This is a genomic window from Enterobacter sp. CPE_E890, from assembly GCF_046521475.1.
In the GTDB taxonomy this organism is placed as follows: domain Bacteria; phylum Pseudomonadota; class Gammaproteobacteria; order Enterobacterales; family Enterobacteriaceae; genus Enterobacter; species Enterobacter adelaidei.
Map to the genome: position 1 here is coordinate 979756 of NZ_JBKFZW010000001.1, position 457311 is coordinate 1437066.

The 457311-nt window shown below is 53.7% G+C and carries 451 protein-coding genes, 8 tRNA genes, 1 other RNA gene, 13 pseudogenes and 1 other annotated feature (2 of these 474 cut by a window edge); of the genes and pseudogenes, 246 read left to right on the forward strand and 227 right to left on the reverse strand.

Annotated elements, in window-relative coordinates; translation table 11 throughout:
• The 4 genes from clpK to ACLHV9_RS04750 form a co-directional block, all read right to left on the reverse strand.
• On the reverse strand, nucleotides 1-813 hold the 5' portion of the coding sequence (clpK, locus tag ACLHV9_RS04735; protein WP_003847763.1) for a heat shock survival AAA family ATPase ClpK. It extends 2037 nt beyond the left edge of the window; the window shows 813 of its 2850 coding nt (coding positions 1-813); it begins with the start codon at nucleotides 811-813; its stop codon lies off the left edge, out of view.
• Nucleotides 814-918: 105 nt separating this feature from the next.
• Complete coding sequence (gene hsp20 / locus ACLHV9_RS04740; RefSeq protein WP_003847761.1) at nucleotides 919-1488, reverse strand: small heat shock protein sHSP20; 570 nt, start codon at nucleotides 1486-1488, stop codon at nucleotides 919-921.
• Between the two features lie 34 nt (nucleotides 1489-1522).
• Complete coding sequence (locus ACLHV9_RS04745) at nucleotides 1523-1804, reverse strand: helix-turn-helix domain-containing protein (RefSeq protein WP_003847758.1); 282 nt, start codon at nucleotides 1802-1804, stop codon at nucleotides 1523-1525.
• A gap of 230 nt (nucleotides 1805-2034) precedes the next feature.
• A complete protein-coding gene (locus ACLHV9_RS04750; protein ID WP_003847756.1) occupies nucleotides 2035-2298 on the reverse strand; it encodes a hypothetical protein in 264 nt (87 codons plus the stop codon).
• A 222-nt stretch (nucleotides 2299-2520) separates the two neighbouring features.
• Between ACLHV9_RS04750 and ACLHV9_RS04755 the strand changes: the two are divergent.
• The 6 genes and pseudogenes from ACLHV9_RS04755 to ACLHV9_RS04780 form a co-directional block, all read left to right on the forward strand.
• Nucleotides 2521-2607 (forward strand): annotated as a pseudogene (locus ACLHV9_RS04755) (transposase domain-containing protein); the annotation flags it as partial.
• A 72-nt stretch (nucleotides 2608-2679) separates the two neighbouring features.
• Nucleotides 2680-2937: pseudogene (locus ACLHV9_RS04760) on the forward strand (transposase); the annotation flags it as partial.
• Nucleotides 2938-3004: 67 nt separating this feature from the next.
• A complete protein-coding gene (locus ACLHV9_RS04765; protein WP_001254932.1) occupies nucleotides 3005-4156 on the forward strand; it encodes an IS30-like element IS30 family transposase in 1152 nt (383 codons plus the stop codon).
• A 9-nt stretch (nucleotides 4157-4165) separates the two neighbouring features.
• A pseudogene (locus ACLHV9_RS04770) lies at nucleotides 4166-4591 on the forward strand (IS3 family transposase); the annotation flags it as partial.
• 672 nt (nucleotides 4592-5263) lie between these two features.
• Nucleotides 5264-6772, forward strand: coding sequence for a group II intron reverse transcriptase/maturase (gene ltrA, locus ACLHV9_RS04775; RefSeq protein WP_001189111.1), 1509 nt, complete (start codon nucleotides 5264-5266; stop codon nucleotides 6770-6772).
• Between the two features lie 80 nt (nucleotides 6773-6852).
• Nucleotides 6853-7040, forward strand: a pseudogene (locus tag ACLHV9_RS04780) (DDE-type integrase/transposase/recombinase); the annotation flags it as partial.
• A 165-nt stretch (nucleotides 7041-7205) separates the two neighbouring features.
• On the opposite strand, the gene ACLHV9_RS04785 reads toward ACLHV9_RS04780, so the two are convergent.
• From ACLHV9_RS04785 to ACLHV9_RS04810, 6 genes are all read right to left on the reverse strand, one after another.
• Nucleotides 7206-8210, reverse strand: coding sequence for a LacI family DNA-binding transcriptional regulator (locus tag ACLHV9_RS04785; RefSeq protein WP_003029591.1), 1005 nt, complete (start codon nucleotides 8208-8210; stop codon nucleotides 7206-7208).
• Between the two features lie 29 nt (nucleotides 8211-8239).
• On the reverse strand, nucleotides 8240-9640 hold the full coding sequence (locus ACLHV9_RS04790) for a sucrose-6-phosphate hydrolase (protein WP_003029589.1): 1401 nt from the start codon (nucleotides 9638-9640) through the stop codon (nucleotides 8240-8242).
• On the reverse strand, nucleotides 9640-11010 hold the full coding sequence (locus ACLHV9_RS04795; protein ID WP_000345204.1) for a sucrose-specific PTS transporter subunit IIBC: 1371 nt from the start codon (nucleotides 11008-11010) through the stop codon (nucleotides 9640-9642). Before ACLHV9_RS04795 ends, ACLHV9_RS04790 begins: the two co-directional genes overlap by 1 nt.
• Nucleotides 11011-11147: 137 nt before the next feature.
• Nucleotides 11148-12665 carry a carbohydrate porin gene (locus tag ACLHV9_RS04800; protein WP_003029587.1) on the reverse strand — a complete coding sequence of 506 codons (1518 nt, stop codon included), beginning with the start codon at nucleotides 12663-12665 and terminating at the stop codon, nucleotides 11148-11150.
• 165 nt (nucleotides 12666-12830) lie between these two features.
• Entirely contained in the window at nucleotides 12831-13754 is a 924-nt protein-coding gene (locus ACLHV9_RS04805) for an aminoimidazole riboside kinase (RefSeq protein WP_003029584.1), read from the reverse strand.
• Between the two features lie 228 nt (nucleotides 13755-13982).
• Entirely contained in the window at nucleotides 13983-14153 is a 171-nt protein-coding gene (locus ACLHV9_RS04810) for a helix-turn-helix domain-containing protein (RefSeq protein ID WP_077258089.1), read from the reverse strand.
• Nucleotides 14154-14662: 509 nt separating this feature from the next.
• Between ACLHV9_RS04810 and ACLHV9_RS04815 the strand changes: the two genes are divergently transcribed.
• Complete coding sequence (locus ACLHV9_RS04815; protein ID WP_003029582.1) at nucleotides 14663-14971, forward strand: maltose acetyltransferase domain-containing protein; 309 nt, start codon at nucleotides 14663-14665, stop codon at nucleotides 14969-14971.
• Nucleotides 14972-14999: 28 nt separating this feature from the next.
• Complete coding sequence (locus tag ACLHV9_RS04820; protein ID WP_003029581.1) at nucleotides 15000-15656, forward strand: ATP-binding protein; 657 nt, start codon at nucleotides 15000-15002, stop codon at nucleotides 15654-15656.
• A 55-nt stretch (nucleotides 15657-15711) separates the two neighbouring features.
• Here ACLHV9_RS04820 and ACLHV9_RS04825 read toward each other — a convergent pair whose 3' ends face one another.
• From ACLHV9_RS04825 to ACLHV9_RS04845, 5 genes and pseudogenes are all read right to left on the reverse strand, one after another.
• Nucleotides 15712-16332 carry an inovirus Gp2 family protein gene (locus ACLHV9_RS04825; protein WP_003029579.1) on the reverse strand — a complete coding sequence of 207 codons (621 nt, stop codon included), beginning with the start codon at nucleotides 16330-16332 and terminating at the stop codon, nucleotides 15712-15714.
• 461 nt (nucleotides 16333-16793) lie between these two features.
• Nucleotides 16794-17558 carry a hypothetical protein gene (locus ACLHV9_RS04830; protein ID WP_003029576.1) on the reverse strand — a complete coding sequence of 255 codons (765 nt, stop codon included), beginning with the start codon at nucleotides 17556-17558 and terminating at the stop codon, nucleotides 16794-16796.
• A gap of 134 nt (nucleotides 17559-17692) precedes the next feature.
• On the reverse strand, nucleotides 17693-17914 hold the full coding sequence (locus tag ACLHV9_RS04835; protein WP_003847740.1) for a helix-turn-helix domain-containing protein: 222 nt from the start codon (nucleotides 17912-17914) through the stop codon (nucleotides 17693-17695).
• 551 nt (nucleotides 17915-18465) lie between these two features.
• Nucleotides 18466-19805 (reverse strand): annotated as a pseudogene (locus tag ACLHV9_RS04840) (tyrosine-type recombinase/integrase).
• Nucleotides 19806-20336: 531 nt separating this feature from the next.
• Nucleotides 20337-21005, reverse strand: a complete 669-nt coding sequence (locus ACLHV9_RS04845; protein ID WP_049006200.1) for a hypothetical protein — start codon at nucleotides 21003-21005, stop codon at nucleotides 20337-20339.
• 450 nt (nucleotides 21006-21455) lie between these two features.
• Between ACLHV9_RS04845 and ACLHV9_RS04850 the strand changes: the two are divergent.
• A pseudogene (locus tag ACLHV9_RS04850) lies at nucleotides 21456-21602 on the forward strand (YggW family oxidoreductase); the annotation flags it as partial.
• Nucleotides 21603-21707: 105 nt separating this feature from the next.
• Here the strand turns inward: ACLHV9_RS04850 and ansB are convergent.
• From ansB to ACLHV9_RS04880, 6 genes and pseudogenes are all read right to left on the reverse strand, one after another.
• A complete protein-coding gene (gene ansB, locus ACLHV9_RS04855) occupies nucleotides 21708-22754 on the reverse strand; it encodes an L-asparaginase 2 (protein WP_407220201.1) in 1047 nt (348 codons plus the stop codon).
• A 247-nt stretch (nucleotides 22755-23001) separates the two neighbouring features.
• Complete coding sequence (locus ACLHV9_RS04860; RefSeq protein ID WP_129323788.1) at nucleotides 23002-23199, reverse strand: hypothetical protein; 198 nt, start codon at nucleotides 23197-23199, stop codon at nucleotides 23002-23004.
• Between the two features lie 106 nt (nucleotides 23200-23305).
• Nucleotides 23306-25237, reverse strand: a complete 1932-nt coding sequence (locus tag ACLHV9_RS04865) for an EAL domain-containing protein (RefSeq protein ID WP_407220202.1) — start codon at nucleotides 25235-25237, stop codon at nucleotides 23306-23308.
• Nucleotides 25238-25254: 17 nt separating this feature from the next.
• Entirely contained in the window at nucleotides 25255-25749 is a 495-nt protein-coding gene (locus tag ACLHV9_RS04870) for a molybdopterin-dependent oxidoreductase (protein WP_049007691.1), read from the reverse strand.
• A 397-nt stretch (nucleotides 25750-26146) separates the two neighbouring features.
• Complete coding sequence (locus ACLHV9_RS04875; protein WP_407220203.1) at nucleotides 26147-27931, reverse strand: diguanylate cyclase; 1785 nt, start codon at nucleotides 27929-27931, stop codon at nucleotides 26147-26149.
• A 121-nt stretch (nucleotides 27932-28052) separates the two neighbouring features.
• Nucleotides 28053-29158, reverse strand: a pseudogene (locus ACLHV9_RS04880) (AI-2E family transporter).
• 341 nt (nucleotides 29159-29499) lie between these two features.
• Between ACLHV9_RS04880 and mmuP the strand changes: the two are divergent.
• The 6 genes from mmuP to tauD all read left to right on the forward strand — a co-directional run bounded on the left by mmuP (nucleotide 29500) and on the right by tauD (nucleotide 35407).
• The gene (mmuP, locus tag ACLHV9_RS04885) at nucleotides 29500-30900 is read left to right on the forward strand and encodes an S-methylmethionine permease (RefSeq protein WP_128348695.1); all 1401 of its coding nucleotides are present in this window, start codon (nucleotides 29500-29502) and stop codon (nucleotides 30898-30900) included.
• Complete coding sequence (gene mmuM / locus ACLHV9_RS04890) at nucleotides 30887-31819, forward strand: homocysteine S-methyltransferase (RefSeq protein ID WP_407220204.1); 933 nt, start codon at nucleotides 30887-30889, stop codon at nucleotides 31817-31819. Before mmuP ends, mmuM begins: the two co-directional genes overlap by 14 nt.
• A gap of 178 nt (nucleotides 31820-31997) precedes the next feature.
• A complete protein-coding gene (tauA, locus tag ACLHV9_RS04895) occupies nucleotides 31998-32960 on the forward strand; it encodes a taurine ABC transporter substrate-binding protein (RefSeq protein WP_407220205.1) in 963 nt (320 codons plus the stop codon).
• 10 nt (nucleotides 32961-32970) lie between these two features.
• Nucleotides 32971-33738, forward strand: a complete 768-nt coding sequence (gene tauB, locus ACLHV9_RS04900; protein WP_407220206.1) for a taurine ABC transporter ATP-binding subunit — start codon at nucleotides 32971-32973, stop codon at nucleotides 33736-33738.
• Nucleotides 33735-34562: a taurine ABC transporter permease TauC gene (gene tauC, locus ACLHV9_RS04905; RefSeq protein ID WP_407220207.1), complete on the forward strand. Its 828-nt coding sequence runs from the start codon at nucleotides 33735-33737 to the stop codon at nucleotides 34560-34562. Before tauB ends, tauC begins: the two co-directional genes overlap by 4 nt.
• On the forward strand, nucleotides 34559-35407 hold the full coding sequence (gene tauD / locus ACLHV9_RS04910) for a taurine dioxygenase (RefSeq protein ID WP_108090725.1): 849 nt from the start codon (nucleotides 34559-34561) through the stop codon (nucleotides 35405-35407). Before tauC ends, tauD begins: the two co-directional genes overlap by 4 nt.
• Before the next feature lie 107 nt (nucleotides 35408-35514).
• On the opposite strand, the gene ACLHV9_RS04915 is transcribed toward tauD, so the two are convergent.
• Both ACLHV9_RS04915 and hemB read right to left on the reverse strand, forming a co-directional pair.
• Nucleotides 35515-37215 carry a lysophospholipid acyltransferase family protein gene (locus ACLHV9_RS04915; protein WP_108090724.1) on the reverse strand — a complete coding sequence of 567 codons (1701 nt, stop codon included), beginning with the start codon at nucleotides 37213-37215 and terminating at the stop codon, nucleotides 35515-35517.
• Between the two features lie 72 nt (nucleotides 37216-37287).
• Entirely contained in the window at nucleotides 37288-38262 is a 975-nt protein-coding gene (hemB, locus tag ACLHV9_RS04920; RefSeq protein WP_028017695.1) for a porphobilinogen synthase, read from the reverse strand.
• A 395-nt stretch (nucleotides 38263-38657) separates the two neighbouring features.
• On the opposite strand from hemB, the gene ACLHV9_RS04925 reads away from it, so the two are divergent.
• Nucleotides 38658-41432, forward strand: coding sequence for an autotransporter outer membrane beta-barrel domain-containing protein (locus tag ACLHV9_RS04925; RefSeq protein ID WP_108090723.1), 2775 nt, complete (start codon nucleotides 38658-38660; stop codon nucleotides 41430-41432).
• 88 nt (nucleotides 41433-41520) lie between these two features.
• The gene (locus tag ACLHV9_RS04930) at nucleotides 41521-42144 is read left to right on the forward strand and encodes a helix-turn-helix domain-containing protein (RefSeq protein ID WP_407220208.1); all 624 of its coding nucleotides are present in this window, start codon (nucleotides 41521-41523) and stop codon (nucleotides 42142-42144) included.
• A gap of 2 nt (nucleotides 42145-42146) precedes the next feature.
• Here the strand turns inward: ACLHV9_RS04930 and ampH are convergent, their stop codons facing one another.
• On the reverse strand, nucleotides 42147-43307 hold the full coding sequence (gene ampH, locus ACLHV9_RS04935; RefSeq protein WP_108090721.1) for a D-alanyl-D-alanine-carboxypeptidase/endopeptidase AmpH: 1161 nt from the start codon (nucleotides 43305-43307) through the stop codon (nucleotides 42147-42149).
• Nucleotides 43308-43511: 204 nt separating this feature from the next.
• Between ampH and ACLHV9_RS04940 the strand changes: the two genes are divergently transcribed.
• From ACLHV9_RS04940 to ACLHV9_RS04950, 3 genes are all read left to right on the forward strand, one after another.
• Nucleotides 43512-44045: an isochorismatase family protein gene (locus ACLHV9_RS04940; protein WP_028017693.1), complete on the forward strand. Its 534-nt coding sequence runs from the start codon at nucleotides 43512-43514 to the stop codon at nucleotides 44043-44045.
• A 115-nt stretch (nucleotides 44046-44160) separates the two neighbouring features.
• The gene (gene sbmA, locus ACLHV9_RS04945; RefSeq protein ID WP_108090720.1) at nucleotides 44161-45381 is read left to right on the forward strand and encodes a peptide antibiotic transporter SbmA; all 1221 of its coding nucleotides are present in this window, start codon (nucleotides 44161-44163) and stop codon (nucleotides 45379-45381) included.
• Between the two features lie 14 nt (nucleotides 45382-45395).
• Nucleotides 45396-46493 carry a DUF1615 domain-containing protein gene (locus ACLHV9_RS04950; RefSeq protein WP_108090719.1) on the forward strand — a complete coding sequence of 366 codons (1098 nt, stop codon included), beginning with the start codon at nucleotides 45396-45398 and terminating at the stop codon, nucleotides 46491-46493.
• Here ACLHV9_RS04950 and ACLHV9_RS04955 read toward each other — a convergent pair.
• Nucleotides 46490-46789, reverse strand: a complete 300-nt coding sequence (locus ACLHV9_RS04955; protein ID WP_028017690.1) for a DUF2755 family protein — start codon at nucleotides 46787-46789, stop codon at nucleotides 46490-46492. The genes ACLHV9_RS04950 and ACLHV9_RS04955 overlap by 4 nt on opposite strands.
• 248 nt (nucleotides 46790-47037) lie before the next feature.
• Here ACLHV9_RS04955 and ACLHV9_RS04960 point away from each other — a divergent pair, with 248 nt between their 5' ends.
• Nucleotides 47038-47274, forward strand: coding sequence for a DUF2754 family protein (locus tag ACLHV9_RS04960; RefSeq protein WP_028017689.1), 237 nt, complete (start codon nucleotides 47038-47040; stop codon nucleotides 47272-47274).
• Here ACLHV9_RS04960 and ddlA read toward each other — a convergent pair.
• Nucleotides 47271-48371 carry a D-alanine--D-alanine ligase gene (gene ddlA, locus ACLHV9_RS04965; RefSeq protein ID WP_108090718.1) on the reverse strand — a complete coding sequence of 367 codons (1101 nt, stop codon included), beginning with the start codon at nucleotides 48369-48371 and terminating at the stop codon, nucleotides 47271-47273. The two genes, ACLHV9_RS04960 and ddlA, sit on opposite strands and share 4 nt — an antisense overlap.
• Before the next feature lie 293 nt (nucleotides 48372-48664).
• Here ddlA and ACLHV9_RS04970 point away from each other — a divergent pair, with 293 nt between their 5' ends.
• The 5 genes from ACLHV9_RS04970 to adrA all read left to right on the forward strand — a co-directional run bounded on the left by ACLHV9_RS04970 (nucleotide 48665) and on the right by adrA (nucleotide 53481).
• Nucleotides 48665-49879: a multidrug efflux MFS transporter gene (locus ACLHV9_RS04970; RefSeq protein WP_028017687.1), complete on the forward strand. Its 1215-nt coding sequence runs from the start codon at nucleotides 48665-48667 to the stop codon at nucleotides 49877-49879.
• A 210-nt stretch (nucleotides 49880-50089) separates the two neighbouring features.
• Nucleotides 50090-50350: an anti-adapter protein IraP gene (iraP, locus tag ACLHV9_RS04975; protein WP_049007514.1), complete on the forward strand. Its 261-nt coding sequence runs from the start codon at nucleotides 50090-50092 to the stop codon at nucleotides 50348-50350.
• A gap of 99 nt (nucleotides 50351-50449) precedes the next feature.
• Nucleotides 50450-51865: an alkaline phosphatase gene (gene phoA, locus ACLHV9_RS04980; protein WP_028017685.1), complete on the forward strand. Its 1416-nt coding sequence runs from the start codon at nucleotides 50450-50452 to the stop codon at nucleotides 51863-51865.
• Nucleotides 51866-51954: 89 nt separating this feature from the next.
• Nucleotides 51955-52275, forward strand: a complete 321-nt coding sequence (psiF, locus tag ACLHV9_RS04985) for a phosphate starvation-inducible protein PsiF (RefSeq protein ID WP_028017684.1) — start codon at nucleotides 51955-51957, stop codon at nucleotides 52273-52275.
• 102 nt (nucleotides 52276-52377) lie between these two features.
• Nucleotides 52378-53481 carry a diguanylate cyclase AdrA gene (adrA, locus tag ACLHV9_RS04990; RefSeq protein WP_108090717.1) on the forward strand — a complete coding sequence of 368 codons (1104 nt, stop codon included), beginning with the start codon at nucleotides 52378-52380 and terminating at the stop codon, nucleotides 53479-53481.
• Between the two features lie 16 nt (nucleotides 53482-53497).
• On the opposite strand, the gene proC is transcribed toward adrA, so the two are convergent.
• Nucleotides 53498-54307, reverse strand: coding sequence for a pyrroline-5-carboxylate reductase (gene proC, locus ACLHV9_RS04995; protein ID WP_028017682.1), 810 nt, complete (start codon nucleotides 54305-54307; stop codon nucleotides 53498-53500).
• Between the two features lie 97 nt (nucleotides 54308-54404).
• Between proC and ACLHV9_RS05000 the strand changes: the two genes are divergently transcribed.
• From ACLHV9_RS05000 to ppnP, 5 genes are all read left to right on the forward strand, one after another.
• The gene (locus ACLHV9_RS05000; protein ID WP_014830847.1) at nucleotides 54405-54863 is read left to right on the forward strand and encodes a YaiI/YqxD family protein; all 459 of its coding nucleotides are present in this window, start codon (nucleotides 54405-54407) and stop codon (nucleotides 54861-54863) included.
• A gap of 144 nt (nucleotides 54864-55007) precedes the next feature.
• Nucleotides 55008-55532 (forward strand): shikimate kinase AroL, encoded by a 525-nt coding sequence (gene aroL / locus ACLHV9_RS05005; protein ID WP_028017681.1) that lies wholly within the window; start codon nucleotides 55008-55010, stop codon nucleotides 55530-55532.
• Between the two features lie 45 nt (nucleotides 55533-55577).
• Nucleotides 55578-55769, forward strand: a complete 192-nt coding sequence (gene yaiA, locus ACLHV9_RS05010) for a protein YaiA (protein ID WP_028017680.1) — start codon at nucleotides 55578-55580, stop codon at nucleotides 55767-55769.
• Between the two features lie 237 nt (nucleotides 55770-56006).
• Nucleotides 56007-56684 carry an AroM family protein gene (locus ACLHV9_RS05015; protein WP_028017679.1) on the forward strand — a complete coding sequence of 226 codons (678 nt, stop codon included), beginning with the start codon at nucleotides 56007-56009 and terminating at the stop codon, nucleotides 56682-56684.
• A 71-nt stretch (nucleotides 56685-56755) separates the two neighbouring features.
• Nucleotides 56756-57043 carry a pyrimidine/purine nucleoside phosphorylase gene (ppnP, locus tag ACLHV9_RS05020; protein ID WP_008503270.1) on the forward strand — a complete coding sequence of 96 codons (288 nt, stop codon included), beginning with the start codon at nucleotides 56756-56758 and terminating at the stop codon, nucleotides 57041-57043.
• A 48-nt stretch (nucleotides 57044-57091) separates the two neighbouring features.
• On the opposite strand, the gene rdgC is transcribed toward ppnP, so the two are convergent.
• A complete protein-coding gene (rdgC, locus tag ACLHV9_RS05025) occupies nucleotides 57092-58006 on the reverse strand; it encodes a recombination-associated protein RdgC (RefSeq protein WP_028017678.1) in 915 nt (304 codons plus the stop codon).
• Nucleotides 58007-58129: 123 nt separating this feature from the next.
• On the opposite strand from rdgC, the gene mak reads away from it, so the two are divergent.
• A complete protein-coding gene (gene mak, locus ACLHV9_RS05030) occupies nucleotides 58130-59035 on the forward strand; it encodes a fructokinase (RefSeq protein WP_108090716.1) in 906 nt (301 codons plus the stop codon).
• A 74-nt stretch (nucleotides 59036-59109) separates the two neighbouring features.
• Here mak and sbcC read toward each other — a convergent pair whose 3' ends face one another.
• Both sbcC and sbcD read right to left on the reverse strand, forming a co-directional pair.
• Entirely contained in the window at nucleotides 59110-62241 is a 3132-nt protein-coding gene (gene sbcC / locus ACLHV9_RS05035) for an exonuclease subunit SbcC (RefSeq protein ID WP_407220209.1), read from the reverse strand.
• Complete coding sequence (gene sbcD, locus ACLHV9_RS05040) at nucleotides 62238-63443, reverse strand: exonuclease subunit SbcD (protein WP_407220210.1); 1206 nt, start codon at nucleotides 63441-63443, stop codon at nucleotides 62238-62240. Before sbcD ends, sbcC begins: the two co-directional genes overlap by 4 nt.
• A gap of 186 nt (nucleotides 63444-63629) precedes the next feature.
• Here sbcD and phoB point away from each other — a divergent pair, with 186 nt between their 5' ends.
• The 8 genes from phoB (at nucleotide 63630) to ACLHV9_RS05080 (ending at nucleotide 74095) form a co-directional block, all read left to right on the forward strand.
• Nucleotides 63630-64319, forward strand: coding sequence for a phosphate response regulator transcription factor PhoB (gene phoB, locus ACLHV9_RS05045; RefSeq protein ID WP_003859122.1), 690 nt, complete (start codon nucleotides 63630-63632; stop codon nucleotides 64317-64319).
• Nucleotides 64320-64340: 21 nt separating this feature from the next.
• Nucleotides 64341-65636 (forward strand): phosphate regulon sensor histidine kinase PhoR, encoded by a 1296-nt coding sequence (gene phoR / locus ACLHV9_RS05050; RefSeq protein ID WP_134707189.1) that lies wholly within the window; start codon nucleotides 64341-64343, stop codon nucleotides 65634-65636.
• A gap of 409 nt (nucleotides 65637-66045) precedes the next feature.
• On the forward strand, nucleotides 66046-67365 hold the full coding sequence (gene brnQ / locus ACLHV9_RS05055) for a branched-chain amino acid transporter carrier protein BrnQ (protein ID WP_008503262.1): 1320 nt from the start codon (nucleotides 66046-66048) through the stop codon (nucleotides 67363-67365).
• Nucleotides 67366-67446: 81 nt separating this feature from the next.
• On the forward strand, nucleotides 67447-68820 hold the full coding sequence (gene proY / locus ACLHV9_RS05060) for a proline-specific permease ProY (RefSeq protein ID WP_028017673.1): 1374 nt from the start codon (nucleotides 67447-67449) through the stop codon (nucleotides 68818-68820).
• A 131-nt stretch (nucleotides 68821-68951) separates the two neighbouring features.
• Nucleotides 68952-70769 carry a maltodextrin glucosidase gene (gene malZ, locus ACLHV9_RS05065; protein ID WP_407220211.1) on the forward strand — a complete coding sequence of 606 codons (1818 nt, stop codon included), beginning with the start codon at nucleotides 68952-68954 and terminating at the stop codon, nucleotides 70767-70769.
• 200 nt (nucleotides 70770-70969) lie between these two features.
• Nucleotides 70970-71611 carry a hydrolase gene (locus ACLHV9_RS05070; RefSeq protein WP_014069092.1) on the forward strand — a complete coding sequence of 214 codons (642 nt, stop codon included), beginning with the start codon at nucleotides 70970-70972 and terminating at the stop codon, nucleotides 71609-71611.
• A gap of 48 nt (nucleotides 71612-71659) precedes the next feature.
• A complete protein-coding gene (locus ACLHV9_RS05075; RefSeq protein ID WP_028017671.1) occupies nucleotides 71660-72205 on the forward strand; it encodes an antibiotic biosynthesis monooxygenase in 546 nt (181 codons plus the stop codon).
• Nucleotides 72206-72226: 21 nt separating this feature from the next.
• Entirely contained in the window at nucleotides 72227-74095 is a 1869-nt protein-coding gene (locus tag ACLHV9_RS05080; RefSeq protein ID WP_407220212.1) for an amidohydrolase, read from the forward strand.
• Between the two features lie 45 nt (nucleotides 74096-74140).
• Here ACLHV9_RS05080 and ACLHV9_RS05085 read toward each other — a convergent pair whose 3' ends face one another.
• Both ACLHV9_RS05085 and acpH read right to left on the reverse strand, forming a co-directional pair.
• Nucleotides 74141-74743, reverse strand: a complete 603-nt coding sequence (locus ACLHV9_RS05085; RefSeq protein WP_008503347.1) for a peroxiredoxin — start codon at nucleotides 74741-74743, stop codon at nucleotides 74141-74143.
• A gap of 127 nt (nucleotides 74744-74870) precedes the next feature.
• Entirely contained in the window at nucleotides 74871-75452 is a 582-nt protein-coding gene (acpH, locus tag ACLHV9_RS05090) for an ACP phosphodiesterase (protein WP_128348506.1), read from the reverse strand.
• Between the two features lie 92 nt (nucleotides 75453-75544).
• On the opposite strand from acpH, the gene queA reads away from it, so the two are divergent.
• The 7 genes from queA to ACLHV9_RS05125 all read left to right on the forward strand — a co-directional run bounded on the left by queA (nucleotide 75545) and on the right by ACLHV9_RS05125 (nucleotide 82209).
• Complete coding sequence (queA, locus tag ACLHV9_RS05095; RefSeq protein WP_407220213.1) at nucleotides 75545-76615, forward strand: tRNA preQ1(34) S-adenosylmethionine ribosyltransferase-isomerase QueA; 1071 nt, start codon at nucleotides 75545-75547, stop codon at nucleotides 76613-76615.
• Nucleotides 76616-76668: 53 nt separating this feature from the next.
• The gene (tgt, locus tag ACLHV9_RS05100; RefSeq protein ID WP_028017667.1) at nucleotides 76669-77796 is read left to right on the forward strand and encodes a tRNA guanosine(34) transglycosylase Tgt; all 1128 of its coding nucleotides are present in this window, start codon (nucleotides 76669-76671) and stop codon (nucleotides 77794-77796) included.
• 22 nt (nucleotides 77797-77818) lie between these two features.
• Nucleotides 77819-78151 (forward strand): preprotein translocase subunit YajC, encoded by a 333-nt coding sequence (gene yajC, locus ACLHV9_RS05105; RefSeq protein ID WP_000007630.1) that lies wholly within the window; start codon nucleotides 77819-77821, stop codon nucleotides 78149-78151.
• A 27-nt stretch (nucleotides 78152-78178) separates the two neighbouring features.
• Nucleotides 78179-80026 carry a protein translocase subunit SecD gene (gene secD, locus ACLHV9_RS05110; RefSeq protein WP_407220214.1) on the forward strand — a complete coding sequence of 616 codons (1848 nt, stop codon included), beginning with the start codon at nucleotides 78179-78181 and terminating at the stop codon, nucleotides 80024-80026.
• A 10-nt stretch (nucleotides 80027-80036) separates the two neighbouring features.
• Nucleotides 80037-81008: a protein translocase subunit SecF gene (gene secF, locus ACLHV9_RS05115; protein WP_028017665.1), complete on the forward strand. Its 972-nt coding sequence runs from the start codon at nucleotides 80037-80039 to the stop codon at nucleotides 81006-81008.
• A 140-nt stretch (nucleotides 81009-81148) separates the two neighbouring features.
• Nucleotides 81149-81514 (forward strand): VOC family protein, encoded by a 366-nt coding sequence (locus ACLHV9_RS05120; RefSeq protein WP_108090709.1) that lies wholly within the window; start codon nucleotides 81149-81151, stop codon nucleotides 81512-81514.
• A gap of 14 nt (nucleotides 81515-81528) precedes the next feature.
• Nucleotides 81529-82209, forward strand: coding sequence for a helix-turn-helix transcriptional regulator (locus ACLHV9_RS05125; RefSeq protein WP_028017663.1), 681 nt, complete (start codon nucleotides 81529-81531; stop codon nucleotides 82207-82209).
• Nucleotides 82210-82255: 46 nt separating this feature from the next.
• On the opposite strand, the gene ACLHV9_RS05130 is transcribed toward ACLHV9_RS05125, so the two are convergent.
• Nucleotides 82256-83140 carry a nucleoside-specific channel-forming protein Tsx gene (locus tag ACLHV9_RS05130; RefSeq protein ID WP_407220215.1) on the reverse strand — a complete coding sequence of 295 codons (885 nt, stop codon included), beginning with the start codon at nucleotides 83138-83140 and terminating at the stop codon, nucleotides 82256-82258.
• Nucleotides 83141-83407: 267 nt separating this feature from the next.
• Nucleotides 83408-83947 (reverse strand): DUF3251 domain-containing protein, encoded by a 540-nt coding sequence (locus tag ACLHV9_RS05135; protein WP_028017661.1) that lies wholly within the window; start codon nucleotides 83945-83947, stop codon nucleotides 83408-83410.
• A gap of 151 nt (nucleotides 83948-84098) precedes the next feature.
• Here ACLHV9_RS05135 and nrdR point away from each other — a divergent pair, with 151 nt between their 5' ends.
• The 5 genes from nrdR to thiL all read left to right on the forward strand — a co-directional run bounded on the left by nrdR (nucleotide 84099) and on the right by thiL (nucleotide 87704).
• Nucleotides 84099-84548, forward strand: coding sequence for a transcriptional regulator NrdR (nrdR, locus tag ACLHV9_RS05140; protein WP_008503337.1), 450 nt, complete (start codon nucleotides 84099-84101; stop codon nucleotides 84546-84548).
• A gap of 4 nt (nucleotides 84549-84552) precedes the next feature.
• Nucleotides 84553-85656, forward strand: coding sequence for a bifunctional diaminohydroxyphosphoribosylaminopyrimidine deaminase/5-amino-6-(5-phosphoribosylamino)uracil reductase RibD (gene ribD / locus ACLHV9_RS05145; protein ID WP_407220216.1), 1104 nt, complete (start codon nucleotides 84553-84555; stop codon nucleotides 85654-85656).
• Between the two features lie 87 nt (nucleotides 85657-85743).
• Nucleotides 85744-86214 (forward strand): 6,7-dimethyl-8-ribityllumazine synthase, encoded by a 471-nt coding sequence (ribE, locus tag ACLHV9_RS05150; protein ID WP_006176874.1) that lies wholly within the window; start codon nucleotides 85744-85746, stop codon nucleotides 86212-86214.
• Nucleotides 86215-86235: 21 nt separating this feature from the next.
• Nucleotides 86236-86655, forward strand: a complete 420-nt coding sequence (nusB, locus tag ACLHV9_RS05155; RefSeq protein ID WP_006809908.1) for a transcription antitermination factor NusB — start codon at nucleotides 86236-86238, stop codon at nucleotides 86653-86655.
• 77 nt (nucleotides 86656-86732) lie between these two features.
• Complete coding sequence (gene thiL / locus ACLHV9_RS05160) at nucleotides 86733-87704, forward strand: thiamine-phosphate kinase (RefSeq protein ID WP_134707193.1); 972 nt, start codon at nucleotides 86733-86735, stop codon at nucleotides 87702-87704.
• Nucleotides 87705-87968: 264 nt separating this feature from the next.
• On the opposite strand, the gene ACLHV9_RS05165 is transcribed toward thiL, so the two are convergent.
• From ACLHV9_RS05165 to xseB, 5 genes are all read right to left on the reverse strand, one after another.
• Entirely contained in the window at nucleotides 87969-88100 is a 132-nt protein-coding gene (locus tag ACLHV9_RS05165) for a hypothetical protein (protein ID WP_255659901.1), read from the reverse strand.
• Nucleotides 88101-88189: 89 nt separating this feature from the next.
• On the reverse strand, nucleotides 88190-89164 hold the full coding sequence (locus tag ACLHV9_RS05170; protein ID WP_108090706.1) for an aldo/keto reductase: 975 nt from the start codon (nucleotides 89162-89164) through the stop codon (nucleotides 88190-88192).
• A gap of 64 nt (nucleotides 89165-89228) precedes the next feature.
• Nucleotides 89229-91091, reverse strand: coding sequence for a 1-deoxy-D-xylulose-5-phosphate synthase (dxs, locus tag ACLHV9_RS05175; protein ID WP_407220217.1), 1863 nt, complete (start codon nucleotides 91089-91091; stop codon nucleotides 89229-89231).
• Between the two features lie 24 nt (nucleotides 91092-91115).
• Nucleotides 91116-92015 carry a (2E,6E)-farnesyl diphosphate synthase gene (gene ispA / locus ACLHV9_RS05180; RefSeq protein WP_028017656.1) on the reverse strand — a complete coding sequence of 300 codons (900 nt, stop codon included), beginning with the start codon at nucleotides 92013-92015 and terminating at the stop codon, nucleotides 91116-91118.
• Complete coding sequence (xseB, locus tag ACLHV9_RS05185; RefSeq protein ID WP_008503331.1) at nucleotides 92016-92258, reverse strand: exodeoxyribonuclease VII small subunit; 243 nt, start codon at nucleotides 92256-92258, stop codon at nucleotides 92016-92018. It lies immediately after the preceding gene.
• Between the two features lie 191 nt (nucleotides 92259-92449).
• Between xseB and thiI the strand changes: the two genes are divergently transcribed.
• On the forward strand, nucleotides 92450-93898 hold the full coding sequence (gene thiI, locus ACLHV9_RS05190) for a tRNA uracil 4-sulfurtransferase ThiI (protein WP_028017654.1): 1449 nt from the start codon (nucleotides 92450-92452) through the stop codon (nucleotides 93896-93898).
• 93 nt (nucleotides 93899-93991) lie between these two features.
• On the opposite strand, the gene yajL is transcribed toward thiI, so the two are convergent.
• Entirely contained in the window at nucleotides 93992-94585 is a 594-nt protein-coding gene (yajL, locus tag ACLHV9_RS05195; RefSeq protein WP_407220218.1) for a protein deglycase YajL, read from the reverse strand.
• Nucleotides 94548-95459 carry a 2-dehydropantoate 2-reductase gene (gene panE, locus ACLHV9_RS05200; protein ID WP_129323818.1) on the reverse strand — a complete coding sequence of 304 codons (912 nt, stop codon included), beginning with the start codon at nucleotides 95457-95459 and terminating at the stop codon, nucleotides 94548-94550. The genes yajL and panE overlap by 38 nt, the downstream gene beginning before the upstream one ends.
• A gap of 121 nt (nucleotides 95460-95580) precedes the next feature.
• Between panE and ACLHV9_RS05205 the strand changes: the two genes are divergently transcribed.
• Nucleotides 95581-96072: a YajQ family cyclic di-GMP-binding protein gene (locus ACLHV9_RS05205; RefSeq protein WP_028017651.1), complete on the forward strand. Its 492-nt coding sequence runs from the start codon at nucleotides 95581-95583 to the stop codon at nucleotides 96070-96072.
• 32 nt (nucleotides 96073-96104) lie between these two features.
• Here ACLHV9_RS05205 and ACLHV9_RS05210 read toward each other — a convergent pair whose 3' ends face one another.
• The 8 genes from ACLHV9_RS05210 to ACLHV9_RS05245 form a co-directional block, all read right to left on the reverse strand.
• The gene (locus ACLHV9_RS05210; RefSeq protein ID WP_108090700.1) at nucleotides 96105-97466 is read right to left on the reverse strand and encodes an MFS transporter; all 1362 of its coding nucleotides are present in this window, start codon (nucleotides 97464-97466) and stop codon (nucleotides 96105-96107) included.
• 151 nt (nucleotides 97467-97617) lie between these two features.
• Complete coding sequence (gene cyoE, locus ACLHV9_RS05215) at nucleotides 97618-98505, reverse strand: heme o synthase (RefSeq protein WP_028017649.1); 888 nt, start codon at nucleotides 98503-98505, stop codon at nucleotides 97618-97620.
• 11 nt (nucleotides 98506-98516) lie between these two features.
• Nucleotides 98517-98843 (reverse strand): cytochrome o ubiquinol oxidase subunit IV, encoded by a 327-nt coding sequence (locus tag ACLHV9_RS05220; RefSeq protein ID WP_028017648.1) that lies wholly within the window; start codon nucleotides 98841-98843, stop codon nucleotides 98517-98519.
• Nucleotides 98843-99457 carry a cytochrome o ubiquinol oxidase subunit III gene (locus ACLHV9_RS05225; protein ID WP_028017647.1) on the reverse strand — a complete coding sequence of 205 codons (615 nt, stop codon included), beginning with the start codon at nucleotides 99455-99457 and terminating at the stop codon, nucleotides 98843-98845. The genes ACLHV9_RS05220 and ACLHV9_RS05225 overlap by 1 nt, the downstream gene beginning before the upstream one ends.
• On the reverse strand, nucleotides 99447-101438 hold the full coding sequence (gene cyoB / locus ACLHV9_RS05230; protein WP_028017646.1) for a cytochrome o ubiquinol oxidase subunit I: 1992 nt from the start codon (nucleotides 101436-101438) through the stop codon (nucleotides 99447-99449). The genes ACLHV9_RS05225 and cyoB overlap by 11 nt, the downstream gene beginning before the upstream one ends.
• Before the next feature lie 16 nt (nucleotides 101439-101454).
• A complete protein-coding gene (gene cyoA, locus ACLHV9_RS05235) occupies nucleotides 101455-102402 on the reverse strand; it encodes a cytochrome o ubiquinol oxidase subunit II (RefSeq protein ID WP_049007496.1) in 948 nt (315 codons plus the stop codon).
• Nucleotides 102403-102880: 478 nt separating this feature from the next.
• Nucleotides 102881-104356: a muropeptide MFS transporter AmpG gene (gene ampG, locus ACLHV9_RS05240; RefSeq protein WP_407220219.1), complete on the reverse strand. Its 1476-nt coding sequence runs from the start codon at nucleotides 104354-104356 to the stop codon at nucleotides 102881-102883.
• 45 nt (nucleotides 104357-104401) lie between these two features.
• A complete protein-coding gene (locus tag ACLHV9_RS05245) occupies nucleotides 104402-104980 on the reverse strand; it encodes a lipoprotein (RefSeq protein ID WP_028017643.1) in 579 nt (192 codons plus the stop codon).
• Nucleotides 104981-105285: 305 nt separating this feature from the next.
• Between ACLHV9_RS05245 and bolA the strand changes: the two genes are divergently transcribed.
• The 9 genes from bolA (at nucleotide 105286) to ACLHV9_RS05290 (ending at nucleotide 115638) form a co-directional block, all read left to right on the forward strand.
• Complete coding sequence (gene bolA, locus ACLHV9_RS05250; RefSeq protein WP_013095855.1) at nucleotides 105286-105603, forward strand: transcriptional regulator BolA; 318 nt, start codon at nucleotides 105286-105288, stop codon at nucleotides 105601-105603.
• A 330-nt stretch (nucleotides 105604-105933) separates the two neighbouring features.
• On the forward strand, nucleotides 105934-107232 hold the full coding sequence (gene tig / locus ACLHV9_RS05255; RefSeq protein WP_028017642.1) for a trigger factor: 1299 nt from the start codon (nucleotides 105934-105936) through the stop codon (nucleotides 107230-107232).
• A gap of 260 nt (nucleotides 107233-107492) precedes the next feature.
• Complete coding sequence (gene clpP, locus ACLHV9_RS05260; RefSeq protein WP_020885210.1) at nucleotides 107493-108116, forward strand: ATP-dependent Clp endopeptidase proteolytic subunit ClpP; 624 nt, start codon at nucleotides 107493-107495, stop codon at nucleotides 108114-108116.
• 127 nt (nucleotides 108117-108243) lie between these two features.
• Nucleotides 108244-109518, forward strand: coding sequence for an ATP-dependent protease ATP-binding subunit ClpX (clpX, locus tag ACLHV9_RS05265; protein WP_024906819.1), 1275 nt, complete (start codon nucleotides 108244-108246; stop codon nucleotides 109516-109518).
• A 183-nt stretch (nucleotides 109519-109701) separates the two neighbouring features.
• Nucleotides 109702-112056 (forward strand): endopeptidase La, encoded by a 2355-nt coding sequence (lon, locus tag ACLHV9_RS05270; protein ID WP_049007494.1) that lies wholly within the window; start codon nucleotides 109702-109704, stop codon nucleotides 112054-112056.
• Nucleotides 112057-112266: 210 nt separating this feature from the next.
• Nucleotides 112267-112539 carry a nucleoid-associated protein HU-beta gene (hupB, locus tag ACLHV9_RS05275; protein ID WP_002444653.1) on the forward strand — a complete coding sequence of 91 codons (273 nt, stop codon included), beginning with the start codon at nucleotides 112267-112269 and terminating at the stop codon, nucleotides 112537-112539.
• A gap of 212 nt (nucleotides 112540-112751) precedes the next feature.
• Nucleotides 112752-114623, forward strand: a complete 1872-nt coding sequence (gene ppiD / locus ACLHV9_RS05280) for a peptidylprolyl isomerase (RefSeq protein WP_407220220.1) — start codon at nucleotides 112752-112754, stop codon at nucleotides 114621-114623.
• 148 nt (nucleotides 114624-114771) lie between these two features.
• Nucleotides 114772-115140, forward strand: coding sequence for a helix-hairpin-helix domain-containing protein (locus ACLHV9_RS05285; RefSeq protein ID WP_129323824.1), 369 nt, complete (start codon nucleotides 114772-114774; stop codon nucleotides 115138-115140).
• Between the two features lie 99 nt (nucleotides 115141-115239).
• Nucleotides 115240-115638: a YbgC/FadM family acyl-CoA thioesterase gene (locus ACLHV9_RS05290; RefSeq protein ID WP_028017637.1), complete on the forward strand. Its 399-nt coding sequence runs from the start codon at nucleotides 115240-115242 to the stop codon at nucleotides 115636-115638.
• A gap of 62 nt (nucleotides 115639-115700) precedes the next feature.
• Here the strand turns inward: ACLHV9_RS05290 and queC are convergent, their stop codons facing one another.
• Both queC and ACLHV9_RS05300 read right to left on the reverse strand, forming a co-directional pair.
• Nucleotides 115701-116396 (reverse strand): 7-cyano-7-deazaguanine synthase QueC, encoded by a 696-nt coding sequence (queC, locus tag ACLHV9_RS05295; RefSeq protein ID WP_129323825.1) that lies wholly within the window; start codon nucleotides 116394-116396, stop codon nucleotides 115701-115703.
• Between the two features lie 65 nt (nucleotides 116397-116461).
• The gene (locus ACLHV9_RS05300) at nucleotides 116462-118162 is read right to left on the reverse strand and encodes an SgrR family transcriptional regulator (RefSeq protein ID WP_407220221.1); all 1701 of its coding nucleotides are present in this window, start codon (nucleotides 118160-118162) and stop codon (nucleotides 116462-116464) included.
• Between the two features lie 101 nt (nucleotides 118163-118263).
• Between ACLHV9_RS05300 and cof the strand changes: the two genes are divergently transcribed.
• Complete coding sequence (cof, locus tag ACLHV9_RS05305) at nucleotides 118264-119082, forward strand: HMP-PP phosphatase (RefSeq protein WP_108090693.1); 819 nt, start codon at nucleotides 118264-118266, stop codon at nucleotides 119080-119082.
• A gap of 40 nt (nucleotides 119083-119122) precedes the next feature.
• Here cof and ACLHV9_RS05310 read toward each other — a convergent pair whose 3' ends face one another.
• Nucleotides 119123-120169, reverse strand: a complete 1047-nt coding sequence (locus ACLHV9_RS05310) for a PLP-dependent cysteine synthase family protein (protein ID WP_108090692.1) — start codon at nucleotides 120167-120169, stop codon at nucleotides 119123-119125.
• Between the two features lie 115 nt (nucleotides 120170-120284).
• Here ACLHV9_RS05310 and ACLHV9_RS05315 point away from each other — a divergent pair, with 115 nt between their 5' ends.
• The 5 genes from ACLHV9_RS05315 to amtB all read left to right on the forward strand — a co-directional run bounded on the left by ACLHV9_RS05315 (nucleotide 120285) and on the right by amtB (nucleotide 126205).
• Entirely contained in the window at nucleotides 120285-120743 is a 459-nt protein-coding gene (locus ACLHV9_RS05315) for an Lrp/AsnC family transcriptional regulator (RefSeq protein WP_015571267.1), read from the forward strand.
• A gap of 30 nt (nucleotides 120744-120773) precedes the next feature.
• Nucleotides 120774-122546 carry a SmdA family multidrug ABC transporter permease/ATP-binding protein gene (locus tag ACLHV9_RS05320; protein WP_108090691.1) on the forward strand — a complete coding sequence of 591 codons (1773 nt, stop codon included), beginning with the start codon at nucleotides 120774-120776 and terminating at the stop codon, nucleotides 122544-122546.
• Entirely contained in the window at nucleotides 122539-124320 is a 1782-nt protein-coding gene (locus tag ACLHV9_RS05325) for a SmdB family multidrug efflux ABC transporter permease/ATP-binding protein (RefSeq protein WP_108090690.1), read from the forward strand. Before ACLHV9_RS05320 ends, ACLHV9_RS05325 begins: the two co-directional genes overlap by 8 nt.
• A gap of 221 nt (nucleotides 124321-124541) precedes the next feature.
• Nucleotides 124542-124880 (forward strand): P-II family nitrogen regulator, encoded by a 339-nt coding sequence (gene glnK / locus ACLHV9_RS05330; protein ID WP_008503304.1) that lies wholly within the window; start codon nucleotides 124542-124544, stop codon nucleotides 124878-124880.
• Nucleotides 124881-124915: 35 nt separating this feature from the next.
• On the forward strand, nucleotides 124916-126205 hold the full coding sequence (gene amtB / locus ACLHV9_RS05335; protein ID WP_028017630.1) for an ammonium transporter AmtB: 1290 nt from the start codon (nucleotides 124916-124918) through the stop codon (nucleotides 126203-126205).
• Between the two features lie 96 nt (nucleotides 126206-126301).
• On the opposite strand, the gene tesB is transcribed toward amtB, so the two are convergent.
• Nucleotides 126302-127162: an acyl-CoA thioesterase II gene (tesB, locus tag ACLHV9_RS05340; RefSeq protein WP_028017629.1), complete on the reverse strand. Its 861-nt coding sequence runs from the start codon at nucleotides 127160-127162 to the stop codon at nucleotides 126302-126304.
• Between the two features lie 203 nt (nucleotides 127163-127365).
• On the opposite strand from tesB, the gene ACLHV9_RS05345 reads away from it, so the two are divergent.
• Nucleotides 127366-127893: a YbaY family lipoprotein gene (locus ACLHV9_RS05345; protein ID WP_028017628.1), complete on the forward strand. Its 528-nt coding sequence runs from the start codon at nucleotides 127366-127368 to the stop codon at nucleotides 127891-127893.
• Between the two features lie 33 nt (nucleotides 127894-127926).
• Here ACLHV9_RS05345 and ACLHV9_RS05350 read toward each other — a convergent pair whose 3' ends face one another.
• Nucleotides 127927-128238: an MGMT family protein gene (locus ACLHV9_RS05350; protein WP_129323831.1), complete on the reverse strand. Its 312-nt coding sequence runs from the start codon at nucleotides 128236-128238 to the stop codon at nucleotides 127927-127929.
• 169 nt (nucleotides 128239-128407) lie between these two features.
• On the opposite strand from ACLHV9_RS05350, the gene ffs reads away from it, so the two are divergent.
• The 3 genes from ffs to ACLHV9_RS05365 all read left to right on the forward strand — a co-directional run bounded on the left by ffs (nucleotide 128408) and on the right by ACLHV9_RS05365 (nucleotide 129229).
• Nucleotides 128408-128504: signal recognition particle sRNA small type (ffs, locus tag ACLHV9_RS05355), an RNA gene on the forward strand.
• A gap of 261 nt (nucleotides 128505-128765) precedes the next feature.
• Nucleotides 128766-129017, forward strand: a complete 252-nt coding sequence (locus tag ACLHV9_RS05360) for a hypothetical protein (RefSeq protein WP_028017626.1) — start codon at nucleotides 128766-128768, stop codon at nucleotides 129015-129017.
• A complete protein-coding gene (locus ACLHV9_RS05365) occupies nucleotides 129014-129229 on the forward strand; it encodes a hypothetical protein (protein WP_028017625.1) in 216 nt (71 codons plus the stop codon). The genes ACLHV9_RS05360 and ACLHV9_RS05365 overlap by 4 nt, the downstream gene beginning before the upstream one ends.
• Nucleotides 129230-129309: 80 nt before the next feature.
• Here ACLHV9_RS05365 and ACLHV9_RS05370 read toward each other — a convergent pair whose 3' ends face one another.
• Complete coding sequence (locus tag ACLHV9_RS05370) at nucleotides 129310-130731, reverse strand: PLP-dependent aminotransferase family protein (protein WP_407220222.1); 1422 nt, start codon at nucleotides 130729-130731, stop codon at nucleotides 129310-129312.
• Nucleotides 130732-130818: 87 nt separating this feature from the next.
• On the opposite strand from ACLHV9_RS05370, the gene ACLHV9_RS05375 reads away from it, so the two are divergent.
• The 3 genes from ACLHV9_RS05375 to ACLHV9_RS05385 all read left to right on the forward strand — a co-directional run bounded on the left by ACLHV9_RS05375 (nucleotide 130819) and on the right by ACLHV9_RS05385 (nucleotide 135772).
• The gene (locus tag ACLHV9_RS05375; protein WP_028017623.1) at nucleotides 130819-131430 is read left to right on the forward strand and encodes a YczE/YyaS/YitT family protein; all 612 of its coding nucleotides are present in this window, start codon (nucleotides 130819-130821) and stop codon (nucleotides 131428-131430) included.
• A gap of 77 nt (nucleotides 131431-131507) precedes the next feature.
• A complete protein-coding gene (locus ACLHV9_RS05380) occupies nucleotides 131508-132578 on the forward strand; it encodes a LacI family DNA-binding transcriptional regulator (protein ID WP_407220223.1) in 1071 nt (356 codons plus the stop codon).
• A gap of 104 nt (nucleotides 132579-132682) precedes the next feature.
• Nucleotides 132683-135772: a beta-galactosidase gene (locus ACLHV9_RS05385; RefSeq protein WP_410397552.1), complete on the forward strand. Its 3090-nt coding sequence runs from the start codon at nucleotides 132683-132685 to the stop codon at nucleotides 135770-135772.
• Between the two features lie 39 nt (nucleotides 135773-135811).
• On the opposite strand, the gene ACLHV9_RS05390 is transcribed toward ACLHV9_RS05385, so the two are convergent.
• Nucleotides 135812-136621: a nickel/cobalt efflux protein RcnA gene (locus tag ACLHV9_RS05390; RefSeq protein WP_407220225.1), complete on the reverse strand. Its 810-nt coding sequence runs from the start codon at nucleotides 136619-136621 to the stop codon at nucleotides 135812-135814.
• Nucleotides 136622-136757: 136 nt separating this feature from the next.
• Between ACLHV9_RS05390 and ACLHV9_RS05395 the strand changes: the two genes are divergently transcribed.
• Nucleotides 136758-137030, forward strand: a complete 273-nt coding sequence (locus tag ACLHV9_RS05395; RefSeq protein ID WP_028017619.1) for a metal-sensing transcriptional repressor — start codon at nucleotides 136758-136760, stop codon at nucleotides 137028-137030.
• Here ACLHV9_RS05395 and ACLHV9_RS05400 read toward each other — a convergent pair.
• From ACLHV9_RS05400 to ACLHV9_RS05410, 3 genes and pseudogenes are all read right to left on the reverse strand, one after another.
• Nucleotides 137023-137820 (reverse strand): annotated as a pseudogene (locus ACLHV9_RS05400) (EAL domain-containing protein); the annotation flags it as partial. The gene ACLHV9_RS05395 and the pseudogene ACLHV9_RS05400 overlap by 8 nt on opposite strands.
• Before the next feature lie 7 nt (nucleotides 137821-137827).
• A complete protein-coding gene (locus ACLHV9_RS05405; RefSeq protein ID WP_001254932.1) occupies nucleotides 137828-138979 on the reverse strand; it encodes an IS30-like element IS30 family transposase in 1152 nt (383 codons plus the stop codon).
• A gap of 61 nt (nucleotides 138980-139040) precedes the next feature.
• Nucleotides 139041-139811: pseudogene (locus tag ACLHV9_RS05410) on the reverse strand (CSS-motif domain-containing protein); the annotation flags it as partial.
• Nucleotides 139812-140032: 221 nt separating this feature from the next.
• On the opposite strand from ACLHV9_RS05410, the gene ACLHV9_RS05415 reads away from it, so the two are divergent.
• Complete coding sequence (locus ACLHV9_RS05415; RefSeq protein ID WP_010428154.1) at nucleotides 140033-140293, forward strand: type B 50S ribosomal protein L31; 261 nt, start codon at nucleotides 140033-140035, stop codon at nucleotides 140291-140293.
• Nucleotides 140294-140295: 2 nt separating this feature from the next.
• The gene (gene ykgO, locus ACLHV9_RS05420; protein ID WP_003859006.1) at nucleotides 140296-140436 is read left to right on the forward strand and encodes a type B 50S ribosomal protein L36; all 141 of its coding nucleotides are present in this window, start codon (nucleotides 140296-140298) and stop codon (nucleotides 140434-140436) included.
• Here the strand turns inward: ykgO and ACLHV9_RS05425 are convergent.
• A complete protein-coding gene (locus ACLHV9_RS05425) occupies nucleotides 140433-141143 on the reverse strand; it encodes a GNAT family N-acetyltransferase (RefSeq protein WP_407220226.1) in 711 nt (236 codons plus the stop codon). The genes ykgO and ACLHV9_RS05425 overlap by 4 nt on opposite strands.
• A 101-nt stretch (nucleotides 141144-141244) precedes the next feature.
• Here ACLHV9_RS05425 and ACLHV9_RS05430 point away from each other — a divergent pair, with 101 nt between their 5' ends.
• On the forward strand, nucleotides 141245-142705 hold the full coding sequence (locus tag ACLHV9_RS05430; RefSeq protein WP_407220227.1) for a PLP-dependent aminotransferase family protein: 1461 nt from the start codon (nucleotides 141245-141247) through the stop codon (nucleotides 142703-142705).
• On the opposite strand, the gene ACLHV9_RS05435 is transcribed toward ACLHV9_RS05430, so the two are convergent.
• From ACLHV9_RS05435 to acrA, 6 genes are all read right to left on the reverse strand, one after another.
• Nucleotides 142677-143144, reverse strand: coding sequence for a YlaC family protein (locus ACLHV9_RS05435; RefSeq protein WP_028017615.1), 468 nt, complete (start codon nucleotides 143142-143144; stop codon nucleotides 142677-142679). The two genes, ACLHV9_RS05430 and ACLHV9_RS05435, sit on opposite strands and share 29 nt — an antisense overlap.
• A 117-nt stretch (nucleotides 143145-143261) precedes the next feature.
• A complete protein-coding gene (maa, locus tag ACLHV9_RS05440) occupies nucleotides 143262-143813 on the reverse strand; it encodes a maltose O-acetyltransferase (protein WP_108090683.1) in 552 nt (183 codons plus the stop codon).
• A 210-nt stretch (nucleotides 143814-144023) separates the two neighbouring features.
• Nucleotides 144024-144242, reverse strand: coding sequence for an HHA domain-containing protein (locus ACLHV9_RS05445; RefSeq protein WP_008499287.1), 219 nt, complete (start codon nucleotides 144240-144242; stop codon nucleotides 144024-144026).
• A gap of 27 nt (nucleotides 144243-144269) precedes the next feature.
• Nucleotides 144270-144644: an Hha toxicity modulator TomB gene (gene tomB / locus ACLHV9_RS05450; protein ID WP_008499288.1), complete on the reverse strand. Its 375-nt coding sequence runs from the start codon at nucleotides 144642-144644 to the stop codon at nucleotides 144270-144272.
• 513 nt (nucleotides 144645-145157) lie between these two features.
• Nucleotides 145158-148304, reverse strand: coding sequence for a multidrug efflux RND transporter permease subunit AcrB (acrB, locus tag ACLHV9_RS05455; protein WP_028017613.1), 3147 nt, complete (start codon nucleotides 148302-148304; stop codon nucleotides 145158-145160).
• 22 nt (nucleotides 148305-148326) lie between these two features.
• On the reverse strand, nucleotides 148327-149520 hold the full coding sequence (acrA, locus tag ACLHV9_RS05460; RefSeq protein WP_028017612.1) for a multidrug efflux RND transporter periplasmic adaptor subunit AcrA: 1194 nt from the start codon (nucleotides 149518-149520) through the stop codon (nucleotides 148327-148329).
• Between the two features lie 141 nt (nucleotides 149521-149661).
• Here acrA and acrR point away from each other — a divergent pair, with 141 nt between their 5' ends.
• Together acrR and mscK are read left to right on the forward strand one after the other, a co-directional pair.
• On the forward strand, nucleotides 149662-150315 hold the full coding sequence (acrR, locus tag ACLHV9_RS05465) for a multidrug efflux transporter transcriptional repressor AcrR (protein WP_028017611.1): 654 nt from the start codon (nucleotides 149662-149664) through the stop codon (nucleotides 150313-150315).
• A 113-nt stretch (nucleotides 150316-150428) separates the two neighbouring features.
• On the forward strand, nucleotides 150429-153776 hold the full coding sequence (gene mscK / locus ACLHV9_RS05470; RefSeq protein WP_407220228.1) for a mechanosensitive channel MscK: 3348 nt from the start codon (nucleotides 150429-150431) through the stop codon (nucleotides 153774-153776).
• Nucleotides 153777-153805: 29 nt separating this feature from the next.
• On the opposite strand, the gene rsmS is transcribed toward mscK, so the two are convergent.
• Entirely contained in the window at nucleotides 153806-153964 is a 159-nt protein-coding gene (rsmS, locus tag ACLHV9_RS05475; RefSeq protein ID WP_032666839.1) for a pleiotropic regulatory protein RsmS, read from the reverse strand.
• 14 nt (nucleotides 153965-153978) lie between these two features.
• Entirely contained in the window at nucleotides 153979-154506 is a 528-nt protein-coding gene (priC, locus tag ACLHV9_RS05480; protein WP_407220229.1) for a primosomal replication protein N'', read from the reverse strand.
• 50 nt (nucleotides 154507-154556) lie between these two features.
• Here priC and ACLHV9_RS05485 point away from each other — a divergent pair, with 50 nt between their 5' ends.
• The 9 genes from ACLHV9_RS05485 to ACLHV9_RS05525 all read left to right on the forward strand — a co-directional run bounded on the left by ACLHV9_RS05485 (nucleotide 154557) and on the right by ACLHV9_RS05525 (nucleotide 163925).
• Nucleotides 154557-154934: a DUF454 family protein gene (locus tag ACLHV9_RS05485; protein WP_028017608.1), complete on the forward strand. Its 378-nt coding sequence runs from the start codon at nucleotides 154557-154559 to the stop codon at nucleotides 154932-154934.
• Nucleotides 154935-155086: 152 nt separating this feature from the next.
• Nucleotides 155087-155638, forward strand: coding sequence for an adenine phosphoribosyltransferase (gene apt, locus ACLHV9_RS05490; RefSeq protein ID WP_108090679.1), 552 nt, complete (start codon nucleotides 155087-155089; stop codon nucleotides 155636-155638).
• An 88-nt stretch (nucleotides 155639-155726) separates the two neighbouring features.
• Nucleotides 155727-157655: a DNA polymerase III subunit gamma/tau gene (gene dnaX, locus ACLHV9_RS05495; protein ID WP_407220230.1), complete on the forward strand. Its 1929-nt coding sequence runs from the start codon at nucleotides 155727-155729 to the stop codon at nucleotides 157653-157655.
• Nucleotides 156985-157049 (forward strand) — a sequence feature (DnaX frameshifting element). It overlaps the preceding gene by 65 nt.
• A gap of 54 nt (nucleotides 157656-157709) precedes the next feature.
• The gene (locus ACLHV9_RS05500; RefSeq protein ID WP_003858972.1) at nucleotides 157710-158042 is read left to right on the forward strand and encodes a YbaB/EbfC family nucleoid-associated protein; all 333 of its coding nucleotides are present in this window, start codon (nucleotides 157710-157712) and stop codon (nucleotides 158040-158042) included.
• Nucleotides 158042-158647, forward strand: a complete 606-nt coding sequence (recR, locus tag ACLHV9_RS05505; RefSeq protein ID WP_028017605.1) for a recombination mediator RecR — start codon at nucleotides 158042-158044, stop codon at nucleotides 158645-158647. Before ACLHV9_RS05500 ends, recR begins: the two co-directional genes overlap by 1 nt.
• A 110-nt stretch (nucleotides 158648-158757) precedes the next feature.
• The gene (gene htpG, locus ACLHV9_RS05510; protein ID WP_407220231.1) at nucleotides 158758-160632 is read left to right on the forward strand and encodes a molecular chaperone HtpG; all 1875 of its coding nucleotides are present in this window, start codon (nucleotides 158758-158760) and stop codon (nucleotides 160630-160632) included.
• Between the two features lie 194 nt (nucleotides 160633-160826).
• Nucleotides 160827-161471 carry an adenylate kinase gene (adk, locus tag ACLHV9_RS05515; RefSeq protein ID WP_006809841.1) on the forward strand — a complete coding sequence of 215 codons (645 nt, stop codon included), beginning with the start codon at nucleotides 160827-160829 and terminating at the stop codon, nucleotides 161469-161471.
• 124 nt (nucleotides 161472-161595) lie between these two features.
• Nucleotides 161596-162558, forward strand: coding sequence for a ferrochelatase (gene hemH / locus ACLHV9_RS05520; protein WP_407220232.1), 963 nt, complete (start codon nucleotides 161596-161598; stop codon nucleotides 162556-162558).
• A gap of 62 nt (nucleotides 162559-162620) precedes the next feature.
• Nucleotides 162621-163925, forward strand: coding sequence for an inosine/guanosine kinase (locus ACLHV9_RS05525; protein WP_108090676.1), 1305 nt, complete (start codon nucleotides 162621-162623; stop codon nucleotides 163923-163925).
• 80 nt (nucleotides 163926-164005) lie between these two features.
• Here the strand turns inward: ACLHV9_RS05525 and ybaL are convergent, their stop codons facing one another.
• Together ybaL and ACLHV9_RS05535 are read right to left on the reverse strand one after the other, a co-directional pair.
• Nucleotides 164006-165682 (reverse strand): YbaL family putative K(+) efflux transporter, encoded by a 1677-nt coding sequence (gene ybaL / locus ACLHV9_RS05530; protein ID WP_108090675.1) that lies wholly within the window; start codon nucleotides 165680-165682, stop codon nucleotides 164006-164008.
• A gap of 229 nt (nucleotides 165683-165911) precedes the next feature.
• Nucleotides 165912-167132, reverse strand: coding sequence for an MFS transporter (locus tag ACLHV9_RS05535; protein ID WP_028017600.1), 1221 nt, complete (start codon nucleotides 167130-167132; stop codon nucleotides 165912-165914).
• A 169-nt stretch (nucleotides 167133-167301) separates the two neighbouring features.
• On the opposite strand from ACLHV9_RS05535, the gene ushA reads away from it, so the two are divergent.
• Nucleotides 167302-168954, forward strand: coding sequence for a bifunctional UDP-sugar hydrolase/5'-nucleotidase UshA (gene ushA / locus ACLHV9_RS05540; RefSeq protein ID WP_407220233.1), 1653 nt, complete (start codon nucleotides 167302-167304; stop codon nucleotides 168952-168954).
• A 47-nt stretch (nucleotides 168955-169001) separates the two neighbouring features.
• Here ushA and ybaK read toward each other — a convergent pair whose 3' ends face one another.
• The 3 genes from ybaK to copA all read right to left on the reverse strand — a co-directional run bounded on the left by ybaK (nucleotide 169002) and on the right by copA (nucleotide 173024).
• Entirely contained in the window at nucleotides 169002-169481 is a 480-nt protein-coding gene (ybaK, locus tag ACLHV9_RS05545) for a Cys-tRNA(Pro)/Cys-tRNA(Cys) deacylase YbaK (RefSeq protein WP_108090758.1), read from the reverse strand.
• A 199-nt stretch (nucleotides 169482-169680) separates the two neighbouring features.
• A complete protein-coding gene (locus ACLHV9_RS05550; RefSeq protein ID WP_028017597.1) occupies nucleotides 169681-170475 on the reverse strand; it encodes a TraB/GumN family protein in 795 nt (264 codons plus the stop codon).
• Between the two features lie 50 nt (nucleotides 170476-170525).
• A complete protein-coding gene (copA, locus tag ACLHV9_RS05555) occupies nucleotides 170526-173024 on the reverse strand; it encodes a copper-exporting P-type ATPase CopA (RefSeq protein ID WP_407220234.1) in 2499 nt (832 codons plus the stop codon).
• A 108-nt stretch (nucleotides 173025-173132) separates the two neighbouring features.
• Between copA and cueR the strand changes: the two genes are divergently transcribed.
• A complete protein-coding gene (gene cueR / locus ACLHV9_RS05560) occupies nucleotides 173133-173543 on the forward strand; it encodes a Cu(I)-responsive transcriptional regulator (protein WP_049007462.1) in 411 nt (136 codons plus the stop codon).
• Here the strand turns inward: cueR and ACLHV9_RS05565 are convergent.
• Together ACLHV9_RS05565 and ACLHV9_RS05570 are read right to left on the reverse strand one after the other, a co-directional pair.
• Nucleotides 173540-173992 carry an NfeD family protein gene (locus ACLHV9_RS05565; protein ID WP_028017594.1) on the reverse strand — a complete coding sequence of 151 codons (453 nt, stop codon included), beginning with the start codon at nucleotides 173990-173992 and terminating at the stop codon, nucleotides 173540-173542. The genes cueR and ACLHV9_RS05565 overlap by 4 nt on opposite strands.
• Nucleotides 173989-174903 carry an SPFH domain-containing protein gene (locus tag ACLHV9_RS05570; RefSeq protein WP_024906863.1) on the reverse strand — a complete coding sequence of 305 codons (915 nt, stop codon included), beginning with the start codon at nucleotides 174901-174903 and terminating at the stop codon, nucleotides 173989-173991. Before ACLHV9_RS05570 ends, ACLHV9_RS05565 begins: the two co-directional genes overlap by 4 nt.
• A gap of 136 nt (nucleotides 174904-175039) precedes the next feature.
• Between ACLHV9_RS05570 and fetA the strand changes: the two genes are divergently transcribed.
• Both fetA and fetB read left to right on the forward strand, forming a co-directional pair.
• Entirely contained in the window at nucleotides 175040-175711 is a 672-nt protein-coding gene (fetA, locus tag ACLHV9_RS05575) for an iron efflux ABC transporter ATP-binding subunit FetA (RefSeq protein WP_049007461.1), read from the forward strand.
• Nucleotides 175704-176486, forward strand: a complete 783-nt coding sequence (fetB, locus tag ACLHV9_RS05580; RefSeq protein WP_028017592.1) for an iron efflux ABC transporter permease subunit FetB — start codon at nucleotides 175704-175706, stop codon at nucleotides 176484-176486. The genes fetA and fetB overlap by 8 nt, the downstream gene beginning before the upstream one ends.
• Nucleotides 176487-176537: 51 nt before the next feature.
• On the opposite strand, the gene ACLHV9_RS05585 is transcribed toward fetB, so the two are convergent.
• Genes ACLHV9_RS05585 through tesA form a run of 3 tightly spaced genes read right to left on the reverse strand, consistent with a single transcriptional unit; the run spans nucleotide 176538 to nucleotide 178873 of the window.
• Nucleotides 176538-177392: a co-chaperone YbbN gene (locus ACLHV9_RS05585; protein ID WP_249488885.1), complete on the reverse strand. Its 855-nt coding sequence runs from the start codon at nucleotides 177390-177392 to the stop codon at nucleotides 176538-176540.
• Between the two features lie 58 nt (nucleotides 177393-177450).
• Nucleotides 177451-178221 carry an SDR family oxidoreductase gene (locus ACLHV9_RS05590; RefSeq protein ID WP_049007459.1) on the reverse strand — a complete coding sequence of 257 codons (771 nt, stop codon included), beginning with the start codon at nucleotides 178219-178221 and terminating at the stop codon, nucleotides 177451-177453.
• Between the two features lie 28 nt (nucleotides 178222-178249).
• Nucleotides 178250-178873, reverse strand: a complete 624-nt coding sequence (tesA, locus tag ACLHV9_RS05595) for a multifunctional acyl-CoA thioesterase I/protease I/lysophospholipase L1 (RefSeq protein ID WP_407220235.1) — start codon at nucleotides 178871-178873, stop codon at nucleotides 178250-178252.
• Here tesA and ybbA point away from each other — a divergent pair.
• From ybbA to ACLHV9_RS05610, 3 genes are all read left to right on the forward strand, one after another.
• Complete coding sequence (gene ybbA / locus ACLHV9_RS05600) at nucleotides 178844-179530, forward strand: putative ABC transporter ATP-binding protein YbbA (protein ID WP_028017748.1); 687 nt, start codon at nucleotides 178844-178846, stop codon at nucleotides 179528-179530. The two genes, tesA and ybbA, sit on opposite strands and share 30 nt — an antisense overlap.
• Nucleotides 179527-181941: a putative ABC transporter permease subunit YbbP gene (gene ybbP, locus ACLHV9_RS05605; protein ID WP_108090671.1), complete on the forward strand. Its 2415-nt coding sequence runs from the start codon at nucleotides 179527-179529 to the stop codon at nucleotides 181939-181941. Before ybbA ends, ybbP begins: the two co-directional genes overlap by 4 nt.
• Nucleotides 181942-182123: 182 nt before the next feature.
• Nucleotides 182124-183269 (forward strand): porin, encoded by a 1146-nt coding sequence (locus tag ACLHV9_RS05610; RefSeq protein ID WP_049007457.1) that lies wholly within the window; start codon nucleotides 182124-182126, stop codon nucleotides 183267-183269.
• Between the two features lie 125 nt (nucleotides 183270-183394).
• On the opposite strand, the gene mnmH is transcribed toward ACLHV9_RS05610, so the two are convergent.
• The 6 genes from mnmH to ppiB form a co-directional block, all read right to left on the reverse strand.
• On the reverse strand, nucleotides 183395-184465 hold the full coding sequence (gene mnmH, locus ACLHV9_RS05615; RefSeq protein WP_108090670.1) for a tRNA 2-selenouridine(34) synthase MnmH: 1071 nt from the start codon (nucleotides 184463-184465) through the stop codon (nucleotides 183395-183397).
• Nucleotides 184466-184549: 84 nt separating this feature from the next.
• Nucleotides 184550-185617: a 5-(carboxyamino)imidazole ribonucleotide synthase gene (gene purK, locus ACLHV9_RS05620; RefSeq protein WP_108090669.1), complete on the reverse strand. Its 1068-nt coding sequence runs from the start codon at nucleotides 185615-185617 to the stop codon at nucleotides 184550-184552.
• Nucleotides 185614-186123, reverse strand: coding sequence for a 5-(carboxyamino)imidazole ribonucleotide mutase (purE, locus tag ACLHV9_RS05625; protein WP_028017586.1), 510 nt, complete (start codon nucleotides 186121-186123; stop codon nucleotides 185614-185616). The genes purK and purE overlap by 4 nt, the downstream gene beginning before the upstream one ends.
• Before the next feature lie 171 nt (nucleotides 186124-186294).
• Nucleotides 186295-186504, reverse strand: a complete 210-nt coding sequence (locus ACLHV9_RS05630; RefSeq protein WP_028017585.1) for a YdgH/BhsA/McbA-like domain containing protein — start codon at nucleotides 186502-186504, stop codon at nucleotides 186295-186297.
• Between the two features lie 136 nt (nucleotides 186505-186640).
• Nucleotides 186641-187363 carry a UDP-2,3-diacylglucosamine diphosphatase gene (lpxH, locus tag ACLHV9_RS05635; protein WP_108090757.1) on the reverse strand — a complete coding sequence of 241 codons (723 nt, stop codon included), beginning with the start codon at nucleotides 187361-187363 and terminating at the stop codon, nucleotides 186641-186643.
• Nucleotides 187364-187366: 3 nt separating this feature from the next.
• Nucleotides 187367-187861 (reverse strand): peptidylprolyl isomerase B, encoded by a 495-nt coding sequence (gene ppiB, locus ACLHV9_RS05640; protein ID WP_028017583.1) that lies wholly within the window; start codon nucleotides 187859-187861, stop codon nucleotides 187367-187369.
• 175 nt (nucleotides 187862-188036) lie between these two features.
• Between ppiB and cysS the strand changes: the two genes are divergently transcribed.
• On the forward strand, nucleotides 188037-189422 hold the full coding sequence (cysS, locus tag ACLHV9_RS05645; protein ID WP_028017582.1) for a cysteine--tRNA ligase: 1386 nt from the start codon (nucleotides 188037-188039) through the stop codon (nucleotides 189420-189422).
• Nucleotides 189423-189511: 89 nt separating this feature from the next.
• On the opposite strand, the gene ACLHV9_RS05650 is transcribed toward cysS, so the two are convergent.
• The 5 genes from ACLHV9_RS05650 to folD all read right to left on the reverse strand — a co-directional run bounded on the left by ACLHV9_RS05650 (nucleotide 189512) and on the right by folD (nucleotide 194026).
• Nucleotides 189512-190039: a metal-dependent hydrolase gene (locus ACLHV9_RS05650; protein ID WP_108090668.1), complete on the reverse strand. Its 528-nt coding sequence runs from the start codon at nucleotides 190037-190039 to the stop codon at nucleotides 189512-189514.
• A gap of 73 nt (nucleotides 190040-190112) precedes the next feature.
• Complete coding sequence (gene malI, locus ACLHV9_RS05655; RefSeq protein WP_049007453.1) at nucleotides 190113-191129, reverse strand: Mal regulon transcriptional regulator MalI; 1017 nt, start codon at nucleotides 191127-191129, stop codon at nucleotides 190113-190115.
• 83 nt (nucleotides 191130-191212) lie between these two features.
• The gene (locus ACLHV9_RS05660) at nucleotides 191213-192712 is read right to left on the reverse strand and encodes a PTS transporter subunit EIIC (RefSeq protein ID WP_028018405.1); all 1500 of its coding nucleotides are present in this window, start codon (nucleotides 192710-192712) and stop codon (nucleotides 191213-191215) included.
• 233 nt (nucleotides 192713-192945) lie between these two features.
• Nucleotides 192946-193158: a ribosome-associated protein YbcJ gene (gene ybcJ / locus ACLHV9_RS05665; RefSeq protein WP_023310640.1), complete on the reverse strand. Its 213-nt coding sequence runs from the start codon at nucleotides 193156-193158 to the stop codon at nucleotides 192946-192948.
• A gap of 1 nt (nucleotide 193159) precedes the next feature.
• Entirely contained in the window at nucleotides 193160-194026 is an 867-nt protein-coding gene (gene folD, locus ACLHV9_RS05670; protein WP_008499332.1) for a bifunctional methylenetetrahydrofolate dehydrogenase/methenyltetrahydrofolate cyclohydrolase FolD, read from the reverse strand.
• A 310-nt stretch (nucleotides 194027-194336) separates the two neighbouring features.
• Here folD and fimA point away from each other — a divergent pair, with 310 nt between their 5' ends.
• From fimA to sfmF, 6 genes are all read left to right on the forward strand, one after another.
• A complete protein-coding gene (gene fimA, locus ACLHV9_RS05675; RefSeq protein WP_028018406.1) occupies nucleotides 194337-194888 on the forward strand; it encodes a type 1 fimbrial major subunit FimA in 552 nt (183 codons plus the stop codon).
• A gap of 63 nt (nucleotides 194889-194951) precedes the next feature.
• Nucleotides 194952-195497 carry a type 1 fimbrial protein subunit FimI gene (gene fimI / locus ACLHV9_RS05680; RefSeq protein WP_049007451.1) on the forward strand — a complete coding sequence of 182 codons (546 nt, stop codon included), beginning with the start codon at nucleotides 194952-194954 and terminating at the stop codon, nucleotides 195495-195497.
• 34 nt (nucleotides 195498-195531) lie between these two features.
• Complete coding sequence (fimC, locus tag ACLHV9_RS05685; protein ID WP_028018408.1) at nucleotides 195532-196224, forward strand: type 1 fimbria chaperone FimC; 693 nt, start codon at nucleotides 195532-195534, stop codon at nucleotides 196222-196224.
• Nucleotides 196225-196238: 14 nt separating this feature from the next.
• Nucleotides 196239-198800 carry a fimbrial biogenesis usher protein gene (locus ACLHV9_RS05690; RefSeq protein WP_028018409.1) on the forward strand — a complete coding sequence of 854 codons (2562 nt, stop codon included), beginning with the start codon at nucleotides 196239-196241 and terminating at the stop codon, nucleotides 198798-198800.
• The gene (fimH, locus tag ACLHV9_RS05695) at nucleotides 198793-199800 is read left to right on the forward strand and encodes a type 1 fimbria D-mannose specific adhesin FimH (protein WP_108090667.1); all 1008 of its coding nucleotides are present in this window, start codon (nucleotides 198793-198795) and stop codon (nucleotides 199798-199800) included. The genes ACLHV9_RS05690 and fimH overlap by 8 nt, the downstream gene beginning before the upstream one ends.
• A 9-nt stretch (nucleotides 199801-199809) precedes the next feature.
• The gene (gene sfmF, locus ACLHV9_RS05700) at nucleotides 199810-200331 is read left to right on the forward strand and encodes a fimbria assembly protein (RefSeq protein WP_108090666.1); all 522 of its coding nucleotides are present in this window, start codon (nucleotides 199810-199812) and stop codon (nucleotides 200329-200331) included.
• A 51-nt stretch (nucleotides 200332-200382) separates the two neighbouring features.
• Here sfmF and fimZ read toward each other — a convergent pair whose 3' ends face one another.
• From fimZ to ACLHV9_RS05715, 3 genes are all read right to left on the reverse strand, one after another.
• The gene (gene fimZ, locus ACLHV9_RS05705; protein ID WP_049007446.1) at nucleotides 200383-201015 is read right to left on the reverse strand and encodes a fimbria biosynthesis transcriptional regulator FimZ; all 633 of its coding nucleotides are present in this window, start codon (nucleotides 201013-201015) and stop codon (nucleotides 200383-200385) included.
• 800 nt (nucleotides 201016-201815) lie between these two features.
• A complete protein-coding gene (locus tag ACLHV9_RS05710) occupies nucleotides 201816-202544 on the reverse strand; it encodes a helix-turn-helix transcriptional regulator (RefSeq protein ID WP_108090665.1) in 729 nt (242 codons plus the stop codon).
• A gap of 24 nt (nucleotides 202545-202568) precedes the next feature.
• Nucleotides 202569-203267, reverse strand: a complete 699-nt coding sequence (locus ACLHV9_RS05715) for an EAL domain-containing protein (RefSeq protein ID WP_028018415.1) — start codon at nucleotides 203265-203267, stop codon at nucleotides 202569-202571.
• Between the two features lie 278 nt (nucleotides 203268-203545).
• Here ACLHV9_RS05715 and ACLHV9_RS05720 point away from each other — a divergent pair.
• A tRNA-Arg gene (locus ACLHV9_RS05720) sits at nucleotides 203546-203622 on the forward strand.
• A 15-nt stretch (nucleotides 203623-203637) separates the two neighbouring features.
• Here the strand turns inward: ACLHV9_RS05720 and ACLHV9_RS05725 are convergent.
• The 24 genes and pseudogenes from ACLHV9_RS05725 to ACLHV9_RS05840 all read right to left on the reverse strand — a co-directional run bounded on the left by ACLHV9_RS05725 (nucleotide 203638) and on the right by ACLHV9_RS05840 (nucleotide 213516).
• Complete coding sequence (locus tag ACLHV9_RS05725) at nucleotides 203638-204801, reverse strand: tyrosine-type recombinase/integrase (RefSeq protein ID WP_407220236.1); 1164 nt, start codon at nucleotides 204799-204801, stop codon at nucleotides 203638-203640.
• Nucleotides 204802-204932: 131 nt separating this feature from the next.
• Nucleotides 204933-205028 (reverse strand): annotated as a pseudogene (locus tag ACLHV9_RS05730) (helix-turn-helix domain-containing protein); the annotation flags it as partial.
• A gap of 2 nt (nucleotides 205029-205030) precedes the next feature.
• Nucleotides 205031-205240, reverse strand: a complete 210-nt coding sequence (locus tag ACLHV9_RS05735) for a hypothetical protein (protein ID WP_129324768.1) — start codon at nucleotides 205238-205240, stop codon at nucleotides 205031-205033.
• Nucleotides 205241-205274: 34 nt separating this feature from the next.
• Entirely contained in the window at nucleotides 205275-205598 is a 324-nt protein-coding gene (locus ACLHV9_RS05740) for a hypothetical protein (protein WP_129324767.1), read from the reverse strand.
• Between the two features lie 11 nt (nucleotides 205599-205609).
• The gene (locus ACLHV9_RS05745) at nucleotides 205610-205810 is read right to left on the reverse strand and encodes a hypothetical protein (RefSeq protein ID WP_407220237.1); all 201 of its coding nucleotides are present in this window, start codon (nucleotides 205808-205810) and stop codon (nucleotides 205610-205612) included.
• 146 nt (nucleotides 205811-205956) lie between these two features.
• Nucleotides 205957-206214 carry a hypothetical protein gene (locus ACLHV9_RS05750; protein WP_407220238.1) on the reverse strand — a complete coding sequence of 86 codons (258 nt, stop codon included), beginning with the start codon at nucleotides 206212-206214 and terminating at the stop codon, nucleotides 205957-205959.
• Entirely contained in the window at nucleotides 206211-207236 is a 1026-nt protein-coding gene (locus ACLHV9_RS05755; RefSeq protein WP_407220239.1) for a DUF551 domain-containing protein, read from the reverse strand. Before ACLHV9_RS05755 ends, ACLHV9_RS05750 begins: the two co-directional genes overlap by 4 nt.
• A gap of 10 nt (nucleotides 207237-207246) precedes the next feature.
• Nucleotides 207247-207423 carry a hypothetical protein gene (locus tag ACLHV9_RS05760; RefSeq protein WP_167347074.1) on the reverse strand — a complete coding sequence of 59 codons (177 nt, stop codon included), beginning with the start codon at nucleotides 207421-207423 and terminating at the stop codon, nucleotides 207247-207249.
• A 2-nt stretch (nucleotides 207424-207425) separates the two neighbouring features.
• Nucleotides 207426-207956, reverse strand: coding sequence for an ead/Ea22-like family protein (locus tag ACLHV9_RS05765; protein WP_407220240.1), 531 nt, complete (start codon nucleotides 207954-207956; stop codon nucleotides 207426-207428).
• Nucleotides 207953-208474, reverse strand: coding sequence for a hypothetical protein (locus ACLHV9_RS05770; protein ID WP_407220241.1), 522 nt, complete (start codon nucleotides 208472-208474; stop codon nucleotides 207953-207955). The genes ACLHV9_RS05765 and ACLHV9_RS05770 overlap by 4 nt, the downstream gene beginning before the upstream one ends.
• Nucleotides 208471-208674, reverse strand: coding sequence for a hypothetical protein (locus ACLHV9_RS05775; protein ID WP_407220242.1), 204 nt, complete (start codon nucleotides 208672-208674; stop codon nucleotides 208471-208473). The genes ACLHV9_RS05770 and ACLHV9_RS05775 overlap by 4 nt, the downstream gene beginning before the upstream one ends.
• Complete coding sequence (locus tag ACLHV9_RS05780; RefSeq protein WP_407220243.1) at nucleotides 208671-209219, reverse strand: hypothetical protein; 549 nt, start codon at nucleotides 209217-209219, stop codon at nucleotides 208671-208673. Before ACLHV9_RS05780 ends, ACLHV9_RS05775 begins: the two co-directional genes overlap by 4 nt.
• Nucleotides 209216-209389: a DUF2737 family protein gene (locus ACLHV9_RS05785; protein WP_407220244.1), complete on the reverse strand. Its 174-nt coding sequence runs from the start codon at nucleotides 209387-209389 to the stop codon at nucleotides 209216-209218. The genes ACLHV9_RS05780 and ACLHV9_RS05785 overlap by 4 nt, the downstream gene beginning before the upstream one ends.
• Nucleotides 209386-209625 (reverse strand): hypothetical protein, encoded by a 240-nt coding sequence (locus tag ACLHV9_RS05790; RefSeq protein ID WP_407220245.1) that lies wholly within the window; start codon nucleotides 209623-209625, stop codon nucleotides 209386-209388. The genes ACLHV9_RS05785 and ACLHV9_RS05790 overlap by 4 nt, the downstream gene beginning before the upstream one ends.
• A gap of 38 nt (nucleotides 209626-209663) precedes the next feature.
• Nucleotides 209664-210233 carry a hypothetical protein gene (locus ACLHV9_RS05795; protein ID WP_407220246.1) on the reverse strand — a complete coding sequence of 190 codons (570 nt, stop codon included), beginning with the start codon at nucleotides 210231-210233 and terminating at the stop codon, nucleotides 209664-209666.
• Nucleotides 210233-211054, reverse strand: a complete 822-nt coding sequence (locus tag ACLHV9_RS05800) for a PD-(D/E)XK nuclease-like domain-containing protein (protein ID WP_407220247.1) — start codon at nucleotides 211052-211054, stop codon at nucleotides 210233-210235. The genes ACLHV9_RS05795 and ACLHV9_RS05800 overlap by 1 nt, the downstream gene beginning before the upstream one ends.
• Nucleotides 211051-211347, reverse strand: a complete 297-nt coding sequence (locus ACLHV9_RS05805) for a hypothetical protein (protein ID WP_407220248.1) — start codon at nucleotides 211345-211347, stop codon at nucleotides 211051-211053. The genes ACLHV9_RS05800 and ACLHV9_RS05805 overlap by 4 nt, the downstream gene beginning before the upstream one ends.
• Nucleotides 211348-211440: 93 nt before the next feature.
• The gene (locus tag ACLHV9_RS05810; protein ID WP_063448780.1) at nucleotides 211441-211587 is read right to left on the reverse strand and encodes a host cell division inhibitory peptide Kil; all 147 of its coding nucleotides are present in this window, start codon (nucleotides 211585-211587) and stop codon (nucleotides 211441-211443) included.
• Nucleotides 211572-211706: a hypothetical protein gene (locus ACLHV9_RS05815; RefSeq protein ID WP_121782644.1), complete on the reverse strand. Its 135-nt coding sequence runs from the start codon at nucleotides 211704-211706 to the stop codon at nucleotides 211572-211574. Before ACLHV9_RS05815 ends, ACLHV9_RS05810 begins: the two co-directional genes overlap by 16 nt.
• A gap of 85 nt (nucleotides 211707-211791) precedes the next feature.
• A complete protein-coding gene (locus tag ACLHV9_RS05820; RefSeq protein ID WP_407220249.1) occupies nucleotides 211792-212046 on the reverse strand; it encodes a hypothetical protein in 255 nt (84 codons plus the stop codon).
• Nucleotides 212047-212188: 142 nt separating this feature from the next.
• Nucleotides 212189-212494, reverse strand: coding sequence for a hypothetical protein (locus ACLHV9_RS05825; RefSeq protein WP_407220250.1), 306 nt, complete (start codon nucleotides 212492-212494; stop codon nucleotides 212189-212191).
• Complete coding sequence (locus tag ACLHV9_RS05830; RefSeq protein ID WP_407220251.1) at nucleotides 212494-212775, reverse strand: hypothetical protein; 282 nt, start codon at nucleotides 212773-212775, stop codon at nucleotides 212494-212496. Before ACLHV9_RS05830 ends, ACLHV9_RS05825 begins: the two co-directional genes overlap by 1 nt.
• A gap of 46 nt (nucleotides 212776-212821) precedes the next feature.
• Nucleotides 212822-213124 carry a hypothetical protein gene (locus ACLHV9_RS05835; protein ID WP_248046929.1) on the reverse strand — a complete coding sequence of 101 codons (303 nt, stop codon included), beginning with the start codon at nucleotides 213122-213124 and terminating at the stop codon, nucleotides 212822-212824.
• Between the two features lie 8 nt (nucleotides 213125-213132).
• Nucleotides 213133-213516, reverse strand: coding sequence for an antitermination protein (locus ACLHV9_RS05840; RefSeq protein WP_407220252.1), 384 nt, complete (start codon nucleotides 213514-213516; stop codon nucleotides 213133-213135).
• Nucleotides 213517-213847: 331 nt separating this feature from the next.
• On the opposite strand from ACLHV9_RS05840, the gene ACLHV9_RS05845 reads away from it, so the two are divergent.
• Complete coding sequence (locus tag ACLHV9_RS05845) at nucleotides 213848-214054, forward strand: hypothetical protein (protein WP_407220253.1); 207 nt, start codon at nucleotides 213848-213850, stop codon at nucleotides 214052-214054.
• Between the two features lie 29 nt (nucleotides 214055-214083).
• On the opposite strand, the gene ACLHV9_RS05850 is transcribed toward ACLHV9_RS05845, so the two are convergent.
• The gene (locus tag ACLHV9_RS05850; protein ID WP_062677036.1) at nucleotides 214084-215031 is read right to left on the reverse strand and encodes a P63C domain-containing protein; all 948 of its coding nucleotides are present in this window, start codon (nucleotides 215029-215031) and stop codon (nucleotides 214084-214086) included.
• Between the two features lie 257 nt (nucleotides 215032-215288).
• Entirely contained in the window at nucleotides 215289-216002 is a 714-nt protein-coding gene (locus ACLHV9_RS05855) for a LexA family protein (RefSeq protein WP_302111505.1), read from the reverse strand.
• Between the two features lie 100 nt (nucleotides 216003-216102).
• Here ACLHV9_RS05855 and ACLHV9_RS05860 point away from each other — a divergent pair, with 100 nt between their 5' ends.
• The 50 genes and pseudogenes from ACLHV9_RS05860 (at nucleotide 216103) to ACLHV9_RS06105 (ending at nucleotide 250694) form a co-directional block, all read left to right on the forward strand.
• Entirely contained in the window at nucleotides 216103-216300 is a 198-nt protein-coding gene (locus ACLHV9_RS05860) for a Cro/CI family transcriptional regulator (protein WP_013098070.1), read from the forward strand.
• Between the two features lie 112 nt (nucleotides 216301-216412).
• Nucleotides 216413-216703 (forward strand): CII family transcriptional regulator, encoded by a 291-nt coding sequence (locus ACLHV9_RS05865; RefSeq protein WP_023972039.1) that lies wholly within the window; start codon nucleotides 216413-216415, stop codon nucleotides 216701-216703.
• 43 nt (nucleotides 216704-216746) lie between these two features.
• Nucleotides 216747-217007 carry a hypothetical protein gene (locus ACLHV9_RS05870; RefSeq protein ID WP_407220255.1) on the forward strand — a complete coding sequence of 87 codons (261 nt, stop codon included), beginning with the start codon at nucleotides 216747-216749 and terminating at the stop codon, nucleotides 217005-217007.
• Nucleotides 217008-217069: 62 nt separating this feature from the next.
• On the forward strand, nucleotides 217070-217915 hold the full coding sequence (locus ACLHV9_RS05875; protein ID WP_407220256.1) for a replication protein: 846 nt from the start codon (nucleotides 217070-217072) through the stop codon (nucleotides 217913-217915).
• Nucleotides 217912-219282: a replicative DNA helicase gene (locus ACLHV9_RS05880; RefSeq protein WP_407220257.1), complete on the forward strand. Its 1371-nt coding sequence runs from the start codon at nucleotides 217912-217914 to the stop codon at nucleotides 219280-219282. Before ACLHV9_RS05875 ends, ACLHV9_RS05880 begins: the two co-directional genes overlap by 4 nt.
• Nucleotides 219279-219545 (forward strand): hypothetical protein, encoded by a 267-nt coding sequence (locus tag ACLHV9_RS05885; RefSeq protein WP_213789308.1) that lies wholly within the window; start codon nucleotides 219279-219281, stop codon nucleotides 219543-219545. The genes ACLHV9_RS05880 and ACLHV9_RS05885 overlap by 4 nt, the downstream gene beginning before the upstream one ends.
• 18 nt (nucleotides 219546-219563) lie before the next feature.
• Nucleotides 219564-220025 (forward strand): transcriptional regulator, encoded by a 462-nt coding sequence (locus tag ACLHV9_RS05890; RefSeq protein ID WP_407220258.1) that lies wholly within the window; start codon nucleotides 219564-219566, stop codon nucleotides 220023-220025.
• Entirely contained in the window at nucleotides 220009-220176 is a 168-nt protein-coding gene (locus tag ACLHV9_RS05895) for a hypothetical protein (protein ID WP_407220259.1), read from the forward strand. The genes ACLHV9_RS05890 and ACLHV9_RS05895 overlap by 17 nt, the downstream gene beginning before the upstream one ends.
• A gap of 109 nt (nucleotides 220177-220285) precedes the next feature.
• Entirely contained in the window at nucleotides 220286-220453 is a 168-nt protein-coding gene (locus ACLHV9_RS05900) for a hypothetical protein (protein ID WP_407220260.1), read from the forward strand.
• Between the two features lie 11 nt (nucleotides 220454-220464).
• Entirely contained in the window at nucleotides 220465-220737 is a 273-nt protein-coding gene (locus ACLHV9_RS05905; RefSeq protein ID WP_407220261.1) for a hypothetical protein, read from the forward strand.
• 170 nt (nucleotides 220738-220907) lie between these two features.
• On the forward strand, nucleotides 220908-221357 hold the full coding sequence (locus tag ACLHV9_RS05910) for a DUF1367 family protein (protein WP_407220262.1): 450 nt from the start codon (nucleotides 220908-220910) through the stop codon (nucleotides 221355-221357).
• 13 nt (nucleotides 221358-221370) lie between these two features.
• Nucleotides 221371-221535 carry a protein NinD gene (gene ninD, locus ACLHV9_RS05915; protein WP_407220263.1) on the forward strand — a complete coding sequence of 55 codons (165 nt, stop codon included), beginning with the start codon at nucleotides 221371-221373 and terminating at the stop codon, nucleotides 221533-221535.
• Nucleotides 221536-221546: 11 nt separating this feature from the next.
• Nucleotides 221547-221687 (forward strand): NinE family protein, encoded by a 141-nt coding sequence (locus ACLHV9_RS05920; RefSeq protein ID WP_407220264.1) that lies wholly within the window; start codon nucleotides 221547-221549, stop codon nucleotides 221685-221687.
• Between the two features lie 2 nt (nucleotides 221688-221689).
• On the forward strand, nucleotides 221690-221917 hold the full coding sequence (locus ACLHV9_RS05925) for a hypothetical protein (protein ID WP_407220265.1): 228 nt from the start codon (nucleotides 221690-221692) through the stop codon (nucleotides 221915-221917).
• Between the two features lies 1 nt (nucleotide 221918).
• On the forward strand, nucleotides 221919-222272 hold the full coding sequence (locus tag ACLHV9_RS05930) for a phage protein NinX family protein (RefSeq protein WP_407220266.1): 354 nt from the start codon (nucleotides 221919-221921) through the stop codon (nucleotides 222270-222272).
• Nucleotides 222265-222441 carry a protein NinF gene (locus tag ACLHV9_RS05935; RefSeq protein ID WP_368526246.1) on the forward strand — a complete coding sequence of 59 codons (177 nt, stop codon included), beginning with the start codon at nucleotides 222265-222267 and terminating at the stop codon, nucleotides 222439-222441. The genes ACLHV9_RS05930 and ACLHV9_RS05935 overlap by 8 nt, the downstream gene beginning before the upstream one ends.
• Nucleotides 222431-222742, forward strand: a complete 312-nt coding sequence (locus ACLHV9_RS05940; protein WP_407220267.1) for a hypothetical protein — start codon at nucleotides 222431-222433, stop codon at nucleotides 222740-222742. The genes ACLHV9_RS05935 and ACLHV9_RS05940 overlap by 11 nt, the downstream gene beginning before the upstream one ends.
• Nucleotides 222735-223277: an HNH endonuclease gene (locus ACLHV9_RS05945; RefSeq protein ID WP_407220268.1), complete on the forward strand. Its 543-nt coding sequence runs from the start codon at nucleotides 222735-222737 to the stop codon at nucleotides 223275-223277. Before ACLHV9_RS05940 ends, ACLHV9_RS05945 begins: the two co-directional genes overlap by 8 nt.
• Complete coding sequence (locus ACLHV9_RS05950; RefSeq protein WP_407220269.1) at nucleotides 223246-223884, forward strand: recombination protein NinG; 639 nt, start codon at nucleotides 223246-223248, stop codon at nucleotides 223882-223884. The genes ACLHV9_RS05945 and ACLHV9_RS05950 overlap by 32 nt, the downstream gene beginning before the upstream one ends.
• Complete coding sequence (locus tag ACLHV9_RS05955) at nucleotides 223881-224087, forward strand: Lar family restriction alleviation protein (protein ID WP_129324740.1); 207 nt, start codon at nucleotides 223881-223883, stop codon at nucleotides 224085-224087. Before ACLHV9_RS05950 ends, ACLHV9_RS05955 begins: the two co-directional genes overlap by 4 nt.
• Entirely contained in the window at nucleotides 224075-224260 is a 186-nt protein-coding gene (locus tag ACLHV9_RS05960; RefSeq protein WP_129324739.1) for a hypothetical protein, read from the forward strand. The genes ACLHV9_RS05955 and ACLHV9_RS05960 overlap by 13 nt, the downstream gene beginning before the upstream one ends.
• Nucleotides 224257-224868, forward strand: a complete 612-nt coding sequence (locus tag ACLHV9_RS05965; RefSeq protein ID WP_407220270.1) for a hypothetical protein — start codon at nucleotides 224257-224259, stop codon at nucleotides 224866-224868. The genes ACLHV9_RS05960 and ACLHV9_RS05965 overlap by 4 nt, the downstream gene beginning before the upstream one ends.
• Nucleotides 224869-225565: 697 nt before the next feature.
• Entirely contained in the window at nucleotides 225566-225886 is a 321-nt protein-coding gene (locus ACLHV9_RS05970; RefSeq protein WP_332616962.1) for a hypothetical protein, read from the forward strand.
• Nucleotides 225887-225941: 55 nt separating this feature from the next.
• Nucleotides 225942-226394 carry a lysozyme gene (locus tag ACLHV9_RS05975; RefSeq protein ID WP_332617030.1) on the forward strand — a complete coding sequence of 151 codons (453 nt, stop codon included), beginning with the start codon at nucleotides 225942-225944 and terminating at the stop codon, nucleotides 226392-226394.
• Complete coding sequence (locus ACLHV9_RS05980) at nucleotides 226391-226852, forward strand: lysis protein (RefSeq protein ID WP_407220271.1); 462 nt, start codon at nucleotides 226391-226393, stop codon at nucleotides 226850-226852. Before ACLHV9_RS05975 ends, ACLHV9_RS05980 begins: the two co-directional genes overlap by 4 nt.
• Before the next feature lie 58 nt (nucleotides 226853-226910).
• Entirely contained in the window at nucleotides 226911-227294 is a 384-nt protein-coding gene (locus ACLHV9_RS05985) for a hypothetical protein (RefSeq protein WP_164954836.1), read from the forward strand.
• Between the two features lie 71 nt (nucleotides 227295-227365).
• Nucleotides 227366-227584 (forward strand): hypothetical protein, encoded by a 219-nt coding sequence (locus ACLHV9_RS05990; RefSeq protein WP_407220272.1) that lies wholly within the window; start codon nucleotides 227366-227368, stop codon nucleotides 227582-227584.
• A 165-nt stretch (nucleotides 227585-227749) separates the two neighbouring features.
• The gene (locus tag ACLHV9_RS05995) at nucleotides 227750-228265 is read left to right on the forward strand and encodes a hypothetical protein (protein WP_039025437.1); all 516 of its coding nucleotides are present in this window, start codon (nucleotides 227750-227752) and stop codon (nucleotides 228263-228265) included.
• Nucleotides 228265-229737 carry a terminase gene (locus ACLHV9_RS06000; protein ID WP_407220273.1) on the forward strand — a complete coding sequence of 491 codons (1473 nt, stop codon included), beginning with the start codon at nucleotides 228265-228267 and terminating at the stop codon, nucleotides 229735-229737. The genes ACLHV9_RS05995 and ACLHV9_RS06000 overlap by 1 nt, the downstream gene beginning before the upstream one ends.
• A gap of 12 nt (nucleotides 229738-229749) precedes the next feature.
• Nucleotides 229750-231213 carry a DUF1073 domain-containing protein gene (locus ACLHV9_RS06005; RefSeq protein WP_407220274.1) on the forward strand — a complete coding sequence of 488 codons (1464 nt, stop codon included), beginning with the start codon at nucleotides 229750-229752 and terminating at the stop codon, nucleotides 231211-231213.
• A complete protein-coding gene (locus ACLHV9_RS06010) occupies nucleotides 231146-232153 on the forward strand; it encodes a phage minor head protein (protein ID WP_407220275.1) in 1008 nt (335 codons plus the stop codon). The genes ACLHV9_RS06005 and ACLHV9_RS06010 overlap by 68 nt, the downstream gene beginning before the upstream one ends.
• 121 nt (nucleotides 232154-232274) lie before the next feature.
• Complete coding sequence (locus ACLHV9_RS06015; RefSeq protein WP_407220276.1) at nucleotides 232275-233645, forward strand: DUF2213 domain-containing protein; 1371 nt, start codon at nucleotides 232275-232277, stop codon at nucleotides 233643-233645.
• Complete coding sequence (locus ACLHV9_RS06020; RefSeq protein ID WP_023294167.1) at nucleotides 233645-234106, forward strand: hypothetical protein; 462 nt, start codon at nucleotides 233645-233647, stop codon at nucleotides 234104-234106. The genes ACLHV9_RS06015 and ACLHV9_RS06020 overlap by 1 nt, the downstream gene beginning before the upstream one ends.
• A complete protein-coding gene (locus ACLHV9_RS06025; RefSeq protein ID WP_103786921.1) occupies nucleotides 234103-235158 on the forward strand; it encodes a major capsid protein in 1056 nt (351 codons plus the stop codon). Before ACLHV9_RS06020 ends, ACLHV9_RS06025 begins: the two co-directional genes overlap by 4 nt.
• Before the next feature lie 32 nt (nucleotides 235159-235190).
• The gene (locus ACLHV9_RS06030) at nucleotides 235191-235469 is read left to right on the forward strand and encodes a hypothetical protein (protein ID WP_407220277.1); all 279 of its coding nucleotides are present in this window, start codon (nucleotides 235191-235193) and stop codon (nucleotides 235467-235469) included.
• 2 nt (nucleotides 235470-235471) lie between these two features.
• Nucleotides 235472-235852 (forward strand): hypothetical protein, encoded by a 381-nt coding sequence (locus ACLHV9_RS06035; protein ID WP_407220278.1) that lies wholly within the window; start codon nucleotides 235472-235474, stop codon nucleotides 235850-235852.
• 172 nt (nucleotides 235853-236024) lie between these two features.
• Nucleotides 236025-236384, forward strand: a complete 360-nt coding sequence (locus tag ACLHV9_RS06040) for a hypothetical protein (RefSeq protein ID WP_407220279.1) — start codon at nucleotides 236025-236027, stop codon at nucleotides 236382-236384.
• A 2-nt stretch (nucleotides 236385-236386) separates the two neighbouring features.
• Nucleotides 236387-236755 carry an HK97 gp10 family phage protein gene (locus ACLHV9_RS06045; protein ID WP_407220280.1) on the forward strand — a complete coding sequence of 123 codons (369 nt, stop codon included), beginning with the start codon at nucleotides 236387-236389 and terminating at the stop codon, nucleotides 236753-236755.
• On the forward strand, nucleotides 236752-237135 hold the full coding sequence (locus ACLHV9_RS06050) for a hypothetical protein (protein ID WP_407220281.1): 384 nt from the start codon (nucleotides 236752-236754) through the stop codon (nucleotides 237133-237135). Before ACLHV9_RS06045 ends, ACLHV9_RS06050 begins: the two co-directional genes overlap by 4 nt.
• A 62-nt stretch (nucleotides 237136-237197) precedes the next feature.
• Nucleotides 237198-237941, forward strand: coding sequence for a phage tail tube protein (locus ACLHV9_RS06055; RefSeq protein WP_407220282.1), 744 nt, complete (start codon nucleotides 237198-237200; stop codon nucleotides 237939-237941).
• A 57-nt stretch (nucleotides 237942-237998) separates the two neighbouring features.
• Nucleotides 237999-238673: a DUF6246 family protein gene (locus ACLHV9_RS06060; RefSeq protein ID WP_045354800.1), complete on the forward strand. Its 675-nt coding sequence runs from the start codon at nucleotides 237999-238001 to the stop codon at nucleotides 238671-238673.
• A 107-nt stretch (nucleotides 238674-238780) separates the two neighbouring features.
• Nucleotides 238781-239377, forward strand: a complete 597-nt coding sequence (locus tag ACLHV9_RS06065; RefSeq protein WP_052135636.1) for a hypothetical protein — start codon at nucleotides 238781-238783, stop codon at nucleotides 239375-239377.
• Nucleotides 239378-239440: 63 nt separating this feature from the next.
• Entirely contained in the window at nucleotides 239441-242869 is a 3429-nt protein-coding gene (locus ACLHV9_RS06070) for a tape measure protein (protein ID WP_407220283.1), read from the forward strand.
• A 39-nt stretch (nucleotides 242870-242908) separates the two neighbouring features.
• Nucleotides 242909-243121, forward strand: coding sequence for a hypothetical protein (locus ACLHV9_RS06075; protein ID WP_316363758.1), 213 nt, complete (start codon nucleotides 242909-242911; stop codon nucleotides 243119-243121).
• Nucleotides 243122-243177: 56 nt separating this feature from the next.
• The gene (locus tag ACLHV9_RS06080) at nucleotides 243178-243531 is read left to right on the forward strand and encodes a phage tail protein (protein ID WP_370975231.1); all 354 of its coding nucleotides are present in this window, start codon (nucleotides 243178-243180) and stop codon (nucleotides 243529-243531) included.
• A gap of 36 nt (nucleotides 243532-243567) precedes the next feature.
• Nucleotides 243568-244272, forward strand: a complete 705-nt coding sequence (locus tag ACLHV9_RS06085; RefSeq protein WP_023294155.1) for a phage minor tail protein L — start codon at nucleotides 243568-243570, stop codon at nucleotides 244270-244272.
• Nucleotides 244272-244991 (forward strand): C40 family peptidase, encoded by a 720-nt coding sequence (locus ACLHV9_RS06090; protein WP_407220284.1) that lies wholly within the window; start codon nucleotides 244272-244274, stop codon nucleotides 244989-244991. The genes ACLHV9_RS06085 and ACLHV9_RS06090 overlap by 1 nt, the downstream gene beginning before the upstream one ends.
• Complete coding sequence (locus ACLHV9_RS06095) at nucleotides 244934-245461, forward strand: tail assembly protein (RefSeq protein ID WP_045355143.1); 528 nt, start codon at nucleotides 244934-244936, stop codon at nucleotides 245459-245461. The genes ACLHV9_RS06090 and ACLHV9_RS06095 overlap by 58 nt, the downstream gene beginning before the upstream one ends.
• 9 nt (nucleotides 245462-245470) lie before the next feature.
• Entirely contained in the window at nucleotides 245471-248974 is a 3504-nt protein-coding gene (locus tag ACLHV9_RS06100) for a host specificity protein J (RefSeq protein ID WP_407220285.1), read from the forward strand.
• A gap of 281 nt (nucleotides 248975-249255) precedes the next feature.
• Nucleotides 249256-250694, forward strand: a pseudogene (locus ACLHV9_RS06105) (phage tail protein).
• Nucleotides 250695-250817: 123 nt separating this feature from the next.
• Here the strand turns inward: ACLHV9_RS06105 and ACLHV9_RS06110 are convergent.
• Nucleotides 250818-251054, reverse strand: a pseudogene (locus tag ACLHV9_RS06110) (DinI family protein); the annotation flags it as partial.
• Nucleotides 251055-251140: 86 nt separating this feature from the next.
• Here ACLHV9_RS06110 and ACLHV9_RS06115 point away from each other — a divergent pair.
• The 8 genes from ACLHV9_RS06115 to pheP all read left to right on the forward strand — a co-directional run bounded on the left by ACLHV9_RS06115 (nucleotide 251141) and on the right by pheP (nucleotide 259167).
• On the forward strand, nucleotides 251141-251380 hold the full coding sequence (locus ACLHV9_RS06115; protein ID WP_127851061.1) for a hypothetical protein: 240 nt from the start codon (nucleotides 251141-251143) through the stop codon (nucleotides 251378-251380).
• Nucleotides 251380-251769: a S24 family peptidase gene (locus ACLHV9_RS06120; protein ID WP_335234582.1), complete on the forward strand. Its 390-nt coding sequence runs from the start codon at nucleotides 251380-251382 to the stop codon at nucleotides 251767-251769. Before ACLHV9_RS06115 ends, ACLHV9_RS06120 begins: the two co-directional genes overlap by 1 nt.
• Nucleotides 251770-252036: 267 nt before the next feature.
• Nucleotides 252037-253257: a cytochrome P450 gene (locus ACLHV9_RS06125; protein WP_108090664.1), complete on the forward strand. Its 1221-nt coding sequence runs from the start codon at nucleotides 252037-252039 to the stop codon at nucleotides 253255-253257.
• 330 nt (nucleotides 253258-253587) lie between these two features.
• Nucleotides 253588-254604 carry an iron ABC transporter substrate-binding protein gene (locus tag ACLHV9_RS06130; RefSeq protein WP_028018455.1) on the forward strand — a complete coding sequence of 339 codons (1017 nt, stop codon included), beginning with the start codon at nucleotides 253588-253590 and terminating at the stop codon, nucleotides 254602-254604.
• A 24-nt stretch (nucleotides 254605-254628) separates the two neighbouring features.
• Nucleotides 254629-256203 carry an ABC transporter permease gene (locus tag ACLHV9_RS06135; protein ID WP_028018454.1) on the forward strand — a complete coding sequence of 525 codons (1575 nt, stop codon included), beginning with the start codon at nucleotides 254629-254631 and terminating at the stop codon, nucleotides 256201-256203.
• A 1-nt stretch (nucleotide 256204) separates the two neighbouring features.
• The gene (locus ACLHV9_RS06140) at nucleotides 256205-257236 is read left to right on the forward strand and encodes an ABC transporter ATP-binding protein (RefSeq protein ID WP_049007434.1); all 1032 of its coding nucleotides are present in this window, start codon (nucleotides 256205-256207) and stop codon (nucleotides 257234-257236) included.
• Between the two features lie 149 nt (nucleotides 257237-257385).
• Nucleotides 257386-257661, forward strand: a complete 276-nt coding sequence (yahO, locus tag ACLHV9_RS06145; RefSeq protein ID WP_108090662.1) for a DUF1471 family periplasmic protein YahO — start codon at nucleotides 257386-257388, stop codon at nucleotides 257659-257661.
• 117 nt (nucleotides 257662-257778) lie between these two features.
• A complete protein-coding gene (gene pheP, locus ACLHV9_RS06150) occupies nucleotides 257779-259167 on the forward strand; it encodes a phenylalanine transporter (protein ID WP_028018451.1) in 1389 nt (462 codons plus the stop codon).
• A gap of 44 nt (nucleotides 259168-259211) precedes the next feature.
• Here the strand turns inward: pheP and ACLHV9_RS06155 are convergent, their stop codons facing one another.
• Together ACLHV9_RS06155 and ACLHV9_RS06160 are read right to left on the reverse strand one after the other, a co-directional pair.
• A complete protein-coding gene (locus tag ACLHV9_RS06155) occupies nucleotides 259212-260456 on the reverse strand; it encodes a mechanosensitive ion channel family protein (RefSeq protein WP_108090661.1) in 1245 nt (414 codons plus the stop codon).
• A gap of 66 nt (nucleotides 260457-260522) precedes the next feature.
• Nucleotides 260523-261959, reverse strand: coding sequence for an MFS transporter (locus tag ACLHV9_RS06160; RefSeq protein WP_028018449.1), 1437 nt, complete (start codon nucleotides 261957-261959; stop codon nucleotides 260523-260525).
• Nucleotides 261960-262066: 107 nt separating this feature from the next.
• On the opposite strand from ACLHV9_RS06160, the gene ACLHV9_RS06165 reads away from it, so the two are divergent.
• Nucleotides 262067-262936 carry a helix-turn-helix transcriptional regulator gene (locus ACLHV9_RS06165; RefSeq protein WP_108090660.1) on the forward strand — a complete coding sequence of 290 codons (870 nt, stop codon included), beginning with the start codon at nucleotides 262067-262069 and terminating at the stop codon, nucleotides 262934-262936.
• Nucleotides 262933-263961 carry a DUF2157 domain-containing protein gene (locus tag ACLHV9_RS06170; RefSeq protein WP_108090659.1) on the forward strand — a complete coding sequence of 343 codons (1029 nt, stop codon included), beginning with the start codon at nucleotides 262933-262935 and terminating at the stop codon, nucleotides 263959-263961. Before ACLHV9_RS06165 ends, ACLHV9_RS06170 begins: the two co-directional genes overlap by 4 nt.
• A gap of 34 nt (nucleotides 263962-263995) precedes the next feature.
• On the opposite strand, the gene nfsB is transcribed toward ACLHV9_RS06170, so the two are convergent.
• The 3 genes from nfsB to ACLHV9_RS06185 all read right to left on the reverse strand — a co-directional run bounded on the left by nfsB (nucleotide 263996) and on the right by ACLHV9_RS06185 (nucleotide 265718).
• Nucleotides 263996-264649 (reverse strand): oxygen-insensitive NAD(P)H nitroreductase, encoded by a 654-nt coding sequence (nfsB, locus tag ACLHV9_RS06175; RefSeq protein WP_108090658.1) that lies wholly within the window; start codon nucleotides 264647-264649, stop codon nucleotides 263996-263998.
• 120 nt (nucleotides 264650-264769) lie between these two features.
• On the reverse strand, nucleotides 264770-265138 hold the full coding sequence (locus tag ACLHV9_RS06180; protein WP_108090657.1) for an MmcQ/YjbR family DNA-binding protein: 369 nt from the start codon (nucleotides 265136-265138) through the stop codon (nucleotides 264770-264772).
• Nucleotides 265128-265718 carry a TetR/AcrR family transcriptional regulator gene (locus ACLHV9_RS06185; protein WP_028018444.1) on the reverse strand — a complete coding sequence of 197 codons (591 nt, stop codon included), beginning with the start codon at nucleotides 265716-265718 and terminating at the stop codon, nucleotides 265128-265130. Before ACLHV9_RS06185 ends, ACLHV9_RS06180 begins: the two co-directional genes overlap by 11 nt.
• Before the next feature lie 190 nt (nucleotides 265719-265908).
• Between ACLHV9_RS06185 and ACLHV9_RS06190 the strand changes: the two genes are divergently transcribed.
• Nucleotides 265909-267012 (forward strand): MBL fold metallo-hydrolase, encoded by a 1104-nt coding sequence (locus tag ACLHV9_RS06190; protein WP_028018443.1) that lies wholly within the window; start codon nucleotides 265909-265911, stop codon nucleotides 267010-267012.
• A 32-nt stretch (nucleotides 267013-267044) separates the two neighbouring features.
• On the forward strand, nucleotides 267045-267386 hold the full coding sequence (locus tag ACLHV9_RS06195; protein WP_049007437.1) for a RamA family antibiotic efflux transcriptional regulator: 342 nt from the start codon (nucleotides 267045-267047) through the stop codon (nucleotides 267384-267386).
• A gap of 55 nt (nucleotides 267387-267441) precedes the next feature.
• Here the strand turns inward: ACLHV9_RS06195 and ACLHV9_RS06200 are convergent, their stop codons facing one another.
• On the reverse strand, nucleotides 267442-267690 hold the full coding sequence (locus ACLHV9_RS06200; RefSeq protein WP_028018441.1) for a DUF1158 domain-containing protein: 249 nt from the start codon (nucleotides 267688-267690) through the stop codon (nucleotides 267442-267444).
• Between the two features lie 488 nt (nucleotides 267691-268178).
• Between ACLHV9_RS06200 and ACLHV9_RS06205 the strand changes: the two genes are divergently transcribed.
• Nucleotides 268179-270887, forward strand: a complete 2709-nt coding sequence (locus tag ACLHV9_RS06205; RefSeq protein WP_108090656.1) for a cation-transporting P-type ATPase — start codon at nucleotides 268179-268181, stop codon at nucleotides 270885-270887.
• Between the two features lie 31 nt (nucleotides 270888-270918).
• Here ACLHV9_RS06205 and ACLHV9_RS06210 read toward each other — a convergent pair whose 3' ends face one another.
• On the reverse strand, nucleotides 270919-272040 hold the full coding sequence (locus ACLHV9_RS06210; RefSeq protein ID WP_108090655.1) for a YbdK family carboxylate-amine ligase: 1122 nt from the start codon (nucleotides 272038-272040) through the stop codon (nucleotides 270919-270921).
• Nucleotides 272041-272145: 105 nt separating this feature from the next.
• On the opposite strand from ACLHV9_RS06210, the gene ACLHV9_RS06215 reads away from it, so the two are divergent.
• Nucleotides 272146-273036, forward strand: coding sequence for an oxidoreductase (locus ACLHV9_RS06215; RefSeq protein ID WP_407220288.1), 891 nt, complete (start codon nucleotides 272146-272148; stop codon nucleotides 273034-273036).
• A gap of 98 nt (nucleotides 273037-273134) precedes the next feature.
• Here ACLHV9_RS06215 and catA read toward each other — a convergent pair whose 3' ends face one another.
• Both catA and ACLHV9_RS06225 read right to left on the reverse strand, forming a co-directional pair.
• Complete coding sequence (gene catA / locus ACLHV9_RS06220) at nucleotides 273135-273794, reverse strand: type A chloramphenicol O-acetyltransferase (protein WP_049007426.1); 660 nt, start codon at nucleotides 273792-273794, stop codon at nucleotides 273135-273137.
• Nucleotides 273795-274028: 234 nt separating this feature from the next.
• Complete coding sequence (locus ACLHV9_RS06225; protein WP_256125027.1) at nucleotides 274029-274211, reverse strand: hypothetical protein; 183 nt, start codon at nucleotides 274209-274211, stop codon at nucleotides 274029-274031.
• A gap of 202 nt (nucleotides 274212-274413) precedes the next feature.
• Between ACLHV9_RS06225 and ACLHV9_RS06230 the strand changes: the two genes are divergently transcribed.
• The 4 genes from ACLHV9_RS06230 (at nucleotide 274414) to ACLHV9_RS06245 (ending at nucleotide 280017) form a co-directional block, all read left to right on the forward strand.
• Nucleotides 274414-274851 (forward strand): DcrB-related protein, encoded by a 438-nt coding sequence (locus ACLHV9_RS06230; RefSeq protein WP_108090653.1) that lies wholly within the window; start codon nucleotides 274414-274416, stop codon nucleotides 274849-274851.
• 17 nt (nucleotides 274852-274868) lie between these two features.
• Nucleotides 274869-279080: an RHS repeat-associated core domain-containing protein gene (locus ACLHV9_RS06235; RefSeq protein ID WP_407220289.1), complete on the forward strand. Its 4212-nt coding sequence runs from the start codon at nucleotides 274869-274871 to the stop codon at nucleotides 279078-279080.
• Nucleotides 279073-279405, forward strand: coding sequence for a hypothetical protein (locus ACLHV9_RS06240; protein WP_108090651.1), 333 nt, complete (start codon nucleotides 279073-279075; stop codon nucleotides 279403-279405). Before ACLHV9_RS06235 ends, ACLHV9_RS06240 begins: the two co-directional genes overlap by 8 nt.
• 225 nt (nucleotides 279406-279630) lie before the next feature.
• Nucleotides 279631-280017, forward strand: a complete 387-nt coding sequence (locus ACLHV9_RS06245) for a hypothetical protein (protein ID WP_108090650.1) — start codon at nucleotides 279631-279633, stop codon at nucleotides 280015-280017.
• A 242-nt stretch (nucleotides 280018-280259) separates the two neighbouring features.
• Here ACLHV9_RS06245 and ACLHV9_RS06250 read toward each other — a convergent pair.
• Nucleotides 280260-280432: pseudogene (locus ACLHV9_RS06250) on the reverse strand (cytoplasmic protein); the annotation flags it as partial.
• Between the two features lie 348 nt (nucleotides 280433-280780).
• Here ACLHV9_RS06250 and ACLHV9_RS06255 point away from each other — a divergent pair.
• On the forward strand, nucleotides 280781-281224 hold the full coding sequence (locus tag ACLHV9_RS06255; RefSeq protein WP_028017579.1) for a hypothetical protein: 444 nt from the start codon (nucleotides 280781-280783) through the stop codon (nucleotides 281222-281224).
• Between the two features lie 229 nt (nucleotides 281225-281453).
• Here ACLHV9_RS06255 and ACLHV9_RS06260 read toward each other — a convergent pair whose 3' ends face one another.
• On the reverse strand, nucleotides 281454-281909 hold the full coding sequence (locus tag ACLHV9_RS06260; RefSeq protein ID WP_108090649.1) for a hypothetical protein: 456 nt from the start codon (nucleotides 281907-281909) through the stop codon (nucleotides 281454-281456).
• 423 nt (nucleotides 281910-282332) lie between these two features.
• Nucleotides 282333-283217, reverse strand: a complete 885-nt coding sequence (locus ACLHV9_RS06265) for a LysR family transcriptional regulator (protein WP_108090648.1) — start codon at nucleotides 283215-283217, stop codon at nucleotides 282333-282335.
• A 120-nt stretch (nucleotides 283218-283337) separates the two neighbouring features.
• On the opposite strand from ACLHV9_RS06265, the gene gstA reads away from it, so the two are divergent.
• Nucleotides 283338-283943 (forward strand): glutathione transferase GstA, encoded by a 606-nt coding sequence (gene gstA / locus ACLHV9_RS06270; RefSeq protein ID WP_407220290.1) that lies wholly within the window; start codon nucleotides 283338-283340, stop codon nucleotides 283941-283943.
• An 81-nt stretch (nucleotides 283944-284024) separates the two neighbouring features.
• Here gstA and ACLHV9_RS06275 read toward each other — a convergent pair whose 3' ends face one another.
• A complete protein-coding gene (locus tag ACLHV9_RS06275; RefSeq protein ID WP_407220291.1) occupies nucleotides 284025-284300 on the reverse strand; it encodes a hypothetical protein in 276 nt (91 codons plus the stop codon).
• A 38-nt stretch (nucleotides 284301-284338) separates the two neighbouring features.
• Nucleotides 284339-284929, reverse strand: a complete 591-nt coding sequence (locus tag ACLHV9_RS06280) for a hypothetical protein (RefSeq protein WP_028019538.1) — start codon at nucleotides 284927-284929, stop codon at nucleotides 284339-284341.
• A gap of 205 nt (nucleotides 284930-285134) precedes the next feature.
• On the opposite strand from ACLHV9_RS06280, the gene ACLHV9_RS06285 reads away from it, so the two are divergent.
• Entirely contained in the window at nucleotides 285135-285953 is an 819-nt protein-coding gene (locus ACLHV9_RS06285) for an AraC family transcriptional regulator (RefSeq protein WP_164989094.1), read from the forward strand.
• A gap of 75 nt (nucleotides 285954-286028) precedes the next feature.
• Nucleotides 286029-286391 carry a cupin domain-containing protein gene (locus ACLHV9_RS06290; RefSeq protein ID WP_028019536.1) on the forward strand — a complete coding sequence of 121 codons (363 nt, stop codon included), beginning with the start codon at nucleotides 286029-286031 and terminating at the stop codon, nucleotides 286389-286391.
• Nucleotides 286392-286463: 72 nt separating this feature from the next.
• Here ACLHV9_RS06290 and ACLHV9_RS06295 read toward each other — a convergent pair whose 3' ends face one another.
• Nucleotides 286464-287345 (reverse strand): LysR family transcriptional regulator, encoded by an 882-nt coding sequence (locus ACLHV9_RS06295; protein WP_108090644.1) that lies wholly within the window; start codon nucleotides 287343-287345, stop codon nucleotides 286464-286466.
• 105 nt (nucleotides 287346-287450) lie between these two features.
• On the opposite strand from ACLHV9_RS06295, the gene budA reads away from it, so the two are divergent.
• From budA to ACLHV9_RS06315, 4 genes are all read left to right on the forward strand, one after another.
• Nucleotides 287451-288230, forward strand: a complete 780-nt coding sequence (gene budA, locus ACLHV9_RS06300) for an acetolactate decarboxylase (protein WP_028019534.1) — start codon at nucleotides 287451-287453, stop codon at nucleotides 288228-288230.
• Nucleotides 288202-289923, forward strand: coding sequence for an acetolactate synthase AlsS (gene alsS, locus ACLHV9_RS06305; protein ID WP_407220292.1), 1722 nt, complete (start codon nucleotides 288202-288204; stop codon nucleotides 289921-289923). Before budA ends, alsS begins: the two co-directional genes overlap by 29 nt.
• Before the next feature lie 20 nt (nucleotides 289924-289943).
• Nucleotides 289944-290714: a (S)-acetoin forming diacetyl reductase gene (locus ACLHV9_RS06310; RefSeq protein ID WP_028019532.1), complete on the forward strand. Its 771-nt coding sequence runs from the start codon at nucleotides 289944-289946 to the stop codon at nucleotides 290712-290714.
• Nucleotides 290715-290845: 131 nt separating this feature from the next.
• Nucleotides 290846-291319 (forward strand): cold-shock protein, encoded by a 474-nt coding sequence (locus ACLHV9_RS06315; protein WP_028019531.1) that lies wholly within the window; start codon nucleotides 290846-290848, stop codon nucleotides 291317-291319.
• A gap of 108 nt (nucleotides 291320-291427) precedes the next feature.
• On the opposite strand, the gene ACLHV9_RS06320 is transcribed toward ACLHV9_RS06315, so the two are convergent.
• The 5 genes from ACLHV9_RS06320 to ACLHV9_RS06340 form a co-directional block, all read right to left on the reverse strand.
• Nucleotides 291428-292132, reverse strand: coding sequence for an ABC transporter ATP-binding protein (locus ACLHV9_RS06320; RefSeq protein ID WP_108090643.1), 705 nt, complete (start codon nucleotides 292130-292132; stop codon nucleotides 291428-291430).
• Nucleotides 292119-292955, reverse strand: a complete 837-nt coding sequence (locus tag ACLHV9_RS06325; protein WP_108090642.1) for an ABC transporter ATP-binding protein — start codon at nucleotides 292953-292955, stop codon at nucleotides 292119-292121. Before ACLHV9_RS06325 ends, ACLHV9_RS06320 begins: the two co-directional genes overlap by 14 nt.
• Complete coding sequence (locus tag ACLHV9_RS06330) at nucleotides 292948-293781, reverse strand: ABC transporter permease (RefSeq protein WP_108090641.1); 834 nt, start codon at nucleotides 293779-293781, stop codon at nucleotides 292948-292950. The genes ACLHV9_RS06325 and ACLHV9_RS06330 overlap by 8 nt, the downstream gene beginning before the upstream one ends.
• Nucleotides 293781-294794, reverse strand: coding sequence for an ABC transporter permease (locus ACLHV9_RS06335; protein WP_108090640.1), 1014 nt, complete (start codon nucleotides 294792-294794; stop codon nucleotides 293781-293783). The genes ACLHV9_RS06330 and ACLHV9_RS06335 overlap by 1 nt, the downstream gene beginning before the upstream one ends.
• Nucleotides 294795-294892: 98 nt before the next feature.
• Nucleotides 294893-296461, reverse strand: coding sequence for an ABC transporter substrate-binding protein (locus ACLHV9_RS06340; RefSeq protein ID WP_108090639.1), 1569 nt, complete (start codon nucleotides 296459-296461; stop codon nucleotides 294893-294895).
• A gap of 201 nt (nucleotides 296462-296662) precedes the next feature.
• Here ACLHV9_RS06340 and ACLHV9_RS06345 point away from each other — a divergent pair, with 201 nt between their 5' ends.
• A complete protein-coding gene (locus ACLHV9_RS06345) occupies nucleotides 296663-297361 on the forward strand; it encodes a GNAT family N-acetyltransferase (RefSeq protein ID WP_407220293.1) in 699 nt (232 codons plus the stop codon).
• Nucleotides 297362-297394: 33 nt separating this feature from the next.
• Here the strand turns inward: ACLHV9_RS06345 and ACLHV9_RS06350 are convergent, their stop codons facing one another.
• The 5 genes from ACLHV9_RS06350 to betI all read right to left on the reverse strand — a co-directional run bounded on the left by ACLHV9_RS06350 (nucleotide 297395) and on the right by betI (nucleotide 303903).
• Nucleotides 297395-299089, reverse strand: coding sequence for a thiamine pyrophosphate-binding protein (locus ACLHV9_RS06350; RefSeq protein WP_407220294.1), 1695 nt, complete (start codon nucleotides 299087-299089; stop codon nucleotides 297395-297397).
• A 33-nt stretch (nucleotides 299090-299122) separates the two neighbouring features.
• Nucleotides 299123-299863 carry an SDR family oxidoreductase gene (locus tag ACLHV9_RS06355; protein WP_028019528.1) on the reverse strand — a complete coding sequence of 247 codons (741 nt, stop codon included), beginning with the start codon at nucleotides 299861-299863 and terminating at the stop codon, nucleotides 299123-299125.
• A gap of 273 nt (nucleotides 299864-300136) precedes the next feature.
• Nucleotides 300137-301816 carry a choline dehydrogenase gene (gene betA / locus ACLHV9_RS06360; RefSeq protein ID WP_407220295.1) on the reverse strand — a complete coding sequence of 560 codons (1680 nt, stop codon included), beginning with the start codon at nucleotides 301814-301816 and terminating at the stop codon, nucleotides 300137-300139.
• A 13-nt stretch (nucleotides 301817-301829) separates the two neighbouring features.
• Complete coding sequence (betB, locus tag ACLHV9_RS06365) at nucleotides 301830-303302, reverse strand: betaine-aldehyde dehydrogenase (protein ID WP_108090636.1); 1473 nt, start codon at nucleotides 303300-303302, stop codon at nucleotides 301830-301832.
• Nucleotides 303303-303315: 13 nt separating this feature from the next.
• The gene (gene betI / locus ACLHV9_RS06370) at nucleotides 303316-303903 is read right to left on the reverse strand and encodes a transcriptional regulator BetI (RefSeq protein WP_108090635.1); all 588 of its coding nucleotides are present in this window, start codon (nucleotides 303901-303903) and stop codon (nucleotides 303316-303318) included.
• A 130-nt stretch (nucleotides 303904-304033) separates the two neighbouring features.
• Between betI and betT the strand changes: the two genes are divergently transcribed.
• Nucleotides 304034-306067, forward strand: a complete 2034-nt coding sequence (gene betT / locus ACLHV9_RS06375) for a choline BCCT transporter BetT (RefSeq protein WP_108090634.1) — start codon at nucleotides 304034-304036, stop codon at nucleotides 306065-306067.
• Nucleotides 306068-306181: 114 nt separating this feature from the next.
• Here the strand turns inward: betT and entD are convergent, their stop codons facing one another.
• On the reverse strand, nucleotides 306182-306838 hold the full coding sequence (gene entD, locus ACLHV9_RS06380; protein ID WP_407220296.1) for an enterobactin synthase subunit EntD: 657 nt from the start codon (nucleotides 306836-306838) through the stop codon (nucleotides 306182-306184).
• Between the two features lie 85 nt (nucleotides 306839-306923).
• Nucleotides 306924-309173 carry a TonB-dependent siderophore receptor gene (locus tag ACLHV9_RS06385; RefSeq protein ID WP_108090632.1) on the reverse strand — a complete coding sequence of 750 codons (2250 nt, stop codon included), beginning with the start codon at nucleotides 309171-309173 and terminating at the stop codon, nucleotides 306924-306926.
• A 144-nt stretch (nucleotides 309174-309317) separates the two neighbouring features.
• Between ACLHV9_RS06385 and fes the strand changes: the two genes are divergently transcribed.
• The 3 genes from fes to entF are packed head-to-tail and all read left to right on the forward strand — an operon-like array spanning nucleotide 309318 to nucleotide 314594.
• Nucleotides 309318-310517, forward strand: coding sequence for an enterochelin esterase (gene fes / locus ACLHV9_RS06390; protein ID WP_108090631.1), 1200 nt, complete (start codon nucleotides 309318-309320; stop codon nucleotides 310515-310517).
• A gap of 10 nt (nucleotides 310518-310527) precedes the next feature.
• A complete protein-coding gene (locus ACLHV9_RS06395; protein WP_108090630.1) occupies nucleotides 310528-310740 on the forward strand; it encodes an MbtH family protein in 213 nt (70 codons plus the stop codon).
• Nucleotides 310737-314594, forward strand: coding sequence for an enterobactin non-ribosomal peptide synthetase EntF (gene entF, locus ACLHV9_RS06400; protein ID WP_407220297.1), 3858 nt, complete (start codon nucleotides 310737-310739; stop codon nucleotides 314592-314594). Before ACLHV9_RS06395 ends, entF begins: the two co-directional genes overlap by 4 nt.
• Before the next feature lie 89 nt (nucleotides 314595-314683).
• On the opposite strand, the gene fepC is transcribed toward entF, so the two are convergent.
• From fepC to fepD, 3 genes are read right to left on the reverse strand one after another with little or no spacing between them, the layout of a single operon-like run.
• Nucleotides 314684-315484 carry an iron-enterobactin ABC transporter ATP-binding protein gene (gene fepC, locus ACLHV9_RS06405; protein WP_108090628.1) on the reverse strand — a complete coding sequence of 267 codons (801 nt, stop codon included), beginning with the start codon at nucleotides 315482-315484 and terminating at the stop codon, nucleotides 314684-314686.
• Nucleotides 315481-316473, reverse strand: coding sequence for an iron-enterobactin ABC transporter permease (fepG, locus tag ACLHV9_RS06410; protein WP_407220298.1), 993 nt, complete (start codon nucleotides 316471-316473; stop codon nucleotides 315481-315483). The genes fepC and fepG overlap by 4 nt, the downstream gene beginning before the upstream one ends.
• A complete protein-coding gene (gene fepD, locus ACLHV9_RS06415) occupies nucleotides 316470-317474 on the reverse strand; it encodes a Fe(3+)-siderophore ABC transporter permease (protein WP_032667028.1) in 1005 nt (334 codons plus the stop codon). The genes fepG and fepD overlap by 4 nt, the downstream gene beginning before the upstream one ends.
• Nucleotides 317475-317582: 108 nt before the next feature.
• Here fepD and entS point away from each other — a divergent pair, with 108 nt between their 5' ends.
• Nucleotides 317583-318830, forward strand: a complete 1248-nt coding sequence (entS, locus tag ACLHV9_RS06420) for an enterobactin transporter EntS (protein WP_108090626.1) — start codon at nucleotides 317583-317585, stop codon at nucleotides 318828-318830.
• Nucleotides 318831-318876: 46 nt separating this feature from the next.
• On the opposite strand, the gene fepB is transcribed toward entS, so the two are convergent.
• The gene (gene fepB / locus ACLHV9_RS06425) at nucleotides 318877-319836 is read right to left on the reverse strand and encodes a Fe2+-enterobactin ABC transporter substrate-binding protein (RefSeq protein WP_407220299.1); all 960 of its coding nucleotides are present in this window, start codon (nucleotides 319834-319836) and stop codon (nucleotides 318877-318879) included.
• A gap of 186 nt (nucleotides 319837-320022) precedes the next feature.
• Here fepB and entC point away from each other — a divergent pair, with 186 nt between their 5' ends.
• The 7 genes from entC to ACLHV9_RS06460 all read left to right on the forward strand — a co-directional run bounded on the left by entC (nucleotide 320023) and on the right by ACLHV9_RS06460 (nucleotide 327364).
• Nucleotides 320023-321198, forward strand: a complete 1176-nt coding sequence (gene entC, locus ACLHV9_RS06430; RefSeq protein WP_407220300.1) for an isochorismate synthase EntC — start codon at nucleotides 320023-320025, stop codon at nucleotides 321196-321198.
• Between the two features lie 12 nt (nucleotides 321199-321210).
• Nucleotides 321211-322818 carry a (2,3-dihydroxybenzoyl)adenylate synthase EntE gene (gene entE, locus ACLHV9_RS06435; protein ID WP_176691084.1) on the forward strand — a complete coding sequence of 536 codons (1608 nt, stop codon included), beginning with the start codon at nucleotides 321211-321213 and terminating at the stop codon, nucleotides 322816-322818.
• 10 nt (nucleotides 322819-322828) lie between these two features.
• Nucleotides 322829-323683, forward strand: coding sequence for an isochorismatase family protein (locus tag ACLHV9_RS06440; protein ID WP_407220301.1), 855 nt, complete (start codon nucleotides 322829-322831; stop codon nucleotides 323681-323683).
• A complete protein-coding gene (gene entA, locus ACLHV9_RS06445; RefSeq protein ID WP_108090621.1) occupies nucleotides 323683-324438 on the forward strand; it encodes a 2,3-dihydro-2,3-dihydroxybenzoate dehydrogenase EntA in 756 nt (251 codons plus the stop codon). The genes ACLHV9_RS06440 and entA overlap by 1 nt, the downstream gene beginning before the upstream one ends.
• Nucleotides 324438-324851, forward strand: a complete 414-nt coding sequence (gene entH, locus ACLHV9_RS06450) for a proofreading thioesterase EntH (protein ID WP_028019509.1) — start codon at nucleotides 324438-324440, stop codon at nucleotides 324849-324851. The genes entA and entH overlap by 1 nt, the downstream gene beginning before the upstream one ends.
• A gap of 149 nt (nucleotides 324852-325000) precedes the next feature.
• Nucleotides 325001-327106 carry a pyruvate/proton symporter CstA gene (gene cstA, locus ACLHV9_RS06455; RefSeq protein WP_108090620.1) on the forward strand — a complete coding sequence of 702 codons (2106 nt, stop codon included), beginning with the start codon at nucleotides 325001-325003 and terminating at the stop codon, nucleotides 327104-327106.
• A gap of 60 nt (nucleotides 327107-327166) precedes the next feature.
• Nucleotides 327167-327364, forward strand: a complete 198-nt coding sequence (locus tag ACLHV9_RS06460) for a YbdD/YjiX family protein (RefSeq protein ID WP_108090619.1) — start codon at nucleotides 327167-327169, stop codon at nucleotides 327362-327364.
• On the opposite strand, the gene ACLHV9_RS06465 is transcribed toward ACLHV9_RS06460, so the two are convergent.
• The 4 genes from ACLHV9_RS06465 to ACLHV9_RS06480 all read right to left on the reverse strand — a co-directional run bounded on the left by ACLHV9_RS06465 (nucleotide 327361) and on the right by ACLHV9_RS06480 (nucleotide 330115).
• Nucleotides 327361-327765, reverse strand: coding sequence for a helix-turn-helix domain-containing protein (locus tag ACLHV9_RS06465; protein ID WP_045909615.1), 405 nt, complete (start codon nucleotides 327763-327765; stop codon nucleotides 327361-327363). The genes ACLHV9_RS06460 and ACLHV9_RS06465 overlap by 4 nt on opposite strands.
• Entirely contained in the window at nucleotides 327737-328042 is a 306-nt protein-coding gene (locus ACLHV9_RS06470) for a type II toxin-antitoxin system RelE family toxin (RefSeq protein ID WP_108090618.1), read from the reverse strand. Before ACLHV9_RS06470 ends, ACLHV9_RS06465 begins: the two co-directional genes overlap by 29 nt.
• A gap of 183 nt (nucleotides 328043-328225) precedes the next feature.
• Entirely contained in the window at nucleotides 328226-328969 is a 744-nt protein-coding gene (locus tag ACLHV9_RS06475; RefSeq protein ID WP_049008033.1) for an SDR family NAD(P)-dependent oxidoreductase, read from the reverse strand.
• A gap of 57 nt (nucleotides 328970-329026) precedes the next feature.
• Nucleotides 329027-330115: an oxidoreductase gene (locus ACLHV9_RS06480; RefSeq protein WP_407220302.1), complete on the reverse strand. Its 1089-nt coding sequence runs from the start codon at nucleotides 330113-330115 to the stop codon at nucleotides 329027-329029.
• Nucleotides 330116-330277: 162 nt separating this feature from the next.
• Here ACLHV9_RS06480 and ACLHV9_RS06485 point away from each other — a divergent pair, with 162 nt between their 5' ends.
• From ACLHV9_RS06485 to ACLHV9_RS06500, 4 genes are read left to right on the forward strand one after another with little or no spacing between them, the layout of a single operon-like run.
• Nucleotides 330278-331780 carry a sugar ABC transporter ATP-binding protein gene (locus ACLHV9_RS06485; protein ID WP_108090616.1) on the forward strand — a complete coding sequence of 501 codons (1503 nt, stop codon included), beginning with the start codon at nucleotides 330278-330280 and terminating at the stop codon, nucleotides 331778-331780.
• Nucleotides 331777-332772: an ABC transporter permease gene (locus ACLHV9_RS06490; protein ID WP_108090615.1), complete on the forward strand. Its 996-nt coding sequence runs from the start codon at nucleotides 331777-331779 to the stop codon at nucleotides 332770-332772. Before ACLHV9_RS06485 ends, ACLHV9_RS06490 begins: the two co-directional genes overlap by 4 nt.
• A gap of 30 nt (nucleotides 332773-332802) precedes the next feature.
• Entirely contained in the window at nucleotides 332803-333867 is a 1065-nt protein-coding gene (locus ACLHV9_RS06495) for a sugar ABC transporter substrate-binding protein (RefSeq protein ID WP_108090614.1), read from the forward strand.
• Entirely contained in the window at nucleotides 333864-335105 is a 1242-nt protein-coding gene (locus ACLHV9_RS06500; protein ID WP_407220303.1) for an LVIVD repeat-containing protein, read from the forward strand. Before ACLHV9_RS06495 ends, ACLHV9_RS06500 begins: the two co-directional genes overlap by 4 nt.
• A gap of 85 nt (nucleotides 335106-335190) precedes the next feature.
• On the opposite strand, the gene mtnK is transcribed toward ACLHV9_RS06500, so the two are convergent.
• Entirely contained in the window at nucleotides 335191-336390 is a 1200-nt protein-coding gene (gene mtnK / locus ACLHV9_RS06505) for an S-methyl-5-thioribose kinase (protein ID WP_407221167.1), read from the reverse strand.
• 105 nt (nucleotides 336391-336495) lie between these two features.
• Between mtnK and mtnA the strand changes: the two genes are divergently transcribed.
• Nucleotides 336496-337512, forward strand: a complete 1017-nt coding sequence (gene mtnA, locus ACLHV9_RS06510) for an S-methyl-5-thioribose-1-phosphate isomerase (protein WP_108090612.1) — start codon at nucleotides 336496-336498, stop codon at nucleotides 337510-337512.
• Between the two features lie 42 nt (nucleotides 337513-337554).
• On the forward strand, nucleotides 337555-338025 hold the full coding sequence (locus ACLHV9_RS06515; protein WP_028019497.1) for an SRPBCC family protein: 471 nt from the start codon (nucleotides 337555-337557) through the stop codon (nucleotides 338023-338025).
• A 59-nt stretch (nucleotides 338026-338084) separates the two neighbouring features.
• On the opposite strand, the gene ACLHV9_RS06520 is transcribed toward ACLHV9_RS06515, so the two are convergent.
• Genes ACLHV9_RS06520 through ACLHV9_RS06530 form a run of 3 tightly spaced genes read right to left on the reverse strand, consistent with a single transcriptional unit; the run spans nucleotide 338085 to nucleotide 339924 of the window.
• Complete coding sequence (locus ACLHV9_RS06520; protein WP_108090611.1) at nucleotides 338085-338627, reverse strand: 1,2-dihydroxy-3-keto-5-methylthiopentene dioxygenase; 543 nt, start codon at nucleotides 338625-338627, stop codon at nucleotides 338085-338087.
• Entirely contained in the window at nucleotides 338624-339313 is a 690-nt protein-coding gene (gene mtnC / locus ACLHV9_RS06525) for an acireductone synthase (protein ID WP_108090610.1), read from the reverse strand. Before mtnC ends, ACLHV9_RS06520 begins: the two co-directional genes overlap by 4 nt.
• Nucleotides 339310-339924: a methylthioribulose 1-phosphate dehydratase gene (locus ACLHV9_RS06530; protein WP_108090609.1), complete on the reverse strand. Its 615-nt coding sequence runs from the start codon at nucleotides 339922-339924 to the stop codon at nucleotides 339310-339312. Before ACLHV9_RS06530 ends, mtnC begins: the two co-directional genes overlap by 4 nt.
• A gap of 123 nt (nucleotides 339925-340047) precedes the next feature.
• On the opposite strand from ACLHV9_RS06530, the gene ACLHV9_RS06535 reads away from it, so the two are divergent.
• Nucleotides 340048-341208, forward strand: coding sequence for a pyridoxal phosphate-dependent aminotransferase (locus ACLHV9_RS06535; protein ID WP_108090608.1), 1161 nt, complete (start codon nucleotides 340048-340050; stop codon nucleotides 341206-341208).
• Here the strand turns inward: ACLHV9_RS06535 and ACLHV9_RS06540 are convergent, their stop codons facing one another.
• From ACLHV9_RS06540 to citR, 3 genes are all read right to left on the reverse strand, one after another.
• Nucleotides 341209-341835: an IbrB-like domain-containing protein gene (locus ACLHV9_RS06540; RefSeq protein ID WP_407220304.1), complete on the reverse strand. Its 627-nt coding sequence runs from the start codon at nucleotides 341833-341835 to the stop codon at nucleotides 341209-341211. It abuts the gene before it with no gap.
• On the reverse strand, nucleotides 341820-343043 hold the full coding sequence (locus ACLHV9_RS06545) for a phosphoadenosine phosphosulfate reductase (RefSeq protein WP_407220305.1): 1224 nt from the start codon (nucleotides 343041-343043) through the stop codon (nucleotides 341820-341822). Before ACLHV9_RS06545 ends, ACLHV9_RS06540 begins: the two co-directional genes overlap by 16 nt.
• Before the next feature lie 173 nt (nucleotides 343044-343216).
• The gene (gene citR, locus ACLHV9_RS06550; RefSeq protein ID WP_108090606.1) at nucleotides 343217-344116 is read right to left on the reverse strand and encodes a DNA-binding transcriptional repressor CitR; all 900 of its coding nucleotides are present in this window, start codon (nucleotides 344114-344116) and stop codon (nucleotides 343217-343219) included.
• Between the two features lie 623 nt (nucleotides 344117-344739).
• Between citR and ahpC the strand changes: the two genes are divergently transcribed.
• On the forward strand, nucleotides 344740-345303 hold the full coding sequence (gene ahpC / locus ACLHV9_RS06555) for an alkyl hydroperoxide reductase subunit C (RefSeq protein WP_008501015.1): 564 nt from the start codon (nucleotides 344740-344742) through the stop codon (nucleotides 345301-345303).
• 120 nt (nucleotides 345304-345423) lie between these two features.
• Nucleotides 345424-346989, forward strand: coding sequence for an alkyl hydroperoxide reductase subunit F (gene ahpF / locus ACLHV9_RS06560; RefSeq protein WP_108090605.1), 1566 nt, complete (start codon nucleotides 345424-345426; stop codon nucleotides 346987-346989).
• Nucleotides 346990-347049: 60 nt separating this feature from the next.
• Here ahpF and uspG read toward each other — a convergent pair whose 3' ends face one another.
• The 3 genes from uspG to rnk all read right to left on the reverse strand — a co-directional run bounded on the left by uspG (nucleotide 347050) and on the right by rnk (nucleotide 348244).
• Nucleotides 347050-347478, reverse strand: coding sequence for a universal stress protein UspG (gene uspG / locus ACLHV9_RS06565; RefSeq protein WP_028019488.1), 429 nt, complete (start codon nucleotides 347476-347478; stop codon nucleotides 347050-347052).
• Between the two features lie 127 nt (nucleotides 347479-347605).
• The gene (yldA, locus tag ACLHV9_RS06570) at nucleotides 347606-347695 is read right to left on the reverse strand and encodes a small membrane protein YldA (RefSeq protein WP_272910382.1); all 90 of its coding nucleotides are present in this window, start codon (nucleotides 347693-347695) and stop codon (nucleotides 347606-347608) included.
• A gap of 138 nt (nucleotides 347696-347833) precedes the next feature.
• A complete protein-coding gene (rnk, locus tag ACLHV9_RS06575; RefSeq protein ID WP_108090604.1) occupies nucleotides 347834-348244 on the reverse strand; it encodes a nucleoside diphosphate kinase regulator in 411 nt (136 codons plus the stop codon).
• A gap of 246 nt (nucleotides 348245-348490) precedes the next feature.
• Between rnk and ACLHV9_RS06580 the strand changes: the two genes are divergently transcribed.
• A complete protein-coding gene (locus tag ACLHV9_RS06580) occupies nucleotides 348491-349111 on the forward strand; it encodes a flavin reductase family protein (RefSeq protein ID WP_049008058.1) in 621 nt (206 codons plus the stop codon).
• A 1-nt stretch (nucleotide 349112) separates the two neighbouring features.
• Nucleotides 349113-349958: a helix-turn-helix transcriptional regulator gene (locus tag ACLHV9_RS06585; protein WP_407220306.1), complete on the forward strand. Its 846-nt coding sequence runs from the start codon at nucleotides 349113-349115 to the stop codon at nucleotides 349956-349958.
• A gap of 3 nt (nucleotides 349959-349961) precedes the next feature.
• On the opposite strand, the gene ptsP is transcribed toward ACLHV9_RS06585, so the two are convergent.
• The 7 genes from ptsP to dcuC form a co-directional block, all read right to left on the reverse strand.
• A complete protein-coding gene (gene ptsP / locus ACLHV9_RS06590) occupies nucleotides 349962-352457 on the reverse strand; it encodes a phosphoenolpyruvate--protein phosphotransferase (protein WP_108090602.1) in 2496 nt (831 codons plus the stop codon).
• 22 nt (nucleotides 352458-352479) lie between these two features.
• Nucleotides 352480-353520, reverse strand: coding sequence for an aminopeptidase (gene ypdE, locus ACLHV9_RS06595; protein ID WP_108090601.1), 1041 nt, complete (start codon nucleotides 353518-353520; stop codon nucleotides 352480-352482).
• Nucleotides 353520-354605 (reverse strand): aminopeptidase, encoded by a 1086-nt coding sequence (gene ypdF / locus ACLHV9_RS06600; protein WP_407220307.1) that lies wholly within the window; start codon nucleotides 354603-354605, stop codon nucleotides 353520-353522. The genes ypdE and ypdF overlap by 1 nt, the downstream gene beginning before the upstream one ends.
• A gap of 13 nt (nucleotides 354606-354618) precedes the next feature.
• Nucleotides 354619-355869 (reverse strand): PTS fructose transporter subunit IIC, encoded by a 1251-nt coding sequence (locus ACLHV9_RS06605; protein ID WP_108090599.1) that lies wholly within the window; start codon nucleotides 355867-355869, stop codon nucleotides 354619-354621.
• A 23-nt stretch (nucleotides 355870-355892) separates the two neighbouring features.
• Entirely contained in the window at nucleotides 355893-356219 is a 327-nt protein-coding gene (locus tag ACLHV9_RS06610; protein WP_049008068.1) for a PTS fructose transporter subunit IIB, read from the reverse strand.
• Between the two features lie 172 nt (nucleotides 356220-356391).
• Nucleotides 356392-357201 (reverse strand): ribonuclease I, encoded by an 810-nt coding sequence (rna, locus tag ACLHV9_RS06615; protein ID WP_032667027.1) that lies wholly within the window; start codon nucleotides 357199-357201, stop codon nucleotides 356392-356394.
• A 94-nt stretch (nucleotides 357202-357295) separates the two neighbouring features.
• Entirely contained in the window at nucleotides 357296-358663 is a 1368-nt protein-coding gene (gene dcuC, locus ACLHV9_RS06620; protein WP_049008070.1) for an anaerobic C4-dicarboxylate transporter DcuC, read from the reverse strand.
• Between the two features lie 390 nt (nucleotides 358664-359053).
• Between dcuC and pagP the strand changes: the two genes are divergently transcribed.
• Together pagP and cspE are read left to right on the forward strand one after the other, a co-directional pair.
• Nucleotides 359054-359671 (forward strand): lipid IV(A) palmitoyltransferase PagP, encoded by a 618-nt coding sequence (pagP, locus tag ACLHV9_RS06625; protein ID WP_164881335.1) that lies wholly within the window; start codon nucleotides 359054-359056, stop codon nucleotides 359669-359671.
• Between the two features lie 190 nt (nucleotides 359672-359861).
• On the forward strand, nucleotides 359862-360071 hold the full coding sequence (gene cspE / locus ACLHV9_RS06630; protein WP_002439184.1) for a transcription antiterminator/RNA stability regulator CspE: 210 nt from the start codon (nucleotides 359862-359864) through the stop codon (nucleotides 360069-360071).
• Nucleotides 360072-360290: 219 nt separating this feature from the next.
• Here cspE and crcB read toward each other — a convergent pair whose 3' ends face one another.
• Nucleotides 360291-360674 carry a fluoride efflux transporter CrcB gene (gene crcB, locus ACLHV9_RS06635; protein WP_028019482.1) on the reverse strand — a complete coding sequence of 128 codons (384 nt, stop codon included), beginning with the start codon at nucleotides 360672-360674 and terminating at the stop codon, nucleotides 360291-360293.
• Between the two features lie 67 nt (nucleotides 360675-360741).
• Between crcB and ACLHV9_RS06640 the strand changes: the two genes are divergently transcribed.
• Both ACLHV9_RS06640 and tatE read left to right on the forward strand, forming a co-directional pair.
• A complete protein-coding gene (locus ACLHV9_RS06640) occupies nucleotides 360742-361530 on the forward strand; it encodes a deaminated glutathione amidase (RefSeq protein WP_407220308.1) in 789 nt (262 codons plus the stop codon).
• A gap of 125 nt (nucleotides 361531-361655) precedes the next feature.
• Nucleotides 361656-361859: a twin-arginine translocase subunit TatE gene (tatE, locus tag ACLHV9_RS06645; protein ID WP_023310742.1), complete on the forward strand. Its 204-nt coding sequence runs from the start codon at nucleotides 361656-361658 to the stop codon at nucleotides 361857-361859.
• A gap of 81 nt (nucleotides 361860-361940) precedes the next feature.
• On the opposite strand, the gene lipA is transcribed toward tatE, so the two are convergent.
• The 14 genes from lipA to leuS all read right to left on the reverse strand — a co-directional run bounded on the left by lipA (nucleotide 361941) and on the right by leuS (nucleotide 376903).
• Nucleotides 361941-362906 carry a lipoyl synthase gene (lipA, locus tag ACLHV9_RS06650; RefSeq protein WP_028019480.1) on the reverse strand — a complete coding sequence of 322 codons (966 nt, stop codon included), beginning with the start codon at nucleotides 362904-362906 and terminating at the stop codon, nucleotides 361941-361943.
• A 207-nt stretch (nucleotides 362907-363113) separates the two neighbouring features.
• The gene (locus ACLHV9_RS06655; RefSeq protein WP_032667026.1) at nucleotides 363114-364067 is read right to left on the reverse strand and encodes a YbeF family transcriptional regulator; all 954 of its coding nucleotides are present in this window, start codon (nucleotides 364065-364067) and stop codon (nucleotides 363114-363116) included.
• Nucleotides 364068-364358: 291 nt separating this feature from the next.
• Nucleotides 364359-365000 (reverse strand): lipoyl(octanoyl) transferase LipB, encoded by a 642-nt coding sequence (lipB, locus tag ACLHV9_RS06660; protein WP_028019478.1) that lies wholly within the window; start codon nucleotides 364998-365000, stop codon nucleotides 364359-364361.
• Nucleotides 365001-365094: 94 nt separating this feature from the next.
• Nucleotides 365095-365358 (reverse strand): DUF493 family protein YbeD, encoded by a 264-nt coding sequence (gene ybeD, locus ACLHV9_RS06665; protein ID WP_003858718.1) that lies wholly within the window; start codon nucleotides 365356-365358, stop codon nucleotides 365095-365097.
• Nucleotides 365359-365463: 105 nt separating this feature from the next.
• Nucleotides 365464-366675 (reverse strand): D-alanyl-D-alanine carboxypeptidase DacA, encoded by a 1212-nt coding sequence (gene dacA, locus ACLHV9_RS06670; RefSeq protein ID WP_028019477.1) that lies wholly within the window; start codon nucleotides 366673-366675, stop codon nucleotides 365464-365466.
• A gap of 139 nt (nucleotides 366676-366814) precedes the next feature.
• Nucleotides 366815-367927 carry an endolytic peptidoglycan transglycosylase RlpA gene (gene rlpA, locus ACLHV9_RS06675; RefSeq protein WP_049007946.1) on the reverse strand — a complete coding sequence of 371 codons (1113 nt, stop codon included), beginning with the start codon at nucleotides 367925-367927 and terminating at the stop codon, nucleotides 366815-366817.
• 16 nt (nucleotides 367928-367943) lie between these two features.
• The gene (gene mrdB / locus ACLHV9_RS06680) at nucleotides 367944-369056 is read right to left on the reverse strand and encodes a peptidoglycan glycosyltransferase MrdB (protein ID WP_028019475.1); all 1113 of its coding nucleotides are present in this window, start codon (nucleotides 369054-369056) and stop codon (nucleotides 367944-367946) included.
• Between the two features lie 2 nt (nucleotides 369057-369058).
• Nucleotides 369059-370960: a peptidoglycan DD-transpeptidase MrdA gene (mrdA, locus tag ACLHV9_RS06685; protein ID WP_028019474.1), complete on the reverse strand. Its 1902-nt coding sequence runs from the start codon at nucleotides 370958-370960 to the stop codon at nucleotides 369059-369061.
• 29 nt (nucleotides 370961-370989) lie between these two features.
• Nucleotides 370990-371457 (reverse strand): 23S rRNA (pseudouridine(1915)-N(3))-methyltransferase RlmH, encoded by a 468-nt coding sequence (gene rlmH / locus ACLHV9_RS06690; RefSeq protein WP_003858701.1) that lies wholly within the window; start codon nucleotides 371455-371457, stop codon nucleotides 370990-370992.
• A gap of 3 nt (nucleotides 371458-371460) precedes the next feature.
• A complete protein-coding gene (rsfS, locus tag ACLHV9_RS06695) occupies nucleotides 371461-371778 on the reverse strand; it encodes a ribosome silencing factor (protein WP_108090596.1) in 318 nt (105 codons plus the stop codon).
• Between the two features lie 269 nt (nucleotides 371779-372047).
• Nucleotides 372048-372713 carry a nicotinate-nucleotide adenylyltransferase gene (nadD, locus tag ACLHV9_RS06700; protein WP_133175284.1) on the reverse strand — a complete coding sequence of 222 codons (666 nt, stop codon included), beginning with the start codon at nucleotides 372711-372713 and terminating at the stop codon, nucleotides 372048-372050.
• Nucleotides 372706-373737: a DNA polymerase III subunit delta gene (gene holA / locus ACLHV9_RS06705; RefSeq protein ID WP_108090594.1), complete on the reverse strand. Its 1032-nt coding sequence runs from the start codon at nucleotides 373735-373737 to the stop codon at nucleotides 372706-372708. Before holA ends, nadD begins: the two co-directional genes overlap by 8 nt.
• Nucleotides 373737-374306, reverse strand: a complete 570-nt coding sequence (gene lptE, locus ACLHV9_RS06710; RefSeq protein WP_028019471.1) for an LPS assembly lipoprotein LptE — start codon at nucleotides 374304-374306, stop codon at nucleotides 373737-373739. Before lptE ends, holA begins: the two co-directional genes overlap by 1 nt.
• A 14-nt stretch (nucleotides 374307-374320) precedes the next feature.
• Nucleotides 374321-376903 carry a leucine--tRNA ligase gene (gene leuS, locus ACLHV9_RS06715; RefSeq protein ID WP_032667025.1) on the reverse strand — a complete coding sequence of 861 codons (2583 nt, stop codon included), beginning with the start codon at nucleotides 376901-376903 and terminating at the stop codon, nucleotides 374321-374323.
• 214 nt (nucleotides 376904-377117) lie between these two features.
• Between leuS and ACLHV9_RS06720 the strand changes: the two genes are divergently transcribed.
• Entirely contained in the window at nucleotides 377118-377600 is a 483-nt protein-coding gene (locus ACLHV9_RS06720; RefSeq protein WP_028019469.1) for a zinc ribbon-containing protein, read from the forward strand.
• 79 nt (nucleotides 377601-377679) lie between these two features.
• Here ACLHV9_RS06720 and rihA read toward each other — a convergent pair whose 3' ends face one another.
• The 10 genes from rihA to miaB form a co-directional block, all read right to left on the reverse strand.
• On the reverse strand, nucleotides 377680-378621 hold the full coding sequence (rihA, locus tag ACLHV9_RS06725) for a pyrimidine-specific ribonucleoside hydrolase RihA (RefSeq protein ID WP_108090593.1): 942 nt from the start codon (nucleotides 378619-378621) through the stop codon (nucleotides 377680-377682).
• A gap of 120 nt (nucleotides 378622-378741) precedes the next feature.
• On the reverse strand, nucleotides 378742-379467 hold the full coding sequence (locus ACLHV9_RS06730; RefSeq protein WP_014883001.1) for an amino acid ABC transporter ATP-binding protein: 726 nt from the start codon (nucleotides 379465-379467) through the stop codon (nucleotides 378742-378744).
• The gene (gene gltK, locus ACLHV9_RS06735; RefSeq protein WP_134707310.1) at nucleotides 379467-380141 is read right to left on the reverse strand and encodes a glutamate/aspartate ABC transporter permease GltK; all 675 of its coding nucleotides are present in this window, start codon (nucleotides 380139-380141) and stop codon (nucleotides 379467-379469) included. Before gltK ends, ACLHV9_RS06730 begins: the two co-directional genes overlap by 1 nt.
• Entirely contained in the window at nucleotides 380141-380881 is a 741-nt protein-coding gene (gltJ, locus tag ACLHV9_RS06740) for a glutamate/aspartate ABC transporter permease GltJ (RefSeq protein ID WP_028019467.1), read from the reverse strand. Before gltJ ends, gltK begins: the two co-directional genes overlap by 1 nt.
• Before the next feature lie 155 nt (nucleotides 380882-381036).
• Entirely contained in the window at nucleotides 381037-381942 is a 906-nt protein-coding gene (locus tag ACLHV9_RS06745; protein WP_014069338.1) for an amino acid ABC transporter substrate-binding protein, read from the reverse strand.
• Between the two features lie 385 nt (nucleotides 381943-382327).
• A complete protein-coding gene (gene lnt / locus ACLHV9_RS06750) occupies nucleotides 382328-383866 on the reverse strand; it encodes an apolipoprotein N-acyltransferase (RefSeq protein ID WP_407220309.1) in 1539 nt (512 codons plus the stop codon).
• A gap of 5 nt (nucleotides 383867-383871) precedes the next feature.
• Nucleotides 383872-384750, reverse strand: coding sequence for a CNNM family magnesium/cobalt transport protein CorC (corC, locus tag ACLHV9_RS06755; RefSeq protein ID WP_028019465.1), 879 nt, complete (start codon nucleotides 384748-384750; stop codon nucleotides 383872-383874).
• Nucleotides 384751-384839: 89 nt separating this feature from the next.
• Entirely contained in the window at nucleotides 384840-385307 is a 468-nt protein-coding gene (gene ybeY, locus ACLHV9_RS06760; RefSeq protein ID WP_003858677.1) for an rRNA maturation RNase YbeY, read from the reverse strand.
• Nucleotides 385304-386350, reverse strand: coding sequence for a PhoH family protein (locus ACLHV9_RS06765; protein WP_028019464.1), 1047 nt, complete (start codon nucleotides 386348-386350; stop codon nucleotides 385304-385306). The genes ybeY and ACLHV9_RS06765 overlap by 4 nt, the downstream gene beginning before the upstream one ends.
• 153 nt (nucleotides 386351-386503) lie before the next feature.
• Nucleotides 386504-387928, reverse strand: coding sequence for a tRNA (N6-isopentenyl adenosine(37)-C2)-methylthiotransferase MiaB (gene miaB, locus ACLHV9_RS06770; protein WP_032638865.1), 1425 nt, complete (start codon nucleotides 387926-387928; stop codon nucleotides 386504-386506).
• 135 nt (nucleotides 387929-388063) lie between these two features.
• Here miaB and ubiF point away from each other — a divergent pair, with 135 nt between their 5' ends.
• Nucleotides 388064-389239, forward strand: coding sequence for a 3-demethoxyubiquinol 3-hydroxylase (ubiF, locus tag ACLHV9_RS06775; protein ID WP_407220310.1), 1176 nt, complete (start codon nucleotides 388064-388066; stop codon nucleotides 389237-389239).
• Between the two features lie 108 nt (nucleotides 389240-389347).
• Here the strand turns inward: ubiF and ACLHV9_RS06780 are convergent.
• The 12 genes from ACLHV9_RS06780 to nagB all read right to left on the reverse strand — a co-directional run bounded on the left by ACLHV9_RS06780 (nucleotide 389348) and on the right by nagB (nucleotide 396214).
• A tRNA-Gln gene (locus tag ACLHV9_RS06780) sits at nucleotides 389348-389422 on the reverse strand.
• Nucleotides 389423-389457: 35 nt separating this feature from the next.
• A tRNA-Gln gene (locus ACLHV9_RS06785) sits at nucleotides 389458-389532 on the reverse strand.
• A gap of 40 nt (nucleotides 389533-389572) precedes the next feature.
• Nucleotides 389573-389649 (reverse strand) — tRNA-Met (locus ACLHV9_RS06790).
• 17 nt (nucleotides 389650-389666) lie between these two features.
• A tRNA-Gln gene (locus ACLHV9_RS06795) sits at nucleotides 389667-389741 on the reverse strand.
• Between the two features lie 33 nt (nucleotides 389742-389774).
• Nucleotides 389775-389849, reverse strand: a tRNA-Gln gene (locus ACLHV9_RS06800).
• 23 nt (nucleotides 389850-389872) lie between these two features.
• Nucleotides 389873-389957 (reverse strand) — tRNA-Leu (locus ACLHV9_RS06805).
• 8 nt (nucleotides 389958-389965) lie between these two features.
• Nucleotides 389966-390042, reverse strand: a tRNA-Met gene (locus ACLHV9_RS06810).
• A gap of 226 nt (nucleotides 390043-390268) precedes the next feature.
• Nucleotides 390269-391933, reverse strand: a complete 1665-nt coding sequence (gene asnB, locus ACLHV9_RS06815) for an asparagine synthase B (protein WP_407220311.1) — start codon at nucleotides 391931-391933, stop codon at nucleotides 390269-390271.
• 249 nt (nucleotides 391934-392182) lie between these two features.
• The gene (gene nagD / locus ACLHV9_RS06820) at nucleotides 392183-392935 is read right to left on the reverse strand and encodes a ribonucleotide monophosphatase NagD (protein ID WP_023310763.1); all 753 of its coding nucleotides are present in this window, start codon (nucleotides 392933-392935) and stop codon (nucleotides 392183-392185) included.
• Between the two features lie 45 nt (nucleotides 392936-392980).
• Nucleotides 392981-394201, reverse strand: a complete 1221-nt coding sequence (locus ACLHV9_RS06825) for an N-acetylglucosamine repressor (RefSeq protein ID WP_021242995.1) — start codon at nucleotides 394199-394201, stop codon at nucleotides 392981-392983.
• Between the two features lie 8 nt (nucleotides 394202-394209).
• Nucleotides 394210-395358, reverse strand: coding sequence for an N-acetylglucosamine-6-phosphate deacetylase (gene nagA / locus ACLHV9_RS06830; protein ID WP_049005349.1), 1149 nt, complete (start codon nucleotides 395356-395358; stop codon nucleotides 394210-394212).
• Between the two features lie 55 nt (nucleotides 395359-395413).
• Nucleotides 395414-396214, reverse strand: a complete 801-nt coding sequence (nagB, locus tag ACLHV9_RS06835) for a glucosamine-6-phosphate deaminase (protein WP_023310765.1) — start codon at nucleotides 396212-396214, stop codon at nucleotides 395414-395416.
• 326 nt (nucleotides 396215-396540) lie between these two features.
• Between nagB and nagE the strand changes: the two genes are divergently transcribed.
• The 4 genes from nagE (at nucleotide 396541) to chiQ (ending at nucleotide 402590) form a co-directional block, all read left to right on the forward strand.
• Nucleotides 396541-398562, forward strand: a complete 2022-nt coding sequence (gene nagE / locus ACLHV9_RS06840; RefSeq protein WP_028021393.1) for an N-acetylglucosamine-specific PTS transporter subunit IIBC — start codon at nucleotides 396541-396543, stop codon at nucleotides 398560-398562.
• Nucleotides 398563-398731: 169 nt separating this feature from the next.
• Entirely contained in the window at nucleotides 398732-400399 is a 1668-nt protein-coding gene (glnS, locus tag ACLHV9_RS06845) for a glutamine--tRNA ligase (RefSeq protein ID WP_407220312.1), read from the forward strand.
• A gap of 448 nt (nucleotides 400400-400847) precedes the next feature.
• Nucleotides 400848-402245, forward strand: coding sequence for a chitoporin ChiP (chiP, locus tag ACLHV9_RS06850; protein ID WP_028019457.1), 1398 nt, complete (start codon nucleotides 400848-400850; stop codon nucleotides 402243-402245).
• A gap of 15 nt (nucleotides 402246-402260) precedes the next feature.
• Nucleotides 402261-402590 (forward strand): ChiQ/YbfN family lipoprotein, encoded by a 330-nt coding sequence (gene chiQ, locus ACLHV9_RS06855; protein WP_049005351.1) that lies wholly within the window; start codon nucleotides 402261-402263, stop codon nucleotides 402588-402590.
• A 107-nt stretch (nucleotides 402591-402697) separates the two neighbouring features.
• On the opposite strand, the gene fur is transcribed toward chiQ, so the two are convergent.
• The 4 genes from fur to ybfF all read right to left on the reverse strand — a co-directional run bounded on the left by fur (nucleotide 402698) and on the right by ybfF (nucleotide 405308).
• Complete coding sequence (gene fur / locus ACLHV9_RS06860; protein ID WP_014169146.1) at nucleotides 402698-403144, reverse strand: ferric iron uptake transcriptional regulator; 447 nt, start codon at nucleotides 403142-403144, stop codon at nucleotides 402698-402700.
• Between the two features lie 288 nt (nucleotides 403145-403432).
• A complete protein-coding gene (fldA, locus tag ACLHV9_RS06865) occupies nucleotides 403433-403963 on the reverse strand; it encodes a flavodoxin FldA (protein WP_008501067.1) in 531 nt (176 codons plus the stop codon).
• Nucleotides 403964-404118: 155 nt separating this feature from the next.
• A complete protein-coding gene (gene ybfE / locus ACLHV9_RS06870; protein WP_028019455.1) occupies nucleotides 404119-404406 on the reverse strand; it encodes a LexA regulated protein in 288 nt (95 codons plus the stop codon).
• A 128-nt stretch (nucleotides 404407-404534) separates the two neighbouring features.
• Nucleotides 404535-405308, reverse strand: a complete 774-nt coding sequence (gene ybfF / locus ACLHV9_RS06875; RefSeq protein ID WP_049005347.1) for an esterase — start codon at nucleotides 405306-405308, stop codon at nucleotides 404535-404537.
• Nucleotides 405309-405491: 183 nt separating this feature from the next.
• Here ybfF and seqA point away from each other — a divergent pair, with 183 nt between their 5' ends.
• Together seqA and pgm are read left to right on the forward strand one after the other, a co-directional pair.
• Entirely contained in the window at nucleotides 405492-406040 is a 549-nt protein-coding gene (gene seqA, locus ACLHV9_RS06880; protein ID WP_108090591.1) for a replication initiation negative regulator SeqA, read from the forward strand.
• A gap of 24 nt (nucleotides 406041-406064) precedes the next feature.
• On the forward strand, nucleotides 406065-407705 hold the full coding sequence (pgm, locus tag ACLHV9_RS06885; protein ID WP_028019452.1) for a phosphoglucomutase (alpha-D-glucose-1,6-bisphosphate-dependent): 1641 nt from the start codon (nucleotides 406065-406067) through the stop codon (nucleotides 407703-407705).
• 34 nt (nucleotides 407706-407739) lie between these two features.
• Here the strand turns inward: pgm and potE are convergent, their stop codons facing one another.
• From potE to kdpF, 9 genes are all read right to left on the reverse strand, one after another.
• On the reverse strand, nucleotides 407740-409053 hold the full coding sequence (gene potE, locus ACLHV9_RS06890) for a putrescine-ornithine antiporter (RefSeq protein ID WP_014831099.1): 1314 nt from the start codon (nucleotides 409051-409053) through the stop codon (nucleotides 407740-407742).
• Complete coding sequence (gene speF, locus ACLHV9_RS06895; RefSeq protein ID WP_114980067.1) at nucleotides 409050-411248, reverse strand: ornithine decarboxylase SpeF; 2199 nt, start codon at nucleotides 411246-411248, stop codon at nucleotides 409050-409052. Before speF ends, potE begins: the two co-directional genes overlap by 4 nt.
• 254 nt (nucleotides 411249-411502) lie before the next feature.
• Nucleotides 411503-411607 (reverse strand): leader peptide SpeFL, encoded by a 105-nt coding sequence (gene speFL, locus ACLHV9_RS06900; RefSeq protein ID WP_003858645.1) that lies wholly within the window; start codon nucleotides 411605-411607, stop codon nucleotides 411503-411505.
• 279 nt (nucleotides 411608-411886) lie between these two features.
• On the reverse strand, nucleotides 411887-412564 hold the full coding sequence (gene kdpE, locus ACLHV9_RS06905) for a two-component system response regulator KdpE (RefSeq protein WP_049005345.1): 678 nt from the start codon (nucleotides 412562-412564) through the stop codon (nucleotides 411887-411889).
• Entirely contained in the window at nucleotides 412561-415248 is a 2688-nt protein-coding gene (gene kdpD / locus ACLHV9_RS06910) for a two-component system sensor histidine kinase KdpD (RefSeq protein ID WP_049005344.1), read from the reverse strand. Before kdpD ends, kdpE begins: the two co-directional genes overlap by 4 nt.
• Nucleotides 415249-415824 (reverse strand): potassium-transporting ATPase subunit KdpC, encoded by a 576-nt coding sequence (kdpC, locus tag ACLHV9_RS06915; RefSeq protein ID WP_108090589.1) that lies wholly within the window; start codon nucleotides 415822-415824, stop codon nucleotides 415249-415251.
• A 12-nt stretch (nucleotides 415825-415836) separates the two neighbouring features.
• Nucleotides 415837-417885, reverse strand: a complete 2049-nt coding sequence (gene kdpB / locus ACLHV9_RS06920) for a potassium-transporting ATPase subunit KdpB (protein WP_028019447.1) — start codon at nucleotides 417883-417885, stop codon at nucleotides 415837-415839.
• 18 nt (nucleotides 417886-417903) lie between these two features.
• Nucleotides 417904-419583: a potassium-transporting ATPase subunit KdpA gene (kdpA, locus tag ACLHV9_RS06925; protein ID WP_407220313.1), complete on the reverse strand. Its 1680-nt coding sequence runs from the start codon at nucleotides 419581-419583 to the stop codon at nucleotides 417904-417906.
• Entirely contained in the window at nucleotides 419583-419672 is a 90-nt protein-coding gene (kdpF, locus tag ACLHV9_RS06930; protein WP_014069365.1) for a K(+)-transporting ATPase subunit F, read from the reverse strand. Before kdpF ends, kdpA begins: the two co-directional genes overlap by 1 nt.
• Nucleotides 419673-419981: 309 nt before the next feature.
• On the opposite strand from kdpF, the gene ACLHV9_RS06935 reads away from it, so the two are divergent.
• From ACLHV9_RS06935 to nei, 7 genes are all read left to right on the forward strand, one after another.
• The gene (locus tag ACLHV9_RS06935; protein ID WP_028019445.1) at nucleotides 419982-420188 is read left to right on the forward strand and encodes a YbfA family protein; all 207 of its coding nucleotides are present in this window, start codon (nucleotides 419982-419984) and stop codon (nucleotides 420186-420188) included.
• Between the two features lie 604 nt (nucleotides 420189-420792).
• Nucleotides 420793-422205, forward strand: a complete 1413-nt coding sequence (gene phrB / locus ACLHV9_RS06940) for a deoxyribodipyrimidine photo-lyase (protein ID WP_134707317.1) — start codon at nucleotides 420793-420795, stop codon at nucleotides 422203-422205.
• A gap of 10 nt (nucleotides 422206-422215) precedes the next feature.
• On the forward strand, nucleotides 422216-422959 hold the full coding sequence (locus ACLHV9_RS06945) for a type 2 GTP cyclohydrolase I (protein ID WP_407221168.1): 744 nt from the start codon (nucleotides 422216-422218) through the stop codon (nucleotides 422957-422959).
• Nucleotides 422960-422973: 14 nt separating this feature from the next.
• Nucleotides 422974-423630, forward strand: coding sequence for a 5-oxoprolinase subunit PxpB (gene pxpB, locus ACLHV9_RS06950; RefSeq protein WP_407220314.1), 657 nt, complete (start codon nucleotides 422974-422976; stop codon nucleotides 423628-423630).
• Nucleotides 423624-424556 (forward strand): 5-oxoprolinase subunit PxpC, encoded by a 933-nt coding sequence (gene pxpC / locus ACLHV9_RS06955; protein WP_108090586.1) that lies wholly within the window; start codon nucleotides 423624-423626, stop codon nucleotides 424554-424556. The genes pxpB and pxpC overlap by 7 nt, the downstream gene beginning before the upstream one ends.
• Nucleotides 424543-425283, forward strand: coding sequence for a 5-oxoprolinase subunit PxpA (pxpA, locus tag ACLHV9_RS06960; protein ID WP_028019440.1), 741 nt, complete (start codon nucleotides 424543-424545; stop codon nucleotides 425281-425283). Before pxpC ends, pxpA begins: the two co-directional genes overlap by 14 nt.
• Nucleotides 425284-425301: 18 nt before the next feature.
• Nucleotides 425302-426093, forward strand: coding sequence for an endonuclease VIII (nei, locus tag ACLHV9_RS06965; RefSeq protein ID WP_028019439.1), 792 nt, complete (start codon nucleotides 425302-425304; stop codon nucleotides 426091-426093).
• A gap of 98 nt (nucleotides 426094-426191) precedes the next feature.
• Here the strand turns inward: nei and ACLHV9_RS06970 are convergent, their stop codons facing one another.
• A complete protein-coding gene (locus ACLHV9_RS06970; RefSeq protein ID WP_028019438.1) occupies nucleotides 426192-427475 on the reverse strand; it encodes a citrate synthase in 1284 nt (427 codons plus the stop codon).
• A 639-nt stretch (nucleotides 427476-428114) separates the two neighbouring features.
• Between ACLHV9_RS06970 and sdhC the strand changes: the two genes are divergently transcribed.
• The 8 genes from sdhC to sucD all read left to right on the forward strand — a co-directional run bounded on the left by sdhC (nucleotide 428115) and on the right by sucD (nucleotide 437752).
• A complete protein-coding gene (sdhC, locus tag ACLHV9_RS06975) occupies nucleotides 428115-428519 on the forward strand; it encodes a succinate dehydrogenase cytochrome b556 subunit (protein ID WP_407221169.1) in 405 nt (134 codons plus the stop codon).
• Entirely contained in the window at nucleotides 428513-428860 is a 348-nt protein-coding gene (sdhD, locus tag ACLHV9_RS06980) for a succinate dehydrogenase membrane anchor subunit (RefSeq protein WP_008501088.1), read from the forward strand. Before sdhC ends, sdhD begins: the two co-directional genes overlap by 7 nt.
• A complete protein-coding gene (sdhA, locus tag ACLHV9_RS06985) occupies nucleotides 428860-430626 on the forward strand; it encodes a succinate dehydrogenase flavoprotein subunit (protein ID WP_028019437.1) in 1767 nt (588 codons plus the stop codon). The genes sdhD and sdhA overlap by 1 nt, the downstream gene beginning before the upstream one ends.
• A gap of 15 nt (nucleotides 430627-430641) precedes the next feature.
• Nucleotides 430642-431358, forward strand: a complete 717-nt coding sequence (gene sdhB / locus ACLHV9_RS06990; RefSeq protein ID WP_407220315.1) for a succinate dehydrogenase iron-sulfur subunit SdhB — start codon at nucleotides 430642-430644, stop codon at nucleotides 431356-431358.
• 233 nt (nucleotides 431359-431591) lie between these two features.
• Nucleotides 431592-434399 carry a 2-oxoglutarate dehydrogenase E1 component gene (sucA, locus tag ACLHV9_RS06995; RefSeq protein WP_028019436.1) on the forward strand — a complete coding sequence of 936 codons (2808 nt, stop codon included), beginning with the start codon at nucleotides 431592-431594 and terminating at the stop codon, nucleotides 434397-434399.
• Nucleotides 434400-434413: 14 nt separating this feature from the next.
• Nucleotides 434414-435634: a 2-oxoglutarate dehydrogenase complex dihydrolipoyllysine-residue succinyltransferase gene (gene odhB, locus ACLHV9_RS07000; RefSeq protein WP_407220316.1), complete on the forward strand. Its 1221-nt coding sequence runs from the start codon at nucleotides 434414-434416 to the stop codon at nucleotides 435632-435634.
• An 82-nt stretch (nucleotides 435635-435716) separates the two neighbouring features.
• Nucleotides 435717-436883, forward strand: coding sequence for an ADP-forming succinate--CoA ligase subunit beta (gene sucC, locus ACLHV9_RS07005; RefSeq protein ID WP_006809579.1), 1167 nt, complete (start codon nucleotides 435717-435719; stop codon nucleotides 436881-436883).
• The gene (gene sucD, locus ACLHV9_RS07010; protein ID WP_008501094.1) at nucleotides 436883-437752 is read left to right on the forward strand and encodes a succinate--CoA ligase subunit alpha; all 870 of its coding nucleotides are present in this window, start codon (nucleotides 436883-436885) and stop codon (nucleotides 437750-437752) included. Before sucC ends, sucD begins: the two co-directional genes overlap by 1 nt.
• Nucleotides 437753-437835: 83 nt before the next feature.
• On the opposite strand, the gene ACLHV9_RS07015 is transcribed toward sucD, so the two are convergent.
• Genes ACLHV9_RS07015 through ACLHV9_RS07030 form a run of 4 tightly spaced genes read right to left on the reverse strand, consistent with a single transcriptional unit; the run spans nucleotide 437836 to nucleotide 442689 of the window.
• Nucleotides 437836-438159 (reverse strand): cupin domain-containing protein, encoded by a 324-nt coding sequence (locus ACLHV9_RS07015; RefSeq protein ID WP_028019434.1) that lies wholly within the window; start codon nucleotides 438157-438159, stop codon nucleotides 437836-437838.
• 47 nt (nucleotides 438160-438206) lie between these two features.
• Nucleotides 438207-440141 carry a heparinase II/III family protein gene (locus ACLHV9_RS07020; protein ID WP_407220317.1) on the reverse strand — a complete coding sequence of 645 codons (1935 nt, stop codon included), beginning with the start codon at nucleotides 440139-440141 and terminating at the stop codon, nucleotides 438207-438209.
• Nucleotides 440142-440169: 28 nt separating this feature from the next.
• Nucleotides 440170-441402, reverse strand: a complete 1233-nt coding sequence (locus ACLHV9_RS07025) for an alginate lyase family protein (protein ID WP_407220318.1) — start codon at nucleotides 441400-441402, stop codon at nucleotides 440170-440172.
• A gap of 30 nt (nucleotides 441403-441432) precedes the next feature.
• Nucleotides 441433-442689, reverse strand: a complete 1257-nt coding sequence (locus tag ACLHV9_RS07030; RefSeq protein WP_407220319.1) for an MFS transporter — start codon at nucleotides 442687-442689, stop codon at nucleotides 441433-441435.
• A 416-nt stretch (nucleotides 442690-443105) separates the two neighbouring features.
• On the opposite strand from ACLHV9_RS07030, the gene ACLHV9_RS07035 reads away from it, so the two are divergent.
• Entirely contained in the window at nucleotides 443106-443861 is a 756-nt protein-coding gene (locus ACLHV9_RS07035) for an oligogalacturonate-specific porin KdgM family protein (RefSeq protein WP_407220320.1), read from the forward strand.
• A gap of 58 nt (nucleotides 443862-443919) precedes the next feature.
• On the opposite strand, the gene ACLHV9_RS07040 is transcribed toward ACLHV9_RS07035, so the two are convergent.
• Nucleotides 443920-444636, reverse strand: a complete 717-nt coding sequence (locus ACLHV9_RS07040; RefSeq protein WP_407220321.1) for a GntR family transcriptional regulator — start codon at nucleotides 444634-444636, stop codon at nucleotides 443920-443922.
• Between the two features lie 171 nt (nucleotides 444637-444807).
• Here ACLHV9_RS07040 and mngA point away from each other — a divergent pair, with 171 nt between their 5' ends.
• The 11 genes from mngA to tolB all read left to right on the forward strand — a co-directional run.
• The gene (gene mngA / locus ACLHV9_RS07045) at nucleotides 444808-446724 is read left to right on the forward strand and encodes a PTS 2-O-a-mannosyl-D-glycerate transporter subunit IIABC (protein ID WP_407220322.1); all 1917 of its coding nucleotides are present in this window, start codon (nucleotides 444808-444810) and stop codon (nucleotides 446722-446724) included.
• Nucleotides 446725-446746: 22 nt separating this feature from the next.
• Nucleotides 446747-449380 (forward strand): mannosylglycerate hydrolase, encoded by a 2634-nt coding sequence (gene mngB, locus ACLHV9_RS07050; RefSeq protein ID WP_407220323.1) that lies wholly within the window; start codon nucleotides 446747-446749, stop codon nucleotides 449378-449380.
• Between the two features lie 675 nt (nucleotides 449381-450055).
• Nucleotides 450056-451624 carry a cytochrome ubiquinol oxidase subunit I gene (cydA, locus tag ACLHV9_RS07055; RefSeq protein ID WP_407221170.1) on the forward strand — a complete coding sequence of 523 codons (1569 nt, stop codon included), beginning with the start codon at nucleotides 450056-450058 and terminating at the stop codon, nucleotides 451622-451624.
• Nucleotides 451625-451639: 15 nt separating this feature from the next.
• Nucleotides 451640-452779: a cytochrome d ubiquinol oxidase subunit II gene (gene cydB, locus ACLHV9_RS07060; protein ID WP_028019426.1), complete on the forward strand. Its 1140-nt coding sequence runs from the start codon at nucleotides 451640-451642 to the stop codon at nucleotides 452777-452779.
• Nucleotides 452780-452793: 14 nt separating this feature from the next.
• The gene (gene cydX, locus ACLHV9_RS07065; RefSeq protein WP_003858598.1) at nucleotides 452794-452907 is read left to right on the forward strand and encodes a cytochrome bd-I oxidase subunit CydX; all 114 of its coding nucleotides are present in this window, start codon (nucleotides 452794-452796) and stop codon (nucleotides 452905-452907) included.
• The gene (gene ybgE / locus ACLHV9_RS07070) at nucleotides 452907-453197 is read left to right on the forward strand and encodes a cyd operon protein YbgE (protein ID WP_028019425.1); all 291 of its coding nucleotides are present in this window, start codon (nucleotides 452907-452909) and stop codon (nucleotides 453195-453197) included. Before cydX ends, ybgE begins: the two co-directional genes overlap by 1 nt.
• Nucleotides 453198-453345: 148 nt before the next feature.
• Nucleotides 453346-453750 (forward strand): tol-pal system-associated acyl-CoA thioesterase, encoded by a 405-nt coding sequence (gene ybgC / locus ACLHV9_RS07075; RefSeq protein ID WP_003858593.1) that lies wholly within the window; start codon nucleotides 453346-453348, stop codon nucleotides 453748-453750.
• Nucleotides 453747-454439, forward strand: coding sequence for a Tol-Pal system protein TolQ (tolQ, locus tag ACLHV9_RS07080; RefSeq protein ID WP_008501101.1), 693 nt, complete (start codon nucleotides 453747-453749; stop codon nucleotides 454437-454439). The genes ybgC and tolQ overlap by 4 nt, the downstream gene beginning before the upstream one ends.
• A gap of 3 nt (nucleotides 454440-454442) precedes the next feature.
• Nucleotides 454443-454871: a colicin uptake protein TolR gene (gene tolR / locus ACLHV9_RS07085; RefSeq protein WP_003858589.1), complete on the forward strand. Its 429-nt coding sequence runs from the start codon at nucleotides 454443-454445 to the stop codon at nucleotides 454869-454871.
• Between the two features lie 28 nt (nucleotides 454872-454899).
• Nucleotides 454900-456201 (forward strand): cell envelope integrity protein TolA, encoded by a 1302-nt coding sequence (tolA, locus tag ACLHV9_RS07090; protein WP_407220324.1) that lies wholly within the window; start codon nucleotides 454900-454902, stop codon nucleotides 456199-456201.
• Between the two features lie 134 nt (nucleotides 456202-456335).
• Nucleotides 456336-457311 carry the 5' portion of a Tol-Pal system beta propeller repeat protein TolB gene (gene tolB, locus ACLHV9_RS07095; protein WP_028019423.1) on the forward strand. The gene runs 317 nt beyond the window's last position, so only the first 976 of its 1293 coding nucleotides appear in the window; the start codon lies at nucleotides 456336-456338; its stop codon lies beyond the right edge, outside the window.

Below are 457311 nucleotides of genomic sequence, written 5' to 3' on the forward strand. Positions count from 1 at the left end.
GTCGCGCGAGTACTTGTCGAGTTCTGGCGTGTTGGTCGGCGTCTCAGCGCGTCCATCCTCGGCGCCCTTGCCGACCACCTTGCTGACCTGTTGGCGCAGCGCCTGCGGCGTCAGGCCGTAGCGGCGCAGCAGGTTGGCGGCCAGCCCTTCGCCTTCCTCGGCCAGACCGATCAGGAAATGCTCTGGACCGACATAAGAATGGCCGAGTTCATTGGAGGCCACGAAGGCGCGGCTGAGCGCATCCTTCACGCGCGGCGACACGCCGATCTCGCCCTCGAAGGGCTTGTCCCCGCGCTTGGCCTCAGACTCGATCTGCCGCTTGAGGTCATCGACCTTGATCTTGAACTGACCCAGGATGGTCTTGACCACGTCGCTGTCGGCCAGCGCCAGCAGCAGATGTTCGGTATCCACCTCGGAGCGGCCAAATTCGGCAGCGTGTTTGGCGGCCTCCTGCAACAAGGCTTCCGACTGTTCGCTGATGCGGCTGGCCAGCCCACTGCCGCGACGGCGCGGCGCACCCGAACCTGCGGCGGCGGGCTCGCCAAACGAGGCATCGACCACGTCATCGGTATCGGCGGCAACTGGCGTCGCGTCGTCGCCGATGCGGAAGAAGTCACTGCCGAGGAAGTCCTCGAACAGGCCACTGCGCGAACCGAACAAGGCTTCCAGCGGCGAAACGGTGCGCTTTTGCTGGCGCACTAATTGCCGGTAATGGTCGTCGCACAACAGCATGGTGCTGTGACGACCGTTGAGATTGGCTTCCACCCGCACGGTGGCGGGTTGGCCGCAGACCTGGCATTGTTTTCTGGCCATGCTGATGCTCCTGAGAAGGTTGACAAGGTTGAGGCGACGAGGCATCGCGAGCCGCGACACCTCGTCTCGGGCCGGGTTTTTCTTGTGACGAACGAGCCGGCGACGTCAGCCGTTGATCGGGATCGAGCGTCCCTGCTTCGGCGCACTGACCTCGCGCTTGTCGATCGTGACCGTGAGCACCCCGTTCTTGAACGATGCCTTGATCGAATCCTGGTTGGCGTCGTCAGGCAGGTTCAAGGCACGCTGAAAGCTGCCGTAGGAGCGCTCCACACGGTGGAAGCCACCTTCCTTCTTCTCCTGTTCCTGGCGCTTCTCGCCACGCACCATCAGCACGTCGTTGTCGAGGGTGATCTGGATGTCCTTCTCCTCGACACCGGGCACTTCCAGGGCAATCTTGTACTGCTTGTCGGTTTCCTGGATGTCCAGGGCCGGCTTCAGCATGCCCGACCAATCGGATGGCCACTGCGGCATGTTCAACGCCGAAAAACCGAAGCCCCGGAATGCGTCATCGAACAGCCGGTCGATTTCCCGATGCAGTTGCAGGATCGGGCTGACTGGCCCGCTAGCCGCTGGCAGGTCATTGCGCTGCACTGGCAGGGAAGAGGCGGTCTGCTGCTCTTGCTGCTCGTTCTTGAACCAGTTCCAGGGAGCCAACTTCTTGAAATCGATGTCCATGTCATACCTCCAGAAAAATTGGAAAACGAGTTACTCAAGCCCTTTGCCTGCTGCGACGGGCACTGCGCCCAGGCGACACGGGCTGCTCGGATGACTTCTGCTGTTCACGCTTGCGCATCACCTCCTTCTTTGCTCCGGCTCGGGTCTGATCATTGAGCCACTGATCGATTTCACTTTGACGAAACCGCCACGTCCCGTCCACCTTGAAAGCCGGAATTTCCCCGTGCGCGGCGAGCCGATAAAGCGTCCGCTTGCCGACTTTCAAGTACGCAGCCAATTCATCGAGCGTGAAAATCACCTGTAGGTGCGCTTTCATCTCACCCTCTCCAATCGCGTCGCTTTGCGGTTCCGGCCAAGGAAATCCTTGCAATACTTTGTAAAATATTACACCTACCATGACAAACTTCAAGAGTCAAGAGTCAATGTACAGCGTTCTCCCGCCCCATTGATGCAGGTCAACTGCTCAGGCAAGGCGCAGGGGGGCGGCCTGATCAGGCAATGGACAGCGCCTGGCTCGTCAGCCTGCGTGTGCCACAGGCGCCTCGATCAAACACCGATCCTCACGTTGTAGTCGAGTGCCCGCAGCCCCTTGCTTGTCTGCATGTTCCTTGGCGGAAACTCGTCTGGGCGCGCCCAGACGACGATTTCCCCGAGGCTGCTCAGGCCAACGTGCGGAATTGCCCAGTCGTCGCTGCGGATCGCGTTCCAGAGTCGGGCCGAAACACTTCCGTTGCCCCAGACAACGTAGTTCAACAGTATCCGTCCGGCCAACACACCTTCCCGATACCGCCGCCGAAGGCCATGGCCCATCAAGCGGATTTTCCATGCGCCCTCAGCGCCGTACCAACAGCAAATCTTTCAAGGCCCAGGTCATTCAGGAGTGTTCTGAACCCGATGCCTCCATCGCAAACATCGCCTTGGGCTACAGCCTCAATGCCAACCTCGTCCACAAATGGATTCGCCTGCTTACCCAGAAAACCACGGCTATCCAGCCAGCGTTCATCCCGTTGCCTTCTCAAATGCTCGGCGCGGGTTCGCATGCTCAAGCGCGCTGCTGCGATCATGAGTTTGATCCAGTCGGCCCGTAATAATGGGCACGATCCGTATGCCTATCTCAAGTGAAGTGGTTTACTGAATTTGGCCACCTGAACAGAGGTGATATGCTCACCTCAGAACATTACAGGTGCCTCAATGAAAAAAAGAAATTTCAGCGCAGAGTTTAAACGCGAATCCGCTCAACTGGTCCTTGATCAGAACTACACCGTTGCAGCTGCGGCCAGTGCTATGGATGTCGGCCTTTCTACCATGACGCGATGGGTAAAGCAGTTGCGGGATGAACGACAGGGCAAAATACCTAAAGCCTTTCCTATAACCCCGGAGCAGATTGAAATACGTGAGCTGAAGAAAAAAATACAACGCATTGAAATGGAAAACGACATATTAAAAAAGGCTACTGTAGATTCAATTGGTCAACGCAACAGTTATGTGAAAACATGGGGTTGCGGAGGTTTTTTGAATGAGACGAACATTTACAGCAGAGGAAAAAGCCTCTGTTTTTGAACTATGGAAGAACGGAACAGGCTTCAGTGAAATAGCGAATATCCTGGGTTCAAAACCCGGAACGATCTTCACTATGTTAAGGGATACTGGCGGCATAAAACCCCATGAGCGTAAGCGGGCTGTAGCTCACCTGACACTGTCTGAGCGCGAGGAGATACGAGCTGGTTTGTCAGCCAAAATGAGCATTCGTGCGATAGCTACTGCGCTGAATCGCAGTCCTTCGACGATCTCACGTGAAGTTCAGCGTAATCGGGGCAGACGCTATTACAAAGCTGTTGATGCTAATAACCGAGCCAACAGAATGGCGAAAAGGCCAAAACCGTGCTTACTGGATCAAAATTTACCATTGCGAAAGCTTGTTCTGGAAAAGCTGGAGATGAAATGGTCTCCAGAGCAAATATCAGGATGGTTAAGGCGAACAAAACCACGTCAAAAAACGCTGCGAATATCACCTGAGACAATTTATAAAACGCTGTACTTTCGTAGCCGTGAAGCGCTACACCACCTGAATATACAGCATCTGCGACGGTCGCATAGCCTTCGCCATGGCAGGCGTCATACCCGCAAAGGCGAAAGAGGTACGATTAACATAGTGAACGGAACACCAATTCACGAACGTTCCCGAAATATCGATAACAGACGCTCTCTGGGGCATTGGGAGGGCGATTTAGTCTCAGGTACAAAAAACTCTCATATAGCCACACTTGTAGACCGAAAATCACGTTATACGATCATCCTTAGACTCAGGGGCAAAGATTCTGTCTCAGTAAATCAGGCTCTTACCGACAAATTCCTGAGTTTACCGTCAGAACTCAGAAAATCACTGACATGGGACAGAGGAATGGAACTGGCCAGACATCTAGAATTTACTGTCAGCACCGGCGTTAAAGTTTACTTCTGCGATCCTCAGAGTCCTTGGCAGCGGGGAACAAATGAGAACACAAATGGGCTAATTCGGCAGTACTTTCCTAAAAAGACATGTCTTGCCCAATATACTCAACATGAACTAGATCTGGTTGCTGCTCAGCTAAACAACAGACCGAGAAAGACACTGAAGTTCAAAACACCGAAAGAGATAATTGAAAGGGGTGTTGCATTGACAGATTGAATCTACAACCGCGCTCTTGATGCCAGACTCCCTGAACAATTCTCGTTAATCGGGAAACTCAGAGCGCAGTATCCTGTGGTCACACTTTGCCACGTGTTCGGGGTTCATCGCAGCAGCTACAAATACTGGGGAAAAAGCCCCGAAAAGCCAGACGGCAGGCGAGCTGTGTTACGCAGTCAGGTTCTGGAACTGCATAACATCAGCCATGGCTCTGCTGGCGCAAGAAGTATCGCGATTATGGCAACCCTGAAAGGCTTCAGAATGGGACGCTGGCTTGCCGGAAGGCTCATGAAAGAACCGGGTCTGGTGAGTTGTCAGCAGCCAACTCACCGGTATAAACGTGGTGGTCATGAACACACCGCTATCCCGAATTGCCTTGAGCGACAGTTTGCAGTGACAGAACCGAATCAGGTGTGGTGCGGCGATGTGACGTATAGTGTGCCCGGAGTTCAGGGCGGGCATGGATGCTTAAATGAACCGCGAGTCTGTCTGGAATATTGAACCGGTAACTCACGATGAGAAACCCAACAATCCCACCGGGTGTGACGGTGGAGAACCTGAGCGGCAGTGACCTGCGGCATGCCCGCAGGGTGATGTAACCCGCTGACAACGGGGATTGAGGCGAGATCACTAAGCCGAGATGATCCTCAAGGTTAAGTACTGAAAGGCTGAAGAACATGAACCCGTTAATCCGCCTCTGTGGGTTGAAAACGTCACCACGGCCTACGTGATCTGACAGGCCGTGCAGGAGGAACTGGCAGTGATACGTAAGCACTGCCGGTCGAAGGTGTTTTGACATGTATGCGAAACACCGGGGCAGCAGCGTCTATCACGCTTGCGTTGCTGACTTCTGCCAACTTGCGGCAAGCAAGGATAAAGAGTGCGACGGGCAGCCTCCTCAGTATGCCTGAGTCCAGGCAGGTAAACCGGGGAAGGTCAGCGACGGATGTTAAGGGGGCATGGCTCCGATGACGCGCTGGCTGGCGGAGCTTCCGTAGTAGTCCGCGATGGGGAAAGCCCATTACATGGCGAAGGGAAGCAGTTTGAATGTGTTTGCGACGTGAATTAACTGACCTAACGAGGTGAAGACCTTTGATAATCAGCGAAATGCAACGCAAGCTTGCCACATGGGCAGCCACCGATCCGTCCCTACGGATTCAACGGCTGCTGCGTCTGATAACACAACCAGAATGGCTGGCTGAAGCGGCGCGGATCACGCTTTCATCAAAGGGGGCGCATACCCCCGGCGTTGATGGCGTGAACAAAACAATGCTACAGGCCAGACTGGCTGTTGAGCTGCAAATCCTCAGGGATGAATTACTCTCAGGCCACTACCAGCCCTTGCCCGCCAGACGGGTTTACATCCCTAAAAGCAACGGCAAACTGCGACCACTGGGTATCCCCGCGTTGCGGGATCGTATTGTTCAGCGGGCCATGCTGATGGCGATGGAGCCGATATGGGAGAGTGATTTTCATACGCTCTCATATGGCTTCCGGCCTGAGCGCAGTGTCCACCACGCGATCCGCACGGTGAAATTACAGCTCACAGACTGCGGTGAAACCCGGGGACGCTGGGTGATTGAAGGCGACCTGTCCAGTTACTTCGACACCGTACATCATCGACTGCTGATGAAGGCTGTACGCCGCAGGATCAGTGACGCACGTTTCATGACTCTGCTGTGGAAAACCATCAAGGCGGGACATATCGATGTCGGTCTCTTTCGGGCGGCCAGTGAAGGTGTGCCACAGGGCGGTGTTATATCGCCGCTATTATCGAACATCATGCTGAATGAGTTCGATCAATACCTGCATGAGCGCTACCTGAGCGGGAAAGCCAGAAAAGATCGGTGGTACTGGAATAACAGTATCCAACGGGGCCGAAGTACGGCGGTCAGAGAAAACTGGCAGTGGAAACCCGCGGTGGCGTACTGCCGCTATGCCGATGATTTTGTCCTCATCGTCAAAGGCACCAAAGCACAGGCGGAAGCCATCAGGGAGGAGTGTCGGGGTGTGCTCGAAGGCAGTCTGAAACTCAGGCTGAACATGGATAAGACTAAAATCACCCATGTTAATGACGGCTTTATCTTTCTGGGGCACAGGATCATTCGCAAACGCAGTCGTTATGGCGAGATGCGAGTGGTCTCAACGATCCCGCAGGAGAAAGCCAGAAACTTCGCCGCATCGCTGACAGCACTGTTATCAGGCAACTACAGTGAAAGCAAAGTCGATATGGCTGAACAACTCAACCGAAAACTGAAAGGCTGGGCCATGTTCTATCAGTTCGTTGATTTTAAGGCCAAAGTCTTCAGTTATATCGACCGTGTCGTGTTCTGGAAGCTGGCTCACTGGCTGGCCCGCAAATACCGTACAGGTATCGCTTCCCTGATGAGGTGGTGGTGTAAATCACCGAAACCGGGTCAGAGCAAAACGTGGGTTTTATTTGGTAAAACCAATCACGGCAAGCTCAGCGGCGAAATACTGTACCGGTTGGTGGGGCAAGGCAAGAAGCTGTTCCGCTGGCGGCTACCCGAAGGTAATCCCTATCTGAGGACGGAGACCAGAAACACGTATACATCGCGCTTTACAGAAGTGGCAATGGCGTTCGCCAGCATTTAAATGGAGAGCCGGATGCGCTGAAAGGTGCACGTCCGGTTCGGGGAGGAGAGGCAGGGAAATAGTCCGACTACGCCCTGCCTCTTACTCTACTCTGGACAGGCAAGCGTTGGGCTTACCTTGCTGTTGTTCTCGATCTGTTCGCAAGGAAACCTGAGGGTTGGGCAATGTCATTCTCACCGGACAGCAAGCTGACATCAAAGCGCTGGAAATTGCGTGGGAAGCTTGCGGTAAACCCGCCGGAGTGATGTTCCACAGTGACAGTAATAATGCCGGTGTCAGTCTTTACCACCACTCAGTTTGCCGTTTAACCCGATTGGTGTGATTACTGATGCAGTGAAGACCTTTCCGCATCACATCACTACAAATATTGATTTTTGATTGTTGGATTCGCACCAGATTTCACCTCTGTAGGGTATTCAAAAATGCTCAGTTATTACTGATGCCTAAACTGCAGCGTTGCGGGCAGGTAGCGTTGTAGCGTTTCGGGCGTATCGCCCTCGATCAATTGGCTTATCAGATCATAGCAGTGCCAGGCCAACTGGCGGTTATCCTGCTGTACGGTATCGATACGCAGCGACAGCGAATCATAAAGATAGTGATCGTCAAAGCTCGTCAGATGGATATCTGAGTCGAGTAAATGGTGCTGGCTCATATAGCGCAGTACCCCTTCGAGCAGTCCACAGGCGGCAGTGAACAGCGCCTTAGGCGGCCGCCCAAGTCGCGCGCAGAGTGCGGCGAACATCTCATAGCCTGAGCTCGGGTGGTAGTTACCGTTAATCACCCATTCCGGGCGCAGTGCAATACCCGCCTGAGCCAAACCCTGCGTGAAGCCGGTCAGACGATCGCGTGAAGGCGACAGACGCGACTGACCGCCTAAAAACCAGAACTCATCGCTATGCTTAGGTGCAATGCGGGAAATCAGTTCCGCCGTTGGGGTAATCGAATCAGTCATCACCAGCGGCAGCAGGCTTTCATTAGGACAACGGTCAAACAGCACTACTGGCAGTTGTTGGCTGAGCTTAAGATAGTCGGCATCGTTGTGCATACATGAAGCGACGATCAGACCGTCAACCTGGCGGGAAATCATGTTATTGACCACCACGCTCTCCTGACCGGGGTTTTCATCAGTACAAGAGATCAATAGCTGGACGCCTGCTTCGCGGCACAGCATTTCCAGCTCATGTGAAAAGACCGCAAAGCCGTGGTTGGTGATCTCCGGCACCACCAGTCCGATGGTGTGGCTGCGGTTGTCGCGCAGCGAGCGGGCGTGAATGCTTGGCTGATAGTGCTGCTCACGGGCAATCGCCAGTACTCGCTCACGCGTTTCCTGCGCCACACGCAGCTCCTTACCACGACCGTTCAGTACTAGGCTGGCGGTCGCTTTTGAGACGCCAGCCTGTTCGGCGATATCTTTAATGGTTACGCGTTTAGTTTTCATTACGACGCCATGAGCTTGAGGCAAAACGCTTATTCTACCATGCAAGTTCGCAGCGGCCAGTAGCAGAATGCGTCCGGTGTGATGCCAGAGAACATTAGCTGCCCTGAACAGGCCGGGAAGTAGCGGCAGCTCATCACTCCTTCGCCGCCGTTGATGAAAATCTCCACGCTAGACTGGTCGATGAAAATATGCAGCGAGCGGACGTCTCCGCGCCAGTAACGATAATGCTTCTCGTCGCTGGCCAGACTGGGTCGGGCCAGGCGGATCCCGCTGGCATCGCGTTCAAGGATTAATGCGCCGTCAAAATCGAGGCTCAAAATATCGTCCCCAGTGGTTTGTAGAACGATTTCCATCGGTGCCAGCGGCAGGGAGTTCCCTGCCCAGCCGTGCGCTTCGCCGCGCAGGGCGCTCAGCTCTCGTAGAGGACGTTGGTATAGCTGACCATCGATAAACTCCAGCTCACGCAGGCAGGTCATCTGATGGATCCAGCCGTTGGTGAGGGTCGGTTGAAGCATCTCTTCGCCCTCCGGCACGCCCATCCAGCCGACCAGCAGACGGCGGCCATCACTGGTAAGCATGGTTTGCGGGGCGTAGAACTCAAACCCTGCGTCCAATTCGTGCAGTTCGCCATGCTCGAAGGCCGCGCGGTGGTAGTCGAAATCGCCGCTCATCCACACTGCCGGGTAGGTGTTGAGATAGCGCTCTTTCTCACGAGGCACGCCCTGCGGGCAGCAAATCAGGACATGCTGGTCGCCGAGGGCAAACAGGTCCGGGCATTCCCACATATAGCCCGCGTCGTCCAGGCCATTGATGCCATAACCGGCGATTTCGCCCTGACTCGTCCACTCATGAAGGTCCGCTGAGCTGAATAACAACACCTTGCCACGCTTTTGCAAATCCTGTGCGCCCAGCACCATGTACCAGCGACCTTCGTGCTGCCAGACTTTCGGGTCACGCACGTGGCCGGTATAGCCCTCCGGCAGCGGTAATACCGGGCCGAGTTTGGTAAACGTGCCGTCGGCATTTTCCGTCGCCAGGCACTGCCACGCGGTTCGGCTGCCGTCGTCAAATTTTACGTTGCCGGTATAGCACAGGGTGAGCGTGCCCTGACTATCCACGGCGCTTCCGGAGTAGCAGCCGTTGCGGTCATACTCTTCATCCGGCATGAGCGCGATCGGCTCATGTTGCCAGTGCAGCAGGTCGGCAGAGCTCCAGTGCCCCCAGCACTTGAACTTATGATCGCAGGCGAGCGGGTTCCACTGATAAAACAGGTGATAACGTCCGGCAAATTCAATAAAGCCGTTGGGATCGTTCATCAGCCCGGTCACCGGCGCATGGTGCCAGCGGGGATAGTGGCTGTCGGCCAGCGCGCGCGGCTGGCCCTGCATAACAGCCTGCAAAATCGCAGGCAGGCGTGATGGATGTGACATTATTCAGCGTCCGTTTTGTATTTCAGTACCAGGGAGACGACAAAGGCGACGCCAAAGGCGATAACCATCCCGATAATGTAGTTCAGCAGCGAGCTGGCCTGCACGATAGCCATGCCAGGGATAGCCGTCAGGCCCACCGCGGTCATGTAAACATGCATGGATACCACCCACGCGCCGCCCACCGCGCCGCCAATCAGGGCTGCGATAAACGGTTTTACAAAGCGTAAGTTAATACCAAAAATCGCCGCTTCGGTGATGCCGAGCATGGCAGAAAACGCCGAGGGCAGGGTAATGGCTTTGATTTTGGCATCTTTCGTTTTGAACCACACCGCCAGACAAGCACCGCCCTGAGCGACGTTGGCCATCGCCCAAATCGGCAGCAGGAAGTTGACGCCGATGGATGGGTTGCCCAGCAGTCCCGCTTCGATGGCGTGGAAGCTGTGGTGAATACCGGTAATGACGATAACCGAATAGAGACCGCCAAACAGCAGTCCGGCCAGCCAACCGGCGTGGGTAATCAGGGTGCTAAGGACAAACGAAATACCGTCGCCAAGCGCGCGACCAGCCGGGCCGATAATCAGCAGGGCGATAAAACCGGAAATGATCACCGTCAGGAACGGCGTCAGGATCAGATCCAGTGCATCGGGGATCACGCGACGCAGCTGTTTCTCAACGATGCTCATAAACCACACCGCCAGCAGCACCGGGAACACCGTGCCCTGATAGCCGATCATGGCAATCTCAAGGCCGAAGAAGTTCATGGTGTGGAAACCGGCGGCCACACCCCAGGCGTTGGTGAGCGCCGGGTGAGTCAGGATGCCGCCAAGCGTCGCGCCAAGATAAGGATTACCACCGAACTCGCGGGCGGCGGTGAAGCCAATCAGGATCGGCAGAATAATAAACGCCGCTGAGCTGCACATATCCAGCATGATGTAGATGGCGTTACCCGGGTCGACCCAGCCGTACGTTTTAACCATCCCCAGAAGGCCCATCAACAGGCCGGAGGCGACGATAGCCGGGATGATCGGCACAAAGATGTTCGACAACAGGCGGGCAATGCGCTGGAAAGGATTCAGTTTTTTCGCCGCAATGTCGGCAGCTTCCGATTTGCTGGATTCGCCAATCCCTGCCGCCTGGATAAAGGCGGCGTAGACTTTGTTCACCACCCCGGTGCCGAAGATAATCTGCATCTGTCCGGCGTTACGGAAACAGCCCTTCACCCCATCAATTTTGCCGATGGCCTGCTGATCGGCCAGTGAGTCATCGACCAGCACCAGGCGCAGGCGTGTGGCACAGTGCGCGGCGCTGGCGATATTTTCCTTGCCTCCCAGAAGCGGAAGTAGCGAGCGGGAAATCTGTTCAAAATCCATAGTACCCTCTGAATGCGTATTGATTTTCGAGTTGTCGTCCCGTGGTAGCCGGAGCGCATTCTCTTCGTTGTTATTGTGTCCGGGGCGACGAAACGTATTTTGTCGCCCCGGCGGTTACTGTCGCCAGGTGTTAACCATCAAAACCAGGTTTCCATCTGCATCCCGAACGACCATTCGCCGCCCGATTTAAAACCACTGCTGCCCAGCGCGTCATCGCTGGCGTAATTATTGAGTTTTTTGCTCCAGTCCATCCACGAGGTGTAAAGACGGATTTCAGGACGGCTGAAGAAATCGCCGATGTCGCCAACCTTAAAGGTCGGGGCGAAGGTGAGCTTGTAGAAGCTGCCGTTTACCGCATGGCGATCGTTATAACCTTCAGGTTTGAGATCCATATACTGGTAACTGCCTTCATAAGCGAGGGCGAAGTTTTGATTGATCTCCTGGATCAGACGCATGTTGAGGGTTGCCCACTGGTAGCTGTCGCCATCGACATAACGGTCTTTACTGGTTTGTGCCAGTATCGCCGGGGCGATAAACCAGTTCTTGCTCAGTGGCGTGGTGCCGTAGCTGGCGAAGCGCCAGGTGTTAGCCCCCGAGCGTAACGCGCCGTCAGAGCCGACACCTTTAACTTCGGCACCCAGTCCGTGACCGTAGAGCAGGGCGGTTTTGCTGGCACCTTCACGCAGGCCGTAAAAACTGTCGTTGTGCAACCCGAGCAGCGCATGTACACCGGTATTTGCCGCATCGCCTTTGACCGGATTACCGTTGGTATCCTGGCGTTCGTCGTTGTCTTTTGCCCGCATCCCGCTGACCATCATCTGCACCGGCCCGATGAAATTGTTCATGCTGACGATGTAGTTCTGCACACTGTTGCTGGTATCAGCAATATCGCCGAAGTTACGCCCGTAAAGAGAGAAGTTGCTGCGAACGCTGTCGTTCCACCTGACATCGTAAATACCGCCGCCGGTACCGGCGAGGAACACGACATCCGAGTCGATCCAGTGAATGTCAAAGTTATCCCGGTCAAAGCGTTTCCCGGCCCACAGGGTGGAGCCTTTAAACGGCCCGTCGAAGGTGGGCAAGTTGCCCAGTTCAACAAAGGCCTGACGCACGTTCAAATCACTGGTGCTCGCCGTCCAGTCGTTATAAGTGGTTTGACCGTCGGCGACCATGACTTTGAAGCGGGTCGTTGCCCCGTTATCCAGGGTCTGCTTATGTTCAAGATTCATTTCAACATAGGTATCGGCCTGGTTTCCCAGGCGGCCAATAGCCCCACCGGTTTCCCCTGCTGGCGTCATGTAGGCTCCGGATTTGGTGCTGGCGCCGGAGTCATTCATTATCACGCCGGAGCGGGCGTAGCCGTGGAACTCAAACCCGCTTTTCTCATCGGCTTTTTTCTCCAGTTTGGCGGTACGCTGAGCCACTTCCTGAGTGCTGTCCTGGGTTTTTTGTTGCTGTGTCGTGAGCTGCTGTACTTTCTTCTCTGCCGACTCTGCGCGGGTTTCTGCCGTTTGCGCTCTGTTTTCGGCATCCTGTAAGCGTTTTTCCAGCGCAATTAAACGGGCTTCGATACTGCTGAGATCCGTTTGTGCATGGGCTGAGGCGGCGCCGGTTAGCAAAGCGATAAGAACCGCGAGTGTGCTTTTTCTGAACATATTGATTGCATCCCAAAAGGAAAATAAAAAATTGTGTGTTTTTGCTAAACCGGTTTAGTTGCAATGTTAAGCACGACATTTAACATTTTGAAATTGATTTTGCTAAACCGGTTTAATAAGTGTGATGGATGCAACAAAGTGGACCGCGTACGACGGTATTTAGGATCAAATCTGGCGGTGTAGATCGCGCTGGTATGGCAGGGCAGTCATCGCGCCTTTCGCCAGGGTTGCCAGGGCACCGCAGGTTTGCGCCAGAGCGAGCGTTGGCTCCAGGGCATTGATATCCGCCGGCATCCCGTTGGCAGCAAGGCTGGCAAGCAGTCCGGCGACAAACGCATCGCCCGCACCGGTGGTATCCACGCTGACAACCGGTTTAGCGCTGAAATGGATAAACTGCTGCTGGAATGCGGCGATGACGCCCGCTTTACCCTGAGTCACCAGCAGTAATTCAGGCTGATAACGCTCAGTGATGCTGGCGATCCCCTGCGCGATATCATTACTCCCGCTGATGAGTATCAGCTCTTCTTCGGACAGTTTCACCACGTTCGCCAGACGCAGGGCGCGGTCGAGACAAGCGTGCAACAGGTTCTGATCTTGCCAGAGATCCAGGCGGATATTAGGGTCAAAGCTCACCCGGCCACCGGCACGTTTGATGTTCTCCATAGCCGCGAAGGTAGCACTGCGGCTGGGCTCGGCGCTGAGCGCGATGGAGCAGATGTGCAACCACTGTCCGGCGGCAAACTGTGGCAGGTCTTCTTCAGCCAGGAACAGGTCAGCGCTGGGGCGTACCATAAAGGTAAAGGTGCGTTCACCTTGGTCATCAAGGTCGACCACCACAGTGGACGTGCGGTGATGATCGTCAAGATACATATGGCTGACGTCGACCTGCTCCTGTTGCAGGGTATGACGCATGTAGCGGCCAAACGGGTCACCGCCGACGCGGCCGATAAATCCGCTGTTGCCGCCAAGGCGGGCAACCCCTACCGCCACGTTAGCCGGCGCGCCTCCAGGGCACTGTAGCAAGCGCCCTTCACTCTCCGGTAGCAGGTCCACCACTGCGTCGCCCAGAACCCAAACTTTTGCTTTCATGCTAAAACCCTCCAAGGCTAAACTTAATTAAACCGGTTTAGCATATTAAATCACAGTGAATGAGTGGGGGAAAGTTCCAGCCGGAAAAGCACTGCTCAGGGCATAAAAACGTGAGCCGCCTTACGAAATAGAATTGATTCGACAGCTGTGAAGACTTACGTCCTGGACACAAATGGATCCTGGATAAATTACCATGCAACTTGATGAAATTATCATGTTTTATCTTATTTACAGATAAATCAAAGGGCTTTTAACACCACACTTCTTGGCATAATGGTTAAGTGTAGTAATGCTCGCTCTGGATGGGTTTGCTTCTATGCTGCGCAGGTATTTGTAAGAAATACCCATTCTACTGGCGAGTTGTTGTCGCATCAGGCCAGCGAAACTGCGCAATTTCATCAGCGTTTCTGGAGGGTTTCCTTTAAAACTTCATCGACAAAACCGCTTTTTACCGTAGATACAGTAAGTGCCTCTTCTCTGCCATTATCCCAGCATCCAAGGTTACCGGGTTCTGATGTAGTCTGCCGATATGCAAGAAATGCAACGGCATCATGCTGGTTATGATGCTGTTTAATCTTCATTGTCACATGGACTATTCAGGGAGCGACAAGCGCTCCCACATGAAAACAGAACCACTCGTTTCATTTACGTGCTTCCTCAAAAGTAATCTCATACCCAATACTTCTGATTTAGTAGGGTTCTGATCATATCATGCAGCTCGATTGCGCTCAATTTGACGGTTTTCATCTTTACACAATGCTCGGTTATGATACTTTGTGATAGGCATGACAAGATCTGGCCGTAATTTTTTAGAAGTGAGTTTGCCCGCCACTTCACGGGACAGCATACATCCGGATAAAACCGGTAACAGGAAAGGCTCCACGCTGCATACGGAGGAAACAGAATTAATGAATGATAAATTGCCGCCCTGCGCTGATACCAGGGTGGAACGTGTCCGTCTTAAAGATGGGGATTACTTTTTCCCTGCTGAACCCGCCATAAAAGCGGATTCTTTGCGGACAAAATCGCTCCTTCATCGTTTTAACCACACCGATCCTGCTCATATTGATTCCCGCCTGCTACTGATGAAAGAGTTGCTGCCTGAATGTGGGGAAGGGGTATCTGTCACCACGTCTTTCCACTGCAGCAGGGGGTATAACATTCGTAAGCGTCGTCTCAGCACCGTCTGGCAGATCCTGAAATTCCTGAGAGGATAGTGGACACCAAATATGGTGGACACTATCCATGAAATCATTAACCACAGTGCGTAAAAAAAGCCCTAATTATCCCGTTGAGTTCAAAATCAAAATGGTTGAACTCTCGCATCGACCAGATATCCGAGTCTTTGCGTTTGCCAGCGAGGATAAGGAGTACCAACCGTTACTCGATGATATTCTGGATGGTCCAATGGTTGGGCGTTTTGATACTGAGGAAGCCGGAAAGGCTTTGATCGATGGTGGATTGATTGAGCGTTTGATGTCAACTATCATGCCCTTTATCACTTCAGAGGCCCCTCTACCCGATACGCATCTACGTCGGGAAACAACCTGGTATTATCCACTGGAAGCTATTCGCGAAACTGTTGTAAATGCACTGGCTCATCGTGACTGGACACGCTTTGTTGAGATAGAGATTGGCTTGTATAGCAATCGATTTGAAGTTATTAGCCCAGGGGCGCTGAATAATTCGATGTCGATTGAAAAGATGGTTACAGGTCAGCGATCACCACGCAATACGATTATTATGGAAGTCTTACGTGATTATGGTTACGTTGATTTCAGGGGGATGGGAGTCAGGACAAAGATTATTCCACTAACACAGGCCATGAGTGGCCAACTCCCTGAGTTTACTGCAACAGATGATTACTTGAAAACAATACTTTATCGCTCACCATCTTCTTGATATATAAGGTCTGGCCTTTCCATCCATAAGAAAGGCCATTGCTGTAAAAAATAAATTACCCGCGACTGCAGCCGAAGCTACGGTCGCCATCTCCATATGCTTTTGTATCGAGTTTAGCTAGGTAGTCGAAGCGATTCAGTAATTTATTGTATTCTCCTTCAAAGTTAAAATCATTGACGTCTAAAATATAACGACAATTTTCAGGGTAGTGAACCAATCCCGGATAATCATCCAGTTCCAATCCCAGTGCGCTATACCATGCTCTTACAATCATCATCCTTAAATTTCTTTCAGCCTCATAATCACCTAAATGGTAATAAGCATCTTTATTAAAAAAAAGACCAAGGTGAAAGTGACATTTTCCTTCTTCGGAAAACTCCCGTGCCCAAACATGACGAACACGGTTTGGATATATTCTTTTGCCGTTAGCTGCTCTGGTTCTCTCATTGGCCTCCAACATGGCATTTAATGCATTACGGAAACGGGATATGGCACCAGGCTCTAGATTAGGAAAACAGCAAACAGTGTCACCTCTGTCTAAAATGGGTGGATAATGAACATCAACACGTAACGCCATTGTTCTGGGGAATTCACTGATAGCATCATTGACGACTCGTTCAATATGTTTTTTATAGGCGAGCACATGCTCACCATGGGAACCATGATATAATTCCATGTTTCGATCCTGTCGTTAGCCCTACGGCTTTGGATAGCCGTATATAGTAATATGATCAGACATAGCTGAATGTCTGTGGTTAGTTATATTAATTAACTGTTAATAGTAATGACTGTTATATAATACCTTTCCAACAATAAAACTTGTTATCAACCCATTACCCATGCAGTAAAATAATTAAAAAGCAACTCTGCAATTATAATCACCCAAAGATGCCGTTATCCCAGTGTCTTTTTACCGTGGAAATACTTATTCCTAAGATCTTTGCCACCTTGGATTGAGAGTAATGCTTAGCCTTCTCACTCTGAATTAAATGGGAATATTTACTTCCTTCAGGCCTTCCTAGAATTTTCTTTGATTTTGCTTTGTTAGTAGGCATCTTTTACCCTCATCAAGCTATTAGGTACTAACTCCATACTGTCGAGATGTATACAACTAAGTGGTTATGCTTAACATTGGTATCAGAAAGTATGGCTTACTTCACCGTTAAAGGGGTTAATAATGATGGCATCTCCTCCTTTCATCGCCTTTTGAGGTGTATCGCCTTCGGCAATCACAGGGACCATTACCGCTAGATCATTTGTGTAATAAATTGGTATCCAGCAATAGCATGATTGTTTAGGGGGAGTTTTATTTCTTTTCAATACTGCTTCAACTCCAAATGTAATAAGTTCAAAGATTGGCATAATCACAATGCTGCTCAAATCAAAAAAACAACCATCGTAGACTGTTTCCTTTATCAGTATGATATTAGATAACCCTCCTGCAATGAGATGTTTGTGGTTCACGCGCCGATCTGTGTAAATAAAAATTGCTTTTTTTACATTGAAACTTTTTATAATGTATGAGAGCTTTTCATGAATTAATTTTTTTTCGCTCTTACCCATCTTATCATGAGGTATTTTGTGCGCATAAAAATCTTGATCGACAACCTCGTTCCGGTGTCGAATGTGAGTGTTCCAGACGGAATAAAAAAACTCTTCGTAAGTTAATTTTGGCTCACCCCGTGCGATTGAGGGGGCCTTCTCTTCAAAAATACAGCCTAATGTTGACTCCAAAGTTTGAGCTATATGATATTGCGATGTTATTTTATTCAATGCTGGGGCTGTGGCGTTTAACAAAAATGATATCACCTCTGACCTAGAATATCCTTTTGCATTGCTATAGTCGTCAATTGCATCAATAGTTGATTTTTTGTTTGCGCTGAAAGTGATGCGTTTTTTCATATGTATCCTTGACTTTCGTTAATGTAAAATGTGATAAACGGTGTGATTTAGTATCTTTTATCGACGGATTGTTTCTGTTAATTAACCCAGCTATTCTTTAGAATAGCTGGGGAGTTATGATTTTGATGTTGCTGTTAATTACAATATACTGAGAAGGTTAATAGGAACCTATCAATGTCTTTGCGTAACCAATAATGTCGGCTGTTAATTTTCTTTGGGCGTGGTAAACCATTAGGCAGCTTGTCTTGGCAAAGCCATTTTCGAATTGTTTGGGCTTTAAGGTTTAATAGATGTGCTAACTCACTTGTGGAAACAAGTTCAGATAGAGATGTTCTGGATTGCTCATATATGCTCATGCTACCACCTCAATGATTGAGATGCAGGCATATACAAAAAGTAATGAAATTAGAAGGGAAAGAAAGGACCAAAAAGAAAACAAAAAAGCCAAGCTTGAATAAGCTTCAGGGTCAGGATCACTACCTTCGCTTGAGCCGGATGAGGTACTTTTAGTTGATTTAGACGCATTACCTTGCGAGTTTTCGGCCTGATTTTAGTGCGAGATGATACGTGCAAAAAAAACGCCCAAAGTTTTATGTCGATTGTTTTTATTGTATAAAGAGTTTTTTTCACTGAGGTGTCCAAGAGCAGCTCGAATCCTGATGTTCACCTGTCTTTCCTGAAATATGGACTCAGCACAGGTTTGTCGCTGCTTACTAGAACGAACAACTTTGATCTTACCCACGACCCGTACTATTCGAGCCTTTGAGCTGGTTTGCGCAGAACTCATCAAAGAATTAGACATAATGCTTTATCTCCTGATTTAAAAGTGGACGATGGAATTTAAACCTTAAAATACACTTATGTCAACGATGGATGTTGTTCTGTAATCTATTGATATTAAATGAAATCAACGCATATCAACGGTTATTTTTTTACAATATTTGCTTGCTGTAAGATCCACCTCTCAATTTTTTCATGCCATTTGCGCAACAGATCTAACGGACGACGGCGGTAGTGTTTTTCCGCCAGTGCACTTGGTTTGTGTCCCATAATTTGAGCAACAATACCTGTTGGCACTTCAACCCATTCAGCAAGAGTGCCAAAACTACGGCGTAAGCCGTGAAGGCTGATATGTGGTAACTCAGCTCGAGCTAACGCTCTGTTGTGTGCTGAACGCGGTTCAATAATTTTGCCACTTTTACTGTTACTTCTGAAAACCCAACCCTCCTTATTTACGTCAGAATTTGGGAATTGCGCTAGCGCACTTAACAGCTCAGAAACATAAGGAGTGAGAGGGATGATACGTTCGCCTTCGATCTTGTCTTTAATCCTCATGCTTGACCATTTGAAATCTACGTCAGACCACCGAAGTGACGCAATTTCTTCACGCCGTGCACCGGTGAGCAAAAGTACCTGGAGATAGGCCGATGCAATGGGATTATTGAGGCTACGTACGGCACTGAACCAGATTTTTAACTGTTCTTTTTGTAAGCAATCTCCCGCTTTACTCGCTGATACTGGAACCACTTTTCTCACGTTATGATCTTGTGCAATATCGCCATGGATTATTCCCTGATATTTTTTCTGGTAATTAGCCCATTTGATAAATGCACGCAACAGACGGTAGGCATGAGCAGTGACGGTAGGCCGATTTTGTCTCTCTGTACTTAGCCATGCGGCAATGTTCTCTGGTGTTAGTTCCGATAACGGTAGGTCGAGTAAGCTAGCCAATGGTCCAGCCGAGGTTGGGCCCCGGCCTCTTTTTTTACTTTCGCCTCCACGGCTGGACAAGTTAATGTGATCGGCAATGTATCGAGTAGAATATGGGCGTTTAGTTTTTGCGCTGATTCCGGCTCTCAATTCTTCAAGGTAATCTTCCCAAGCGCTTGTGAAGGTTACCTTCGTTTTACGAGATTCAGCCTGCTGTGATTCCGCTTCAGCAATTTTTTCTGCCTTAGCTATACGCGGATCTATCCCTGTATCGATTAATGTTTGCAGCCGCCTGGCTTCGGCCCTGGCATCATCAATTCTCCAATCGTTAATGTTGCCAATGGTCATGCGAAGGGTTTTTCCCGCATATACGCTTTGGAACACAAAAGCTTTTGTTCCGCGAGTTGCCCTACATGCCAGGGAAGTTACGTCCGCATCCCAAAGAAATGCCTGGGTTTTTCCTTCAGATAAAGCAAATTTTCGAATGCGCTCGAAGGTGAGTTTTTGTCTTGGAAGTGCCATTTTGGGGCTCCAGATGAGAAATGTTACATCACCATAATGTAACGGCTAGTGTAAGTAAAATGGGGGAATAAACATCAACGCGTGTCAATTTTTATCAACAGGTGTTTTTCATAACACAATGTTTTATAATGAATTGCTTGTTTTAATAGTAGGTTTTTAAAGGGGTGAAAATATAATAACATCGCATTCGTAATGCGAAGGTCGTAGGTTCGACTCCTATTATCGCACTCACACAACAAAATCCTTTAAAAATAATAAGTTAAGACGATTTTTGCTCTCAAGGTACAATCTTTTTTTAAGGGGTTCTATGTGACCTGCTCCCTGTTGATTAATACACACCGATGTTAGTAATGTCTTCATATTGATCCTTCTGGTGTGTTTTCTCTGGATGTTTTCTGTAAAATCATTCTTGCGGGACGTTAATCTGTTAATTTTTTCTTATCATGACGACTATGTAATAATGGATTCTTAATCGACTCGATGAAGGACTCATCGAGTCGAATTAAAAACAAAGTGAGAACACTGAGTCGGGCTCAGTAGCGGGTATTACTGTTTTAGCAAGCGTGGAAGCTGATTATTCAGTTCAAGCAGGCAACTATTCATATATTTTTCAGTTTCGCTGACAACTTTCTTATAATTGTTTGCATTCCAGTCGCTCAATGGGGCCTCGACAGGTGTTGGGGTACATTCTGCTACTGTAAATGCAGAGAACATATTCCCGCTTTCCGGGCGTTTATAAAACAGAACTTTATATTTTAGCTGATAAAGCGGCGTTGCAGCATTCGCATCTTTATAGATTAATGCCCAGGTCGCCTTACCAATATACAGCGGTTGTTTATAGAGGTGGCCGTTCCCTTTTTCATTCATCCACTGAGTAATATTTTGTTTGGCTTTTGGAATAAACCAGTTGTTTGTTGGGTTCTCCAGCGTTTCGACTGTTGTTCCTTTATAGTTCTCTTTATCAAAATCACTACTGTTGATACTTCCGAGTAATGCACCGACCACCGCGATCCCCATACCGGCCGCTGCATGAGTCGGAGTCACTTCGCGTAAGTGACTATCGGCCACTCGATTGTTATTCAGCTCTGGAATGGCGGACACGCTGTAAATTTCAATTGAGCTACCATTTGCTGCCTTTACGGTGTCTGGTTTTACCGAACCTGCGCAGCCAGCAAGAATTAAAGATGTGGATATTGCTAAAAGACGTACTTTCATTTTATCTCCATATAATAATTTAACTTAAGTTGCTGTGTCGATTATCTGTGCCAGATATATCAGCTGAATTAACAAAAGGCTCTTTTCAACCAGGTAAGGTGTGCTGACGTATTTTCATATTGAGTATCGACTTGCCCATTAACTTCTTGAGCCATGTAGTCATATTTCTTTGACGGGCATCAAATTTGCTGGTGATATTAGTAACCACCGCTGTGTCTCAGCAATCCGCCCTGGTACCACCAGTAGAAAGCCTTTGGCAAGAGAAGCCAACGGTTGCGGGCTAACGATTACCCCGTCTCCAGCATCGTGAAGCTCACAATCCTCGCTTTTCCCAGCTCTTTTGCCTGGTACAGGGCCACATCCGCCGCGCGCAGTATATTACAGGCTGTTAGCACGCTACTAAGCTGATCTTCACCTGTGCTCTTCTGCCCGTTATTATCCAGGCTAACTACGGGGTTGTCGGAGACGGTGATTCGTCAGCCGCTTGATGAGGCCATTGCTCAGGGGGCTCTGACCGAGAGTGAGACGCACTGGCAGATCACCCAGCACGGAAAACGGTTTTTAAACTTGCTGCCTGTACTATTTCTCACCGAATAAGATCCTAAGTGCATTTGCCGGATAAAGCCATCCGGCAAACTGCCTGATAGCGTTGCGCTTATCAGACCTGAAAGTAAAAGTGATAAGCGCAGCCGCCTTCAGCGATTAAAACTGATTAAACATTGTCTGGATCTGTTTCGGATCTTTAGTCTGCGTCAGCGCCAGTTGCAGCAGTACGCGTGCCTTCTGTGGGTTCAGGGAACCAGAGGCAACGAAACCGTATTTCGCATCATCGATTTCAGCATCCTGCGTGGTTGAACCCGTCGGTACGCGGGAAGAACGCACCACAACAGTCCCTTTATGCGCTGCGGTTGCCAGTGTATCGAAGACCGTTTTGTACAGGTTGCCGTTACCCACACCCGCGCTCACTATCCCATCATAACCCGCATCCACCAGCGCTTTTGCCGGCAGATCTGAAGCATTCGCGTAGTTATAGACGATACCGACCTTCGGCAGTTCATTCAGCTTAGAAACGTCGAACGGCGTGGAAGTGGTATGCTTACGCGCAGGCGTACGCTGGTAGTCGATTTTACCGTTATGAATGTAGCCCAGCGGTCCGTAGTTTACGGATTTGAAGGTCGCCACATCGGTGGTGTTGGTTTTGGTCACGTCACGTCCGTCAAGCACGGTGTCATTCATCACCACCAGCACGCCACGGCTGGCAGAGGCTTTATCTGCCGCGGTTACCACCGCGTTATAGAGGTTGAACGGACCGTCTGCGCTCATCCCGGTAGACGGACGCATTGCGCCAACCAGCACCACAGGCTTGTTGCACTTCACGGTTAGATCGAGGAAGTAAGCGGTCTCTTCCATGGTGTCGGTACCGTGGGTAATCACGAAGCCGTCGGTGCTGTCACACTCGTTATTGATTTTTTTCGCCAGGGTTAACCAGACGTCGTCGTTCATATCCTGCGAACCGATATTGACGACCTGCTCACCCTTAACGTTAGCGATATCCTTAAGTTGAGGAACGGCTTTGACCAGATTCTCTACGCCAACTTTGCCCGCCGTATAGTTAGATTTGGTTGCGGAGTCACCGCCACCGGCAATCGTCCCGCCGGTCGCTAAAATGGTGATGTTCGGTAAGGCGAGCGCTGCACCGCTGAAACTCATTACCAGTGCTGCCAGTGCCGTTTTCCTGAAAAACTCCATGTTATTTCTCCAGTTTCGTGAATTTATCGCATTATCCCAACCTCATAGTTGAATAATGTGATTTCATTCAGTTAACCAGACAAATGTATTTTTTAGATTGTTAAATTTAGAGGTGGATGTCGCTTCCACCCGAACCACCAGCAAAATCGCCGTTGCTACGTTTCTGAAAAACCTGCCACAACCACTCTGAAAGGGTTTCCATCTTCCCGGCAGCACTTTCAGCAATACCCTTTTATTCCTCAACCCATCAATCAATACGACGTTCATCAAACCAGGCCACACTGAATTTGGCCACCTGAGCAGAGGTGATGGACTGACTCCGCATCGGTATTACCCATTTTAGTAGCTGATGGCACTCTCCTGCTGTGAGATAATGCGTACGCAAACGGTTTCGTACCGTTTTCGACACATATATCTTGATGGAATTGATGCCTGGTTTTTTCATTCTGGACGCCACCGTTCCCTGACGAGGCGTCTTTTTTTCCGTTACTAAAGCGTTAACGGATAATGAAAAAGTGCTGTGTAAAGCAGGAGAAAATGCTAAATGTGATTTAGCCGTTTTTGATTTTTAGGTCGACTTGAGATTGAGGTTTTCCGAACAGGTATCCCTGCACGAGATCGCAGCCAAGTGCCTGAAGACGTTCAAGCTGCGCTTCGGTTTCAACACCTTCTGCGATGACACTCATATTGAGGCTCTTCGCCATACCGGTTATCAATTTGACGATATTAAGCGCATCATCCTGTGTGGAAATAGGATTCACAAAGGATTTGTCTATTTTAATTTTATCAAAATTCAATTCACTCAGTCTTGAGAGCGACGAATATCCCGTTCCGAAATCATCGATGGAAATTTTTACACCCAGAGATCTGAGCTTTTTGAGGATAGTGATTGGCATGTTGCTGTCACTGAAAAGAGAAGATTCCGTCACCTCCAACTCGAGTCGGTTAGCCGGTAGTCCTGTCTCTTTAAGGATGGATTGCACCATCGTCGTAAATGATTTATTACCCAATTGAATAGGTGAGACGTTTACGGAGATCCTTGCCGGAATCGCCCATAACACAGCTTCCCGACAGGCAAGCTCAAGCACAATTTTGCCGATCTGATTGATCATTCCGGTTTTTTCAGCGACTGAAATAAAGTAATCAGGTGACAGCATCCCCTTCACCGGGTGTATCCAGCGAATAAGCGCTTCATATCCGTAAATCTGATTGCTGAATGAATCGACAATAGGTTGGTAATAAACAACGAACTCATGGTTATCGAGTGCTAGTGCCATGTCATGTTCAAGGGTTCTACTTTCCTGTAATCTTTGCATCATCCACTGACGGAAGACTTTTATCTGCTGTGAACCTGCTTTTTTGGCTTCATAGAGCGCCAGATCCGCAAATTTATAGAGATAATCAGAGCGTCGTTCATTGTCTGATAAAACGATACCTACACAGGTAGCAATTTTTATAAGTTGATTATTAATCGTATAGGGCTGACTAATCTCATCGCTGATTTCTCTGGCTCGCGAAAGTGCCGCTGTTTCGGTCAAACCGCTGGACAGAAGTGCAAATTCATCACCGCCCAGGCGGTAAAATGTCTCTGAATCGCAACTCATTGAAGTCAGACGGCGGGATACCTGACGTAACAGTAAATCGCCGGTATCATGGCCATAGGTATCGTTGACCTCTTTAAACCGGTCTAAATCAAATAACATCACCGTGACAGGGATGTGGTTCTTATCTGCCTGAAGATTAATTTTGTTGAGATCGTCCCAGAAGTAAAGGCGGTTTTTCATCCCCGTCAGGGAATCATGGTAGACATCATATTCCAGCTTCGCATTCTGAATCTGCAGTGTTTCTTTTGACAACTGGAGCTCTTCAGCAAGGCTTTTAACCTGCATATGTGCTTTGAGAATATTTTTGTTCTGATAAATCATTAAAAAGCCCAGGATAAAGCTTAATATCACCAGGAGTAATGAAAGAGCAGAGTAAATATAATAAAGGATCTGTATTTTCTTGTTAGATTCATTAACCGTGTTAATGTCTTTCGTTAGTGCCGTTGCAGAAAGCTGGCTCAGCGGAGCATCAAGCATATGCATATTTTTCAGGTATGCCTGTAACTCCGGATGGCTCATTTTCTCAAGATGATCGTCCAGATAGTTCAGTATTTGCTCTAAGCGTGAAGCGAGCTCCTGGTGCGCTTTATCGCTGTCAATATAGCGACCTAAATCACCCCCTTTCATTAAATCGCCCTGGCTCAGCATAATTTCAAGGCGCATGCGGACCTGGTCTATCGTAACGTCATCGGTATCGGTTGCGTATAGACCAAGCCATGATTCAAAACGGTAATACTCAGATACCAGTTGGGCCACTGACCAGGACTCAGTGTATTGAGTCAGTTTTTGCAACTCTTGCTGTCGATCATAAACAAGGTATGCAATATATCCTGTCGTGATAAAAAGAGAAAAAATGATACCAACCAGTATCCTGTTCATTATGTTCTCCTGAACGACTACTCAATCTTCATTTTGCTAACCTGCCATGCTGATCGTGAGTAATAAATCTGATTATTCAACTCAGGAAGACTGTCATAGGGGTATACAATGAATGATGGGCCTTTATCGCGGATGCGCATATATTCGCCATTGACCTTTAAGGCAAGTATGGCGTTGTATTTTTTGAAGTCACTGAGAGGGATGACGGTAGAGTAATCATTGAGCGCGATAACATTAATGTTTGATCCCTTCGCACCCACATAATCCATGAGTTTGCTCATTGGAACGCCCTCAAACTTAGTGCGGCCATTATACCAGGGGGATGTTGTCTCAAAACTCACCATACCCAGTTTTTCAAGGCTGGCGAGATCAAACACTGCTTTCCCATTATCATTGGTATTTTCTATATTACCGTAAATCGTTAAAATGGGTTTACCGACTGGTTTTGGCAGGTCGCCAGCCCAGGTCAAACTCGGTGCCAGACAGCATAACAGCAGTAGGATTAATCGCATTTTGGCCTCCACTTTTTTACCAGAAGTATAAGAATTATAATTTAGTTATCATACTAGTTTATATATTTTGTTGAGACGCTACTGTTTTTATACATTTTTTGCGTGTAAATCAAGTGAAATCAATGAGTTGTGTTTGTGAGGTGACAGGGTGTTTTCTGCATAAAAAACGGTTAAGTTGTTGAGATAAACCAATGTTACTTGAATAAACTCCCCCGCGTTTAAAAAATGATCGCTTTAATTGATTGATATTTTCTCACACTACTGATTTTACCCGGCCCGGTAACGTAGAAAAACACAACATAATGGGTGGCGAAGCCGTACGTTTATCCAGCTGGGCGAGAACGTGTAAGCCACGTTGTTGCAGGCGGGAAAAATTCATACCGGAAAACCTGTTTAATCAGCCCGCCTCCAGCATCCCAAAACTCACAATCCGTGACCGACCCAACTCTTTCGCCCGGTATAGGGCCACATCCGCGGCGCGCAGCAGGTTGTCACTCTGGGCATGCTGGGGATAGCTGGCAATACCAATCGAGACATCCACCGGCCCAATTTCTGTAAGCCCGTAGCGAAGCGACAGCTCATGCACGCCGTTGTAAATCTTCTGTGCGCAGGTGTGAGCCTCTTCTTCACCAGCACCGGAGAGCAGAACCAGAAACTCTTCACCCCCATAGCGGAACGCCAGTCCGTTGTCATGTGCCGCCCGCTGAACAATCGACGCCACGCTTTTGATCACCTGATCGCCCGCTTCATGGCCGAAGCGGTCATTGATGCTCTTGAAGTGATCGATGTCGATCATCATGCAGCTTAACGGTTCACCGTTACGCATCGCCTGCGTCATTTGGGTTTGCAGGGTATCTTCCAGATGATGACGATTACGCAAACCGGTAAGCGGGTCAAACAGGGCTTTTTCCAGCAATGCGTCGCGTAGTCGCTGGTTGGCGAGCGCCAGACCGAGTGCTTCGGCCATCAGTTCCAGATACGCGCGGGAAGGGGCATTATCCGCAGTGATATTCTGGAAGGAGAGCAAACCAATCGCCTCGCCCTGGGCGATAAGCGGCACGCACAGTGAACTATTCGACTGTGACTCCGGCAGGTGGTAACAGGCGATATCTGGCTCACCATTCACCGGCGGGTGGCTCTGCCCGCGACGCACGGCCCAGCACTCATCCGGATGGAACGTCGTCTTTTCCCCGATCGGTGAAAGCCATTGTGCGACACAGCGCATCTGCCACGGATCGCGGTCAAGCACGTAGAGTTGGCCCGCTATCCCCGGCGCGATATTCGGTGCAAACAGCTCTGCCACGTTAATCACATCGTTAAAGTTCTCGCACCCTTGCAGTCGCTGGGTCATGCGCGCGAGCAGCTCGCGGATGGCCCAGTCGGCATCGCGCTCTTTTTCCAGACGTTGTCGCGCCAGGCCGTTTTCACGGAAGATGCGGATGGCTTGTGCCATATCACCGATCTCATCAATCTGGTTGAAGTTCGGCGTTTCAACCGCGTAATCCTGCGAGGCCAGGCGGTGTACCACATCACTCAGACGCACCACGGGGCGCAGCACGCGGCGTTTCAAGATAAAGCCGAGAACAAATAAGAACAGCAGGGCGGTCAGACCAACCATCATCTCAGAGGCCGTACGCAGCGCTTTCGATTTTTTGGTTGCATCCTGAACGGAGGTGATGACGCGTTTGTCGAGGATCTGACGAAAATGATCAATCTGGTTCTGCGCGCGCTCCAGCTCCTGCTCATACGGGGCGCCATAGAGCAGGGCCACGGCCTGAGCGTCTTCTCCTCGTTCCAGGCTGGAAAGCGCGGTTTGCTGCTCATCCTGCAGCTCATCAATAATTTTTATCCCTTCACGCAGCAGAGACAGCTCATCATCTGATGCACCATTGTCCCGCAATTTTTCCAGCCGGAATTCAATGTTCTTCAGATAGCCCTCTGACTGCTGGTATTCCCTGAAGGTTTGCGGATCTTTTTTAATGACGTACAAGCGTGCCAAATCGGACTGCGCCCAGGCGTCGGTCTCCACATCTTCGGTAAGCTCATCAAAACGCTGGCGTTGTTCTACAGCATGACGTTCTGCGGTGTCGGCATTGGACGCCATCAGCATGATGATGCCTGAGGCGATGGTCAGGCAGACCGTGGCACCATAGGCCCAGTTGGTTATTGTCGCGATTCGCACCTGGTGATCCTTTTACGACATGAATAGGAGGGCGTTTTTTCAAATTATAGAAAACGTCTGATTTAAGGCGAAAAAAAAAGGCGGCACAGCGCCGCCTGGTGTGGTCTTTATCGTCACATCATCACAAATCTGGAGGGTTTTTTCCTTCTTCGATGAAATCGGCGTCCAGTTCTTCGGCGTTACCTTCGTGATCGCGCCCGGAGAAGAGGTTCCAGCAGGCAATAAACAGCGCGGCGATCAGCGGACCAATCACAAAGCCATTAATGCCGTACAGCTCCATGCCGCCAAGAGTGGAGATCAAAATCAGATAGTCCGGCATTTTGGTGTCTTTTCCTACCAGCAGCGGGCGCAAGATATTGTCCACCAGCCCAACGATGATCACGAAGAAGCCTACAATAAACAGCCCCTGCCAGATCTGATGCGTGGCGAACAGGAAGATGGCGGCTGGCACCCAGACAATCGCCGAGCCGATGGCGGGCACCAGCGAGAGGAACGCCATCAGCGCGCCCCAGAGCACGCTGCCGTCAATACCCGCGATAGCAAACGCAATCCCGCCGAGGATGCCCTGAACCACCGCCACCGCCGCTGTTCCTTTTACCGTGGCACGCGACACGCCGACGAATTTGGCGAACAGGTGCTGCTTGGCGAAATCCGACAGAGGGAGTCGAGGATCTGGCGCACCAGATACGGGCCGTCTTTCAGCAGGAAGAACAGCAGATAAAGCATGATGCCGAAGCTAATCGCAAAACCAAATGTTCCTTTGCCAATCAGAAACGCGCTGCCGGCCAGATACTGTCCACCCTGCAGGGCGACATCCGAGAGTTTTTTCTGAATCTGTGCCGCGTTGTTCAGGTTGTGATCCGCCAGGAAACCGCTGGCCCAGTCTGGCAGGTGGTTGAAGATGCTTGCCACTACTTCCGGGAATTGCGTGTTGTTCTCCTGTAGCTTGGTGTAAACCACGTTCAACTCAATGGCGAGTGAGGAGAGGATCACCATCAACGGGATGAACACAATCAGGCAGATGATGCCGATGGTCAGCAGCGAGGCCAACCCGTTGCGATCCCCTAGCGCTGCGCGCAATCTGTTTTTTACCGGGTTAAAAATGACGGTCAGGATCGCGGCCCACAGTATCGCGGAGAAGTAGGGCGACAGCACATCGAAGAAGGCCCAGGTGACAAGGGCAAGAATAAAAATAAAGAAACCTTTGGTCAGTCCGTTAAAGCGCATCAGTCAGTCCTGGTTACTAAGAAACTGTGTCGACTATAGAACTGATTGTGAGAATTACCAACATTACGCCGGGTGGCGGGCAGTGTTACGGTATGAATCCGCTCTTCACGGATACCACTTTCGACTGACCGAAGATCGCCTCTTCCCGCACCATGCTGTAAGTATCTGCTTGCGGAGGTGCTTATGGCCTGGCGTCCGATTCTTTATGTGATCCTCACCACCCACCCCAGACTCAGCTCGCGGCGCGCCCGTTTGCGTCTGGTCATCTAGCTTTTTATTAACAATCGCGGTATAACACACCTTCTTTGGATGTTTAGATGTCCATACGTATAGAAGGTAATATGCAAACACAACAAGAAAATGGGCAGCTTAAGCGCACCATGAAAACACGCCACCTGATAATGCTCTCGCTGGGTGGCGTGATTGGGACAGGGTTATTCTTCAATACTGGCTACATCATTTCCACGACCGGTGCAGCAGGCACGCTGCTGGCGTACCTGATAGGCGCGCTGGTGGTCTGGCTGGTGATGCAGTGTCTGGGCGAGCTCTCCGTGGCGATGCCGGAAACCGGCGCGTTTCACGTCTACGCCGCACGCTATCTGGGTCCGGCGACGGGTTATACCGTGGCATGGCTCTACTGGCTGACCTGGACGGTAGCGCTCGGGTCGAGCTTTACTGCCGCTGGGTTCTGCATGCAGTACTGGTTCCCGCAGGTGCCCGTCTGGGCCTGGTGTGTCGTGTTCTGCGCGGTGATTTTTGGTCTGAACGTCATCTCCACGCGCTTCTTCGCCGAGGGCGAGTTCTGGTTCTCGCTGGTCAAAGTGATCACCATCATCGCCTTTATTATTCTTGGCGGTGCGGCAATCTTTGGTTTTATCCCGATGCAGGACGGTTCGCCTGCGCCAGGCTTAACCAATATTACGGCTGAAGGCTGGTTCCCGCACGGTGGTCTGCCGATCCTGATGACCATGGTGGCGGTGAACTTTGCTTTCTCCGGCACAGAGCTTATCGGTATTGCAGCCGGAGAGACGGAAAATCCGCACAAGGTGATTCCGGTCGCTATCCGTACCACTATCGCGCGCCTGATTATCTTCTTTATCGGTACCGTATTTGTACTGGCGGCGCTGATCCCGATGCAGCAGGCGGGAGTGGAAAAGAGCCCGTTCGTGCTGGTGTTTGAAAAGGTCGGCATTCCTTATGCGGCAGATATCTTTAACTTTGTGATTTTGACGGCGATCCTCTCGGCGGCCAACTCCGGGCTGTATGCTTCGGGCCGCATGCTGTGGTCGCTCTCGAACGAGAAAACGCTGCCGCGCTGTTTTGCTCGCGTTAATAAGAACGGCGTACCGCTGACGGCGCTATCCGTTTCTATGCTTGGCGGCGTGCTGGCGCTGTTCTCAAGCGTGGTGGCACCGGACACGGTGTTTGTGGCGTTGTCGGCGATTTCTGGCTTTGCGGTGGTGGCGGTGTGGATCAGCATCTGTGCGTCGCACTTTGTTTTCCGTCGTCGTCATTTACAGTCCGGCCAGCCTCTCTCGGCTTTGCAGTACCGCGCGCCATGGTATCCGCTGGTTCCCGTGCTCGGATTTATCCTCTGTGTGGTGGCCTGTGTTGGGCTGTGGTTTGACCCAAGCCAGCGCATTGCCCTTTATTGCGGGCTTCCGTTTGTTGCTCTGTGTTATGGTGCCTACTACCTGACCCGAAATATGACATCGCAGGAGCCTGAACATGTCGCAGAATAATCCGCTTACCGCCATCCTCGAAAAACAGCCATTTGTGGTGCTGGATGGCGCGATGGCAACGGAGCTGGAAGCTCGTGGTTGTAATCTTGCAGACAGCCTCTGGTCTGCCAAAGTGCTGGTCGAAAACCCGGATCTTATCCGTGAAGTTCACCTCGACTACTACCGGGCAGGCGCGCAGGTGGCGATCACCGCCAGCTATCAGGCCACGCCTGCGGGCTTTGCAGCGCGCGGTCTGGACGAGGCGCAATCCCGGGCGTTAATTGGCAAAAGCGCGGAACTGGCGCGTAAGGCGCGTGAAGCGTATCTGGCTGAAAACCCACATGCGGGTACGCTGCTGGTGGCCGGTTCCGTTGGGCCGTATGGTGCGTATCTGGCGGACGGCTCTGAGTATCGTGGCGACTATGTACGCAGCGAAGAAGAGTTCACCACCTTCCACCGTCCACGCGTAGAAGCGCTACTGGATGCGGGAGCGGATCTGTTGGCCTGCGAAACGCTGCCGTCTTTTGGGGAAATCAAAGCGCTGGCGGCACTCCTGGCCGAGTATCCCCGCGCCCGGGCGTGGTTCTCCTTTACCCTGCGGGACAGCAAACACCTGAGCGACGGTACGCCGCTGCGGGAAGTGATTGCGGAGCTGGGGCATTATCCGCAGATTGTCGCGCTGGGCATCAACTGCATCGCCCTGGAAAACACCACCGCGGCGCTGAAACACCTGCAAAGTCTGACCTCGCTGCCGCTGGTGGTTTACCCGAACTCGGGCGAGCATTATGACGCGGTAACCAAAACCTGGCACCACCACGGTGAAGCGTGCGAGACGCTGGCAGGGTATTTGCCGCAGTGGCTGGATGCAGGGGCCAAATTAATCGGTGGATGCTGTCGGACCACGCCGAAAGATATTGCTGAGCTGAACGCGCAGCGCTGATGCCCTCACCCTGACCCTCTCCCACAGGGAGAGGGAAAAAGCCACACCGCACAAAATCAACTATCCTTTCCCGCTTTTTATCTAAAAACGAATCGTTATGAGCGATTCATTTTTATTCCTTTATCAAAATTCCCGCGCCGGAAATACTGCCCTCATAACAACAAGGGGAGCAGGCACTATGGCACTTTCATCGCGAATCACACTTCTCGGCGCACTGGCGCTGTGGGCATTTCAGGCGCAGGCGGTGGACGTCACCGTCGCGTATCAAACCTCTGCGGAACCGGCGAAAGTCGCGCAGGCGGACAACACCTTTGCCAAAGAGAGCGGCGCGAAGGTTGACTGGCGCAAGTTCGACAGCGGGGCGTCCGTCGTGCGTGCGTTAGCCTCCGGCGATGTGCAGATCGGCAATATCGGATCCAGCCCACTGGCGGTTGCGGCCAGCCAGCAGGTGCCGATCGAGGTTTTCCTGCTCGCCTCGCAGCTCGGTAACTCTGAAGCGCTGGTGGTGAAGAAGAACATCACCAAACCGGAAGATCTGATTGGCAAGCGTATTGCCGTACCATTCATTTCAACCACCCACTACAGCCTGCTGGCGGCGCTCAAGCACTGGGGCATCAAACCGGGTCAGGTACAAATTATCAACCTGCAGCCGCCGGCAATTATCGCGGCCTGGCAGCGAGGCGATATTGACGGCGCGTATGTCTGGGCACCGGCTGTCAACGAACTGGAAAAAGACGGTACCGTGCTGACCGACTCGGAAAAAGTGGGCCAGTGGGGCGCGCCAACCCTCGACGTGTGGGTCGTGCGTAAAGACTTTGCCGAGAAACACCCTGAGGTGGTGAAAGCCTTCGCCAAAAGCGCGATTGACGCCCAGCAGCCCTATATCAGCAACCCGGATGAATGGCTGAAGCAGCCCGCCAACCTGGAGAAACTCTCCCGCCTGAGCGGCGTGCCGGAAGCGGACGTACCGGGGCTGGTGAAAGGCAATACCTATCTCACCCCCGCGCAGCAGGTGCAGCAGCTGACCGGGCCGGTGAACAAAGCGATTGTGGATACCGCCACCTTCCTGAAAGAGCAGGGCAAAGTGCCTGCGGTGGCCGCTGATTACAGCCAGTACGTGACCGATCGTTTTGTGAAATAAGGAGTCCGCCATGCTGAATATTACAAATCTGTATGCCGATTACGCTGGTAAGCCCGCGCTGGAGGACATCAACCTGACGCTGGACAGCGGAGAACTGCTGGTGGTGCTGGGCCCGTCCGGGTGCGGAAAAACCACGCTGCTGAATCTGATCGCCGGGTTTGTCCCTTATCAGCATGGCACCATTCAACTGGAAGGCAAAAAGGTGGAAGGCCCGGGCGCCGAGCGCGGCGTGGTCTTCCAGAACGAAGGATTACTTCCCTGGCGCAACGTGCAGGAAAACGTGGCGTTTGGGCTACAGCTTGCGGGCATCAATCGCGAAAAGCGGCTGGAAACGGCACGGGCGATGCTGAAAAAAGTGGGGCTGGAAGGGGCGGAAAAACGCTTTATCTGGCAGCTTTCCGGCGGTCAGCGCCAGCGCGTAGGTATTGCCCGCGCGCTGGCAGCGAATCCACAGCTGTTGCTGCTTGATGAGCCTTTTGGCGCGCTGGATGCTTTTACCCGGGAGCAGATGCAAACCCTGCTGCTGCGCCTGTGGCATGAAACTGGCAAACAGGTGCTGCTGATCACGCATGATATTGAAGAGGCGGTATTTATGGCCACCGAACTGGTGTTGTTATCGCCAGGGCCTGGGCGCGTACTGGAACGCCTGCCGCTTGAGTTTGCCCGTCGCTACGTCACAGGAGAACCCGTGCGCAGCATCAAATCCGACCCATTGTTTATTGAACAACGTGAATACGTCTTAAGCCGCGTGTTTGAACAACGGGAGGCGTTCTCATGAGCATCGTCTTCAGTGAAAAAACGCGCCGCACGCGTCTGGTCCTGCGCTGGCCTTTCTCGCACCAAATCACACTGAGCGTCGGCACGCTGCTGGCATTACTGGCGGTGTGGTGGCTGGTGGCTGCCCAGCAGTGGATTAGCCCACTGTTTCTGCCACCGCCGGGACAGGTGCTGGCCAAACTTATTTCCATCGCCGGGCCGCAGGGCTTTATGGATGCCACGCTGTGGCAGCACTTAGGCGCAAGCCTGGCCCGTATTCTGGTGGCGCTGCTGGCGGCGGTCATCATTGGTATTCCGGTGGGAATTGCGATGGGGTTGAGCCCGACTGTTCGCGGCATTCTCGACCCGCTGATTGAGCTTTACCGCCCGGTGCCGCCGCTGGCGTACCTGCCGCTGATGGTTATCTGGTTTGGTATTGGTGAAACGTCAAAAATTTTACTGATTTATCTGGCGATTTTCGCCCCGGTCGCCATGTCGGCGCTGGCGGGGGTGAAGAGCGCCCAGCAGGTGCGGATCCGCGCGGCGCAGTCGCTGGGAGCAAGCCGCACGCAGGTGCTGTTGTTCGTGATTTTACCCGGCGCACTGCCGGAGATTTTAACCGGACTGCGCATCGGCCTCGGCGTGGGCTGGTCCACGCTGGTGGCGGCGGAGCTGATTGCAGCCACGCGCGGCCTTGGGTTTATGGTGCAGTCTGCCGGAGAGTTTCTGGCGACTGACGTGGTACTGGCAGGAATTGCGGTGATCGCCGTGATTGCCTTTGGATTAGAACTGGGGCTGCGCGCGTTACAGCGCCGCCTGACGCCCTGGCATGGAGAAATACAATGAGTGAACGTCTGACCATTACCCCGCTGGGGCCGTACATTGGTGCGCAGGTGTCTGGGCTGGATGTGACCCGTCCGCTGAGCGATAACCAGTTCGAGCAGTTGTACCACGCAGTACTGCGCCATCAGGTGGTGTTCCTGCGCGAACAGGCGATAACCCCGCAGCAGCAGCGCGCCCTGGCGCTGCGTTTTGGTGACCTGCATATCCACCCCGTCTATCCGCATGCGGAAGGCGTGGAGGAGATTATCGTTCTGGATACCCACAACGATAATCCACCGGATAACGACAACTGGCACACCGATGTGACCTTTATCGAGACGCCGCCTGCCGGGGCGATCCTGGCGGCGAAGCTGTTACCGGAAACCGGCGGCGATACGCTGTGGGCTAGCGGCATAGCGGCCTTTGAAGCGTTGTCCGCGCCGTTCCGGACGCTGCTGAGCGGCTTGCGGGCGGAGCATGACTTCAAAAAATCGTTCCAGGAGTACAAGTACCGTAAGAGCGAAGAAGAACATCAGCGCTGGCAGGAAGCGGTTGCAAAGCATCCACCGTTGCTACATCCGGTCGTGCGTACTCACCCGGTGACGGGCAAGCAGGCGCTGTTCGTCAACGAAGGGTTCACCACGCGCATTGTGGACGTGACGGAAAAAGAGAGCGAGGCGTTGTTGAGTTTCCTGTTTGCGCATATCACTAAACCGGAGTTTCAGGTGCGCTGGCGCTGGCAGGAGAACGACCTGGCGATCTGGGATAACCGCGTGACTCAGCATTATGCCAATGCGGATTACCTGCCGCAGCGCCGGATTATGCAGCGGGCAACGATTTTGGGGGATAAGCCGTTTTACCGTCCTTAACCCGTCGCTCCCGTAGGCCGGGTAAGGCGTAGCCGCCACCCGGCGAAAACGGTGCACAATTGCCGGGTGGCGGCTACGCCTTACCCGGCCTACAAAATACCGCACATTTAAAGGTGCGCCTCAATATACCGCTGATAGCGGTTCGCCTTCAGGTAACACAAATCCACCAGCACCAGTCCGTCGACGCAGTCGTTAAATGCCGGGTCGCTGCCAAAATCAATAAACTGCACGCCGCCGGGTTCGCAAAGCTCGGAATACTGTTTGTAGAGCGGGGGAATGCCGCAACCGAGGTTTCCGAGCAGCGATTTAAGCTTCGTCAGGTCATCCACATAATCCACGCCGCTAAACTGTGCCAGAACATCCGGCAGCGATGCCGGATACGGCTGACGTGAGGCGGCTAATGGATGTGTCGCCGGAAACCAGAGACGGTAAAATGCCACCAGCAAATCCCGTGCGGCAGGCGGTAAGCCGCCGGAAATGGAGACCGGGCCAAACAGGTAGCGATAGTGCGGATAACGTGCAAGGTACGCCCCAATGCCGGACCACAAATAATCCAGACCACGACGTCCCCAGTAGCGTGGCTGAATGAAGCTGCGCCCCAGTTCAATACCGTGCTCCAGCACATCCTGCATTTTGTCGTCGTAGTGGAACAAGCTATAGCTGTACAACCCTTCCAGACCGCGACGCTCAACCTGTCTGGCGGTAGGCATAAAGCGATACGCGCCGACGATCTCCAGATCCTCATCATCCCACAGGATCAGATGCAGATAATCATCATCATAACGGTCGGTGTCCCGGCGTTTGCCGCTCCCTTCTTCCACCGCGCGAAAGGCAATTTCGCGCAGGCGGCCCAGCTCGCGCAACAGCGGGGCATCTTCCTGACCGTTACGTTGCCAAAGATAGATGGTTTTACCGTCGCTGGTATTGCCCAGACATTCGGCCTGCGCCAGCGCGCGTTTCAGGGTGGCCCGGTCTTCCGGGCGGGCGATAGCGCACTGGGTTTTAAAGACGCCAGGCAGTCCCTTGCCAAGACGCATCACGTGCTGACGACACTGCTCGGCCATCTCACGTGACGAAAGGGTGGCGCTATGCCAGTGATGCCAGGCGATCTGCTGGCCGATTTTAATCGGCAGCTGGCTATGGCGGCGGCGGAACATCTGCTGCATCAGCAACAGCATCGACAGCGTCGGGGAGACCAGCGTGCTGGCATAAAAGAGCAGGCTGTTATGTGCCTGAATATGCACCGGCAGCAGCGGGGCGCGCAGCTTGCTGGCGAGTTTGATGAAGCCAGAGTGCCATTTTTTATCGCGAATGCCTTTGCGCGTGGGCCGCGAAACTTCTCCCGCCGGGAAGAAAATCAGCACGCCAGCGTTTTGCAGATGCTGTTCCATCTGGACCAGGGACGTTTTCGCCGTCCTGCCACCCATATTGTCCACTGGAATAAACAGCGAACTGAGGGGCTCAAGGTGGGTCAGCATCCGGTTGGTCACGACTTTGACATCGCGTCGTACCCTGGAGACGGCGTACAACAGCGCCAGCCCGTCAAGCGTACCCGTCGGGTGGTTGGCAATAATGACCAGCGGGCCATGTTCGGGGATTTGTTCGAGATCGCGGGCGGAAACGGTGCAGAGAATATCAAGGTGCTCCAGAACTTGCTCCACCATATCCAGACCTTTCAGGTGGCGGTGTGCTGCGGCAAATTGCTGGAATTCGTCTTCGTAAAACAGTCTTTTTAACAGACTTTTTTGCCAGGGGGCTGGCCTCGCCTGAGGCCAAAGATCGTCGAGAACGCTATCGAGGCTAAACATGATTACTCCTCCTGCCGTCTTGCGAAGACAGTAGAAGGAGCAGATGTCGGTTGTATTGCAGTTTGGTGAAGATTAGCGGAGGATTTTTTTCTCGGCCAGATCCAGCGCGAAGTAGCTGAAGATCAGATCCGCGCCTGCGCGTTTGATCGCGCCGAGGCTTTCGAGAACCACTTTCTCTTCATCAATCGCACCTGCCAGGGCGGCGAATTTGATCATCGCGTACTCACCGCTTACCTGATAAGCGCCCAGTGGCAGCTCGGTACGCTCGCGAATGTCGCGCAGGATATCGAGATAAGCACCGGCCGGTTTCACCATCAGGCAATCTGCGCCCTGGGCTTCATCAAGCAGGGATTCACGAATCGCTTCCCGGCGGTTCAGCGGGTTCATCTGATAGGTTTTACGGTCGCCTTTCAGCGCCGTACCCGCTGCTTCACGGAACGGGCCGTAGAACGAGGAGGCAAATTTGGTGGAGTAGGACATGATGGCAGTGTCAGTAAAACCTGCAGCATCCAGGGCCTGACGAATCGCCTGAACCTGTCCGTCCATCGCGGCGGATGGCGCGATGAAATCCGCACCGGCAGCGGCAGCGACGACCGCTTGTTTGCCGAGATTAAGCAGGGTGGCATCGTTGTCCACGCCGTGATCGCACAGCACACCGCAGTGGCCATGAGAGGTGTATTCGCAGAAACACGTGTCAGACATCACCACCATTTCCGGCACTGTCTCTTTGCAGATGCGGGACATACGAGCGACCAGGCCATCTTCTTTCCACGCGTCGCTGCCGGTGGCATCGGTATGGTGGGAGATGCCAAAGGTCATTACCGAGCGGATCCCGGCGTTGGCGATGCGTTCGATCTCACGCGCCAGATATTTTTCCGGAATGCGCATCACGCCAGGCATGGCTTCGATGGCCTTATAGTCATCAATCTCTTCTTCGACAAAAATCGGCAACACCAGATCGTTTAAGGTCAGTGTTGTCTCTTCAAACATAGCGCGCAGTGCAGGTGACTTGCGCAGGCGGCGGGGGCGTGCAATTAAATCGGTCATGGTATGCCTGATGTTTGTGGAACAAAGAGGGCTAGTGTACATCAAAGTGAAGACGGGTGTTTTACTAAAGTGGGCATTTTGTTTTTTGCGATATTCTCTAATGAAATATTTGTGCTGCTTCTATATTAATGGTTATGCATGTTTGAAAGTGATTTATTATTTTTGATTATATATTTCGCATCTGCTGGTAAGTATTTTAACGTTATGTTTTTATAATATTTATCTATTGTGACCCTATTCTTTTCATGTATCTTAAGGTCAATTGTCTGGATACGGACTTAATGGAAACATTCATTGAACCTTTTCGAATTGAAAATGCATAATTCCCTCCGCAATAAATATTGCCAAATGATTTATGGACAAACTTGCTTACGTCCCTGAGGAGGGATGACCCAATGCAAACATGGAAAAAGAAACTGGTTGTATCTCAACTTGCATTAGCCTGCACCCTGGCTATCGCTTCTCAGGCCAATGCGAAAGATATTTCCGGTACGACATATAATACTTTTGGATATGATAATACAGCTTCCACTCCCTGGTATTATGGTTATACGGACTGGAATGACTCTGACGTTGCTCACGACGGTGATATTTATCCGGTGATGAATAAATCCACCGTGAATGGTGTTATTTCCACATATTATCTGGATGAGGGTGTTAATGGTCGGGCGAATGCATTGAGCATTTCCAATAGCACCATTAATGGCATGATCACCTCTCAATGTATGACCGCTTCGTGTTCTGATGGCCTGGATACCGACGGTACGATCCATTCGCAGTACGATCGTTTTAGCCTGACCGTCGACAATTCCACTATTAACGACACTTACGAGCACTATGCGTATGACGTTGTTAACGGGGAAAATACGGAAACACATTATCTTGATACTTATGGTCTGGGCAATGCGATTACCCTGGATGTGGAATCGGATATTGTTATCCAGAATAATTCTCACGTTGCCGGTATTACCCTGACGCAGGGTTATCAGGAGCGGGATAATACCCCGTACGACGGCGTTGAAGGCGTGGCTAACAGCAGCAAGGTGTTTACTGACACGCTTGTGGTGAAAGATTCTGTACTGACTTCTGGCGCGTATAGCGATCTGGGTACCAGCGGGTTCTATGGTCAAACCGCGAAGCCGAGCGACTATGGTGAAACCAATGCGACAGCAGCAGATGATGCGGCGCTGATTGTGTCAGCCAGCGAATCTGACAACGCGATGCAGACCTCTGCCACGTTCGATCATTCCACCATCACTGGCGATATTTTATTCTCCAGTACCTTCGACAACAACTTCTACCCGAATGGCGATCCGGCAACCGATACCACCGAGGATGGCATCTATAACCCCACGACTAACGGCTGGGACGGTACCGATAAGCTGGATGTGACTCTCACTAACGGCAGCAAATGGGTCGGCGCGGCACAGTCCAGCGTCGAGGCTATCGGCACGGCTCAAATGTACGGCCTGGGCTATAGCAACGTAGACTGGAGCACGCTGTCCCCCAACAGCATTTGGCCGGACTCCACCTATGACAGCAACGGACACGTTGCGGGAGAATCGGTTTATCAGAGCGGTCTTTTCAACGTTACGCTGGATAACGGTTCTGAGTGGGATACCCGCAAGCTTTCTAACATCGACATGCTGACGGTAAACAACCAGTCGCAGGTCAATGTTGAAAACTCAGGCCTGTTGGCTGATTCCATTACGCTGACCAATACATCCTCGCTGAATATCGGCGATAGCGGTGGTGTGGCCACTGACCATCTGTATCTGGACAGCAATAGCCGCGCGGCACTGACGGAAGAAACGGCCGATCTCTATGCCAACACCATCACCGTGGATAACGGCGCAGAGCTGGCGTTGGGGCTGGGTCAGGTTGATACGCACAATATGGTGCTGAGCGATGGTGGTGTGCTGAACGTTGCCAGCCGTGACTACGTGCTGAATAGCGATCTGAACAACGCGCGCTATATCACCAACGATAAGCACAATGCCGATTATGACTACGGCGTTGTGGCGATTAACTCTGACGGCCATCTGGCGGTGAACGGTGACGTTGCGGGCAACTACAAAGTACGCATCGACGAGGCCACCGGTGCCGGTTCCGTAGCCGATTACAAAAACAAAGAGATCGTTCGCGTCTATGACAATAACGCGGATACCGCAGCCAGCTTTACTGCCGCAAACAAAGCCGATTTAGGTGCTTACACCTATCAGGCGCAGCAGCAGGGTGACACCGTTGTCCTCCAGCAGAAAGCGCTGACCGACTACGCGAATATGGCGCTGAGCATCCCTTCTGCCAATACCAACATCTGGAACCTGCAGCAGGATACCGTCGGAACGCGTCTGACCAACAGCCGTCACGGGCTGGCGGATAACGGCGGGGCGTGGGTGAGCTACTTCGGTGGCAACTTCGACGGTGACAATGGTGTAATCCGCTACGATCAGGACGTGAGCGGTATTATGGTGGGTCTGGATACCCAGATAGACGGTAATAACGCGAAATGGATCGTCGGCGGAGCGGCAGGTTTTGCGAAGGGAGATATCAGCGATCGTAGCGGTCAGGTCGATCAGGACAGCCAGACGGCGATGATCTACGCGTCGGCGAAGTTCATGAACGATCTGTTCCTCGACAGTTCCCTGAGCTATACCCGCTTCAACAGCGATCTCTCTGCTAACATGAGCAACGGTCAGTATGTTGACGGTAACACCACCAATGACGCAGTGGGTTTTGGGCTGAAACTGGGCTATGACTGGAAGCCAAACCTCTCCGGCTACGTTACGCCATACGCAGCGGTGTCTGGCCTCTTCCAGTCCGGTGATGACTATCGTCTCAGCAATGACATGCGCATGGATGGGCAATCTTACGATAGCCTGCGTTATGAACTCGGTGTCGATGCCGGTTACACCTTCAACTACGGCGGCGATCAGGCTCTGACCCCTTACTTCAAACTGGCCTACGTGTATGATGATGCCGATAACAATGCTGATATTAACGGCGACAGCATTGATAACGGCGTGAAAGGCTCAGCTGTGCGGGTAGGGCTGGGCACCCAGTTCAGCTTCACGAAAAACTTCAGTGCTTACACTGATGCCACTTATCTGGGCGGCGGCGACGTTGACCAGAACTGGGGGGCAAATCTGGGTGTGAAATATACCTGGTAATGAATAAGGCGGGGGGATATCCCCCGCTTTTTATATACAGAAATAAAAATAATATTGAACCGACAAATACGGATGCCTTGAGGTCTGCATGAACGTTAATGCGAAACCACTTTCTGAATTACGCCGGCTCGAACAGTACTTGAAATCAGCCAGTACCTCTTTTAAATGTGCCCCACAGCAATTAATTACCACCGGCAAGTGTAGTGAGTCCCGGACGATCGTAGTACAGACCGGTATCATCGAAATCTATCGACATTCGGATGAACTGCTTGTGGGCATCGCGACAGCGCCCTTTATTTTTGGTTTGTCCGCCGTGATGATTAATTCCTGTCAGGAATATAAGGTGATAGCCAAAGCATCCTGCACGGGTTTTTATTTGCCCACTGAAACTACCCGCCAACTGCTGCAACAGAATTCCCTGTGGCAAGACGCTTTCGGTTGGTTATCCTGGATAAATTACATTCTTGGAAAACGCGATATGCAGCTGGTGGGAAATAACTCCTATCACCAGATCCGCGCCATGCTGCTGAATATGGCGGAATGGGATGAAGCGTTGCGTTCAAAAATTGGTGTGATGAATCATATTCAACAAAGTACGCGTATTTCACGCTCGGTTGTTGCAGAGGTTCTCGCAGCCCTACGGCAAGGAAACTATATCAGTATGAGCCGGGGCAAACTGGTTAGTATCAACCGTTTGCCCACGGAATATTAATATCAGTTGGACGCGGTAAGCACCTGAGCTTTATTGGCGCTCAGTTCAGCCACTAAATTATTAAGACCGTCACTCATATTGACGAAACGCGTATGCGGAGAGCGGGTAACCACCACAAATGCGCCTACGTTTGACTGCGGGATCATCGCCATATACGTAATAAATCCACCGCCGCCGCCGGTTTTCTGAATAATACCAGGACGGCCATTTTTCGGTGCCAGATAGACCCAGCCAAGGCCGAGCGCATCGGCTTTACCCGGCACGTCCATCCCAATAACGCGGTGCAGTTGGGTACGCTGATAAATCAGGGTCTGCATACGATCGGCCTGGCTGCTGCGCGAGTAGAAATCCGATGAAAGGAACTGCTGCATCCAGCGCATCATATCGCCAGGCGTGGAGTAAACCCCGCCGCTGCCCACGGCCGCCAGCGTGTTATTACAGGGGCTAGCGCCTTTCTCTGCCACCATCAGGCGATGGCACTGGTCCGGGGACGGGGTAAAGGTGGTGTCTTTCATGCCCAGCGGGCGGGTTATCTGTTCTTCAAACAGCTGCGTGTAGGGTTTACCAGACGCCGTAGAAAGGGCGTCTGCCAGCAGGTCAAACGCCAGGTTTGAATACGAGGCCTGCGAACCCGGAGCCGCCTTCAGCGTGGCAGTGCTCAGATAGTTCCAGCGCTGGTCGCGCGTTGGCCAGACAAATACGTCACGATGCGCTGCCCCGCCTGGCTGCTCACGCGGCAGGGCGCTGGTATGGGTGGCAAGGTTCACAAGCCGGATTGGTGTGCCCTGGTAGGTCGGAACGCGCGCGCCAGGCGGAGCGTATTTGCTGAGCGGGTCGTCGAGCTTAACCACGCCCTGGTCGAGCAGTTTCACCAGCATTTCACTCGTCATCAGCTTGGTTAAGGATGCGATGCGGATAACGGAATCCAGCTGCGGGTGAACGTTATTTCCTGGGCGCGTCTCGCCAAAGCTGCGGAACACGCGCTGGTTGCCGTCGATCACGACCATCGCCATCCCGGTCGCGCCGCTGCCGTAATAGATAAGGTTCGCGTAGCGATCGGCAATATCTGAAGCCAGAACGGGCGCCGTCAGCGGTTGGGCTGCCTGGGCGGTAGAAAAGCTCACCGCACACAGCGCGGCAAAAGAGAGCAGACAACGTTTCAACGAAAAGCATCCATGAAGTGAATGAGGAAAGTAATGGGTATTTATACTACTAATCGGAACCGTGCAATGCCCCGAATTGCATAACGATAGCGAGAAAAACGTAACCATGGGTAAATATGAACAATTTACTTGCAAGCCATCTCCCATTTTGTGACATCGGGCTTATGATAGGCACCTGTATCACTCAATCTTACGGAGAACGGTATGTCTGAAAAGCGTGTGGTTATGGTTGTCGATATGCAGAACGGCGTATTTGAAACGCCTCGTCATCAGCGTGAAAAGTGTGTCTCTCTGATCAACCAGCTTACGCAGGCAGCCGACAAGGTGATTTTTATCCAGCATACCGAGGCCGGAGGGCTGGAAGAGGGAAGTGATGGGTTTGCATTGCTGCCTGAACTGCACCAGCCTGCTGATGCGCTCTATGTTACCAAGACGGCCTGCGATGCGTTTTATAACACGCCGCTTGAGGCGCTATTACGCGAGCAGGGTATTCAAGAGTTTGTCATCTGTGGTTGTGCCACGGATTACTGTGTCGATGCCACGATCAAGAACGGCGTCAGCCGGGGTTATCACATCACCGTGGCGGAAGATGCCCATACTACCGCCAATCGCCCGGCGGCAGATGCGCAGATCCTGATTAACCACCACAACGACGTCTGGCGTAACTTCATCGCGCCGGCGAATCCTCTCGCAGTGAAACGCACCGAAACAATTCTCGAAAACTGGAAAGCGAACTAATAATTAACCCTCGGGTCTGACCTTTTTGCCTGAGCCTTGAGACGGGCTCAGGCATGATTTTCGTGTGGTGATGTGTTGAACACAGCAAAAGCCATAACAACAAGAAGGAAGCATTATGTTTAAGTCTTTTTTCCCAAAGCCGGGGCCATTTTTCCTGTCGGCATTTATTTGGGCACTGATCGCCGTTATTTTCTGGCAGGCGGGCGGCGGTACCTGGCTGACGCGCATCACGGGTGCGACGGGCGATGTACCGATTAGCGCGGCGCGCTTCTGGTCGCTGAGTTTTATAGTATTTTATGCCTACTACACGTTATGTGTGGGGCTGTTTGCACTCTTCTGGTTCAAGTATTCTCCGCATCGTTGGCAGTTTTGGTCGATTTTGGGATCTGCACTGATCATTTTCGTTACCTGGTTCATGGTGGAAGTGAGCGTTGCAATTAATGCATGGTATGCACCCTTCTACGATTTGATCCAAAAAGCACTAAGCGCCCCGAATAAGGTTCCGATTGGTGAACTCTATGCCAGTCTCGTTAGTTTTACCGGCATTGCCATGATTGCAGTAACAGTGGCAGTGCTGAACAATTTCTTCGTTAGCCATTACGTTTTCCGTTGGCGTACTGCTATGAACGAGTATTACATGGCAAATTGGCAACGACTGCGGCACATTGAAGGCGCTGCACAGCGTGTACAGGAAGACACCATGCGTTTTGCCTCAACGCTGGAGGACATGGGGGTCAGCTTGCTTAATGCTGTGATGAAACTTATCGCTTTTTTACCGATTCTGATTGCACTTTCACCCCATGTACCTGAACTTCCAGTTGTTGGTCATATACCCTATGGTTTGGTTATTGCGGCACTGGTCTGGTCTCTTATGGGAACTGGGCTTCTTGCTGTGGTGGGGATCAAATTGCCGGGGTTACAATTTAAAAATCAGCGCGTGGAAGCGGCTTATCGCAAAGAACTTGTTTACGGTGAGGATGACCCATCACGAGCTGCGCCACCAACGGTAAAAGAGTTATTTCAGAACGTCCGTTTTAACTACTTTAAGCTCTACTTCCACTACATGTATTTCAACATAGCTCGTATTTTATATCTTCAGGCCGATACTGTTTTTGGAATAGTCCTGTTGTTCCCGTCAATTGTTGCAGGGACAATTACCCTGGGACTGATGACCCAAATTACCAACGTGTTTGATCAGGTTAGAAGTTCATTCCAGTACCTGATCAACTCCTGGACCACGCTGGTGGAGCTGATGTCTATCTACAAACGTCTGCGCAGCTTTGAACGTGAGCTGGACGATCGTGACCTGCAGGAAGTGACCAATACTTTTAGCTAATACAGGGAGTTGCTATGTCTTTTGCCGTACCGCGTGCGTTACCGTTGTCCTTACTGACTGCTCTCGTCCTGGTCGGATGCGCCGAAAAAGGGGCTGCTCCGCTCAAGAAGGGCGAAAAGCCGGTTGATGTGGCAAGCGTTGTGCGGCAGAAAATGCCCGCCAGCGTGAAGGATCGCAATGCCTGGGCAGAGGCGCTGGCAAAAACCTTTGAAAGCCAAAAGATCGCGCCAACCGAGGAGAATATCTGCTCGGTGCTGGCGGTGGCGCAGCAGGAGTCGATGTACCAGTCAGACCCGGTGGTGCCGGGTCTGAACAAAATTGCCTGGAAAGAGATCGATCGCCGCGCGGAATCCATGCATATCCCGGTCTTTCTTGTTCATACCGCGCTTAAAATCACCTCGCCAAACGGCAAAAGCTACAGCGAACGGCTAGATACGGTGAAAACTGAAAAACAGCTCAGCGCCATCTTTGATGATTTCATCAGTATGGTCCCGATGGGGCAGAAGCTGTTTGGCTCACTAAACCCGGTACACACCGGTGGCCCGATGCAGGTGAGCATCGCGTTCGCGGAGAAGCATACCGACGGCTACCCGTGGAAAATCGACGGTACGGTGCGCCAGGAGGTTTTCTCCCTGCGCGGTGGGCTGTGGTTCGGCACGTATCATCTGCTGAACTATCCGGCGAACTACAATGAGCCGCTGTACCGTTTTGCCGACTTTAACGCGGGCTGGTATGCCAGCCGTAATGCGGCGTTCCAGAGTGCGGTCAGCCGCGCAAGCGGCGTCAAGCTGGCGCTGGACGGCGATCTCATCGCTTACGGCAGCAGCGAGGCGGGCAGCACCGAGCTGGCGGTACGGAAATTATCGACAGCGCTTGGCCTGAGCAACAGCGATATTCGCCGTCAGCTTGAGAAAGGTGATAGCCTGGCCTTTGAGAAAACGGATCTGTACAAGAAAGTCTTTGCTCTTGCCGAGCAGAAGAGCGGGAAAACGTTACCGAGAGCTATTCTGCCGGGTATTCAACTGGAAAGCCCGAAGATCACGCGTAACCTGACAACCGCATGGTTCGCAAAGCGGGTGGACGATCGTCGGGCGCGTTGTATGGGGCTTTAACGGCGGCGGCGAACACGCAAAACTAACGCCACGACGCCTAAAATCATACAACCGGCGAGGAAGGGAACAAGGCCAAACAGGGTACTGACACCAAACCCAATCTCAACTCGCGGGCGTCCGTTATCCTGTACCTGCATCAGATGTTCATATACCCCTGGCGCATGAACCAGCATATTGAGCAGCTGGGAACCGGCCCAGAAGCAGAACAGAACAAACAGGGCATAAGCAATATTACCTGCCGTGGAGGTTTTTGGTTTGCCGCCAAAAATCGGTTTCGACAATGTAAAATCAGCCATGATGACCTCCCGAAATATCACTCTGTTCAATATGCTTCTTACAGGGGGAGTTTGACAGGTCATCGCATTTGTCAATATCAGAATCGTGGTAATTTACCCTCAGGAATTCTCCTGGATTGTCGATTTCTGCAGCACATCACAATTTCATCCCTTAAGTGAAATTGCGTCGCGTTTCAGAATTTCCATATCCGCCACAGACCTGGCCGTAAAACTGTGAGAGGATGTCTTTTTTTCCTGCCGGAGTTGTTATGAAACTCACGTCCAAACTACGCCGTGACTGGCACTACTACGCCTTTGCTATCGGGCTGATCTTTATTCTTAACGGCGTCGTGGGGCTGCTGGGATTTGAAGCAAAAGGATGGCAAACCTATGCCGTCGGGCTGGTGACCTGGGTGATCAGCTTCTGGCTGGCTGGATTGATTATCCGCCGTCGTCCTGAAGAGACGACAGCGGATGAAACGGAGACGGCGAAGAGCGCCGATTAACCGTTTACGGAGCTTTTAAGGGCGCTGTCGGCGGCATGACGCTCCAGCGCCAGCTCGATCAGGCGAGTGATAAGTTCAGAGTAGCTCAGTCCGCTCGCCTGCCACAGTTTCGGATACATGCTGATATTCGTGAAACCCGGCAGCGTGTTGATTTCATTGATGACTACCTCGTTTTCCGGCGTCAGGAATACATCCACACGCGCCATACCGCTGCAGCCGAGTGTCTGATAGGCGTTAATGGCGATCGCCCGGATCTTATCGTTGATTGCGGGATCGATATTGGCAGGCACGACAACCTGAGCGCCTTTGTCATCAATGTATTTGGTGTCGTAGGAGTAGAAGTCGCTGTTTAAGACCACTTCGCCGCAGGTGCTCGCCTGTGGGAAATCGTTGCCCAGCACGGCGCACTCAATTTCACGGCCTTTAATGCCCTGCTCAACCACCACTTTATGGTCGAATTCAAACGCCAGACGGACAGCCTGTGTGAACTCTGCTTCGCTGGTGACTTTGCTGACGCCTACGGAGGAGCCCTGGTTTGCCGGTTTCACAAACAGCGGCAGACCCAGCTCTCCGCTAATTTGCGCGAAGCTGTGTTTGTCGCGGTTGGCGCGAGTGAGCGTCACGAAAGGCGCTATATTCAGCCCGGCATCACGCAGCAGGCGTTTGGTGACGTCTTTGTCCATGCACGCGGCAGAGCCGAGGACGTCCGAGCCGACGAACGGCAGGTTGGCCATGCGCAACATTCCCTGCAGGGAACCATCTTCACCCAGAGTACCGTGAACGATGGGGAACACGACATCAATCTGAGCGAGAGACTGTGCATTGCCAGCGTCGATGAGTTGCCCCTTCACGACGCCGGGCACAGTGGCGACGCTAATTTCCGAAGGATTAAGGGCGATATGTGCTGGATCGTTGGCATTAAGCAGATACTGGCTAGCATCGTTAACATGCCACTGGCCCTGTTTATCAATGCCCAGCAGCACCACGTCGAAACGGCTTTTATCAATTGCATCAACGATATTCTTGGCTGATTGCAATGAAACCTCGTGCTCTGCTGATTTTCCCCCAAAGACAATACCTACGCGCTGCTTTGCCATCTCACTCTCTTCCAGTATGACGAAAAGCCAATAACATACCACGATGCCCTGCGGGTTTCGCGACCTTCCGCCATAATGTTTTGGGGAATGTTGATGGGGAAGTGGGAGAGGGAAAACTCTTCTGAAGCATAAAATCCCGCCTGGAAATGGATGATTTGTGACTTATTTCACAAATATAATGACTGGGAAGATAAAACACCAAAGTCATCAAGGCCGCATCTCTGGTGCGACGTCACTATGCGTAACTTGCTAATCTGTAGGCGAATTCGCCTAAAAATGAAGACTGTTTCTTTATGGAATCATGGAAAGTTAATCTTATCTCGGTCTGGTTCGGTTGCTTCTTTACCGGGCTCGCCATCAGCCAGATCCTGCCGTTCCTGCCGCTGTATGTGTCACAGTTGGGTGTGACCTCGCACGAGGCGCTCTCCATGTGGTCTGGTCTGACGTTCAGCGTCACGTTTCTGGTCTCCGCGATTGTGTCACCAATGTGGGGCAGCCTGGCGGATCGGAAAGGCCGAAAGCTGATGCTGCTGCGCGCCTCGCTCGGGATGGCGATTGCCATTCTGCTGCAGGCCTTCGCCACCAACGTCTGGCAACTGTTTTTCCTGCGGGCGGTGATGGGGCTGACTTCCGGGTATATTCCGAATGCCATGGCGCTGGTCGCCTCGCAGGTGCCGCGAGAACGTAGCGGCTGGGCATTGAGTACGCTTTCCACCGCACAGATTAGCGGCGTAATTGGCGGCCCGCTGCTGGGGGGCTTTCTGGCGGACCACGTCGGGCTGCGCGCCGTATTTATCATTACCGCGATCCTGCTGGTGGTCAGTTTTCTGGTCACGCTTTTTCTTATCAAAGAGGGCGGTCGTCCCGTTATCAGCAAATCTGAACGTCTGAGTGGCAAGGCTGTCTTCGCCTCTCTGCCTTACCCTGGGCTCATGATCAGCCTGTTTGTTACTACTATGGTGATCCAGCTCTGTAACGGTTCGGTCGGGCCGATTCTGGCGTTGTTTATTAAGTCGATGGAGCCAGACAGCAATAATATCGCCTTTCTCAGCGGCATGATCGCCGCCGTGCCAGGCGTATCGGCACTGATTTCTGCACCACGGTTGGGAAAACTGGGGGATAGGATCGGTACGGCGCGAATTCTGATGGCTACGCTGATTTTTGCCGTGGTGCTCTTTTTCGCGATGTCGTTTGTGACCTCTCCGCTTCAGCTTGGCGTGCTGCGATTTTTGCTCGGCTTTGCCGATGGCGCAATGCTGCCTGCGGTACAGACCTTGCTGGTCAAATATTCCAGCGACCAGGTGACAGGGCGCATTTTTGGATATAACCAGTCGTTTATGTATTTGGGTAATGTTGCCGGTCCGCTTATTGGCGCCTCTGTTTCCGCGATGGCCGGTTTTCGTTGGGTTTTTGCCGCGACGGCGATTGTTGTTTTGATCAACATTATCCAGCTGGCTATTGCTCTGCGTCGCCGCAGGCATATGGCGGAGGTAAAATCGGCAAGATAATGCTTCTGTCGATGTATTGTATATTCTTATGATTGCCGCATTTTTCTATCACCCAATGCGGCATTTTTTATAGAAAAACGTTTCGCTGATAATTCCGAAACCCTATTTTTTTCGATGTCGTCACTTTTGCATAAGATAATACCTTTCTCCGCTTTGCATATTTCCCTCTTGATGTTAGTTTCAGGGGAAATCACATAAGGAAATAACACGATGAAAAATCTCATTGCTGAGTTGCTGGTCAAGCTTGCACAAAAGGAAGAGGAGTCAAAAGAACTGGTTGCCCAGGTCGAAGCTCTGGAAATTGTTGTCACCGCACTATTACGACAGATGGCTAAATCTGACCAACAGGCATTAATAGAGAGCGTCGAAGGTGCGCTGGATAAGGCAAAACCCGATACTCAGGTTCCGGTTGAGGATGCAGAGTTGCTCCAGCAATACGTAAAGAAGCTCTTGAGGCATCCTCGCAGCTAAACCGTCGCCGGACATAACGACGTGTCATAGAATTGTCATGCAGGATGCCTATAGTCGCTCTGTTTTTATTTTTATGTATTTGTACATGGAGAAAATAAATTGAAACAGAGCGCACTTTTCATCGCATTACTTCCCCTGTTTATTACCCCTGCTATTTATGCTGATACGTCCAATACTCACGTGCTGGATAATCGCGCAGCAAAAGGGGATATCACTCAGCCAGGCGGCGCACGCCGTTTATCTGAAGATCAAACAGCCGCTATTCGCGCTTCGCTGAATGAGAAACCGGCGAAAAATATCATTCTGCTTATTGGCGATGGAATGGGTGATTCCGAAATAACAGCGGCGCGAAATTATGCCGAGGGGGCAGGCGGATTTTTTAAAGGTATCGACGCATTGCCGCTGACCGGACAATATACCCATTACTCACTGGATAAAAAAACCGGTAAACCGGATTACGTAACGGATTCGGCTGCCTCTGCTACGGCATGGTCTACGGGGGTAAAAACCTATAATGGCGCGCTGGGTGTCGATATTCACGAAAAAGATCATCAAACCATTCTGGAAATGGCAAAAGCGGCGGGGCTGGCCACCGGCAACGTTTCTACCGCTGAACTTCAGGACGCGACGCCGGCGGCGCTGGTATCGCATGTGACTTCACGTAAGTGCTACGGCCCGTCGGTGACCAGTGAAAAATGTCCAACCAACGCCCTGGAAAAAGGGGGCAAAGGCTCGATTACTGAACAACTGCTGAATGCACGCGCTGACGTCACGCTGGGCGGTGGGGCGAAAACCTTTGCAGAAACCGCGACGGCTGGCGAATGGCAGGGTAAAACGCTGCGTGAGCAGGCACAGGCTCGTGGCTATCAACTGGTGAGCGATGCAAGCGCTCTGGCAGCAATCACTGAAGCGAATCAAGACAAACCGCTGCTGGGACTGTTCTCTGATGGCAATATGCCTGTGCGCTGGGAAGGTCCAAAAGCCTCTTATCACGGCAATATTGATAAGCCTGCCGTGACCTGTACTCCTAACCCGAAACGCACTGACAGCGTGCCGACGCTGGCGGCAATGACCGATAAAGCGATCTCTCTGCTGAGCAAGAGCGAAAAAGGGTTCTTCCTGCAGGTGGAAGGCGCGTCGATCGACAAGCAGGATCATGCGGCGAATCCGTGTGGCCAGATTGGCGAAACCGTCGACCTGGACGAAGCGGTGCAGAAGGCACTCGAATTCGCGAAGAAAGACGGAAACACCCTTGTGGTGGTCACCGCGGACCATGCGCACGCCAGCCAGATCATCCCGGCAGATACCAAAGCGCCAGGCCTGACGCAGGCGCTGAACACGAAAGATGGTGCCGTAATGGTGCTGAGCTATGGCAACTCTGAAGAAGAGTCCATGGAGCACACGGGCACTCAGCTGCGTATTGCCGCCTACGGACCGCATGCGGCAAATGTGGTAGGACTGACCGATCAAACCGATCTGTTCTACACCATGAAAGCGGCACTAGGCCTTAAATGATAAAAGCCCGGCGGAATTTGTCTCTGCCGGGTGACTTTTTTCCTGTCACGGACCAGACTTACAGGGAATGTTTACAAAAGGATGGTGCAATGAAAACAACATTACTGGTTACTCTGCTCTCTGGCCTGTTCCTGATTTCATCGGCGAACGCGGAAGAGAAAACATTAACGCCTCAACAACAACGCATGACCACCTGTAACCAACAGGCCACGTCCCAGAGTCTGAAGGGGGATGCCCGTAAGACCTATATGAGCGATTGCCTTAAAAATGGCGCGTCTAAACCTGCTGAAAAAAGCCTGACGCCACAGCAGCAGAAAATGCGCGACTGTAATGCGAAGGCCACTGAGCAGTCTCTGAAAGGTGACGATCGCAGTAAATTTATGAGCACCTGCCTGAAGAAAAAAGCGTAGTTCTAACGGGTGAGTGGCTCTGGCGACTCACCCGAAATTTCATACTTTCCTCGCACCCCTCCTCTCTATAATTTGGGAAAATGTTTCAGAATATTCCCAAAAATGATGAATGATGAATCTTATTACAACAAAAAATGCATTCGCGAAGAGTGGGATTTAACCCTTTCTCTGGATGCCCCTCACCGTGCTGGCATTCAGTTTGCCCGGCGAGTTCGGCTGGCGCGCGCTGTCGGGCTGGCGGCGATGTTTTTCCCTGTCGCGGGGATACTGGTTACCCATTTTTTACCCGGCGGCTGGTGGCTTTTACTGGTGGGATGGGCGTTCATCTGGCCTCATCTCGCCTGGCAGTTATCCTGTCGGGCTTCATCACCTCATCAGCAGGAAATTTTCAATCTCAAAATGGATGCCATTATCGCCGGGCTCTGGATTGGCGTGATGGGGATAAATGCGTTACCCACAACCGCGCTGGTGATGATGGTGGGCATGAATATGATGGGCTCCGGCGGCTGTCGACTCTTCATTCCGGGGATCATATTGACCCTGCTTTCCGCACTGTTGACGCTGCCCCCGGTCGGGAGAGTGGTGGTCTTTAATCCTGATCCGGTGGAGTGGGGCTTAACGCTTCCTGTGTTTGTGCTTTATCCCATGCTGTTTGCCTGGCTAAGCCATCGCACTGCCGTCAGGCTGGCTGAACATAAGCGGCGGCTGGAAATGATGAGTACACGCGATGGAATGACAGGAGTCTTTAATCGTCGACACTGGGAAATGCTGTTGCGAAACGAATTTGAGCAGTGCCGACGTCATAATGGTACGGCCACGATCCTGCTCATTGATATCGACCACTTTAAAAACATCAACGATACCTGGGGGCATGATGTGGGCGATGAGGCGATCATTGCGATTACGCGTCAGCTGCAGATTTCGGTACGTTCAGGCGATGCAATAGGCCGTTTTGGTGGAGATGAATTTGCGGTGATTATGTCGCGGACAGCCGCTGACAGCGCAATCGCCGTTATGTCCCGGGTTCATGAACGGCTGGAAAAACTGTCATTACCTTGCGCGCCTGAAGAAACCCTGCGCATAAGCGTAGGTATCGCCACCTGGGGGCCACAGTTTGGGCACTATCGGGAGTGGCTCAAGGCGGCTGATGTGGCGCTGTACAAGGCAAAAAATGCCGGGCGTGGCCGCACTGAAGTGGCTGCCTGACACCCGGCTGAGACGATCAGGATTTACTCAGTTTCTCTGATTTTTCCATGCATTTTGCCATCGCTTCGATGACGGCAGCACGGAATCCGCGTTCTTCCAGTACCCGCACCGCTTCGATGGTGGTACCACCAGGGGAGCAAACCATATCTTTCAGCTCACCAGGATGTTTACCGGTTTCCAGCACCATTTTGGCAGAACCCATAACTGCCTGTGCTGCGAATTTATACGCCTGCGCACGCGGCATACCGCCCAGTACTGCGGCGTCGGCCATCGCTTCTAAGAACATGAAGACATACGCAGGGGCTGAACCGCTCACGCCGACAACCGGATGGATCATGGATTCGGCAATCACTTCCGCTTCACCGAAGCAGCGGAAAATGTTCAGGACATCAGCCACGTCTTCTGTGGTCACCAGTGCGTTTGGCGTGACGGAAGTCATGCCAGCGTTGACCAGTGAAGGGGTATTAGGCATCGCCCGGACGATTTTACGGTCATGACCCAGCGCGCGCGCCAGTTGATCCAGCGTGACGCCCGCAGCAATGGATACGACCAGCGTCTCTTTATTCAGGCTGGAGGTGATGTCGCTCAGCACTTTGATCATGATGTTCGGCTTGACGGCGCCAAAGACGATATCGGCGACCTGGGCGACTTCCTGAGCGCTTTCGGCGGCGTTGATCCCGTATTGATCGCGCAACGCGGCGACTTTATCAGGTGACGGGGTATAAACCCAAATCTGACCCGGCAGAACCTGCCCGCTGGCGATCAGGCCGCCCAGGATGGCTTTGCCCATGTTACCGCAGCCGATAAACCCGATTTTCTTATCCATCACGACTCTCCGTCATTATGCGTTGTTTTCTCTGATTGATAGCTTAACAACGAAATGCAGGCGACAATAGTCGGCAGAGTCATTAAGGGGAGACAATATGGCGATTTGGGTTGATGCGGACGCGTGTCCGAATGTGATTAAAGAGATTTTGTTCCGCGCCGCCGAGCGTGTTCAGATGCCGCTAACGCTGGTGGCGAACCAGAATATTCGCGTCCCTCCTTCCAGATTCATTCGCGCGTTGCGGGTTCCGGCCGGGTTTGACGTGGCTGATAACGAAATTGTCCGTCTGTGTAGCGCGGAAGATCTGGTGATCACTGCGGATATCCCTCTGGCTGCCGAAGTGCTGGAGAAAGGGGCTGCAGCGCTTAACCCTCGGGGTGAGCGTTATTCACCTGCGACCATTCGGGAAAAACTCACTATGCGTGATTTTATGGATACGCTCCGCGCCAGCGGTGTGCAGACGGGTGGGCCAGACAGCTTATCCCAGCGCGATCGTCAGCAGTTTGCCGCAGAGCTGGATAAATGGTTGCTGGAAGTGAAGCGTCGCACCGCGTAATGATAACCATTGTCAATTTGTGGTACAGTATGGCCTCCTCAGGGTTGTCATCCCGTACCGCTTTGCAGTAAAGTAATCGAAACATCTTCTGCAATTATTTCTTTACACTCTTCGGCCATCCGGCATCAAGGGGAACACCTGGTTATGACCCAACCCATCTTTTTAGTTGGCCCCCGCGGCTGTGGGAAAACCACCGTTGGCCTGGAACTGGCACGCGCGTGCGATCGTCAGTTTGTGGATACTGACCACTGGTTGCAAACAGAGGCCGGAAGAACGATCGCGGACATTGTCGAACAGGAAGGATGGGACAGCTTCCGCGCACGTGAAACGGCAGCGCTGAAAGCGGTAACCACACCTTCTGCGGTTATCGCGACAGGAGGGGGCATTGTTCTGGCTGAATGTAATCGCCACTTTATGCGCGAAAAAGGGATTGTGATCTATCTCAGTGCACCTGTTTCGGCTCTGGTAGGGCGTCTGGAAGCCTTTCCGGAAGAGGGGCAACGTCCTGCACTGACCTCCAGACCGCTTAGCGAAGAGGTGAGAGAAGTGCTGGCTGAACGTGATGCGCTATACCGTGAAGCAGCACACCACGTGGTGGATGCTTCTGCGGCTCCTGAAGATGTGGTTACCCAGATTATTACTGCTCTACGTTTGGCTTGTGCCAGCTAACCGGCGTCTATACTTATAGCTCAGACATATAAAAAAGGATGAGCTATGCCGACCAGACCTCCCTATCCGCGTGAAGCGCGCATTATTACCGTTGAAAAAGGCCATACGGGTCATACTGTTACCTGGTATCAACTGCGTGCCGATCACCCTAAACCAGACTCGCTGATCAGTGAACACGAGACTGAACAGGAAGCGCTGGATGCGAAACGGCGCTACGAAGATCCTGATATAACCTGACCGTTTTCCTAAACGCTCCAGGATCGTGCCTGAATCACACTTTTTACTCATCGAGAAAGTTAAGCAGGAGTTAATATTTAGTTATTACAAGTAACTCCGATATTGACGGTCGATCTTTACATTTCGATGTGAAGATCACCTGCTACGCTTGGTGCTGTTTTGTTGAAAAAATGAACTGTGCAGCGTAGTGAGCCTGTACCTGTGTGCACGATGTTGTAGTAATGGAAGGCGATAAAGATGAAGGCGACGTTGGCGATCCTCACCATTGGTGTGGTCCCTGTAAGCGAAGTGTTACCGCTCTTAACCGAGCATGTCTCTGAACAACAGATAACGCATCTTAGCCTGCTGGGGAAGATGAGTCGGGAAGAGGTCATGGAGGACTACGCTGTCGAGGCGGGGGAGGATCCCCTGGCGACGTTATTAAGTGACGGTAAACTGGCGCATGTTTCGCGTCAGAAAATCGAGCGCTCGCTGCAAGGGGTGATAGAAGTGCTCGATAATCAAGGTTATGACGTTATTTTGCTGATGAGTACCGCACCCATTAAAGGTCTCACGGCGCGTAATGCGATTCTGCTGGAGCCGATGCGCATCATCCCGCCGCTGGTGGCCTCAATTGTTGATGGTCATCAGGTGGGGGTCATCGTCCCGATTGAAGAGTTGATGGACAACCAGGAGGCAAAGTGGCACGTGCTTGAAAAAGTGCCCTTATATGCGCTGGCAAATCCTTTCTGGGATAGCGATGCCGCACTGATTGAGGCCGGACGTGAGTTGCTGGAGAGAGGGGCGGATGTGTTGATCCTGGACTGTCTTGGCTTCCACCAGCATCATCGCGATTTACTGCAGAAGGCGCTGGATGTGCCGGTGCTGTTATCCAATGTTCTGATGGCTCGCCTGGCTTCAGAGCTTCTGACGTAATGATTTTGCGTGACAGGTGATGAGCATGGCCCCTATAGTGAATTTTTATCTAAAAATATAAGGGCCAGTTCATGCTTCAAAGTAACGAATACTTTTCCGGTAAAGTGAAATCCATTGGTTTTACCAGCAGCAGCACTGGCCGCGCCAGTGTCGGTGTCATGGCCGAAGGGGAATACACTTTTGGTACGGCCGAAGCGGAAGAGATGACGGTCGTTAGCGGTGCGCTCAACGTCCTACTGCCGGGTGAAACGGAATGGAAAGTTTACGCAGCCGGACAGGTTTTCAACGTTCCTGGCCACAGCGAGTTCCATCTGCAGGTTGCTGAACCGACCTCTTATCTGTGCCGCTATCTGAAATAAAAAATAAGCCGGGTGGCGCTAACGCTTACCCGGCCTACGCTTTGCCTGTTATCTTTGCGCTTCGCCGCCGAGACCTTCCACCAGATTCTGAATCAACGCGGCCAGTTCCCCGGTCATCAGGATGAAGTCCGCGTCAAAGCGCTGGGCGTAATCTTCCCGGTCGATGTCTTCATTCTGATCGCGCAGTTCATCGCAGAACTTCAGACGTTTCACGGAACCGTCATCGCACATCATAAACTGAATCCGCTGCTGCCAGTCGAGCGCCAGTTTGGTCACCACTTTGCCCGCTTCGATGTGTACGGCAATCTCGTCGCTCACCAGATCCTGTTTCTTCGCGCGGATCACGCCGCCATCTTCCAGCAGGGCTTTCAGCTCGGCCTCATCGAGGATCTGGAAACCTTGCGCGGCAGCACCGCTGCGTACCCACTCGGTCAGGGTCAGCTCGATTGGCGTTTCCAGCGCCAACGGTACGACCGGCAGAGAGCCGATGCTTTTGCGCAGCAGAGCCAGCGTATCTTCTGCTTTTTTGGCGCTGGCGCAGTCCACCATAATCAGCCCGTTAACGGTATCGATCCACATCATGGTCTGGCTGAAGCGGCTAAAGGCGCGCGGCAGCAGAGAGTGCAGAACTTCGTCTTTCAGCGAATCTTTTTCGGTTTTCTTCAGCTTGCGACCCTGCTCGGCTTCCAGCTTGAAGATCTTCGCTTCGAGCGCCTGTTTAACCACCGGTGTTGGCAGAATTTTCTCTTCTTTACGGGCGCAGACGATGATTTGACCCGTGCTGCTGGCGTGGGTCAGTGCATCGCTTTGTGAACCCATTGGCGGAACCCAACCGGTTTTTGCCATATCCTGGCTACCGCAAGGGGAAAAGGTGTAAGCGGCTAACTGTTTTTCCATCTCTTCTGCACGCAGCGAAACGTCGCGGCTGAGACGGTAAACCATCAAATTTTTGAACCACAGCATGATAATTTCCACGGCCTTGTCGTTAAATCAGCGGGCATGATAACGAATTGTCGCATCGCTTGCATTGCTAATCGGGAAGCGTGCTTCTACTCTGTTGATAATCAAAATAATGAGGAGAGTCTTGTGCGTATTGGGATTGATTTGGGCGGCACCAAAACAGAAGTCATCGCACTGAGCGAGCAGGGGGAACAGCTGTTCCGCCACCGTCTGCCTACGCCGCGCGATGATTATCACCAGACTATCGAGACGATCGCGAGACTGGTTGAAATGGCAGAGCAGGCGACAGGACAAACCGGCTCCGTCGGAATGGGGATCCCTGGGTCGATCTCGCCTTATACCGGGGTGGTTAAAAATGCCAACTCGACGTGGCTAAACGGTCAGCCTTTTGATAAAGATTTGAGCGCGCGTCTGAAGCGCGAAGTGCGTCTGGCCAACGACGCCAACTGTCTGGCGGTTTCAGAAGCGATTGACGGCGCGGCTGCCGGTGCCCATACCGTTTTTGCCGTCATCATCGGTACCGGCTGCGGAGCAGGCGTGGCCTTAGGCGGGCGTGCCCATATCGGGGGTAACGGTACGGCGGGCGAGTGGGGACACAACCCACTGCCGTGGATGGATGAAGATGAGCTTAAATACCGCGCTGAAGTACCGTGCTATTGCGGCAAGCAAGGGTGTATTGAGACGTTTATCTCCGGTACCGGTTTTGCGACCGATTACCACCGTCTGAGTGGTCAGCCGCTCAAAGGCAGCGAGATCATGCGTCTGGTCGAAGAACAGGATTCGGTGGCAGAACTGGCGCTCCGCCGCTACGAAATGCGCCTGGCGAAATCGCTGGCGCACGTGGTGAATATTCTCGACCCGGACGTGATTGTGCTCGGCGGCGGCATGAGCAACGTCGACCGCCTGTACAGCACGGTCCCGAATCTGGTGAAACAGTGGGTGTTTGGCGGCGAGTGTGAGACCCCGATCCGCAAAGCGCTGCACGGTGATTCCAGCGGCGTGCGCGGTGCGGCATGGTTGTGGCCGGAATAAAAGCAAAGAGTGTTTATTCCCTCTCCCACAGGGAGAGGGCCAGGGTGAGGGCACCAGACTGCACCGCCCCCCATTCACTCCACCGCATACTCTTTATCCAGCCTGCTGTATCCCAGCCCGTTGATCTTTTTTACTTTAATCTGTACCGGAATACGCTCTTTCATCGCCTCGACGTGGCTGATCACACCGATCGTTTTCCCGGTGGCGTTCAGCGCGTCGAGGGCATCCAGCGCGGTATCCAGCGTTTCGCTGTCGAGCGTGCCGAACCCTTCATCCAGGAACAGCGAGTCGATCCGCGTTTTGTGACTCACCAGATCGGAAAGTGCCAGCGCCAGCGCCAGGCTGACCAGGAAACTTTCGCCACCAGAGAGCGTACGGGTGTCGCGCACGGCATCCGCCTGCCAGGTATCGACCACTTCCAGCTCCAGAGCATCGCTGGCTTTGCGCTGGAGCAGATAACGCCCGTGCAGGCGGTTAAGTTGCTGGTTAGCAAGCCAGACAAGATTATCCAGCGTCAGCCCCTGGGCGAACTTGCGGAACTTGTCGCCGGTACTGGAGCCGATAAGCGCATTCAGGTACCCCCAGTCGTCTGCCAGACGGCTGGCCTCTTCAATTTGCTGCATTAAAGCCAGTTGGTGCAGGCGGTTATCGCTATCCTGCTTAAGCTGCTGGCGGATCTCTCCCTGCCGCGTGGTGTTCTCACGAAGCTGCTGCGTCAGGTGCTGGAGCTGGATCTGCAGGCCTGGTGCATCGGCGTCGAGCCCTTCTGGCCGCAGCACCAGGTGCGCCTGCAACTGTTGGTTTGCCTGTCCGGACAGGGCGGCTGCCTGCTGTATCTGGTTTTCCAGCGATTGCTTCAGATGATTGAGGTGTTGGAGCATGTTCTCATCCAGCAGAGCGGCAAGGAACGCATCTTGATCGGCAAAACAGCTGGCTGACAGGGCCTGGGTGAATTGCACCTGCGATTGCTGCAGGCGCTCACGCTCCAGCGTTTCCTGCTGCTGGTGTGCCGCCAGTTGGCTCTGCAGAGACACGCATTCGTCGTGGATCGCGCGCCAGTTGTCAGGAATGGCGGGTTCGGTCTCTTCACTGTTGGTGACCGGAAGTGTGTCAAGCAGTGGCTTCAGGGCGTTTATACGTTCCTGAATCGCACCCTGCTGTGTCTGTTTCTCCTGCCACTGTGCGAACTCCGTTTCACGGACGTTCAGCCAGGTGGCCTCAGTACCTTCGTCAGGTACGCTGAGTGAAAGTGCGGCCAGGGCGCTTTCCAGCCCCTGACGCGTTGTCGCCAGTTGCTGCTGATACTGGCGTTCCTGCTCTTCCATTTCGTTGAGCTGGTTTTGCAGCGTCAGACGCTGGCTGAGCTGATAAAGCTGGCGTTCATAGTGCTCTTGTTCTCTCATCCAGATGGCAATATCTTCCTGAATATTCAGCGAAATATTTAATGCCGCGCAAACCTCCTGCCACTCTTTAGTGAGCGCTTGCTCTTCCTGAGAGAGTGTCTGCGCTTCGCCTGTCTCGCGCTGGATCTGTTGAGTCAGGGCATTAACCTGGCCCAGAACCAGCAGCCCTTCCTCTTTTAGCGAGGCGACCTCTTTTTCCAGGGCATCACGGCGGCGCTGATTATCAGTGAGTTCAAGCGCTTGATATTTCTCCACGGCGGGATGTTCGCTGGAGCCGCACAGTGGACAGGGTTTACCTGCCTCAAGCTGAGAACGATAGCTTTCCAGATCTTTAATCGTCGCTTCACGTTCACACAGGGCTTTCAGGTCCAGATAGTGCTGGTTTTTCTCTTTGTATTGCTGGCGACGTAGCGTCAGTGTTTCATTGAGTTTTACCTGCTCAGCCTGAGCTTTCTTCACGCTTTCACCGTTCTGGTGCAGGCGTTTTTGTAGCGGCTGATAGCGCGCATGGAGCGAGGTCAGACGTTGACGCATCGTTCGTGACTGCGCCTGTTGTTCCATCGCTACTGCAACCTCATCCGCCGTCAGCGTCAGGGTTGTTTCCGGCAGGGCGGCCCGTTTATGGCGTAATTCAGTGAGGCGGACGGTCAGGGCAGTAAGCTGATTTTTATCACGGCCAAGCTGAGCGAAGTGCGCTCGCCAGCCTGCCATTTCCTGTCCCCATAAGCGGAATCGATCATGTTCTGCCTGCCACTGCGTCAGAACCGTTAATTCGGTCTGAAGCTGCTCATGAGTACGAATGGCGGTATTACGGATACGCGAGCGCAGCGCGGTTTTATCTTGTAAGCGAGTATTTACTTCGATAATTCGCTGCTGGGTTTGAGCCAGACGCGAGGCTTGCTCTTGCTGGTGCTCCCAAAGCGGTCGAAGCTGAGCGGCGGGTTGAGCAAGCTGGAGCTTTGCCAGGTCAGGCGCGGCGTCGGTCAGCGCCTGCTGTGCCTGCTGTTGTAACATGGTTACGCGCTGTTGCTCGCGAAGAAGCTCATCATGGCGCGTAAGCCACTGATAATCCTTCTGCTGGCGCTGTTGCTGTGCCAGCAGTGTTTTCTCTTCGTCAGTAAGTGCCTGCAAACTTTGCTGTAACTGCTGCTGTTGCTCTTCGCTCAACAGCACCACACCCGCTGCCTGTGCCTCGCGCATTTCAAGTACGTTTCGGGCGGCTTTGTGTTTCTCAAATATCCTGGCGGAAATCTGGCCATAGATCTCGGTTCCGGTCAGTTCTTCCAGAAGCTCTGCGCGATCGCTCGGTTTGGCATTGAGGAAAGCGGCAAACTGCCCCTGAGAGAGCAGCATTGAACGGGTAAATCGGCCATAGTCCAGCCCGGTGAGCGCGGCGGTTTGCTCCAGTTTATCTGTCACTTTGTCGGCGAGAATCTTGCCATCTTCGCAGCGAGCCAGTTCCACTCGCGGTGCTTGTAGGTTCCCGTCTGGCTGATTACGCGCCCGGTTCTGGCTCCAGAAGGCGCGGTAGGCGGTACCTTTTACTTCAAACTCAACCTCGGCCAGACACTCGGCGGTATCACGCGTCATCAGATCGTTTTGCGCCTGAGACACTTTTTGCAGACGCGGTGTTTCGTGATAGAGCGCCAGACAGATGGCGTCTAGCAGGGTGGTCTTGCCTGCACCGGTCGCACCGGTAATGGCAAACAGCCCGTTGCTGGCAAAGGGCTCAGCGGTAAAGTCAATTTTCCACTCGCCCTTGAGTGAGTTGAGGTTTTTCAGACGCAGGCTCAGGATTTTCATGCGTTCTCCTCCTCGTTATTCAGCGCGTGGAGCGTATGGGCGAACAGCTCGTTCAGCCGGGCGCGTTTTGCATCGTCCATCTCTTCCTGGGCCAGTCGGCGTTCAAAAACCTCTTCGACTTTAAGTTCACTCAGCGTTTCGCGCTGAGCACTCAGCAGGATTTTTTCGCGCTGCTCGCGACTGCGGCGTACCAGTAAAACCTCGACAGGAAGATCTTCCGTCAGCGCCTGAATTTTTCGCTGCATATCATGCAGATAGTCGTCTGTCGTGATTTCGATATCCAGCCAGACGGGGGGATTAAGCGCAATGCCACGCCACTGTTCAAGCTGGGAGGTGATAGCATCAAGGTCACCCTTCAGCACCGCCAGCGGCTGGGTAACAGGGACTTCCAGCGTTTCGACGGCGCTGAGTTTACCTCCGTTAAAACTCACCAGATGCACAGATTTGGCTTTACCTGTCTCATCAAAACTCAGCGAAATGGGCGAGCCACAATAGCGAATGTGTTCGCAGCCACCAATGATCTGTGCGCGGTGAATATGCCCAAGCGCAATGTAGTCGGCAGGCGGGAAATTTTGCGCCGGGAACGCATCCAGCGTACCAATATAGATGTCACGTACGGCGTCACTTTTACTGGCTCCGACGGTGGTGAGATGCCCGGTTGCAATCACCGGAATAAGCTGTTCGCCGCGCAAGGTACAGGCATCGGTATATTGTTGGTGATAATAATCAGTGATGCTCTGCAACAGATGCTGCTGTTTTTCTCCGCCGGACATCCCGGCCTGGCTCTGCACGATATCGCGTGGGCGCAGGAAGGGAACCGGGCACAGCACCGCCCCCGGTGTACCGTCACGTTTTTTCAGGATCTGCGGCGCATGCCCGGCACTGGCCACCACGGTAGTGTTCAGGAAGGCCAGGATGTCGCGGGATTCATTCAGCGTGGCGACGGAGTCGTGATTACCGGCGACAATCACCAGATGGCAGCCTGTTTGCTGCAGATTTACCACGAAGCGGTTGTACAGCTCACGCGCATAGCTTGGCGGCGAGCCGGTGTCGAAAATGTCACCCGCGACAATAATCGCATCCACTTCGCGCGATCGAGCCGTATCCAGCAGCCAGTTCAGGAACGCTTCATGCTCAGCTGCCCTGCTTTTGCTGTAAAAGTTTTGACCCAGATGCCAGTCCGAAGTGTGAAGTATGCGCATAGGAGATCCGTGGCGAAAAAAGATGTTGGCGATTATAAACATTCAGGGGCAGAAAATAACCGCTGTAATAAAACAACAGTTTGCCATTTATAGTGGTAAGGTTTTTCATAAATCTGTCATAAATCTGACGCATAATGACGCCGCATTACAAACTTGTAACTTAAATAAGATAAGACAGGGCAAAGTATGGCGAGACGTATTCTGGTCGTAGAAGATGAAGCTCCAATTCGTGAAATGGTGTGCTTCGTGCTCGAACAAAATGGCTTCCAGCCGGTTGAAGCGGAAGATTATGACAGCGCGGTGAACCAGTTGAATGAGCCCTGGCCCGATCTGATTCTGCTCGACTGGATGTTGCCCGGCGGCTCTGGACTGCAGTTTATCAAACACATTAAACGTGAAGCGATGACTCGCGATATCCCCGTTGTCATGCTGACGGCGCGTGGTGAAGAAGAAGATCGCGTACGTGGGCTTGAAACGGGTGCCGATGATTACATTACTAAGCCGTTTTCCCCGAAAGAGCTGGTTGCTCGCATCAAAGCCGTAATGCGCCGCATTTCACCGATGGCAGTGGAAGAGGTGATTGAGATGCAGGGGCTGAGCCTTGACCCGACCTCACACCGCGTCATGACGGGCGAAAACCCACTCGACATGGGGCCTACCGAATTTAAACTCCTGCACTTCTTTATGACTCACCCGGAACGCGTTTACAGCCGCGAACAGTTGCTGAATAACGTCTGGGGAACTAACGTGTATGTCGAAGACCGGACGGTTGACGTCCATATCCGCCGCCTGCGAAAAGCGCTGGAACTGAGCGGCCACGATCGCATGGTGCAGACGGTCCGCGGCACGGGTTATCGTTTTTCTACCCGTTTCTGAACAATGACAGGAGTGTGACGCGTGCTGGAACGTCTGTCATGGAAAAGGCTCGTCTTTGAACTGATCTTATGTTGTATTCCGGCCTTCATTCTGGGGGCCTTTCTTGGACATCTGCCGTGGTTTCTGCTGGCCTCGGTCACCGGGCTGCTGATCTGGCATTTCTGGAACCTGTTGCGCCTCTCCTGGTGGCTATGGGTTGACCGAAGTATGACGCCTCCACCGGGAAGCGGCAGTTGGGAACCGCTGCTTTACGGTTTGCATCAGATGCAGATGCGTAATAAAAAGCGCCGCCGCGAACTGGGAAGCCTGATCAAGCGTTTTCGCAGCGGGGCGGAGTCGCTGCCGGATGCGGTCATTCTGACGACCGAAGAAGGGACAATCTTCTGGTGTAATGGTCTTGCGCAACAGTTGCTGGGGTTGCGCTGGCCGGATGATAATGGCCAGAATATCCTCAACCTTCTGCGTTATCCTGAGTTTGCGCAGTATCTAAAAAAGCGTGATTTTACCGGTCCGCATAATCTGAAACTCAATAATGGTCGCCATCTGGAAATCCGCGTGATGCCCTACAGCGATCGGCAGTGGCTGATGGTGGCGCGCGATGTCACCCAGATGCACCAGCTGGAAGGCGCGCGACGCAACTTCTTCGCGAACGTGAGCCACGAATTACGCACCCCGTTGACCGTACTTCAGGGTTACCTGGAGATGATGCAGGAGCAAACGCTTGAAGGTGCGCCACGTGAAAAAGCGCTGCACACCATGCGCGAGCAAACGCACCGTATGGAAGGTCTGGTGAAACAGCTGTTGACGCTCTCAAAGATTGAAGCGGCGCCAACGCTTGCGCTGAATGACACTATTGATGTCCCCATGATGCTGCGGGTGGTGGAGCGTGAAGCACAGACGTTAAGCCATAAGAAGCACCACCTGATCTTTGAGGTCGACAATACGCTGAAGGTTTTGGGCAGTGAAGATGAGCTGCGTAGCGCCATTTCCAACCTGGTGTATAACGCGGTGAATCATACGCCGGAAGGGACGGAGATCGTGGTGCGCTGGCAGCATACCCCTACGGGCGCTGAATTTAGCGTCGAGGATAATGGTCCGGGGATTGCTCCGGAGCACATCCCGCGTCTGACCGAACGCTTCTATCGCGTGGATAAGGCGCGATCGCGACAGACAGGGGGAAGCGGTCTGGGGCTGGCAATTGTAAAACATGCCGTCAATCACCATGAAAGCCGTCTCGATATTCAGAGTACCCTGGGTAAGGGAACCCGCTTTAGTTTCGTGATCCCGGAACGATTAATTGCCAAAAAGATCGCCTGATAACGGGTGTGTCATTTTACCTTTCCACGGGTCAGCGTTTGCTGGCCCGTTTGCTTTGCAGTCAAACGAAACGCGAATGAATTTTATACGGCTGACTGTTTTTTGTTCGCATGATTAGCCATGGGTTTTTCTGATAATTAGCGTATTGTGCTGGTATGTTTTTTCATGGTGGCATATTGTTCTGGTTTTGCGATCCCACCTTGCCTTTAAACGTTATAAGCGTTTAAATTGCGCCCCAGATACTGTCAGACCGACTGTATTTGCGTGGTAAATCGAAAAACTATTCTTCTCCACGCCAGGACGGGAGCATTTCCCGCTGAAATTGAGCAATTTTTCGGCTGTATCTTCCCACCAGGGAAATCGAAAAGCTCAATGTTTTCAACACCACATCCACAGGCAGTAAGGTTTTATGACCCATCACTTAAAATCGCGTGACATCATCGCGCTGGGCTTTATGACATTTGCGCTGTTCGTTGGCGCAGGCAACATCATTTTCCCTCCAATGGTTGGTTTACAGGCGGGTGAACACGTCTGGACTGCCGCATTTGGTTTCCTGATTACTGCTGTGGGTTTACCGGTACTGACCGTTATCGCCCTGGCGAAAGTGGGTGGCGGTGTTGATAGCCTCAGCACCCCGATCGGCAAAGTGGCGGGTGTCCTGCTGGCAACCGTCTGCTATCTGGCAGTGGGCCCACTGTTTGCGACCCCGCGCACGGCGACCGTTTCCTTCGAAGTGGGCATTGCTCCTCTGACCGGTGACGGCGCGATGCCGCTGTTTATCTACAGCCTGATCTACTTCGCGATTGTGATTCTGGTTTCTCTCTATCCGGGCAAGCTGCTGGATACCGTCGGTAACTTCCTGGCTCCGCTGAAAATTGTGGCGTTGATTGTGCTGGCGGTTGCGGCGATTGTCTGGCCGGCAGGTCCGATTAGCGACGCCATGGATGCCTACAAAAATGCCGCATTCTCCAACGGCTTTGTGAACGGCTACCTGACGATGGATACGCTGGGCGCAATGGTGTTTGGTATCGTCATCGTTAACGCCGCGCGTTCCCGTGGTGTGACCGAAGCACGTCTGCTGACCCGCTACACCATCTGGGCTGGCCTGATGGCCGGCGTGGGCCTGACGCTGCTCTATCTGGCGCTGTTCCGTCTGGGTTCCGATAGCGCCATGCTGGTTGATCAAAACGCGAATGGCGCGGCTATTCTGCATGCTTATGTTCAGCACACCTTCGGCGGTGCGGGCAGTATGCTGCTGGCAGCGCTCATCTTCCTGGCATGTCTGGTGACCGCCGTTGGCCTGACCTGCGCCTGTGCTGAGTTTTTTGCGCAGTATCTGCCGCTCTCTTACCGCACTCTGGTGTTTATTCTCGGCATTTTCTCCATGGCGGTGTCCAACCTCGGTCTGAGCCACCTGATTCAGGTCTCTATTCCGGTGCTGACGGCTATCTACCCGCCGTGTATCGTGCTGGTGGTACTGAGCTTTACTCGCCCGTGGTGGAATAACTCCTCACGAATTATTGCGCCAGCCATGTTTATCAGCCTGATTTTTGGTATCCTTGACGGGATTAAAGCATCAGCTTTCGCAGAAATTTTGCCAGCCTGGACACAGCGTCTGCCGCTGTCCGAACAAGGCCTGGCCTGGCTGATGCCTACCGTTGTTGCACTGGTTCTGGCGGTTATCTGGGATCGTGCTGCAGGGCGTCAGGTCGCATCGAACGCCCATTAATCAACGGCAACAAACTGTTTAACCACGGGGCTTAAGGCCCCGTGGTTTTTTGTTTTTTTCGTGTTGAATGGCAAGATTTAAATGGAAAGCACTAACAAACTTAAACGTGGACTCAGCACGCGCCACATCCGCTTTATGGCGCTGGGCTCCGCTATCGGTACCGGTCTTTTTTATGGCTCGGCAGATGCCATTAAAATGGCCGGTCCAAGCGTTCTGTTGGCCTACATCATCGGCGGTGTAGCGGCCTATATCATCATGCGTGCCCTCGGGGAGATGTCGGTTCACAATCCGTCAGCCAGTTCGTTCTCCCGTTACGCGCAGGAAAACTTAGGTCCGCTGGCCGGGTTTATTACCGGCTGGACCTATTGCTTTGAAATCCTGATTGTGGCGATTGCCGATGTGACCGCGTTTGGTATCTATATGGGGGTCTGGTTCCCGGCGGTACCGCACTGGATTTGGGTGCTGAGCGTGGTGCTGATCATCTGCGCAGTTAACCTGATGAGCGTGAAAGTCTTCGGTGAACTGGAGTTCTGGTTCTCTTTCTTTAAGGTCGCCACCATCATCATCATGATTGTCGCCGGTTTCGGGATCATCATCTGGGGGATTGGTAACGGCGGTCAGCCCACCGGTATCCATAACCTCTGGAGCAACGGCGGCTTCTTCAGTAATGGCTGGCTCGGCATGGTGATGTCGCTCCAGATGGTGATGTTTGCCTACGGCGGTATTGAGATTATCGGTATCACCGCCGGGGAAGCGAAAGACCCGGAGAAGTCGATTCCGCGCGCCATCAACTCGGTGCCGATGCGTATTCTGGTGTTCTATGTGGGTACGCTGTTCGTGATCATGTCCATCTACCCGTGGAACCAGGTGGGCACTAACGGTAGCCCGTTTGTACTGACTTTCCAGCATATGGGCATTGCGTTTGCTGCCAGTATTCTGAACTTTGTCGTGCTGACAGCGTCGCTTTCCGCGATCAACAGTGACGTCTTTGGCGTGGGGCGTATGCTACACGGCATGGCGGAGCAGGGCAGTGCGCCAAAGGTATTTGCCAAAACCTCACGCCGCGGTACGCCGTGGGTCACCGTGGTGGTGATGACCGTGGCGCTGCTGTTCTCGGTTTACCTGAATTACATCATGCCGGAGAACGTCTTCCTGGTGATTGCATCGCTGGCGACCTTCGCGACGGTGTGGGTGTGGATTATGATCCTGCTGTCACAGATTGCATTCCGCCGTCGTCTGTCTCCGGATGAGGTGAAAGCGCTGAAGTTCAAAGTGCCGGGCGGTGTGGCAACGACCGTGGTTGGCCTGCTCTTCCTGGTCTTTATCATCGCCCTGATTGGCTACCACCCGGATACCCGTATTTCCTTATACGTCGGCTTCGCGTGGATCGTCCTGCTACTGGTTGGCTGGATGTTTAAATGCCGCCGTGACCGTCAGCTGGCGGAAGCACAGTAATGTTAATGCCCGACGATGTCGGGCATTTTTTCTCCTCCCCCATCCTCCTCCCCCAATAAACCGCATCATGATGAGCTAACCTTAACCACCCTGTGGCAAGGTGACGTCAATTTCATCAAAGGGGATTCGTGATGTTAAACGCCTGGCACCTTCCGGTTGCCCCATTTGTTAAGCAAAACAAAGACAACCTTGTGATTACGCTCTGGCTGACGGGGGAAAATCAGCCTGAACGCGTGACGCTACGCGCCGAAATTGATAACGAAGAGACCGCGCTGAAAATGCACAAACAGCGTAGCCAGCCGCAACCGGGGATCACGGCCTGGCGGGCAAATATCGACTTGCGCAGCGGGCAGCCACGCCGGCGCTACAGTTTCAAACTGCTGTGGAACAACCGTCAGCTGTGGTTTACCCCGCAGGGGTTTAGCCGTTTCCCTCCGGCCCGTCTTGAGCAGTTTGCCGTTGATTACCCGGATAACGGACCGCAATGGGTTAACGATCAGGTCTTTTACCAGATTTTCCCGGACCGCTTTGCCCGCAGTGAAAAACGCACTGCTGACCAGGATAAGATCTATCCCCACCATGCCGCAGGCCATGACATTATCCTGAAAGCGTGGGATGAACCACTAACCGCGCAGGCGGGCGGTTCGACGTTCTACGGCGGCGATCTCGACGGTATCAGCGAAAAGTTGCCGTACCTGAAAAAGCTCGGCGTGACGGCGCTGTATCTCAACCCGGTGTTTAAAGCTCCGAGCGTACACAAATACGATACCGAAGATTATCGCCACGTTGACGCGCAGTTTGGCGGCGACGAAGCGTTATTGCGCCTGCGGCAGAACACCAGAAATGAAGGTATGCGCCTGATTCTGGACGGTGTGTTTAACCACAGCGGAGATTCACACGCGTGGTTTGACCGTCATAATCAGTCGATGAGCGGAGCATGCCATAACCCGGATTCACCGCAGAGAAGCTGGTATAGCTTTAATGAGGAGGGACGAGCGCTGGACTGGCTGGGTTATCCGAGCCTGCCAAAGCTGGATTTCCAGTCACCTTCTCTGATCAATGAAATCTACGGCGGTGAAGACAGCATTGTGCGCCACTGGCTGAAAGCACCGTGGAATATGGATGGCTGGCGCCTGGATGTGGTGCACATGCTGGGCGAAGCGGGCGGGGCGCGGAACAATATTCAACACGTCACGGGTATTACCCGCTCGGCAAAAGTGGCTCAGCCAGAGGCATTTGTATTTGGCGAACATTTTGGCGATGCGCGCCAGTGGCTGCAGGCCGATGCGGAAGATGCGGCGATGAACTATCGTGGTTTTACCTTCCCGCTGTGGGGATTCCTCGCGAATACCGATATTTCCTACGATCCGAATCACATTGATGCCGAAACCTGTATGGCGTGGATGGATAACTACCGCGCCGGTCTGTCGCATCAGCAGCAACTGAGAATGTTTAATCAGCTGGATAGCCACGATACGGCGCGCTTTAAATCCCTGCTTGGCAAGGATGTGGCGCGTCTGCCGCTGGCCGTCACCTGGCTCTTCACATGGCCTGGCGTACCCTGTATTTACTACGGTGATGAAGTGGGGCTGGACGGTAACAACGATCCCTTCTGCCGCAAAACCTTCCCGTGGCAGCCAGAGAAACAGGACAAGGTGCTGTTCAGCCTTTATCAGCGGTTGGCGAAGTTACGTAAACAGCACCAGGCATTACGCTATGGCGGATGCCAGGTGCTGTACGCCCACGATAACGTGGTGGTGTTTGTCCGTGTTTATAACCAGCAGCGCGTGCTGGTGGCGATTAACCGGGGTGAGGCTTGTGAAGTGGTGCTGGATGACTCCCCATTGCTGCACGTGAAGGCGTGGCAATGTAAGGAGGGTAGAGGGACTCTTCAGGAAGGCATACTCTCATTACCTGCAATTTCTGCTTCCATCTGGTTCGGTAATTAATCTCTGTCTGCAACCGGTACGGTGTACGGGTTGCAGAATATTTCCCTGTGTTGTTCGGTTTTATTCAACAGAGGGGACAAATATCTTTACTATTCGCTCAGTCAATTCTCGCTATACTCAATTTGCTTTATCAGTCAGGGCCCTTTCTCATATAGCACACCGAATGTTTACTTTTAACCCATTGTTTAAAAGGTACTTTTATGTCTATTCGTGAACTGATTGACCCATCCAATTCCGCACTGATTTTTATCGATCACCAACCGCAAATGTCCTTTGGTGTCGCTAATATTGACCGTCAATTGCTGAAGAATAATACGGTAGCACTGGCGAAAGCCGGCAAAATTTTTGATGTTCCTGTTATCTACACGTCGGTCGAAACGAAAAGCTTCAGCGGCTATATCTGGCCAGAATTGCTGGCGGTTCATCCGGATGTCAAACCCATTGAACGTACCTCGATGAACTCCTGGGAAGACGATGCGTTTGTTGCGGCAGTTAAAGCAACGGGCCGTAAGAAACTTATCATCTCAGCCCTGTGGACCGAGGTTTGCCTGACTTTTCCGGCGCTGATGGCGCTCGACGAAGGCTTCGAAGTGTACGTGGTAACCGATACGTCCGGCGGTACATCCGTTGATGCGCACGAACGAGCGATTGACCGTATGGTTCAGGCCGGGGCCGTACCGGTGACCTGGCAGCAGGTGCTGCTTGAGTACCAGCGCGACTGGTCACGCAAAGGCACTTACGACGCGGTAATGGACCTGGTTCGCGAGCACAGCGGGGCTTATGGCATGGGGGTTGATTATGCCTACACCCTCGTTCATGGCGCGCCAGAACGTAAAGCGTAAACCTTTCAGGGCGGGGTTCTCCCGCCCATCAATGACCAGGGAGCTTTTATGGCGCAAACATCACATGTGACGCTGGTGATTACTCACACGTTACTTCCGGGACAGGCTGAGCACTACGAACAGTGGCTTGGCAGGATCATGCCCATCGCGGCGGAATTTCCCGGCCATCTGGGCGCGAACGTGATCCGCCCGTCCGAAGGTCAAAACCTGTGGACGGTAATTATCCGCTTCGACACCCTCGAACACCTCTATGAGTGGACTCAGTCTGATACCCGCAATGCGCTGGTGAAAGAGATTGAACCGCTGCTGGCGGAAGGCGACAAAACCGAAGTGCGTACGGAACCTGCGTTCTGGTTTACGCCACCGGAGACACACGTACGTAAGCCAAAACAGTGGAAACAGTTTCTGATCACGCTCCTGGTGATCTTTCCCAGCACCAATCTGGTACCACAAGTGACTGGCGCGCTGCTTCCTGGCCTGAAAGGCTCATTGCTGCTGCATTTGATTAACGATGCCTGTGTGGTCGCGCTGGTGGTCTGGCTGTGGATGCCCATCGTGACCCGTCTGTTTGCCGGATGGCTAAAAAAAGCCTGATTCGGCCGAAAGGAGTACGTTATGTCTCAAACTGCCACACTGATCTTAACTAAGGGTAAGATCCATACACTCGATCGTGAAAATCCGCTTACCGAGGCGGTAGCGATCGCCAACGGCAAGATCCTTGCTACGGGTAATCACGATCGCATCATGAGTTATGCGACGCAGGGAACGCAGATCGTCGATTTACAGGGAAGCACGGTAATCCCCGGCCTGAACGATTCTCACCTGCACCTGATCCGCGGCGGGCTCAATTACAACCTGGAGCTGCGCTGGGAAGGTGTTCCTTCACTGGCGGATGCGTTGCGCATGCTTAAAGTTCAGGCCGACCGCACGCCGTCACCACAGTGGGTGCGTGTTGTCGGCGGCTGGAGCGAGTTTCAGTTTGCTGAACGTCGAATGCCGACCATCGAAGAACTCAATGAGGCGGCACCGGACACCCCGGTATTTGTGCTGCATCTCTACGATCGCGCGTTGCTCAACCGTGCAGCCTTGAAAGCTGTCGGGTATACCAAAGAGACCCCGAACCCGCCGGGCGGCGAGATTGTGCGCGACAACAACGGTAACCCGACCGGGATGCTGATCGCCAAACCTAATGCAATGATCCTCTACGCCACACTGGCGAAAGGGCCGAAACTGCCGATTGAGCAGCAGGTGAACTCTACGCGCCAGTTTATGCGCGAGCTGAACCGCCTGGGATTGACCAGCGCAATTGATGCAGGGGGTGGTTTCCAGAACTACCCGGAAGATTACGAGGTAATTGCTGAGCTGCACGCTAAAGCGCAGATGACTGTGCGCATTGCTTACAACCTCTTTACCCAGCGCCCAAAACAGGAACTGGAAGATTTTGAGCGCTGGACAGATATGCTCAAGCCGGGTCAGGGAACGGATTTCTATCGCGCGAACGGGGCCGGTGAGATGCTGGTCTTCTCAGCGGCAGATTTTGAGGATTTCCTTCAGCCGCGGCCGGATCTGCCAGAGGGAATGGAAGACGAACTGGAGCGTGTGGTGCGTCATCTGGTGGAAAACCGCTGGCCGTTCCGCCTGCACGCGACTTACGACGAATCCATCAGTCGGATGCTGGATGTGTTCGAGAAAGTGAACCGCGATATCCCGTTCAACGGGCTGCACTGGTTCTTCGACCATGCAGAAACCATTACCGAGCGCAATATCGAACGCGTTAAGGCGTTGGGCGGTGGGATTGCGGTCCAGCACCGCATGGCATTCCAGGGCGAGTACTTTGTCGACCGCTATGGCAAAGAGGCGGTGAAGCATACGCCGCCGGTAGCGAAAATGCTGGAACTGGAGGTGCCGGTTGGGTTAGGTACGGACGCGACCCGCGTGGCGAGCTATAACCCGTGGACGGCGCTCTACTGGCTGGTATCCGGGCGTACCGTGGGGGGGCTTGCGATGTATGACGACAATAACCGTCTGCCGCGTGACGTTGCCCTTGAGTTGTGGACGGCAGGCAGTGCGTGGTTTTCCAGCGAGCAGGGTAAAAAAGGTCGCCTGGTAGAAGGGCAACTGGCGGACCTGGTGGTGCTGTCGAAAGACTACTTCAGCGTGCCGGAAGAGGAGATCAAAGGTATTGAATCGGTACTGACCGTGGTGGATGGCAAGGTGGTGTATGCCGCCGGACATTTCAGCCCACTGTCGCCACCGCCAATTCCTGTTGTGCCAGAGTGGTCGCCGGTGGTGAAGGTACCCGGACATTATCGCTCCGCACCGCCAGCCGCCAGTAAAGTGGGCGCGGTGGTGCAGATGCACCAGTGCATCGGGAGTTGTGGCGTGCATGGGCACGCGCACGGTATCGCGCGCCATTCGGATATTCCTGTCTCCGATGAACAGGCATTCTGGGGCGTGTTAGGGTGTTCGTGCTTCGCGTTCTAAAACAAAAGGCCCGCATAAGCGGGCCTTTTTCGTAAACCGTGCCGATTACAGGCTGGATACGTTCTCAGACAGGTATTTCGCTACGCCGTCTGGAGAGGCAGCCATACCTTCTTTACCTTTTTCCCACTGAGCAGGGCACACTTCACCGTGCTCTTCGTGGAACTGCAGCGCGTCAACCATACGCAGCATTTCGTCGATGTTACGACCCAGTGGCAGATCGTTCACAACCTGGTGACGCACGATGCCGTTTGCGTCGATCAGGAAAGAACCACGCAGTGCAACGCCAGCGTCCGGATGTTCGATACCGTAAGCCTGCTGGATTTCGCGTTTGATGTCCGCAACCATTGCGTATTTCACCGCACCGATGCCGCCTTTGTCGACAGGGGTGTTACGCCATGCGTTGTGTACAAATTCAGAGTCGAAGGAGACGCCAACAACTTCTACGCCACGCTTCTGGAATTCTTCGTAACGTTTGTCGAACGCGATCAGCTCAGATGGGCAAACGAAAGTGAAGTCCATTGGCCAGAAGAACAGAACGGTCGCTTTACCGTTGGTGTGCTGTTTGAAGTTGAAGTTTTCAACGATTTCACCGTTGCCCAGAACTGCTGCAGCTGTAAAATCCGGAGCCGGACGAGTTACCAGAACCATATGATTCTCCTGTAGATACTAAGGTTATTTGGAACGCAACGCGAGCCAGTATAGAGAGTGTTCCAGGATAAGACAAAGAGGTGGTGACAATCGTTCCGCCAGCTTTTACCTATCAATGCGAATTCTGTCAGAGCTGTTTGCTTTTCGCCTGCGCCATCATGCGCGGATAGAATTGCCAGAATCGGGTCTCCAGCGCATCGTAATGTTCATCCAGGTCATACCAGGAGTCGCGCAGCGCATCCAGGCGCGGTCGGCGACTGGCCATCCCATTTAACACATTCTGAATGAAATCCATCTCGCGATAGCGCTCCAGCCAGCGTTCTGACCACAGGTAGTTATTCAGATTCACAAAGCGCGGCGGCGAGTCGGGCAAAATGATTGACACCTGCTGGTGGGCATAGCGCACAAAATCCGTTAATGGCAACTCCGGCGAGAGTTGTGCCCAGTGGCGCGACAGGAAATGATCCCACATCACATCAAGCGTGATCGGCGCTACCCGGCGCGTTTCGGGGCGAAACCACGCTTTGGCTTCCGTCACTTCCGGCAAGTTATCTGTCAGCACGTCGATACGGCGATGCATAAAAATACCGTCAACGATCTCAGGGGAATAGTTCTCAGCGGGGTTACCGCGTACGAAATCGGCCAGCAAATTACCGGAAAGGGAGCTGTCAGCGAGGTGGGCGAGATGCAGGTGAGCGAGAAAATTCATGCGTTTTATTTGTCCGGGGGTGGCTAGTTGTTGCAGCAAAAGGGTGTGAGCACTAGACTATGCCGCCTGTTTTTAAGTCACGAGTATACGTCATGCGCGTCGCCGATTTCTCCTTTGAACTACCTGAATCCCTGATTGCTCACTATCCAATGCCTGAGCGCAGTAGCTGTCGTTTGCTGTCACTGGATGGGCCAACGGGCGAGCTGACGCACGGTACTTTCACCGATTTGCTCGACAAGCTCAACCCTGGCGATCTGCTGGTCTTTAACAATACCCGCGTGATCCCGGCGCGCCTGTTCGGGCGTAAAGCCAGCGGCGGCAAGATTGAAGTGCTGGTCGAACGTATGCTCGATGATAAACGTATTCTGGCACATATTCGCGCCTCTAAAGCACCCAAGCCGGGTGCAGAACTGCTGCTCGGTGATGACGAGAGCATCAAAGCGACCATGACCGAGCGCCACGACGCGCTGTTCGAGGTGGAATTCGATGACGAGCGTACTGTGCTCGACATTCTGAATGCTATCGGCCACATGCCGTTGCCGCCGTACATTGAGCGTCCGGACGAAGAGGCCGACCGCGAGCTGTACCAGACTGTCTATAGCCAGAAACCTGGCGCAGTCGCCGCGCCGACCGCGGGTCTGCACTTTGATGAACCGCTGCTGGAAAAACTGCGTGCAAAAGGCGTTGAGATGGCGTTCGTGACGCTGCACGTTGGCGCGGGTACCTTCCAGCCGGTGCGCGTGGACAGCATCGAAGATCACATCATGCACTCCGAGTATGCCGAAGTACCGCAGGACGTGGTGGATGCTGTTCTGGCGGCGAAAGGCAGAGGGAGCCGCGTGATTGCCGTCGGCACTACCTCTGTGCGTTCGCTTGAGAGTGCCGCACAGGCCGCGAAGAACGATCTTATCGAACCGTTCTTTGGCGATACGCAGATCTTCATCTACCCAGGTTATCAGTACAAAGTCATTGATGCGCTGGTGACCAACTTCCATCTGCCTGAATCCACGCTGATTATGCTGGTGTCCGCGTTTGCGGGTTATCAGCATACGATGAATGCCTACAAGTCTGCGGTAGAACAAAAATATCGCTTTTTTAGCTACGGGGACGCGATGTTTATCACGTACAATCCGCAGGCTTTGAATGAGCGTGTCGGGGAATAAGTCCGCGGCACCGTTTTACAACGTTGGACTGTTTTTCTGACGTCGGAGAAAAAATGAAATTTGAACTCGATACCACCGATGGCCGCGCGCGTCGCGGTCGCCTGGTGTTTGATCGCGGTGTGGTGGAAACCCCCGCGTTTATGCCTGTGGGCACCTACGGCACCGTAAAAGGGATGACGCCGGAAGAAGTGGAAGCCACTGGCGCACAGATTATCCTCGGCAACACCTTCCACCTGTGGCTGCGTCCGGGTCAGGAGATCATGAAGCTCCACGGTGACCTGCACGACTTCATGCAGTGGAAAGGCCCTATCCTGACCGACTCCGGCGGTTTCCAGGTCTTCAGCCTGGGTGATATTCGCAAGATCACTGAGCAGGGCGTACACTTCCGTAACCCGATCAACGGCGATCCTATTTTCCTCGATCCAGAAAAATCGATGGAGATTCAGTACGATCTCGGTTCTGACATCGTCATGATCTTCGACGAATGTACACCGTATCCGGCTGACTGGGATTACGCTAAACGCTCTATGGAGATGTCTTTGCGTTGGGCGAAGCGTAGCCGCGACCGTTTTGACTCCCTGGAGAACAAAAATGCGCTGTTCGGCATTATTCAGGGCAGTGTTTACGAAGATTTACGTGATATCTCCGTTAAAGGTCTGGTAGAGATAGGTTTTGATGGCTACGCTGTCGGCGGTTTGGCTGTGGGTGAGCCGAAGGAAGACATGCATCGCATTCTGGAACATGTCTGCCCGCAAATCCCGGCAGATAAACCCCGTTACCTGATGGGTGTGGGTAAACCAGAAGATCTGGTTGAAGGTGTACGTCGCGGCATTGATATGTTCGACTGCGTGATGCCAACCCGTAACGCGCGTAATGGTCATCTGTTTGTTACCGATGGCGTGGTGAAAATCCGTAACGCGAAGCATAAGAGTGACACCAGTCCGCTCGATGCCGAGTGCGATTGCTATACCTGTCGCAATTATTCTCGCGCGTATCTGCATCATCTCGATCGTTGCAATGAGATTTTGGGTGCGCGTCTCAATACCATTCATAACCTTCGCTATTATCAGCGCTTAATGGCTGGTTTACGCAAGGCTATCGAAGAGGGTAAATTAGAGAGCTTCGTGACCGATTTCTACCAACGTCAGGGTCGAACCGTTCCACCTTTGAACGTTGATTAATTTTAATAATGAGGGAATTTGAATGAGCTTTTTTATTTCTGATGCGGTAGCGGCAACAGGTGCTCCGGCGCAGGGCAGCCCGATGTCTCTGATTCTGATGCTGGTTGTGTTCGGTCTGATCTTCTACTTCATGATCCTGCGCCCACAGCAAAAGCGTACCAAAGAGCACAAAAAGCTGATGGACTCCATCGCGAAAGGCGATGAAGTGCTGACCAACGGTGGTCTGGTTGGTCGCGTAACCAAAGTGGCTGAAAGCGGCTACATTGCTATCGCGCTGAACGACACCACTGAAGTGGTTATCAAACGTGACTTCGTAGCTGCCGTTCTGCCGAAAGGCACTATGAAGGCGCTGTAATCCCAACTTTTCCCAAAGGGAACTGCCGTGTTAAACCGTTATCCTTTGTGGAAGTACATCATGCTGGTCGTCGTGATTCTCGTCGGCCTGCTGTACGCGCTTCCCAACCTGTATGGTGAGGATCCGGCTGTTCAAATCACTGGCGCGCGCGGTGTCGCCGCCAGTGAGCAAACGCTGATCCAGGTCCAGAAAACGTTACAAGAAGAAAAAATTACCGCTAAGTCTGTGGCTCTGGAAGAGGGTGCAATTCTTGCTCGCTTCGACACCACCGACACGCAGCTCCGCGCCCGTGAAGCGCTGATGGGCGTGCTGGGTGATAAATATGTCGTGGCGCTTAACCTTGCTCCTGCAACCCCTCGTTGGCTGGCTGCACTGAACGCAGAGCCAATGAAACTCGGTCTTGACCTGCGTGGTGGCGTTCACTTCCTGATGGAAGTGGATATGGATACCGCGCTGGGTAAACTGCAGGAACAGAATATCGACAGCCTGCGTAGCGATCTGCGTGAAAAAGGCATCGCGTACACTACCGTACGTAAAGAAGATAACTACGGTATGAGCATCACGTTCCGCGACAGCGCGGCGCGCGATCAGGCTGTAACTTATCTGTCTCAGCGTCACCGCGATCTGGTGATCACCTCTTCAGGCAGCAACCAGCTGCGCGCGGTGATGACCGATGCGCGTCTGAGTGAAGCGCGTGAATACGCCGTTCAGCAGAACATCAACATTCTGCGTAACCGTGTAAACCAACTGGGTGTGGCTGAGCCTCTGGTACAGCGCCAGGGTGCTGACCGTATCGTGGTTGAACTGCCGGGTATCCAGGATACCGCACGTGCGAAAGAGATTCTGGGTGCGACCGCAACGCTGGAATTCCGTCTGGTTAACTCCAACGTTGATCAGTCCGCTGCCGCCGCAGGCCGTATTCCGGGTGACTCCGAAGTGAAACAGACCCGCGAAGGTCAGCCTGTTGTGCTGTACAAACGCGTGATCCTGACCGGTGACCACATCACTGACTCCACTTCCAGCCAGGACGAATACAACCAGCCGCAGGTTAACATCTCGCTGGATAGCGCGGGTGGTAACATCATGTCTAACTTCACCAAGGACAACATCGGTAAACCGATGGCGACCCTGTTCGTGGAGTACAAAGACAGCGGTAAGAAAGATGCCAATGGCCGTGCAGTGCTGGTGAAAGAGGAAGAGGTGATTAACATCGCCAATATCCAGTCTCGTCTGGGTAACAGCTTCCGCATCACAGGTATCAGCAACCCGAACGAAGCGCGTCAGCTCTCCCTGCTGCTGCGTGCCGGTGCGCTGATTGCACCAATTCAGATTGTTGAAGAACGTACCATTGGTCCTACTCTGGGTATGCAAAACATCCAGCAGGGTCTGGAAGCGTGTCTGGCCGGTCTGGTGGTCTCTATCCTGTTCATGATCTTCTTCTATAAGAAGTTTGGTCTTATTGCGACGTCCGCGCTGCTGGCTAACCTGGTGCTGATCATCGGCATCATGTCCCTGCTGCCGGGTGCGACGCTGACCATGCCGGGTATTGCGGGTATCGTTCTGACCCTTGCGGTGGCGGTCGACGCCAACGTACTGATCAACGAACGTATCAAAGAAGAGTTGAGAAACGGTCGCTCTGTGCAGCAGGCGATTGAAGAAGGCTATAAAGGCGCGTTCAGCTCCATCTTCGATGCGAACGTAACAACACTGATTAAGGTTCTTATCCTGTATGCAGTGGGTACTGGCGCGATCAAAGGCTTTGCGATTACTACCGGTATCGGTGTTGCAACGTCGATGTTTACCGCTATTGTCGGCACCCGTGCCATCGTGAACCTGCTGTACGGCGGCAAGCGCGTCAAAAAGCTGTCTATCTGAGGAGTGCGTTGTGGCACAGGAATATACTGTTGAACAATTAAACCACGGCCGTAAAGTCTGGGACTTTATGCGCTGGGACTACTGGGCCTTCGGCATTTCAGGTTTTCTGCTGATTCTGTCCATCGTCATTATGGGTGTGAAAGGGTTTAACTGGGGTCTCGATTTTACCGGCGGTACGGTAATTGAAATTTCCCTGGAAAAACCGATTGATATGGACCAGATGCGCGAATCGCTGCAGAAAGCGGGCTTTGAAGAGCCGCTGCTGCAAAACTTCGGCAGCAGCCGCGATATCATGGTGCGTATGCCTCCGGTACACGATGCCAACGGCAGCCAGGAGCTGGGTAGCAAGGTTGTTAGCGTGATTAACGAAACAACCAGCCAGAATGCGACGGTTAAGCGTATTGAGTTTGTCGGCCCAAGCGTGGGTGCAGACCTTGCCCAAACCGGTGCAATGGCGCTGATGGTGGCGCTGATCTCCATCCTGATTTACGTTGGTTTCCGCTTCGAGTGGCGACTGGCGGCAGGTGTGGTTATCGCGCTGGCGCACGACGTGGTGATCACCATGGGCGTACTGTCTTTGTTCCACATTGAGATTGACCTGACGATCGTGGCATCGCTGATGTCCGTTATCGGTTACTCACTGAACGACAGTATCGTGGTATCTGACCGTATTCGTGAAAACTTCCGTAAGATCCGTCGCGGTACGCCGTACGAAATCTTTAACGTGTCGTTGACCCAGACGCTGCACCGTACCTTGATCACATCCGGTACCACCTTGATGGTTATCCTGATGCTGTATCTCTTCGGTGGTCCGGTGCTGGAAGGCTTCTCGCTGACCATGCTTATCGGTGTGACTATCGGTACGGCGTCTTCTATTTACGTCGCATCCGCACTGGCACTGAAACTCGGCATGAAGCGCGAGCACTTGCTCCAGCAGAAAGTCGAGAAAGAAGGGGCGGATCAGCCGTCAATTCTGCCGTAAGACGTTTATCGCGTTATCGAAATCCCGGTCTGATGACCGGGATTTTTTTTATCTGCTCCTGACAAACACTCCTGACAGTATGCTGTCAGGAGCCCTGTCGTAGACTCTTTTCGAACCCAAACAAACAGTCAGGAGGATGTATGAAAAGTGTAATTAACTGGTTTGAAATCCCGGTCACGGATATGGATCGCGCGATTACTTTTTATGAGCCAGTGATGCAGGTTTCGTTAAAACGCGAGAAAATGGACTGCGCTGAGCTGGCCGTTTTCCCGCATGAGGATCCGGGTACCGGCGGAGCGCTGGCAAAATTTGAGGGCATTGTGCCGTCTCACGAAGGCGCTATTATCTACCTGCATACTGACAATCTGCCTGCCACGCTCGATCGTATCGTTACCGCAGGCGGTGAGTGTGTATTCGGCCCACTGGAATTACCTCGTGGCATTGGCACTATCGCATTGTTTACCGACAGTGAAGGTAATCGCGTCGGTCTCCATCAACCTGCCTGAGAGTTAACGAAGATATGACCCGACGCGCTGACCGTTTGTTTCAGATTGTGCAGATCCTTCGGGGCAGGCGTCTGACAACGGCAGCGCATCTGGCGGACAGGCTTGGCGTGTCTGAGCGGACGGTCTACCGCGATATTCGCGACTTGTCACTTTCCGGCGTGCCGGTGGAGGGCGAGGCGGGAAGCGGCTATCGGCTGATGTCGGGTTTTGATTTACCGCCGCTGATGCTGACAAACAAGGAGTCAGAGGCGCTGATGGTGGCGATTCGCCTGCTCAAAACCTGGGGAGGAGAATCGCTGTCGCGCGAACTGGAGTCGGCTCAGGAGAAGGTGTTAGCGATTCTGCCTGAGGAGAGTCGTCGAAAGGCGGAGCAGACGCGGATCTACGCCCCGGATTTTTGCATGCAAAGCCACTCCCGCAGCGATTTTGACATGATTCATCAGGCAATTTCCGCCCAGCGCGTGCTGGCGCTGCATTACCGTGATGAAGCCGGACAGCTCTCACAGCGTGAGGTTCAGCCGTTGGGATTGTTCTTCTGGGGGGAGCGCTGGCTGCTGGCGGCCTGGTGTGAACGGCGCGATGACTACCGCTGTTTCCGGCTCGACAGGTGTCTCAATATTGTGACTACGGAAAGGCGGTTTAGCGAGAGTGCAGACAGGTCTCTGGCGGATTTTTTGCGGAAGGTTAAGCAGTAAAAAGCCAGCTCGTGAGCTGGCTTTTTGTCCGGCAGCTACCACAAGATTAGAAGTTGTAACCCACGACCAGGTAACCACCCCAACCGGTAGAACGAACGCTGAAGTCACCTTTACCGAAGTTCAGGCTGGCATCGTCGTTCCACTGGCCACCGTTGTGCCAGTAACGAGCAACAACGGAGTAGTGCCAGTGATCGTAGTTCAGAGCCAGGATGTGGCTGGAAGCGATAGAGTTGCTGGTACGAGCGTGCTTCCCGTTGTTGTCATAGAAGTTATCGTCACCCAGATCTGAACCCCAGTCGAAGTTAGTGAAACCGATGTAGCTCAGGTTACCGCCCCACAGCTGCGTCAGCGGTACAAAGTATTTCACTTTGAAACGGTAGCCATCCCACTCGTTTTCGTTGGACGCACCGTAGTTCTGCCACTGGTATTTCGCGTAAATGTTCATGGACAGGCTCATCGGCAGGCCAGTGTCGATGTCGGTACCCAGACCCATATACCAGGTGCTTTGTTCCTGAGAATCGTTGCGACCCATGTCATAGATGTAGTTGTTCGCGATGTACCACTCTTTGAACGGACCGAAGCTCAGATCGGTGCCGGTCAGTTTGTCGATGGAGAAGCGCGGTTCGATTTCCATGAACAGCGGGGAACCGTTGTTCCAGATACCTTTCGCATCGGTATTACCACCGAAGAACACCGGCAGATCCACGTAACCGTAGAAATCAAACCAGTCTTTCTTGGCGAATGCTTCGTACTCCAGGTAGGTATCGTTGCGGATCTGTGGTCCGAAACGGGTGTGGTAGCTGCCGACGACGTTAATGCTCTGGTGCCACCAGTCGGAGAGATATTGTGGTTTATCGTTTTCCGCTGCGTTAACAGTGAAAGAGGAGGAAAGTGCCAGCACGGTGCCGGCTGCAAGTAATGTTTTTTTCATAATCATGCCACTGATTGAAATTCCCTTCCGGGAGTGAAAAATGCGCGAATTGCGTTTCTAAATATTTCGTGTTTCTGCGGTGCCTATTATAGGAATCCCTGCTCACAAAAATATGTGTTGTTTCACATATCTCTCACACGCGTAATCGATTGCGTTCACGTTTGCGTACTTTAAACGGCCGGGATTGTAGCGACAATCATTTATGTTGCCAATCCATACGAAATGTAAATGTTAGCGGAGTGACATTGCACTCCGCTGAAGGAGGGGTTACTGCGCGGCGGGCTGGATATCGTGGATGCGGATAAAACCTAACTGGTCTGGCGTGAGTCCACTCAGCTGAAGCGGGATATCAACATCGCTGGGCGCCAGTATACTCGCGGGGGCGGTGAATAGTTGGTTCTTCACATTCACTTCCTGGTAGCTTTCGGTAGTGCCCTGGATCTGGCCCCACTCGACGGTGCCAGTGAAGGCCGGAAGGGGATCGTTGGATTCACCCTGGATGCGTAATGTTGCGCGAGTACCATCTGCATTCGCCGCAACGTTCACCAGTGACATTTTCAGCGTGCCAATCTGGCTGTTGAGCCGCGCAGGCGTATTGGCACCAGGCAGCAGATACACCCCGCTGCTGGATTTTGCGTTCAGCGCGTTTTGTTGGGTGATCTTCACCGTTTCTTTATTCAGCTTATCCATTGCCGTATTGAGCGTATTGACGCTTTGTTTCATCTGGCGAACTTCGGTTTGCTGTGCACAGGCGCTAAGGGTGAAGAGGCTCCCCACCAGCAAAATCTTCAGGTAACGTCTTGTCATTGCGTTTATTTCCTTGAAATAACGGTTCCTCATTATGGTAGCCAGCATCCACCTGTCAGACATAGATCCTTTGTCTCAAAAAGCTCTTCCTTTGTTGTCAGGCCAGATCAGGGTAAAATGAAATAAGTTAACCAGATAACAGGGATACCGTATGCATTGCCCATTCTGCTCCGCTGTGGATACCAAAGTCATCGACTCTCGTCTTGTGGGCGAAGGGTCTTCCGTGCGCCGTCGTCGGCAGTGTCTGGTGTGCAACGAGCGTTTCACGACCTTTGAGGTTGCTGAGCTGGTAATGCCGCGCGTGGTAAAAAGCAACGACGTGCGCGAGCCGTTTAACGAAGAGAAGTTGCGCAGCGGAATGCTGAAGGCCCTGGAAAAACGTCCCGTCAGCGCGGACGACGTTGAAATGGCGTTAAACCACATTAAATCTTATCTTCGTGGTCTGGGTGAGCGTGAAGTGCCAAGCAAGATGATTGGCAACCTGGTGATGGAGCAGTTGAAAAAGCTCGATAAGGTCGCCTATATCCGCTTCGCTTCGGTCTACCGCAGTTTCGAAGATATCAAAGAGTTTGGCGAAGAGATCGCCCGCTTACAGGATTAAGCTCATGCAGGATGAGATTTACATGGCGCGAGCCATGAAGCTGGCGCAGCGCGGGCGTTTTACCACCCATCCTAACCCGAACGTCGGGTGCGTTATCGTCAAAGATGGCGAGATTGTGGGCGAAGGTTTTCACTATCGCGCGGGCGAGCCGCATGCTGAGGTGCACGCGTTGCGCATGGCCGGTGAGAAGGCGCGCGGTGCTACGGCCTACGTCACGCTGGAGCCCTGCAGCCATCATGGCCGTACGCCACCGTGCTGTGAAGCACTGATTGCGGCGGGTGTTTCACGCGTCGTCGCGTCAATGCAGGACCCGAACCCGCAGGTCGCCGGCCGCGGTTTGTATCGTCTGCAGCAGGAAGGGATTGACGTCAGCCATGGGCTGATGATGCAAGACGCGGAAGCGATCAATAAAGGCTTCCTCAAGCGCATGCGCACCGGGTTCCCGTATATCCAACTTAAGCTGGGCGCCTCTCTGGACGGTCGCACGGCAATGGCGAACGGTGAGAGCCAGTGGATCACCTCGCCGCAGGCAAGGCGCGATGTGCAACGTCTGCGTGCGCAAAGCCATGCTATCCTCACCAGCAGTGAAACCGTTCTGGCTGACGATCCCGCCATGACCGTGCGCTGGAACGAACTGAATGCCGATACCCAGGCGCTTTACCCGCAGGAGAACCTGCGTCAGCCGCTGCGTATTGTCATAGATAGCCAGAACCGCGTCACACCTGAACACCGCATTGTGCAGCAGCCCGGTGAAACCTGGATTGCGCGCACTAAAGAAGATTCACGTGACTGGCCGGAAGGCGTGCGCAGCATCATGGTGCCGGAGCATAACGGGCATCTGGATCTCGTGGTGCTAATGATGTTACTTGGCAAACAACAGGTAAACAGCATCTGGGTAGAAGCGGGGCCAACGCTCGCCGGTGCGCTCTTACAGGCTGGGCTGGTGGATGAGCTGATTGTTTACGTTGCGCCTAAACTGTTGGGTAGCGACGCGCGTGGCCTGTTTGTGCTGCCCGGCCTTGAAAAACTGGCCAATGCACCACAACTCAAATTTAGCGAGATTCGTCCGGTGGGTCCGGATGTCTGCCTCCATTTAACGACAGCGTAATTGCTCCTGAAATAGGGAAGCAGTACGCAAAGTATTATGATAAAATCCGCCCCCCTGCGGGGCCAAATGAACCCGTAAAGGAAGAGTATGAACATTATTGAAGCTGCTGTAGCTACCCCGGACGCTCGCGTCGCCATCACCATTGCGCGTTTCAACAACTTCATCAACGACAGCCTGCTGGAAGGTGCCATTGACGCCCTGAAACGTATCGGCCAGGTTAAAGATGACAACATTACCGTTGTTTGGGTTCCAGGTGCTTACGAACTGCCACTGGCAGCAGGCGCGCTGGCAAAAACCGGTAAATACGACGCGGTGATTGCTCTGGGTACCGTTATTCGTGGCGGCACTGCGCACTTCGAATACGTTGCGGGCGGTGCAAGCAATGGTCTGGCACACGTTGCGCAGGATGCTGAAATTCCTGTCGCGTTTGGCGTGTTGACTACCGAAAGTATTGAACAAGCCATCGAACGTGCTGGCACTAAGGCCGGTAACAAAGGTGCAGAAGCTGCACTGACCGCGCTTGAAATGATCAATGTATTGAAAGCCATCAAGGCCTGATTTTTTTGTAAGGGGAATTCCGTGAAACCTGCTGCTCGTCGCCGCGCCCGTGAATGTGCCGTCCAGGCACTTTACTCCTGGCAGTTGTCCCAGAACGACATCGCTGATGTTGAATACCAGTTCCTGTCAGAACAGGACGTAAAAGACGTCGATGTTCTGTACTTCCGTGAACTGCTGTCGGGAGTGGCGACTAATAGCGCGTATCTCGATGGCCTGATGAAGCCCTACCTGTCCCGTCTGCTCGAAGAGCTGGGTCAGGTTGAAAAAGCAGTGTTGCGCATTGCGCTGTTTGAGCTGTCTAAACGTGATGATGTGCCGTATAAAGTGGCCATCAACGAAGCGATCGAACTGGCGAAAACCTTCGGCGCTGAAGACAGCCACAAGTTTGTAAACGGCGTACTTGATAAAGCAGCACCTGCGATCCGTCCCCACAAAAAGTGATCCGCAAACCGGAGTTCTGCATTGCCTGATGGGCAGTGCGGCTCCGGTTTTTTCTTTTATTTGCTGAGGCATAACGTATGGCATGCGGCGAATTCTCCCTGATTGCCCGTTATTTCGACCGTGTCAGAACCTCTCGTCTTGATGTTGAAACCGGCATTGGCGATGACTGCGCACTTCTCAATATTCCCGAAAAACAGACGCTGGCAATCAGCACCGACACCTTAGTGTGCGGACGTCATTTTTTACCGGATATCGATCCTGCCGATCTGGCGTATAAAGCGCTGGCCGTCAACGTGAGCGATCTGGCGGCAATGGGCGCCGATCCCGCGTGGCTGACGCTGGCTCTGACGCTGCCAGAGGTAGATGAAGCCTGGCTTGAAGCCTTTAGCGATGCGTTGTTTGAGCAGCTCAACTATTACGATATGCAGTTGATTGGCGGTGATACCACTGCCGGGCCGCTGTCGATGACGCTGGCAATCCACGGCTATGTGCCGCTCGGTCGCGCGCTGAAACGATCGGGTGCAAAACCCGGTGACTGGATCTACGTGACCGGTACGCCGGGTGACAGTGCCGCAGGGCTGGCGATCCTCCAGGACCGCTTAACCGTGAAGGATGCTGACGACGCGGCATATCTGGTGAAACGCCATTTGCGGCCAACACCGCGTATTCTGCACGGTCAGGCGCTGCGCGAGCGGGCAAGTTCGGCTATCGATCTCTCTGACGGGCTGATCTCAGATCTCGGTCATATTCTGAAGGCCAGCGGCGTGGGTGCGCGTGTTGACCTGGATCTCTTCCCGCTGTCAGAGCCACTGCTTCGCCATGTGGATCCTGAGCAGGCGCTGCGCTGGGCGCTCTCCGGTGGAGAAGATTACGAGCTGTGCTTCACGGTGCCTGAGCTCAACCGTGGAACGCTGGACGTGGCGTTAGCGCATCTCGGCGCGAAATTTACCTGCATCGGGCAGATCATGCCGGAGAGCGAAGGGCTGAAGTTTGTGAGAGACGGTACGCCCATTACGCTGGACTGGAAAGGATACGATCACTTCGCGTAAGTTTGCTTTTTTCCCCCTCTCCCACCGGGCTGAGGGATCCCCACAAAATAATACCAGCACGGACGACCCCCCTCTCCCTTGAGGGAGAGGGCTGGGGTGAGGGGGAGCATACGGCTCTGGTGGTCATTCCGTTCACTTTATGTTCATTGCTACTCTGTAACAGCATGACCTGTGAACGTGCCAGGGCGGCTCAATCGCCGCCACCCTGGCGACCCGGGCTCCCGGCGGTAAATCGCCGCTTCGCGGTACCCTCAGCTTATTCCTTCAGGCTATCGGGTCGGGCATGAGCCTGCATCCCTGCAGGCCACGCCCTCTCGGCGCATCCCTGCGCCTCGCCCCGGCCTTACGGAAACGCTTCGGCGATTTACAGCCGGACCAGACATCGCTGTAAGCCATTAATTTTCCTGAAGCAATATTCATCGCTTCCGGTTAAAAAAAATTACTGGGGATTCCTCACCCCACCGGGAGAGGGTCAGGGTGAGGGCTTACTTAAACCCCACCACCGGATGCTGTTGATATGGCGTCTCCAGCTCGGCAATATGCTCCGGCGTCAGCGTGATGTCCACCGCATTCAGCAGTTCATCAAGCTGTTCTTCCCGCGATGTTCCAATAATCGGTGCCGCAACCCCGCGTTTACCCAGCAGCCACGCCAGCGCCACCTGGGCCCGGGTTGCACCGGTTTCGTCAGCAATCCCGGCTAAACGTTCAGCAATCAACGCATCGCTGGCCTCTGTGCCTTCATACAGATTTTTTCCCACTTCATCCGATACCATGCGGGCCGTGGTTTCCCCCCACGGACGGGTCAGGCGACCGCGCGCCAGCGGGCTCCACGGGATCACCGCCACGCCCTCCTGATGGCACAGCGGCAGCATTTCACGTTCTTCTTCGCGATAGATCAGATTGTAGTGATCCTGCATGGTGACGAAGCGCGCCCAGCCATGCTGTGCCTGGAGATCGAGCGCCTGTGCAAACTGCGACGCGTGCATTGATGAGGCGCCGATGTAGCGTGCTTTACCCGCTTTCACCACGTCGTTGAGCGCTTCAAGCGTCTCCTCGATCGGCGTGTTGTAATCCCAGCGGTGAATTTGCAGCAGATCGACATAATCCATGTTCAGGCGTCTGAGACTGTCATCAATAGAACGCAGGATCTGCGTGCGAGAAAGGCCCTGAGCCAGATCGCCCACCGGGTAATACACCTTGGTGGCGACCACAATTTCTTCCCGACGGGCAAAATCACGCAGGGCACGGCCGACAATCTCCTCACTGCTGCCGTCGGAGTAGCTGTTGGCGGTGTCAAAGAAGTTAATGCCCCCTTCGATGGCGTGTTTGATGATAGGTCGGCTACTCTCTTCCGGCAGCGTCCAGGCATGATTACCCCGGTCAGGCTCGCCAAAGGTCATGCACCCCAGGCAAAGTCGGGAAACCTTAAGGTCTGTTTTTCCTAATGTTGTGTATTGCATGGTTCCACTCCTGCTGTTTTAAACAATACGATTAAGCATAGCAGGAGCAGAACAGGGGGAGGGATCAGCCCAGCCAGGAGCGGATTTTTGCTTCGATACCTGCAGCATCCAGGCCAATCGCCGTGCGGGCTTCGTCCTGAGTACCTTGCGGAATGAAGTGATCCGGCAGACCGAGGTTCAGCACCGGAACGGCTTTACGATTCGCCATCAGCACTTCGTTCACGCCGCTGCCCGCGCCGCCCATGATGGCGTTTTCTTCCAGCGTCACCAGCACGTCATGGGTTTCCGCCATGTTCAGGATCAGGGATTCATCGAGCGGTTTCACAAAGCGCATATCCACCAGAGTGGCATTCAGCGTTTCAGCCACTTTCGCGGCCTCTGGCATCAATGTGCCGAAGTTCAGGATCGCCACTTTGTCACCGCGACGCTTCACCAGACCTTTACCTATCGCCAGCTTCTCCAGCGGTTGCAGCTCAACGCCTACCGCATTACCGCGTGGGTAGCGAACCGCGCTTGGGCCGTCCTGATAGTGGTAGCCGGTAAACAGCATCTGACGACATTCGTTCTCGTCGGATGGCGTCATGATGACCATATCCGGGATACAGCGCAGGAACGACAGGTCAAAAGCCCCCTGGTGTGTCTGTCCGTCCGCACCGACGATGCCCGCACGATCGATAGCAAACAGCACAGGCAGCTTCTGAATGGCAACGTCATGGATCACCTGATCGTAAGCGCGCTGCAGGAAGGTGGAGTAGATCGCGACAACCGGTTTGTAGCCGCCAATCGCCAGGCCCGCTGCAAACGTCACCGCGTGCTGCTCGGCAATGGCAACGTCAAAATACTGGTCAGGGTATTTTCTGGAGAACTCCACCATGCCGGAGCCTTCACGCATGGCCGGGGTGATCGCCATCAGCTTGTTGTCTTTTGCCGCGGTTTCGCACAGCCAGTCGCCGAAGATTTTTGAATAGCTCGGCATGCCGCCGCTGCTTTTTGGCAGACAGCCGCTGGACGGGTCGAATTTCGGTACCGCGTGGAAGGTGATCGGATCTTTTTCCGCTGGCTCGTAGCCACGCCCTTTTTTGGTCATGATGTGCAGGAACTGCGGGCCTTTAAGATCCCGCATGTTCTTGAGCGTCGACACCAGCCCCAGCACGTCGTGTCCGTCAACCGGGCCAATATAGTTAAAGCCCAGCTCTTCAAACAGGGTACCCGGTACAACCATGCCTTTGATGTGTTCTTCGGTACGCTTGAGCAGCTCTTTGATCGGCGGTACGCCGGAGAAGACTTTTTTCCCGCCTTCACGCAGCGAGGAGTAAAGCTTACCCGAGAGCAACTGGGCCAGATGGTTGTTCAACGCGCCGACGTTCTCAGAAATCGACATTTCGTTATCGTTAAGAATAACCAGCATGTCCGGCTTGATATCACCCGCGTGGTTCATGGCCTCAAAGGCCATACCGGCAGTGATGGCCCCGTCGCCAATCACGCAGACGGTGCGGCGCTGCTTGTTCTCTTTTTCGGCAGCGACGGCAATCCCGATACCCGCGGAAATTGAAGTGGAGGAGTGGCCGACGCTCAGCACGTCATACTCGCTTTCACCGCGCCACGGGAATGGATGCAGGCCGCCTTTCTGACGAATGGTGCCAATTTTATCGCGACGCCCGGTCAGAATTTTGTGCGGATAGGCCTGGTGACCCACGTCCCAGATGAGCTGATCGAACGGCGTGTTATAGACATAGTGTAGCGCCACGGTCAGCTCAACCGTGCCAAGCCCGGAGGCGAAATGGCCGCTGGAGCGGCTTACGCTGTCGAGCAGGTAACGACGCAGCTCGTCGCACAGCTTCGGCAGGCTCTCTTTCGGCAACAGACGTAGCTCCTGGGTGGAGTCAACTAACGCCAGTGTCGGGTATTTGGCAATATCAAAACTCATCAAAGGCTCATCGAGATAGTGTGTTTATTTATCACGCTGGATTATATAGTCCGCTAGCGCTTCCAGTGCCGAAGTATCCAGTGATTGCGCGGCCAGTTGATTCAGCGACTGGCGGGCATCCTCTATCAGATCCCGGGCTTTACGTTGGGCTTGCTCAAGACCCAGCAGGGCGGGGTAGGTACTTTTGCCAAGCTGCTGGTCCGCACCCTGACGTTTACCCAATGTTGCAGTATCGCCCACCACATCCAGAATGTCATCCTGAACCTGGAATGCCAGACCGATACTTTCTGCGTATCTGTCCAGAATCGGCAGGGCTTTGCGCCCTTGCTCACCCGCGCTCAGCGCGCCCAGGCGAACGGCGGAACGAATCAATGCCCCGGTTTTATGGCGATGAATACGCTCCAGCTGTTCCAGATTAACCTGACGTCCTTCGGCGTCCAGATCCAGTGCCTGCCCCCCGCACATACCGGCCACGCCGCTGGCCATGGCCAGTTCGGAGATCATTGCCAGGCGGTCGCGATCGGCCACTTCAGCCATCGGTGCATCGCTCAGAATCGAAAATGCCAGCGTTTGCAGGGCATCTCCCGCCAGAATGGCATTTGCTTCGCCAAACTTGATATGGCAGGTGGGCTGACCCCGACGTAAGTCGTCATCGTCCATTGCCGGTAAATCATCGTGGATCAGTGAGTAGGCATGGATACACTCAACGGCAGCTGCTGGGGCGTCCAGCGTGTTTTCGCTGATACCAAACATATTGCCTGTGGCATAGACCAGGAATGGGCGTAGGCGCTTTCCACCCAAGAGTGCGCCATAGTGCATGGCTTCAACCAGTGGAGTGTTCTGAAAAGGCTGTGGCTCGATAAAACGGCGCAGCGCATCGTTGGCACGCGCGACGCATGCCTGAAGCTCGTTGGCAAAATCCATTTACTCGGCGTCCGGTGTAAAAGGCGTGGTTTTAGCATCTTCGCTATCGGACAGCAGGATCTGCACACGCTGTTCGGCCTGCTGCAGTTTGACCTGCCCCTGACGTGCCAGTTGCACGCCACGCTCGAATTCGTTGAGTGCCTCTTCCAGCGGGAGATCGCCGCTCTCAAGACGGGTAACGATTTGCTCCAGTTCACTCAGCGCAGTCTCGAAACTGGCCGGTGCGTCGTTCTTCTTCGGCATAGTGAATTGACTCTTATATTCTCAGCCCCGACATGGTAACGGACTCAGGGCAATTATCAAATAACGCGCAATGTGCACAGGAGCGGCGCGATGGTGGTATACTTGCGCGCCTGGAAGCAGCCTTCGGTTATAGGGGCTGCTGTATTTTTCCATTACAAGCCTTATAAGCTTGCCTAAGAAACATTGCCGCCATGAAGTTTATCATTAAATTGTTCCCTGAAATCACCATCAAAAGCCAATCTGTGCGTTTGCGCTTTATTAAAATCCTCACCGGGAACATTCGTAACGTATTAAAGCACTACGACGAAACCCTTGCCGTGGTGCGCCACTGGGACCACGTTGAAGTCCGCGCGAAAGACGAAAACAAGCGTCAGGATATCCGCGACGCGCTGACCCGTATTCCGGGCATCCACCATATTCTGGAAGTGGAAGATGTTCCTTTCACCTCCCTGCATGACATCTTCGAAAAAGCGCTGGTGCAGTACCGCGACCAGATCGAAGGCAAAACCTTTTGCGTGCGCGTGAAGCGTCGCGGCAAGCACGAATTCAGCTCCATTGAAGTGGAACGTTACGTTGGCGGCGGTCTGAACCAGCACGTCGAGTCTGCGCGCGTGCGTCTGACCAACCCGGACGTAACCGTTAACCTGGAGATCGAAAACGATCGTCTGCTGCTGGTGAAAGGTCGTTACGAAGGTATCGGCGGTTTCCCAATCGGTACTCAGGAAGATGTATTGTCACTGATCTCCGGCGGCTTCGATTCCGGCGTCTCCAGCTATATGCTGATGCGTCGCGGCTGCCGCGTGCACTACTGCTTCTTCAACCTGGGCGGTGCGGCGCATGAAATCGGCGTTCGTCAGGTTGCGCATTATCTGTGGAACCGCTTTGGCAGCTCTCACCGGGTGCGTTTCGTCGCGATTAACTTCGAACCTGTGGTCGGCGAAATCCTTGAGAAAGTCGACGACGGTCAGATGGGCGTGGTGCTGAAGCGTATGATGGTGCGTGCAGCATCCAAAGTGGCTGAGCGCTACGGCGTGCAGGCGCTGGTTACCGGTGAAGCGCTTGGCCAGGTCTCCAGCCAGACGCTGACCAACCTGCGTCTTATCGACAACGTGTCTGATACGCTGATCCTGCGTCCGCTGATCTCCCACGATAAAGAGCACATCATCGATCTGGCACGCGAAATCGGTACTGAAGATTTTGCCCGTACCATGCCGGAATACTGCGGCGTGATCTCAAAAAGCCCAACGGTGAAAGCGGTTAAGGCGAAGATCGAAGCGGAAGAAGAGAACTTCGATTTTAGCATCCTGGAAAAAGTGGTGGCGGAAGCGTCCAACATTGATATCCGCGAGATTGCCCAGCAGACCGAGCAGGAAGTCGTAGAAGTTGAAACCGTGAGCGGTTTCGGCGCTAACGATGCAATTCTGGATATTCGCTCCATTGATGAGCAGGATGACAAGCCGCTGCAGGTTGAAGGCGTCGAAGTGGTTTCTCTGCCGTTCTACAAGCTGAGCACCAAATTTGGCGACCTCGACCAGAGCAAAACCTACCTGCTGTGGTGTGAGCGTGGGGTGATGAGCCGTCTGCAGGCGCTGTATCTGCGCGAGCAGGGCTTTGCGAATGTGAAGGTGTATCGCCCGTAGTTTCTCGCCCGGTGGCGCTTCGCTTACCGGGCCTACGGTACCGTGCATTTGTAGGCCGGGTAAGGCGTAGCCGCCACCCGGCTTTTTTATGCACTACTCTTCATAGTAGTTATAAATCCCCGCCGGTATCACCAGCGATGACGCTACTTCGTACGCCTTCTCACGCCCGACCAGCAGGTCAATAATCTTTAAGCCAAAATCAATTGCGGTACCGGGCCCCTGGCTGGTCAGCAGGTTGACGCGCGGGTCCCAGACGACGCGTTTATCCACCCAGTGGTCTTCCGGGATCGTATCCTTAAGCCCCGGGAAACCGGTCATATTGCCGATGGGGAAAATATCATGCGGAATCAGAACCGTTCCGGCGGCGGCACAGATTGCCGCGACGATACGGCCGGATAAATGAAACTGGCGCACGGTTTCGACCAGCAACGGGCTGTCGCGAAAGCACTCTGCGCCCTTCAGGCCACCAGGCAGGACGATGATGTCGTATTCCCCATCGGCCACCTGCACCAGCGGGGCGTCCGCGAGGATTTTTACCCCGCGTGAGCAGGTGATTGCCAGATTACCGTCGCTGGCGACGCTGGCGGTTGTCACCTTAATACCGCCGCGCACCATCAAATCAATGGTGGTGACCGCTTCTGTCTCTTCGCTACCAGGAGCGAGGCAGACCAGTGCCGACGCGCTCATATTCACTCTCCTTACGTTTAACCAGGTCATACAGACGGGCGTTTTCCGGCACCGCAATACCGTGTGCGCGGGCGCGTTTTAGCAGATAGCCGGTAATGTAGTCGATTTCAGTGTGGCGTAATGCCCGAACATCCTGCAACATCGAGGAGATATTTTCTGCAGTACTATCAATAACCTGTTCGACATAATAGCGTAAATCCTCTGCCGAGGTATGCAAGCCTTCCCGCTCAATGACCTCCGCGACTTCCGCACATAGGACGGCGACGTCTTGCGGATGGTTTTTTAGCTCGCCGTTAGGGCAATCCCACAGCGCCGTGAGCGGGTTAATCACGCAGTTTACGGCCAGCTTGCGCCACAGCTGAGGACGGATATTGTTATGCCAGGCCACGTCCGGCAATACCTTCTGCAGTACGTCTGCCAGATAACTGAAGTCGCCATCCTGTGCCCTGGCAGGGCCGATATGCGTCACCCCACTGGCGACATGTACGATGATATTGCCGTCGCGACGTGCAGCGTGCGTGGTCGTCGCCATCAGCAGCGGCTGCGGGATGCTTTTGAGCTCATCAAGTGTCCCCATGCCGTTATGCAGCAGCAGAACAGGGGATGTGGGGGGGAGTTGAGCGGCCAGTGCTTTTACGGCGTCTGAAACCTGCCATGCCTTGAGCGTCACCAGTAAAAGGTCACTTTGCGCCAGGAAGTCAGGATCGTTAGCAGTAAGAGATTCGTTAAAGATGCTTCCGTCTTCACTAATCAGGTTTACACTGCAATAGGGCTGGGGCACGCGCAGCCAGCCCTGAACCTCATGTCCGTGCTTGCACAGCGCGGTCAGCCACAGCTGACCAAGCGCTCCGCATCCGAGCACTGTAATTTTCATTGTTCCTCCTCACCTGCAACTGCGCCAGGTGTTACAGCTTAATTATACAGCTAAGCTTCTGTTGAGTTATGCCTCGTAGCGGGTATTATGCAACGCAACAAAAGTGAAGGGAGAAGAAAAGATGCCATCTTTCGATATTGTTTCCGAAGTTGATATCCAGGAAGTTCGCAACGGCGTAGAGAACGCAACCCGCGAAGTTGAGTCACGTTTCGATTTTCGTGGCGTTGAGGCAACGTTTGAGCTGAACGATGCAAATAAGACCATTAAGGTGCTGAGCGAGTCTGATTTCCAGGTAAATCAGCTGCTCGACATTCTGCGTGCCAAGCTGTTAAAGCGCGGCATTGAAGGGACATCTCTGGATGTGCCGGAAGAGTTTGTGCACAGCGGTAAAAACTGGTTTGTCGAAGCCAAACTGAAGCAGGGCATTGAGAGCGCGGTGCAGAAGAAGATCGTTAAGCTCATCAAAGACAGCAAGCTGAAAGTGCAGGCGCAGATCCAGGGCGAAGAAATTCGTGTAACCGGCAAATCCCGTGATGATTTGCAGTCCGTAATGGCGCTGGTGCGTGGCGGCGATCTGGGGCAACCGTTCCAGTTTAAAAACTTCCGCGATTAAGACGAAAATGCCCGGTCAGACCGGGCATTTTTTCAGGCTTTGAGTGCCTGCTCGACTTCAAAGCGGTTAGTTACCTTACTGTCTATTTTGACATAGGCACTACGCTCTTCCGGGGCGATCAGCACTTCACTTACCCCCTCCGTGGTTTCAAGACGCTGTTTTAGCGCGTCGTTGATCTCAACATCATCAGGGATTTCTACTCGCAGACTGCTGACGTAGCGCGGCTCTTTCATAGTGCTGGCGACCAGCAGCCAGACAGTGGCCAGCAGCGCGCCTGCAAGGAATACGGTTTGTGAGTCAAACAGACCATCCACCCAGCCGCCAAGCGAACCGCCAATTGCCACGCCGATAAACTGGCTGGTGGAGTAAATACCCATCGCCGTGCCTTTGTAACCCGCAGGCGATTCTTTACTGATAAGCGACGGCAGCAACGCTTCCATCAGGTTAAACGCCAGGAAGAAGAGTTGCACACCCGCTACCAGTTCCCAGAAGTGCGGGCCGGAGCCCCAGAGTACAATCTCGGCAATCAGCAGTACCGCCACGCAGCCCACGAAGACGCGCTTCATCTTGCGCTTCACTTCGGCGTAGATGATGAACGGTACGACGGAGACAAACGAAATCAGCATCGTGACCAGATAGATTTTCCAGTGCTCAGCGGCCGGGAAGCCCGCCGCGGCAAGCTGGCCTGGCAGGGCGACAAAGGTCGACATCAGCAGGATATGCAGGCACATAATGCCAAAATTGAGCTTGAGCAGGCGAGGCTCGACAATCACTTTGCTGAAGCAGCCTTTTACCATTCCAGATTCACGGTTGAGAACGTGGTTTTTGCTGTCTGGCACCACCCATAGTGTTAAGGCGATACCGATTGTCGCCAGCACGGCAATCATCCAGAACAGGGCGTGCAGGCCGAGTGCATGGGTAATAATGGGGCCGAGCACCATCGCAATCGCAAAGGTGACGCCAAAGCTTACGCCGATAAACGCCATGGCCTTGGTGCGGTTTTGCTCGCGGGTTAAATCTGACAGCAGTGCCATCACCGCAGCAGCTATCGCACCGGAACCCTGCAAGGCCCGGCCAAGAATAATGCCCCATATGGAGTGGGAGAGGGCGGCAATGACGCTCCCGAGAACAAAAATAAGCAGACCACCGACAATCAGCGGTTTTCGTCCAACCCGGTCAGAGAGCAGCCCAAACGGGATCTGGAATACCGCCTGCGCCAGACCGTAGATACCGATTGCAAGTCCAATCAGCGCCTCGCTGGCTCCCTGCAGCGCCATACCGTACGTGGTCAGAACAGGCAGGACCATAAACATGCCAAGCATCCGTAGCGAGAAGACAGTCCCTAAGCCCCAGGTCGCGCGTAGCTCGCCTGGCGTCATTTTATAATCGTTCATTACCACCTCAGTTCAAAAGCAGGCCATAGTGTAGTGCGGGGAAGGGGCGGGGTAAATAAAGGGTTATTTAACAAATATTACATGCGTTATTAATAGATTCAGTGAATAAAAAAAGGGGTGCCGAAGCACCCCTTTATTCACCTGTTGTGGCTTACCAGACGTAAGTCAGCAGGTTGTGTGATTCAGGCACCATGAAGTCTACGGACATCATCACGGACAGCGAGGTGATGGCCACAATCGAGAACACAAACAGTTTGCGCGCCCAGACTTTGTCATCTTCCACTTTGTAACCGCGCAGCGCCATACCGAGCCACCAGACGCTCACTGCGGCCGCTACTGCCAGATATTTGTATCCAGCGTAGCCGCCCAGAGAGAGCATCAGCGTTGCCACGGCAAAAGCGATGATGTACAGCGTGATGTGGTTCTTGGCAACGGAGATGCCTTTCACGACCGGCAGAACCGGGATGTTCGCTGCCTGATAATCCTTAAAGCGGAAAATCGCGATGGCATAGGAGTGCGGCATCTGCCACAGGCTAAAGATAGCCAGCAGGATAGCTGCACCGCTGTCGAACTCGTTCGTGACCGCGCAGTAGCCAATCACCGGCGGCGCAGCGCCGGAGAGAGAACCAATCAGCGTGCCGTAGACGGAGTGGCGTTTCATATACAGGCTGTAGACGCCCACATATACCACGAACCCCATCACCCCCAGCCAGCAGGCCAGTGGGTTAGCACCAAACCACAGCAGCATAAAGCCAGCAATACCCAGCAAGGTGGCGTACACCAGCGAGACGGAAGGGGCGATCAGGCCTTTCACCAGCACCCGATTTTTGGTCCTTTCCATCTTCTTGTCGATATCCATGTCGATGTAGTTGTTAAATACACAACCGGACGCAACAACCAGTGACACACCGACCAGCGTGTAGATAAAGAGGGTGTAATCAATGCTACCTTTAGAGGCTAGCAGGAACCCTCCGATCACGGAGATCAGGTTGCCAAAGATGATGCCTGGTTTCGTTACTTGCAGGTATTGCTTAAACATACTCGCCGCTCTTAGTGAACCATCATGTTGTAGTTGAGGTTCCACATAATCCAGATGGAACCGACTACCAGGATAGCGATGATAATCACGGTAAAGACGAAGGCCGTCATGTTCCAGCCTTCATCGGACTTGGTGTTCATGTGCAGGAAGCAAACCAGATGCACCAGAATCTGAACCACTGCGGTAACCAGGACGGTGCCCAGAATCGCCGCGTGAGAAGCAGAACCGCTCATCACCATCCAGAACGGGATCACCGTCAGGATGATCGACAGGATAAAACCTGTCATGTAGGTTTTTACGCTACCGTGGGAAGCGCCATGATCGGTTGAATGACTCATTACATCGCCCCCATCAGATAAACAACAGAGAACACACAGATCCATACCACGTCCAGGAAGTGCCAGAACAGGCTCAGGCACATGATACGGGTACGGTTAGTGCTGGTCAGGCCGCGACGGGATACCTGGAACATCAGTACCGCCATCCAGATCAGGCCTGAGGTTACGTGCAGACCGTGAGTACCGACCAGCGCGAAGAACGCGGACAGGAAGCCACTACGATCAGGCCCGAAACCTTCCATAATCAGGTGATGGAATTCATAGATTTCCATCCCGATGAATCCAGCACCAAACAACCAGGTCAACGCCAGCCAGGAGACAACCTGGCTCTTGTTGTTTTTATACATGGCGATAGCCGCCATGCCGTAGGTGATAGAGCTGAATAACAGCAGTGCGGTTTCAACCAGAACGAAAGGCAGTTCAAAGATGTCCTTGCCAGTCGGGCCGCCCGCTGTGCCGTTCACGAGAACGGCATAGGTCGCGAACAGACAGCAGAACAGAATGCAGTCGCTCATCAGGTAGATCCAGAAACCGAAGACTTTGGTCGGTCCTGTATCGTGGTGCGCATGTTCATGCGCGTGGGCAGTTGAGTGCGCCAGAGTATCAGTTGCCATTTTTCAGCCCCGCTTTAGAAATCTCGTCGAAATGCTGGTTTTCCAGTTTTTCGACTTCACGGACTGGTACGTAGTAGTCCACGTCCTCGTCAAAGCTCTTCACAATCCAGCTAATGATGACGCCAGCGAAGCTCGCAATCGCCAACCACCAGATGTGCCAGATCATTGCGAAACCAAACACCGTTGCGAAAGCGGCAATCACAATGCCCGCGCCGCTGTTTTTCGGCATATGGATCTCTTCGTAATGAGCAGGTTGCTTGTACGCTTCACCTTTTTCTTTCATTTCCCAGAATGCGTCACGTTCGTGAACGTGTGGCACGATGGCAAAGTTATAGAACGGAGGTGGAGAAGAGGTCGCCCACTCCAGCGTACGGCCACCCCATGGGTCACCGGTCAGGTCACGGTTCTGATCGCGGTCGCGAATAGAAACGTAGAACTGAATCAGCTGGCATGCGATACCCAGTGCAATCAGCGCCGCACCACAGGCTGCAACAACCAGCATTGGGTGGAACTGAGGGTCAATCTGCTGGCTCAGGCGACGGGTCATACCCATGAAGCCCAGCACATACAGCGGCATGAACGCTACGAAGAAGCCGATGATCCACAGCCAGAACGCACGTTTGCCCCAGGTCTCGTTCAGCGTGAAGCCGAACGCTTTTGGCCACCAGTAAGTGACGCCAGCGAAGCAACCGAAGACCACACCACCGATAATAACGTTATGGAAGTGCGCAATCAGGAACAGGCTGTTGTGCAGTACGAAGTCAGCACCCGGTACCGCCAGCAGTACGCCGGTCATCCCACCCACGGAGAAGGTCACGATGAAGCCGATGGTCCACAGCATTGCTGAGTGGAACACGATGCGGCCCTGATACATGGTGAACAGCCAGTTGAAGATCTTCACCCCGGTCGGGATGGCGATAATCATGGTGGTGATACCGAAGAAGGCGTTTACGTTCGCGCCTGCACCCATGGTGAAGAAGTGGTGCAGCCAAACGATGAACGACAGCACGGTAATACACACGGTTGCCCACACCAGAGAGGTGTAACCAAACAGGCGCTTACGTGAGAAGGTCGCTGCGATTTCGGAGAACACACCGAAGACAGGCAGAACCAGAATGTACACTTCCGGGTGACCCCAGGCCCAAATCAGGTTGATGTACATCATCATGTTGCCACCCATATCGTTGGTAAAGAAATGGGTGCCCAGGTAGCGGTCCAGGGTCAGCAGCGCGACGGTGACGGTCAGAATTGGGAAGGAGGCAATAATCAGGATGTTGGCGCACAGAGATGCCCAGGTAAATACTGGCATCTTGAACATCGTCATGCCAGGGGCACGCATCTTGATAATGGTCACGAAGAAGTTAATACCGGTCAGGGTTGTACCGATACCGGAGAGCTGAATCGCCCAAATCCAGTAGTCAACACCTACGCCAGGACTGTATTCAATTCCCGAAAGCGGTGGATAAGCCAGCCAGCCGGTCTGAGCGAACTCGCCCACGCCCAGTGACAGGTTAACCAGGATTACGCCAACAACCGTGAACCAGAAGCTCAGGTTGTTCAGGAACGGGAATGCAACGTCGCGCGCGCCGATTTGCAGCGGAACGACAACGTTCATCAGACCGATAACCAGCGGCATCGCCACGAAGAAGATCATGATAACGCCGTGGGCGGTAAAGATCTGATCGTAGTGGTGAGGCGGCAGGAAGCCCGCTTCACCCGCAGAGGCAAGCACCTGCTGGCTACGCATCATGATCGCATCCGCAAAGCCACGAATTAACATGACGATACCGACGATGCAGTACATGATACCGAGTTTTTTGTGGTCAACCGAAGTCAGCCACTCATTCCACAGGTAGCTCCACTTACCGAAGTAAGTGATTAAGGCCAGTAAAGCCGCACCACCAATGATAATTGCAGCCACCGTAACCACGATAATGGGTTCATGGTATGGCACTGCATCCAGTGTCAATTTTCCGAACATTTTCTTCCTCGGCCCCTTAGTGAGCGGTTTCCGCGTGGCTCATGTCCATGCCTTCCATACCTTCGTGCGCGCTGTGCTCGCCTTCTGGCTGGGACATGTTCATGCTCTTACCGTGATCCATAAATTTGCCAATAACGTCTTTGAACAAATCAGGTTTCACGTTAGAGAAGTACTCCACCTTGTTGTATTCGCTAGGTGCAGCCACTTTATCGAACGCCGCCATGTCAGACATGGTGTTTTGAGACTGTTTCGCTTTTTCAACCCACTGGTCGAAAGCGGCACGGTCTGGCGTCGCAATAGCTTTGAACTTCATACCTGAGAAGCCCGGACCGCTATAGCTGGCGGAGATACCATCATAGGTGCCTGCTTCATTGGCAATCAGGTGCAGGTTAGTCTGCATACCGGCCATCGCGTAAATCTGGCTACCCAGACGCGGGATGAAGAAGGAGTTCATTACGGAGTTGGAGGTCACTTTGAACTGAACCGGAGTGTTCGCCGGGAAGGCGATTTCATTCACGGTAGCAATGCCCTGTTCCGGATAGATGAAGAACCATTTCCAGTCCATGGAGACCACTTCGATGGTAATCGGTTTTTCATCATGAACCAGCGGTTTGCTAGGTTCGAGGGAGTGAGTGGTTTTCCAGGTCAGCACAGCAAGGAACAGGATGATCAGAATAGGCACTGTCCAGACCACAGCTTCCACTTTATTGGAGTGTGACCAGTTAGGACTATACTTCGCATCTTTATTGCTCGCACGATACTTCCAGGCGAAACCAACAGCCATCAAAACGGCAGGAATAACCACAATCAACATCAGGCCAAAAGCCGTCAATATCAGTGAACGTTGTTCCAGTCCAATCTGCCCTTTGGGGTCTAGTAGTGCAGAATCGCAGCCACTGAGTAATACAGTGCCCGCGAATAATGACAACCATCCCAAACTTTTATTGTATTTCCCGAGTCTCATTTAACGACCTCAATTCCACGGAGTCTGGTGGCGTTTAAAGTGTGCGGGCATTTTACGGGAAGGTTACATTACTGTAAACATCATTAGGACTGTGTCAGGAAGGTGTTACCGGGTTCTGCCGCACGTGTCACAAGTGTTGCAAATTATGTCGGTTTTTATGACCGAAGCCGCATGGCAAGGGCTTTATAACGAAAGGACCCCCAAGCATACCCTAAAAGGGGCAATTGGTATAACCATTGTTGAAAATAAACAAAAAATTAACAATTAATTATCAATAAAGAGACATATAAAAAACGAAAAATCAAACTATCTGATGCTGAATCGGTTAATGAAAAATAGTGTTTTGGAGCAGGCTCCAATAATTTCCAAATTTTATCCCGCACAAAACAACAATTATTTTTTTCAGCGGTTGGCGGCTATTTCACCGTTATAATTTCGTTTAGTGATTACAACGGGAAATAACCTTTCGCATTTCTCTTCAGGTCATCTGCGTTTTACGCAGAGCCATGAAATCGAGCAGACCCCCAATCAGGATCCCGGCGACAGCCAGTAGGGCTCCGGTATCCAGCAGAAGGGTTACAAGGGGAAGTGCCATAGAGGTGCTGGCATTAATAATGAGCACCACAAGCCAGAGCACCAGCGCGAAGCAACCCGCCATTAACAGACGTAACGCGAAACGGTAAGCGCGGTGATATTCAGTGCGCGGCATAAAGTGTTCCGTCCGTTGGGTGTATTCCAGCGTCTGGCGACAGACCAGCAACAATAAAATACCCGGCACGGCAGCCACCACGGAGAAGAGATAAAACGTTGGCCAACCGTGGGCTTCTACAAACCAGCCGGCAATTGGCCCAACGTACACGCGGCCAACGGCAGAGAGCGCCGAGAGCAGTGCGAACTGCGTGGCGGAAAATGACTTGTTGCACAGGGTCATCAGCAGGGCGACAAATGCCGCGGTCCCCATTCCGCCGCAGAGATTTTCAAAGAACACCGCTGCGGCCATGCTGATCATATGTTTGTCGGTAATTGACAACAGCCAGTAGCCTGCGTTGGATGCGCCTTGCAGGATGCCAAAGATCAGTAGCGCGCGGAACAGCGTCAGGCGCTGCATCAACACGCCGCCATAAAGTGCCCCGACAATGGTCGCAAACAGCCCCAGCGTTTTATTCACCACGCCCACTTCACCCGCATCAAAACCCACACCACGAATGAGGAAGGTGGTGGTCAGGCTCATCGCAAAGGCATCGCCCAGCTTATAAAGGACGATAAGCAACAGGATCAGCCAGGCGTTGTTGCGGCCAAAGAAATCGCGTAATGGTTCGGCGACGGCCTGTTCCAGAGAGCGGGGAACCGGGATGACATCACTCGGTTCGGGGGCGAACAGGGTGGCAATAATACACGGGATCAGCAGGGCGGCCATCAGCCAGTACATGCCTTGCCAACCAAGGTAGCGGTCGGCCAGCCACAATGCCAGCCCACCGGAAACCAGCATGCCAAGGCGATAGCCCAGCACGCTGATGGCCGCACCAGCTCCACGTTCTTCAGCAGGCAACACGTCCGTCTTCCAGGCATCAAACACAATATCCTGGGACGCGGAACAGAAGGCGATCACCACCGCAAGGGCGGCCATCCAGCGAAGTTGAGTTGACGGTTCCAGGAAGCCCATGGCGGCAATGGCCAGCAGCAGCAGCACCTGCGTCATAACCAGCCAGCCGCGACGGCGGCCGAGAAACGGTGGGGTGTAGCGATCCATCACCGGCGACCACAGGAACTTAAAGACATACGCCTGGCCGACGAGTGAGAAGAAGCCAATAGTTTTGAGATCGATATTCTCGACGGTCATCCATGCCTGCAAGGTGCCTGAAGTGAGCGCGAGAGGTAAACCGGAGGCAAAGCCAAGGATCAGCAGAATCGCTGATTTCGGTTGCTGGAAAATGCGTAAGTAATGACTGGACATGTTCTTAAAAACTGACCCGGCTAAAAACCGGGTCAGTCAGCAGGATTAACGCGCGTTCTGCTTGATGAAGTCGTGAATGCTGGTGTCCTGCGCCATGTCGGAAATGGTATCCGTCAGCACGCTGTTAACCGCATCAGCAATATTTTTATTCGATGCCTGGAACGCGCCTTCTACAGAGTAGCTCGCGCGATAGTTCTTGGTCATCTTGTTGCCATTCTTCGCGGTGGCAATGATGGCGATATCCGCTTTGGTGGCGATGTTGTAGCGAACGTTACCCTGAGAAACATCAGCATAAAGGTTGTTCACGATGATCTGCAGATCTACCGCACCGCTTGGGCCAACCATATAGCCACGAGAAGTCATCTGTTTTTCCAGCACTTCCTGCAGCAGGAAGCGCAGGTCGCGGGATGCGGTCAGCGTTACCTGCTGGTTATCGCGGGTCACTTTTGCCAGCGCTTGATCCTGACGCTGATCGGCACCGTTAATACTCACGGTAACACCCATCAGGCTTGGGTCCTGCTGAGGCAGGGTAATTTTTGGTGAGACATCAATGGTGGTAGGCGGAGTCGCACAGCCTGCCAGCATAAAAAGGGCTACCAACGGAAAGAAGAGTTTTTTTAACATTTTCAGGTTCTCAACGAATCGTAAGCATATAGAGAGAAAAATTGCCGCCATCATAACATCGCCAACGGTCAGGGGAAGTGGTCAACGCATGTAAATTCATCGCCTTGTCTGAAAACTGACCTTTGCACCCTTTTTCACCTCGTGTGAATGACAAAAGGTATGAGCCACACAGTTAACTTCATTCGTTTGAATGAGAAAATCAGACGAAAGCTAAATATTTGTTGTCAAGGTGTAATGGAAACGGTAAAAGCGGCTAACATTTAAAGGGATGGGTGACATCCTGGCGTTGTCGGAGGAGTAATTTCATGATGATACGTGAGCAGATAGAAGATAAATTAAGGGCAGCGTTCAACCCTGTGTTCCTCGAAGTCGTCGACGAAAGCTATCGTCATAACGTGCCGGCAGGTTCTGAAAGCCACTTTAAAGTGGTTCTGGTTAGCGATCGCTTCACGGGAGAACGTTTCCTGAACCGACACCGCTTGATCTACAGCACCTTGACGGAAGAACTCTCCACAACCGTACATGCGCTGGCATTGCATACCTACACCATTAAGGAATGGGAAGGCTTGCAGGATACGGTTTTCGCATCGCCGCCTTGCCGCGGTGCTGGCACCATCGCCTGATAAATCGGATTTGCAACGGCTGGAGTTTTTCCAGTATGTTGCTTAAAGATTTCCTCAAAACGGCCTCCGGGCCGTTTTGTTTTGTCTGAGTTTTGAGCGGATGGTGCGATTTTAAGGCTAAAAATAGCCTTAAAGTGTGAAAAAAGCCGCAGCAACATGCCCCAACCGTTCTCGACTCACCTAAGTGATGCCGCTATAATGCCGCGTCTTATTGAATGTCTTCGGGATGATTCTGGCGACAGGGAATGTGAATCTGCACTAAGAGAGCATCCCGGTATAACAGACAGATTCAGAGTTGACCGAGCACTGTGATTTTTTTGAGGTAACAAGATGCAAGTTTCAGTTGAAACCACTCAAGGCCTTGGCCGCCGTGTAACGATTACTATCGCTGCTGACAGCATCGAAACTGCTGTGAAAAGCGAGCTGGTCAACGTAGCAAAAAAAGTACGTATTGACGGCTTCCGTAAGGGCAAAGTACCAATGAATGTTGTTGCTCAGCGTTATGGCGCTTCCGTGCGTCAGGATGTGCTGGGTGAACTGATGAGCCGTAACTTTATTGATGCGATCATCAAAGAAAAAATCAATCCGGCCGGCGCGCCAAACTACGTTCCAGGCGAATACAAACTGGGCGAAGACTTCACCTACTCCGTAGAGTTCGAAGTGTATCCGGAAGTTGAGCTGAAGGGTCTGGAATCAATCGAAGTTGAAAAACCGATTGTGTCCGTGACTGACGAAGATGTTGACGGCATGTTGGACACCCTGCGTAAGCAGCAGGCGAACTGGAAAGAGAAAGAAGGCGCTGTAGACGCGGAAGACCGTGTGACCATCGACTTCACCGGTTCTGTAGACGGCGAAGAGTTCGAAGGCGGTAAAGCGTCTGATTTCGTACTGGCAATGGGTCAGGGTCGTATGATCCCAGGCTTCGAAGACGGTATCAAAGGCCACAAAGCTGGCGAAGAGTTCACTATTGATGTGACCTTCCCTGAAGAGTACCACGCTGAAAACCTGAAAGGTAAAGCGGCCAAGTTCGTTATCAATCTGAAGAAAGTTGAAGAGCGCGAACTGCCAGAACTGACTGAAGAATTCATCAAACGTTTCGGCGTGGAAGATGGTTCTGTAGCGGGTCTGCGTACAGAAGTGCGTAAAAACATGGAGCGCGAGCTGAACGGCGCTGTGCGTAACCGTGTGAAATCTCAGGCGATCGAAGGTCTGGTGAAAGCGAACGACATCGACGTTCCAGCTGCCCTGATCGACAGCGAAATCGACGTGCTGCGCCGTCAGGCTGCACAGCGTTTCGGTGGCAACCAGCAGCAAGCGATGGAACTGCCGCGTGAGCTGTTCGAAGAGCAAGCTAAACGCCGCGTTGTTGTTGGCCTGCTGTTGGGCGAAGTCATTCGTACCCACGAGCTGAAAGCTGACGAAGAGCGTGTGAAAGGCCTGATCGAAGAGATGGCGTCTGCATACGAAGATCCATCAGAAGTTATCGAGTTCTACGGTAAAAACAAAGAGCTGATGGACAACATGCGCAATGTCGCACTGGAAGAGCAGGCAGTTGAAGCGGTACTGGCGAAAGCTAAAGTGTCCGAAAAAGCGACCTCTTTCAACGAACTGATGAACCAGCAGGCGTAATTTCGCCCCAAAGGTTTAAAGTTTGAACAGAAAACCCGTTGCCTTGTGGCAGCGGGTTTTTTTTATCACACCAATAGCCCAGGAAGAGTGCTAAAACGCCCTTTCAGTGTTAGCGTAACAACAAAAGGTTGTTATGCTTGAAATAGGGCACAGTGAACCCCATAAGTGTGTAATCACGATGAATGAGACTGGCTGATAATCCGTCCGTAAGGTTACAATCAGTACAGCAGGTGTTTTCAATTTTGATCCAGGAGACGGAAATGTCATACAGTGGCGAACGAGATAACTTTGCACCCCATATGGCGCTGGTGCCAATGGTTATTGAACAGACCTCACGTGGTGAGCGTTCTTTTGATATCTATTCCCGTCTGCTCAAGGAACGCGTTATCTTTCTAACCGGTCAGGTGGAAGACCACATGGCTAACCTGATCGTGGCGCAGATGCTGTTTCTGGAAGCGGAAAACCCGGAAAAAGACATTTACCTGTACATTAACTCCCCGGGTGGCGTGATTACGGCAGGTATGTCTATTTATGACACCATGCAATTCATCAAGCCTGATGTAAGCACTATCTGTATGGGTCAGGCTGCATCTATGGGCGCGTTCCTGTTAACAGCAGGGGCTAAAGGCAAGCGTTTCTGCTTACCTAATTCCCGCGTGATGATTCACCAGCCGCTGGGTGGTTACCAGGGGCAGGCGACGGATATTGAAATCCACGCCCGTGAAATTCTGAAAGTAAAAGCGCGCATGAATGAACTCATGGCGCAGCATACAGGTCAATCGCTTGAGCAGATCGAGCGCGATACCGAGCGCGATCGCTTCCTCTCTGCTTCAGAGGCAGTTGAGTACGGCTTAGTCGACTCCGTATTGACCCATCGTAATTGATGCCCGCGACGCAAGTGTGCCGCTATACTAAAGTAGGGCGGCACTCTGCCTGAGAGCAGCTTGCGTCTTAGAATGGCATTTGCGTCGTCATGTGCGGCACAAAGAACTTAAAAAGAGGTTTGGACTCATGACAGATAAACGCAAAGATGGTTCGGGCAAACTGCTGTACTGCTCTTTTTGCGGCAAAAGCCAGCATGAAGTGCGTAAACTGATTGCCGGGCCGTCCGTGTATATCTGCGACGAATGTGTCGATTTATGTAACGACATCATTCGCGAAGAGATTAAAGAAGTTGCGCCACACCGTGAGCGTAGCGCGCTGCCAACTCCGCATGAAATTCGTCATCACCTTGACGATTATGTCATCGGTCAGGAGCAGGCTAAGAAAGTGCTGGCGGTAGCGGTATATAACCACTACAAACGTCTGCGTAATGGTGATACCAGCAATGGCGTAGAACTGGGTAAAAGTAACATTTTGCTGATCGGCCCAACCGGTTCCGGTAAAACGCTGCTGGCTGAAACTCTGGCGCGTCTGCTGGATGTTCCGTTCACCATGGCGGACGCTACCACTCTGACCGAAGCGGGTTATGTGGGTGAAGATGTAGAAAACATCATCCAGAAACTGCTGCAGAAGTGCGATTACGACGTACAGAAAGCCCAGCGCGGGATTGTTTACATCGATGAGATCGACAAGATCTCTCGTAAATCTGATAACCCGTCCATTACCCGTGATGTGTCAGGCGAGGGCGTACAGCAGGCACTGCTGAAGCTGATCGAAGGAACTGTTGCGGCCGTTCCTCCACAGGGTGGTCGTAAACATCCGCAGCAGGAGTTCCTGCAGGTTGATACCTCCAAGATCCTGTTCATCTGTGGTGGTGCGTTTGCGGGTCTGGATAAAGTTATCTCCCACCGTGTTGAAACCGGCTCCGGCATTGGTTTTGGCGCTACGGTGAAATCGACGTCAGAAAAACCGAACGAAGGCGAACTGCTATCTCAGGTTGAACCAGAAGATCTGATCAAATTCGGTCTGATCCCTGAATTCATCGGCCGTCTGCCGGTTGTGGCCACGCTGAATGAGCTGAGCGAAGACGCGCTGATCCAGATCCTGAAAGAACCGAAAAATGCGCTGACTAAACAGTATCAGGCGCTGTTCAATCTTGAAGGCGTTGATCTGGAGTTCCGTGACGAAGCGCTGGATGCGATTGCCAAGAAAGCGATGATCCGTAAAACCGGTGCCCGTGGCCTGCGTTCAATTGTTGAAGCGGCACTGCTGGATACCATGTACGATCTGCCGTCGATGGAAGACGTTGAGAAAGTGGTGATTGACGAGTCCGTCATTAGCGGTCAAACCAAACCGCTGCTGATTTATGGTAAACCGGAAGCGCAGCAAGCATCTGGCGAATAATTCACCAAATCATACAAGCAGTTAATCAAAAAGGGGGGATTTTATCTCCCCTTTACTTTTTCCGTATTCATGGCGTTGAATGTGTGGGAAACATCCCCATATACTGGATACATGTTAATGGTTGTGTGAAGTACTGTTACATGACCAGCTTACCTGGCGGACACTAAACTAAGAGAGAGCTCTATGAATCCTGAGCGTTCTGAACGCATTGAAATCCCCGTATTGCCGTTGCGCGATGTGGTGGTTTATCCGCACATGGTCATACCCTTATTTGTAGGGCGGGAAAAATCTATCCGTTGCCTCGAATCCGCCATGGATCATGATAAAAAAATCATGCTGGTGGCGCAGAAGGAAGCATCAACGGATGAGCCGGGTGTAAACGATCTTTTCACCGTCGGGACCGTGGCCTCTATTTTGCAGATGCTGAAGCTGCCTGACGGCACCGTCAAGGTGCTGGTAGAAGGCCTGCAGCGTGCGCGTATTACCACTCTGTCTGACAATGGCGAACATTTCTCTGCGAAGGCAGAGTACCTTGATTCGCCTCAGCTTGATGAACGCGAGCAGGAAGTGCTTGTACGCACCGCGATCAGCCAGTTTGAAGGCTATATCAAGCTGAACAAGAAAATCCCACCAGAAGTGCTGACGTCGCTGAACAGCATCGACGATCCTGCCCGTCTGGCGGACACCATCGCTGCACATATGCCGCTGAAGCTGGCTGACAAACAGTCCGTGCTGGAAATGTCCGACGTTAACGAGCGTCTGGAATATCTGATGGCGATGATGGAGTCTGAAATCGATCTGCTGCAGGTTGAGAAGCGTATTCGCAACCGCGTGAAAAAGCAGATGGAGAAATCTCAGCGTGAGTACTATCTGAATGAGCAAATGAAAGCTATTCAGAAAGAACTGGGCGAGATGGACGATGCGCCGGACGAAAACGAAGCGTTGAAGCGCAAGATCGACGCGGCGAAGATGCCAAAAGAGGCAAAAGAGAAAGCGGAAGCGGAACTGCAGAAGCTGAAAATGATGTCTCCAATGTCGGCTGAAGCGACCGTTGTACGCGGCTACATTGAGTGGATGGTGCAGGTTCCGTGGAACGCCCGCAGCAAGGTCAAAAAAGACCTGCGTCAGGCCCAGGAAATCCTCGATACCGACCACTACGGCCTGGAACGCGTGAAAGACCGTATTCTTGAGTACCTCGCGGTACAAAGCCGTGTAAACAAAATCAAAGGCCCAATTTTGTGCCTGGTAGGACCTCCTGGTGTGGGTAAAACCTCCCTGGGTCAGTCCATAGCCAAGGCGACCGGGCGTAAGTACATCCGTATGGCGCTGGGTGGTGTACGCGATGAAGCGGAAATCCGCGGTCACCGTCGTACCTACATCGGTTCTATGCCGGGTAAACTGATCCAGAAGATGGCGAAAGTGGGCGTTAAAAACCCGCTGTTCCTGCTCGATGAGATCGACAAAATGTCATCGGACATGCGTGGCGATCCTGCGTCTGCGCTGCTGGAAGTGCTTGATCCAGAACAGAACGTGGCGTTCAGCGATCACTACCTGGAAGTGGACTACGACCTGAGCGATGTGATGTTCGTGGCGACCTCCAACTCCATGAACATTCCGGCCCCGCTGTTGGACCGTATGGAAGTGATCCGTCTCTCCGGTTATACCGAAGATGAGAAGCTGAACATCGCTAAGCAGCACCTGCTGCCGAAACAGATTGAGCGTAACGCGCTGAAAGCCAACGAGCTGACCGTAGAGGACAGCGCGATTATTGGCATCATCCGCTACTACACCCGTGAAGCGGGCGTGCGTAGTCTTGAGCGTGAAATCTCTAAACTGTGCCGTAAAGCGGTGAAACAGCTGCTGCTGGATAAGAGCCTGAAACACATTGTGATTAACGGCGACAATCTGCATGCCTATCTCGGCGTTCAGCGTTTCGACTATGGTCGCGCGGACAACGAAAACCGCGTGGGTCAGGTGACGGGTCTGGCATGGACGGAAGTGGGTGGCGATCTGCTGACCATCGAAACCGCCTGTGTACCGGGTAAAGGCAAGCTGACCTACACCGGCTCTCTGGGCGAAGTGATGCAGGAATCCATTCAGGCTGCATTGACCGTGGTACGTGCGCGCGCGGAAAAACTGGGTATTAACCCGGATTTCTACGAAAAACGCGACATCCACGTTCACGTTCCTGAAGGCGCGACGCCGAAAGATGGCCCAAGCGCGGGTATTGCCATGTGTACCGCTCTGGTTTCCTGTCTGACAGGTAACCCGGTGCGTGCCGATGTGGCGATGACGGGGGAAATTACCCTGCGTGGACAGGTGCTGCCAATCGGTGGATTAAAAGAAAAACTGCTGGCTGCACATCGTGGTGGGATCAAAACGGTATTGATTCCTTACGAGAATAAACGCGATCTGGAAGAGATTCCGGACAACGTAATTGCCGATCTGCAGATCCATCCGGTTAAACGCATTGAGGAAGTTCTTAGTCTCGCACTGCAGAATGAACCCTCCGGAATGCAGGTTGTAACCGCAAAATAGTGACCTCGCGCAAAGAGCGTCAATAAAAACAAGGCTGGTAAGTCATTTCGCACTTGCCAGCCTTTTTTTGTATAGCTAATTTAGATTGCTGATTAGGTCAGCCATCAACAACGGGTGTTGTAAGGTCATGGCAGGCCTGATATAACTGCTGCGCGGTCGCGTTGTGAAGGATTCAGGCGCGATATAAATTATAAAGAGAGGAAGAGAACAGTGAATAAATCTCAACTGATTGACAAAATTGCTGCTGGTGCTGATATTTCTAAGGCTGCAGCTGGACGTGCGTTAGATGCATTAATTGCTTCTGTTACTGAATCTCTGCAGGCTGGGGACGACGTTGCACTGGTAGGCTTCGGTACTTTTGCTGTTAAAGAGCGTGCTGCCCGTACTGGCCGCAACCCTCAGACCGGTAAAGAGATCACCATTGCTGCTGCTAAAGTGCCGGGTTTCCGTGCAGGTAAAGCGCTGAAAGACGCAGTAAACTGATTGCTTTCCCGATTCAGGGAAGCTGAATAGTACAAGGGCGCATCATTTGATGTGCCTTTTTTGTTTGTCCAGACCTGATTTGTGCGAGTTTATGCGAGTTGTGGGCTGACAATCGCCCCGTTTTCTTGTCACAATACGCCTTCACGCGCGACGGGCAGGATTTTCCGTCAGCGTCAGGTAACCAGTCACCTACAGCGGAGTGTTGTTACACCATGATGGACAGCTTACGCACGGCTGCTAACAGTCTCGTGCTCAAGATTATTTTCGGTATCATTATCGTGTCGTTCATATTGACCGGCGTGAGCAGTTACCTTATTGGCGGTGGCGCGAACTATGCCGCAAAAGTGAATGGCCAGGAAATCAGCCGTGGTCAGTTCGAGAATGCTTTTGCCGGTGAACGTAACCGTATGCAGCAACAGCTGGGCGACCAATTCTCTGAACTGGCGGCGAACGAAGGGTATATGAAGACCCTGCGCCAACAGACACTGAACCGTCTTATCGACGAAGCGCTGCTGGATCAGTATGCAAAAAAACTGGGTCTGGGCATCAGTGATGAGCAGGTGAAAAAAGCCATCTTCTCTACACAAGCCTTCCAGTCTAACGGCAAATTCGACAACGCACGTTACAACAGCATCGTCAACCAGATGGGGATGACGGCCGATCAGTACGCTCAGGCGCTGCGTAACCAGCTAACCACCCAGCAGCTCATCAATGCCGTCGTGGGTACCGATTTCATGCTCAAAGGTGAAACGGATGAACTGGCAGCATTAGTGTCGCAGCAGCGCGTTGTACGTGAAGCGACCATTGATGTGAATGCCCTGGCCGCGAAACAGCAGGTGAGCGACGCTGACGTTAATGCCTGGTACGAGCAGAATAAGAATTCCTTTATTTCTCCGGAGCAGTTCCGTGTGAGCTACATCAAGCTGGATGCTGCAGCGTTGCAGGAAACTGCGTCAGATGCGGAAATCCAGTCTTACTACGATCAACATCAGGATCAGTTCACTCAGCCGCAGCGTAACCGCTACAGCGTGATCCAGACTAAAACGGAAGCAGATGCTAAGGCGGTTCTGGACGAACTGAGCAAAGGTGCTGATTTCGCCACCGTCGCGAAAGCGAAATCCACCGATATTATCTCCGCGAAAAACGGCGGTGATATGGGCTGGCTGGAAGATGCAACGACCCCTGATGAGTTGAAAAATGCCGGTCTGAAAGACAAAGGCCAGCTCTCTGGCGTAATCAAGTCTTCCGTTGGTTTCCTGGTCGCGCGTCTGGACGATATTATCCCTGCGAAAACCAAACCACTGGCTGAGGTTCGTGATGATATCGCGGCGAAAGTGAAGCAAGAGAAAGCGCTGGATGCCTACTACGCGCTGCAGCAGAAAGTGAGCGATGCCGCCAGCAACGACAACGAGTCTCTGGCTGGTGCAGAGCAGGCGGCTGGTGTGAAAGCGGTTGAGACGGGCTGGTTTGGACGTGACAACCTGCCGGAAGAGCTGAACTTCAAACCGGTTTCTGATGCCATCTTCAACGGTGGTCTGGTGGGCGAGAATGGCACCCCTGGCAGTAACTCTGACATCATTACCGTTGACGGCGATCGTGCATTTGTTCTGCGTGTCAGCGAGCACAAACCAGAAGCGATTAAACCGCTGACGGAAGTGAAGGATCAGATTGTCGCCCAGGTTAAGCACAACAAAGCTGAACAACAGGCGAAACTGGATGCGGAGAAGATTCTGGTTGATCTGAAAGCGGGCAAACAGGACGCGCTGAAAGCCGCTGGCCTGAGCTTCGGTGAGGCGAAAACGTTGAGCCGTACCGGTCAGGATCCAATCAGCCAGGCTGCGTTTGGTCTCTCCCTGCCAGCAAAAGACAAACCGAGCTTCGGTACCACAACGGATATGCAGGGCAATGTGGTTCTGCTGGCGCTGGATGAAGTGAAAGCCGGCACGATGCCAGAAGCGCAGAAGAAAGCGATGGTTCAGGGGATTACCCAGAACAACGCCCAGATTGCTTTCGAGGCGATGATGAGCAACCTGCGTAAAGAAGCCAAGATTAAGCTGGGCGATGTGATGACTCAGCAGCAATAATTACGTAACTGCTCGCAGATTTTCGTAACGCTCTGCAAAAACTAAAGGCCGCTTTCGCGGCCTTTTCCATTTCTGTTATCTGTCGTTTGTGCCTGTTTTCCGGGGCGGCTATCGTGGTGTGGCTGTCAACAAACAAGGAGATAACAGCATGAAATGTGGAATCAAAGTACTGCTCATTACACTGGCTATTGCCACCACCGGGATGAGCGCTGGCGCGCTGGCTGCAAAAGCACAGGTCGTACAAAGTCAGGCAGAGACACCAGCACAAACGAATGCTCCCGCCAAAACAACAGGGAGTAACAAAGCGGCTGACAATGATAGCTCGCGAGTCAGCATCAATTCAGCATCAGCAGAGGATATCGCTCGCGTGATGAATGGGGTAGGGCTGAAAAAGGCGCAGGCCATCGTCAGCTACCGTGAAGAGTATGGCCCCTTTAAAACGGTCGACGACCTGAAGCAGGTCCCGGGGATGGGTAGCTCACTGGTTGAGCGCAATCTCTCACACCTGACGTTGTAAAAAAGCAATTTCTTGCACTGCTGCAAAAATTTGCCAGGATAATGAGGTCATACCAGTTGTGACCTCTAATCCTATAACAACACTAAAGGCTATTGCGCTATGCAGACAAAAATCAAAGTTCGCGGTTTCCATCTTGATGTATACCAGCATGTCAATAACGCCCGCTATCTTGAGTTTCTTGAGGAGGCTCGCTGGGACGGTCTGGAAAACAGCGAAAGTTTTCAATGGCTGACTGCGCATAACATCGCGTTCGTGGTCGTCAATATTAATATTAACTACCGCCGTCCTGCCGTACTGGGGGATGTGCTGACTGTCACCAGCCAGGTACAGCAGCTAAATGGGAAGAGTGGCGTGTTAAGTCAGGTGGTGACGCTGGATCCCGAAGGACAGGTGGTGGCTGATGCTCTCATTACCTTTGTCTGTATTGATCTTAAAACCCAGAAAGCGCTGCCGCTGGAAGGAGAGTTGCGTGAAAAGCTGGAGCAGATGATCGTGTAGGGTATTTTTCCAGTTCACCTGTGCTGTCGACGCTCATTCGTCGACAGCACGGTGAAGTAACTCTATTTCAGTCCGGTTTTTTTCTGCATCGCGGCCATTACGCCGGCCTTATCGGCCAGGTAGTGATTAAGCCCGTTGGCACGCAGGTTACAAGCGGCGCACTGACCGCAACCGTCGCCTTTGATACCGTTATAGCAGGTGAGGGTTTCACTGCGAACCAGGTCCAGTTTGCCCCAGTAGTCCGCCAGTGCCCAGGTCTCTGCTTTATTCAGCCACATCAGTGGTGTTTCAAAGCGCGTCTCTTTTGCCATCCCAAGATTGACCGCGTGGTTTAGTGCCTTCACGAACTCGTCGCGGCAGTCCGGGTAGCCAGAGAAGTCGGTCTCACACACGCCGGTGATCACCGCTTCGGCTTGCACCTGGTAAGCATAAATCGCCGTCAGGGTCAGAAAAAGAATATTACGGCCAGGAACAAAGGTATTTGGGATACCGCTGGCGTCAGGTACATAGTCAGGTACAGGAATACTGTCGCGTGTGAGGCTACTGACGGCGAGTTCATTTAACAGCGTAACGTCCAGCACCTTGTGCGCGCGTGCGCCCAGTTTCAGAGCCAGTTCACGCGCAACGTCGATTTCAGCGCGATGGCGTTGACCGTAATCGAAAGTGACACAGTGAACTTCATCATACTGATGAAGGGCCTGAACCAGGCAGGTAGTAGAATCTTGTCCTCCGCTGAACACGACGACGGCACGTTTCATAAATCATCTCGATAGTTACGATAAAACGTTATGTTACCGCCTGACCACGACGGCGACCAGCTTCTTCACGACTTGGGGGCGGGCAGCCAGGCTTCGGTAAAATCAAACCAGCCGCGAGTGTTGAGCCGAATACCGTTGACCCCTGGCGGGGCGCTGATCTGGTATTGATAGTTGAACAGTGGCGTTAGTACAGCTTTTTCCATGAGCTGTGAGAAAATGGCTTTGAGCCCGGCATGTCTGGCCTGTTCGTCGGTCTGGGTCTGTACGGCGTCCAGAGTGGCCTGCAGATGGGCAAATTGCGGCGCGTTCAGCAGGTGTGCCCATAAGACGTCACAGCGCAGCCATTGTTCAAGCGTATATTCCGGCGCTTCGCCAATCAGTCTGTCCCCCATCATGATGTCAGCATCAGCAAGATTTTGGCATCCGTCCCAGGTTTTCGCATCGTAAAAGATGACCGTAAGCTCACAGCCCTGTTGCGCAAGATACAGTTTTAGTTGGCTTGCCATCGTATGTAACTCGACGGGCAAATGGTAAGCCAGTGTTAATTTTTCCGGCAGAGGTACATTCGTTAAATCAGGCCACTGCGGGATCGCCCAGCCGGGAAGTAACTCCTCTGTCGGGGTAATCAACCCTTCATCCAGTGGAAGCGTATGCAGAAGCGTTGAGAGATGGATGATATTGATGAGCCGCCGCGCCTGCATTTCACTCAGGTGCGGGCTTTGCTTCAGGGTGAGATAACAAAAACCCAGACTGGTGCTGTTAGTGACCAGACGCAGGCGCTCCAGTTCATCCGGCTCGCCAATGGCGATCTGCACCGGATGGCGACAGCTGGTACCTAACCCATAGTCAAACAGCGACGGTGTTATCCAGTATTCGATAGCTTTAAGCAATGGATGGCTGAGATGGTACTGTTCGTGGCTTTCAAGGCGCACCAGGTCGGGGTCGTACACGCTGAGTCTGAAGGGGCCGCTACCCGTCATCGGCTGGTCGGGATGCGCAAGCCGGCTACAGTAGGTTGCCAACCGGTGCGCCAGCCAGAAGTCCGGTTGATGCAGGATAAAGGTCAGGCACTGGGGATGGGTGACTTCAATATGTAAGACGCTCTGGAACAACTTACGCAAGGAAGGCAGGGCAAGCAGTGCCATCAGGCTTTGTTGAAGCTGCATGGTTTCGACCTTATCACCGTTATGCCAGTGTAGCGTTGAGCGAATATAAAAATGCCAGCGCAAACCGTCCTCTGACACTTCCCAGTGATGGGCAAGATCGCCAGTTGGTTCACTGCTGTCGCCGTGAAAGCGTGTTAACCCGGAAAAAACCTGTCCTGCCAGGTGCTGTTCTGCCCGGCCGGGTAAAAAACCCGGATGAAGGGGATCCAGTGAGCGGTAATAGGGAATGCGCAGCGTCGGCGTATCGTTTTGCCACTGTCCGCCTAAGAACGGATGCAGCAATGAACGTAACTCTTGTGGCGCAAGCTGGGCCAGCTCAAGCGCATTGTGCTGCTGTCCATGCTTCAGAGCCTCTTCCATCATCGCATTGCGCAGTGACTCCGGGGTGACATGGAACGTCAGTTCACCGCGCTTTCCGCGACCAGACTGTGCACGCCAGGTAAGCCATCCCGCGTCATGAGCCTGACGCAGCAGCGTTCGAACATGTCTTTCACTACAGAAACAGCGGGTGGCCAGTTCGCTGATGGTGACGTGTTGTGTCGCGCCAGCGGAAGGCTGCCACAAACGGTGATACTGGTTGAGTCGGTTGAGCTGGCGCATGAGAAACCCGGAACAATATTTATCATCTATTCACTATTACTTCCGTATATCTCACGTAATACTGAAGCACAAGTTAACCGCATCACACTTCAGGAGTAATCATGGCTCGGCTCGCTGCATTTGATATGGACGGTACGCTGTTAATGCCGGATCACCGTTTAGGGGAGAAAACCCTGAATACGCTGAAGCGTCTGCACGAGCGTGATGTCACTCTGACGTTTGCCACCGGTCGCCATGTGCTGGAGATGCGCCATTTACTGGGGGCGTTTTCCCTGGACGCTTTTCTGATCACGGGCAACGGGACGCGCATTCATTCCGTGGAAGGGGACGTTCTGCACCGTCAGGATCTTAACCCGGAAGTGGCGGATATCGTGCTACACAGTACCTGGGATACGCAGGCCAGCCTCCATGTTTTTAACGATAACGGCTGGTTTACCGGGCGTGAAATACCGGAGCTGTTGCATGCGCATGTCTACAGCGGTTTTAAATATCAGCTTATCGATCTGCGTCGGATCCCTGCCCATGCGGTGACCAAAATCTGTTTTTGTGGCGATCATGACGATCTCTGTCGATTGCGCATTCAGTTAAATGAGGCTCTGGGTGACAAGGCGCACCTGACCTTCTCGGCGGTGGATTGCCTGGAAGTGCTCCCCGTGGGCTGTAACAAAGGTTCTGCCCTGGCGGTACTGAGTGACCACCTGGGCTTCACACTGCAGGATTGTATGGCGTTTGGCGATGCCATGAATGACCGCGAGATGCTGGGCAGCGTGGGTCGCGGTTTGATAATGGGGAATGCGATGCCGCAGCTAATTGCAGAACTTCCTCATCTGCCTGTTATCGGGCATTGCGGTAACGAAGCGGTGTCCCATTTTTTGACGCATTGGCTGGACAACAACAAACTCCCATATTCCCCCGAATAGTGAGACCCTTCCAGCAAGCCAGACTTCGGTCTGGCTTTTTTTATTTCACCAGCTGTGCAATTTGCGCTTTCCAGGGCTCAATATCGCCGATATTTGCCTGCACCCATTGCGCATTGTAATAGGTCTCAAGGTAGCGCTCGCCGCTGTCGCAGAGCAGGGTGACGATGGATCCTGTTCGACCTTCTTCACGCATGCGCACTGCGAGCTGCAGGGCTCCCCACATATTGGTCCCGGTAGAAGCGCCGACTTTGCGGCCAAGCTGGGTCTCCAGCCAGTGCGCGGTGGCGACACTTGCGGCATCCGGCACGCGCAACATCTCATCCACCACATCCGGGATGAACGACGGTTCCACGCGTGGGCGGCCAATCCCTTCAATTTTACTGCCCACCGGGCTGCGCAGGCCGATATCGCGGTTCTGCCAGTAGTCGAGGAACACGGAGTTTTGCGGATCAACCACCATTAGTTGGGTGTCGTAGCCCTGGCAGCGGATATAACGCCCGATGGTGGCGGAGGTGCCGCCCGTCCCGGCGCTCATCACAATGTATGAGGGAACGGGATGCGGCTCGTGGGACATCTGACGGAAAATACTGTCGGCGATATTGTTATTACCGCGCCAGTCGGTGGCTCGTTCCGCAAAGGTGAACTGATCCATGTAGTGGCCGTTCAGCTCGCGTGCCAGCATTTCAGATGCCGCGTAGATTTCACAGGCGCTTTCCACAAAGTGGCATCGTCCGCCGTAGAATTCGATCTGTTCAATTTTACGTTTCGTCGTGCAGGAAGGCATCACGGCGATGAAGGGTAAACCCAGCAGGCGGGCAAAATAGGCTTCAGACACCGCCGTTGAACCGGATGAGGATTCAATGATGGTGGTACCTTCTTTAATCCAGCCGTTACATAAACCGTATAAAAACAGTGAACGCGCCAGGCGATGCTTCAGGCTACCGGTAGGATGGGTGCTTTCATCTTTCAGATAGAGCTGAATACCGTCAAATCCCGGCAGGGAAAGTCGAATCAGGTGCGTATCCGCCGAGCGCTGATAGTCGGCATTGATTTCGCTGATGGCATGTTTAACCCAGGAGCTATTCATCGTAGTTATCCGTTTGTCATTTTGTGCCCAGCATAGCGAAAAGCACAGAAAAAATTGTTGCTATCTTGCCTTTAAAATAGAATGAAGGGAGAAAAATTTTCTCTGTGAGGTGGGTATGCTAGATAAAATTGACCGCAAGCTCCTTTCATTGCTGCAAAGTGACTGTACCCTCTCTTTGCAGGCGCTGGCAGATGCCGTTAATCTGACCACCACACCGTGCTGGAAGCGCCTCAAGAAGCTTGAAGATGACGGCATTCTTCTGGGACGCGTCGCGTTATTAGATCCCGAAAAACTGGGGCTTGGGTTAACGGCATTTGTGCTGATTAAAACCCAGCATCACAGCAGCGAGTGGTATTGCCGTTTTGTCACTCAGGTTTCTGACATGCCTGAGGTGCTCGGTTTCTGGCGTATGGCCGGAGAGTACGATTACCTGATGCGCGTTCAGGTAGCTGACATGAAGCGCTATGACGATTTTTACAAACGACTGGTGAACAGCGTGCCGGGCTTGTCGGACGTCACCTCGAGCTTCGCCATGGAACAGATTAAATACACCACAGCACTACCTATTGAATAACTTCGTAAAATACCTTCAGGAACAAACCGCGTGCGATTATTTGCCCAATTAAGCTGGTACTTTCGTCGGGAGTGGCAACGCTACCTCGGTGCAGTAGCCCTGCTTATTATCATTGCCATTCTGCAGCTGATCCCGCCGAAGGTGGTGGGCTACGTCGTGGATGGCGTCACCGAACAGCATTACACCACCGCACGGGTGTTGATGTGGGTTGGCACGCTGGTGCTGACGGCCGTCATTGTCTATCTGCTGCGCTACGTCTGGCGCGTGCTCCTTTTTGGCGCTTCCTATCAGCTGGCCGTTGAGCTGCGTGAAGATTTTTACCGCCAGCTGAGCCGGCAACACCCAGAGTTTTATCTGCGACATCGCACCGGGGATCTCATCGCACGCGCGACAAACGACGTCGATCGCGTGGTGTTCGCCGCAGGAGAAGGGGTGTTAACGCTGGTGGATTCTCTGGTCATGGGGTGCGCAGTCCTGATTGTGATGTCGACCCAGATCAGCTGGCAGCTCACCCTGCTGGCATTGTTGCCGATGCCGCTGATGGCACTGGCGATCAACCGTTTTGGTGAGCAACTGCATGAGCGCTTTAAGCTGGCGCAGGCGGCGTTCTCTTCACTGAACGACCGTACGCAGGAGAGTATGACCAGCATCCGTATGATTAAAGCCTTTGGTCTGGAGGACCGGCAATCAGCACTGTTTGCCGCCGATGCCGCAGACACGGGGGCGAAGAACATGCGCGTCGCGCGAATTGATGCGCGTTTTGACCCGACAATCTATGTCGCGATCGGCATGGCAAACCTGCTGGCTATTGGTGGGGGGAGCTGGATGGTGGTACAGGGCTCGTTAACCCTGGGACAATTGACCAGCTTTGCGATGTACCTGGGGCTGATGATCTGGCCGATGCTGGCACTGGCCTGGATGTTTAACATCGTGGAGCGCGGCAGCGCCGCCTACAGCCGTATTCGTGCCATGCTGGCCGAAGCACCGGTGGTGAATGACGGCAACCAAGCCGTACCGGAAGGGCGCGGTGTCATAAATGTTGACGTCCGTAAGTTTGTTTATCCGCAAACGGAACATCCGGTACTGGAGAACGTTAGTTTTACGCTCAAGCCTGGTCAGATGTTGGGCATTTGTGGCCCAACAGGTTCTGGCAAAAGTACCGTGCTCTCACTGATTCAGCGCCACTTTGACGTCACGCAGGGTGATATTCGCTTCCATGATATTCCCCTGACGCAACTGCTGCTGGACGACTGGCGGGGTCGTCTGGCGGTCGTCAGCCAGACGCCGTTTTTATTTTCGGACACGGTAGCAAACAATATCGCCCTCGGACGCCCGTCGGCGACGCAGGAAGAGATTGAGCATGTGGCGCGTTTAGCCAGCGTACATGATGATATTTTGCGTCTGCCGCAGGGCTACGAAACGGAAGTCGGGGAACGTGGCGTCATGTTGTCCGGAGGACAAAAGCAGCGAATCTCAATTGCCCGCGCGCTGCTTCTCAATGCCGAAATCCTGATTCTTGATGATGCGCTTTCCGCTGTGGATGGGCGTACCGAGCACCAGATCCTGCATAACCTGCGCCAGTGGGGCGACGGACGTACGGTGATTATCAGTGCCCACCGTTTGTCGGCGTTGGCGGAAGCCAGCGAAATTTTAGTGTTGCAGCATGGCCACATTGCCCAGCGCGGGCAGCATGAAAAACTGGCTGAGCAACCGGGCTGGTATCGCGACATGTATCGTTATCAACAGCTTGAAGCGGCGCTGGATGATGCCCCGGAGCAGGATACGGAGGCCGCTAATGCGTAAATTTGGCTCGATGTGGCCGACGCTAAAACGTCTGCTGGCCTACGGTTCACCGTGGCGAAAACCGCTGTCTGTTGCCGTGCTGTTGCTCTGGATTGCGGCGATTGCTGAAGTCAGCGGTCCACTGCTTATTAGCTATTTCATCGACAATATGGTTGCCAAAAGCTACCTTCCTCTGGGGCTGGTGGCGGGCCTGGGTGTGGCTTACGTTGGCTTACAGCTGACGGCGGCGGGGCTTCATTATGCCCAGTCGTTGCTGTTTAACCGTGCAGCCGTGGGGGTCGTGCAGCAGTTGCGTACCGATGTCATGGACGCTGCGCTGCGCCAGCCGCTCAGCGAGTTTGATACCCAGCCGGTCGGGCAGGTGATTTCACGCGTGACCAACGATACGGAGGTGATCCGCGATCTGTACGTCACCGTGGTGGCAACCGTCCTGCGCAGCGCGGCGCTGATTGGCGCGATGCTGGTGGCGATGTTCAGCCTCGACTGGCGTATGGCATTGGTGGCGATCACCATCTTCCCGGCGGTGTTGATTGTGATGATTATCTATCAACGTTACAGCACTCCCATTGTGCGTCGGGTGCGAGCCTATCTGGCCGATATTAATGATGGCTTCAATGAAGTGATCAACGGCATGAGCGTCATCCAGCAGTTCCGCCAGCAGGCACGTTTTGGCGAGCGGATGGGCGAAGCCAGTCGTTCACACTATATGGCGCGTATGCAGACGCTGCGGCTGGACGGTTTCCTGTTGCGCCCGCTGTTGAGCCTCTTCTCCGCGCTGGTGCTCTGTGGTCTGCTCATGCTGTTTGGCCTGACCACTCACGGAACCATTGAGGTTGGGGTCCTGTATGCTTTTATCAGCTACCTTGGCCGCCTTAACGAACCGTTGATTGAGCTTACGACACAGCAGTCGATGCTCCAGCAGGCCGTCGTGGCAGGGGAGCGAGTGTTCGAGTTGATGGACAGACCGCGTCAGACCTACGGCAACGATGACCGCGCGCTGCAAAGCGGGGCCATTGCCTTTGATAACGTCTCGTTTGCTTATCGCGAAGACCGGCTGGTATTGCAGGACATCACGCTAGATGTCCCGTCGCGGGGCTTTGTTGCGCTGGTGGGGCATACCGGCAGCGGTAAGAGTACGCTCGCAAGCCTGTTGATGGGTTACTACCCGCTAAGCCAAGGTGAAATTCGCCTCGACGGACGCCCGCTCGCGTCTCTCAACCATAATGTGTTACGTAAAGGCGTTGCAATGGTGCAGCAGGATCCGGTCGTGATGGCGGATACCTTCTACGCCAACGTGACGCTGGGTCGGGACTATACCCATGAACAGGTCTGGGAGGTGCTGGAGAAAGTGCAGCTGGCAGAGTTGGCTCGTGGGTTCAGCGACGGGATCAATACGAAGCTGGGTGAGCAGGGGAACAATCTCTCTGTTGGGCAAAAACAGCTTCTGGCGCTGGCGCGGGTACTGATTGAAACGCCGCAAATTTTGATTCTGGACGAAGCAACGGCCAGTATTGATTCCGGTACCGAACAAGCTATCCAGCAGGCGCTGGCCGCCGTGCGTGACCATACGACGCTGGTGGTAATTGCCCACCGCCTTTCCACGATTGTTGATGCGGATACTATTCTGGTGCTGCACCGTGGACAAGCCGTTGAGCGCGGTACACACCGGGAGTTGCTGGAAGCAAAAGGGCGCTACTGGCAGATGTACCAGTTGCAACTGGCAGGCGAAGAGCTGGCTGCCAGCGTGCGCGAGGAAGAGTCACTGAGCGCCTGACGCACCAAAATGAGGCGGCGCACTAACAGCCATTCCTGTTGGTGCAAAACTGAAACGCACTGTGCACCGGCATGGTGCGTTTTTTTTTCACCCGTTTGTTGATCAAGGCCGCGTAACGCTCCTTGCACCGCGATTCACCCTGTTTTTCATTTCTGGCACACCCCTTGCAATATCCTCTGCGTTAGCTGCGGCCATTACCGAATTCTGACTGGAGGGGATCTATGAAGCTGGTTACGGTTGTAATCAAACCATTCAAACTCGAAGACGTGCGTGAAGCGTTGTCTTCAATGGGTATTCAGGGACTGACTGTCACCGAAGTGAAAGGCTTTGGTCGTCAGAAAGGTCATGCCGAGCTTTATCGCGGGGCGGAATACAGCGTTAACTTCCTGCCAAAAGTAAAAATTGATGTCGCGATTGCTGATGACCAGCTTGATGAAGTCATCGATGTGATCAGCAAAGCGGCCTACACCGGCAAAATTGGCGACGGCAAAATTTTCGTTGCCGAACTGCAGCGCGTCATTCGCATCCGTACCGGCGAATCTGACGAAGCGGCACTGTAAGTAACTCCTGGCACACAGTGATAGGGATCGAGAAAATGAAGATAGCAACACTTAAAACGGGTCTGGGTTCGCTGGCACTGCTGCCGGGCCTGGCGCTGGCTGCTGCTCCTGCGGTGGCAGACAAAGCCGATAACGCCTTTATGATGATCAGCACCGCGCTGGTGCTGTTCATGTCTATTCCGGGCATCGCGCTGTTTTACGGCGGCCTGATCCGTGGCAAAAACGTTCTCTCCATGCTGACGCAGGTTGCCGTGACGTTTGCACTGGTCTGCGTGCTATGGGTGGTTTACGGTTACTCGCTGGCCTTCGGCACGGGCAACGCCTTCTTTGGCAACTTCGACTGGGTGATGCTGAAAAATATTGAGCTGACCGCGCTGATGGGCAGCTTCTACCAGTACATCCATGTTGCTTTCCAGGGCTCGTTCGCCTGTATTACCGTGGGGCTGATTGTGGGCGCGCTGGCTGAACGTATTCGCTTCTCTGCGGTGCTGATTTTTGTCGTGGTCTGGCTGACGCTCTCCTATGTGCCAATTGCACATATGGTCTGGGGCGGTGGTCTGCTGGCAACGCACGGTGCGCTGGACTTCGCAGGTGGTACCGTTGTACACATCAACGCTGCGGTCGCAGGTCTGGTGGGCGCATACCTGATTGGCAAACGTGTTGGCTTCGGTAAAGAGGCGTTCAAACCGCACAACCTGCCGATGGTCTTTACGGGTACTGCGATCCTCTACTTTGGCTGGTTCGGCTTCAACGCCGGTTCGGCAAGTGCTGCGAACGAAATTGCCGCACTGGCTTTCGTGAACACTGTAGTGGCAACGGCGGGTGCAATCCTCTCCTGGGTGTTTGGTGAGTGGGCGGTGCGCGGTAAACCTTCCCTCCTGGGTGCCTGTTCAGGGGCGATTGCCGGTCTGGTTGGCATCACGCCTGCGTGTGGTTATGTAGGTGTAGGCGGTGCGCTGCTGGTCGGCCTGGTGTCCGGTCTGGCGGGTCTGTGGGGCGTGACTGCACTGAAACGTATTCTGCGCGTTGATGACCCTTGCGATGTGTTTGGTGTACACGGCGTGTGCGGCATCATCGGTTGTATCATGACAGGTATCTTCGCCGCGAAATCTCTCGGTGGCGTGGGTTATGCAGAAGGCGTCACCATGGCTCATCAGCTGCTGGTACAGCTGGAAAGTATTGCTATCACCGTTGTGTGGTCTGCTGTAGTGGCCTTCATTGGCTATAAACTGGCGGACATGACGGTCGGTCTGCGCGTACCGGAAGAGCAGGAGCGCGAAGGTCTGGACGTCAACAGCCACGGCGAGAATGCGTATAACGCGTAATAAACAGCAAAACGGCAACCTCAGGTTGCCGTTTTTAGTGTGTATTCCCTCTCCCCGTGGGAGAGGGTCAGGGTGAGGGCATCAGGCCGCACATAATCACCCGCGATTACGCATCACCCCTTCCTGTACCGTCGAGGCCACCAGCACGCCATCCTGGGTATAAAACTCCCCACGTACAAACCCGCGTGCGCTTGATGCCGACGTACTTTCCACACTGTAGAGCAACCACTCATTCATGTTGAAAGGACGGTGGAACCACATGGAGTGATCAATCGTCGCAACCTGCATCCCTTTTTCCAGGAACCCGACGCCGTGCGGCTGCAGCGCCACCGGCAGGAAGTTGAAATCAGACGCATAACCCAGCAAATACTGATGAACGCGGAAGTCTTCTGGCACATTACCGTTAGCCCGGATCCAGACCTGGCGCGTCGGCTCGGCGGTGTGACCTTTCATCGGGTTATGGAACTCGACGGGACGGATCTCAAGCGGCTTGTCACAGAGGAACTTCTCTTTGACCTGCGGTGGAAGCAGATGCGCCAGCGCGCGGGCGATGTCGGTTTCAGATTTCAGCTCGTCGGGTACCGGGGCCGGAGGCATCGCCTTCTGGTGCTCATATCCGGTTTCAGGTGCCTGGAAAGAGGCGGTCATGTAAAAGATTGGCTTACCGTTCTGAATGGCTGCTACGCGGCGCGCGCTGAAACTGTTGCCATCTCGCAAGACTTCGACGTCATAAACAATCGGTTTTGCGCTATCGCCAGGGCGTAAGAAGTAGCTGTGGAATGAATGCACCAGACGGTCTGCCGGGACAGTCTCCTTTGCAGCGTACAGCGCTTGTCCAACGACTTGCCCGCCGAAGACCTGGCGTAAGCCCAAATCTTCGCTCTGTCCGCGAAAGAGTCCTTCCTCAATTTTTTCCAGATTCAGTAATGTCAGCAGATTGTTCAGTGCCTGACTCATAGTTGTCCTCAATAAACGCCGTAGCGAAAGATAGGCAGAGTATAACGCAGAAATGAAAGTGGTCCGATGGGTAGAATAATCTGAATATCGGGACGATCTCAGGCATTAATCAGTGATCTGTGCCACACTTGAATACGTTATGTGATTGAAACGACATCGGATGGGATCGATCCCGCTGGTGCATTGATGATAAGGAGACTTCAATGAAACTCGTGCCCATGCTAAGTGGTGTAGCTATTGCGGTGGCGTTGTCCGCCTGTGCCGGTAAGAGCGCCCAGGTGCCAGTGCCAGCAGCAGACCCAAACGGGATTAATACCCTTTCTCAGCAATCCATTCAGCAGCCTAACGTTTCCGGTACCATCTGGATTAAACAGAAAGTGGCCTTACCGCCGGATGCGGTATTAACGGTAACCCTGTCTGATGCTTCTCTGGCAGACGCGCCGTCGAAAGTGCTGGCGCAGCGTGCCGTCCGTACTGAAGGTAAGCAAGCACCGTTTAGCTTCGTGTTGCCGTACAACCCATCAGACGTGCAGCCTAATGCCCGTATCCTGCTGAGCGCAGCGGTAACCATTAACGGTAAGCTGGTCTTTATCACCGATACGGTCCAGGAAGCGATTAACAACGGTGGGACCAAAGTTGACCTGAACCTGGTGCCGGTGCAGCAGACCGAAGTCCCGGTTGCTCCGCAGACCAATCAGCCTTCCCTGCCAACCCCACCGACGCAGATGTAATTTCTGCATTGCCCCTCTCCTTCGGGAGAGGGGTCAATATTCCCAGCGATACTTCTGTAAATCGATCTGCCCGGACCCCGACACCTGCACACCTTCTGAGAGTAATGCCTGACGTTGACGCTGGAGATCCGGACCCGTCAGCGAGATGACACCATGACGGTTCACCACCCGGTGCCAGGGCAGGGTACTCCCTTCCGGTAGTCTTTTCAGGACACCGCCCACCTGCCGCGCTGCACGCGGGGAACCCGCCAGACGCGCGACATCACCATAGGTGGTAACATAGCCTTCCGGAACAGAGGCCACGATTTGCCATACACGCTGTGGAAATGAGTCGTGTTCGTCCATACGTTCACCTGCGGGATTTACTGGACAGCCATGTTAAACGAAGATCGTCAGGATTGCTGCGCCAGTTTGCGCAAGAAACCAGCATCCGGTTCCTGGCAGCTTGCAATTGGGCGTTAGCACAGGGATAATGCGCCAGCGCGTTGGTTATCAACGCTCTCAATGGGGGCTCTGTTGGTTCTCCCGCAACGCTACTCTGTTCACCAGGTCAGGTCCGGAAGGAAGCAGCCAGGGCAGACGACGTGTGTGCCGGGATGTAGCTGGCAGGGCCCCCACCCATTTGTGGCTCCGCAAGACTTACCCTGCTTCTCCTTCCCCTTAAACGGTTAGTCCACAATATTAGTACGCCTATATCGTGTAATATATATTTCATTGTATTGAAATATTATTGTCATAAACCTGTAATAATAGACTGTCATTTTATCATTGGATGTCTATTTTCTTCCATAACTCAAAAAAATATATATCTGGATAACATTGTTAACTTCGTGTATTAAATAAAACACTTATTCCGAAGGGAAGTGACAAACATGGCTACTGCGGTATTAAACGTTAAAATTGATGGCGCGCTAAAAGAAAGACTTCGTCACTATGCGGAAGTGAATAACGAGAATTTAAGCGTGACGACAGAGAAACTGCTGCTGCTGGCATTTGAAGCAGTAGAAGAGGCGGGAGTATCGGAAGAGGATATTGATAATCAGCATACGGAAGAAGAGAGTGTTTCTCCTTTTACTCCTAAAGAAATCAAAGCTCTACGTAAACTTCTGAAGAAGAGAAAATGAAACAACAACTGTCTACTGCCAGTGACTACAAAGAGGCCTGCGATTTGTTGCGTTCAGGCTACGTGAAGCATGTACGTCTTGGCTGGAATGTCGGTAGTGATGAGTTCTTTCGTATTGCGTCTGACTGGTGCGATACCGGCGCAAAAATAAAGAAAGACGGTGAAAACTTCGTTATTTCACTGAAAGGCTTTCCTATTCCTCCTCAGCACTAAATCCTGACAGGTGAAAACTGCTGACTGCATGTATTACAGTCAGCAGTTTTTATTTTATGATCAACTTCAAGTTTTTTATATTACACCAGACTACGTTTTACTGATGGCGCGTTTTTATTCAGGGAGAGCCAGAGTGGCTTAATCCTCAGTAAAGCCTGTTCAAGCTCTGTCGGTTCGAGCGAAAAAGGCATACGTAAATAGCGATCAAACGCCCCCGATAAACCAAACCGTGTCCCGGTCCCCAGGTTGATCCCCAGTATTTCCGCTCGTGCGGCTAGCTCTGTTGCCTGCATACCAGGCAGTTCGATCCAGTATGAGAGTCCACCTTCCGCTTCATGAAATTTCCATTCCGGGAAATGTTCGCGTAGCAATTCACCACATCGATCTCGTCGTTCTGCCAACATTTTTCGTCGAGCAGGGAGAAACGTCTCGCTATTGTTAATCAGCCACAGCGTCGCCAGTTGCTCCAGCAGCGGAGATCCCAGATCCAGGGTATCTCGGGTCTGAGCGAGTGTCGCGATGGTGCGCGAAGAGGCGCGGATCCAGCCGAGACGCAGCCCTCCCCAGAAACTTTTTCCGGCAGAACCTAACGTGATTACGTTGGCTTGCGGGTTAAACGAGGCTAGCGGTGGCGGTGGTGGTGAGTCAAACCAGAGATCGACCATCGTCTCATCCACCACCAGCGCCGTACGGGTCTGTGCGGCGATATCGGTTAGTGCCTGGCGGGTCGCTATATCCATACATCGCCCGGTTGGGTTATGAAAGTCTGGCATCAGATACGCCAGACGAGGCGCCGTCTGGGCAAGCGTTGCCGCAAAGCCATTCGTATCCCAGCCGGTTTCCGGCAGTGAGACCCCCACGGGCCGACACTGTGCCCCCTGAATGGCGGCAATCGCCAGCGGATAGGTGGGATGATCGACCACGACACGATCCCCCGGCCCGGTCATCATCCGCAGTACCAGCGCAAAACCACTGACGGCTCCATTAACCACCATCACCTCGTCCGCCCGGGTCGGAAGACCACGCGAGGTATAGCGTGCAGCGATGGCTTCCCGCAGTGACGGCAGCCCAAGCTGATCGTAACCCGTCAGCGAGAGATGCTGGGTAATGGCCGTGAGCGCATGGGTATAAGCCTGGTGGATCTCTGGCCCGGCATTGAGCGCGGCAGTGGAGAGATCCAGCGCGGCGCTTGCCGCTGAAAGTGTTGGAACGGCGCGCGTATCCGGGAGGATCACGCGCGATCCGCTTCCGTGGCGGCTTTCGAGGTATCCCTCCTCGCGCAGATGGGCGAGGGCGCTGCTGATAGTCGTCCGGCTCACATCCAGCGCGGTGGCCAGTTCCCGTTCGCCTGGTAGCCGCGTATTCAGTGCCAGCCTGCCATCAAGGATCAACAGACGCAGCGCGTCGGCCAGCTGACGCCAGAGTGGGGTGCGGGATGAGGTTTGCTGCCAGTGGCCTAAAAGACGTACCAGAGACTGACTTCCGAAGCGACGCGATGACATATGCAGTCCACTATTTGAAAACTGGACATTAATCATAGTGCCATTTTAGGTCAGGATGAAAGCCTGGTTCACTGGAGAAGATAAAAAATGGTACGTCGCCTGCTACAACTCTATGTCGGTTTAGGACTGTATGGCCTTTCCACCGCAATGTTTATTCGTTCCGATTTGGGTGTCGATCCCTGGGATGTTTTTCACCTTGGGGTGGGGATACAGCTGGGAATGACTATCGGGACGGTGATCATTGTGACCGGCGCTGCGGTGCTGCTGCTGTGGATCCCACTGCGTCAGATGCCGGGCCTTGGCACAATCAGTAACGTGATTTGTATCGGTCTGGCGGCGGACGCCAGCATGGCGCTTATTCCGGAACTTGATTCCTTATCCGTTCGAATCGCTTTCCTGGTGTCGGGCATCGTGATGAACGCGATTGCGACCAGCATGTACATCGGTGCCGGTTTCGGACCTGGACCGCGCGACGGTCTGATGACCGGTATTCATGCCCGGCTGGGGTGGTCCATTCGCAGCGTGCGTACGTCAATTGAAGTGTCCGTCCTGCTGATTGGGTGCGTGCTTGGCGGCACGTTTGGTGTGGGAACCGTCTTGTATGCCCTGACCATTGGCCCGCTTATCCAGCTCTGTCTGCCCTGGTTCCGCCAGAAGCCGCGCATTGAGGAAGTATCTCAGCCGGAACGGGTTGTTTAATTTTGCGAAGCGCTCACATGCTTTAACGGCATCGCTGTGCCAGAATAGAAGCTTCTAAAATTGCGATGCCAGAATGCATGAAAGCAATCACACTCTATGATGTTGCCCTCCTTGCGGGGGTTTCTTATCAGACCGTGTCCCGCGTTATTAACGATGCGGAACACGTCTCTGCCCGCACGCGGGAAAAGGTGCAGCAGGCGATGGCGGAGCTGCACTATGTCCCTAACCTTCGGGCACAGCAGCTGGCGGGTAAACGCACCCGTACGTTGGGTCTCATCACTACCGACCTGGCCCTGCACGCGCCTTCACAAATTGTGTCGGCGGTAAAATTGCGTGCGTCGGAACAGGGGGCGAGCGTCCTTATTTCCATGGTTGAGCAACCGCAGCAGTGTCAGATCGCACTTCAGGCATTGCTGGCGCAGCGCGTGGAAGCGCTACTGGTGAATGTTCCGCTTGACGATCGTCTCGCTGAACAGCTCAGGGCGCTGGCGTCACCCGTCCCGGTGCTGTTCATTGATGTATCGCCTGCAGCGCAGGTGAACAGCCTGGTGTTTAATGCCGCGCAGGGGGCACGTCTGGGCGTTGAGCATTTACTTTCATTAGGGCATCAACGCATTGCCCTCCTGAGCGGACCGGAAAGCTCGGTTTCTGCGCGGGCGCGTCTGGCGGGTTGGAAAGCTACGCTGGCAGAGGCTGGCCTTGAACCCATCGCGTTGGCATACGGTGACTGGAGTGCGGCTTGTGGATATGAGAAAGGATATCTGCTGTTATCGGCGGTGGAATTACCTGATGCCATTCTGGTAGCGAACGATCAAATGGCGCTCGGAGTAATGCGTGCCTGCGCAGAAAAGGGGATATCCATTCCCGGCCAGATATCCGTGGTTGGATTTGACGATACCGCAGACAGCGCCTGGTTTTCCCCGCCGCTGACAACCGTTCGCCAGGCGTTTCGTGAGGCGGGAGAGCAAAGTGTGGAGTGGCTGCTGGCGCCCACTCAGGGAGAAGAGTGCTGGCAGGTTCAGTTGCCTGTTACGCTGGTGACCCGTCATTCCAGCGCGCGCCGTGCGCCGCAGCAGGCAGAATATGAGGATCTCGCGCAGCAGCTCAGAAGCCTGGCGCTACGGGCTGAACAACTTGCCCGTAAATAAGACTTTTGTGATCTGACTCGCTACCCCACGATCGAACACTTTACCGTAACCCAGTGGCAGGGCATGTTAAGCAAAATTGTGAGCGCTTCGCAAAAGAGGTTGATATGCCCAACACACTATCGCTGACTCTCAGCGCAATTCTAGCCCGTCGGGACTGGGAAAACCCAGGGGTAACCCAGTGGAACCGCCTGGCCGCACACGCGCCGTTACACAGTTGGCATCATGAACAACCTGCCCGGGATGATGCCGCATCTCTCAGCAAACGCTCCCTTAACGGGGAATGGCAATTTAGCTACTTTCCAGCGCCGGAGCAGGTTCCCCAGAAATGGGTGACAGAAGATTGCGCGGATGCTGTCACGATGCCCGTACCGTCTAACTGGCAGATGCAGGGTTTTGATACCCCCATCTACACCAACGTTACTTATCCAATACCTGTTAACCCACCTTTCGTTCCGCAGGAAAATCCGACCGGTTGTTATTCGCTCACATTTGAAGTGGATGACGCCTGGCTGCAGAGCGGGCAAACCCGGATTATCTTTGACGGCGTGAACTCGGCGTTTCATCTGTGGTGCAACGGGCAGTGGATGGGGTATTCACAGGACAGCCGACTCCCCGCCGAGTTTGATCTCTCGGCGGCATTACGCCCCGGACAAAACCGCCTGGCAGTTATGGTCTTACGCTGGTGTGATGGGAGTTATCTGGAAGATCAGGATATGTGGCGCATGAGCGGCATTTTCCGTGATGTGTCATTGCTGCATAAACCTGAGACGCAGATTGCCGATTATCAGGTGGCGACAGACCTGAATGCAGAGCTGGACCGTGCAGTGCTGAAGGTCGACGTCCAGCTTGCAGGCGCTGGTTTTACGGACTGCGAGGTGGTCTTTACCCTGTGGCGTAAGGGGGAAAAATGCGTCAGCGCAACCCAGTGCCCTGGGTCTGTTATTGTGGACGAGCGCGGCTGTTGGGCCGAGCGTTTAACGGTAGCCATTCCCGTTGATGCCCCAGCGTTATGGAGTGCTGAAACGCCGGAGCTGTATCGCCTGACGATCGCGCTTCGGGATGTGCAGGGCAACGTGCTGGAGATTGAAGCCTGCGATGTTGGCTTCCGTCGCGTTGAAATCAGTAACGGTCTGCTGAAACTCAACGGTAAACCGCTGCTGATCCGCGGGGTAAATCGGCACGAACATCATCCGGAAAATGGCCAGGTGATGGACGAAGCGACGATGCGGCGCGATATCGAAATCATGAAGCAGCACAACTTCAACGCTGTGCGCTGCTCGCACTACCCAAACCATCCGCTGTGGTACACGTTATGCGACCGCTACGGGCTATATGTCATTGACGAAGCTAATATCGAAACCCATGGCATGGTGCCGATGAGTCGCCTCGCAGACGATCCGCGCTGGTTGCCTGCTATGAGCGAGCGTGTGACCCGCATGGTGCAGCGCGATCGTAATCATCCCTCAATTATCATTTGGTCGCTGGGTAATGAGTCCGGGCACGGTGCAAACCACGACGCACTGTATCGCTGGGTGAAATCCACGGATCCAACGCGCCCGGTACAGTATGAAGGTGGCGGCGCGAACACAGCCGCGACCGATATTGTTTGCCCGATGTACGCCCGGGTCGATCAGGACCAGCCTTTCCCTGCTGTACCCAAATGGTCAATCAAAAAATGGATCGGCATGCCGGATGAAACGCGTCCGCTGATCCTCTGCGAATACGCCCACGCGATGGGGAACAGCTTCGGTGGGTTCGCGAAATACTGGCAGGCGTTTCGCAGTCATCCTCGCCTGCAGGGTGGCTTTGTCTGGGACTGGGTCGATCAGGCCCTGACGAAAAAAGATGAAAATGGCAACACGTTCTGGGCGTACGGCGGGGACTTTGGCGATAAACCGAATGACCGTCAGTTCTGCCTCAATGGCCTGGTGTTCCCCGATCGCACGCCACATCCGGCGCTGTATGAGGCGCAGCGTGCGCAGCAGTTTTTCACATTTACGTGGGTGAGTACGTCTCCGCGGGTAATCGCGGTAAAAAGCGACTATCTGTTCCGCCATACCGATAACGAGGTGCTGAGATGGACGATTACCAGGGATGGGAACGTACTGGACGCGGGCGAGGTCACACTCGCTGTTGCTCCTGGAGAGACTCAGCATGTGGAAATCGATCTTCCGGAGATCACGCCAGAACCGGGTGAAGTCTGGCTGAATGTCGAAGTATTTCAGACGCGGGCAACACCGTGGTCACCGGCAGATCATCGCTGCGCGTGGGAACAGTGGCCGCTTCCGGCTCCGCTGTTTATCTCTCCGCCAGCTCCCGCGGGCGAGCCTCCGGTTTTAATGCAACACGACCGCTTCCTGGAGGTCACGCATCGTCAACAGCGCTGGCAGTTTGATTGCGCATCCGGAAACCTGACTCAGTGGTGGCGAAATGGTGTTGAAACGCTGATTTCACCTGTGACGGATAACTTTAGCCGTGCGCCACTGGACAACGACATTGGCGTGAGTGAAGCGACGCAGATCGATCCGAATGCCTGGGTTGAACGCTGGAAAGCGGCGGGTATGTACGATCTTACTTCGCGCGTTCTGCAGTGTGGCTCAGAGCAGCACGCAGGTGAGGTGGTAGTGACCACCCTGCATGCTCTGGAGTTTCGCGGCAAAGCGCTGTTCCTGAGTCGTAAAATCTGGCGGGTGGACGATCAGGGTGTGCTGCATGGTGACATTCAGGTCGATATTGCGTCTGATATTCCGCAGCCCGCGCGCGTTGGACTGAGCGTTCATCTCCTCGAAACGCCGGAAAACGTCCACTGGCTGGGACTGGGACCACACGAAAACTACCCGGACAGAAAGCTGGCAGCACAGCAGGGGCGCTGGACACTACCACTGGAGGCGATGCACACACCGTATATTTTCCCTACGGAGAATGGTTTGCGCTGCGATACACGTGAAGTTGTGCTGGGAAGGCACCAGTTAAAGGGTAGGTTCCATTTCTCCGTGAGCCGCTACAGCCAACAACAGTTGCGTGAGACAACTCACCATCATTTGTTGTGTGAGGAGCCGGGTTGCTGGCTCAATCTCGATGCGTTCCATATGGGCGTGGGCGGCGACGACTCCTGGAGCCCCAGCGTCTCTCCGGAGTTCATCCTGCAGACACGCCAGCTTCGCTATACCTTCAGCTGGCAGCAGAACTCTTAACTGACCATGAAGATGCGGCCACAGAGCGTGGCCGCAGTCTTACGCCAGAATGCCGCTCAGGCCATGCAGGCTCATGTAAATCCCTACTATGGTAATCAGCGCAGCGGAGATCCATGGCGCTTTACGGGAGAATTCGCTAAACCCGGGCCAGCGTTTGGTCGCGTGCTTGAGGCTTAAGGCGGCAATTGCGCCGGAAGCCACCAGCGTGATCGCCAGGCCAATGCTGAAACTGAACACCAGCGTTGCGCCGAGGGCAAAATGCTTCAGCTGCAGGCAGATCAGCAGGACAGTTATTGATGCTGGGCAGGGGATAAGCCCCCCGGTCAGGCCAAACATCGCGATCTGCCCGGTGGTGACGTTTTGACCGTTGAAACGTCGGTTAATATCCTGTGCGTGTGCCCGTTGATGGGCGTCCTGCCACTCCTCCTCAACCAGTTGATGTCCATGGTGGTGATGCTCATGATGGTGGTCATGGTCATGGTGGTGATCGTGATGATGATCGTGCGGCTGACTCTCTTTCCAGGTTCGCCAGGCCATCCACAAGGCGATTGCTATGATCAATACCCCGGAGATCAGCTGGAACCAGGGTTCGGACGTGTGTGCATCCCATCCCTGACCAAACCATAAACCAGCCATGGCAATGATCCAGACCACCGCCGTGTGGGAAAGTGTTGCCGACAGACCGAGCATCACAGCCTGTTTCATCGTACCACGGATTGCCACGATAAAGGCGGCCATCATCGTTTTTGAGTGGCCCGGTTCGAGGCCATGCAGCGCGCCGAGCAGGATAGCGCTGGGGACAAACAGCCAGGCGTTGCCCTGTTGCAGGAGTGAAGCAAAATCGTTCATCGAAGATTCCGGAATGGAAAGCGAGATCAAATACTACTCCCCCCCAGTAGATTAATACTACCCCCCAGTAGAAAAATACTCAGGGGGAGTAGAGCGTGATATGCTTTAAACGTCAAAAGAGAGAAGGGATCACCAGATGTCACATACCGTTCGCGACAAGAAAATGTTATTGACTCGCCTGAAGAAAATTCAGGGGCAGAGTAACGCCCTGGAGAAAATGCTGGACAGTGATCACGAATGTGCCGAGGTGCTACAACAGCTGGCGGCGATCCGTGGAGCGGTTAACGGCATGATGATGCAGGTGATCGAAGGGCATTTAACCGATCACGTGGTGAAAGAGCCCGAAGAAGCAAAGCGTGAAGCCGATCTTGGCGTGGTGTTACAGGTGATCAAATCCTACCTTAAGTAGAATGCAACCTGAGGTTATTTTCTGCCCAAAAAATAAATTCCGCTTTTGGTAGCGCCTTACTGTAGTACCACCCCTGTCCATACTGCACCCCGTGGCGGTGCAACCACTCGAGCTGTCCTGCGGTCTCAATCCCTTCCGCAACCATCGCCAGTTTCAGCGATTTCGCTATTTCAATAATGTGCGGGGTGACGTTTTTGTACTCCAGTGCATCCACAAACGATTTATCAATTTTTAGCGTATCGACATCAAGATCCTGCAGATAGCTCAGGCTGGAATAGCCAGTGCCAAAATCATCAATATAGACAGAGTGCCCTGAACGACGGAAGGCGGCGATGGCTGGCGCGCTGATTTTAGGGTCGGCAAAGCCACGTTCGGTTAACTCAAGGGCGATTTGTTTCGGATGGACTGCCCACTTATTCAGTAATTGACCCAGCAGAGGTGGCAGATCGCCGGAGGTCAAATCCGCAGGCGCGAGGTTGATGGAGATATGCTGTTCCTCGTGAAGGTGCAGCCAGTTGCCCATATCTTCGAATACTTTTTCGATAACTAACTGGGTCAGCTGCGAGATGAGCCCGGTTTGCTCAGCAAGTGGAACAAAAATATCTGGCGCGAGAATGCTCCCGTCTGGCTGAGGCCAGCGTGCCAGCGCTTCAGCACCCACAATTTTTCCGCTACAGAGTGCCACAATGGGTTGATAGTGAATCACAATGTCGCGGCTGTTAATGGCGTCAAGCAGGCGATTGCGCGGCGACTGGATACGGCGCAATACGCGCAAGACGAAGAACGCGGCTGTAGATTCAATCTGTCAATGCAACACCCCTTTCAATTATCTCTTTCGGTGTTTTGAACTTCAGTGTCTTTCTCGGTCTGTTGTTTAGCTGAGCAGCAACCAGATCTAGTTCATGTTGAGTATATTGGGCAAGACATGTCTTTTTAGGAAAGTACTGCCGAATTAGCCCATTTGTGTTCTCATTTGTTCCCCGCTGCCAAGGACTCTGAGGATCGCAGAAGTAAACTTTAACGCCGGTGCTGACAGTAAATTCTAGATGTCTGGCCAGTTCCATTCCTCTGTCCCATGTCAGTGATTTTCTGAGTTCTGACGGTAAACTCAGGAATTTGTCGGTAAGAGCCTGATTTACTGAGACAGAATCTTTGCCCCTGAGTCTAAGGATGATCGTATAACGTGATTTTCGGTCTACAAGTGTGGCTATATGAGAGTTTTTTGTACCTGAGACTAAATCGCCCTCCCAATGCCCCAGAGAGCGTCTGTTATCGATATTTCGGGAACGTTCGTGAATTGGTGTTCCGTTCACTATGTTAATCGTACCTCTTTCGCCTTTGCGGGTATGACGCCTGCCATGGCGAAGGCTATGCGACCGTCGCAGATGCTGTATATTCAGGTGGTGTAGCGCTTCACGGCTACGAAAGTACAGCGTTTTATAAATTGTCTCAGGTGATATTCGCAGCGTTTTTTGACGTGGTTTTGTTCGCCTTAACCATCCTGATATTTGCTCTGGAGACCATTTCATCTCCAGCTTTTCCAGAACAAGCTTTCGCAATGGTAAATTTTGATCCAGTAAGCACGGTTTTGGCCTTTTCGCCATTCTGTTGGCTCGGTTATTAGCATCAACAGCTTTGTAATAGCGTCTGCCCCGATTACGCTGAACTTCACGTGAGATCGTCGAAGGACTGCGATTCAGCGCAGTAGCTATCGCACGAATGCTCATTTTGGCTGACAAACCAGCTCGTATCTCCTCGCGCTCAGACAGTGTCAGGTGAGCTACAGCCCGCTTACGCTCATGGGGTTTTATGCCGCCAGTATCCCTTAACATAGTGAAGATCGTTCCGGGTTTTGAACCCAGGATATTCGCTATTTCACTGAAGCCTGTTCCGTTCTTCCATAGTTCAAAAACAGAGGCTTTTTCCTCTGCTGTAAATGTTCGTCTCATTCAAAAAACCTCCGCAACCCCATGTTTTCACATAACTGTTGCGTTGACCAATTGAATCTACAGCAAGCAGGCTTATCAGTATGCCGAAAGGTAGCCAGAAAATAAGCTGCTGGTGCCAGGTTTCAGCCAGTGGCTTGAGTGCAGCCCAGGCCACGATCGTAAACCCTAACTCAGGCACCGGCTTCATGATGTACATTGACCCGTTGTACTGAATGCTGGAGACCTTCTGCCCCATAACCATGTTACGGATATGCGGATCAAGTTTGTTACTGCTGGCAAAAATGAGATGTGTTTTATGCCCCACCAGGGAGGCATTGATCGTGAGTTGACTGAAAGGGATTACATCGACAAGCGAGGCGGGATCAATCAGTACAAGGTAATGGCCTTTCCCCATGACAGCCATATAGCGGTTAAAGCCGAGATCGTTTTGTGTGGTCAACCATGTGCTGTAACCATCTTCTGTAATACGCATTGGAGGGGGAAAAGAGACCGCTTTGCTGGTTTGCTCCAGGGAGGAGCAGAGGGGCTTAAGATTGTCTACATAGATAACTTCCTGGACATAACGCCACGAGAAAGCGGACCGGCGCATTTCCATTAAATGCGTAGGGCTACAGGGGACTCCCTTAAAGGCCTGCAAATGATTTAGCGCCTCTTTTGCCTGCGCCATAACCATGTCAGTACGTACCAGTACACGTGAGGCATACCTGTCCAGCGCATCGACAAATTTTTCTTCCGCCTGGCGGTGCGCCAGCCAGATGCTAAGGCAAATGGGGATCAACACAGAAAAGATAAGTACGCCAGTCACCAGACTGACCATATGCCGGGTTTTCATGCTGTCGTTTCCTTCCTCATATGCCCGTTCCTGGGTACAGAGTTCCCTGCCTGAAGAGAAAGATTTTACCGCGAAATGATGTAGTTATAGCACGTGTGTAGCCTGGTTTTCATTTTATCTAAGGCAAATCAGAAAATAGCATCAGGATAGAGGGGGGTTGTTATTTCATCAGAGCTCCGATATCATTTTGTTATGTTATAACAAAACATAAAGAGCTTACGATGAAACCAGATATCCATCCCGCCTATCGCACCGTGGTTTTCCACGATACCAGTGCCAATGAGTACTTTAAAGTTGGCTCGACCATAAAGACCGACCGCGAAATTGAACTCGACGGTGAAACCTATCCCTACATCACTATTGAGGTCTCTTCAAAATCGCATCCGTTCTATACCGGCAAGCAGAAAACGTTCTCTACGGATGGCAGCGCGGCACGCTTCCGCAAGCGTTTTGGTGGTTTTCTTAATGCGAAGCGGGGCTAACTATGCAGGTACTTAACTCATTACGTAGTGCGAAACAGCGTCACCCGGATTGCCAGATAGTCAAACGCAAGGGACGCTTATATGTGATTTGCAAATCTAACCCGCGCTTTAAGGCGGTTCAGGGACGTAAAAAAAGACGCTAGATGCGTGTTTCTCGCCAACTTTCCAGGGATCTTTTCTGTTTGCCATCGGCAGTAAAATTGTCGATGGCAAGCCACCCTTCAAAGGCCTTCGCCAGCGCCGGCCACTCTTTGTCGAGTATCGAAAACCAGTCGGTATCCCGGTTATGACCTTTTGTGACCAGCGCCTGGCGAAAACGCCCCTCAAACTGAAAACCAAGACGCAGTGCCGCTTTGCGCGAAGGCTCGTTCAGACTGTTACATTTCCACTCATAACGGCGGTAGCCAAGCGTATCGAACACGTACTGCATCAGCAGATATTGCGCTTCTGTTGACTCTGGCGTGCGGCTTAACAGTGGGGAGAAATGAACGTGCCCCACTTCCACTACACCGTTTTTAGGATCAATCCGCATCAGGGCCAGTGTTCCGACAGGAGACTGTGTGTGGTTATTAAGTACGGTAAAGTGAATGGGATCGGATAATTCGCACACGCTCGCCACCCACCCGGCAAACTCACCCGCTGAGGCATCTGGCTCCCGTAGCAGCCATGTCCAGCTGCGGCTATCTTCGGCCCGGGAATAAGCGTTGAACAGTGCGTCGGCATGCTCCACTCGCAGAGGCTCAAGCCGACAATAGCGCCCCTGAAGGACGACCCGAGACGGGTGCTGACGAGGTTGCCAGTCGATAAGAGGTTCACCCACTGGCTGACCAAACTGATTGAATGTCTTCATCTTAATGTCCGTGACGTTGAAAAGAGTTCCAGACTAGTGAGTTACTGGTTCCATAAAAAGAACCACTCGGCTATGTTTTGGTGGTACCAGGCGGAGGTGAGATGAATATACCCGGTGATGAATTTTATACGTTGCTCAATGCTGCTCTGAAAGCGCGTGGTGAGGAGACGCTTCAACGTACGCTCTATCTAACATTGCGGGAGGCCATACTGTGCGGCAGGTTACAGTCTGGCTGCCAGCTTGCGGGTTCGCGGACGCTGGCTCGTCAACTTTCTCTTTCGCGGAACACCGTGAATGCAGCGCTGGATCAGCTCACGCTCGAAGGATATTTACTGCGTAACCGACAGGGAACGCGTGTGGCACAGTTAGCTCACCGTTCTGTCGCCCGGGCATTGCCGGATTCTGTCATCACGCTCGCAAAGCGGGTCTCCTTGTTACCAGCGCCAGTGGCCCGGGATACACCGGTTATGGCATTCACCCCCGGGACGCCTGCCATCAACTATTTTCCTCTACCGCTGTGGCGAAGATTGTTCGATCGCGTGTTGCGGGAGGAGGGGAGTAGCCTGTTGGGATATGGTTCACCTGCCGGGGAACCGTCGCTGCGGGCGGCCATTGCCCGTCATCTTGCCCTGTCTCGCGGAATTGACTGTGACGCCAGCCAGATTGTAATAACGGAAGGCGCTCTGGAAGGCGTCAATCTTTGCACGATGCTGCTGAGCGAGCAGGGAGATGTCGCGTGGGTGGAAAATCCCGGATATAGCGGGGCAAAAAGTGCTTTTGTAAAAAACGGTCTGAAGATGACGGCAATACCTGTTGATGACGAGGGAATGTGCTGGGAAGGGCTGGATGTTCCTTGCCCCTCGCTTATTTTCACCTCGCCTTCACATCAATTCCCTTACGGAAGCGTACTCAGTGCGCGGCGGCGTCTGGCATTGCTGGAACTTGCCCGGCAACATAACGCCTGGATTATTGAGGACGATTACGACAGTGAGTTCCGTTACACCGGTGAGCCTGTGCCGGCAATGTTGGGAATGGTAGCGAATGCCCCCGTCGTCTATCTGGGGACATTCAGTAAAACGCTGTTTCCGTCACTCAGAATGGGGTTCATGGTGTTACCCCCGGCGCTGGCAAATGCGGCTCATCCGGCTATTGGTGCACTGTTACGCGGCGGACACCGTGCTGAACAGCGTACTCTGGCGCTGTTTATTGAAGAAGGCCATTATGCCCGTCATCTTGCCGCCATGCGTCGGCTCTATCGTAAACGTTACCGCCAGTTACGGGAGGTGCTGAGCGGGGAGCTTCATACTCCGCATCGCATTCTTGCTGGCGAGGGCGGAATGCATCTGACGCTGGCGATAGAAGGGATTGATGACCAGAAGCTGGTGGAGCAGGCGAGGGCATTTCAGCTGGCCCCCGCTGCATTGAGCGGATATTACCTGGAGAAGAAGCAGGGGCAAACCGGTCTGGTATTAGGTTACGGCAATACCTCTGCTTCTCAGTTTGTGCCGGGGATCCGACGCCTGCAGGCCTTAATTACGCAGCAACAGGGCGAGAAAGGGTAAAGACATCGTAGAACGAAAGCTGACCTTTGGTAGAGATCATTTTCTGTAGCTTCTCTTTTTGCACGTTTTCGACAGCCGGAGAGTGCATGATGCTGTCGATTAGCTCTGTTGGTACGTAACGGGTGTTGTACCATTCCCCGTTGTAGCAGACCCGAAAATCGAGTACGTCGATATCTTCGTAGCGGTAGCGGGGATTCACGTCGAAAAAGAAAAAGGCGTTAAATACAACAAACAGCACAACGAGCAGCCAGACGGAGTCCACCAGCGTTTCGGATTTCAGCATCACAATAAGCGTCGCCAGCCAGGCGGCATACATTGCAACAAAGAGTCCGGGATGTTTGCGGATAAAGCTAATGCTAAAGCGCGGGCGATTGTCGCGCTTTTCGCGGAGGTTAAGTTCGTCGATGGTGGCAGTGAGCAGGCGCTGTATCTCGGTCATTTTTTGCCTTCATGAGAGTTGACAATACAGGGGATCTGCCAATTTTAGGGGAGCCATTTGGTTGAAAAAAGTAACAGTATGGCGCTAAAAGACCATAACAGTTGACTCCCCGCAGCCTTACAGTTTTTTGATGATTTTTGCCGGGTTACCGCCAACGACGACATTGGTCGGGACGTCTTTCGTCACGACAGCGCCGGAGGCCACCACCACATTATCGCCAATGGTTACGCCGGGATTAATGACCGCACGTCCGCCAATCCAGACATTGTTACCGATTCTCACGGGTTTGCCAAACTCCACGCCGCTATTACGTTCTTCGGCGTCCAGTGGATGGGTTGCCGTATAAATATGAACTCCCGGCGCGAGCATGCAGTTATCACCAATGTGAATTGGGCACACATCAAGCATCACGCAGTCGAAGTTAGCGTAAAAGTCTTTACCCAGATAAATGTTATATCCGTAGTCGCATCGGAAGCTCGGTTCAATATAAGCCCCTTCGCTTTTTCCCAGAAGTTCCGCCAGAATGTTCTGGCGTTCTGTTTTTTCATCAGGTGCGGTGTGGTTATAGCGATGAACCAGATGGCGGGCCCGCAGGCGGTCAGTCCGTAATGTCTCATCACCAGGGCGATAAGGTTCACCTGCAATCATCTTCAGTTTTTCAATGCTCATCCTGGAAACCTCTGTGAACGTATTTACCGCAGGGTAATATTAACCGCTCGACATGGGAACGTTCCCTAACAACCGATGTGACTATTGTCACAACATTGTTGTTGATGCGCATGTTTTACATGGAGACCTGGCTTTTGCACAGGGAGCATAGCTGGATAGGTGAATACAGTTCAGAACGTGGCGTAGAACTCTACAGGCACACTTCAAAGATTAACGAACAAATTTCCATACAGAAGTAGGAATTTTGTCATACAACTTATTCATCGTCAGCTCAGCAAGACGATGGTCTGCAGCTGAATAAAATACCGCCAGTTCATTATCAGAAAGCTCGTATTTATTCTTTTCAATGACACGTTCGAGCGTGTCAATTGACTGACAGCGTCGTAAGCGCATCAAATAATCGATCTTTGTGAGTGGTTTATCAGACATAAATTCACCTTAGTAATTGTAATAATTTTAACAGGAAAGACTAACCGGGTTAGCTCTGCTCACGTTGACGAAACAGCGGAATAGCCGGTTTCCCGATTTACGCCATTTTTGCAAATCCTGGGCGTTAATGCCGTAACTGCTGAACAACATAAAGGTGTCATCCAGGTATTCATCAATTTGCTCAATGAGCTTATTATCTTCATTGTACTTAATTTTATAATTAAGTGCGAAGGTTGCGATATGCTCTATAAGCTCATTCAACTGTAAATTGATGGCAGACGTTGGGTCGTTCACCCAGCCATGGTTGCTTTCATCAAGATTGGCAAGGCAGTCATGGTACAAGGATTCGCAGAGAAATTTCAACTGCGCGATATCATGCCTTTTTGGCGAGTACTCGTCCATAGCGCATCCCCTTCTGAGTGATTTCTTACTCACCGAACATCATTGTCGGGATGGATACAACATACTTAGCCACACGGGTGCTGTGTTCCTGATATCTCTAACTATAAGCCACTCCATTCAAGATTTCACCGCGCTATTACGAAAAATTACAAATAAAACCGCAGACTGCGAGCGTTTACGCAAATGTTTGTCCGGAAGTGAACATTTTGATCTAAATTAACAAAGAATTTTTTTTCGCTTCCTTACGTTTCATTGGTTTAGCTTAAACGATGGGAAGACGTCCTGGTCCGGAGTTCTGTTTGTCCGAACTTGTTGTTAGGAATATTCCTAATAGCTTAAGCGTGGAAATGAAATTAAAAAAATCCCGAATTCACCGATTAAGCGATCAGTTAATTATGATATGCCTAATAAACATGGCAGGAAATAAATGGAAAAACAATAAGCGTATTTTATGATTTTTTCAGGAAATGAAAAAGGCCGCTAATGCGGCCTTTTTATCATGTGAAACCGGTATCAGTGATGTTCTACTGAATGACTGTGTTCAACATCTTCATTCTTGCGGCTGAAGCGGCGGCGAACCACCACGAAGAACACCGGTACGAAGAAGATGGCCAGAACGGTCGCGGTGACCATACCACCCATTACACCTGTACCTACTGCGTTCTGTGCACCGGAGCCAGCACCAGAGCTGATAACCAGTGGCATAACGCCGAGGATAAACGCCAGAGACGTCATCAGAATTGGGCGCAGACGCATACGTACCGCCTCCAGCGTCGCCTCAATCAGGCCTTTACCTTCTTTCTCCATCAGATCTTTGGCGAATTCCACGATAAGTATCGCGTTCTTCGCCGACAAGCCAATGGTTGTCAGCAGGCCTACCTGGAAGTACACGTCGTTGGTCAGGCCACGGAAGGTTGCGGCAAGCAGTGCACCGATAACCCCCAGCGGAACCACCAGCATGACGGAGAACGGAATCGACCAGCTCTCGTACAGTGCTGCCAGACACAGGAAGACCACAATCAGTGAAATGGCGTACAGGGCAGGGGCCTGGTTACCGGACAGACGTTCCTGATAGGACATACCGGTCCAGTCGTAGCCAATTCCCGACGGCAGCTTGCTCGCCAGTTGCTCCATCATCGCCATCGCTTCACCGGTGCTTCGACCCGGAGCAGCCTGACCCAGGATTTCCATGGAAGGCAGACCGTTATAGCGCTCCAGACGCGGCGAACCGTATTCCCAGCGTGACGTAGAGAACGCGGAGAAAGGTACCATCTGGCCGTTACTGCCGCGTACGAACCAGTTATTGATATCGTTCGGCAACATACGGTATTGGGCTTCTGACATCACGTACACTTTCTTCACACGACCACGGTCGATGAAGTCGTTGACGTAGCTACCGCCCCAGGCTGCACCCAGAGTGGTATTGATGTCACTGATGGAAACGCCCAGGGCCTGAGCTTTCTCCTGATCAATGTCGATTTTGAATTGCGGCGTATCTTCCAGGCCGTTAGGGCGCACGCCAACCAGCAGGTCAGGGTGTTTTGCCACTTCGCCAAACAGTTGGTTACGTGCCTGCGTTAGTTTCTCGTGACCCAGACCACCCTGGTCAATCAGCTGGAAGTCGAAACCGGTCGCCGTACCCAGTTCAACAATCGCAGGCAGGTTGAAGGCAAAGACCATCGCATCTTTGATCTTCGAGAACGTGCCCATGGCACGGCCAGTAATCGCCTCGACCTTGTTTTCCTTACCTGGACGTTCAGACCAGTCTTTCAGGGAAACGAAGGCAATACCGGTGTTCTGACCACGACCCGCAAAACCAAAGCCGTTAACCGCAAATACGGATTCAACGTTGTCTTTCTCTTTGGTGAGGTAGTAGTCGGTCATCTCATCCAGTACTTTCTGGGTACGTTCTTGTGTCGCACCCGCCGGAAGCTGAGCCATACTCAGGAACACGCCCTGATCTTCGTCTGGCAGGAACGAGCTTGGCAGACGAACGAACAGATAGGCCATGCCCACCACGATGATGATATAGAGCAGCAGGTAACGACCGGTACTGCGCAGGATGTTGCCCACGCTGTCGGTGTAGTGGTGCGTACTCTTATCAAACATGCGGTTAAACCAGCCGAAGAACCCTTTATGCTCGCCGTGACCACCTTTCTGAATTGGCTTCAGCATGGTGGCACACAGTGCAGGTGTCAGGATCAACGCAACCAGTACCGACAGCGCCATTGCAGAAACAATGGTAATCGAGAACTGACGATAAATCGCACCGGTAGACCCCCCGAAGAACGCCATCGGGATAAATACCGCCGACAGTACCATCGCGATACCGACCAACGCGCCCTGGATCTGGCCCATTGATTTACGGGTGGCTTCCTTCGGCGGCAGACCTTCCTCCGCCATTACACGCTCAACGTTCTCTACTACCACGATGGCGTCATCCACCAGCAGGCCGATGGCGAGCACCATCCCGAACATCGTCAGGGTGTTTATCGAATAACCGAATATCGACAGGATGGCAAAGGTACCGAGCAATACAACCGGAACGGCGATGGTTGGAATCAACGTCGCGCGGAAGTTTTGCAGGAACAGATACATTACCAGGAATACCAGGATGATCGCTTCTACCAGGGTTTTAACCACTTCGTGAATCGAGATTTTAACGAACGGCGTGGTGTCATACGGGTAGACGATCTTCAGGCCTGACGGGAAGTACGGTTCCATCTTCTTCAGTTCTGCGCGGATCGCTGTAGCGGTGTCCAGGGCGTTAGCGCCTGTCGCCAGCTTAATACCCAGACCGGAAGCCGGTTTGCCGTTGTACTTCGCGATGATGTCGTAGTTCTCACCGCCCAGTTCCACTTTCGCCACGTCACGCAGGCGAACCTGCGAACCGTCCTGATTCACCTTCAGCAGAATTTTGCTGAACTCATCGGCGGAGGTCAGACGCGTTTGCGCAATGATCGAGGCGTTAAGCTGCTGGCCTTTCACCGGTGGCGTACCCCCTAACTGACCGGCAGCAACCTGGGCGTTCTGGGCTTTGATGGCGCTGATGACGTCAACCGGCGTCAGCTGGAAGTTGTTCAGTTTGTTCGGGTCCATCCAGATACGCATTGCATACTGGGAACCGAACAGCTGAACGTCACCCACACCAGAAGTACGGCTAATGGCGTCCTTCATGTTGGCGCCCACGTAGTCGGAAATATCCTCCTGCGTCATGGTGCCGTTGGTGTTGATAACGCCGACAACCATCAGGAAGCTACTGGACGATTTCTCGACGCTCACGCCCTGCTGTTGTACTTCCTGCGGCAGCAGTGGCATCGCCAGCTGCAGTTTGTTCTGCACCTGAACCTGCGCGATGTCAGCATCAGTACCTGACTGGAAGGTCAGGGTGATCTGTACCGTACCGGTGGAGTCACTGTTTGAGGACATGTACATCAGGTTATCAATACCGTTCATGTTCTGTTCGATAACCTGAGTAACGGTATCCTGCACCGTTTTCGCATCAGCCCCTGGGTAGGTTGCGGAAATTGTCACCGCCGGTGGCGCAATGGTCGGATATTGCGCGACAGGCAGCTTCAGGATCGCAAGTCCCCCAGCCAGCATGATGATTATGGCGATCACCCACGCAAATATGGGGCGATCGATAAAGAAATTAGGCATGTCTTAACGGCTCCTGTTTAAGTTAAGACTTGGTTTGTTCTGACTGGCCAGCGGCCGAAGCTTGTTGTTTATCGTCAGATTTCACTTCCTGTGCTTTGACCTGCGCGCCAGGACGAACTTTTTGCAAACCAGTAATAATCACGCGATCGCCATCTTTCAGACCTTCCGTCACCAGCCATTTATCGCCAATCGCCTGTGTTGCCGTGATATTACGTGTTTCGACTTTGTCATCAGCCCCGACAACCAGTGCGCTCGCATCGCCGCGAGGTGTACGGGTCACACCCTGCTGTGGAACCAGAATGGCGGTTGGGTTGGTCCCTTCTTCCAGACGTGCGCGAACAAACATACCTGGCAGCAGATTCTTGTCAGGGTTCGGGAAAATCGCACGTAAGGTGATGGAGCCGGTGGTCTGGTCGACCGTCACGTCAGAGAATTCCAGCGTACCTTCCTGCGGGAACTTGATACCGTCGTTCGTCACCAGTTCCACTTTGGCTTTGCCGTTTTCCTGCTTCAGGGTGCCGTTAGCCAGCTCCTGTTTCAGACGCAGGAAATCGTTGCTCGACTGGGTCACGTCGACGTAGATTGGATCAAGCTGCTGCACAGTCGCCAGCGCAGTGGCCTGACCGTTCTGCACCAGTGCCCCTTCCGTCACGGAAGATTTGCCAATACGACCGCTAATCGGAGAGGTCACTTTGGTATAGGCCAGGTTAATGCGGGCGGTTTCGACAGCTGCTTTCGCTGCCACTACGGCCGCGTTAGCCTGCTGGGCATCTGCCAGGGCGGTATCGTAATCCTGTTGGCTGATGTACTTGGTACCGAGCAGTTTTTGGTAGCGGTTCAGCGTCAACTGGGCGATTTTGGCTGCGGCTTGTGCTTTCGCCAGGTCGCCTTTGGCGCTTTCATAAGATGCCTGATAGGTTGCCGGATCAATCTGATACAGAGACTCACCCGCTTTAACATCCCCGCCTTCGGTAAAGTTACGTTTCAGGATAATGCCACTCACCTGAGGACGAACTTCCGCAATGCGATATGCATTTGTACGGCCGGGTAATTCTGTAGTGATTTGAAGAGGTTCGGATTTGAGCGTCACAACGCCAACTTCTGGCATCTGCTGAGCTCCTTGTTGAGCCTGTTTATTGTCACATCCTGTAAGCGCTAAGCTGCCTGAGAGCATCAGAACGACCGCCAGAGGCGTTAACCCTCTGTTTTTGTTCATATGTAAACCTCTAGTGTCCGATTTCAAATTGATCAATGGTCCTGAGTCCAAAAACCCATTGCTGCGTTTATATTATCGTCATGCTATGGTACATACATTCACAAATGTATGTAAATCTGACTCCTGTAAATTCACCCACCTATGGCACGAAAAACTAAACAACAAGCGCTGGAAACCCGACAACACATTCTGGATGTGGCGATGCGTTTGTTCTCTCAGCAGGGTGTTTCATCAACCTCGCTGGCACAGATTGCTCAGGCCGCTGGTGTCACACGGGGAGCGATTTACTGGCATTTTAAAGACAAGTCAGATCTGTTCAGTGAAATCTGGGAGCTTTCAGAGTCCAGCATTAGCGATCTAGAGAGTGAGTATCGGGCAAAATTCCCTGACGATCCACTCTCAGTATTAAGAGAAATATTAGTATATATCCTTGAAGCGACAGTCGTTGAGGAACGTCGCAGGTTAATGATGGAAATTATTTTCCATAAATGCGAGTTCGTGGGTGAGATGGCGGTGGTGCAGCAGGCGCAGCGCAGTCTCAGCCTGGAGAGCTATGACCGCATCGAACAGAACCTGAGCGTGTGTATGCAGGCAAAGCTGTTACCGGCCAATCTGATGACCCGACGGGCGGCTATTCTGATGCGCAGCTACATTTCGGGCCTGATGGAAAACTGGCTTTTTGCGCCGGAATCCTTTGACCTCAGAGAGGAAGCTCGCAGTTATGTGGCGATTTTACTGGAAATGCTACAGCTCTGCCCCACGCTGCGCAGCGACACACCTTCGTTAACGGCCTGATCCCTTTCCAGGATTTATCTCAGAGGATAACGTTCGCGCTATTCTGCTTCAGGCGAGCGTGATATTCTTCACGCCGGACTATTTTCGGTCATCTTCTGACATCATTCACGACTATGCTGCCCATCAATCGCTCGCAACATCCTGTTTTTGCATTGCTCCTTGCGATGCTGTTTTTCTTCGCCACGGCACCGCTTTCCTGGGCCCGTGCCGACAACAGCAATGATATTCCCTCGCGCGCTGATGTTCAGTCGCAACTCGACACCCTGAACAAACAGAAAGATCTCTCTCCTCAGGAGAAGCTTATCCAGCAGGATCTGACGGAAACGCTGGAAACGTACGATAAAATTGAGCGTGTCAAAGCTGAAACCGCGCAACTGCGTCAGAAGGTGGCTCAGGCTCCTGACAACATGCGCAAGGCAACGGATGCGCTGAATGCCCTGAGTGACGTCGATAACGACGATGAAACACGTAAAACACTCGCGACCCTTTCTTTACGTCAGCTGGAGTCGCGCGTCTCGCAATCACTTGACGATCTGCAAACCGCACAGTCCGATCTCGCAACGTATAATAGCCAACTTGTCTCACTGCAGACTCAGCCCGAGCGCGTGCAAAACGCAATGTACGCCGCGTCCCAACAGCTGCAGCAGATCCGTAACCGCCTGAATGGCACGACGGTGGGTGAGGGCACTTTACGCCCGACGCAGCAAACCCTGCTGCTGGTTCAGCAAACATTACTCAACGCGCAAATCGAACAGCAGCGTAAGAGCCTGGAAGGGAATACGGTGCTGCAGGACACGCTTCAGAAACAGCGTGATTACGTCACCGCGAATATTAATCGCCTGGAACACCAGCTGCAGCTGTTGCAGGAGGCGGTTAACAGTAAACGCCTGACGCTGACAGAAAAAACCGCCCAGGAGGCAGTATCACCTGACGAAACCGCTCGTATTCAGGCGAACCCACTGGTGAAACAGGAGCTCGAGGCTAACCATCAGCTCAGCCAGCGTCTGATACAGGCGACGGAAAGCGGTAACTCGCTGGTTCAGCAAAATATCAAAGTAAAAAACTGGCTGGACCGCGCGCTGCAGGCTGAACGCAACATTAAAGAGCAGATTGCGGTTCTGAAAGGCAGCCTCCTCCTGTCGCGTATTCTCTACCAGCAGCAGCAGACGCTCCCGTCTGCCGATGAACTGGAGGATATGACCAACCGCATAGCGGATTTGCGTCTGGAGCAGTTTGATGTCAACCAGCAGCGAGATGCCCTTTTCCAGAGCGATACCTTTGTCGCCAAAATTGAAGAAGGCCATTCCAGTGACGTGAACCCGGAGGTGCACGATGCGCTACTTCAGGTAGTGGATATGCGTCGCGAACTGCTGGACCAGCTCAACAAACAGCTGGGCAACCAGTTGATGATGGCCATTAACCTGCAGATCAACCAGCAGCAGTTGGTGAGCGTCTCGAAAAGTCTGCAGGAAATTTTGACGCAGCAGATTTTCTGGGTAAACAGCAACAAGCCAATGGACTGGGACTGGATAAAATCCTTCCCTGAGACGCTGAAAACGCAGATCAAGAGCATGAAAATTACCGTGAACTGGGAGAAAGCCTGGCCTGCGGTGATGATTGCCTTCCTGGCGGGATTACCGCTGCTGCTGATTGCCGGTCTGATCCGCTGGCGTCTGGGCTGGCTGAAGAAGTATCAGGCGAAACTGGCGTCCGAAGTGGGACAACTGCGAAACGATAGCCAGCTTCATACGCCGAAAGCGATTCTGATCGACCTCATCCGCGCCCTGCCGGTGTGCCTGATTATCCTGGCGGTAGGTCTGATTCTGCTCACGATGCAGCTTAACGTCAGCGATCTGCTGTGGGCATTCAGTAAGAAACTGGCGCTGTTCTGGCTGGTGTTTGGTCTGTGCTGGAAGGTACTGGAAAAAGACGGCGTGGCAGTACGCCATTTCAACATGCCTGCGCAGCTGACCAGCCACTGGCGTCGTCAGATTGTGCGTATCAGCCTGGCCCTTCTGCCGCTGCACTTCTGGTCGGTTGTCTCTGAACTTTCCCCGCTGCATCTGATGGATGATGTACTGGGGCAGCTGGTTATTTTGTTGAACCTGCTCCTGATTGCCATTCTGATGTGGCCGATGTGCCGCGATAGCTGGCGTGATAAAGAGTCCCACAATATTCGTCTGGCTACCGTGACGGTACTGGCAATCATTCCGCTGGCGCTGATGGTGCTCACGGCAACGGGCTACTTCTACACCACGCTGCGTCTGTCTGGTCGCTGGATTGAAACGGTTTATCTGGTGATCATCTGGAACCTGCTCTATCAGACCGTTCTGCGAGGTTTGAGTGTTGCGGCCCGTCGTATCGCCTATCGCCGTGCCATTGCGCGTCGTCAACATCAGGTAAAAGAGGGCGCGGAAGGGGCAGAGCCACAGGAAGAGCCGACCATCGCCCTGGAGCAGGTCAACCAGCAGACGCTGCGTATCACCATGCTGGTGATGGTCGCTCTGTTTGCGGTGATGTTCTGGGCTATCTGGTCTGATTTAATTACCGTCTTCGCCTATCTGGACAGTATCACCCTCTGGCAATACAACGGTACCGAAGCCGGTGCTGCGGTCATGAAGAGCGTCACCATGGGCAGCCTGCTCTTTGCGCTGGTCTCGTCGATGGTGGCCTGGGCGCTGATTCGCAACCTGCCGGGCCTGCTGGAAGTACTGGTGCTGTCGCGCCTGAACCTGCGTCAGGGGGCGTCCTATGCCATTACCACGATCCTCAACTACGTTATCATTATTGTCGGAGCGATGACGGTCTTTGGCTCGCTGGGCGTGTCGTGGGACAAACTGCAGTGGCTGGCTGCCGCGCTCTCGGTAGGTCTTGGTTTTGGCCTGCAGGAGATATTCGGTAACTTTGTATCCGGCCTGATCATCCTGTTCGAACGTCCAGTTCGTATCGGCGATACCGTCACCATCGGCACGTTCTCCGGTACGGTCAGCAAGATCCGTATTCGAGCCACCACCATTACCGACTTTGATCGCAAAGAGGTGATCATCCCGAACAAAGCGTTCGTGACCGAGCGCCTGATCAACTGGTCGCTTTCAGACACCGTGACGCGCGTAGTTATCCGCCTGGGCGTGGCCTACGGTTCGGATCTGGATAAGGTAAAAGAGGTACTGCTGCAGGCGGCGTCTGAACATCCGAAAGTGATGCACGATCCTGCGCCATCGGTCTTCTTCACGACCTTTGGGCCGAGCACTCTGGATCACGAGCTGCGGTTATACGTACGTGAACTGCGTGACCGCAGTTATACCGTGGATGAGCTGAACCGCTCTATCGATCGCCTGTGTCGTGAGAACGATATTAATATCGCCTTCAACCAGCTTGAAGTTCACCTGCGTAACGAGAAAGGTGACGAGCATACGGAAGTGAAGCGCGACATTAAGGGTGATGATCTTACTCCTGCCTAATCTATTTTCCCTCTCCCGGTGAGAGGGAGTTAGGGTGAGGGCTGAATTGCCCTTACCTTACCTTCAAAGTCTCGCCGTACAATCTCCAGCGCCTTAAGCACCGTCTCTGCGGGGATTTCATGATTCTCCAGTAACATAATCAAATCAACGGCCAGCTTGACCTCATCGGGTGCATTTTCCAGTGACATTTGTGTGGCTCCTGTTAACGGGTCAAACGTGCAATCACGCGTTCAATCTCATCCAGCGCCTGACGGCAGCGGACAAGGCGTCCTTCCAGCGCGCTAATCTCACGCATCAATAATTGCTGCTCTTCCAGCGTTTCACTGTTGCTCAGGCGCACTTCCCGCTCGCGCTTCATCTCAAACAACCGGCGTTCAAACTCCTGGTTCTCCAGCCGCTTACGCTGCCATTTGCCGAGCCCCGGAGATGCACCGTCCCAGGCGCGCAGCGTCCAGGTGGCAATTTCCCGGCGTAGGGCGGTGATTTGCTCGGCAAGATGCTCTGCAAGCCAGGCCACCTGCTGTGTTTGCTTGTGCTCAACCGCGTGGCGAAGCTCATCAAGATGGGCCTGGGCTTCAGCAATATAATCCTGAATGAGCGTGCTTCGGGTGCGAAAAAGTTGCCGGTCAAAGCGCGGCTTCAGCGTGGCGTGCCCCATCAGAGGGGTAGCCTCTGCTCGCAGGGTGGTCAGCTGTTTTTGCAGCGTCTCCAGAAGCAAGGCTGTTTTCAAGGCGCTCTCCAGTGGTAAAGTAGCCGTTCAGTTTGATAACGATTCGCATTATGCAGCGTACTATTTTAATCATCATTGGCTGGCTGGCGGTAGTGCTTGGCACATTAGGTGTGGTTTTACCCTTGCTGCCGACCACGCCGTTTATCCTGCTGGCGGCCTGGTGCTTCGCCCGATCATCGCCGCGTTTTCACCACTGGCTGCTGTATCGCTCATGGTTTGGCGGTTATCTGCGCCACTGGCAAAAACACCGGGCCATGCCGCCCGGTGCTAAACCGCGCGCGATCGCGGTGATCCTCATCACCTTCGCTATTTCATTATGGCTGGTGAAAATGATGTGGGTACGGATCCTGTTGCTGGCGATCCTGACATGCCTGCTCATCTTTATGTGGCGAATCCCGGTGGTTGATGAAAAGCAACAAAAGCACTGACGCCTTATAATGTCTGTTGCAATTATCTCGCACAGACAGTAAATTCGACCGTTTTCGAGCACAGGTGCGCCTGGTTAAAGGTTAAACAATTGTTATCTTTAATCGACTCGTTGCGCGCTGTGAGTAACACTGTTTCATTTAGGCACAAACCGATGACCGCAACTGCACAGCAGCTTGAATATCTGAAAAACAGCATCAAAAGTATCCAGGACTATCCAAAACCTGGCATTCTTTTCCGTGATGTCACCAGCTTGCTGGAAGACCCGAAAGCGTACGCGCTCAGCATTGAACTGCTGGTTGAGCGTTATAAAAACGCCGGGATCACCAAAGTAGTAGGTACCGAAGCCCGTGGCTTCCTGTTTGGCGCACCGGTTGCGCTGGCGTTGGGTGTGGGTTTTGTTCCGGTACGTAAACCGCGCAAACTGCCACGTGAAACCATCGCTGAAAGCTACGAGCTGGAATACGGCACCGATCAGCTGGAGATCCACGTTGATGCGATCGTCCCTGGCGACAAAGTGCTGGTGGTTGACGATCTGCTGGCAACCGGCGGCACCATTGAAGCGACCGTGAAGCTGATCCGTCGTCTGGGTGGTGAAGTGACCGATGCGGCATTCATCATCAACCTGTTCGATCTGGGCGGTGAACAGCGCCTGGAAAAACAGGGTATTACCAGCTACAGCCTGGTGCCATTCCCGGGTCACTGATCCCGATTTTCACAACCTCGCTCAATGGGTGAGGTTGTGATAGCATTCCCCTCCATAAATTCACCTTCCAGCGTTGCAGAGCCTGCCCATGAGTTATCAGGTGTTAGCCCGTAAGTGGCGACCACAAACCTTTGCTGACGTTGTCGGTCAGGAACATGTGCTGACGGCCCTGGCGAACGGCTTGTCGCTAGGTCGCATCCATCACGCCTATCTTTTCTCCGGCACCCGCGGCGTCGGCAAGACCTCTATTGCCCGTTTGCTGGCAAAAGGTCTGAACTGCGAAACCGGGATCACCGCCACGCCGTGTGGCGTATGCGATAACTGCCGGGAGATTGAACAGGGGCGTTTTGTCGATCTGATCGAGATCGACGCTGCTTCACGCACGAAAGTTGAAGATACCCGCGATCTGCTCGACAACGTGCAGTATGCCCCGGCGCGTGGGCGCTTCAAGGTCTACCTGATCGATGAAGTGCATATGCTGTCGCGTCACAGCTTCAACGCCCTGCTGAAAACGCTGGAAGAACCGCCCGCGCATGTGAAATTCCTGCTGGCGACCACCGATCCGCAAAAGCTGCCGGTCACCATTTTGTCGCGCTGCCTGCAGTTCCATCTGAAGGCGCTGGACGTTGAACAGATCCGTGCTCAGCTTGAACATATTCTCGACGAAGAGAAAATTGTCCACGAACCGCGTGCTCTGCAGCTGTTGGCTCGTGCAGCGGACGGCAGCCTGCGTGATGCGTTAAGTCTTACCGATCAGGCGATAGCCAGCGGTGACGGCAAGCTCTCGACCGAGGCGGTCAGCACCATGCTCGGCACGCTGGATGACGATCAGGCGCTCTCCCTTATCGAAGCGATGATTGCCGCCAACGGCGAGCGTGTTATGTCGCAGGTCGATGCGGCCGCTGCCCGGGGTATTGAATGGGAAGGGCTGCTGGTCGAGATGCTCAGCCTGCTGCACCGCGTGGCGATGCTGCAGCTTTCTCCGTCTGCCATTGGTGCGGATATGGCGGCTATCGAACAGCGGATGCGTGAACTTGCCCGCACCGTACCGCCTGCTGATGTTCAACTTTACTACCAGACGCTGCTGATTGGCCGCAAAGAGTTACCGTTCGCGCCGGATCCGCGTATGGGCGTTGAAATGACGCTGTTGCGCGCGCTGGCGTTCCACCCGCGTATGCCGTTGCCGGAACCGGACGTGCCGCGACAATCCTTTGCTCCGGTCGCACCGACGGCGGTGATGTCACCGCAGCAGGTACCACCGCAGCCGACACCGCCGCGGCAGCAAAATGTGCCGCTGTCGGACGCCACCAGTTCGGTGCTTGCCGCGCGCAGCCAGTTGCAGCGTGCGCAGGGAGCAACCAAACCAAAAAAGAGTGAACCGGCAGCGCCTGCAAGAGCGCGGCCGGTTAACAACGCCGCGCTTGAACGACTGGCCTCGGTAACGGAGCGCGTACAGTCGCGTCCTGCACCCTCCGCGCTCGAGCAGAAAGCCCCGGTGAAAGAAGAGGCTTACCGCTGGAAGGCGACCACTATCATCGAAGAGGTGAAGGAAGAAGTCGCCACCCCGAAAGCGCTGAAAAAGGCGCTGGAGCATGAGAAAACGCCGGAGCTTTCTGCGAAGCTCGCCGAAGAGTCAATTGCGCGTGATGCCTGGGCCGCCGAGGTCAGTAAGCTTCAGTTGCCGAAGCTGGTGGAGCAGGTCGCGCTGAATGCCTGGAAAGAGCAGGACGGCAATCAGGTGCGTTTACACCTGCGTCCTGGTCAACGACACCTGAATTCGCCAGGCGCGCAAAAGGCGCTGGCCGAGGCGCTCACCGCATTACAGGGGGCGCCGGTTGAATTGACTATCATTGAAGATGATAATCCGGCAGTGAAAACGCCGCTGGAGTGGCGTCAGGCCATTTATGAAGAGAAGCTCGCGCAGGCGCGCGAGGCAATTATCGCGGATAACAACATACAGACCCTGCGCCGGTTCTTCGACGCCGATCTGGATGAAGAGAGTATTCGCCCCATTTGATCGTGAGTCTGACTTACGGTTGTAATCCTTAAACGTGAAAAAAGAGAGAAGCCTATGTTTGGTGGAAAAGGCGGTCTGGGTGGCCTGATGAAGCAGGCTCAGCAGATGCAGGAAAAAATGCAGAAGATGCAGGAAGAGATCGCTCAGCTGGAAGTCACGGGTGAATCCGGTGCCGGCCTGGTCAAAGTGACCATCAACGGTGCGCACAACTGCCGCCGCGTTGAGATCGACCCAAGCCTGCTCGAAGACGACAAAGAGATGCTGGAAGATCTGGTTGCAGCCGCGTTTAACGATGCCGCTCGCCGTATCGACGAAACTCAGAAAGAGAAAATGGCCTCTGTTTCCAGCGGCATGCAACTGCCACCTGGCTTCAAGATGCCATTCTGATGCAAACCAGTCCGCTGCTCACGCAGTTAATGGAAGCACTGCGCTGCCTGCCGGGCGTTGGCCCGAAGTCGGCGCAGCGCATGGCGTTTACGCTATTGCAGCGCGACCGCAGCGGCGGGATGCGCCTGGCGCAGGCTCTGACCCGCGCCATGTCAGAAATTGGTCACTGTGCGGATTGCCGTACCTTTACCGAGCAGGACGTGTGTAACATCTGTTCGAACCCACGTCGCCAGGAAAACGGTCAGATTTGCGTGGTGGAGAGTCCGGCGGACATCTACGCCATTGAGCAGACCGGGCAGTTTTCCGGCCGCTATTTCGTGCTGATGGGGCATCTCTCCCCGCTGGACGGTATTGGCCCGGACGATATCGGTCTTGACCGCCTTGAACAGCGTCTTGAGTCCGAAACGATCAACGAAGTGATCCTCGCCACCAATCCTACGGTGGAAGGGGAGGCAACGGCCAACTACATCGCCGAGCTTTGCTCGCAGTACGGCGTTGACGCCAGCCGTATCGCCCACGGCGTGCCGGTGGGCGGCGAGCTGGAGATGGTCGATGGCACCACGCTGTCGCACTCTCTTGCGGGACGCCACAAGATTATTTTCTGACCAAACGGAGGCTGCGTCCGTGGCCTCCGCTTGAAATTTCCCCCCCTTATCCCCATCTCTCCCTCAACGTTTTAAAACCCCATTAAATGGCATTGTTGAGGTCGACTTAGATGAAAGGACAAGAAACCCGTGGTTTCCAGTCAGAAGTAAAACAGCTTCTGCACCTGATGATCCATTCCCTGTATTCCAACAAAGAAATCTTCCTGCGTGAGCTGATTTCCAACGCCTCGGACGCGGCGGACAAGCTGCGCTTCCGCGCACTGTCTAACCCGGATCTGTACGAAGGCGACGGTGAGCTGCGCGTGCGCGTCTCTTTCAATAAAGAGAACCGTACCCTGACCATCGCCGATAACGGCATCGGGATGAATCGCGATGAGGTCATCGACCATCTCGGGACCATCGCCAAATCCGGCACCAAAGCGTTCCTGGAGTCCATGGGCTCTGACCAGGCGAAAGACAGCCAGCTGATCGGTCAGTTCGGCGTTGGTTTCTACTCGGCGTTCATCGTCGCGTACAAAGTTACCGTGCGTACCCGTGCAGCAGGTGACAGCGCGGAAAATGGTGTGTTCTGGGAGTCCAAAGGTGAAGGCGAATACACCGTTGATGACATCACCAAGGCGGATCGCGGCACCGAAATCACCCTGCACCTGCGTGAAGGCGAAGATGATTTCCTGAACGACTGGCGCGTGCGCTCCATCATCAGCAAATATTCCGATCACATCGCCCTGCCGGTTGAGATTGAAAAACAGGAAGAGAAAGACGGCGAAACCGTGGTCTCCTGGGAGAAGATCAACAAGGCGCAGGCACTGTGGACGCGCAACAAGTCTGAAATCAAAGACGACGAATACAACGAGTTTTACAAACACATCGCCCACGATTTTACCGACCCTCTGACCTGGAGCCACAACCGTGTGGAAGGTAAGCAGGAGTACACCAGCCTGCTGTACATTCCGGCACAGGCACCGTGGGACATGTGGAACCGCGATCACAAGCACGGCCTGAAGCTGTACGTACAGCGTGTGTTCATCATGGACGATGCCGAGCAGTTCATGCCGAACTACCTGCGTTTTGTGCGTGGTCTGATAGATTCCAACGATCTGCCGCTGAACGTCTCCCGCGAAATTCTGCAGGACAGCACCGTCACCCGTAACTTGCGCAACGCCCTGACCAAACGTGCGCTGCAGATGCTGGAAAAACTGGCGAAAGACGATGCGGAAAAATACCAGACCTTCTGGAAACAATTCGGCCTGGTGCTGAAAGAGGGCCCGGCGGAAGATACCGCGAACGTGGAGGCCATCGCCAAACTGCTGCGCTTCGCGTCTACGCACACCGACTCCTCCGCGCAGACCGTGTCGCTGGAAGAGTACGTCTCGCGCATGAAAGAAGGGCAGGAGAAGATTTACTACATCACCGCCGACAGCTACGCGGCGGCGAAGAGCAGCCCGCACCTCGAGCTGTTGCGCAAGAAAGGCATCGAAGTGCTGCTGCTTTCTGACCGCATCGACGAGTGGATGATGAACTACCTGACCGAGTTTGACGGTAAGGCGTTCCAGTCCGTTGCCAAAGCGGATGAGTCCATCGACAAGCTGGCGGATGAAGTGGATGAAAGCGCGAAAGAAGCCGAGAAGGCGCTGGAACCATTCGTTGAGCGCGTGAAAACCCTGCTGGGCGAACGTGTGAAAGAGGTGCGTTTCACTCATCGTCTGACTGATACCCCGGCGATCGTTACCACCGACGCTGACGAAATGGGCACCCAGATGGCGAAACTGTTCGCTGCGGCGGGCCAGGCGATGCCGGAAGTGAAATATATCTTTGAGCTTAATCCGGATCATCCTCTGGTGAAACGCGCGGCGGACACCCAGGACGACGCCCGCTTTGCCGAGTGGGTTGAACTGCTGCTGGATCAGTCCCTGCTGGCCGAGCGCGGCACGCTGGAAGATCCTAACCTGTTCATTAAACGTGTGAATGCGCTGCTGCTGGCGTAATTGACCACGCCTCCCCTGGTCTTCTCCCTCTCCCGTGGGAGAGGGCCGGGGTGAGGGCACCAGACCCCACCCTCCCAAATAATCTCCCCCCGTTAACCGTTTCAGCCTTCCCGCCTTCCTTGAGCGATGCCCGTTCTGGTGGTATTGTTTAGCGCTTTTGAAAAATTGAAACGACTTTTGAGGGGATTTTCGCAATGCGTATTATTCTGCTTGGCGCTCCGGGCGCGGGTAAAGGAACTCAGGCTCAGTTCATCATGGAGAAATACGGTATTCCGCAAATCTCCACCGGTGACATGCTGCGCGCCGCTGTTAAATCTGGCTCCGAGCTGGGTAAACAAGCGAAAGACATCATGGACGCAGGCAAGCTGGTGACCGACGAGCTGGTTATCGCTCTGGTCAAAGAGCGCATTGCTCAGGAAGACTGCCGTAACGGTTTCCTGCTGGACGGCTTCCCACGCACCATTCCTCAGGCTGACGCCATGAAAGAAGCGGGCATCAACGTCGACTACGTTCTGGAGTTCGACGTGCCGGACGAGCTGATCGTTGACCGTATCGTGGGTCGTCGCGTACACGCTGCTTCTGGCCGCGTTTACCACATCAAATTCAACCCACCTAAGGTTGAAGGCAAAGACGACGTGACCGGCGAAGAGCTGACTACCCGTAAAGACGATCAGGAAGAGACCGTGCGTAAGCGCCTGGTGGAATACCATCAGATGACTGCACCGCTGATTGGCTACTACACCAAAGAAGCGCAGGCGGGTAACACCAAATACGCGAAAGTTGACGGTACCAAAGCCGTTGCTGACGTACGTGCAGAGCTGGAAAAAATCCTCGGCTAATTGCACCTTTCTCACCCGGATCTCCGGGTGAGAAATATTCCCATCTTTCCTATCGCAGCAATGGGTTTCGTTTAAACGCATTTCCGCTACAATTGACAACCATTCAAATGGTTAAGAGGCGTGAATGAGTCAGGCGAAAACCGGCATCCTGCTTGCCAATCTGGGCACCCCAGAAGCACCTACATCAGACGCGGTAAAACGCTACCTGCGACAATTTTTAAGCGACACCCGCGTCGTGGATACCCCAAGACTGCTGTGGTGGCTGTTGCTCCGTGGCGTGATTCTGCCGATTCGTTCTCCGCGCGTCGCCAGGCTCTATCAGTCCGTCTGGATGGAAGAAGGTTCTCCGCTGATGGTTTACAGCCGTCGCCAGGAAAAGGCGCTGGCCGCGCGCCTGCCGGATATGCCCGTCGCGCTCGGCATGAGCTACGGTAAACCCTCGCTGGAAAGTGCGGTTGAATCACTGCTGGCGCAGGGGGTTGACCACATTGTGGTGCTGGCGCTCTATCCGCAGTACTCCTGTTCGACGGTTGCTGCGGTATGGGATGAACTGGCGCGTATTCTGGCGACTCGCCGTCGCATACCTGGCGTGACCTTTATTCGCGACTACGCGGATAACGATCTCTATATCAAGGCGCTTGCCAACAGCGCGCGTGCGTCGTTCGAAAAACACGGCGAGCCGGATCTGCTGCTGCTGTCTTATCACGGCATCCCGCAGCGTTTCGCTGACGAGGGGGATGATTACCCGCAGCGTTGTCGTGATACCACGCGCGAACTGGTTTCTGCCCTCGGCCTGCCGCCGGAGAAGGTGATGATGACCTTCCAGTCGCGCTTTGGCCGCGAGCCGTGGCTCACCCCATATACCGATGAAACGCTTAAGATGCTCGGTGAGAAAGGGGTGAAGCATATTCAGGTGATGTCGCCAGGCTTCTCGGCGGATTGCCTGGAAACGCTCGAAGAAATTGCTGTGCAAAACAGAGAGTTCTTCCTGGAAGCGGGGGGCACGAAGTACGAATACATTCCGGCACTTAACGACTCGCCTGAGCATATCGACATGATGGTCTCTCTGGTGACAAACAGTCGCTGATCGCACTCCGGGCCGGGTTTGTGCTAACATTCCCGGCCCATATTCTTTGTACAGTTCAGACCATGAAATTTCCCGGTAAACGCAAATCCAAACACTACTTTCCCGTTGATGCCCGCGATCCGCTCCTGCAGCAAATCCAGCCTGAGAATGAAACCAGTGCCGCATGGGTCGTTGGTATCGACCAGACGCTGGTGGACATTGAAGCGAAAGTGGATGATGCGTTTGTCGCCCGTTACGGTCTGAGCGCGGGGCACTCGCTGGTGATTGAGGACGACGTTGCCGAAGCGCTTTACCAGGAACTGGTGCGCGAAAACCTGATCACCCATCAGTTTGCCGGCGGTACCATCGGTAACACCATGCACAACTACTCCGTACTGGCTGATGACCGCTCGGTACTGTTGGGCGTAATGTGCAGCAATATCGAAATTGGAGGCTATGCCTACCGTTATCTGTGCAATACCTCAAGCCGTACCGATCTGAACTATCTCCAGGGGGTCGACGGGCCGATTGGCCGCTGCTTTACGCTGATCGGTGAGTCCGGCGAGCGTACCTTTGCCATCAGCCCGGGTCACATGAACAAACTGCGTGCCGAGAGCATCCCGGAAGAGGTGATTGCAGGCGCCTCGGCGCTGGTGCTGACCTCCTATCTGGTGCGCTGCAAACCGGGTGAGCCGATGCCGGACGCGACCATGAAAGCGATTGAGTACGCGAAGAAATACAATGTCCCCGTCGTTCTCACGCTGGGCACCAAATTCGTGATTGCCGACAATCCGGAGTGGTGGCAGGCGTTCCTGAAAGAGCACGTCTCGATTCTGGCGATGAACGAAGAAGAGGCGGAAGCGCTGACGGGCGAAAGCGATCCGCTGCTGGCGTCTGATAAAGCGTTGGAGTGGGTGGATCTGGTTCTCTGTACCGCAGGGCCGGTTGGGTTATACATGGCGGGCTTCACCGAAGAAGAGAGCAAGCGCAAAACCCAGCATCCATTGCTGCCTGGCGCGATCGCCGAGTTCAACCAGTACGAGTTCAGCCGTGGTATGCGTTTTAAAGACTGTGTTAATCCGCTGCGTATCTACTCGCACATCGCCCCGTATATGGGCGGGCCAGAGAAGATCATGAACACCAACGGTGCAGGTGATGGCGCGCTGGCCGCATTGCTCCATGACATCACCGCGAATGCTTACCATAAAACTAACGTCCCGAATTCCAGCAAGCACAAGTTCAACTGGCTGACCTATTCGTCGCTGGCGCAGGTGTGCAAATACGCTAACCGCGTGAGTTATCAGGTGCTTAACCAGCATTCCCCGCGCTTAACGCGTGGCCTGCCGGAAAGGGAAGACAGCCTGGAAGAGTCTTATTGGGATCGTTGATTGCTAAAAGAAAACCCCGGTGGCGCTACGCTTACCGGGGCTACTTGTAGGCCTGCTAAGCGTAGCGCCAGCAGGCTTTTTTAACCCGTCACCCCTTCTTCAGCCGGCGGTTTCTCCAGTAGCGTCAGCATCGTATTCGCAATCTCGCGCTCGCCCATCACGACCTTATCCGCACCGCGCTCGGTAATGTACTCCACCTCATCGTCATAATGTGCCCGGGCGATAATCTCAATCGTCGGGCACTTCTCGCGCGCGGAAGCCACAATTTCACCCGCTTCATAGCCGTTTGGGATGGTCAGCAGCAGCCAGCGCGCGCAGTCCAGATGCGCCAGATTCATGATCTCTTCGTTTGCCGCATTGCCCAGCACCGCTCGGATACCGCGCTCACGCAGCTCGTCGACGCGGGTGCGTGACGTTTCAATCACTACCAGCGGGATCCCTTGCGCCATCAGTTTCTCACCGAGCAGACTACCTACGCGACCAAAACCAACCAGCAGGGCGTGATTACAAATATCTACCGGGATCTGCTTCTCTTCTTCGATAGCTTCTTCCAGCGTCTGTTCTTCCAGCGTTTCGGTTTTATCGAGGTATTTTTCCAGCAGTGCGAACAGGACTGGGTTCAGCATAATCGACAGGATTGCACCTGCCAGCACCAGGTTCTGCCCGGCTTGCGGTAGCAGGTTCAGCGCCATGCCCAGACCCGCCAGAATAAAGGCAAACTCACCAATTTGCGCCAGACTGGCGGCGATGGTCAGCGCCGTACGCGGGGAGTGGCCAAACATCCTTACCAGGAAGAAAGCCGCGAGCGACTTACCAAAGATAATAATCGCCAGCGTGCCCAGCACAGCCAGCGGCTGATGAATAAGGACCATCGGGTCAAACAGCATCCCGACGGAAACGAAGAACAGTACGGCGAAAGCATCACGCAGCGGCAGAGTGTCATGCGCCGCACGGTGGCTCAGCTCGGATTCGTTCAACACCATCCCGGCGAAGAACGCGCCCAGCGCGAAGGAGACATCAAACAGCTCAACGGCACCAAAGGCGATACCCAGTGCCAGCGCCAGTACGGAGAGGGTAAACAATTCGCGTGAACCCGTCGCTGCGCTGCGGGACATGATCCACGGCACCAGACGGCGGCCCACCAGCATCATGATGGCGATAAACGCCACAACTTTACCGATGGTAATGCCCATATCCAGCGCCAGCGAGGCAAAGCCGACGTTGTCTTTTTCCATCATCCCGGCGACTGCGGGCAGCAGTACCAGCGTTAACACCATCACCAGGTCTTCAACAATCAGCCAGCCTATCGCGATTTGTCCGCGCTGGCTGTCAATCAACTGTCTCTCTTCAAGTGCGCGCAGCAACACCACGGTACTGGCGGTGGAAAGACACAGCCCAAAAACGATGCCGGTCATCAGCGACCAGCCAAGAATTGCTGAAAGCGCCATCCCCAGCAGCGTCGCTACCCCTATCTGGGCGATCGCTCCCGGTATGGCGATCGACTTTACCGCCATCAGGTCCTTCAGTGAAAAATGTAAACCGACGCCAAACATCAGCAGAATCACGCCTAATTCCGCCAGTTCAGGAGCCAGTTTGGTATCCGCAACGAAACCCGGCGTAAACGGTCCCGCCAGGACACCCGCTAACAAATAGCCGACAAGGGGAGAAATACGCAGTTTATTGGCAATCATGCCAAGGATAAAAGCGAGCACAAGGCCACCAACAATGGTGGTGATAAGCGGTGTGGCGTGATGCATTCCGTCTCCTTTCGTTGTGGGTGTTCCTTTTTGGCGCAAACCAAAAAACCGAGTAATAGTTTATGACAATTTTTACTCTTATGTTTATGAATAATTGTTGAAATTTGAATAAAACAGCAATAAGCACGAAAAAAAGCGCATTTTGATAAATTCAGCAGGGGGAGACAGAAGAAACCCTTATGGCATCAGGGTATCAGGTAGCCAAAGTAAAACTTTGGCTACCCGTAATTTACGCTTTGTGACGGTTATCAGGCAGGAATATGGTCAACATCCCAAGAAGTGGCAGGAAAGCGCAGATTTTATAAACCAGGAAGATACTGGTGTGATCCGCAACCATCCCTAACACTGCAGCACCAAGCCCACCCATGCCGAAGGCGAACCCGAAAAAGAGTCCGGAAACCATACCGATACGACCAGGTAACAGCTCTTGCGCATAGACAAGAATGGCGGAAAACGCGGAAGCGAGGATAAAACCAATAATCACGGTTAAAATTCCCGTCCATTCAAGGCTGGCGTACGGCAAAATAAGGGTAAACGGTGCCACGCCGAGAATAGAGCCCCAAATTACATATTTACGTCCAATCTTATCCCCCACAGGCCCGCCAATCACTGTCCCGGCAGCAACCGCAAACAGGAAGGCAAACAGGTGGATCTGCGCATTTTGTACCGATAATCCGAATTTTTGCATCAGATAAAAGGTGTAATAGCTGCTGATGCTCGCCATATAGAAATATTTCGAGAAAATCAGCACCAGCAGGACGGAAACCGCCAGGATAATCTTGTTACGCGGTAGAGGATTAATCACCTTCGCTTTAGGTTTACCCTTGTTCACCCGATGTTGAGCGGCATACCAGCGGCTGATCTGCGCCAGTACGATAATCGCCAGCAGTGCGGCTAGCACAAACCATGCCACGTTGCCTTTACCGTAAGGGGCAATAATCACCGCGGCCAATAGCGGGCCGAGAGAGCTACCAAAGTTACCGCCCACCTGGAAGAGTGACTGCGCCAGGCCGTGACGACCACCGGAGGCCATACGCGCCACGCGGGAGGATTCCGGGTGGAAGACCGACGAGCCGGTGCCCACCAGTGCGGCGGCGATTAACACCGCTTCAAAACTCCCAGCCATGGCCAGCAGTACCAGCCCGCTTAAGGTGAAACACATGCCAATCGGCAGCGACCATGGCATCGGGTATTTGTCCGTCCAGTAGCCCACTATTGGCTGCAGTAGCGAGGACGCGAGCTGGAAGGTCAGGGTGATCATCCCAATCTGCACGAAGGTTAAAGAGAACTCGGACTGCAGCAGCGGATAAATTGCCAGAATCAACGACTGAATCATATCGTTGAGCAGATGAGAAAGACTGATTGCACCTAAGACTTTAAAAGAGGTGCGCGATTTCGGCGGTGACGCCGGCACGCCCGGAACGGGCTGGGTTGATTCACTGATTGCCATAGAGAGAATTACCACGTCTTTAGTTATTAGAAGTGCAGGATGTAATTATTATCCAACTAACATACCTGTCAGGGGCATTTGAAGAAAGTCGCAATTCTGAAAACTTATTTGTCTATTATTGTGAGTCATTGTAATTTTTGCCTTTGTCTATTGGTCAGGGAGAGAAAAGATGAAGTTAATGAAGCGGGGCGTCGCGCTGGCGCTTATCGCCGCATGGGGCCTGGTAAGCCTGCCCGCGCAGGCATACGAAAAAGATAAAACCTACAAAATCACCATTCTGCATACCAACGATCACCACGGGCATTTCTGGCGCAGTGAATACGGCGAATATGGTCTGGCGGCGCAAAAAACGCTGGTGGATGGTATTCGTAAAGAGGTGGCGGCTCAGGGCGGCAGCGTGCTGTTGCTGTCCGGGGGAGATATCAACACCGGGGTACCGGAATCCGATTTACAGGATGCCGAGCCCGATTTTCGCGGTATGAATCTGATTGGTTACGATGCGATGGCCGTCGGCAACCACGAGTTTGATAATCCACTAACGGTACTGCGCCAGCAGGAAAAACTGGCAAAATTCCCGTTCCTCTCAGCCAATATTTACCAGAAAAGTACCGGCGAACGCCTGTTTAAACCCTGGGCGTTGTTTAAGCGCCAGGACCTGAAAATCGCTGTGATTGGCCTAACCACTGACGATACGGCGAAAATTGGTAATCCGGAGTTCTTTACCGATATCGAATTCCGTAAACCGGCAGACGAAGCAAAGCTGGTTATTCAGGAATTACAGCAGAACGAAAAGCCGGATGTGATTATTGCCACCACCCACATGGGGCACTATGACAATGGTGAACACGGCTCTAATGCGCCAGGTGACGTGGAGATGGCGCGCAGCCTGCCGGCTGGCTCGCTGGCAATGATTGTGGGCGGTCACTCACAGGATCCGGTCTGCATGGCCTCCGAGAATAAAAAGCAGGTTGATTACGTGCCAGGCACGCCGTGTGCCCCAGACCGTCAGAACGGCATCTGGATTGTGCAGGCGCATGAGTGGGGCAAATACGTAGGCCGGGCGGATTTTGAGTTCCGTAACGGCGAGATGAAACTGGTGCATTACCAGCTCATCCCGGTCAACCTGAAGAAGAAAGTCACTTATCCTGACGGGAAAAGTGAGCGCGTACTTTACACCCCGGAGATTGCTGAGAATCAGCAGATGCTCTCCCTGCTGACACCGTTCCAGAATAAAGGTAAGGCACAGCTGGATGTGAAGATTGGCACGCTCAATGGTCGTCTGGAAGGGGATCGTAGCAAAGTCCGCTTCGTGCAGACCAATATGGGGCATCTGGTGCTGGCAGCGCAAATGGCGCGTACCGGCGCTGATTTTGGCGTAATGAGCGGCGGCGGTATTCGTGATTCCATCGAAGGTGGAAACATTACCTATAAAGACGTTCTGAAGGTGCAGCCGTTCGGTAACGTGGTGGTCTATGCGGACATGAGCGGGAAAGAGGTCATGGACTACCTGACCGCCGTGGCGCAGATGAAGCCGGATTCCGGTGCCTATCCGCAGTTTGCCAACGTGAGCTTTGTGGCGAAAGACGGCAAGCTTAACGATCTGAAGATCAAAGGCGAACCGGTTGATCCGGCTAAAACGTACCGTCTGGCGACGTTAAGCTTTAACGCCACAGGTGGAGACGGCTATCCGCATATTGATAACAAACCAGGCTATGTGAACACCGGTTTTATCGACGCGGAAGTGCTGAAGCAGTTCATCGAGCAAAACTCGCCGATTGACGTGAATGCATACGAGCCGAAGGGTGAGGTGAGCTGGCAGTAGTGTGGTTGTTTTGCCGGGTAGCGGCTGCGCCTTACCCGGCTTTTCTCTTACTCCCGGCGTGCAATATCCGCAAATTTCGCGTCCAGCATTTTCGCCAGATCGCCCGCTGCGAGTTCAATATCCAGCCCGCGTTTGCCGCCGGATATAAAGATGGTTTCAAACTTCTGTGAAGGCGCATCTATCAGCGTCGGCAGCCGTTTTTTCTGCCCGAGTGGGCTGATCCCGCCGACCAGGTAGCCCGTGGTGCGTTGCGCAACCATTGGGTCTGCCATATCCACTTTTTTCGCGCCCAGCGCTTTCGCCACTTTCTTCAAGTCAAGCTGCCCGGCGACGGGCGTAACCGCGACGGCGAGGTGCTTCATGTCGCCATTCACGGCGACCAGCAGCGTTTTATAGACCTGGTCAGCGTTCAGCCCCAGTTTGCGCACCACTTCATCACCAAAATTGGTTTCATTCGGATCGTGATCGTAGGTATGGATCCGGAAAGGAATTTTGTTTTTTTCGAGTAATTTAACGGCGGGAGTCATAGCTATCCTTCTTACGACAGACAATTCATGCTCACAGCATACGCCTGACGTTTGTCTAAAAAATAGCACCATCTTGCGCAATAGTATTGGCAGTGATGGTCACTTTGAGCGACAATCGGCTCAACCGAAGGTCTCCTTCGGCATAATAAAAACGATGAAATTCCTCTTTGACGGGCCAATAGAAATATTGGCCATTTTTTTATTTCAACAGTGACGGCAAATTCCCTTCTCCGTACAAATGTAATGCACCTACTGCGACAACGTAATGCCCGGCAGGTAAGGCATGCAGCGTCTGCCGCCAGGCTTTATTACGCGCATTCATCAGCACATCATATAACGATTCACTAAACGTCGACGGTAAAGCCAGCTTACTGTCTGCGGGCGGAGCATCCAGCCACCAGCCGATCATGGTCTGCAGCAGGCGCGCGTTGGTGTGCCAGTGGGTCAGGGTATCATCCAGCAGCATCAGACCGTCGTCAGGCAGTTGTCGCAACAGCGCAATCTGGCTGTCCGTCCCTTCCAGTTCGATGATCGGCATCCTGCGTGCCCTTGCCATATTCAGTAACTGGTAATCAATGCCGTAATCACCGCGCAGACCCAGACGTTGCGCCTGCGTGGCCTGAAGCACCATGGCAATTTGCCAGAGCGGCAGAGCGTCGATCATCGAGAGCGACACGCCCGTCTCATCCGCGACGCGCGTCAGTTCCGCGAGCAGAGCATCATCCAGACGTTCTGCCAGGCTGAGAGTGCTCTCCAGACCGGCAAACGGTGATTCATGGCCCGAAATGTCCGCCTCAACAACCAGCGCATCGGCGCGCTTGAGAAGTTTTATCAGACCAGGAGGCAGGGGAGACATATCCTGCGTGCCCATATGGATGCTGCCCACCAGGTGCAGGTGCTGGCCGCCAGGAAGCGAGATATCCAGACCGGGCCAGGCATAACGGCGGGGGAATAGGGCGCGAAACGATGTTTTTATACGATTAAACAGACTCATACGCGCTCCATGAACGGAAAGGTTCATGCTAGCGCGTACGAGAACAAGGTTCAATCTTTCGGTTTAAACCGCAACAGTCGGTTGGCGTTGCTCACCACGGTGATGGAGGAGAGCGCCATGGCTGCACCTGCGACCACCGGGTTCAGCAGCGTGCCGGTCAGCGGCCACAAAATCCCGGCGGCAATCGGAATGCCGAAACTGTTGTAGATAAATGCCCCCAGCAGGTTCTGCTTCATGTTGCGCAACGTGGCTTTTGAAATGGCCAGCGCATCAGCAACGCCCATCAGACTATGGCGCATCAGCGTGATCGCTGCCGTCTCAATAGCGACATCGCTCCCGCCTCCCATGGCGATACCGACATCTGCCTGAGCCAGCGCAGGGGCATCGTTGATGCCGTCGCCGACCATTGCCACCTGACGACCCTGGCTTTGCAGTTTCTTGATTGCGTCAGCTTTACCGTCCGGCAGTACGCCAGCAATGACCTCATCAATACCGGCTTCTTTCGCAATGGCGTTGGCGGTGGTCGGGTTATCCCCGGTCAGCATGACCAGGCGATAACCTGCGCGGTGCAGGCGTTTTAAGGCATCCACACTGTCCTGGCGAAGCGGATCGCGCACGGCCAGCAGCGCGGCGGCTTTGCCATCCACCGCCAGCAGAACCGGCGTGGCGCCCTGAGACGCCTGCGCCTTCAACTCGCTTTCCAGCTCGGCAGTATCAATACCGTTTTCATTGAGCAATGCCTGGTTGCCCAGCAGCAGCGCGTGGCCTTCTGCTTCACCGCCGACGCCGAGCCCGCGCAGGGTGCGGAAATTGCTCACCTGCGGCAGGCTGGCATTCCCGGCTTTCTCAATAATCGCGCGAGCCAGAGGATGGCTGGAGCCTTGCTCAAGCGCGGCAGCAAGACGCAGTGCGTCATTTTCTGCCATACCTGTCGTATTCACGGCCACAACTTGCGGTTTGCCTTCGGTCAGCGTGCCGGTTTTATCAAACACCAGCGTGTCGAGCGTACTGGCGCGTTGCAGAGCATCGGCATCACGCACCAGCACGCCAAACTCGGCGGCGCGACCGACACCGGAGATAATCGACATCGGTGTGGCAAGACCGAGTGCACAAGGGCAGGCGATGATCAGCACCGTGGTGGCAATCACCAGGGTATAAACAATCTGCGGCGCGGGACCGAAAAAGTACCAGATAGCTGCACTCAGCAGGGCAATACCGACCACCACCGGAACAAAAATGGCTGAGATTTTATCAGCAAGCTGGCCAATCTCCGGCTTGCTGCTCTGCGCCTGGCGCACCATGCGAATAATACGCGACAGCGTCGTGTGGCTACCGACGGCGCTGGCGGTGAACAGCACGCTGCCGTCCTGCACCACCGTACCGGCATGAACGGCGTCACCGTGGGATTTCTGTTGCGGAATGGGTTCCCCGGTGAGCATCGCTTCGTCCAGCCAGGCATCACCCTGTGTGATAATACCGTCAACGGGAACGCGGTCACCCGTGGTCAGGCGCAGAGTCATACCGGGTTGAACCTCGGCCAGCGGGACGTTCTTTTCACCGTCCTCTGTGACTACCCGCGCGGTTGGCGGCGTTAAATCAAGTAATCTTTCCAGTGCTTTTGAGGAACGCTGACGCGCGCGCGCTTCGAGCATATGGCCTAAGTTGATCAGGCCGATAATCATCGCACTCGCTTCATAATAAAGATGTCGCGCTTCCATCGGGAACCACTGAGGCCAGACGTTAACGCTCATCGAATACAGCCATGCTGCCCCCGTACCAAGGGCAACCAGCGTATCCATCGTCGCAGTGCGATTCTTCAGGCTTTTCCAGGCGCTGGTATAAAAATGTCCGCCTGCAACGATCATCACCCCAAGGGTGATCAAACCGATCGCCAGCCACAGCGTGCGGTTATCGTCGGTGACCATCATGTTGTCGCCGAGCATGCCCCACACCATCACCGGAACCCCGACCAGCAGGGCCACTATTGCCTGCCAGCGGAAGCGTTTCATGGTGGCAACCGCCGTTTCCTGCTGACGTTCACGACGCTTTGCATCGTCTTCGATGGCTTCAGCGCCGTAGCCTGCTTTTTCAACGGCCTGCACTAAATCTGCGGCGGAGGCACTGCCCATCACCAGCGCGGTGCGCTCCGCAAGATTGACCCGTGCCTGCGCGACGCCCGGTACGGCCTGCAAGGCGTTTTGTACCCGGGAGACGCAGCTGGCGCAGCTCATGCCGTTGATCAGCAGCTGTTGGCTGTCATCAATATCATCAGCTACCGGAAGCTCAGGAGTGGCCGCTGTCAGTGCTTCCGACGGGGATGATGACTCTGCCAGCGGTTTAGCCTTTGGGTGGCTCAGCTCCGCCCCGTAACCGGCCTGCTTGATGGTATCAATCAGCGCATCCGCGCTGGCGCTACCGGTTACGGCGGCATGATCGATGGTAACTTCAGCGCTTTCAACGTCAGGACGCTGTTCCAGACTTTCTTTAACGCGTTTGACACAGTGGCCGCAGGAGAGGCCGTCCAATGTCAGGTCAATAGTGTGAGACATAACAAAACTCCCGTATAATGATCTGGTCAGTTGTTGACCAACATAACGCTTTTGGCTAACTGTTATGAAGGTTAAACCTTCCATCAAGGGGAAGGTCAAGGGGGAAATGTGAATATCAGTGATGTTGCGAAAAAAACCGGCTTAACCAGCAAAGCGATTCGCTTTTATGAAGAGAAAGGGCTGGTGACACCGCCGCTGCGCAGCGAAAACGGCTACCGTAGTTACACGCAACTGCATCTTGACGAACTGACGCTGCTGCGTCAGGCAAGACAGGTCGGCTTTAATCTGGAAGAGTGTGGCGAGCTGGTGAATCTGTTTAACGATCCGAAGCGTCACAGCGCTGATGTGAAAAAGCGCACGCTGGAAAAGGTGGCTGAGATTGAACGCCACATCACCGAACTACAGGCGATGCGCAAACAGCTGCTGGCGCTAGCGGAATCATGTCCGGGAGATGACAGCGCCGATTGCCCGATCATAGATAATCTTGCTGGCTGCTGCCATCGTAAGGCATCTGTTTAACAGGCTTTAACCCGCAGAGTTATTCCTTCTACCGCAACGACCTCAACCCGCGTTCCGGCGCTGAGGTCATCGTCGGCCACGACAGGCCACGAACTGTCGCCCACGCGCATATGTCCACGCCCGTTCACCAGCGCGGTGTCGAGCGTAAAACGCTGGCCGACAATCTGCTGCCCGCGCTGATTAAGGTGCGCATCTAACGGTTTCTGCTCGTTAACCCGTCGGTTAAGCCAGCGCCACCACAGCCATGCAGCCACCAGTGTCAGTACGGCAAACAACGCACCTTGCCACGCCCAGTCGAGCGGCAGAAGCCACACGAGCAGCCCGGTAATCACGGCGGCGACACCGCTCCAGAGCAGGTAGCCGTTACCGCCCAGCATCTCAGCGGCCAGCAATAACCCCCCGAGGCTTAGCCAGAAAGCGTGAGGATGTGCGGCGATGAGCTCAATCATTTTTTACGCTCGTTTCCGCTGTCTTTGATCAGTTCAGCGATCCCGGCAATAGAGCCCATCAGGCTGCTGGCATCCAGCGGCATCATGACCACTTTGCTGTTGTTTGCTGAGCCGATCTGTTTCAGCGCGTCGGTATATTTTTGCGCGACAAAGTAGTTCACGGCCTGGATATCACCAGCAGCAATCGCCTCTGACACCATCTGGGTGGCACGAGCTTCCGCTTCGGCTGAACGTTCACGCGCTTCCGCCTGGAGGAACGCAGACTGGCGATCGCCCTCGGCTTTGAGGATCTGCGACTGTTTTTCCCCTTCCGCTTTGAGGATCTCGGCCTGGCGTACCCCTTCAGCTTCAAGAATATAGGCACGTTTGGTTCGCTCAGCCTTCATCTGGGCGTTCATGGAGGCGATCAGTTCAGCCGGCGGGCGAACGTCGCGGATCTCAATACGGGTGACTTTGATCCCCCACGGATTCGTCGCTTCATCGACAATGTGCAGCAGTCGGGTATTGATGCTGTCTCGCTGTGAGAGCATCTCATCCAGCTCCATCGAACCCAGTACGGTACGGATATTGGTCATCGTCAGGTTAACGATAGCCAGCTCCAGATTGCTCACCTCATAGGCCGCTTTTGGCGCATCAATTACCTGAATAAAACAGACGGCATCAATGGTGACATTGGCGTTATCCTTAGAAATCACTTCCTGAGAAGGAATATCCAGCACCTGTTCCATCATGTTGATCTTACGACCAATTCTGTCCATGAAAGGGACAATCAGGCTTAAACCAGGTTGTAATGTGTTGGTGTAACGTCCGAAACGCTCGACTGTCCACTGGTAACCCTGCGGGACAATTTTGACGCCAGCGCCGACAATAACCAGCGCAACAAAAATAAGGACAGGAACAACGATGAGCATAAAAACCTCCTGTTTTGCATGCTGTGGCGGAAACCATATGGCTGTTTGTTGACCCTAAGTATACGAGGAAAGTCGCCATACAATCACTAATCGCCGTAGACTACTGCTAATTATTGGGATGAAGGCAGGAAATAACATGAAGGATAACAGCGCGATTTTAACAATCGCGGATGTAGGCTACCGTGTGGGTGAAACCACTATTCTGAATAATGTCAGCTTTACCGTTTCGCCGGGGGAGTTTCGTTTGATCACCGGGCCTTCGGGCTGCGGGAAAAGTACGCTGCTAAAAATCATTGCCTCGCTGCTCAGCCCCACCTCAGGCAAGATTTTTTTTGAGGGGAAGGATATTGCAACGCTCTCTCCTGAGGCGTATCGCCAGCAGGTATCATACTCGGTACAGACGCCCACGCTCTTCGGCGATACGGTGTATGACAACCTGATTTTTCCCTGGAAAATTCGCAATAAGACGCCCGATCCTGAGCGGTTATCGGCCGATCTGGAACGTTTTGGCTTGCCGCAGGAGACGCTGACCAAAGCCGTGAGTGAGTTGTCGGGTGGAGAAAAGCAACGTGTCTCGCTGATCCGTAACCTGCAATTTTTACCCAGGGTGCTGTTGCTGGACGAAATCACCAGCGCGCTGGATGAGGCCAATAAGCGCAACGTTAACGACATCATTCATCATTACGCCAGTAAGCAGAATGTTGCCGTGCTGTGGGTGACGCACGACGCTAACGAAATAACCCATGCGGATGACGTGATTACGCTCCAGCCGCACGGTGGGAAAATGCAGGAGGCTAACCGTGGGTGAGCATAATATTACCAATGAATCCCTGGCGTTTTCGATGGTGCTGGTGCTGATTGCGATTGTGGTCAGCTACCGGGAAAAGCTGGGGCTGGAAAAAGATATTCTGTGGAGTATCTGCCGGGCGGTTATTCAGCTGATTATTGTCGGCTATGTGCTGAAGTATATTTTCAACGTCAACCACGCCGTGCTGACGCTGCTGATGGTGCTTTTTATCTGCTTTAACGCAGCGTGGAATGCGCAAAAACGCAGTAAGTACATTGATAAGGCCTTTATCTCGTCGTTTATTGCCATTACGACCGGGACGGCGCTCACGCTGGCAGTGCTGGTGCTCTCTGGTTCAATTGCGTTTACGCCAATGCAGGTCATCCCCATTTCCGGAATGATCGCCGGAAACGCGATGGTTGCCGTGGGGCTGTGTTACAACAATCTGGGCCAGCGGTTCAGCAGTGAACAGCAGCAGTTGCAGGAGAAGTTAAGCCTGGGGGCAACGCCTAAAATGGCCTCGGCGCGGCTGATCCGTGAGAGCATCCGTTCATCGCTGATCCCGACGGTGGATTCTGCCAAAACGGTGGGACTGGTGAGCCTGCCGGGTATGATGTCAGGGCTGATTTTTGCCGGTATCGATCCGGTAAAAGCGATTAAGTATCAGATTATGGTAACGTTTATGTTGCTCTCAACGGCGAGCCTGTCAACCATCATTGCCTGTTACCTGACCTACCGGAAGTTCTATAACGCGCGCCACCAGCTGGTGGTGACGCAGTTGAAAAAGACGGGATAATATCGGCTTTTGTCGGCCCGGTAAGGCGAAGCCGCCCCCGGGCAAAGTGCATCAATACAGCAGCGCGTACAGCTGACGACGATACTTCGACGCCAGCGCGTCGCCGGTGCCCAACGCGGCCAGAATTTCCTGGAACATCTTACGCGCCTGGCCGTCTGCGGCAGCCAGATCTTTTTGCAGATGGCTAAACAGCAGCTCCAGTGCTTCTTCGTTACGCCCTACCTGATGCAGCTGCAGCGCCAGCTGGCTTGCCAGCGCGGCATCGGCCGGGTTGTCAGCTACCTGCTGTTGCAACTGCTGAATTTCCGGGGTGTCTGCCGCCTGCTTCAGCAGCTCAATTTGCGCGACCAGCCCCTGGTAACGGGTGTCCTGATCCTGAAGTGGAACCGTCTTCAGCACGGCTTCTGCGTCTTCTGAGCGGTGTAGCGCAATCTGCGTTTCCGCCAGCAGCAGACCAATCTGGCTGTTTTGCTTCGACAACTGCCATGCCTCTTTGAGCAGCGGCAGCGCCTCGTCATATTTGCCTTCCTGCATTAGCTCCATGCCTTCCTGCGCTTTCAGCTCTTCTTCACGCGGCAGGACTTTATCCAGCAGAGCGCGAATAGCCTCTTCCGGCTGCGGCCCCTGGAAACCATCAACAGGCTGACCGTTCTGGAAAAGATAGACGGTTGGAATCGCGCGCAGACCAAACTGAGATGCCACCATTGGCTCGGCGTCACAATCCAGTTTGGCGAGAATGAACTGACCGTTGTACTGTGCGGCAAGGCTTTCCAGTACCGGCGTCAGCTGCAGGCAGTGCTGGCTTCGCTCAGACCAGAAGTAGAACAGCACCGGTTTGGTCATTGACTGTTCGAGGGTCTGTTGCAGGTTTGCTTCAGTAATATTGACGATATTCTGTACGGACATGCGGCTTTCTCTTTTGTCGGTTTGTTCTTTACATGGGGGTGAGCGTCGTTGCTTCAACTCAACCGTGTAAAATTTTGTCCATCATCCGGCCCGGCAGCAGGCGTTTTAACCAGCCTACGGCATGGGTGACCAGCGTCACCGGATAGCGAATTTTTGGATTTTCACTCTCAAAAGCATGGCGCACTTTCGCGACAACCGCTTCCGGCCCGAGGGTAAAACGTGCGGCGATGCCAGGGTTTTCGACCGGTTTGTCCGCCTGCGTCTGGTTGACGTTTTCGGTAAAGCGGGTGCGGATGGGGCCGGGTTCAATCAGGCTGACCTTAATGCCGCTGTGACGCAACTCCATGCGCAGGGCGTCAGACCAGGCCTCCAGCGCATATTTGCTGGCGGCGTAGGCGCCGCGGCCTGGGGTGGAGATCAGGCCCATCACCGAGGAGGTCATCACGATACGTCCTTCACCGTGCGGCAGCATGGCGGGGAGCAGGCGCATAGTCAGTTGATGCACGCCGAAGAAGTTGGTCGAAAACTGTTTTTCCAGCGTTTCGCGGGAGAGCGTATCCAGCGGGCCATACACGCCGTAGCCGGCATTGTTAAAGAGCCCGTACAGACGATTATCGGTCAGCGCGATCACTTCATCGGCGGCGCGTTCAACGCTCTCCGGCGAGTCCATATCCAGCAGCACGCCGGTAAAGCCCAGCCCGTTCATGCGTTCGACATCGTCGGGTTTGCGGCAGGCCGCCAGGACCCGAAACCCCTGGCGCTTCAGTTCGAGCGCGCTTTCCAGGCCGATTCCACTGGAACATCCTGTAATTAAGACCGATTTTTGCATAACTTTACCTGTCAGGATCTCCGCTTAATCAGGAGTCATGTTTAACTAAAGGGGCCAGCCGCGTTGCCATCCAGTCGGCAATAAACGGCTGAGCATCGCGATTGGGGTGGATCCCATCGTCTTGCATCCATTGGGGTTTGAGATAGACCTCTTCCATGAAAAATGGCAGCAGCGGAATATCAAACTCTTTGGCAAGCTTTGGGTAGATCGCGCTAAAGGCCTCATTATACCGACGACCGTAGTTAGCGGGCAGGCGAATTTGCATCAGCAGCGGCTGGGCGTTTGCCGCCTTGATGTCCTGCAGAATGGTGCGCAGCGTCTGTTCTGTTTGCTGAGGCTGAAAACCGCGCAGGCCATCATTGCCGCCAAGCTCAACCAGCACCCATCGCGGCTGATGCTGTTTGAGCAGTGCAGGCAGGCGCGACAGGCCCTGCTGCGAGGTATCACCGCTGATGCTGGCGTTAATTACCGACGTCTTGCTCTGCCATTTATCATTGAGCAAAGCAGGCCAGGCCGCGCTGGCGGCCATGCGATAGCCTGCACTCAGGCTGTCGCCGAGAACCAGTAACGTGTCCGCTGCCGCCGCGCGGAAGGTCATCAGAATCATAAACAGGAAGGGCAAATGCCAGCGGAAAACAGTGTTGAAGTTCATCGTCTTAAGAAATCCGTCGGTCAGGGGGAACACGAGCTTTCCATCCTTACTGGAGTTGAACTCGTTGTCAAACGCGCTGAAACCATCGCGCTGATTGGCGAATCCGGTTCCGGTAAGTCTACGCTGCTGGCAATTTTGGCGGGTCTGGACGACGGAAGCAGCGGAGAGGTCCACCTTGTCGGGCAACCGCTGCATCAGCTTGATGAAGAGGCGCGCGCTGCGCTGCGTGCGCGACACATCGGTTTTGTTTTTCAGTCCTTTATGCTTATTCCGACGCTGAACGCGCTGGAAAACGTCGAACTCCCGGCGCTTCTGCGCGGCGAAAATAGCCGTGAAAGCCGCGCGCATGCAAAGGCCTTACTGGAGCAACTGGGGTTGGGCAAACGCCTCGACCATCTTCCGGCACAGCTTTCCGGCGGGGAGCAACAGCGCGTGGCGCTGGCGCGCGCGTTTAACGGTCGTCCGGAGGTACTGTTCGCTGATGAGCCTACCGGTAACCTTGACCGTAAAACCGGGGACAAGATTGCTGACCTGCTGTTTTCGCTCAACCGTGAACATGGCACTACGCTGATCCTCGTGACCCACGACCCGCAACTTGCCGCCCGCTGTGACCGTCGTCTGCGGCTGGTCAACGGTGTTCTTCAGGAGGAAGCATGATTGCCCGCTGGTTCTGGCGCGAGTGGCGCTCGCCCTCGCTGCTGATAGTCTGGCTGGCCTTAAGCCTGGCGGTAGCGTGCGTGCTGGCGCTCGGCAGCGTCAGCGACCGCATGGAGAAAGGGCTCAGTCAGCAAAGCCGGGAGTTTATGGCGGGAGACAGGGCGCTACAAAGTTCACGCGCGGTTCCGCCGGGCTGGATTGATGAAGCGCGCAAGCGGGGGCTCAAGGTCGGGGAGCAGATAAGCTTCCAGACCATGACCTTCGCGGGCGAAACGCCGCAGCTGGCAAGCGTCAAAGCCGTCGATGACATCTACCCGATGTATGGCGAACTGCAAACCAGCCCACCAGGGTTGAAACCCAAACCCGGCACGGTGCTGCTGGCACCGCGCCTGATGGCGCTGTTGAACCTGAAAACGGGCGACAGCATTGATGTCGGTGATGCTACGCTGAAAATTGCCGGGGAAGTGGTTCAGGAACCTGACTCCGGGTTTAATCCGTTCCAGCTCGCGCCGCGATTACTGATGAACACCGCCGATGTGGCGAAAACCAATGCCGTACAGCCGGGCAGCCGCGTCACCTGGCGCTATAAGTTTGGCGGCACGCCTGCCCAGCTTGACGCGTATGAAAAATGGCTTCTGCCGCAGTTAAAACCGGAACACCGATGGTACGGGCTGGAGCAGGACGAGGGAGCGCTCGGTAAGTCCCTCGAGCGTTCTCAGCAGTTCCTGCTGCTTTCGGCCCTGTTAACGCTATTGCTGGCAGTGGCGGCAGTTGCCGTCGCAATGGGGCACTACTGCCGCAGCCGTTACGATTTGGTGGCGGTTCTCAAAACGCTGGGTGCGGGCAGGGTGCAGTTGCGTAAGCTGATTGTCGGCCAGTGGCTGATGCTGCTGCTTTTCTCGGCCTTCACCGGCGGGGTAATGGGATTGCTGTTCGAAAAACTACTGATGGTGATGCTGAAACCGGTGCTCCCGGCAGCATTGCCGCCGGCCAGCCTCTGGCCGTGGCTGTGGGCGATGGGCGCGATGACGGTAATCTCGGTGCTGGTGGGGCTCCGTCCGTACCGGCTGTTGATTGCGACGCAGCCGCTGCGTGTTTTACGCCGTGACGTCGTGGCAAACGTCTGGCCGCTGAAGTTCTACCTTCCTGTGATAATCGCGGTGGCGGTTGGGCTGCTGGCCTGGCTGATGGGGGGCAGCACTCTGCTTTGGGCAGTACTGTCCGGGGCAGTTGTTCTGGCGCTGCTGTGCGGCGTACTGGGCTGGATACTGCTCAATATTCTGAAAAAAATCACGGTAAAATCGCTTCCCGTGCGGCTGGCAGTGAACCGTCTGCTGCATCAGCCCTGGTCGACGCTCAGCCAGCTTTCGGCGTTTTCGCTGTCGTTTATGCTGTTGGCACTTCTGCTGGTACTGCGAGGCGATCTGCTGGATCGCTGGCAGCAGCAGCTTCCGCCGGAAAGCCCAAACTATTTCCTGATCAATATCGCGCCTGAGCAGGTCACGCCGCTGAAGGGATTTCTGTCGGAGCATCACATTATCCCCGAGTCGTTCTACCCCATCGTTCGCGCACGGCTGACGCAGATCAACGGTCAGTCAACGGAGGGGAACAAGGACGAGTCGCTTAACCGCGAGCTGAACCTTACCTGGCAGGAGAAACGCCCTGACCACAACCCGATAACCGCCGGCACCTGGCCGCCGAAAGCGGGAGAGGTGTCGATGGAGGAGGGGCTGGCGACGCGCCTGAACGTGAAGCTGGGTGACAGCGTCACCTTCACAGGCGATACCCAGGATTTCACCGCGAAAGTCACCAGCCTGCGTAAAGTGGACTGGGAAAGCCTGCGGCCCAACTTCTTCTTCATCTTCCCGCCGGGGGCGCTGGACGGACAACCGCAGAGCTGGCTGACCAGCTTCCGCTGGGAAAACGGCAACGGCATGCTGACGCAGCTTAACCGGGAATTCCCGACGGTCAGCCTGCTGGATATCGGGGCGATCCTGAAGCAGGTGGGACAGGTGCTGGAGCAGGTGAGCCGCGCACTGGAGGTGATGGTGGTGCTGGTTACGATCTGTGGCGTGCTGTTGCTGCTGGCCCAGGTACAGGTGAGGATGCGCCAGCGCCATCAGGAGCTGGTGGTTTACCGCACGCTGGGAGCCGGTAAGCGGCTGCTGCAGGCGACACTCTGGAGTGAATTCGCACTGCTGGGGCTGGTGGCGGGTCTGGTCGCGGCCATTGGTGCAGAGACGGCGCTGGCTGTCCTGCAGACAAAGGTCTTCGACTTCCCATGGGAGCCTGACTGGCGTCTTTGGCTGACATTGCCTCTCTTTGGTGCGGTACTGCTTTCCCTCTGTGGAGGCTGGCTCGGTACACGCTTGTTAAAGGGCAAAGCCCTGTTCCGCCAGTTTGAGAGTTGATTCAATGTGGTGATAATTACGCACCGGTTTTTATATCGGTGCGTAGTAATTTAATGGCACAAAAAGATAATACCCACTCATTTAGTAGCACAAAACATTAAAAAACCGTCCACACAGACTGATTATTTCCAGTTAATATTCACCCGCTAAATATTTAGCAGCGTGTCTATTAAGGAAAAATAATGACTATAAAAAAATCAGCGCTGGCGGTTACGATCGGCGCGGCAGTGGCATTGACTACCTTCGCTTCTCAGGCAGAAATCACCGTTCTTAAACAGGATCCTCAGGCGGGCGATCCACTGAGCCGTCTGAACTTCACCGTGGGCGGCAGTATCCGTCCTCAGTTCAACATGATGACGGGCGATGGCGACAAAGGTTCCTACAAACGTAATGGCTTCGACGGCGGTACCCGTTTCCGTTTCGCAGCCGATTACTACCTGTTTGATGACATCAGTTGGGTAAGCTACTACGAGCTGGGCGTGAACATTCCTGCGCTGTTCGACTGGGACAACCACTACAAAGAAGGCGCGAACAACACTACTCGCCGTATGTTGTACACCGGTCTGAAGAGCGATACCTGGGGTACGCTGACCTTCGGTCAACAGAACAGCGTTTACTATGATGTGGTTGGCGTGAAAACCGATATCTGGGACTACGACATGATCGGTCAGGCACCAGGTAACGGTATCAACGGTGACTACGACGGTTCTTATCGTTCACGCAACATGCTGAAATATAAGAAAACCGTTGGCGATGCTGACATTTATGCATCCTACCTGTTTGAAGACAGCGAATACCTGCCGGGCAACGGCCTGCGCTACAAGCGTAAAGGCGGTGGTTCACTGGGTCTGGATTATCACCTGACTAAAGATCTGACCTGGGGTACGGCGTGGAACTACACCCGCGCCGACATGCGTAACCCGGACAACGGCGACAGCAAAACCTACGATCAGAACATCCTCGGTACTGCTCTGAGCTGGAAACCTGACAACTGGACCTTCTCCTTTGGCGGCGGCTGGTACCAGAACTTCCTGACCACCAAAAAAGTGTCTGTTAACGACTACTTTGCGGGCGACGCGTGGGGTATTGAATACTTCGCAGGGTATAAATTCCCAATCAATCAGTATGCGGTTAAATCCATCCAGCCTTACTTCATGGGCGATCGCATCGAGTACGTGAACGGCCGTAACTACCAGCGCATCGACAACGGTGTGGGTATCAGCTTCCAGCTGGATTATGGTTTCCGTGTTGATTACGAACACGTATTCACCTCCAGCACCGACGATCTGGGCGATATGAACCTGGTCCGTCTGCGTTACGACTTCTAAGTGATCTTGTAGGGTGCGGCCTGATGCCCTCACCCTGACCCTCTCCCACGGGGAGAGGGAACAAACATTAAAAACGGCAACCCTGGTTGCCGTTTTGCTTTTACCTCGTCACCCGGCTTTATTTTTCAGCGATCAAGCCACTCAGCAATTTCTTCGAACGTTCCGCGATAGACAATCTTCTCCGCTTTCTTTCCAAGCTGATAGCTGTACATCGGGTCGTAATAATCATTCAGCAACGGGGCAAGCCAGCGGAAGTGCGCATCAGTGCTGCCAGAGCGTTGTTGTTCCAGCAGCGCGGAATCTAACAACTCGGTGAATTCTGCATACCGCTGCAGCCCCAGACGGCGGCGAATGGCGAACAGGCCGTGGTGCAGGTACTCGCTGTACTCTTTCCAGCCTGCTTCATCACCGTAAGCCGCAGAAAAATCTGCCCACATATGGTCGAAATACTCTTCTCGCAGGCGCTCAAGACGGATATCAAACGGGTCGTCGACGACAACGATAGGAGCTTCAACCATACGGTCGCGCAGGCACTCCGGAAGGTGGTTGGAACCAATCATCCGACCTTCATCTTCCAGCACCCAGCGTGCAGCGTCTTTTTTTAATAGCTCAACCGCAAGGTGATTTTCAAAGCTGGCCTGGGAAAGCTGCGGCGTGAGCGTGCGGCCAAACGATGAACCGCGATGGCGCGCCAGCCCTTCCAGATCAATGCCCTGGACATGTTGCTTCACCAGCAGGGTTTTACCGCTGCCGGTACAGCCACCGATAAGTACCATCGGTTTTTGTGACTGCTCGGTTGTGACCTGAATCGCCGTCTGACGCAGGGCTTTATAGCCGCCGCGGATCAGCGGGTAGTCGACACCCGCCTCTTTCAGCCATGCCTGTGAGATGTGCGAACGCTGGCCGCCGCGTGCGCAGCAGAGATAGCCCTCAGGATGGGCAAGGCTGGCCTCCCGCCAGGCGTTGATCCGTGCCTCACGCGTGGCGCCGTTCACCAAACTATGGCCGAGCGCCAGCGCGGCCTCGGGGCCCTGGCGTTTATAGCAGGTGCCGACGGCGGCGCGTTCGTCGTCATTCATCAACGGCAGGTTAATGGCGGCGGGCATCGCACCCTGGGCAAATTCGATCGGCGCGCGAACGTCGATTAAAGGGGTATCGGACGCGAGGATCGCGCGATAGTCCGTTCCATCGTTCATGGTTATTCCAGAAGAAAACTCAGCAGCAATGGGCGGGAATTGTACGCCGGGGAAGGGGAAGGTCAACTCCCCGGCGCAGGTGTGTTACTTGATCTTAGACTGTGCCCAGACAATTCCGCTCGCGTATTCCGGCGGCAGAAGAGGGATGATGGCTTCGAGGGTGGCGCTCAGACGGCCCGTGTCGCTGTCGTTCAGGTTCAGGTGACCGACCTTACGACCCGGGCGAACCTCTTTGTCATACCAGTGCAGGTGTACCAGCGGCAGCTTAAGCCAGTCGTAGTTCAGATCGGTGCCGATCAGGTTGATCATCACTGACGGGCTATTCACCACCGGCTGCGGCAGAGGCAGCTCAGTGATGGCGCGCAGGTGCAGTTCGAACTGGCTGATGGACGCGCCGTTTTGCGTCCAGTGGCCGCTGTTGTGAACGCGCGGCGCAAGCTCGTTGATCAGCAGACCTGACGGGGTGACAAAGCACTCCATCGCCATTACGCCGACGTAGCCCAGTTCGTGCATGATGGCAGACAGCATGTCTTCCGCCTGTGCCTGTTGTTCCGCACTGGCCTGCGGAAACGCCACGCTGGTGCGCAGAATGCCGTCCTGATGCAGGTTATGCGTTAGCGGATAAAACACAGTGTGGCCATCATGCCCGCGTGCGCCGACCAGCGACACTTCGCCGCTAAAGTTGATACCTTGCTCAACGATACACTCGCCGTAGCAATCATCCGGCAGTTCTGCCGTTTCATCTGCACGCAGGCGCCACTGACCGCGGCCATCGTAACCGCCCACGCGGCGCTTCACGATGGCCAGTTCGCCCAGCATCGCGAAAACATCATTCCACTCGCTTTTATCCGACAGGAGCTGCCACGGTGCAGTCGGCAGACCGAGCTTGTCGAACAGCTGCTTTTGCGTCAGACGGTCGGCAATAATCGGGAAAACATCGCGGTTAACAAAGGCGTTATGACGCGCCAGCTCGCGAGTCAGCGCCGTTTCCGGCCAGCGTTCGATCTCGGCGGTGATCACGCTCTGGTGGAACGGTACCGCTTCAGGTTCATCATCCAGCCCGACGGGCCAGACGGAAATACCCAGCGGTTCACCCGCCTGGCGCAGCATACGGCCCAACTGACCGTTACCGAGGACGCAAACCTGCTTCATGCCGCACCCCGTGGGTCCGGATTGTCCAGCACCTCGTCGGTCTGTGCTTTACGCCAGTCAGCCAGACGCTGATGTAAGTCTTTATCATGCGTCGCCAGGATCTGCGCAGCCAGCAGGGCAGCATTTGCAGCACCCGCTTTACCAATCGCCAGCGTGCCGACCGGAATACCCCGCGGCATCTGCACGATGGAATAGAGACTATCGACACCGCTCAACGCAGCGCTTTGTACCGGTACGCCCAGAACGGGGACCAGCGTTTTAGCGGCAATCATGCCTGGCAGATGTGCTGCGCCGCCCGCACCGGCAATGATCACCTCATAACCGTTCTCTTCAGCGCCTTCGGCGAAGCTGAACAGTTTGTCCGGTGTACGGTGTGCGGAAACCACTTCAACGTGGTGCGGAACATTCAGGATTTCAAAGATTTCGGCGGCGAACTGCATGGTAGCCCAGTCGCTTTTGGACCCCATCACGATGGCGACACGCGCCGGATTATTGCGGGAAGACATGCGTCTTAAAACTCCTGTGGTGCGAAACACACTGCTTTCGAGGGCACAGAGAATAGCATGTAATACGGGGAAGGAAAACGGTTGCGCGGTTAAAACTTGAGCCGTTGTGACCGCCTGGACATAACAAAACAGACCGCAATCTGGCGGTCTGTTTTCATCAATCAGGTGTCTTTATTTGGTCAGTTCTGCGGTCATGTACACGCGGTTGTTGACCTGTGCGCTGGTGATTTTGTAAGACGCACCTTGTTCAGCAGCCTGAGCGGCGATTTTCGCTTCTGCGCGGTCGAGTGTAGAAGCACTCGCGCTGACGCTCTGAGCGAAAGAACCAAAAGAGATCATAGAAAGAGCGGCAACTGCAACGAAAGTTTTGATGGATTTCATGGTCGTATTCCTGAAGTAATTTATCTGGGATAGGGCGTGTTGCCCTGATGTGATAAATATTAGGCTAACCATGGGCTGATTAAAATCGGAACAATTTGCCAATGTTGTTCAAAAAAATAGAATTATATTTGAGGGGTTAAAACGGAAAAGCGATCAGCTCTACACTCTCTGGTGTGACTTTGACCATGGAGCCTTCACTGTGCCAGGCACCCAGTACGACGCGGTGGGCCGGTTCGCCGTTGGCGATAAGGGAATGTACATCGGGGCGATGAGTATGACCGTGGATCAGCCACTGGACGCGATGCTTTTCCATCACGTTGACCACTGTCTGCGGGTTGACGTCCATGATGGTCATGGATTTGCTGCTGTTGGCGGCTTTACTGCCCGCGCGCATTCTGGCTGCGATACGGTTGCGGATAAACAGCGGCAGGGACAGGAACACTTTTTGGATCCACGGGGTGTGGACTTTGGCGCGGAAGGCCTGATAACCGGTATCGTCGGTGCAGAGCGTATCGCCGTGCATGATCAGGATCTTTCGGCCATAGAGTTCGAGCACCTGTTCTTCCGGCAGCAGTTGCATACCGCTTTCGCGAGCGTAGCGCTTGCCGAGCAGGAAATCACGGTTGCCATGGATGAAGTAGCAGGGAACGTCGGAATCCACCAGCGCATTAATGGCTGCAGCCATTTCCCGGTGCAGCGGGTTAGGATCGTCGTCGCCAATCCAGGCTTCAAACAGGTCGCCCAGAATGTACAGCGCGTCGGCGCTTTTCGCTTCACCGCGTAAAAAACGCAGAAAACCGGCGGTGATCGCCGGTTCTTCTGTTTGCAGATGCAAATCCGCAATAAAGAGTGTCGCCACCAATTACTCGCTGACGGTCACGCTGGTAATCACTACGTCTTCTTTAGGAACGTCCTGGTGCATGCCGCTGCGGCCAGTAGAGACGGCTTTGATCTTATCAACCACGTCCATACCTTCAACCACTTCTGCGAATACGCAGTAGCCCCAACCCTGCAGGCTTTCGCCAGAGAAGTTCAGGAAGTCGTTGTCGGCCACGTTGATGAAGAACTGGGCAGTAGCAGAGTGAGGCGCCTGAGTACGGGCCATCGCCAGCGTGCCACGGGTGTTTTTCAGACCGTTGTTCGCTTCGTTTTTGATCGCTTCTTTGGTCTCTTTCTGGTGCATGCCAGGTTCAAAACCGCCGCCCTGGATCATAAAGCCGTTGATCACGCGGTGGAAAATGGTGTTGTTGTAGAAACCTTCGCGGCAGTAGTCCAGGAAGTTTTTAACTGTTTCAGGCGCTTTGTCATCAAAGGTTTTGATTACGATATCGCCATGATTAGTGTGGAAAGTAACCATTTTTGCATCCTGTTCCGTTATTGTGGTGCGTCAACCCGTGTTCGGGTCACATATAGGGGCTTGTTATAGCATAACCACAGGACGCGATCACCTTGCATTGTGTGCTGATCCTATTCCGAATTATGGGTATTATAGGGAACAAACAACCCACACACGTGTTTACATGGAATCTTCGATGTTAAAAATCTTTAATACAATGACGCGCCAAAAAGAGGAATTTAAACCTATCCATGCCGGGGAAGTCGGCATGTACGTGTGTGGTATTACGGTTTACGATCTCTGTCATATTGGTCATGGCCGTACCTTTGTCGCCTTCGATGTTGTTTCGCGCTACCTGCGTTTTCTGGGGTACAACCTGAAGTACGTGCGCAACATCACCGACATTGACGACAAAATCATTAAACGCGCTAATGAAAATGGCGAGAGCTTTGTGGCGCTGGTGGACCGCATGATCGTTGAAATGCACAAAGACTTTGATGCATTAAATATTCAGCGCCCGGACAGTGAGCCACGTGCGACCCACCATATTCACGAAATTATTGAAATCACCGAAAAGCTGATCGCACGCGGTCATGCCTACGTTGCGGATAACGGCGACGTGATGTTCTCCGTGCCGACGGACCCAACCTACGGCGCGCTTTCCCGTCAGGATCTGGATCAGCTTCAGGCCGGTGCCCGCGTTGACGTCGTTGACGTGAAGCGCAACCCGATGGACTTCGTGCTGTGGAAGATGTCCAAAGAGGGTGAACCGAGCTGGCCATCTCCGTGGGGCGAAGGGCGTCCTGGCTGGCACATTGAATGTTCGGCGATGAACTGCAAACAGCTGGGCAACCATTTCGATATTCACGGCGGCGGCTCGGATCTGATGTTCCCGCACCATGAAAACGAAATTGCACAATCTACCTGTGCACATGGCGGCGAGTACGTTAATTACTGGATGCACTCCGGGATGGTGATGGTTGACCGCGAGAAGATGTCTAAATCGCTGGGTAACTTCTTCACCGTGCGTGACGTGCTGAAGTATTACGACGCGGAAACCGTGCGTTACTTCCTGATGTCCGGCCACTATCGCAGCCAGCTGAACTACAGCGAAGAGAACCTGAAGCAGGCGCGCTCGGCGCTGGAGCGTCTGTACACCGCGCTGCGCGGTACCGACAGGTCTGTTCCTGCTGCGGGCGGCGAAGCGTTCGAAGCGCGCTTCATTGAGGTGATGAACGACGACTTCAATACGCCAGAAGCGTACTCCGTGCTGTTCGACATGGCGCGCGAAGTGAACCGCCTGAAGTCAGAGGATATGGCGGCAGCGAATGCGCTGGCGTCCCATCTGCGTAAGCTCTCTTCCGTTCTCGGCCTGCTGGAGCAGGAGCCGGACGTGTTCCTGCAAAGCGGTGCGCAGGCGGACGACGGTGAAGTGGCGGAAATTGAAGCGTTGATCAAAGCGCGTCTGGAAGCGCGTCAGGCGAAAGACTGGGCGGCGGCAGATGCGGCGCGTAATCGTCTGACCGAGATGGGTATCATTCTGGAAGACGGCCCTCAGGGAACCACCTGGCGTCGTAAGTAATCTTCCCCTCACCCTAACCCTCTCCCGCAGGGAGAGGGAATGGTCAGGTTTGCTCCCTCTCCCCGTGGGAGAGGGCCGGGGTGAGGGCATCAGCGCGCACGTCTTCTCCACCACAGCAACCCCATCAGCACGACTCCCGGCAGCCACACCCACAGCAGTTCTGAAATGATTACCTGATGCCCGTACGGCGTGGTGTAGCGTGACAGCGCAAACGGCGCGACCTTAATGACCTGCCACGGCGCAAAGAAGCGTTCGTCTGACCACGGCCACAGCCAGCCAACCCCTTTTCCACCCGTGGTAATGGAATCCAGCAGGCTGTGCGACAGTAATGACACGGTTAAAAACAGCCAGCACCGGGTCAGGCTGGCTCTGAACCATCGTCGACCGATCAGAACGCAGAGTATCGGCACCACAAAGGCAAACAGCAGGGAGTGAGTAAAGCCGCGATGGCCGAAAACATTGCCGTAGGCAACGCCGAACTTAAACGCCAGCACGTCGGCGTCTGGCAACATCGCGAGGACAATTCCGGTGAACAGCAGACGAGGCGGAATAACTCTGGTTCCCAGGCCTAAACCCAGGCAAAGCGGAACAGCAGCGTGCGTAATAACGGTAGGCATTGACATTATCCATGGCAAATCATGGAAATATAGCAGTAATCTCGCGCTAACAGACCTGTGCTAAATTCTGATTTTACGCCGACTCGCGCGCGATAAGCTGCCCGGAAAGCGTAATCCGCTGCGTTTGCAAGTCCGGCTCTTTCAGCTTGCGAATAATCAACCCGGCAGCCTGACGCCCCGTCTCTTCACTGGCGGAGGAGACGTAGGTCAATGACGGTGACGTGAGGTTTACGTGCAGCATATCTTCGAAACCGACCAGCGCGACCTGCTGCGTCAGAAACACGTCTTTACCCACCGTACGTCCTACCTGATGAATCGCTGATATAGAGCCGATCATGGCATCAGGCGAGTGGCAGAGCAGGGCGGTGATGGTGTTGTTTTTTTCCAGCAACTGACGAGTGGCGAAACCCGCGGCCAGCGTGTCATCACTGCAGGCCGGAGAGTATTCATCGCGCCAGACCAGCCCGTTTTGCGTCATCGCGCTGCGAAAACCGAGCAGACGCTGCTCGCGGATAAGGCAGCCCTCACGCCCGCCAATGTAGGCGATATTGCGATGGCCGCGTTCGATAAGATAACGTACCGCCAGATTTGCCGCCTGACGGTTATCACGCATCACCAGGTTGCATTTTTCATCCAGCAACGACTGAGAGACCGCAACCAACGGCAGTGGGCAATGACGAATGTGTTCCGGCAGGGTGGATGTCCGGGTGTCAGAAGCCAGGTAAATCACACCGGCGACACCCTGCTGTTTAAACGACAGCAGGCAGCGCTCAAGATGGTCATAGTCATTCTGCGGCTGGCCGAGAAACACCATATACCCCTGTTTTTCCAGCTCCTGGACGATGCTCGCCATCACCTTGATGGAGAAGCTGTCGCTGAAGTCACGGAGGATAAGACCAATAAGATTGGAGGTGTTGGCGCGAAGGTTGGCGGCGGCGACGTTATGAACATAGCCCAGGGTATTGATGGCAGCGTTGACCTTCTCGATCGTTGCCTCTGAGATTTTCCCTTTCTGGCGCAACACCAGCGAGACGGTTGAGACCGAAACGCCCGCGTGCTTTGCGACATCAATAATGCTGACTTTCTTCAAAACCGCTCCCTGAAATTTGCCGATTATCAGCCAGATAAAACACGTCTCCCAGCGTACAGGAGACGTGTCGTTCAGGCATCTTATTATTTGCCGATCATGGTGGACATGGTCTGGGCGATAAACTGTGCTCTGGCACCGAAAATCACCTGAATACCGTTGTCGCCGACGAAGACCACGCCGCGCGCGCCAAGTCCGTTCAGGCCGTCTTTATCAACTGCCTCGCTTTTTGCCACTTCCAGACGCAGACGGGTGATACAGGCGCCGACGGAGTCGATGTTATGCGCTCCGCCCAGCAGGGTGATGATCTCGGTCGCGAGTTCGGAATCTGACTTCTCATCCGCATTGGCTGTCACTTCAGTGCGGCCCGGGGTTTTCACGTCGAAACGACGGATCACAAAGCGGAACGTGAAGTAATAAATCAGGCCCATTGGAATGCCGATGATAATGGCGTTCAGGAAATTGGTTTTGTAACCGTTAAACGACGGCAGGATCCCGAATGACAGATAGTCGATAAAGCCCGCGGAGAACGACTTGGCGATATGCGCATGCAGCAGATACATGGTCATATAAGCCAGGCCCGCCATGATGGCGTTAAAGACGTACAGAATCGGCGCCACGAAGATAAAGGTAAACTCAACCGGTTCGGTGATCCCCGTCAGGAAGCAGGTCAACGCCGCAGAGAACAGAATACCGGCCGCGATTTTCTTATTCTTCGTATGGGCTTCGTGATACATCGCCAGGCACGCCGCAGGCAGCGCGAACAGCATCAGCGGGAATTCACCCTGCATGAACTTACCGGCATTCTGGTAGGTGTCGCTGCTGAAGGATTTGACCCCTTCTTCCAGCATCTTGAACCAGATGGTTTGGTCGCCGTGGATCACCTGGCCTGCCTGGGTGGTGTAATCCCCAAACGAATACCAGAAAGACGGGTACCAGATATGGTGCAGTCCGAGCGGGATCAGCGCGCGTTCCACCAGACCGAAGATAAAGGTCGACGCCGCCTGATTATCGCCGTTAACCACTACGGATAGCGCGTCGATACCGGCCTGGATATGTTGCCAGATGTAGGGCAGCAGCAGCCCCATCAGGAACGAGAGGAACGCCGTTGCAATTGCCACGAAGCGCTTACCGGAGAAGAAGCCCAGGAACTCCGGGAGCTGCATGGTGTGGAAGCGGTTATAGCACCAGGCCGCAAGAATACCGCAGATCAGGCCGCCGAAGACGCCCATTTGCAGCGTCGGGATGCCGACCACCATGGCATATTTCCCGCCCTGAGAGGCCATTTCCGGCGTGATGCTCAGCACGGTGCTAATGGTGATATTCGTGACAAATACCGATACCGCCGCAGACAGCGCAGCAATACCGGATTCTGACGCCAGACCCACGGCAGAGCCAATGGCGAACAGCATCGGCAGGTTATCAAAAATAACCCCGCCTGCGTTCATCATCAGCGGCAGGTGGAACTTATCGCCGAAGGCCAGCAGCAGGCCCGCAGCGGGAAGCAGTGAAATTGGCAGCATCAAGGCGCGACCAATCATAGACAACTTAGACAGCGATTTAACAAACCCTGATATCAGACTCATGCTGATTTCCCCCGAGTAGCGCTTTTTTTGGCGCTGTTATTGTAAGTAGAACGTTTTAGTAGAACGTTCTACTTATCGTGGGCAAAGTGTGAAAAACGCGCAACTGAATTTTCACTATTCAACAGAGGAAATAGTGATTATTTGAAGTTGATCGATAAATAACCGTGATGGGTGTGAGGGGATTTTTAACCCTCTCCCTTTGGGAGAGGGTTGGGGTGAGGGCATCAAATGGCTCAGGCCGTAACGGTCACGCTCTGTCCTTCAAAGCTCACGGTCTGTCCCGCGACAATCTTGCAGCGCTTGCGCGTTTCCACCACGCCGTCGACTTTTACTCGCCCGTCGGCGATCACGATTTTCGCCTGCGCGCCGCTTTCGCTCCAGCCTTCCAGCTTCAGCAGATCGCACAGCTCAACGTGTGGGTGTTTTCCTAATGAAAATGTCGCCATCTTACGCGTCCTCTACATCATGGTACTCTTCGCATGCCTGCAAAGTATTCTGAATCAATGTGGCAACCGTCATCGGGCCTACGCCGCCCGGTACTGGGGTGATGTAAGAGGCACGTGCCGCAGCATCTTCATACACTACGTCACCGACGACTTTGCCGTTTTCCAGACGGTTAATTCCGACGTCCACGACAATCGCACCCTCTTTAATCCATTCACCTGGAATAAAGCCCGGTTTCCCGACGGCAACGATCAGCAGATCGGCGTTCTCTACGTGGTGACGCAGATTTTTGGTGAAACGGTGGGTGACGGTAGTGGTGCAGCCGGCCAGCAGCAGTTCCATGCTCATCGGGCGGCCCACAATGTTGGAGGCACCAATGACCACGGCGTTCAGACCGTAGGTGTCAATGTTATAACGCTCCAGCAGCGTCACGATACCGCGTGGCGTACATGGACGCAGACGCGGTGCACGCTGGCACAGGCGGCCAACGTTGTACGGATGGAAACCGTCAACGTCTTTATCCGGTGCGATACGCTCCAGCACCTTCACGTTGTCGATGCCTGCTGGCAGCGGCAACTGAACCAGAATACCGTCGATCTCTTTATCGGCATTCAGAGTGTCAATAAGTTCCAGCAGTTCTGCTTCGCTGGTGGTTTCTGGCAAATCGTAAGAGCGGGAGACGAAGCCCACCTCTTCACACGCTTTGCGTTTGCTGCCGACATAAATCTGTGATGCCGGGTTGCTGCCAACCAGCACAACGGCCAGCCCAGGGGCGCGTTTTCCGGCGGCTTTACGCGCCTTCACTTTTTCCGCAACCTCAGAGCGCACCTGCTGCGCAATCGTTTTACCGTCAATAATCTTTGCTGCCATCAGAGAGAAGATTCCGTCTGTAACGTTTGAAAGGGGGGATTGCCTGTATTTTGTCAGAAGCGAGCGCCGCTGTCAGTCACCCTTTGCGAGTTTTCATCAGTAGGGCGTAAAAACCCTTCCGGATGGATGGTCAATTTCTTAGGCGGGATTAGGATGTGACCTGGAGAAATGGCAGCGTTTTGACATATTTAAAAAATGATTCCTGAGCTACTTTGTCTCCTCCGAAATAAGCTTTCAATTCAACAATTGAACGTATTTCTTATTCCCGATTATTCGCGGGAAGGGTTATTTACATTTTAAAGGAATAGACATGAAACTCAGCAACATTGCTTCTTCTGTTATTGCAACTCTGGCCCTGGTCGCGGGTGCCGCTCATGCAGATCCGGTTTCCGTAAATGGCGGTACTGTGCATTTTAAAGGTGAACTGGTTAATGCTGCATGTTCAGTAAATACCGATTCTTCCGAGCAGACTGTTAATCTCGGTCAGTACCGTACCGCGAAATTCACTAAAGTGGGCGACACTACCTCTAATATCCCATTCAACATTGAACTGAACGATTGCGATCCACTGGTAGCAAAAACCGCTGCTGTTGCGTTCACCGGTCAGATTGATGCAACTGACAAAACCCTGCTGGCAGTGACTTCCGGTAACAATGACAACACCGCGAAAGGCGTGGGTATCGAGATCCTCGACAGCAAATCCAGCGTTCTGACCCCAGACGGTGCAACCTTCTCTGCTGCGCAGAACCTGATCGAAGGAACGAACACCCTGCAATTCACCGCGCGTTATAAATCAACGGCTGCGACCACCGAGCCAGGCCAGGCAAACGCTGACGCCACCTTCGTTATGAAATACGAATAATTCGTACAGGGATGTCCAGGCCTCAGGGACGAGGCCGTCATACGCTAATGCCAGGAACGAAGGATGACAAAAACGGGAGCACTACTGCTTTTAACCCTTGCGATGGCTAACCAGGCATCGGCACATACTGTGGTGATCGAAGGCGGGAAAGTTCACCTCAGAGGTGAGCTGGTGAACGGCGGCTGCGCCGTGGCGCCCGACAGCCAGAATATGCGCATCGACATGGGACAGTATCGAACCAATTCATTTGCCGGGGTGGGCAGTTTTTCCACGGTGAATGTGCCCTTCACCGTGCGGCTACTGGATTGCAGCGTTGATGTCTCGCGCACCGTGGGGATCCAGTTTCAGGGCGTCACACCCGCAGAAGATCCGCAGGTTTTTCTGGCGACATCGCGGCCAGGTGAAACACCTGTCAGCAGCGGTGTGGGGCTGGCGCTCTTTGACGAACAACAACGTCAGATTATCCCAAATGCCACTGCCGTCAGCTGGTTGCCGGTAAATACCAGTGAACTCGCGTTTCATTTTAGCGCCCGCTATCGGGCTATTTCCGAACATCTCATGCCAGGCAATATTCAGTCGGATGTCTGGTTTACGTTGATTTATCCATAACACCTGCGAACACATTATTAAAGGTACGGTTGTGATGAATACCCGAATTAAACCAGGACTTTTTTTATCGTTTATTTTGATGATGGTTTCTGCTTGCGCGAATGCTTCCGGCGGTATTGCGCTGGGGGCCACGCGCGTTATTTATCCGGCAGATGCGAAGCAAACGTCGCTGGCGATCACTAACAGCAACAAACAAGAACGCTATTTAATCAACGCGTGGATCGAAAATGCGAACGGGCAAAAAGAAAAAACCTTTGCCGTCACACCGCCCCTGTTTGTGAGTGAGCCAAACAGCGAAAACACGCTGCGTATTATTTACGCCGGACCGACGCTGCCCGCCGACCGCGAATCGCTCTTTTACATGAACGTGAAAGCGATCCCGTCAGTGAACAAGGAGAAAACGGAAAACAATAACGTGCTGCAGCTGGCGATCCTTTCGCGTATCAAACTGTTTGTACGCCCGAACAATCTGGCGATGCAGCCGGAAGAGGCGCTCTCCCAGCTGCGTTTTGAGCGTACTGGCAACCACCTCAAAGTCAGCAACGCGTCTCCGTATTACATCACCCTGGTCAACATGAAGCTGGGTGGTAAGACGCTGGATAACCTGATGGTTGCGCCTAAAAACTCGGCACAGCAGGTACTGCCAGCCGGTGCGAGCGGCACGCTCTCCTGGCAGAGCGTGAATGACTACGGTGCCATTACACCGGCGCGTAGCGTCAACCTGTGAGCAGAGTCAGGGCGATGAAAAATCATCTGGGACGTTACTGCCCGGTTGCACTGGCGCTGATGGCCGCGCTCTGGCCGCAGGCTGGCTGGAGCGAAAGCTACTTCAACCCGGCCTTCTTGTCCGACGATACCGCCAGCGTGGCGGATTTGTCGCGTTTTGAACAAGGTCACCAGCAGGCACCCGGCGTTTATCGTGTGGATATCTGGCGTAACGATGAGTTTATCGGCACCCAGGACGTGCGTTTTGAGCAAGCCGAAAACACCCCGCCAGTGGCGGGCGGTTTATCGCCGTGCATCACGCGCGCGATGCTCGATCGCTTTGGTGTCAATGTTGCGGCATTTCCTGAACTGGCAAATGTACAGGGCGATACCTGCGTTCCGCTGACCACGGCCATTCCTGGTAGTGAGACGACATTTAACTTTGCCTCTCAGCGTCTGAACGTCAGCCTGCCGCAGGTGGCGTTGCAGAACAGCGCCCGTGGCTACATTCCGCCTGAACAATGGGATGAAGGCATTCCCGCCGCACTGTTGAACTACAGTTTCACCGGTAACCGGGGCAGCGAAGACGACAGTTATTACCTGAACCTGCAGAGCGGGTTGAACTATGGCGCCTGGCGTTTACGTAACAATGGCGCATGGCGTTACACGCAGAATAACGGGCAGCGACATAGCGAGTGGCAGAATATCGGTACCTGGGCGCAACGCACCGTTATTCCGCTTAAAAGTGAACTGGTGCTGGGTGACAGTAATACCGGTAATGATGTCTTCGACAGCGTCGGTTTTCGCGGCGGACGGCTCTTTTCATCTGACAGCATGTACCCTGACAGCCTGCAGGGCTATGCCCCAACCGTACGCGGAATTGCCAGGACGCCAGCTAAAGTTGTGGTGCGTCAGAACGGCTATGTCATTTATCAAAGCTATGTCCAGCCCGGCGCGTTCGCCATTACCGATCTCAACCCGACCTCCTCAAGCGGTGACCTGGAAGTGACGGTCGAAGAGAAAGACGGTACCCAGCAGCGCTATACCGTGCCGTACTCCACCGTACCGCTCCTGCAGCGTGAAGGGCGCTGGAAGTACGATCTTGTTGCCGGGGATTACCGCAGCGGTAACAGCGATCAGGATACGCCATTCTTTACTCAGGGAACCCTGATTACCGGTCTTGCCAATGGTTACACGTTGTACGGTGGTACCCAACTGGCATCTCGTTATACCGCGGTGGCTATCGGGGCCGGAAAAAACCTCGGTGACTGGGGCGCGGTTTCGCTCGATATTACCCACGCCCGCAGCCAGCTCGCGGACGACAGCAAACATGAAGGACAGTCTCTGCGCTTCCTCTATGCGAAATCACTCAACGGCTTCGGCACCAACTTCCAGTTGCTGGGTTACCGCTACTCCACAAAAGGGTTTTACACCCTGGACGATGTGGCCTGGCGCTCAATGGAAGGTTATCAGTATGCGGATAACCAGGATGATAACAGCGTCCCGGACGTGCAGAGTTATCACAACCTGACGTGGAATAAAAAAGGGCGCTTCCAGCTCAATGTATCTCAGTCGCTTGGGGATTATGGATCGGTATATATCTCCGGCAGCGAGCAGAGCTACTGGGGAACCGACGAGACAAACCTCTGGTATCAGCTGGGGTATGCGGGGGGCGTGAAGGGGATCAACTACTCCGTTTCCTGGTCGTGGAACAAATCCGTCGGGATAGAAGGTACCGACCGGATCGCGTCGTTTAACGTCTCCGTGCCGTTTAGCCTCTTTACCCGTCAGGGATATCGCCGTGACAGCGCGATTGACCGCGCCTATGCCACGGCATCCGCCAGCCGAAACAGCGATGGCGATACGAGCTGGCAAACCGGCGTCAGCGGTACGCTGCTGGAGGATCGCAACCTGAACTACAGCGTGACCCAGGGACACACCAGCAATAATGGCTCAAGCGGTAGCGCCAGTGCCAACTGGCAGGCGACTTACGGCACGTTGGCCGCGGGTTATAACTACTCACGCGATCAGCACGATCTCAACTGGCAGCTCTCCGGGGGCGTTGTCGGTCATGCCGACGGGGTGACCTTCAGTCAGCCACTGGGCGACACCAACGTACTGATCAAAGCGCCGGGAGCATCGGGCGTCAGTGTGGAAAACCAGACCGGCGTGAAAACCGACTGGCGAGGCTATGCGGTGATGCCATATGCCACCGTCTATCGCTACAACCGCGTGGCGCTGGATACCAACACCATGAGCAACAACACCGATATAGAAAACAACGTGAGCAGCGTGGTGCCAACCAAAGGCGCGCTGGTACGCGCCAGCTTTGATACGCGTATTGGTGTGCGAGCCCTGCTGACGGTGACACGCGGTAACCAGCCCGTGCCGTTCGGTGCAGTGGTGCGCGAAACCCAGAGTGGCGTCACCAGCATGGTGGGGGATGACGGGCAGATCTACCTGAGTGGGCTGCCGCTGGAAGGGGAACTGCTTATCCAGTGGGGCAACGGGGCGCAGTCCCAGTGCCGTGCACCTTACAGCTTGCCTGAACAGAGCCTGCAACAAGCGATCACACTTAAGGGGATCAGCTGTGATTAAAACCCAAATCTTTGCCCTGTCGCTTCTGGCGTTACTGCCCGCGACAAACGCATTAGCGACCGTGTGCGTCAATGAAAAAGGTGTACCGACGGAAGTGCATTACGACCTGACGGATAAATTTAATAGTTCGAATAACCAGGTTGGGCAGGTCGTGACGCTCAGCGAGAAATCGCAGTGGGTAGGGGTGAATGCCGTCTGCCCAAAGGGCACGACCGGTAATACCACCAAACGCAGCTATGTGACAGATTACCCGATCACCGGGACCAGCGATGGTTACCAGTATCTGAAGCTTAATGACTATCTTGACGGGGCGATGAAAATCACGGACAGCTTTGCTGGCGCGTTTTATCCACCCAAAAACTATATCCAGATGGGGAGTCATCCGAACGTTTCAAAAAACAAACCGTTTGGTGTTCAGGATTCCAGCCTTATTTTCCGCCTTAAAGTGACGCGACGCTTTATCAATATGGTGGTGATCCCACGTGCCACCATGTTCCGTGTTTACGTCACCACCACGTCCTCCGATCCGTTAACCACGCCGGTCTACACCATCAGCTACAGCGGAACTATTCAGGTGCCGCAGAGCTGCGCCATCAATGCCGGTAATGTGGTTGAGTTTGATTTCGGCGACATTGGCGCCTCTTTGTTCAGCAAAGCGGGCGTGGGTAACAAGCCGGAGGGCGTCTCATCGCAAAGCAAAACCATCGCGATTAAATGCACCAACGTGGAGGCGAACGCCATGCTGACGATGCGTGTCGAGGCTGAAAAGGTCTCCGATAATGTACTGGTGTCCGATAACCCGGATGTAGGCTTCATCATTGCCAACGAGAGCGGTGCGCCGCTCACGCCCAACAACCTGACGAGTAAAATTCCGTTCCGTCTCGACGACAGTGCGCAGGCGCAGGTGGGGATCCGGGTCTGGCCGGTGAGCGTGACGGGCAACAAGCCAGCGGAAGGGCGCTTTACCTCGCGCGGATATTTGCGTGTGGATTACGACTAAGGAGCCGATATGCGAAACGGGATCCGTTTTATCACCGTGGCGCTCTTTGCGCTTTGCACACAAGCTCAGGCGGAAACCGCGTTGGGCGAAATTAACATTCGACTCTACGGCAATATTGTCGATTTCACCTGTGTAGCAGAGGGGAGCGATAGCGACAAGACCGTCACGTTGGGTACCTGGCCGACTAAACAGCTGAGCTCCACCGGGACCCGCACGCAGCCCATGCCGTTCACGCTGAAGCTGACTGGCTGTCCGCCGGGCGCTGCGTCGATCACGTTTTCAGGCAAAGCTGACGGAAGTAATAACGGGTTGCTGGCGTTGAATGACGCCAGTACAGCAAGTCATGTCGCCGTTGAGATCAGGGATGCGGATAAAACGCGCCTGCCGCTTCAACAGGCCAGCCAGCCAGTCACGGTTGATGCGCAGGGGAATGCAATTCTGTCGTTTTATGCCAATTATATTGCCACTGCCGATAACCCTCAGCCCGGACAGGCTGACGCTGATGCCACTTTCATGATTAACTATAATTAGCACTGACCGCACTCCCTGCAGCTCAGATAAGCTGCAGGGAGTGAATTCAGGTTATAGCAGTTCGTGCGCTTTGGCGTAATCAATTAATTCCACGATACTTTGCACGCCCAGCTTGGAATAAATGTTGGATTTGTGCGCACTAATGGTTTTGTTACTCAATAGTAGCTGTTCAGCTATTTCCTTATTGGATAATCCATTCGCCAGATAACGTAATACCGTGACTTCACGATTCGATAATGGCATATCCACTGCGATCCCTTTCCCTGAACCCTGGTGATTTATAAAATTCAGCGTTTCCGACGGGAAAAAAGAATAGCCCATCAGGATCATATCTACGGCATTGTAGATCTCACCCAGGTCTTTTCGTTTACTGACAAAGCCATTTGCCCCGGCTCGAATGGCACGGCCTGAGTAAAACAACTCTGATTTCGACGAGAGGAACAGAATCTTAATGTTTTTATTTAAGTTTCTGATTCTCTTTAGTAAAGCGAAAGCATCTGTACTGGTGAGTTCGATGTCAAGGATCACCATATCAATAGGGTGATTACGGATACAGTCAAGGACTTCATGGCTGTCGCCAGACTTGAGCTTGACGGTGATATTTTTATTTTTCTGTAGCAGGACTTCTATCGACATTCTGACAATAGGGTGTTCGTCCATAATGATAACGGATGCCGGTTTCATTTTTAATGCCTCAGATTGTTAAAAGCGTTATGTAGAGTTTTGTAAAACTCACGAAATGCCGGAAGGATATAATGTGCAGATCCCTATACCGAAGTATTTCCCTGGAAAGAGCGAAAGCATCCTTGTTTACGTAATGAAAAGAACTATGCCTCAGCGCGGTCATCTCATTTGGCTGGTGTTGGCAAAAAGGTTTTTCTTATTCAGATTTGGTACGCATCTTATTATACAGGGTAAGTTTTTTCCGAAAACCCTGTAAATTAATATCCGTGTGTTGGTTTGTATTATCTTCTGGATCTGAATAGCTAATTTTTTAAAATTAGCGGAAATGTCCTGGTATCTCATTTACCGCATATTTTCGTCTTTATGTAATAACAAAAAATAACAGATATCTCTGTATGTTGATTAATTGTTAACAAAATTACGCCTTTTTTAAAGGGGCGAACCCGCTGTGGAGAGGTTAAAAATTACCCTCACAGGCCGTCAGACCTTCATCTGAAAGTTCTTACGTTGACCTGGATAACGGTGTCTGCTGTACAGGAGAACATGCTGACCGCTTCGCTTTTTACTCCTGGAAGGCGTCACCAAGCTGCTTGTTTTTACATCATTATCATCTTATTAACGCCTTCTGCATTCACTTAACGGATGGAGGAAAGTTCTGCTGTTTCGTCAATTTGTGGTATTTCACAAGGTTCACGCCCATAAATTAGGAATAGTTATAATTTCGATTTTATTGTTAAGAATTAACATTTTTGCAACGTAAGTGGTAAGTAAATTCCTAAACCGCTTTAGGAAATAAGGGGTTAGGATGTGAGTGAAAACGTGCAGTCTGAGAGATTATTAAGAAGATGCAGCAATTCCTGGCGATGGCTTAGCCCGAGTTTCAGCAGGATGCAGCTAAGACGATAGATAATGCGGCTATAGGGACGATTCTGCATATGGGCAATCTGACGTAATGTCTTGCCCCGGGAAAGTTCCTGCAGGATGGGCCATTCATTGCGCGAGAACCAGTCTTTCCCGGTACCCTGCGGGGGGCGGGTATCCAGCAGGCTGTGCTGGAGCGCAGTGGCGTTCAGCTGACGTTCGAGCACATGAAAGGGACCTGCCGCTTTGCAGAAGAGGCGGGTGTCATAATTATCGGCCCGGACCAACAGCCAGGGCGTAAGGAAAGGAGGAAACAGGCTATGCCGTCTCAACTGATCCAGTTTCTCCAGAAGCCCCGTGGACCGGCTTTCAATATCCACGACCAGACGGGCTGATGGCCACTGCGACTGAGCGACAAGGGCATCGTCCAGCGTGGCGTAGTCGCAGCAACTGCTCAGGGGAAACTGCCCGTTGAGAAAACCGGTGCGCAGGAAGTGATCCTCCGTCACCAGAAGGATAAACGGGGCGTCTGTTTTGCGGGGCTGGCTGATGGACTGGCTCAAAAATTCGAGTCGGTCGAAAAAGGGGGGAGCAAAAGGCGAGTGCGTAAATCCCAATGCATCACTTCCTGTACGCCGCCGCCTGTAACGGCGCACTGTCATTCGCATGGTCTCCCTCCTGGAAATGGCTTTTTAATCCTCCGGCCATGTCCAGGACGGCCAGTAATACCCCTGGCCGAGATCTGCGCCCGCCTGCAGTGCCCAGGTGTGATCGCGCTCAGTTTCAATCCCTTCGATAAGCACTTTCCCGGCAAGCTGAAAGCAAAGTGAAACCAGTTGCCTCAGCGCAGGGGTGGCGCGTAAGCGCCAGAAAGCTTCTTTATCAATCTTGATGCCGCTTAACGGTAGGCGACAGGATATAAACGACGATATTAATACTTCATCAATATCATCCAGCCAGATGCTGTGCCCCTGCCTTCTGAGTTGCTGCAGGTTCTGAATGACGCTCTGTTTCTGTGCAACAGACAGCGCCAAAAAAGCCGCGAGATCGACGATCTCAATATTCAGCGGAGCCCCACTCAGCCGGATAAGTCGCTGAAAAGATTCTGACTCTGTCAGGACGGTTATCGGCAGATTAATAAAAAGGTTATGACAGTGCGGTGTATTTTTTAACGCGACAAGCTGCGCTTCAAGCAGGGTTATCGACTCTTCTGCGGACTGACGATGGAAAAACGCCTCACTGTGCCGCGTTTCGGACATGATGCTAAGCACCTCAGCGCCAATCTGACGCAAAGAGGTGAGGGCGACAATGGGCTCAAGTTTAATGCCGACGATGTCCTGAGAAAGGGTCTGTAGCTGGGGGGGCGTATAGATCAGGTTTTGCGCTGTCACTCCATTGTCCTGTTGTCTGTCAGCCTCCGGGCGGCCGGGATACCTCTTACTAGTGTGACGAGGTGACGTTCAGGAAAACAGCAGGCGTTACTTAAATGCCACTAAGCCTTTTCGCAGCGCATAATTTTACGGTGAATTTGATGATAATGTTGAAAAAACAGCCGTATTTACAACCGACTAGTCGTTATTGGGCCTGAAAACGGAAAAGGCATTGACTCACCTGACATTGACCGTATAATTCTTCGCGTTTCACCACCGCGAAGTTCACTCTTCTCAGTGCGCCCTTAGCTCAGTTGGATAGAGCAACGGCCTTCTAAGCCGTAGGTCGTAGGTTCGAATCCTACAGGGCGTGCCATTATTAATCATGCACTTACGCCTCTTTTACTTCCTCCTTATTTACGTTGTGGGACATATTTGGGACATCAACACCAAAAATAGAGTCAATTTGCTTCGCATGCTCAGTTAAATGGTTAGGTGCTAAGTGGGCATATCGACGGACCATTTCGATGCTTTCCCAGCCGCCCATTTCCTGAAGTACGGATAACGGCACACCGGACTGAATTAACCAGCTCGCCCATGTGTGTCTCAGGTCGTGGAATCTGAAATCCTCAATACCTGCACGACGGCATGCAGCATTCCATGCGCTCTGGTCATCCACCCGCATTTTCCTAACTGATGGAGTCTTTGATCCATCTGGACGAACACCGGCTTTCATGTGGACGAACACCCATTTATGATGATTGCCAATCTGATCGCGCAGTACCTTACATGCTGTATCATTCAGCGCTACGCCAATAGCTCTGTTTGATTTACTGTCTTCAGGATTCACCCAGGCAACACGACGCTGCATGTCGATTTGCTGCCATTCCATATTGATGATGTTCGAACGACGAAGGCCGGTTGCCAGCGCAAACTTAACAACCGATTTCAGTGGCTCAGGACATTCCTCAATAAGCCTCTTCGCCTCCTCATGCTCAAGCCAGCGCACCCGCTTATTCCTTACTGCAGGAACCTTAATCACAGGTGCTTTCTCCAGCCATTTCCAGTCACGTTCTGCCGCACGCAGAATAGCCTTCATCAGTGCCAGATGCTTGGCCTTGGTTGAAGTGGTGACGGGGGAAGCTGAATATACCGGCGCTGGCTGTCCATTCTTCTGCGCCGCAGCTGCCTGAATTTTCCATATCTCAAGCAGCTTGCGGTTGCTCATCTTGTTTACTGCTGAGTAAATCCTTTGCTCCGTAACATCCTTTAATCGAATCCCTTCGAAGTGTGCCAGCCAGAACGCCATGCGGCTGCGGTCGTCTTTCAGTGACTTCTTCTCGGCCTTCTCCTCAAGCCACCGCATACATGCATCATCAAACGTTACATCAGGAAAATCACCTAAGCGGTCTACTCGCCACAATTCAGCTTTGCGCTTGTCATGTAGCTCAGTAGCGAGCCGCTTGTCGGAAGTCCCAAGGCTTTCCTTAATTCGCTTCCCGCCCGGGAGCGAGTACGATGCGTACCATATTTCACCTCTGCGGAAGAGTGACATTGTGTTTCCTCTTTAATGCCATCACCCGCGCTCACGCCGACAGTATGCAGCGGAGACTGAAGCGCAGCAATGCAGGCTTGCCGTGTAGTGAGGTATGGGGATTTAGGTTTTGAAGGGTCTTTGCGTGTTGCCTGAAGGCGGCCTGTGCGGATCCAGTTGGTAGCGGTAGGTCTGGATATCTTGAGAAATGCACAGGCCTCATCGAGTGTGAGGCTGTGTGATTCCATGGTTACTCCGATGGCTTGAATCGCTTTTGGAATTCTTCCCTTGATACGCAATACTCAAGATAACTTCCGTTGAATTTAATCATCGGAAAGTCAGCAAACAGGACGCGGGAAAGGCCAACTGCTGTAACGATAAACTTTGAATTGTCACCATCAATATTCTGAGTCTCGTAAACGCAACCACCTTCGATTTTGATTTCTTCATTACCTGACATTATCTATCTCCAATAAAACCGCCATTGCGGCGGTCTAGTCGATGCGGATGTGTGGAATCTTTCCGGCTGCGATGGCGTCGTAAAGCTCATAGAGGACATCTCTCACCTTATCTATAGGTGCATGAGAAAAGTATTCATCGTGAAGCGCTGTCACGGCCTCATCGCGCCTTTTATCGTCTCGCTCCTTCTTAATCACCCCAAGAAGGTCAACGCACTCCATGCAGATGTGAATCTTGTCTTTTCCTTCAATCATGGCTGCCTTGCCAAAATTACCACCACATAACGAGCACAGGTCTTCCGGGTCTGGCTGGTATTCTTGGAATCCAATGTACTTTGGGCTGAATGTCAAACTAGGCATTCTTCATCTCCTTACGCTAATTTCTTATACACGCGAGGCTCATCAACAGTAGCCGCGCGAAGTTCGTGTTCGTGATGCACCGAGTAGTTGCCGTCATCCCAACGCACCCACGCTTTCGTATGGTCGCTATCCGGCTCAATCTGGCTCTCAACCACCCCTCTGATGCCTCCAGACTTAAGCTGCACTAACGCGCCCACAGCAAATTTAGCCATAACAAGCCCTCTGACATGTGAATGAGTGAAGGGATAGCGCTCAGAGCCATAATGCCGACTATGAGCCAGATAATTGGATTGGCGTGCATGGTGACTCCGGATAAAGAAAAACCCGCTAGGTGCGGGTTTGTTATGCGTCGAATGGGTTAGGCATTTCTGGCCTCCGCGCTTCTCTCAATGAGCCGCTTGATGCGACGATGAAGCTTTTCGTAACGCTCGGGGTCATCATTCTTAATGTCGTAGCCAGGATATGTCATGCCAACGTTGTCGAATTCGGGCTTTTCAGGTGGATAGAGCCTGTAAATTATTGCCCTCGCCTCGGCCTCTATAGCGGCGCGTCGGGATAGGTAACGGCGACCCTTAACTGATGAATGCCATACGATGGCAGTGGTTGATGTAATCACGGCTTCACCTCCTGCTGCGGTGCTGCTGGCAGTGGTTGCCAGTGGGTGACTTTAGCTCGGCTAAACCCATACTTGTCGAAAGTGGTGATGGCATAGTCGGTGGCTGAGTGCTGAGGTTTATCCATGAACACCATTATTGTGCTACCAACTTCCGGCATCCGCTCACTGCAAGCCACCCAACCATCCGGAATCACCGGAGAGTTGCAATCGGCTAACTTCCTGTTCAGCTCCAAAGCGACCATAGCGATGATCGATGTAGTCAGTGAATGCATGTGTGGATTGCTTGCCACAGCCTCCAGCCACACGACATCGTTGAATCGGTCGAAGTCGAAATCATCTGGCAACTTGTAAGCCGTCGTTACAGGTTCAACCATATTGTTGGAGTCACCGGAATGGTCGACCATAGCGAGCTTATCCTCGGTATGGTTGGTTATCGCTTCCTGAAAGCGTTCAAGCTCCACGTACTCCTGACATGACCAACCGCCATCAATGAAATCGCGAGCTTCAACAGCGTCGAAAGTGAATGATGTTTCGCAGCCAGTTGGTGAGGTTAAGCCGTACAGGTCTGCTACCGGCTTAAATTGCGTGACTGGTATGGTACCTTCATTGGTGAGGGTACCATCTGCACCCTGAAGCATGGCTGCGCGATAGGAGTTCCAGCCGACAGCTTTTCCGTGTTCAAACGCGCTGTCAAAGTTATCATCCATTTCCATCGCAGCGGGCACAGATAGCGGCGGTGGCGGGGCGGTGAATAGCGGGGCGATATTTCTTTCCAGGTCGGTAATTACGCTCCATACCGGAATAGATTCAACACCCTGATTAGCCATATCGCGATAACTGTCTGCATAGGCCAGCACTGGATTTCGCCCCGACGCCTCCGCTTCGAGCGATGCCAGCGCGATACGCGCCAGCTCTAAAATTTCATCGGAGTTTACCCACCCAACGATTTCCTCTTCGTCATAATTTCCGCTATCAATTGCACGAATTAATCTTTGCAGACGCTCTTTGGTAATAGTGCTCATGGGTTAGTCCTCAGTATCCAGAGTACGCGCGGAGTGATGCTATTCTCGCGGTGATATCATTGATGATTTCCTCCACCACCACTGCGTGCTCATGCTCATCACGCAAGACGTCAAGGGCGCAGTCTATTTCACGGAGCATATCCTGCTGCCATTCAATATCTTCTGATTCCGGGATTTCGTATTTCATGCTCACTCCCCTTTACCGGCTGTGGAGGCGCGTTCCGCGTCCCACTTCTGCATGTATTCTTCGATATCACTCCATTCCTCACCTGAACTAGCCAACGCATCAATTACTGACTGGCGGTCACTGTGCTGTTCTTTACGCTCCAGCTCAGCAATCCGCTTCTCTGCTTTCTCTGCCCTGTCTCGCTCACGCTGAAACATCTTGTGGGTAGTGTCTATTGCGCCAAGTCGTGCGGCGGATATCTTCTCTGCGGCTTCCAGCTTCTGGCACAGCTCGCAGTTAGCTTCCTGGAACTTCAGGCGCAGTCGTTCGGACTCTTCCAGCTCATCCAGCAGCGCCAGCACGGTGGCTGGGTTGGCGGCGGCGATGAATACTGAATCAACCTTGAGGCAATGTTGCGCTACCGCTTTCACGCCAACCTTCACCTCATAGCCCCGCGCTCCTTTGTGTGGCTTGTAAGACTCCCAATTACCCCATGATGTAGCGTTTGCCGCATTAGCTGATTCACGCAATGCGCGCTTGTCGATGTTGCTCATTGGGCGGCCTCCCGAGCCAACTTCTTCACTTCGCGTACAAGAGATCTCACACGCTTTTGTTCGTGAAAAAGTCTGCGGTAAAGGTCTTTGCGCATATCGTCGTACTTGATCAGCTTTTCGTAATCCCAGTACGGGTAAACGCATCCAGTGTAGGAATCACGCAAGATCTGATAATCTTCAGGAGTGATAGCCATGCCTCCGAAAAATACGTAACAGCGCTTCAGTGACTCCAAATCGCAGGCGGTTACGTCTTGATGCCCAGGCAGGCAACCAGACCACCAGTGGTCTTTAACTTTCCGCTGGCTTCCATCCCGCATATTTAGCGTCATTTCACTCCCGGCAAAAGCTTTGAAGGCTGCACTTGCTGGCGAATACAGAAGCGGGCGTTTAAATGGACCGTCACTGCCGATTAAATCTCTTCCAATCTCGTCATAGACAAAATTTAGCGGACGATTCAACACCAGCGCCTCTCTGTTATTAATCTGAACCACTGCGATAACTTTCAATTCTTCGCTCATGACTGCACTCCTTTTTTCTGCTTGTTGTATACAGCCCAGCTCAGAGCATCGAGCTTGTCACGGCCTGCTTTGTCGTACATGTGGATGCCATCGATACAGGCGTGTTCCTGCTTAACCTGCTCTTCGAGAGTGCTTATCTCTTCGTATGACAGAGTTGCCAGCTTGAGGCGATTCCAGCCAAAGTTACGGATGCGTGTCATGACTGCACTCCTTTGCGAAGCTGGGCGGCGAACTGTGCTGCAACCGCTCCGGCATCCATGAAGAAGTCATAGGATTTTTCCAGCGCTTTCTGCTCGCAGTGCTTAACTAACATCTCCACACCCTGCGCCCGCACCTCAGCCAGGAAAGCGTCGGTAGCCGGGGTTTTGATTTCAGGTTTGGCGAAAACAGGCCAGCAATCAGTACCGTCAGAATTCTTGTGGCCATCATCATCATGAACATCAAGGTATTCACCGCATGGGAGAGGGTCTTCCCAGGTTGGTGGAATGGCGTGCCAGGACAGATAGGCTTGAGGCTTATCAAACGCTGCCTTCAGCCCCGCATTCTCCGCAGCCATCTTCTCAACCTGCATCTGCAGATTCTCGTGAGCAGTAGTCTCTGCACGCAGAGCGCGCTGAGACTCTGCAAGCTTCTGCTCTAACTCTGTGAACTTACGCACCAGGTATTCAGCGTTCGTTTCGTTAACCTTCATGTCGCCAGGCAAGCACTTGCCACGCAGGAAACCTTCCATCTCAAATAATTTCATTTCTTCGCCCTCTGGTTTAACCACGCTGTCAGGAATTTGTTCTCGTTCACGCTGGGGAATGATTGACGCTTCAGCATCTCTTCGCATGGGATATCGTTGATGGGTTTGAAACGGTGTCCGGCGATAAGCTCATTGGGAGTGATGAATGGGTCGTAGTAATTTCCGATCATGATGGCAGCCTCGATAATTTTGCTCTGACTGAATAGATTGAACGGGAGGTGACTTCTGCGATTTCATTGGGAGAGTGCGATGAAAAGAGAGCTAATTCCTTTTTGCTCCATGGCTTGTTGTCGCTGGAGATTAACTTGATGCCCAATCTTCCAGCCTTGCTCCATATCGACATTTCAGAACGCTCAAGCTTTTCCGCTATTAGCTTTGGCTCCATGGTGGTAGCAACTTCGCGCAAGAAGTCCTCCTCCCATGATTCCCACAGGAGGTAGGTCATTATTCTTTCTCAAAATCTGCCTTGCGTAGGTTGTGAATTTCATCGAGCTGAGCGACGAGCTCATCGTTACTTCCGATAACGCCTTTCGTGCGTTTGTATGCAACCTCAAGCTTTGTTGCATCCATGGTTAACGCGTTATCAGAGAACCACTTCAGCGCTGTTTCAGGTGTAGCTTGTTGCTTAACCTCAAGTCTGCGAACCCGATGCTCCTGGCGCTTTCCGCGCGACACCGACAGCATCATTGAGAAATCAACCTCAACGTCGCTCATCGCATAAATCTTGATGCCGCCTACTGCAACTCCACCGAACCTCACAGAGGCATCACCAATCAGCGTAAGTGAGCGTCCAACCCATGAGTGACCATCTGCACCCCATCCGCCGATTAACACGCGACGCATCGATTTAGACGGCTTGTAAGGGCGGCCATCGTAACCTTCCAGGTCGATGAATACAGGCTGCTCCGAGTTACCAGCGCGAACAGCTTTGATAACCGCCGTAATGCTCTGAGTCTGAACATCTTCGAAGTTGAGCTGGTCTGACTTCGGAATGATTGTGCGTGAAAGGTCCATTAGAGAATTACCTCGTCATCGTATTCGTTATCCAGCAAATAGGCCGGAACGTTAATTTCGTTGGATGGAAGTACAATTCCTTCGTACTTCATAGCGTCGTCTTCTTTGCAGGCTACGAGCTTGCCTAATGCCGCAAACATCTCGCGATAACCAAGCTCAAGCGATTCCTCGCCGATGTAGTACATGCAATTGCGATATGGCGGCGAGTTCTCGATAGCGAAGAAGGCAAACTGGTTGTATTCGATTCCAGTCGCCAGCTTGAGAACGTAGAGATAGAAGGCTGCCTGAATGTGGTATTTGTATTGACCGAAGGCGTTACTGAATCCGTGCTCAGATGCGTCTCTGCAGCTCTTAACGTCGAGGGGGTAGGAGAGAGTGTCAGATAGTCTGTCGAATCGGCACTTAAGCATCAGGCCTGTTTCTGGGCATTCAGCAAACATGGACACTTCAGAGCATCCATTGGTGTTCATGTAGTCCATAAAGTCATCGTTCAGGCGAGACGATTCATACATCCTCTGCACCGTATCGACTTCGCTACCAATAAGAATGAAATCAGCAGGAAATTGCTTGACTACTTCCTTGTACTCCTTGCTAGCACGGGATGTTATTTCGCCGCGCTTTGCATATCGATATCGGAAAATATCAGGCTCTAGAAGAGCCGCATGAATCGCACTTCCAATGTGCGCCGATTTGCTACCGGTGAATTTTTTGAAGAAGTGATTTGCAGGACTGACACTGATTGCCTTGACTGTCGTAGAACCTATTGCCTCATCAGCGTGATAGTCCTCGTTCGACATTCCGTAATAGACGCCAGGTTTCATGCTGCATCCTCGAAAGTATGACGGCGCAGGAATATGCCAATCGCATACTCAACCTCTACGCGCGGTCTGAATATGTCCCACATAACCTCGCCAGCGAATTCCTGATAGTTGCAGTCGTCTTCGCCAAGCCACTCAACGGCAGCTTTCGTGTGGTCGTCAGGTTTATGTGATTCCAGCATGTTGAGCACCGGGCGCATGTTCGCGCACAGCATCTCAACCTGCTTATCAATCTTCGCGTGGTCATCATCGCTAAGATGCGCGATGATTTGCTTAATCTCTGTTTTGTCTGTCATCGTCAGGCGCATCTTCTGCATCCTCTTTCTGCTGTTTCAACATGTCCTGCATAAGGCGGACAAATGCATCTTCTGACCAGGTATCTGCAATGCTCATGATTTGCGATACCACGGCATGCCAACTGCTGACTTCATCTGCTCATTGGCCTGCAGCCACATCTGAGCGTTACCGAGATAGCGAGCAATTACCGCTTTGCTCTGAGCTGCTTTGAGCAGGCTGTGATTTATAACTGGTGACATAAACCCTCCAGGTGCTTACGGGCAGCACGAATGAGACGGCGAACACGTTTGGATAATTCGGATTCAGCGGGGAAATAAGCGGACATGACGCCGCTACCCGCGAGGCTTAGTTGCATCATGGGCTGGTTCCTTATGTTGTGTGTGATTGCATAGCGATAGAGACTCGTGAATCTCTGTTGATATGCGGATATGAAAAAGCCGCACTCAGGCGGCTTCTGATTTCTCTTCTTCGTAACGCTCAATAATCTCGTCGCTGTATCCGTTTTCTGTTAGGTAGGCGATGATTTCATCCATTTCCATCTCAGCAAAGGCGGTATCTAAAAGGTGATGGAAAAATTCCTCAATCTCGCTGATGGTATTTAAGTCGAACTTAATGGTCGTGTTATCTTCTTTAACGGTTACTTCTCTCCATCCACCATTTGATGAATAAGTTGCAACTTTGCGAACGTCGATTTCCATACTTTCCTCCAGGCAAAAAGAAGCCCCGACTAGCGGGGCAAATCAGACAACAAGGTATTTAATCAGAACTATCGAATCGTCTCCGATAGTACGAGCGCGGATTGGCTCACAATGACCACTGTTTGAATGGTCATTAGGTGCATTACCATGGAATGTCTTCGCCCATATCCTCAGCAAGTTTCTTTTCATATGCTTCAATGTCTTCAGTAGACATATTTCGCGCTTCCAGCATTTTGTCCGCCATCTTGTAGGCATCTAACGCTGGGTGCGAATAGCAGTTTCCGATATACACAACCGCAAACTTAGCAGCGAAGTAATCACGCAGAGTCGGTGTTTTTACTGAGATTTCATGTAGCGATTCGGCTGCTTGTAAGTGCGATACTGTGTTACGAGTTTCTGCGCTGCTGTATGACTTTTGGCTGATTACATCTGCATCTGAACGTTTCATCACTCCTCCCCAAGAGCCTTGCTGATGGCTGCCTGTGCTTTTGATACTTCATCTGGATATTGTTCATTCCAGTTCTGCTTGTATGCCTTGTTAAGTATCGCTTGCAGGGCATTCAAAAGGTCAGGCGCTGCGGAGATAAGCTTTGCATCAGATGGGTTGTAAACTGTGTCGCAAATACACTCTCCATCTTGACCAAACGTGACCTCAATGTGTTTCAGTGATTTATTGTTCCAGTGCTGACCAATAACATTTACTGACCATGGACCTGGTGTATGTTTCATATTCACCTCTGTGGCTTGCTGCCAAAAGAAGGCCGACTATGCGGCCTCAGTCTGAAATTATCTTTCCGTGATTAACGATGCTGTCTATCATCCATTCGTAACCACAGAATCCCTTGCTACCCTTGATGGCCTGGTTTTTAGCTTTAACGCCATCAACAATCGTCACGCTAATGTTTGCTCCCCAACCATCCCCGAAGTTGTAGTAATGATTGGAGCCATTTTTTACGTTCGGGGAACCTTTTAGCGGTAGTTGACGATGTCTGACATATTTATCTCGTTCGCCAGACCAGCCGCCATTCCACGAGCCTCGGTTAGGCATTGAGAGTTCGAATATTGCGTACTGAGCCATACATCACCTCAAACAAGTGGCTTACTGCTCAGCTTCATGCGCTGAACTGCATGGATTTTATTCCCGAGCGGGTTAGCGTCCCGGTAGTAGGTGCGATGATTTTTGCTGTCAGTTGGCTTGCGGATTTCATTCTCAAAAACGATCGCCGCACGCTCAATCTGACGCTTGTATTCTTCCAACTGCCAGAACGCATCCTGCACCATGAACTTGATCGGCTTAGCGTCTTCGATGCGCTTAGGTGTTTCGTGATTACCTTTAGCCTGAATCTGCGCACGACTGAGAGTAGGGCGGTGCAGTACTTCCGAGCTTGCCGTAATCTCATTCTGGAGCGCTGCACGACGCTCACGACGACGACCTGATGCTGAGCCATTGAAAGCTGTTCTGCGTGTCATAGTGACCTCCTGATGAACTTTGGTGATGCGAAGGCCGGTGCTTATCTTCGGCTTGCCTCAATGGGCTGCATTTCATCGCATCCCAAAGTTCACTTTGGTTGTTAGGCTTTTCAGCCTCGTAGATTCATCTCTGAATCGTTGTAGGTTCACCGTCCTGGTGAGTAGTGCGTCCTGCTGATGTGCTTAGTATCACCGCGAGTGGTATTGCAGTCAACACCGCGAGAGATATTTTATTACCGCAAATGGTTATGTGTATGTATTTCATGGTTATTTATTTTCATAAAAGCTTCGTGCGATACTGCTACGAGTGAAAAATGAGCGAGGGATTGGTATGAAAAGCGAAGATGAATTCTTTGCGGAGCTTCACCCGCAGGTGATTGAGATACTTGGCACGGCTGTTATGCAGGTACTGGTAGAGCAGCGCGAGCCTTCAAGAGAGGCGCTGATAGAGATAATTCAGATCCTATGGCAGGATGAGCAGGTGGATTTGGCTGTAGAGCTGGCGCTGGATGTGCTGGAGGTGTCGAGAGGGCAATAAAAACCCGGCACGGTGGCCGGGTTGAACGATTATTCTACAACGTCTATCACATCAAGATCAGATCCTTTCAGCACCGGATGAACCCTATCTAGAAGCTCAATAAAATCATCATAATTATCGCAAACTTTCATTAGAGTCACGATCCCTGCAAATCGCTTCTGAAGCATCTCGTTGCCAACGCCTTCGGAAAGAAACTGGTGCATTTTAGCCCCTTGCTTGTTTGCTTTTGCACGCTCTTCTTTCAGGATCGCCTTCAGGTCAGGAGCCATTCGGTCATAGGTTATATTATTAACCAAGTGGCCGAAATATTGTGGCTTTCTCATATTGGCTTTAAAGGGAACGCCTCTAAGTCGACATAACTCTTCAAAAAACTCTGGCGGATACACTTTTACCCAAGGGCGCATCTCTTTAGCAATGAACTGTTCAAGCAACTTAGCAAGTTCATCGCGTTCACGCTCTTTTTGATATCCTGTCGCTTCATCTACAAGGGCAACCGCTCCTACGCGTGCTAAAGCTTTGTATAGCGCTTCTGCTTTTCTTGCAGTATTAAGATGATGTCGTTGCTTTAGTGCGCCGTCTTTTTCTGCTGCTAACCAAACCTCGCATAACTCAGGAAGCAGAGTTGCGTCAAGCCCATATGCAGCACCTACACCTGACGTATTCTTAAAGACGATCGGCTCAGAAATTGCGTCTCTAAGCTCTTCAGAAATGTATGGTTGCAGTTCTGTTGCTTGTAAAACATAAGGAAGCTGACCTTTTTCTCCACCTGGAACCCATCTAGGCATTTTCGAGCCAACTGAAACACCAAACGTTTCTGCAAGGCCGTTATTCCCTTGCATCGAGACAACTCGTCTTCCATCGGGAAGAACGGCGCAGGATACACCAGTTGACATTAGTCCTGTATGAGTAGGCTTGGGAGCAGATCTAACCACGGCAGAGATTGCAGCAGCTTTTTTCGAGCGTTCTTTGTTGTCCATAGCATTTCCTTTCGGTTGGGTACGAAAAGAATGTAGCTAAAAATTGAATATGCAGCAATCTCTAGCTAATTCGCTAATTAGCAAGAAAAGTTATCTTTCTAGGTATATCATTGATATTACAAGGAAAATGTAAATTGTAATAATTAGTAAAATACAGCGTAAGCAAGAAATAATAGCTTATATGTTTCTTAGCTATGCTCCGTTATCTTTTCCAGTTAAAAGGCCGCATTTCTGCGACCTCTCTCTTATCAGAACTATCACCCAAACGTCTCGTCAGGCCACTGGCTGGCTACTACCTTGCCAACAACTCGACAGTTCTCATTACATGGAATCATAGGAAACTGGGGGTTTAACGGTTGAAGGAATGCCTGTCCGCTATCCCTGATCAGTCTTTTGAAAGTGAACTCATCACCACCCAACCGCGCAATGCAGAAATCACCTGGGTCAACCGGCTCCTCTGGATCAACAAGGATAAGCATTCCTTCAGGGAAGCTTGGGCGTGATCCGGCAGGAGCTGTCATTGAGTGACCATCTACCTCTAGCCAGAAAGCAGCATCGCTGGCTTTCTTCGTTGTACTCACCCATCCCTCAGCGTCTCGCTGAGTAAACGTTCGAAATTCAGGAGAAAACATACCAGCTTGCACATGCGAGAAGACTGGATACTCATACTCGTTTCTCTTCTGTACATCTGCGCCTATGGCTCTGTACAAGTCAGAAATCTCTTTGGCTATTGACGGACTAAATTCCTCTATTCCTACCTGAAGAATGTTTGCCAGCATGGCTGCATTGTTCGCATTAAGGGCATTTACGCCGTTTAAAATCGCCCCAACAGCTGATTGCCCGATCCCCATGGAAAAAGCAATGCCTTCTTGAGATAGGCCAAGCTCTGATTTCTTTTTCTCGTATATAGCCTTCAAACGCATAGCGTCTTCAAGCTGCTCTTTGGTTAGTGGTTTCTTTTTAGCGCTCATACGTCAAATTTATCACCGCAGGGGATAAACATCTAACACCGTGCGTGTTGACTATTTTACCTCTAGCGGTGATAATGAATCCATGTACTAAGGAGGTTGTATGGAACAGCGCATAACCCTGAAAGATTATGCCCTGCGTTTTGGTCAAACCAAGACCGCACAAGATCTTGGCGTTTACCAAAGTGCAATTAACAAGGCTATTCGCTCTGGTAGAAAGATTTTTTTAACAGTTAAACCTGACGGCAGCATTGATGCGGAAGAAGTGAAGCCATTCCCAAGCAATAAGAAAGCCGCATAAGCACCACTCCCACAACGGACATTCGTCCTACGTCGCTGAAAAGCGAACCTCAAACTTCAAATCGCATCAACCGATGCGTAACTAACTATTTAACTGAGGAAAATAATATTTTATGGAACTAGCAAATCACAGCAAAAAGGTACGCGAAGTGGAAACAGAGCTTCGTGCCCGACTCGTTTCAATGGGTCAGACAAATTTCGCAAAGATGGCGGGATGGGCTGATTCAAAGGTGAGTCGATTAAACATCCACGATATGGCGGTGACGTTCGTTCTTCTGGAGAAGGTCTGGGAGACAAGCCTGATTCGTGAAGTGGCAAGGCAGGCTATTGCAGCTGTTATGCCAGAAAGCAAAAAACGCCCAGCGGTAACTGAGCGTTTAGAGCAAATCACATTGGATTTTTGAGTCACTGTGTTACGTCAACAACACATTCAACAGGAGTAATTATATGCGAAAAAATACCGATTTGCACAAAGAAGTTAAGCGTTCTCGCTTCCTTCAATCCATCGATTCTAAAACCGCAATGATGTTTTCCAGCGTAGCTAAGTTTGAGCTTATGAAGTCTGAAGCTAAGGCTCTCCTGAAGGATTTGCCAGTTGAAGACGGATATACGTTCATTCCAAATTCCTTCCTCGAAAGGCTTCTCAAGCAGGACTTCTCTGTAGAGCAGTTCAACGAGATCCTGAAAGTATTCCGTGAGGGTCGATAGCCATGGAAAGCACTGCAATTGTTTACGATTTCAGCGCCGCACACGAGCGCAGGAGCAACAGGATGGAGAACCAGAAGACAGGTTACATCCCGTTGTACCGGAGCGTTCTGAAGCAGCCATGGGCGAAAGATGTTTATCTCCGCACCCTATGGGAAAACCTGCTCCTGAACGCAGCAAGAAAGCCATACACAGCGAATTTTAAAGGGCATGTTTGGCATTTGGATCCCGGTCAACTGGTTGTGACGGCTGCTGATTTAGGACTTCAGTTATGCGATAGAAATGGTAAGCCAGCAACTCGAGATCAGGTTGAGAGGATGCTTAATGTTTTTGTGAAGGAAGGAATGATTTCCATTGATGGAGAGAAGCAAAAAGGCCGAGTGGTGACCATCAAAAATTACCATGAATACGCCCAAAAAACAGACAATTTACCCGCACATGAAGCCGCACATATACCCGCACATGTCGAAGCCAGTAATGGCGCGGCTTTAAATGGTGGTGCCGCACATGAAGCCGCACATATACCCGCACAACATGAACAAGAAGGGTTTAACAAGAATATAAATAATAAAAACACACAGTCATCTTGCGATGACCGCGCGCCGGTTAAACCTGCAAGACGGAAGGCTGTTCACATCAACTACGAAGAGTATTTCGAAGCCTATAACGAGATTGTGGGAGACAGATTGCCACATGCCATAGAGGTCAATGACGAGAGAAAGCGCAAGCTGAAAACGCTTATCGGCTCTCTGGCAACTAAAAACCTTGACGGGTTCAAGGCATACGTCAATGCGTTTATGCGCATGGCAAGACCTTTCCACTTTGGAGATAACGATCGCGGCTGGTCCGCTGATTTTGATTATCTGCTTCGACCTAAAGTTTTAACCAAAATTCGTGAGGGAACACTATGAGACAGGATATCGAGGCCAGCGTTATCGGCGGACTTCTCCTGGGAGGGTTAACGCCATCTGCAAACGATGTGCTGGAGATGCTTGAGCCAGAATCTTTTGCCATTCCGCTTTACCAGAAAGTCTTCTCTGTCATCCGCAAACATGCTCGCACAAGAAACATGATCGATGGACTGATGGTGGCTGAAGAGTGCGGCGATGAACATTTTGCCGACGTGATGGAGACTGCCAAAAACTGTCCAAGCACAGCAAACCTGAAAGGTTATGCAGGAATGGTAGCTGATATGCATGAGCGCCGAATGGTACTCAAGCTTATTGACGATGTGCGAGGTGTGATCAGCAACGGAACGCGTGACACTTCGGCGGCAGCTATAGACGAGTTAACGACTAAGTTATCACTTATTCGAAAACCAAGAGGGGAAGTTAAACCTGTCCATCTGAAGGAAGTTCTCACTGAGTACACAGATATCTTGGACAAGCGACTACGCAATGGAGAGGAATCTGACACGCTTAAAACTGGCATTTCAGATCTGGATGCAATTACTGGCGGAATGAATCCAGAAGACCTTGTAATCATCGCAGCTCGCCCCGGGTGTGGAAAGACGGAAATATCTCTCAAGATAGCCGAGGGAGTTGCATCGAAAGAGATACCTGGCACAAATCGCAAGCGTGGTGTTCTTATTTTCTCAATGGAGATGAGTAAGACGCAGATCGCGGAGAGGAGCATTGCCGGTACTGGGAATATGTCAGTAAACGTTCTTAGAAATCCAGCCAAGTTGGACGACGAAGGTTGGGCTCGTATTGCGAATGGAATATATGCTCTCAAAGAGTTGGATGTATGGTTGGTAGACGCGTCAAAGCTAACGGTAGAGCAAATCCGAAGCATTGCAGAGCGTCACAAACAGGAGCATCCGGACCTATCTCTCATCATGGTCGATTATCTTGGACTGATTGATAAGCCAAAATCAGAGCGAAATGACCTTGCTATAGCTCATATCTCCGGAAGCCTCAAGGCAATGGCTAAAGAGCTTCGCACAACGGTTATCTCTCTTAGCCAGTTGTCGAGAAAGGTTGAGGACCGTCCTAACAAGCGTCCAAATAACTCAGACCTCCGTGACTCAGGAAGCATTGAGCAGGATGCTGACTCCATCATCATGCTTTACCGTGAAGCGGTGTATGATGAGAACTCCCCCGCAGCACCGTTTGCAGAAATAATCGTTACCAAAAACAGGTTTGGATCGCTTGGCACAGTGTACCAACGATTCATTAACGGACATTTTCATGATTGCGACCAGGAAGAGGCGCGCAAAGCTTCTACAGACAGCAAGCCAGCGCAAGGCAGAAGGTACGCAAAAGGAGCACCGGTATGACACTAAAGAAAATTGACGCACAGGAATACATGCGCAGAGAAGAAGAGCTCTCTCGCATCGTTACCGTAGATGACACTCATATCGTTTTCCATATTCCCGGAGACTACATCGACGGAGATTATGAAATCGCCTTGAGCTCATGCAAGACAGGTGAGCAGATTGTCAGTTGGATTTTCCACCTTACTGAAAAGCAATGGGTTGATAGAGATATCTTGCGTCGCTTTATCAAAGAGGCCAGCCATCACGCAGGAATAACACTTTAAAACATTGCGGGGGAAGCAATGAACACACGAGACAAAATACTCAACCACCTTGAAACAAACATTCCCACCTCAGCAGCACAATTCGCAAAACTCCTAGGATGCCAGAAATCACATATCAACCTGCTACTGCGTGACCTTATCGCAGACGGCCTAGTTGAGGTTGATCGCATCAGTAACAGCGTTAAGCACTATCGGCTTGCTTCACTTCATCATGAGCGCACAGAAGCTGTTCTGCGCTATCTGGACGAGCATGAAACTGGAATGGCAGTAGAGATATCAACCGCAACAGGAATCGACAAGCGACTCGTTACGAAAATGCTCAAGCACCTTCATGAAAACGGAGAGCTTCATCGTGACTGGTGCCACAAGAATGCATGGGTATACAGCAAGAAGCCAGTATTTAACTTCGGCGCAGCTAACCCGTTAACTGCATTTATCAACCAGAGATTGAGAGAGGTGCGAAGTGAGCGAGCCATCTGAACACGCGCATTATTGCCCATATTGCCAACGCCATATTGAACCTGCTCGTGATGAGTTCAACGTGGTTTACATGACAGAAGAAGGCGGGTTTGTGTATGTGCATGACGAAGTGCCACATGACGACGATTACACATTTACGCCACTTAACTAACACCCCAGCACGCTGATGGAGAGGAATGATGACATATCCGCACATTTTAGAAATTCACGAGAAAGCAGAAGCTATTAACGCAGGTCGAAAACCTCAGTTTGGGGACAAAATGCGAAACCTTGTGGCAGGTGAAGACAACCCGCGCCGCGATGCCTACTTCGTGAAACAGAAAAGAGTGACAGGGCGAATGAATCCCGGCCTCTGGTACACGATGACCGACCGCAAAGGTAACTTCTGGGACTCCTGCCCAAAAGGCCTGATTTTCATTGACGAGTGATGGAGAGGAATATGGACGAATCAAGAAAGCAGTTTCAGAAATGGTGGGAAGAATTTTATGAGACAAGTACAAGGGAGCCATGGGACGTAATTTACTCACCAGACCATGACTACTTTGTAGACCAAGATATTGACGGGCAATACGATGCATGGAAGGCATCTCGCGCAGCCATCGAGATAGTTCTGGATAAAGAAATTACGAACGTTACAAACAAATATTACGAAGAGGGGCGTGATGATGTCATCGAAGCCATCCGCGCCGCTGGAATCAAAGTGAAGGAGTGAGTATGAGTGGAATGATAAGCGGCTTAGCAGCTGGCATGTGTATTGGCTCAGCAGTGGCTGCAATCCTTTGGGATGAACAGTGGAATCTACGGAAGCTTATCAAATATCAGGTAGCGGCTATTGGGATTATTACTGCCATATACATTCTGAGGTGAGTATGAGGCCAACTTATGCAAATCGAGATGATCAAGACCGCATGGGGAGTATTCGTTCCGGCGTTTGAGCATGATCTCCCCCGCCTTACCAAGTTTCAAAACGGCGAGATGTACACAGCCGAATTCAAGTTAACCCGCAACCCTGCATTCCATCGAAAAATGTTCGCGTTCTTCAACTTCTGCTTTCAGCACTGGGCTGCTGAAAGGGCAGGGCTTGAGCATGCCGACGAAACCACTCAGTTCAACCGGTTCAGGAAAGACCTGACGATACTGGCTGGCTTCTACGACATGGTGACGAACATTCGCGGTGAGGTTAGGGCAGAGGCTAAAAGCCTGTCATACGGCAGCATGGAGGCAGATGAATTCGAGCGTTGCTACAGCGCCATGATTAACGCAGCTATCAAGCATGTGTTTGGCAAGACGAAAGACCAGAACGTGCTGAATCAGCTCTATTCATTTTTCTGAGGTGTATATCGACATGATCCGATGTGACCGATGCGGAGAGCGGAAAGACGACAAGCGATTCTGTCCAGATCAGCCTTACTGGAATCGATGGTGCATGCGGTGCGAAAGGTCACCTGTAGGCGACTTCCCACTGCCTGAGACAAAGGAGGATGTGTGGCAAGATAGCGACGAAGCATAACCCAAATCGCAATGGACAATATGATATTCATCCCCACCAAACGCTCCAGAAACAAACCCAAGCCAGTACCTACCGAATCAGACGTAACAACGTTTAATTACACCGCGCATCTGTGGGATATCCGATGGCTGCGTGAGCGTGCGAGGAAATAGCCATGAGCACCTTAGACGATGACTACGCAGACCGACTCGCTGACCTTCTCGAAGATATGGAAGGTGACGGCGTTGACTCTGTAGGAATGATTATGAACTGGGTACGCGGTTACGCAGAAGGCCAAATGGAGGCCAATTTTGCTGACTGTTACATCTGCCAGTTTGACGACATGGATATGGTTATTCAGGTAGTTGATCCGGAGCAAACAACATCAGACAGGGTGCATTGATATGGACTATTCACAGATAACAGACCAAGAAATAAATATGTTGGTAGCAAAAATACAGCATCCAGATAAAACCTTCATTGAAAGCAAAACTCGACCTCCATCTGTCGTCTTGTTGAATCACATAAATATGTGGATTGACTACTGCAACAACTGGTCCGATGCTGGCCCGATTATTGTAGATAGCGAAATTTCCCTAAACAGTTACAGCGGAACGTGGGAAGCATCTTACGAATATGACGCGCCAATAGGAGCATTTGGTACTGATGAGTTAGTCACCAAGGCTGTAGAGGGTAAAAATCCACTTCGTACCGCGATGATCGCTTTCCTGATGAAGCGGGAACATTCCAATGCTTAGCCAATCAGAAGCCCAATCCTACGAGCAGCAGAGCATACGTCGAACGTTATGCGCAGGATGCACGAAGGAGCTATCAGATGGCGAGGTTCATTGCTGTGAAGAGTGCGCCTCACTGGCAATAGCGTATCGCGACCCTAACGGATTTATGACGGAGGAAGATGATGAGTGAGTTACGACCTGGCTGTAAAGCGTTAGTAATTGGTGGCTTCTATCGCGTTAATGACGGAAAGGCTGTTGATGTAATTGAGTTCATTCCTAACGGGCAGACATTCGAATTTGAAGGTCAGTTATATGCAGATAAGCCTCCTAGAGGTGACGCATGGCTAATTGTGGGTGATTTGATTTGTCAACTAAATGGCGATGCGCAACGTATGCACTTTGCTTTGATTCCTGGCGAATGCCTATTGCCAATCGACGGAGAAGACTTCTCTAACGAAGATGAGCGACAGAAGGAGCTGACGAATGGATAAAGGTAATTTTGAAATAACGCAAGATGAAATAAAGCAACTATTTGAATATAGAGATGGAAGGCTTTATTGGAAAATTAACTGCGGAAGCCGAGCGAAGAAAGGAAACGAAGCTGGAAGCTTACATAACGCAGGGTACAGAAGAGTGATGATAAATGGAGTAAAGTACTTGTCTCATAGATTAATATGGGTTCTCTTCAACGGTAGAATTCCTAATGGAAAGCATATAGACCATCAAAACCATGTGAGGATTGATAATAGAATTGAAAATCTAAGGCTGGTTAATGGTAATTGCGAGAACATGAAAAATATGTCAATGCCATCAAATAATAAAAGTGGTTATGCTGGAGTATATTGGAGGGAAAGTAGAGCAAAGTGGCAGGCGCAAATAGTAGTGGACGGGAAAAACATTTATCTTGGAATGTATTCAAAATTTGATGATGCTGTCAATGCAAGGCTAGATGCTGAAAAAAAATACGGATTCCACTTTAACCACGGAAAGAAAAATGGTGGCAATTATGGTGAAATCAATAAATAAACCGCCTAAGCCTAAGACCTGCCCAATCTGCTCTACCGAATACACCCCCCGAAGTTCTCTCCAGAAAGTCTGCCACAACTACAAGTGCGCCATTGCGTTCAATAAGAAACGCCATGCGGAAATTGCTGCGCGTGAACAGCGCAAACGCGAACGTGAGCAAAGCGCTGACTTAAGGCAGAGAAGGGAGGCCTTAAAGACCAGATCGGACTGGAACAAAGAGGCTCAGGCAGCGGTAAATAAGTTCATCTTCTGGCGTGACTATGGAAAGCCATGCATATCCTGCGAGAGGCAGCTCAATTACGGCGTAAGAGGTGGCGCAGTGGATGCTAGCCACTACCGGTCAAGAGGAGCGGCTCCGTGGCTTAGGTTTAACGTGTTCAACAACAACTCCAGCTGCGTCGTGTGCAATCGTGACCTGTCTGGAAACCCCATCCCATACCGAATAAATCTCATCAAAAAGTACGGACTGGAAATTGTCGAGCGCATCGAACACGACAATAAAACCAGAAAATTCGATATCGACTACCTGAAGCGAGTGAAATCAATATTCAAGCGCCGGGCTCGTCATTACGAAAAACTCCGTAAGAGATATAGCGAGGCAGCATGATTTATGACCTCAAACTTCCCCATTGGGCTTCATTGTTAAAATGCCCATTTTGTGGAGATGAAGCGGAACTAACAGCGGATGGAGATGGTGTATTTGCCGGATGCTCCAGTAAATCATGCCTGATAAACCCAATCACCGAAACATACCGAACCAAACGCGATGCTATTCGCGCATGGAACAGGAGGTCGAAATGTGCTCAGTAACTAACATCCAGCAAGTCAAATGGCAGCGTCAGCGCGATATACATACCGAGCAGGTGCTGATTGGCAAAGAGCATGAGCTTGAGCGCAGTCTTGAGTATGTGCGCGAGCAGCTGCGGGAAGTGCGTAATCGGCTCGGAACGAATAAGCCAGACCATGACCCGGAGGCCGCATGAGGCACACACCGATATTTGGCATGGTCAACTTCATCGACGATGCTCATTTCCGCCGCGTATGGAAGCACCCAAAGAAAACCATCAACTCACGCCAGAAAGCATGGGTTCACTACATGCTCCAGGTATGGGGAAAGGTTAATGCCGGAGATGATTCACCGGGTGGTGCAATCAACGTTATCGGCCGCCTGATGATTCGCAGCCAGTGGAGTGATGACAAGGCCAAGCAGATTGAGTCTGTTGTCATGCGCCTGTACGAAGAAGATGGCCTGCGTGGAGATGCGCTCTATAAGAAGGCTCGCGAACTGGTCATCCCTCAATCATCGTTCAGCAACATCATCGCTCTCGCCAAAGAATCCGATGATGCTGCTTTCGTTGAACGCGTGATGATCAAGACGTTTCACCGTGAAAGCCCCGTCCGCGATGTAGCTATTAAGCGATATTGCAATCGCAATTGCACGCAAGATATCGCCAGACTGATGAATGCAGTAACCGGAATGGATATCCAGTCATGCAGGCGCAGGGTTGTCTGGTGCGAGAACGTGCTCGATTCAGAAATCTTTTATGCGATGAGGCGAGAAATTGAGAAGGAATTTCCAAAAGCGGCATAATATTTAGGTAAATTGTCCTAAATGCATTGCTTTCGCAAAATTGAAGGTATATATTTCATGTATGCTCGGCAGTCAAAGACGAAAGAGCGTGTTGGTGAGATAACAGAGGCGGGGCTCACCAACGATTCCGCCTAGTTGGTAAAACCACGTGATTGCGTGACTACTCCAACCATAGCAGGCTGAGAGGTCTGCAAGTGTCTAGGCAGTACTGGTTGCGATAGTGACCATAAAAGCCCTGAGTTAATAGCTCGGGGCTTTTTGCGTTCATACCGATAGCAAAACACATCATCATCGTGGCGGTGTTATCTTGCATGAGGTGGAAGAGTAGCGCTCCTTCCCGTCAGATCCACGAAACGGATCCCATAACAGGAAAGGGCATCAAAGGAACCTGAATCCGCCTTGCTCTCAGGTCTGGCGAAGCTGGTGCCCTATCCGTTGTGGTAAATTAAGCGACCGCCGGAAGCAGTACCGGATTAACAAATGCGTACAGGCGTCATCGCCGCCCAGCAACACCACACACCAACCCAGCCAGGGTATTTACGGCCAGAGAGCCGACATTGCCTTACCCTCACATTGCCAGCCTGTCGCCGGGTTTTTTATTCAGGCCGCAGACAATCAATTCCAGATACCCCGTAGCTATCGTGTCTGACGGCCTTTTCCCAACTACCAAACAGCACCCCGGACCCGGAGGTGTGGAATGCAACGTATGAACCCAACAAATGGACACGATCTGCCGTACTGGTGGTCGGCGGCCTTGGGCCTGTTCTCTTTGCTTAGCCTGCAGGATTACGTGTTTATTATCGGTGCGCTTATATCTGCGTTCTTCACGATAAAAACCTATTACGCAAAACGTAAAGAAGAGCGTGAGCGTATGGCAGAGGAAAGGAAACGCACCCAGATGCTGGAAAACTACTTATCTGACGTAGGCAAAAAACCCCACTCCGATCGCCCGGCTGCCGCCGAGGTGGTTACGGAGGCAATGCGGAGAATTTCCGGTGGCCCAGTTGAAACTGAGTAAGAAAAGCGGCGCGGCGGGCATTGTCTGCTCCGTCGGAACGATCATCGCCATTGTGATGAACGCGGGACACGTCAGAACAAACGAGCGCGGGCTGGAGTTAATCGGCAACGCCGAATCTTGCCGACGTGACCCATATGTCTGCCCGGCAGGCGTGCTGACTGACGGCATGGGGAACACGCATGGCGTGAAGCCAGGCACCGTTAAGTCTGACCAGCAGATCGCAGCCGAGTGGGAACGCAACATCCTTGATGCTGAGTCCTGTGTTAACCGCTACGGGAATGGCAGAAAGCTATCTGACGATACTTTCTCAGCAGCTGTATCGGTAACGTTTCGTGCTGGCTGCGGAAACATGCGCACCTCCACGATGTACTCTCTTCTCAGAAGTGGGAATATCACGGCGGCATGCAACCAGTTCCCTCGCTGGGTATGGGGTGGTGGCAAGGTTCTTCCGGGTCTGGTAACTCGCGCCGGGAAAGAAAAGGCGCTCTGCCTGGATGGTGTGAAATGAGCCGATTAACAGCAATCATCTGCGCTGTCGTTATCTGCCTGCTGGTTTCGATGGCCTGGGCGATTAACCACTACCGCGGCAACGCCATCAATTACAAAGACCAGCGCGATAAGGCCACCAAAAATCTCCGCCTGGCTAAAGCCACCATCAAAGACATGCAGACTCGTCAGCGTGATGTAGCTGCGCTGGATGCCAAATACACGAAGGAATTGTCCGATGCAAAAAAGCAGCTTGATGATCTGCAGCGTTGTGTTCGCGATGGCAAGTGTGGGCTGCACGTCAACGCCACATGTCCCGCGAACGGAACGACCAGCACCGGCGGCCTGGGCGATGCTTCCGGCCCCCGACTTACTGACTCCGCTGAACGGGATTATTTCACCCTCAGAGAGCGAATCGCCACAGTGACGAAGCAGGTCGGATACCTGCAGGACTATATCAAAGAGCAGTGCCTCAAATAACAGCCTCGCAATAGCGGGGCTTTTTTTTGGTAACCAGAAGACGAAGAAGGAAGTAACTATGTTCACAGTAAAAACCATCATCAACGGCGTAACCCATATCTGCGAAATGCCTACGTTTACAGTGGCACGCGCAGACTCAGAGCGATTTGACGACATCCTCAAGCTGACCAATGACCATTCCAATCCTGACTTTGCTATCTGGCTGCCGGATGTGTATGCCGATCCAGAATGCAAAAACGCACTCCAGGAAGAAGAGTTGATCGTCAGTGAGCGTGACGGCGTATTGGACCATGACGCTATCGCCGTCCTGATTGAAGACTTCGAAAGCCCTGAGCATGCGAAGAAGCGCGCCTTTGATGGCATCCGTTACCAGTTTATCTATCCGGGCGATCAGGTTTACGTGATGAACTCTCACGGCTCGACCATCGAAACGGTTAAGTAGGGCATTACAGGAGCCCCTCAGTGAGGGGCTTCGATAATGAATATCCCCGCAAGAGGATAAAGAGGCTCTCAATGTCCGACATCTACCAAATCACCCTAACCACTCAAACAGGCGAAACCTTCACGGGCAAGATGTCACGACGTCAGCCTGAGCTGGTGAACGGCTTTGTGCCGTTGGCGACTGAGACGGGGCAGTGGCTGTACTTCGCTCCTGCTGATGTAAAGCGCGTGCAGTTCACGCCAGTTCCTACCGAGGAAGAAATCAATGGCGACGTGCAGGCTGTCAGTTGAAATCAAAAGCAGGTGGTGGGTTCCTGTCTATCTCAGGACGCTGACAGTGTTCTGCTTAATGATGCGTTGCGAGCCTGATTACCAAAAGGTGGGTAACTTTCTCGTTAAGCATGGTATTAGCCAGAAGTTGAAGTATGAGCCTGTAAATAGATAACGGAGTAACCAATGAGCAAACCAGATTGGGAGGCCATTGAATCGGCTTACCGGGCTGGTTCATTGTCAGTAAGGGCCATCGGCGAAAAGCATGGCGTTAACCACGCCACCATCCTGAAGAGAGCAAACAAAGAGGGATGGCAGCGCGACCTGACAGAGAAGGTCAGGGCAGCAACCAAGGCCAAGGTAACCAAGTCGGTAACCAAAGACGGTAACCAGTCACCAGTGGTTACCGATGAGCAGATTATTGACCAGGCATCTGACGAGGCCGCCGCTGTGGTCATGGCCCATCGAGAAAGCCTGGCGGCATGGCGCGGCATCACCAATAAGCTCCGCGACTTCCTCGAAGATGCAGATATCACGGAAGAGAATCATGCCTCAATGTCTCGCTCGATCACTGCGGGTGTAGATGCTCAAATCAAAGTGATAAACGCTGAGCGCAAGGCGTATAACCTCGACACAGAGGAAGGCAATAAGACGGTTGATGACCTGTCTAACCTGATGGATTCATTGTCTCAGGGGGCGTAATGAAACCTGAGCACCTCAAGCTGCTGGCAGACAAAGACTGGCGGCTGAACAATCTTTACTGGATCACCGACAAAGAGGGCAAACCAACGCGGTTCAGGATGACGCCTGAGCAGCGGGAATACTTCGAGGGGATCCACACCCGCAACATCATCCTGAAAGCTCGCCAGCTCGGTTTCACGACTGAGGTGTGCATCATCCAGCTCGACGCGGCCCTGTTCGAGTCGGCGAAGTGCGCACTGATTGCCCACACGCTGAATGACGCAAAGCGCCTGTTCCGCGAAAAGGTGAAGTACGCATACGACAAGCTGCCTGCAGAGATAAAGGCGGCCAACCCGGCCAGTAACGACTCTTCCGGTGAGCTCGTCTTCAAGAAGGGCGGCTCACTATACGTCAGCACGTCGTTTCGTGGCGGAACGCTGCGTTACCTGCACGTTTCCGAGTTCGGGAAGATATGCGCCAAGTATCCTGACAAAGCCCGTGAAATCGTCACTGGTGCGTTTGAGGCGGTATCGACAGGTTGCTTCGCTACTATCGAGAGCACAGCAGAGGGTCGGGCGGGTTACTTCTTCGATTACTGCCAGACGGCAGAGAAAGCGTTGCTGCAGGGCAAGCCATTATCCGCGCTGGACTGGAAGTTTTTCTTCTTCTCCTGGTGGAAAAATCCGCAATACGCAATCGACCCGGTGGAATCGTTGCCGGTGCGCCTGCTTGAGTACTTCGCTGAAATGGAGACGAAGCACGGCGTAGTCGTCAATGAGCGCCAGAAAGCCTGGTACTACGCCAAAGAGAAAACGCTCGGCGACGACATGAAGCGCGAATACCCGACCATTCCGGCTGAGGCATTCCAGCAGTCGGTCGAGGGCGCTTACTACGCCAAACAGTTCCGCTGGCTCTACACCAACAAACGGATCGGTCATATCCCGGATAACTCGCACCTCCTTGTACACACGTTCTGGGATATCGGCGTGGGCGACTCCACGGCCATCTGGTTTGTTCGTGAGGTTGGAAACGAGTTCCACATTATCGACTACTACGAAAACTCCGGCGAGGGGCTGAGGCACTACATGAAGGTGCTGAAAGACCGCGGATATGAGTACGGCGAGCACTGGGGGCCGCACGACATCGAAAACCGCGAGTTCGCTGCTGATGCGAAGTCACGCAAAGAGCTGGCGCGCGAGGGTTACGAGATTGACGGTCAGATGTACTCACTGAATTTCAAAGTGGTGCCGAAAGCTGGCATCGATACCGGCATTGAGTCGGCGCGTGAAATCCTTCCGAAATGCGTATTCGATGAGGAGAAATGCTCGGAAGGTATCTCTCACCTTGAGGGCTACCGGAAGGAGTGGGACGACAAGCGCGGCTGCTGGAAAGACAAACCTCTCCATGACGCCACTTCGCACGGTGCCGATAGCTTCCGTTACTTCGCAGTGACGAAGAACAACCGCAAGCAGGTCGGCACAGTATTCTTCTAAGGAGCATCGCCAGTGAGCGAACAAGATAACGGCCTTCAACTGGCTGTGAACAACCTCGCCACTGAAATGCGGCGAGCGAATTACCTGAATGCCATCGGTATCGGTGGCGGCAATACGAAGCGACCGACGCTTTACCAGGAATTTGGCTACCCGCGCGAGATCACCTTCAACGACTTCTACAACATGTACCGCCGTAACGCCGCTGGCTTTGCTGTGGTGCACCGCCTGCTGGATGGTTGCTGGCAGGACTATCCGGTAATAGTTGACGGTGATGAAGCGCAGGAGGCGGAGAAAACAAACGCCTGGGAAAAGAAAGTCACCAAGTTCATGAAGAGGCTGTGGCCTAAGGTGAAGGATGCCGACCGCCGCAATATGGTCGGGCGCTACTCAGCGCTTCTGCTGCAGGTCAAAGATAATAAGTCGTGGAACGAGCCAGTAGATATCAAGCTGGTGAAATCCCTGGGCGAGTCAGCGCTGGTAAAACTTATCCCGGTATGGGAGCCGCAGTTAACTGTCGCCGAATGGGATAACGACCGTCAGTCTGAAACGTTCGGCCAGCCGAAGATGTTCAACTTCAACGAGCAGCCGGTCGGTGATGAGCCTTTTGTCGGGCCGATGCGCGGAGAACCGGTACACCCGAGCCGCGTTATCCTGTTCTGCGAAGGGTCTGAAGACGACAACGTCCTGTCCGGCATCCCGCTGCTGGAGGCTGGTTTCAACAAAGGCCTCGATATCGAGAAGATTTCCGGCGGTGGCGCTGAGGGCTTCCTGAAGAATGCCAGCCGTCAGATCGCCGTCGAGTTCAGCAAAGAAACCGACATGGCTACGCTGGCAGACCAGGCAAAGCAGGCTGGCTATGCCGATCTCGGCGAAGCGATGGGCGACAAAGTCAATAAGCTGAACCGCGGCACCGACGCGGCGGCCGTGATGCAGGCCGGGCAGATGCACGTCCTGAGCGTTACACCGGGCGACCCGGGGCCTACATGGGAAGTAACCGCGAACGAACTGGCCGCCTCCGTACAGATCCCGTTCACTATCCTGTTCGGGCAGCAGACCGGGCGCCTGGCGAGCGACGAGGACAAAACGGACTGGGCTATCCGACGCAACACGCGCCGAAATGGCTTCCTGACAGATCGCATTACCGCGCTGCTGGAACGCTTCTGGACTCTTGGGATTATCGACCCACCGACCAAAGGTGAGGTCACCATTTCGTGGAGCGACCTGCTGGCGCCAGGCGAGAAAGAGAAGATAGAGAACGCTTCTAAACTGGCCGACATCGTGCAGAAAACCACTGGCTTCTATGGCGGTGAGCCGCCTATTACAGCCAATGAGTTGCGCGAAGTTGTTGGCCTTGACCCGCTTCCGGAGCAAAAAGAACCACCAAAACCGGACGAGAAGGTGACTACCGATGATCCACTGGCCGATGACACCAGAACAGACGGCAAAGGTGGGCCTGCCGATAGTTCCGCGCAGTAAGGTTGACCCGACCAGATCGGCAAAGCAGGTAACCGCGATGTTCATGGATATCGAGGCGCGGTATCTCGGAATCAAGCGCGCACTGAAAGCTCTGTTTTACCAGCGCCTTACCGGGCGAGAGCGTGAAGGTAACAGCCATAACTGGCATTTCCTGTGCCACGACCACGGCGAGGATGTGCGGCTATACCAGGTCAACGCTGGCAAGTTCATCTACGACATGTCGGATCAGGAGCTGGCTGAACTGCTAAAAGCGGTGCAGTCAATTCTCGATGATTACCTGCTGGAAGGTGGCGAGCAGAACCTGTGGGCGATGGATTACGTTGTCGCTGAGGCGCAGCGCGGCACGCTGGAGGCCTTCAACAACCTCTCGCAGCAGTCGCAGGTGTACGCCAGCCAGACGACGTTACAGCAGCTTTTAAGCAGCCCCGGTCACCTTAATCAGGTGGCGGCGGCCAGGATAACAACGTTCAGTGACTGGAAGGTCATCAGCGATACCGCCCGCGGCGACCTGACCAACATCATCACTGATGCGGTCGCACGCGGCGTGAATCCTCGCGAGACAGCCAGCGTCATCAGCAAGCGCCTCGATGTGTCGATGTCGAAGGCAAAGAACATTGCTCAGACTGAGCAGGTCGGCGCGCTGCGTGAAGCTCAATGGAATGAAACGGACTGGGCTTCCGAGAGGCTCGGGCTGAACACTGGTCTTCTCCATCTTTCTGCGCTGAAGCCTACCACCAGGACAACGCACGCATTCTGGCATGGAAAGGTCAGAACCGTGCAAGAGGTGCGCGACTGGTATGCAATAGATGGTAATAAATACCACTGCTATTGCAGCCAGATTCCGGTGCTGCTCAACGACGACGGCAGCATTTTCAACCAGGGGCTGGCTGATAAGCTGGCGAAAGAGCGTAAGCAGTGGACCGCAAAGGAGGCTGCATGACCGTTTATTGGTGCTGCGGTTGCAGTCGAACATTGAGCTACCAGTGCGTAACTGCGCTGGACTATTTCCACTGGTGCTGTAGAGCGCCAATGTTACGAAAAATCTAAACAGAGGACGCAACGTGAAGCTATCCAGCATCCACGTTAAATCCCTCGCCATCAACGCCTCCAACATCTCAACGACAACCATCAACGGCCAGGAACACTACGTCATTCGTGGTGCGGTTCCGATCGTCGATGACATCGTGATGAATGGCGGCCTGTACCCGGCGGAGGAAATTAACAACAGCTACCAGACGATGGAGCGCAAGTTAATGCCGATCGGCCACCCGATGGTGAACGGCAAATACGTCAGCGCCAACGACCCGCAGGCGGTTAACGATTACTACGCCGGTGCGTGGGCTCAGAACGTCAGCAAGGCCAACGACAAGGTCGTGATGGACGTATACGTCAATAAGGCCGTGGCAGATACCAAGCCTGACGGTAAGCGGCTTATTCAACGCCTGGACGACATGATTTCCGGCAATAACGCCGACCCGATCCATGTTTCTACCGGTCTTCTGCTGAACAAAGAGCAAAAGGCAGGTGAATCGAAACAGAAGAAGTATTCCTGGGTCGCTCACAACATGCAGTTCGACCACATCGCGATCCTGCTCGACGAACCCGGTGCCGGTACGCCGGATGAAGGTGTCGGCATGTTCGTAAACGCTGACGGGCAGGAGGCCGATGTTGAATCGACAAGCCTTATCGATGCCGCCAACAGCATGAAAGACGGCTGGTGGAACAAAGTGAAATTCTTCATCAGCAACGCCTCAGAGATGTCCTTCGACGACATCTACCAGGCGCTACGCATGTCCATCAAGCAGGACGACAAAAAGTGGCGCTACGTCGTCAGCGTCTGGCCTGACCATTTCGTTTACGAAGAGGATGGTGAAAACGCCAAGCCGAAGCTCTTCGACCAGAAGTACCTTATCTCTGACAAGGTCGTAACGCTTGTCGGCGATCCAGTAGAAGTCGTGCGCAAACCAACTGAGTACGAAGTCAAAACCAACGGAGAAACAAACCCGATGAAAGAGAAGATGATCGCCGCGCTCAATGCCGCAGGCGTTAAAACCGAGGGGCTGACCGACGATCAGGTCTGGGATGCCTACAACCAGCAGATGCAGAAAAAAGATGGCGGCGGCGACCCGGGCCAGGCTCAAATTAACTCTGATGTGATTACCGCGGCTGTTAATGCGGCGCTCACCCCGCTGAGCGAAAAGCTGAGCAAGCTGGAAACCCAGCTGCAGGCGAACGCTGAAAGCGACCTGAAAACCAAACGTGACGCGGTTAAAGCGAAATTCTCGTTCATGACCGAAGCAGCGGTTAACTCCCTGTCCGGTGACGCGCTGAACGACTTGTACTCACAGTGCCAGACCAGCACCGGTCTTAACCCTGCATTCCAGGGGAATGGCGCTCAGAGTGAAATCCTTAACATGGAGGCACCTGAATAATGGCTCTCGCACCTCGTTTCCATACCGTAATCGCGGGCCCGGCCCGTAAGAATGACCCGCAGGTCATTGAAGCAATCATGGCGGCGGCCGTGAAGCCCGGCTCACTGGTGATGCTCGACAGCACCGGGAAACTGGCGGTTCACAATGTAGCTGGTGGTGCAGGCGTTGCTCTGGCTCTTCAGCACAACTATATCGGCGGCGGTGACATTCGCGACTCGGTTCCTGCAGGTGATACCGGCGCGGCCATCATGTGCGAAGACGATGTGGATTACCACATGCTGGTCAAAGCAGGCGAAGTGTTGCTGGAAAACGAAGGCCTGGTTTCTGCCGGTGACGGCACGCTTGCCAAGGCAACAACGCCAGCTACCGACCAGGTCCTCTTCTATTCACGCGAAAAAATCACCGTTGGCGCTGAAGCTCAGCTCGTGAAAGTTCGCAAATCAGGGAAAGCAACCGCATGAGCATGATCGTATTCAACAAAAAGCTGATCACCGAGCACAACCAGGTGAAGCAGGCATGGAATCAGCTGCTGATGCAGCGTGAATCCTTCAATATCAACCAGAACACCATTTCCGCCCAGTACGGCGGCGCGCTGGAAGTTAACCAGGCCGCGCTGATTTCCAAAGACTATTGGCGCGAAGTGGACAACATCACCACCCGAGTCTTCCGTAATGACGAAGGCAACGGACTGCTGGATGATCTGCTCGGTCTCGGTACACCGATTTCTATCGGCAAGACGGCGGCGCTGTACCGCGTTTCCAGTGACGCTGGCAAGGTACATCGCTCACTGACGGGCCACGTGCCGGAAGAGCTGGATAAAGTCATCTACGACGAAGCTGGTGACCCAATCCCGATCTTCAACACTGGCTACAGCCGAGAATGGCGTGAGTGGAACGGCATGCAGTCCGAAAACCTCGATGCAATGGCCGATGACCAGGAAGCGCATGTTGCTGCGATTCGCGCTGATATGGCTGACTACATGCTTTCCGGTGATGCGAAAGTGAAGGTGAAAGGCTATGTTGGCGCTGGTATCACCAACCATGCCAACACCAATCAGGTTGACCTGAGCGCATCCGGTCTGAATATCGACCTGACCACCTCTACTCCTGATCAATCAGTGGCCTTCTTCACTGGTCCGTTTGCTAAGCTGCTGGATGATAACTACGTGCAGGAGAAGGTGAAGGTATGGGTGTCTCCAGACATCATGCGCAACCTGAACCGACCGTATTCTAACGCTGCCGGCTTTAAAGAAGGCACCGTGCTGGAATACATCATGCGCTATGGTCGCATTGAGTCTATTAACCAGACCTTCAAATTGACCGGTAACCACTTTGTCGCGTACGTGCGTAACTCGCAGTACATCAAGACGCGAATCGCCGCGCCGGTTGGTACCTTCATGATCCCGCGTCAGAACCCGTTCGACAACTACAACTCTCTGGTCTGGAGTGCTGTCGGTCTGCAGATTAAGCGCGATTTCAACGGTCGTTCTAAAGTGTTCAACGCACAGGGGTAAGGGGCTTCGGCCCCTTTTCTTCAGGAGAGAGCATGAAAAAGTTAAAAGTCGAGAAGACTGGCTGCTGGGGAACGATTAACGGCGTATTCCAGCAACTGCCGGTGGGTCATGAGTTCGTTGCTGTTGCTGTGCCACCGGCTTTCGCTGGCCGTGTATCGGTCGTGGGTGAAGTTGAGGCTCAGGAGCTTGAAGTTGCGACGCCTGGTGCCGAAGATGCTCCTGCAGAGCAGGCAGAGCAGGCAGAGCAGGCAGAGCAGGCAGAGCAGGCAGAGCAGGCAGACACCTCCGCTAAATCGAAAAAGGCGAAATAACCATGGCTGACCCAATCACAGCGGCAGACGTGCAGGCGTTCCTCGGTGAATTGGGTTACTCCATCCCGGGCGCGCTGCTGGATCCGATTCTCTGCGTGGTGAACAAGATTATCCCGTGCCTCGATGGCGCTGGGTATGACGACTGCACCGCTAAGCTGATCCTGATGTATGCCGCCGCGCTGATGGCTACGTCGTCCGGCGCGCGCCGCATCAAATCGCAGGGGGCGCCGTCTGGTGCGTCCCGCTCGTTTGATTACGATGCTGACAGCATCACCTGGCTGCGCGACTCGTTGGCGAAACTCGATACCAGCGGTTGCACCGGTGAGTTGCCGATCAGCGCAGGTAATAGTGTCGGCCTGTTCATGGTGGTCGGGGGCTGCTGATGACGTACAAATCAGTTAAGCACGGCCTTCCGCGCGCGTTCACCCGCGTCTGGGTGATGACCGACACGGGGAGGGAGACTACCGGCTACGTGAAATCGGACGGCGAGTGGTTCATCAACTGCCCGCGCATCTGGGCGACTGGCGCGAAGGTGTTGCGCTGGAAGGAGGGCTGATGTCATCGGTAGCGAACTGGAGCTATACAGCCACGGCGACCATCTGGCGCAAGGTTGACGGAAACGATGAGATAGGTGACCCTCTGGGTTATGCGGCTCCTGAGCAAATCCTCTGTGATTACGAGGGCGGGCTCAGCAAGAAGTTAGCCAGCTTGGGCGCTGAAATCGTCGTGAAGAATACCGTCTGGACGGAGTTCTCGCTTGCGGCCGCTGGTGATTACCTGCTGATTGGCGTTTCGACCGAAGCGGACCCGGTTGTGGCCGGTGCCGACGAGGTACGTCAGGTTATCCGTTACGCCGACACGTTCGAGCGACTGGCGGACGATTACACCATTATAACGGCCTCAAGCAGAGTGTAATTATGGGTATAACAATGCGAGGATCAGACAGGGTTAGCAGGAATATTGACCGAATACTGAATGATATTCAGGGTAGGAAAATCATTCGAGCTCTCCAGTCTGCGATGATTCTTGGGGCGGCTAGATCGGCACTTTACACGCCGATCGATACCTCAGCACTTTTAAATAGCCAGTTTCGCGAAATCGTAACTGACGGAGCTGTAATAACAGGCAGGGTTGGTTACTCGACCAACTATGCCGTTTATGTTCATGACCCAGCCAACCCGCAGAGGTTCCGTCGCTCAACTGCTAAAAAGGAATTTCTCACCCTTGGATTTGAAGAGGAGCGCTCTGCCATTGATGATGTTGTGCGCAAGGAGCTTTTGTTATGACCCCCATGATGCACGAGAGGGTGCGCAACATGTTCGTCGACGCCGGGCTAACAGCAGGTTTCACGGTGCAGCAGCTGATGTACGAAGACCCGAAGGACTTGGCTAAAGCCATAATCGTCTTCAGGCCAAACGGCGGGTCGAATATCCGAACCGATCTCGGCTCTGAGTACCACGTCCTGGTCGACGTTGTCGGCGCGAAGGACAAGCGCAAAGACGCGCTTAATGCCGTGCAGCGCATCGTTGATTATGTCCAGGTTAACCCCATGGCTGACGAGTGCGTCGGCTACATACAGAACATGGGCGCAATCCCCGCGCCGGTGCTCACAGAAGAAGGGCGAATAGTCTTCCGACTCCAGTTCGCCTGCACTTACGGCGAATAGCCATCCCAACCAAATAACCCGCTCCGGCGGGTTTTCTTTTATACGTCAAAGAGGAGTTTCACATGGCTAATTGCCAGAACTCGAACGAGCGCCTGTTCGGCGGTGCGGTCGTGCTGGAAGTCGCCGATGGCTGCCCGGACGTCAAACCACTCGAAGCGGAGTGGATGGCGCTGGCTGCTGGTACGTCGAAGGGCTTCGACTTCAACCCGAACTCGGTTACCTCTGATGCGGATGACGGCGGCGGCTATGTCGAGACCATCATCACCAACAGTGACTTCACCCTTAGCTTTGAAGGCGAAGTGCGCAAGAAGGACAAACTGGACCAGTACGGTGTTGGCAAGTTCATCAAGTATTTCGCTGATGAGCTGAAGGCTAAGCGCCAGCCTGGTATCTGGGTGCGCATGGACTACGGTCCGGTCGAATTCATCGGCTACATGAACATTACGGCTCTGAGTTCAGACGGTGGTACCAACGACATTGTCACGTTCTCAACCGAGTTCAAAGTCGGCGACGCAAGCACCATCGAAGTGAACGAAATCACTGCGGTTGCCGTGACTGGCGTGACGGTAACGCCGACAACCAGCACTGGCACTGCAGGCGGCACCAGTACCTTCACGGTGAATATCGCACCAACAGGCGCAACCAACAAAGACTTCACTGTAGCGACTACCGATGCGACAAAGGCAACGGCTACCGCATCCGGCAACACCGTTACCGTGACGCGTGTCGCCACCGGCAGCGCGCAGATCATCATCAACACTGTAGACGGCAATTTTGTGGCCGTGCATACGGTTACCGTTTCCTAACGGACATTACAAAGGGCGGCGTGCTGCCCTTGATAATGACCGTTTACTGGAAGGCTTATGACCGCTTTAACCGATATTGGCGAACTCTCCATCAGCGACAGCCGCGAAGGCGGGAAAGATTACCTGCTACGGCCTTCATTCGAGGCTATGACGAGGATCGGCACTCCGGAAGAGATTGTGCAGGCGTACGCCACCATACACGGCAATGATGTCGCTCAGCTAATTGAGGTTTGCGCTGGCACGCTGGGAGGATTTCCTGAATGGCTATCTCCATCATTCAACCGCGCTGCTGAGAAGCTTTTATCAACGTGCATGTTGGTGCTTCAGGCGTGCTGCGAGGAAGACCTGACGCCTATGATCGGCGAATGGAAGGGATGGCGGCATTGCGTCGTATACCGACCGGGACAGATGCCGAAGAACGACATCATCGTGCTGGCGCAGCACCTCATGCAGCACGGCATCGTCGGAAAAGCCAAGGTTCGCCAGTTGCAGCGCCATGAAACAGGCGAGCGCACTACAGAGTTTAAAGCATTCGACTACATCAGCGCAGCTCGCAGCCACTTCGGAATGAACCGCACTGAAGCCTCTCAGTTAACGATGACCGAATTTCAGATGCTGCTGGCGGCTAAATATCCTGACCAGAAAGGCTTTACTCGCGAAGAGTACGACAGCATCGCCGATGAATATCTGGCTAAACAGGCAGTTCGACGCGAGAATGCGAAAAAGAAGTAACCGACCTTCTATACAACGATACCCTGAGAACAATAAATCATCCTTTTCCGTTGCGCCTGTGCTATTCCTGGGTAGGATGTTCATTTTTACCAAAGGGGAATAGGGATATGAACAAGATATTTGTGGCGCTGGGTTTTATTGCATTAGTAATTACATGCACCTTCGCAGCAAGAGAGCCACTATCTCTCGTCTTCATAATTGCAACTTTCATTATCATTGGCTTTGGATTTGGAAAAATAGGCGAGAAGGCGGCGTTTAATTCCCGTCTTACACAGGCGGAGAGGCGTGGAACTTTACGATTCTGCGCCGTTGGTTTTTTGGCTGTATCATTAGCTGCCAATGTGGGATTTCTTTTTTGGGTCAACTCCCAAACCCCTATTTTTGGTGATGCTTACGCGGAAAGAAAGCAATATGAAGACCTGAAGAGCGACTTAAAAAAACAAGAAACAGCTCAGGAGGAGGGGCGTGCAATCCGATACTACGATGCAAAAGAGTCAGTGAAGGGATTGCTCAAAGACTCATCATCTGCTGAGTTCTCTGGGGAGAAGATCGGCAAGGGTGGTGCAGTTTGTGGGTACGTAAATGCAAAAAATAGTTTCGGCGCTTATGCAGGTAATTCAAGGTATATATCTACCAACGGGCACTCCGTAATAGATGACGATAGCCAGGAGTTTAATGACTCATGGGAAAACACCTGCAACTAACCAACAATAAAACCATATCAAACCTCGCTCAGGCGAGGTTTTTTATTGCCAGGAGAAAACAATATGGCTGGTACCGTCAGCGCTGGAACGATCGTTTACGAAGTGGATATGGACACGGCTCGCCTTCTTCAAGGTCGTCGGGATATTGATGATGCGCTGAATGGCCTCAATGGGAGTATGGGCCGTCTTGAGGCTGGTTTAAACCGCACCGAACGCTCTCTGTCTTCGATTGAAGGCACTATGTCCAGCTTAACTGGCGTCGCGAAAGCGCTCATTGCCGCTCTTTCTGTCCAGCAGGTTGGCGCATATGCTCAGGCATGGCAGGACCTCAGCAATAAACTGGCAAATGCCGTCAGGGATTCCGTACCGCCGTTTGAAACGCTGGCTGATGTCACAGAGCGTGTTTTTGACATCTCTCAAAAGACTCGCTCAGGTCTTGATGCCACGGCCACACTCTATGCGCGTCTGGAGCGTTCAACAAGAAGTTATGGCGTCAGTGTAGAGGACATTACCAGGCTGACAACCATTATTAACCAGGGTTTCGTGGTGTCAGGGTCAACAGCCGAGGAGGCAAGCAATGCAATCATTCAGCTTGCTCAGGGGCTGGCGTCCGGAGCATTGAGGGGTGATGAATTTAACTCTGTGAACGAGCAGGGGAACCGGCTCATGATTGCTCTGGCTGACTCTATGAATGTCAGCATCGGGGCGCTCAGAAACATGGCTGCAGAGGGCAAGTTAACCACTGAGGTGATCGTTAATGGCCTGCTCTCTCAGGGCGATAAAATTGGACAGGAGTTCGCTAAAACTACTGCGACGATCAGCCAGTCTCTTGAAATTGCCAACAACAATATCACGAAATTCTTTGGCGAGAATGCCACAGTAAAAACTGGCGTAAAAATATTCAGTGATTCAGTAATTTCTCTCAGTGAAAACCTGGACGCTCTCAGCACTACGCTCACGATTGTTGCTGGCGTAATGGGCGCGCGGTATGTCGGCGCTCTGACCATGGCTACCTCCGCGAAAATCGCTGATATCGCAGCATCTCGTAAGCAGGCTGTTGCAGAGAGTCAGGCGGCACAAGCAGCTTTGGTTGCCGCTAATTCTGCTCAGCGTAAGGCTCTGGCTGATAAAGAGGCTGCTCTTTCGTCTCTCGCTCTGGCCCAGGCTGAATATAACGTGGCCAAAGGTAGCGCTGCTGAAATGTTAGCGCTTGATGCCCTAATAGCTGCAAAAACTCGGGCAACTACCGTATCTCTCGCTCTTACTGAGGCTGAAACAGTCCAGGCTGCCTCATCAGCAAGGGCGGCGGCGGCGGCACGTGCAGCATCTGCTGGTATTGGACTTGCTCGTAATGCTCTTGCCCTCATAGGTGGTCCAGCGGGGGCGGCTATGCTCGCTGCCGGAGCGATCTTCTATTTCTGGCAGAAAGCCCAGCAGGCAAAAGAGGAGGCGATCGCCTTTGCTGACGGTCTGGATAAGCTAAATGCGTCAATGACGTCAATGAGTAACACTCAACTGCGCGGCACGATTGCAGATGCCAATAATTCTATACGAGCTCAGAAAGAGGCTGTTGCAGATCTGCAGAGTGAAGTTGACTCTCTGAGAGACAGATATCAGAACTTTACCCCGGCAGCGCAGGAAGTTGCCGAATCTATGGGGCAAGGTGCGGATTTCGCTCGCCAACAGGCGGAGGTGTCTGATGAACTGGCTCGCAAGACGCGAGATCTTGAGTCCGCAAAGGATAAATTATCCCAGACAGAAGAAACCGCGTCAGAGGCGACTCGCACACTCACGAACAACATGCTTACAGCGATGGGAGTTCATGATCAACTCATCGAAAAATCCTGGTCTCTTGAGCAGGTTCAGGGTGCGGTAGCGAAAGCCTTTGGAGAGACAGCTGATGAAATAAACCGAGCCAATCAGGCCGGAAAAAGCTTCGACCCAAAAGCGCTGCAGATATCTCCCGCGACCAAGGAGGGCGATAAAGTTATCGCTACTCTGGAAGAGCAGAATGAATTACTTAAAATTCAGGACGAGAGAGAGCGGGCGATAGCCAAAGCCAGGATGCAGGCTGCCAAGGTCACGGACAATCAAAATCAAATCTATGCGGCAGGGAGACTGGCTGCTGAAAATTATGATTTAGAGAAATCTGAAGAAGCGAGGAAAAAGGCTCAGCAAGAGAGTGAGCAGCATGGGAAAAAATCAGCGTCTTCAGCCGAGTCTGTTGCTCAGAAGCTGGCTAACCTGAAACAACAATCGGAGCTGGCGGCAGGTTCAACAAATGAACTCAGTAGAGAGCAGGCTATCCTTGCCGACCAGCAATCTCTTGGTGCTGCAGCTACTCAAAAAGACATTGAGTTGGCTGGGAAGTATGCCGCGACAAAATGGGACAATGCTAACGCCATTAAAGCCCAGGCGGCAGCAGAGAAACTGCTTCCAGAGGCGCGCGAAAACGCCAGCTATAAGCAGGATGTTGAGGCTCTGAATACCGCTCTGGCTGCGAAGAAAATCAGTCAGGAGCAGTACAACCAGACCTCAGAACGACTGGCGGCAACTCACCAGGTTAACCTTGCGAAAATCCGCGCCCAACAGACGGTAACACCACAGCAATCTGCTCTTGGTGAAATCGACCCAGTTCAGCAATTGGCAAATCAGCATGCTCAGGAACTGGCTCTCATTCAGCAGTTTGAGACGCAGAAAGGTCAGATCACTCAGCGCGGCCTCGAGCTGATGAACGCAGCCAATACCGAATATGAGCAGGCTCGTATTGCGGCGCAATGGGAGATTTACCGCAACCAGAGCACGACCAATCAGCTGATGGCTGACGCTATCGATTCTCTCCAGGGGGGGGCGACCAATGCCATTACCGGGCTGCTCAACGGCACCCAAAGCCTGCAAGAATCCTTTGCCAACATCGGCACGACAATCCTCAACAGTGTTGTCGGTAGTCTGGTGCAAATGGGGATTGAGTGGGTCAAGAGCCAGTTAATGGGGCAGGCCGCTGCGACTGCATCACTTGCATCCACGATGGCTCAGGCCACTGTTGCTGCTTCGGCATGGGCTCCTGCGGCAATGAGTGCTTCTATTGCAACAATGGGGAGTGCTGCTGCTGTTGGTCAGACGGCCTATGCTGGCTCACTCCTGGCAGCTAAAGGGATGGCGGTTGCTGGCGCCCGCGAGCACGGCGGACCCGTCAGCGCCAACTCAATGTACCGAGTGGGTGAAGGCGGGAAGCCAGAAATCTACCAGGCCAGCAACGGCAGTCAGTACATGATACCGGGTGACAACGGTAGGGTGATTAGCAACCGGGATATGCGCAGTGGTGGGGGCGGTGGAGATGTGACAATCCACCAGGAGAATCACTATCACTTCGATGGAAGTCCCAACAGCCAGGAAACGGTCAAACAGTTTGACAAGGTGGCGTACAACGCCGCATTACGCGCCATCAGAAATGAGCAGCGTCCAAATGGGATGCTTGAAAAAAGCCGTTAATACGCATATATCTGATGGGCAAATTAAAAGGAGAATGAGATGAATTACCATATCGAAGATATTACAGCATTTGATAATGACAATGGTTCCGGGATTATCGCAAGGGTCGTTTTTCATTATGAAACGCATCTGAAAAGTATTTCAGTTAATGTTCATATTCCTCTGGATAAGAATGCTTCTCTTGCAGTTATTGAAAGTCGTGTATTCGAAGAAGCTAAAAAGCAACTTAAAGAGCTTGCTGTGGAATTCTGATTCTCTATCGCAATGCACGTAGACCCGCTCTGGCGGGTTTTTTATTGGGAGCAACCATGCCAGAAACATTCACCTGGCCCCCACAGAAGGGCTACAGCGTCGAACGAACGCCTAACGTAGCAGTCGTCAAGCTAGGCGATGGCTACGAGCAGCGCCAGACGAAGGGCGTTAACCCTCTGATGGATAAATACTCGCTGACATTCACAGGCGTGGATGATGCGAAATGCTCAAGGCCTAATGCTGCGAAAGCTGCCGATGCTTTCCTCAAGGCACGTATGGCGGTGCAGTCTTTCTACTGGACGCCATCTGATACTGGAGTGCAAAAACTGTTTGTTTGCCGCTCATGGAGCATGACAAAGACCGGTCCGCTATACGAACTAACGGCCACATTTGAACAAGTACCAAGATAAGCCACCTCCGGGTGGCTTTTTTAATGGGAGTTTGCCGTGCGCGACATACCAGCCAATATGATTATAGATAGCGTCGATGCGGGAGTCGGCGCTTTCATTGACCTTTTCGAAGCCGACCTGCAACCTTTTGGTGGTGACCTTATCCGGTTCCATTCCGGCACAAATGGATATTACGGTAACGTTATCTGGAAAGGTAACCAGTACCTGGCATACCCGATAGCAGTAGAGGGATTTGAGTCAAAGAACGAAGGCACGTATGCCCGCCCGTCAATGGCGGTGGCGAACGTTACCGGCTTACTGACGGGTATCAACAATGACTTTGATGACATGCTGGGAGTAGTCATCACCCGAAGACAGGTTCCGGTGAAGCACCTGGACGCGGTAAATTTCCCGAACGGGAACCCTGACGCGGACCCGACACAGGAGGCGGTGTCCCGCTACGTTGTCGAGGAGATGACAGAGGAGACTTTCGAGCAGGTGACATACACGCTGGCGACACCGATTGACTGCGACAACGCCATCATCCCGGCCCGTACCATTCTCGCCGACGTATGCCAGTGGCAGTATCGCGGCGTCGGGTGTGGATATGACGGGCCGCCTGTTGCAGATGAGCGTGACAACCCAACCACTGATCCAGCGAAGGATAAATGCTCCCACCGTCGTACCGGTTGCCGGTTTCGCTACCCACGTCCTGAACCAATGCCTATAAGCAGTTTCCCCGGCTCTCAAAAGGTCTCCTGATGCAAGAACTACTCGATTATGCGGCATCGTCACAGGATGAAGTGTGCGCGCTGATCCTGAATGGCGAGCGAGTGTTCCGCTGCAGGAATGTGCATCCAGAGCCCTGGCATCACTTCCGCATAAGTGACGACGACTGGCTTGCGGCGGAGGAAGCAGGAGAGGTGACGGCGGTCTTTCACTCGCACCCACAAAACGTACCGTTCCTGTCTGGCGCTGATCGTCAGATGCAGGAGGTTACAGGGCTTCCGTGGTGGCTGGCGTGCGGTGGCAGAATTCTGAAATTCAGGTCCGTATCATTCCTGCTGGGGCGCAGGTTCGAACATGGCGTCATGGACTGCTACACCCTTTTCAGGGATGCGTATCACCTGTGCGGTATTAACCTTCCTGATTTTGAGAGAACTAACGGGTGGTGGTTACGAGGTGAAAATCTCTATCTGAACAACATGCCGCTCAATGGTTTCCGCCAGGTATCGCCTGGCGAAGCGCAACCAGGTGACGTCATTATCAGGCAACCATTCCCCGGTGCTGACCCTTGCCACGCAATGATTCTCCTCGAAGACAACATGGTACTTCATCACGACCATGCCGGACACCTGAGCCGGAGAGAGCCAATGCGCCCGGCATACATCAAGCAGACGCATTCCATATGGAGACATGAACAGTGCTCATCTTTAAATTTGCGGGCAATTTACGCCGATTTTACCGCCAAATCTCTCTGAACGTAGACACGCCGGCGCAGGGACTGCGTCTGCTTCTTGCCCAGAATCACGAATTCAAAAAAGCATTCCTCAATACAAAACTTCGGATCCGAATAGCGGGTGAGGATGTTGAGACATCGGCTATGCAATGGCATCTGGATCGCCACCTGAAAGATGGTTCTGTAGTCCTGTTTGTGCCGGTAGTTGAAGGCGCTCTCACTGCCGCTGCTGCGGCATGGATTGCGGTTGCCGTCAGCGTGGCGTCAATTGCGTACTCGGTCTACATGTCACGCAACATGAAAACCAAAACGTCAGCGGAAGCGGCTGAGACAAACACGCTAACGAACAACTCATTTACCAGTGCGGAAAACCGTGTCGGGCAAGGGCGTCCGGTGCCAATCCTTCTCGGGGAAATGGAAGTCGGTTCGAACGTCATTTCTCTCGGTATTGACACAAGTAACAACCAGGACTGGACAGAATCAATTAGCTAAGGTGGCGCTATGTCTTCAGGCGGCGGTAAAGCATCAACCCCGAAACTCCTCGACGATAACCTCAAGTCAAAACAATTTTACCGGGTGCTTGACCTTATCAGTGAGGGTCCGATTTACGGACCGATTGATCAGTCACATCTGTCTTCATTCAAATTGAACAAAACGCCGGTTACTGACGCCAACGGAAACGTCAGCGTTAACGGAGTCAGCGTGGCATGGAGGCCGGGTTCTGAAACGCAGTCGCCAATCAACGGTTTCTCTGCAATCGAAGCGACGACCATTGTTAACACTGAGGTCACTTACGATACCCCGCTGGTACGCACCATTACGGATCAGGATGTAACCCGAGTTCGTTTCAACGTTGGTGTCACCGGACTGGTAGAGCAGGACAAAAAGGGGAACCAGAAGAACACTTCAGTCACTTTGGTTCTGGAGACCAGAACTGGAGCTAGCGGGTGGGCAATAGTAAAGACCGTCACAATTACAGGTAAAATATCCGGTGAGTATCTTGAGGCGCACCTGATTGACGCGCCGGAAACTAAACCGTTCGATATCCGAGTGCGTCGAATTACGCCGGACAGCACCAGTGATTTGCTGTCAAACGGTACCATCTGGAACAGCTACAGCGAGATCACCGACGATAACCTGAACTATCCGTTCTCCGCTATTGCGGGTGCAGTTATCGACCGTGACCAGTACACCGATACCCCGAGTCGCACATATCATCTTCGCGGCCTGATTGTTGACGTTCCTGACAACTATAATCCACTGACGCGCACCTACTCTGGGCTGTGGACTGGCGGATTTAAAAAAGCCTGGACTAATAATCCCGCCTGGCTGTTCCGTGAACTGGCGAAAAATACCCGATTTGGCCTGGCGAAACGCGCCGGATACATCGATGTTGACGATGGCGCACTCTATGTTCTCTCACGGTATTGCGATCAGCTTGTTAATGATGGCTACGGCGGGCAGGAACCAAGGATGACGCTGAATGCCTATATTACCGAGCAGGCGAGTGCGCGTGACATTCTCGACAAGATAGCGAGTATGTTCCGTGGAATTGCATTGTGGGACGGTATGCGTCTTTCAGTAATGCTGGACGCGCCACAAGACCCAATTGCGACAATCACGAATGCTAACGTAGTTGATGGCGAGTTTAAGCGCAGCTCCGTGAAGCGTTCAGAGAAATACAATGCCGTTGTTGTGTCCTGGACTGACCCGGATAACGGCTGGGAGCAGGTAAAAGAGTATGTTTCCGACGATGATATGATCGCCCGCGGGAACTACAACGAAACCACCCTTGAGGCGTTCGGCTGTACCTCACGCGGCCAGGCATGGCGAGCCGGTAAATGGTTGCTGGAAACAGCAAAGCGTGAAAGCAGCAGACTGTCTTTCCAGATGGCTCGGGATGCCATCCACTTCACGCCGGGTGATATCGTTGAAGTCATGGACAACAACTATGCTGGTGCGCGTCTTGGTGGCCGCATTATGTCGCATGCGGGTAACAAAATTACCGTTGATGCTGTTGATTCGTCTCTGATATCAGAAGGCGACACCATGTCGATCATGGGTAGTGACGGGAAATTCGTTAAGTACCTGATTGCCAGCATTGCCGACAATGTAGTGACGCTGAAAACTATGCCTGCATGGGTTCGTGACGGCACTGTATTCGCTATCTCCACCAGTAACGTTTCAACCAGACTCTTCCGCATCCTGAGCGTTGCAGAGACGGATAACAATTCTGTCTACAGCATCACCGCATCGCAACATGATCCGAACAAACAGGCTATTGTTGATGAAGGTGCCGTGTTCGAAGTTCCCAACGATACGCTGAACGGTTACCGTGTACCGAATGTGGAGAACCTGCGTATCATCAACACCAACTCTGAGACTGTCCAGGTTACGGCCACATGGGAGACGGCAACCACTACCAAAAAGCTGATGTTTGAAGTGTATGTATACACCGATGACGGGAAAGTAGTGGCTCAGTATGAGACTGATCAGTTCCGATATGAGTTTTACGGCCTGAATGCCGGGATTTACACGCTTGGCGTTCGTGGCCGTAATGAAAATGGAATGAAAGGGGCTGAAACACAGGTGAGTCTGGTTATCGGAGCACCTCTCGCACCATCTTCAGTTGTATGGACTCCCGGTATTTTCTCAGCAGGTATTGTTCCAGTTATGCGGGTGACTGCAACCTCTGATACCACGTTTGAGTTCTGGTACTCAGGAGAGAACCAGATTGTTGACGCTTCACAGATTGAGGATCAGGCGCAGTTTCTTGGGCGAGCAAGTCAGTGGACTCTTCACGGTTTAAAGGCTGATACCACATACTACCTGTACGTCCGCACGCGTAATGCCTTCGGTACATCCGGTTTCGTTGAGGTGTCCGGGCAGGCCTCATCTGATATACCTGGCATGATTGATTACATCGATGAAGCGATCAGGGATTCGACAGCATTCAAAAACCTCCAGGATGGTGTTGATATGAACCTGGAAGGGCAAATACAGAATGCCCTTGCAAATAATGCTGCCTATGAACATCAGTGGGCACAATATGGTGAGGTCAAAGCCGACATTCTGATCGTCAGGACAACGATTGCTGATGTCGACCATGCCCTCGCTGAACTATCCACCCAGGTGCAGGCAGAAATAGGCGATTTAACATCAGCGGTCAGCGAAAAACTCACTGCTGAAGTTAAGATCGATGGCACAGCCTCAGCATTCTATACCCTGAATCTTGGCATTCAGCGGGGAAGTCAGTTCTATAACACCGGGTTCTCAATGGGTATTGAGCCTGATGGTTCTGGTGGGTATAAATCAACAACAGTTTTTGCGGCGGATCAATTCGGTATTTATTCAGGAAGCGAACCGGGAAATTATCAAAAAGCCTTCTTTGTTTTTAATGGGCAGGTATTTATCAACTCGGCATTTATTCGTAATGGCAGTATTGATAATGCCAAAATTGGCAATTATATCCAGTCCTCAACCTGGGACGGAACCGGGAACGTTGGCTGGCATATTAACAAATCCGGTTATGCTGTTTTCAACAACGTTACAGTACGAGGGATGGTTTATGCCTCAGGTGGGAAATTTACCGGAACTATAGAGGCAACGTCATTTGTTGGGGATGTTGCCAACGTTGGTGTCGGTTCGGATGCTTCATTAAGCGGAACTGCTAATTTAGTTAAAACGATTACTTATACTGACTCAGGATCAAGTAGTCTTGCTAAGAATGCTCTTGTAGAAGCAACCTTTTATTCATCAGCGAATGTCAATACCATGATGGATGTTATTATTGATATTAATGGGACATCCAAAACGTTTTCAAACCTTCCAGTGCAATCCGGCGCGTATGCTAATAATTTTTACACATTGAGATTTGGAGTTAAAGGAATAAATGCAAGCACGGTAACGGCAAAATTAACTATCGTTAGTGCTAACTCAGTAAGCAAAGTCATTTACTCCCCAAGTTTAACAATAACAAGAGGTACAGGATCGTTTGTTGGGTAAAAATAAATGAGTGGTAAAATATTGTGGTTGTTGAGGGCTGGAATATCCCAGCCCTCTTTTTCACTAATTATTAATTCATACCAATTGAAAGCCGGGCAGCCTGTATAGGATAATCCATCTGGAATTGATATTCAGTAGTGTTACTCGCGCAACCCAGCTAATGTGGTTAAAATCAAGAAAAGAAATGTGTATACTTGTTTCATCTAAAACATCACAGTTTATTTAATATCTTAACTATACCCCTTTTCAGTCTAGTTGTAAATATGGGTCAGGAGAAGAAAATGTCAAAAGGCACCCTCACACTTACAAATAATTCAGATACCTAACAGGTAGCGGTACTGCCTTTACTTCCGAGTTAACCGTCGGCGATTTTATTGTAGTGACTATCGGCGGTATTCCTTATACACTACCCATCAAAACTATAGACAGCAATACTTCATTGACCATAGTTAGCAACTATACCGGGCCTACGCAGGGCGGCGCTGCATGGTATGCTGTTCCGCGTGTTGCCATGAGCCTTGTTACTGCTGCGCTGGTGGCGCAAAGTGCTGAAGCGCTGCGTGGACTGAATTACGACAAACAGAACTGGCAAAGCATTTTTTCCGGAACTGGCAATGTTACGGTAACACTGCCGGATGGAACGACATGGACTGGCCCTGCGTGGAATGGCATTTCTAATACCATCTCGGGAATTTCTGATGCCGTCTCTGACATTTCTGATGCCGTCTCTGACATTTCTGATGCCGTCTCTGACATTTCTGATGATCTATCCGGGAAGGCGGCAAAAGGGCAAAACAGTGACATCACCTCCATTACAGGACTAACTACGGCTTTGTCTGTGGAGCAGGGGGGAACAGGATCAAAAACCGCAGCAGGTGCACGCGCTAACCTTGGACTGGTGATCGGTTCTGAGGCGGGCAATATTTTTCCTCTTAAACAAAGACTCATTTACCCTGACTTTTCATCCTCTTTCCCGGTAGCTGGAAGTGCAGTTCCAGGCTTTAATTTTTTAACTACTATATGGAATGGCTGGTGTACGTCAGCAAGTGACTACACGTTAAATACCGGAGGGCCAAATCCTTCACAAAACGGGACAGGGTATGCCTACGCTCAAAGCTTGAGTCTAGGTAATCAACAAAGTCGAACTATGTTTTTTGTACCGTATACGATCACTGGTAATTCAGGAAGCTTGTGCTGGCAGGGTATATTTAATGGTGTATTAACACCAATGGTAACAACTCGTGATACCAGAAATACCACTGTTGACAGTAACGGTTTTATAAAAGTAGCGTCTCCTGTTGTGAAAATTTATGGTGATGGCAATTACAAAACCAACGATGAATCAGAAGGCGTTACGGTCACTCGTCTGGATGTAGGCCAATATCTCATTGATGGGTGTGAAGCACTCAATTCAGACGCTGCCTGGGGCGGTATTGACGGAGGTTTTGAGATTCCTACTGACAGGAATAAGCAACCGCTCATATGGCTGGATTATGAGGTTAACGCCGACGGCTCTGTGCTGGTAAAAACATATCACCGCGCCCATACTTCAGCTCCAGCATTTGCCAGGAATGAGCGTGCTGGATTGGCAGATGGCGAGCCGGTTGACATCCCGGCTGACCAGTTCGTCAGCGTTCGTGTAGAAATGCCAGCGAGTAGCATCTGGAAACAGAAACAGAAACAAACGGAAGTGGCTTTAAAGCAGGAACAGTGGTCTTAAAAAAACCGCCGTCCATTTTGTGTAAGAATGAGCGGCGGTTGATTGCTCAGTGTTCATGCCCGAGCAAACGCCGGGAATATTACCCGAACAAGATTTATAGGCCAACCTGGCGAACAGTCGGAACTCTGAAACCAACCACATATCGGACTCTTCAAACATTTCCTCCAGCATGCGGTTCAGCTTTTCCCGATCGCTTTTGCTGGCATCACTATTCAAGCCGTTCGCCTGCATCGGCTTTACCTTCACTTCGGCATCCGGAAAAATTTTGTGCACCCGCTTTGTTAGTTCAGCCAGGATGATCTCTCTGGCTCCTTCGAGCACCGCAACATTACGTTTGTCATATACCAGTTCAACAAACATTGCTATTCCTCTTTCCTAACTTGATCTGTAATCATAAAAATACTACTGTATATGCATACAGTCAATAGTCCAAAGAGGGCGCTCTTATGCCTCGTCAACCTGATATACGTGCAGCCTTTTTAGCGGCCATACAACAGAATCCAAAGGGATATCTTTGCCTGCATACAGACAGGTTCATCGCTGAACTGCAGGAGAGACACTGGCATTTCAGCCAGGCGGATGCGAATTCATGGATCGAGCGCAATCAGCCAGGCTTCGCGGATAAGACGACGGATGGCAGCGACAACCGTTATTGGATCCTACGTAACATGGGGAGGGTATTCTGATGGGCTTTCCTTCGCCGGCTACGGATTACGTTGAACAGCGTATATCGCTTGACGAGCGCATCATCACCAGGCCAGCGGCTACGTACTTTATGCGGGCAGGTGCAACGCATTACCGGGAAGGTATCCTCAACGGTGCTTTGCTGGTTGTCGACGCGTCACTGTCTCCATGTGATGGTTCATTGCTGGTTTGCACAGATAGCGGTGAGTTTAGGATTAAGCGGTATCGCACACACCCGGAGCCTCATCTGGAGAATCTGGAAAATGGCAAGAGGGAGGGTCTGCCGGATAAGAACGAAGCATCAGACACATCGCGTCCGGTGTTCGGAGTGATAACCTACATCATCAACGATGCGCGTTCTGGAGAATTTGATGATTGTCCAGTGATGTGAGACAGAAATGGGACACACAAAGCTTTGCATCGGTTTGCAAGGCTTTGCATGTTTTTCGAAGATGGGACGTGTGAGCGCCGTAGTAATGGGATAAGTTATTGTTAGCTCGGGTAGTTCCAGGAACTTCTAAGCCGTAGGTCGTAGGTTCGAATCCTACAGGGCGTGCCATTTGATCCCCGTAATCCCCCAGACTCCATCGCCATACTTGAACTGAAACATATCCCTGCTTAACTCAATGGTGATTAATCCTGTGATGAGGGCTCACCCATGGCATATGTCGACAAAGCGCTTCGGTTTAATCCTGCCTCTCCTGTCTTTCAGGAGAATCTTCACGACGTCTATCACCATATGCGAAACCATCAGCCGGTGACGCGAATCGGGAAAACATGGGTGCTTACCCGTTATCAGGACGTGTATCAGGCAATGAAGGAACGTGCATTCGTCTCTTCAGGTATCCCTGAAGACGTGCATGCTGTACTGGAAAAAGAGTGTTTTAACCTTCCGCCCCGGCTGCGGGATCTTCTCTACGGCATTGTCCTTTTTGAGGAGGGAAGTGTTCATCGCGCTCACCGTCAGGCTCTGCAAGCTCTGTTTACCGGCGAATCCTGGAGGGCATTAACCCATCTCATCTCACACGAATCACATTCAGTGGTAGCCGCTTTACCCACAGCTCGCCCGTTTGACGGAGTTCGGCAGATTGCAGCGCCGCTATGGGGGAAGCTTTTCACCGTATGGCTTAACCTGCCGCAGGCGCAACAGGAGGTGGTGGAGCAAGAGAAAAGTGCCATCAGGCTATTGCTGGATCCCAGCGCCATTGACCGTGAGGGGCTTCAGAGGCTGATAAAAGCGCTCTCCCGTCTGGATGATAGCTTTCTCCAGCTCGCACAGGCGCACAGAGAAGGTTACGATTCGCTGTTTTATCGCAGCCTGCTGAAAGGATATGGCGGAGATGGGAATGCGCTTTATGAGCGGTTTAGCACGGACTGCATCACGATGCTTATTGGCGGCAGTGAAACCAGCGAAGCGCTAACCGGAAACCTGCTCTATATGCTGGCATTGCATCCGGAATTGCAGGATGGGGTCAGAAATAACACGCTGCGGATGAAAGAGATAGTAAGCGAAACGATGCGCTTTGAATCGCCGCTTCAGATGGGCAGGCGGAAGGTTGCGGCTCCTGTGCATTTTCTGGGGCGTGAACTGAAGGCTGGCGATAACGTGTTGCTGTGCCTTGGCTCCGCTAACCGGGATGAACGCGTTTTTGAAGAGGCGTCGCGCTTTATTCCGGGCAGAAAGAATGCACAGCGACAGCTAGGGTTTGGAGCAGGTGTGCACCAGTGCATCGGGCAGTTGCTGGCGCAGTTTCAGGCTGAAAATCTGGCGACGGCCCTGAGCAAGCGAGGGATTACCGCTTTGGACGGTGAGGCGAAATGGTCGAATCGAAGTCTGATCCTGAGAACGCTGGAGACACTTCCGCTTAAGATCGACTAGTGCGATAACAGGACAATGACATGAAGGGAGTCATTTTTTTCTAATGCCCTGTGGTCGAATTTTTATTCTTTTCTTTTCGGTTAAATAACGGCTTAATAAATAGAGTGCTAATTATCTTTTATTAGGGCTGCCCTTAAGGATTTCTTAATCTTTATTTTACTCCATTTTTAAATCTGGATTTTTATCACTTTAAACACCTCTATAATGAAATTTTACACTTTTACGCTAAAACTGGATTGATACTAATTATCATTAGCGTTTTTGTATGCTTTAATCCTGTCCCACAAAGCTATGCGTTGTTAATCACGTTGGTCAATTAAGGATATGTTCATGAATTCTCGTCTGCTGTCATGTTTCTCCCTTGCCTTGTTGTCTTCATCACTTTTACTTTCTACACAATCAGTTGCGGCCGATAACAACGAGGGTATCGTTGTCTACAACGCGCAGCACGAAAACCTGGTTAAGTCGTGGGTTGACGGTTTTACTAAAGAAACCGGTATTAAAGTAACTCTGCGTAACGGTGATGACAGCGAGCTGGGTAACCAGCTGGTTCAGGAAGGCAGCGCATCGCCAGCAGACGTATTCCTGACGGAAAACTCGCCGTCCATGGTTCTGGTGGATAATGCCAACCTGTTCGCGCCGCTGAATGCAGATACCCTGAAGCAGGTACCAGCAGAATATCGTCCGGCGCACGGTCGCTGGATCGGGATTGCTGCCCGCAGCACGGTGTTCGTGTATAACCCGGAAAAACTGACCGAACAGCAGCTGCCAAAATCGCTGATGGATCTGGCGAAACCTGAGTGGAAAGGCCGTTGGGCGGCATCACCGTCAGGCGCAGATTTCCAGGCCATCGTGAGCGCAATGCTGGCCCTGAAAGGCGAGAAGGCGACTCTGGAATGGCTTAAAGCGATGAAAACCAATTTTGTTGCCTACAAAGGTAACAGCACCGTCATGAAGGCCGTCAATGCCGGTCAGATTGATGGCGGCGTGATTTATCACTACTACCGTTTTGTCGACCAGTCCAAAACGGGTGAAAACAGCAAAAACACCCAGCTCTACTATTTCAAACACCAGGATCCGGGCGCGTTTGTGAGCCTCTCCGGCGGTGGTGTACTGGCATCCAGCAAACACAAAGAGCAAGCACAGGCGTTCATCAAATACATCACGGGTAAAGAAGGCCAGGAAAGCCTGCGTACCAACAATGCCTTTGAATATGCTGTGGGTGTAAATGCTGCCTCTAACCCGAAACTCGTTCCGCTGAAAGATCTCGATGCGCCGAAAGTTGAACCTTCAACGCTCAACAGTAAAAAAGTTATCGAGCTGATGACACAAGCCGGTCTGCTGTGATCCTGAGAGTAAAGTGAACGTCTTATGTCTGGTCTAAGTCTCGACATCGGCAAAAACAGAGTGCAGGAGCCTGCTCGCAGGCGTCCTGCACTGCCGATGGTTGCGTTAGCTGTCCTGTTTTCATTAATGGCGCTTCTGCCTTTAGGTTTTATCATTGCCATTGGCATTGAGACGGGCTGGGAGACGATTAAGGCGCTGGTGTTCCGCCCGCGTGTAGCTGAGTTGCTCAGCAACACGCTGTGGCTGACGGCGTTAGCGGTTCCGCTTTGTATTGTGACAGGCGTAGCAATCGCCTGGCTCACAGAGCGCACGCAGCTTGCCGGACGAGGGATCTGGTCTGCGCTGGCGGTGGCTCCGCTTGCTATCCCCGCGTTTGTACAAAGTTATGCGTGGGTAAGTGTTGTTCCGTCGATGCATGGACTTTCTGCAGGCGTGTTCCTCTCCGTGCTTGCCTACTATCCCTTTATCTATATGCCGGTAGCGGCGGTGCTGCGCCGCCTTGACCCGACGCTGGAAGATGTGGCCGCTTCGCTCGGCACGCCGCCGTGGCGGGTCTTTTTCCGCGTGGTGCTGCCACAACTCAAACTGGCTATCTGCGGCGGCGCACTGCTGGTGGCGCTGCACCTGCTGGCGGAATATGGCCTGTACGTGATGATCCGTTTTGATACCTTCACCACGGCGATTTATGACCAGTTTCAGTCTACCTTCAGCGGTCCTGCCGCAAACATGCTGGCGGGTGTACTGGCCTTGTGCTGTCTGGCTATCTTAGTGCTGGAAGGCGTGACTCGCGGAAAAGCACGCTACGCGCGCATTGGTGCTGGTGCTGCACGTGAACAGAAGCGCTGGCCGCTGAAACCCGCGGCGGCTGCGCTGGGTCAGCTGTTTTTCATCGTGCTGATTGTTCTGGCACTGGGCGTGCCATTAATTGTTCTGTGTCGCTGGATTTGGCTCGGCGGTGTGCAAAACTGGATGAGCGCCGATCTCTGGCACTCACTGCGCCAGACGCTGATGCTTGGTGTGGGTGGTGCTCTGTTGACGACAGCGTGTGTGATCCCCATCGCCTGGCTCGGAATTCGCTACCCCCACCGCGTTTTTCGTATGCTGGAAGGCTGCATCTACATCACCAGTTCGCTGCCGGGGATTGTCACCGCGCTTGCGCTGGTCACTGTCACCATTCATTACGCCCGTCCCATTTACCAGACGGAAATTACCCTGTTCCTTGCCTATCTGCTGATGTTTATGCCCCGCGCGCTCATTAACCTGCGTGCCGGGATAGCACAGGCACCGGTGGAACTGGAAAACGTGGCGCGCAGTCTTGGCAGTACGCCGGCGAAGGCACTATGGAGCGTCACGATGCGGCTGGCTGCGCCAGGTGCGGCAGCGGGGGCGGCACTTGTTTTCCTCGGTGTCAGCAACGAGCTGACTGCGACTCTGCTGCTCTCTCCGCTGGGCACGCGCACGCTCTCCACCGGGTTCTGGGCGCTGACCAGTGAAATTGACTATGTGGCCGCAGCGCCTTACGCAATGCTGATGATCCTGATTTCACTCCCGCTGACCGCCATTCTCTATATGCAGTCGAAAAAAATTGCAGGGCTTTGACATGCTTGAATTAACCTCCATTTCTAAAACATTCTCTGATGTGCAGGTGCTCGACAGCTTAAACCTGAGCGTTGCCCCCGGGAGCCGGACGGCAATTGTCGGGCCATCCGGGTCAGGTAAAACCACGCTGCTGCGAATTCTTGCCGGTTTTGAAACACCGGACACCGGGCGCATTGTCATGCAGGGGCGAACGTTGTTCGATGAGAACAGTTTTGTCCCCGCCCACCTGCGCGGGATCGGTTTTGTTCCTCAGGAGGGGGCATTGTTCCCGCATCTTAATGTGGCAGATAACATTGCCTGGGGGCTGGACGGTACCCGTCATGAGAAGCGTCAGCGTATTGAAGCGCTGATGGATATGGTTTCGCTGGACAGGCAGCTTGCGACGCACTGGCCGCATGAGATTTCCGGTGGGCAGCAGCAGCGTGTGGCGCTGGCCCGCGCGCTGGCCCAACGTCCTTCATTGATGCTGCTGGATGAGCCCTTCTCAGCGCTGGATACGGGCCTGCGCGCGATGACGCGCAAAGCAACGGCCGATCTGCTGGCCGAAGCGGGCGTTGCCTCCATTCTGGTCACCCACGATCAGAACGAAGCGTTGTCGTTTGCCACCCAGGTTGCCGTCATGCGTGCCGGACGTTTTACCCAGGTTGGTACGCCTTATGAAGTCTACACACAGCCTGTTGACGAAGAAACGGCGCTGTTTCTTGGAGATGCGGTGATCCTGCCAGCTCAGCTCAATGCCGGGATTGCCCTGTGCGCGCTGGGTGAGGTGCCGACGGACAACGCGCATGCGACAGGAGAGGGCAGGGTAATGATGCGCCCCGAACAGCTGCGCGTAACGGCATGTGCAGCGCATGAAAGCCCGATCTCGATTCTTGATGTGGATTTCACCGGTCAGCTGTCGACGCTCACCCTGGGATTAGCCGGGCAACAGCAGCCTGTGATTCTCAAGACGGTAAGCCAGCCTGGGTGGAACCCTGGGACGTCGGTACGCATTGATATTGCTGGCACGGCGCGTGTTTTTGAATATTCTTAATAGTCGTTAGTAATTTCATGCAACGGGTTGTTATAAAAGAATTTTCCAGGACGTATGGCATTTCCTGAGATTCTCTACCATGCTCATAAAACCTCACCATAATGTGTGAGGTTTTTCGTAGTTGCTGATTAATCTCAAGGAAAAAGGTTATGAAAAAGACAACGGCTATTTTGTTGGGAACTGCGTTACTGTTTACGACCAATGCGTTTGCTGCCCAACTGCTGACAAAAAATGAGTTCAAGAAAGTTGCGTCTCAGTATCAAAAAATCGGTTCGGTAAGCACCTCGAATGAAGTATCGGTGGATGACGCAAAAAAAGAGCTGATTGAAAAAGCGGATAAGAAAGGCGCGGATGTGCTGGTGCTCACTTCAGGTAACACCAACAATAAAATTCACGGTACGGCTAATATTTACAAGAAAAAATAATGACACCACAGCCACTCCGATATCGGGGTGGCTGCCCGAGGTTCCACCCAATCCCTTGCTACCTCCAGCATGAAGTGTTAAAACGTGCCCCTTCTAAAAAAGAGACAGGGGTAGGACGTGAAAGACGCGTCATCCGCTTCAGGCAACGGTAGTGCTGAAGCTTCGTCGGAACAGAATCCGACGCTGCAACGTGGTTTGCAAAATCGACATATTCAGTTAATTGCCCTCGGCGGCGCAATTGGTACCGGGTTGTTTCTCGGTATCGGTCCTGCGATTCAGATGGCTGGCCCGGCGGTTCTGCTGGGTTACGGTATCGCCGGGGTTATCGCCTTCCTGATCATGCGCCAGCTCGGTGAGATGGTCGTTGAAGAGCCGGTTTCAGGCTCCTTCGCACACTTTGCTTATAAATACTGGGGCCCGTTTGCAGGCTTCCTGTCCGGCTGGAACTACTGGGTGATGTTCGTGCTGGTGGGGATGGCTGAGCTGACGGCGGCTGGCATCTATATGCAGTACTGGCTGCCGGACGTTCCGACGTGGATTTGGGCGGCGGCCTTCTTCATTATCATTAACGCCGTTAACCTCGTGAATGTGCGCCTGTATGGTGAAACCGAGTTCTGGTTCGCGCTGATTAAAGTGCTGGCGATTATCGGTATGATCGGCTTTGGCCTCTGGCTGCTGTTCTCAGGTCACGGTGGCGAGCGTGCCACTATCGACAACCTGTGGCAACACGGCGGTTTCCTGGCAACGGGCTGGAAGGGGCTTATTCTCTCTCTTGCCGTGATTATGTTCTCCTTTGGCGGCCTGGAGTTGATTGGCATCACCGCTGCTGAAGCGCGCGATCCGCATAAAAGCATTCCTAAAGCGGTCAACCAGGTGGTGTACCGTATTCTGCTGTTCTATATCGGTTCGCTGGTGGTGCTGCTTGCGCTCTACCCGTGGGTTGAGGTGAAGTCTGACAGCAGTCCATTTGTGATGATTTTCCACGATTTGAACAGCAACGTGGTGGCCTCTGCGCTGAACTTCGTCATTCTGGTGGCATCACTTTCGGTCTATAACAGCGGTGTCTACTCCAACAGCCGCATGCTGTTTGGTCTCTCTGTGCAGGGCAACGCGCCGAGGTTTCTAACCCGCGTCAGCCGTCGTGGCGTGCCGGTGAATTCGCTGTTGCTTTCTGGCGCTATCACGTCGCTGGTGGTGTTGATTAACTATCTGTTACCGAAAGAGGCCTTTGGCCTGCTGATGGCGCTGGTGGTTGCCACGTTGCTCCTGAACTGGATCATGATCTGCCTGGCGCACCTGCGTTTTCGCGCGGCAATGCGCCGCAAGGGGCGTGAAACACAGTTTAAGGCGCTGCTCTATCCGGCAGGTAACTATCTCTGTATCGCTTTCCTGGGGCTGATTCTGGTGCTGATGTGCACGATGGATGAGATGCGCCTGTCGGCGATGCTGCTGCCAGTGTGGGTGATTTTCCTGTTTGCGGCGTTTAAGCTTTCCCGCAAGAAATAGTGCAGTTTTCGCCAGGTAGCGTTGCGCTTACCGGGCTTAAATGCTTATTTCGCGATAACACCTGCCAGAGATCGAATGTCGTTTCCGGTGGGGGACTGGTGAATACGCAGCCCAAATTCATCCACCACCGCGAAAATATGGTCGAAGATGTCGGCCTGAATCTCCTCATATTCTGCCCAGATCACCGTGTTGGTGAAGGCATATATTTCAATCGGCAGACCATTCGCGTCAGGCGCTAACTGGCGCACCATCAGCGTCATATCTTTGCGAATACGCGGGTGATTGCGCAGATATTCATTCAGGTAGGCGCGGAAGGTGCCAATATTGGTCATCTTACGCAGGTTTAATACCGACTCCCCTTCACCGTTCTCCTGATTCCACAGGTTTATTTCCTCGTGCCGCGCGGCCATATAGGGCTTAAGCAGCTTCGCCTGAATCAGGTGCTGCTGTTCCTGCTCGTTGAGAAAATGAATGCTGGTGGTATCAATATTCAGACTGCGCTTAATACGTCGCCCGCCTGAAGCCGACATTCCGCTCCAGTTGATAAAGGCATCGGACACCAGCGCCCATGTTGGGATCGTTGTGATGGTGTTATCGAAGTTTCTTACTTTCACGGTGGTCAGGCCAATATCCGTCACCGTGCCGTTCGCGCCGAATTTAGGCATTTCCAGCCAGTCGCCCAGCTTGAGCATATCGTTGGCGGACAGCTGTATTCCGGCGACCAGCCCCAGAATCGGATCTTTAAATACCAGCATGAGGACTGCGGCCATCGCACCCAGCCCGCTAATCAGAATGGCGGGGGATTGTCCAATCAGCAGGGAGATAATTAAGATGCCCACCAGAATCGCACTCACCAGCTTGATTCCCTGGAATATCCCCTTTAGCGGCAGCTGTGACGCGGTGGCCATTTTCTGCGACAGATTGAAAATCACATCCAGCAGGGAGAAGAAGGAGAGAAGCGCATAGACCATTACCCACAGCTTCGCGCAGGTGGTGAGTATTTCAGCCGCTTCGCTGCCTTTTTGCAGCCACAAAACCGCCTGAACGTTAACGATTATCCCCTGAAGGGTAAAGGCCAGACGGTGAAATAACTTATTCTGGGTAATGATCTGTAACCACAAATGGCTACTGGCCTGCGCGCGTTTCTCAAAAACGCGCAGTACCCCTTTGTGCAGAATAAAATGAACGATAAGGGCAGTAAGAAAAATAATACCAAAGATAATCACTAAAGAAGTGGTGTGATTAATTTCAATGCCTAACTCTTCAACCTGAGCAATTAATTCCTGCATAACGTCTCCTGTATTGATGCAGCCCCATAATGGCGGCTGCAAACCTGTTATGCAAATCTACCTGGCTTATTTAGTGACGTGGCAGGTCTTCACCACGGGCAGACACAGACGATGACGCATACGTAATGTTGCCAGCGCAAGAATAAGCATCAAACCTGTTTCGACGGCCAGGAAGAGGTTTATCGCCTGAGTAAAATCCCCGTGATGATTCCTCAGCCCGTGCAGCAAAATTGCGCCAAAAATGGCCGGACCAAGACCGAGTGCCGCCTGCTGAAGCGTACTCAGGATCGCACTCGCGGCACCGGCATCATCAGGCTGGATGTCGCGCATCCCGATGCGGTAGAAGCTGTTGACGATCAGCGCCTGTCCATATCCAACCAGGCCGGTCGCCGGAACCAGGGTCAGCGTTGTGTTGTTCATGCCCCAGAGGCGGAATGTGGCGATCAACGCCAGCAGGCCGATAATCTGGATCGCCAGCCCGGTCAGCAGGATCGTGCTGGTGCTGTAGCGGGCGATCATACGCGGGGCAAACCATGCTGAAATAAAGTAGGTCACACCCAGGGCGATAAAACTGTTCCCCGACTGCCACGGCGCCATCCCGAGGCCGGTTTGCATGGTCAGCGCCATACAGAACATAAACCCGGACCAGACGCTGAAAAAGAGCATCGCAATCAGCACGCCAAAGCGAATGCTGCGAAGCTGTATCAGACGCGGTGGGATCAGCGGATGGGCATCCTCACGCTCTTTTTTACGGGCATTCAATACCATCAGATATCCCAGCGGGATAATCGCAATCAGCGCGGCCTTCAGCGGCCATGACCAGTGCCACTGCGGGCCGAGGGCCATCGGGAACAGCAGACAGCAGAGGATCACTGCCAGCAACACGGTTCCCGCCCAGTCAATGCGCGACGGCGTTTCGCGACGGGTTTCCGGCACATAGCGACGGCTTAACGCCAGAACCACCAGACAGATTGGCACGTTGATAAAGAACGCGTTACGCCAGCCCAGCCCGGCGATATCCGCCGATACCAGCCAGCCGCCACCCATCTGCCCGACGATAAACGCGATCCCGCCGATCCCGCCAAACAGGCTTATCGCTTTGGCGTGGGCCGTACCTTTCAATGTGACATGCAGCGTGGCGAGAATTTGCGGCATGATCAATGCCGCGCCAGCACCCTGCACAATGCGCGCAGCAAGCAGTTGTTCAATATTCCCCGAAATCCCGCACAGCAGCGAGGCCAGGCCAAAGATTGCCACTCCCCACATAAACAGACGACGACGGCCAAGGTTGTCCCCCAGCTTGCTGCCGAGCGCGAGACAGACGGCGAAGGCCACGCCGTATAGGGCGACAATCAGCTCCAGCTCGGTGGCGGTGGCATGCAGAGAATGGGTGATGGCGTCCAGCGCCACGTTGGTGATTGAGGTATCAATCATGGGCAGCATCTGGCCGGTTAACAGCAATATCAGGCCTGCGCGACCCGGTGAAACAACTGACGTATTCATGGTAACTCCATTGCGTCATTCATCAGATGGTCGTAGCATCAACTATCTGATAAACGGGTACCAGTTCTTGCTTATACTGGTACTGACACTACCATGCAGGGGGATTTATGGCGCTGATGTCTGAACCTGTCGTCTCACTTCAGGATGACACCCGAAAACAGCTGGGGGCATTTCTGCGTGCCCGTCGCGAAAGCCTTGATCCGCAGCGTCTCGGCCTTCCGCGCAGTGGTCGTCGACGCACGCCAGGGTTGCGCCGGGAAGAGGTCGCTCTGTTGGCTGACGTGGGTGTGACCTGGTACACCTGGCTTGAGCAGGGCCGGGATGTTAATCCTTCCAGCGCGGTCATGGCCGCCGTCGCAAAAGCACTGCAATGTACCCCGACTGAAGCACGGCACCTGTTTGTACTGGCCGGATTACCACCGGGTGAAGCACCGCAGGCGACCTGCTGCGAGGGGATCAGCGAAGGTACGCGCCGCCTGCTGGATACGCTGATGCCAAAACCGGCCAGTATTCAGAAACCGAATTTCGACATCGTGGCGTGGAACGACAGCTTTGGCCATCTGATGGGGGTCGATTTCAATGCTATCCCGCCGGAAGATCGCAACTGTATTTATCTGTTCCTCACGCATCCTGCGTGGCGTGCCCGGCTTGGCCGGCGCGACGATGTACTGCCGATATTTGTCTCCTATTTCAGGGCGGCGATGGCCGAGCATCGGGGTGACCCGCTGTGGGAAGCTAAACTGGCACGCTTCTTCGCGGTATCTGACGAGTTTAAAACCCTGTGGCACCAGCGCAACGAGGTGCGCGGCGTGGAAAACCAGCTCAAGCTATTCACCCATCCTGAACTTGGGGAGTTTACCCTGCAACAAATGTACTGGTACTCTGCTCCTCGCAACGGTTCGCGACTGCTGGTTTATCTGCCAGTGGATGACGCGGGGGAGAAAGCAATGGAATGGCTGGCGGAGCAGGCTAAATGAAGGTGACCCGAAAACAGGAGCGACTTTTACGTCGCGCACTCGATGAGTGGCAACAGGACGGTGTGTTAACCCACGACGAACACCAACGGCTGACCGGGACCCTGAAACGCGTCTCCATGGACTGGCAGCGCCTTAGCCGCTACGCCTTCTGGACGGCGCTCGCCTGTGTGATCATCGCCATTGGCAGCCTGTTCTCCGACAGTGAGTTGATGGCGCGTATTATCGAATTCTTCGCTTTCTCTTCTTTCGCCCGCATCGGGCTACCGGCGGTGATTGCGGTGCTGTTTTATCTGTGGGGATTCAGCCGACAGCGGCGGGAAACCCAGTGGCACTACAGTACTGAGGCGATCCTGTTCCTTGGGGTCTTCTTTACCGCCATCGCGCTCTGGCAGCTTGGCGAACGGCTCGATAACGGCAGCGGCCACGTGGCACCGTTGTTCCTGGCAGGCTGTGTGATTTACGGGCTGGTGGGCTTTTTTGGTCGCTCGGGGCTGGTGTGGCTGTTTTTCCTGCTCTCACTTGGCAACTGGTTTGGTGCTGAGACGGGCTATGTATCCGGCTGGGGCGCGTACTGGCTGGGGATGAACTACCCGGTACGGTTTATCTTCTTCGGTGGCGGACTGCTGGCGTTGTGCTGGGTTCTGCGGGCGTTATTGCAGGCGCGACAGCTCTACACGACCAGCAAAGCAATGGGGTTAACGTACCTGTTTGTCGCCCTGTGGATCATGTCGATATTTGGCAATTACGATATTGATAACTGGTACAGCGTGACGCAGGCATCGCTTCTGCCGTGGGCGCTGCTGTTTGCGGTGGCTGCGGTAATCTGTATTTATATCAGCCTGAAAACCGACGACGGTATGCTGCGCGGCTTTGGTCTGACGTTTCTTGCCATCAACCTTTATACCCGCTATTTCGAGTACTTCTGGGACGGCATGAATAAGGTGGTGTTCTTCCTGATTCTGGCGGCGTCGCTGGCGGTGATAGGGCGGTATGCGGAGCGGATTTGGCATGCTGGCGGCCGGTAAAACGTAACGGGCCGCACTGAGCGGCCCGTTTTGTTTAGCACTCGGTCACAACCGTGCTCAGCGGCAGGCGAGATTTCGGCAGCGTGGCATTGAAATCTTCCACGCTGTGGTGGCCAACTGGCACCACCACCAGGCTGGTAAAGCCTTTCTCTTTCAGACCAAATTCTTCGTCGAGGATCGCGGCGTCGAAACCTTCAATCGGTACCGCATCCAGACCCATCGCCCCCACACCCAGCAGGAAGTTACCGACGTTCAGATAAACCTGTTTCGCCATCCACTGGTCGTCATCTTTCAGATCCACGCGGTGCATGTCAGCAAAATAGGTGCGGCCTTTGTGGTTCGCGGCTTTCGCTTCAGATGTCGCAAAGCGGCCATCAGCTTCTTCCTGATCCACAACGCGTTCCAGCCAGGCATCATCCATCGCCGTTTTCGCGCAGAACACTACCACGTGAGAAGCATCCAGCATTTTGCGTTCGTTGAAGACATAGGTGCCCGCAGCAGACTTCGCCACGCGTGCTTTACCTTCCTCGGTGCTGGCAACAATAAAGTGCCACGGCTGGGAGTTGGTGCTGGACGGGCTGTACTGCAGCAGGGTTTTGATTTTTTCCGCTTCTTCAGCGGTCAGTTTTTTGCTTGCGTCGAACGCCTTGGTGGAGTGGCGTTTCAGGGCGACAGAAATGATATCCATAACAACTCCTGGTGATGAAATTCGCCCGTGCGCGGGCGCGAAAGGTGAGCAGATTACAGCGCGACGCGGAAAAAGATAAGTGCAATTCGAGCGCTTATTCTGTTCGTCTCAGACGAACAATCAAGCCGGACGGATCCACTTCTGGTCTTTTTTCGGTAGCTTATCCACCACCAGATGCCAGGAATCATTGATGAGGTCGGTAACCAGGTCCGGTGTCACATCGTCAGTGCCGTAAAGGGAAATCCAGTGCTTTTTACTCAGATGGTAGCCCGGCTCTATCCCGCGATAGATCTGCTGATTAAGCAGGGATTTCTCCGGGTCTGATTTCAGGCTGACGTGTGGTCTCCCGTGCGCGACGGCCACAATCATGAAAATTTTTCCGCCTACTTTAAACACGTCAAACTCCGGCCCGAAAGGCCAACAGTGTTCGGTGAACGGCAGCTCCAGCGCCACGCGTTTTGCGTGCTCCTGCAAGGCCTTACTCTCCATCGCTCTCCTCCTGGGCAAGCCCGCGCCACATCACCTCAAAGCCGAGCGCTTTAAAATCAACGGCGCGGGAAGGATCGCGGGTGGCAAATTCCATCGTCGCTTCGGCCAGCGATAAAAACAGCGCATCGCCGAACGTTTTAAATTCATCAGACATAAATACATGACGCACCGAGCGGCGGCAGAGTTCATGCAGCTCGGGGAACATCTCTTTCACAGCCTGCTCAGTTTCAGCGTTGATCTTTTCACTCACGCCAAGCTGGCGAATCGCGGCGTGGGCGAGAGGGTTTTTGATCCCCCAGTCAACGTAGCTGTTCCAGATGTTTCGCGTGTGCTCTTTTGGCGTGGTAAGGCTGCGATCCAGGTTGGACAGCATTGCCTGACAGAGATCCTGCTTCAGGTGCAGATAGAGGGCATTCAGCAGATCGTCTTTGGTAGCAAAGTAGCGAAACAGAGTCCCTTCGGCGACGCCCGCGTTTCGGGCGATGAGTGCCGTTGAGGCGGCAATACCTGACTGTGCAAACGCCACCGTTGCGGCTTCCAGCAAGGCCTGTTTTTTATCTTCACTCTTCGGACGTGCCACTAAATTTTTCCCCCTGTCAATTATAAAAACCCTGATTGAAACACGTGCTTTGACACGCTGCAACGCGGAATGTCAAAGATCGAAAACGTCTTGACGACTTTATCATCACATCTATAATGAGTGCTTACTCACTCATAATCAAGTTTACCCCGCGCAAACCATCGGATGGGGCGCGTTTTCGGGTCAGGATATGAAAAAGCCTCAATTCATCTGCGTGGTGTTTGTCATGATTATTGCTTCAGCTGCAAGTTTACCGTTTGTCCTGAATGCCGGATTTGGCCAGTCCCCGCAGGGGGCTCAGCTCACGGAAGTCGAGGCTTCCCCACAGCATCGTGACGGGAAATTCCATAATACGTTGCCGACACCGGGTTATAACGGCGACAAAAATATGCTGGTGGCGATGTGGGAGTTTCTGACCCAAAAAACGGAAAACGCACGCCCGGCTCAGCCGCTGCCGATGGTGAAAACCGATCTTGCGAGCCTGCCGCTGGAGCAGGACACCCTGGTGTGGCTTGGTCACTCTTCCTGGTATCTCCAGCTGGCGGGCAAACGCATTCTGATCGATCCGGTGCTGGGCAACTATGCCGCGCCGTTCTCGTTCCTGAATAAAGCCTTCGCCGGTGAATATCCATGGCGCGCTGAGAGCATGCCGGAAATCGACCTGCTGATTATCTCGCACGATCACTACGATCATCTGGATTACGCCACCATCAGGGCATTACTGCCGAAAGTGAAGCGTGTGGTGACACCGCTGGGTGTCGGATCTCACCTGCGTTACTGGGGGATGAAACCAGAGATTATCGACGAGCGAGACTGGAACCAGTCGGTGCACATCAGTGATGAATTGACGGTGCATGTACTTCCGGCGCGTCACTTCTCCGGACGCGGTATCAAACGCGATCAAACCTTGTGGGGCAGTTTTATGTTCGTTACGCCAGAGCAGAAGGTTTACTACAGCGGTGACTCCGGGTACGGCCCGCACTTCAGGGCTATCGGCGAACAGTTTGGCGAGGTGGATTTAGCCATTATGGAAAACGGCCAGTACGACCAGGACTGGAAGTACATCCACATGCTGCCGGATGAAACGGCGCAGGCTTCAGCCGATCTTAATGCAAAAGCCGTCGTGCCCGGGCATAACGGGCGCTTCGTACTGGCGAAACACACATGGAACGACCCGCTGATCCAGCTGGCAAAAGCCAGCAAGGACAAAAACTATCGGCTGCTGACACCGGAGCTGGGTGAGCCTGTTCGGGTGAGCGATACCACGCAAACATTTCGTGAATGGTGGGAATAATGTTTAAACGAGAAGCAGAAGGGGAGAGCTGTATGACCATTTCCGCTCAAGTCATTGATACCATCGTCGAGTGGATCGACGACAACCTGCATCAGCCATTACGTATTGACGAGATTGCTCGCCACGCGGGTTACTCGAAATGGCACCTGCAGAGACTCTTTATGCAGTACAAAGGGGAGAGTCTGGGACGTTATATCCGTGAACGCAAGCTGTTGCTGGCGGCGCGCGATTTGCGCGAATCAGACGAGCGCGTCTATGAAATCTGCCTGCGCTACGGGTATGACTCGCAGCAGACGTTTACGCGCATCTTTACCCGCACGTTCAACCAGCCGCCCGGAGCATACCGCAAAGAGAATCATAGCCAGGCGCATTGAACATATCGAAATTCAGGCCGGGTAAGGCGTAGCCATTACCCGGCTTTTTTATGGCTTACGACGCCAGTGAAAACCAGCGACGCCAGACGAAACGCAACACGAAGAATTCGATAACCCCAAGCAGTAAAAACCACAGGCAGAACAAAATGGTGTAAAGCTGGTTAAGATCGACCATATGGAAGGTGGTAACCAGTTTCTCCGCCAGCACCAGCCCAGGCGAGGGCGCAGGAAGCAGCAGGCACGAAAGCAGGGCCAGCAATAAAATGCCTCCCGCGGTGAGCAGTGATTCTAACGGGTGTTTCATCTTAATGTTAATCGTCAGTTAAAAATGTCATTGTCCGGCATCCCGGAACGTAAAGCAATATAAACCCGCCTACTCGATTTCAAGAAAATAATCGCCGTAATCTGTGTGTCAATCACAGGAATAAAATATTATCCGGCAGACAATTAAATTAATATCGCGTTATGTCAATAAATGTCTGCGTTACGAAAATAATTTTACAAATGTATAGGTGCTATAACCAATTAACGTGGCAATAACAATGGCTGCGATAATGTATAACGCCAGGCGGCGCCCGCGATAAATACCAAACATGGTTCCTCCTCGTTTAGATTTGGTTTAGAAACATTTTGTAAAAATTAGCTCATCGAAATAGTTTTAAACAGTTTTGAATAACCGAGACGCAATTATATTGCGGTAGATCAATTTTACCCGCAAGACTTTAAAATGAATTTATTTAAGCCAGAAAGGAATTCAGGCTTCTCTTCACCGGATATTGAAGGAAAAATACGATGACTGAAAAAAAATTGTCCCCAAACGTGCCGCCTTCCGGCGGGCTGGCATATCAGCAGAGCGTCGAGCAGGTGCTTACCCACACGCAGAGCCAGGCCAGCGGTCTGGACCGTGTAGAGGCGCAGGCGCGTCTGCAAAAATCAGGTCCGAACGCGCTGCCGGAGAAAAAAGGTAAACCCGCCTGGCTGCGTTTTTTGGCCCATTTTAATGATGTGCTGATTTATGTCCTGCTGGCCGCCGCCGTATTAACGGCAGTAATGGGCCACTGGGTTGATACGCTGGTTATTTTGGGTGTCGCAGTCATTAATGCGTTAATTGGCCATGTTCAGGAAAGTAATGCGGAAAAATCCCTGAAGAGTATTCGCAATATGCTCTCCAGTGAGGCGCGCGTTATTCGCAACGGCAATCATGAAACTATACCGACAACTGAAATAGTCCCGGGCGATATTATCGTATTACGTGCGGGAGATCGTATTCCGGCGGATATGCGTCTCATCGAAGCGCATAATTTACGGGTAGAAGAAGCGATTTTGACCGGTGAATCCACGGTTGTGGATAAACACATTTATCCGCTGAACGGTGAATTACCGTTGGGCGATCGTACCAACATGGTCTTCTCCGGAACGACCGTAAGTGCGGGCGGCGGCGTTGGCGTGGTCACCGCGACCGGTAAGGATACGGAACTCGGCCACATCAACCAGATGATGGCGGGCATCGAAAAGCACCGCACGCCGCTGCTGGTACAAATGGACAAGCTGGGTAAAGCGATCTTCGTCATTATTCTGGCAATGATGGCTGCGCTGTTTGTTTTCAGCCTGGTATTTCGTGAGATCCCGATGGGCGAGTTACTGCTCTCCCTGATTAGCCTGGCGGTAGCATCCGTACCGGAAGGCCTGCCGGCGATTATCTCCATCATCCTTTCTCTGGGCGTGCAGGCGATGGCGCGTAAGCGGGCCATTATCCGCAAACTGCCGACGGTGGAAACTCTGGGAGCAATGACCGTGGTCTGCTCGGACAAAACCGGCACCCTGACCATGAACGAGATGACGGTAAAAGCCATCATCACCGCTGACAGCTGCTATCGTGTAGATGGTAACAGCTACGAGCCGGTGGGCAATATTTACCTGGAGGGGAGCGACGAGCCCATACAAATCCAGCCTGGCACCGTGCTGGAGCAGTACCTGCGTACCATTGACCTGTGTAATGACAGCCAGCTGATTCAGGACGAGCGCGGTCTGTGGGGGATTACCGGCGGGCCGACCGAAGGCGCACTAAAGGTACTGGCAGCGAAAGCTCATCTTGAGCCGGTCATGACCACGCTGGTTAACAAGATCCCGTTTGACTCGCAGTATAAGTACATGAGTACTCACTACCAGGTCGGCAGTGAGGAGCAGATTTTAATTACCGGCGCGCCAGATGTGATTTTCGCCCTGTGCGCGCAGCAGCAGAGCCGTAACGGTACACAAGATTTCGACCGCGCGTACTGGGAAACCGAGATGGAGCGCTATGCGCGCCAGGGGCTGCGTATGGTGGCAGCAGCGTTCAAACCGACGAGCGGCGAGCAGGCGTTAACCCACGATGCGCTGAAGCACGGTCTAATCTTCCTCGGTATTGCCGGGATGATGGACCCACCGCGTCCGGAAGCCATTGCGGCGATAAACGCCTGTCAGCAGGCGGGGATCCGCGTGAAGATGATCACCGGCGATCACCCGCAGACGGCAATGAGCATCGGCCAGATGTTGGGGATCAGTAACAGCGAGCAGGCCGTAACGGGTTATCAGCTGGAGAAAATGGACGACGCCGGGCTGGCTGAAGCCGCGGTGAAGTATGACATCTTCGCCCGTACCAGCCCGGAGCATAAGCTGCGCCTGGTGAAAGCGTTGCAGGATAAAGGTGAAATCGTCGGCATGACCGGTGACGGTGTTAATGATGCCCCGGCGCTGCGTCAGGCGGACGTGGGCATCGCGATGGGCATCAAAGGCACGGAAGTGACCAAAGAGGCTGCGGACATGGTCCTGACGGACGATAACTTCGCCACCATCGCCAGCGCGGTGAAAGAGGGGCGTCGCGTTTACGACAACCTGAAGAAGACCATCCTCTTCATTATGCCGACCAACCTCGCGCAGGGGCTGCTGATTGTCATTGCGCTGCTGGCAGGAAATATCATTCCGCTGACCCCGGTGCTGATTTTGTGGATGAACATGGCCACTTCCGCCACGCTCTCCTTCGGCCTGGCCTTTGAGGCCGCCGAACGCAACATCATGCGTCGTCCACCACGTAAGACCGGACAGCACGTGATGGATGCCTACGCCGTGTGGCGCGTGGCCTTCGTCGGCACCATGATTGCCATTGCGGCCTTTGCACTTGAAGCCTGGCTGGCCCCGCGCGGTCACAGCGCGGAGTTCATCCGCACCGTGCTGCTACAGATGCTGGTCTGTGCCCAGTGGGTCTACATGATTAACTGCCGCAACACGGAATCATTCTCCCTGAACCGCGGCCTGCTGGCGAACAAAGGGATCTGGCTGGTGACGGGTGTGCTGTTCCTGCTTCAGGCGGCGATTATCTACCTGCCATTTATGCAGATGCTGTTTGGTACGGAAGCCTTACCGCTGCGTTACTGGTTCGTGACCCTGGCGGTCGCTGGTGTGATGTTCTTCGTCGTCGAAATCGAGAAGCGACTGACCCGCAGGTTCCGTAAGGCTGTATAACGTAAACACCTCTCCCCAGGTGGGGAGAGGGTTACGGAGCGGTTGCCCATAGTTCGCAATGTTTTTGCACCAGGGAGATAAGTGAGCCACCGTCTGCAATAAAGTCCCGCATGCGTTGCGCCTCGCTCTTGCCCTGCTTTAACAGCAGGGCAATTTCCGTTATCGCACTTGTCGCGCCGAGTTTCTCGGCCGACGGTGCAACCTGCTCCAGCAGCCAGTCGATCTCTTCTGCAACAGTCTTCTGCTCGCCGGTGTAAACGTCCGTCAGAATGCCCTCTAACCCGTAACGGCATGCCTGAAAACGGTTAAAACGATACAGCAGAAAATCCCGCTCCTGATGCTTATAGGGCCGCGCGGTCAATAGCCAGTGTGACGTAGCCTGAATTAACCCGGCAATATTGATCGCGTGGCCGAGCGTCAGCGGGGTATCCATCACCCGCACCTCCACGGTGCCAAAATGTGGGCTGGGACGAATATCCCAGTGCAGATCTTTAATGCTGTCGACCATGCTGGTGGCACTCAAACGGCGGAACAGCCCTTCAAACTCCTGCCAGTTGTTAACCCACGGCATTTGGCCGTTATCCGGGAATCCGGAAAAGATATTAAGCCGCGACGAGGCAAACTTCGTGTCTGTGCCCTGCATGTACGGCGATGCCGCCGCCAGGGCAATGAAGTGCGGCACAAAACGTGACAGGCCGTGCAGCAGATAAATGGCGTCATCCCCGGTCCGGCAACCGATATGCACATGCTGGCCGAACACCGTCGCCTGCAAAATCAGGTAGCCAAAGCGCTCCAGCGTGATGTTATAGCGCTCGTCGTCGCACACTTCCTGACGCTGCCATTTCTGGAACGGATGCGTTCCGCCGCCGCAAATCTGAATATGCTGATCCGCTGCCGCTCGCAGGATGCTTTGCTGAATCACAGAGAGCTGTGCTGCCGCCTGGTCGATGTTCTGACACACCCCAGTAGCGATTTCGAGCATGCTTTCGGTGATGTCGTGTTTGACTTCACCGCCTTTGATGTCGTTTTTAACGGCGGCGATAAGGGCTGAGGAGTCCTGGCTGAGATCGTATCCAGGCGGGTTCACCACCTGCAGTTCGAGTTCGATGCCAAGAGTGAAAGGTTCGGAGGAATGGAAATCGGGTAAAGGCATGGCGCACTCCGTTGTCTGTTATGTGTTGAGTATAGACAACGAGGGTGGCGCGCTCGTCTCAGGGTGGTATAACTGTTAGCAGGCTTAGCAAAAGGGGAGTGACTCATGTCTGACTATCCAACCATTGCGCTGATTGGACCCGGTGCTATTGGGACCACCATTGCCGCAGTGCTGCATGACGCTGGCCGCACGCCGCTGTTGTGCGGACGCACCGCGCACCCGGAATTACGTTTGCGTCACGATGAGGGGGAAACGGTGGTGCCCGGTCCGGTATTAACGGATCCGAGTATCATCACGCGCCCCGTTGATCTCGTTTTTGTGGCGGTAAAAACGACGCAAAATGCCGACAGCGCCGGATGGCTGCGCGTGCTGTGTGACGAAAACACCGTGGTCTGCGCCCTGCAAAATGGCGTTGAGCAAAAAGCCCAGCTTGCTCCGTGGGTCAACGGCGCAACGGTACTGCCGTCGGTGGTCTGGTTCCCGGCGCAGCGTGAGCCGGATGCCTCAGTATGGCTGCGCGCCAAACCGCGTCTGACATTGCCGGATGTCCCGCAGGCACAACGAGTGGTCGATGCCCTGCGCGGCACACGCTGTGCGGTTGAACTGTCGGCAGATTTCTCCAGTGTGGCATGGCGCAAACTGCTGCAAAATGCGGTGGCTGGCCTGATGGTGCTGGCCAATCGTCGCGCCGGGATGTTCTCTCGCGAGGATATCAGCGAGCTGGCGCTTGCGTATTTGTGTGAAGGGCTGGCCGTCGCTCGTGCCGAGGGGGCAAACCTGGACGATGAGGTGGCACAAGAGATCCTGACAAACTTCCAGCGTGCACCTGCCGATTTAGGCACATCGATCCTCGCAGATCGTCAGGCCAACCGGCCGCTGGAGTGGGATATTCGTAACGGTGTTATTCAACGTTATGGTCGCGCGCACGGTATCCCGGTTCCCATTAGCGACGTGGTAGTGCCACTGCTGGCGGCAGGGAGTGAAGGCCCGGGATAAAGGAGAAAGCGGTCTTCGAGAAAGGGGATCACTGGCATCCATTGCGGGACATTCAGAATCGATCGTTGATGTCTGATTAATATGCCCCCTATTTCCTTCTATTGATGTGGCAAGTCATTACAGAGTTCTTGTAATTCATTGAACAGTCTTGCCACATGGAAACCGTCGCATACGGAATGGTGTACCTGAACGGCGAGAGGTAACAGTACTTTCCCATCTTGTTCGTAATATTTTGCGAGAGTGAACATCGGAGCAAAAAAGTTCTGCATATTAGCAACGTTGACATTAAAACTGGTAAAACTCACCCAGGGAATAGCCGAGACGAAAAATATATTTTCCCGAGACTCTTCCTTAGGCCAATATGCAAGGTTATTACCATAGCGTGCTACGTCTTCTGAATAAGTATTCTGGAAGTGTTGAATATTGCCATCGTAATGGCTCCACATTGACGAAAAGGTCTCTGTTTCATTATGGAAAATAGTATAGTTGGGATGAATTTCATTCCAAATGACAAGCTCATTGTGCTTTATGGCCATACGAAACTCCGTATGTCGGTTGACAATTTTAGCAAGGAGGAAAATCATCGTAGGGTAGAATTTCCAGCCAACCTCTTTTATATGTTTCAGCAGCGCGGTAATGTCTATCAGAACCGTTTGGTTAAATGTACTTTGAGCAAATCCCTGAAATACCTCAAAATGCTCTTTTCTTGCCCAACGCGATAAATCAACGGGTGTATATTCTGGAATTATTTTTTTCATTTTTTATCCTTTTGCTGGCAAGCCGACAGGTTCCGAACTGTGCTGGTCGAGAACGCACTGGTGAGAGTAGCGCATCCTTATACGGGAAGAAAGGAGATGTCAGAGCATATCCGCTCTGCTGCCCGGCGAAACTGGCGCCTGATATGCACTGGCATCCGGCACGTTTTCCAAACCGAAATCTGCCCGCCAGAATTGTCCTCTTAAGCCATAGCTGAGCTCTGATGCCGAGCTTTTCTACAGGGTAAAGCTGTGCAAGCCAAAATCACCGGCTGCCTGAGCCTGCTGATTGCGCAGGATTTTTAGTGGAATTTTCCTTAATGCCATTAAGCGCCGAATCACGGCATCTTGCTGGATATCAAAACTGGCAATTAACGGCAGAATAGCGTCAGGGCGGGTAACGAATCCTGGATTCAGCATCTCTTTTCCTTGTCACCCCTTGAGCACAGCCAGAGTAACAGATGGCTTACCACAGGTAATTACCAGGAAAATAGAGTTGTATTTGCGGTGAAGCCAGAAATGACCTTCGGTCAGCAGAGAGATCGGCGGACCAGCATCTTTTCAGCCTTAAACACATATGCGAAACTTACCGCTTCTGAAAAAATGTGGTGGGACCCGCTCAATGTCAGAACCATCTTCGCAGTGCCTTTTCAGTGAAGGACTGATCAACTTTCCTGATGGCTATCAGGATCGTACCGTAAACGTATTCGCGCCGCCCGCGGCGGATGCACCAGCGTTTAATATCTCCCGCGATGCCCTCAACCCCGGCGAAACGCTTGCCGCGTATATCGATCGCCAGCTCGCCCTGATGGAAAAACACATCAAAGGCTGGAAGCAGGGTGAGCGTAGCGACGCGACGCTTGGCGACAGCCTTTTGCAGGGTGAAATTGTCCATGCCAGCTACCTGCGCGACGGGAAACGCGTCTGGCAGCAGCAGGCCGTGTTTACTGTCGACAGCCATAAAATTCTGGTGTTCACCATGACCTGCACGCGCGTGCTGGACGATGCCGACAGCGCGCTGTTTGGCGAACTTCTCAGGAGCTTCCGCTTCCACCAGTAACTTCAGGGATCGTTGTTATGTTTGAAGCAGCACGCGTTGGTGATGATATCGGCCACTCCGGTGCGCTGGCCGGGATGATTGCCGGAACGATTGTCGGTGGTCTGATTGCCGCCGCCGGGGGGATTCTGGCGGGGGCCATGTTTATTGCCGGACTTGGCGCATCCTGTCTTGGTGTGGGCGTTCTGCTCGTCGGCGCCAGCCTGGCCGTGGGGTATTACACCGGGGAGCTGGCGACCGCCGCCCGGGACAGCATCGCAGACGCCGGGGCATCCAGTATGACGAAGAAAGGCGTCATCACCTCCGGCTCGCCCAATGTGTTTATCAACGGTAAACCTGCCGCCATGGCCACGGACAGCGCGGTGAAGTGCTCTGACGACGGCTCGCAGCAGATGGCCGAAGGCTCCTCGCGGGTCTCTATTAACGGTCTGCCTGCGGCCCGCATCGGGGATCGAACCACCTGCGACGCGAAGGTGATGACCGGTTCGGACAACGTCATCATCGGCGGCGATCCGCAGCAAACCCTGCCCATTCAGTCTGAAGTCCCGGAGTGGCTCTACAAAGTCTCCGATCTTACCCTGCTGTTCGCCGGGCTTATCGGCGGCTGGGGCGGTGCGGCCGGCAAAGTCGGGGCGCTGTCTAAGCTGCTGGGCAAAATCCCTGGCATTAATAAGCTGGCCCGTATCGCCTGCCGCGCCGGCACGCTGATGACCGGCGTGGCGGCGGCGGGGATCATTGCCCGCCCGGTGGATATCGTCAGCGGACAGAAGTTTCTCAGCGGGGATGATGAGCTGGATTTCGTCCTGCCTTCCCGTCTGCCGGTGCGCTGGCAGCGCTACTGGCGCAGCGGCAACCCCGGCGACAGCGTACTGGGCCGCGGCTGGAGCCTGTTCTGGGAAAGCCGCCTTGAACCTTATCAGGACGGCCTGGTGTGGCGCGCACCGTCTGGCGATTACGTCGCCTTCCCGAAGGTCCCGAAAGGGCTGCGCACCTACTGCGAAAGCGAAAAAAGCTGGCTTGAACATCACTCTGACGACAGCTGGTCGGTGTATGACGTCAGCGGCGAGCGCTGGCATTATGCGCCGCTGCAGGATGATGCTCCGTCGCTGCTCCAGCGCCTCTCTGAGCCCTGCGGCAACGATATTCTCTTCGAGTGGAATGCGGATAATACCCTGCATGCCCTGACCGACAGCGCGGGTCAGCGCGTGGTCTGCCGCTACGACCGTGACAGACTCGCCAGCGCCTGGCTGGATGACGAGATCTGCCTGGTCAGTTACGCTTATGATGAACAGCGCCGGCTGGTCTGTGTGACCGGCCGGGGCGGTAGCGTGCGCCGACGCTTCCGCTGGCAGGACGGGCTGATGAGCGCCCACGAGGACGCCAACGGCCTGCTGAGTGAATACCGCTGGCGCGAAATTGACGGCCTGCCTCGCGTGGTCGGCTTCCGCCATAGCGGCGGTGAACAGCTGACGTTCGAATATGATTTTGATAACGGCATCCGTCGGGTCATCCGCGATGACGGCGCGCAGGCGCACTGGCTGGTGGATGACGACGACAACGTTGCGCGCTTCACTGATTACGATGGTCGCCAGACGACGTTTGTCTACCGCGACGGCGAGCTCTGCGACGTCATTCTGCCCGGCGGTGCGATGCGCTGCAGCTCGTGGGACAAATATGGCCGTATGACCAGCGAGACGGACCCGGCGGGCCGCCACACGGAGTATCACTGGCATCGCCTGACTGACCGCATCACCCGCACGGTGTATCCGAACGGCACCTCATCGCAGTCAATGTACGACCTTCGCGGTCGCCTGCTGTCGGAAACGGATCCGGCCGGTAGCACCACCGCGTATCGCTATCCCGATGAGGAAGAAAGCCTGCCGGAAGGCATCACCGACGCCATCGGCGGTGTGGTGCGCCTTGTCTGGAATCACCAGGGGCTGCTGACGCAGCGCACCGACTGCTCCGGCAGCGTGACCCGCTTCACCTACGACCGCTTCGGGCAGCTGATTGCCAGCGAGGATGCAGAAGGGAATACCACGCGGCGGGAGTGGAGCCGTGCCGGGTTGCTGAGCGCCGTGATCCATCCGGACGGCAGCCGCGAGTCGCTGGTGTGGAACGAACGCGGCCAGCTCACGGGCTGGCGCGACCCGCTGGAAAGCGAGGTGAACTGGGCCTATAACGCGCTCGGCCTCCCGGTCAGCCTTACCGACCTTATTGGCCGCGTGCGCCAGTGGCGCTATGACCCGCGCGGTAACCTGCTGCGACTCGAGAACGGCAACGGGGGGGAATACCGCTTCACCTACGACGCCGTGGGCCGACCGCTCAGCGAAACGCGCCCGGACGAGACCGTGCGCCATATGGAATGGGACGCGCGAGGGTTCCTCTGCGCGCTCGAAGAAAACGGACGGCCTGCCGCCGATGGCGGTATCGCTCGTCGCGTCCAGCAGTTCAGCTATGACGACAGCGGGCTGCTGATCGGACGCACTCAGCGCCACGCGGAGTACCGCTACTTCCGCGACCTGAGCGGTCAAATCACCCGTATCCGCCGTACGCCGACAGCTGAGGGCGTTGCCCTGGGTATCGAAAGCGATGAGATCGTTTACCGCCACGATACCGCCGGGCGCGTGCTGAGCGAATCCGGCATTAACGGCGCGGTCGGTTACGAATGGGATGCCCTGAGCAACCTGACCGGCCTGACGCTGCCCGGCGAGCAAAAGCTGGCCTGGCTGCACTACGGCTCCGGCCACGTCAGCGCTATCCGCTTCGGACAGCAGCTGGTGACCGAATTCACCCGCGACCGCCTGCACCGTGAAGTTCGCCGCACTCAGGGCGCGCGCGAGCAGCTCCGCCAGTATGACAGCCTCGGCAGACGCACCCTGCAGCGCAGCGAACTGAGCACGAACGTGACCCTGCCGGAGCAGACGCTACTGGAACGCCAGTATCGCTACACCGCGCGCGGTGAGCTTTCCGGCGTCAGCGACACGCTGCGCGGTGAAGTGGATTACGGCTACGACGCCGAAGGGCGTCTGCTGAAGCACTACGAGGCTCGACAGGGGCACAGCCGCGCGCAGTTCAGCTATGATGCCGCGGATAACCTCGCTGCCAGTGACGACGCGGTACCGGTGACGGATAACCGCCTGCAGCACTGGCAGGCGCTGTTTATGAAATACGACCACTGGGGCAACCTGGTCAGCCGCCGCAACGGGCTGTATGAACAGCATTATGCGTATGACGCCGAGAACCGTCTGGTGTCCGCCCGGGGAACCGGGCCGGAAGGGCGGTTTGAGGCGCGCTATCACTATGACGCGCTGGGTCGCCGCACGCGCAAAATCGTCACCACCGCGCATGGCACCACCGACACCCGCTTCCTGTGGCAGGGCTACCGCCTGCTGCAGGAGCAGCAGAACGCCGGGCTGTGCAGCACCTATATTTACGACCCGAATGAAGCCTGGAGCCCGCTGGCGCGGGTGGATCACCTTCGTGACCAGAGCAGCGGTGAGATTTACTGGTTCAACACCGACCTGAACGGCGCGCCGCTGGAAGTGACCGACGAGCATGGCACGGTGCGCTGGAGCGGCCAGTACGGCAGCTTTGGCGAGGTACGCCATCAGAGCGAAGGGTTCTCACGGCTTGTGAATCGCACGGCGATGGCTCACCAGCCGCTTCGCTATGCCGGGCAGTACGCTGACGGTGAGACGGGACTGCACTATAACCTGTTCCGCTACTACGACCCGCAGGTCGGGCGGTTTATTGTGCAGGATCCGATTGGGTTGAATGGCGGATGGAACCTTTATCAGTATGCGCCGAATCCGCTATCTTGGATCGATCCGTGGGGTTTAAGCGGAGAAGATGTATTTATCCATTATACGGATAAGGCTGGCTTAGATCGCATCATGAATTCCGGAGTTATTGAACCTAACTCAAAAGGTAAGGTTTATGTTACTGATATCTTAATGTCACCTCAGGATGCAATGAGAGATATTTTCATTAACGATCCATTACATACAGGACGTGGTGACTATTCAATTATATTCAAAGCTGATAATTCCCAAATGGGTAACATTATCCAGAGTTCCGAATTAGAATACATTCATTCAGGTCGGTTAAAATTAGGTGAGGTACTTCATGCAGGCAAAAACCCTTATGATATTGTATCCCATTTATCTTATGAGCAACGACTGAAGATGAATCAGGAGCAAATAAAGTCTAGAGGAGGTAGGTGTGGCTGATAACCAAGAAAAATATTTGACTTTAAGTCAAAGTGAAGTAGTCGCCTTGAAAAAAGCGATAATGTATTTAAAATTTTCTTGTGAGGAAACCGAATCTGTAATGTACGCAGGTAGTCCTCTGATTAACTCTATTTTTTCTAAACTAATAGAGATTGATGATTTAGGACAGCAATCTATTGATTTTTATGATAAAGCTCATGCTGAGAACGAAAGGTTTGTTTTGGCTAAATTAGATAAATTAGAACTTGAAAATGGTCGAGAATTTCAAAGTGAAGTGAAGGAAAGTTCTTTTAGGGAATGCCTTTTTCCGTTCTCAAGAAAGTAACTTCTGTATTGTAAATGGTCGGTTGGGAAATAATCCTTACCGACTCTTTTTTTATTCTCTGATGGTTAATGCTCCATTAGAGTCAAAAGTTACTGCACTTCGTTATGTCTTTCCCGCATTGAGGTTCTATAAATCAATTCGAAAAATATCACGGGGTTAAGTAGGAGTCTCTTGAAACTAAGAAAACAGCCAACTCATTTAATCCAAAATGAAATAGGGGTGGTAATGTCACTTGAACTGGATTTTTATGTAGATGATGAAGGTGTTTCAGTCGATTTAGTATTATCGGTATTTGGTCCTTCTCTCGTCCAATGCATAAACCCTGAATCTGATTCGGTCGATGAAAAAATGAAAAAAGACATCGATTTTCTTATTAAGAAACAGAAAGATTTTTTCGAGAAAATCGCAACTGAAACCCAGGTATATAGCAAGCGTATATATGGTGCGGATGCAAAAGACTTGATTTTGCTGAAAGTTTACCTTTCCCCAGATGAGGACAATGAATTTGGGTTCATGTTCTCGACCGATTTGGATCAGGAACATGGGATTGGCATCAAATTTAAAGGGCTTGAAGTGAAGAAAATTGGTAGTGGCGAAACAGCATTTTTATAAAATTAATTATGTCTATCCGATCGGGTAGACCCATTCCTGTGGCAGGACTACCGCCTGCTGCAGGATGCCGGGCTCTGCTGTACTTATATTTACAACCGAATGAAACCTGGATCTCCCTGACACGAGGTAACATCTTCGTGACTAGAGCAGTGGGGACATTTACTGGTTCTAACAACCTTTTTATCTTGATGATCTTCTCGCTCAGGATATGCATTTAATCGATGCCAGCGGTAAATCAATGACCACCATTTTTCCCGGATTTCATCCGATCCAGGCTGGGAAAGCGCTTTCGCATGTCGTCTGGTGATGGATAGTGTTCCTTTTTTAGTACCCGGTAAAGATCGTCCAGAGCGGGTTCTTGATTAGGAAATTGTCTGGTGGCTGCGTCGAAAGGCGCTCTTGAGACTACGTGCATCCTTGCCCCTTGTTTTCAGACAGGAAACATTATAGGTGATGGTTGGTGGGTTGATAATGTAGAAACATTGATGGAGTGCAGTGTTCATATGCTCGTGATGAAGGCGCTCATTTAATGTTTGCGAACACTTTATGAGGTGACTGTGAAAGAAATGTCCGCTTTGTGCCAGAAGCGGAAGTTGTTAAAACAGCTTGTTTTAATCAGTCGGGAGCTATTCAAGGATTTAATGTTCCCTCATGCTGTTTAACACGTGAACTTACAATTATGTTGTAATGTCCTGAAAGGTTACTATCAATAATGAAGTCCTGTTCATGAATTCAGCTACGTCAACGAGCTTAAAGAGGAAAAATGGATAAGTATGCGGAACGACTTACAGGGTTTATGCGAGCTGTAGGTTGTATGAATGATGCGGCAAACCGTGTATCAGACTATTTTGTAGTTAAACTTGAGAAAAGCGACAGCATGCTGACTTCTTTGGCGATGTACCATTCATCCATTACAAATAAGTTTCCGGCCGCATACTGGCACCCACAACTTAAAGAATGTTCTCAAAAAATAGTTATGGAAACAGTGAAAATATGGTTCTTTGAACATGAGGACATGCAGCTTCTGCCATCCTCATTGAAGCAGAATATCCTCGCAAATTTCATAGATGATCTCAATGAAATGACCGGTAATGCACTGTTCTATAGCCTCATCACTAGCCCACCAGTGTGGTATGGCTCCCTGCATGAAGAGTTTGTCATCGAATCACAATATGGCAGATACCTCATTCATTTCAGTTGTCACTGACTTCTTTGTCACAATCCAACGTCAGCAAAGCTTTCCTGCACAACCTTTACTTCGGTTAGCGAAATCGGCTGAAGGCTTGGCTCGCTGGAGAAATGAAAAAAAACCATAAATAATTCATTGTTAATGTCCGCTCCTCGCTCTTAACGGACATTCAACAGACAGCCTTGTACTTTGCATAAGGCCGGAATTCTGCTTTACCCAGCAGAACCCCGGCCTCCCATCACCCGCCTCAATGCGCCGTTATATAAGGCTCCTTCACAAACTCCGCCAGCAGCCAGACCATATCATGCAGCAGTCCGGTGAGTTCTTTCGCCACGCTTGTAGGCAGTGTCCCGCCCATCACCGCCAGCGTTAACGCCACGGCATAGTCCACTTGCAGCGTCGTCTCCTGCCAGCAGTCCGGCACGCAGGAGGTAATCTTTTCCCCTGCGATCAATTGTTCAACCAGATACGAAGGCAGTTCGGCATCGCAGCACTCACGCAGCCGCTTCAGCACAGCCAGCAATCGCTTGCAGAGCGTGGCAAACGTCACCGCGTCGTCAGTTTCCACCAGCACGCTCACATAAGCGGTGCAGGCGTCGGCCAACTCGAAGAGATCCGCAGAATCGGAAAGTTGCAGGTGGATAAGGTGATAAACAGCGCTTTCCTCAGAAAGTGCGTAAGTCAGGGTAGGGATAGTTGTCATGTAGTATTCCTTTTCAAAAAAAATCCAGACCACCACATAAGTTCCTACGCTCATGGGTGGTAGCGCTGACGGAGGTAGGAATGCCGCACATGACAAAACGGCCAACCTTTCGGTTGCTCCGCCAGCGCGACCGTATTTTAACGGGATGAGCGCTGTCGCGACAAAAATAATTGCCGAGTCATGTTAAACGGGTTCCTACGCCCGGTTACGGATGTGCCGCAACGCAGGCACTTTACGGCGGCGAAAAAAGGAAGGGAAGGGATGCCCATGAATTACATAAGGTTGCTTGCAGGTTTGCGAGGCGGCTTCAAGAAGGGCATTGCCGGGTGGCGTCTACGCCTTACCTGGCCTACAAAACCAAACACCAAACCTCCCCGCGACACGAACCGTAGGCCCGCGCAAGCGCAGCGCCGCCGTTACTCCTTACGCAGACCTTTTCATTTTGAGCAACACTTCCAATAACGTCTGAGTTGCTCGGGAGGATTTGCTCGCCGCCGAACAAACCACCCCAAACTCACGGTACAGCGAAGGCGTCACGGGCACGACGCACAAACCGCGTAATTCAACCGGCAGGGCGGATTCTGGTATAAGCGCGACGCCCATGCCTTCGCGTACCAGCAGGCAGGCGCTGATCCAGTCGCGGACGGTCACGCGTACGTCAGACAGCCGCAAGCCTGCCTGTTCCATCAGGCTTTTTCCATTAACGGCACAACCGCCTGTAGCGAGTACAAAAGGCTGGTCTGCCAGTTCCTCAAGCGTGATGCCCCGCGAACGCGCATAGCGAGCCTGACGGTGACTGGCTGGCAGCACCGCGACCCACGCATCTTGTCCCAGGAGCGCTTCAGCACGCCCGGGAACAGGGTTCATTACCACGCCCAGATCAACCGTATCTGCCGCCAGCCACTCTTCGACTTCCTGGTCCGTCCCTTCCAGTACGACCACCTCGATTTCAGGATGCAGGCGCTTAAAATCGCGCAGTAGTCCGGGCAAAAATGTGGATGTCACCGAAGGAAAACTGGCAAGACGAATGCGACCGCCATTCAGCCCCCGGCTCTTATCCGCCAGTAGGCGGATGGCGTCCAGCCGTGCCAGCATACTTCTAGCCTCTTTAACAACCCGCTCGCCCAGGGCCGTCACGCCGATGTGGTGTCGCTCACGCGTGAATATCGCAAATCCTAATGAGGCCTCTAACTGAGCGATCGCCTGGCTGGCACCCGACTGCGTCATGCCTACCTCTTCGGCGGCACGTGAAATATTACTGGCATCGGCCACCGCAACCAGTAAGCGCCAGTGCAAAAGATTCATCATAGGTATCAGTAGCTCAGCTAATGGCTAATTTATGAATCATTAATTTTACAGCGAGATCGGTTTTAAGCACAGTGAATGCAAACCGAATCGTCACCACTCAACAGCTTTAACGGAGAGATTATGAAACTCTATTACGCCCCGGACACCTGTTCACTCTCACCCCATATCGTGCTTCGCGAACTGGCGATTGAGTTTGAACTGATTAAAGTGGACAACAGGAGCAAGCTTACCGCTGACGGGCGCGACTTCCTGACCATTAACCCTAAAGGGTACGTCGCTGCGCTTGAACTGGATGACGGGAAAATCCTGACCGAGGGGCCAGCCATTTTGCAGTACCTGGCAGACCTCAAGCCAGAAAGTGGGCTGGCACCGCGAGCAGACAGCTGGGAGCGAGTGCGGCTTCAGGAATGGCTAAACTTTATCACCAGCGAAATACACGCGGGATCGACATCTCTTTTCAACCGCGAGCTGCCCGAAGAGGCCAAATCGATTTTTCGTGAGAAGCTGTTCAGGCGGTTCGATTTTCTTCAGGAAACGCTCTCCACTAGCGCTTATCTGATGGGATCGGCATTCAGCGTGGCAGATGCCTATCTTTTCACCGTGCTGGAATGGTGCACATTCTTCTCAATTGAACTCAACGACTGGCCCGCGCTACTGGCGTACAGGGAAAAAATCAGTGCCCGGCCCGCTGTGCAGGCCGCATTGCGTGCGGAGGAGAAAGTCTAGGTCTGCGTATTCCGCCGCAGGTATTAATGCCTGAAGCAGGAGGCAAGTGAGGATGTGGAGTCAGGATGGGTTAGCATACTGTCACTCTGCATCTGATTGCATGGCGCTTTTCACGGCATCCTGCTTCCCGGGATTGCATTGCTGTTTTGTTCCTGGAAGATAAAATTTTCCCGACGCGTCCGGATCTGTTCCGCCTGGACAACCCGCACGGCCCGGAGCTGAGACGGTGCCATCCGAACCGTTTCCTCCATCCGAACCATTTCCTCCATCCCCACCATCCCCACCATTACCGCCACCAGCTGCATTTACAGCAAATGCGCCGAATATGAGCAAAAATGTAATAACTCGTATAGTCATCAAAACCTCCAGTGCTCAGGGCATTTCACAGAAATCCCTCACTTCTGATTTTCAACATGCAACCTGACAGCCTCCAGCGTCCTTCTACGGATCCAGCCGCTCCCTGCCCGTATTGCCAGCCAGTAGGCCGCCATTTTGAGTTGAGTACGTTTGTCCGGACAATAGACGAAGGTCTCAGTACAGAGTTCATGTTGACCTGGCGCCAGTTCCGCTACCTGGTAGCGCAGCAACAGTTTTGCGCTGCCCGGCCCGGCGGGTGCCTGAAAAGCAATCGCATCGGGCGCGTTTTCCAGACCGAAATCTGTCCGCCAGAATTGCCCTCTTAAGCCAAAGCAGAGCTCGGATGCTGAGCTGTGCAACAGCGTAAAACTGTGCAGCCCAAAGTTGCCCGTCGAGTTAGTCTGCTGATTGTGCAGAAATTTCTGCGGTAATTGCCGCAAAGACATCAGCCGCCGAATGACGGGGTCTTGCTGGACGTCAAAGCTTGCAATCAACGGCAGAATATTTTCAGGGTTGGAAGTATGAATGACCGCTCGATGTTTCTCATGGAACTGAAACTGGGGTAAAAAAGCAGGGACATCCCGCCAGAGAGCAAGCGCTTTGCGGGTAACGAATCCGGGGTTCAGCATTTCACGTCCTTGTCATCCTTTGCACTCTGTCAGAGTAACAGATGGCATGCGGCAAACAATTACCAGGAAAACGTAGTTCCGGAGCGTATATCAATAAAACAGCAAAGTCCTGGATCCGACCCCGCGTTGCCTGCAACAACTTTCCAAACTGCACCCGATGCGTTTATGGTGTTGTTTCACCCTCACAGGGCATCAGGTGTCATATATGTCGAATGCAAAAGCTAACAAAGACTGGGTCAGACTGGCGCAACAACCCGGAAAAATAGAGCGCATAGAGGCGTATTTCAGCGGGCATGGCTATGAGCCGCATCGTCACGACACTTATGCCATAGGCCGGACCTTATCCGGGGTGCAGAGTTTTCACTATCGGGGAAGTAAACAACATAGCCTGCCGGGCGGGACAATGGTCCTGCACCCTGACGAAATACATGACGGAGAGGCGGGAACGAACGACGGATTCCAGTATCGGATGTTGTATATCGATCCGGCGTTAATTCAAAAAATCCTGGGCGGAAAACCTTTGCCGTTTATTCCCGGCGGAATTTCATCCGATCCCCGGCTTTTTGCAGCGACCGAACCGCTGTTAAAAGCGCCGGAAGAATCTTTCGATACGCTGGAAGAAGACGATGCGCTCTACGATCTCGCCCACACGCTCGCCGTCGTGGGAGGACAACGTTTTCGCCGGAATCGGGTGGATTATCAATCCGCAGAACGCGCGCGCGAATATATACACACTGAATTCATTCACAATATTACGCTGGATACTTTATCCGCCGTCAGTGGCAGAGATCGCTGGAGCCTCAGCCGGGATTTTCGTGCGCTTTATGGAACGAGTCCTTATCGCTATGTGACCATGCGTCGACTTGTATACTGTCGACGCCTGATTCAGGCGGGCCTGTCGCTTGCTGAGGCTGCCGCTGCAGCGGGGTTTTCAGATCAAAGTCACATGACTCGTCAGTTCATCAAAACGTTGGGTATGTCGCCGGGGCGCTGGCAAAAATTCATTAAAGGTCATCCTGCCTGATTTGCACGATCGTTCAAGACCGGCACGCCGGCCTTATTCTATCCTGGATGCTTCTCAACCATAGGAAGTGTCGCAATGTATAGTCCTGTTAATTTAGACAATAAATTCTCTCTCTTCGACGCGCACTGGCAGCCGAAAGTCATCGCTCAGATGAATGACTATCAGTTTAAAATCGTCAAAATATCGGGTGATTTTATATGGCACGCGCACCCTGAAACCGATGAGGCATTCATCGTGGTCGAGGGCGTGTTACGTATTGATTTTCTTGACGGACATGTGCTCGTCAATCCAGGGGAAATGTACGTTGTGCCAAAAGGCGTTGAACATAAAACGTCTGCTGAAACGACGGTAAAAATGATGATGATAGAACCGTGTGGGGTCCTGAATACCGGACACGAAGGTGGGGAGCGCACCGCAGAGAACGACGTCTGGATTTGACGACGGAGGCTATGTTGCCGGGTGGCGGCTGCGCCTTACCCGGCCTACAAAAGCCACCAACCAAACCGGCTGCTACCCCTCACTCATCATCGCCAGAAACCGCTTCACCGTTCGCGAGCGTTCAAAGCGTCGCCAGCAGAGCGCGATATCGGTGTAAAGCGCCGGTGATCTCAGTACGTGGTAGGTAACATTCGGCGGAGAAATGGCCGCCATGGATTTCGGTACCAGCGCGAAGCCGCCGCCGGCGGAAACCATGCTCAGAGAGGACGAAAGCTGTGATGACTGCAGCGCGTGCTGCACGTCGATCCCGGCCCGTTCGCAGCAGCCGTAAACCCGGTCGTACAGGCCGGGCGCGACCTCCTGCGGGAACAGCACCACTGGCGTATCCCGGAGTTGATCCAGCGCCAGATCGCCGCACGCCGCCAGCGAATGGTCGCGATGCAGCGCCACCACCATCGGCTCCCGGTCGAGGATTTTTAACTCGAATGCCTTGCTGCTCTCGCACGGCAGACGCACGAAGGCGATATCCAGCTCACCCTCCGCCAGCATCGTCGTCAGCGAAGACATATTAGCTTCCACCTGGTGAACCTGTACCGCCATGTTCTGCACCTGATACTGACGGATCAGCGCGAAAATTTTGGGATGAAAAGCGTCGGAGCTGGTGATGCCAATCGACAGATTACCGTTCAGCCCGCGCGCGATTCCGCGGGCCTTTTCCAGCGCGGCGTCGCTCAGCGCCAGGATCTTGCAGGCATCCTCATAGAACGCTTCCCCCGCTTCGGTCAGCTCCACGCCCCTCGTCAGGCGTCTGAAAAGCGGCGTGCCCACTTCCTCTTCGAGCCGTTTGATCTGCTGACTCAGAGGAGGCTGAGAAATACCCAGCGCTTTGGCCGCTTTGGTGAAGTGTCGCTCGCGAGCAACCGCGACGAAATACCGCAGATAACGAAGTTCCATATCTAAAACGTCTCAAACCAGCATGGATTCTATATTGGAACTCTCTGCTGAATCGGGTCAACATTTATTTAACCTTTCTAAATAAAGTTGAAGAGGACGAGCATGATGATGCATTCATCTGCCTGCGACTGTGAGGCCAGTTTGTGCGAGACCCTGCGAGGGTTCTCCGCTCAGCATCCTGACAGTGTGATCTATCAGACATCGCTAATGAGCGCCCTGCTAAGCGGCGTGTACGAGGGGAACACCACCATCGCCGATCTATTGGCACACGGTGATTTTGGTCTGGGCACTTTCAACGAGCTGGATGGCGAAATGATTGCCTTCAGTAGCCAGGTGTACCAGCTGCGCGCCGACGGCAGCGCCCGCGCCGCGAAGCCGGAGCAGAAAACGCCGTTTGCAGTGATGACCTGGTTCCAGCCGCAGTATCGTAAAACCTTTGATGGGCCGGTCAGTCGCCAGCAGATCCACGACGTGATCGACCAGCAAATCCCCTCCGATAACCTGTTCTGCGCGCTGCGTATCGACGGTAACTTCCGCCATGCCCATACCCGCACGGTACCACGTCAGAAGCCGCCGTACCGGGCGATGACAGACGTGCTGGACGACCAGCCAGTGTTCCGCTTCAACCAGCGGAAAGGTGTACTGGTCGGGTTCCGCACGCCGCAGCATATGCAGGGTATTAACGTGGCGGGCTACCACGAACATTTCATCACCGACGACCGTCAGGGCGGGGGCCATCTGCTCGACTACCAGCTGGAGAGCGGCGTGCTGACCTTCGGTGAAATTCACAAGCTGATGATTGACCTGCCCGCCGACAGTGCGTTTTTGCAGGCCAACCTGCACCCCAGCGATCTTGATGCAGCGATCCGTTCCGTCGAAAACTAACAGGAGAACTACCGTGAACAGTGAGAAACAGTCACGTCAGTGGGCGCATGGCGCCGATATGGTTGTCGGCCAGCTGGAAGCGCAGGGCGTGAAGCAGGTGTTCGGTATTCCGGGGGCGAAAATCGACAAAGTCTTTGATTCCCTGCTGGATTCTTCCATCGAGATTATTCCGGTGCGTCACGAAGCGAATGCGGCGTTTATGGCGGCGGCGGTAGGGCGCCTGACCGGCAAAGCCGGGGTAGCGCTGGTCACCTCCGGGCCGGGTTGTTCCAACCTGATCACCGGCATTGCCACCGCCAACAGCGAAGGCGACCCGGTGGTAGCGCTGGGCGGGGCGGTCAAGCGAGCGGATAAAGCTAAGCTGGTGCACCAGAGCATGGACACGGTCGCCATGTTCAGCCCTGTCACCAAATATTCGGTGGAAGTCAGCTCTCCGGATGCGATTGCCGAAGTGGTATCGAATGCATTCCGTGCCGCCGAGCACGGCAGACCGGGGGGCGCGTTCGTCAGCCTGCCGCAGGATATTGTCGACCAGCCCGCGACGGGCGCGATTTTGCCTGCCAGCGGCGCAGCACGAATGGGCCCGGCACCGGAGTCAGCGGTTAACGACGTGGCAAAGCTAATTGAAAAAGCCAAAAACCCGGTCATCCTGCTTGGCCTGATGGCCAGCCAGCCCGCTAACAGTGACGCACTACGTAAGCTGCTGGAGAAAAGCCGCATTCCGGTCACCAGCACCTATCAGGCTGCCGGGGCGGTTAACCAGGAGCACTTCACCCGCTTTGCCGGACGCGTCGGTCTGTTCAATAACCAGGCGGGCGACAGGCTGCTCCATCTGGCGGATCTGATCATCTGCATCGGCTACAGTCCGGTGGAGTACGAACCGTCTATGTGGAACAGCGGCGACGCCACGCTGGTGCACATTGATGTGCTGCCTGCCTATGAAGAACGTAACTATGTGCCGGATCTTGAGCTGGTGGGAGACATCGCCGAAACGCTCAATCTGCTCTCCAGCCGGATCGATCATAAGCTGGAGCTGAGTCCACGCGCCTCTGAAATCCTGGTCGATCGTCAGCATCAGCGCGATCTGCTCGATCGTCGTGGCGCATCGCTTAACCAGTTTGCCCTGCATCCGCTGCGCATCGTGCGTGCCATGCAGGACATCGTAAACAGCGACGTAACGCTCACCGTCGACATGGGCAGCTTCCACATCTGGATCGCCCGTTATCTCTACAGTTTCCGGGCACGTCAGGTGATGATTTCCAACGGTCAGCAGACCATGGGCGTCGCGCTGCCGTGGGCCATTGGCGCATGGCTGGTGAACCCGGGTCGCAAGGTGGTTTCGGTCTCCGGTGACGGCGGTTTCCTGCAGTCGAGCATGGAGCTGGAAACCGCGGTGCGCCTCAACGCCAACGTGCTGCACATCATCTGGGTGGATAACGGCTACAACATGGTCGCCATTCAGGAAGAGAAAAAATACCAGCGTCTTTCCGGCGTGGAGTTTGGCCCGGTCGATTTCAAAGTGTATGCCGACGCCTTTGGTGCGAAAGGTTTTGCCGTGGAGAGCGCCGATGCGCTTGAACCGACGCTGCGTGCAGCAATGGATGTCGATGGCCCCGCCGTGGTGGCCATTCCCGTCGACTATAGCGATAACCCGCTGCTGATGGGCCAGCTCCATCTCAGCCAGATTTTGTGACTCAATATAAGGACAGAGAAATGCAAAAAGTTGCTCTCGTAACAGGCTCAGGCCAGGGGATTGGTAAAGCAATTGCGCTGCGCCTGGTAAAAGATGGCTTCGCCGTCGCCATTGCCGATTACAACGAGGAAACGGCGAAAGCGGTTGCCGATGAAATTACCCGTAACGGCGGTCGTGCTGTCGCCGTGAAGGTGGATGTTTCGAACCGCGATCAGGTATTTGCGGCGGTGGAGAAAGCGCGTACCGCACTGGGCGGTTTCAATGTGATCGTGAATAACGCCGGGATCGCGCCTTCCACGCCAATCGAGTCGATAACACCGGAGATTGTCGACAAGGTTTACAACATTAACGTGAAAGGGGTGATCTGGGGCATCCAGGCTGCGATCGATGCTTTCCGTAAAGAGGGGCACGGCGGCAAGATCATCAACGCCTGCTCTCAGGCGGGCCATACCGGCAACCCGGAACTGGCGGTGTACAGTTCCAGCAAGTTCGCGGTGCGCGGCTTAACCCAGACGGCAGCACGGGATCTCGCGCCGCTGGGGATCACCGTTAACGCCTATTGCCCGGGGATCGTTAAAACGCCAATGTGGGCGGAGATCGACCGTCAGGTGTCCGAGGCGGCGGGTAAACCGCTCGGCTACGGGACTGAAACCTTTGCCAAACGCATTACGCTTGGCCGTTTGTCTGAACCAGAAGACGTCGCTGCCTGCGTTTCATACCTCGCCGGGCCAGATTCCGACTATATGACCGGCCAGTCGCTCTTAATTGATGGTGGGATGGTGTTTAACTAAATACTAATAAGCTCTGACATGAGTTTTCCCCTGCACCCGTGCAGGGGCTTTTTTTTGTCTCCTCCGCCATTGTGCATTACACTGCGCGCTGCAAAACTTTAGTCATTACGATCTGACAGGCGGTAACAGCGATGAACGGTACAATCACAACGTGGTTTAAAGATAAAGGCTTTGGATTTATCAAAGATGAAAACGGCGACAACCGCTATTTTCATGTGATTAAGGTCGCGAACCCTGATCTGATTAAGAAAGATGCGGCGGTGACCTTCGAGCCAACCACCAACAACAAAGGCCTTTCCGCCTATGCGGTGAAGGTGATCCCGGAAAGTAAACACCTCTATATTGCCGGCGAGCGCGTGAAGCTGACCTCGATCAAATCCTTCGTGGTGTTTAACGAAGAAGAACCGGTTGATACTAAAATCGACAAAGAGAACGCGGTGCTGTCGGTGGGGCTGCTGATGAACAGCATTAAGCCGAAGTCCGAGAAAAAGCCGGGCGAAATGCGCACGGTGAAGAAGCTGGCGATCACCACCTTCCAGAACACGACGCTGATCTTCACCGAAGATGAGATCGACATTGATGCCACGGTGAAGCTGCTGAAGTAATTTTTTTGCCGGGTGGCGGCTACGCCTTACCCGGCCTACAAAAAACCACAACGCGGCACGAAACGTAGGCCCGGTAAGCGCAGCGCCACCGGGCACCGCCGCGCGCACTTACCCCATCCGGTGCTCGCCCCGCAACATCGCCTCGCGGTCAAACACCCTCTGGATCTCCCCGTGCGCCATAATCGCCGCCCGGTCGGACATATGCGCAATCACGTCCGCATCGTGGCTCACCAGCAGGTAGGTCATGCCGTGCTCGGCTTTCAGGCGGTTCAAAAGATTGAGAATTTCCGCCTGCACGGACATATCCAGCGCCGAGGTCGGCTCGTCCAGCAGCAGAAGCTGCGGGCGCAGCAGCAGCGCGCGGGCAATGACCACGCGCTGGCGCTGGCCGCCGGAAAGCTGATGCGGATAACGCTTGCCCGCGTCGGCGGAAAGCCCCACCTGCTGCAGCGCATCCGCCACCTTTTCGGTAATCTGCGTTTCGCCGTGGATGTTTAACGGCTCCGACAGGGTGCGCGCAACGGTGTGGTTTGGGTGCAGCGACGCCCACGGATCCTGAAACACCATCTGCACGTTGCGGCGAAGCTCGCCTTCAAAACGCCGTCCTGGCCGTAACGCGTCTCCCAGGATCGAAATGCGGCCGTTCCACTCGCGCTGCAGCCCCGCCAGCACGCGCAGAATAGTCGATTTCCCGCAGCCGGATTCACCTATCAGGCTGAAGGTTTCGCCTTTCTCGATGGCAAAGCTGGCGGCGGACACGGCCGTTTTCTCCCCGAAGCTCACCTGGAGATCCTTAACGTCAACGAGCGTCATGATCGGTCTCCTTCCACGGCTGAGAACGGTCCAGCGTCGGCAGCATCTGGCCGAAGGTGTTGGCGTTTGGACGGCAGGTCCACAGGGTGCGCGTATACGGGTGCGTCGCCTGCGAAAGCCGGTTCGCCGCCATCTCATCGACCTTCTCGCCCTGATACATCACCAGCACGCGGTCGCAGTGTTCCGCCACCAGCGGCAGGTCGTGGCTGATTAACAGCATCGCCATCTGGCGTTCTTCGCTCTGCTGCACCAGCAGCTCGAGGATCTGGTTGCGCAGGCGAGCGTCCAGCGCGGAGGTGGGTTCGTCGGCAATCAGCACCTGCGGGTTGTTGATCAGCGCAATGGCGATCATCACCCGCTGGCCCATGCCGCCGGAGAGCTCGCCGGGGTAGCGCGTGAGGACATGTTCGTTGAGTCCTACGGCGCGGATAATCTCGTGCATGCGTTCACGTCGTTCTGAGCGGGGCAGACGCTGATGCAGGGTGAGCGCCTCATCAAGCTGAGCGGCGACGTTTTTCGCCGGATTCAGCGCGTAGCGCGGGTCCTGCAGGACCATCGCAATCCCGTTACCGCGCAGCGCCTGCCAGCGGCGGGTGCTCAGGGTCAGCAGGTCGTTGCCGAGCACGTTAAGCCGGTTCGCGCTCACGATGCCGGGCTTGCGCACCAGCCCCATCAGGGCGCGGGCGGACATCGATTTGCCCGAGCCGGATTCCCCGACCAGCGCCAGCCGCTCGTTGCCCAGCGTGAAGCTCAGGCTGTTGACCACGCGCGCGGCGGGGTAGTCGATATTCAGCGCATCGACGATGACACGTTGTTCAGTCATGCTGTGGCTCCAGTACGTCGCGCAGGCCGTCGCCCAGCAGGTTAAAGGCGAGGCTGGCAAACAGAATCGCGCCGCCCGGAATGGCGGCAATCCACCACTGGTCGAAAATGACCTGCATGCCGTCGGCGATCATCGCGCCCCATTCGGCCATCGGCGGACGCGCGCCAAGGCCGAGGAAGCCCAGCCCGGCGGCCGCCAGAATAATCCCCGCCAGATCCAGCGCCAGCCGCACAATCGCGGACGGCAGGCACAGGGGCAGAATATGGCCGACCAGCAGGCGCAGCCCGCGAATGCCCATCATTTCGGCGGCGGCGAGATAGTCGCTGTGGCGCAGACGCTGAATTTCACTCCGCGCCTGCCGCGCGTAGGCGGGCCAGGTGGTTAGGGCCAGCGCCAGCGCGCCGTTGACCAGCCCGGGGCCGAGCATCGCCACAAACGCGAAGGCGAGGATCAGGCGCGGCATCGACATCACCACGTCGGTAAAGCGCATCAGTATGCGCTCCATCCAGCCGCCGTAGTAGCCGGACAAAATCCCCACCAGCAGCCCGGCGGGCAGGGTGATAACGGTGACTAACGCCACCAGCCCGAGCGCCGGACGGGTGCCGTAAATCAGACGTGAAAGCAGGTCGCGACCGTAGCTGTCGGTGCCCAGCCAGTGCTGGATATTGGGTGCCTGTAAGCGCGCGGCGGCGTCCTGCCAGTTCGGGTCAAGCGGCGCGAGCCACGGCGCGAACAGGGCGATAGCCACCAGCAGCGCGATGGCAGCCAGCCCGCAAAACGCGGCGGGGGAGCGGCGCAGGCGGCGTAAGAAAAGATAAAACGGCATCAGCGCACCCTGGGATCGGTCGCCCGCACGAGCAGGTCAGTAAGGTTATTGATCAGCACAAAACAGATACCAATCAGCAGCGTGCCGCCCATGATGGCGGTGGTGTCTCCGGCGAACAGGGCGGTGGTGAGGTAGCGCCCGATGCCCGGCCAGGAGAAGACGGTTTCGGTCAGTACCGCGCCTTCCAGCATGCTGGTGTAGGCCAGGGCGATCACCGTCAGCAGGGTGCCGCGAATGTTCGGCAGCACGTGGCGCAGCAGAATGGCCATCTCCCCGGCACCCTTGGCGCGGGCAAGCAGAATGTACTCTTTGTTCATCTCGCTTAGGCAGGCGGATCGCGTCAGGCGGGTGATGCTCGCGAGCGAGTAATAGGCCAGCAGCAGCACCGGCAGCACCAGGTGGCTGACGGCGTTGCGGAACGCCTCGCGGTCGCCGGAAAGCCAGGTATCCACCAGCGCAAAGCCGGTGCGCGGCTCGACGGTGAACTGCCAGATATCGTCCAGCCTGCCGGGACCCGCGCTCCACTGCAGCTTCGCGTAGAACAGGGCCAGCATCAGCAGGCCGAGCCAGAAGATCGGTACCGAGTTGCCGAGCAGGGTGAGGGTTCTGATGGCGAGATCGAGCGGCGAACCGGCGTAGCGGGCGCATAGCACCCCGGCAATCACGCCGAGTACGGCGCCGATGATTAACGCCAGCGTCGCCAGCTCCAGCGTGGCGGGGAACGCGTGCAGCAGGTCCTGCAGCACCGGCTGCCCGGTGGCGCTGGCCGTGCCTAAATCACCGTGGGCAAGATTTTGCAGGTAGTGCCAGAACTGCACAGGCAGGGGGCGACCAAGCCCTAGCTGGTGGCGAACCTGATCGTAGGTGGACTGGCTGGCGTGATCGCCGACGATCTGCAGCACGCGATCGACCGGTGAAAACGCCGAGAGCGCAAACGTGACGAGCAGCAGCCCGAAGAGCGTGAGCAGCAGGGTCAGCAGACCCTGGAGCACGCGGGTGGAAAGATGTGGCATGGGAGATCTCTTCATTCCGGGTGGCGGCTTCGCCTTACCCGGCCTACAAAAACCGAGAACGTAGGCCGGGTAAGCGCAGCGCCACCCGGCAACAAGGGCTACTTCGTGACGCGATCGTACCAGACCATATCCGCGTTCAGCCCCTGTTGATACCCCTTCACGTTATCGCGCACCACGATCTGGGTTTTGCCCTGATCGACGAACACGTACGGCGAATTCTGCTGCAGCTGTTCCTGCATCTTCTTGTAGAGATCCAGACGCTTCGCCGGATCCGGCTCGGCTACCGCCGCCAGCGTGGCTTTGTTCAGCTCTGGAATTTTCCAGCCGTTCAGTCCGGCCACGGTGCTGGATTTTCCGTCGTTCCACGCAAAGGCGCTGGCGTTAGAGTGCGCGTCGAAGTAGTCCGGGATCCACAGACGAATCGCCGCCTGGTGCTGCTTTGCGCGCACACGGGCATAGACCTGGCTCCCGGCGGCAGGCAGCAGATCGACCTTCACGCCGCCCTGGGCAAAGCTCGCCTGCATGGATTGCGCGATAGTGATGAACGGCGGCTTGTTCTCCACGTCCAGCGTGAAGTGCGCGTTTTTAATCCCCGCTTTTGCGAGGATCGCTTTCGCTTTTGCCGGGTCAAACTTAAATGGATTGTCTTCCAGCGCGCCCGGCAGCCCGACCGGCAGGAAGCTCTGATGAACAAAGTACTGGCCTTTCAGCAGGTTTTTGGTGATGCCTTCATAGTCCACCAGCCAGCGCGACGCTTCCCAGAAGGCCGGGTTATTCAGCAGCGGGTTGGCGCTGTTGCCGGTGTTAAACACCAGGTAATTTTGCTCGGCGGACGGAATGCTCAGCACCTTCACGCCAGGCTTGCCGTCCAGGGCGCTTATCTGATCTGCACCCAGATCGCGCGCCACGTCCGCATCACCCTGCTGGATCAGCAGGCGGCGTGAAGCCGGGTCGGGGACGTTTTTAATGATGATGCTTTTGAGCTTCGGCGCGCCGCCGGGCGCTGACTCGTTGGCTTCCAGCACGATGGCCTGATGCGGCTGATAGACGCGCATTTTGAACGCGCCGCTGCCCGCCGAGTGCATTTTCAGCCAGGCGTTACCGAAGTCGTTATCCTTCACGTTTGCCGCGACCTGCTTTTCATCGACGATGGAGGCAATCGGCGTGGAGAGAATATTCAGCGCCACCGACGGGCTAACGTCCGCCGTCCAGTGAAGCGTGAGGGTATGGTCGTCCACTTTCTTCAGCTGGCTGGCGATGTTGCTCGCGTCCCAGCCCAGCACGTTGAGAATAAACGCCGGAGATTTGTTCAGCGTTACGGCGCGGGTATAGGAGAAGATCACGTCTTCCGGGCGCAGCGGGTTGCCGGAGGCGAATTTGGCATCGGGCTTAAGTTTAATCGTCAGCGTTTTTGCTGCCGCGTCCGCTTCCCAGCTTTCTGCCAGAATCGGGGTGATTTTTTCAGGGTTATCGCGGTCCGGCTGTACCAGGCGCTGATAGAGGCTCGGCACGGTCTGGATGCTGGAAAGCTCGTTGGCTTCAGCCGGGTCGAGGCTTACGATGTCATCAAGCCCCTGGGCAACAACCAGCGTGTTGGGCGGAGTAGCGGCGTGGGCAGCGCTTGAGAGCGCAGCCAGCACCAGTAACGGCAACAGTTTTTTCGTCATAGCGATCCCTGAGAAGAATATATTGTGATTGTTTTATGCTCCGCTACGTTAGGTCGACTCTTAAATTCCGCAAAGTCGAAATTCAGCTTTGCTTATATCTTCCGGGAATATCGCATGCGCTCGGGCTATTAGAATACGCTGCTTTTCGCCCGCTTTTTAACCTGCTATAACAAACTCCTTACCTTTCAGGGAGTCACCGTCGTGCCCGAAATCAATCAACATGGTCAAACCGTTAACGATATCGTTCCTGGCTGGAAAGGCGCGCGCGTATTAACCCGCACGCCGCTGTTTGGCCAGTATTGCCGCCTGGAGCCGCTGGATGCCGAACGTCACGCGGCCGATCTCTATGACGCCTACGCGCTGGGCGACGACAGCGACTGGACGTGGCTTGCCAGCACACAGCCTGAAAGCGTGGAAGCCACCGCACACTGGGTGCTGGGAAAGGTGCTGGATGACGAGCTGGTGCCGTTTGCCGTCATTGATTTACGCACTGAACGTGCGGTGGGGCTGGTGAGCTATATGGCTAACGAGCGGCTGCTGGGGTCGGTTGAAATCGGTCACGTGACCTGGTCGCGCAAAATGAAAGGCTCCCGCATCGGTACTGAAGCGGTGTGGCTGCTGCTGAAAAATGCGTTTGAGTACGGCTACCGTCGTCTGGAGTGGAAGTGCGATTCAATGAACATTGCCTCACGCAGGGCGGCGGAGCGGCTGGGGTTTGTCTGGGAAGGGCGCCTGCGCCAGAAGCTGGTGCGCAAAGGGCGCAACCGCGACAGTGATATGCTTTCTATTATTGACGGCGAATGGCCGCAAAGAGACGCCGAACTGCGCGCCTGGCTGGCGGCGGAGAATTTTGACGGGGAAGGGCGGCAGATTAAGCGGATTGAGGCGTTTCGGTTATAAGCTTTTTATGTAGGGTACAGCGTAAACACGCGGCTAATCCGCGGAAATGGCAATTTCAATCAAATTAGTTTTTCCGGACTGTAGTCCGCGGGTTACCGCTTCGGCGATATCTGCCGCCTCGGTCACCCGGCAGCAGTGGACGCCCATGGCAGTGGCCAGCGACTGAAAATCGATATGCGGATTCACGAGGTCCATCCCGATAAAACGCCCCAGCTGCGTTGAGCTGTAGTCAGCCTGGCTCTTCATAAAGTTTTTCAGGATGTTGTACTCCCTGTTATTCATGACGATAAAGGTGACCGGCAGATTTTCATGTGCCGCCGTCCAGAGCGCCTGCGGCGAGTACAGGGAGGCTCCATCACCTATCAGGCATATCACCGGTTCCCGCCCGCGTCCCAGCGAATGCCCTACTGAGGCAGGCATCCCCCAGCCCAGACCGCCGCCGCGCATAAAGTAGTACCGCTGATGCTGCTGGTCAGAGATGAACCGGCGGACATGTCTGGCGGTCGCTATCGCCTCATCAACGATGGTGGTACCCGCCGGAATGGACCGGATGACCTCATATGCTGCGACCATCGGCGAAAGGGTCGGGCGCAGCCGCTCGGCTGCCAGACGTTCTTCCTGCAGTTGCCACTCTTTTTCACGTTCAGCGCGTGCCGCTTTGAGCAGCCGCTGATGCGTCAATTTGCTTGCCACCCGGCGCTGCTCAAGCTTCGGCAACAGTTCGTGCAGGGACAGTTTGATATCCCCCATTACCGAAAGGCGAGTGGCATACGTGCGGCCAAGTTCGTTCATATCCGCCGAGAGCTGATACACCGCGCAGGTTTCCGGAATGGCCTCGCCCTCGCTATATAAAATGGTAATCAGGCTTCTGCCGCCGATGATAAAGACGGCATCGTAGGCGTTGATGATGCTGGCGATTTCACTGGCGGTGGTGGGCATATTGCCCCGCCAGAGCGCGTGCTGGGTGGGAAAAGGCAAATTCAGCGGCCAGGAGGAGCCGTAGACGTGGGCGCTGAGCGCTTCCGCCAGCTGGACAATCTCCTGCGTCGAGCCACTGGAGTGCACCTCATCGCCCGCCACAATCATTATCCTGCCTGGTGCGATCTCGCTGAGTGCCTCTGCCAGTTCGTCCAGCGAGCCTGCAACGGTGTGGTAGTTCACTCTGGACGTCGTCTGTATTCCGGCGTCGCTCAGCTCTTCCATCACGTTCATCGGCAGAGAGAGCAGGACCGGCCCACCCGGAGGATAGCTGGCCGCGTGAAACGCGCGGCGCACCAGCACCGGGAGCTGGTCGGCGCTGGTGACCTCCTGTGCCCATTTCATGACCGGGGAGCCAATGGAAACAATATCATCATACAGAAGCGGGTCGCGGACGTAGTGTCGCGTATCCTGCTGTCCAACGGTGACCACCAGCGGGGTTTTCATGATTCGCGAATTAATGAGATTCCCCATGCCGTGCCCCAGGCCGCTGGCAGTATGCAAATTGATAAAGCCCGTTTTGCCGGAGGCTTTCGCATAGCCGTCGGCAATCGCCACCACGGTGCTCTCCTGAAGCGCCAGAATATAGTGAATATTTTCATGGCGAAGCAGGGCATCAATGAGCGGAAGTTCGGTGGTACCCGGATTACCAAAAATATATTCCACGCCTTCACTCTCCAGCACCTCAAGAAGAATATCGGCGCCTGACCGCATATTTAAATCTGATAAGGACGTTAATGATTTAATCATAATTAAACCTCATTCAGCGTTATTTAATTCATGCTAAAATTCTTCCTGCGTCGGACGAACAACAATTTCATTAATATCAACGTCGCCTGGCTGTTCGATGGCAAATAAAACGGAGCGGGCAATCGCGTCAGCCGAAATAGCCTGCTTATAAAACTCATGGAGAAATTTTTTACTCTCTTCGTCTGAGCTGCCGAACTGCAGTTCGCTTTCGACCGCGCCGGGAGAGATAAGCGTGGTGCGTATCGTTTTACCTGCTTCCTGACGCAGACCCTCGCTCAGCGCGCGAACGGCGAATTTTGTCGCGCTGTACACCACGCCGCCGGGGGCAAGGACCTTGATGCCCGCCACCGAGGCAACGTTAATAAAGTGACCACTTCCCTGACGCTGAAACACCGGTAATGCGGCCGCGATGCCGTACAGTACCCCTTTCAGATTGGTATCAATCATCTTGTCCCATTCTTCAGTTTTCAGCTCGCTAAGGGGGGCGATAGCCATAAAGCCAGCGTTGTTGATCAGCACGTCCACGCGCTGGTATGCGGCGATGGCGGCCTCAATGGCGCGCTGGACCTCTTCCTGACGGGTAACATCGGCCTTGACGGCGATGGCCTTACCGCCTTGCTGGATTATCCTGTCCACGAGGGCATTAATTTTTTCCTGACGGCGCGCCACCAGTACCAGTGAAAACGCGTTATTCGCTAAATGGAGGGCAATGGCTTCACCAATCCCGCTGCTGGCACCGGTGATAACGACAACCTTGTTTGCACTATTATTCATGATCTTATCTCACTGTAGTGTGATTCAGAAAATAAAAGGCAGGGAAGAATTAAAGAATAATGACAAACCCTTTCATTCTGGATTTGAATATATTGTATATGTTGGGATAAATAATCTTCGATTAAAACTTAATGGAGTTTAGGAGAGAGTGTCAACACTGTTTTAAATAATAAAACGTATTACAGGGTAATAGTTAATTCTTATAGGTTACAGCAACGGTATACCCGCGCTTTAATAGTGAAAACCCTCTCCTTTACGGAGAGGGCGTGACAATTATGCCTTCTGCGTTACCTGACGAACCGGTGCCCCGTTCGCCACATAATACGCCGCCGTGCTCTTCGCCAGCCGCTCGCGACCGCGAATGGCGTCGGCAACCTTCTCGCCAATCATAATGGTGGTGGCGTTCAGGTTGCCGGTGATGATCTGCGGCATAATCGACGCATCCACCACGCGTAACCCTTCCAGACCGTGAACGCGGCCTTCACCGTCGACCACCGCCATCTCGTCATAGCCCATCTTGCAGGTGCCGCACGGATGGAAGGCAGTTTCGGCGTGGTTACGCACGAACTCATCCAGTTGCTCGTCGGTTTGGCATTCGATACCTGGGCTGATTTCGCGGCCACGGTATTTGTCCAGCGCCGGCTGGTGCATGATCTCGCGGGTGATGCGGATCGCGTCGCGGAACTCCTGCCAGTCCTGCTCGTGGGACATATAGTTGAACAGGATCGCCGGATGCTGGTGCGGATCACGAGACTTAATCCTCACGTGCCCACGGCTCGGCGAGCGCATGGAGCCCACGTGGCACTGGAAACCGTGCTCTTTCACCGCGTTCGAACCGTTGTAGTTAATCGCCACCGGCAGGAAGTGGTACTGAATGTTCGGCCACTCAAACTCTTCGCGGCTGCGGATAAACCCGCCCGCCTCGAAGTGGTTGCTCGCGCCCACGCCGGTGCCGTTAAACAGCCACTCGGCACCAATCTTCGGCTGGTTCCACCACTGCAGGGCAGGGTAGAGGGAAACGGGCTCTTTGCATTCATACTGCAGGTACATCTCCAGGTGATCCTGCAGGTTTTCACCCACGCCGGGTAAATCATGCACCAGCGGGATATCGAACTGTTTCAGCAGCTCCGCGTTGCCCACGCCGGAGCGCTGGAGGATTTGCGGAGAAGCAATGGCTCCGGCGCACAGCAGCACTTCTCTGTTAGCGGTGGCTTTCGACGGGATGGTGCTTTCGCCCTCCAGCCATTCGACGCCCACCGCTCGCTTGCCGTCAAAGAGGATGCGATCGGTCATGGCGTGGGTGCGGATGGTCAGGTTCGGGCGCGGTTTCGCCTGATCCAGATAGCCGCGCGCGGTGCTGGCGCGTCGGCCCTGCGGCGTCACCGTGCGGTCCATCGGGCCGAAGCCCTCCTGCTGATAGCCGTTAAGATCGTCCGTGCGCGGGTAGCCCGCCTGCACGCCCGCTTCCACCATCGCCTCAAACAGCGGGTTCACGCCAGGTTTGGAAGTGGTGACGCTGACAGGACCGTCGCCGCCGTGATAGTCGTTCGGCCCTACGTCGCGGGTTTCTGCTTTACGGTAGTAGGGCAGGCAGTTGAGGTAGCTCCAGTGCTCAAGGCCCTGCTCTTTTGCCCAGTTGTCCAGATCCATCGCGTTACCGCGGATGTAGCACATGCCGTTGATCAATGACGAGCCGCCCAGCCCTTTGCCGCGCCCGCACTCCATGCGGCGGTTGTTCATGAAGGGTTCTGGCTCGGTTTCATACGCCCAGTTGTAGCGCTTGCCCTGCAGCGGAAACGCCAGCGCGGCGGGCATCTGGGTGCGGAAATCAAAGCGGTAGTCCGGCCCGCCCGCCTCAAGCAGCAGCACGGTGGTGTTTGGATCTTCGGTCAGTCGCGTTGCCAGTACGTTACCGGCAGAGCCGGCCCCGATAATGATGTAGTCAAATTGCAAATAAACCTCCCGGTTAAAATATGGACTGGAATTTACCCATCTCAACCTGGATGGACTTCACCTGGGTGTAGCTCTGCAGCGTCATCACGCCGTTCTCACGGCCAATGCCGGAGTGTTTGTAGCCGCCGACCGGCATCTCTGCGGCGGATTCACCCCAGGTGTTGATCCAGCAGATGCCCGCTTCGAGCTGATGAATGGCACCGTGCGCGCGGTTCAGGTCGGCCGTGACGATGCCTGCCGCCAGTCCGTAGTCGGTATCGTTGGCGCGGCGGATCGCTTCTTCTTCGCTTTCATAGCTGAGGATGGACATCACCGGGCCGAAGATCTCTTCGCGCACGATGGTCATCTCGTCGGTGCAGTCGGTGAACACGGTCGGGGCAACCCACGCGCCGTTATCGAAGCCTTCACCCTTCAGCACGTCGCCGCCGCACAGCACGCGCGCGCCTTCCTCTTTGCCTTTGGCGATGTAGCGCAGCACGCTGTCGCGGTGCGGGAAGCTGACCATCGGGCCAAAGTTGGTGCGTTCATCGAACAGGTCGCCCGCGAGGATGCGGCCCACACGCTCAACGATTTTCTGCTCAAACGCGCTTTTAAACTTTGCGGGTACGAACACGCGGGTGCCGTTGGTGCATACCTGGCCGGAGCTAAAGAAGTTGGCCATCATGGCGATGTCTGCCGCGAGATCGAGATCCGCGTCGTCAAAAATAATCAGCGGGGATTTGCCGCCCAGCTCCATCGTCACCTCTTTCAGGGACGAGGCCGCCGAGTTGGCCATCACTTTTTTGCCGCTGGCGACGCCCCCGGTAAAGGAGACTTTAGCGATATCCGGATGCTCGGTCAGGTACTGGCCGGTCTCCGCGCCCACGCCCGGCAGGACGTTAAACACACCGTCCGGCAGGCCCGCTTCGGTGTAGATCTCGGCAAGCTTGAGCGCGGTAAGCGGGGTCACTTCGCTCGGCTTGAAGATCATCGCATTACCTGCCGCCAGCGCCGGAGCAGATTTCCACAGGGCGATCTGGATCGGGTAGTTCCACGCGCCGATGCCCGCCACCACGCCCAGCGGCTCGCGACGGGTGTAGACGAACGAACTGTCACGCAGGGGGATCTGGCTGCCTTCCAGCGCCGGGATCAGCCCCGCGTAGTACTCCAGCACGTCCGCGCCGGTGACGATGTCGACGGTTGAGGTTTCGGAATACGCTTTACCGGTGTCGAGGGTTTCCAGCTTCGCCAGTTCGTCATTACGTTCGCGGAGGATGTCGACAGCTCGGCGCAGAATGCGCGAGCGCGCCATTGCGGTCATCGCCGCCCAGATTTTTTGCCCGCGTTTTGCGCTTTCCACGGCGCGGTCGACATCTTCACGCCCGGCCGCCTGAACGCTTGCCAGGACTTCACCGTTGGCCGGGTTGATGGTCTCGAAGGTGCGACCGCTGGTGGCGGATGTATAACCACCATTGATATAAAGCTGCTGTTCTGCCATTCGGGACATAAATTCTCCTCGGTTATTCGGTCGGTAAATGCTGGCTGATAAAGTGGCTGGTGAGCGATTGCGCCAGGGTCTTATCCAGAGGCTTGCCGCTCAGCGCGGCGCGCAGCCACAGCCCGTCGATCAGCGCCGCCAGGCCATAGCCCGCCTCCTGGGCCTGCTCGCGCGGCAGTTCGCGGCGGAACTCGTACACCAGGTTCGAAAGCAGACGGCGGCTGCTCACCTGCTGCAGGCGGTAGAGCATCGGCTGATGCATGCTGCTCGCCCAGAAGGCCAGCCAGGCCTTCATTGCTGCGCTGCTGGTCTGGGTTTCATCAAAGTTACCGCCGACAATCGCCTGCAGACGCTGCTCCGCGCTGCCGTTCGGCAGGGCGTGCAGGCGGCTCAATACCGCATCGCGCAGCTGGCCGGTGATGTCGCGCATGGTCGCTTCCAGCAGACCATTTTTATCTTTGAAATAGTGACTGATGATCCCCGTGGACACGCCCGCCCGACGGGCGATCTGCGCGATGGTCGCGTCATGCATTCCCACTTCATTTATTGCTTCCAGCGTGGCGTCGATAAGCTGCCTACGCCGGATCGGCTGCATCCCCACTTTGGGCATTTTTGCCACTCCATTCATCAGCGTTGGTTATACATTAAAGCGGTTTTTGATTGGACGTTCAATATAAAATGTGTCTTAATTGTTGCGGATTTGGATTTTAATAGTTACAAAAAAACAGTGAGGATACTGGATGACAGACCTTTCACAAGACAGAGAAAAAGACAAAATCAACCCGGTCGTTTTTTATACTTCCGCCGGGCTGATTTTGTTGTTTTCCCTGATGACGATCTTCTTTAGCGGTTTTTCTGCCGAGTGGATTGGGCGCACTCTTGACTGGGTGTCGAAGACCTTCGGCTGGTACTACTTACTGGCGGCGACGCTCTATATTGTCTTTGTTGTCTGCATTGCCTGCTCGCGCTTCGGTTCGGTGAAGCTTGGGCCAGAGCAGTCAAAACCCGAGTTCAGCCTGCTGAGTTGGGCCGCGATGCTTTTTGCCGCAGGCATTGGCATCGACCTGATGTTCTTCTCCGTGGCGGAACCGGTCACGCAATATATGCAGCCGCCGGAAGGGGCAGGGCAGACGATGGAGGCCGCGCGTCAGGCGATGGTCTGGACGCTGTTCCACTACGGCTTAACCGGCTGGTCGATGTACGCCCTGATGGGGATGGCGCTCGGATACTTTAGCTATCGTTATAATTTACCCCTCACCATCCGCTCTGCGCTGTACCCAATTTTCGGGAAAAAGATAAATGGGCCGATTGGTCACAGCGTCGACATTGCGGCGGTGATCGGTACCATCTTTGGTATCGCGACGACGCTCGGCATCGGTGTGGTGCAACTCAACTACGGCCTGAGCGTGCTGTTTGATATTCCGGATTCGATGGCTGCCAAGGCGGCGTTGATTGCGCTGTCGGTGATTATCGCCACCATTTCGGTGACGTCGGGCGTGGATAAAGGCATTCGCGTGCTCTCCGAGCTGAACGTGGCCCTGGCGCTTGGTTTAATTCTGTTCGTGCTGTTTATGGGGGACACTTCATTCCTGCTCAATGCGTTAGTGCTTAACGTCGGCGACTACGTGAACCGTTTTATGGGGATGACTCTGAACAGTTTCGCCTTTGATCGCCCGGTCGAATGGATGAACAACTGGACGCTGTTCTTCTGGGCGTGGTGGGTGGCGTGGTCGCCATTTGTTGGCCTGTTCCTGGCACGTATTTCACGTGGCCGCACCATCCGCCAGTTTGTGATGGGCACGCTGATTATCCCGTTCACCTTTACTCTGTTGTGGTTGTCGATTTTCGGCAACAGCGCGCTGCATGAGATTATTCATGGCAACGCGACCTTCGCGCAGGAAGCGATGGCGCACCCGGAGCGCGGCTTCTACAGCCTGCTGGCGCAGTATCCTGCGTTCACCTTTAGCGCCTCCGTGGCAACCATTACCGGCCTGCTGTTCTACGTTACCTCTGCGGATTCCGGTGCGCTTGTGCTGGGCAACTTCACTTCGAAGCTGAAAGATATCAACAGCGATGCGCCGAACTGGCTGCGCATCTTCTGGTCCGTCGCCATCGGCCTGCTGACGCTGGGCATGCTGATGACCAACGGGATCTCGGCGTTGCAGAACACCACGGTGATCATGGGGCTGCCGTTCAGCTTCGTGATCTTCTTTGTGATGGCCGGGTTGTATAAATCCCTCAAGGTGGAAGATTACCGCCGCGAAAGCGCCAGCCGTGACACCGCGCCGCGCCCGATGGGCGCACAGGACAGGCTGAGCTGGAAGAAACGCCTGTCGCGCCTGATGAACTACCCGGGCACGCGCTACACCAAACAGATGATGGAGACGGTCTGCTTCCCGGCGATGGAAGAGGTGGCGCAGGAACTGAAGCTGCGTGGTGCCTACGTGGAGCTGAAAAACCTGCCGCCGGAAGAGGGCGAGACGTTAGGGCATCTGAATCTGCTGGTGCATATGGGCGACGAGCAGAACTTTGTCTACCAGATCTGGCCGCAGCAGTATTCGGTACCCGGCTTTACCTACCGGGCGCGCAGCGGGAAATCGACCTACTACCGGCTGGAAACCTTCTTACTGGAGGGTAGCCAGGGGAATGATTTGATGGATTACAGCAAGGAGCAGGTGATCACGGACATTCTGGACCAGTATGAACGGCACCTGAACTTTATCCATTTGCACAGGGAAGCGCCGGGGAATAGCGTGATGTTCCCGGATGTTTAAGCCTTGATCTGAATAACGTACAAAGACATCGCCGCTTCCCTCATGCCGGGTGGCGGCGATGCCTTACCCGGCCAACAACGCCGCTTTACCGTTGGCCTGATAAGCGTCGCGCCATCAGGCTTTTAGCAGCGTACACACGCTCGTATTATTATTCTGCCAGATGAGAGTAAAGCGTTTACCCTCAGGATATTCTCCAACCGGGTGCGAAAGCGCCAGCGTGATTGTTTTTTCGGTTAACTCTGTGACTCTCGCCCACTCAAACCCCATGTAAGTATTTGCCTTCGCGAAGAGAGCCTTAAATAAACTTTCCTTGGCGCTAAATGCGAGCGTTAGCGCCAACGCAAAAGGGTAACCCGAACGCGTCAGGCACATCGCTTCCTGCGCATTAATGATGCCGTCCTGGATTTCGCGGGCTTCACGGTCTGGAAGAATGGCTTCGCAATCAATACCGATCAGGGCATCTGGATGACGGACAACAACCGCCATCGCCTGCGTGCCGCTGTGGGTGATGCTGCCCGACAAACCTTCCGGCCAGAGCGGTTCGCCGCTGGGGCCAATGCCCGGAATCGCGCGTTCATTTATCGCACCGAGCGCATGCGCGGCGGCGATCCGCCCGGCCAGATGCTCGGCTTTGCGTTTGCGCCCGGCGTTTGAAAGCTCGGCGTGGTGGGGGAGCCAGAGGAGATCGGCGTCGGCGAAGGTGGCTGGGTCGAAGGTGATGTGGTGGACGGTGTGGCCGGCGAGAATGAACGTGCTGTGGGTGGTGTGCATGTTTTTCCTCTATCAGCAAATAGTGCGGCCTGATGTCCTCACCCCGTCCCTCTCCCAACGGGAGAGGGGGGAGTTACTGCCTGTATCAGAATCGCGTATTCACGCTCATATACCAGGTGCGACCCGGTTCATTATACGTATACGCACCTGCACCGTACATATACGCACCGGTGGTGGCGTTGCCCGTGGTCTGGGCATTACCCGCGCGCCACTGGCGTTTGTCGAAGACGTTGTCTACGCCGCCGGTCAGGCTGACGTTTTTGGTCATGTCCCAGGTCGCGCTCAGACCAACGATGCTGTACGGACTGACTTCGTCTTTCTCCGATCCGGTTACCGGCTGACCTTTGTAGTTGTACTTCTTCGGCTGCTGCTTACCGTACCAGGTGAAGGTCGACTGTAGCGATACATCCTGGTGGACCTGCCAGCTCAGAGTGGAGTTCAGCGTGTACTCCGGAATGATCGACAGACGGTCGCCGGTCTCTTTGTTCTTGCTTTGTAGCATGTAAGTGATGTTATTGGTCCAGTTGATCGTGTCGCTAACCGGCACGTTCAGGGAACCTTCCAGACCCTCAACCACTGCTTTCGGCACGTTTTCCCACTGGTAGATATCCGTCTGCACTTTACCGGAAGAGGTGTGACCCACCGGCGCGTAACCCGCTTCAATCTTGTCGCGATAGTCGTTGCGGAACCAGGTCACGCCAGCCAGCCAGCCGTCGCGTTTCCACTCAAGACCGATCTCTTTGTTGATGCTGGTTTCCGCTTTCAGGTCGTCGTTACCCATCATGTAACACCCGACGCCATCAGAGCTGGCATAGCAGCCCTGGCCTTTGCTGTACAGCAGGTAGTTTGGGTTGGTTTGGTACAGGCTTGGTGCTTTGTAGGCGCGCGCAATCCCCATCTTCAGCGTGAAGTCATTTCCCAGGCCTTGCGACAGGTTCAGGGACGGGCTCCAGTTGTTGCCCACAATCGTGTGGTGATCGAAGCGCAGCGCCGGTGTCAGCATGGTACTGTCGGTCAGCTCCATGTTGTTCTCGGCGAACAGAGAGAAGATCTCCGCTGAAGAGTACGGGCTACGATCGTCGCTCATGCCAGGGATCTTACCGCCTTGCTGAGTCTGCGTATTGGAGGTGGAGTCCTTCATACGCTGCTGGTTCCACTCGGTGCCCAGCGTCAGGTTCTGGTTAACGAGGAAATCAATCGGCAGGTTGATTTCGCTGTGCAGCATCACGTCGGCCAGGTCGGTGTCGGTGAATTTATTGCTATTGAACAGGCCTTCCAGCCCTCCCGCAAGCCCTTCGCCCAGGCGCGAGTTGCGGGTGTGTTCGTACTGTGCCCAGTTGCTGGTGGTAATGCCGTTATCCCAGCCACCGTTCCATGTCACCGCAAAGTTCTGACGATAAATACGGTTGGTCTCTTTGCCGTAGTTTTTCTTCACCAGGCCGCTGGAACTGTTGTCATTGTTGGTGTTCTGGGTATCGCCTGCGTAGAGGTTGTTCTGGCGGCTGTAGCCTGCTTCAAACTCCAGAGACTGCATCGGCGCGAAGTCCCAGCGTACCACGCCGTTGATATCTTTGTTCTCTACACCTTCACGGCCTGCCGGCAGCGTGTCGGCGTAGGCACCGGTACGGTCAGACTGGTGACCCTGGTTGATGTCCCATGCGTCGGCCTGGGTTTTGTCCAGATTGCCGTACATGCGGAAGCTGAAGTCACCGCCCAGCGGGCCGCTCAGGCTGAAGTTGGTGCGTTTGGTGGACCCTTCATCCTTGTGTTCTGGCGCATTCAGGTAGGTGTTCCAGGAGCCGTGCCACTGGTCGTCGAATTTTTTGGTGATGATGTTCACCACGCCGCCTGCCGCGCCGTTGCCGTAGCGCGCGGCGGCCGGGCCACGGATGACTTCGATGCGTTCGATCATCTCCGGTGGGACCCAGCCGGTATCCCCGCGTGTATCACGCTCGCCGCGCCAGCCCAGACGAATGGAGTTGCGGCTGGTCACCGGTTTGCCGTCAATCAGGATCAGGGTGTTTTCCGGCCCCATGCCACGGATGTCGATCTGACGATTATTACCGCGCTGGCCGCTGGTTGAGTTCCCGGTCAGGTTAACGCCCGGCATGGTACGGATGATTTCAGCCACGTCGCGTGCGGGTGGATTTTTACGAATTTCATCGGCGGTAATGGTCGATACACCCGGCGCCTGCAGATTCTGCTCGGCGGCGGTGATCACCATCGTGTCTTCGTGCTGCGCGGAGGCGGTATTGTCGTCTGCCAGAGCGGGTAGCGCGACGCCGTAAATCCCTAAATTGGCCAGCAAGGCCAGAGAGTGAATCTTCTTATTCATTGTACGTCCTGCTTTTATGGTTGTTTTATGAGCGCTTCCCACAGCGCGGGCACTACGCTATTGCAAATGCAAATAGTTATCAATAATATTATCAATAAAATTTGCTCTGAAACAAAAAAGACTGTTAAACATGAGGTTATAAGGGTGACGGCGTTAACAACGGGAAGTGAAGCGTGGTGGCAGTCGAAAAAGGGGCCTGAATGGAAGCCGGGAAAGGGAAAATATCGCGTCACGTTCTGGTGGCGTGACCCGGCAGGAACGCAAAGAACGTCACCGATCAAACGCGTCTGGCTCTACGTCACTGGCGTAACAGACCACCATCAAAATGCCCGACCGCAGTCCCTCGAACGCATTCCCGATACCGATGTCTGGCAGTGGCAGGGTGAGTTCAGCCCCGAATGGCGGGGGAGCTACTGTTTTATCCCCTCCGATAACGAAAACGATTTTGCCAATACCGTGTTTGAAGGCGAGCAGCCGGAGCGTATGGCGCTGCGTGAAGGCTGGCGCAGGCTGCTGCCGCACGCGGTTTCCGACCCGCTGAATCCGCAGAGCTGGCGCGGCGGTCGCGGTCATGCCGTCTCGGCGCTGGAGATGCCGGACGCGCCCGTTCAGCCCGGCTGGGATCGTCCCGATACGCCGTATCAGCCGCCGGTCTGCATTGAGTGGAACAGCACGCGTCTGAACAACCGCCGCCGCGTGTGGATTTTTACCACCGGAGATGACGACCCCGAGCGCCCGCTGGCGGTGCTGCTCGACGGGCAGTTCTGGGCCGAAAGCATGCCGGTCTGGCCTGCGCTGACGTCGCTCACCACCGAGCGCAAACTGCCGCCTGCGGTCTACGTATTGATCGATGCGATTGACATGGAACATCGCAGCCGCGAACTGCCCTGCAACCCCGATTTCTGGCTGGCGGTGCAGGAAGAGCTTCTCCCTCTTGTAAAAAAACGTGCGCCATTTAGCGATCGCGCCGACCGTACCGTGCTGGCGGGACAGAGCTTTGGCGGACTCTCTTCACTTTATGCCGGACTCAACTGGCCGCAGCGCTTTGGCTGCGTGCTGAGCCAGTCCGGCTCGTACTGGTGGCCGCACCGCGGCGGGCAGCAGGACGGGTGCCTCATTGAACAGCTCAGAGCGGGTGAGCTAACCGCGAGAGGGCTGCGTATCGTCCTTGAGGCCGGGCGCAACGAGCCGCTGATTTTCAATGCCAATCAGGCGATTTACGCCGAACTACACGCGCAGCAGCCGATTTTCTGGCGTCAGGTTGACGGCGGACACGATGCGCTTTGCTGGCGCGGTGGGCTGACGCAGGGGCTGATGACCCTCTGGCAGCCGCTCATTCAATAACGGAGTCTGTATGGAATTCAGCAATCCTTTCGATAATCCGCAGGGACAGTTCGCCATTTTGCGTAACGACCAGGGGCAGTACAGCCTGTGGCCGCAGCAGTGCGAACTGCCGGCGGGGTGGCGCGTGGTATGTGAAGCACAGTCGCAGGAAGCGTGCCAGCAGTGGCTGGACGAACACTGGCAAACGTTAGAACCGTCTCATTATGCGGGGGAGAGTGCATGAACCGTCTTCCTCTCGTCGCCGCCCAGCCGGGGATCTGGATGGCGGAACAGCTGTCCACGTTGCCAAACGCCTGGAGCGTAGCCCACTACACTGAACTGAAAGGCGATATTGACGCGCCGCTGCTGGCCAAAGCCATTCTTGAAGGCATGATGCAGGCTGATACCCTACGTATGCGTTTCGCAGAAGATAACGGTGAAGTGTGGCAGTGGTTGGATGAGTCCATGATGTTGCCGGAACCCACCGTCATTCGCGTCGGCTCACACGATGACGCTGTGGCGCTGATGACAGCCGATCTCAACCAGAACCTGCGTGTAGACAGCGGCCAGCCGCTGGCGTTTCACCAGCTGATTCAGGTTGCTGAAAGCCACTGGTACTGGTATCAGCGTTATCACCACCTGGTGGTGGATGGCTTCAGCTTCCCGGCGATTACGCGCCATATTGCCGCGATTTATGCTTCATGGAAAAACGGCGAACCCACGCCAGAATCCCCGTTTACGCCTTTCGCTGAGGTGGTGGAAGAGTACCAGCGCTATCGCGACAGCGAGGCGTATCAGCGTGATGGCGCTTTCTGGGCTGAACAGCGGAAAGCGCTTCCTTCCCCCGTTTCGCTCTCTTCCACGCCGCTACCCGGGCGTGCAGCAACCACCGACATTCTGCGTCTGAACATGACCGCTGACAGCCGTGCCTTTACCCAACTGGCACAGGCGGGAGGGCAAGTGCAGCGTACCGATCTGGCGCTTGCGCTGGTGGCGCTGTGGCTCGGGCGCCTCACCGGACGGCTGGACTACGCCGCCGGGTTTATCTTTATGCGCCGCATGGGGTCCGCCGCGCTGACCGCCACCGGACCGGTACTCAACGTCCTGCCGCTGGCGGTAAATATCCATCCGCAGGAGAGCCTTCCAGAGCTGGCATTGCGCCTGGCGAACCAGTTGAAAAAAATGCGCCGCCACCAGCGCTACGACGCCGAGCAGATCGTGCGCGACAGCGGGCGCGCCGCAGGCGACGAAGCCCTGTTTGGCCCGGTTCTGAACATTAAGATGTTCGATTATCAGTTGGATATCGACGGCGTAGAGGCCACCACCCACACGCTGGCAACCGGCCCGGTGAACGATCTGGAGCTGGCATTGTTCCCGGACGAGCAGGGTGGGTTGAGCATTGAGATCCTCGCCAATACACAGCGCTACGATGAAGCAACGCTCGCCCGCCACGTTTCGCGCCTGAACGCGATGCTCATGCAGTTTGCCGCCAACCCGGACCTGCGCTGCGGCGAAGTGGAAACCGTTTCGGAGCAGGAATATCAACAGTTGGCCCGCATCAACGATACCGGGCTGGCGCTGCCGTCCACCACGCTGGCGGATCTGGTTGCGAATCAGGCAAGCAAAACGCCGGACGCCCCTGCGCTGGCGGACGCGCATATTGAACTGAACTATCGCCAGATGCGCGAGCAGGTTGTCGCCCTGGCAACGTTACTGCGCGAACGCGGCGTGAAGCCGGGCGACAGCGTGGCGGTGGCTTTACCACGTTCGGTGTTTTTGACGCTGGCGCTGCACGGCATTGTGGAAGCTGGCGCTGCCTGGCTGCCGCTGGATACCGGTTACCCGGACGACCGTCTGCGGATGATGCTGGAGGATGCGAAACCGTCGCTACTGATCACCACCAACGAGCAGCTTCCGCGCTTTAGCGATCTCCCGATCACGGCGTTTAGTTACAACACACTGTTACCGGCTGCGGAAGCGGAACCGCTGCGCCTGGCGAAGCCGGAGCAGACTGCGTACATCATTTTTACCTCTGGCTCTACTGGCCGCCCGAAAGGGGTGATGGTTGGACATACTGCCATCGTAAACCGCCTGAAGTGGATGCAGGATCACTACCCGCTGGACGCCAGTGACGTGGTAGCGCAGAAAACGCCGTGCAGCTTTGATGTCTCGGTGTGGGAGTTCTGGTGGCCGTTTATTGCCGGGGCGAAGCTGGTAATGGCCGAGCCGGAAGCTCACCGCGATCCGCAGGCGATGCAGACCTTCTTCGCGCAACACGGTGTGACCACCACTCACTTTGTACCGTCGATGCTGGCGGCATTTGTCGCCTCGCTGACGCCGGAGAACGTCGACTGTTGTCAGTCGCTTAAGCAGGTCTTCTGCAGCGGTGAAGCTCTGCCGACGGCGCTTTGCCGGGAATGGGAGCAACTGACCCATGCGCCGCTACATAACCTCTACGGCCCGACGGAAGCGGCTGTGGACGTCAGCTGGTATCCGGCGTATGGCCCAGAGCTGGCGGCGGTGGAGGGCAACAGCGTGCCAATTGGCTTCCCGGTGTGGAACACGGGGCTGCGCATTCTGGATGCGATGATGCGCCCGGTGCCGTTTGGCGTAGCGGGCGATCTCTATCTTACCGGTATTCAGCTGGCGCAAGGGTATCTGGGACGCCCTGATCTGACCGCCAGCCGGTTTATCGCTGACCCGTTCGCGCCGGGTGAACGTATGTACCGCACCGGTGACGTCGCCCGCTGGCTGGATAACGGCGCGGTGGAGTATTTAGGCCGCAGTGACGATCAGCTGAAAATTCGCGGCCAGCGCATCGAACTGGGTGAAATCGACCGGGCGATGCTGTCCCTGCCGGACGTCGCGCAGGCCGTGGCGCATGCCTGCGTGTTCAACCAGGCGGCGGCAACGGGGGGAGATGCCCGTCAGCTGGTGGGGTACGTTGTCTCCGAATCCGGTTTGCCGCTGGATCGTGATACCTTGCTGGAATCGCTTAAAGCGCGGCTTCCGCCGCATATGGTGCCGGTGGTGCTTTTGCAAATCAGTGCGCTGCCGTTAAGCGCGAACGGTAAGCTTGACCGCAAGGCGCTGCCGCTGCCGGAGCTCACCCGTCAAACTTCCGGCCGCGCGCCGGAGACGGGCACCGAAGTTGCCGTCGCGCAGGCGTTTTCTGCGCTACTAGGCTGTGAGGTGAATGATATCGAAGCCGATTTCTTCGCCCTCGGAGGACACTCTCTGCTGGCGATGCGCCTGGCGGCACAGCTCAGCCGCGCGTTTGCCCGCAAGGTCACACCGGGGCAAATTATGGTCGCCTCGACGGTGAGCAAGCTTAGCGCGCTGTTAGATTCACAGATGAGCGACGAGCAGGCGCAGCGTCTGGGGTATGAAGCTCTTCTGCCGCTGCGTGAAAGCGATGGCCCGACGCTGTTCTGCTTCCACCCTGCGTCCGGCTTTGCCTGGCAGTTTAGCGTGCTGGCACGTTATCTCAGCCCGCGCTGGTCGATTACCGGCATTCAGTCGCCGCGCCCGGACGGACCAATGCAGCAGTGCGCCGATCTGGATGGTGTGATCGAACATCATCTGGCAACACTGAGAGCCCAGCAGCCGCAGGGGCCGTATTACCTGTTCGGCTATTCCCTCGGCGGTACGCTGGCTCAGGGCATTGCGGCCCGACTGCGCGAGCAGGGTGAAGAGGTGGCATTCCTCGGCCTGCTGGATACCTGGCCGCCGGAAACCCAGAACTGGGCGGAGAAAGAGGCCAACGGCCTCGACCCGGAAGTGTTGGCGGAAATTGAGCGCGAGCGTCAGGCGTTTATCGCCGCGCAGCAGGGACAAGGCTCCAGCGAGCTATTCAGTGCCATTGAAGGCAACTACGCCGATGCGGTGCGGCTACTGACCACGGCGCACAGCGCGCGCTTTGAGGGTAAAGCGACGCTGTTTGTTGCCGAACGCACGCGAACGATGGACCCGCAGCAGGCCTGGTCGCCGTGGGTGGCGGAGCTTGAGGTGTATAGTCAGGATTGCGCCCACGTGGATATCATTTCACCGCAGGCGTTTGAGAAGATAGGACCAGTGTTGAGGGAGATTTTGGGGTAACGTTTAAAGCCCCTCACCCTAACCCTCTCCCACAGGGAGAGGGGATGGTTTGCTCCATCTCCCTGTGGGAGAGGGCCGGGGTGAGGGCATCAGACCGCACGCTTGCCTAACGGCACTACCAGCGGCGTGCCTGCCACCGGATCGTCAATAATCATGCAGCGCATCCCATAGATCCGCTCGATCAGCTCTGGTGTCACAATCTCTCCCGGTGCGCCCTGCGCCACAATTTCGCCATCGCGCAGCGCAATCAGGTGCGTGGCGTAGCGGCAGGCCTGATTCAAATCGTGCAGTACCGTCGCCAGGGTATACCCCTGCGTGCGGTTGAGATCGCTCAGCAATTCGAGCAAATCAATCTGATGGCTGATGTCCAGCCATGTCGTCGGCTCGTCCAGCAGCATGATGGACGTTTCCTGCGCCAGCACCATCGCGATCCACGCGCGCTGGCGCTGTCCGCCGGAGAGGGTATCCACGCTTTGCTGGGCGAGATCGGTAATGCCCGTCGCCTGCATCGCGCGGGTCACCGCCTCGTCATCCTCTTTACGCCAGCGGGTAAACAGCGGTTGATGCGGGTAGCGTCCGCGAGAGACCAGCTCCTGCACCGTGATATCGCCCGGCGTAGTGGCGTTTTGCGCCAGCAGCCCAATGCGCCTGGCCACTTCTTTGCTGGCGAAGTGCTGGATGTGCTCGCCGTCGAGGTACACGCTGCCTTCAACTGGCGTCATCAAACGGCTGAGGGTGCGCAGCAGGGTCGATTTTCCGCAGCCGTTCGGGCCGATAATCGCCGTAAAGTGGCCGTCCGGAATAGCAACGGTTAAGTCACGGGCAATGATTTTTTTGCCGTAACCCAGGGTTAAGTTGTCGCCGCGCAAGCGGGAAGCTAAGTCAGTCATTTCTTGCGTGACTCCTGAACTAACAAGACGATGAGGTAAATCCCGCCGAGGCTGACGGTCACGACGCCCACCGGAAGTTGATAAGGCATAAACAGCTGTTGGGCGCAGAGATCGGCGGCCAGCAATAACAATGCGCCACACAGCGCCGCCTGGGTTAAGCCCCAGCGCGCAGTGCCGCTAAGACGCCGGGCAATATGCGGTGCCACCAGGGCGATAAACGAGATTGGCCCGGCAATCGCCGTCGCCGCTGCGGTCAGCAAGACGGCGACCAGCATCAGCATCAGGCGCGAACGTTCAACACTCACACCCAGGGCGCAGGCACTGTCATCACCCATCTCCAGCAGACGCATACGGCGCACCAGCAGCAGGGCACCGATAAACATCAGAACAATCAATGGTGCCGCGGGCCAGGTTTTGCCCCATGTCAGGCCATTCAGGGAACTGGCGTACCACAGTCCCGCAGAGAGCGCAGTTTCCAGTGACGCCTGTAACAAAAGCCAGGTATTAAACGCCATCAGCATTGCACGCACGCCGATGCCGATGATGATCAGACGAAAGGTGTCGATACCGTTACGCCAGGCAAGCGCCCAGATAATCAGCGAGGTCAGAATGCCCCCGGCCATTGCGGTAAAGGTAATGGCCGTCAGGTGCTGATCAAACAGCACCATTGCCACTAATACGCCGCTCCAGGCACCGGTATTGAGGCCCATCACGTCCGGGCTGCCGAGCGGGTTGCGCATCAGCGACTGGAAAATCGCGCCGCTCACCCCGAGCGCCGCGCCCACCAGTATCGCCATCGCCACGCGCGGCAGTCGCCACTCCGTCACCACCAGGGTTATAGCGCGCGGCGCGCTGCCGAGCAGGGCGTTAAACACCTGGGTGAAATCGAGCATCACCGCGCCGCTGCGCAGGCTCCACGTTGCCAGCAGCAGAATGGTGATAACCAGCAGGGAGACACAGGCGACTAAACGTCGGGATGGGGCGATCATGCGCCACCTCCGCGTCGGCGGCGTACCAGGAAAATCAGCACCGGCGCACCGATAAAGGCGCTGACCACCGAGACGCGCAGCTCGCCGGGGACCAGCAAACGTCCCAGGATATCGGCAAACAGCAGCAGGGCAGGCGTTGCAAGAAGCGTGACCGGCAGTGACCAGCGATGATCTGCCCCCACCAGCCAGCGCGCCACGTGCGGCATCATCAGGCCGATAAAGGCGATTGGGCCGACGACCGCCGTTGCACTGCCGCACAGGACGGTAATGGCAAGAAGACCAATGAGTTGGGTACGTGCAACCCGATTACCAAGCGCAGTGGCGGTATCGCTGCCCAGGCTCAGGCTATTCAGCGCCCGGCTTAAAAACAGCGCGACGGCGGCAGCGATGATCACCGGGAGCACCACCACCTTTAAGGTTTCCAGCGTACGGATATCCAGCGAGCCGGCCTGCCAGAAGCGCAGCTGGTCGTAAACGTCCGGGTTGAGCAGGGCGATGCCGTTGGATAACCCTTCCAGAACTGCCGCGAGCGCGACACCCGCGAGGGTCAGGCGTACCGGGCTAAGCTGGCCGCCGCCCTGGCTGCCGGTAAACGCCACCACCAGCGAGGCAGCCAGCGCGCCGCAAAAGGCCATCACCAGCTGTTCAGACGCTGACGTTAACCCGAACATGGCCGCGCCGAGCACAATGGCAAAACTGGCACCGCTGTTAACGCCCAGAATACCAGGGTCGGCCAGCGGGTTGCGGGTGAGGGTTTGCATCAGAGCACCCGCAAGGCCCAGCGCGCCACCGGCCAGCAGTCCGGCAAGCGTGCGGGGCAGTCGGGCGTCGAGCACGATGATGCAGTCGGCGCTCTGGCAGGTGCCGGTGAGCGCATCAACGATAACGGACGCGGGCAGCGGCTTAGCGCCGACCAGCAGGCTGAGTGCAATCGCAAGGATCAACAGCAGCAATAAAACGGGCACGGCAATGGCGCGCACCGAAGAAGAGGAAAACGACATAGCAACATCCATGATTTGATAATGATAGTGATTATCGTTATCTATCTTATTTGGCTATGTTAGCATGTGCGCCCATGGAATGGGTAGAATTACACTCAAGGCTTTGTCATGAATCAAAAATCCTGGCTGCTCAACCTCAGCCTGCTTAAAACGCACCCGGCATACCGGGCAGTTTTTATCGCCCGCTTTATCTCCATTTTATCTCTCGGCCTGCTCGGCGTTGCCGTGCCGGTACAGATCCAGGCCATAACGCACTCCAGCTGGCTGGTGGGGTTATCGGTTACCTTTACGGGCGGGGCGATGTTTATCGGACTGATGGTCGGCGGCGTGCTGGCGGACCGCTACGAGCGTAAAAAGCTGATCCTGCTGGCGCGCGGCACCTGCGGCGTGGGGTTTATCGGGCTGTGTCTGAACGCCATGCTGCCCGAACCCTCGCTTGTGGCGATTTACGCCCTCGGGTTATGGGACGGCTTTTTTGCCTCGCTAGGGGTAACGGCACTGCTGGCTGCCACCCCCGCGCTGGTCGGGCGCGAGAACCTGATGCAGGCGGGGGCGATTACCATGCTTACCGTGCGTCTGGGCTCGGTGATTTCGCCGATGCTCGGCGGTCTGCTGCTGGCGACCGGTAACGTGGCGTGGAACTATGGACTGGCGGCGGCGGGCACCTTCATCACCACGCTGACGCTGTTGCGCCTGCCGCTGCTGCCGCCACCGCCGCAGCCACGCGAGCATCCGCTGAAATCTCTGATGGCCGCTATTCGTTTCCTGTTCAGCAACCCGCTGATTGGCGGGATTGCGCTGCTCGGTGGCCTGCTGACGATGGCCAGCGCCGTGCGCGTGCTGTACCCGGCGCTGGCGGGAGAGTGGCAGATGAGCGCCTCGGAGATTGGCATTCTCTATGCCGCCATTCCGCTTGGCGCGGCGTGCGGGGCGCTGACCAGCGGTAATCTGGCGCAGAGTGTACGCCCGGGGCTGATTATGCTGCTTGCCACGCTGGCCTCGTTTATCGCCATTGGTTTCTTCAGCCTAATGCCGGTGTGGGCGCTGGGGGTGATTTGCCTGGTGATCTTCGGCTGGCTGAGTGCTATCAGTTCGCTGCTGCAATATACCCTGATTCAGACCCAGACACCGGAAGGAATGCTGGGGCGAATTAATGGCCTGTGGACGGCACAAAACGTAACGGGCGATGCGATTGGTGCGGCGATCCTCGGTGGGCTGGGGGCAATGATGACTCCGGTGGCGTCGGCGAGCAGCAGCGGGTTTGCGTTAGCGATTGTGGGTGTGATTCTGTTAATGGTGCTGGTGGAGTTGCGGCGGTTCAGGCAGGAGGTTGTTCTGAACGACGGTGCGGCGTGATGCCCTCACCCCAGCCCTCTCCCACAGGGAGAGGGAGGGTTAATGCCTACTTAAACATTGTATTCAGTCTGTCTAAAACCAACATCGCGCTGTAATAATCCAGGCGGAACGTATCTGTTCCCAGCGCCCAGACGCGTTTGTTCTCCACCGCAGGCAGATGCGCCAGCAGCGGATTGGCGTAAATCGCGTCGACATCTTTCTGGTCACCAGCAAACACAAACAACCCTTCGCCGTTCAGCCCCGTTGCCAGGTTTTCGCCGCCCAACTGGATGATGTCGTGGCGTTTACCCTGGCTTTTTGATGTGTGTAATCCGGCGGGCAATTCCGCCAGCGTAAAGCCTAGCTGGTGCAGCAGCTTGCCCTGCGCGGATTCAGCGGTCCACAGGTTGGCGCTGTGCGCGGCGGCGGTGTAGACGATGGCGTTTACCGGTTGCGGCGGCAGCTTCATCTGCTGTTTCACCTGCGCGAGCTGTTTATCGAACTCCGCGATGCGCTCTGCGGCCTGCTTTTCCTGCCCGGTGATGGTGCCCAACTGCGTCAGCAGTTCCTGCCAGCTTTTATCGTCGTAATTGAACACCAGCGTCGGGGCAATGGCGGAGAGCTGGTCGTAGAGCGCCAGCGCAGAATCCCCGCCGGTGGCGCCGATCAAAATCAGATCCGGCATTTGCGCGGCGACCGCTTCGGCGCTGGGTTCCCCAATATAAAGACGCGCAACGCTGCGCTGTTTCGCGATATCCCCCCACTGACGTAAAAAGCCCTGTGCATCTGCCACGCGGTTGTTGGGCGTGGTGGCGCCGCTGGCAACTACCGGGGCATCAATCGCCAGCAGGGAACCCGTTAACGTCACGCTGGTTGAGACAATACGCGCCGGTTTGCTCTCCAGGGTATGCACGCCACGGCTATCGGTGACCTGGCGCGGCCAGTCTGCGGCGGTGGCTGAGGTTAGTCCTAAAACAAAAAGTCCTGTTAAAAAAAGGGCATTGCGGCAAACGGCAGGGAATTTCACTGAGCGGCATCCTGTTTTTGTTGAAGATAATGCTTCTCATTTTCATGGTTGTGAGAAAGGGATGCAAGCGTTTGTCGCACAAGTATTTACCCGATGGTTGACAGCGGAGCGCTGTGGGATTAGGTTAGCCGACGAAAACATAAATGATAATCATTATTGCTTCTTTTATCATTTCAGGAGGATGATATGGATACGTCCCTGGCTGAGGAAGTTCAGCACACCGCGACCACGCTGCAATCAGACAGCTTTTTCTTTATGTCGCCTTACCGCAGCTTTACCACGTCCGGCTGTTTTGCCCGTTTCTCTGAACCTGCCGTCGGTGGTGATGATCTGACTGGCCACTTCCAGCAAAAATTAGCGCAGGCCTTCCGGGATGCAAAAGCCAGCGGTATCGCGCATCCGGTGATGGTGGGGGCTATTCCGTTCGATACCCGCAAACGGCCGTCACTGTTTATTCCACAACGCTGGCAGACCTTTTCCCGTCCTGCACGTCAGCAATCCGCTCGCTATTTTTCCGGCTCGCAGGCGCTGAAGGTGGAGCAACGCACCGAAATTCCCCCGCAGCCTGTTTTTGAAGAGATGGTCGCCCGCGCCGCCGCACTTACCGCCACACCTCAGGTGAACAAAGTGGTGCTCTCGCGCCTGATTGATATCGCGACCGACAAGCCTCTGGATAGCGGTGCTCTGATGGAGCGTCTTATCGCCCAGAACCCGGCGAGCTTTAACTTCCATGTGCCGCTGGAAGAGGGGGGCGTGCTGCTGGGAGCAAGTCCGGAACTGCTGTTGCGAAAAGAGGGGGCGCATTTTAGCTCGCTCCCGCTGGCAGGCTCTGCGCGTCGTCAGCCCGACGATGTGCTTGACCGTGAGGCGGGCAATAAACTGCTCGCCTCTGAGAAGGATCGCCACGAACACGACCTGGTCACTCAGGCGATGAAAACTACTCTGGCGCCGCGCAGCCACCATCTCAGCATGCCTGATTCTCCGCAGTTGATCACGACACCCACGCTGTGGCATCTGGCGACGCCGGTAGAAGGTAACGCACGAGAAAACGAAAACGCCCTGAGCCTGGCCTGCCTGTTGCACCCGACCCCAGCACTGAGCGGGTTCCCGCATCAGGCGGCAAAAGAACTGATTGCCGAACTGGAGCCGTTCGATCGTGAACTGTTCGGCGGCATCGTCGGTTGGTGCGACAGCGAAGGTAACGGTGAGTGGGTGGTGACCATCCGCTGCGCGCGTCTGCATGAGAAATCTGTTCGTCTGTTTGCCGGGGCGGGCATTGTGCCAGCCTCCTCCCCGGTGGGTGAGTGGCGCGAAACCGGTGTGAAGCTCTACACCATGCTCAACGTTTTTGGTTTGCATTAAGGAATACTCATGATCATCCCCTTTACCCGATGGCCCGAGGAATTTGCCCGGCGCTACCGAGAAAAAGGCTACTGGCAGGATTTGCCCCTGACCCACATCCTGACGGATCGCGCGGATAGCGACGCGGTGGCGATTATCGACGGCGATCGTCGCATTACCTACCGCGTGTTTAATCAGGCGGTGAACAATCTTGCGTCGTCTTTACAGGCGCAGGGACTGCATCGCGGTGAAACGGCACTGGTTCAACTCGGTAACGTGGCCGAATTCTACATCACCTTTTTCGCGCTGCTGCAAATCGGCGTGGCTCCGGTTAACGCGCTCTTTAGCCATCAGCGCAGCGAGTTGAATGCCTATACCACGCAAATTAAACCCGCCGTACTGATCGCCGATCGCGACCATGCGCTTTTTACTGACGATGTGTTTCTCAATACCTTTACTGATGAACATCGCTCGGTCCGCGTCGTGCTGCTGCGTGGCGATAAAGGGGAACATGCGCTGGAAACGGCGATTGCGCGTCCGGTTGACAACTTCATCCCGAACCCGACGCCCGCCGACGAAGTTGCCTTCTTCCAGCTCTCCGGCGGCAGCACCGGCACGCCGAAGCTAATCCCGCGTACGCACAACGATTACGACTACAGCATCCGTCGTAGCAACGAGATCTGCGGCATTACCGCTGAAACCCGTTACCTGAACGCGCTGCCTGCGGCGCATAACTACGCCATGAGCTCGCCGGGATCGCTTGGCGTCTTCACGGCGGGTGGTTGTGTGGTGCTGGCGAACGATCCGAGCACCACGCTGTGCTTCCCGCTGATTGAACAGCATCAGATTACTGTCACCTCGCTGGTGCCACCCGCGGTCAGTCTCTGGCTACAGGCGATTGCCGAAGGAACCGGAAACACTCAACTGAAATCACTCACGCTGTTGCAGGTGGGGGGCGCACGGTTATCCGCTACGCTCGCCGCGCGTATTCCGGCTGAAATCGGTTGTCAGCTTCAGCAGGTGTTCGGCATGGCGGAAGGGCTGGTGAACTACACCGCCCTCGACGATTCCCCGGAACGCATCATCAACACGCAGGGACGTCCGATGTGTCCGGACGACGAAGTGTGGGTGGCTGATGAGCACGGTCATCCGCTGCCGCGCGGCGAAGTCGGGCGTTTGATGACCCGCGGGCCGTACACTTTCCGCGGCTATTTCAACAGTCCGGAACACAATGCCAGCGCCTTTGATGCCAACGGCTTTTACTGCTCCGGCGATCTGATCGCCATTGACGAACAGGGCTACATCACCGTGCAGGGGCGTGAGAAAGATCAGATCAACCGCGGCGGTGAGAAGATCGCCGCCGAAGAGATCGAAAACCTGCTGCTGCGCCACGAGGCGGTGATCCACGCTGCGCTGGTGAGCATGGAGGACAGCCTGCTTGGCGAAAAGAGCTGTGCGTATCTGGTGGTGAAACAGCCATTACGTGCAGTCGAAGTGCGTCGCTTCCTGCGCAAGCAGGGCGTCGCAGAATTCAAACTGCCGGACCGCGTGGAGAGCGTTGATGCGCTCCCGCTAACGCCTGTCGGTAAAGTCGATAAGAAACAGTTGCGCCTGTGGCTTGCTGAACGCGCCCGGGGCTAAGGAACAGAGTATGGCTATCCCAAAATTAACCGCCTATGCGCTACCAACCGCCGCAGAGCTGCCGACCAGTAAAGTGAACTGGGCGTTTGAGCCAGATCGTGCCGCGCTGTTGATCCACGATATGCAGGAGTACTTCCTGAACTTCTGGGGCGAAAACAGCACGATGATGCAGCAGGTGGTAGCGAATATCGCGAAACTTCGTGCGTACTGCAAAGAACATAACATCCCGGTGTATTACACCGCGCAGCCAAAAAAGCAGAGCGATGAAGACCGCGCCCTGTTGAACGACATGTGGGGACCGGGTCTGACCCGTTCGCCTGAGCAGCAGCGTATTGTGGCTGAGCTGGCGCCGGACGAAGCCGACACAGTGCTGGTGAAATGGCGTTACAGCGCCTTCCACCGCTCGCCGCTGGAGCAGATGCTGAAAGAAACGGGCCGCAACCAGCTGCTGATTACCGGCATGTACACCCATATCGGCTGCATGACCACCGCTACCGATGCCTTTATGCGCGACATCAAGCCGTTCTTTATTGCCGACGCGCTGGCGGATTTCACCCGCGACGAGCACCTGATGTCGCTCAACTATGTGGCGGGCCGCTCCGGGCGCGTGGTGATGACCGACGAATTACTGCCGTCGCTCCCGGCATCGAAAGCCGCGCTGCGTGACGTTATTCTGCCGCTGCTGGACGAATCCGATGAACCAATGGATGACGAAAACCTGATCGACTACGGCCTGGATTCGGTGCGCATGATGGCGCTGGCTGCCCGCTGGCGTAAAGTGCACGGCGACATTGACTTCGTGATGCTGGCAAAAAATCCAACCATCGATGCCTGGTGGGCGCTACTTTCCCGTGAGGTGAAGTAATGGCGGGGTTCGATTTTAGCGGTAAAAGCGTCTGGGTGACGGGCGCAGGTAAGGGTATTGGTTATGCAACGGCGCTGGCGTTTGTGGATGCCGGGGCTAAGGTCACGGGTTTCGACCTGGCCTTTCCACAGGGCGACTATCCGTTCGCCACTGAAAAGCTGGATGTGGCGGACGCCGAACAGGTGGCTGATGTTTGCGGACGCATGTTTGCAACCCTCGACCGCCTTGACGTGCTGGTGAATGCCGCCGGTATTCTGCGCATGGGGGCAACGGATCGGCTCTCACAGGAGGAGTGGCAGCAGACCTTTGCGGTTAACGTCGGCGGGGCGTTTAACCTGTTTCAGCAGACGATGGGACAGTTCCGTCGCCAGCAGGGCGGGGCAATTGTCACCGTTGCCTCTGATGCGGCGCACACGCCGCGCATCGGGATGAGTGCCTATGGTGCCTCGAAAGCCGCACTGAAAAGCCTGGCTCTGACCGTCGGGCTGGAACTGGCGGGTAGCGGCGTGCGCTGCAACCTGGTGTCGCCGGGCTCAACGGATACCGATATGCAGCGCACGCTGTGGAAAAGCGACGATGCAGAGCAACAGCGCATTCGCGGCTTCGGCGAGCAATTTAAGCTTGGCATCCCGCTGGGTAAAATCGCCCGTCCGCAGGAGATTGCCAACACCATTCTGTTCCTGGCATCTGACTACGCCAGCCATATTACCTTGCAGGATATTGTGGTGGACGGCGGTTCCACGCTGGGGGTGTAATGATCTGGAAACGTCATTTATCGCTTGAGGCATTGAATGCCACCAGTCTGAACACCCTGGTGGCGCATCTGGGGATCGTTTATACCCGCCTCGGTGACGACACGCTGGAAGCCGAAATGCCGGTGGATGTGCGCACGCATCAGCCATTTGGCCTGCTGCACGGCGGTGCCTCAGCGGCGCTGGCCGAAACGCTGGGCTCAATGGCCGGTTTTCTGATGACCCGCGACGGGCAGAACGTGGTAGGAACCGAGTTGAATGCCACGCATCATCGCGCGGTGTCTCAGGGTAAGGTGCGTGGCGTGTGTCAGCCGCTGCATCTGGGGCGCTCCAGCCAGAGCTGGGAGATTGTAGTGTTCGACGAGCAGGGACGGCGCTGTTGTACCTGCCGGTTGAGTACGATGGTATTGGGCTAAGCCATTCAACTGATAGTGATCGGCTTAACACTGTGATGTAAATGTCTGGTTTGACCACACATTATTGCGTTTCAAAGTTGTTAAATTTTTGCCGTTGTTCTAGAAACAAAATGTAACATCTCACTGTTTCACAACAACGGACAACAACTATGAACAACTCAGGGAAATACCTTATATGGGCAGGGCTCTCCGTTGTGGGAGCTTTTGCCCTGGGCTATATCGCCCTCAATCGGGGGGAACAGATCAATGCGCTCTGGATAGTCGTCGCCTCCGTCTGCATTTATCTGATCGCGTATCGTTTTTATGGCCGCTATATCGCTAAGAACGTCTTAGGCGTTGACGCTACGCGCATGACGCCTGCCGTCCGCCATAACGACGGGCTGGACTATGTGCCGACCGACAAAAAAGTGCTGTTCGGACACCATTTTGCGGCGATTGCCGGAGCGGGCCCGCTGGTGGGACCGGTGCTGGCGGCGCAGATGGGCTATTTGCCGGGGATGATCTGGATCCTCGCCGGCGTGGTGCTGGCAGGGGCGGTGCAGGACTTTATGGTGCTGTTCGTCTCCACCCGTCGCGACGGGCGTTCACTGGGTGAACTGGTGAAAGAGGAGATGGGTGCAACCGCTGGGGTGATTGCGCTGGTGGCGACCTTTATGATCATGGTGATCATTCTGGCGGTGCTGGCGATGATCGTGGTGAAAGCGTTAACCCACAGCCCGTGGGGGACGTACACCGTCGTCTTCACCATTCCACTGGCCATTTTCATGGGGATCTACATTCGTTACCTGCGTCCGGGACGTATTGGTGAAGTGTCGGTGATTGGTCTGGTGCTGCTGGTGTTCGCCATTATTTCCGGCGGCTGGGTGGCGGAAAGCCCAACCTGGGCACCGTTCTTCGACTTTACTGGCGTACAGCTGACCTGGATGCTGGTGGGTTACGGGTTTGTGGCGGCGGTGCTGCCGGTGTGGCTGCTGCTGGCCCCACGAGATTACCTCTCTACATTCCTGAAAATTGGCACCATCGTTGGGCTGGCTATCGGCATTCTGATTATGCGCCCGACGCTGACCATGCCTGCGCTGACCAAATTTATTGACGGTACTGGTCCGGTCTGGACCGGTAACCTGTTCCCGTTCCTGTTTATTACCATCGCCTGTGGTGCGGTGTCTGGCTTCCACGCCCTGATTGCCTCCGGGACCACGCCGAAAATGCTTGCCAATGAAAATCAGGCCTGCCTGATTGGGTACGGCGGGATGCTGATGGAATCCTTCGTGGCGATCATGGCGCTGGTGTCTGCCTGTATTATCGATCCGGGCGTGTACTTTGCGATGAACAGCCCAATGGCGGTACTGGCACCAGCCGGAACCGTTGACGTGGTCGCCTCTGCGGCTCAGGTGGTGAGCGGCTGGGGCTTTGCCATTACGCCGGATACACTGACCAGTATTGCTAATGAAGTCGGCGAACAGTCGATTATTTCGCGTGCGGGCGGTGCACCAACGCTGGCAGTGGGTATGGCCTACATTCTGCACGGCGCACTGGGCGGGTTGATGGACGTGTCGTTCTGGTATCATTTCGCCATTCTGTTTGAAGCGCTGTTTATTCTTACCGCAGTAGATGCCGGTACCCGTGCAGCACGCTTTATGTTGCAGGACCTGCTGGGCGTTATCTCCCCGAACCTGAAACGGACTGATTCGTTACCGGCCAACCTGCTGGCGACGGCGTTGTGCGTGCTGGCGTGGGGCTATTTCCTGCATCAGGGCGTGGTGGATCCGCTGGGCGGGATTAACACCCTGTGGCCGCTGTTCGGTATCGCCAACCAGATGCTGGCAGGCATGGCGCTGATGCTCTGCGCGGTGGTACTGTTCAAGATGAAGCGCCAGCGTTATGCATGGGTGGCGTTGCTGCCAACGGCGTGGCTGCTGATTTGTACCCTGACGGCGGGCTGGCAGAAAGCCTTCAGCCCGGATAACAAAGTGGGCTTCCTGGCCATTGCCAACAAGTTCCAGGCGATGATCGACAGCGGTAAGATCCCGGCGCAGTATACGGAGTCTCAGCTGTCGCAACTGGTGTTTAACAACCGTCTGGATGCCGGGTTGACCATCTTCTTTATGGTGGTGGTCGTGGTGCTGGCGTTGTATTCTCTCAAAACCGCGCTGGCGGCGCTGAAAGAAGACAAGCCGACGGCGAAAGAGACACCGTATGAACCAATGCCTGAAAACCTGGAAGAGATTGTGACCCAGGCGAAAGGGGCGCATTAACCTGTGTGCCGGGTGGCGGTTTCGCCTTACCCGGCCCGCATTTCCTGTGAGATCTGAATTATGTTCGACACCCTTTCCAAAGCAGGTAAGTACCTGGGACAAGCCGCCAAAATGATGATTGGCGTGCCGGACTACGACAACTACGTCGAGCATATGCGCGTCACCCATCCCGACCAGAAGCCGATGACCTACGAAGAATTTTTCCGCGATCGCCAGGATGCCCGCTACGGCGGCAAGGGCGGCGCGAAGTGCTGTTAACCCTCTTTCGGTAAATAGAGGCTGATTTGCTCCTGCTTGCAGCCATAAATTGCCGCGAGTTTTTCGCGGGTGCGTTTTTGCGGACGGGAGTCCAGGGCTTCCAGCTGTGACACAGCAGACTGGCTGATACCGAGTTTCTCTGCCACTTCCTGCTGGGATAACCCGCGCAGGATGCGCCAGGCGGCCTGCAGGCTGACGTTCTGCCAGGTCATGATGCTGCACACTTCTCCGGGCAATTCCACGTCATCCAGACTATCGTGTTCGACCTCAATATCCTCTAGATCGTCATCGGTTTCGTCGTCAATTTCTGACATCTGTAAGAGCATACGAAAATATTCGTGATAGGGAATAACGGCGTACTGCGTTTTCCCGTTATCGTCCTTGATTAGCTGTACAGCCATAGGTGGCACTCTCCTCATGCAGGTAAGTCGTTGAAGTTCTGCGCTTGACGGCCAAAACATAACAATGGTTATCGGGATCGTCCCGAAGCGTATAGATGATGCGGTAATCGCCAACACGTAGCCGGAAATGATCTTCTGTCGCCGATATTTTTTTGATATCGAGCCGGGGAGTTGAGCGGTCATCCAGCTCAGTAAGCTTTACCTCAATGCGTCGCTGATACCGCTCGTCAATCTTTGAAAACGCCTTCTTTGCACCATTGGACCAGACAATCTTCATCCGTACCTCCACTGTACGCCCACACAAAATATAAGGAAATAATAAGACTATTAGATAAATTCCGAATTTCTTATGGGGTACTGTAGAGCGGAGAAATAACGGGAGAAAGCGGCAAAACGCGAATCGTCGAAGCTGCTCGAAAAGGCCTCTGCCGGACGACAGAGGCTTGCATCATGTGTGCGATCAGGCGTTCAAACCGCCGTCAACATCCAGCCCTGTGCCGGAGATCTGTCCGGCTGCCGGGCTCGCCAGGAAGGTCACGGCGGCGGCAATGTCCTCAGGTTGACCGTAATGACCAATGGCAATCATCTGGCGCTGGGCTTCAGCCTGTTCACCGTCCTCGGGGTTCATATCGCTGTTTGTCGGGCCTGGATGGACAAGATTAACGGTAATCCCCCGTGGTCCCAGATCGCGGGCCAGTCCTCGGGTGAAAGAGTTGAGGGCGGATTTGGTCATGGCGTAAACGGCGATACCGGGCATCGCCACGCGGTTAGCGAGACAACTGCCGATATTGATAATGCGCCCGCCGTCGGACATATGCACCAGCGCTTCCTGAGTCGTGAGCACCACGCCACGAATATTGACGTTAATCATCGCGTCAATATCCGCAATCGTCAGGGCTTCCAGCGGGCCACCGCGCGCAATCCCGGCGTTGTTCACAAGGATATCCAGGCCTCCGAGGGTACGCGCCGCGTGAGTCACGGCCTCCTGAATGGCCTCGGCGCTGGCGCTGTCGGCCTGAACCGCCTCACAGCGCCGCCCAAGCGCTTGTATCTCACTGGCGACGGCATGGGCTTTATCATAGGATTTTTCATACGTAATAACTACATCGGCACCGGCGCGTGCCAGTGACAGCGCAATCGCACGACCCAATCCACGGCTGGCGCCGGTAACCAGCGCCCTCTTACCTGTTAAATCGATCTGCATGATGACCTCGTTGCGAAAGTGGTGAGAATCATCATTAGGTATAGACGGTTCGGGAGATTAACGGCTGAAGGATTCCACCTTCTCAAACGCAGTGCGCAGAACTTCAGGCGTGAGCGTAACCGGCAAATAGTGAATCGACTCCACCGGACGCAGGGTATGAGCAATCACCTTGTCCAGCTCTTCACGGTTGTGGATATCCACTTCCAGCTCACGCAGCGTGGTTGGCAGATTAAAGCGCTGATACGCCGCCACCAGTTGCGCCAGCACATCGTCCTGGCCGAGAAGGGCACTTTGCACCAGAATGCCGTACGCCACTTTGGTGCCATGCAGATATTTTTCGGTTTGCGGTAACACGGTTAACCCGTTATGTACGGCATGCGCAGCCGCTACACGGGTATAGCGCTCGCCCAGACCGCCGACCATCCCACCACCGGCGATAATCGCGTCCACCACGTCCCTGAACGCCTGCGTCTGTTTACCGTGCTGCTGGTCAGCCAGCGCCTCTTCGCTGCGTTCCAGCAGTACGTCACGAATAGCCAGTGCGCCGTTGATCCCAAGACGCACGGTCAGCGGCAGGTTTTCAGGCTGTGGTGCCAGCACGACCGCTTCATACCATTTCGCCAGCGTATCGCCGATGCCCGCCAGCAGGTATTCCGCCGGAGCATTCAGGATGATTTTCGGCTCCACCAGCACCAGGAAATTGGCATCATCGAAGATTTCGAACTGCAGTGCCTGACCCGCATCGTTATACCAGACGGAAAGCGGCGTCCATGCGGCACAGGTGGCGGCGATGGTTGGAATGGCAACCACTGGCACACCCAGACGGCGCGCCACGGCTTTGGCGGTATCGAGCAACGCCCCGCCGCCAACGCCAATCACTACGCTGCGGTCATCGCCTGATTCATTCACCAGATGGGTAACATCCCGCTCGCTACAGTGGCCCTTAAACAACAGATGTTTTGCGCCCGCGGCGTTAAAACTCTCTGGCAGGAAAGGACGGGCTCCCTCAATGGCGCGTTCGCCGTAAATCCACACCGCGCGGGAAAGCTGCTCTGGGGTAAAGAAATCATTCAGATGCGCAAGGCTGCCGGGGTGTGAGAAGTAGTTCGCCGGGCCTGGAACGACGCGGATATCGGTATTGCTCATGGTGTTGTCCTTAATTTTAGGAAGCGCTAACCTGATGTTATGTCTGGACATCCAGATGGCTAATAATATTTTGCTTTATCTTATGCCTTTTCCGTCGTTGTCAGTCAACCGGAGCTGTGAAAAATTCAATAAATCAGAATATTAATGAAGGATTTAACGCGGATGGTTTCCAGTCGCCTTGAGATGCGCGGTATCAGCCTGGCCTTTTCTGGCTTTCAGGCGCTGTCGCGCGTGGATTTCACGCTGATCGGCGGAACCGTACACGCGCTGACCGGTGCTAATGGTGCAGGAAAATCGACGCTGATGGCGGTGTTGTGTGGGACGCACGATCATTATGAAGGCGAGATCTGCATAAACAACCAGCCGGTGACAATCCGCGAGCCGCTTGACGCCAAACGGTTGGGCATTCACCTGGTGCAGCAGGAAGTGGACGTGGCGCTGATCCCGGGCTTAAGCATTGCCGAGAACATCATGCTCGACCAGCTTGCACAGCCGGGACACCGCTACAACTGGCGGGATATCCGCCAGCAGGCAAAACAGGCGCTGGCGCAGTTGGATGTGGTGCTGGATGTACGCCGCTCAATCGATAGCTGCACCCTTGCTGAAAAACAACAAATTTTGCTGGCGCGCGCGCTGTCGCACCACTGCCGTTTTTTGATCCTCGACGAGCCAACCGCCCCGCTGGATACCCATGAAAGCGAGCGTCTGTTCACGGTGGTGAAACGCCTGCAGCAGCAGGGCATCGGCGTGGTGTTTATCTCCCATCGCATTCATGAACTGAAAGCTATCTGCGACACCTTAACGGTGCTGCGGGACGGCAAGCTGATTGAGTCAGGTCCGATGGCGGAGCTCAGCGGCGAAGCGATCGTCGAGAAAATGCTTGGTCACGAGCTGAGCGATATCTACCCGCCTGCGCGGCCTCCACACAGTGAAGAAACGCTGCTGCGGGTTGAGGGGTTGCACGATGAAGCGCTGCTGAAAGATATCTCCCTGCACCTGCGTAAAGGCGAAATTCTCGGCATTGCCGGGCTGGCGGGCGCAGGTAAGACCGAACTCTGCAAGGCGCTGTTTGGCGCCAGCAAAAGCCGCGTGGCGAGCGGTGAGCTGAATCATGAATCCTGGCAGCCGCGAGACCCGGCAGATTCGGTACTGCGCGGTCTGGCGCTGGTGCCGGAAGAACGACGCAAAGAGGGCATCTTTATTGATGAGCCGGTAAGCATGAATCTGTCGGTAACGGCGGATAACTCTTTTTCGCGCTGGAGCCTGTTTGGCCATCGCCAGGCGTGGCGCTGGGCGGAAGAGGTAATTGCCCGCGTAGGTGTACGAGCGCGCGGGCCGGGGCAGATGTTGCGCCGCTTGTCCGGCGGGAACCAGCAGAAGGTCGCCATTGGCAAGTGGCTGCGCAATGACGCCAGTGTGCTGATATTCGACGAGCCGACCAAAGGCGTGGATGTGAAAGCCAAAACCGATCTGTTCCAGCTCATTGACGGGCTGGCTCGCGAGGGCAAAGGCGTCATTTATGCCTCCGGTGAATTTGCCGAGCTGGTGGGCTTGTGTGACCGCATCTGCGTGCTGTGGGACGGACGCATCGTGGCGGAAATCGCCGGTGCCGAGGCCCGCGAAGAGACACTACTTTATTATTCAACCGGAGGAACGGCGTCGTGAGCAAGGCCCTTTCAGTTAACGCGGCGGCGTCTGGCCGTAAGCAGATTTTCGATTTTCTCTACAAGTGGGGCATGCTGTTGACCGTTGTCGCGCTGGTGGCCGTCTTTGGCCTGGCGTCGGACAGCTTCCTTGACCCGAACAACATCATCAACATTCTGCGCTCGATTGCCATCGTGACGGTGATTGCCATTGGCGTGTCGATTTCGCTGACCATCGGCGGGTTTGATCTCTCCGTTGGGTCAACTGCGTCGCTGGCGAACGCACTGGTGATTTCGCTTTTCGTCTGGCACGGCTTCGGCACCACCGAGTCGATTCTGATCACCCTTGCGCTCTGTACGCTGGTCGGGCTGTTCAATGCCTTTCTGATCGTCATCCTGCGAATTCCGGACATGCTGGCTACGCTTGCCAGCCTGTTCGTGATTCAGGGTGTGGCGATGACCTACAGCTATGGCGGGTCGATCACTGAAAATATGGTGCTGCCGAGCGGCGACATGGCGGAAGGAACCATTCCGGCGTCGTTCAGCCTGCTGGGGCAGGTGCCAACCATCGTGATCATTATGCTGGTGGTGACCATTGTGGCCCAGCTTGGCCTTTCGCTGACCACCCACGGTCGACGCATGTATGCCATTGGGGGTAACCCTGAAGCGGCGCGTCTCTCTGGTATTCGCACCACGCGCTACAAGGTGGCGGCATACGTGATTGCCTCTTTGCTGGCTGGACTCGGCGGCATTTTGCTGGCGTCACGCATTGGCTCGTCGCAGGTAAATGCGGGCGGCGGCTATCTGATGGATGCGGTGGCGGCCGCGTGGATTGGATTCTCGCTGGCAGGCTCCGGCAAACCGAACGCGCTCGGGACGCTGGTTGGGGCGGTGATCCTCGGCGTGCTGTCGAACGGCCTGGTGATGCTGTCGGTACCGTATTACGCCATGGACATTATAAAAGGGCTGGTGCTCGCCGTGGCGCTGGCGATTACCTACATACAAAAACGCTAACGATTTATAACAACACAACGGGATAACAGAATGAAAAAAATCGCACTCTCTTTGGTGGCATTGGGTTTATTGACTGCACTGCCTGGCTATGCGGCGACGCCGACGCCGGTTCCGGCAGCCATTGCGAACCACGAAGGCCCGATCCGCATTGCCGTGATCCGCAACCTCGGCTCAGACGACAACACTACCCAGTTTGTCGCCGGTGCCATTCAGGAAGGGAAAAAGCTTGGCTTTAAGGTCAGCACCTTTTTAAGTAACGGTGATGACGCCAAATTCCAGGACTTTGTGAACCAGGCGATTAGCCAGAAGTATGACGGGATCATCCTCTCTCAGGGCCGCGATCCGTATTCGACGGCGCTGGTGAAGAAAGCGGTGGATGCCGGGATTAAGGTTTCGGTGTTTGATACCGCCGTTAACGGCGAGATCCCGGGCGTGACCGTCACCCAGCAGGATGATGCCTCTCTGACAAATCTCTCCTTCGGCCAGCTGGCGAAAGATTTCAACGGCAAAGCCAACATCGTCAAGCTGTGGGTGGCTGGCTTCCCGCCAATGGAACGCCGCCAGGCCGCGTATAAAGAGTTGCAAAAGCAGTACCCGGATATCAAAGAGCTGGAGTCCATCGGCGCAGTGTCTTCTGACGTGCAGGGCGACACGGCCAACAAAGTGGGTGCGATTCTGGCGAAATACCCGAAAGGCAAAATCGACGCCATCTGGGGAACCTGGGATGCGTTCAGCCAGGGCGCATATAAGGCCCTGAAAGAGAATGGCCGCACCGAAATCAAACTCTACAGCATCGACATTTCTAACCAGGATCTCCAGCTGATGCGTGAACCGGGCAGTCCGTGGAAAGTGAGCGTGGCAGTCGATCCGAAGCTGATTGGTGCCACCAACGTGCGTCTGGTGGCGAACAAGATTGCCGGGGAAGCGACGCCAGCAACCTACGACTTCAAAGCTGCGGCGATCCCGCAGGCGCTGTTGACCGCCCAACCGGGCGCGGTGAACGTGGCGTCTCTGGGTAAAATTATTCCGGGCTGGGGCCAGACCGAAGATTTTATCGCGCCGTGGTTTGCGACGCTGGAAGCGAAACATAAATGAGTGTGCTGCCCGCGCCTGAATACAGCCGCAATATGCGGCTGATTGGCCATAGCGACCAGGGCGGTCGCCCAGACGGCGTGCAGCTGATGGTGCATCGCGGTTTTGCCTATATTGGCCATATGGTGTCGCAAGGGTTTTCGATTGTGGACGTGCGTGACCCGAAAAACCCAAAAGCCGCAGGCTACGTGCCTGCGCCGCCGGGCACCTGGAACGTTCATTTGCAGGCACATGACGACCTGCTGCTGGTGATTAACGCCCGCGATCTGTTTGCCGATGCCCGTTTCGCCGACGAGAAGATCTACTACACCCGTCAGGTGGGGGAAACCGTCAGCGATGTTCGGAATAAAGGCTGGAGCGCCGGGCTGCGGATATTTGATATCTCCACGCCGGACACGCCGCGCGAAATCGGTTTTCTGTCACTGAACGGTATCGGTATTCACCGCATCTGGTACGTCGGCGGGCGCTGGGCTTACGTCTCGGCGCTGATCGATGGTTTTACCGATTATATTTTCCTGACCATCGATCTGGCCGATCCGCGCAAGCCTGAGGTGGCGGGGCGCTGGTGGCTGCCGGGGATGAACCAGGCCGAAGGCGAGCAGCCGGAGTGGCCGGAAGGCAAACGCTACGCGTTGCACCACGCGATCATCGCCGGGGACACGGCCTACGGTAGCTGGCGTGATGGCGGGCTGACGTTGCTGGACGTGAAAGACCGCACCCAGCCGAAGCTGATTAGCCACCGTAACTGGAGCCCACCGTTTGGTGGCGGCACCCACACTGCGCTGCCGTTGCCGGACCGCGATCTGCTGGTGGTGCTCGACGAAGCGGTGTTGGATAACCAGGAAGACGGTGAGAAGCTGATCTGGCTGTTTGATATTCGCGATCCGGCGAACCCGGTGAGTATCTCCACTTTCCCGCAGCCGGATGAGATTGATTACGTGGCGAAAGGGGCGCATTTCGGCCCGCATAACCTGCACGAGAACCGGCCGGGGAGCTTTGTCAGTTCAACGCTGATTTTTGCCACGTATCAGAATGCGGGTGTGCGCGCGTATGATATTTCCAATCCGTACCGTCCGGTGGAAACCGGGGCTCTGGTGCCAGCGGCACCGGAGAGGATGATGGATACGCGGCCGAATCGCCCGCAGGTGATCCAGTCCTGCGATGTGTTTGTGGACGCGCAGGGAATTATCTACAGCACGGATTACAACGGCGGGTTGTCGGTGATTGAGTATCTGGGATGAGTATTCGCCCGGTGGCGCTTCGCTTACCGGGCCTACACGCGGATCGTAGGCCGGGTCAGGCGAAGCCGCCACCCGGCAAAAGCAATCAACTGTACTGACGTACTCGCGCCACCAGCTCTTCCACAGTGTCGATGCGCTCGGCAATCACAATCAGCGCTCTGCCAAGCGTAATGGCATGGCGCAGACATTCGTGGCGCATAGCGTCGTCCTGAATGGTGTCGATATCTGCCACGTGCGAAAGCCCGACGCTGCGGCGAATCAGTTCAGTGCCGCAGAAGCCGATAGCATCTTTCCACACTTTTTTCAGAAATTCAGAGGCGTAGCCCGGTGCGCTCAGCGCGGCATCGCGCGTTTTCTCGTGTGCCAGCGCCTGGAAGCGTTCAGCGAAGGTGTTCCACAGCACCTGAATATCGCTCAGACGCTGTTCGCGAGCGGCGGCGGCATCGCGAATACCCAGATGCCCCGGCAGGCCGCAGAAGTTCAACAGCAGGTTGCCAATGGCGGTACCGATATCAAAGCCAATCGGGCCGTAATAGCCAAATTCCGCATCGATAGCTTTCAGGCTTCCGTCAGCCACGAAGATAGAGCCGCTGTGAATATCGCCGTGCAGCAGCGCTTCGGCCTGAGAGAAGAAACGGTGCTTGAGTGAAGCTACCGCGATTTTCAACTGCGCGTCGTCACGCAGGGCAGCAGCGTCGTTTTCCAGCTCGGCAGGGTAGTTATTACGCTCGTGGATCTGGTACGGATCGTTGAAGAACAGATCTTCGGTGATCTCGCACATCTCCGGGTTAATGAACTTCGCCACCTGCGCCTTTTTATCGTGCGGGTGCAGATAAAAGTCGCTGGTGTGGAACAGCGTGTGGGCGAGATATTCCCCCAGCTGGCGCGCGGCCTGTGGGTAGAAGGTGTTTTTAATCAGCTCGCCGCGCCAGATGTTATGGCTGGAGAGATCTTCCATCACCATCACCGCCAGTTCCGGGTCAAAGTGGTGAATTTTAACGGTGTGCTGCGGGCTATGCTGGTAATGCTCAACCAGGGTTTGCGCCTCCAGACGGGCACGATCCAGCGTCAGCGGCCAGGACTCGCCAACACAGCGGACGTAAGGCAGGGCCTGTTTCACGATGATGCGGCTCTCGCCCTGGGTATCGAAAATTTTGAATACCAGATTGAGGTTGCCGTCGCCCACTTCCTGCGCTTCGACCAGTGAGGAGGGATCGTCAAGGCCGCCAAACTGCTTTGCATACTCCACGGCGTCCTGGGCGGTAAAGGTACGGTATTGCGACATTGCCTGATCCTCACTGATTTTGGTAATAAAGACATTTAGACGTCTATACATCTGGATTTCATCCTGACACAATGTGATACATCAACGCAACAGAGAATTAACGACATGCAGACATTACAGACGACCAGCCTGCGGGTGGCGGAAAATCAGCTATTTATTCTCGATCAGCAGGCGCTTCCGCAGGAGAAACGCTGGCTGGATGCTTCCACTACCGAGGCGCTGGTGGGGCACATTCACGCCCTGCGCGTGCGTGGCGCGCCGCTGATTGGGCTTTCTGCAAGCCTGTTGCTGGCCCTGCTGGCTGAAAACGGCAACAGTCGTGACGAACTGGCGCTGGCGCTGGAAACACTGCGCGCCTCCCGCCCGACGGCAGTCAACCTGATGAACAACCTCGACCGCATGAAGCTGGCGCTGTGGCAGGAAGATTTTGTTCCGGCGCTGGTGGAGGAAGCGCTGCGTCTGATCGACGAAGATAAACAGCTTTGCGACGCCATTGCGAAAGCCGGTAGTGCGCTGGTTAAACCTGGTAGCCGCCTGCTGACGCATTGCAATACCGGCGGGCTGGCGACGGCGGGCGTGGGGACGGCGCTTGGGGTCATTGCCCGTGCCCATCAGGAAGGCAAGATCAGCAACGTCTGGGTGGATGAAACGCGTCCGCTGTTGCAGGGCGGAAGGTTGACCGCGTGGGAGCTGGGAGAGCTGGGCGTACCCTATCAGCTGATTACCGATTCCATGGCCGCCAGCCTGATGGCAAAAGGGCTGGTGGACGCCGTGTGGGTAGGCGCAGACCGCATTGCCGCTAACGGTGACGTGGCGAATAAAATCGGTACTTACTCGCTGGCGGTGCTGGCGAAATTCCACGGCATTCCGTTCTACGTGGCCGCTCCGCAAACCACGCTCGACCCGGATTGCCCGAACGGTGAAGCTATCCCAATAGAACAACGCGCCGCCAGCGAAGTGACGGGCGTGGCGGGCAGCTTTGGCGCAGTGCAGTGGGCGCCTGAAAATGCGCAGGTTTATAACCCGGCGTTTGATGTTACGCCTGCGTCGCTTATCAGTGGGTGGGTGCTGGATACCGGCGTAGTCACGCCAGAGGAGGTGGCAAAGGGGAAATTTGCCTGAGCCTGGCTATCCTTTAAGGGTTTCCCTTTAGAGGACAGAATCGTGAAGCTTGATCCCAACACAGACCTAAAACTGGAACGCGTGGTGGATGCACCACGCGACCTGCTGTGGCTCTGCTGGACCACACCGGAACACATCAAAAATTTCTTTATCCCTGTCCCTCATAAAGTGACCGAATGCGACCTCGACCTGCGCGTAGGCGGGCGGTTTAACACCGTTTTTGAGGTAGATGGACAACGGATGGACAACAAAGGCGTCTTTCTGGAAATCGACCCGGGCAGGAAGCTGGTCTTCACCGATGGCTACACCGAGGACTGGAAACCGGCAGAAAAACCCTTTATGACGGCGATCCTGCTGCTGGAAGATGCAGGAGAAGGTAAAACCCGCTACACCGCGATTGCCCGCCATCCCACGGCGGAAATCCGTGAACAGCACGAGCAGATGGGCTTCCACGAAGGGTGGGGGATTGTGCTGGATCAACTGGTGGCGTATGTGAAGGGGCTCAACACATAGTGCGCGCTGATGCCCTCACCCCGGCCCTCTCCCAATGGGAGAGGGAGTAAACTGCTGCGTCATGCGAGTTTCGGATACGCATCTGCAATGGCATCACCGGTAAACTGCGCAATCCATCCCTCCGGGTTATCGAAAATACGGATCGCAGTAAAGTTCGGCTCTGAACCCATATCAAACCAGTGGGGCGTGCCAGCGGGTACGGAAATCAGGTCGTTTTTCTCGCACAGCACCTGATACACCTCATCGCCAATATGCAGGCAGAACAGCCCAGCACCTTCCACGAAGAAGCGCACTTCATCTTCGCCGTGGGTGTGTTCATTCAGGAACTTCGCGCGCAGCGCCTCTTTCTGCGGGTTGTCGGCGCGCAGGCTGATCACGTCCCAGCTCTGATAACCTTTCTCCGCCACCAGCTTGTCGATGGCATGCTGATACGCCTCGATCACGGCTTCCGGCGCAGGGTCGCGGCCTAAATCACGATCCGCAGCCCAGCGTTCAAACCGCACGCCTTTAGCGTTGAGCTGCTGGGCGATCTCGGCTGCGTTGGTGCTGTGCCACTGGTGTTGACTGGCGTCTTTATCGGAATAAATGGTTAATGCGCTCATGAAGGGATCTGCTCCGGATTAATCTCGTCGAACTGGTGTACCTGATGGTGATGGCTTGCGCCGTCATCATCACCACGAATCAGTTGCAGGGTGCGAAAACCTGCCTGTTCAGCGGCGTCCAGCTCCTGATGAATATCCGACAGGAACAGGATCTGCGACGCGGCAATACCCGTTTGCGTCGCAATGTTCTGATAAGACTGCACGTCGCGCTTGGCACCAATGTGGGTATCAAAATAACCGCTGAACAGATGAGTAATATCACCTTCATCGCTGTAGCCAAATAACAGTTTCTGCGCAGCAACGGAGCCAGAGGAATAAACATAGAGATCAATGCCTTGCGCTTTCCATTTTTCCAGCGCAGGCAGCACGTCCGGGTAGAGATGGCCGGTAAAGTCACCGTTCACATAGCCGTCGTGCCAGATGATGCCCTGCAGGGCCTTCAGCGCAGTGGATTTGCGATCTTCATCCATAAAGGCAAACAGGGCCTCGATAAGCTCGCTGGTACTGGCATGCGGGTTGCTGATTTCATCACGCAGATTGTCCAGAATGGAGTTGACCGGCTCGGCGTACTGCTGGGCAGTCACGAAGGCCGCCAGCCGTTCACGCGCGTAGGGGAACAAAACATCGTGGACAAAACGGATATCGCTGGTGGTGCCTTCAATATCCGTCACAATTGCGCGAATCATACTCTCTCCAGTTGTCGTAAACGCATTTCGCATTCAAATAAGAATTCTAGCCCTTCCAGATGACGGCGGGCTTCTGCCACGTCACGTCCCCAGCAGGTTAAGCCATGGCCGCGCAGAAGAAAACCATAATTAAGCGGGCGTTCCTGAGCGTAATGGGCGATTCGTGAGGCGAGGGCGTCAATATCCTGGTCATTGTCAAATACCGGGATAGCGACTGTATCCAGATGCGAGGTCTGTCCGATAAGGGATTTTTGCATCTCGAAACCGCTGATTTTCAGCTCGGCTTCTTTGACCAGACGGGATAACACCGTGGCGTTGACGGTGTGGACATGCAGCACCGCGTTGGCCTCCGGGAACAGGCGGTAAATCAGCGTATGGAGGCCGGTTTCTGCTGACGGCTTACGGCCCGACGGTGCGCGATTGGTGGCGATCTCCACCTGCAAAAAATCGTCTGTGGTGAGGCTGCCTTTATCTTTGCCGGACTCACTGAGCCAGCAAAGCTGCGCATCCTGACGCACCGACATATTACCGCCGGTAGCAGGCGCCCAGCCTTTGGCGCCAATCCAGCGGCAGGCATCGACCAGGTGTGTGAGTTGCAGGTTGTGTGTCATTTTCCTTTTGCCCTCCCGGACAGGAATATGGATATGGTTTAGACGTCTAAGCGTCTTGATTGCCAAAGACTAACATCGTGTTATAGTGGCAGCAACATAAGTATTACAAGCAGGCACACTACAATGAGCAACAACGCATTGATTCCGCAGAGTAAACTTCCCAATCTTGGCACCACCATCTTCACGCAGATGAGTGCGCTGGCGCAGCAACATAACGCCATTAATCTTTCGCAAGGGTTCCCGGATTTTGACGGCCCGGCTTTTCTGCAGGAACGTCTGGCGTACCATGTTGCACAGGGGGCGAATCAGTATGCGCCGATGACGGGCGTACAGGTGCTGCGGGACGCCATTGCGGACAAGACGGCCGAGTTATATGGCTATAAGCCCGATGCGGCCAGCGACATTACGGTAACCGCCGGGGCGACCGAAGCGCTGTATGCGGCTATTACTGCGCTGGTGCGTGCGGGCGATGAGGTTATCTGCTTTGACCCGAGCTACGACAGCTATGCGCCTGCGGTTGAACTTTCCGGCGGCGTGGTGAAACGTGTTGCGCTCCAGCCACCGCATTTCCGCCCAGACTGGCAGGCATTTGAGGGGCTGCTGAGCGAAAAAACTCGCCTGGTGATTCTGAATACACCGCATAACCCGTCTGCGACGGTGTGGCAGAAAGCTGATTTCGCGGCGCTGTGGCAGGCCATTGGTGACCGTGAAATTTACGTGCTGAGCGATGAAGTCTACGAGCACATCTGCTTTGCCGAAGAAGGGCACGCCAGCGTGCTGGCCCATCCGCAGCTTCGCGAGCGGGCGATCGCCGTCTCGTCATTCGGTAAAACTTACCATATGACCGGCTGGAAAGTGGGCTACTGCGTGGCCCCGGCAGCCATCAGTGCTGAGTTACGTAAAGTGCACCAGTACCTGACGTTTGCGGTGAACACGCCAGCTCAACTGGCACTGGCGGATATGCTGCGAGCAGAACCAGAGCATTATCGCGATCTGCCCGATTTCTATCGTGAACGTCGGGATCTGTTTGTGAATGCGCTGAGTAAAAGCCGTCTGGAAATTTTACCGTCTGAAGGTACGTACTTCCTGCTGGCAGATTACAGTGCTATTTCGGATCTGGATGATGTGAGTTTCTGCCAGTGGTTGACAAAAGAAGTGGGTGTGGCAGCCATTCCTCTGTCGGTTTTCTGCGCCGATCCCTTCCCGCATAAACTTATCCGCCTTTGCTTCGCAAAGCAGGAATCGACGCTACTGGCGGCTGCAGAGCGCCTGAACACACTCTGATTATTTTACCGTCCAGGCTTCTGAGTAACGACGGTCTGCAAACAGTTCCAGCAGACCGTTGATTTGCTTGAGACGCAGGACCTCGTCGCTGTCCATACCGAGCTCTTTGCTAATTTTCTCATCATTCCAGCCAAGCTGTGCCAGTTCACGGACGATGTCTGACATGGCATTGATCTGGTGTCGACCACGCGCCCGGTTGTGACGAATGGTTGCGGCCATACGGTAATTTTTATCCTGTCGGTCCTGGCGCAGGCAGGTGACGGGTAGGTATCCCTTGAGCTGATGCTTTAGTGCCGCCCGATGGGTGCCGATTTCATGGCGATGAAAACCATCCACGATTTCGTAGTGCTGCGGCTCACTTTCTGTTACCACGATAGGTTGGGTGAATCCATCAAGTTCCAGCGATTGACTGAGCAGCCGCTTTTCAGGAGGTGCAACATTATTGGGGTTGTAATCGTTGGCGGTAATCGCGTCCTGCCTGATCCAGAGGACACAGTCTATAGGTTGCTCGCGAAAAGGGCTGTTTTGATGTATTGCTTCACGAAATGCATTTATGGCATTAATTCGCTCCTCTTCGGGAAGTGACTGAAGATACGTTTCCATCTCGGTAATTATTCTTTGTCGCATAAAATGCCCCACTCCTTGCGTTTAGCCTTCATTCTGTCGCTGTAGCGTTGATAATATTTGGGCTTATTAGGGCTGAATGACAACGCCCTGCACCAGTAATCGTTATTGAGTAAAACCTTGCAGATACGGCGCCATGAAGGGATGTCTCTGGAGCCGATATCACCGTCCTGAGTATCGGGAATATCGGCCATACCCCTCTTCTGATACCAGTGCAGGTAAATGGCGATTTTATTGCGGTAATGTTCTGCTGTATTTTGCGGCATGCTGTCGAGGAGCAGCATGGCATATTCGCGCCAGCAAAGGTGTTCGGGTTTGAGGATTTTCCTGTGACCATAAAAATGATTATCGTGACCGGCATAGATCCCTCCGCTGCGCACGCCGCTCACCCGTTCACACATGGCCGCCCAGCGTTCAGGCTCAACAACATGGTAGAGCCACAACCCCTGGCGTTGCTCCGGGCCAAAGGGTTCACAGATGCGCATATAGCGAGGCGGCACCCCAGCCTGGAACATCAGGTCATAGAGCGGGTTATAACAACATCCCGATTCGGCGAACCAGGTCCAGATATCGGCGGTTTTCCAGTCGTAGAGAGGGTAGATATACCAGGCGTGTCCACCCGGTGCGACGCTCGTCCAGGGTTTATCATCTGCAAACCGCTGCTTACGTGCCGAAGCGATAGCCAGAAAACGGTTGTAAGACTCATCGGCGCGAATACCAATCAGCACGGCGGCCGGGCGATTGCATGAGTACCAGTCGGAGAAACAGCGGACAAAGGTCTCAAACGTCATTCCTGGCTGGTAGAAAGGAAAATAGTAGGGATCGGTTATCGCATCTTCTGGTGGCTGGCGAACCCAAAGGGTACCGGGTTCCCAGCATTGCCATTCCGGCTGGAATTGTGACAGCGAATTTTGCGTTGTCAGGGGAAGCGCCACCCACCAGAAATGGTCAATAACATCGCTGTACAGTTCGCGCATATGTTCAACATGGGTGATGGTATGGGAAAATTGTGCTTCCCAGTCGATAAAGAGCACATCTATTTTGGTTTTCATCAGACGTGCCTGCCGGGCAACAAGATGAAGCATGACGGTGGAGTCTTTACCCCCCGAAAAAGAGACGCAGGTCCTGGGTAAATGCTCGAGAGTCCATTTTATTCGCTCCCGTGCGGCAGTGAGAACATCCTGATTCAGAGGGGACTTATAAATTGACATGGTTATTCTCATCCTGAGTAATAAATACCAGACGTTAGTATCAAGACTGGAGAAAGGATTGTATCAGTCAAAAAAATAAATGAATGTAAAAATAATGCGTTTATTTATATAACGACGGTGTATGTTTTTGAAAGCTTGTGGCTCCGAATTTTGTGCCGGGGCCACGAAAAAACTCATGGTAAGGTTATTTCCTCAATGAAACTTGCGAATGCTGAGCTGTTTAACGCAGAGCGATTATACATCATGTAAATATCAATGCCTGGGAATTGGATATCGGTTTCGATTTTACGTAATTTCAGTGCGGAACCATATTGTTCAAAGGTCGCAACTGGCGCTATTCCAATGAGGTCGGATGAACTGATCATCGTCAGAAGAGAAATAAAAGAGTCACTACGAAAGACAATATTTCTTTCCGTTAAAAAGTGGTCGACCTGTTCCTGATAGGCTTTAACGCTGCTCGCATCGCTCAGGTAGGCGGTGAAGTTTTCATTGAGAATCTCTTCGCACGTCGGGTTTTCGCTGATGCGCGGATGATCCTCCCGACAAACCAGAACAAAAGGAAGTTGAGAAAACCGACTGCAGGTGATGGAGCGGCTGTTTAAGGGCGTGAACGAAAAAACCAGGTCCGCTTTTCGGTAGGCCAGCAGATCTTCTGCTGAATCCGGCGCAAGAAAAATATCATGTAATTCAACTTCATAATTATACTTATCGATGAGCAGTCTCATCGGGCCAAGCATGATTTTTGTGCTCAAAACCTGCGGGCAGTAGATCACAAAACTCTTCTTTAGCCCACTGCTGTGCATCATGTTAATGGTCTGCTCGAGCTGGTTAAGATTTTGCTCCAGATGTTGATGCAGATTGACGCCGACGGTGGTCGGGGTGATCCCTTTACCAGAACGGATAAACAGCGGGTCGTTAAGTTGACCTCGCAGACGTTGCAGTGATTGGCTTACCGCAGACGGCGTGATATAGAGCGTCTCGGCTGCTTTACTGATACTCAGATGTTGATAAATGCACTCAAAAATAACTAACAGGTTAAGGTCGAATTTTTTAAGGTCGTAGAGGTTTGCCATGTTTCGTCCTGAGAATGCTGTGTTTGCTAGGGTTATCACATCACTGATAACTATAGTTTGAAGTTAACCATTTACAATCCTTGTGGCTAACGCTCTTAATTTTAATTTAAACGCATCTTAATATATCACGGCGTCAGATTATTGAAATAGTGCTTCAAAGGTGATTAAGGTAATTTTATCTTGGAAGTTCAGGTGGTAGTTTTAAATAACAACTGTCATTTATAAATGACGATATTTTTATCACGAAAATAAATGTATAACGCGCCGGAATGATGTTAGGCGTAACCTATTGCAGCCATAGACAGGAATGTCGCTCTTATGGATTGCCCAATACCTGTACGGGTGGTGTAATCAAACCGCTGTTACTGCCTTGATATAAAGGGTTGTAGAGCGCAACGCAACGCCAGTTTCGGCTGGCACTGAATGTACCCGCGGGGAATTCAGGTATCAGGGCCGCCCGTTGAGGCGGCCTTTTTACTTTTGGCGTTTCCTTTAAAAGGTTCACCTTATTGTCTTGTTGGTGTTGTTAGGTATCGCTGATTGATTTGATAACGCAAACGCATTAGCCCCGATGAGCAAAGTTGGTTACCTTACTTCTCAACGAAAACACGGAGGAAGTACAGATGTCTTTGATTAATACCAAAATTAAACCTTTCAAAAACCAGGCGTTCAAAAACGGTGAATTCATTGAAGTCACTGAGAAAGATACCGAAGGTCGCTGGAGCGTGTTCTTCTTCTATCCGGCTGACTTTACTTTTGTTTGCCCGACCGAACTGGGTGACGTTGCAGACCATTACGACGAACTGCAGAAGCTGGGCGTAGACGTTTACTCTGTGTCCACCGACACTCACTTCACTCATAAAGCATGGCACAGCAGCTCTGAAACCATCGCGAAAATCAAATACGCGATGATCGGCGACCCGACTGGCGCCCTGACCCGTAACTTCGACAACATGCGTGAAGATGAAGGCCTGGCTGATCGTGCGACCTTTGTCGTTGACCCTCAGGGCATTATTCAGGCTATCGAAGTTACCGCTGAAGGTATCGGCCGTGATGCTTCTGACCTGCTGCGTAAAGTGAAAGCCGCTCAGTACGTAGCGTCTCACCCAGGCGAAGTGTGCCCGGCAAAATGGAAAGAAGGCGAAGCGACTCTGGCTCCATCCCTGGACCTGGTCGGTAAAATCTAAGTCTTGTCCACCCAATGGGCGCATCCGCGCCCATTTCATTCCAGCACCATGATGCAAGTTGCGTTCAGGCCGCCTGTATAAGGCAGCTTGCATGATGACGTTTTAAGAGAGGGAAGAAGAATGCTCGACACTAACATGAAAACCCAGCTCAAGGCCTATCTTGAGAAACTGACTAAACCTGTTGAGCTGATTGCCACGCTGGATGACAGCGCGAAATCGGCAGAGATCAAGGAACTGCTGACAGAGATCGCTGAACTGTCACCGAAAGTGACCTTCAAAGAAGATAATGCGCGTGCCGTCCGCAAGCCGTCTTTCCTGATTACCAACCCGGGTTCTGACCAGGGGCCGCGCTTTGCCGGTTCTCCGCTGGGGCATGAATTTACGTCGCTGGTGCTGGCACTGCTGTGGACTGGCGGTCATCCGTCAAAAGAAGCGCAGGCGCTGCTGGAACAGATCCGTGATATCGACGGTGATTTTGAGTTTGAAACTTATTATTCACTCTCCTGCCACAACTGCCCGGATGTGGTGCAGGCGCTGAACCTGATGTCGGTTCTGAACCCGCGCATCAAACACACGGCGATTGACGGTGGTACGTTCCAGAACGAAATCACCGATCGCAACGTGATGGGGGTTCCGGCTGTATACATGAACGGTAAAGAATTTGGCCAGGGCCGCATGACGCTCACCGAAATCGTTGCCAAAGTGGACACTGGCGCTGAAAAACGTGCGGCGGAAGAGCTGAACAAACGCGATGCTTACGACGTGCTGATCGTCGGTTCCGGTCCGGCGGGCGCGGCAGCGGCGGTTTACTCTGCCCGTAAAGGGATTCGTACCGGTCTGATGGGCGAGCGCTTTGGCGGCCAGGTACTGGATACTGTGGACATCGAAAACTACATCTCCGTACCGAAAACCGAAGGCCAGAAGCTGGCCGGTGCTCTGAAGGCGCACGTTAGCGATTATGAGGTTGACGTTATCGACAGCCAGAGCGCCAGCAAACTGGTGCCGTCTGCAATAGAAGGCGGTTTACACCAGATTGAAACGGCCTCCGGCGCGGTATTGAAGGCACGCAGCATTATCATTGCCACCGGTGCAAAATGGCGCAATATGAACGTCCCGGGAGAAGATCAGTATCGCACCAAAGGCGTGACCTATTGTCCTCACTGCGACGGCCCACTGTTCAAAGGTAAACGCGTGGCGGTGATCGGCGGCGGGAACTCGGGTGTGGAAGCGGCTATTGACCTGGCCGGTATTGTTGAACATGTGACTCTGCTTGAGTTCGCGCCAGAAATGAAAGCGGATCAGGTGCTGCAGGACAAAGTGCGCAGCCTGAAAAACGTCGACATCGTACTGAATGCGCAGACCACGGAAGTGAAGGGTGACGGCAGCAAAGTAACCGGACTGGAATACCGTGACCGCGTGAGTGGCGATGTGCATAACGTTCAGCTTTCCGGGATCTTCGTCCAGATTGGTCTGCTGCCGAACACCACCTGGCTGGAAGGTGCAATTGAGCGCAACCGCATGGGTGAAATCATCATTGATGCGAAGTGTGAAACCAGCGTAAAAGGCGTGTTTGCGGCGGGTGACTGTACGACTGTGCCGTACAAACAGATCATCATCGCCACTGGCGAAGGGGCTAAGGCGTCGCTGAGCGCGTTTGACTATCTGATCCGCACCAAAACCGCATAACAAAAGAAAGTAAGACTACACCTGCAAAATCAAGAGGCCACCCAAAGGTGGCCTCTTTTTTTATCTCACCACCATCACCGGAATATGCGTGTGACGGATCACGCTGGAGGCGTTTGATCCCAGCAGATGTGTGGTGATGGAAGGGTTGCGCGAACCAATGACCACCACGTCTGCTTTCAGTTCGCTTGCCAGTTCGTTAACGGCATCGCGCACGCTGCCGAACCTGACATGGGTTTTGATGCGTGAAGGATCGATACTGAAATGGCTGGCCATGGTTTGCAGGCGATTTTCAGCTTCGTGCTGCAGATGTTCTTCGAAGCGACGCACGTCAGCAGCAAAGCGGTGCAGGCTCAGGCTGGCGGAACCGGGCAATACGTGCAAAAGATGGATAACACCGTCCTTCTGCGCCAGAAACTCCGCATGGCGTACCGCTTTGTCGCTCAACTCCATCTCAAAAACATCAACCGGCATAATGATTCTCTGATACATACCCGTTTCTCCTTGTTTATAAACGCTAAAAACATTCAAGCATAAAATGATTCAGGTTTCTGATAGCTGTCTGGCACTTTTTCAAGCCATGGAATATTTTACGTTTGAGAAGCAGGAGAAAAACGCGTTACCAGTAGCGCTCAAGATAGAGCACTGCCGTGACGATGATCGCCACAAAAATCAGAAAAATAAGTGTGATAGCCAGTATCTCACTCATGACCGTCCCCACGGCACCAAAACAGATTAAGCGTGGATTAAGGCCTTTTCGCGCGATATAAGCATTTCGGGTGAATTTGCGGAAAGAGGATGCGCCTGCATCCTCTGTGCAAAGCGGTGGGCGCTTGTTCAGAAGGGGTTAACGCAGGTAATCGCCTGCGGCTTCTGGCTGGTAGATCAGTGCCAGCACTTCCAGGTGGGTAGAGGTACCTCCCGGTAACTCCCAGTTGATGGTATCCCCTGTGCGCAGCCCCAACAGTGCGGCCCCCACCGGTGCCAGAACGGAAAGCTGTGTGCTGCTGTCTGTCATCTGCGCCGGGTAAACCAGCGTGCGGGTCAACTCTTCACCGGTAGTCAGATTGCGGAATTTTACCTGGCTGTTCATGGTGACGACGTCATGCGGCATCGATTCTGGCGTGCACATCTGCGCCCGGTCGAGCTCCTCGTTCAGGGCGTCAGCCACCGGAAGTGAGGCGAATTCTGCTTTTTCCAGCAGTCTGTCGATACGTTCTGCGTCGAGTTCATTGATGATAATTGTAGGTCTGGACATTTTTTACTCCATGTCGTTAATACTGCGTGTAACGCAGAAACCAATCCAAAAGAAAACCCTCGCCGTCTGGCAGCGAGGGTTTAACTCTCCCGATAATACTGGCTGAGCGTGCAAGTTTGAAGTGATGAAAGTCACATTCATGGTCCATATGAATTTTCGCTGAAATTTATTCAGTCTTCATTCCTGGCAGAATACGTTACGCTGAGAGTTCTGAATCCGGGCGTTGCCCTCCAGGGAGAGAAAACTATGTACTTCTACCAACCGTCTCAGGGACACGGCCTGCCGCATGACCCGCTGAACGCCATTATTGGCCCACGTCCGATTGGCTGGATCTCATCCTGCGACCATGCAGGTCAACTGAACCTCGCACCGTATAGCTTCTTTAACTGCTTTAACTATCGCCCGCCGATCATCGGTTTTTCCAGCAATGGCTGGAAGGACAGCGTGCGTAATATTACCGAAACAAAAGAGTTCGTCTGGAACCTGGCGACGCGCGATTTAGCCGAAGCAATGAATGAAACCTCCGCCACACTTCCTCACGGGGAAGATGAATTTACCTTTGCCGGGTTGACGCCTGCGACCGGCCAGTTGGTGCGCGCGCCACGTGTGGCAGAAAGCCCGGTGAACTTTGAGTGTCGCCTGTCGCAGTGCATTCAGTTGACCGGGGCCGATGGTACGCCGGTAGACACCTGGCTGGTATTGGGAGAGGTGGTCGGTATTCACATTGCCGAAACGCTGCTGGAAGAGGGGATATACCAGACGGCGAAAGCGCAGCCCATCCTGCGTGCGGGTGGGCCGACGGCTTACTATTCCATCAGTGACAGCCACCGCTTTGACCTGGTGCGTCCTGATGCGCGCAGGGGATAAGATGCCAGATAGCCCGCTTCCCGCCGATCAGCAGTTTTTCGCTGACCTGCTTAGCGGGCTGGTGCTGAACCCACAGCAACTGGGGCGGGTCTGGTTTGCGAACTCGCCCGCTTCAGTTCCCGCTGGGTGTTTCCGCTCTAAATGGCCGCGGCTTGATGTGGTGCTGCGCGGTGTTTATGGCAACCCATTGCTCCCCGAACAAAAGGCGATCCGTCAGGGAGAGATGCTCTTTATTCCTGCTCAGGCGGCAACGATGCCGGTGTTTGAAAAGCCGGTGATGCTGTTGAGCATTGTTTTTGCATCTTCCTGGCTTGGACTGGCATTTCAGGCTCACCGGAGTGGGCAGCCGCAGCGGAAAGTCGAACTTCCTCACCTGGAAAGAGGTGAGTGCGCGGCGATGCTGATGGCGCTCACGCATCTGAGCGCATCACCTCAGGATCAGGAAATCATTCAGCCGCTGGTGCTTAGTCTGCTTCACTGGTGTCGTAAGGTCGTCTCTCTTCGCCAGGAAAAAGGTCTCTCCCGTGGCGATTTCCTTTATCAAAGCATCTGCAACTGGTTGCAGGAAAATTATGCGGAAGCGATTTCGCGTGAGAGCGTCGCCGCATTGTTTAATATTTCCCCCAATCATCTTTCACGCCTGTTCTCACAGCAGGGCACCATGAGTTTTGTGGATTATGTTCGCTGGGTAAGGATGGGAAAAGCCCGAACGATCCTGCAAAAATACCATCTGCCGGTCAGTGAAGTGGCGAAGCGCTGCGGTTATCCCGACAGCGACTATTTTTCCCGGCTGTTCCGACGTCAGTTTGGGCTGACGCCGGGGGAGTACCGCGCGCGTTTTCAGTAGCGATCAAACGCTGATTTCGGCGTTCAGCAATGCCAGGAGGCTATGCGGAGAATCCGCCGCGAACAGCGCCTCACGAAACGCCTTATTGACCAGCTTACGTGCCAGCTGAGAGAAGACTTTGACGTGGTTAATCCCTTCCTGGGTGCCGAGCGTTAGCATGATAACCAGCTCGACCTCACCCATATCCGACTCCCAGTCAATCGGCTTTTCCAGGCGAGCGATGCTAATACTAGAGTGGCGGATCCACTGCGATTTGGTGTGCGGAATGGCCACGCCAAACCCGACAGCAGTCGTAACAATCTCTTCGCGCTGCCAGAGATCTTCTTCCAGCTCCAGCGGATTCTCCGTGCGCCCCTGAATAGCCAGATTACCGCACAGGAACTGGAGCACCTGCTCTTTTGAGGTGAGCGGTTCGTTGAATACGATGGTTTCCAGGGCCAGTAGCGGGCGTGGCGGTTCTTCTGGGGTGAAATCACCCAGCAGCGTCTCTATTTCCTCCGAGCTGCGGCATTCACAGGCTTGCTCTGCGAGTTCCCGGCAGGCATCGCTTTCAAGCACGCGAAGTTGGGCTTTCACCGCCGGAATACGAGGCCCGCTCATGCTGAACTCATCAATGCCCAGACCCAGAAGCAGAGGAAGATAACGACGTTCGCCACCGAGTTCGCCGCATATCCCGACCCATTTTCCGTGGCGATGCGCGGCGCTAACAATCTGGCGCACCATGCGTAAAAACGATGGGGTGATCGGGTTATAGAGCGGGGATACGCGCGGGTTGTTGCGATCAACCGCGTAAAGATACTGGGTCATATCGTTTGAACCAATGCTGAAAAAATCGACCTCATCGCAGAAGTGGTCGATGATAAAACAGACGGAAGGCACTTCGACCATAATCCCCAACGGCAGATGTGAGGTATGCCGCAACCCTTGCGATGTCAGCTCTTCACGGACGTTTTGCAACACCTGTTTGACCCATAAAATTTGATCAAGGCTATGCACCATCGGGATCATTAACAGCGCATTGCCGCTGGCACCCGCGCGTAAAATTGCGCGAAGCTGAGTGCGAAAAAGATGAGCAAATTCCGGGTATATGCGCACTGCACGATAGCCGAGGAATGGATTATCTTCCTGCGGGATATTGAGGTACGGGATCTGCTTATCGCCGCCAATATCCATCGTGCGGAAGATAACCGGTTTACCAACCGCTGAGAGCAACACCTGCTGGTAGGCTTCAAATTGTTCCTGCTCGTCCGGGGCCGTATCGCGATCCATGTAGAGCATTTCAGTCCGAAACAGGCCAACCCCCTGCGCTCCACAGGCGAATGCGCCGGGTGCTTCCAGTGCGCTGCCGATATTCGCGGCGATATCTACCGGAACGTTATCCCGGGTAAGGGCTGGTAACCCGGCGTCTTTTATTTGCTGCTGGTGGCGAATATCAGCGAGGCGTTGCGCCACGCTATAGTAGTGAGTCACGGCCTCGTTGGGCTCCATGACCAGTACGCTACAGACGCCATCCAGAATCACCGGTTTTCCTGTAAAGGGTTCCAGCGAGGCCACCGTCATGCCGCTCAGCACAGGAATCGAGGCGGCGCGGGCGAGAATTAAGGTGTGCGAGGTCCGGCCCGTTTTCTCCAGTACCATCCCTTTCAAATACCGGGTATCGAGACTTAAAAACTGGCTTGGGGTTAAATCTTCCGCCACCAGGATGGTCGGCTCGCTCATGATAAAGGTCGATGCAGGCTGAAGCTCAGGCCAGGTGATGCTCAGCAGCTGTTCAGTAATGTCGCGGATATCACTGACGCGCTCGCGAAGGTAGTTGCTTGCCGAGAGCGAAAGCTTATTGCAGATCTGCTCCATGTTGCGAATGATCGCTTCTGCAAGGCTCAGACGTTCTTCATTCATCAGACGGCGGATGTTGCCGCCGAACTCGTCATCCTGAATCAGAGACAGATGGGCGCTGATTATCGTTTTACTTTCGCCGCCCAGCCCGCGCAGGCGCTGGTTGAGTTGTTCTGCAAGCGTCGCAAGGCTGTGTTCCAGGCGAGTAATATCTTCCGGGGACGCCGGATTCTGCCGATAACGTTGCAGGTTATCGCTCTGCCAGCCCCGCAATGTACCGGCGCCAATGCCGCTGGCCAGCGTGACGGCATGGTGAAGTTGCGGATTAAGCCGCACGAGCGAGCGGGGAAGGGGATGCGCAACGTGCGGCGCATCGCCAGAGGGAATACTGTCGCTGTCGATAAAGGCCGAATTCACGTACAGCTCAAGCGCGCGTCTGGCCTGCTCTTCGTCGCTGCCGCTGATTTCCAGCACGCAACTGTCGTTAAACAACGTGCCTGTACTGATAAGTGCCAGCGAACTTTTGCCATCGGCGTGGGTGTTGAGCCGCTTATTGATAAAGCGAATATCGCTGCGCCACGCGTTGCACTGCTCTTTTAACGCCCAGGCCGGACGGGCGTGCAGGCCGTTGGGGAGCGGGCAGAAAAACTCAATCGAAAGCATACTTCCTCCTGACTGCGTGAGATCAGCATCTGAAATCCGTCAGATGAGCCACGGTCTCACGGTTCATGCTTGCCGCCAGCGCGACAAGCAGTTGATGGGTGTGGTCAATGTCTGTTTCATCGGCAATGGATGCCGCGCAATGCCCGTGTCGGGTCGGGGGACCCAGCACCACGGTCGGCACGCCTGTGCCTGAGAGGTGAACCGCACCGCCGTCGGTGCCGCCGTTGCTGAACATATCTTTTTGCAGCGGGATCCCTAATGGACGCGCCACCTTTTCAATGAACGCCGTCAGCTTTGGCGGTGCAATAAGCGTTTTGTCATACAGCACCAGCATCGGCCCTGCGCCAATCTGGCGGTGGTTTGCGTTGCCATAATCGAAGTTTTTTGACCAGCAGGCGGTATCGAGCACCAGCGCGATATCAGGATGAACAACCTGGCTGGCGGTCTGCCCGCCGCGCAAGCCCACTTCTTCACTGGAACTTGCCACCAGCCAGAGCTCGCAGTCGAGCGGAGCCTGGTGCAGTTCGCGCAAAAGGGTGATTAACAGGTAACAGCCCAGACGATCATCGAAGGCTTTGCCCATCACCCGGTTGTGAGGAAGGCGGTGAAAAGGTGTATCAAAGGTGACTGAGTCGCCTGCATCAATGCCACTGGCAAATACCTCTTCCGCCGAGGTTGCGCCAATATCAACGCGCAGGTTTTCGACCGTATTGCCTTTCACATCCCCATCCAGCAGACCATGTATTTTGACGCCAGCTCGCGTGGTGATACGTACCGGCTGAAGTGTGCGTGCCATCATGCGTACATTGCCAATGGGCAGGACATCGATAGCCCCTTCCCGGGATATGCTGCGTACCATAAAACCGACTTCATCCATATGGGCGCAAATCATCACCTTCGGCCCGTTATTCTGGTTAACACGAATAAGGACGGAACCGAGGCCGTCAAACTGCACCTCTTTGTGGTACTTATGCGCTTGGGCGATCAGGATGTTGCGCACCTCCTGCTCTGAGGCGGCTATGGCATCGGCTTCGCTCAACGCGCGCAGTAATTCTCTGTCCATCAGTGTTCCCCCGTCAGCATCAGTGTTTTGTCCATGGTGTAGAGCACCTCTGCGCCCGTTTCGGTCACCAGTACCACATCTTCAATCCGCACTCCGCCCAGACCGTCGAGATAGATGCCGGGTTCGACGGTCAGCAACATGCCGGGCCGCAGGCGTGTGGTATCGGTCGGGGAGAAGCGTGGATTTTCATGGACATCGATACCGATGGCGTGCCCGGTATTGTGACCGAACTGTGGGCCGTAACCGGCACGCTCGATAACGGAGCGCGCCGCGCTATCAACCCGATGGCAGGGAACGCCCGGGCGAATCGCCTGGATTGCGGCGAGCTGAGCGTCCAGAACTGTCTGGTAGATGGCATAAAGCGGGTGATCCTCTGGACTCTGGTTAAGCCCGGCGACAAGGAACGTCCTCGTCATATCCGAACAATATCCCTGGTGTTGGGCGCCAAAATCGAGGGTGACAAGTTCTCCGGCCATTATTACTTTGTCAGACGCTTTCCCGTGCGGCAGTGCCCCGCGCGGACCGCTGGCAACGATGGTGTCAAAAGAGGATTTATCCGCCCCCTGTTGTTTCATAAACCACTCCAGCTCCGCGGCAACGTCGCGCTCGCGCATTCCAGGCTGAATAAAACGCCGGATATGGTGCGCGGCACTGTCAGCAATCCGGCAGGCCGCGCGGATATGCGCGATTTCTTCCGCGCTTTTTATTTGCCGCAGATCGTCGAGGGAGATACTGCAAAGCGTCGCATGAAGCGCATCTCGCCACTGGCTGCCGGTGTGCCAGCTGACGTGATCGCCTTCGAACCCGATGACGGTGAGGTTTTCATCGGCAATAAGGCGATTTATCGCGACGCTGAGCGGGTTAGCGGCATCGAGCAGATGCATCTGGTAGCCCACCGTTCGCGAGGCGATATCGTTGTAGTAGCGGAAATCCGTGAGGATATGCGCGCCCGTTAGCGTCACCAGCACGTAACCTGACCCGGTTGAAATGCCCAGGTGAGGCTGTTTGTTCTGACGCGAAGTGATCAGCACGCCATCGAGTTTTTCTGCTGTCAGCCAGTCGCGAAGCCTTGTCAGTAAATCCATCTTGTTAACTCCGTTACAGCGTATCGATGGCGAGTTTTCCGCGCTTATGCATGTTATTGCGGATAGCCACCACCAGCAGGGCAGTAATGACGGCACCCACCAGGATGCTGAGGATATAGGCACTCAGATTCGTCACCAGCGGCCACGCCCAGATGGCGGATTCCGGGAACCACTGAACGGCACCGAGTGCGGTCGCGGTCATCGCCCCGGCGATAGCCCCCGTCATGTAAGCGGGCAGCGTAGCGAGCGGGTTTTCCAGCAGGAACGGAATTGCCCCTTCGCTGATCCCCATAAACGCGAGGAACATGGCGGTTTTCCCTTGCGGATAGAGCTGTGGGCTGAACAGACGTTTGCCGGTCAGGCGGTGGTCGATAAGCGTCGCCAGACCCAGACCAATCGGTGGGATGACAATGGCTACGGCGCGTGACGTAATCGGCAGCACATGATCGGTGGTTAATCCCAGGCCGACAAAACCGGCCGCTTTGTTGATTGGCCCGCCGAGATCAATGGCGGTTGCGGCGGCCATGCCGATGGCATACATCATCGAACCGGCCTGACCTGCGGCGAGCAGCAGGGCACGCATTCCGGCATTTAACCAGCCGCCAATCGGAGTGATGACGTAGTACATCGCCAGCATCACGAACAGGGCCGACAGAATAGGGATCAGGAAGGTACTTTTGAATGCCAGCAGATACTGCGGCACATTAATACGGGTGTTCAGCCATTTCACCAGATAGCCTGCCGCAATCGCAATAATCAGCGCACCAATAAAGGTGGACGGCACGGGTTTGGTGGCAAGCCAGCTGAGTTTTTCAGGATCAAAATTCAATACCAGCGTCGGCTGAGTGGCGACCAGGCCGCCAATAAACCCGGCCGGGAAGGCCAGCTTACCGCCGATGGAGTTCGCGACAAACGCCGAGAACATCGGAATGGCGAAGCTGAACAGCAGGCCGCCGAAGGATTCGGTCAAATAACCGAATTTCAGCACGGAGAGGTTAAACCCGGTGAATTTACCCGAGTTCAGGGCGTCCATAATGCCGGTATCCGGCGGAATTTCCAGCCAGACATAGGCGATAAGTTGTGAAATAGCGAGAATTACCCCGCCCATGATGAGCGTCGGCACCATGCGGGAAATACCCGACATAATATGCTGAGGAAGTTCTTTCCAGAAGGTATTGCCCGCGGCAACAGGCGCGGGTTTGATGACGAGCGTGTCGCCCTCGTGATTTTCCGGGCGAAGCGCACTGCGTTTTTTAATTGCCATGACGAAACCCCTGCGTGTGAAGGTTATTGTTGTTCTGCCGCTAGCATCTCTTCGATCTCTTTCAGGGTACCCGACGCATTTTTAATGGCGTCCTGAAGCGTGATTTCATAGACGTCGCGCGTTTCAAAGCGCTCGTTATCTTCCGGGGTGATGGCAATGGCGTGGATGATGATGTCGGCTTCGGCGATATCCTGTGCCGTTAAACGATTCTGGATGCCGTCGGCTCCCTGGGTTTCGATTTTGACCTCGTAACCCGCTTCCACGGCGGCTTCTTCCAGTGCCTGAGCGGCCATAAAGGTATGTGCCAGACCCATTGGGCATGCGCACAAGGCGATCAATTTTTTAGTCATGTCTGTTTCCTCCTGTAGATGACACCGGGATTATGGCGGGGAGGATTCGAGGGTGTTTACCAGACATATCACGCAATTACTGGATAAATAATGCGTGCGATCGGAAGTGTGACGTTTGTCTTCATATCACACAAATGAATGGATGCCGGGCAAGGTAGCCCGGCAGAGTCGGTCAGTAACCCGCCTTATCAATGACGAATTGTGTTCCGCAGTTACCAGGATGTGGCTGCGGTGCAAATGATGTCGCAGAAAGTGGATTATTAATGGTGTCAGCCTTCAGCGAAACCTGCATTTCGGTCAGATAAGCCGGATTACCATTGCAGGTCAGCTTGAACGCTTTGATATTCTCCTTGCTCCAGCTTTTGGCAACGGCATTGTCAAAATCGCTGCGAGTAACGGTTTTACCGTAGTTATCCGCCAGGAATTTACCGACCTCGCTGTTTTTTATTTCCTGATTCATTCGCACCATCGTGCCGAAATAGGCATCGGGATCAAAACCAAAGCAGACGCCATGTTTGGCATATTCGTAACGTTCCAGACAGGAGTTACCACCTGCGCCGGGCATCACGCTATTCAGCTTCGCGGCACCGGAAAGCGACAGTCCGGTTTCGGCGGCAGCGCATTTTCGGCTGGCTTTCGCTTCTGGCATATTTGGAATGGGGCGCGTGGCGCAGCCGAAGCGCATCCAGCGACGTTCATCCACGCCACGTGCGGCAATAGATTTCGGCAAACCAGGCCATAACCCGTGGACAGTCAGAAAATCAGCTTTATTTTCACGCTCTTTTTGCAGTCGGCATTCGTCAGGCTCATTGCGGTTACGTTCGACCATGCTCTGACAAAACCCGGTTTGCCAGGACAGCGCCAGCACATAGCGATCGAAATCGCCATACTGCGTTGCCTTGAGCGGATCGGCCTGTGTGGAGAAGACACAAAGTGCCAGCGCCATTGCGCCAGACGGGATTACGATATCCTTCCTGAACATGTGATTTCCTGATCGAATAAACATGATTAATTTCTGGAAATTATTAAAGCACAAAAAGCGCCCGCAGGCGCTTTCTGGATATCCGTAATTTAACTTAAGCGGCACCGGGAACCAGCACCTCCGTGGCAATAATCACGATAATCAGGCCAACAATAACCGGTACGGAGGTACGTTTTACCACTTCGAATGGCGAAATTTTTGCCATCCCGGCAACGGCGACGACGACGCCGGATACAGGGGAAATGGTACGACCCAGGTTCGACGCCTGCAGCATCGGAATGGAAAGATACGCTGGATTAATCCCGGAAGAGTGAGCCAGTTTCGGGATCATCTCAACGAAGGCATAGAAAGGCGCGTTACCGGAACCCGTTGTCATGGCCGCCAGCATGGTGAGCACCACCAGCACCAGCATCAGGATAATACTGGCGGAGCCGAATGAGGTCGCGATGGAGATCAGGCTCTGAATAAAACCGATAGTGCTCAACCCCTGGGCAAAGACACCCGCGGCAACCAACAGCATAACAACGCCAGCAAACGCATCTGCCATACCGCGATACGCCACTTCCAGGCCAGAGAAGACTTTTTGTGTATTAAAGCCGCGTACAAATTCCAGCACTGCGGCCAGCAGCATACAGATGACCAGAATGGTAATGATATGTAGCTGAGGGCCCCATTTACCGTCAAAAATCAGCACACCTATAATCGGCGTGAACGGCAGAATGGCGTAAAACGCTGGCGCTGTCGTGGTGATTTCACTTACATCCATCATTTCATGGCTGATGTTTTCTTTCTTATCGAGATAGCGTTGCCAGAAGAAATGCGCAATCCCCATTCCCACAATAGCAACAATTGATATTGGCAATGTGGTTTTAAAGGCAAAGTCGATAAGCGACATTTCCGCTGCCTTTGCCGCCAGCACGACGTCGCCAGAAGTAGGGGAGAGAATAATGGCTGCCGGAGACGCGCAAATTGCCGCCGCCGCACCACGGCTAATACCGACATTCACCATCACCGGGAACAGCGTGGCCATTAGCAGGACGCCAAGTCCGGTTGCCGACGAAACGGCCAGTGACATCAGGCAGGCGAGGAAATAGGCTGCGACCATCAGCAGATACGGAGAGTTAATATATTGCAGGGGTTTAGAGGCAAGCTTAACGACCATGTCGTTGGCGCCGATATGGGTCATGTAGGCCGCAAACCCGCACAGCATCATGATCATCATACCCAGGTCGCCGCCGCGGCTCATGAGTAATATTTTAATGTATTCAACAATATCGGTAGCAGTGTAACCCGTGCTGCTTGCGCTGGCCGGTAACACCTGATGACCCATTATGGCGCTGATAATCAGCAGTGTTAAACCACCGACAAATAATACGCCTGTTGCCGAGTATCCCTTAATGATGTAGCGAGCTACACCGACAATGACGACGACCCCAATAAGGAGTTCGATTAACGTAAGCATGATTTCCCCTGTATCTCTGCTGCCCTTGAGCACAAATAATCAAAAAAAGAAGGATGAAAATGTGCCGAATTAATGGCCTGTTCTTGCTGATTAAAATCAATAAATAGATGACTAAAGAGCAGTCAGACAGTGTTTTTGCCACGGCTTATACATTTATATCATGAGGGGCTTGACCAGTAGTAACACCGCAATTTGTCTTTACAATGATAATGAAATGTTAATTTTTTGTAAGTTGCTGAGTGTTTGTATTACCAGGGAATAAATTCGCTAATGACACACTCTTAGTGTGATTATTCGCGCTTGCTGGTGGACTATTTTAAGAATATTCCCTCAGGAGTGCGAATAATTAGGAATAATACTGATGCTGTTAAGCGTTGATTAAACTAATTTATGGTAAACTTTGCCTCGAATACTAAGAATGGTAATTGCATTGTGATCGTACGTAATACATTTTTCTCTATTTTGTTGTTTATTTTTGGGCAGTTAACGTTCTCCTCCGTTGCACAGGCAGAGGACAACGCAAAGGATAAAGGCTGGTTCTCTACCTTCACGGATAATGTTTCTCAGACCTGGACCGCGCCTGAACATTATGATCTCTATGTTCCGGCAATAACGTGGCATGCACGTTTTGCTTATGACAAAGAGAAGACAGATAAATACAACGAGCGCCCGTGGGGGGCTGGTTTTGGTCAGTCGCGCTGGGATGAAAAGGGCAACTGGCATGGCATCTATCTGATGGCCTTTAAAGATTCGTTTAATAAATGGGAACCGATTGGGGGTTATGGCTGGGAGAAAACCTGGCGTCCGTTAGCGGACGAGAACTTCCACGTTGGTTTAGGTTATACCGCCGGCGTCACTGCACGTGACAACTGGAATTACATCCCGATCCCGGTGCTGCTTCCGCTTGCCTCTATTGGCTATGGCCCCGCAACGTTCCAGATGACCTACATCCCGGGGACTTACAACAACGGAAACGTTTACTTCGCCTGGATGCGTTTTCAGTTTTAACTGACAAAACGTTACATGATGGTGAAAAAACGCGCAGACGTTGATTCATAAGCGATAAAAATCTGTCAGTGAAAATTAACGCGACTTTAGTCACTTTTTATCAAAGATCCGCTGGACAAAAGGTCTCACAATTGATGTACTGGTAACCGACACAGCATTTGTGTCGTTTTTTAATGTAAAGGTAATTTTGATGTCTAAGATTAAAGGTAACGTTAAGTGGTTTAATGAGTCCAAAGGATTCGGTTTCATTACTCCTGAAGATGGCAGCAAAGACGTGTTCGTACACTTCTCTGCAATCCAGTCTAATGGTTTCAAAACTCTGGCTGAAGGTCAGCGTGTAGAGTTCGAAATCACTAACGGTGCCAAAGGCCCTTCTGCTGCTAACGTAATCGCTCTGTAATTCAGACGCGTCAGCAAGAATTTCAAAACCCGCTCACAGAGCGGGTTTTTTTCGTTTTGAATCAGCCAAGCAGATACATTTTCAGGAAGCTGGCAACGATCAGCACGCTTAACAACACCATTCCTGCGCTCATCAGACTCTGTTTCATTCTGTCACCCTCATTCAGCACTCGAGCCAGAGTGACAGAGAAAAATTAAGGCAACATTAACGGTTCGACAGTTAATGCGTACTTGCGGAGGAAAATAGCCAGAATGCGATCCCCGTCATCGCAAAGGAGCCGAGCATGTTAATCGCGATATTCGTCAGCGCCCAGCCGATACGGCCTTCCTGAAAGAGAAACACCACTTCTGCAGAGAACGTCGAGAAGGTGGTTAACCCGCCGCAGAAACCCGTCGTAATCAGGACTTTCCACATCGGGTCGATGTGTGTCATTCGGTTAAACCAGGCCAGCCCCATACCAATAATGAAAGCACCAATCAGGTTTGCGGCAAGTGTTCCCATGGGTATAGCCTGATGAAGGGGGTTAAACCGCATACTCAGAAACCATCGCGCAACGCTACCCGTTCCCCCACCAATAAAAACGGCTAAAAGTAGTTGTAACACGCTAAATACCTGCTATTTGATGTGTAAGAGTAGCGAGTTTAACGCTGTTTATGATGAGGGGACAAATATGTATGTTGCAGTTGGACAGTTTGCGGTCACGCCAGACTGGCACAAAAATGCGCTCACGTGCGTCAACCTGATGAAGCAGGCCTGGCAGAAAGGCGCGTCGTTGCTGGTGCTCCCTGAGGCGCTGCTGGCCAGGGATGATAATGACCCGGATTTATCCGTGAAGTCCGCGCAGTTGCTGGACGGTGAATTTTTACAGCAATTGCTCGCCCAGAGCGCGGGTAATACGATGACGACGATATTAACGATCCATGTTCCCTCAACGCCGGGTCGAGCAGTCAATACGCTTGTGGCTATCCGTGGCGGCGCCATTGTCGCACGTTACGCCAAACTTCATCTCTATGATGCGTTCAGCATTCAGGAGTCACGGCTTGTTGATCCCGGTAACTGTGTTCCGCCGCTACTGGATATTGACGGGGTTAAGGTTGGGTTGACGACGTGCTACGATTTACGTTTTCCGGAGCTGGCGCTCAATTTGGCGCTACAAGGGGCGGACATTCTGGTATTGCCTGCGGCTTGGGTGAAAGGGCCGTTAAAAGAGCATCATTGGGGAACATTGCTTGCGGCGCGCGCACTTGATACCACTTGTTATGTCGTTGCCGCAGGAGAGTGCGGTAATAAAAACATCGGGCAAAGCAGGGTGGTCGATCCGCTGGGGGTGACGATTGCTGCTGCAGCGGAAACCCCAGTGTTGCTGGTCGCGGAGATTAATTTAGAACGGATTGCGCTTGCACGTCAGCAATTACCTGTTCTTCATAACCGTCGGTTTGCGCCACCGCAATTATTGTGATGTTTTTTTCAACAATGCTTGATTCACCTTGTTACAGATTGCTATTGTGTGCACGCGTCAAATGACCGTTAATACAATCAGGTTTTGGCGCTGAATGCAGCCTGTTTTAAGTAAAGAAGGTATCTATGGGTGAGATTAGTATTACCAAACTGCTGGTGGTTGCCGCACTGGTCGTCCTGCTGTTTGGTACCAAGAAGTTACGCACGCTGGGTGGTGACCTGGGGGCTGCCATCAAAGGCTTTAAAAAAGCAATGAACGACGATGATGCGGCAGCCAAGAAAAGCGCTGAGGATGACGTCCCGGCAGACAAGCTTTCTCACAAAGAGTGATAGCAATGCCTGAGGGCTTGCGAAAAAAAACCGGCTCATGAGGCCGGTTTTTTCGTATTACTGTAAATGAATATTACAGAATTATTTAACTTCTTCGCCTTTCGCTTGCATATCGGCATGGTATGAGGAGCGAACAAATGGGCCGCATGCTGCGTGGGTAAAGCCCATCGCCATCGCTTCGGCTTTCATCTCATCAAACTCGTCCGGGCTTACGTAGCGCTGTACCGGAAGGTGGTGGCGGCTTGGCTGCAGATATTGTCCCAACGTCAGCATAGTGACGCCGTGGCGACGCAGATCGCGCATTACCTCAATGATTTCATCATTGGTTTCACCCAGGCCAACCATCAGGCCAGACTTGGTTGGAATATGCGGATGCGCCTCTTTGAAGCGCTCCAGCAGCTTCAGGGACCAGTTATAATCTGCACCTGGACGTACCTGGCGGTAGATACGTGGTACGTTCTCCAGATTGTGGTTAAACACATCTGGCGGCGTCGCGGTCAGGATGTCCAGCGCACGGTCCATACGGCCGCGGAAGTCAGGAACCAGCGTCTCGATTTTGATGTTCGGGCTTTTCTCACGAATGGCAGTAATACAGTCAGCAAAGTGCTGAGCACCCCCATCACGCAGATCGTCACGGTCAACAGATGTGATGACGACATAACGCAGCGCCATGTCGGCGATGGTCTGTGCCAGTTTTTGAGGCTCGTTAGCGTCGGGCGCTACCGGACGGCCATGAGCAACATCGCAGAACGGGCAGCGGCGGGTACAGATGGCACCCAGAATCATAAACGTCGCGGTGCCGTGATTGAAACATTCAGCAAGGTTCGGACAAGAGGCTTCTTCACAGACGGAGTGAAGGCCATTCTTGCGCATCGCCGCTTTGATCCCCTGGATACGCGAAGAGTCGGCCGGAAGTTTGATTTTCATCCATTCCGGTTTTCTTAACAGCGCCTCGCGCTCTGTAGCCACGTTTTTAACCGGGATAAGGGCCATTTTATCGGCATCGCGGTATTTAACACCGCGTTCCATCACAATGGGTTTACTCATAGCGTGCGTGTTCCAGTTGCGAATATCGAAGGAAAGCGTTTCAATTCAAGGGAATGTTGTATTTATCAACTATTTTTGAACGAACGACAGGCAGTATATCATTGAAACGGTCGTTAAAGCAGCCTGCCAGGTCGCCAATTTGTAAAATAGTTGTTGTTTTGTGCCTTTTGCCCTGCCTCTGGCAGGGGCTTGTGCTGGCTAAATCTGTCAGAAGGCCTGACGGATAATGCGGATGACGTTTTCCAGTACCGGATCGCGCAAACTCAGTTTGTTGTAATGCAGTGAAATCTCGATAGATTCCGCATTAAGTTGACTGAGGGGAATGCTTTCCAGCGGCCAGCATTTTCGCAGCAGGCTGTACAGGCGTGAAGGCATGATACAGAGCATGTCACTGCTGCCAATCAGGGATGCGGTGGTAAACATATTGTAACTGCTGAAACTGATCTGACGTTCCGGGAAGATTTCATCAATCCGCTGGCGCAGGGCATGATTAGACTGCCCATCGGTCATGAATGATGAATGATCATAGTTGCGCAAGTTTTCGATGGCCAATGGCTCGCTAAGAGCAGGATGATGTTGGCGGCAAACCAGAACCAGGTTATCTGCATAAAGCACATTTTGCCCGAGTGCTCTGGCGCTAAAGCTGCCGCTATCAATAATCAGGTCTGTCTGAAACTGAGCAAGCTGAATATCAGGTTCATTGAGAGGCACATTGCGAAGCAGGAGCTGCGGCACTTGCTCTTTCACGGCCTGGAAGATCGCAGGCATCACCAGTACACCCACAGAAGGGGAGCAGCCGATGGTGATGGTTCTCTGCTTATCATAGCTCCCGGTTAAATCCAGTGCGCCCAGGATCGACTCCAGCCCCTGGCTGATGTACTCGTGGAGGTGTGTGGCGTAAGCCGTTGGCGTCACCCCCTGACCCTTACGGATAAATAACGGGTCGGGAAATATAGCGCGTAGCTTTTGGATTGACTGACTTATTGCTGATGGCGTGAGATTAAGAATTTTCGCAGCATTAACGATACCCTTATGGACATATACTGCCTCAAAAATAGTCAGTAAATTGAGATCAATATTACGTAAAGTCCGAAAAATTTGCGGCTTGTCTTCGCCACCAGGTTCATTCAGGCGTTTAGCTGGTAAATTAGTAGACTCCACGCTTTTACTCCGTATACATTCACATTATGAATGATAGTTGAATTTATTTATTATGCCTGTAGAGATTCGTAAAGTGTTGGTTTTGTTTTACTTGTCTATCAAAAACAAACAGTTGTGTGATTATCACTCAAGTTACTTAGATCCTGCGTATCGCGCTTGCTGGAGGCTAAATAATATGTAACGGTAATATTCGGGCGCTTCGAAAATATAGAATCTGTGGTTTATTGTAAAGCGTAAAAGCGGTAAATAAACACTGGCCCGTCAAATTATCGAGCCATGTTGTATAATATATTAAGCAGGGATATATTCGTGTGGTGGATTGTTAAGTAGCGCTAACATGTGCTTCAAAAGGACAGGACGAATATTTTCTGGCGCAGCCGTGTCGACCCACTGGCACATTTGTGTCATTTCCATGCCGGCGTAGCCACAGGGATTTATGCGCTGGAAAGGCGTAAGATCCATATTAATATTCAACGCCAGACCGTGAAATGAACAACCTTTTCGAATACGCAGTCCCAGAGAGCAGATCTTCATTTCGCCGACGTAGACACCAGGTGCATCGGCACGCGGGTGAGCGTCAATACCGTATTCCGCCAGCGTATTGACGACAGTGTGTTCCAGTAAGGTAACCAGTTCACGCACACCCAGTTTTCTGCGCTTCAGATTAAGCAGGACGTACATCACCTGCTGCCCCGGCCCGTGATACGTTACCTGTCCGCCGCGGTCGCTCTGAATAACCGGGATATCACCCGTCATTAATAAGTGTTCCGCTTTTCCCGCCTGGCCCTGTGTAAATACCGGCAGGTGTTCGACCAGCCAGATTTCATCAGGGGTGCTGTCATCGCGTGAATCGGTGAAGTCATGCATAGCCTGGGAGACAGGCTCATAAGGTTGCAGCCCGAGGTGACGGACCAGAATTTTATCCTGATACAAAACTGCGTCTCCGAAGACGAAGGACATAAGATGAGAGGGAGTATATCACAGCGGGGAGAGGGGTTACCCGGCAAAGCGGGTAACCTCTAAGGGACTACAGCACCATACGAACAATTTCGATATTGCCGAGTTCTTCGTACAGCGTCTCAACCTGCTCAATGTGAGTCGCAGTGATGGTAATAGAAACCGAGTGGTAGTTGCCCTTGCTGCTTGGTTTTACTGACGGAGAGTAGTCACCCGGCGCATGGCGCTGTACCACTTCAACCACCTGATCAACCAGCTCAGGTTTCGCCAGACCCATTACTTTGTAGGTAAACGGGGTAGGGAATTCAAGCAGTTCGTTAAGTTTGGTTTTCATGTCAGCTCCGGCGTAACGTCAAAAAGAATAACTCCCACGTCAGGTGGGAGTTATCAGGATACTTAGTATATGGGGATCAAAATCACACTTTCAAGTGTTCGATTTTTAACCAAACCAGTGATGGAACATCAATTTAATGTAATCAATGATTTTGCCGAAGAAATTGCCTTCAGGAATTTCTTGCAGGACAACCAGTGGACGCTGATCGATAGTCTTGCCATCCAGCTGGAAGTTGATCGTGCCCACCACCTGGTTTTTCTGCAGTGGCGCATGCAGTTCGGTGCTGTTCAGTACATAGCTGGCTTTCAGATCTTTCATTCGACCGCGTGGAATGGTCAGGTACAGGTCTTTATCAACGCCGAGGGAGGCACGGTCGTTATCGCCGAACCAGACAGGTTCAGAAGCAAACTCTTTACCTGCTTTCAGTGGGTTTACGGTTTCGAAGAAACGGAAGCCCCAGGTCAGCAGTTTTTTGCTTTCTGTTTCACGGCCTTTAAAGGTGCGACCGCCCATCACGGCGGAGATCAGGCGCATCTGGCCTTCTGTCGCAGAGGCCACCAGGTTGTAGCCGGCTTTGTCGGTGTGACCGGTTTTGATGCCGTCAACGTTCAGGCTGTTATCCCACAGCAAGCCGTTACGGTTGGTCTGACGAATACCGTTGAAGGTGAACTCTTTCTCTTTATAGATGGAGTACTCATTAGGTACGTCGCGGATCAGTGCCTGACCAATCAGCGCCATATCACGTGCGGAGCTGTACTGGCCATCGGCGTCCAGGCCATGCACGGTCTGGAAATGGCTGTTTTTCAGACCCAGCGCCGTAACATAGCTGTTCATCAGACCTACGAAGGCATCCTGACTACCGGCGGCGAAATCGGCCATGGCTACGCAGGCATCGTTACCAGACTGCAGGTTGATACCACGGATCAACTGAGAAACAGGAACCTGCATACCTGGTTTCAGGAACATCAGCGAGGAACCTTTGAAAACAGGGTTCCCGGTTGCCCACGCATCATTACCGATGGTGACCAGATCTGATTCTTTGAATTTACCCGCTTTCATCGCCTGGCCGATAACGTAGCTGGTCATCATTTTGGTCAGGCTAGCCGGGTCACGGCGAGCATCGGCGTTCTGTTCCGCCAGCACTTTGCCAGAGTTGTAGTCGATCAGGATGTAGGATTCAGCATCAATTTGCGGAACGCCAGGGATCATGGTCTTGATATTCAGGTCATCGGCGTGAGCTGCAGAGAGTGCAGTAGCGCAAAGGGCCGTGGTCAGCGCCATGCGCTGCACAAAACGAGCGGAAAAAGTGGTCTTCATGGTCAGAACTACGACATCCGTGATGGAATTAAAAAAAGTGCCCTACTATAGCAAATGCTATTCAGGCAGGCATCCGACTTTAAGCATGAGTTTGTGAATGTGTTTTACACAAACTGACAATTCGGATACCGCCGGTTCATTATTTCGCAACAGCGATAAATGACTGAAGTTGAGCTTCATTCTGCAGACGCTGCTGCAAGGACGCTGCCTGCGATTTGCTGGCAAACGGCCCCATTTGAATACGCCAGACCGCGCCATTCTGCTCAACGCGTCCTGGTACGCCAAACTGCTGGCTCAGACGCTGCTGATACTGTTTGGCCCGGGCCTGATCGCTCACTGCGCCTACCTGAACCACATAGCTGCCACTGGCCGCTGCTGGAGCAGCAACTGGCGCACTTTGCGTCACGGCTGGGGCTGTTACAGGAGCTGGCTGGGTAGCCGGAGCGGTAACAGGAGCGGGTGCTGGTGTAGGTTCACTGCCTTCCAGCACGCCTGCGGCTAAGGTCGTTGGTGCGCCAAGGAAGCCGCTACTCTTTACCGGTGCGCCGGTCGAGTCATCGCTTTGCAGGGTGTCATTGCTGATGGCGCGGATCTCCCCACCAGGCTGAGCAGGCTCTGCTGGTGAAGAGGCGCTCCCCATTCCACCGTCAAGATTTGGGCGGTCAGGAAGGGCATAAGTCTGTTTAGCCACCGTGGTACATGCTGTGCCTGGGCCGGACAGCGAACCATCCTGCGCTACAATAATCGGATCAATACGGACTTTGGTATTGTTTGAGGTGTTCAGGCGGTCAGCGGATGCGCGGGACAGAGATATCACCCGGTCATTACCATACGGGCCGCGATCGTTAATTTTCACGACGATCATTCGCCCATTCGCCAGGTTCGTTATACGAGCATAGCTTGGGATCGGCAGCGTTGGGTGCGCCGCGGTAAGCTGCATTGGGTCAAAGGCTTCGCCTGATGCAGTCAGGTTACTACCGGGTTCAGCATCATAAATGGCGGCAAAGCCTGCCTGACTGAAACGAGAAGGATCCTGAACAATTTTGTAGCTTTTGCCGTCGCGCTCGTAATCCTGATTCGCGCTGGCATTTAGCGGTTCATAAACGGGATCGGCGCCGCTGATTTCAACGATCGGGCCATTACAAACCGCAGGCTGCGGTGGCGCGACGGTTGCCTGTTGCTGACCATCATCACTTGTGCAGGCCGCAAGTAAACTTGCCGCGATGCAGATCCCCAGCCACTGCTTACGCATTCCGATCCCCTTATTTTTATACGCTTTTTGACAACATTTTTCTGTGGGTATGGATCGACATTACGATACCAAACCCGGCCATCAACACGATCAGTGCCGAGCCTCCGTAACTCACCAGCGGCAGCGGTACGCCTACTACTGGCAGAATACCACTCACCATACCAATATTTACGAAGACATAAACGAATAAAATCAACATTAACCCGCCAGCCATGACGCGACCAAAGGTGGTTTGCGCACGAGCGGCAATCCACAATCCGCGCATGATTAGCAGCACGTAGAGCGCCAGCAATATTAAGATGCCAACCAGTCCCAGCTCTTCCGCCAGTACGGCAAAGATAAAGTCAGTGTGGCGTTCCGGTAAAAATTCCAGCTGAGACTGGGTGCCGTGTAGCCAGCCTTTACCACGTAGGCCACCTGAGCCAATCGCAATCTTGGACTGAATAATATGATAGCCCGCACCAAGCGGATCGGTTTCTGGATCGAGCAACATCATTACGCGCTGGCGCTGGTAATCATGCATCAGGAAGAACCAGAGAATGGGGATGAAAGCCGCAATCAGCACCACCGCGATACCAATCAGACGCCAGCTTAAGCCCGACAGGAAGAGAACAAACAGGCCGGAGAGGGCGATTAAGATTGAGGTGCCAAGGTCAGGCTGCGCGGCAACCAGCAGTGTCGGCAGGAAAATCAGCACCAGCGCGATGGCGGTATTTTTTAGCGACGGCGGGCAGACGTCACGGTTGATAAAGCGCGCGACCATCAATGGAACGGCAATTTTGGCAATTTCAGAAGGCTGGAAGCGAACCACACCCAGATCCAGCCAGCGCTGTGCGCCTTTAGAGATAGCGCCGAAGGCGTCAACCGCAACCAGCAACACAATACAGAATATATACAGGTACGGTGCCCAGCCTTCATAGACGCGCGGCGGGATCTGCGCCATGACCACCATAATGACCAGACCCATCGCGATCTGGCCGATTTTGCGCTCCATCATGCCGATGTCCTGGCCACTGGCGCTCCAGATAACCAGGGCGCTGTAAACCAGCAGAGCCAGCAGGATCAGCAGCATGGCTGGGTCGATGTGGATTTTATCCCACAGCGATTTCTTATTTGGATTATCCGTCATGATTATTGGTCCTCCGCCGCAGCGGCGGCCGGGTTTTCAGCCGGCAGTTCGGTGTTGTTATCACCCAGCATAATGTGGTCAAGGATCTGGCGCATGATGGTCCCGACTGCTGGTCCTGCACCGCCGTTCTCCAGAATCATTGCCACCGCCACCTGCGGGTTATCATAAGGGGCAAATGCCGTCATCAGTTTATGGTCACGCAGTCTTTCGGCAATGCGGTGCGCGTTATAGGTTTCATTAGCTTTCAGACCAAACACCTGCGCAGTACCTGATTTCGCGGCCACTTTATACGGCGTACCAGTGAAATACTTATGCGCGGTACCGTTAGGGCGGTTTGCTACGCCGTACATACCGTCTTTAGCGATTTCCCAGAAGCCGGAGTGAATATCCCCCACAGGCGCTTCATGCGGCTGGTTCCAGGGCACTTTTTTACCGTCTTCAACCGTACTTAGTAGCAGGTGTGGAACTTTCACGACACCGTCATTGATGAGGATCATCATGGCTTTGTTCATCTGAAGCGGTGTTGCTGTCCAGTAACCCTGTCCGATACCCACCGGAATGGTATCGCCCTGATACCATGGTTTTTTAAAGCGTTTCAGCTTCCATTCACGCGTTGGCATATTACCGGAACGTTCTTCTGCAAGGTCAACGCCGGTGTAGTGCCCATAACCGAATTTGCTCATCCACTCTGAGAGGCGGTCAATCCCCATGTCATACGCCACCTGATAGAAGAAGGTATCCGCAGACTCCTCCAGCGATTTGGTGACGTTCAGATGACCGTGGCCCCATTTTTTCCAGTCACGGTAGCGTTTTTCAGAACCAGGCAACTGCCACCAGCCCGGGTCAAACAGGCTGGTATTACGGTTGATAACACCGGCACTCAATGCAGAAACCGCCACGTACGGTTTAACCGTTGACGCTGGCGGGTAAACACCCTGTGTCGCGCGGTTCACCAGCGGCGTATTAGGGTCATTCAGCAGACCGGAATAGTCCTTACTGGAAATGCCGTCGACAAACAGGTTCGGGTCATAACTTGGCATTGAAACCATTGCCAGAATGCCACCGGTACGCGGATCGGTGACCACAACGGCTGCTCGGCTGCCTGCCAGCAGGGTTTCAATATACTGCTGAAGCTTAAGATCGAGCGTCAGATAGACATCATGTCCCGCCTGAGGCGGCACTTCTTTAAGCTGGCGAATAACGCGGCCACGGTTGTTAACCTCAACCTCTTCATAGCCAGTCTGTCCGTGCAGAACATCTTCGTAATAACGTTCAATCCCCAGCTTACCGATATCGTGCGTCGCGGCGTAGTTCGCCAGTTTGCCGTCTTTATCGAGACGATCGACGTCTTTATCGTTAATTTTGGAAACGTAGCCAATCACATGCGTCAGCGCAGAGCCATAAGGGTAGTAGCGACGTTTGTAACCTTTCACTTCCACGCCGGGGAAACGGTACTGGTTTACCGCAAAGCGGGCAACCTGGACTTCCGTCAGATTGGTTTTTACCGGAATGGAGGTGAAACGGTGAGAGCGGGCACGTTCTTTTTTGAAAGCGGCGATATCGTCATCGTTAAGATCGACAACGCTTCTCAGCGCTTCCAGCGTATCCTGAACATTATCGACCTTTTCCGGCATCATCTCTATTTGATAGATGGTGCGGTTTAACGCCAGCGGTGTGCCGTTACGGTCGTAAATGATGCCGCGGCTGGGGGCGATTGGCACCAGCTTAATACGGTTTTCGTTTGAACGCGTCTGGTAATCGGTAAAGCGGACAATTTGCAGATTATAAAGGTTGGCGATCAGCACGCCGGTAAGCAGCAAAATCCCCGTAAAGGCGACCAGCGCCCGGCGCACAAACAGCGCGGACTCAGCCGTATAGTCGCGAAAAGAATTCTGTAGTTTCATCCGCTGCTTAATCTACCCTGGTCAAGTCACTATTCGCGGTGATAGGGGTGGTTGGTCGTAATGCTCCACGCTCGATACAGGCTTTCTGCCACCAGTACCCGAACGAGCGGATGGGGAAGCGTCAGCGCGGAGAGAGACCAACTTTGTTCTGCTGCCGCTTTGCAGGCAGGGGATAACCCTTCTGGCCCGCCAATCAACAGACTGACGTCACGGCCATCCTGCTTCCAGCGCTCCAGTTCGTGCGCCAGCTGCGGCGTATCCCAGGGTTTTCCTGGAATATCGAGGGTGACGATGCGGTTTTTGCCTGCGGCAGCCAGCATCAGTTCGCCCTCTTTATCAAGAATACGTTTGATATCGGCGTTCTTGCCGCGCTTTCCGGCGGGGATCTCCACCAGTTCGAACGGCATGTCTTTTGGGAAACGACGCAGATACTCAGTAAAACCGGTTTGTACCCAGTCCGGCATTTTGGTGCCGACGGCGACCAGTTGCAACTTCACGCATTAACCCCAGAGTTTTTCCAGCTCATACAGGCGACGGCTCTCTTCCTGCATGACATGGACAATCACATCGCCGAGGTCGACAACCACCCAGTCAGCCGTCACTTCACCTTCAACACCAAGCGGCAACAGCCCTGCTGCACGTGATTCCTGAACCACGTGATCGGCAATCGAAACAACATGACGCGTAGAAGTACCGGTGCAGATAATCATGCAGTCGGTAATACTGGATTTACCCTTAACGTCGATAGCGATGATGTCCTGACCTTTCAGGTCATCAATTTTGTCAATAACAAAATCCTGGAGTGCTTTACCCTGCAAGTTTTCCCCCTGGGGTGAACGAGATTGTATAACTATGAATTCGTGGCCAGACAGTATACCTGAACTAGCGCCTGTGTCGGGACAAATGTCTCCGGCCGGGCTTTTGAAGGCGGGTATCATCCCACCCTCCGCCTGAGATTGCATCGCCATTTTTGTAAAACAATTTCTGTAAAGCAATGATCGGCGGGAAAGTCTGGCAGCGGAGGATAACAGTATGGCTTACTCTGTCAAGGCAGGATAATCAATAAGCCACTTTTTATGGTCCCGGGTCAGGCATCTGCGCTTTTCTGATACAACCCATGTGCGTGAATATACGCCAGTACCGATGCGGGCAGCAGAGCGTCACACGCTAAGCCCTGTTGCAGGCGCTCACGAATGAGGGTCGCAGAGATATCGAACCACGGTGTTTCTGCCAGATAAATTTTCCCGGAAGGCTGATTGTGGAGATCTTCAACATTATCGGTGAGATGGTCTTCCAGCCATTGCTGATATTGCTCTTCGCGCATCGTCAGCGGATAACCCGGACGGCGGCAGACAAGCAGGTGGCTGTTCTCCAGAATGGTTTCATACTGATGCCATGTGGGGAGATTTAGCAGTGAATCCTGGCCAATAATGAAGGCCAGCGGCTTGTCAGGGCCTTGTTCAGTCCGCCACTCCTGCAGCGTCTGTGACGTCCAGGAGGGAGTATCGCGGCGTAGCTCCCGTTCATCAAGTTTGAAAAGCGGTTTATCCGCAATGGCCAGGGCCAGCATCTCTTTGCGTTGCTCGCTGGTCGCCTCAGGCTGGGGACGGTGTGGCGGAACATTATTGGGCATAATGGTGACGCGCTGAAGCCCGATCAGATTCGCCAGAATTTCGACTGGCTTCAGATGCCCGTAATGTACCGGGTCGAAGGTGCCACCATACAGGGCCTGTAAAGAATGCATGCTATCCATCAATAAATACGTCTGCGAGCGCCTTGTGGCAGAGCAGCAGAGAAAGGCTTTCCAGCTCTGCCCAGACCGACTGGCCGTAATCTTGTTTTAACGTGAGCTCAGCGCGCATCAGCAGCTGAACAGCCTGTCGCAGCTGTTCATGACTCAGGCGGTTAATGGCCTCTGTCGTCATAGCCCGGCGATTTTGCCATACGCGGTGTTTATCAAACAGCGAACGCAACGGCGTATGGGCAGACTGACGCTTTAGCGTAATCAGCAGCAGTAATTCGCGCTGCAGAGTACGTAGCAGAATAACGGGTTCGCTCCCTTCGAGGCGCAGTTGTTGCAGAATATGCAGGGCGCGTTTGCTTTTCGCCGCCAACAACGCATCCACCCAGTGGAATGGCGTGAAGTGCGCGGCATCGTTAACGGCCTGTTCGACACGCGGTAGGGTGAGTTTACCATCCGGCCAGAGCAGGGAGAGTCTGTCCAGCGCCTGAGCCAGGGCCAGCAGATTTCCTTCATAGCAGTAGCAAAGCAGTTGATTCGCGGCGTCATCCAGTTGAAGGTTGTTTTGCTTCGCTCTCGCCGCCACCCATTTGGGTAGATGCGTTTGCTCAGGCGTCTGACAGGTGAGCAGCACTGCGTGAGTCGCGAGCTGGGTAAACCAGGCTGCATTTTCCTGTGCTTTAGTGAGCTTGTTGCCGCGCACGATGAAGAGCAGATCGCTGTGCAACAGGCTCACCAGCGTAGCGAGTTGTTCATTCATGGCCGCGTTAGGACCATTTTCCGGCAGCAGGATCTGGATAGTCTGGCGCGACGCGAAAAGACTCATCGCCTGGCAAAGCGAGAAGAGGGCGTTCCAGTCGGTGTTGTTATCCAGTTGAACGGTGTGATGTTCATCAAATCCCTGTGCCGCCGCCGCATGGCGCACGGCATCCAGGCTTTCCTGAAGTAATAGCGGATCGTTTCCAAGAAGCAGATACGCCGCGCGCAGCCCTTCATTGAGCTGCGCGCGAAGTTGTTCAGGATACAGCCTGATCATCATTTACCCAGAGAGTTAGCAGCGGGAAGCGTGCCAGCAACCGGTTTTTCAACAATGTCAGAACCTTGCTTGGTTGACGCTGCAACACTTGGCAGTTTACGGATCAGCTGTTCCGCTGCCTTGTCGTACATTTCGTTGATAATAATCTGCTGTTCGGCATCTTTTGCCAGCGCCGTCTGCGGGTTATCGAAGAACGAACGGTACACTTTCGTGCTGATCGGATAAATATCTTTACCCGGGATCAGAACTGCCGCATCGACCGTTAACACCATCTGATACTCTGCGGTGCGGCCATCCTGGAAGATAGAGGCTGTATCTCTCGACAGACCGCCTCCTATCACACGCAGAGACGGTACATCCTGGCGAAGCGTTTGTTTCTCAACAATTTCAACACCGTTCAGACGCAGCTGGTTACGAATTGCCCGGCTGAGTGGGCCATTCGGATCCCCGGAATCAAAGATCATCGTTTTCATCTGAGCAGGCACCGCCGTGGTATTGCGCAGGTGCCAGCCACAGCCAGCGGTGACAAGCACCGCCAGAGATAAGAGTATTGTTGCCAGTTGTCGCACGTTTCCTCCCGCGCTTAGCCAACGACCAGATTCAGCAATTTACCCGGTACGTAGATCACTTTACGTACGGTAACGCCCTCAAGATATTTTGCGACCAGAGGTTCCTGGCCCGCGCGTTCGCGAACCTGTTCTTCGGTTGCATCGACCGCCACGGTAATTTTACCGCGTACTTTGCCGTTTACCTGAACGACAACCAGCGTAGTGTTTTCCACCATCGCGGCTTCGTCGGCCTGTGGCCATGGCGCATTGTCGATATCGCCTTCGCCTTTCAGCTCCTGCCACAGGGTGAAGCTAACGTGCGGAGTGAACGGGTTCAGCATGCGAACGACCGCCAGCAACGCTTCACGCATTAAGGCACGATCCTGCTCGCCGTCCTGCGGGGCTTTCGCCAGCTTATTCATCAGTTCCATAATAGCTGCAATTGCAGTGTTAAAGGTCTGACGACGACCAATATCATCGGTCACTTTCGCAATCGTTTTATGAACATCACGACGCAGCGCCTGCTGATCTTCAGTCAGTGCAGCGGCGTTCAGTGCCGGAGCATCACCCTGTGCAGTGTGTTCGTAAACCAGTTTCCAGACGCGTTTCAGGAAGCGGTTTGCACCTTCCACACCCGATTCCTGCCACTCCAGGGTCATGTCCGCCGGAGAAGCAAACATCATGAACAGACGCACGGTATCCGCGCCGTAACGTTCAACCATCACCTGTGGGTCGATGCCGTTGTTTTTGGATTTAGACATCTTGCTCATGCCGGTATAGACCAGTTCATGACCTTCGGCGTCTTTCGCCTTCACAATGCGGCCTTTCTCGTCACGCTCAACGATAGCATCAACCGGAGACACCCAGTTACGCTCGCCGTTAGCACCCACGTAGTAGAAGGCATCAGCCAGTACCATCCCCTGACACAGCAGCTGTTTTGCCGGTTCGTCAGAGTTCACCATGCCGGCATCGCGCATCAGTTTGTGGAAGAAGCGGAAGTAGAGCAGGTGCATGATGGCATGTTCGATACCACCGATGTAAATGTCTACCGGCAGCCAGTAGTTCGCTGCATCAGAGTCCAGCATACCCTCTTTATACTGCGGGCAGGTGTAACGCGCATAGTACCAGGAGGACTCCATAAAGGTGTCGAAGGTGTCGGTTTCACGCAGCGCAGGCTGGCCGTTGACGGTGGTTTTTGCCCACTCAGGATCGGCTTTGATCGGGCTGGTGATGCCGTCCATGACCACGTCTTCTGGCAGGATCACCGGCAGTTGATCTTCCGGCGTTGGCATCACGGTGCCGTCTTCCAGCGTCACCATTGGAATTGGTGCACCCCAGTAACGCTGGCGGGAAACGCCCCAGTCGCGCAGACGGAAGTTAACTTTACGCTCGCCCACGCCCAGAGAGGCCAGTTTGTCTGCAATGGCATTAAAACCGTCTTCGAAGCTCAGGCCGCTGAATTCACCGGAGTTAAACAGGGTGCCTTTTTCAGTCAGCGCTTGCGCGGACAGGTCTGGTTCAGAACCATCGGCGGCCAGGATAACGGCTTTAATCGGCAGGCTGTATTTGGTCGCAAACTCGTAGTCGCGCTGATCGTGCCCTGGAACAGCCATGACTGCACCTGTACCGTATTCCATCAGAACGAAGTTCGCGGCCCAGACAGGGATCGCTTCGCCTGTCAGTGGGTGCTTAGCATAGAAGCCTGTCGCAACCCCTTTTTTCTCCATCGTCGCCATGTCGGCTTCGGCCACTTTGGTGTTGCGGCATTCGTCGATGAAGGTGGCCAGTTCCGGATTGTTCTCCGCCGCTTTCTGCGCCAGAGGGTGACCCGCAGCCACGGCCAGGTAGGTCGCGCCCATGAAGGTGTCTGGACGGGTGGTGTAGACGGTCAGGGTCTGGTCGTAGTTCTCAACGTTGAAGGTGATCTCCACGCCTTCAGAACGGCCGATCCAGTTGCGCTGCATGGTTTTAACGGTATCTGGCCAGTGATCCAGCGTATCCAGATCGTTCAGCAGTTCGTCAGCATAGGCTGTGATTTTGATAAACCACTGTGGGATCTCTTTACGCTCAACTTTGGTATCACAACGCCAGCAGCAACCATCAATAACCTGTTCGTTCGCGAGAACAGTCTGGTCATTTGGACACCAGTTAACAGCAGAGGTCTTCTTATACACCAGGCCTTTTTTGTACAGCTCGGTGAAGAATTTCTGTTCCCAGCGATAGTATTCCGGGGTGCAGGTTGCCAGCTCGCGGCTCCAGTCATAGCCAAAGCCCAGCATTTTAAGCTGGTTTTTCATGTACGCGATGTTGTCATACGTCCATGGGGCAGGTGCGGTGTTGTTTTTTACCGCAGCGCCTTCAGCAGGCAGACCGAACGCATCCCAGCCGATTGGCTGCAGAACGTTTTTGCCCAGCATACGCTGGTAGCGGGCGATCACATCACCAATGGTGTAGTTACGCACGTGGCCCATGTGTAGTCGACCAGAAGGATAGGGAAGCATCGACAGGCAGTAATACTTCTCTTTGCTCTCGTCTTCGGTTACTTCAAAGGTGCGCTTCTCGTCCCAGTGTTGCTGGACTTTTGATTCTATCTCTTCCGGGCGGTATTGCTCTTGCATGGCAGCCAGTGGTCCTGTTTTCAATACAGCTACAAATGTAGCCAATGGATGTGGTATTTCAGATCCGCATAGCATAGCCCAAACGTCCGCGTCAAAACAGCCTTTCGCACAAATGCACATTGCAGGAATTTACCGGGTCTGTGCTTCACCTGACAAAGCGGCGACGAAATAAGGTCTATTATTAGAAATAGTTACTTACCCGGGAGGCAAAATGATGAACAAGGTTGCTCAATTTTACCGCGAACTGGTGGCGACACTGACGGAACGGCTGCGTAACGGCGAGCGCGATATTGACGCGCTGGTGGAGCAGGCTCGTGCCCGCGTGACGCAAACGGGTGAGTTAACGCGCACCGAAGTTGAAGAGGTCACCCGCGCGGTACGCCGTGACCTGGAAGAATTCGCACGCAGCTACCAGGAGAGCCAGGATGAGGTCACTGACAGCGTATTTATGCGGGTGATTAAAGAGAGCCTGTGGCAGGAACTGGTGGATATCACCGATAAAACGCAGCTGGAGTGGCGCGAGGTGTTTCAGGATCTGAACCATCATGGTGTCTACCACAGCGGCGAAGTGGTTGGCCTGGGGAATCTGGTCTGCGAGAAATGCCATCACCATATTGCAGTGTATACGCCGGAAGTGCTGCCGTTATGTCCGAAATGTGGGCACGATCAGTTTCAGCGTCGACCGTTTGAGCCATAAATAAAAGCAAAACGGCAACTATGTTGCCGTTTTTAGTGTCTGCCCCCTCTCACCTTGGGAGAGGGGTAGGGTGAGGGCATCAGGCCGCAGCGTAGTACTTGAGCCTCTCCGCCAGCAAATCCACAAACGCCTGCCGATCGATATCCACCATCACCGTGGTATTCGGCGCATTCCCCGTCAGTGAGTAGTAATCCACTACAGTCATCCCCTGGGTATATTTCCCCTGCGTCTCCACACCGACCCAGCGTTCCACTGTGGTAAACATCTCCGGCTTCAGTAGCCAGGCAATGGTGCATGGATCATGCAGGGGCGCGCCGTGGAAGCCCCACTTCTCGGCTTTGTGATATTCCATAAAGAAGTCGAGCAGTTCGGCCACAGTTGTCGCAACCGGGTTGCCCACCGAGCGGAAACGCTCAATATCGTCCGCCATAATCTGCGCTCGATGGGTAACGTCCAGTCCCGCCATCACAACCGGCAAGCCGGACTGGAAGACAATCTCAGCGGCTTCCGGGTCGACAAAGATGTTGAACTCCGCCGCAGGCGTCCAGTTACCCAGCCCCATTGCGCCACCCATTATCACGATACGGGAAATTTTACTGTGCAGCTCCGGATGACTGTTAAGCAGCAACGCAACGTTGGTTTGCGGACCGGTTGCCACCAGCGTTACCGGCTCGGCACTTTCACGCAGCACCTTCGCCATCAGCTCCACGGCAGTGCAGTGTTGCGGTGCGAAACCCGGCTCCGGCAGTGCCGGGCCGTCCAGCCCGCTCTCACCGTGAACGTTGTCGGCAATGATCAGCTCGCGCATCAGCGGCTTCACGGCTCCGCCGGCGACAGGAATATCGGTGCGTTTGAGCAGTGTTAGCATGCGCAGGACGTTACGCAGGGTTTTTTCAGGCGTCTGGTTTCCGGCGGACGAGGTGACGGCTTTGACGTCAAGTTCAGGGGAGGCAAGAGCGAGGACGAGCGCGATCGCGTCATCATGACCCGGATCGCAATCGAGAATAATAGGCTGTGCCATAGCGTTCTCCATACGTAGCGTTATTTTGTGACAAGGTTAACGCTGCAATGTGACGCCGACGAGAGGAAGTGAGTGAAAGCGTGAAGCAGTGCGCAATCCGCAGATTGCGCACTGAGAAGATTAATGCAGAATTTTGGCAAGGAAGTCTTTTGCACGTTCCGATTTCGGGTTAGCGAAGAACTCTTCTTTCGGCGAGTCTTCCACGATCTTCCCTTCGTCCATAAAGATCACGCGGTTTGCTACTTTGCGGGCGAAGCCCATTTCGTGGGTCACCACCATCATGGTCATCCCTTCGTGCGCCAGCTCGACCATCACGTCCAGCACTTCGTTGATCATCTCTGGATCGAGCGCCGACGTTGGCTCATCAAACAGCATTGCCACCGGATCCATGCACAGCGCGCGGGCGATCGCCACACGCTGCTGTTGGCCGCCAGATAGCTGTGCCGGAAACTTATCGGCATGCGCAGAGAGCCCAACGCGTTCCAGGAGTTTCAGCCCTTTCTCGCGCGACGCTTTTTTATCGCGCTTAAGCACTTTTACCTGCGCCAGCGTCAGGTTCTCAATAATGGAGAGGTGAGGGAACAGCTCAAAATGCTGGAACACCATGCCAACGTGAGAGCGAAGCTGGGCGAGATTGGTTTTTTTGTCATTGACTTTAGTGCCGTTGACGACGATCTCACCCTGCTGCACCGGCTCCAGTCCGTTGACGGTTTTGATCAGCGTGGATTTACCGGAACCTGACGGTCCGCACACTACCACCACATCGCCTTTTTTCACTTCGGTGGAGCAGTCGGTCAGCACCTGAAAGTGCCCATACCATTTAGAAACATTTTTCAGGGAAATCATTATACCGTCCTTTTCTTCAGCCAACTGACCAACAGCGACGCGCTTAAACTAATCACAAAATAGACCGCACCCGCAAAGAGCACCATCTCGACCTGCGTACCATCACGCTCACCGATGGTGGAGGCGGTACGGAAGAAGTCTGCCAGGCTGAGTACATATACCAGAGAGGTATCCTGGAACAGCACGATACCCTGAGTCAGCAGGAGTGGAACCATGGCGCGAAACGCCTGCGGCAGAATGATGAGCTGCATGGACTGCCAGTGTGTCATCCCCAGCGCCAGGGCGGCACTGGACTGCCCACGCGAGATACTCTGGATACCCGCACGGATAATCTCTGAATAGTAAGCGGCCTCAAACATGGAGAACGCCACCATCGCCGAGATCAGGCGGATATCGGTTTTCGGTGACAGTCCCAGCACGTTCTGCAGGAAGCCGGGAACAATCAGGTAAAACCACAGCAGCACCATCACCAGCGGGATGGAGCGGAACACGTTAACGTAGGCGGTCGCAAACCAGGCGAACGGCTTAAAGCTCGACAGGCGCATGACCGCCAGCAGGGTACCCCAGACAATACCGATGATGATGGCGATAACGGTGATTTTTAAGGTAATCACCAGGCCATCAAGCAGGTAAGGCATGGATGGAACGATAGAACTCCAGTCAAAATCGTACATTATTTACCTCCCAGATTGCCCGGCAGGCGAATTTTGCGTTCAACCAGGTTCATCACCAGCATGATGAAAGCGTTAATCAGAACATAGGCGAGCGTGATTGCGGTGAAGGATTCCCACGCATGAGCGGAGTAATCCAGCAGCTTGCCCGCCTGCGCAGCCATATCCACCAGGCCGATGGTCGAGGCGATGGCCGAGTTTTTCACCAGGTTCATCATCTCAGAGGTCATCGGTGGAACGATAACGCGGTAGGCGTTAGGCAGCAGAACATAACGGTAGGTTTGTGGCAGCGTTAATCCCATCGCCAGACCTGCATTTTTTTGTCCACGTGGCAATGACTGAATGGCGGCTCGCACCTGCTCGCACACGCGCGCAGCGGTAAACAGCCCCAGACAGAGCATCGAGGAGACAAAGAACTGAACGTTAGGATCCAGTTCCGACTTGAACCACATGCCAATATTTTCCGGCAGCAGTTCAGGAATCACCAGATACCAGGTAAAGAACTGCACAATTAGCGGAACGTTACGAAACAGTTCAACGTACAAGGTGCCGAGGGTTGAAAGAAAGCGGTTAGGGACGGTACGCAAAATACCGAACAGCGAGCCGACAAGAAATGCGATGATCCATGCCGTTATGGATAAAGCGACAGTGACCTGAAAGCCGCTCCATAACCAGCCAAGATAGGTGGTGTTGCCGAACGGGGCTTGTTGCAGAAAGATGCCCCAGTTCCAGTCTATTGACATAATAAACTCCAGAAAAAAAAGGGTAGCAGCGCTACCCTCGAAGATTGGTGAGAAGCTCATTTTTCGCGCTGAGTGGGGAACGACCACTCAACGTATAGTCTGTCCATGCTTCCCGACAATCGAGAGGGCAGGAGATCCCGCCCCTGTTGTTCTAATTAGTTAAGAGCCTTGTCATTTGGTGATTTGAACAGCGCTTTCATGTCGTCAGACAGTTCAAAGTTCATGTTCAGGTTTTTTGGTGGAATTGGGTTCTTGAACCACTTGTCGAACCATTTTTCCGCTTCGCCGGAAGTTTGTGCCTGGGCGATGGTGTCATCGATCAGTTTTTTGAACTCAGCGTCGTCTTTACGCAGCATGCAGCCATAAGCTTCTTTTGACTGTGCAGTTCCGACGATTTCCCAGTTGTCCGGTTTCTTCGCTTTCGCGCGTTCGCCCGCCAGCAGGGCGTCATCCATCATAAACGCGACGGCACGGCCACTTTCCAGGGTACGGAAGGAGTCGCCATGGTCTTTCGCGCTGATGATGCGCATATCCATTTTCTTCTCATCATTCAGTTTGTGCAGCAGCACTTCTGAGGTGGTACCGGAGGTGACAACGACCGCTTTGCCTTTCAGGTCAGCAAAATCTTTAATCTCGCCGCCTTTTTTGGTCAGCAGGCGGGTACCTACCACGAAGATGGTGTCAGAGAAAGCAGCCTGTTTCTGACGCTCAAGGTTGTTGGTGGTGGAGCCACACTCAAAATCAAAGGTGCCGTTTTGCAGCAGTGGAATACGGTTTTGTGAAGTGATTGGGATCAGCTTCACCTGCAGGTCAGGTTTGTTCAGCTTTTTCTTCACGGCTTCAACGATGGCGTTGGAGTAATCCTGTGAATAACCCACGACTTTTTGCGTGTTGTCGTAGTAAGAGAACGGAACAGAAGATTCACGGTGGCCGACCACGATCACGCCGTTTTTGGCGATCTTGTCGAGAGTGCTCCCGGCAGCCGGAGCGTCTTCAGCGTGAACCACGCCTGCAGACATCCCCATCACCAGCATTGCTGTGGCCAGTTTACGTAATTGCATACCCAACTCCTTTTTTATCAGCGCCAGAGACGCATTGATACCCATTGTGATGTTGTTATATCTCGCGCTATGCGAGTGCAGTGTTATGCAAGCTTGTTAACATTTAGTTTGGCTTAATGTAAAGATTTTGCTGCGTTATTGTTTATTTTTGCGAAGCGCGCCGCACCATTCAGAGGCAAAAATCTCTCGTTGCACCGTTTCGGTGCTACCGATGATCTACGCTGGTGCGACCAGGTTGCGCGTTAAGCCAAACTGCGTTTACCTGAATAAACAAAGCAATAGACGTGCCAGAATTGGAGTCTGGAGGAAATTGTCGGGTGGGTGGCTACAGCATGGAAAAGTAGGCCGGGTAAGCGTCAGCGCCACCCGGCAACAGAAGGTAGGGTTATTTACGACGCTGACGAAGACTCATCAACACCGCACCAAAACCAAACAGTGCGGTCAGGATCCACAGCGGCCAGTTGCCGGTGCGGGCGTACGGCGTAAGTCCCGTGGTTGGCGTGACGTTGGTGGTCAGCACCTCACGGGTAAACTGCGGGATCATGGCCTGAATTTCACCCTGTGGGCCAATTACGGCGGTGATGCCGTTGTTGGTGCTACGCAGCAGTGGACGCGCCAGCTCCAGGGAACGCATCCGCGCCATCTGGAAGTGTTGCCATGGGCCAATCGACTTACCAAACCACGCATCATTGGAGATGGTCAGCAGGAAGTCCGTGTCCGGGCGGAAGTTATCGCGTACCTGCTCGCCGAGGATAATTTCGTAGCAAATGGCGGCGGTCAGGGCAAAACCGTGCGCATGCAGCTGCGGCTGAACGTATGGGCCGCGGCTGAAAGAGGACATCGGCAGGTCAAAGAACGGTGCCAGCGGGCGCAGAATAGACTCCAGCGGGACAAATTCACCAAACGGAACCAGGTGATTTTTGTTGTACCTGTCAGTGGAGTTGTAGCTGTATTCGCTATCTTTGCCGAGGGTAATGATGGTGTTATAGGTGTCATAACGGTTCTGCTGATTCAGACGCGCATCAACAATACCGGTAATCAGCGTGCTGCCGCGCGCGAGCAGCAGATCGTTCATCATGTTCAGGAACGGCTGCTGGTTTATTTCCAGGTCCGGGATCGCAGATTCCGGCCAGATAATCAGCTGTGATTTGCCCATGACCTCTTCGGTCGCGTTGGCGTAGATCTTCAGCGTATTCAGAAGCTGCTTTTCATCCCACTTCATGGCCTGTGGGATATCACCCTGCACCATGGAAACCTGCGTAGCGCGTTCTGGCTCCAGGGTATACCACTGGATATAGCGCAGCGGGAAGGGCAGTGCGAACAATACCAGTGCCGCAACCAGCGGTTTCCAGCCGCGCGTGACCAGCGCTAATACCAGCAGGCCGCTCACGACCATCAGCAGGAAGTTGATAGCTTCAACACCCATTACCGGTGCCAGGCCTTTCAGCGGGCCGTCAATCTGGCTGTAGCCGAACTGTAGCCACGGGAAGCCGGTCAGCACCCAGCCGCGCAGGAACTCGGTTACCTGCCAGACCACCGGTGCGGCAATGGCGACGCGCAGCCAGGTTGTTTGTGGCCACAGACGAGAAAGAATGCCGGCGAACAGACCGGTATAGAGCGAGAGATAGGCGGCGAGCAATACCACCAGGAAGACGTTCACCGGCCCTGGCATACCGCCAAACTGAGCAATGCTGACGTAGACCCAGTTGATACCGGAACCAAACAGCCCCAGTCCCCAGAAGTAGCCAATCGCAGCGGCCTGCACCGGACGACGGTTCAGGGTCAGCCCCTGTAGCCCCATCAGGGAGAGTATGGCGGCGGGCCAGATATCGTAAGGAGAAAAAGCCAGCGTACCGCTGGCTCCGAGTAACAGCGCCAGCAGCAAACGGACGCGCTGGCGTTCAAGCAGTGGGGCAAATGCCATTTACATTAATCTTCCAGTTTTGGCACCGGTGAGTCATCCGGCGTTCTGACATGAACCTGTATAATACGTCGGCTGTCGGCCATCGCTACCTTGAACTGGTAACCGTCGATGTCAACGGTCTCACCGCGCGCCGGGAGGTGGCCAAAGGCCTGCATCACCAGACCGCCAATGGTATCGACCTCTTCATCGCTGAAGTGGGTGCCGAAGGCGTCGTTAAAGTCTTCAATCGAGGCCAGCGCACGCACAGTCCAGGTGTGGCGGCTCAGTTGACGGAAGTCGATATCTTCTTCTTCGTCATACTCATCTTCGATTTCTCCCACGATCAGCTCAAGAATATCTTCGATCGTGACAAGACCCGACACACCGCCAAATTCATCAATAACAATCGCCATGTGGTAACGTTGAGAGCGAAACTCTTTCAGCATCCGATCCACACGTTTACTTTCCGGCACAACCACGGCCTGGCGTAACACTTTTTCCATGCTGAAAGCGTCAGAATCGCTGCGCATAAACGGCAGCAGATCTTTCGCCATCAAAATCCCTTCGATGTGATCTTTGTCTTCGCTGATGACCGGGAAACGTGAGTGAGCGGATTCGATAATCACATCGAGGCACTCGTCCAGTGTCTGGTTACGTTTCAGGGTGATCATTTGCGAACGGGGGATCATGATATCGCGAACACGCTGGTCGGCGATGTCCATGACCCCTTCGAGCATTTCGCGCGTATCTTCATCGATAAGGTCGTTTTGCCCGGAATCACGAATCAGCTCCAGCAGTTCATCACGGTTTTTCGGTTCGCCGTGGAAAAGCTGGTTCAGAATGAGGGAGAAAAATCCCTTTTTACCGTTTGTCGTGTCGCTACTGTGTGAATTGTCGTCGCTCATGGCGTTTGTTAAGGGTTCTCTTGTTAGTTCAATGTTTACCGCCACGCGATTTCCTTTCGTGGCGGCATGTTAGTCAGTGGGGAGACTGACTATTCTTTCTCGGCAATGTACGGATCCTCATAGCCCAGAGCAAGCATTATCTCTGTCTCGAGGGACTCCATCTCTTCTGCTTCGTCATCTTCTATATGATCGTAGCCGAGTAGATGCAGGCTGCCATGTACCACCATATGTGCCCAGTGAGCTTCAAGGGGTTTTTGCTGCTCTTTGGCTTCCTGCTCAACCACCTGGCGACAGATGATCAGATCGCCCAGCAGCGGCATCTCGATGCCCGGTGGGGCTTCGAACGGGAAAGAGAGCACGTTGGTCGGCTTATCTTTCCCGCGATAGGTCAGGTTAAGCTCATGGCTTTCGGCTTCATCCACCAGGCGAATCGTGACTTCTGATTCTTCCTGAAATTGGGGGATAACGGCATCCAGCCATTTCTGAAACTGCGCCTCTTCTGGCATACCGGAATTATCTTCACAGGCCAGCTGTAAATCGAGGATCACCTGACTCATTTCTGTTCTTGCTCCTGCGCTTCGCGCTTACGTTCTGCTGCCAGTTCGGCCTTACGCTTCTGATCGGCTTCTTCCCAGGCCTCGTAGGCGTTAACAATACGCGCGACGACCGGGTGGCGTACCACGTCTTCACTGTGGAAGAAGTTAAAACTGATTTCTTCGACCTCGGCCAACACCTCAATGGCGTGACGCAGGCCAGATTTGGTGCTGCGCGGCAGGTCGATCTGGGTAACGTCACCGGTAATGACCGCTTTCGAGTTAAAGCCGATACGCGTCAGGAACATCTTCATCTGTTCTATGGTGGTGTTCTGACTTTCATCGAGAATGATAAACGCATCGTTCAGCGTACGGCCTCGCATATAAGCGAGCGGAGCAACTTCGATAACGTTACGCTCAATAAGTTTCTCAACTTTTTCAAAACCGAGCATTTCGAACAGCGCGTCGTATAAGGGACGCAGATATGGGTCGACTTTCTGGCTCAGGTCGCCTGGCAGGAAGCCCAGTTTCTCGCCCGCTTCAACCGCAGGGCGAGTCAGCAGAATACGGCGGATCTCCTGACGCTCCAGCGCATCCACTGCTGCTGCTACCGCCAGATAGGTTTTACCGGTACCGGCCGGTCCAACGCCGAAGGTGATGTCATGGTCGAGGATATTCGCGATGTACTGCGCCTGGTTTGGCGTACGCGGCTTAATCACGCCACGTTTGGTTTTGATGTTAATTGCCTTGCCGTAGTCAGGCACACTTTCCGCGCTCTGCTCGAGCACTCGCGCTTCTTTAATGGCGAGGTGGATCTGTTCTGGCTCGATATCCTGAATTTCGCCACGCATTGGGGAGGTATCCACATACAGGCTACGCAGAATATCTGCAGCGGCGTTGACACAGATAGGGCGTCCGGTCAGTTTGAAATGATTATCGCGACGATTGATTTCGATACCCAGACGTCGCTCCAGTTGCTTGATGTTGTCATCAAACGGCCCGCACAGGCTCAGCAGGCGAGCGTTGTCTGCTGGCTCAAGGCTAATTTCACGCGTGTCTATATTCAAACCGTTCCTCTTTGAGTGTTAGTAGGGCTGGCATCATAAAACTGTCATTACCGAAATTATTCACGCCACAGAATAAAGGCGCAAGCATTGCGATGGATATTGGGGGCGAAGAGGGGAATTACAAGGCCTGCCAGAAAGGCAGGCCTGGACGCATTACGGCTGATAGATACCCACGCCAGAATCGTTTTCTTTTCGGGTTCGGGAAATGACGGATTCTGGAGATTCTGCAATGCGCAGACCCATTTCATCCTCGGTACGTACCACCTTCGCTCGCAGCGAGTTGGTCAACACTTCCACAATCTCGACGTCCACGAACTTACCGATCATATCCGGGGTGCCTTCGAAGTTCACCACGCGGTTATTTTCGGTACGACCGGAGAGTTCCATAATGCTCTTGCGCGAGGTGCCTTCAACCAGAATACGCTGGACAGTACCAAGCATACGACGGCTCCAGGCATTGGCCTGCTGGTTGATACGCTCCTGCAGAATATACAGACGCTGCTTTTTCTCTTCTTCCGGCACATCGTCAACCATATCTGCCGCAGGGGTTCCAGGACGTGCAGAGAAGATGAAGCTGTAGCTAACGTCAAAATTCACGTCGCCGATGAGCTTCATGGTGCGCTCAAAGTCGTCGGCAGTTTCGCCTGGGAAGCCGACGATAAAGTCCGAGCTAATCTGGATATCAGGACGGGCTTCACGCAGTTTACGGATGGTGGATTTGTACTCCAGCACCGTATGCGGGCGCCCCATCAGGTTCAGCACACGGTCAGAACCACACTGAATCGGCAGGTGCAGGAAGCTCACCAGTTCCGGCGTGTCGCGATAAACATCGATGATGTCATCGGTAAATTCCATCGGATGGCTGGTGGTGAAGCGAATGCGGTCGATACCGTCAATCGCGGCCACCAGACGCAGCAGTTCAGCAAAGCTGCCGGTCGTGCCGTCGTAGTTCTCGCCGCGCCAGGCGTTAACGTTCTGGCCCAGCAGGTTCACTTCGCGTACGCCCTGCGCGGCAAGTTGCGCGATTTCAAACAGAATGTCATCCGCCGGACGGCTGACCTCTTCACCGCGCGTGTAAGGCACCACGCAGTAAGTGCAGTATTTGTTGCAGCCTTCCATGATAGAGACAAAAGCGGTCGGGCCATCCGCACGCGGCTCTGGCAGACGGTCAAATTTTTCAATCTCCGGGAAGCTGACGTCAACAACCGGGCTACGATTGCCGCGAACCTGATTGATCATCTCAGGCAGGCGGTGCAGGGTCTGAGGGCCAAAGACAATATCCACATACGGGGCTCTCTGGCGGATCAGTTTCCCTTCCTGCGACGCAACACAACCGCCAACACCAATGATCAGGTCCGGATTTTTTCGTTTGAGAAGTTTCCAGCGACCTAACACATGAAAGACTTTTTCCTGCGCTTTTTCACGAATAGAACAGGTATTTAGCAGCAGCACATCGGCTTCTTTCGCATTTTCAGTCAGCTGGTATCCGTGGGTTGTATCCAGCAGATCGGCCATCTTGGATGAATCGTATTCGTTCATCTGACAGCCCCAGGTTTTTATATGGAGTTTTTTAGTCATCGACTTGCTCAGCTCAGGATTGCAAGCCGCGTATTGTAATGCTTTGGTGCGGTTGTGACCAGTATGAAGGTTGTCAACCTCCTGACCCCAAAAATCCGGTAAACTTAAGGGATTCTGCAATAAGGAAAATTGACCATGACACTCCAACAAACCGAAATCGCCGTTGTCGGCGGCGGTATGGTCGGCGGCGCACTGGCGCTGGGGCTGGCGCAGCAGGGATTTGAGGTGACGGTTATCGAGCAGGCTGCTCCTGCTACGTTTGACCCGACGGCAAAGCCGGATGTGCGTATTTCCGCGATCAGTGCCGCCTCAGTTGATCTACTGCGCGGGCTGGGCGTTTGGGACGCGGTGCTGACGATGCGTGCTCACCCTTACAGCCGCCTCGAAACGTGGGAGTGGGAAAATGCCCACGTCGCGTTTGATGCCGCTGAACTCAAGCTGCCCCGTCTGGGCTATATGGTGGAAAACAACGTCCTCCAGCGGGCGCTATGGCAGGCGCTGGAGGCACACCCGAAGGTGGCGCTGCGTGTCCCATCGTCACTCAAAGCCTTGCATCGTCATGACAACGGATATCGCCTGACGCTGGATAATGATGATGAATTAGCCGTGAAGCTGGTGGTGGGCGCTGATGGCGCCAACTCTCAGGTCAGAGAGATGGCGGGGATTGGGGTTCATGCCTGGCAGTATCAACAGTCTTGTATGTTGATTACTGTCCAGTGTGAGAATGCGCCAGGAGAGAGCACCTGGCAGCACTTTACGCCGAATGGTCCGCACGCGTTTTTACCGTTGTTCGATAACTGGGCATCGCTGGTGTGGTACGACAAACCGGCGCGTATTCGTCAGTTACAGGGGCTTTCGATGGCGCAACTGCAAGACGAAATTATGCGCCACTTCCCGAGCCGACTGGGATATGTGACGCCGGTTGCGGCAGGAGCATTCCCGCTGACTCGTCGACACGCGTTGCAATATGCCCGCGAAGGGCTGGCTCTGGTAGGAGATGCGGCACACACCATTCACCCGCTGGCAGGGCAGGGGGTAAACCTGGGGTATCGTGATGTTGATGCATTACTGGATGTGCTGGGTAGTGCTCGCGGGCATGCGGAGGACTGGTCAAGCCATCAGGTACTGAAGCGCTATCAGACGCGGCGTATGGCGGATAACTTCATCATGCAGTCAGGGATGGATCTGTTCTATGCCGGGTTCAACAATGACGTCGGGCCGGTGCGTATTCTGCGTAATATTGGATTGATGGCGGCTGAGCGTGCCGGTGGTCTGAAGCGTCAGGCGTTGAAATACGCCCTCGGACTCTAAACTTTATTCCCTCTCCCGGTGGGAGAGGGCCAGGGTGAGGGCATCAGGCCGCACAATACTAGCAACAAAAACAAAAAAGCCCGCAGAGCGGGCTTTTTTGTTACTAAGTGGCTGGGGTGCAGGGATTCGAACCCCGGAATGCTGGTATCAGAAACCAGAGCCTTACCGCTTGGCGACACCCCAATTGCGTTAAACAGTGTTTAACGACTTTTTTAAATTGGCTGGGGTACGAGGATTCGAACCTCGGAATGCCGGAATCAGAATCCGGTGCCTTACCGCTTGGCGATACCCCAACAATTTGTCTTGATTACCGAAAAATCGACAATCTAAATATGGTGGCTACGACGGGATTCGAACCTGTGACCCCATCATTATGAGTGATGTGCTCTAACCAACTGAGCTACGTAGCCAGTACTGCAATCTTCGATGGCTGGGGTACCTGGATTCGAACCAGGGAATGCCGGTATCAAAAACCGGTGCCTTACCGCTTGGCGATACCCCAATAACCGCGGAGAACCGCAAAATCGAAGAAATATGGCTGGGGTACCTGGATTCGAACCAGGGAATGCCGGTATCAAAAACCGGTGCCTTACCGCTTGGCGATACCCCATCCGTGCAACGCTTACCTGGGAATGGTGCGGGAGGCGAGACTTGAACTCGCACACCTTGCGGCGCCAGAACCTAAATCTGGTGCGTCTACCAATTTCGCCACTCCCGCAAAAAAGATGGTGGCTACGACGGGATTCGAACCTGTGACCCCATCATTATGAGTGATGTGCTCTAACCAACTGAGCTACGTAGCCATCTTTTTTTCGCGTTACCTTATCGGCGTTGCGGGGCGCATTATGCGTATAGACCCTTGCAGCGTCAACACCTTTTTCAACGAAAATGGCCGGAATGTGACTGTTTGGTTAGGTTGCGAACAGCGTGACCGAATATTCGGCAATTATTGGTTATTAATCGTTTTTGTCCAGCAAAATACAATGCAAAAAAAACAGGCCCCGGAGGGCCTGTTAGTCATTCAGACAATCATTTATATGCCGACTGGTGAACGCCTACAGCACGTCCTGACGGGTCGTTCATGGATTTGAACGATTCGTCCCATTCAATCGCTTTTGCGGAAGAGCAGGCGACTGATGGGCCACCAGGCACACATTCCGCAGCACTTGGTACCGGGAACAGCTCTTCAAAGATTTCACGATACAGATAGGCTTCTTTGGATCCCGGTGTGTTGTACGGGAAGCGGAAGCTTGCGGTTTCCAGTTGTTGATCGGAAACCTGTTTTGCCGCTACCTCTTTCAGAGTGTCGATCCAGCTGTAACCTACACCGTCAGAGAACTGCTCTTTCTGACGCCACGCAACGCTTGCCGGCAGGTAGGATTCAAAACATTCGCGAAGGATATGTTTTTCCATTTTACCGTTGCCGCACATTTTATCCTGCGGGTTAATACGCATCGCCACGTCGAGGAATTTCTTATCCAGGAACGGCACGCGAGCTTCCACACCCCAGGCCGACATCGCTTTGTTGGCACGCGCACAGTCAAACATATGCAGCGCCTGAAGTTTGCGAACTGTCTCTTCATGCAACTCTTTGGCATTCGGCGCTTTATGGAAGTACAGGTAGCCACCGAATACTTCGTCAGAACCTTCGCCAGACAGCACCATCTTAATGCCCATCGCTTTGATCTTACGGGACATCAGATACATAGGCGTAGAGGCGCGGATAGTGGTCACATCATAGGTTTCGATGTGGTAGATAACATCGCGGATCGCATCCAGGCCTTCCTGCACGGTGAAATGAATTTCATGGTGCACGGTACCGAGGTGGTTTGCCACTTCCTGCGCGGCTTTCAGGTCAGGAGCACCTTCCAGGCCAACGGCAAAGGAGTGAAGCTGTGGCCACCAGGCTTCTGAACGCTCCTGATCTTCCACGCGACGGGCGGCAAATTTCTTGGTGATCGCGGAGATCACGGAAGAATCCAGGCCGCCGGAGAGCAGCACGCCGTACGGCACGTCTGACATCAGGTGGCTTTTAACGGAGTCTTCCAGCGCCTGACGCAGCTCGGCTTTGTCCGTGACGTTGTCTTTCACCGCGTCGTACTCGAACCAGTCGCGCTGATAATACTGACGGATCTCGCCGTCTTTGCTCCACAGGTAGCTGCCTGCAGGGAACTCTTTAATGGTGCGGCAAACCGGTACCAGGGCTTTCATTTCAGAGGCAACATAGAAGTTGCCATGTTCATCGTGGCCCATATACAGCGGGATAATGCCGATGTGGTCACGGCCGATCAGGTAGGCGTCTTTTTCGCTGTCGTACAGTGCGAAGGCAAACATGCCCTGCAGGTCGTCCAGGAACGCCGGGCCTTTCTCCTGATACAGCGCGAGGATCACTTCACAGTCAGAACCGGTCTGGAACGCGTAGCGGTCGCCGTACTCGGCACGCAGTGCCTGATGGTTGTAGATTTCACCGTTGACAGCCAGCGCGTGCGTTTTTTTCTCGTTATACAGCGGCTGAGCACCAGCGTTGACGTCTACGATCGACAGACGTTCGTGAGCCAGAATGGCTTTATCGCTGGCGTAAACGCCGGACCAGTCCGGGCCGCGATGGCGCATCAGGCGGGACAATTCGAGTGCTTTTTTACGCAGTTCGCCCGCGTCAGTTTTAATATCCAGTACGCCAAAAATAGAACACATAACCTTCTCCGTTAACCCTGTTGCATTGTGATGTTGCTTGCTTATGAAAATGCCGCAAAGGGACAGGGTGCGCAAGCGTTTTACGGGCTAAAACGGAAATAGTGCAATGGTAATTGCTGAATAGTGAAAAACGAGTATGTCATGCATGCTTTTATTGATGATTATTCAATAAAACGTGGTTTTTGTTAGATGGGTTTTTATTTGGCTGGGCTGAAAATGAAAAACCACGCCCTGAGGCGTGGTTTGGTTTCAGATAATGTCAATTTCATCGACGGAGGGGTAAATCCAGCTCGGCCGGAACGGCATCGAATCAATGTCATCAAGCTGAGAGACGCCAGAGAGCACCAGAATAGTTTCAAGACCCGCCTGGAAACCGGCCAGAATATCGGTGCGGAGGTTGTCGCCGACAATGACGGTTTCTTCAGAGTGAGCCTGCATTTTGTTCAGTGCGGCACGGATGATCCACGGGCTAGGTTTCCCGACCACAAACGGCTGACGACCAGAGATTTTCTCGATACCGGCGCAGAGCGCACCACATGCCGGATAAAAGCCACGGCCGTGCGTATCCGGGTTGGTGGCGATAAAGCGCGCGCCGCTGGCGACAAAGTATGCCGCTTTATGCATCATCTCCCAGTTAAAGGAGCGCGTTTCACCCACGATCACAAAGTCCGGGTTCACATCGGTGATGGTAAAACCGGCTTTATACAGCTCATGGATCAGCGCACCTTCACCCACCACGTAGGCTTTTTTCCCTTCCTGACGTTTCAGAAAATCAGCCGTTGCCATCGCCGAGGTATAAAACACGCTGTCCGGCACGTCGACACCGGCTGTGGCAAAGCGGTTCGCCAGATCCTGACCGGTCTGAGAAGGGTAGTTCGTGAGAAGAACCAGAGGCATTCCTTTGTCGATGATGCGGTGAAGAAACTCCGCAGCACCCGGCACAGCAACGTTGTCGTGCATCAGCACGCCGTCGATATCACAAATTACATTCTTAATGGTCATGGACAGTCCGACATCAAAAAAAGAAGGCGTTACTATAAGGTTCGATCAACTTTCCAGCAAATGCTGCAACAGAATGCCGTTGAGCATCGCACGTTTTACCAGCGCGAATGCGCCAATCGCTGAACGATGGTCAAGCTTTGAACGAACAACCGGGAGATTCTGGCGGAATGCTTTCAGCGCCTGGGTATTAATACAGCCTTCAATGGCGGGCAGCAGTACCTTTTCCGCTTCAACAATTTCACCGGCGATCACCACTTTTTGCGGGTTAAACAGGTTAATCGCGATAGCAATGGTTTTGCCCAGATGACGTCCAACCTGCTCGATCACCTCACAGGCCAGCGCGTCGCCTTTATTGGCGGCTTTACAGATAGTTCCTATCTTGCAATCGTCCAGCGTGACGCGGCTTTGATAACCCTGTTCAAGCAAATGGCGAACACGCTGCTCAATGGCCGTGTTGGCGGCAATGGTCTCAAGACAACCAAAATTTCCGCAGTGGCAACGTTCGCCAAGCGGCTCGACCTGAATATGGCCGATCTCGCCGACATTACCGTTGCGACCAATAAAAATACGCCCGTTAGAGATAATGCCTGCACCTGTACCGCGGTGAACGCGCACCAGAATAGAGTCTTCGCAGTCCTGACTGGCACCAAAATAGTGCTCCGCCAGCGCCAGAGAGCGAATGTCATGGCCTACAAAACAGGTCACTTTAAAGCGCTTTTCCAGCGCATCGACCAACCCCCAGTTTTCAACCTGGATGTGCGGCATATAACGGATCACGCCGCTTTCCGGGTCGACCAGACCAGGCAGAATCACGGAGATGGCGATGAGTTCACGGATTTTACGCTGACAGCTTTCAATAAACTGCGCGATGGTATTCAGCAGCGCGTGTTCCAGGGTCTCCTGAGTGCGTTCAGGAAGGGGGTAGTGCTCTTCCGCAATGGCTTTGCTACTCAGATCGTAGAGCGTAAGCGTGGTGTCATGACGGCCAAGGCGGACGCCAATGGCCTGAAAATTACGGGTTTCGGTAATAATAGAGATAGCGCGGCGGCCTCCGGTGGAGGCCTGTTGATCGACTTCTTTGATCAAACCGCGCTCGATGAGCTGGCGGGTAATTTTTGTCACGCTGGCGGGAGCAAGCTGGCTTTGTTCGGCTATCTGAATTCGCGAGATAGGCCCGTGCTGGTCAATCAGACGATAAACCGCCGCACTGTTAAGTTGTTTAACGAGATCGACATTACCTATTTGAGCTTGTCCGCCTGGTGTCATACTTTTACTTACTCAGTGACGACCTCGTTACCATTAACGATGGTCTTAATAATTTTATAATCGTGTGTGAATGCCGTCAGGTTTGCAACCATACCTGGTGCAATTCCGCCAAGCTGTTTATCGACGCCCATTGCGCGCGCCGGATAAAGCGTCGCCATACGCAGCACTTCATCGAGGGCAATACCGCAATGCTCAACCAGGTTGCGTACCCCTTCAATCATGGTCAGGGCAGAACCACTCAGCGTGCCGTTCTCATCCACACACAGTCCATTGCGGTAGTATATTGTTTTACCGGCAAAAATGAACTGCTCAATATTTGCACCTGCTGGCGCGGTGGCATCGGTGACCAGACAAAGCTTGTCACCTTTCAGCCGCTTGGCATTACGAATGTTGGTGTAATCGACATGTAAGCCGTCAGCAATAATACCGCAGTAGACGTCTGGCTCATCCAGAATCGCTCCGACCAGACCCGGTTCACGACCGGTTATATACGGCATTGCGTTGTAGAGGTGCGTGGCGAAGGTAATGCCCGCGCGGAAACCCGCTTTGGCTTCTTTCAGCGTCGCGTTTGAGTGACCCGCTGAAACGATAATCCCGGCGGCAGCCAGTTTGCTGATGACATCCGTACCTGTCATTTCAGGCGCCAGCGTCACTTTGGTGATCACATCGGCGTTAGCACACATGTAGTCAACCAGCTCCGCATCAGGTTTACGCACGTAATTCGGGTTATGCGTCCCTTTTTTGACCATATTCAGCCATGGCCCTTCAAGGTGCAGACCCAGCGCCTGATTCGGGTGTTTTGCCAGGTATTCACGCATCACGCGGATGCCCTGTTTCATAAGGTCATCACTGCTGGTGATGAGCGTTGGCAGATAGCTGGTGCAGCCCGATTTCTCGTTGGCTTTTTGCATGATCTCCAGCGTTTCTACCGTCACCGCATCCGCGGTGTCATTGAATTGCACACCGCCGCAGCCGTTGAGCTGTACGTCAATGAAACCGGGGGAGATTACTGCTCCATTGAGTGAGCGCTGTTCAATCTCCGGCGGCAGTTCTGCCAGCGGGCAAACACGTTCAATCAGGCCATTAGCGATAACAATCGCATGGTCATCCAGAATATCATGGCCGGTATAAATCCGACCGTGGGTTAAAGCGTACATAACGACCCCCGGTTAAAAAAAGCGGCCGCCTCTTGATGAAGAGGCGGTTATTCAATTACAGACCTTTGATGTTCTCTGCTTCTAATTCGTTGAAGTATTTCAGCGTTTTCACTTTCAGCTCCATCGTGGACGGTTCGTCACAAACGATGACTGATTTCGGATGCAGCTGCAGGCAGCTGATGGTCCACATGTGGTTAACGTTGCCTTCAACGGCAGCCTGGAGCGCCTGCGCTTTCACGCCGCCCAGGACCAGAATCATCACTTCTTCGGCATCCAACAGGGTGCCTACACCTACGGTCAGGGCGTATTTTGGAACCTGGTTAACGTCACCGTCAAAGAAGCGGGAGTTTGCCACGCGTGTGTCATGGGTCAGCGTTTTAATACGGGTACGGGAAGCCAGAGAAGACGCCGGTTCGTTAAACGCGATATGACCATCATTACCTACACCACCCATAAACAGGTGGATTTTACCGTAGGAACGGATTTTTTCTTCATACTGACGACATTCTGCGTCAATATCAGGCGCGTTTCCATTCAGCAGGTTAATATTTTCAGATGGAATATCAACGTGATCAAAGAAGTTGCGGTGCATAAAGCTATGGTAGCTTTCCGGGTGATCCTTCGGTAAGCCAACATATTCGTCCATATTGAAGGTCACAACATGTTTAAAGCTAACCTGGCCTGCTTTATGCATCTCAACCAGTGCCTTATACGCGGTCAGGGGTGTGCCACCAGTCGGAAGACCAAGAACGAAAGGACGATCGGCAGTAGGTTTGAATGCGTTAATACGGTTAACGATATGGCGAGCGGCCCATTTACCAACTTGTTCAGCAGTTGCCAGGGGAATCAGTCTCATTGTTCACCTCAAGAGTTAAAGTAGAAGAGTGGGCGGATGGCTATCGGAACCTGAATTAAGCGTAACCTGGAATCTTTCAGGCCGGATCAATCCGTCTTGATTTTTTGAATGATAAAATAAGTTTTCGCAGTTAGCCAGCATAAGGGAGGGTTAATAACGATATTTGGTGACAAAAATCACAAAAAATACGTGTTTAATTTGCGATACGAATTAATTTTTCACACACTCACAATGCCAGTGAATCATCAACTGTATTTATAGTTCGTGACACAATAAAAAACAGAGCTGAGAACATGCCTTAAACGGGGTCTCATAGGGGGAAGAAAGTGAGTATTCTAGGTTATTTACAAAAGGTTGGTCGCGCACTTATGGTGCCGGTCGCCACGCTGCCAGCCGCAGCGATATTAATGGGTGTCGGTTACTGGATTGACCCGGTAAGTTGGGGCGGCGATAACGCTCTGGCGGCACTGTTTATTAAATCGGGCTCCGCTATTATCGATCACATGTCAGTCCTGTTCGCGATTGGTGTGGCTTATGGTATGTCCAAAGATAAAGACGGCGCAGCGGCGCTGACCGGCTTTGTCGGTTTCCTGGTATTAACTACCCTCTGCTCCCCAGCAGCGGTGTCTATGATTCAAAAAATCCCAGCGGATCAAGTTCCTGCCGCATTCGGGAAAATTGAAAACCAGTTCGTTGGTATCCTCGTCGGTATCATCTCTGCTGAACTGTACAACCGCTTCAGCGGCGTAGAGCTGCCAAAAGCGCTGTCCTTCTTCAGCGGTCGTCGTCTGGTGCCTATTCTGACTTCCTTCCTGATGATCGTTGTTGCATTCATCATGATGTACATCTGGCCGGTTATCTTTGACGGTCTGGTGAACTTTGGTGAGCACATTCAGAAGCTGGGTTCCGTCGGTGCGGGCGTATACGCGTTCTTCAACCGTCTGCTGATCCCGGTCGGTCTGCACCACGCGCTGAACTCCGTATTCTGGTTCGATGTTGCCGGTATTAACGATATTCCTAACTTCCTGGGTGGCGCACAGTCCATCGAAGCAGGTAAAGCGGTTGTCGGTATCACTGGTCGTTACCAGGCGGGCTTCTTCCCAATCATGATGTTCGGCCTGCCAGGTGCAGCGCTGGCTATCTACCACTGCGCACGTCCAGAGAACAAAGCGAAAGTGCTGGGTATCATGATGGCGGGTGCATTTGCAGCCTTCTTCACCGGTATCACTGAACCGCTGGAATTCTCCTTCATGTTCGTGGCCCCTGTGCTGTATGTAATCCACGCTGTGCTGACCGGTATCTCTGTGTTCATCGCCGCAAGTATGCAGTGGATTGCCGGTTTCGGCTTCAGTGCGGGTCTGGTGGATATGGTGCTTTCTTCCCGTAACCCGCTGGCAACCCACTGGTGGATGCTGATCCCACAGGGTCTGGTGTTCTTTGCTATCTACTACGTGGTGTTCCGTTTCACTATCACCAAATTCAACCTGATGACCCCAGGTCGTGAACTGGCTGTTGCCGGTAGCGAAGCGGATGGTCAGGACGTGAATGTGAGCGCGGACAAAGACCAGGATGTTGCAGGTCTGGCGCGTCAGTACATCGCCGCTGTCGGTGGTTCTGACAACCTGACCGGTATCGACGCATGTATCACCCGTCTGCGTCTGAACGTAAAAGACTCTTCTCTGGTGAACGAAGCGCTGGCTAAACGCCTGGGTGCATCCGGTGTTATCCGTCTGAACAAAACCAGCGTGCAGATTATCGTTGGGTTCGTGGCGGAAAAAATTGCCAATGCCATGAAAACGACAGGTCCGGTAGCCGCAGCGGAAACGTCTGCAGCTCCAGCCGCTGCGCCAGCTGCCGCAAAACCGCAGGCAGTACCAAATGCTAAAACGATTGCCGCACTGGTTTCCCCAGTGACGGGGGAAGTCGTTGCCATTGAGCAGGTGCCTGACGAAGCCTTCGCCAGCAAAGCGGTCGGTGACGGTGTCGCGGTAAAACCAACGGAAAAAACCGTGGTGTCACCAGCAGCCGGTACCATCGTAAAAATCTTCAATACCAACCATGCGTTCTGCCTCGAAACCGAGAATGGTGCTGAGATCGTTGTCCACATGGGTATTGATACCGTTGCGCTGAACGGCCAGGGCTTTACTCGCCTGGTGGAAGAGGGTGCTGAAGTGGTCGCAGGGCAGCCAATCCTGGAAATGGATCTGGACTTCCTGAACGCCAACGCGCGCTCAATGATTAGTCCGGTCGTTTGCAGCAACATTGATGACTTTAGTGGCCTGGTCATTCAGGCGAAAGGTCAAGTGGTTGCGGGTCAAACGCCACTGTATGAGATTAAAGGCAAGTAATCGCTCCTGAGTAGAGTCATGCCTTAAGCGGCGGGGGATATCCCTCGCCGCTTTTTTTTGCAGCAAATGCCCCCATTATTTTCTTCAGAGCCGTTTTAAGGGTTGTCACTACGTCCGGCTTATAAGATCATATGCCGTTATACGTTGTTTACGCTTTGAGGAATCCACGATGAGTGAGGCAGAAGCCCGCCCGAGTAACTTTATTCGTCAGATCATCGATGAAGATCTGGCCAGTGGTAAGCACACCACAATTCATACGCGTTTCCCGCCGGAGCCGAACGGTTACCTGCATATTGGTCACGCGAAATCTATCTGCCTGAACTTTGGCATTGCCCAGGACTACCAGGGGCAGTGCAACCTGCGTTTCGATGACACCAACCCAGTAAAAGAAGACATCGAATACGTTGAGTCCATCAAGAACGACGTGCAATGGCTGGGCTTTAACTGGTCTGGCGACATCTGCTACTCCTCTGACTATTTTGATCAGCTGTATGCCTATGCGGTAGAGCTGATTAACAAAGGTCTGGCGTACGTCGACGAGCTGTCTGCCGATGAGATCCGTGAATACCGCGGCTCGCTGACTGCGCCGGGCAAAAACAGCCCGTACCGCGATCGCGGCGTGGAAGAGAACCTGGCGCTGTTTGAAAAAATGCGTGCCGGTGGCTTCGAAGAAGGCAAAGCCTGTCTACGTGCCAAAATTGACATGGCATCTCCGTTCATCGTGATGCGTGACCCGGTGCTGTACCGCATTAAGTTTGCGGAACACCACCAGACGGGTAACAAGTGGTGCATCTACCCGATGTATGACTTCACCCACTGCATCAGCGATGCGCTGGAAGGCATTACTCACTCTCTGTGTACGCTGGAGTTCCAGGACAACCGTCGTCTGTACGACTGGGTACTGGATAACATCACTATCCCTGTGCATCCACGTCAGTACGAGTTCTCTCGTCTGAATCTGGAATACACCGTGATGTCCAAGCGTAAGCTGAACCTGCTGGTTACCGACAAGCACGTTGAAGGCTGGGACGATCCGCGTATGCCGACCATCTCTGGTCTGCGTCGTCGTGGTTACACCGCCGCTTCTATTCGTGAGTTCTGCAAACGCATCGGTGTGACTAAGCAGGATAACACCATTGAAATGGCGTCTCTGGAATCCTGCATTCGTGAAGATCTCAACGAAAACGCTCCGCGCGCAATGGCAGTCATCGATCCAGTGAAACTGGTTATCGAAAACTACCCGCAGGGTGAAAGCGAGCTGGTGTCCATGCCTAACCATCCGAATAAACCGGAAATGGGTAGCCGCGACGTACCGTTCAGCGCTGAAATCTGGATCGATCGTGCTGACTTCCGCGAAGAAGCGAACAAGCAGTACAAGCGTCTGGTATTGGGTAAAGAGGTGCGCCTGCGTAATGCTTACGTCATCAAGGCTGAGCGCGTAGAGAAAGATGCTGAAGGCAATATCACCACCATCTTCTGTTCTTATGATGCTGAAACCCTGAGCAAAGATCCGGCTGATGGCCGTAAAGTGAAAGGCGTTATCCATTGGGTAAGCGCTGCACACGCGCTGCCTGTTGAAATTCGCCTGTACGATCGTCTGTTCAGTGTCCCTAACCCTGGTGCTGCCGAAGACTTCCTGGCGACGATCAACCCGGAATCTTTGGTAATTAAACAGGGTTATGCCGAGCCGTCTTTAAAAGCGGCCGAAGCGGGTAAAGCGTTCCAGTTCGAACGCGAAGGTTACTTCTGCCTGGATAGCCGTTACAGCACGGCGGAAAAACCGGTGTTTAACCGTACCGTTGGTCTGCGTGACACCTGGGCTAAGATCGGCGAATAATATTGCCATTCTGGTCAATGAGAGACAAACGCCGCGATAAGCGGCGTTTTTTTATTTAACGATCAGGCCATTAACGCGCAGCTCAAATAAGGTATGTGCGAAATTCAGGTCAATGAGGTGCTACTTATTTTACTCAAAAAAAGTTTCAATATTTACGAATAGCCTTAAGGACAAAAAATACGCAGAATAAACGGTCGGCACTCCCTCAAAATACGCGTTATTCCCTGTAAATCCTCGCATTGGCACAGATGTTACAAATCACTACCAATTATGTGCACTTCGTCATAATCCTGACTTTTGCTCGCTGAAAAGCATTGATAATTCGCGTCGCGAAAAATAACCTAAAGGCGGTAGTTAATTCGAGGGTATTTCTAACTACCCCTGACCTTTAGGTCTTTTATATTTTTCGCCGTTTAAGGCGTTTTAATTCGTCAAAGAGGAATAATCTATGCGTACGTTCAGTGGCAAACGTAGTGCGCTGGCGCTGGCTATTGCCGGTGTGACAGCAATGTCGGGCCTGGTGATTGCACCAGAGGCGAAGGCAGCAGGTTTTATTGATGATTCAACCCTCACGGGGGGGATTTACTACTGGCAGCGTGAACGTGACCGTAAAGACGTCACTGAAGACAAATACAAAACCAACCTTTCTCACTCCACCTGGAACGCCAATCTGGATTTCCAGTCTGGTTATGCTGCCGATATGTTCGGTCTGGATATTGCTGCATTCACGGCAATTGAAATGGCGGAAAACGGCGACAGCGCCCACCCGAACGAAATCGCATTCTCCTCCAGTAATAAAGCCTATAAAGAAGACTGGTCCGGAGATAAAAGCGGTATCAGCCTGTATAAGGCAGCAGCGAAATTCAAATACGGCCCGGTATGGGCGCGCGGTGGTTATATTCAGCCAACCGGTCAGACATTGTTAGCACCACACTGGAGCTTTATGCCGGGTACTTACCAGGGTGCGGAAGCGGGTGCCAACTTTGATTACGGTGATGCAGGTGCGTTGAGCTTCTCCTATATGTGGACCAACGAGTACAAAGCACCATGGCACATTGAAATGGACAAGTTCTACCAGAACGATAAGAAAACCAAAGTAGATTATCTCCATTCACTGGGTGCTAAATACGACTTTAAAAACGACCTGGTACTTGAGGCGGCATTTGGCCAGGCTCAAGGTTACATCGATCAGTACTTTGCCAAGGCCAGCTATAAATTTGATATCGCGGGTAGCCCGCTGAGCACCAGCTACCAGTTCTACGGTACGCGCGACAAAGTCAGTAATGGTGGCGTCAATGATATCTATGACGGCACCGCGTGGTTGCAGGCACTCACCTTCGGCTACAAAGTCGGACAGGTTGATTTGCGTCTGGAAGGCACATGGGTGAAAGCGGAAGGGCAGCAGGGGTACTTCCTGCAGCGTATGACCCCAACCTATGCATCGTCTAACGGTCGTCTTGATATCTGGTGGGATAACCGCTCTGACTTCAACGCCGACGGCGAAAAAGCGGTGTTCTTCGGCGCGATGTATGATCTGAAAAACTGGAACCTGCCAGGCTGGGCGGTGGGTGCATCTTACGCTTATGCCTGGGATGCAAAACCTGCAGATATGGCTACACCGGACGCTTACTACGATCCAAACTATCGCCTGAAAGAGTCTTCTTACAGCCTGGATGCTATCTACACCCTGCAGGACGGCCGCGCGAAAGGCACGATGTTCAAACTGCACTTCACCCAGTATGACAACCACTCCGACATTCCGAGCTACGCAGGCGGTTACGGCAACATCTTCCAGGATGAGCGTGACGTGAAATTCATGGTTATCGCTCCATTCACTATCTTCTAATGGAGACAGAACATGATGAAAAACATCGTAATCGTCGCGTTGCTGGCTGCGGGGCTGGCGGGGTGTGCGCAGGAGCAGGCACCGAAAGAGGACTCGCGTCTTAAAGAGGCGTATAGCGCCTGCATTAACACAGCGGAAGGTTCACCGGAGAAGATCGAAGCCTGTCAGAGCGTGCTGAATGTGCTGAAGAAAGAGAAGGCACATGAGCAGTTCGCCACACAGGAAAACGTTCGCGTGATGGATTACCAGGCCTGTATTCAGGCACGTAAAACCGGAAACGATCAGGAAGTGGCGAAGCGTTGCGACCAGATCTGGAAAGAGATTCGCAGTAACAACAGCAAATAATTCTCTGTCATCATGCCCGGTAGCACAACGCTACCGGGCTTTTTTGCGTCAAATAACAGGCAAAAAAAAGCCAACCTCGCGGCTGGCTCAGAGTATGAAAGCTTGAGTTATTTAGCGTCGTGCGCGTGATCGTCTTCGCGGCAATCACCTTCAGCACAGTGACCATACAGGTACAGGCTGTGGTTGGTCAGGCGGATGCCATGACGAGCCGCGATTTCACGCTGGCGCGCTTCGATGGAGTCATCGCTAAATTCAATGACCTTGCCACAGTCGAGGCAGATCAGGTGATCGTGGTGCTGTTGCTGGGTCAGTTCGAATACAGATTTACCGCCTTCGAAATTATGACGGGTAACAATGCCCGCGTCATCAAACTGGTTCAGCACGCGATAGACGGTAGCGAGCCCAATTTCTTCGCCCATGTCAATAAGACGTTTATAAAGGTCTTCCGCACTGACATGGTGATTGTCTGGACCCTGAAGCACTTCAAGGATTTTTAACCGAGGAAGCGTAACTTTCAGGCCAGCCTTCTTTAATGCGGTATTGTTGTCAGTCATGCGGAATCTGTCCTGTTGCTAAACGATTCACTTCTGTAGGAAGTGACAGAAAATGCACCTTGGATAATGCGTCTCATTATAGAACTGCCATGTCTAAATGAAAACAGCAAGTCTCAGGCAAAATATGCTTATAAAAATGGGGTATCACCGACAAACTTGCTCAATGGAAACCACATTTTTCAGGGAGACATTGTACAGGTCTGGGCGAAAAAGTTAAAAGATTGTAGCAATTAATTTAATCGGTTTGACCTGGGGCGTGGCGCAACCGCAGTTGCGCCACGATAAAAATCAGGCGTTCAGAATATCATCCAGGTGCAGTTCTTCACGGATCTGCTTAACCCACTTCTCAACACGCTCTGCGGTCAGTTCAGGCTGGCGGTCTTCGTCGATGGCCAGACCCACGAAATGATCGTCATCAGCCAGGCCTTTAGAGGCTTCGAAGTGGTAACCCGCCGTTGGCCAGTGGCCTACGATAACCGCGCCATTTGGCTCAATGATATCGCGGATGGTACCCAGCGCATCACAGAAATATTCTGCGTAGTCTTCCTGATCGCCACAGCCAAACAGGGCAACCAGCTTGCCGTTGAAATCAACTTCTTCCAGCGTCGGGAAGAAATCATCCCAGTCACACTGGGCTTCACCGTAGTACCAGGTTGGAATACCCAGCAGCAGAATGTCATAGCCTTCGAGATCTTCTTTGCTGCTCTTGGCGATGTCATGCACATCAGCAACGTCTTTACCGAGCTGTTTTTGAATGTTTTTTGCGATATTTTCGGTATTGCCGGTATCACTGCCGAAGAAAATGCCGATGATTGCCATGAGTAAAATAACCTCTTGAAACTTAATAGTATGGTGGCGCAATTAGGCCACGGATAAGGGCAATAATAGCAGAACTGGCAACCCTGCGGAAACAGCTATCGCGCAGGACTGCACTCTGTGCTACATGAAAAGGGCGATAAAGGGGATTTTCAGACTTATGCCTGGCTGCGTAACGTCTCAAGCTGGACGAGCAACATCTCTTCAATGAGTTCGCTGCGGCTGATATTTCGCGCGTCAGCCAGCTCGTTAAGCGCATCGACGGCGTCGGCGTTGAGCTTCAGTTCGACACGCTTAAGCCCACGATTTTTATCGCGTTTAAGCTGATTGCGTTTATTGATACGCAGCTGTTCATCGCGCGAAAGCGGATTCGTTTTCGGTCGTCCCGGGCGACGCTCATTCGCGAACAGATCTAGTGTCGTACGGTCCGTTTGTTCTTTGGCCATGATTCTGAGACTTCGGGGGAAACACGCCGCCCTGCTAATGCCCGGGCGATAAGCGCGCCATCATACATCACCAAAAACGGCACGCCAACGACTGGAAGCCTGCAGCCTTCCAGTCGCTCTCTTTTTAATCAATTTGCAGTATCAGCAAGATAGCGGCGAATGGCGCGCAATACGGCGTCAGGTTTTTCCGCGTGAACCCAGTGTCCGGCCCCGGCGATAACATGGGCGCGAGCCTGCGGGAATTGCGCCAGCAATGCGTCGCGGTACGCGTCGGTGACGTAAGGCGAGTTACCGCCACGAATAAAGAGGGTAGGGTGTGGCCAGGCAGGTACCGTTTCCCAGCCTACGATATTGTTGTACTGCTCCCAGAGCACCGGCACGTTAAAACGCCATTGTCCGTCAACGAATGACTTCAGCAGGAACTGCACGACACCTTCTTCATCAAGATGCTCACGCATGACGGCAGCCGCTTGTTGACGCGTTGTGGCACCAGCCTCTGTTACCGCGTTGATCGCCGCGAAAATTTCGTCATGGCGTCGAACGTCGTAATCCACCGGAGCAACATCGATTACCACCAGACCCTGAATTCTCTCAGGTGCCAGCGCCGTCAGGGCCATTACCGCTTTGCCGCCCATTGAATGCCCGATGAGGGTGACCTTTTGCAGGTTGTTGGCATCCAGCGTATCCAGCAGATCCTGCGCCATTGCCGCGTAGGTCATCTCTTCTGAGCGCCCTGAAAGACCGTGATTGCGCATGTCGACTTGCAAAATGTCGTGATCGCTAACCAGATCGCGCGCCAGCACGCCCAGGTTATCCAGGCTGCCAAAAAGTCCGTGAACCAGTACGATGGGAGAATTATTGTTCGGCGATTGTGCAGTTTGCGCTCGGGTATTCAATTTCATGGCAAAGTTCTTTTTTTACGTATGTCAGGTTAGGGTATCATGTTGACCATTCTGCCGCCCGGCTGCAAGGTTCCAGTTTAATCTGACTTTTGCCGCCAACCTGGTTTGACGCTATCCGCTGTTGGGATTTGACCTTATAATCCCAATGACTTGTATTCAGATAAGATATCGCACTGGATTAAGATGAAAACAATCGAAGTTGATGACGAACTCTATCAGTATATTGCCAGCCAGACGCGGCATATCGGGGAGAGTGCGTCCGACATTTTACGGCGCATGCTTAAAATTTCCGCCGCTTCACAGCCTGTCACCCCAGTTACCAAAGATGTCGTGTCTCAGCAGAGCGTTGTTGCACAAGCAAAACCTGCCGTGACACCGGCAAAAGATAAAGTGCGGGCGATGCGCGAGCTGCTGCTGTCCGATGAATATGCGGAGCAAAAAAAGGCGGTTAACCGCTTTATGCTGGTGCTGTCTACACTCTACTCACTGGATAACAAAGCGTTTGCTGAAGCGACCGAGTCGCTGCACGGTCGTACTCGCGTCTATTTCGCGGGTGACGAGCAAACGCTGCTGCAAAATGGCAATCAAACCAAACCCAAACATGTCCCTGGCACTCCGTACTGGGTGATCACCAATACCAATACGGGCCGCAAGTGCAGCATGATTGAACACATCATGCAGTCTATGCAGTTCCCGGCGGAATTGATTGAAAAGGTTTGCGGTACAATTTAACCCTTGCATCAGAAGGACCCGGTAATGGCAAATCACAGCCGTGCAGGCCAACCTGCACAACAAAGCGATTTGATTAATGTCGCTCAGCTGACCGCGCAGTATTACGTTCTGAAGCCGGTTGTGGGCAATGCAGAACACGCCGTGAAGTTTGGTACATCTGGTCACCGCGGTAGCGCGGCGCGCCATAGCTTTAACGAACCGCACATTCTGGCCATTGCTCAGGCCATTGCGGAAGAGCGCGCCAAAAATGGCGTTACCGGTCCATGCTATGTGGGAAAAGATACCCATGCTTTGTCTGAGCCGGCATTCATTTCTGTCCTGGAAGTGCTGGCCGCAAACGGCGTTGATGTGATTATTCAGGAGAATAACGGATTCACGCCAACGCCTGCGGTGTCTAACGCCATTCTTGTGCACAACAAGAAAGGGGGCGCGCTGGCTGACGGGATCGTTATCACGCCATCCCACAACCCGCCGGAAGATGGTGGTATCAAATACAACCCACCTAATGGCGGCCCGGCTGATACTAACGTCACCAAAGTGGTGGAAGATCGTGCTAACGCTCTGTTAGCCGATGGCCTGAAAGGTGTGAAGCGTATTTCTCTGGATGCTGCGATGGCATCTGGTCATGTGAAAGAGCTGGATCTTGTGCAGCCGTTTATTGAAGGGCTGGCGGATATCGTCGACATGGCGGCGATTCAGAAAGCCGGTCTGAAGCTGGGTGTGGATCCGCTCGGTGGCTCCGGTATTGAATACTGGAAACGCATTGCTGAGCATTACAAGCTGGATCTGACCATCGTGAACGATCACGTCGATCAGACCTTCCGCTTCATGCACCTGGATAAAGACGGCGCAATCCGTATGGACTGCTCCTCTGAATGTGCGATGGCGGGCCTGCTGGCGCTGCGCGACAAATTCGATCTGGCATTTGCCAACGACCCGGATTACGACCGTCATGGTATCGTCACCCCGGCAGGGCTGATGAACCCGAACCATTACCTGGCGGTAGCGATTAACTACCTGTTCCAGCACCGTCCGCAGTGGGGCAAAGAGGTTGCTGTGGGCAAAACGCTGGTCTCATCTGCGATGATCGACCGTGTGGTCGACGCGCTGGGCCGCAAGCTGGTGGAAGTGCCGGTGGGCTTCAAATGGTTCGTTGACGGTCTGCACGACGGCAGCTTCGGTTTTGGCGGTGAAGAGAGCGCCGGGGCATCTTTCCTGCGTTTCGACGGCACGCCATGGTCAACCGATAAAGACGGCATCATTATGTGCCTGCTGGCGGCGGAAATTACCGCTGTCACCGGTAAAAACCCGCAGGAACACTACAATGAGCTGGCTGCACGCTTTGGTGCACCAAGCTATAACCGTATTCAGGCATCGGCGACTTCAGCTCAGAAAGCCGCCCTGTCCAAACTCTCTCCGGAGATGGTCAGTGCGAGCACGCTGGCTGGCGACCCGATCACTGCACGCCTGACGGCTGCACCGGGTAATGGAGCCTCTATTGGCGGCCTGAAAGTGATGACTGAAAACGGCTGGTTCGCCGCGCGTCCATCCGGTACCGAAGATGCGTACAAGATCTATTGCGAAAGCTTCCTCGGCGCTGAACATCGTCAGCAGATTGAGAAAGAAGCGGTAGAGATTGTCAGTGAAGTGTTGAAAAACGCGTAAGAATGAAAAAGGGAGCCGAATGGCTCCCTTTTTTTTAGCTGTGCTTATTCTTTAACTCGAACCGTGGTGACACCAGACCGTACAGCGTCCAGCCCATAAAGGTGACCATTGCGCCGTAAAGCATCGCTTCCTGGCCGGATGAGTAGAGCGCATAGAAGCTGTAGATTGCCCCAATCAGCGCCACGATATTGGCCGCCCGCGCTTTGCGTGGATCCACCTTCGCCACCTTCTGAATAATCACCAGCGCCGCCATCGACAGAATATACGGAATGATGTTCGTCACGACCGCCAGGTTAACCAGCACGTTGAACTGGCTGTTCAGCGACGGGCTAATGGTCATCAGCGATAATCCACTCTGGAAGATGACAATCGCCAGCATGCCCTGCACCGGTGCATCCGCTTTGGTGACGCGGGAGAAGATTTTCGGGAAGTACCCTTCGTCAGCCGAGGATTTAAAGACCTGAGCGATGGTGAACTGCCAGCCGAGGAGTGAACCGCAGCAGGACATCACCATCAGGCCCATGATCACTTTCCCGACTTCTGGCGTGAACATCTGCGCAAAGGCCAGACCAAACGGCGCCGTAGAGTTAGCCAGATCCATGTTTGGCACAATCCCGGCAATCACGTTAGTCGAGACGATATAGATCACCGCCGCGCCCAGCGTTCCGCCGAGGACTGCAATCGGCACGTTCTTCTCAGGGTTCTCAACCACTTCCGCATTCGCGCAGGCAGATTCCAGACCGAGGAAGGCCCAAAGTGTCATGGCAATGGAAGAACCCACTGCGGTAAAGAACGGTACATGGTGAGGGTTCCAGGAGTTCGCGTACAAGGTCGGGCTGAACCAGAACCAGCCGATGATGCACAGGCCAACAACCGGGATAATCACGCCCCAGACGGTGATGCTGCTGAGCTGTCCGGTGATACGCGCGCCGCCAAAGTTAGCCACGGTGCAGATCCACAGCACACCGATGGTCGCCAGCCCAATTTGTACCGGGCTCAGCGTGGCACCAAACAGCTCCGTACCGTAACCCACGGCGGAAATGGCAATCGCCACGTTGGCGATCAGCAATGACACACCATAGGTATAGTTGGCCATAAAGTTGCCTGACTTACCAAAGGCGTATTCTGCATACCCCCCCATCCCGCCTGACTTGCGGCTGAACATCCCGCATTTGGCAAAGGCCCATGCCAGTGCCATTGACCCTACGGCGGTCACCAGCCAGGAGATAATCGAAATGGTTCCCACTTCTGCAAGCTTGGTCGGCAGCATGATGATCCCTGACCCCATCATGTTAACCATGGTAAGGATGGTCAGCTGCACCACGCCCATTTTGTTGGATTTACTCATAATTTCTCTCCTTTCAGCAGTGCAGGCTGAGCGGTGGGTTGTTTGATGACGTTGCAGCGAACCTCTTTGCGCCCTTCACACTCCTCGACATACACGCCCTGCAGTTCCGGTGCGAAGCCAGGCAGAAGGTTGATGCCTTCTTCCAGTGCGGCAAAGTAGCGCAGTACGGAACCGCCCCAGACTTCCCCTGGGACAACACACAACACTCCTGGTGGATAAGGGAGTGCGCCTTCGGCAGCGATGCGACCTTCCGCGTCGCGCAGGGACACCAGTTCAACTTCACCGCGCAGATAGGCGTAGTTCGCATCTTGTGGATTCATCATCACGCGTGGGAAGTGGGATTTGCGGAACATCTCTTTTTGCAGCTGTTTCACGTTGTGACGGGCATACAGGTCATGCATCTCCTGGCAAATCTGGCGCAGGGTGTAATCTGCGTAACGCTCAGGATGTTGTTTGTAAAGAGAAGGCAGGACGTCTTTCAGCGGAACATCGCTCTCGAGCAGTTTTTCGAAGCGCACCAGCTGTGCCACCAGTTGTTGCAGCTTGCCCATATCCTCTGCTGGGGTGAGCAGGAACAGGATCGAGTTGAGGTCGCATTTCTCCGGCACAATGCCGTTTTCACGCAGGAAGTTGGCAAGGATTGTGGCTGGTACCCCGAAATCCTCATACTCGCCGGTACGCGCGTTAATGCCTGGCGTGGTCAGCAGCAGTTTGCACGGGTCGATAAAATATTGATGTTCGGCGTAGCCCTCAAAAGCATGCCAGTTCTCACCGGGAACAAAATGGAAGAAGCGCAGATCGGTAGCGATTTCCGCCGTCTCCCAGCTTTCCCACGGACGACCATCCACCATATCTGGCACGAATGGACGCAGATACTGGCAATTCTGCAGGATCAGCTTACGCGCTTCGATACCGGTGACCACGCAGTCCATCCACATGTTGCGGCCACTCTGGCCTTCATGCATACGGGCGTTAATATCCAGTGCGGCAAACAGCGGATAGAACGGGCTGGTGGAGGCGTGCATCATAAAGGCATTATTCAGACGCTTGTGGGGCACATAGCGTTGTTGACCTTTAATGTGGCTGTCTTTCTTGTGGATCTGCGAGGTTTGCGAGAAGCCAGCCTGTTGTTTATGCACGGACTGGGTCACCAGAATGCCCGGGTCGTTTTCGTTCAGTTCCAGCAGCAGTGGAGAGCAGTCGGCCATCATCGGAATAAACTGCTCGTAACCTACCCAGGCTGAGTCAAACAGGATGTAGTCACACAGAGGGCCAATCTTATCTACCACCTGACGAGCGTTATAAATGGTGCCATCGTAAGTACCTAGCTGGATTACCGCCAGGCGGAACGGACGTGCATCACGCGCTCTGCCTGGTGCGACTTCTGATACCAGCTCGCGCAGATAACTCTCTTCAAAGCAGTGGGCGTCAATACCCCCGATAAAGCCGTACGGGTTACGGGCTGTTTCCAGATAGACCGGTGTTGCACCTGCCTGGAGGAGGGCACCGTGATGGTTCGATTTATGGTTGTTACGGTCAAACAGGACCAGGTCGCCAGGAGTGAGCAGGGCGTTAAGCACTACTTTGTTGGATGATGACGTTCCATTCAGCACGAAGTAGGTCTTATCGGCATTAAAGACTTTCGCCGCATGTTGCTGCGCAATGCACGGTGCACCTTCATGGATCAGCAGATCGCCCATCGCCACGTCGGCGTTGCACAGGTCGGAACGGAAGAGCGTTTCACCAAAGAAATCGACAAACTGATTACCGGCAGGATGGCGGCGGAAGAACTGGCCGCCCTGATGCCCCGGGCAGTCAAAGGCGCTGTTACCCTGTTTCACGTAGTCGACCAGGGCGCGGAAAAACGGCGGTCGCAACTGGGTTTCATACTTCTGGGCCGCCGCTTCCAGTTGACGTCCATAATAGTCGTTGCTGGTGTCTGAGTGTTCGAAAACGCCGTGAATGCGCGATAAATAGTCTGCCGGGATGATCTCTTCTTTGTGTGTTGCGACAAAAACAGGAATGCCAAACCCGGTGGCTTCTATTTCTTCCAGAATGCCGCTGGAAATATCGCTGACCGCCAGAACAATAGCGGCAACATCAATATAATCAGAGGCTCTGACATCCACGAGTTCACGCTGAGTGGTAAAGCAATCAGGGCATGCACGGCTGGCTGCGATTTTTAAATTTTTCATCTTTATCTCTTTATTTTAGGTAATAGAAGTCCCTCGATTCCTTGTAAAAAAGAAATCGATAAATTCCCGGAAAAAAAGCAAAGGGTGACCGCTGATTAAAATCAGTGAGTTGCTTTTTGATGATTGAAATTCAGTCTGCCCGGTTGCAGATGCGTCTGAATTAAGATGAATAAGCGCACGGGTTCACAGGCAATTGCCTGTAAATAAATGAGTTTCAGGATGACCTGTAAGCGGGTGCGCCAGAAGTCGAAGGACTACCGGGCATTAAAGAGATGAAAGTCAAAGCAGTTTCGGTGGGCAAACATCATGATATGTGTTGTCCGCCTTATATGGGGCATTAAACGATTGTTGTTTTCCATGTTTCATTTTCCTTTCAGTAATTGAAAGCATGGTCATTTTATCCATGAAAGGGCTATGAACTGTGAAGAAGATCACCATTAACCGATCAAATCAGAAATAAATATTCGTTTTTGATGAATATCGCAGATCAAAATGCTGATTTGTTGGTTATGCGTTAATGGGTTGTGTTATTAATGTTTTGAATGGGCAAAAATAAGACGGAAAAATAACCATCGGGTTATTTACAGAATATTTAATAAGTGAGCTTAGTTTTATTTATAAATAAAATGAATAGTTATTCAAAGCATAAACCGATAACCGATACCGGTTTCAGTTAATAAATGACGAGGGCGAGCGGGGTCGACTTCGAGTTTCTGACGAAGGTGTCCCATATATATGCGTAAATAGTGACTATGCTCCACGGCATTTGGCCCCCATACCTGGTTCAGTAGCTGGCGTTGGGTGAGCACCTTCCCGTGGTTATTGAGCAACACGGCAAGCAGTCGAAATTCTATTGGGGTGAGATGGATCTCCTCCTCACCGCGCACAATGCGCCGGGCGGCAAGGTCAACCTGGATATCACCAAACGTGTACGTGGGATCGGCGGGCGTGGTGGCGCTGTGACGACGCAGCGCCACGCGAAGGCGAGCCTGTAGCTCGCCAATGCCGAAAGGTTTAATCAGATAGTCATCCGCTCCGGCGTCCAGCGCCGCGATTTTATCCGTCTCTTCAGTACGTGCTGAAAGCACCAGAATCGGCATCTGGCTCCACTGGCGGACTTCACGGATAAAATCAATACCGTCACCATCCGGCAGACCAAGGTCGAGGATCACCAGGTCCGGCTTGCGTGTGGCGGCTTCAATTAAACCCCGTTGGAGCGTACCCGCATCATGAACGCGCAGGCCATCTCCTTCCAGCGCAGCGCGCAGAAATCGACTAATGGCGATCTCATCTTCAACAATCAGAACGTTGATCACAAATCCTCTGGTAATTCATTAAGTTCCGGCGGGGTTTCTAGAGGAAGTGTAACACAAAAACGCGCGCCTCCATCCGGACGGTTCTCTGCGGAAATGGTCCCGCCATGGACATCAATAATCGCCTGGCAAATGGCCAGACCCAGCCCAACCCCCGGAATGGCCGACTCCTTATTGCCACGCGCGAATTTTTCGAAAATGGCCAGCTCTTGTCCGGCAGGAATACCTGGCCCGGTATCCCAGACTTCAAGGCGAAGCGTCTGATCTTCCACCGTTGCATCGACCCCAATCTGGGCGCTGGATCCTGCATACTTACCGGCATTTTCCAGCAGGTTGATCAGCACCCGTTCAAACAGCGGACCATCAACGTGAATTAAGGTAAGCGGTTCAGGCATGTTCAACGCAATATGGCGCCCGCCAAGGCCTGGCTCCAGCATTTTCAGCGCGCTGCCAACTACCTCTTCGAGCGTGAGCCACTCTTTTTTGAGGTTAAATCCGCCTGACTGAATACGCGCCATATCAAGCAGATTATTCACCAGGCGCGTGGTATTCAGTACATGCTGGCGGATCTCGCTGGCCTGAAGAGCATGTTTAGAGCCTTCTGCCGCCAAATCCAGGGTCAGGATTTCTGACTGACCAAACAGTACGGTGAGTGGGGTCCGCAGATCGTGAGAGAGCGCCGCAAGCAATGAGTTACGAATACTCTCACGCTCGCTTGCCAGACGAGCCTGTTCTTCGCTGGCAGTCAGCGCCAGCCGTTCCAGCGCGCTGGCAACCAGCAGCGTAAAGGTTTCCAGCAGTCGTTGCTGCTCAGGGATCATCAGTTGACGCAGATTTGACGGCTCAACGATAACCAGCCCCTGGTTTTTATCTGCACTTCGCAGAGGCAAAATTTGATAAGGCACGCCGGGCAGGGTGTCTGTCCCCGCGCCCGCCGGTAACCCCTTGTCAAAGCTCCAGCGCGCGATGGCTTCGTCCCAGGGCGTCATGCCTGTGGCCGACGTCAGTGGGCGCAGCTTGCCGTGTTCGTCCGGGAGTAAAATCAGGTTGCTGGCATGAAACGTCGAGCGGATAAACTGCTCGCTGGTCTGCACGATATCCAGCGGCGTGCGACCCACCGCCAGCGATTTCGACATCTCATAGAGATGACGCGTGCGTTGTTCGCGATAACGGGCAATACGCGCCTGATAGCGCACGCCCGCCGTCAGATTACCGATCACCAGCCCGACGGTGAGCATCACGGCGAAGGTGAGTATGTACTGTACGTCCGAAACGGCAAGCGTTCCGCGGGGGGCAATAAAGAACAGATCAAAGCTGATAACGTTGATAACCGTCGCCAGTACCGACGGCCAGCGTCCGTAAAAGAGTGCCACAACCACCACGCCAAGGAGGTAGACCATCACCAGGTTGGCGGCATCAAACGCAATCAGCCACTGGCTGGCAATCACGGTAATCAGGGCGCAAAGCACGACGGCGACAAAGCAACCGCGAAGCTGAATGCGCCATTTATCGCTAAAGGTGCGGCTGTCTGGCGCGCGAGTCGGTAAGGGGGTGGGTTTGTCATCCAGTGCAACGATCACCAGATCCAAATCAGGCGCGCGGCGAGCCAGTTTGTCAGCAAAAGATTCGCGGCTAAACCAGCGACGGTGCTGGCGACGACCAATCACAATCTTCCCCAGGTTATGTTCGCGCGCGTAGCGCAGAATAGCTTTATCTTCCTGAGGATCGGAAAGGGTCGCCGTTTCCGCGCCCAGCTCCTGGGCCAGGCGCAGCGAACTCAGGATTGCCCGGCGTTGGTTTTCTGGTAGCGCGTGTAGCTGCGGCGTTTCGACATACACCGCATGCCAGACGCTGCCAAATTTGGCCGCAAGGCGAGCGGCGGTGCGGACAAGTTTTTCATTGCCGCTGCCGTGACCAATACACAGGAGGATGGCATCCCGCGTATGCCAGACGCGTTCCTGGCCTTGCAGATCACGCCAGGCACGCATCTGATCGTCAACACGGTCAGCGGTTCGGCGTAAAGCCAGTTCGCGCAGGGCAATCAGGTTGCCTTTGCGAAAGAAATGTTCGATGGCGCGCTCGGCCTGGCCGGCGATATAGACTTTGCCTTCGTGCAGGCGCTGGCGCAAATCATCAGGCGGAAGGTCGACCAGCACCACCTCGTCCGCGGAATCGAAGAAGGGGTCAGGCACCGTCTCGCGCACCTGAATGCCGGTCACGCCGCTCACCACGTCGTTCAGACTTTCGAGATGCTGAACGTTAACCGTCGTGAAAACGTCAATACCGGCTTCAAGTAACTCTTCGACATCCTGCCAGCGTTTCGGATGGCGTGAGCCTGGCGCATTGCTGTGCGCCAGTTCGTCCATCAGGATCAGAGCGGGGCGGCGGGCGAGGGCGGCATCGAGATCGAATTCGGTGACTAACCGACCACGATGGCTGATGCGTCGGGGCGGCTGCGTGGCCAGCCCCTTCAGCAGCGACGCCGTCTCTTTACGTCCGTGGGTTTCTACCACGCCGATCAGTATATCGAGCCCCTGCGCCCGAAGCCGCTGGGCTTCTGTCAGCATGGCGAAGGTTTTCCCGACGCCCGCGCAGGCGCCGAAGAAGATTTTCAATTTGCCACGATGGGCTTCAGCCGTCTGTTCTAGCAGCCTGTCCGGATCCGGGCGCATGGGCTCGTCGGTCATTTAGTTTTTCCTTAGCGCGTCCAGCGCCAGATTCAGCTCAACAATATTTACCACAGGCATGCCGATGAAGCTGACCAGCGGCTTTTGCGTGTGCTCTGCAACCAGCTGGCTGACCTGCTCGACGGTCAACTGACGGGCGGCGGCGACGCGCGGGATCTGCCATGCCACTGCTGCTGGCGTCAGGCTGTAGTCCAGCCCGCTGGCAGAGGCCGTCACCAGTTCCACGGGAACCTCGCGGCTGGCCTGAGGATTGGCGCTGCGCAGGGCTGCCACGCGTTCAGCGACGGCTTTGTCCAGCTCTGGGTTGCTGCCTGCCAGGTTGCTGCCACCGGAAGCCATCGGATTATACGGGCTTTCGGCAGTGGCGGAAGGGCGTCCCTGGAAGTAACGGGCATCCGTAAAGTTCTGTCCAATCAGGCGCGAACCGCGGTTTTCACCGTTTTGCATAATCAGCGAGCCATTGGCCTGATCCTTAAACCACCACTGGCCCAGCGCGGTGGTCACCAGCGGATACAGCCCGCCAGTAATAAGAGACAGCAGAATAAACAGAAGTATAGCGGGGCGTAACATCGTCATTTGAATCACCTTTTAAACCAGGCCGAACAGCGTCAACAGCAGGTCGATAACCTTGATACCGATGAAGGGCACCACCAGTCCGCCCAGGCCGTAAATCCACAGGTTGCGGCGCAGCATGGCGGCCGCAGTGAGTGGTTTATAGCTCACGCCTTTCAGCGCCAGCGGGATCAGGAAGACAATAATCAGGGCGTTAAAGATCACTGCGCTCAGAATGGCCGAGGCCGGAGAGTGCAGGTGCATCACGTTCAGCGCATTCAGTTGTGGATAGGTCGCAGCAAACGCGGCCGGAATAATGGCGAAATACTTTGCCACGTCATTGGCGATACTGAACGTGGTTAGCGAACCGCGCGTCATCAGCATCTGTTTGCCGATGTGCACCACTTCAATCAGCTTGGTCGGGTTAGAGTCGAGATCGACCATGTTGCCCGCCTCTTTGGCTGCCTGGGTACCGGAGTTCATCGCCACTGCCACGTCGGCCTGCGCCAGGGCAGGGGCATCGTTGGTACCGTCCCCGGTCATCGCCACCAGACGACCTTCCGCCTGATACTGGCGGATCAACGCCAGTTTGGCTTCCGGTGTAGCTTCGGAAAGAAAATCATCGACGCCCGCTTCGGCGGCAATCGCCGCGGCAGTAAGACGGTTGTCCCCGGTGATCATCACCGTTTTGATCCCCATTTTACGCAACTGGGCAAAACGTTCTTTGATGCCGCCTTTGACGATGTCCTTCAGGGCAATCACCCCCAGAACATGAGCCCCCTCAGCCACCACCAGCGGTGTGGCACCCTGACGGGCAACGCTCTCAACCAGGTTGTCTACTTCCGGTGGGAAATGACCGTTGTTGGCTTCAATGTGGCGACGAATCGCATCAACGGAACCTTTACGGATCATGCGATCCTGAATGTTAATCCCACTCATGCGGGTTTGCGCCGTAAAGGGCACGAAAGTGGCATGCAGGCTCTGAACGTCGCGCTGGCGCAGGTTAAAGCGCTGCTTAGCAAGAATCACAATACTGCGGCCTTCCGGCGTTTCATCGGCAAGAGAAGAGAGTTGCGCGGCATCTGCCAGCGTTTTTTCATCCACGCCTGGAGCGGGTAAGAAATCTGACGCCTGGCGGTTGCCGAGGGTGATGGTCCCGGTTTTATCCAGCAGCAACACATCCACGTCGCCGGCGGCTTCAACGGCACGTCCACTGGTAGCGATGACGTTGGCACCGAGCATACGGCTCATCCCGGCCACGCCGATAGCCGACAACAGGCCGCCAATCGTGGTTGGGATCAAGCAGACCAGCAACGCCACCAGAACGGTAATGGTCACCGCAGTGCCACCGTAGGCGGAGAATGGCCACAGCGTCGCGGTTGCCAGCAGGAAGACGATCGTCAAGGCCACGAGCAGAATGGTCAGTGCGATTTCGTTAGGTGTTTTACGACGCTGCGCGCCTTCCACCATGGCGATCATCCGGTCGAGGAACGTTTCCCCCGGGTTAACGCTACACTGGATCACCAGCCAGTCGGAGAGAATGCGCGTCCCGCCCGTCACGGAGGCGAAATCGCCGCCGGACTCACGGATCACCGGCGCGGATTCACCGGTGATGGCGCTTTCATCCACCGATGCGCCGCCTTCAATCACTTCACCATCACAAGGGATAATGTCGCCGGCTTCCACCAGTACCACATCGCCCTTACGCAGTTCATCCGCCGGAACGTGATCCATCTGCGCACCGTATTTCGGTTCACGCAACTTGCGCGCGAAGGCAGTCTTTTTTACCCCTTTCAGGCTGTTGGCCTGGGCTTTACTCCGGCCTTCTGCCAGTGCTTCTGCAAAGTTGGCAAACAGCACGGTAAACCACAGCCACAGGCTGATGGCGCCGGTAAACATCGTATTTCCCGGCATGTGGCCCGTTCCCATGGCAATCGCCAGGGCGGTGGTCAGAACACTGCCCGCCCAGACAATAAACATCACCGGGTTGTGCCACTGGACGCGCGGACTCAACTTTTTCACCGCATCCATAAGCGCCTGGCGAACTAATGACGGTTCGAGCAGGGCCAGTTGTTTACGACTCATGACAATTTCTCCGCAAAATCAGCGTAAAGAGAGGAATTCCGCGACCGGGCCTAACGCGAGGGCGGGGATAAAGGTCAGGGCGCCGACCAGCAACACGGTGCCTGTCAACAGGCCGATAAACAGCGCGCCGTGGGTCGGTAATGTGCCAGTGGTGGTCGGTTGAATTTTTTTACTCACCAGCGATCCGGCAATGGCCATGACCGGCACAATGACGCCAAAGCGACCAAAGAACATGCAGAACGCCAGCAGGCAGTTCCAGAAAGGCGAGTTGGCGCTTAAGCCGGCAAAGGCGCTACCGTTGTTGTTAGCCGCAGACGAGACGGCATACAGCACTTCACTGAAGCCATGGATACCCGGGTTAAAGATGCCGCTGCGTCCGGCTTCGGTCATCAGCGCCAGCGCGGTGCCGAGCAGCACGAGGGCAGGGGTGACCAGAATCGCCAGCGCGGTTAATTTCATCTCGCGAACGTCGATTTTTTTACCGAGGTATTCCGGGGTGCGGCCAATCATCAGACCGGCAATAAACACCGCCAGCAGCACAAACAGCAGCATGCCGTAAAGACCTGAGCCCACGCCACCAAACACCACTTCGCCAATCTGCATCAGCCACATTGGGATCATGCCACCCAGTGCCGTAAAGGAGTCATGCATAGCATTTACCGCCCCGCAGGATGCCGCCGTGGTGACGACGGCATACAGGCTGCTGGCGAGAATGCCAAAGCGGCTCTCTTTACCTTCCATGTTGATCGCGCTATCAGCACCCAGTGAGAGGAAATGCGGATTACCCTGCCATTCTGCCCACATGACCAGCGCAACGCAGACCACGAAGATCAGCGACATAGTCCACAGCAGTGTGCGTCCCTGACGGCGATCGTTGACCACGTCGCCAAAGGCAAAGCAGAGTGCGGCAGGGATCAGGAAGATCGCCAGCATCTGCACGTAATTGGTCAAGGCGGTTGGGTTTTCAAACGGATGAGACGAGTTGGCGTTAAAGAAGCCGCCGCCGTTCGTTCCGAGCATCTTGATGGCTTCCTGTGATGCCACCGGACCCATCGGCAGGAGCTGTTTTGCACCTTCCAGCGAGGTATAAGATGCATAAGGCAGCAGGTTTTGCAGGGTGCCTTGCTGAATAAAGAACAGCGCGATCAGCAGCGCAATGGGCAGCAGGATCCACAGCGTGATGCGCGTCAGATCCACCCAGGCATTTCCCAGCGTACTGATTTTTTGGCGTGCAAAAGCACGCGTCAGCGCGAAGATAACGGCGATACCAGTGGCGGCCGAGAGGAAGTTCTGCACGGTTAAACCGACCATCTGGCTGAAGTAGCTGAGCGTGGTTTCACCGGAATAGGACTGCCAGTTGGTGTTGGTGACAAAGCTGACTGCCGTGTTCAACGCAAGGTGCCAGGACATACCCGGTAACTGCTGCGGATTGAGCGGCAGAATACCCTGCAACATCAGCATGGCAAAAAGCGCAATAAGGCCAACGATATTCAGCAGCAGAATGGCTGTCAGATATTGACGCCAGTTCATTTCCTGATCACGTACTCCCAGTACACGCCAGATCCCTTTTTCAACGCTTCCCGTGCCCGGCAAAGGTACGTTGTTGATCAGCCGTGCCAGTCCTGTTCCCAGTGGCCTTGCCAGAACGAACAATACCACTAAGAAGCTGGCAATAAGCAAAAACGCCTGAGCAGCCATCAGAATGCCTCCGCATTAATCAGGGCATAGACCAGATAACCCAATAACAGGAACACCAGCACGATGCCGGCAATAAGACCTGCACTCACAATCCACCTCCGGGTGACTTTTGTTGTTGTGTTAACGGTAGGATTTCTGGCGCAAAGATTTCGCAAAAATGGGGAGGGCGGGTGTAAAAAAAGTATAAAAATGACAAAGCCCACAATTTAACTATTGATAAGTAAACTGTTAACTTTTTTGTAACTTAATTACGGCGCGAGTGTAAATTTTCACTAAACGGACAAAAATAAGTGGTCGGATGAGTAGTAAAATTACAAACAAAGCGATATTATTTTAGCCAGGTCACAGATTTTGAATTTTCCGGATGACGTTTCCGGCCAACTATAGGGGAGAAAAATATGGATCTTTATAAAGAGTTTCCGGCTCATATCGTTTTCATGCGTCGCACTTTCGCCGTAGTGGCTGGTGTGCTGGCGCTGCCGGTGATGCTGTTCTGGAAAGATCGTGCACGTTTTTACAGCTATCTGCACCGCGTCTGGGCGAAAACCAGCGAGAAGCCGGTGTGGATGGACCAGGCCGAGAAAGCGACCTGCGATTTCTACTAATACTAAGACTACACGCAGCAATAAAAAAACCGCCAACAGTAATGTGGCGGTTTTTTTGTCCCTCAGGATTCGCGGTCCGTTGGGTGGTTTTCAAGCTCTCACACAGAGGTTTCCAAGCATACTTCTGCAAGTCTAATATTCAAATGCTTAGATCATAAATATATTCTTAAAAACCATTTTAATGGATTACGCTTCGTTCGTGTGGAGATTACTATGCAGCGTCCCTTTCCGCCATCTCGCAAATGGGCACCGGTCACGGGAGAGGTATTTCCACAACCGTGAGTCAGGCTCCACACAGAGCTTGTGTCCACCGACTTATCACCGGTGGTGAACGGTGGAGCGGTTAGCTGCAGGGACCGCATAATGAAACACTATATATGCATCGCGTTCATTGTCGCCAGCGTACTCGTTGTAAAAAGTGATGAACCGGATGCGTTTGTTGCTTTAACCACGATAGCGCAGGACAAGTAGCGTTAAGGCCGCCCCGGGCGGCCTTTTTTATTTCATCGCGTCTACACTTCATGGCAAAGTACATAAAAGCCTGCACCATTTTCTCTTTGGTGGCATGGCCTTACGGACATAATGGATATTTGCCTGGAGTTTTATGCCCACCCATCTGGTTTGGTTTCGCGCGGACCTGCGCGTACATGACAACATCGCACTCGCGGCGGCCTGTCGCGCCAAAGACGCTAACGTACTGGCTCTGTTTATTGCCACGCCCGAGCAGTGGCGGCAGCATGATATGGCTCCCCGCCAGGCGGCCTTGCTCCGTGCCTGGCTGAACGATCTGCAGCACTCGCTGGCCGAAAAAGGCATTCCCCTGATTTATAGAGAGGTGAGTGACTTTGCCGCACAGCTTCAGACGGTACAGGAGATCTGTCAGCAGAACGAAGTCACACATCTTTTTTATAACTATCAGTACGAACTGAACGAACGTCAGCGAGATCGCCAGCTGGAGTCAATCCTGAAGGATGTTCAGTGCCAGGGATTTGATGACAGCGTGATGCTGGCACCGGGCAGCGTCATGACCGGTGGTCATGAAATGTATAAAGTGTTTACGCCCTTTAAAAATGCCTTTATTAAACGTCTTAAAGAGGCACTGCCGGAGTGCGTGGTCGCTCCTGCAGTCCGGGGCGACGTGATAGCGGATCTGCCTGAGCTGACATTTAACTATCCCCAGCAGGCATTCAATGCACTTCTGTTCCCCGAAAACGAGAAATCTGCTATCGCGAAACTGCGCCAGTTTTGCAAACAGGGCGCGGGCGAATATGACACGCGCAGGGATTTTCCCGCTATTGAAGGAACCAGCCGTTTATCGGCCTGTTTAGCGCTGGGTGTCCTTTCTCCGCGCCAGTGTTTGCACCGCCTTCTGGCCGAACAACCTCAGGCGCTGGACGGAGGAGCGGGCTCAGTCTGGCTTAACGAACTTATCTGGCGCGAATTCTATCGCCATTTGATGACGTATCACCCTGATTTATGTAAGCATCGGCCATTCATTCCCTGGACCGATAACGTAAAATGGCAGCATAGCGAGACGCTTTTACAGGCCTGGCAGAAGGGAGAAACGGGCTACCCAATTGTTGATGCCGCGATGCGCCAACTGAATGAAACCGGGTGGATGCACAACCGTCTGCGGATGATCGCCGCCAGCTTCCTGGTGAAAGATCTGCTTATCGACTGGCGTATCGGGGAGCGCTATTTTATCTCTCAGTTGATCGATGGCGATCTGGCGGCAAATAACGGTGGCTGGCAGTGGGCGGCCTCTACCGGCACCGATGCGGCTCCCTATTTCCGGATTTTTAATCCAACCACCCAGGGGCAAAAATTTGACGCTGAAGGTGCGTTTATTCGCGCCTGGGTACCTGAACTGAAGGATGTTCCCGCCAAAGCGATTCACGAACCGTGGGTCTGGGCGGATAAACAGCGCGTCACGCTGGATTATCCTCGTCCGATTGTTGACCATAAACAGGCGCGCGTCGCCACGCTGGCGGCGTACGAAGCCGCCCGTAAAGCTTAAGAGAATCATGATGAAAAATAGCGAACTGGAAAGCCTGATTAACGAAAAACTGAACAGTGCCTCCTTCAGCGATTATGGCCCGAATGGGCTTCAGGTTGAAGGACGTGAAACGGTACAGAAAATTATCACCGGTGTGACGGCAAGCCAGGCGCTGCTGGATGAAGCTGTCCGTCAGGACGCAGACGCGGTGATTGTCCATCACGGTTATTTCTGGAAAAACGAATCGCCGATTATTCGCGGAATGAAGCGCAACCGCCTGAAAACGCTGCTGGCAAATGACATCAACCTGTACGGCTATCACCTGCCACTGGATGCGCACCCGGAACTGGGAAACAACGTCCAGCTCGCACAGCTTCTGGGAATTACCGTTATGGGTGAGATTGAACCTCTGGTGCCGTGGGGCGAACTGGCGATGCCGGTTCCGGGTCTGGAGCTGGCCTCCTGGATTGAAGTGCGTCTGGGGCGTCGCCCATTGTGGTGTGGTGATACCGGACCGGACCTGGTTAAACGTGTTGCCTGGTGTACCGGTGGCGGACAGGGCTTTATCGACAGCGCTGCCCGCTTCGGCGTCGATGCGTTCATCACCGGCGAAGTTTCAGAGCAGACGGTTCACTCTGCTCGTGAGCAGGGTCTGCACTTTTACGCGGCAGGCCACCATGCCACTGAGCGCGGTGGCATTCGTGCCCTCAGTGAATGGTTGACGGAAAATACCGAGCTGGATGTTACCTTTATTGATATCCCCAACCCGGCCTGATGAGAGGTGATTAAGTGCAGCGAGCGCGTTGTTATCTTCTGGGGGAAACCGCAGTCGTACTGGAGCTTGAACCCCCGATCACGCTAGCCACACAAAAGCGTATCTGGCGGCTGACGCAGCGTCTGGCCGAGATCCCTGAAGTGGTGGAAACCATTCCAGGTATGAATAACATCACCGTGGTACTGCGTAATCCGCACACGCTGGCCCTCGATGCCATCGAACGTTTGCAGCGCTGGTGGGAAGAGAGTGAGGCGCTGGAGCCTGACTCCAGAACGATGGAGATCCCGGTCGTTTATGGTGGTGCGCAGGGGCCCGATCTCTCTGTGGTGGCTGAACACTGCGGCTTAACGGAAAAGCAGGTCGTTGAGCTGCACGCCTCCGTTGATTACGTTGTCTGGTTTTTAGGATTTCAACCGGGCTTTCCGTATCTGGGAGGACTCTCTTCAAGGCTGTATACGCCGCGTCGCGCCGAGCCTCGCCTGAGTGTGCCAGCAGGTACTGTGGCGATTGGCGGTGAGCAGACCGGCATTTATCCACTGGCATCACCGGGTGGCTGGCAGCTTATTGGACACACGTCCACGCCGTTATTTGAACCCGGGCAGGAATCGCCGGTTCTCTTGCGTCCAGGCGATACCCTTCGCTTTATCCCGCAGAAGGAGGGGGTATGTTAACGCTTATTCGCGCCGGGCTTTACACCTCCGTTCAGGATGCAGGCCGCTTTGGTTTGCGCCAGTCTGGCGTCAGCTATTGTGGTGCGCTGGACAGGCCTGCACTGGAGATTGCTAACGTGCTGGTGGGCAACCCCGGCAATACGGCTGCGCTTGAAATTACGCTCGGTCAATGTGTCATTGAGTTTGCTCAGGAGACATGGTTTGCCTTAACCGGAGCGGGGTGTGACGCTACGCTGGATGGCAAAGCCGTCTGGACGGGCTGGAGACTGCGGGCGAAAGCCGGGCAGCGTTTGACGCTTAAACGACCTCTGCACGGCGTCCGGAGCTATCTTGCGGTCGCGGGCGGCATTGATGTACCGGAGGTCATGGGGTCTTCCAGTACCGATCAAAAAGCGGGTATCGGTGGGCACGAAGGACGTTTGTTGCGCGACGGAGATCGTCTTGCGATTAAACCTTCAGCCCGCCATTTCTCTACGACGCTGGGCGTAAAACAGCTGTTGTGGGGAAATCAAATCCGCGCGTTGCCCGGACCGGAATATCAGGAGTTTGATGAGGTTTCTCAGGAGTCTTTCTGGCGTTCACCGTGGAAAATAAGTCCGCAAAGTAACCGCATGGGCTATCGTCTTCAGGGGCAACCGCTGACCCGTACCACCGACCGGGAATTGCTTTCCCACGGTTTATTGCCCGGTGTCATTCAGGTACCGGGTAACGGTCAACCCATCGTACTGATGAACGATGCGCAAACGACGGGGGGATACCCGCGAATTGCCTGCATTATTGAAGCCGATCGCTACCATCTGGCACAAATCCCTCTCGGGCAGCCGATTCATTTTGTGCAATGTTCGCTGGAGGAAGCGCTGAAAGCGCGTCAGGATCAGCAGCGTTATCTGGAACAACTGGCGTGGAGGCTTGATGGCAAAGATTGATTTAAACGCCGATCTGGGCGAGGGCGGGAGTGCCGACGCGGAGCTGATGACACTGGTCTCTTCGGTCAATATCGCCTGCGGCTTTCATGCGGGCGATGCGCAAACCATGCTCGCAAGCGTGCGTCGAGCCATCAAAAATGGCGTGGCGATTGGCGCTCACCCGAGCTTCCCTGACCGGGAGAACTTTGGTCGCACCGCGATGAGCCTGCCACCTGAGACGGTCTACGCTCAGGTGCTCTACCAGATTGGCGCGCTGGAGGCGATGGTTCGCGCCGAGAAGGGCGCGCTGCGCCACGTGAAGCCGCACGGCATGCTCTATAACCAGGCGGCACAAGATCCGGCTCTGGCAGATGCAATTGCCCGTGCGGTAAGAGACTGCAATTCACAGCTGATCCTGGTGGGTCTGGCAGGCAGCGAGCTTATTCGCGCCGGCGAGCGTCTGGGGTTAACCACGCGGCAGGAGGTCTTTGCCGACCGGGGTTATCAACCCGACGGCAGTCTTGTACCGCGTACGCAAGCCGGTGCGCTGATAACGGACGAAGGTAAAGCGTTGGCCCAGACGCTGGAGATGGTGCGCGCCGGGCGGGTCACCGCCGTGGATGGCACATCGGCGCACGTTCAGGCTGATACGGTATGTTTACATGGTGATGGCGAGCATGCGCTCCAGTTCGCGCGCCGCTTGCGGGCAGCGTTCTCTGAGGAGGGCATCCTTGTCAGCGCAGACTAATCATGAAAGGACAGAAAAATGCCAGAAGGCCCGGAGATCCGCCGCGCGGCGGATAGCCTCGAGGCGGCGATAAAGGGCAAACCCCTGACGGAGGTCTGGTTTGCTTTTCCTCAACTGAAACCGTTTGAATCACAGCTGGTGGGGCAGACGGTAACCCATATTGAAACGCGCGGCAAAGCGTTGCTCACGCATTTTTCCCATAACCTGACGTTATATAGCCATAACCAGCTTTACGGCGTCTGGCGAGTGGTGGAGGCGGGTGAACAGCCGCAGACTACCCGCGTGCTGCGCGTCAGGTTGCAAACTGCCGATAAGGCGATCCTGCTCTATAGCGCCTCTGATATCGAAATGTTAACGCCGGAGCAACTGCTCGCACACCCGTTTCTACTGCGAGTAGGACCGGACGTACTGGATATGCGTCTGACGGCGAGCGATGTGAAGGCCCGACTGTTATCGCCCAAATTCCGCAACCGGCAGTTTTCCGGCCTGTTCCTTGACCAGGCGTTTCTGGCCGGGCTTGGCAACTACCTGCGGGTGGAAATCCTCTGGGAAGTCGGGCTGGCGCCGCAGCATAAAGCCTCTCAGCTGAGCGATGAACGGCTGGAGGCGCTGTCCCACGCGCTGCTGGACATCCCGCGGCTGTCGTACAACACGCGCGGCGTGGTGGATGACAATAAGCATCACGGGGCGTTGTTCCGGTTCAAGGTGTTTCACCGGGCGGGGAAAAAGTGCGAGCGGTGCGGCGGGATTATCGACAGGATGATGCTTTCTTCAAGACCTTTTTACTGGTGCCCGCACTGCCAGAAATAAAAGTAAAACGGTAACCCAGGGGTTACCGTTTTTAAGGTTTTCACCCTCTCCACAGGGAGAGGGCCGAGGTGAGGGCATCAGGCCACACCCAACGTCTTTTAGCGCTTCAGATCAGACTTAAAATCACGCTGCTCGTAGCCGGTATACAGCTGACGAGGACGGGCGATTTTCATGCCTTCGCTGTGCATTTCGTTCCAGTGCGCAATCCAGCCTACGGTACGTGCCATAGCGAAGATCACGGTGAACATGGAAGACGGAATGCCCATCGCTTTCAGAATAATGCCAGAGTAGAAATCGACGTTCGGGTAGAGTTTCTTCTCGATGAAGTACGGGTCGTTCAGCGCGATGTGTTCCAGCTCCATCGCCACTTCCAGCAGATCATCTTTGGTGCCCAGCTCTTTCAGCACTTCGTGGCAGGTCTCACGCATCACGGTGGCGCGTGGGTCGTAGTTTTTGTAAACACGGTGACCAAAGCCCATCAGGCGGAAGGAGTCATTCTTGTCTTTCGCGCGACGCACGAATTCAGGAATGTGTTCAACAGAGCTGATTTCTTCCAGCATCTTCAGTGCCGCTTCGTTCGCGCCGCCGTGCGCCGGTCCCCACAGGGAGGCAATGCCCGCAGCGATACAGGCGAACGGGTTCGCGCCTGAAGAGCCTGCGGTACGTACGGTGGAGGTAGAGGCGTTCTGTTCGTGGTCAGCGTGCAGGATCAGAATACGGTCCATTGCGCGTTCCAGAACCGGGTTCACTTCGTACTCTTCGCACGGCGTGGAGAACATCATGCGCAGGAAGTTGCCGGCGTAGGAGAGGTCGTTACGTGGATACACAAACGGCTGACCGATGGAGTATTTGTAGCACATCGCTGCCATGGTTGGCATTTTGGACAGCAGACGGAACGCCGCGATATCACGGTGGCGTGGGTTATTCACGTCCAGAGAATCGTGGTAAAACGCCGCCAGCGCACCGGTAATCCCGCACATCACCGCCATCGGGTGAGAGTCACGACGGAAAGCATGGAACAGACGAGTAATCTGCTCATGGATCATGGTGTGACGGGTCACGGTGGTTTTGAATTCATCGTATTGTGCCTGCGTCGGTTTTTCGCCGTTCAGCAGGATGTAGCACACTTCCAGGTAGTTGGATTCAGTGGCTAATTGATCGATGGGGAAGCCGCGATGGAGCAGGATACCTTCGTCACCGTCAATGTAGGTGATTTTGGATTCGCAAGATGCGGTAGAGGTAAATCCAGGGTCAAAGGTGAAAACTCCTTTAGAACCCAGCGTACGGATATCAATAACATCCTGACCGAGCGTGCCTTTTAGCACATCCAGTTCAATAGCAGTGTCACCATTTAGGGTGAGCGTTGCCTTCGTATCAGCCATTTACGGTCTCCTTAGCGCCTTATGCTTAAGACTGCGCTTTACCGGATTTGCTTTCAGCTGTTAATCACCGTTACCAGATTGTTATTTGGCTTACCGCTCAGCTCACGAGGACAAACCAGGGTACAGAGCTATGGCGCCTTGCAGGTAAACGAATGAAATATCAGTGAAACAACAGCAAATCAGCGTTTTTGCAGTCCGAATTATTCAAACCTGTATATCACTAATAACTGTCCTGATAACTTCGGTCAATACCATCACACTGTTACATAACTATTTGTCAGGTGAAAGAGAGACCTCATAACTTTTGCGCATTATATGCCTTTTCTGCTGACGTTTGTAACAATATTGTTTAACATTTGTCAAATCAGATGATTAAAATTTAAAAAGATGTTGTTATCGTGACCCTGATCACTGTTCCAGAGAAAACCCGACAAACTGTATGTAGGTTAATTGTAATGATTTTGTGAACGGCCTATACTGCCGCCAGGTCTCCGGAACACCCTGCAATCCCGAGCCACCCAGCGTTGTAACGTGTCGTTTAAGCATCTGGAAGCAATGTTTTGCATGACGCGCAGTTATAGAAAAGGAACGCTGCTTGACCCGCATCGCAGTCCGGAGGAAGGAAACAATAAGAACAGCATGTGGGCGTTATTCATGATAAGAAATGTGAAAAAACAAAGACCTGTCAATCTGGATCTCAAAACGATCCGGTTCCCTGTAACAGCAATAGCGTCCATTTTGCACCGCATTTCTGGTGTGATTACGTTTGTGGCGGTCGGTATTCTGCTGTGGTTACTGGGCACCAGCCTCTCTTCTCCTGAAGGATTCCTCCAGGCCTCTGCCATCATGAACAGCTTCTTCGTGAAATTTATCATGTGGGGCATTCTGACCGCGCTGGCGTACCACGTTGTGGTGGGTGTTCGCCATATGCTGATGGACTTTGGCTACCTGGAAGAAACCTTCGAAGCCGGGAAACGCTCCGCTAACATTTCATTTGTGATTACAGTCGTGCTTTCACTTCTCGCAGGAGTTCTCGTATGGTAAGCAACGCCTCCGCATTAGGACGCAACGGCGTACATGACTTCATTCTGGTCCGTGCTACCGCTATCGTTCTCACCCTTTACATTATCTATATGATCGGTTTCTTCGCGACCAGCGGCACGCTGACGTGGGAAATCTGGAGTGGGTTCTTCGGATCTGCCTTCACCAAAGTGTTCACCCTGCTGGCGCTGTTCTCCATCCTTATTCATGCCTGGATTGGCATGTGGCAGGTGTTGACCGATTACGTTAAACCACTGGCTATTCGCCTTCCTCTGCAGCTGGCAATCGTCGTTGCTCTGGTGGTTTACGTTATTTATGGATTCGTTGTGGTGTGGGGTGTGTAATGAAACTGCCAGTCAGAGAATTTGATGCTGTCGTGATTGGTGCGGGTGGCGCAGGTATGCGTGCCGCACTGCAAATTTCCCAGAGCGGCCAGACCTGTGCGCTGCTCTCAAAAGTATTCCCAACCCGTTCCCACACTGTGTCTGCGCAGGGCGGTATCACCGTTGCGCTGGGTAACTCCCATGAAGATAACTGGGAATGGCACATGTACGACACGGTAAAAGGTTCCGACTACATCGGCGACCAGGATGCCATAGAATATATGTGTAAGACTGGCCCGGAAGCGATTCTGGAGCTGGACCATATGGGTCTGCCGTTCTCCCGTCTGGAAAATGGCACCATCTATCAGCGTCCGTTTGGCGGCCAGTCGAAAAACTTCGGCGGCGAGCAGGCGGCACGTACTGCGGCGGCGGCTGACCGTACCGGTCACGCGCTGCTGCACACCCTGTACCAGCAGAACCTGAAAAACCACACCACCATCTTCTCCGAGTGGTACGCGCTGGATCTGGTGAAAAACGCCGATGGCGCAATTGTGGGTTGTACCGCGCTGTGCATCGAAACCGGTGAAGTGGTCTACTTCAAAGCACGTGCAACCGTGCTGGCAACCGGCGGTGCAGGCCGTATCTATCAGTCCACCACTAACGCCCACATCAACACCGGTGACGGCGTCGGTATGGCTATCCGCGCGGGCGTGCCGGTGCAGGATATGGAGATGTGGCAGTTCCACCCAACCGGTATCGCTGGTGCGGGCGTTCTGGTAACAGAAGGCTGCCGCGGTGAAGGTGGTTATCTGCTGAATAAACACGGCGAGCGCTTCATGGAGCGTTATGCCCCGAATGCGAAAGACCTGGCGGGTCGTGACGTGGTGGCGCGCTCCATCATGATCGAAATCCGTGAAGGCCGCGGCTGTGACGGCCCATGGGGTCCACACGCCAAGCTGAAACTCGACCATCTGGGTAAAGAAGTACTGGAGTCCCGTCTGCCAGGCATCCTGGAACTGTCCCGTACCTTCGCTCACGTTGACCCTGTAAAAGAGCCAATTCCGGTAATCCCAACCTGCCACTATATGATGGGCGGTATTCCGACCAAAGTGACCGGTCAGGCGCTGACCGTGAACGAGCAGGGCGAAGACGTGGTCATCCCTGGCCTGTTCGCGGTAGGCGAAATCGCCTGCGTATCCGTACACGGTGCCAACCGTCTGGGCGGCAACTCCCTGCTGGACCTGGTGGTGTTTGGTCGTGCGGTGGGTCTGCATCTGCAGGAATCCATTGCCGAGCAGGGCGACCTGCGTGACGCGACCGATGACGAAATTGATGCCTCTCTTGAGCGCCTCAACCGCTGGAACGGCAACCGTAACGGCGAAGATCCGGTGGAAATCCGTAAAGCGCTTCAGGAATGTATGCAGCACAACTTCTCGGTATTCCGTGAAGGTGACGCGATGGCCAAAGGTCTTGAGCAGCTGAAAGCGATCCGCGAGCGTCTGAAAAATGCCCGTCTGGACGACACTTCCAGCGAGTTCAACACCCAGCGCGTTGAGTGCCTGGAGTTGGATAACCTGATGGAAACTGCATTTGCCACCGCGATGTCGGCAAACTTCCGTACCGAAAGCCGTGGCGCGCATAGCCGCTTCGACTTCCCGGAGCGTGACGATGAAAACTGGCTGTGCCATTCCCTGTATCTGCCAGAGTCGGAAACCATGACGCGCCGTCAGGTGAACATGGAACCGAAACTGCGTCCGGCGTTCCCGCCGAAGATTCGTACTTACTAATGCGGAGACAGGATAATGAAACTCGAATTCTCAGTTTATCGTTATAACCCGGATGTTGATGATGCTCCGCGTATGCAGGATTACACCCTGGAAGCGGAAGAAGGTCGTGACATGATGCTGCTGGATGCCTTAATCCAGCTGAAAGAAAAAGATCCGACGCTGTCGTTTCGTCGTTCCTGCCGTGAAGGGGTGTGTGGCTCTGACGGCGTGAACATGAACGGCAAAAATGGCCTGGCCTGCATCACGCCAATTTCCGCGTTGCAGCGTCCAGGTCAGAAAATTGTTATCCGTCCTCTGCCAGGCCTGCCGGTCGTGCGTGATTTGGTGGTGGACATGGGGCAATTCTATGCACAATATGAGAAGATTAAGCCTTACTTGTTGAATAATGGGCAAAATCCGCCCGCTCGCGAGCACTTACAGTCTCCTGAGCAGCGTGAAAAACTCGATGGGCTGTACGAGTGTATTCTCTGTGCATGTTGTTCGACGTCCTGCCCATCGTTCTGGTGGAACCCGGACAAGTTTATCGGCCCGGCGGGTCTGCTGGCTGCCTATCGCTTCCTGATCGATAGCCGCGACACCGAAACCGATAACCGTCTGGAAGGACTGAGTGACGCTTTCAGCGTATTCCGCTGCCATAGCATCATGAACTGCGTCAGTGTGTGTCCGAAGGGGCTGAACCCGACGCGCGCCATCGGCCATATTAAGTCGATGTTGTTGCAGCGCAGTGCGTAAGTAGTGAGAGGGGAGCGCTGTTCCCCTCACCCTGACCCTCTCCCGCAGGGAGAGGGAACAGATTGCAGAAACCTTTAAAAACTGCCCTGTACTACCCTGAAGTCCAGACAGTTTCTAAAGGTTCCTTCGCGGGCCAAATGAAAAGAGCTCGCAGGTGAACCCCGGCACGTACACGTGGTGTGCGTGGTAGTTTCTACGGCGAAAGTAAGCATAAAAATGCTTAAGGGATCACGATGCAGAACGGCGCAATGAAAGCCTGGCTGGACTCTTCTTACCTCTCTGGTGCCAACCAGAGCTGGATAGAACAGCTCTATGAAGACTTCTTAACCGATCCTGACTCAGTGGACGCAAACTGGCGTTCCATGTTCCAGCAGTTGCCTGGCACGGGAGTCAAACCGGATCAATTCCATTCCAAAACACGTGATTATTTCCGTCGTCTGGCGAAGGATGCCTCACGTTACTCTTCTGCGATTTCCGACCCTGACACCAATGCGAAGCAGGTTAAAGTCCTGCAACTTATCAACGCTTATCGCTTCCGTGGTCACCAGCATGCGAATCTCGACCCGCTGGGACTGTGGCAGCAAGACCGTGTGGCGGATCTCGATCCGGCGTATCACGATCTGACCGAGGCCGATTTCCAGGAAAGCTTTAACGTAGGTTCCTTTGCCATCGGCAAAGACACGATGAAGCTGGGCGATCTGATTGACGCGCTCAAGCAAACCTACTGCGGCTCCATCGGCGCGGAATACATGCACATTACCTCTACCGAAGAGAAACGCTGGATCCAGCAGCGCATCGAATCCGTAGCGGGCCACGCGACCTTCTCGGCTGACGAGAAAAAACGCTTCCTGAACGAACTGACCGCTGCCGAGGGTCTTGAGCGCTATCTGGGCGCGAAATTCCCGGGCGCAAAACGCTTCTCGCTGGAAGGCGGTGATGCGCTGGTGCCGATGCTGAAAGAGCTGATTCGTCACGCCGGCAAGAGCGGTACCCGTGAAGTGGTGCTGGGCATGGCGCACCGTGGTCGTCTGAACGTACTGGTCAACGTGCTGGGTAAAAAACCGCAGGATCTGTTCGACGAATTCGCGGGCAAACATAAAGAACACCTCGGCACCGGCGACGTGAAGTACCACATGGGCTTCTCGTCTGATATCGAAACCGAAGGTGGTCTGGTTCACCTGGCGCTGGCGTTTAACCCGTCACACCTGGAAATCGTCAGCCCGGTGGTTATCGGTTCCGTGCGTGCGCGTCTGGATCGTCTGGACGAGCCTAGCAGCAATAAAGTACTGCCAATCACCATCCACGGTGACGCAGCCGTAACAGGGCAGGGCGTGGTTCAGGAAACCCTGAACATGTCCAAAGCGCGTGGTTACGAAGTGGGCGGTACCGTTCGCATCGTGATTAACAACCAGGTGGGCTTCACCACCTCTAACCCGCTGGATGCACGTTCTACCCCGTACTGCACCGACATCGGTAAAATGGTACAGGCGCCGATCTTCCACGTTAACGCGGATGACCCGGAAGCCGTTGCTTTTGTTACCCGTCTGGCGCTGGACTTCCGTAACACCTTCAAGCGCGATGTGTTCATTGACCTCTTCTGCTACCGTCGTCACGGCCACAACGAAGCGGATGAGCCAAGTGCAACCCAGCCGCTGATGTACCAGAAAATCAAAAAACACCCGACCCCGCGCAAAATCTATGCTGACAAGCTGGAGAGCGACAAAGTGGCGACGCTGGAAGATGCGACCGAAATGGTCAACCTCTACCGCGACGCGCTGGATGCGGGTGAATGCGTGGTGAAAGAACTGCGCCCAATGAACATGCACTCCTTTACCTGGTCGCCGTACCTCAACCACGAGTGGGATGAGAGCTACCCGAACAAGGTCGAAATGAAGCGTCTGCAGGAGCTGGCTAAACGCATCAGCACTGTGCCTGACGCCATTGAGATGCAGTCTCGCGTGCAGAAAATCTACGCTGACCGTCAGTCCATGGCGGCAGGCGAGAAGCTGTTTGACTGGGGCGGCGCGGAAACCCTGGCTTACGCAACGCTGGTTGATGAGGGTATTCCTGTTCGTCTGTCCGGTGAAGATGCGGGCCGTGGCACCTTCTTCCACCGTCACGCAGTTGTTCACAACCAGTCCAATGGTTCAACCTACACTCCGCTGCAGCACGTGCACAACGGTCAGGGCCAGTTCAAGGTCTGGGACTCCGTGCTGTCTGAAGAAGCGGTGCTGGCATTCGAATACGGTTACGCCACCGCAGAACCTCGCACCCTGACTATCTGGGAAGCGCAGTTCGGTGACTTCGCCAACGGTGCGCAGGTTGTAATCGACCAGTTCATCTCCTCCGGCGAGCAGAAATGGGGCCGTATGTGTGGCCTGGTGATGCTGCTGCCGCACGGCTATGAAGGCCAGGGTCCGGAGCACTCCTCTGCGCGTCTGGAACGTTATCTGCAGCTCTGCGCTGAGCAGAATATGCAGGTCTGCGTGCCGTCCACCCCGGCTCAGGTGTACCACATGCTGCGTCGTCAGGCGCTGCGCGGTATGCGCCGTCCGCTGGTGGTGATGTCGCCGAAATCCCTGCTGCGTCATCCGCTGGCTGTGTCCAGCCTGGATGAACTGGCGAATGGCACCTTCCTGCCAGCCATCGGTGAGATTGATGAACTGGATCCGCAGGCTGTGAAGCGTGTGGTGATGTGTTCTGGTAAGGTTTATTACGACCTGCTGGAACAGCGCCGTAAGAACGATCAGAAAGATGTCGCCATCGTGCGTATCGAACAGCTTTATCCGTTCCCGCACCAGGCGGTGCAGGAAGCGCTGAAACCTTACGCTCACGTACATGATTTTGTCTGGTGCCAGGAAGAGCCGCTCAACCAGGGCGCATGGTACTGCAGCCAGCATCATTTCCGTGAAGTGATTCCATTTGGGTCAGCCCTGCGTTATGCAGGTCGCCCGGCCTCCGCCTCACCGGCGGTAGGGTATATGTCCGTTCACCAGAAGCAGCAACAAGATCTGGTCAATGACGCGCTGAACGTCGATTAATTAAAGGATACATAATGAGTAGCGTAGATATTCTTGTTCCCGACCTGCCTGAATCTGTAGCAGATGCGACCGTCGCTACCTGGCACAAAAAACCAGGCGATGCCGTTAAGCGCGATGAAGTGCTGGTAGAAATCGAAACTGACAAAGTGGTACTGGAAGTACCGGCTTCGGCGGATGGTGTTCTGGATGCTGTGCTGGAAGATGAAGGCACAACCGTAACCTCTCGTCAGATCCTGGGTCGCCTGCGCGAAGGCAACAGCGCGGGCAAAGAGTCCAGTGCGAGATCTGAAGAGAAAGCCTCTACGCCGGCTCAACGCCAGCAGGCTTCTCTGGAAGAGCAGACCAACGATGCGCTCAGCCCGGCGATCCGTCGCCTGCTGGCTGAGCACAACCTGGACGCGGCGGCCATTAAAGGCACCGGTGTGGGTGGTCGTCTGACCCGTGAAGATATCGAGAAGCACCTGGCGAAAGCGCCTGCGAAAGCAGAAGCAAAAGCCCCTGCGGCAGCGCCAGCAGCACAGCCTGCTCTGGGTGCCCGCAGCGAAAAACGTGTGCCAATGACTCGTCTGCGTAAGCGTGTGGCTGAGCGTCTGCTGGAAGCGAAAAACTCCACCGCGATGCTGACCACCTTCAACGAAGTGAACATGAAGCCAATCATGGACCTGCGTAAGCAGTACGGTGACGCGTTTGAAAAACGTCACGGTATCCGTCTGGGCTTTATGTCCTTCTACGTGAAAGCGGTGGTTGAAGCGCTGAAACGCTACCCGGAAGTGAACGCGTCCATCGACGGTGATGACGTGGTTTACCACAACTACTTCGATGTCAGCATGGCGGTATCTACTCCGCGTGGCCTGGTGACCCCAGTACTGCGTGACGTGGATACCCTGGGTATGGCTGATATCGAGAAAAATATTAAAGAGCTGGCTGTGAAAGGCCGCGACGGCAAGCTGACCGTAGATGACCTGACCGGCGGTAACTTCACCATTACCAACGGCGGTGTATTCGGTTCGCTGATGTCTACCCCAATCATTAACCCGCCGCAGAGCGCGATCCTGGGTATGCATGCCATTAAAGATCGTCCTATGGCGGTAGACGGTAAAGTTGAGATCCTGCCGATGATGTACCTGGCACTGTCTTACGATCACCGTCTGATCGATGGCCGCGAGTCCGTGGGCTTCCTGGTGGCGATTAAAGAGCTGCTGGAAGATCCAACGCGTCTGCTGCTCGACGTCTAGTTTGCAGTCTTGCCCGGCGGCATATAGCTGCCGGGCCTATAAAAGCACGACCTAACGATTACCTGAAGGATGGATAGAACACATGAACTTACATGAATATCAGGCCAAACAGCTGTTTGCCCGGTATGGCTTACCGGCTCCGGTGGGTTATGCCTGTACTACCCCGCGTGAAGCAGAAGAAGCCGCATCTAAAATCGGTTCCGGCCCTTGGGTAGTTAAGTGTCAGGTTCACGCTGGTGGCCGTGGTAAAGCGGGCGGTGTGAAGGTTGTTAAGAGCAAAGAAGAGATTCGTGCGTTTGCTGAACATTGGCTCGGCAAGCGTCTGGTGACCTACCAGACAGATGCGAACGGCCAGCCGGTTAACCAGATCCTGGTAGAAGCCGCGACCGACATCGCGAAAGAACTGTACCTGGGTGCGGTTGTTGACCGTAGTTCCCGTCGCGTGGTGTTCATGGCGTCTACCGAAGGCGGCGTGGAAATCGAAAAAGTGGCAGAAGAAACCCCTCATCTGATCCACAAAGTGGCTATCGATCCGCTGGCAGGCCCAATGCCTTACCAGGGTCGTGAGCTGGCGTTCAAACTGGGTCTGGAAGGTAAACTGGTTCAACAGTTCACCAAGATCTTCATGGGTCTGGCGACCATCTTCCTGGAGCGCGACCTGGCGCTGATCGAGATCAACCCGCTGGTGATCACCACTCAGGGCGATCTGATCTGTCTCGACGGTAAACTGGGCGCTGACGGCAACGCACTGTTCCGCCAGCCGGATCTGCGCGAAATGCGTGACCAGTCTCAGGAAGACCCGCGTGAAGCGCAGGCTGCACAGTGGGAACTAAACTACGTGGCGCTGGATGGCAACATCGGCTGCATGGTTAACGGTGCGGGCCTGGCAATGGGTACCATGGACATCGTTAAGCTGCACGGCGGTGAGCCAGCAAACTTCCTCGACGTAGGCGGTGGCGCAACCAAAGAGCGCGTAACCGAAGCGTTCAAAATCATCCTGTCTGACGACAACGTGAAGGCCGTTCTGGTTAACATCTTCGGCGGTATCGTGCGTTGTGACCTGATCGCCGACGGTATCATCGGCGCAGTGGAAGAAGTGGGTGTTAACGTTCCGGTAGTTGTGCGTCTGGAAGGTAACAACGCTGAACTCGGCGCGAAAAAACTGGCTGACAGCGGCCTGAATATTATTGCAGCGAAAAGTCTGACGGATGCAGCTCAGCAGGTTGTTGCCGCAGTGGAGGGGAAATAATGTCCGTTTTAATTAATAAAGATACCAAGGTTATCTGCCAGGGCTTCACCGGTAGCCAGGGGACTTTCCACTCCGAACAGGCGATTGCCTACGGTACGCAGATGGTTGGCGGCGTAACGCCAGGTAAAGGCGGCACCACGCATCTGGGTCTGCCGGTGTTTAACACCGTGCGTGAAGCCGTAGAAGCCACTGGCGCAACCGCGACCGTGATCTACGTTCCGGCACCGTTCTGCAAAGATTCCATCCTGGAAGCGATCGATGCAGGTATTAAACTGATCATCACCATCACTGAAGGCATCCCGACGCTGGATATGCTGACCGTGAAGGTTAAGCTGGATGAAGCTGGCGTGCGTATGATCGGCCCGAACTGCCCAGGCGTTATCACTCCAGGCGAATGCAAAATCGGTATCATGCCGGGCCACATTCACAAGCCGGGCAAAGTGGGTATCGTTTCCCGCTCCGGTACGCTGACCTATGAAGCGGTCAAACAGACCACCGATTACGGCTTCGGCCAGTCCACCTGTGTGGGCATCGGCGGTGACCCGATCCCGGGCTCTAACTTCATCGACATCCTGAAGCTGTTCCAGGAAGATCCACAGACCGAAGCGATCGTGATGATCGGTGAGATCGGTGGTAGCGCTGAAGAAGAAGCGGCTGCTTACATCAAAGAACACGTGACCAAGCCAGTTGTCGGTTACATCGCGGGTGTGACTGCGCCGAAAGGCAAGCGTATGGGTCACGCAGGTGCGATTATCGCGGGTGGTAAAGGTACGGCTGATGAGAAATTCGCAGCGCTGGAAGCCGCAGGCGTGAAAACCGTTCGCAGCCTGGCGGATATCGGCGAAGCACTGAAATCCATCATTAAGTAAATCCTCTCTGCTCTCTGCAAGGAGAGCGTTGAAATAAAAAATGTCCGTTTCGACATGGTTGGCCGCTGTAAAGCGGCCTTTTTTTATTGCAGAAAATCCTCACGTATCGGCGTAAAGGTATCCAGCAGGGTTCCCGCCTTGTGACAGACGCAGCCGTGCATAACATTGGGTTGTTTGTACAGCGTATCGCCTGCTCTGACGGTATGCGTTTCGTCGCCAATGGTAAATTCAAACTCACCGGAGAGAACATACGTCAACTGCTCGTGGGGATGGCTGTGCATGGGGCCGATGGCACCCTGCGCGAAATGTACTTCAACCGCCATCATATTGCCGGCATGGGCGAGGATCCGGCGGGTTACGCCATTCCCAGCCTCTTCCAGCTGGGTCTGATTATGAAAAACAAACATCGTATTACCTCAGTTGTATAGTGAATGAGTGACTTCTGACCGCGCTGTCAGAGGCGGTATGTGCGGTTTAACGTCATGTCAATCACGGTTATTGTATCGTCGCTCTTCACGATATCGACTTTCCCGGTGCCCGTGAAATCTGTGACAAACACGAAGGAAATGCGCTTATCTCGGCTGCGTAATAGCAGGTAGTCGATCGTTGATGTCGAAGGGTTATTCGGTCCATGAGCTTTGATTAACGCCGTATTGTTGGTCGAAAAGCAGGTGACAGAAACCGGGGCGTCGGCCTGGTAGTGAACCTCCATTTTACCCTTCAGCGGCTGTTCAGTTGCCTGCTTAACGTAGGGGTAGCAGATCCGGACGCCATTCTGTGGCGCCGTCGGTGTTGTTGAGGCGTTGATGTGGTAAACCGCATCGACGCACTGGTAGTGAGGATTATCGACGTCCCATTTATCAATCAGCAGGTTTTCCGTCACGACGATGCTACGGCGAAAAACGATATCCCGGTAGGACTCATCATCCCACTCCACGCGAGTTTTGCTGTCGGGTAACACAGCGGCGCTGCACCAGTCCACTTCGGCGATCAGCCGCGATTCTCCCTCCTGCTGCTGGTAATCGAGAACCCTGGGTAGTGCAGGGGGCTGGTTGAGTCCGTTGACGCACAGCGTATTGTGCGAAAACGTATTTTTGTAGTAGCCATAGTGCAGCGGTGCGCCATAGCCGGTTGTGCCCAGATCGGGGAACAGCGCGCTGTAGTTATTGAAGACGATAAGGTTGAGTCTGTCGTAGTGATCGTGCTCGCCGCCGTAGGGGCCATGTTTAATGCATACGGCGCGGCCTGGCGCGTTGCGGATTATCGTAAATCCGGCGTCAGGATTATGCTCATTACCTTCCGGGGCGCTTAACGCCTGCGTCGTCAGCGGTTGCCCATAGAAAAGGGCATCAATGTTGTCGCGCGGTCCAGCGGTGTATAGCCAGGCTAACAGCTCGCCATATTGCGGGTTGCCATAATAGTTGAACGCAAATTCATAGATATCGGCGTGGCCGAGTCTCTCCTGGCCGTTCACGCAGTCGTTCACCTTAGGCAGGGTCATATTCGGCATCAGCAGCGTCAATGGCAGCGACAGCATGTTCGTATACCAGGGCTTATCCAGCAGGCTGAACGGACCATGTTGGGCGAATTTCTCAAAGCCCATGAACGCCTCAAGCGCGTAATAGTGGTAATGCAGCGAACCTTCGAACCATAAGCCGCCGGGCAGCAGGGCATGTTCCAGCTGATACCGCAGGCCGTAAGGGCTGTTAACGGCAAACGTCAGATAGCGATCGTCGTCGAGAATCGCGCCGATAATGCCGATGGTCGCGCTGATCTTCACCTCGTGGTTGTGGATTTGATTGCTACGGTGCTGCATCAGAAAATCGGCTCCGCTGCGCAGCAGGCGTCGGGAAATATACTCATACTGTTCTGTCGTCAGCGCGGCGCTGACGATATCGAATCCACGGGCAAAATCGGCATGACAGTTGGCTTCACACAGCGTCTGCGCGTTGGCTTTACCGGGACCGTTATAAGGAATACCGCCGTGTTCTTCGTAGTCAGGGTAGTATTTTGCGTACTGCATCAGGATATCGGTAATTTTATTGAGGTATTTATTATCGTCCGTTAGCAGCCAGAGGATGCCCAGCTCATAGCACGCTTTAGCATTGAGCCCGTTAAGCCAGCGCCACCAGGCACCATAGTAAGGTTCACCGGTAAAGACGGCTCCATCAACCGGGCAACGGTGCTTATTGGGCGATTTCCGGTCCCAGAACAGCCGCACGCTGTGTTCCGGGCAGTAAAAATAGTGGTTCCAGGTGGCGCAGCCCGTTTGCGGAACCAGCGTGTCGTGGTTAAGGACGTCGCGGTTGTTTTCCTCCAGGCGGCGAAGGATCTCCGGCGTTACCCGGGCTTTTGCAGCGGCAATCTGTGCTTCTGTAAACTGTTTCATTATCTACCTGTATGCGTTGACGTGGCGCTTACTTCACCAATACAGAGCCCGGGGTCAGGATGTTGATATCGGTGTCATTTGCCTGCGTCAATAGCGCGGCATTTTTGCTGAAGTCATTGTCTTTCCAGACTCTCGCTGCGGCGAGTAACGGACCAGTAGCCTCTTCAGGGTTGTATTTTATTTCCTGATACGGCCAGTCGCTGGCGTCTTTGCCGGTTTGCTGGCTGACGAAGGAAAAGGCTTTTTTCATGGTTCGCCCATCCAGTGCATAATTCCAGACATCATCACCTGTTATTTCACCGTAGCGCCCCATTCTGGCGTAGGCTGCCAGAGCAAAATTGGTGTAATGGAAGGAGCGAGTTCGTTCAAGCTCGGCCGGTAGTTCGCCTTTGACGTTCATCTGAGCAGCAAGGTGGCGATTTTTGAAAATATCGATTTGCCGACGAGCCTGTTTGACGTCACCGGAGAACAACGAAAAGGCGGTAACCTGCGCGTCATACCAGGCGCCGTGATTGTTATACCAGTTTCCCTCTTCCTGGCCGTTAGCGCTGGATAACAGCCATGTGGCATAGTCCGAATACCAGCTTTTGTAACCCTGAACCGCTTTATCCGAGAGGAAGCCCGCATGTTGCAGCAGGATGATGCTGTCAGCGACGTCGATCAATACGCGCGTATCAATAATGCCAATCCCCCGGCCATTCACTATGCCCGGAATTGCCTGGGCGTAACTGAGGTCAGGATTCATTCGGGTTTGCTTGTTCAGAAACCAGGTGTCCAACATGATTTCTGCTTTTTGCGCATAGCGGGCCTCTGCGCTATAAAATGCGGCCAGTGAGAGCGCTCGGACGTCGTCAGAGAACTGCACCAGGCGTTTGCTGTCCGTATCGTCTGTCTTGGATGACGGGTTTATCTGGCCGTCTTTACGAATCCAGGGAAGATGGTCTTTGGTATCCGGGTTTGGCCACCAGTAGGGACCAAAACTGTAATAGTCATGCTTATTCCCGGACGCCGGTAACAATTTTTTATCGGTCACACTCCAGGGTTTATGTTCCAGCGCCTGGTCTGCTTTCTGCAGCAGATTTTTCCAGGTGGGAGCGTAGGTTTGATCTCCGCGCTGAATACTTTCTTTTATCTCAAGCATCTGCCTGCAATCGTACGTCAGGCAGTCGTCATTCGAGCCCTGAGGCAGTGTATTCCCACTCGCTGCTAACGCGGAGGTTGAGAACAGCGCGCTGATAAACGCAATGTTGCGATAATTCATCGGTATATTCCTTACATTTATACCCGTCATTCAGGCGATTACCGGTGTGACTTTTTCAGAAGGGAGCTTAATCAGCATCCACAGGAACAGGGCGCCAATCAAATCGAAAACGCCCAGACCGATAAAGAAGATGTCGTAACCCACAACAGCGACCATCGCGCCAAGGAAAATACTGAACAGGAAGTTCCCCATGCTGCCGGTGAAGGCGGCGAAACCGGTCGCTGTGGCGACTTTTTGTCTTGGGAACAGGTCGGATGACATGCTGATCACCGTAACGGACAGACACTGATGGGCGAACCCGGCAATACAGAACAGCGCAATGGCCACATAGACATTACTGACGAAACCAACGCCAGCCATCGACAGCATCAGCAGGGCGGCAAACGTAAAAGTGATGCGTTTGGCGTTAACAATATGCACGCCGCGGTTATTCAGAAACTTCGAAATGTAACCCGCAGCCAGACAACCCAGGTCAGCGGTCAGGAAGGGGAGCCAGGCAAACATGGCGATTTCTTTCATGTTCATGTGGCGCACCGTCACCAGGTAGAGCGGCATCCAGTAGTGCAGCGTCCCCCATGCCGGATCGGCCATAAAACGCGGTAAGGAGATGGCCCACAAGCTTTTATCCTTGATCATGGACATCAGGGAGGCTTTCTCTTTAACCACTTCTATTTGATCGGCCATGACCTCTTCGTACTCTTCCTTCAGCAGCGCAGGATGCGACTCCGGGGAGCGATAAAGCACCGCCCACAGAATGGCCCAAACAACGCCGATGGCGCCGGTGACAACAAAAGACATTTCCCAGTTGTAGTTAACAATCGCCCAGACAACCAGTGGCGGGGCCAGCATGGCACCGACGGAGGTACCGAGGCTGTAAACGCCGCAGGCTAAGCCGCGCTCCTTTGCCGGAAACCACTCGGCGGTGACTTTCATACCCGCAGGGTTGAAGGCGGCTTCGGTCAGGCCCAGGCCCCCGCGCAATGCGGCAATGGGGAACCATGTGCTAAATAATGCCGTCAGCATGTTGCACAAAGACCACAGCGCGGCCAGTACAGCAAAACTGACTCGCAAGCCGAATTTATCGATCACAAAACCGCAGGCGATCCCGCCGATGGCATAGGTGAATGGAAAGACCGACACAATCCATGAGTATTGCTCGCTGGAGAGATTCAGCGTTTTCATCATTTCTGGTGCTGCGACGCCGAGCGTGCTCCTGGCTAAGTAGTTGATAATCGTACCTAACATGACGAGTGAGATAATGTACCAGCGCAGTTTTTTGATCTTCACAACATTCACCTTGTCCGTTGATAATTAGCTTTAGTTAAAGTAAAACAATGTTTCATTTCATTTTATGGACTGGTGATGGAGGTGTTTATGATCTTGATCTCAGTTTTGAAACAATATTTCATTTTGTTTGGTTTAGGTGATTGGAAGAGGGTTCTGTTTGTTTTTGTTAACTGTTTTATAAGTCGCTAAAACTTAAATTTATTTTGTGAATAATTCGTGGGAGGTTTTTATTTTACACTTTCAATTATTAAAACTGTGTTTTGATAATTTTTATGAGCACGATCTTGTTTGTGAAACAATGTTCGTGATTTTAATTCGTAGATAAATATGATTCTCGAAAATTGCGGGTTGATGGCTGTTGATTTTATTTGTTTATGGCAATGAGTTTTCTTTTCTTAAAAGGATGAAGGTCTGTTATGCAAAAAAATCCATTACGTTTTCTGATTCTCTTCGCCGCCGGGCTGCCGCTGGCGAGCCATGCGCTAACGTTTGATGTCCGGGGCGGCTATAAAACCGGGAGCCACTCCTATGAGTCGCGGTATAAGATCAGTGAGAGCTGGGCTAACGGCTGGTGGGCAAGCGCGGAGATGGATAATAAAAACAATAAAAATAACGGAAAGGGTACAAATGGTTCCGATAAGTCCGACAGTGCTCACTCTTTTGGTGACAGCACAACTGACTATAACGAGATAGAGACTAATTATACCTGGCGGTTTGCCGATAAGTGGAATCTACAACCCGGGGGGATTTACCACTGGAGCAGTAAAGGTACTCAGATTCGTCCCTATATCAGGGTCAACTATCTACCCGGAGCTGACTGGAGTCTCGGTTTGCGTTACCGATACGATTATAATACTTATGAGACTGTTAACGATGAGGGAGAGTCACATCGCGACAGCGTTAATCGTCTCGACATCTTTATGGGTTATAAATTTAATCGCGAATGGAGTTTCTTATATCAGGGCACAGCATATAAGCATGCCAATGAGGATTACACCTATAAAAATAATAAAACCTGGGCAACTGAGAATGCATTTACACTGCGGTATAAGTGGAACGAATGGTTTAGTCCCTATGTTGAATACGACTATTTAGATCAGCAGGGCTACTACGAAGGTGAGGATAATGTCTCTGAGTCGCGCTATCGCATTGGTATGACGTTTACGCTTTAAACGCGATTATTACCCTGAAAACCCGGTTTAGCACCGGGTTTTTGTCATTCATGTACGTTTAGTGTCTACGTTTCGCTACTAGCGTAAATTTGTAGTCATCACTTTTGAAGGTATTACGGCTGTATTCAAATACGCGTCCATCACTGAGATAGCCGCGGGAGATTTTTTCGAGGACAGGTTTTGCCGCATCGATCCCCAGTGCATTCACGACCTCGGCAGAGGGCATCACGGGAATGACCTCCTGCTCACTGCGGTCGATAACCATCTTTTTAATCTTTTCGATGTAATGATATTTGGAGTTTTCCATCACGGCCCAGGTGAGGTCGTCGAACATCGCCAGCGGCATCCATGTCTCTTCCAGATTCACAGGTTTTTGCTTAATAAAACGCACGCGTTTGATATGCCAGACGTTGTCATCAGGGCGAATGTTCAGCTTTTCCGCGAGTTTCTCATCCGCTTTGATCACTTCGAATGTTTTGACGTCGCTATGGGTATCAACATTTCGATCCGCCAGTTTTTCGTAAAAGCCGGTGAGTTGATAAATGTCGTAATTAACGCGCTCCTCTTTGACGTAGGAGCCGCTGCCCTGAATGCTCTCGATAATGTGCTCTTCGGTGAGTAGCTTTAGCGCCTGTCTCACCGTTACCCGACTCACGCTAAAGGCGTCCTGCAGACTGGATTCCGTTGGTAACGCATCACCAGGTTTTAACTCACCGGCGTTGATTTGCTCGCGAAGCGCATCGGCTATCTGTCGGTACATCGGTTTGTTGCCCATATCATCTGCCTTTCTAATACCTTTTAACGGAATTATGCCCTCAGATTAAAATTTGTAAACAATACAAATTAAATACAAATAATGTTTTTTAGGTGAAAGTGATCACATAAATGTATTGTTTTGTCTGCCACACTCGATCCCGAACAATAACCATTGAGTGTGAGGATCTTTATGGACCTGACGACCCTGACCCACCCCAGCGCAGTCTGCGTGCTGGCGCGGTATACCAGCCGTGATGAGGCAATACGCCAGCTCACTCAGCGGCTGGTGGCACTGGGCAAAATTGCGGACGGCGAGACATTTTTGACCGACGTCTTTCACCGGGAATCACTTGGCCCTACCGCGCTGGGAGAAGGCCTTGCGGTACCGCATGGCAAATCTGGCGCAGTGAAAGACGCCGCTTTTGCGGTGGCAACATTACGGGAGCCGCTGGCCTGGGAAGGCGTTGATGGCCCGGAAAACGTCGAGCTGATTGTCCTGCTCGCCATTCCCCCGGCTGAGGCGGGCTCAACGCATATTCAGGTGTTAACGGAGCTGACGTCTCGCCTGGCGGATGATGCCCTCCGGGCGCGGGTGATGGCGGCAACCACGGCAGAAGCGCTGCTTGCCGCGTTAAATGATGCGCCAAGGGATGAAGACGTTATCGCGTCAGAAGATGCGCCCACTGTTGTCTGTGTGACGGCGTGTCCGGCCGGGATTGCGCATACCTACATGGCTGCTGAGTACCTTGAAAAAGCCGGGCGCAAACTCGGCGTGAACGTGGTGGTTGAAAAACAGGGGGCGAACGGCATTGAAGGACGCCTTACCCCTGAGCAACTGCAGGAGGCTCGCGCCTGTATTTTTGCGGCAGAGGTGGCTATCAAGGAAAGTGAGCGTTTTCAGGGGATTCCCTCGCTATCAGTGCCTGTCGCGGAACCGCTGCGATATGCTGAGGCGTTGATTGAGCGCGCGCTCGCATTACAGCCCTCACCGGTGGCGCGCCCTGTGCAAACAGAAACCGAGGCGAGAAAGAGCGTTAAAACAGAACTCAAGCAGGCGCTTCTCAGCGGGATCTCCTTTGCAGTGCCGCTTATTGTTGCCGGGGGCACTGTGCTGGCCGTCGCAGTGTTACTGGCGCAGATCTTTGGACTGCAGCATCTGTTCGATCAGGAAAATTCGTGGCTGTGGATGTACCGCAAACTTGGCGGCGGCATGCTCGGCATTTTGATGGTGCCTGTGCTGGCAGCCTACACCGCGTACTCGCTTGCGGATAAACCCGCGCTGGCTCCAGGCTTCGCTGCCGGTCTTGCTGCCAACATGATCGGTTCAGGTTTTTTGGGGGCGATCGCAGGTGGTTTGATTGCGGGTTATCTGATGCGTTGGGTGAAGAACCATATTCGTCTCAATAATCGCTACAACGGTTTCTTAACCTATTACCTCTACCCGGTTCTCGGTGTGCTGGGCGCGGGCAGCCTGATGCTGTTTGTGATTGGCGAGCCGGTGGCATGGCTGAACAACTCTCTGACGGCCTGGCTTAACGGTCTATCCGGCACCAATGCGCTATTGCTCGGTACGCTCCTCGGTTTTATGTGTTCGTTCGATCTGGGCGGGCCTGTCAATAAAGCAGCGTACGCATTCTGTCTGGGGGCAATGGCCAACGGTGTATATGGCCCTTACGCCATTTTTGCCTCTGTAAAAATGGTATCGGCCTTTACCGTCACGGCGTCAACGATGCTGGCCCCGCACCTCTTCAAACAGTTTGAAATCGAAACCGGTAAATCAACGTGGCTTCTCGGGCTGGCGGGTATCACAGAAGGGGCGATCCCAATGGCGATTGAAGATCCTGTCCGGGTTATTGGTTCGTTTGTGCTTGGATCGATGGCAACGGGCGCAATAGTGGGTGCGATGGGGATCGGGTTGTCTACGCCAGGGGCGGGTATTTTCTCCCTCTTTTTACTTCATGACGCAGGGCTGGGTGGTGTGGTCGCTGCGGCAGGCTGGTTCGCTGCGGCATTGGCAGGTACCACCCTCTCTACGCTCGTTTTGCTGTTCTGGCGACGTCAGGCCGTCAGAAAGGGCAAATACATGACAGAAGACGTTACGCCTTAAAACTCACTAACAGGAAACGAAGATGAAAGCTGTATCTCGCGTTCATATTACGCCGCATATGCACTGGGACCGTGAGTGGTACTTCACCACCGAGGAGTCGCGTATTCTTCTGGTCAATAATATGGAAGAGATCCTGACCCGCCTCGAGCAGGATGACGAATATAAATATTATGTCCTTGATGGGCAGACGGCGGTACTGGAGGATTATTTTGCCGTGGTGCCTGAAAACCGGCCACGGGTGAAGGCGCTGGTCGAGCGTGGAAAGCTGATTATCGGTCCGTGGTATACCCAGACCGATACCACGATTGTCAGCGGTGAGTCGATTGTCCGTAACCTGATGTACGGCATTCGCGACTGTATGGCGTTCGGCGAGCCGATGAAAATCGGTTATCTGCCGGACTCGTTTGGTATGTCCGGGCAACTTCCGCATATCTACAACGGGTTTGGCATCACCCGTGCCCTGTTCTGGCGTGGGTGTTCTGAACGTCACGGAACCGATAAAACCGAGTTTTTATGGCAGAGTACAGACGGCAGTGAAGTGACGACACAGGTGCTGCCGTTGGGCTACGCGATTGGTAAGTACTTACCGGAGGACGAAGCCGGGCTGCGAAAACGGCTCGACAGCTATTTTGACGTGCTGGAAAACGCCTCCGTCACCAAAGAGATTTTGCTGCCTAACGGTCACGACCAGATGCCATTACAGCAGAATATTTTTGCGGTGATGGATAAGCTTCGTGAAATCTATCCGCAGCGTCAATTTGTAATGAGTCGGTTTGAGGACGTCTTTGAACATATTGAGGCACGCCGAGGGGAGTTGGCGACGCTGAAAGGGGAGTTTATTGACGGGAAATACATGCGCGTGCACCGGACAATCGGCTCGACACGCATGGACATCAAAATCGCCCATGCGCGCATTGAGAACAAAATCGTCAACATCCTTGAGCCGCTGGCGACGCTCGCCTGGACGCTGGGCTTCGACTATCACCACGGTTTACTGGAAAAAATGTGGAAAGAGATCCTCAAAAACCACGCTCACGATAGCATCGGCTGCTGCTGCAGCGACAAGGTGCATCGAGAGATTGTCTCCCGGTTCGAACTGGCCGAAGACATGGCCGATAATCTGTCGCGTTTCTATATGCGCAAGATTGTCGACAACATGCCGCAAAGTGATACCGATAAGCTGGTCATGTTCAACCTGATGCCCTGGCCGCGTGAAGAGGTGATGAACACCACGATACGTCTGCGCGCGAGCCAGTTCCGTCTGCTTGATGAGAAAGGCAACGAGATACCATATTTCATCAGTAGTTCACGTGAACTCGACCCAGGTCTTATTGACCGGCAGATTGTCCATTATGGTAATTACGAACCGTTTATGGAGTTTGATATCCAGTTGAATCAAATCCTGCCGTCGATGGGGTACCGAACGCTGCTTATCGAACCTAACGTAGCAGGGAAGGTGCTCTCTCCGCTGGAAAACACCGAGTCCCTACTTGAAAACGCCTTCTGGCAGATTGACTTAAATGACGACGGTACGCTGCGCCTGCGCGACAAAGAAACCGGGCTTATTTATGACCGCGTACTGGAAATCGAAGAGAGCTCTGATGATGGCGATGAATACGACTACTCGCCTTCTCGGGAAGAGTGGAGACTCACTTCAGCACAGGGCGAGCACGAAGTTGAGGTGGTGCATGAGGGTTGGCGGAGCAGGGCGATAATCCATCATCGGCTCGCCGTTCCGGCAAATCTGGCCGAGCGTTCGGCGCGTCAGCGAAAGGGGTCTCTTGACGTAGCGTTTGAAGTCACTCTCACGCACAACAGCAGGCGCATTGATGTTGACATGCGTCTGGATAATCAGGCAGATGATCACCGTGTACGGGTGCTCATCCCTACGCCATTTACCACGCAAGAGGTGCTGTCTGATACGCAGTTTGGTTCCATCACCCGCCCGGTACAGGACCCGGCGATGGAAAACTGGCAGGAAGAGGGCTGGAAAGAAGCGCCGGTGCCCGTCTGGAATCTACTGAACTACGCCGTTCTTCGGGAAGGGCGAAACGGACTTGCGCTGTTCACTGAGGGTCTGCGCGAATTTGAGGTGGTGGGTGAGAACAAAAAAGCCTTTGCCTTGACCCTACTGCGCGGCGTGGGATTACTCGGCAAGGAGGATCTGTTGTTGCGGCCAGGCAGACCGTCGGGGATCAAACTGCCCGTTCCTGACTCTCAGGTGCGCGGCCGGTTAACCTGTCGTTTTAGTCTGTTCAGTTTCAGTGGAACGCCGGAAAACGCGGGTGTCGCGCAGCAGGCCAAATCGTGGTTAACGCCCGTGCAGTGCTACAACAAAATTCCCTGGGATGCGATGAAACTGAATTGTTCGTCGTTTACCACGCCGGAAAGTTACAGTCTGTTAGCTCTTTCGCCCACGGGATGCGTGCTCAGTGCCCTCAAGAAGGCGGAAGATCGGGACGAGCTTATTCTTCGCCTGTTCAACCCTTCGGCGTTCAGCGCATGTGACACGACGTTATCCGTGAACCCGACGGTGAAACGGTGCTGCGAGACGGATATGAATGAACGGATAACGGGCAGGGAAGAGGAGCAGGGCATTGTGGGGGCGTTTAGACCTGGGGAGTCGCGCACTTTTAGCTTCCTTATCGACCGATAGCGGTGATGCCTGAAAAGGCCACAGGTAATGTGGCCTTTTACACTAAATAGTTACGACGCGGTGTTAACTTATGGGGTAATAAAAGTGAATTAAATGTAATTTTGCGGTATTGCAGAAGAAAAATGGAAAAATAATTAGGGAAGACTATCCTTTAGTGTTTGCCTCTTTGTGAAATGGCATTGTTCCGCTGCGTTAATTAAAATCACTTCTGTTCATATTTTTTCCCGTCTTCGATAACCAATTACACTTTTGAATGCACATGTCATTAACAAGAATTTCACCATTCTTACCATGATTAAACATGGTTAACATTGAAGTTTGTTTTTGATTTAAATCAAAGTTTAATCCTTGGAAAAAGACGATGAAAAGCGCTAAATTGTCCCCGATCAAAATGGCCGAAAAGTGGTAATTTTGCTATAAATTGATCACCGTCGAAAAACGTAAATGTGATTCAATAAAAACCTGTTTATTGTAAGGGTTTTGCAGCGTATTATATTTGCGGGATCAATTTGAGTTTTTTATTAACGTATTTGTAACCTGACGTCATCGTTTTTATCCTTCCTCAGGGTAATAACGACGACAGGGATGCGAATAATTTGTATTGGGGCATGCGTGTGGATCTCTCTCTGACGGGGTTCACTCTCGGAGTCTTCATGCGATGAGCAAGGAGTCATGATGTTAGATATAGTCGAACTGTCGCGCTTACAGTTTGCCTTGACCGCGATGTACCACTTCCTGTTTGTGCCACTGACGCTCGGTATGGCGTTCCTGCTGGCCATCATGGAAACGGTATACGTTCTCTCCGGCAAACAGATTTATAAAGATATGACCAAGTTCTGGGGCAAGTTGTTTGGTATCAACTTCGCACTGGGCGTGGCAACCGGTCTGACCATGGAGTTCCAGTTCGGGACTAACTGGTCTTACTATTCCCACTATGTAGGGGATATCTTCGGTGCGCCGCTGGCCATTGAAGGTTTGATGGCCTTCTTCCTCGAATCCACCTTTGTAGGTCTGTTCTTCTTCGGTTGGGACCGTCTGGGTAAAGTCCAGCACATGTCAGTGACCTGGCTGGTGGCATTAGGTTCGAACCTGTCCGCGCTGTGGATCCTGGTGGCGAACGGCTGGATGCAAAACCCAATCGCGTCTGATTTCAACTTCGAAACTATGCGTATGGAGATGGTCAGCTTTGCCGAGCTGGTCCTGAACCCGGTTGCGCAGGTTAAATTCGTTCACACCGTGGCATCTGGCTATGTGTGCGGCGCGATGTTTATCCTGGGTATCAGTTCTTACTACATGCTGCGTGGTCGTGACTTTGCATTTGCTAAGCGCTCTTTCGCCATCGCTGCAAGTTTCGGTATGGCTGCAATCCTCTCTGTTATCGTCCTGGGTGATGAATCCGGTTACGAAATGGGTGACGTGCAGAAAACCAAACTGGCTGCTATCGAAGCTGAATGGGAAACGCAACCGGCTCCTGCTGCCTTTACCCTGTTCGGTATCCCGGATCAGGATGCGCAGCAAAACCACTTCGCCATTCAAATTCCTTACGCGCTGGGTATCATCGCTACCCGTTCTGTTGACAAACAGGTGACGGGGCTGAAAGAGCTGATGGTGCAGCATGAAGGCCGTATCCGTAACGGTATGAAAGCTTACGCGCTGCTGGAACAGCTGCGTGCTGGCTCGACCGATCAGGCCGTCCGTGACCAGTTCAACGACGTGAAGAAAGATCTGGGTTACGGTTTGCTGCTGAAGCGCTATACCCCGAACGTGTCTGATGCGACGGAAGCACAGATCCAGATGGCAACCAAAGACTCCATTCCGCGTGTTGCACCGCTGTACTTCGCATTCCGTATCATGGTGGGCTGCGGCATCATCATGCTGCTGATCATTGCGGCGTCCTTCTGGTCTGTTATCCGCAACCGTATCGGCGAGAAGAAATGGCTGCTGCGTACTGCGCTGTACGGTATTCCACTGCCGTGGATCGCAATTGAGTCCGGTTGGTTTGTTGCAGAATATGGTCGTCAGCCATGGGCGATTGGTGAGGTGCTGCCAACGGCGGTAGCGAACTCCTCCCTGACAGCAGGCGACCTGATCTTCTCCATGCTGCTGATTTGTGGTCTGTACACCCTGTTCCTGGTGGCTGAACTGTTCCTGATGTTCAAGTTCGCGCGCCTTGGCCCAAGCAGCCTGAAAACCGGTCGCTATCACTACGAGCAGTCCACTGCGACTACTCAGCCGGCACGCTAAGACAGGAGTCATCAAATGATCGATTATGAAGTATTGCGTTTTATCTGGTGGCTGTTGATCGGCGTTCTGCTGATCGGTTTCGCTGTCACGGATGGTTTCGACATGGGGGTGGGGATGCTCACCCGTTTCCTCGGTCGTAATGACACCGAGCGTCGAATCATGATCAACTCCATCGCCCCACACTGGGACGGTAACCAGGTGTGGCTGATCACCGCAGGCGGCGCGCTGTTCGCTGCCTGGCCGATGGTCTACGCGGCTGCGTTCTCCGGTTTCTATGTGGCGATGATTCTGGTGCTGGCATCTTTATTCTTCCGTCCGGTTGGTTTCGACTACCGTTCCAAGATTGAAGACACCCGCTGGCGCAACATGTGGGACTGGGGCATCTTCATTGGTAGCTTCGTTCCACCGCTGGTGATCGGCGTGGCGTTCGGTAACCTGTTGCAGGGCGTACCGTTCCACCTGGACGAATACATGCGTCTTTACTACACCGGTAACTTCTTCCAGTTGCTGAATCCGTTTGGTTTGCTGGCGGGTGTGGTGAGCGTAGCGATGATCATCACTCAGGGGGCAACCTATCTGCAGATGCGTACTGTCGGTGAATTGCACCTGCGTTCTCGCGCGACGGCTCAGGTTGCTGCGCTGGTTACGCTGGTCTGCTTCGCCCTGGCCGGTGTGTGGGTGGTGTACGGTATTGATGGTTACGTGGTGACATCTGCCATTAACCATACTGCGCCGTCTAACCCGCTGACCAAAGAAGTGGCGCGTCAGGCCGGTGCATGGCTGGTGAACTTCAACACGACGCCTGCACTGTGGGCTATCCCGGCTCTGGGCGTGCTGCTGCCGCTGCTGACGGTTCTGACGTCTCGTCTGGAAAAAGGTGCCCTGGCGTTTGTGTTCTCTTCACTGACCCTGGCGTGCATCATCCTGACCGCAGGTATTGCAATGTTCCCATTCGTCATGCCATCCAGCACCATGCTGAATGCTAGCCTGACCATGTGGGATGCGACTTCCAGCCATATGACGCTGAACTTAATGACCTATGTTGCTTGCGTATTCGTGCCGATTGTTCTGGCCTACACCATCTGGTGTTACTGGAAAATGTTCGGACGTATTACTAAAGAACATATCGAAAGCAACACCCACTCTATGTACTAAGTAAGGAGCTGAATATGTGGTATTTCGCATGGATTTTAGGGACGCTTCTTGCCTGTGCTTTTGGTGTCATCACTGCCCTGGCGCTTGAGCACGTTGAAGCGACTAAAGCGGGTGAAGAAAAACACTAATGAACATTATCGCAAGGTTATATGCGGTAATGGATAAGCGCCCGTTACGGGCGCTTTCTTTAGTGATGGCATTACTGCTGGCAGGTTGTATCTTCTGGGACCCTTCGCGCTTTGCAGCGAAAACCAGCGAGCTTGAAATCTGGCACGGTTTCCTCATTATGTGGGCGGTGTGTGCAGGTGTGATTCACGGCGTGGGCTTTCGTCCGAAAGCCGTTCACTGGCAGGGCATCTTCTGTCCACTTATCGCCGATCTCGTTCTGCTTGCTGGATTGATTTTCTTCTTCTTCTGAATAAGAAATGTCCGTTAACGATATGGGCTTACCCGAGCCCATAAAAATTTACTCTCCGTTTACTTTCTCCCATTCCAAACCACCTTTCCCGCGCGTATAGTAGCGAAGTTTAAAAGAGTTAACTTTTATTGCATTACCGGGATGTAAAGTGAATACAACGCTGTTTCGATGGCCGGTTCGTGTCTACTACGAAGATACCGATGCCGGTGGTGTGGTTTACCACGCCAGCTACGTTGCTTTTTATGAACGGGCACGCACAGAGATGCTGCGCCATCATCACTTTAGTCAACAGGTGCTGTTGGCTGAGCGAGTTGCCTTCGTGGTACGCAAGATGACGCTTGAGTATTTTGCGCCTGCCAGACTCGACGATATGCTCGAAGTCCAAACTGAAATTACATCAATGCGCGGGACCTCACTGGTTTTCACGCAGCGGATAGTCAATGCAGAGAACACCGTACTGAACTCAGCTGAGGTACTGATTGTCTGTGTTGATCCAACCATAATGAAGCCTCGTGCGCTTCCTAAGTCTATTGTCGCGGAGTTTAAGCAGTGACTGACATGAATATCCTTGATTTGTTCCTGAAGGCAAGCCTTCTGGTTAAACTTATCATGTTGATTTTGATTGGTTTTTCAATCGCATCCTGGGCCATCATCATCCAGAGAACGCGTATCCTCAATGCCGCTGGCCGTGAAGCTGAAGCGTTTGAAGATAAGTTCTGGTCGGGTATCGAGCTTTCTCGTCTGTACCAGGAAAGCCAGGGACGCCGTGAAAACCTTACAGGCTCCGAGCAAATTTTCTATAGCGGTTTCAAAGAGTTTGCGCGTCTGCATCGTGCAAACAATCATGCGCCGGAAGCGGTTGTAGAAGGTGCCTCGCGTGCGATGCGTATCTCCATGAACCGTGAACTGGAAAACCTTGAAACGCACATTCCTTTCCTGGGGACTGTAGGTTCTATCAGCCCGTATATCGGTCTGTTTGGTACGGTGTGGGGGATCATGCACGCCTTCATCGCACTCGGTGCGGTGAAGCAGGCGACATTGCAGATGGTTGCCCCGGGTATTGCAGAAGCACTGATTGCGACCGCTATCGGTCTGTTTGCGGCAATCCCAGCGGTTATGGCGTACAACCGTCTGAACCAGCGCGTGAACAAACTGGAACTGAACTACGACAACTTTATGGAAGAGTTCACTGCGATTCTGCACCGTCAGGCGTTTACCAGCACCGAGAGTAACAAGGGGTAAACCATGGCCAGATCGCGTGGACGAGGTCGTCGCGAGCTCAAGTCCGAAATCAATATCGTTCCATTGCTGGACGTGCTGTTGGTTCTGCTGCTGATCTTCATGGCGACAGCGCCAATCATTACCCAGAGCGTGGAAGTGGATCTGCCGGATGCGACAGAATCACAGGCGGTGAGCACCAATGACGATCCTCCGGTCATCATTGAGGTTTCCGGCGTAGGGCAATACAGCGTGGTGGTAGAAAAAGATCGTATGGATCAGTTACCTCCTGAGCAGGTTATTGCTGAAGCACAGCGTCGCCTGGAGTCAAATCCGAAAACGGTCTTCTTAATCGGTGGCGCAAAAGACGTACCATACGATGAAATTATTAAAGCGCTGAACTTGCTACATAGTGCGGGTGTTAAGTCAGTTGGCTTAATGACTCAACCTATTTGATCATCCGCGTAGTTTTTGGGAACCGATAGTGTCAAAGGCAACCGAACAGAACGACAAGCTTAAGCGAGCGATAATCGTCTCCGCAGTGCTGCACGTTATTCTCTTTGCAGCGCTGATCTGGAGTTCGTTCGACGAGCATATTGATGCATCAGCCGGCGGCGGTGGAGGCTCTTCCATTGACGCCGTGATGGTGGATCCCGGTGCGGTAGTACAGAACTATAATCGCCAACAACAGCAGAAGGCGAGTGCCAAACGGGCTGAAGAGCAGCGTGAAAAACAGGCGCAACAGCAAGCGGAAGAACTGCGTGAAAAGCAGGCCGCAGAGCAGGAGCGTTTGAAGCAGCTTGAGAAAGAACGTTTGCAGGCGCAGGAAGCGGCGAAAGAGCAGGCACAGCAGCAGAAACAAGCTGAAGAGGCTGCGAAGAAAGCCCAGGAACAGCAAAAGCAGGTAGAAGAAGCGGCAGCAAAAGCCGCAGCGGACGCCAAAGCGCAGGCTGATGCCCAGGCCAAATTAGCGGCCGAAGCGGCGAAGAAAGCCGCTGCTGATGCTCAGAAGAAAGCTGAAGCGGAAGCCGCGAAGAAAGCCGCCGCTGATGCCCAGAAGAAAGCTGAAGCGGAAGCCGCGAAGAAAGCCGCCGCTGATGCTCAGAAGAAAGCTGAAGCAGAAGCCGCGAAAAAAGCCGCTGCTGATGCTCAGAAGAAAGCTGAAGCCGAAGCCGCTAAGAAAGCTGCTCAGGAAGCAGAGAAAAAAGCTGCTGCTGACGCTGCGAAGAAAGCCGCTGCCGCAGAGAAAGCCGCTGCAGAGAAAGCGGCAGCCGCTGAAAAGGCTGCAGCTGACAAAAAAGCTGCAGCTGAGAAGGCTGCTGCCGATAAGAAAGCCGCGGCTGAAAAAGCGGCTGCGAAAAAGGCTGCTGCTGCGGAGAAAGCCGCTGCCGCTGCGGGCGTTGACGACCTGCTGGGCGATCTCAGTTCTGGTAAGAATGCGCCGAAAACTGGTGGTGGGGCAAAAGGAAACAACGCAGCACCGACGGGAAGTGGTAACACTAAGAGTAACGGCGCGTCAGGAGCTGAAATCAACGGATATGCCTCGCAGATTAAATCCGCTATTGAAAGCCGATTCTATGATGCGTCGTCTTATGCCGGTAAAACCTGTACGTTGCGTATAAAACTGGCTCCAGACGGCATGCTGTTAGATATTAAGTCTGAAGGTGGCGACCCGGCTTTATGTACTGCGGCCCTGGCTGCAGCGCGTCAGGCGAAGATGCCTAAACCGCCGTCTCAGGCAGTCTATGAAGTCTTCAAAAATGCACCGCTGGACTTCAAACCTTAAGTTACATTTTCCCCGTGCAAACGGGGAAAAATAGACCAGGTTTAGTCACAGGGTTCAGGTAGTTTTGTCTATTTGGGTTTGTTAACATTCTGCTAAATTATCGTGGGTAAGGTTACCCGGATAAGGGAGATATGATGAAGCAGGCATTACGTGTAGCATTTGGTTTTTTAATGCTGTGGGCAGCAGTACTGCACGCAGAAGTACGTATCGAGATCACCCAGGGGGTGGACTCGGCACGCCCAATCGGGGTTGTTCCGTTCCAGTGGGCCGGTCCTGGCGCTGCGCCTGAAGATGCTGGTGGCATCGTGGCGGCTGACCTGCGTAACAGTGGTAAATTCAACCCGTTAGACCGTTCTCGTCTGCCTCAGCAGCCGGGCAGTGCGCAGGAAGTACAGCCTGCTGCATGGTCTGCTCTGGGAATTGATGCCGTGGTTGTGGGTCAGGTTACGCCTAACCCGGACGGCTCTTACAACGTGGCCTGGCAACTGGTTGATACCGGTGGTGCGCCGGGTACCGTTCTGGCACAGAACTCCTATAAGGTCACTAAGCAGTACCTGCGCTACGCGGCTCACGCTGCCAGCGATGCGGTATTCGAAAAACTGACAGGCATTAAAGGTGCATTCCGTACCCGTATTGCCTATGTGGTTCAGACCAACGGTGGTCAGTTCCCTTACGAACTGCGTGTCTCTGACTACGACGGTTACAACCAGTTCCTGGTGAAACGTTCTTCCCAGCCTCTGATGTCTCCAGCATGGTCTCCGGACGGTTCTAAGCTGGCGTATGTAACCTTCGAAAGCGGCCGTTCAGCGCTGGTTATCCAGACACTGGCAAACGGTGCTGTTCGTCAGGTGGCGTCGTTCCCACGTCACAACGGTGCACCTTCATTCTCTCCGGATGGGTCTAAACTGGCGTTTGCGCTGTCTAAAACCGGTAGTCTGAACCTGTACGTGATGGACATTGGTTCTGGCCAGATTCGCCAGGTGACTGATGGTCGTAGCAACAATACCGAACCTTCATGGTTCCCGGACAGCCAAAATCTGGCATTTACCTCTGACCAGGCAGGCCGTCCGCAAATCTATAAAGTGAATGTCAACGGCGGTGCTCCGCAGC

Coding starts and splice junctions, on each gene's coding strand:
- hsp20 (WP_003847761.1), bottom strand. CDS start 1,488: ATGGACATCGATTTCAAGAAGTTGGCTCCCTGGAACTGGTTCAAGAAC.
- ACLHV9_RS04745 (WP_003847758.1), bottom strand. CDS start 1,804: ATGAAAGCGCACCTACAGGTGATTTTCACGCTCGATGAATTGGCTGCG.
- ACLHV9_RS04750 (WP_003847756.1), bottom strand. CDS start 2,298: ATGGGCCATGGCCTTCGGCGGCGGTATCGGGAAGGTGTGTTGGCCGGA.
- ACLHV9_RS04765 (WP_001254932.1), top strand. CDS start 3,005: ATGAGACGAACATTTACAGCAGAGGAAAAAGCCTCTGTTTTTGAACTA.
- ltrA (WP_001189111.1), top strand. CDS start 5,264: ATGCAACGCAAGCTTGCCACATGGGCAGCCACCGATCCGTCCCTACGG.
- ACLHV9_RS04785 (WP_003029591.1), bottom strand. CDS start 8,210: ATGAAAACTAAACGCGTAACCATTAAAGATATCGCCGAACAGGCTGGC.
- ACLHV9_RS04790 (WP_003029589.1), bottom strand. CDS start 9,640: ATGTCACATCCATCACGCCTGCCTGCGATTTTGCAGGCTGTTATGCAG.
- ACLHV9_RS04795 (WP_000345204.1), bottom strand. CDS start 11,010: ATGGATTTTGAACAGATTTCCCGCTCGCTACTTCCGCTTCTGGGAGGC.
- ACLHV9_RS04800 (WP_003029587.1), bottom strand. CDS start 12,665: ATGTTCAGAAAAAGCACACTCGCGGTTCTTATCGCTTTGCTAACCGGC.
- ACLHV9_RS04805 (WP_003029584.1), bottom strand. CDS start 13,754: ATGAAAGCAAAAGTTTGGGTTCTGGGCGACGCAGTGGTGGACCTGCTA.
- ACLHV9_RS04810 (WP_077258089.1), bottom strand. CDS start 14,153: ATGAAATTGCGCAGTTTCGCTGGCCTGATGCGACAACAACTCGCCAGT.
- ACLHV9_RS04815 (WP_003029582.1), top strand. CDS start 14,663: ATGAATGATAAATTGCCGCCCTGCGCTGATACCAGGGTGGAACGTGTC.
- ACLHV9_RS04820 (WP_003029581.1), top strand. CDS start 15,000: ATGAAATCATTAACCACAGTGCGTAAAAAAAGCCCTAATTATCCCGTT.
- ACLHV9_RS04825 (WP_003029579.1), bottom strand. CDS start 16,332: ATGGAATTATATCATGGTTCCCATGGTGAGCATGTGCTCGCCTATAAA.
- ACLHV9_RS04830 (WP_003029576.1), bottom strand. CDS start 17,558: ATGAAAAAACGCATCACTTTCAGCGCAAACAAAAAATCAACTATTGAT.
- ACLHV9_RS04835 (WP_003847740.1), bottom strand. CDS start 17,914: ATGAGCATATATGAGCAATCCAGAACATCTCTATCTGAACTTGTTTCC.
- ACLHV9_RS04845 (WP_049006200.1), bottom strand. CDS start 21,005: ATGAAAGTACGTCTTTTAGCAATATCCACATCTTTAATTCTTGCTGGC.
- ansB (WP_407220201.1), bottom strand. CDS start 22,754: ATGGAGTTTTTCAGGAAAACGGCACTGGCAGCACTGGTAATGAGTTTC.
- ACLHV9_RS04860 (WP_129323788.1), bottom strand. CDS start 23,199: ATGAAAAAACCAGGCATCAATTCCATCAAGATATATGTGTCGAAAACG.
- ACLHV9_RS04865 (WP_407220202.1), bottom strand. CDS start 25,237: ATGAACAGGATACTGGTTGGTATCATTTTTTCTCTTTTTATCACGACA.
- ACLHV9_RS04870 (WP_049007691.1), bottom strand. CDS start 25,749: ATGCGATTAATCCTACTGCTGTTATGCTGTCTGGCACCGAGTTTGACC.
- mmuP (WP_128348695.1), top strand. CDS start 29,500: ATGCAAACACAACAAGAAAATGGGCAGCTTAAGCGCACCATGAAAACA.
- mmuM (WP_407220204.1), top strand. CDS start 30,887: ATGTCGCAGAATAATCCGCTTACCGCCATCCTCGAAAAACAGCCATTT.
- tauA (WP_407220205.1), top strand. CDS start 31,998: ATGGCACTTTCATCGCGAATCACACTTCTCGGCGCACTGGCGCTGTGG.
- tauB (WP_407220206.1), top strand. CDS start 32,971: ATGCTGAATATTACAAATCTGTATGCCGATTACGCTGGTAAGCCCGCG.
- tauC (WP_407220207.1), top strand. CDS start 33,735: ATGAGCATCGTCTTCAGTGAAAAAACGCGCCGCACGCGTCTGGTCCTG.
- tauD (WP_108090725.1), top strand. CDS start 34,559: ATGAGTGAACGTCTGACCATTACCCCGCTGGGGCCGTACATTGGTGCG.
- ACLHV9_RS04915 (WP_108090724.1), bottom strand. CDS start 37,215: ATGTTTAGCCTCGATAGCGTTCTCGACGATCTTTGGCCTCAGGCGAGG.
- hemB (WP_028017695.1), bottom strand. CDS start 38,262: ATGACCGATTTAATTGCACGCCCCCGCCGCCTGCGCAAGTCACCTGCA.
- ACLHV9_RS04925 (WP_108090723.1), top strand. CDS start 38,658: ATGCAAACATGGAAAAAGAAACTGGTTGTATCTCAACTTGCATTAGCC.
- ACLHV9_RS04930 (WP_407220208.1), top strand. CDS start 41,521: ATGAACGTTAATGCGAAACCACTTTCTGAATTACGCCGGCTCGAACAG.
- ACLHV9_RS04940 (WP_028017693.1), top strand. CDS start 43,512: ATGTCTGAAAAGCGTGTGGTTATGGTTGTCGATATGCAGAACGGCGTA.
- sbmA (WP_108090720.1), top strand. CDS start 44,161: ATGTTTAAGTCTTTTTTCCCAAAGCCGGGGCCATTTTTCCTGTCGGCA.
- ACLHV9_RS04950 (WP_108090719.1), top strand. CDS start 45,396: ATGTCTTTTGCCGTACCGCGTGCGTTACCGTTGTCCTTACTGACTGCT.
- ACLHV9_RS04955 (WP_028017690.1), bottom strand. CDS start 46,789: ATGGCTGATTTTACATTGTCGAAACCGATTTTTGGCGGCAAACCAAAA.
- ACLHV9_RS04960 (WP_028017689.1), top strand. CDS start 47,038: ATGAAACTCACGTCCAAACTACGCCGTGACTGGCACTACTACGCCTTT.
- ddlA (WP_108090718.1), bottom strand. CDS start 48,371: ATGGCAAAGCAGCGCGTAGGTATTGTCTTTGGGGGAAAATCAGCAGAG.
- ACLHV9_RS04970 (WP_028017687.1), top strand. CDS start 48,665: ATGGAATCATGGAAAGTTAATCTTATCTCGGTCTGGTTCGGTTGCTTC.
- iraP (WP_049007514.1), top strand. CDS start 50,090: ATGAAAAATCTCATTGCTGAGTTGCTGGTCAAGCTTGCACAAAAGGAA.
- psiF (WP_028017684.1), top strand. CDS start 51,955: ATGAAAACAACATTACTGGTTACTCTGCTCTCTGGCCTGTTCCTGATT.
- adrA (WP_108090717.1), top strand. CDS start 52,378: ATGATGAATGATGAATCTTATTACAACAAAAAATGCATTCGCGAAGAG.
- proC (WP_028017682.1), bottom strand. CDS start 54,307: ATGGATAAGAAAATCGGGTTTATCGGCTGCGGTAACATGGGCAAAGCC.
- ACLHV9_RS05000 (WP_014830847.1), top strand. CDS start 54,405: ATGGCGATTTGGGTTGATGCGGACGCGTGTCCGAATGTGATTAAAGAG.
- aroL (WP_028017681.1), top strand. CDS start 55,008: ATGACCCAACCCATCTTTTTAGTTGGCCCCCGCGGCTGTGGGAAAACC.
- yaiA (WP_028017680.1), top strand. CDS start 55,578: ATGCCGACCAGACCTCCCTATCCGCGTGAAGCGCGCATTATTACCGTT.
- ACLHV9_RS05015 (WP_028017679.1), top strand. CDS start 56,007: ATGAAGGCGACGTTGGCGATCCTCACCATTGGTGTGGTCCCTGTAAGC.
- ppnP (WP_008503270.1), top strand. CDS start 56,756: ATGCTTCAAAGTAACGAATACTTTTCCGGTAAAGTGAAATCCATTGGT.
- rdgC (WP_028017678.1), bottom strand. CDS start 58,006: ATGCTGTGGTTCAAAAATTTGATGGTTTACCGTCTCAGCCGCGACGTT.
- sbcC (WP_407220209.1), bottom strand. CDS start 62,241: ATGAAAATCCTGAGCCTGCGTCTGAAAAACCTCAACTCACTCAAGGGC.
- sbcD (WP_407220210.1), bottom strand. CDS start 63,443: ATGCGCATACTTCACACTTCGGACTGGCATCTGGGTCAAAACTTTTAC.
- phoB (WP_003859122.1), top strand. CDS start 63,630: ATGGCGAGACGTATTCTGGTCGTAGAAGATGAAGCTCCAATTCGTGAA.
- brnQ (WP_008503262.1), top strand. CDS start 66,046: ATGACCCATCACTTAAAATCGCGTGACATCATCGCGCTGGGCTTTATG.
- proY (WP_028017673.1), top strand. CDS start 67,447: ATGGAAAGCACTAACAAACTTAAACGTGGACTCAGCACGCGCCACATC.
- malZ (WP_407220211.1), top strand. CDS start 68,952: ATGTTAAACGCCTGGCACCTTCCGGTTGCCCCATTTGTTAAGCAAAAC.
- ACLHV9_RS05070 (WP_014069092.1), top strand. CDS start 70,970: ATGTCTATTCGTGAACTGATTGACCCATCCAATTCCGCACTGATTTTT.
- ACLHV9_RS05075 (WP_028017671.1), top strand. CDS start 71,660: ATGGCGCAAACATCACATGTGACGCTGGTGATTACTCACACGTTACTT.
- ACLHV9_RS05080 (WP_407220212.1), top strand. CDS start 72,227: ATGTCTCAAACTGCCACACTGATCTTAACTAAGGGTAAGATCCATACA.
- ACLHV9_RS05085 (WP_008503347.1), bottom strand. CDS start 74,743: ATGGTTCTGGTAACTCGTCCGGCTCCGGATTTTACAGCTGCAGCAGTT.
- acpH (WP_128348506.1), bottom strand. CDS start 75,452: ATGAATTTTCTCGCTCACCTGCATCTCGCCCACCTCGCTGACAGCTCC.
- queA (WP_407220213.1), top strand. CDS start 75,545: ATGCGCGTCGCCGATTTCTCCTTTGAACTACCTGAATCCCTGATTGCT.
- tgt (WP_028017667.1), top strand. CDS start 76,669: ATGAAATTTGAACTCGATACCACCGATGGCCGCGCGCGTCGCGGTCGC.
- yajC (WP_000007630.1), top strand. CDS start 77,819: ATGAGCTTTTTTATTTCTGATGCGGTAGCGGCAACAGGTGCTCCGGCG.
- ACLHV9_RS05120 (WP_108090709.1), top strand. CDS start 81,149: ATGAAAAGTGTAATTAACTGGTTTGAAATCCCGGTCACGGATATGGAT.
- ACLHV9_RS05125 (WP_028017663.1), top strand. CDS start 81,529: ATGACCCGACGCGCTGACCGTTTGTTTCAGATTGTGCAGATCCTTCGG.
- ACLHV9_RS05130 (WP_407220215.1), bottom strand. CDS start 83,140: ATGAAAAAAACATTACTTGCAGCCGGCACCGTGCTGGCACTTTCCTCC.
- ACLHV9_RS05135 (WP_028017661.1), bottom strand. CDS start 83,947: ATGACAAGACGTTACCTGAAGATTTTGCTGGTGGGGAGCCTCTTCACC.
- nrdR (WP_008503337.1), top strand. CDS start 84,099: ATGCATTGCCCATTCTGCTCCGCTGTGGATACCAAAGTCATCGACTCT.
- ribD (WP_407220216.1), top strand. CDS start 84,553: ATGCAGGATGAGATTTACATGGCGCGAGCCATGAAGCTGGCGCAGCGC.
- ribE (WP_006176874.1), top strand. CDS start 85,744: ATGAACATTATTGAAGCTGCTGTAGCTACCCCGGACGCTCGCGTCGCC.
- thiL (WP_134707193.1), top strand. CDS start 86,733: ATGGCATGCGGCGAATTCTCCCTGATTGCCCGTTATTTCGACCGTGTC.
- ACLHV9_RS05165 (WP_255659901.1), bottom strand. CDS start 88,100: ATGGCTTACAGCGATGTCTGGTCCGGCTGTAAATCGCCGAAGCGTTTC.
- ACLHV9_RS05170 (WP_108090706.1), bottom strand. CDS start 89,164: ATGCAATACACAACATTAGGAAAAACAGACCTTAAGGTTTCCCGACTT.
- dxs (WP_407220217.1), bottom strand. CDS start 91,091: ATGAGTTTTGATATTGCCAAATACCCGACACTGGCGTTAGTTGACTCC.
- ispA (WP_028017656.1), bottom strand. CDS start 92,015: ATGGATTTTGCCAACGAGCTTCAGGCATGCGTCGCGCGTGCCAACGAT.
- xseB (WP_008503331.1), bottom strand. CDS start 92,258: ATGCCGAAGAAGAACGACGCACCGGCCAGTTTCGAGACTGCGCTGAGT.
- thiI (WP_028017654.1), top strand. CDS start 92,450: ATGAAGTTTATCATTAAATTGTTCCCTGAAATCACCATCAAAAGCCAA.
- yajL (WP_407220218.1), bottom strand. CDS start 94,585: ATGAGCGCGTCGGCACTGGTCTGCCTCGCTCCTGGTAGCGAAGAGACA.
- panE (WP_129323818.1), bottom strand. CDS start 95,459: ATGAAAATTACAGTGCTCGGATGCGGAGCGCTTGGTCAGCTGTGGCTG.
- ACLHV9_RS05205 (WP_028017651.1), top strand. CDS start 95,581: ATGCCATCTTTCGATATTGTTTCCGAAGTTGATATCCAGGAAGTTCGC.
- ACLHV9_RS05210 (WP_108090700.1), bottom strand. CDS start 97,466: ATGAACGATTATAAAATGACGCCAGGCGAGCTACGCGCGACCTGGGGC.
- cyoE (WP_028017649.1), bottom strand. CDS start 98,505: ATGTTTAAGCAATACCTGCAAGTAACGAAACCAGGCATCATCTTTGGC.
- ACLHV9_RS05220 (WP_028017648.1), bottom strand. CDS start 98,843: ATGAGTCATTCAACCGATCATGGCGCTTCCCACGGTAGCGTAAAAACC.
- ACLHV9_RS05225 (WP_028017647.1), bottom strand. CDS start 99,457: ATGGCAACTGATACTCTGGCGCACTCAACTGCCCACGCGCATGAACAT.
- cyoB (WP_028017646.1), bottom strand. CDS start 101,438: ATGTTCGGAAAATTGACACTGGATGCAGTGCCATACCATGAACCCATT.
- cyoA (WP_049007496.1), bottom strand. CDS start 102,402: ATGAGACTCGGGAAATACAATAAAAGTTTGGGATGGTTGTCATTATTC.
- ampG (WP_407220219.1), bottom strand. CDS start 104,356: ATGTCCAGTCATTACTTACGCATTTTCCAGCAACCGAAATCAGCGATT.
- ACLHV9_RS05245 (WP_028017643.1), bottom strand. CDS start 104,980: ATGTTAAAAAAACTCTTCTTTCCGTTGGTAGCCCTTTTTATGCTGGCA.
- bolA (WP_013095855.1), top strand. CDS start 105,286: ATGATGATACGTGAGCAGATAGAAGATAAATTAAGGGCAGCGTTCAAC.
- tig (WP_028017642.1), top strand. CDS start 105,934: ATGCAAGTTTCAGTTGAAACCACTCAAGGCCTTGGCCGCCGTGTAACG.
- clpP (WP_020885210.1), top strand. CDS start 107,493: ATGTCATACAGTGGCGAACGAGATAACTTTGCACCCCATATGGCGCTG.
- clpX (WP_024906819.1), top strand. CDS start 108,244: ATGACAGATAAACGCAAAGATGGTTCGGGCAAACTGCTGTACTGCTCT.
- lon (WP_049007494.1), top strand. CDS start 109,702: ATGAATCCTGAGCGTTCTGAACGCATTGAAATCCCCGTATTGCCGTTG.
- ppiD (WP_407220220.1), top strand. CDS start 112,752: ATGATGGACAGCTTACGCACGGCTGCTAACAGTCTCGTGCTCAAGATT.
- ACLHV9_RS05285 (WP_129323824.1), top strand. CDS start 114,772: ATGAAATGTGGAATCAAAGTACTGCTCATTACACTGGCTATTGCCACC.
- ACLHV9_RS05290 (WP_028017637.1), top strand. CDS start 115,240: ATGCAGACAAAAATCAAAGTTCGCGGTTTCCATCTTGATGTATACCAG.
- queC (WP_129323825.1), bottom strand. CDS start 116,396: ATGAAACGTGCCGTCGTCGTGTTCAGCGGAGGACAAGATTCTACTACC.
- ACLHV9_RS05300 (WP_407220221.1), bottom strand. CDS start 118,162: ATGCGCCAGCTCAACCGACTCAACCAGTATCACCGTTTGTGGCAGCCT.
- cof (WP_108090693.1), top strand. CDS start 118,264: ATGGCTCGGCTCGCTGCATTTGATATGGACGGTACGCTGTTAATGCCG.
- ACLHV9_RS05310 (WP_108090692.1), bottom strand. CDS start 120,169: ATGAATAGCTCCTGGGTTAAACATGCCATCAGCGAAATCAATGCCGAC.
- ACLHV9_RS05315 (WP_015571267.1), top strand. CDS start 120,285: ATGCTAGATAAAATTGACCGCAAGCTCCTTTCATTGCTGCAAAGTGAC.
- ACLHV9_RS05325 (WP_108090690.1), top strand. CDS start 122,539: ATGCGTAAATTTGGCTCGATGTGGCCGACGCTAAAACGTCTGCTGGCC.
- glnK (WP_008503304.1), top strand. CDS start 124,542: ATGAAGCTGGTTACGGTTGTAATCAAACCATTCAAACTCGAAGACGTG.
- amtB (WP_028017630.1), top strand. CDS start 124,916: ATGAAGATAGCAACACTTAAAACGGGTCTGGGTTCGCTGGCACTGCTG.
- tesB (WP_028017629.1), bottom strand. CDS start 127,162: ATGAGTCAGGCACTGAACAATCTGCTGACATTACTGAATCTGGAAAAA.
- ACLHV9_RS05345 (WP_028017628.1), top strand. CDS start 127,366: ATGAAACTCGTGCCCATGCTAAGTGGTGTAGCTATTGCGGTGGCGTTG.
- ACLHV9_RS05350 (WP_129323831.1), bottom strand. CDS start 128,238: ATGGACGAACACGACTCATTTCCACAGCGTGTATGGCAAATCGTGGCC.
- ACLHV9_RS05360 (WP_028017626.1), top strand. CDS start 128,766: ATGGCTACTGCGGTATTAAACGTTAAAATTGATGGCGCGCTAAAAGAA.
- ACLHV9_RS05365 (WP_028017625.1), top strand. CDS start 129,014: ATGAAACAACAACTGTCTACTGCCAGTGACTACAAAGAGGCCTGCGAT.
- ACLHV9_RS05370 (WP_407220222.1), bottom strand. CDS start 130,731: ATGTCATCGCGTCGCTTCGGAAGTCAGTCTCTGGTACGTCTTTTAGGC.
- ACLHV9_RS05375 (WP_028017623.1), top strand. CDS start 130,819: ATGGTACGTCGCCTGCTACAACTCTATGTCGGTTTAGGACTGTATGGC.
- ACLHV9_RS05380 (WP_407220223.1), top strand. CDS start 131,508: ATGAAAGCAATCACACTCTATGATGTTGCCCTCCTTGCGGGGGTTTCT.
- ACLHV9_RS05385 (WP_410397552.1), top strand. CDS start 132,683: ATGCCCAACACACTATCGCTGACTCTCAGCGCAATTCTAGCCCGTCGG.
- ACLHV9_RS05390 (WP_407220225.1), bottom strand. CDS start 136,621: ATGAACGATTTTGCTTCACTCCTGCAACAGGGCAACGCCTGGCTGTTT.
- ACLHV9_RS05395 (WP_028017619.1), top strand. CDS start 136,758: ATGTCACATACCGTTCGCGACAAGAAAATGTTATTGACTCGCCTGAAG.
- ACLHV9_RS05405 (WP_001254932.1), bottom strand. CDS start 138,979: ATGAGACGAACATTTACAGCAGAGGAAAAAGCCTCTGTTTTTGAACTA.
- ACLHV9_RS05415 (WP_010428154.1), top strand. CDS start 140,033: ATGAAACCAGATATCCATCCCGCCTATCGCACCGTGGTTTTCCACGAT.
- ykgO (WP_003859006.1), top strand. CDS start 140,296: ATGCAGGTACTTAACTCATTACGTAGTGCGAAACAGCGTCACCCGGAT.
- ACLHV9_RS05425 (WP_407220226.1), bottom strand. CDS start 141,143: ATGAAGACATTCAATCAGTTTGGTCAGCCAGTGGGTGAACCTCTTATC.
- ACLHV9_RS05430 (WP_407220227.1), top strand. CDS start 141,245: ATGAATATACCCGGTGATGAATTTTATACGTTGCTCAATGCTGCTCTG.
- ACLHV9_RS05435 (WP_028017615.1), bottom strand. CDS start 143,144: ATGACCGAGATACAGCGCCTGCTCACTGCCACCATCGACGAACTTAAC.
- maa (WP_108090683.1), bottom strand. CDS start 143,813: ATGAGCATTGAAAAACTGAAGATGATTGCAGGTGAACCTTATCGCCCT.
- ACLHV9_RS05445 (WP_008499287.1), bottom strand. CDS start 144,242: ATGTCTGATAAACCACTCACAAAGATCGATTATTTGATGCGCTTACGA.
- tomB (WP_008499288.1), bottom strand. CDS start 144,644: ATGGACGAGTACTCGCCAAAAAGGCATGATATCGCGCAGTTGAAATTT.
- acrB (WP_028017613.1), bottom strand. CDS start 148,304: ATGCCTAATTTCTTTATCGATCGCCCCATATTTGCGTGGGTGATCGCC.
- acrA (WP_028017612.1), bottom strand. CDS start 149,520: ATGAACAAAAACAGAGGGTTAACGCCTCTGGCGGTCGTTCTGATGCTC.
- acrR (WP_028017611.1), top strand. CDS start 149,662: ATGGCACGAAAAACTAAACAACAAGCGCTGGAAACCCGACAACACATT.
- mscK (WP_407220228.1), top strand. CDS start 150,429: ATGCTGCCCATCAATCGCTCGCAACATCCTGTTTTTGCATTGCTCCTT.
- rsmS (WP_032666839.1), bottom strand. CDS start 153,964: ATGTCACTGGAAAATGCACCCGATGAGGTCAAGCTGGCCGTTGATTTG.
- ACLHV9_RS05485 (WP_028017608.1), top strand. CDS start 154,557: ATGCAGCGTACTATTTTAATCATCATTGGCTGGCTGGCGGTAGTGCTT.
- apt (WP_108090679.1), top strand. CDS start 155,087: ATGACCGCAACTGCACAGCAGCTTGAATATCTGAAAAACAGCATCAAA.
- dnaX (WP_407220230.1), top strand. CDS start 155,727: ATGAGTTATCAGGTGTTAGCCCGTAAGTGGCGACCACAAACCTTTGCT.
- ACLHV9_RS05500 (WP_003858972.1), top strand. CDS start 157,710: ATGTTTGGTGGAAAAGGCGGTCTGGGTGGCCTGATGAAGCAGGCTCAG.
- recR (WP_028017605.1), top strand. CDS start 158,042: ATGCAAACCAGTCCGCTGCTCACGCAGTTAATGGAAGCACTGCGCTGC.
- htpG (WP_407220231.1), top strand. CDS start 158,758: ATGAAAGGACAAGAAACCCGTGGTTTCCAGTCAGAAGTAAAACAGCTT.
- adk (WP_006809841.1), top strand. CDS start 160,827: ATGCGTATTATTCTGCTTGGCGCTCCGGGCGCGGGTAAAGGAACTCAG.
- hemH (WP_407220232.1), top strand. CDS start 161,596: ATGAGTCAGGCGAAAACCGGCATCCTGCTTGCCAATCTGGGCACCCCA.
- ACLHV9_RS05525 (WP_108090676.1), top strand. CDS start 162,621: ATGAAATTTCCCGGTAAACGCAAATCCAAACACTACTTTCCCGTTGAT.
- ybaL (WP_108090675.1), bottom strand. CDS start 165,682: ATGCATCACGCCACACCGCTTATCACCACCATTGTTGGTGGCCTTGTG.
- ACLHV9_RS05535 (WP_028017600.1), bottom strand. CDS start 167,132: ATGGCAATCAGTGAATCAACCCAGCCCGTTCCGGGCGTGCCGGCGTCA.
- ushA (WP_407220233.1), top strand. CDS start 167,302: ATGAAGTTAATGAAGCGGGGCGTCGCGCTGGCGCTTATCGCCGCATGG.
- ybaK (WP_108090758.1), bottom strand. CDS start 169,481: ATGACTCCCGCCGTTAAATTACTCGAAAAAAACAAAATTCCTTTCCGG.
- ACLHV9_RS05550 (WP_028017597.1), bottom strand. CDS start 170,475: ATGAGTCTGTTTAATCGTATAAAAACATCGTTTCGCGCCCTATTCCCC.
- copA (WP_407220234.1), bottom strand. CDS start 173,024: ATGTCTCACACTATTGACCTGACATTGGACGGCCTCTCCTGCGGCCAC.
- ACLHV9_RS05565 (WP_028017594.1), bottom strand. CDS start 173,992: ATGATTGAGCTCATCGCCGCACATCCTCACGCTTTCTGGCTAAGCCTC.
- ACLHV9_RS05570 (WP_024906863.1), bottom strand. CDS start 174,903: ATGCTCATCGTTGTTCCTGTCCTTATTTTTGTTGCGCTGGTTATTGTC.
- fetA (WP_049007461.1), top strand. CDS start 175,040: ATGAAGGATAACAGCGCGATTTTAACAATCGCGGATGTAGGCTACCGT.
- ACLHV9_RS05585 (WP_249488885.1), bottom strand. CDS start 177,392: ATGTCCGTACAGAATATCGTCAATATTACTGAAGCAAACCTGCAACAG.
- ACLHV9_RS05590 (WP_049007459.1), bottom strand. CDS start 178,221: ATGCAAAAATCGGTCTTAATTACAGGATGTTCCAGTGGAATCGGCCTG.
- ybbA (WP_028017748.1), top strand. CDS start 178,844: ATGCCAGCGGAAAACAGTGTTGAAGTTCATCGTCTTAAGAAATCCGTC.
- tesA (WP_407220235.1), bottom strand. CDS start 178,873: ATGAACTTCAACACTGTTTTCCGCTGGCATTTGCCCTTCCTGTTTATG.
- ybbP (WP_108090671.1), top strand. CDS start 179,527: ATGATTGCCCGCTGGTTCTGGCGCGAGTGGCGCTCGCCCTCGCTGCTG.
- ACLHV9_RS05610 (WP_049007457.1), top strand. CDS start 182,124: ATGACTATAAAAAAATCAGCGCTGGCGGTTACGATCGGCGCGGCAGTG.
- mnmH (WP_108090670.1), bottom strand. CDS start 184,465: ATGAACGATGGAACGGACTATCGCGCGATCCTCGCGTCCGATACCCCT.
- purK (WP_108090669.1), bottom strand. CDS start 185,617: ATGAAGCAGGTTTGCGTCCTCGGTAACGGTCAGTTGGGCCGTATGCTG.
- purE (WP_028017586.1), bottom strand. CDS start 186,123: ATGTCTTCCCGCAATAATCCGGCGCGTGTCGCCATCGTGATGGGGTCC.
- ACLHV9_RS05630 (WP_028017585.1), bottom strand. CDS start 186,504: ATGAAATCCATCAAAACTTTCGTTGCAGTTGCCGCTCTTTCTATGATC.
- ppiB (WP_028017583.1), bottom strand. CDS start 187,861: ATGGTTACTTTCCACACTAATCATGGCGATATCGTAATCAAAACCTTT.
- cysS (WP_028017582.1), top strand. CDS start 188,037: ATGTTAAAAATCTTTAATACAATGACGCGCCAAAAAGAGGAATTTAAA.
- ACLHV9_RS05650 (WP_108090668.1), bottom strand. CDS start 190,039: ATGCCTACCGTTATTACGCACGCTGCTGTTCCGCTTTGCCTGGGTTTA.
- ACLHV9_RS05660 (WP_028018405.1), bottom strand. CDS start 192,712: ATGAGTCTGATATCAGGGTTTGTTAAATCGCTGTCTAAGTTGTCTATG.
- ybcJ (WP_023310640.1), bottom strand. CDS start 193,158: ATGGCGACATTTTCATTAGGAAAACACCCACACGTTGAGCTGTGCGAT.
- folD (WP_008499332.1), bottom strand. CDS start 194,026: ATGGCAGCAAAGATTATTGACGGTAAAACGATTGCGCAGCAGGTGCGC.
- fimA (WP_028018406.1), top strand. CDS start 194,337: ATGAAACTCAGCAACATTGCTTCTTCTGTTATTGCAACTCTGGCCCTG.
- fimI (WP_049007451.1), top strand. CDS start 194,952: ATGACAAAAACGGGAGCACTACTGCTTTTAACCCTTGCGATGGCTAAC.
- fimC (WP_028018408.1), top strand. CDS start 195,532: ATGAATACCCGAATTAAACCAGGACTTTTTTTATCGTTTATTTTGATG.
- ACLHV9_RS05690 (WP_028018409.1), top strand. CDS start 196,239: ATGAAAAATCATCTGGGACGTTACTGCCCGGTTGCACTGGCGCTGATG.
- sfmF (WP_108090666.1), top strand. CDS start 199,810: ATGCGAAACGGGATCCGTTTTATCACCGTGGCGCTCTTTGCGCTTTGC.
- fimZ (WP_049007446.1), bottom strand. CDS start 201,015: ATGAAACCGGCATCCGTTATCATTATGGACGAACACCCTATTGTCAGA.
- ACLHV9_RS05710 (WP_108090665.1), bottom strand. CDS start 202,544: ATGCGAATGACAGTGCGCCGTTACAGGCGGCGGCGTACAGGAAGTGAT.
- ACLHV9_RS05725 (WP_407220236.1), bottom strand. CDS start 204,801: ATGTCACTCTTCCGCAGAGGTGAAATATGGTACGCATCGTACTCGCTC.
- ACLHV9_RS05735 (WP_129324768.1), bottom strand. CDS start 205,240: ATGTCAGGTAATGAAGAAATCAAAATCGAAGGTGGTTGCGTTTACGAG.
- ACLHV9_RS05740 (WP_129324767.1), bottom strand. CDS start 205,598: ATGCCTAGTTTGACATTCAGCCCAAAGTACATTGGATTCCAAGAATAC.
- ACLHV9_RS05745 (WP_407220237.1), bottom strand. CDS start 205,810: ATGGCTAAATTTGCTGTGGGCGCGTTAGTGCAGCTTAAGTCTGGAGGC.
- ACLHV9_RS05755 (WP_407220239.1), bottom strand. CDS start 207,236: ATGAGCACTATTACCAAAGAGCGTCTGCAAAGATTAATTCGTGCAATT.
- ACLHV9_RS05760 (WP_167347074.1), bottom strand. CDS start 207,423: ATGAAATACGAAATCCCGGAATCAGAAGATATTGAATGGCAGCAGGAT.
- ACLHV9_RS05765 (WP_407220240.1), bottom strand. CDS start 207,956: ATGAGCAACATCGACAAGCGCGCATTGCGTGAATCAGCTAATGCGGCA.
- ACLHV9_RS05770 (WP_407220241.1), bottom strand. CDS start 208,474: ATGAGCGAAGAATTGAAAGTTATCGCAGTGGTTCAGATTAATAACAGA.
- ACLHV9_RS05775 (WP_407220242.1), bottom strand. CDS start 208,674: ATGACACGCATCCGTAACTTTGGCTGGAATCGCCTCAAGCTGGCAACT.
- ACLHV9_RS05780 (WP_407220243.1), bottom strand. CDS start 209,219: ATGAAATTATTTGAGATGGAAGGTTTCCTGCGTGGCAAGTGCTTGCCT.
- ACLHV9_RS05785 (WP_407220244.1), bottom strand. CDS start 209,389: ATGATCGGAAATTACTACGACCCATTCATCACTCCCAATGAGCTTATC.
- ACLHV9_RS05795 (WP_407220246.1), bottom strand. CDS start 210,233: ATGGACCTTTCACGCACAATCATTCCGAAGTCAGACCAGCTCAACTTC.
- ACLHV9_RS05800 (WP_407220247.1), bottom strand. CDS start 211,054: ATGAAACCTGGCGTCTATTACGGAATGTCGAACGAGGACTATCACGCT.
- ACLHV9_RS05805 (WP_407220248.1), bottom strand. CDS start 211,347: ATGACAGACAAAACAGAGATTAAGCAAATCATCGCGCATCTTAGCGAT.
- ACLHV9_RS05810 (WP_063448780.1), bottom strand. CDS start 211,587: ATGTCACCAGTTATAAATCACAGCCTGCTCAAAGCAGCTCAGAGCAAA.
- ACLHV9_RS05815 (WP_121782644.1), bottom strand. CDS start 211,706: ATGATGCAACTAAGCCTCGCGGGTAGCGGCGTCATGTCCGCTTATTTC.
- ACLHV9_RS05820 (WP_407220249.1), bottom strand. CDS start 212,046: ATGGAAATCGACGTTCGCAAAGTTGCAACTTATTCATCAAATGGTGGA.
- ACLHV9_RS05825 (WP_407220250.1), bottom strand. CDS start 212,494: ATGAAACGTTCAGATGCAGATGTAATCAGCCAAAAGTCATACAGCAGC.
- ACLHV9_RS05830 (WP_407220251.1), bottom strand. CDS start 212,775: ATGAAACATACACCAGGTCCATGGTCAGTAAATGTTATTGGTCAGCAC.
- ACLHV9_RS05835 (WP_248046929.1), bottom strand. CDS start 213,124: ATGGCTCAGTACGCAATATTCGAACTCTCAATGCCTAACCGAGGCTCG.
- ACLHV9_RS05840 (WP_407220252.1), bottom strand. CDS start 213,516: ATGACACGCAGAACAGCTTTCAATGGCTCAGCATCAGGTCGTCGTCGT.
- ACLHV9_RS05845 (WP_407220253.1), top strand. CDS start 213,848: ATGAAAAGCGAAGATGAATTCTTTGCGGAGCTTCACCCGCAGGTGATT.
- ACLHV9_RS05850 (WP_062677036.1), bottom strand. CDS start 215,031: ATGGACAACAAAGAACGCTCGAAAAAAGCTGCTGCAATCTCTGCCGTG.
- ACLHV9_RS05855 (WP_302111505.1), bottom strand. CDS start 216,002: ATGAGCGCTAAAAAGAAACCACTAACCAAAGAGCAGCTTGAAGACGCT.
- ACLHV9_RS05860 (WP_013098070.1), top strand. CDS start 216,103: ATGGAACAGCGCATAACCCTGAAAGATTATGCCCTGCGTTTTGGTCAA.
- ACLHV9_RS05865 (WP_023972039.1), top strand. CDS start 216,413: ATGGAACTAGCAAATCACAGCAAAAAGGTACGCGAAGTGGAAACAGAG.
- ACLHV9_RS05870 (WP_407220255.1), top strand. CDS start 216,747: ATGCGAAAAAATACCGATTTGCACAAAGAAGTTAAGCGTTCTCGCTTC.
- ACLHV9_RS05875 (WP_407220256.1), top strand. CDS start 217,070: ATGGAGAACCAGAAGACAGGTTACATCCCGTTGTACCGGAGCGTTCTG.
- ACLHV9_RS05880 (WP_407220257.1), top strand. CDS start 217,912: ATGAGACAGGATATCGAGGCCAGCGTTATCGGCGGACTTCTCCTGGGA.
- ACLHV9_RS05885 (WP_213789308.1), top strand. CDS start 219,279: ATGACACTAAAGAAAATTGACGCACAGGAATACATGCGCAGAGAAGAA.
- ACLHV9_RS05890 (WP_407220258.1), top strand. CDS start 219,564: ATGAACACACGAGACAAAATACTCAACCACCTTGAAACAAACATTCCC.
- ACLHV9_RS05900 (WP_407220260.1), top strand. CDS start 220,286: ATGCGAAACCTTGTGGCAGGTGAAGACAACCCGCGCCGCGATGCCTAC.
- ACLHV9_RS05905 (WP_407220261.1), top strand. CDS start 220,465: ATGGACGAATCAAGAAAGCAGTTTCAGAAATGGTGGGAAGAATTTTAT.
- ACLHV9_RS05910 (WP_407220262.1), top strand. CDS start 220,908: ATGCAAATCGAGATGATCAAGACCGCATGGGGAGTATTCGTTCCGGCG.
- ninD (WP_407220263.1), top strand. CDS start 221,371: ATGATCCGATGTGACCGATGCGGAGAGCGGAAAGACGACAAGCGATTC.
- ACLHV9_RS05920 (WP_407220264.1), top strand. CDS start 221,547: ATGGACAATATGATATTCATCCCCACCAAACGCTCCAGAAACAAACCC.
- ACLHV9_RS05925 (WP_407220265.1), top strand. CDS start 221,690: ATGAGCACCTTAGACGATGACTACGCAGACCGACTCGCTGACCTTCTC.
- ACLHV9_RS05930 (WP_407220266.1), top strand. CDS start 221,919: ATGGACTATTCACAGATAACAGACCAAGAAATAAATATGTTGGTAGCA.
- ACLHV9_RS05935 (WP_368526246.1), top strand. CDS start 222,265: ATGCTTAGCCAATCAGAAGCCCAATCCTACGAGCAGCAGAGCATACGT.
- ACLHV9_RS05940 (WP_407220267.1), top strand. CDS start 222,431: ATGATGAGTGAGTTACGACCTGGCTGTAAAGCGTTAGTAATTGGTGGC.
- ACLHV9_RS05945 (WP_407220268.1), top strand. CDS start 222,735: ATGGATAAAGGTAATTTTGAAATAACGCAAGATGAAATAAAGCAACTA.
- ACLHV9_RS05950 (WP_407220269.1), top strand. CDS start 223,246: ATGGTGGCAATTATGGTGAAATCAATAAATAAACCGCCTAAGCCTAAG.
- ACLHV9_RS05955 (WP_129324740.1), top strand. CDS start 223,881: ATGATTTATGACCTCAAACTTCCCCATTGGGCTTCATTGTTAAAATGC.
- ACLHV9_RS05960 (WP_129324739.1), top strand. CDS start 224,075: ATGTGCTCAGTAACTAACATCCAGCAAGTCAAATGGCAGCGTCAGCGC.
- ACLHV9_RS05965 (WP_407220270.1), top strand. CDS start 224,257: ATGAGGCACACACCGATATTTGGCATGGTCAACTTCATCGACGATGCT.
- ACLHV9_RS05970 (WP_332616962.1), top strand. CDS start 225,566: ATGCAACGTATGAACCCAACAAATGGACACGATCTGCCGTACTGGTGG.
- ACLHV9_RS05975 (WP_332617030.1), top strand. CDS start 225,942: ATGAACGCGGGACACGTCAGAACAAACGAGCGCGGGCTGGAGTTAATC.
- ACLHV9_RS05980 (WP_407220271.1), top strand. CDS start 226,391: ATGAGCCGATTAACAGCAATCATCTGCGCTGTCGTTATCTGCCTGCTG.
- ACLHV9_RS05985 (WP_164954836.1), top strand. CDS start 226,911: ATGTTCACAGTAAAAACCATCATCAACGGCGTAACCCATATCTGCGAA.
- ACLHV9_RS05990 (WP_407220272.1), top strand. CDS start 227,366: ATGTCCGACATCTACCAAATCACCCTAACCACTCAAACAGGCGAAACC.
- ACLHV9_RS05995 (WP_039025437.1), top strand. CDS start 227,750: ATGAGCAAACCAGATTGGGAGGCCATTGAATCGGCTTACCGGGCTGGT.
- ACLHV9_RS06000 (WP_407220273.1), top strand. CDS start 228,265: ATGAAACCTGAGCACCTCAAGCTGCTGGCAGACAAAGACTGGCGGCTG.
- ACLHV9_RS06010 (WP_407220275.1), top strand. CDS start 231,146: ATGATCCACTGGCCGATGACACCAGAACAGACGGCAAAGGTGGGCCTG.
- ACLHV9_RS06020 (WP_023294167.1), top strand. CDS start 233,645: ATGGCTCTCGCACCTCGTTTCCATACCGTAATCGCGGGCCCGGCCCGT.
- ACLHV9_RS06025 (WP_103786921.1), top strand. CDS start 234,103: ATGAGCATGATCGTATTCAACAAAAAGCTGATCACCGAGCACAACCAG.
- ACLHV9_RS06030 (WP_407220277.1), top strand. CDS start 235,191: ATGAAAAAGTTAAAAGTCGAGAAGACTGGCTGCTGGGGAACGATTAAC.
- ACLHV9_RS06035 (WP_407220278.1), top strand. CDS start 235,472: ATGGCTGACCCAATCACAGCGGCAGACGTGCAGGCGTTCCTCGGTGAA.
- ACLHV9_RS06040 (WP_407220279.1), top strand. CDS start 236,025: ATGTCATCGGTAGCGAACTGGAGCTATACAGCCACGGCGACCATCTGG.
- ACLHV9_RS06045 (WP_407220280.1), top strand. CDS start 236,387: ATGGGTATAACAATGCGAGGATCAGACAGGGTTAGCAGGAATATTGAC.
- ACLHV9_RS06050 (WP_407220281.1), top strand. CDS start 236,752: ATGACCCCCATGATGCACGAGAGGGTGCGCAACATGTTCGTCGACGCC.
- ACLHV9_RS06055 (WP_407220282.1), top strand. CDS start 237,198: ATGGCTAATTGCCAGAACTCGAACGAGCGCCTGTTCGGCGGTGCGGTC.
- ACLHV9_RS06060 (WP_045354800.1), top strand. CDS start 237,999: ATGACCGCTTTAACCGATATTGGCGAACTCTCCATCAGCGACAGCCGC.
- ACLHV9_RS06065 (WP_052135636.1), top strand. CDS start 238,781: ATGAACAAGATATTTGTGGCGCTGGGTTTTATTGCATTAGTAATTACA.
- ACLHV9_RS06070 (WP_407220283.1), top strand. CDS start 239,441: ATGGCTGGTACCGTCAGCGCTGGAACGATCGTTTACGAAGTGGATATG.
- ACLHV9_RS06075 (WP_316363758.1), top strand. CDS start 242,909: ATGAATTACCATATCGAAGATATTACAGCATTTGATAATGACAATGGT.
- ACLHV9_RS06080 (WP_370975231.1), top strand. CDS start 243,178: ATGCCAGAAACATTCACCTGGCCCCCACAGAAGGGCTACAGCGTCGAA.
- ACLHV9_RS06090 (WP_407220284.1), top strand. CDS start 244,272: ATGCAAGAACTACTCGATTATGCGGCATCGTCACAGGATGAAGTGTGC.
- ACLHV9_RS06100 (WP_407220285.1), top strand. CDS start 245,471: ATGTCTTCAGGCGGCGGTAAAGCATCAACCCCGAAACTCCTCGACGAT.
- ACLHV9_RS06115 (WP_127851061.1), top strand. CDS start 251,141: ATGCCTCGTCAACCTGATATACGTGCAGCCTTTTTAGCGGCCATACAA.
- ACLHV9_RS06120 (WP_335234582.1), top strand. CDS start 251,380: ATGGGCTTTCCTTCGCCGGCTACGGATTACGTTGAACAGCGTATATCG.
- ACLHV9_RS06125 (WP_108090664.1), top strand. CDS start 252,037: ATGGCATATGTCGACAAAGCGCTTCGGTTTAATCCTGCCTCTCCTGTC.
- ACLHV9_RS06130 (WP_028018455.1), top strand. CDS start 253,588: ATGAATTCTCGTCTGCTGTCATGTTTCTCCCTTGCCTTGTTGTCTTCA.
- ACLHV9_RS06135 (WP_028018454.1), top strand. CDS start 254,629: ATGTCTGGTCTAAGTCTCGACATCGGCAAAAACAGAGTGCAGGAGCCT.
- ACLHV9_RS06140 (WP_049007434.1), top strand. CDS start 256,205: ATGCTTGAATTAACCTCCATTTCTAAAACATTCTCTGATGTGCAGGTG.
- yahO (WP_108090662.1), top strand. CDS start 257,386: ATGAAAAAGACAACGGCTATTTTGTTGGGAACTGCGTTACTGTTTACG.
- ACLHV9_RS06155 (WP_108090661.1), bottom strand. CDS start 260,456: ATGCAGGAATTAATTGCTCAGGTTGAAGAGTTAGGCATTGAAATTAAT.
- ACLHV9_RS06160 (WP_028018449.1), bottom strand. CDS start 261,959: ATGAATACGTCAGTTGTTTCACCGGGTCGCGCAGGCCTGATATTGCTG.
- ACLHV9_RS06165 (WP_108090660.1), top strand. CDS start 262,067: ATGGCGCTGATGTCTGAACCTGTCGTCTCACTTCAGGATGACACCCGA.
- ACLHV9_RS06170 (WP_108090659.1), top strand. CDS start 262,933: ATGAAGGTGACCCGAAAACAGGAGCGACTTTTACGTCGCGCACTCGAT.
- nfsB (WP_108090658.1), bottom strand. CDS start 264,649: ATGGATATCATTTCTGTCGCCCTGAAACGCCACTCCACCAAGGCGTTC.
- ACLHV9_RS06180 (WP_108090657.1), bottom strand. CDS start 265,138: ATGGAGAGTAAGGCCTTGCAGGAGCACGCAAAACGCGTGGCGCTGGAG.
- ACLHV9_RS06190 (WP_028018443.1), top strand. CDS start 265,909: ATGAAAAAGCCTCAATTCATCTGCGTGGTGTTTGTCATGATTATTGCT.
- ACLHV9_RS06195 (WP_049007437.1), top strand. CDS start 267,045: ATGACCATTTCCGCTCAAGTCATTGATACCATCGTCGAGTGGATCGAC.
- ACLHV9_RS06200 (WP_028018441.1), bottom strand. CDS start 267,690: ATGAAACACCCGTTAGAATCACTGCTCACCGCGGGAGGCATTTTATTG.
- ACLHV9_RS06205 (WP_108090656.1), top strand. CDS start 268,179: ATGACTGAAAAAAAATTGTCCCCAAACGTGCCGCCTTCCGGCGGGCTG.
- ACLHV9_RS06210 (WP_108090655.1), bottom strand. CDS start 272,040: ATGCCTTTACCCGATTTCCATTCCTCCGAACCTTTCACTCTTGGCATC.
- ACLHV9_RS06215 (WP_407220288.1), top strand. CDS start 272,146: ATGTCTGACTATCCAACCATTGCGCTGATTGGACCCGGTGCTATTGGG.
- catA (WP_049007426.1), bottom strand. CDS start 273,794: ATGAAAAAAATAATTCCAGAATATACACCCGTTGATTTATCGCGTTGG.
- ACLHV9_RS06225 (WP_256125027.1), bottom strand. CDS start 274,211: ATGCTGAATCCAGGATTCGTTACCCGCCCTGACGCTATTCTGCCGTTA.
- ACLHV9_RS06230 (WP_108090653.1), top strand. CDS start 274,414: ATGTCAGAACCATCTTCGCAGTGCCTTTTCAGTGAAGGACTGATCAAC.
- ACLHV9_RS06235 (WP_407220289.1), top strand. CDS start 274,869: ATGTTTGAAGCAGCACGCGTTGGTGATGATATCGGCCACTCCGGTGCG.
- ACLHV9_RS06245 (WP_108090650.1), top strand. CDS start 279,631: ATGTCACTTGAACTGGATTTTTATGTAGATGATGAAGGTGTTTCAGTC.
- ACLHV9_RS06255 (WP_028017579.1), top strand. CDS start 280,781: ATGGATAAGTATGCGGAACGACTTACAGGGTTTATGCGAGCTGTAGGT.
- ACLHV9_RS06260 (WP_108090649.1), bottom strand. CDS start 281,909: ATGACAACTATCCCTACCCTGACTTACGCACTTTCTGAGGAAAGCGCT.
- ACLHV9_RS06265 (WP_108090648.1), bottom strand. CDS start 283,217: ATGATGAATCTTTTGCACTGGCGCTTACTGGTTGCGGTGGCCGATGCC.
- gstA (WP_407220290.1), top strand. CDS start 283,338: ATGAAACTCTATTACGCCCCGGACACCTGTTCACTCTCACCCCATATC.
- ACLHV9_RS06275 (WP_407220291.1), bottom strand. CDS start 284,300: ATGACTATACGAGTTATTACATTTTTGCTCATATTCGGCGCATTTGCT.
- ACLHV9_RS06280 (WP_028019538.1), bottom strand. CDS start 284,929: ATGCTGAACCCCGGATTCGTTACCCGCAAAGCGCTTGCTCTCTGGCGG.
- ACLHV9_RS06285 (WP_164989094.1), top strand. CDS start 285,135: ATGTCGAATGCAAAAGCTAACAAAGACTGGGTCAGACTGGCGCAACAA.
- ACLHV9_RS06290 (WP_028019536.1), top strand. CDS start 286,029: ATGTATAGTCCTGTTAATTTAGACAATAAATTCTCTCTCTTCGACGCG.
- ACLHV9_RS06295 (WP_108090644.1), bottom strand. CDS start 287,345: ATGGAACTTCGTTATCTGCGGTATTTCGTCGCGGTTGCTCGCGAGCGA.
- budA (WP_028019534.1), top strand. CDS start 287,451: ATGATGCATTCATCTGCCTGCGACTGTGAGGCCAGTTTGTGCGAGACC.
- alsS (WP_407220292.1), top strand. CDS start 288,202: ATGCAGCGATCCGTTCCGTCGAAAACTAACAGGAGAACTACCGTGAAC.
- ACLHV9_RS06310 (WP_028019532.1), top strand. CDS start 289,944: ATGCAAAAAGTTGCTCTCGTAACAGGCTCAGGCCAGGGGATTGGTAAA.
- ACLHV9_RS06315 (WP_028019531.1), top strand. CDS start 290,846: ATGAACGGTACAATCACAACGTGGTTTAAAGATAAAGGCTTTGGATTT.
- ACLHV9_RS06320 (WP_108090643.1), bottom strand. CDS start 292,132: ATGACGCTCGTTGACGTTAAGGATCTCCAGGTGAGCTTCGGGGAGAAA.
- ACLHV9_RS06325 (WP_108090642.1), bottom strand. CDS start 292,955: ATGACTGAACAACGTGTCATCGTCGATGCGCTGAATATCGACTACCCC.
- ACLHV9_RS06330 (WP_108090641.1), bottom strand. CDS start 293,781: ATGCCGTTTTATCTTTTCTTACGCCGCCTGCGCCGCTCCCCCGCCGCG.
- ACLHV9_RS06335 (WP_108090640.1), bottom strand. CDS start 294,794: ATGCCACATCTTTCCACCCGCGTGCTCCAGGGTCTGCTGACCCTGCTG.
- ACLHV9_RS06340 (WP_108090639.1), bottom strand. CDS start 296,461: ATGACGAAAAAACTGTTGCCGTTACTGGTGCTGGCTGCGCTCTCAAGC.
- ACLHV9_RS06350 (WP_407220294.1), bottom strand. CDS start 299,089: ATGATTAAATCATTAACGTCCTTATCAGATTTAAATATGCGGTCAGGC.
- ACLHV9_RS06355 (WP_028019528.1), bottom strand. CDS start 299,863: ATGAATAATAGTGCAAACAAGGTTGTCGTTATCACCGGTGCCAGCAGC.
- betB (WP_108090636.1), bottom strand. CDS start 303,302: ATGTCCCGAATGGCAGAACAGCAGCTTTATATCAATGGTGGTTATACA.
- betI (WP_108090635.1), bottom strand. CDS start 303,903: ATGCCCAAAGTGGGGATGCAGCCGATCCGGCGTAGGCAGCTTATCGAC.
- betT (WP_108090634.1), top strand. CDS start 304,034: ATGACAGACCTTTCACAAGACAGAGAAAAAGACAAAATCAACCCGGTC.
- entD (WP_407220296.1), bottom strand. CDS start 306,838: ATGCACACCACCCACAGCACGTTCATTCTCGCCGGCCACACCGTCCAC.
- ACLHV9_RS06385 (WP_108090632.1), bottom strand. CDS start 309,173: ATGAATAAGAAGATTCACTCTCTGGCCTTGCTGGCCAATTTAGGGATT.
- ACLHV9_RS06395 (WP_108090630.1), top strand. CDS start 310,528: ATGGAATTCAGCAATCCTTTCGATAATCCGCAGGGACAGTTCGCCATT.
- entF (WP_407220297.1), top strand. CDS start 310,737: ATGAACCGTCTTCCTCTCGTCGCCGCCCAGCCGGGGATCTGGATGGCG.
- fepC (WP_108090628.1), bottom strand. CDS start 315,484: ATGACTGACTTAGCTTCCCGCTTGCGCGGCGACAACTTAACCCTGGGT.
- fepG (WP_407220298.1), bottom strand. CDS start 316,473: ATGATCGCCCCATCCCGACGTTTAGTCGCCTGTGTCTCCCTGCTGGTT.
- fepD (WP_032667028.1), bottom strand. CDS start 317,474: ATGTCGTTTTCCTCTTCTTCGGTGCGCGCCATTGCCGTGCCCGTTTTA.
- entS (WP_108090626.1), top strand. CDS start 317,583: ATGAATCAAAAATCCTGGCTGCTCAACCTCAGCCTGCTTAAAACGCAC.
- entC (WP_407220300.1), top strand. CDS start 320,023: ATGGATACGTCCCTGGCTGAGGAAGTTCAGCACACCGCGACCACGCTG.
- ACLHV9_RS06440 (WP_407220301.1), top strand. CDS start 322,829: ATGGCTATCCCAAAATTAACCGCCTATGCGCTACCAACCGCCGCAGAG.
- entA (WP_108090621.1), top strand. CDS start 323,683: ATGGCGGGGTTCGATTTTAGCGGTAAAAGCGTCTGGGTGACGGGCGCA.
- entH (WP_028019509.1), top strand. CDS start 324,438: ATGATCTGGAAACGTCATTTATCGCTTGAGGCATTGAATGCCACCAGT.
- cstA (WP_108090620.1), top strand. CDS start 325,001: ATGAACAACTCAGGGAAATACCTTATATGGGCAGGGCTCTCCGTTGTG.
- ACLHV9_RS06460 (WP_108090619.1), top strand. CDS start 327,167: ATGTTCGACACCCTTTCCAAAGCAGGTAAGTACCTGGGACAAGCCGCC.
- ACLHV9_RS06465 (WP_045909615.1), bottom strand. CDS start 327,765: ATGGCTGTACAGCTAATCAAGGACGATAACGGGAAAACGCAGTACGCC.
- ACLHV9_RS06470 (WP_108090618.1), bottom strand. CDS start 328,042: ATGAAGATTGTCTGGTCCAATGGTGCAAAGAAGGCGTTTTCAAAGATT.
- ACLHV9_RS06475 (WP_049008033.1), bottom strand. CDS start 328,969: ATGCAGATCGATTTAACAGGTAAGAGGGCGCTGGTTACCGGCGCCAGC.
- ACLHV9_RS06480 (WP_407220302.1), bottom strand. CDS start 330,115: ATGAGCAATACCGATATCCGCGTCGTTCCAGGCCCGGCGAACTACTTC.
- ACLHV9_RS06485 (WP_108090616.1), top strand. CDS start 330,278: ATGGTTTCCAGTCGCCTTGAGATGCGCGGTATCAGCCTGGCCTTTTCT.
- ACLHV9_RS06495 (WP_108090614.1), top strand. CDS start 332,803: ATGAAAAAAATCGCACTCTCTTTGGTGGCATTGGGTTTATTGACTGCA.
- ACLHV9_RS06500 (WP_407220303.1), top strand. CDS start 333,864: ATGAGTGTGCTGCCCGCGCCTGAATACAGCCGCAATATGCGGCTGATT.
- mtnK (WP_407221167.1), bottom strand. CDS start 336,390: ATGTCGCAATACCGTACCTTTACCGCCCAGGACGCCGTGGAGTATGCA.
- mtnA (WP_108090612.1), top strand. CDS start 336,496: ATGCAGACATTACAGACGACCAGCCTGCGGGTGGCGGAAAATCAGCTA.
- ACLHV9_RS06520 (WP_108090611.1), bottom strand. CDS start 338,627: ATGAGCGCATTAACCATTTATTCCGATAAAGACGCCAGTCAACACCAG.
- mtnC (WP_108090610.1), bottom strand. CDS start 339,313: ATGATTCGCGCAATTGTGACGGATATTGAAGGCACCACCAGCGATATC.
- ACLHV9_RS06530 (WP_108090609.1), bottom strand. CDS start 339,924: ATGACACACAACCTGCAACTCACACACCTGGTCGATGCCTGCCGCTGG.
- ACLHV9_RS06535 (WP_108090608.1), top strand. CDS start 340,048: ATGAGCAACAACGCATTGATTCCGCAGAGTAAACTTCCCAATCTTGGC.
- ACLHV9_RS06540 (WP_407220304.1), bottom strand. CDS start 341,835: ATGCGACAAAGAATAATTACCGAGATGGAAACGTATCTTCAGTCACTT.
- ACLHV9_RS06545 (WP_407220305.1), bottom strand. CDS start 343,043: ATGTCAATTTATAAGTCCCCTCTGAATCAGGATGTTCTCACTGCCGCA.
- citR (WP_108090606.1), bottom strand. CDS start 344,116: ATGGCAAACCTCTACGACCTTAAAAAATTCGACCTTAACCTGTTAGTT.
- ahpC (WP_008501015.1), top strand. CDS start 344,740: ATGTCTTTGATTAATACCAAAATTAAACCTTTCAAAAACCAGGCGTTC.
- ahpF (WP_108090605.1), top strand. CDS start 345,424: ATGCTCGACACTAACATGAAAACCCAGCTCAAGGCCTATCTTGAGAAA.
- uspG (WP_028019488.1), bottom strand. CDS start 347,478: ATGTATCAGAGAATCATTATGCCGGTTGATGTTTTTGAGATGGAGTTG.
- yldA (WP_272910382.1), bottom strand. CDS start 347,695: ATGAGTGAGATACTGGCTATCACACTTATTTTTCTGATTTTTGTGGCG.
- rnk (WP_108090604.1), bottom strand. CDS start 348,244: ATGTCCAGACCTACAATTATCATCAATGAACTCGACGCAGAACGTATC.
- ACLHV9_RS06580 (WP_049008058.1), top strand. CDS start 348,491: ATGTACTTCTACCAACCGTCTCAGGGACACGGCCTGCCGCATGACCCG.
- ACLHV9_RS06585 (WP_407220306.1), top strand. CDS start 349,113: ATGCCAGATAGCCCGCTTCCCGCCGATCAGCAGTTTTTCGCTGACCTG.
- ptsP (WP_108090602.1), bottom strand. CDS start 352,457: ATGCTTTCGATTGAGTTTTTCTGCCCGCTCCCCAACGGCCTGCACGCC.
- ypdE (WP_108090601.1), bottom strand. CDS start 353,520: ATGGACAGAGAATTACTGCGCGCGTTGAGCGAAGCCGATGCCATAGCC.
- ypdF (WP_407220307.1), bottom strand. CDS start 354,605: ATGGATTTACTGACAAGGCTTCGCGACTGGCTGACAGCAGAAAAACTC.
- ACLHV9_RS06605 (WP_108090599.1), bottom strand. CDS start 355,869: ATGGCAATTAAAAAACGCAGTGCGCTTCGCCCGGAAAATCACGAGGGC.
- ACLHV9_RS06610 (WP_049008068.1), bottom strand. CDS start 356,219: ATGACTAAAAAATTGATCGCCTTGTGCGCATGCCCAATGGGTCTGGCA.
- rna (WP_032667027.1), bottom strand. CDS start 357,201: ATGTTCAGGAAGGATATCGTAATCCCGTCTGGCGCAATGGCGCTGGCA.
- dcuC (WP_049008070.1), bottom strand. CDS start 358,663: ATGCTTACGTTAATCGAACTCCTTATTGGGGTCGTCGTCATTGTCGGT.
- pagP (WP_164881335.1), top strand. CDS start 359,054: ATGGTAAACTTTGCCTCGAATACTAAGAATGGTAATTGCATTGTGATC.
- cspE (WP_002439184.1), top strand. CDS start 359,862: ATGTCTAAGATTAAAGGTAACGTTAAGTGGTTTAATGAGTCCAAAGGA.
- ACLHV9_RS06640 (WP_407220308.1), top strand. CDS start 360,742: ATGTATGTTGCAGTTGGACAGTTTGCGGTCACGCCAGACTGGCACAAA.
- tatE (WP_023310742.1), top strand. CDS start 361,656: ATGGGTGAGATTAGTATTACCAAACTGCTGGTGGTTGCCGCACTGGTC.
- lipA (WP_028019480.1), bottom strand. CDS start 362,906: ATGAGTAAACCCATTGTGATGGAACGCGGTGTTAAATACCGCGATGCC.
- ybeD (WP_003858718.1), bottom strand. CDS start 365,358: ATGAAAACCAAACTTAACGAACTGCTTGAATTCCCTACCCCGTTTACC.
- dacA (WP_028019477.1), bottom strand. CDS start 366,675: ATGAAGACCACTTTTTCCGCTCGTTTTGTGCAGCGCATGGCGCTGACC.
- rlpA (WP_049007946.1), bottom strand. CDS start 367,927: ATGCGTAAGCAGTGGCTGGGGATCTGCATCGCGGCAAGTTTACTTGCG.
- mrdB (WP_028019475.1), bottom strand. CDS start 369,056: ATGACGGATAATCCAAATAAGAAATCGCTGTGGGATAAAATCCACATC.
- mrdA (WP_028019474.1), bottom strand. CDS start 370,960: ATGAAACTACAGAATTCTTTTCGCGACTATACGGCTGAGTCCGCGCTG.
- nadD (WP_133175284.1), bottom strand. CDS start 372,713: ATGGATAGCATGCATTCTTTACAGGCCCTGTATGGTGGCACCTTCGAC.
- holA (WP_108090594.1), bottom strand. CDS start 373,737: ATGATCAGGCTGTATCCTGAACAACTTCGCGCGCAGCTCAATGAAGGG.
- leuS (WP_032667025.1), bottom strand. CDS start 376,903: ATGCAAGAGCAATACCGCCCGGAAGAGATAGAATCAAAAGTCCAGCAA.
- ACLHV9_RS06720 (WP_028019469.1), top strand. CDS start 377,118: ATGAACAAGGTTGCTCAATTTTACCGCGAACTGGTGGCGACACTGACG.
- rihA (WP_108090593.1), bottom strand. CDS start 378,621: ATGGCACAGCCTATTATTCTCGATTGCGATCCGGGTCATGATGACGCG.
- ACLHV9_RS06730 (WP_014883001.1), bottom strand. CDS start 379,467: ATGATTTCCCTGAAAAATGTTTCTAAATGGTATGGGCACTTTCAGGTG.
- gltK (WP_134707310.1), bottom strand. CDS start 380,141: ATGTACGATTTTGACTGGAGTTCTATCGTTCCATCCATGCCTTACCTG.
- gltJ (WP_028019467.1), bottom strand. CDS start 380,881: ATGTCAATAGACTGGAACTGGGGCATCTTTCTGCAACAAGCCCCGTTC.
- ACLHV9_RS06745 (WP_014069338.1), bottom strand. CDS start 381,942: ATGCAATTACGTAAACTGGCCACAGCAATGCTGGTGATGGGGATGTCT.
- lnt (WP_407220309.1), bottom strand. CDS start 383,866: ATGGCATTTGCCCCACTGCTTGAACGCCAGCGCGTCCGTTTGCTGCTG.
- corC (WP_028019465.1), bottom strand. CDS start 384,750: ATGAGCGACGACAATTCACACAGTAGCGACACGACAAACGGTAAAAAG.
- ybeY (WP_003858677.1), bottom strand. CDS start 385,307: ATGAGTCAGGTGATCCTCGATTTACAGCTGGCCTGTGAAGATAATTCC.
- miaB (WP_032638865.1), bottom strand. CDS start 387,928: ATGACTAAAAAACTCCATATAAAAACCTGGGGCTGTCAGATGAACGAA.
- ubiF (WP_407220310.1), top strand. CDS start 388,064: ATGACACTCCAACAAACCGAAATCGCCGTTGTCGGCGGCGGTATGGTC.
- asnB (WP_407220311.1), bottom strand. CDS start 391,933: ATGTGTTCTATTTTTGGCGTACTGGATATTAAAACTGACGCGGGCGAA.
- nagD (WP_023310763.1), bottom strand. CDS start 392,935: ATGACCATTAAGAATGTAATTTGTGATATCGACGGCGTGCTGATGCAC.
- ACLHV9_RS06825 (WP_021242995.1), bottom strand. CDS start 394,201: ATGACACCAGGCGGACAAGCTCAAATAGGTAATGTCGATCTCGTTAAA.
- nagA (WP_049005349.1), bottom strand. CDS start 395,358: ATGTACGCTTTAACCCACGGTCGGATTTATACCGGCCATGATATTCTG.
- nagB (WP_023310765.1), bottom strand. CDS start 396,214: ATGAGACTGATTCCCCTGGCAACTGCTGAACAAGTTGGTAAATGGGCC.
- glnS (WP_407220312.1), top strand. CDS start 398,732: ATGAGTGAGGCAGAAGCCCGCCCGAGTAACTTTATTCGTCAGATCATC.
- chiP (WP_028019457.1), top strand. CDS start 400,848: ATGCGTACGTTCAGTGGCAAACGTAGTGCGCTGGCGCTGGCTATTGCC.
- chiQ (WP_049005351.1), top strand. CDS start 402,261: ATGAAAAACATCGTAATCGTCGCGTTGCTGGCTGCGGGGCTGGCGGGG.
- fur (WP_014169146.1), bottom strand. CDS start 403,144: ATGACTGACAACAATACCGCATTAAAGAAGGCTGGCCTGAAAGTTACG.
- fldA (WP_008501067.1), bottom strand. CDS start 403,963: ATGGCAATCATCGGCATTTTCTTCGGCAGTGATACCGGCAATACCGAA.
- ybfE (WP_028019455.1), bottom strand. CDS start 404,406: ATGGCCAAAGAACAAACGGACCGTACGACACTAGATCTGTTCGCGAAT.
- ybfF (WP_049005347.1), bottom strand. CDS start 405,308: ATGAAATTGAATACCCGAGCGCAAACTGCACAATCGCCGAACAATAAT.
- seqA (WP_108090591.1), top strand. CDS start 405,492: ATGAAAACAATCGAAGTTGATGACGAACTCTATCAGTATATTGCCAGC.
- pgm (WP_028019452.1), top strand. CDS start 406,065: ATGGCAAATCACAGCCGTGCAGGCCAACCTGCACAACAAAGCGATTTG.
- potE (WP_014831099.1), bottom strand. CDS start 409,053: ATGAGTAAATCCAACAAAATGGGCGTGGTGCAGCTGACCATCCTTACC.
- speF (WP_114980067.1), bottom strand. CDS start 411,248: ATGAAAAATTTAAAAATCGCAGCCAGCCGTGCATGCCCTGATTGCTTT.
- speFL (WP_003858645.1), bottom strand. CDS start 411,607: ATGGAAAACAACAATCGTTTAATGCCCCATATAAGGCGGACAACACAT.
- kdpD (WP_049005344.1), bottom strand. CDS start 415,248: ATGACCGACGAGCCCATGCGCCCGGATCCGGACAGGCTGCTAGAACAG.
- kdpC (WP_108090589.1), bottom strand. CDS start 415,824: ATGACGATGTTACGCCCCGCTATACTTCTGTTTATTCTGCTGTCTCTT.
- kdpB (WP_028019447.1), bottom strand. CDS start 417,885: ATGAGTCGTAAACAACTGGCCCTGCTCGAACCGTCATTAGTTCGCCAG.
- kdpA (WP_407220313.1), bottom strand. CDS start 419,583: ATGGCTGCTCAGGCGTTTTTGCTTATTGCCAGCTTCTTAGTGGTATTG.
- ACLHV9_RS06935 (WP_028019445.1), top strand. CDS start 419,982: ATGGATCTTTATAAAGAGTTTCCGGCTCATATCGTTTTCATGCGTCGC.
- phrB (WP_134707317.1), top strand. CDS start 420,793: ATGCCCACCCATCTGGTTTGGTTTCGCGCGGACCTGCGCGTACATGAC.
- ACLHV9_RS06945 (WP_407221168.1), top strand. CDS start 422,216: ATGAAAAATAGCGAACTGGAAAGCCTGATTAACGAAAAACTGAACAGT.
- pxpC (WP_108090586.1), top strand. CDS start 423,624: ATGTTAACGCTTATTCGCGCCGGGCTTTACACCTCCGTTCAGGATGCA.
- pxpA (WP_028019440.1), top strand. CDS start 424,543: ATGGCAAAGATTGATTTAAACGCCGATCTGGGCGAGGGCGGGAGTGCC.
- nei (WP_028019439.1), top strand. CDS start 425,302: ATGCCAGAAGGCCCGGAGATCCGCCGCGCGGCGGATAGCCTCGAGGCG.
- ACLHV9_RS06970 (WP_028019438.1), bottom strand. CDS start 427,475: ATGGCTGATACGAAGGCAACGCTCACCCTAAATGGTGACACTGCTATT.
- sdhC (WP_407221169.1), top strand. CDS start 428,115: ATGTGGGCGTTATTCATGATAAGAAATGTGAAAAAACAAAGACCTGTC.
- sdhD (WP_008501088.1), top strand. CDS start 428,513: ATGGTAAGCAACGCCTCCGCATTAGGACGCAACGGCGTACATGACTTC.
- sdhA (WP_028019437.1), top strand. CDS start 428,860: ATGAAACTGCCAGTCAGAGAATTTGATGCTGTCGTGATTGGTGCGGGT.
- sdhB (WP_407220315.1), top strand. CDS start 430,642: ATGAAACTCGAATTCTCAGTTTATCGTTATAACCCGGATGTTGATGAT.
- sucA (WP_028019436.1), top strand. CDS start 431,592: ATGCAGAACGGCGCAATGAAAGCCTGGCTGGACTCTTCTTACCTCTCT.
- odhB (WP_407220316.1), top strand. CDS start 434,414: ATGAGTAGCGTAGATATTCTTGTTCCCGACCTGCCTGAATCTGTAGCA.
- sucC (WP_006809579.1), top strand. CDS start 435,717: ATGAACTTACATGAATATCAGGCCAAACAGCTGTTTGCCCGGTATGGC.
- sucD (WP_008501094.1), top strand. CDS start 436,883: ATGTCCGTTTTAATTAATAAAGATACCAAGGTTATCTGCCAGGGCTTC.
- ACLHV9_RS07015 (WP_028019434.1), bottom strand. CDS start 438,159: ATGTTTGTTTTTCATAATCAGACCCAGCTGGAAGAGGCTGGGAATGGC.
- ACLHV9_RS07020 (WP_407220317.1), bottom strand. CDS start 440,141: ATGAAACAGTTTACAGAAGCACAGATTGCCGCTGCAAAAGCCCGGGTA.
- ACLHV9_RS07025 (WP_407220318.1), bottom strand. CDS start 441,402: ATGAATTATCGCAACATTGCGTTTATCAGCGCGCTGTTCTCAACCTCC.
- ACLHV9_RS07035 (WP_407220320.1), top strand. CDS start 443,106: ATGCAAAAAAATCCATTACGTTTTCTGATTCTCTTCGCCGCCGGGCTG.
- ACLHV9_RS07040 (WP_407220321.1), bottom strand. CDS start 444,636: ATGGGCAACAAACCGATGTACCGACAGATAGCCGATGCGCTTCGCGAG.
- mngA (WP_407220322.1), top strand. CDS start 444,808: ATGGACCTGACGACCCTGACCCACCCCAGCGCAGTCTGCGTGCTGGCG.
- mngB (WP_407220323.1), top strand. CDS start 446,747: ATGAAAGCTGTATCTCGCGTTCATATTACGCCGCATATGCACTGGGAC.
- cydA (WP_407221170.1), top strand. CDS start 450,056: ATGTTAGATATAGTCGAACTGTCGCGCTTACAGTTTGCCTTGACCGCG.
- cydB (WP_028019426.1), top strand. CDS start 451,640: ATGATCGATTATGAAGTATTGCGTTTTATCTGGTGGCTGTTGATCGGC.
- cydX (WP_003858598.1), top strand. CDS start 452,794: ATGTGGTATTTCGCATGGATTTTAGGGACGCTTCTTGCCTGTGCTTTT.
- ybgE (WP_028019425.1), top strand. CDS start 452,907: ATGAACATTATCGCAAGGTTATATGCGGTAATGGATAAGCGCCCGTTA.
- tolR (WP_003858589.1), top strand. CDS start 454,443: ATGGCCAGATCGCGTGGACGAGGTCGTCGCGAGCTCAAGTCCGAAATC.